Below are 459,694 nucleotides of genomic sequence, written 5' to 3' on the forward strand. Positions count from 1 at the left end.
TCGCCGTTTCCATCGACTCCCATTTCACCCACAACGCCTGGCGCAACACCGCTATCAATGATGGCGGCATCGGCAAAGTCAAATACACCATGGCTGCCGACATGAAGCACGACATCGCCAAGGCCTACGACGTTGAGTCCGAAGGCGGCGTGGCTTTCCGTGGCGCGTTCCTGATCGACGACAAGGGCGTTGTGCGCTCGCAGATCATCAACGACCTGCCGCTGGGCCGTAACATGGAAGAGCTGATCCGCCTGGTCGACGCTCTGCAATTCCACGAAGAGCACGGCGAAGTCTGCCCAGCCAACTGGAAAAAAGGCGACAAAGGCATGAACGCTTCGCCAGCAGGCGTTGCGGCTTACCTGACCGAGAACGCTGGCAAGCTGTAAGCCAGGTTCGCGGTGAAAAAAAACCGGCCTGAGAGGGCCGGTTTTTTTATGCGTGGGATTTGGCGATTCAATCAGTCGCTGAAATCTTCCCAGCCGCCCATCTGCTTCCAGCGGTTGACGATGCCGCAGAACAGATCGGCAGTCTTCTCGGTGTCGTAGCGAGCTGAGTGGGCCTCGCGACCGTCGAAGTCGATACCGGCTGCCTGGCACGCCTTGGCCAGTACGGTCTGGCCATAAGCCAGGCCAGCCAGGGTGGCCGTGTCAAAGCTGGAGAACGGGTGAAACGGGTTGCGCTTCATGTCCAGGCGCGCCACGGCGGCGTTGAGGAAGCCCAGGTCGAAGCTGCTGTTGTGGCCGACCAGGATCGCGCGTTTGCAGCCGTTGGCCTTCAAGGCCTTGCGTACGCCACGGAAGATATCGGTCAATGCCGCTTCTTCGCTAACGGCCATGCGCAACGGATGGTCGAGCTTGATCCCGGTGAATTCCAGGGCTGCGGCTTCGATGTTGGCGCCTTCAAACGGCTCGACGCGGAAGAAATGGGTGTGTTCTGGATACACAAAGCCCTGTTCGTCCATGCCGATGGTGGTTGCTGCAATTTCCAGCAGCGCATCGGTAGCGCAATTGAAGCCGCCGGTTTCTACGTCGATAACGACAGGCAGATAGCCGCGAAAACGCTCGGCCATCGGATGGCGCGAACCGCCGCCACCGTGTTCCTGTTCGTCGTCGTAATGGTCTTCACTCACTTGTGTTCCTCCAGCAGGCGCCAGCGCAGTGTTTCACCGGCGCGCAGCGGGATAACGGTCAGCTCGCCAAATGGCAGGCTGGTGGGGGCGGTCCAGTCTTCACGGACCAGGGTAATACGGTCGGTATTCGCCGGCAGGCCGTAGAAACGCGGGCCATTGAGGCTGGCGAAAGCCTCGAGTTTGTCCAGGGCGTTACGCGCCTCGAAGGCCTCGGCGTACAGCTCGATCGCCGCATAAGCGGTGTAGCAGCCGGCACAGCCGCAGGCCGCTTCCTTGGCGTGCTGGGCGTGGGGCGCCGAGTCGGTGCCGAGGAAGAACTTCGCACTGCCACTGGTAGCCGCATCGAGCAACGCCACCTGGTGGGTGTTGCGCTTGAGGATCGGCAGGCAATAGAAGTGCGGCCGGATCCCGCCCACCAGCATGTGGTTGCGGTTGTACAGCAGGTGATGCGCGGTGATGGTCGCGCCGACGTTGGCCGACGCCTCGGTGACGAACTGCACGGCGTCTGCGGTGGTGATGTGCTCGAACACCACCTTGAGGGTCGGGAACAGCTCGACCACACGGCGCATGTGTTCGTCGATGAAGATCTTCTCGCGATCGAACACATCGACATCGCCACGGGTGACTTCACCGTGGATCAGCAGCGGCATGCCCACTTCGGCCATGGCTTCGATGGCGGGCAGGATCTTGTCGATACTGGTCACGCCGGAGTCGGAGTTGGTCGTGGCGCCGGCCGGATACAGCTTGGCGGCGTGTACGAAACCGCTGGCCTTGGCCTCGCGGATTTCGGCGGGCTGGGTGCGGTCGGTCAGGTAGAGCACCATCAACGGTTCGAAGCGGCTGCCGGCCGGCCGCGCAGCGAGGATGCGCTGGCGATAGGCGTCGGCTTCTGCGGCATTGCGCACCGGAGGTACCAGGTTAGGCATGATGATGGCGCGGCCAAACGTGCGCGCAACATCGGCCACGGTTTGGGGCAACGCAGCACCATCGCGAAGATGAATATGCCAGTCGTCGGGACGCAGCAGGGTCAGGCGGTCGGACATTGGGGATTCCAGGCGGGTCAATCTGGTGGGAATGCTACCGGAAAAGACTCTTGCAGGCACTCGCTATCAAGTTTTGCAGGACGCGACCGATATCCCTGGGTATGCCTTAACGATGTATGACGCCTTGTTGTGTTGTAGAAACCAGTGGAGCCGCCCGTGCGCCAGCAATATCTAGCCCTGCTCAGCGTGTTCGCCAGCCTGCCTGCGATGGCCCTGACGTTCCAGACGCGCCTGGAAAATATTGAGTGGAAGGTGGAAGGCGACAAGTTCGAGTGCCGCTTGAGCCAGCCGATCGCCGATTTTGGTTCGGGTGAGTTCGTGCGCCGGGCCGGCGAGCAGGCGACATTTCGTTTGAAAGCCTACAACGGTGCGTTGGGCGTCGGCTCTGCAACACTATTGGCGGCGGCCGCGCCGTGGCAGCCTGGGCGCGGTGATATCAACCTCGGCGCCGTGCGGGCCGGCAGTGGTGATGTGCTGTTCAACAGTTCCCAGGCCCAGGCCGGGCGCCTGTTCAATGGCTTGCTCGATGGCCGCAGCCCGACCGTGCGCCACTATTCGCGGGATGGCGGTTATTCGGAGATCCGCCTGCTGCCGGTACGCTTTAACAAGGCCTACAGCGACTACCAGTTGTGTACCGCGAAGTTGCTGCCGATGAACTTCGAGCAGGTCAAGCAGGCTGAAGTCGGCTTTCCGGGCGGCGGCATCGACCTGGACCCGGCCGCCAAGGCCAAGTTGATGGTGATGCTTGAGTTCATCAAGGCCGATCCTACGGTCAACCATATCGAGCTGGACGGCCACTCGGACAACAGCGGCAACCGCCTGACCAATCGTGACCTGTCCCGACGCCGGGGCTTGGCCGTGATGGACTTCTTCAAGGCCAATGGCATTCCCGAATCGCAGATCGTCCTGCGCTTCCACGGTGAACGTTATCCCTTGGTACCCAATACCAATCCGGCCAACCGGGCGAAGAACCGACGGGTGAATATCCACCTCGACCGCGTGCCTGCCCCTGAAAAACCGGCGCCTCAGGCTGCGGGCCCGGCGAATGCGGCAGCGACCTCTTAGGTGCGGCCATTCGTCGCTCGCCCGACATAATCTGTCGCTTTATCTTCATTTGCTGTCGCGCCCCTGTAATTTCACGGTTTTGATCGGTAGAATCGACGCCTTTCCGTAAAACCCCGTGGAGTGATGGCATGGCCGACGTAAACAAGGTCGTTCTCGCGTATTCCGGCGGCCTGGACACTTCGGTGATCCTCAAGTGGCTGCAGGATACTTATAACTGTGAAGTGGTGACCTTTACCGCTGACCTGGGTCAGGGCGAAGAGGTCGAACCTGCACGAGCCAAGGCGCAAGCCATGGGCGTCAAAGAGATCTACATTGACGACCTGCGCGAAGAATTCGTCCGCGATTTCGTTTTCCCGATGTTTCGCGCCAACACCGTCTACGAAGGCGAGTACCTGCTGGGTACTTCCATCGCACGTCCTCTGATCGCCAAGCGCCTGATCGAAATTGCCAATGAAACCGGCGCAGACGCCATTTCCCATGGTGCCACCGGCAAGGGCAACGACCAGGTGCGTTTCGAACTGGGCGCCTATGCCTTGAAGCCAGGCGTGAAAGTGATTGCTCCTTGGCGTGAGTGGGACCTGCTGTCCCGTGAAAAGCTGATGGATTACGCTGAAAAGCACGCCATCCCGATCGAGCGCCACGGTAAGAAAAAGTCCCCGTACTCGATGGATGCCAACCTCCTGCACATCTCCTATGAAGGCGGCGTACTGGAAGACACCTGGACCGAGCACGAAGAAGACATGTGGAAATGGACCGTCTCCCCGGAGAACGCTCCTGACAAGCCGCAATACCTGGAACTGACCTACCGCAACGGCGACATCGTTGCGCTGGACGGTGTCGAAATGACTCCGGCCACCGTACTGGCGACCCTGAACCGTATCGGTGGCGAGCACGGTATCGGTCGTCTGGATATCGTCGAAAACCGCTACGTGGGCATGAAGTCCCGTGGCTGCTACGAAACCCCGGGTGGCACCATCATGCTGCGCGCTCACCGCGCCATCGAGTCCATCACCTTGGACCGTGAAGTAGCTCATCTCAAGGACGAGCTGATGCCCAAGTACGCCAGCCTGATCTACACCGGCTACTGGTGGAGCCCTGAGCGCCTGATGCTGCAACAGATGATCGACGCGTCCCAGGTCCATGTGAACGGCGTTGTGCGCCTGAAGCTGTACAAGGGCAACGTGATTGTCACCGGTCGCAAGTCCGATGAGTCGCTGTTCGACGCCAACATCGCGACCTTTGAAGAAGATGGCGGCGCCTACAACCAGGCCGACGCCGCTGGCTTCATCAAGCTCAACGCTCTGCGCATGCGCATTGCGGCCAACAAGGGCCGCAAGTTGTTCTGATGTCGTCCAGGCTGGATAAAAAGTGGTCCCTCGAATGAGGGGCCATTTTTTTTGACTGTAATTTTGGGCGTCGTTGTTTAATCATGTTTAATGTTTTTTCTGGTGTTGAGGGTGTTGCTGTTTATTATGGGTTGCTTGTGATTTTTGTATCTGGAAGTTGGTAGGTTAACCGTATATGAGTATTTATGTTTAAATTCATTCGGTTAATTAGTAGGACGGATCAGGTATCTGGTTTTATCTTAAGAATTATCTGTCAGATGGTTCGGTACATGGTTAGTAGTGAATTTTTCCATGGAACTTTTCCGAGAGGTGTTTTTCTGTATTGGTCCCTCCCGGTACAACCCTGGCAAGGGGCATTTCCTGAAAGTGGCGTGCGTCGTGTTTACTTTTGCTGGTTTGGCAGGCGTTTTTTTGCTCAAAATATGTTTGCTCACGGAAAGTTCTGAAAGGCCAAACAATAACCCACACATCCATATAGGCGTTTTTTTGTAGGCCTATTCTCATAACTTTGTGGGTTGGGTCTCTGCTTGTCGTTACTTGGGGGGGAGTGCTATGCCAAGGAGGAAACGACTAGGCTATTGTGCTGGTTCTGAATAATTCGAACAGCGAAATTGGACTTGCCCATGAATAAAGTGCTGATCGTGGATGATCATCCCGTCATTCGCCTTGCTGTACGCATGCTAATGGAACGTCATGGTTATGAGGTCGTTGCAGAGACCGATAACGGAGTCGACGCGTTGCAACTAGCGCGGGAGCATATGCCGGATATTGTCATCCTGGATATTGGAATCCCCAAACTTGACGGTTTGGAAGTTATTTGTCGCCTGTCTTCCACCAAGCAGGCGCAACCCTTCAAGGTATTGGTGTTGACGTCGCAGGCGCCTGGCCACTTCTCCATGCGCTGCATGCACGCGGGCGCGGCTGGCTACGTGTGCAAGCAACAGGATCTGACCGAGTTGCTGAGCGCGATCAAGGCGGTGCTGTCCGGCTACAGCTACTTTCCCAACCAGGCACTCAACTCGGTGCGTTCCAGCCAGGGTAATACCTGCGAAGCCGACATGGTCGAGCGGCTTTCAGGCCGGGAGATGATGGTGCTGCAGCAACTGGCCCAGGGGAAGACCAACAAAGAGATCGCTGATGGCATGTTCCTCAGCAACAAGACTGTGAGTACGTACAAGACGCGCTTGCTGCTCAAGCTCAACGCCCGGTCCCTGGTGGACCTGATCGAGCTTGCCCAGCGTAACGGCCTGGTTTAAGAAGCAGGGAGCAACAGGCAGAAAAAAGCCTCCATGGCGGAGGCTTCTGTGTGATCGTTTGGCTAGAGATCGAAATCGTAATCGGCCAACTGTTTTTGCAAGCGTCGCTCTTCCAGAAGGTTGTCGATGGTGCGGCGTTTGCTCAAATTGGTCTTGGCAACTTCTACAGGCGCCTCGGCTGCCTCGTCCGTGTCTGCGGCCACAAAGTCTTCTTCTACATCCAGTTGTTCTTTGCCAGTGCTCATAAGGTTAACTCCAGGCTAAGACTGCCGTTGGCGCTCCTTATATCGACAATCGTGCACCGGGTAAAAAAGATTTTTTCAATCGACTGATCAATAAAACCAATGATTGCTCAATCGTCCGACGTCTTTTCCTTGTATTCGCACAAGTCTTCGATGCGGCAGCTGCCACAGCGCGGCTTGCGGGCCTGACACACATACCGACCGTGCAGGATCAGCCAGTGGTGGGAGTCGAGCAGGTAAGGCTTCGGCACAAACTTCATCAATTGCTTTTCGACCTCCACCACATTCTTGCCCGGCGCGATTCCCGTGCGGTTGCTGACACGGAAAATATGGGTGTCCACCGCCATGGTCAATTGGCGAAACGCCGTATTGAGCACCACATTGGCCGTCTTGCGGCCAACGCCGGGCAGGGCTTCAAGTGCTTCGCGGGTCTCTGGCACTTCACCGTCATGCAACTCGACCAGTAGTCGGCAGGTTTCAATGACGTTTTTCGCCTTGCTGTTGTACAGGCCAATGGTCTTGATGTACTGCGACAACCCTTCGACCCCCAGGGCATGGATCGCAGCCGGGGTGTTGGCCACGGGAAACAGCTTGGCCGTGGCCTTGTTGACGCCCACATCCGTCGATTGCGCAGACAGGATCACGGCAATCAGCAACTCGAACGGCGATGAGTAGGCCAGTTCGGTCTTGGGCTCGGGGTTGTCCTCGTGAAACCGACGAAAGATCTCCAGGCGTTTTGCGGCGTTCATTGGGCGAGCGGTTCCTTCAATGTGGTGTGTGGCGTTGGGTCCAGGCCTGCCACCCGGCGAGCAGCAACCCGAGCAGGATAAACCCTGTGGGGGCGAGGGTGGCGATGCTACTGCCGAGTAACAAGCGCGAGAGGGTGATTGCAGCCAGTAGCCCGGTTACTAGCGCGAACAGTTTAAGTTGTGCCCTGCGCTGGTGGGCGGCGAACAGGCCTTCGTGCTCAAGCAGCACGCATTGCAGGCCGATCAAGGCCAGGTATGCCCCCAGGCCCGTAGACGGGGCAAAGGCCACTGCCTGCGCCACTAGGTTGGCGCAACTGACCCAGGTGGTGGCCAGTAATACATTGGCCATCAGCTGCCACTGGCCACTGAGGCGATTGCGCACCCAGCCGCAGCTCCAGCCATGGAGCATCATGATCAGCGTCCACATAACCCAGAACGTTGCAGCGCTCGCCGGCGTGTCACTGACACCCAGCAGCGCCGGCAGCAGCAACAGGTTGCCGAGGACCAATGGCTTAGTCATGGTCGGTGCGCTCCAGCAGGGCCTGGCGGTGCTCGTCAAAATACCGCAGGGCATCGTGGATCGCGTTGATCACGGCGCGGGACGTGATGGTCGCACCGGCCATTTGGTCGAACTGGCCGCTGTCTTTCTTCAGCGCCCAAGCCTGTGGATTTTCCTGCGACAGCCCCTTGAATGAGGCAAGCCAGGGATTGCCGGGTTCGCTGATATGCCCGCCCAGCGTGGGCGTTTCCGTGTGTGCCAGGGTCATGACCCCGAGCAGCTTGGCGTTGCGGTCGATGGCAATCAGCAATTGGATGCGGCCACCATAACCCTCGACCTGGGAGCGCAGCACCACGGAGCTGGGTTTGCCGGCCAAGGTCGCGAGGTAAGCTCCCAGCAGTTGGCTGTTGTCCAGCATTGCCGAAGTAACGTCCAAGGGGCGTTCCAGCGGTTGATTGTCATAACTGCCAGCGGGCAGTACATCCAGCAACGCCCGGCTTTGCATTTCACGCTGCTGCGCGGCAATGGGCTTGGCGGTCAGCTGTTGCAGGCCAAGGGTCAGGCCTACCGCGCCGGCGGCGATCAAAAGCACGCTCAAGGCTTGCGAGGTGCGCTTCATGCTTCCACCGCCTGCGGCCGCGTCCAGCGCTCCAGTGCCGGCACTGCCAGGTTCATCATCAGCACCGCGAACGCCACGCCATCCGGGTAGCTGCCCCAGGTGCGGACCAGATAGGTCAGCAATCCCACGCCCACCCCAAACAACAAGCGGGCCCGCGCACTTTTTGCACCCGACACCGGCTCGGTGACGATAAAGAAGGCCCCGAGCATAGTGGCTCCGGTCAGCAAGTGAAACAGCGGCGAGCCATGGGAGTCCGAACCCGAGCCGTTCCAGCACAGCAGGCTGATGACAAACAGGCTGGCGAGCATGCCCACCGGCCCATGCCAGCTGAAGACCCGTTGCTGCAGTAAATAGAGGCCGCCAGCGAGAAATGCCAGGTTCACCCACTCAGTGCCTTTACCTGCGAGCTGGCCGAAAGCCGGGTGGCGGGCAAACAGCTCGTCGACAGTCAGGCTGTTATTGATGCGCAAGGCGTCCAACGCAGTGGCCCGGGCCCAGGCATCGGCGGTCTCGCCGTGCAGGCCGAACACTTGTTGCAGGCCGGCCAGCAGGTCCAGGCCGTGGGACGCCGGCCAATGGGTCATTGGCTGGGGAAAGGCCAGCAGCATCAACGCATAACCGAGCATGGCCGGGTTGAAGGGGTTTTGCTTGCCGCCATACAGGTGTTTGCCCAACAGCAAGCCACTGCTGACAGCGCCCAGGCATAACCACCACGGGCAATAAGGTGGTAGCGCCAAGGCCAGCAACACCGCGCTGACCAGGCCGCCCAAGTCGCGGGAATCATGGCCGCGCACTTGGCGCACACCGGCTTCGACGGCCCATGCACAGCTGCCGGCCAGCAACAGATTGATCAGCACGCCCCAGCCATACAGCCAGAACAGCACCAGCACGCCGGGCGTTGTGGCCAGCAATAATCGCTGCATGGCGTGTTGCTGGCGATCAACCACCTCAGGCGCTGACATGACTATCTACTTGCCGTTGGGCTTCATCCACGCGCAGCCTGGCATCCGTCAGCTCGGCGGCACTGCTGGTGGGCTGGCGCTCAAGTTTGCTCAGGTCGGCGCGGGCATAGGCCAGGGCGGTCTTCAACTGGCGCAGGTGACGGTCGATGGGCCGTTTCTCGATACGTTGCAGGTCCGGCCGGGGCTGCTCGGATTTTTCTTCGGCTGCGTGCAACACCTGTTCGGCGGCGGCCAGGGCTGCGCCGAGTGTGGTCAGTTGCTCTGCATCGGCCAGTGCGTCCTGGGCCTTTTTCAGCTCGGCGCGACGCATGGCCAGCTGGATTTTTGCGCGCTTGAGCTCAGGGTCTTTACTGGCCTGGGGGGACGCCACTGTGGGGGCGTTCGCTTCGAGGGCGGTCAATGCCTGTTCGGCGGACTCAAACTGCTGCTGCAGGATGATCAACTGCGACTGCTGCTCAAAGGTCGGCGGATGGCCAAAGGCTTTCAGGGATTTGTGCAGTTGCGCCCGGCTCATTGCCAGGTTGACCTTGGCTTTTTTTAACGCTGTGTCGATCTCTGCGGCTTTTTGTGCGCGCATGCGTTCGATGGCGGCCTGCAATGGGTCGCTATTGGCCTGCACGATGGGGGCCGGGCGTTTGCTGCGGGCCAGGCGCTCCGCCAGCTTGTGTTCTTCCTCGCGTTGCAGCCTTGCGTTGCGTTGCTCGAAGCGACGGCGGGCGCGATCACGCTTGGTCCCGCGCGCCTGGCGCTCCTCGGCAGTAATCGCGTAGCCCGCGACAATCGGCAGCACCGCGGCCAGGGGCAGCGGCAGCATGTCGATGCAGTCCACCGGGCAGGGAGCCACACACAAGTCGCAGCCGGTGCATTCATCCACGATCACGGTATGCATCAGCTTGGCCGCGCCGACAATCGCATCCACCGGGCAGGCCTGGATGCACTTGGTGCAGCCGATGCACTCGGCCTCGCGGATAAAGGCGATCTGCGCCGGGGCTTCACCACGGGAACTGTCCAGCTCCAGCGGTACCAGGTTCAACAACTGCGCCAGTTCGGCAATGGTTTCGGGGCCGCCCGGCGGGCACTTGTTGATGGCCTCGCCCTGGGCGATGCCTTCGGCGTAGGGCCTGCAACCGGGGTGCCCGCATTTGCCGCATTGGGTTTGGGGCAGCAGGGCGTCGATACGTTGAATCAGGCTCATGGTTTGATCATTGCGTTTAAGCCCAGGAATGCCACGGCCATCAGCCCGGCACTGAGCAGGTCCACGGGCAGGCCTTTAAAGGGCTGGGGGATATCGTTTTCATCTATTCGCTGGCGCAAATCGCTGAACAGGCTGAAGGTCAGCCAGAACGCCGGGCCGATGCCCAGGCTGTAGATCAGTTGGCTGGCATTGCCCGGGCCCAGGAGTACCACGCTGAGCACGCCGGCGTTAGCCAGCAGTGGCACCCATAAGCCATCGACGGGCAGGGCGGGCACGTGGCGCGAAAGCCCATTCAGCAACGGCTGGCTCAACAGGATTGCCACGGGCCCATAGGCAAACAGCCATAACGCGTCCAGCGCCAAGGGTTGCAACACGAAATGAACAAGCAGGTAGCTCGAAACACCCGTCAGCACCATCAACAGCGTGGTCGCCAACCCAAGGGCGTGTACCCGCAGTCGCTCCACCCGGGGATCTCCAGGCAGCGCCAGGCGCAGCAGGTAATGGCTGATCAGGGCGGCGCAGAGAAGGGCGACAAGCAGTTCGGTCATGGTCGAGCCGGTTAAGCAAACAGGGCCTGATTATCCGGCAAGCAGGGAGAGGGTACTAGCGCAAACCGCCCTGTCGCGGCCAATCACCGCGACAGGGCGCTTCGGGTTACTTGATGCGCTGGCCAGGCTTGGCGCCGCTGTCGGGGCTGAGCAGGTAGATTTCTTCACCGCCAGGGCCGGCTGCCATCACCATGCCCTCGGAGATGCCGAACTTCATTTTTCGTGGCTTGAGGTTGGCGATCATCATGGTCAGTCGACCATCGAGCTTGGACGGGTCCGGGTAGGCACTCTTGATCCCGGAGAACACGTTGCGTTGCTCGTCGCCGATATCCAGGGTCAGGCGCAACAGCTTGTCGGCACCTTCCACGGCTTCGGCCTTGATGATCAGTGCAACCCGCAGGTCCACGGCGGCAAAGGCGTCGAAGTCGATTTCCGGTGACAACGGATCCTTGGCCAGCTCGCCATTGCCGGCCGGGGCGGCTTCGCCGGTGTCGGTCTGGCTAGCGGTCAGGTCTTCCTTGGACGCGTCCGTCATGGCCTGCACCTTGACCGGGTCGATACGGGTCATCAGCGGCTTGAACTCGTTGAGCTGATGGTTGTTGAGCAGGCTGGCGTGGTCATTCCAGGTCAACGGCGCAACGTTGAGGAAGGCCTCGGCGTCAGCGGCCAGCAACGGCAGCACCGGCTTGAGGAAGATCACCAACTGGCGGAACAGGTTGATGCCGGTGGCGCAGATGGCCTGGACTTCATCCTGCTTGCCTTCCTGCTTGTTCAGCGACCACGGCGCTTTGTCGGCGATCCAGGCGTTGGCGCGGTCGGCCAGGCCCATGATCTCGCGCATGGCGCGGGCAAAGTCGCGGGCTTCATAGGCGTCGGCAATGCTTGGCGCGGCGGCCAGGAAGGCATCGGTCAGCTCCGGTGCGGCGTTGACCGGCACCATCACGCCAGCATTGCCCTTGTGGATAAACCCGGCGCAACGGCTGGCGATGTTGACCACCTTGCCCACCAGGTCCGAGTTGACCTTCTGCACGAAGTCTTCCAGGTTCAGGTCCAGGTCGTCGACGCCGCGGCCCAGCTTGGACGCGTAGTAGTAGCGCAGGTACTCCGGCGACAGGTGGTCCAGGTAGGTGCGCGCCTTGATAAAGGTGCCACGGGACTTGGACATTTTCTGGCCATTGACCGTCAGGTAACCGTGTACGGCGATGCCGGTCGGCTTGCGGTAGCCCGAACCTTCGAGCATCGCCGGCCAGAACAGGGCGTGGAAATTGACAATGTCCTTGCCGATGAAGTGGTACAGCTCGGCGGTGGAGTCCTTGCCCCAGAACGCGTCGAAATCCAACTCTGGCGTGCGGTCGCAGAGGTTCTTGAAGCTGGCCATGTAGCCGATCGGCGCGTCCAGCCACACATAGAAGTACTTGCCCGGCTCATCGGGGATCTCGAAGCCGAAATACGGCGCATCGCGGGAGATGTCCCACTGTTGCAGGCCAGCATCCAGCCATTCGGCGATCTTGTTGGCTACGGCGTCCTGCAGGGTGCCGCTGCGGGTCCAGGCTTGCAGCATTTCCTGGAAATCCGGGAGCTTGAAGAAAAAGTGCTGGGAATCCTTGAGCACCGGGGTGGCGCCCGAAATCGCCGACTTCGGATCCTTAAGGTCGGTTGGCGCGTAGGTGGCGCCGCATTTTTCGCAGTTGTCGCCGTACTGGTCTTCGGTGCCGCACTTGGGGCAGGTGCCCTTGATGAAGCGGTCGGCCAGGAACATTTTCTTTTCCGGGTCGAAATACTGGGTGATCGAGCGGGTGGCAATGTGCCCGGCGTCACGCAGCTTGAGGTAGATCTGGCTCGACAGCTCGCGGTTTTCTTCGGCGTGGGTCGAGTGGAAGTTGTCGAAATCCACCAGGAACTCGGCAAAGTCGGCGCTGTGTTCAGCCTGGACGTTGGCGATCAGTTGTTCCGGGGTGATGCCTTCCTTTTCGGCGCGCAACATGATGGCCGAACCGTGGGCGTCGTCCGCGCAGACATAAATGCATTGATTGCCGCGATGCTTCTGGAAGCGCACCCACATATCGGTCTGGATGTACTCAAGCATATGGCCAAGATGGATGGAACCATTGGCATAGGGCAGGGCGCTGGTGACGAGGATCTTGCGTGGCTCGGACATGGGGCTCGGCTACTTGATGAAACGGAGGTCGGCCACTATAAAGCGCCGGGAAATTTATTTCACCCCGTGAGGCTGTTTCAGGGTTTTCCAATGTCGCGAAAGCATGCCCCTCACGCCTCGGAACGGTTAGGATAGCCGCCTGTTTTAGTCTGTCTTTTCCGGGAGTAGCCCATGAGCGCCGTCAATCGCGCAGCGGTGGAAGCCGTTCTTCGCCAGTACACCGACCCCTATCTGAACCAGGACCCGGTCAGCGCCGGCTGTGTCCGGGCCATTGATGTGCAGGGCGACCAGGTTTCGGTCCAGCTTGAACTGGGCTACGCCGCAGGTCTGTTCAAGAGTGGTTGGGCACAGATGCTGCAAATGGCCATTGAAGGCCTGGATGGCGTGCGCTCGGCCAAGGTCGACATCCAATGCGTGATCGCTGCGCACAAGGCCCAGGCGCAGATCCCGGGCCTGGCCAACGTCAAGAACGTGGTGGCCGTGGCATCCGGCAAGGGCGGCGTGGGCAAGTCGACCACGGCGGCCAACCTGGCCCTGGCCCTGGCCCGTGAGGGCGCGCGGGTGGGCATCCTCGACGCCGATATCTATGGCCCCAGCCAAGGTGTGATGTTTGGCATCGCCGAAGGTTCGCGGCCCAAGATCAAGGACCAGAAGTGGTTCGTGCCGATCCAGGCCCATGGCGTGGAAGTGATGTCGATGGCCTTCCTCACCGATGACAACACCCCGATGGTGTGGCGCGGGCCCATGGTATCCGGGGCCTTGATGCAGTTGGTGATGCAGACCGACTGGGGCAACCTGGACTACCTGGTGATCGATATGCCACCAGGCACTGGCGATATCCAGCTGACCCTGGCGCAGAAAGTACCGGTGGCAGGCTCGGTGATCGTCACCACGCCCCAGGACCTGGCGTTACTGGATGCGCGCAAAGGCGTGGAAATGTTCCGCAAGGTCAACATCCCGGTGCTGGGCGTCGTGGAAAACATGGCGGTGCACATCTGCTCCAACTGCGGTCACGCCGAGCATTTGTTCGGTGAAGGCGGCGGCGAAAAGCTCGCCACCCAATATGATGTTGAATTGCTGGCGTCGTTGCCGCTGTCGATGGGCATTCGCGAGCAGGCCGATGGCGGCAGGCCGACGGTAGTTGCCGAACCCGATGGACAGATCGCCATGATCTACCAGGAACTGGCCCGTCACGTCGGGGCGCGGATTGTCTTGCAGGAAGCCAGCACCCAGGCAATGCCGACCATCACTGTCAGCGACGACTGATCGGCCTGAAGGCAGAAAAGCCTCGACCCTGTCGGGGCTTTTTCTTGCCTGGCGTAAACCTTTTGGGCGGTCGGGTGTGCATTTTCCTAATGGGCGTTGTAAGCATTCGCTTACTTTTGAGTAAGTGTTTGGTTTTTTAACCGCGCCGGGACGTCTCGAATTACCTGTGCATATTTATAACTATTTGAAAAGTAAGGTTTATTTATTTCTGTTTGAGGAGCGTGGCAGGTTGTGCTTGCGAATGGATCCCGTTGAACTTGTTCGGGAAGTCTCTAATATCAGCCCTGTGTCCACGGATTGACACAGTCATCAAGGAACGATGACTCAGGGAAGTTCGCAGGATGCGATTCATCAGGACGATGAAAAGGAACACAGGGACTAGGGAAAAATGTGGGCGGGTCAAACCGCCCCTTTTTTTTGCCCGTAGAAAAGTGAAATCCACCCCGTAGAAATGCAAAAAGGCCCGCAAGGGGCCTTTTAGAGGACATCGGCGCGATCAGCGCTCGAGGTCTGCGATCTTGCCTTTTTTGCCATCCCACTCTGCCGCATCCGGCATCGGGTCTTTGCGCTCAGTGATGTTGGGCCAGATTTCCGCCAGCTCGACGTTCAACTGAATAAATTCCTGCATCTCTGCCGGGACTTCATCCTCGGAGAAAATCGCAACGGCCGGGCATTCTGGCTCACACAGGGCGCAGTCAATGCACTCATCCGGGTGGATTACCAGGAAGTTCGGCCCTTCGTAAAAGCAGTCCACCGGACACACTTCTACGCAGTCGGTGTACTTGCACTTGATGCAGTTGTCGGTGACGACGAAGGTCATTTCTAATTTTCTCCTCAGGCGGCGGCAGCGAAACCCCTTGTGGCAGGGCTCGCGAGGTTTGGGAGCGATAGTCTGCAGGCCAGGCTAAAAGCCCGCAGCATCCCAAACCGCGCGAGATTCTATCAGCTTGCAAGCGTCTGCGTTAGACCCGTGTCTTCAGTGCATAGAGCAATTCCAACGCTTTTCGTGGAGTCAAGTCGTCCAGGTCAAGCTTTGCCAACTCATCCAGCACGGGGTGAGGCAGGCTGGCGAACATATCACTCTGCATCGGCACACCCGGTTTACTGGCGGCCTTGGCTGGGCTGGCCACCACGGTTTCGTGGGGCAGGGCGGTGGTTTCCAGGCGGCTGAGGTGCTCGCGGGCGCGCAGGATCACATCGTTCGGCACACCGGCCAACTGGGCCACGGCCAGGCCGTAACTCTGGCTGGCCGGCCCTGGCAGCACGTGGTGCAGGAACACGATGCGTTCGTTGTGCTCGGTGGCATTGAGATGCACGTTGGCCACCAATGGCTCGCTTTCCGGCAGCACGGTCAATTCGAAGTAGTGGGTGGCGAACAGCGTATAGGCCCGCAAGTGTGCCAGGCGCTCGGCGGCCGCCCAGGCCAGCGACAGGCCGTCGAAAGTGCTGGTGCCGCGCCCCACTTCATCCATCAGCACCAGGCTGCGGTCGCTGGCGTTGTGCAGGATATTGGCGGTTTCGCTCATTTCCACCATAAAGGTCGAACGGCCACCGGCCAGGTCATCACTGGAACCGATACGGGTGAAGATGCGGTCCACCAGAGACAACTCGCAACTGGCCGCCGGCACGAAGCTGCCGATATGCGCCAGCAGCACGATCAATGCGGTCTGGCGCATGTAGGTGGATTTACCGCCCATGTTCGGACCGGTGATCACCAGCATGCGCGTATCGTCGTCCAGCGACAGGTCGTTGGCCACGAACGGGGTGGTCAGCACTTGCTCCACCACCGGATGGCGGCCCTGGACAATGCGCATGCACGGCTCGCTGACAAAACGCGGGCAGTTCAGGTCAAGGTTCAGCGCGCGCTCGGCAAGGTTGCTCAATACATCCAGCTCGGCCAGGGCCGCAGCGGTGTCCTGCAACGGTGCGAGCTGGCCGATCAGGTCTTCGAGCAAGGCCTCATAGAGCATTTTTTCCCGGGCCAGGGCGCGGCTCTTGGCCGACAGCGCCTTGTCTTCGAACTCTTTGAGCTCAGGGGTGATAAAGCGCTCGGCACCTTTAAGGGTTTGGCGACGCTGGTAATCAATCGGGGCCTGCTCGGCCTGCTTGCTCGGCAACTCAATAAAGTAGCCGTGCACGCGGTTGTAGCCGACCTTCAGGTTGGCCAGGCCGGTGCGGGCTTTTTCGCGGGCTTCCAGGTCGATCAGGAACTGCCCGGCGTTTTCGCTCAAGGCCTGCAGCTCATCCAGCTCACTGTCGTAACCGGTCTTCAGCACGCCGCCGTCGCGGATGATCGCGGGCGGGTTGTCGATAATGGCTTTTTCCAGCAGCGCAGCCAGTTCCGGGTAAGTGCCGGCCGTGACAGCAAGTTGTTGCAGGTGCGGCGCTTCCAGCTCGGTCATCGCCTGTTGCAGCTCGGGCAGCACACCCAGCGCGTCACGCAGGCGCGCCAGGTCACGCGGGCGGGCATTACGCAGGCCGATCCGCGCGAGAATCCGCTCGATATCGCCAATTTCCTTGAGCTGCGGTTGCAGCTTTTCAAAGCGGTAGCCGTCCAGCAGGCAGGTAATAGAAGACTGGCGCGCCTGCAATACGGTCAAGTCGCGCAGCGGGCGGTTCAGCCAACGGGTCAGCAAACGGCTGCCCATAGCGGTCTGGCAACGGTCGACGACCGACTGCAGGGTATTGTCGCGCCCACCGGCCAGGTTGGTGTCCAGTTCCAGGTTGCGCCGGCTGGCACCATCGAGCACTACCGTGTCGTCCAGGCGCTCATGGCGCAGGCTGCGTAAATGCGGCAGGGCGGTGCGCTGGGTTTCCTTGGCGTAATTGAGCAGGCAACCGGCAGCGCCGATGGCCAGGGTCAGGGTCTCGCAACCAAAACCTTTCAGATCCTGTACGGAGAACTGCTGGCACAGGCTTTTCAGCGCCGAATCGCGCTCAAAATCCCACGGCGCGCGACGCTTGGCCCCACGGCGTTTTTCCGCCGGCAGATCCTTGGGCCAATCGTCCGGGATCATCAACTCCACCGGATTGATGCGCTCCAGCTCCGCCAGCAGGTTCTCCCAGCCCTTGATCTCCAGGACGGTGAAATTGCCACTGGTGATATCCAGCACCGCCAGGCCGAACAGCCGCTCATCCCCCAGCACCGCAGCGATCAGATTGTCGCGCCGCTCATCCAGCAGCGCCTCATCACTCACCGTCCCCGGCGTAATGATCCGCACCACCTGACGCTCCACCGGCCCCTTGCTGGTCGCCGGGTCGCCGATCTGCTCACAGATCACCACCGACTCACCCAGCTTGACCAGCTTGGCCAGGTAACCTTCCAACGAATGATAGGGAATCCCACACATCGGAATCGCCTGTCCAGCCGACTGCCCGCGCGCGGTCAGGGTGATATCCAGCAACTTGGCGGCCTTCTTCGCATCTTCATAGAAGATCTCGTAGAAGTCGCCCATGCGATAGAACATCAACTGATCAGGGTGCTGGTTTTTCAGGCGCCAGTACTGCTGCATCATCGGGGTGTGGGAGGATAGATCAGAAATTGCTTTATTCATCAGATGGTTAGCGCGATATCTGTTGGGCCGTGGGGCAAAATAGGGGTGTATCAGACAATCCGTCAGAAGTGTGGCAACACAACTGCATGACGTCGATGTCCGAAATCGTGAGGCAAGGTTACCATGCGTTCCATCGAGCTGCTGATGCAAGGCGCAGCATGGTCAGCCTTGCCTAAATCATGGCGATATGTCATCAATTTCGCATGATCGGCTAAATGAAATTGATGGAATAATTATGAGATCTACATTTCCGAGTCACTTTGCCAACGATCCTAATCGTATCAAGGCACTTTGGGCTGATTGTTTGTTTGTGGTAGATACAAATGTCCTGACGGGAATGTACAAGTACTCCGATGAAACTAGGGATGCGTTGTATAATGTTATTGAGTCGTTAGGTGACCGCCTGTGGGTCCCCTATCAGGTTATGTATGAGTTTTTGGATAATAGAGCTAAGATTGTTCATGACCAATCTAAGTTGTACTCCGCTGCCATCTCCAAGTTGGAAAGTTTGAAAGATGATTTTGAGGCTTCGACGAAACACCCTTTTGTCTCTGCGCCAACATACGAGAAATTTTGTCGGTCTTCTGAGGAGTTGATTCGAGAGCTGGAGGCTGGTAAGAAGTTTCACGAGCAGCGGATTACTAACGACGATGTTAAGGGTAGGTTGGCGTTGTTGCTGGAAGGTAAAGTTGGGCATGGTTACTCCAAAGAGACTTTGGCTGAGTTGGTGAAAGAGGGCGAGGCTAGGTATTCGCAGAGTATTCCTCCGGGATTTGAAGATAGTAATAAGCATAAGGGTACGACACTTCTCAAAGAAATACATAAGCGATATGGTGATTTAATTTTTTGGAAGCAGATACTTGATAAGGCTAAGGAGCTTTCGGTATCTGTGATCTTGGTCACTGGGGAGAAAAAGCCCGATTGGTGGTCCATCTGTGGCGGGAAGACTATTGGCCCATTGCCCGAGTTGTTGGACGAGTTTAGTGGCTTTACGGGGAAGGAGTTTTATATTTATGCGACGCATAACTTTTTAACGTTAGCGAATGAGTATTTAGAGCAAAAAACTTCTTCAGCAGCTGTGGAGGAAATTCGAGACACGGCTACTGCTGATGCTGAACTACTAAAACACTCCCTTGGTTTAATGGGGGAGTTAGTTTTTGAGTGTGATGAGGGTTCTTTCGAGTGCTTTGATGTCGAGGTCGCTGATAGCAAGTATTTTGAGGCGATGCTGGGTAGGGCGGCAGAGCAGATGATGGTACTTGAAGGTCAGATTTCTAAAGTGCGTGAATTGATTGCCAATATTGAGCCAGGGCGCTCTCCGGTTAAACTTAATCTTTATGAGCGACAACATAAGTCTATGGTGAGGCGGCGAGCCGTCTTGCATCAGCAGATGAGGGTGTTAAATGATAGGTTTATGAATCAACTTCGGGATGAGTTGATCTAGTTTGATGGCCCGCAGCTATTCAGCGACGGGCACTTTGTCAGACGTTGTTTAGGTTTTTCCAAATTGATTCTATTTCCTTCTGTGATTCAGAGTCCATCCACTTGGCATACACTTCGACCAGCATAGTGAGGTCCTTGTGCCCCATCTGCTTTGCGATGAATGCAAGGTTGCCACGCGCAGTCAGGCACCAGCAGGCATAAGTGTGGCGAGTTTGGTAAGGCCGGCGTGGGCGGATGCCTGAGCGCTTCTGGACAGCTGCCCATTTAGTATTTCAAGCGCTTGGGACGTACCAGAAGTTGATAATCTTCTTGCGCGCCTGGGTTGTAGGCGATAGCAGGGGGGTTACCTTTTCCTGTCTGCTCTCATGCCTGTTCTAGAATACCTCGATAGATCTCTTCGGGTGGTCTGCAACCAGCGTCATCAGAGTCCGACATGCTTTAACAGTTGGCGGCATCAATAGTACGGAGCGCGGTTTCCCTGTTTTGGGTACCTTAAACGTACCGTTGGCGGTAATGGCCCGGGTAATGTTGATTTGTCCGCCGTTCAGGTCAATGTCCTCAACGGCGAGGGCGCAGAGTTCACCTGGTCGAAGCCCGGTATATACCGCCAATGTGATCGCCGCCGAGTCCTGGGGGTGAAGGCACCCTTTATCGATCAGTAATTGAAACTCATCGCGAGTCAGCGGATCTGGCTCCTGACCTTGCATGGCGAACCTATTGCAGGCTTCCGACAGCCCCTTACGACAGTATCCGTTGGTCTCGCACCAGCCGAGGAACCCGGCGAATTTCGCCAGGTAGTGGTTGGCGGTGGACGGTGCTCGATCTGCGATCAGCAATGTCCGTAGCAATTGGATGTCTTCGGGTAGTAAAACGCCGGCAAGACGATCAATGCCGACCAAGGCAGTGCAGATGTCCAAGGCGTAGCCTTCTCCTCGGTCATCGGCGTGATGTCGACAGCCTTCAGCGGTTTGTATCGTTCCAGCAGTGCCCCAAGCTTTTCGTCCTTGGCGCTACTGTAGTTGGTCGCGTGCTTTGAGTTAGGAAAGTGCCGGCCATAGTCGAAGTGACCGGTTTTGATCTCATGAAGAATTGCCGCCCTTAATAGGGAGGCGTGTTTGATATTGGCTTTAGTGATCGGAAGGCCGAGGGATTCGCGGCAGCGTATACGCCGCCACATGAACACGACGCGCAAGTTACCGCCGTGTATCTCAATCCCCTTATACTTTGCCAGCTCTGTTTCTAGGCCGCTTCCTGAGGTGCGCTCTCGGCCCACTTGTCATACTCCGTCATGTTGATTGCAATGCGGCCGTCTGGTGTCTTGCGCCAGACACGGCCCAGGTGCTGTTCTTCACTTTGTGGCGGATAGCGTCTTCGCTGTAGCCAGTGAGTTCTGAAGCGCGACTGATCAGCTATGGACCTGGCTAAAGCCGATCCGTGGACGCTCCGTAAGAAGTTCAGCATTGTGATCGAGAAGACTGCTAGGGAGTTGGGCGGCACGCCTTGCCTGGAGCGGGATGAGCCTGATCCGCCTAAGCAGGAGATCTGCTGCAGCCGCATGTTTGGTAAGAGGCTGACGGAGCTGCCGCTCATCAAGGAGGCGGTGGCCACCTACATGATGTGTGCCTCTGAGAAGCTCCGCGCTCAGAACGCGCTGTGCAAGAAGATACGTGTGTACATCCGCACTGGCATGTTCAACCCAGAGGAGGCGAAGTATGCCAATGGGGTGGTGGTAAATATGCCGTATCCAACCGACGATGTCGGTTGCTTACTCAAGCAGCGGTGGGTGCACTCGACCGGATATTTCGAATAGGTTTTAAGTACAGCAAGGCTGAGGTGATGTTGTTGAACCTCTGCCAGCCTGGTGAGTACACCGATGATTTGTTTGCTATATCACAACCGGTGGAGGCGACTCGGGTGATGAAGGTGCTGGACCAGATCAATGGACGATGGGGCAGGGGGACGCTACGCTCGGCCAGTGTGCCTGTGGATACCGTTTGGAGGATGCGGCGCGATATGAAGAGCCAGAGTTATACGACCAAACTTGATCAGCTTTGGCGGGTTTCGTGCATGTAATTAGGTGCGTAGATTTTGGTTTGTATTGAAGTAAGAACGATGGGCGGTCCAAATATTTTTCATAAAATACCGCTGTCGCTTATGTGGAGACGGATGGTTTTTATGCGATTTCGGTGTGCTAGCCCTATTTGTAGGTTTTTATCAATGACGAATTGCCTTAAGCGTTGCAACTAGTTCAGGGGCGAGTTCATGAACAAAAGCGAGCTGTGCTTCTGATACCGGTTCTCCGTGTATGGCATAGGAGCATATTGAGTAGACCTCGCGTATTGCTGAGACCAATCTTGGTTCAATCAAGTTGGATTCAGATAAGTATCGTGCTAATTGCTGGACTGAAATTATTTTTCTCTGTCGTGAAGTGTCGCTAGTATCAATTTGAAGTTCTTCTGCAATTCTTCGCATCTCTAATTCAATATTATATCTTGCTGCAAACAAGAAAGCTGTGTCGTCTGGAGCTGTAATTGGAGCAGGGGGCGGAGGGAGTGGCACGCCATGTGCTGCTAAGGCATCATTGAGAGCGGATTTGATGCGGACTTCTAAATCAGGTAGTTGAGCATCTGCTGCGGGCAAAGGTAGATTGAAGTGCGGGCTGAAGGTGGTGCGTACATCTACAGCATTACGAACATCACTTCGTATTTCCAATATTTGTGCTGAAACAAAACCTTTAAGTTCATCGATTTCGTGTTTTAGTTTTAGACCAAATAAGGAGACTTCATTAAATAGTGGTGCCAGTAGTAATGCTATCCATATTATGAATACGACTATGTCCGCATGTGAGGCATGGCCTTTAGTAAGGTCGGGGTAGCGGTTGTACAAAAAGTATGTTAGGGCCGCAGTAAGCAGTATCCACCATAAAACTTTAAACCAGTTAGGAAGCTTCAATGTATAACCCTGTCGTCTTGAACGTCAATAAAATTACACTGGTGTCAAGCTCTTTCAAAAAATCAATGTGTGGTAAGCATACTCGCGGGTGGAGACGCATTGAGGGTACTTAATTCGCCGTTTATTACATGAGTATGTGGGGTTGGTCACGATGTTTCACCTTGAAGTTTCCGTTTAAAACGGTAAGTCGGAGCCGGTGTCTAAAGTTTTATGGTGGGTAGCATTGTCTGGGGTAGCGCCTGTTGTTGTGGCGGAAGCGCTATATCAGTTAACTTACACAGCATCGGTAATAAAGCTCTGTTTTGGAAAACAGTATGCTCTTTTCCCCAGTAAATGGAAAAAACGCGATTATTACTATTGGGGATAGGGTTGACCCTAGTCTGTCCTGGCCCAGAGTAAACAAAAAGCCAGTCTCCATGGTTAACCCAACCTCTTCCGAACCAGAGCATATGGTCTTTTATTGGGCTCGCAGTTCCATCTGGAGATTGATGGCCTATTAGTAGGCAGTAGTCACCTATGTCGCATGAGGTATCTACACGAATAGCGATGCGTTCGAGGTTAGGGACGCCTATATCTTGAACTTCATATATGCTTAGGCTCATCCTTGCTTTCTCTTGAAATTGACAACTATCGGTAGGAGTAGGACGCAAAACCCTAAAATGCCCAGTAAGTAGGAAGCGTTGACGCTGTTTTTGTACAAATCGACAGATATTCCTAGTAGAGGGCCGCCTATAAGCCCTGTCCACTGGCCTATCCTAGAGTTTCCATTTGCGGCTTTAAGTTGCTCATCTAGGCGTGCTGCTTTTATTTGTGAGTCGGATAACTGTCTTTGACTTTCGCGCAGTTCTCGGTTTCTACTCTCAAGTTGTAACTTTAATATCTCATTGTCGCTGTTTAGATGTTGTACGATGCCCGCGATAAAAATGGGGGCCGCGTCCTTTCCCATACTTTTAGGGCTGCTATTCACGAGGCCTTGAATCGTTGCAGATAGCACTCCCTGCAGCGGCGCGGGTTCCTGTTCAATTTGATCCTGAGCCCCTTGCTTCTGGTCGCCTGCCCCGGAACTGTTCGGTAGTGAGGGAAGTCCAGCGTTCATGTCCATTAATTCGTCTTGGAGGGGCGATGAGCCACTATAGGGGACCCGATGCCAGAGTGTCACGTACGAATCGTGATGTGATAGAGCAAAATGCTTATTGGCTCAGGGAGTGAGATCTGGTTGGAGCGTCAGTAAAGGTAAGGATTAAAACCTTGTATGTGGCCGACCTTTAAGCTTTAAGGATAGTGATGTGTTGTGATGTTCTTGGTTGTTGGTCCAGATGGATATGCCTAAGTGGGGCAAAAATGAGGCAAACCGTACGCCAATCAATGCCTATTATGCGTTTATGCAATCCAATGCATGCGGACGTTATAGCCAATAATCTCGAGCCTTTCCCTCAAGTCTCCCCACATACCCCTACACAATCGGCGTGTATGAGGACAGATCGGACGTATTTTTACTCATTGGGTAGTAGGCAAATTCGTTGAAAGTGGTGGGGCAAAGGGGGCGCTTGGCCCAGCATTTTTTGCGATGGCGGCAAGGTTAACATGTGAGGTCAGTGCTTCGCAGTTCACAAACGGCCAGGTACAACCGCATGCACCATGCACAAAATATGCAAATTAGCATTTGCCAACCCCAAAAACTCCCGTCACTATCCCATTTATGCAAAAACGCAACGTTTCTATCGTCTTAAGAGAGCTGCTCGCTCGCGACGGGATCTCCCCCACGGAGCTTCACCGGCGTACCGGCGTGCCTCAATCCACTCTGTCCCGGATTCTCAGCGGCAAGATCGTTGATCCGTCGGACAAGCACATCTCGCGTATCGCCGATTACTTCCGGGTGAGCACCGACCAGTTGCGCGGGCGCGCGGGGTCGGCGTGGCAGGATGAACGCGATCCGATGCATTCGGAGCTCAAGGATATAAGCCTGTGGGACGACGACACGCCCGTTAATGATGACGAGGTGTCGATCCCCTTTTTGCGCGAGGTTGAATTGGCTGCTGGATCAGGAAGATTCGTCATCGAGGAAAGCGAGAAGGCCAGCCTGCGTTTTGGTAAGCGCAGCCTGCGGCATAACGGTGTGCAGTTCGACCAGGCCAAGTGTGTGACGGTGCGTGGCAACAGCATGCTGCCGGTGTTGCGCGACGGGGCGACGGTGGGGGTGAATGCCGGCAAGAGCGGGATCGGCGATATCGTGGATGGTGACTTGTATGCCATCAATCACAACGGTCAATTGCGGGTCAAACAACTCTATCGCCTGCCGTCGGGGATTCGCTTGCGCAGTTTCAATCGTGACGAGCATCCGGATGAGGACTACAGCTTCCAGGATATCCAGGAGGAGCAGATCAGCATCCTCGGTCACGTTTTCTGGTGGGGCATGTACGCCCGTTAACCTCGCTCCGTAAGAAACAGCCCGCCCACGAGCGGGCTTTTTTTCGTCTGTGCAAAACCGCAAGTGCCCGCTATATAAGGGTTTTATGCGTTAACGCATTTTTGGTGGCGATATAAATGCATTTATGCATTGACTGTATATGCATACATGCATATTCTCCATCTCAAGCCAGCCAACAAGGCCTGGTGGAGGCGGCAAGGATGCTGCCAAGGAAGACAAGGAAGGCACGCAACACTGGCATGGACGCCACCGAGTGATGGCAAGGACGCCAGGCAACACCGGCAAGGATGCCGACGCTCTTTAGTTTCACGGTTTTACAACAGGCAGCGATGAACCGGCCTTGACGGTTCAGAGGGTTGGCAACTGACCCGGGTGTGCAGCGTAAAGCACCACAAGCAGTTATCCGGCAGACAGGGATCGTGGTCGGAAAAACATCGAGGAAAGATCCGTACCGCGCCAGTAGCGCCGAAAGATCCAAGGACCGCATTACTGAAAAGCCCGGGCCACCGGGCTTTTTGGAATGCCTACCGACACCCCCATCCATCTATTTAACAAAGCACCGGCCATCTGCCGGTTTTACGCATTCCAGGAGGCGTGACATGACAAACGAGCAGCAAGCGTTGGCAGAAATGCCTATCTGGCTGGTGATTATTCTGGCCCTGATTGGCGGTGTATCCGGGGAGATGTGGCGCGCCGACAAGGAGGGCGCCCGCGGTTGGTCACTGGTGCGCCGCCTGGCCCTGCGTTCCGGGGCGTGCATGGTGTGCGGGGTATCGGCGTTGATGCTGTTGTACGCCGCCGGCATGTCGATCTGGACGGCCGGTGCCCTGGGTTGCTTGACCGCCATGGCCGGCGCCGATGTCGCTATCGGCCTTTATGAGCGCTGGGCCGCCAAGCGCATCGGGGTCAACCAGCCCCCGGACTCAAAGTGATCGTTGCAAGGAAGCCACACCATGACCCTCATTGAAAAACCTTCACAACTGCCGATAGCCATCGGCCAGGCCCTGCGTGCGGCGTTTCCCGAGCTACGGGTGGGCAGCCCGCCGGGCATCCTCGCGGCGGATGAACCCTGCGTGGCAATCACCGTCGAGCGTAATGGCCCAGGCGTCCGTTCCCTGGAGGGGCGCAAGGCCCATGTGCTGTCGATTTCGCTCAAGGTCATGTCCGCCCAGGGCGCGCAGCCCTTTGATGCCTGTGACCTGGCGAGCCGGCTGATGGACCTGGTGCTGGATAACCGTTGGCAGTTGCCGGCGGCCCAGTGCGATGTGCCCGTCAATATCGTCGCGCTGCCGTCGACCCAGGTGGGGGCCGACACTGACTACGACAGTTGGACCGTGTCCTTCAACCAAACCCTCTATCTCGGCCCGCCGCTGCTTGACGACCCTATCGGCAAGCCGCTGTTTGCCTGCACGTGGGAGGTGTCGAATATCGACGACCCCGATCAATACCGGCCATTGCAGGAGTAGCCCATGTTCGATGCACTGTTACGCCTGCAACTGGCGCCCATCGTCGAGCGCCTGGCGCAGATGGAAACCCAGCTTGAGGACCTCTATCGGCGCGCCGAGAGTTTTTGCCGGATCGGCGTATGTCAGGAGGTCGACGCGGCCAGCAATACCTGCAAGGTCAGGCATGGCGAATTGCTGACCCCGGCGATTCGTTTTTTCAACCCCAGCGCCGGGGCGCAGACGGAAACGCGGATTCCCACCGTGGGTGAGCAATGCCTGCTGCTCAACTACGGTGGCGGCGAGGGCGGCGGGCAGTCGGTGGCGTTGTTTGGCCTCAACAGCGATCGCTTCCCGCCGCTGTCCAGTGTGGCCAGCCTCACGAGCCGGCGTTATCCGGACGGCACGCAAAGCGCCTACGACGCCGCCGGTCATGTACTGGATTGGAGCAACGGCCCCACGGCATTCAGTGGCTCCCGCGAGCAGGTGGAAATGAGCCTGGGTGTCGCCCGTTTGGTCATGACCGCCGCAACCATCAGCGTGCAGGTCGGTGCAGTTGGCCTGCTGCTGGATGCGTCCGGCGTGCACTTGAGTGGCCCGGTGGTGGACCACCAGGGCCGAGTTATCAGCACGGCATAAGGACTTGCCATGATCGGAATAGAGAGAAACACCGGGGCCGTGGTGGACGACTGGCCGCAATTTGTCCAGCGCGCCACCCGGGCCCTGACCACACCTTTGGGCACACGGCAGAAACGCCCGCTGTACGGTTCGCTGATCCCGCAACTTCTGGGGCAGAACCTGGGCGATGACCTGTTGATCCTCGCCCAAAGCCACGCCGCCCAGGCTTTTTACAACCCACAGAACGGCATCGCCGATTTTGATCCGCAAGTCATCGTCGCCAATCGCCAGGGCGCTGGCCTGTTGCTGCGGTTTGCCGGGACCTGGAAAAACCGCAAGCAATCCTTCGAGGTGGTGACATGAGCATGTTGATCCCCGGGCAGAACCAATTGGCGCCGCCCGACCTGATCGCCGTCGACGAATTCGAGCCGTTACTGGCGCAGTTCAAGGCGTTTGTCGTCGACTATGTCGCCGCCCGCGCCCCGCAAAGCGCGGCCAAGCTCAAGGTCAGCCTGGACAATGAGAGCGAGTTGCTGACCCTGGCCCTGGAGGCGTTTTGTGTGCGCCTGCAAACCCATGAGCGCAAGTACAACGCGCGCATCCAGCAGATGCTGGCGTGGTGGGCCAACGGCAGCAACCTGGATGCGCGCCTGGCCGATATGGGCCTGGAGCGCCAGGTGCTCGACCCCGGCGACCCGGCGGCGTTCCCGCCGGTGCCGCCGACCCTCGAAAGCGATGACGATGCCCGGCTGCGCTACTACCTGGCACCCCACGCGCCGGCCGCTGGTTCGCGCATGCAGTATCGGCGCGAGGTCTTTACCCTCGGCGAACGGCCGGTGGTGAAAGTCCACGGTACTGCGGCGGGGGTGGTCACCGTCAGCTATACCTTCGACCCGGATGGCTATGCCGCCCAGGTCAAGGACGGCAACGCCCGGCGCACCGCACCTGGGCAAGTGATGGTCACCGTGCTGTCTCGTACCGGCAATGGCACGCCGTCGGCAGATTTGCTTGAAGGGGTGCGGCGTCATTTCGCCCGGCCCGATGTACGTCCGGAAACCGATTGGGTGGCGGTGCAGGGCGCGCAGATCGTGCCGTACAAGATCCGCGTGGTGGCCAAGATCAACGCCGGCCCCGACTCGGGGCTGACGCAAGTGGCGGCCCAGCAGCTACTGCAAACCTATGCCGAATCCTGCCACTGCCTGGAAGGGCGCGTGGACCCGAGCTGGATCGACTACACCATCCACACCGCCGGGGCGGCGCAGTTGGAGATTCTCGAACCGCTGGCGCCGATTATCACCACGGCATTCCAGGCCCCGTATTGCATGGGTGTCGAGGTGGAGGTGCGCAGCTTATGACTGAACAACCTCCCAGCCTGTTGCCCGCCAACAGCTCACCGCTGGAGAAGGCGCTGGACCTGGGCTTTGGCCGACTGCTCGAACGGGTCGTCCCGCCATTCCCGGCGCTGATGAACCCGCTGCAAACGCCCGCGCCGTTCCTGCCTTACCTGGCGGCGGACCGTGGCGTCAGCGAATGGAATGCCTCTGCCAGCGAAACCGAAAAACGCCTCACGGTCGCCCTGTCCTGGCAAATCCAGCGCCAGGCCGGCACACCCAAGGCGTTGAGCCACGCGGTCGAATCCCTGGGATTCACCCCCAATATTCTGGCCTGGTACCAGCAGCGCCCGCAGGCCCAGCCCTACACCTTTGACGTGCAGGCGATCATCGGCCGCAGTTGGTCCAGTGGCGACCACAACCGTTTGATCCGCCGCATCAACGCGGCCAAGAGCGAGCGCGACCTGGCCACCATCACCCTGGTGCACGAAGTGTTCGGTGGGCTGCCGATGACCGGCGCCGCCCACCGTGCACTGAGCGACGGCGAGTTGTCGTTGTGGGGCGCGCTGCCGGAACTCGCATTGAGTTCAAGGCTAAACAGTGCGGGCATCGCCCAGCACTACACCATTAACGACTACGACCTCAGGGCGCAGCCATGACCGATGACATCACGCGCCTGGTGCGCTTCACCTCCAAGGGTTTGGATGAAGTGCTGCAGGCAAAGAACCAAGGCTTGAAAGGCGAAATCACCCACATCGCCGCCGGCACCGGCCGCTACAACCCCACCGGCAACGAAACCGCCCTGCGCAATGAGCGCCAGCGCGTAGCCATTGTGGACTACGAAGACCTGGGCCAGCGCCAACTGCGCATGGCCGCGCTGTTTGATGGCGATGGCGAATATGAAATTGGCGAGTTTGGGTTTTATCTCGCCAGCGGGACGTTGTTGGCCGTGTATTCGGTCGCGGGGCAGTTGCTGACGTATAAGGCGGCGGCGGCGCGGGTGCTGCAGAAGTTCACGTTGGATATTTCGCCGTTGCCGGCGGATAGCGTGACGATTGTGGTGGGGAGTGAAAACTTGAACGTGTTGTTGACCGAGGAGATTGCAGAGCTTGCTACGGCCAGCGTTGACAATATGGCTCGGCATGTTGGTGTGCTATTTCGAGTCATGGCTCTGGAAGCCAAGTGACGAGCGGATTAACAAGATAAGTCATATAGGGAGTTGAATATGAGTATGGAAACTACGATCACTAGTTTGGTCGCGGCTGCAAATAAGTTAACCAGCGCGATAAATGGGAAGGTCGCTGAAATAGATGCTTCTGTTTTGGCGGCGGTTCGCGCAATTCCTGAAATGTCCCGGTCATTTTATGTCGATGCGGTAGGTGGTAGCGATATGGCCTTGGGATCGGTGGAGGCCCCGCTCAAATCTATTAAAGAGGCGATGGGGCGATCTAATATTACCCCTTATGTAACGATTTACCTGAAGGCAGCTCAGACGCATGAGTATGCGGCTCCTACTGAGCAAACCCCTTACTGGTCAATCGCGAATAAGCTGGTTTTCATGAGGTATGGTTCAGGGAGTAATCCGGTTTTTTCTCCAAAGGTTGGCGAATATATGGCTGGTAGTTCAAATATTCACTTCTTGTCGCTCGAGGGGGGCAGTGTCTACTTTCGATTCGTTGATGTTGTTATGCCGACTGTATTAAAAGCAGGAACGTCTGGTTGGTATTCCTTCGCTTCATCTCTGTTTCATCGCGCACATGGTCCGGCCGCTTCCGTGCAGGGCTCGGTTACCTTCTCGGGGAGTAAGCTGACGTTGGGTGCGGTAAACGTTTTTTACTCAGGGTACTCTGCTAACTATAAGGTGGAGCTTACGTCCTCCGTTGTGGATGCGGATTTTTCAACGAAATTTGCTGAGTTGGCCGGCGCTACGATGTTGTTGTCGGTATTTGCCTCGTCGATTACAGGAAATAAAACTTGGTCGCACCTTGTGACTGGTTTGGTAAAAGACTCCGGAGGGAGTCTGTCCAATTTGCTGAGTAATGTTGGCAACGTCGTAGCTGCTGGAGTTTGATGATGATTAAAGAATTCAGAAATAAAGATCAGACTTTCTACAATGTGACTGTAGGGCAGTTGCTTGAGATGGGGTTTTCTAAAGCCGAAGTCGACACCGCTTTGCAGATCGAACAGGCTGCTGATTTGGCTTTCAATCGTCGCCAGGCCTACCGAGTAGATGCGGACCCGCTCTATATGGAGTGGCAGTACGATCAGACCGAGGCCAAGGAGAAAGCATGGCGGGCTAAAGTCGCCGAAATCAAGGCTCGTTACCCACTGCCGGGTGAGTAAACCGGCAGCAATCACAAACACCGCGAAAGCGGTTTTTTTTCGCATCCAAGAAAGCCCCATCGCTGGGGCTTTCGCGTTTCTGGAGTCTCCCATGGCCAACCGCCAAACCTACACCGTCCTCATCCCATTCCCCACCGGAGGTGGCCACTGGTCCACCGTCGGCCAGGAACTGGACCTGCTGGACGTCGAAGCAACCGCCCTGCGCACCGCCGGCCGTCTGGAACTGACCAGCGTGCTGGCTGCCGCCCAAGACACCCCACCGGCCAAGAAGGCCGTCACCAAGAAGGCTGAATAATCATGGCTGAGGTTTTGAACTTCGAGCATAACGGCATCACCGTCAATGCCAGCGAATCCCCCGAGGCTATGGGTGGCCTGGGTGACAACGTGATCGGTCTGGTCGGCACCGCGCCCAATGCGCACCTGTCGATCCCGAAAAACGCCCCATTCCGTATCAATAGCTTCACCGCCCAGGCGCTGCTGGACCCGACCGGCGCCGAGTCGGGCACGTTGTTTCATGCGGTGTACCAGATCCTCAAAGTGGTCAAGGTGCCGGTGTATGTGGTGATCGTCGAAGAGGGCGCCACCCCGGCCGATACCCTCAACAACGTGATCGGCGGCAATGAGCCGGTGACCGGTCGCAAACTGGGCCTCGCGGCGCTTGGCAGCGTGCCCGAAGACCTGACCATCATCGGCGCCCCGGGCTTTACCGGGACCAAGGCTGTTGCCGGTGAATTTGCCGCGTTCGGCAAGCGCATCAAGGCCCGTGTGGTGCTGGACGGCAAAGACGCCAGCGTCGCCGACCAAGTGACCTACAGCGGCGAGCTGGGTGGCGAAGGCCTGGGTTTCGACCGCTGCCTGCTGGTGCACAACATGCCGTCGGTGTACTCCAAGGCGGCGAAGAAAAACGTGTTCCTCGCGCCGTCGTCCCTGGCCATCGCCGCATTGGCCAAGGTCAAGCAGTGGGAAAGCCCGGGCAATCAGGTGACCTTCGCCGAAGACGTTTCCCGCGTGGTCGAGTACAACATCCTCGACACCTCCACCGAAGGCGACCAGCTCAACCGCTACGGCGTGAGCTACTACGCGCGCACCGTCCTCGGCGGCTTCTCGCTGCTGGGTAACCGCTCCGTCACCGGCAAGTTCATCAGCTATGTCGGCCTGGAAGACGCCATCAGCCGCAAGCTGGTCAAGGCCGGGCAGAAAGCCATGGCGCACAACCTGACCAAGTCGTTCATGGACCAGGAGGTCAAGCGCATCAACGACTGGCTGCAAACCCTGGTGGCCGACGAAACCATCCCCGGTGGCAGCGTGTACCTGCACCCGGAACTCAACAGTGTCGAGAAGTACAAGAACGGCACCTGGTTCATCGTGATCGACTACGGCCGCTATGCGCCGAACGAACATATGGTTTATCAACTCAATGCCCGCGATGAAATCATCGAGCAATTCCTGGAGGACGTTCTCTAATGTTTACCAACCGAGTAAGACAGGCCATTGCGGCCACCCTCCAGGGCCTGCCGCTGTCGGCGACCGTCGAGGAATTCACCCCGCCGAAGATCGAGTTCGACATGGAGCCCATGTCCGGCGGGCGCTTTATCGCCGAGGAAATGGCCAAGAGTGCCAAGGTGCTGAACGCCAAGCTGGTGCTGCAAGGCGCCGGTCCCGAAATCATGCTGGCCCTGGGCGTGCGCCTGGGCGAAGACATCCTGCTCAACGTGCGCGAAGCGGGCCAGGACCAGGACGGCAAGACCTACTTCACCTACCACACCGTCGGCGGCAAGCTCAAATCCCTGGAGGAAGCCAAGCTGAAGATGGGCGAAAAGGCGACCACCACCCTGGATCTGTCCTGCCGCACCTACCATCGCCTGGACAACGGCGTGCCGGTGATCGACATCGACGTGCGCACCCAAAAGTTTGTGCTCAACGGCGTCGACATCCTCGGCGATGCCCGGCGTGCGGTGTTGATGCCGTAAACCTTTCCACGAATCGGAAATAGGCACGGCCAGTGTGGGAGCAGGCACGCCAGCTCCCACATTGACCGTGTCCACGTGTTCAACATTGTTCATCAAGGAATTTCGCCCATGGCCTGGAAGCCACCCCTGCATATTCTGCTGGCGCCCATCACCGCCGACAGCGGTGCGACGATCGAGCAGATCCAACTCAAACCCTTGTTCTACGCCCCACAAAAACAGGCGCTGGCCCGTGCGGGCGATGACGAGGACGATCAATTCTTCGAACTGGCCAAGCTGGCCACCGGCCTTTCGGAAAAAGAACTCGACCAACTCAAGCGCCCGGACTACGTGAGCATCGTGCAGTACGTGCACGACCTGTCGACGCGCCCGGCTTCGTTCTTCCTGGAAGGTTCCACCGAGCCCGGCGAACAGGTGCAACTGCTGCTGCCACTGGACGTGGCCGGCCGCGTGTTGACCAGCGTCACCCTGGAAATGCCCGCCCTGCGCGCCACCAAGGTGATGAAAAAGCTCGCCACCAACAAAGAGCGCGCCGAGTTCATTACCTCGCACTGCACCGGCCTGATGATCCCCGACCTGGACGGCCTGACCGTGCCGGACTGGACGGAGCTGCAGGAGCGCATCGAAGATTTTTTAAACAAACCGGCGGACTTCTTTCGCAGCGCGATATCGAAGTAATCCTCGATGTTGTACCGCTGGTTTACTCGGTAAACGAAGCGGAAATTCTTGAATGGGATGCCGCAAAAGCATTGCGCCGCTACGACATCGCGATCAATCGCCTTGGCGTCAAATAGGAGTAGAGCGAGATGCAAGACCCTCGATATACGCTCAAGCTCGCCGACGAAGACAAGCGCTGGATGACCTTTCCCGCATTGGCCGAAAGTGGAGCCTTGCAACTGCCGGGTCTGCTTGAAGCACAGGACGAAAGTCTGGTTGGCGCCACCAGTGTGGGCGGCGCAACAGAACCGCCGTCTGAGCTGAGCCTGGCCCTGGCCAATGCCAGCCTGCATATCCACGCGTTGACCGAAGAACAGGTGCGCCTGCGCGAGAGCCTGGAAACCCTTAATGGCACCCTGTTTATCACGGGCGGCTCCCTGCTCGGTGGTGTCGCTGCAAGCTCCGTCCCTGTGGCTCCAGAGGCCACCCAAGACAAGGAGCCGGCAGCGGACTCCTGGTACACCAAGGGGGCAAAGTGGTTGGGGGAGGGCTATCTCGAGACGGCCAGGAGCCGGTTAACGGGCAAGGCTGTCGATGTGACGCTTGGCAAGTTGCCCGGCGTGGGGAAACTGTTTCGCGACGATAGCAAGGATTGCTGCTGCCCAGGGGCGACCGAAACCTTGAAGGGACGTGCGCGTTTTCTGCCGAAAAAAACGCTGCGCGAGAGACTCACGGAGCGGTCGTCGTCGAAAAAAACCACCCGCGTCGGCAGCAGCATTGCTGGGTCAATGGCAACGCTGCAGCGTATTTTTGGACAGGCCAGCAAGGCGTTTGACGGGCCCAAAGTGGGTTTTCATGGTGCGTCTTTTCAAGCTGATCGGCCCGCTCCGCGCCTGGGCGAGCGTTCATCCAAGGCGCTTGTTTCACCCGTTCGTGGGCCGCTGTTGCTCAGCGCTCCAGCGCTCGTTTTGCCCAAGACTATCCCCTCCAGCCTGGTTTCAACGATGACCAAACTGGAGTCCGTCGGCACTCGATCCCTTGCGCCGCTGCGCTACGCCGACACCGCCGTCAACCTCGTCCAAGGTGTGCGCAATGGCGACCTGCAAGCGGTTGGTAGTAGCCTCGGCACTGCCGGCGGTGCATGGGCCGGCGCCACTGCCGGCGCAGCCCTTGGTACCCTGGTTTTGCCAGGCGTTGGCACTGCCGTCGGTGGCCTGATCGGCGGCCTGTTGGGCGGCGAAGCGGGCACCTGGCTGGGGGAGAAACTCTTCCCTTCCAGCAATCGCCTGCCATCGCCCGATGCAGTGAGCAAAGAGCTCAACAGCGCCCGCTCGGACAACGTCCAGGTCACCCTGGCACCGAGCATCCAGATCACCGGCGTCAACCCCGCCGACGCCCAGCAGGTGGTCGACCGGGTCCTGCAAACCCTGCAAAACCAATGCGTGCCGATGCTCACCGATTCACTGGCGGTTCGGCGCAACGCGGCACTGACCGATGGAGGTGATTAATGCGACAGCAGATGGTGCTGGGCGACTTTATTTTCGGGCTGTCCCGAGGGTTCGCCTATTCCACGCTTCAGCGCAGCAGTGATGGCGGCTGGGGTGACCTGGAGATTATTGCCAGCAAGCCCCAGTCGCGACAGAACGGCCAGAAGCTGGAAAAACTGACCTTCAATGGAACCGCCATGGCGGCCGTCGGCATGCAGCGCCTGGACCAATTGCGCGCCTTGCAGGATGCACGGGCGCCGCTGCCGTTGGTTGATGGCATCGGCCGCAATTGGGGCCTGTGGCGCATTACCGGGCTCACGGAAAACCAGGCCAATGTGATCGACGACGGCACTGCCATGTTGATCAATTGGTCGCTGGTGCTGGAGGAATTTATCAATGCGTAGAGTGCGAAGTATTGCCGGTGATTCGGTCAACCTGCTGCTTTACCGCGAGCTTGGACGGTGCGATGACGCAGCCGAAGAAACCCTCTGGCGCTTGAACCCCGGGCTTGCCGAGCATGGCCCGGTGTTGCCGGCGGGCGTAGGGGTGATCGTGCCCGAGATGGACGCGCAACCGGGTGTTGCAAAGCCCGTTTCGGCGTGGGATTAAGGAGGTAGCATGGCAATGGGATTTACCCCGGTCGTGGAGATTTATGGTGCCAACGCGGCCTTGATCAACCCACGGCTGATGCAGTGGAAGCACACCGATGCGGCCGGGATCGAATCCGACCGGCTGGAACTGACCATCAACATCGAGGGCCTGGAAGGGCTGCCGAGCCTGGGCGCAAAGATCGGGTTACGGGTGGGGTATCGCGAGTCGGGCCTGGTGGAAAAAGGCGAGTTTGTGATTATCCAGCGCACCCCCTACCTGTTTCCCATGCGCCTGGTGATCGTGGCCACGGCGGCGCCGTTCAGCGTGATGGACCAGAGTGGCTACCGCCAGCGCCGTTCCGCCAGCCATGGGCCCACGACCCTCGGTGCGCTGTTTCGCCAACTGGCGACGCGGCATGGGTTTTCGCCCAGGGTGGCGCCGTCGCTGGATGGGATTGCGATTGATCATATCGACCAGTCCAACGAGACCGACATGGGCTTTATCACCCGCCTGGCCGGGCGCTACAACGCGGTGACCAAGCCGGTCAACGAGCTGTATGTGCTGGCGGAAAGCGGCCAGGTCAAGTCGCTCTCGGGCCAGCAACTGCCGGATGTGCGGCTGTCGGTGACCCATGACAACCGTCCCGGCGAGCAGGCGTTTATCAGTGCCCGGGTTGATGAAAATGCGCGGGCCAAATACCAGGGTTGCCGTGTCAGTTGGTGGGATGCCGCGGCCTCTCGCCAGCGCGTGGTCGAGGTGGGGATCGCACCGTTCAAGACGTTGCGCCAACGGTGCCAGAGTGAAACCGAAGCGCGCTCAGTGGCACAGGGCGAGTTGCGCCGGGTGGGGCGTGAAGGTTTGAGCATCACTATCGACTGCCCTGGTAACCCGTTGCTGTCCGCCGAAGGGCTGTTGCTGCTGGATGAAACCTGGCCGGGGTATATGCAGGGGCGTTGGTCGATTGACAAGGTGACCCATGTAGGCGACACGACGACGGGGTATCGCAGTTCGATCATGGCCCGTGGATTGGCCTCTTAAATGGTTGGAGATCAAGGATGATCACGCTGACGCAGTTGCAACAGATCCTGCCTAACGCCCGCGCCCAAGCGGGTGTTTTTATTTTGGCGTTGAACGCCGCCATGCTTCATCGACACATCACCGGGTCCAAGCGGATGGCGGCCTTTATCGCCCAGGTCGGGCATGAGTCCGGCGAACTGCGTTACGTGCGTGAACTGGGCGGCGAGCACTACTTGAGCAAATACGACACGGGCACCTTGGCTGCACGCCTGGGCAACACTCCCGACGCCGACGGTGACGGGCAGAAGTACCGGGGCCGCGGCTTGATCCAGATTACCGGGCGGCGCAATTACCTGGCCTGCAGCCGGGCGCTGTTTGGCGATGAACGTCTGCTGCATTTCCCCGAACTGCTGGAACAACCGCAATGGGCGGCGGAATCCGCCGCCTGGTTCTGGCACAGCAATGGCTTGAATGAACTGGCGGACCAGGACCAATTCACCGCGATCACCCGCCGGATCAATGGCGGCCTCAATGGGTTGGAGCATCGCCAGCAATTGTGGGCGAAGGCGAGGGCGGTGTTATGCAGTTGAGCTGGCGCATGCTGGCTGTTGTCCTGCTGATGGTCATCCCGGCGGCGGCCAGCTGGCAGGTCCAGGCCTGGCGCCATGGCCTTGCCTTGGAACGCCAGGCTGCGCGGCATTCAGAGGCGCTCAACCGACAAAGCCAGGCGGCGCTGGGCCAATACCGGGCCGAACAGCACAGGCGCCAGGCGTTGGAGCAACAGCTTCAGGCCAGCGATCAACAACACACCCGGGAGTTGAATGATGCACAGCGTCACCAGGTTTATCTGCGCGACCGGCTGGCCACTGCTGATGTGCGCTTGTCAGTCCTTCTCGACCCCGCCGACCCCGCCAACAGCCACGCAATGCCAGCCACCGCCGCCGGCAGCGTGGTTCATGGCGCCGCGCGAGGCCGACTTGACCCGGCGCATGCTCAACGAATTATCGGCATCACCGATGCCGGCGATGACGGATTGATCGCGTTGCGGGCCTGCCAGGCCTATGTGCAGGCCATCTCCCGGTAAGTCGATGAACCCGTCTGCACCTTGCGTGGCCGATGGGCTCCTGTAGGGTAGGCAAACCCCCGCATTTTCCTGGAGACGACCGTGAAGGAAATTACCCAACTCGCCGCCGAACTTGGCCGGCGTTTGCAGGTGCTCAATGCCCACGTCACCACCGCCGAGTCCTGCACCGGTGGTGGTATCGCCGAAGCCATCACCCGTATTCCGGGGAGTTCGGCCTGGTTCGAGGCCGGGTACGTGACCTATTCCAATCGGCAGAAGACCCGCCAGCTGAATGTGCCGCAGGGTTTGTTCCCCAAGGTCGGCGCGGTCAGCCGTGAAGTGGTCGAGGCCATGGCCCGGGGCGCCCAGGAAAAAAGCCTGGCGCGGTTTGCCGTGGCGGTCAGTGGTGTGGCGGGCCCCGATGGCGGCTCGCCGGACAAACCGGTGGGCACCGTATGGCTGGCCTGGGGCGTCGGCGAAGAGGTTACGGCCGAGTGCCAGCACTTCCCCGGCAACCGCGACGAGGTCCGCCGACAAACGGTAAAGGCCGCATTAGAGGGGCTGTTGCGACGAGCTGCAGCAGAAATAGAAAATCAGGGGTAGGCGATCCCCGATCTTTATGGAACAATACTGTCTACTTATACAGGTGTTGGCCGTCAGGCCTTATTGATTACGTGAGGACTTTAATGGACGACAACAAGAAGAAAGCCTTGGCTGCGGCCCTGGGTCAGATCGAACGTCAATTCGGCAAGGGTGCCGTAATGCGTATGGGCGATCACGACCGTCAGGCGATCCCGGCTATTTCCACTGGCTCTCTGGGTCTGGACATCGCGCTCGGCATTGGCGGCCTGCCAAAAGGCCGTATCGTTGAAATCTACGGTCCAGAGTCTTCTGGTAAAACCACCCTGACCCTGTCGGTGATTGCCCAGGCCCAAAAAATGGGCGCCACCTGCGCGTTCGTCGATGCCGAGCACGCCCTGGATCCTGAATACGCGGGCAAGCTGGGCGTCAATGTCGACGACCTGCTGGTTTCGCAGCCGGACACTGGCGAACAAGCCCTGGAAATCACCGACATGCTGGTGCGCTCCAACGCCATCGACGTGATCGTGGTCGACTCCGTGGCGGCCCTGGTGCCAAAGGCCGAGATCGAAGGCGAAATGGGCGACATGCACGTCGGCCTGCAAGCCCGTCTGATGTCCCAGGCCCTGCGTAAAATCACCGGTAACATTAAGAACGCCAACTGCCTGGTGATCTTCATCAACCAGATCCGGATGAAGATCGGCGTAATGTTCGGCAGCCCGGAAACCACCACCGGTGGTAACGCGCTGAAGTTCTACGCTTCGGTCCGTCTGGACATCCGCCGTACCGGCGCGGTGAAGGAAGGTGACGAGGTTGTCGGTAGCGAAACCCGCGTCAAGGTGGTGAAGAACAAGGTAGCCCCGCCATTCCGTCAGGCTGAGTTCCAGATTCTCTACGGCAAGGGTATCTACCTGAACGGCGAGATGATCGATCTGGGCGTGCTGCACGGTTTTGTCGAGAAGTCCGGTGCCTGGTATGCCTACAACGGCAGCAAGATCGGTCAGGGCAAGGCCAACTCGGCCAAGTTCCTGCAGGACAACCCGGATATCGCGGCGACCCTTGAGAAGCAGATCCGCGACAAGCTGCTGACCCCGGCGCCAGACGTCAAGGCTGCGGCTAACCGTGAACCTGTTGATGACATGGCAGAAGCCGACGCTGATATCTGAGTCCAACGATGACAGTTGTACTCGATACGCTGGTTGCCGTACGGCGTACGGCAATGGACCTGCTCGCACGACGCGAGCATGGTCGTGTCGAGCTGACGCGTAAATTGCGTCAGCGTGGCGCCCCTCCTGAAATGATTGAAACAGCCCTCGACCGCCTGACGGAAGAGGGGCTGCTTTCCGAAGCCCGATATCTCGAAAGTTTTGTTTCCTACCGGGCACGCTCGGGCTACGGGCCTGCGCGGATTCGCGAGGAGCTGAGCCAGCGGGGCTTGCAGCGCGCCGATATTGATCTGGCACTGCGCGAGTGTGGCATCAGTTGGCAAACACAACTGGAAGACACCTGGCGCCGCAAATTTGCTGGCCATCTGCCTATTGATGCCCGTGAGCGTGCCAAGCAAGGGCGTTTTTTGAGTTATCGCGGGTTTTCGATGGAGATGATCAGCCGGCTGTTGAGCGGTCGAGATCTGGACGACTGATTCTTCGGCAAGCGACGATCAAAGGTGGGAGCTGTCGAACTCCTGCGAGGCTGCGATGGTGGCCTCACAGCGAATAGTGTATTGCCTGACACGCCGCCATCGCAGCCTCGCAGGGGCTCGACAGCTCCCACATAAAACAGCACTAAAAAAGGCCCGCTATGAAAATAGCGGGCCTTTTTTGTGTTTTACGGCATCACGCCGGTTCCGGCGCTACCCGTTGCTGTGCTTTACCCTGAGCCTCAGCCCAGTTCTCCGGCAGGTTGATGTAATCCACCAACTCTCGCAATCGCCCCTGGTTCCGCCCGGTGAAGTTGAACACCAGGCGCGTCAGGTGGCTGAAGCGTGCTTCATCGTGCTCTTGGCCCCCGTAGGGCAGTTGCTGGAAGTCATCACTGAGCCGCAGATCAGCGAAGGCCGTCTGTATATGCGCCATTGCCTGCTCGCTGAGCGGATGGTTCATGCGCACCACGAACTGGCGCTTCAACCAGCGAGTGGAATGGAAGTTGGCATAGAACTGGTTGATTTCATGCACCGCCTCTTCAGCGCTGTGAACCAGGCGTACCAGCTTGAGATCGGTGGGTAAGATGTAGCGGTTGGCCTCCAGTTGGTTGCGAACAAACTCCAGGGCACCTTTCCAGAAACCGCCGCCGGGCTCGTCCAGCAGCACCACAGGCACCAACGGGCTCTTGCCGGTCTGGATCAACGTCAGGACTTCCAGCGCTTCATCCAGGGTGCCGAAGCCTCCGGGGCAGAGCACCAACCCATCAGCTTCCTTGACGAAAAACAGCTTGCGGGTAAAGAAGAAGTGAAATGACAGCAGGTTTTCCGTGCCATCAATGGTCGGGTTGGCATGCTGCTCAAAGGGCAGGGTGATATTGAACCCCAGGCTGTGTTCCAGGCCCGCCCCTTCGTGGGCCGCGGCCATGATGCCGCCGCCGCCGCCGGTGATGACCATCAGATCCGAGCGGGCCAGGGCTGCGCCCACTTCCCGGGCCAGGGCATAGAGCGGGCTTTCCACTGGTGTGCGGGCCGAGCCGAAGACGGTGACCTTGCGTCGGCCCTTGAACTGTTCGAGCACGCGAAACGCATGGTCCAGTTCATTTATCGCCTTCAATGTGATCTTGGCGTTCCAGCGGTCGCGGTCGTCCTGGGCCATACGCAGCACGGTGAGGATCATGTCGCGATACAGAGAGATATTCGGGCTGCTGGGGGCAATCAGCTTGAGTTGCGCTTCGACCTGTTGTGTAAGGTCGGTCCCGTTTTCTGGAAAATGACGGGTCAGCAGGTCGTTCGGTTGATCAGGCATTCAGCTTCTCCTTCGTTACAGAGCCCTGGCGTCTTGCTTGCAGGCTGCTGACGGCGACGAAACAGGCTCTGTATGTTCCTTGTGGTTAAAAACCTTTGCACTGCAAGTCACGCGAGGGCAACCTTTTTTGCCCTGGAAATGTTACCGGATCGCTCGATCATGAGCCCCTAAAGTCTTGTCTGGCAATAACTTAATGGGCATTGATCGAGGTTTTGCGGGCGGGAGCTGTCGCGCCGTTGACCAACGGCGCGTGGGAGAGGGGGCTTACTTTTTCTTCTTGGCCGGGGCCGGGCAATCAGTCTCGACGAACTTGACCGAGGCCACTGGCCGGTTGGTTTTGTTTTCGGTGATTTCGTAGCGCATCACGGCGCCCTTGGCCATCAACTCGCGATAGCCTTTGTTCAGGCAAACGCTTTGTCCCAGTTGGAAATACACGGCTTTGGGGTTGGCGCGCATTTGCTCGGCGCGCTCGGGCAGCACGCTCAAGTGATCAATCAGTTGCATGCCTTCGACGGTGTAGGCCACTTCCAGGGTTTGTTCATCAATTTCCCTGGGCAGGTCTTTGTTGCTTTCTGCCGCGACGCTTTGCAGTTTCTTGTTCATTTGCAGCTCCACCAGGGAGGCTGCCTGGGCGCCCAAGGGCAATACCAGCGCCAGGGCGACGGTCGGGGCGGCAAGACGCAACATAAGACGCAGCATGAAACTCTCCTGATTCGGTTACTGGTCCATAGACCCATCACTGCGCTATGCGTTCAGTGGCGCAGGATTATAGGTGACCTGTCGCCGCGACGGCCAGGCGTATTGGCGGGGCGGCTCTGGTAAACTGCTGGCACTTTTGCCTGCCCCCGAGTTTTGTCCGTGTCGATTTTCATCGCTTCCCAACGGCACCCGCTATGAGCCACGCGGTGTTCCGTCTGCGCACCCAGCGCCTGGCCCGTGCCGTCAGCCCCTTTGTCGCACGCGGCTCGCGTGCCGAACGTTGCCCCAGATGCCGAGTGATCCCCCAATACTGCCTATGCGCCTGGCGTCCCAAGGTCCAGGCCAGGTCGGCCATGTGCCTGTTGATGCACGATGTGGAGCCGATGAAGCCCAGCAATACCGGTTGGCTGATCGCTGATGTGATCGAAGACACCAGCGCCTTCCCCTGGACGCGCACGGCCGTCGAACCTGAGTTGCTGGCGCTGCTGGCCGACCCGCAATGGCAGCCCTACATCGTCTTTCCCGGCGAGTTTGTGGCGCCGCAGCGGGTGGTCAGCGAGGTGAAGGTGGCGCAGGGCAAGCGCCCGTTGTTTATCCTGCTGGACGGCACCTGGAGCGAAGCGCGCAAGATGTTTCGCAAGAGCCCGTATCTGGAGCACCTGCCGGTACTGAGCCTGGAGCCGGAGCAGCTTTCGCGCTACAAATTGCGCCGCTCCAAGCGTGATGACCACTTCTGCACCGCCGAAGTGGCCGCGTTGTGCCTGGAACTGGCCGAGGACCAGCAGGCCAGCGAAGTGCTGGACGCCTACCTGGATGTTTTCAGTACCCATTACCTGGCGGCCAAGTTCCAGTTGGCGCTGGATCCGACGGACAGTGTCCACACGCGTCTGGCACCTTATCTGTAGGACTTCGGGGTCAGATGACCTTTGCATGATGGCACTGCATCGCCTGAGCCGGCTAAAATGCCATCAAGCGTAACTGTTCGTGACAGCCGCTGGCTGGCACCTTGTACGTTGGCGAGCACCGAACCCATCGGTGCTCCCATAAAAAACAGGATCATTTAATAAATGGCCACATACGAAATCCTGATTGCCGATGACCACCCGCTTTTCCGCAGCGCGCTGCACCAGGCCGTCACACTGGGCCTGGGCCCGGACGTCCGCCTGGTGGAAGTGGGCAGCATCGCTGAGCTGGAAGCCCGCCTGACTGACAAGACCGATTGGGATCTGGTGCTGCTGGACCTGAACATGCCCGGTGCCTACGGGTTTTCCGGCCTGGTGCTGTTGCGCGGGCAATACCCGCAGATTCCGGTGGTGATGGTGTCGGCCCAGGAAGAGGCAGACGTCGTAGTGCGTTCCCGCGAGTTCGGGGCCAGTGGTTTTATCCCCAAGTCCAGCTCCATGGAGCAGATTCAAGCAGCGGTGCGCACGGTGTTGGACGGTGATGTCTCATGGCCGCCGCAGGCATTCGAAGAAATCAACGTGTCCGCCGAAGCCAAGGCCGCCCAGGAAGGGCTCGCCAGCCTCACGCCACAGCAGTTTCGTGTATTGACCATGGTCTGCGAGGGATTGCTGAACAAGCAGATCGCCTATGAGCTGAGCGTGTCTGAAGCGACCATCAAGGCACACGTTACCGCGATCTTCCGTAAGCTGGGCGTGCGCACCCGCACCCAGGCGGCGCTGCTGTTGCAACAACTTGAGTCAATTTCCCACTCATAGGCCTGCTCGATTCACGCTTTTTTGACTTGGCGTGCTCTAGCTTCCTTCCATCTTTTTTGCTCAGTTGCCTACCTATGTCGCCTTTCAAGGGTCAAACCGGTATCAAACGTATCTTCAACGCCGGGGGCTATTCCCTCGATGGCCTGCGTGCCGCTTTCACCGGCGAGGCGGCTTTTCGTCAGTTGGTGTTGCTCAACGTTATCCTGATTCCGTTGAGCTTTTTCCTCAGCGTCAGCCGTGTAGAGCGCGCACTGTTGATTGCCGTGTGCTTGCTGGCGTTGATTGTCGAGTTGCTCAACTCGGCGGTGGAAGCGGCCATCGACCGGATCTCCCTGGATCGCCACCCCTTGTCGAAAAACGCCAAGGACATGGGCAGCGCCGCGCAATTCGTCGCGCTGACCATGATTACCGTGGTGTGGGCCGTGATCCTGATCTAGGCGATATTCGGCAGCACGATCTCGTCGCTGCGCTGCACCCCGGCGGTAAAGGCGCGGCACAGTTCGAGGAACTCGCGCATGGCCGAGGTCTGGTACTTCTGTTTATGCCAGATAAAGTAGAACTGCCGGGCCAGGTCCAGGTCCGGGGTCTCGACGGGCACCAGGCTGCCGCGCCGGAACGCATCCCGTAGCGCCAGGCGGGAAATGCAGCCAATCCCCAATCCCGACTCCACAGCGCGTTTGATCGCCTCGGTGTGCTCCAGCTCCAGGCGAATATTCAGTGCGCTGCGATGATGGCGCATGGCCTGATCAAACGTCAGGCGCGTCCCGGAGCCCTGTTCCCGCAGGATCCAGGCTTCATGGGTCAACTGCTCCATGCTCGCCTGGCCACGCAGGGCCAGGGGATGCTGGGGCGCACAGAACACCACCAGTTCATCCTCGACCCAGGTTTGCACCTCGATGTCCGGGTGGCTGCAGTCACCTTCGATTAGACCCAGATCAATTTCGTAATGCGCAACCTGATGCACGATATGCGCAGTGTTCTGTACATGCAGCTTCACCTGGCTCTCGGGATGCTGCTGCATGAAACTGCCGATCAGCAGTGTGGCCAGGTAATTGCCGATGGTTAGGGTCGCGCCGACTGCCAGGGAGCCGAAGCCGGACTTGCCGTTGAGCAGGTCTTCGATTTCCTTGGCCTGGTCCAGCAGCGCCACCGCCTGGGGCAGCAACTGATGTCCCAGGGCGTTGAGGCTCAGGCGTTTACCGGCGCGGTCGAACAATTGGCAGCTGGATTGGCGCTCCAGCTCGGTGATCGAGGTGCTGGCGGCGGATTGAGATAAGGCCAGAAGGCCAGCAGCGCGTGACACACTTTCCTGCTGGGCGACGGCGACGAAGACTTGCAGTTGACGGAGAGTAAATCGCATATCGATATAACCGATAACCCTTATCTTAATAATCCAGTTAACAGATATTGTCGCCGCCATTAGAATACTGTGCAATTGCGCACCTATCATTTTGGCGCAGACCCATTTCCAGGAGTTCCCCGTACATGAGCAACATGAACCACGAGCGTGTCCTCAGTGTTCATCACTGGAACGACACTCTGTTCAGCTTCAAGTGCACCCGCGATCCGGGCCTGCGCTTCGAGAACGGTCAGTTCGTGATGATCGGCCTGCAGCAGCCCAACGGCCGCCCGCTCATGCGTGCTTACTCCATTGCCAGCCCGAACTGGGAAGAGCATCTGGAGTTCTTCAGCATCAAGGTCCCGGATGGCCCGCTGACTTCCCAATTGCAGCATTTGAAGGAAGGCGACGAGATCATCATCAGCAAAAAACCGACGGGCACCCTGGTGCTCGACGATCTGAAGCCGGGCAAACACCTGTATCTGCTCAGCACCGGCACTGGTCTTGCGCCATTCATGAGCGTGATCCAGGACCCGGAAACCTACGAGCGCTTTGAAAAAGTGATTCTGTGCCACGGCGTGCGTTACGTTAACGAAGTCGCTTACCGCGAATTCATCACCGAGCACCTGCCACAGAACGAGTTCTTCGGCGAAGCGCTGCGTGAAAAGTTGATCTACTACCCGACCGTGACCCGTGAGCCGTTCGAAAACGAAGGTCGCCTCACCGACCTGATGCGCAGCGGCAAGCTGTTCAGCGATATCGGCCTGCCGCCGATCAATCCTGAAGACGACCGCGCCATGCTGTGCGGTAGCCCGAGCATGCTCGACGAGACCAGCGAAGTGCTGAACAGCTTCGGCCTGAAGGTTTCGCCACGCATGCGTGAGCCGGGTGACTACCTGATCGAACGTGCGTTCGTCGAGAAATAAACGCGGTCAAAAAATGTGGGAGCTGCCCGGTGTAGGAGCTGGCTTGCCTGCGATATAGGCACCTCGGTGTATCAGTTACACCACAGTGATGCCATCGCAGGCAAGCCAGCTCCTACACCGGCCAGCTCCCATATTTGTTTTTGGCGTTTATTCGGCCGCAACCACTTCAAGCACACAAATCATCCCAGCCTCGGGATAGTGCCAACGCACATCCACATCCCAGAAGCGCACACCATATTCGCGCTCCGGCCCTGGCGTCTGATACGCCGGCCGTGGATCCTGCGCCAGACACTGCTCAATCAGCTCTACCAGCGGCTCGTCCAGGCGCTGGGCGTGGCTGTGAGCCTGGTGCAGGGCGGTCTTGAGCCACTGCACAGGAATCAGCGGTGGTGCGCTGCTGGCGATGCTGTTGGTGGCGGTGTCGATGATGTCGGCATAGGGCACATACGGCTTGATATCCAGGACCGGCGTGCCATCGAGCAGATCGATCCCGGAAATCCACAGCCGGCCCGGCTCTACCTTGTCCAGCTTGACCACTGACTGGCCAATGCCATTGGGGCGATGGGTCGCGCGGGTGGCAAATACGCCCATGGACGTGTTGCCGCCCAGGCGTGGCGGGCGCACTTTCAAGCGCGGCTTGTCTTCCAGGGCCTGATGAAACAGGAACAGCAGCCACACATGGCTGACCTGCTCCAGGCCCTGTACTGCCTCACCCTGGTCGAACGGCGCGACCAACTCCAACACGCCGCGGGCGGCGGGCGCCAGTTGAGGCTGGCGCGGGATGGCGAACTTCTCCTTGAAGCAGGAGCGTACGAAGCCGACGGGCGAGACGTTGTAACTCATGGTTTACGCGCGAACCCGCAGGGTCAGGCCCTTGAGGAAGTTACGCAGCAACTGGTCGCCACACGGGCGATAGTTGGTGTGGCCGAACTTGCGAAACAGCGCGCTCAGTTCCGGCTTGGACACCGGGAACTCGGCTGCCTTGAGGATGGCGTGCATGTCGTCTTCCTTGAGTTCGAAGGCCACGCGCAGTTTCTTGAGGATGATGTTGTTGGTCACCGGGGTTTCGATCGGCTGCGGTGGACGGCTTTCGTCCTTGCCGCGCTTGAAGATCACCAGGCCATCGAGGAAGTGCGCCATGACTTCGTCCGGGCAGAACACGAAGCCTTCTTCCTCGTCTTTCTTGAGGTAGGTCAGCAGGTCGTCCTTGGACACTTCCATGCCGCCGATCTTGATGATCTCGACCATCTTGTTGTCGCTGATGTCGAGCATGTAGCGCACGCTGCGCAGTACGTCGTTGTGAATCATGGTGGGCAATCCTGGTATTCGACTGTAGACCTCGCCCGGGCGGGCGAGGTCGAGAGATAGGGTGGCTTAGAACTTTTCTTTGCCGGACATGTAGCGCCACTGGCCGACCGGCACCTTGCCGATGGACACGCCGCCAATGCGGATGCGGCGAATGGCCACAACCTTCAGGCCAATGGCTTCGCAGAACAGGGCAATGATGCCGGGCTGCGGGTTTTTCAGGGCAAAGCGCAGGCGGTTCTCGTTCTGCCAGCTGGCTTTGACTGCAGGCAACTCCTTGCCTTTGTACATCAGGCCGTGGGCGAGGCGGTTCAGGCCGTGCTCGGCCACGTCGCCTGAGACTTCAACCACATACTCCTGCTCGATCTTGGCGGCGTCGGCCGTCAGCTTGCGCAGGATCTTCCAGTCCTGGGTAAACACCAACAGGCCGCTGGCCTTGGCTTGCAGGTCGGCGCTGGCGGTCAGGCGCAGGAAGTGGCCCTTGAGCGGGCGCTTGCTGAAGCGGTGCTCCTCGGACAGGGTCTCGGCGCTGAGGGACTGCATCGCGCTGTCGACGTCCACGCCGGCCGGCGCATGAAACAGGATAGTCACCGGCTCTGGAGCGGTGGCCTTGGCCTCGGGATCAAGTTCGACTTTTTGTGTCGTGACCTTGAACTGCGGTTCATCGATCACTTCGCCATCCACCGAGACCCAGCCGCCTTCGATGAACAGCTCGGCCTCCCGACGGGAGCAACCGACCAGTTCGATAAGGCGTTTGGAGAGGCGTATGGGGTCAGTCATGACAAGGGCCGTAACAAAAGGGGGCAGCTATTGTACCTGCCTGGAGCCGGTTAATCCCGGCCCCATTTCGCCGCAGTTGCTTTTTGTGGGAGGTGTCAGCCACTGCGTGTTTGCTGGGCCTGGCGCAAACGCATATGCAGCAACGGATAAGGCTGCCCCATGCCGTCATGCTCGGTGCGCCCGATCACTTCAAAACCCTGCTTGATATAGAAGCCCAGGGCCTGGGGGTTTTGTTCGTTGACGTCCAGCTCATCGGCATTCATCGAGGTAATGGCATAGTGCAGCAACTGCCGGCCCAGGCCCTGGCCCCGGTAGTGCGGGTCGATGAACAGCATTTCCACCTTGCCCGCCGCAACGCCGGCAAACCCGGTGATCCGTTGGCGCGCGTCCTTGGTGCAGATCAACATCACGGCATCCAGGTAGCGCGTCAGCACCAGGTGCCTGAGGCGTTCGATGTAGCTTTGCGGCAGGAAGTCATGGGTGGCGCGCACCGAGGCCTCCCAGATCCGGGTCAGCTCCGGGTAGTCGCTGGTTTTTGGGGTGTGGATAACCGAGTGCTGGCCCATGCCCGCTGCTCCTTGCTGCTTGTTGGCGTTGATGGGGCAAACGATAGACCTAAAAAAGCCCCGCATCTTGTCCAGAAGCAGGGCTTTTTCAATTTTTTACAGCTTAGTCGCGTTTTTGCGCCCAGAGGTCGTACTCGTCGGCGTCGGTGACCGTGCACCAGACCTTGTCGCCTGGCTTGAGGCCGCTGGCGTCATCGATAAATACATTGCCGTCGATTTCCGGTGCGTCGAAGAAGCAACGGCCGACCGCGCCTTGCTCGTCCACTTCGTCGATCAGCACTTCGATTTCCTTGCCGATACGCAGTTGCAGGCGGGCCGAGCTGATGGCCTGTTGATGGGCCATGAAGCGCTCCCAGCGGTCTTGCTTGACGTCATCCGGCACCACGGCCAGGTCCAGCAGGTTGGCCGGGGCACCTTCCACCGGCGAGTACTGGAAGCAGCCGACGCGATCCAGTTGCGCTTCGGTCAGCCAGTCCAGCAGGTACTGGAAGTCTTCTTCGGTTTCGCCGGGGAAGCCGACGATAAAGGTCGAGCGGATGATCAGCTCGGGGCATATCTGGCGCCAGTTCTTGATGCGCGCCAGGGTCTTGTCTTCGAAGGCCGGGCGTTTCATGGCCTTGAGCACTTTGGGGCTGGCGTGCTGGAACGGGATGTCCAGGTACGGCAGGATCTTGCCGGCGGCCATCAACGGGATCAATTCGTCGACGTGCGGGTATGGGTACACGTAGTGCAGGCGCACCCACACACCCAGGCTGCTCAGGGCTTCGCACAGTTCGGTCATGCGGGTTTTCACCGGCGCGCCGTTCCAGAAACCGGTGCGGTACTTCACATCGACGCCGTAGGCGCTGGTGTCCTGGGAGATCACCAGCAGTTCCTTGACGCCAGACTTGACCAGGCGCTGGGCCTCGTCCAGTACATCGCCCACCGGGCGGCTGACCAGCTTGCCGCGCATCGACGGGATGATGCAGAAGCTGCAGCTGTGGTTGCAGCCTTCGGAAATCTTCAGGTACGCATAATGCCGCGGGGTCAGCTTGATGCCCTGGGGTGGCACCAGGTCGATCAGCGGGTTGTGGTCCTGGCGCGGCGGCACTACCTCGTGCACGGCGTTGACCACCTGCTCGTACTGCTGCGGACCGGTCACGGCCAGCACGCTTGGGTGCACGTTGCGGATATTGCCTTCTTCCACACCCATGCAGCCGGTGACGATGACCTTGCCGTTTTCCTTGATGGCTTCGCCGATCACTTCCAGGGACTCTGCCTTGGCTGAGTCAATGAAGCCACAGGTGTTGACCACCACCACATCGGCGTCCTGATAAGTGGACACGACGTCGTAGCCTTCCATGCGCAGTTGCGTGAGGATGCGCTCGGAGTCGACGAGCGCCTTCGGGCAACCCAGGGAAACAAAGCCAACCTTGGGGTTGGCTTTTGCGATGGTGGTGGACATGTCTAACCTCGGTATTGAATGACGCCGCCAGTCGGGCACGACAGGGCAGCGGACGGGCACTTGATGTGCCTCTGATCAAAAAGTGCGCAATTCTAGCGACGGGAAACGCACTTGACCAGCTTTATGCAGGGAAATACGACGAGTGCTGCGCTATGCTGCGCGCCGTTGCACCGGGGTTAGGTTAGTAGTCAACAAATAATCTGTTACCAGAAGTACAGCGGCACATGCTGTGTATAGCTTAGCTTTGGGCTTAAGTGTATAGCTGGGCTGTTTATAAAAGACCTCAGGTCAAAAGGGCAGGAGTGGTTGATGGGTCAGGTAAATAGTCAGGCGGCGGGTGCCGGGCATTCCAGCGCAAAGCCAATCGGCATGTTGGTGGCGGCGGTCGGGGTGGTTTATGGCGATATCGGCACCAGCCCGCTCTACACCCTTAAAGAGGTGTTTTCCGGCAGTTATGGGGTGCAGGTCAATCATGATGGGGTGCTGGGGATCCTGGCGCTGATCTTCTGGTCGTTGATCTGGGTGGTGTCCATCAAGTACATGTTGTTTGTGCTGCGCGCCGACAACCAGGGCGAGGGCGGCATCATGGCGCTGACGGCGCTGGCCCGACGGGCGGCGGGCAATCATCCGCGGCTGCGCAGTTTTCTGGTGGTGTGCGGCCTGTGTGGCGCGGCGCTGTTCTATGGCGACAGCATGATCACCCCGGCGATTTCGGTGTTGTCGGCCATCGAGGGCCTGGAACTGGCGTTCGACGGCCTTGAGCATTGGGTCGTGCCCGTGGCGTTGGTGGTGCTGGTAGGGCTGTTCCTGATCCAGAAACATGGCACCGACCGCATCGGCAAGCTGTTCGGGCCGGTGATGGTCACCTGGTTTTTGGTGCTGGGCGGCCTGGGCGTCTATGGCATCGTCCAGCACCCCGAAGTGCTCAACGCGATGAACCCGATGTGGGGTGTGCGTTTCTTCATGGTCCATCCGGGCATCGGCGTAGCAATCCTCGGCGCCGTGGTGCTGGCCTTGACCGGCGCCGAAGCGCTGTATGCCGACATGGGCCACTTCGGCCGCAAACCCATTGCCCGGGCCTGGTTCATCCTGGTGCTGCCGGCGCTGGTGCTTAACTATTTTGGCCAGGGCGCGATGTTGCTCGGTGACCCCGAGGCCGCGCGCAACCCGTTCTACCTGCTGGCGCCAAGCTGGGCCTTGCTGCCGCTGGTGGGCTTGTCCACCCTGGCCACGGTGATTGCTTCCCAGGCAGTGATTTCCGGTGCGTTCTCGTTGACGCGCCAGGCGATCCAGCTCGGCTACATCCCGCGCATGCATATCCAGCACACTTCCAGCGCCGAGCAGGGCCAGATCTATATCGGCGCGGTGAACTGGTCGCTGATGGTCGGCGTGATCCTGCTGGTGCTGGGCTTCGAGTCCTCGGGCGCCCTGGCCTCGGCCTACGGGGTGGCTGTGACCGGGACCATGTTGATGACCACCATCCTGGTTTCCGCCGTGATGCTGCTGTTGTGGAAATGGCCGCCGGTCCTGGCCGTGCCCGTATTGCTGGGCTTTTTGCTGGTGGATGGCCTGTTCTTTGCGGCCAACGTGCCGAAAGTGGTGCAGGGCGGTGCGTTCCCGGTGTTGGCGGGGATAGTGCTGTTTGTGCTGATGACCACCTGGAAGCGCGGCAAGCAATTGCTGGTGGAACGCCTGGACGAGGGCGGGTTGCCGCTGCCGATCTTTATCAGCAGCATCCGCGTCCAGCCGCCTCATCGCGTGCAGGGCACGGCGGTGTTCCTCACCGCCCGCCCGGACGCGGTGCCCCACGCCTTGCTGCATAACCTGCTGCACAACCAGGTGCTGCACGAGCAGGTGGTGCTGCTGACGGTGGTCTATGAAGATATCCCGCGCGTCCCGGCCCAGCGCCGCTTCGAAGTAGATTCCTATGGCGACGGTTTCTTCCGGGTGATTCTGCATTTTGGCTTTACCGATGAGCCGGACGTGCCCGAAGCCCTGAAACTGTGCCACTTGGACGACCTGGACTTCAGTCCTATGCGTACCACCTACTTCCTCAGCCGCGAGACGGTCATCGCCTCCAAGCTCGAAGGTATGGCGCGCTGGCGCGAGGGGTTGTTTGCTTTCATGCTGAAGAACGCCAACGGCAACCTGCGCTTCTTCAAGTTGCCGGTGAACCGGGTGATTGAGTTGGGGACCCAGGTAGAAATGTAACTCCAACAAAAAGCCCCCGTTGCCATGCGGCAGCGGGGGCTTTTTTGTGCCTTGGGAAACTGGCTGATCACCTTGAGGAGCCGGCAAGCCAGATCCTACCGTGATGGGGTATTACTCGGCCTTGACCTGGCGCTTCTCGATGATATCCACCAGGCGCTTGGCCAGTGCCGGGTAGTTCTCGTCGAAGTGATGGCCGCCCGGTAACTTCATGGCTTCGCCCACAGCGCTCTTGTCGGTGCAGCCGCTCTCGTCGACTTCTTCCTCACCGTAGATGCACACCACCTTGGCCGCCGGCAGCTTGGCCATTTCCGGGCCGGTGGCGGCTTCCTTGCCGGCATTGCCGAGCCAGCCTTCCACTTCGATCTCAAAGCTGCCCGTGCGGGCAAAGGCCAGCAGGATTATCGCGTCTACCCGCTGCTGTTCGGCTTCCGGCAGGCGGTTGTAGATGGCCGGCAATACATCGGCGCCGAACGAGTAACCCGTCAGCACAAAGCGCTTGGTGCCCCATTTCTGCCGATAGTGCTGCATCAGCTCGGTCAGGTCCTTGGCGCTCTGCTCCGGGCTTTTGTGCTGCCAGTAATAGCGCAGGGTATCGATGCCGACCACGGGGTAGCCGATCTTGGCCATCTCGCCAGCCACGTCGCGGTCGAGGTCGCGCCAACCGCCGTCACCGGAAAGGAACAGGGTCACGGTGTCCTTGGCCTGGCCGGCCGGCACTTCCACCACCGGGATCGCCAGGCCACCATTGTCCGAACCCACCAGTTGCTTGCGCAGTTCGTTGTTCAGCACTTGCGGGTAATTGATGTCGTAGTCGCTGATGCTGGTGGTGGCGCGCGGGGTATCGCGTACGAAACTGGCGCTTTCGTCGTCAGGGTTATCGTTCCAGGCGACCAGCCAGTTGCCGTGGGCGGCGGTCTTGGGCAGTGGGTCCTTGCAGCCTTCCTGGACCAGGGCGAAGCCCACGGAGATGGCATTGGCCTTGTCGTCGTTCTGTGTCGCCAGCCAGCGCCAGGCGAGTGCCGCGCCAGGGCCGATGCCGCTGACCAGGGTGGCCGGGCCCTTGAGCTGGCCCAGGGCTGCTTGCAAGGCCTGCTCCTGCAGCTTGCAGTCGTCCTTGGGCAGGATCACTTGCACGATCTGTGCGCTGCCGCCCTGGCTCAGGGCAATCAGTTGGCTGTCGCTCAGGCTGGCGTCGGACAGCACGGCGACGGCTACGCGAGCCTTGGGGGTGGTGCCAGGGGTCACACGGGTCAGGGTCGAGCCGTCGGCCTGGGGCAGTTGCTCCAGGGTCGGTTGGGGGGCGGGGCGATTCCAGTACCAGTAGCCGCCACCCAGGATCAGGGCCAGCACCACCAGACTTGCCAATACATACCGCCAGGAGCGTCGAATCATCAGCGTTTCACCAATCCAGTCAAGCCGCCCGCGATCAGGGCGGCGGTATCGGCCAGTGCCACCAGCGGATCAAGTCCCGCGGGCACGGCCATGTAACGAGGTTCCCAGTCAGGCTGGAACTTGTCTTTGAAGCGGCGCAAACCTTGGAAGTTATACAGTTGCTCGCCACGGCGGAACACCATCGAGCCCAGGCGCTGGGTCAGCGGTGCGCCACGGCGCGGTTGCAGGCCCGACAGCGGCACCATGCCGAGGCTGAAGCGTGCATAGTTGTGGCTCTTATAGTGCTGGATCAAGCCGACCATCATGAACTCCATGGTCAGCTTTGGCGCATCCGGGTGCGCACGCATCAGGTCCAGGCTGGCCAGGTCATGGCTGTAGGTCTCAAGCAGGTTGGCGAAGGCCACCGGCTGCCCCTCGAAGCGAATCACCGCAATGCGAAAATGCTTGAGGTACTCGTCGCTGAAACGGCCCAGGGAGAAGCCCTTCTCGCGCACGTTCTTGCCGGTCAACCAGGCATCGGAGATGACTTTCAAGGCATCCATCGGCGCCTGGCCCGGCTCGAAGATTTCCAGGGACAGGCCATCCCGGGTCCCGCGGTTCCAGGTGTAGCGCAGGTCCTTCATCTCCTTGCCCTTGGCTTCCAGGTCAAAGCGCTTGAGATCGACCCGGGCTTCTTCGCCCAGCTTGATCGCGGTCAAGCCGATATCCATATAGAAGGGCAGGTTCTCCGCACGTACCTGGTAGAACACCGGGCGGGCGTGGTGGATGTCGCACAGGTCGCGAAACTGCCAGATCATCTCGGCCCGTGGCTGGGTCGGGCCGATCGGGTCGTACAGGGCCACCAGGCTGCGGCCGCGCCGGGCGTACATCAGGAACGCTTCGTCGTTGGGGTGAAACAGCAGGGCCTTGTCGCCGGTCAGTGCCAGGCCGCCGTCGGGTTGCGAGGAGGCCATCAGGATCTTGGTGGCACGCTCCAGCTCATCGGCGGTCGGCAGGTGGATCACCGGGCGGGCGGTGCGCAACAACCAGGTCAGCGACACAATCACCAGCAAGATGGCGGCGCCCAGCAGCGAGCGCAGGCCACGCGGGGCGTTGGCGTCGAGGGTGAACTGCCACCACAGTTGATGGCTGTAAGGTACGTCCTGATAGGCGAACAGCAGCAGCCAGATCGACGCCCCCAGCACGCACACGCTGGCCACCAGATACAGCGGGGAAAACGGGAGTTCGGTCAGGCGGCTGGCGCGGTAGAACGAGCGCCGGAAGATTGCCAGCAGCACCGCAGTGATGGTCATCAGGCTGGCTTCTTCCCAGTCGAAGCCTTTGAGCAGTGAGAGCAGGGCGCCCACCAGCAACAGCACCATGGTCAGCATCCAGGCTGCCGACAGGCGTCGACGCAGGCCCTGGGCCAGCAACAGGCACAACACGCCGATCAGGCTGGCGCCAAAGTGCGAGGCGTCAATCAGGCGGTGGGGAATCAGGAAGCCGATGTTTTCCAGGCGTGAGTCGATTTCCGGGGTGGCGCCGGAGAACAGCAGCACCACCCCGGACAAAAAAACCAGCACGGCCAACACCGGTGCCGCGAGGCCCGAGGCCACCCGCAGGCTTTGCTGGGTCTGGAACAGGCGCTGGGCTTCGTTGATCAGCAGGAAGATGCACGCGATCAGCAATGGCAGCACCACGTAGATCATCCGGTACAACAGCAGCGCGGCGGCCAGTGGTGCGGCGCCGAGCTTGTCGGCAAACGCGGCCAGCAGGATCGCCTCGAATACGCCGACACCGCCAGGCACATGGCTGAGCACACCGGCCGCGAGCGCCAGCAGGTACACCAGCAGGAACGGGCCAAAGGGCGGGGCTTCTGGCAGCAACATATAAAGAACGGTAGCGGCGGCGGCGACATCCAACGCGGTGATGATCAGTTGCAGGAACGTCAGGCGGCGCCCAGGCAGGCGCAAGGTGCGGCGGCCGGCCTTGACCAGCAGGTTGTCGGGGTAGGGCTGCTCTGGCAGGCGCCGACGATAAATCCCGATACACAATACGGCTGACAGCAGCAGCACCGCGCCTGCGATGCCGCCGAGCAGCGCTGCCGGCAGATGCAGGGCGTTGGAGGCGGCGGGCAGGTTGCTCAACGTGGCCAGGGCGGCGAGCGGCGGCAAGGCGCAACCCAGGGCCAGGCTGGCAAACACGGTCATATGGGCCACTTCCGAAGCCCCGATGCCATGCCGTGCATAAAGGCGGTAGCGCACCGAACCACCGGACAGCATCGACAGGCCAATCGCATTGCCGATGGCGAATGCTGTAAAGCCGCCGTAGGCCAGGGTCTTGGCCGGCAGTTTTACCCCGGCGTAGCGTGCGCCGGAAAATTCGTAGCCCAATAGAATGATGAAACCTGCGATCGCGGCGGCAAAGGCGCCCAGCAAGGCGGGCTTCGGTACTTCCAGGATCGAGTCGTGCAGGGCGTATAGATCCAGCTCTAGCAGCAGGTGGCGGCAGGCGATCAAGGCAATTGCAAACAGCAGCAGAGTGACCGCCAGCCCAATGGGTTGGCGATACTTGCTCAACAGATCCAGCCAGCGCAGGCGAGTGGGGGCGATCGGTTGTGTGGCTGTGACAGTGTCTTGTGGTTCAGACGAATTGGCGCGCATCAATCACCTCGTGGATTGTGCGCGACAGGATGGGGGTATCCAGCCAAGTTACCAATCCCTATGTACAAAATAATTACAAATAGTAACGCGGATCACCGGTCCCGGCGACAGCGTCCATTGGTCGCGCAAGGACGCGCTCGACACTTGAGCATAGCTTGCAAATGGATGGACTCTGAAACCCGCGGGCGGTTTCATGAAAGATGCCATGCCATTGTTTCAAAAGAACTTTTTCTGCGGATACAAAAAAGGCCACTCTTTCGAGTAGCCTTTTTTGATGTTTGGTTGCGGGAGCCGGATTTGAACCGACGACCTTCGGGTTATGAGCCCGACGAGCTACCAGACTGCTCCATCCCGCGTCTGTGGGCGGCATTCTACAGCGCAACGACGAGGTGTCAACCGTTAATGACATAAAGCGCAAAATAACTGCAAATTAGCCTAAGTGCTCGATTGAAAAAGACTTTTCACTGCCCTGGCGCATCGCCGGGGGTAGCAGGGCAAAAACCTGCACGCACAAAAAAGGCCACTCTTTCGAGTAGCCTTTCTTGATGTTTGGTTGCGGGAGCCGGATTTGAACCGACGACCTTCGGGTTATGAGCCCGACGAGCTACCAGACTGCTCCATCCCGCGTCTGTGTGTCGGCATTCTACAGAGGAATGGCAGTGTGTCAACTGCTGATTCCAAGAAAAGCGCTTGTGCTTCAATCGGTTAGCTCTCCAAGGCAAGGGCAGTATGGGGTTGCGGCCAGTCTAGCCGTGGCTTCCAGCTCTATTGGAGGGTGTTGTTCGATTGAAAAAATGAATTCATCCAGGTTTTTTCCTACCACTTTGTCAGATGATTCAAAGTACTGGTGCTATATACAGGTGTGGATGCGATACTGGCGATCCGTCTACTTATGTCCTGACCACGCCTCTCTTTATATGACGCAGCGCAAAATCATCCATGTCGACTGTGATTGCTTCTACGCTGCCATCGAAATGCGGGATAACCCGAGCCTGGCGCAAAAGCCCCTGGCGGTGGGTGGCTCGGCGGACCGGCGCGGGGTGATCGCCACCTGCAACTACGAGGCGCGAGCCTACGGTGTGCGTTCGGCGATGTCATCGCGCCATGCATTGAAGCTGTGCCCCGACCTGACCATCGTCAAGCCGCGCATGGATGCCTATAAAGAAGCATCGAAGGAAATTCACACGATTTTTTGCGACTACACCGATCTGATCGAGCCGTTGTCGCTGGACGAGGCTTACCTGGATGTTTCCGATTGCGCGCATTTCGGCGGCAGTGCCACGCGTATTGCCCAGGATATCCGCCGGCGCGTCTCCAACCAGTTGCATATCACGGTTTCGGCGGGGGTGGCGCCCAACAAGTTCCTGGCCAAGATCGCCAGCGACTGGAAAAAGCCCAATGGGCTGTTTGTAATCACCCCCGACCAGGTGGAAGATTTCGTATCGCAACTGCCGGTAAGCAAGCTGCATGGCGTCGGCAAGGTCACTGCCGACAAGCTGGCACGCCTGGGGATCGAGGACTGCCTGCAATTGCGCGAGTGGAACAAGCTGGCGCTGGTGCGGGAGTTCGGCAGTTTCGGTGAGCGGTTATGGAGTTTGGCGCGTGGGATTGATGAGCGTGCGGTACACAACGACAGCCGCCGGCAATCGATCAGTGTAGAAAACACCTACGACGTCGACCTGCCGGACCTGCCCAGTTGCCTGGAAAAACTCCCGGAACTGATGGCGACCCTGGCCGGGCGCATGCAGCGCATCGACAGCAGTTATCGGCCGGGCAAACCCTTTGTCAAAGTGAAGTTTCATGACTTTACCCAGACCACCCTGGAGCAGGCGGGGGCGGGGCGGGACCTGGAGAGTTACCAGCAGTTGCTGACCCAGGCGTTCAATCGTGGGGGCAAGCCGGTGCGGTTACTGGGGATTGGCGTGCGCTTGCTCGACTTGAGCGTGGGGAATGAACAGCTGGAGCTGTCCTGGTAGATGGCTGGAGGTGGGCCTTATGTGGGAGCGGGCTTGCCCGCGATGGCAGTGGGTCAGTCGAATGTATCTAACCTGACACTCCGCTATCGCGGGCAAGCCCGCTCCCACACAAGTCCGCTCCTACATTGAGTGCTGCCTCAGCGGGTACCCGGATCAGCCACCAGCCGGCCGCCATCCTTGGTCAGCGCCTTGAGAAATTCCTGCTGCAATTCGGGATCATTGCGGGTCAGTTCAATCAGGCTCTGTTCCAGTTCGCTGGCTTCTTCTTCCAGGCCCAGTTCCGACAAGCGCTTGACCCGATGCACCCATTGGCTGACTTCGTCATCCTCCAGGTCGTCGTAGATTAAGGCGTGGGCTTCCAGCAGCTTGCCGCGCAAGGTCGTGCTGATGGCCAGGGATGAGTCCGAATGCACATCATCCTGGGCATCTTCAATGCTGATCCGCAAGGTGCGGACCTGGCTCAAATCCTGTTCGGCAAACGGGCTGTCCAACAGGTTCAGGCGCAGGACGCCGTTGCGATCGGTGGTCATCTCGTGGGTCTGCTTGCCGGCCTTGACCTGCACCGGTCGCTCACTCCACGGCAGGCTGGTGTACTCCAGGCGGCGGTCACGCTGGATTTCATCGATACCCGCCAGGTTCTGTTGCGCCCGGCCGTGGGACTGCACGTTCATGAACGGGTTGAGCCCGGCCACGCCGTAACTGATCCAGTCATGGGTCATGCTGTCCGGGAGGTTGCCCAGGGCAAAGATGTTCGCCACGTTGGCCCCGGCGCCCGCCACCACTGCCACCGCACCCAGCGGGATCTCGTAGAGTTCGCGCCAGGGTTGGTAGGGCGTGTAGCGATCATAGTGGCGCGTGACTTCAAATTCAGTGACTTCGAAAGTCCGCTGTTCATGAATGCGCACGCGGCGTTGCGGCAGTTCGAGCACCTTGGGTTCGCCGACATCGATCTGCAGGCTGTGGTCGAGCAACTTGCGCTCGATCCGTTCCTCGTGCTCGCTACGCTGCGACATCTGATTGGCGCAGCCGCTGACCAGCAGGGCGCCGCACAAGGCGGCGCCCCCCAGGGCTTTGGTGTTTCGCTTGAACATGACTTCTCTTGATCTGGTTTTCAGCGACGAATACGCGCCTGAAGGAAGGGCAGCACGTCAGCCACCGGCAACGGTTGGGCTTGGGCTTCGGTCCGGCTCTTGTATTCCAGATTGCCATCGGCCAGGCCGCGGTCACTGACCACGATCCGGTGAGGGATGCCAATCAGTTCCATGTCGGCAAACTTGATGCCCGGGCTGGTCTTCTTGTCGCGATCATCGAGCAGCACTTCGAAACCGGCGGCCGTCAGTTCGGCATACAGTTTGTCGGTGGCTTCGCGAACCTGCTCGGTTTCGTAGCGCAGCGGTACCAGGGCGATCTGGAACGGCGCCAGGGTGTCGCTCCAGATAATGCCTTTGTCGTCGTGGTTCTGCTCGATGGCAGCCGCCACCACGCGGGAAACGCCAATGCCATAGCAGCCCATTTCCAGGGTCACCGGCTTGCCGTTTTCGCCCAGCACTTCGCACTTCATCGCCTTGCTGTACTTGTTGCCCAGCTGGAAGATGTGCCCCACTTCGATGCCGCGCTTGATTTCCAGGGTGCCCTTGCCGTCCGGGCTTGGATCACCGGCCACCACGTTGCGCAGGTCGGCCACGGTCGGCACCGGCAGGTCACGCTCCCAGTTGACGCCAAAGTAGTGCTTGTCGTCGATATTGGCGCCGATGCCGAAGTCGCTCATCAGCTCGACGGAACGGTCGATGATGATCGGCAGCGGCAGGTTCAGCGGGCCCAGGGAGCCAGCGCCGGCGCCAATGGCGTCACGCAGTTCGGCGTCCGAAGCCATGACCAGCGGGCTGGCGACGCCAGGTTGCTGGGCAGCCTTGATTTCGTTGAGCTCGTGGTCGCCACGGATAACCAGGGCGATCAGCTTGCCTTCTTCCTCGGCATGCACGATCAGGGTCTTGATGGTCTTTTCAATCGGCAGATTGAATTTTTCGACCAGGGCCGCGATGGTCTTGGTGTCTGGGGTGTCGACCAGGCGCAGCTCTTCAGCCGGCGCCGCACGGGAGGTTTCCCGTGGCACGGCTTCGGCTTTCTCGATGTTGGCCGCGTAGTCGGAGCCGTCGCTGAAGACGATATCGTCTTCGCCGGACTCTGCCAGCACGTGGAACTCATGGGAGCCCGCACCGCCGATGGAGCCGTTGTCTGCTTCAACTGGGCGGAATTTCAGGCCCAGGCGGGTGAACACGTTGCAATAGGCCTGGTGCATGCGGTCATAGGTGACCTGCAGCGAAGGCTGGTCGGCATGGAACGAATAGGCGTCCTTCATGATGAACTCGCGGCCACGCATCAAGCCGAAGCGTGGGCGGATTTCGTCACGGAACTTGGTCTGGATCTGATACAGGTTGAGGGGCAGCTGTTTGTAGCTGCTCAACTCGTTGCGCATCAGGTCGGTGATCACTTCTTCATGGGTCGGGCCTGCGCAGAAGTCGCGGCCATGACGATCCTTGAAGCGCAGCAGCTCAGGGCCGTACTCTTCCCAGCGCCCGGATTCCTGCCACAGTTCAGCCGGCTGAGTGCTCGGCATCAATACTTCCAGAGAGCCGGCGGCGTTCATTTCTTCGCGAACGATCGCTTCGACCTTGCGCATCACCTTCAAGCCCATGGGCAGCCAGGTGTACAGGCCAGAGGCCAGTTTGCGGATCATACCGGCGCGCAGCATCAGCTGGTGGCTGATCACGACCGCATCGGAAGGCGTTTCTTTCTGTGTGGCGAGCAAATATTGACTGGTACGCATGGTAGGCCGTTGTCGGTTGCTTGGACTTGAAGTGACCTGGGATTGTACGGGCGGTCGCCGCCAGAGTACAGGCATCAGGTGCTGACGGGATTTCTGTGGGAGCGGGCTTGGCCGCGATGCCGGCGCCTGGCTGTGTCAGGCAAACCGCAGTGATGCTATCGCGGGCAAGCCCGCTCCCACAGGTATCAGCCTTCTTCGGGCGGGTTCAAACGGATCCGCCGGCTTTCCTGGTACCAATGCAAGGCAATCAGCAGCAGTGTCGGCACGCCGAGCAGCGCGGTGATCAGGAAGAAGTTGTGATAGCCGAACTTTTCCACCATGACCCCCGAGTACCCGCCGATCAACCGTGGCAACAGCAGCATGATCGAGCTGAGCAGGGCGTACTGGGTGGCGGAGAACTTAAGGTTGGTCAGGCTCGACAGGTAGGCGACGAACGCCGAAGTCGCCAGGCCCGAGCTGAAGTTGTCCAGGGAGATGGTGAAGATCAGCATCTGCAGGTCGGCGCCCATGTCGGCGAGCATCAGGAACAGCAGGTTGGTGCCGGCCGAGGTGATACCACCGATAAACAGGATCGGCAGGATGCCGAATCGCACGATCAACAGGCCGCCCATGCCGGCGCCGACCAGGGTCATGATCAGGCCGAAGATCTTACTGACGCTGGCGATCTGGTCCTTGGTGAACCCCTGGTCGATATAGAACACGTTGGCCATCACGCCCATCACCGTGTCCGACATCCGGTAGGTGGCGATCAACCCCAGCAGCAGCAGGGCCTGCCAGCGGTAGCGCAGGATAAAGTCGTTGACCGGCGTCAGCACCGGCGCCAGGCCCCGGCGGCCCATGGCCGAAAGGCACAGGGTGGTGAGGGTGATATAGAGGATGGCGCGCAGAAACGCGCGGTCTTCGAGCAGCAGGTCGAACAGGCTCACGCCTTCGAACAGCACGCTGGCAAAGTCAGTGTTGTAGAGCTGGGTGAACATCGCCGGGACCGACACCAGCAGGACGATCAACACGAATACCGACATCAGTTGGTGGGCAAAGGTATAGCGCCCGGCCTGCAACTGGGTGCGCAACGGCACATCGGGTTCGCGCATGAAAAAGCTGGTGAGCAGGGCGGGGATCATCAGTACACCGAACAGCACATAGGTGCCGGTCCACGCCGAATGTTTGTAGTTAAAGCCGGTGGAGCCAAAGCCCTCGGCAAAGAACAGCGCGCCGGCGGTGGCCAGCAGGGCGGCGATACGGTAGCCGGACATATAGCTGGCGGCCAGTGCGGCCTGGCGGCTGTCGTCGGCGATTTCCAGGCGATAGGCGTCTACCGCGATGTCTTGGGTGGCGGAGGCAAATGCCACGATAACGGCAATGGCGATCAGCCAGGACAGGTGTTTCTGCGGGTCGCAGAAGCCCATGCCGATCAAGCCGAGAATTACCAGGGATTGGGACAGCACCAGCCAGGAGCGACGACGCCCCAGCTTGCCCAATAGCGGCAGGCGCCATTGGTCCAGTAGTGGTGACCAGACCCACTTGAACGCATAGGCCAGGCCGATCAGGCTCGCATAGCCAATGGTTTCGCGCGCCACACCGGCTTCACGCAACCAGACCGAGAGCGTCGAGAACACCAACATGTAAGGCAGACCGGCGGCGAAGCCGAGCAGTAACAGCACTAACGTCGAGGGGCTGGCATAGGCAGCGAGCGCGGCGCGCCAGGTTTTACGGGGCATGGGCTGGAGTCTGCCTCAGATTTACGGAAACAAAGCGCGCACTCTAACCGCTGTGCTCTACCGGGCGCCAGCCATGACGCTGAATATCAACGCGATTGTTCAGGATACTGACACCTTCGCTGCGCAAACGCGCACGTTGTTCATCGCCCGAAGCGCTACCCACAGGCAGACTTATCCGACCGCCGGCGGCGACTACCCGGTGCCAGGGCAACTTGGAACCCTCGGGAAGCTGGCTCAGGGTGCGGCCCACGAAGCGTGCGGCGCGCCCCAGGCCGGCCAGGTGCGCCAGTTCACCGTAGCTCACCACGCAGCCTTCGGGCACTTGGGCCAAGGTCAGGTACAGCGCGGTACGGCGCATTTCGGCCGGGTTTTGCGGGGTGTCGGCGGGCTCGTTCACTGTTCTGGCGGCTCGATTGAAATTGGTCGTCGATATGTAAGAAACGTCTGTAAAAATGCCGTTGAGAATTGAACTCAATAGAAAACCTTGAGTCAGTCCTTGCTAAGACTTCAGCTACGCCGATAATGCCTCCTTTTTCGCCAAACTTGAGCCCCGTAACCGCTTATGTTGTCCAGAACCCTGTTGTGCCTCGCTGTCTTTACTGCTTCTACCCCTGTGCTGGCCGATACGGTCTGGTTGAAAAACGGTGATCGCCTGACTGGCAAGATCAAGGTTTTCGACGGCGGCAAACTGCTGATCCAGACTGAATACGCGGGTGCAATCCCGGTGGACTGGAAGCAGGTGAAAACCCTGGAAAGCGACCAGGAACTGCTGGTCAAGCAGGATGCCTACACCGGCGAGAAGGCCAAGTCCCTGCACCCGGCGGAGGATGGCAAGGTGGTCCTGGCCAACGGCGAGACGCCCAAGACGGTGGAGTTGGCCAGCATCCAGCAGATCATCAAGCCCAAGCCGGTGATCGAGGATCTGGTGTGGAAGGGCAACGTCGACGTGGCGCTGGACTACAAGCGTGCGGAAAAAGACACCGACGATTATGACATCGACTTCAAGACCACCGCCCGTCACGGCAAGTGGCGGCATATCGCTGAAGGCGAATACAACCGCGAATTCCAGAACGATGTGGTCACTACCGACAACTGGAGTGCCGAGTACGCGCTGGACCGCTTTATTACCGACCAGTGGTTCTGGCAGGGGCGCTTGACCTACAAGCACGACAGGGTTGAAGACCTGCGTCGCCAGCGCACCGTCGGTACCGGTCCGGGTTATCAGTTCTGGGATGATGAACTGGGTGCGTTCTCCCTCGGCTCGCTGCTCAACCGCACTGACTATGAATACCAGGACGGCGGCAAGGACAACTTCTATTCCCTGGCCATGAAGTGGGACTACAACCGCTACCTGATCGGCAAGACCGTGGAGTTCTTCACCAACGGCGAAGTGGGCAAGCCCCTGGCCGGTCCTGCCGACTACGCCCTCGATGCCGAAATGGGCCTGCGCTACAAAGTCACCGAATGGGCATCGCTCAATCTCAAGGCCGAGCGCGACATCATCAGCGGCGGTTCGGACAGCGACTTGAGCAAGACCCGTTACACCGCAGGTTTTGGCGTGACCTGGTAAGCCTGCCACGGTACGAATGCGGACTTTTAATGTGGGAGCGGGCTTGCTCGCGATAGCGATGTATCAGTCGACATATTCGTTAACTGACCAGTCTGCTATCGCGAGCAAGCCCGCTCCCGCAGTTGTTTTTCGGCGTTGTTACAGGCGCAACCCCCCATCCAGCTCCAGGATGCGCCCGGTGTAATAGTCGTTCTCGAAGATATATCCCGCCGAATGGGCGATTTCTTCCGGGCGGCCCATGCGCTTGAGCGGGATCCCCGACGTCATCTTCTCCAGCGCCTCGGGCTTCATGCCCAGGGTCATCTCGGTCTCGATAAAGCCCGGCGCAATGCCCGCCACGCGAATGCCATAGCGCGCCAGTTCCTTGGCCCAGGTCACCGTCGCCGCCGCCACGCCGGCCTTGGCCGCCGAATAGTTGGTCTGGCCCACGTTACCCGCGCGGGAGATCGACGAGATATTGATAATGGCGCCCTGGTTTTTCAGCTCCACCATCTTCGCCGCCACTTCGCGGGTGCAGAGGAACACTCCGGTCAGATTGACGTCGATCACCGCCTGCCACTGGGCCAGGCTCATCTTGGTCATCTCGCCGTCCTTGACCTTGAGCAACAGGCCATCGCGCAGGATCCCGGCGTTGTTGATCAGACCGTGGATCGCGCCGAAATCATCGGCGATCCGTGCCACGGTGTAGGTCACCTGTTCTTCGTCTGCCACATTGCATAGATAGCTGCGCGCGGTGACGCCATGGGACTGGCATGCAGCCACTGCCGCATCGAGCTTTTCCTGATTGAGGTCCACCAGCGCCAGGTGGGCACCTTTACTTGCAAAATACTCGGCCATGGAACGGCCCAAACCCTGGCAACCGCCGGTGATAATGATTACTTTGTCGTTGAGATGCATTCGCATGTCCTGTGAGCAGATTTAAGCGGTTGCCCAAGTCCGTTTTTTGACGGAATTTATCGAAGGAGTCATAAGTTGAGCGTCCACGTCGCCAAGAATGCCCGAGAACTACTGCTCAAGGAATACCGTGGGGCGCTCGCCACACACTCCAAAGCCATGCCCGGCTTCCCCTTTGGTTCGGTGGTGCCTTACTGCCTGGACGCCGAGGGCCGGCCGCTGATCCTGATCAGCCGTATTGCCCAGCACACCCATAACCTGCAAAAAGACCCTAAATGTTCGTTGCTGGTGGGTGAGCGTGAGGCGGATGACGTGCAGGCCGTCGGGCGCCTCACCTATCTTGCCGAAGCCGAAAAACTCGAGGACGAGGCGGCCATTGCTGCCGCCGCCGAGCGTTACTATCGGTACTTCCCGGATTCGGCGAACTACCACAAGGCCCATGATTTTGATTTCTGGGTCCTCAAGCCGGTGCGGCATCGCTATATCGGCGGTTTCGGGGCGATCCACTGGGTGGATCAACTGACCCTGGCCAACCCGTTCGCCGGCAAGGCCGAGTTGAGCATGATCGAGCACATGAACAGCGATCACACCAAGGCCATCGCCCACTATGTCGAACTGGCCGGCCTGCCGACCTTCGAGCCGGCGCAACTGGCCGGTATCGACAGCGAGGGCATGCATTTGCGCATCGGCCAGGGCCTGCACTGGTTGCCTTTTGCGGATACTTGCAACACTCCGACACAAGTGCGCGAGGCCCTGGTTTTCCTGGCCCATGCCGAGGCTTGGCCGAAAAAAGCCGTCACACACGCTTGAATTCACGAAAGGGCGACGTCATCTAAGGTCTAGTAGCAAGGCATTCTTGCGTTGAGGAACCATTTGATGCGCCCTTTTTTATTGCTCTTTCTGCTGTTTCCGGTGCTGGAGCTGTTCGTATTCGTCAAGGTCAGCGGGGCTATCGGGTTTTTCCCGGCGCTGCTGCTGATAATTCTCGGCTCGATGCTCGGCGTGTTCGTGCTGCGGATCGCCGGCCTGGCCACCGCACTGCGTGCTCGTGAAAGCCTGAACCGTGGCGAGTTGCCGGCCCAGACCATGCTCGAAGGCCTGATGATGGCCTTGGCCGGTGGCCTGCTGATCGTGCCGGGTTTTGTCAGCGATGTGCTCGGTTTGATCCTGCTGTTGCCATTCACCCGTCGGTTGCTGGCGGGCAAGCTGCGCCAGCGTGCCGAAGAAGCGGCGATCCGCCAGCGTGCCTTTGCCGACGACCTGCAACCCCGTGGCGGCCCGGCACCTCGCCAGCCGCTGGGGCGTGAAGGTGATGTGATCGAAGGCGAGTTCGAGCACCGCGACTCCAAGTAATACCCTCCCTGGCATGGCCCCTGCGGGTGCCTTGCCGGAGTAAAAATTTTCACCGCTGGCCCTTGTAATAAGCATATACGCCCTTATGTAACGGTCACCGCAAGGTTTCTGGTGGCGACACCAGACAGACTTCCGCGTTTCGCTTGGCGAACCGCGACCGGCACCGCCGGACTACCACCAGCCGGTACTGATACCGGCCGATGAAACTTACAATTAGGAGAGATCGACAATGAGCAAGCTTCGTCCTCTGCACGACCGCGTCGTTATCCGTCGCAGCGAAGAAGAAAAGAAAACCGCTGGCGGTATCGTTCTGCCAGGTTCGGCTGCTGAAAAAGCCAACCACGGTGTGATCCTCGCAGTTGGCCCAGGCAAGACGCTGGAAAACGGTCAAGTACGTGAGCTGGCTGTGAAAGTGGGTGACAAGGTTGTATTCGGTCCTTACTCCGGCAGCAACACTGTGAAAATCGACGGCGAAGACCTGCTGGTGATGGCTGAGAACGAGATTCTCGCTGTACTGGAAGGCTGATTTTCCCGCTCATTTTCCCGTTACTACAAAGTATTTAAGGAATATCGATCATGGCTGCTAAAGAAGTTAAATTCGGCGATTCCGCCCGTAAGAAAATGCTCACCGGTGTCAACATCCTGGCTGACGCAGTAAAAGCGACCCTGGGCCCGAAAGGCCGTAACGTGATCATCGAGAAGAGCTTCGGCGCTCCGACCATCACCAAGGACGGCGTTTCGGTCGCCAAAGAAATCGAACTGGAAGACCGTTTCGAAAACATGGGCGCGCAGCTGGTCAAAGACGTTGCCTCCCGTGCCAACGATGACGCAGGCGACGGCACCACCACCGCCACCGTTCTGGCTCAGGCAATCGTCAACGAAGGCTACAAAGCCGTCGCTGCCGGCATGAACCCGATGGACCTCAAGCGCGGCATCGACAAGGCGACCATCGCCATCGTTGCTGAGCTGAAAAGCCTGTCCAAGCCATGCGCTGACACCAAGGCTATCGCTCAGGTAGGCACCATCTCCGCCAACTCCGACAGCTCCATCGGCGACATCATTGCCGAAGCCATGGAAAAAGTCGGTAAAGAAGGCGTGATCACCGTTGAAGAAGGCACTGGCCTGGAAAACGAACTGTCGGTTGTAGAAGGCATGCAGTTCGACCGTGGCTACCTGTCCCCGTACTTCGTCAACAAGCCAGAGACCATGGTTGCCGAGCTGGACAGCCCGCTGATCCTGCTGGTCGACAAAAAGATCTCGAACATCCGCGAAATGCTGCCAGTACTGGAAGCCGTTGCCAAAGCCGGCCGTCCACTGCTGATCGTTTCCGAAGACGTTGAAGGCGAAGCCCTGGCGACTCTGGTTGTGAACAACATGCGCGGTATCGTTAAAGTCGCAGCCGTCAAGGCTCCAGGCTTCGGCGATCGTCGCAAGGCCATGCTGCAGGACATCGCCGTCCTGACTGGCGGTACCGTTATCTCCGAAGAGATCGGCCTGAGCCTGGAAAGTGCCACCCTGGAAAACCTGGGTAGCGCCAAGCGCGTGACCATCTCCAAGGAAAACACCATCATTGTTGACGGTGCTGGCGTGGAGCAGGACATCCAGGCGCGCATCACCCAGATCCGTGCCCAGGTTGCTGAAACCTCCTCGGACTACGACCGTGAAAAACTGCAAGAGCGCCTGGCCAAGCTGTCCGGCGGTGTTGCAGTGATCAAGGTTGGCGCTGGTTCCGAAGTTGAAATGAAAGAGAAGAAAGCCCGCGTTGAAGACGCCCTGCACGCAACCCGCGCAGCCGTCGAAGAAGGCGTGGTACCTGGCGGTGGCGTTGCGCTGATCCGTGCCCTGGAAGCCTTGGTCGGTCTGACCGGCGACAACGCTGACCAGGACGTGGGTATTGCTGTACTGCGTCGTGCTGTTGAAGCACCGCTGCGCCAGATTGCTGCCAACTCCGGCGACGAGCCGAGCGTTGTGGTCAACGAAGTCAAGAACGGCAAAGGTAACTACGGTTACAACGCTGCGACTGGCGTCTACGGCGACATGATCGAAATGGGCATCCTGGACCCTACCAAGGTGACTCGTTCCGCGCTGCAAGCGGCATCCTCCATCGGCGGTCTGATCCTGACCACCGAAGCTGCGATCGCTGATGCACCGAAGAAAGAAGGCTCGGCTGGCGGCGGTATGCCAGACATGGGCGGCATGGGTGGCATGGGCGGCATGATGTAAGCCAGCCTTACCCCTGATGCATAAAAGCCCCGCCTGAGTGATCAGGCGGGGCTTTTTTATGGGCGCTTATCGAGTCAGCGCGCACTCATTTGAGGGGCGGCGTCTTTCGCGCCTTTCCAGGCTAACAGGTGTTGCTTGAAGTCATGACTGGCTGCCTGGTAGTAAGTGATCGCACGTTGGATCAACGGGTCATTGCTGTCTACCCGGGACTCCTGGCTCGCGCCCAGGGCCTGGTCATGGCGCCGCAGGCCTTGGCGGGGGCTGAGGATTGCCAGGTTGGTGCCGTCAAACAAGCCCAGGTGCTGATAGTTGCCGATCACTACGCGAGGAGGCAGCGGGTTGTCTTGCAGCAGGTTGCGTCCGAAAAACGTCGATTCATAGCTCAGGTTCAACAGACCCAGGAGTGTCGGGGCGAGGTCGATCTGGCTGGCCAGTTGCGCGCTTTCCCGGGCCTCGATCAATTTCGGCGCATAGATAAACAGTGGAATCTGGTAGTTGGCGACGGGCAAGTCTTCCTTGCCCGCGCTGCCGGCGGTGTGGTCGGCGACAAACACAAAGATCGTATTGTCGAACCACGGTTTTTGGCGCGCAGCCTGTAGGAATTGGCCGATGGCGTAGTCAGTGTATTTCACCGCACCGTCGCGACCGTTGCCGGACTTGATGTCGATCCTGCCGTCCGGGTAGGTGTAGGGGCGATGGTTGGAGGTGGTCATCAACTGCAGCAGGAACGGTTGCTGCTTGGCATAACCGGCATCCGCCAGCTTCAAGGTTTGCTTGAAGAGGTCTTCATCGGCCATGCCCCAGGCGTTTTTAAAGCTGATTTCGGATTCGGCGACACTGCTCTGATCAACCACCCGGTAACCGTTGCCGCTGAAAAACGCATTCATATTGTCGAAGTAGCCGCGGCCGCCATACACAAACACGCTGTCATAACCGATTGCACTGAGCTGCTGGCCCAGGCTGGCGAAGCCGCTTTCGCGACCAATCCGTTTGACGATGGAGCGCCCCGGAGTGGGCGGGATGGCCAGGGTAATGGCTTCCAGGCCTCGGTCGGTGCGGGTGCCGGTGGCGTAGAAGTTGCTGAAATACAGGCTGTGTTTGCGCAACTGATCAAGGTTGGGGGTCAGGTTGCGGTCGTCGCCATTGCTGCCCATGTATTTGGCGCTGAAGCTTTCGATGGTCACCAGCACGATATTGGGTTTGCGCAACGTACCGGGGTTGTCGATGGCGCGGCGGATATCCAGTGGATCGGTGCCAATGAACCGGGCATTGGGTTCACTGAGTTCCGCCCGTAGCTGGCGGGCCACGATATCGCTCGGCAGGCTTTTGTAGAACTGGCTGTAGTCCAGTTCATTGTTGCGGAACGCGGCGAAGAATTGGTACGGGCCATTGCTGGCCAGCTCATTGTTATAGGCGTTGCCCCCCTGGGGGCGCGGGCTGTCCTGGCTGACCAACTGCAGGCTCAGGCCGGCCACCACCAACAATCCCAAGGCATTGAGCAAGCGCCCACGCATGGCCGGCAGCGGCGAGTCGAGTGTTGCGTTGAACAGCTTGCGCAAGGCCAGGCTCAGGACAATCGCCAGTATCGCCAACAGGCTCAACAGTTTGCCGATGGGGTAGGACTCCAGCAGGTTGTTCAACACCTCATCGGAATACACCAGATAGTCGACGGCGATAAAGTTGAAGCGCACGCCGAACTCATCCCAGAACAACCATTCGGCCACCGAGGTGAACAGCATGGCGAACAGGCTGACGGTCAGTACGCCTTGCAGGAACCAGCGGTGGCCGCGCCGCCGCCACAAAGCCGGTGGGCACAGCAGTAGGTACAGGCCCAGGGGCAGCGCGGCATAGGCCAGGAAACCCAGGTCGTAGAGCAGGCCCACACCGAACACCGGCAGCAGGTTGCCGCCGACTTCATCCAGGTGGGTAATGAGCAGTACGCTGCGGGTCAACAGAAAAATAACCAGCCAAGCGCCGGTCACCAACAGCAGATAGCGCATTGGCGCAGTTTTGATAAAACCCATATCCAAGTTCCTTATATCAATGGGGGGCGATTTTCACTCTGGTACTGTAGTCAAGCTGTGAACCGATAGTGAAAAACTCGTTGCACCAGTCAATCAGTTGAAAAGAGTAATAGGTCAGCCCCTCAGGCCTAGCGGTAAGCCCGGCTTGGCCTTAAGCTGCGCGAGCCAACACGGCCGTTACCGCGTACGGAGACACTGCCCATGCGAATTTTATTGGTTGAAGACAACCGCGATATTCTGGCCAACCTGGCGGATTACCTGGGGCTCAAGGGCTACACCGTGGACTGTGCGCAGGACGGTTTGTCAGGCCTGCACCTGGCCGCCACCGAGCATTACGACCTGATCGTGCTCGATATCATGCTGCCCGGCATTGATGGCTACACCCTGTGCAAACGCCTGCGTGAAGACGCGCGCCGCGATACGCCGGTGATCATGCTCACCGCCCGCGATCAATTGGACGACCGCCTGCAAGGCTTCAAATCGGGTGCCGACGACTACCTGCTCAAGCCGTTTGCCCTGTCGGAGTTGGCCGCACGCATCGAAGCGGTGCTGCGCCGGGCCCAGGGTGGCGGGCGGCGGGAGTTGCAAGTCGGCGATTTGTCCTACGACCTCGACACCCTGGAAGTGACCCGCGAAGGGCGCCTGCTCAAGCTCAACCCGGTCGGCCTGAAATTGCTCGCGGTGCTGATGCAGAAAAGCCCTCACGTCCTGCGCCGCGAAGTGCTGGAAGAAGCCCTGTGGGGCGATGACTGCCCGGACAGCGACAGCCTGCGCAGCCACGTCCACCAACTGCGCCAGGTGATCGACAAGCCATTTGCCAAGCCATTGCTGCAAACCGTGCATGGCGTGGGTTATCGCTTGGCCGAGGGCCGTGATGGAGTTTAAGCAAAGCCTTGCCCAGCGGATCATCATCGCCTTTGCGCTGATGAGCGCGCTGGTAGCGGGGGCCTTTGCCATGGGCATCGTTGCCACGGTGCACCTGGTGGAAGAAAAACTGATTTCGGCGGGCCTGGGCGGCGACCTGCAACGTCTGCTGTTGATGGACAGTGTCGAAGACTGGCGTCACCGCCCCGAGCCGGACCAGTTGTTCTACTTCAGTGGCGGGCGTGGTGATTTTCAGCTGCCCAAGGACTTGCGGCACCTGGACGCCGGCTTTCACGAAGTGTTCCGCGATGCGCTTTCCTACCATGCGATGGTCGAAATCGTCGACGGCCGTCGGTATGTCCTATTGCAAGACCAAAGCGATTTCGAAGAGCGCGAGCGCGTGCTGTTTGCGGTGGTGCTGGTAGGGTTTGTCCTCAGCCTGGCGCTGGCGGTATTCCTCGGCTGGGTCCTTGCCCGCAAGGTGATGGCACCGGTAGTACGCCTGGCGCGCCAAGTGCGGCATCGTGACCAGTTGTTGGGCCTGGCCCCACCGTTGGCCCCGGACTACGCGGCCGACGAAGTAGGCGAGTTGGCGGTGGCCTTCGATGCGACCCTTGGCCGTTTGCGCCAGGCCCTGACCCGCGAGCGCCTGTTCACCAGCGATGTCAGCCATGAGTTGCGCACCCCCTTGATGGTGCTGGCCAGTTCCTGCGAGCTGCTGCTGGAAAACCCGGCCATTGATTCACGGGGACGCAAACAGGTCGAGCGCATCGCCCGGGCCTGCGAGGAAATGCGCGAACTGGTACAGACCTTCCTGATGCTCGCTCGTGCCCAGCACGATGACACCACGATGTCGCCCCAGGTCAGCCTGGCCGAAGTCGCGGAGGGCTTGCTGGGGATCTGGCGCGAACCCATCGAGCGCAAGGGCATCGAGTTGTTCTACCAGCCGGGCAACCCACTCGATACCCGCTACAACGCTACCTTCCTGCATGCGGTCATGGGCAACCTGCTGCGCAATGCCCTGCACTACACCGAGCAGGGGTTTATCCGCCTGACCCTAGAACCCACCGGCTTTGTGGTGGAAGACAGCGGCGTGGGGATTCCCGAAGACAAGCGCGAGGCCATGTTTGAGCCGTTTGTGCGCGGCAACGAAAAGCGCGGTGATGGCCTGGGCCTGGGTTTGTCGCTGGTCCAGCGCATCTGCGAAAGCCAGGGCTGGGTGGTCAGCCTCAGCACCATGGAGCCTAGCGGCTGCCGTTTCCATGTTGAATTGAGCCACGTCAAATCCTGATCTCTTCCTGCCCCTATCCTGGGGCAGACTCCTTCCTGTTCGACGAAGATGGCTTCCTGCCATGCTTTTTCCCTGTAAAACCTTGTAATTCTTTAGGGTTAGACGGGACGTTTTTTTCACAAAGGGTTGACCTGCGGATGACGTGCGACTGCTTAAGGTTGTAGGCATCAGTCCAGGAGACTCGTTGATGGCTACTCCGATCAAGCTTGAATTTTCCGCAAAGTACGATGACCGGCACGCTCAGCAATATTTGCACAAGCACCAGGACACTTTGGCGCGCCGGCTGTCCCACAAACGCGACGAACAATTGGCCCGTGGTGCGCTGGCGATGGCCGGCGAGCCCGGCCTGGTATTGGACTTGCCGTGCGGCGCCGGGCGTTTCTGGCCGCTGCTGGCCGAAAAGCCCAACCGGATCATTATTGGGGCGGACAATTCCGAGTCCATGTTGAACATCGCCATGGGGGCGCAACCGGCGGATGTGGTCAAGCAGGTACGACCCTTGCAGACATCTGCGTTTGATATCGATTTGCCAGATAACGCCGTGGACAGCATTTTTTGCATGCGCCTGTTGCATCACATCGGCGAGCCGGCGCATCGCATGGCGATATTGAAGGAATTTCAACGAGTTACCCGCGACAGTGTGATTGTTTCGTTGTGGGTGGATGGCAATTTCAAGGCCTGGAAACGCAAGCGCCTGGAAGTGCAGCGCCGCAACAAAAGTGAGCAGGACAGTTACCGAAATCGATTTGTGTTACCGGCTGCTACTGTTGAGGCTGAGTTTGAGCAAGCTGGTTTCCGCGTCCAGGAGTGTTTGGACTTCATACCGCTGTATGCCATGTGGCGAGTGTACGTATTGCGCAAGAGGTAGCAGGATGGTGGTTGAGTACGTAGCAGGCAGTCACGTAGCTCCTGAGGAGCGGTTCGATTATTTCTGGCGGCAGCAGGGCGAGTGGGTCGAGGAACCCAATCGACGTCGGGGTGGCGAAAGCGGCGTACAGCGGGTGATCGGTACCAATGGGCGCTTGCTCTACAGCAAGCGCCAGACAGGCCATACCTACCGCAGCTGGCTGCATCCCTTTGGGCGGCCTACGGTGCTACGCGAGCGTGATGCGCTCAGGGGCCTGCGCTTGCTCGATGTGGGTGTTCCGGAGCTGGTGTTCTGTGGTGCCCGTCGTGATCCGGACCACCAGTGGAAGGCCTTGCTGGTGACGGCTTCATTGGACGGATTCGTGGAAATCGACAACTGGTACGCCGCCTGTGGTCGCGAGCAATGCGGGGAGCTGGTGCATGAGCGCCTGCTGGCTGAATTGGCGCAGACCCTGGCGCGCATGCACAAGGGGCGCTGGCAGCATGGCTGCCTGTACAGCAAGCATATTTTTGTGCGGGTCAGCGGGGCGGGTGAGGGCGCGACGGTCGAAGTGGCGCTGCTGGATCTCGAGAAGTGCCGCCAACGCTTGACCGCCCGCCGGGCCGCCGCCCATGACATGCAGCAATTGCGTCGCCATTCGTCGTGGAATACCGCCGACTGGCAAAAACTCAGCTACTTTTACCAAGCGGCGTTTGGCAGCGCTATCAAGGGTTTAACCTAATGAAGCTAGAAATAGCACGAGGTTTGTTTCTGTTGGGGGCCTTGGGCATCGCATCCCTGGCCCTGGCTGCCTGGGAGCAGCCCCGCACAGAAGTCCTCAGCGCGGTGCACAGTGGCGGGCAATGCCCGCTGCCACGGATCGCCAAGACCGCTGGGGTCACGCAGCCTGATCATCAGCTTTTGCTGTTTATGTTTGGGATGTCCCAAGGCATGAGGCCTGCGAGTTGAAGAGATTGACGCCCCGATAAAAGGCCTCGCATAGCGAGGCCTTTTTTGTGGACCACGGCAGAGCCCGAGCGCGCAACTACATCCCTTGTAGGAGCCGGCTTGCCGGCGATGACGCCAGTAAGAACACCTCGGGGATGTCAGGTATCCAACGTGATCGTTAACGACCATCGCCGGCAAGCCGGCTCCTACAGTGGGCGTCAACGATCAGGTCAGTGCCGTTACCGCGCCCATGGATAGGTACTCAATCAGCCAAGGGATCACGCTTGGCCAGCAACGTATACACACACGGCAATACAAACAAAGTAAACAAGGTGCCCACCGACATCCCCGTGGCAATCACCATTCCGATATCAAACCGACTGACCGCCCCGGCCCCCGTGGCAAAGATCAACGGCACCATGCCAAACACCATCGCCGCCGTGGTCATCAATACCGGGCGCAGGCGAATCGCCGCGGCTTCTTCTACCGCTTCTCGGGGTGTCAGGCCCTTGTCCTTGCGCAACTGGTTGGCAAACTCGACGATCAGGATCCCATGCTTGCTGATCAGCCCGATCAACGTCACCAACCCCACCTGGGTGTAGATGTTCATGCTCGACCAGCCGAGGAACAACGGGATCAACGCGCCGCAGATCGACAGCGGCACCGTCACCAGTATCACCAGCGGGTCACGGAAGCTCTCGAACTGTGCCGCCAGCACCAGGAAGATGATCGCCAGCGCCAGGCCAAAGGTGATCCACAACGCGCTGCCTTCCTGGATGAACTGGCGCGAGGCGCCGCTGTAGTCGAAGGCATAGCCGGCCGGGGTTTCTTCGATGGCGATCTGGCGCACGGTGTCGATAGCCTCGCCCATGCTGACAATCGGGAAGCCCGAGATCAGCGCCGAGTTGAGTTGCTGGAACTGGTTCAGTTGGCGCGGGCGGGCACGGTCGCTGACGCTGATCAAGGTCGACAGCGGCAGCAGTTCGCCCTGGGTGTTTTTCACGTAGTAATTGTTCAGCCACTCGGGGTTGTCCCGGTAGGCCCGTTCCACCTGGGCGATCACCTTGTAGCTGCGCCCATCAATGGTGAACCGGTTGATCTCTGCCTCCGCCAGCAAGGTCGCCAGGGTGCTGCCCAAGTCCTGCATCGACACCCCCATCTGCGCCGCCTTGGCGCGGTCGATGTCCACCACCACCTCGGGCTTGTCGAACGCCAGATCGATATCCACGAAGGCGAACTTGCCCGACTCCATGGCGCGCTTTTTCACACGGGCGGCCACTTGCAGCAACGACTCGTAGTCATTGGGGGTGTTGATCACAAAACCGAAGGGCAGGCCTTCACCGGTGCCCGGTAGCGACGGCAAATTGAAGCCGAACACCTGCAAGCCGGGGATCTGCTCCAGGCGTTTCTGCACCTCAGGCAGGATCTGCATTTGCGTGCGGTCGCGCTCGTTCCACGGCTTGAGCAGGAAGCCGCCGATACCCGATTGCACCCCGTTGAACCCATTGATCTGGAACGAGGAGTAGTACTCCGGGAAGTCCTTGAAGATTGCGATGAACTCGTCGGTGTAGGTGTTCAGGTAGTCCAGGTTGGTCGGCTGCGGCGCGCTGGCCATCATGAAGATGATGCCCTGGTCTTCGTCGGGGGCCAGTTGCGACTGAGTGAACTTGAGGAACACCGGGATCAGGCACAGCACGATCAAGGCAAACACAATCACCACCGGCCGGGTGTTCAAGGTGCCATGCAGCATTGTCTGGTAGCGGCGCTTGAGGCCTTCGAAGATGCGGTCCAGGCGGTGGCTCAGGCCGCTGGGGTTTTCGTCGTGGCGCAACAGCAGGGCGCACATCATCGGCGACAGGGTCAGGGCGACGATGCCGGAAATCACCACCGCACCGGCCAGGGTCAGGGCGAATTCCTTGAACAACGCCCCGGTCAGCCCCTCCAGGAAGCCGATGGGCGCGTACACCGCCGCCAGGGTGATAGTCATCGACACCACCGGCACGGCAATCTCCCGCGCGCCTTCCAACGCGGCGTCCAGCGGCGTCTTGCCGTCTTCTATGTGGCGGTGGATGTTTTCCACCACCACAATCGCATCATCCACCACCAGGCCAATAGCCAGCACCATCGCCAGCAGCGTCAGCAGGTTGATGGAGTAGCCCATCAATTGCATGAAAAACAGCACGCCAATCATCGACAGCGGGATGGTCACCACCGGGATCACCACTGAGCGCAGCGCCCCGAGAAACAGGAACACCACGACGATCACGATCAACACCGCTTCAAACAAGGTCTTGACCACCTCGTTGATGGAGGCCTGGATAAACAGCGTGGCGTCGTAGGCGATTTCTGCCTTGAGGTTGGGCGGCAACTGGGATTCCAGCTCCGGCATCAGCTTGCGCACTTCCTTGATCACATCCAGCGGGTTGGCGCTGGGCGTGGCCTTGATGCCGATGTACACCGAGGGCGTGCCGCCAAAGGAGCTGATGGCGTTGTAGTTTTCCGCGCCCATTTCCACCCGCGCCACGTCGCCGAGCAGCACCCGGCTGTCGCCATCGGTCTTGACGGTGATGGCGGCGAAGGCTTCGGCGGTCTTCAGGTCGGTATTGGCGTTGATGCTGGTGACCACATACTCACCCTTCACTTCGCCGGCGGCGGAGAGGAAGTTGTAGTTGCGCACGGCATTGGTGACGTCGCTGGCGCTCAGGCCAAAGCCGGCGAGCTTGATCGGGTCCAGCCACAGGCGCATGGCAAATACCTGGTTGCCGAGGATCTCGGCTTCGGCCATGCCAGGCAGGGTCGCCAGCTTGGGCTGGATCACCCGCGACAGGTAATCGGTGATCTGCGGGTTGCTCAGTTGCTGGCTGGAGAAGCTGATGTACATCAGCGCCGAGGCATCCGCGGCCTCCTTGCTCAACACCGGGTCTTCGGCGTCCTGGGGCAGCTTGTTCTTGACCTCGTTGGCCTTGGCCAGCAGTTCGGTAAACAGCCGGTCGCTGTTGGCGCCGATCCGCGCATAGATGGAAATCACCGAGAAGTTCTGGCGACTGACCGAGGTCATGTAGTCGATGCCTTCGGCGCTCGCCAGGCTTTGCTGCAGCGGTTGGGTGATGTAGCCCTGGATCGTCTCGGCATTGGCCCCGGGGTAAGCGGTAGTCACCGTGATCAGGGCATTTTCCATGGACGGGTATTGGCGCAGCGGCAGTTTGCTGTAGGCCTGGAAACCCAGGAGCACGATCAGCAGGCTGACCACCATGGCCAGCACCGGGCGGCGGATAAACGTATCGGTAAACGCCATGGCTCAGTTCCTTGAACCGTCGTTGCGCGGAGGTTGGCCAGGGCTGGCCGGCAAGTTTTTATCCGCCGTGATGGCGATGTGCGCGCCGCTGTCGAGCTTGATTTGCCCGGCGCTGACCACTTGCTCGCCACTGCTCAGGCCCTGGGTGACCAGCACCAGGCCGTCGCGTCGTTCGCCGGTCTCGATAAAGCGCCGCTCCGCGATCAGGATCGGTTGGCCATTGGCATCTTTTTCGAGGCTGCCGTCCTCGGTCTTTTTCTGCGCTACGACGTAGGCTGAATTGCCGTAGAGGGTGTAGGTAATTGCACTTTCCGGTATCACCACCTGGGCTTGCGGGTCGGGCAACAGTACCTGCAGGCTGGTGAACATGCCCGGCAGCAGTTTAGTGTCCGGGTTGGCCAGGGTGGCCCGCACCAGCACGTTGCGGGTGCTGCTCTCGACTTTCGGGTTGATCGCACTGAGGGTGCCGGGGAAGGTCTGCCTGGGGTAGGCCGAGACTTGCACCTGTACCCCCTGGCCGACAGCCAGCTTGGGCACCGATTGTTCGGGCACATAAAAGTCGACGTAGAGGCTGCTCAGGTCCTGCAAGGTGGCGATCACCGTGCCACTGGCCAGGTAGTCGCCCACATCGACCTGACGGATGCCGATAGTGCCGCTGAATGGCGCGACGATGTGTTTCTTGGCCAGGGAAGCCTTGAGCTGGTTGACCGTGGCCTTGTTTTTTTGCAGTTGCGCCGAGAGCCGGTCGAACTCGCCTTTGGAGATCGCCTGGCTGCCCACCAGTTGGCTGCCGCGCCCGTAATCGAGCTGGGCCAGGCCCAGGTCGGCCTGGGCGGTTTGCAGCAGGGCGTCTTCGACCGCGCTGTCGAGTTGCACCAGCGGTTGCCCGGCCTTGACCTTCTGGCCGGACTCGAACTGTACGTCCTTGACCGTTCCGGCAATCTCCAGGGCCAGGTTCACCCCCTGCAAGGCCTTGAGCGTACCCACCGCCGGCAGGCGCTGTTGCCAGGGTTGCTCGACCGCCGTGGCCACCGCCACGCTGATCGCCGGCTTGGGCGCGGAAAAGACCTGGATCTGCTGATAGATGGAAAAGGCTTTATAGCCCGCCAACAGCAGGACGATTAACAGGACAACGGCCAACATGATCAGCATGCGACGACGCAGCATATTCCGGTTCCTTGGAAAAAACTGAGGCAGACGAAGACGAACGATTGGGCACATTACTCCGAGTTTCGGCGCGATTCCAACTGGTAAATGCCGCCGCGTGCGCACAGGCTCAAGGGCAATGGTTTTGAGGCGCAGGGGAGTGGGAAAGGGGGCAGGCCTTTCCCGCAGGAGGTCAGGGGGCGGGCGTATCGCGCTTGGCCAGCACCGTATACACGCAAGGCAGGACGAACAACGTGAACAAGGTGCCGATGGACATGCCGGTGGCGATCACCATGCCGATATCAAAACGGCTGACCGCCCCCGGACCGCTGGAAAACACCAGCGGGACCACCCCCAGTACGGTGGCGATCGTGGTCATCAGTACCGGCCGCAAGCGAGTCGCGGCGGCTTCCTCGATGGCGGCCCGCGCAGACAAGCCTTGCTCCTTGCGCAACTGGTTGGCGAATTCGACGATGAGGATGCCGTGCTTGCTGATCAGGCCGATCAGTGTGACCAGGCCTATTTGTGTGTAGATGTTCAGGGTCGACCAGCCGAGGAACAGCGCGATCAGCGCACCGCAGATCGACAGCGGCACGGTCACCAGGATCACCAGTGGGTCACGCAGGCTTTCAAACTGTGCCGCCAGCACCAGGCCGATGATCGCCAGGGCCAGGCCGAAGGTGCCCCACAGCGCATTGCCCTCCTGCACGAACTGGCGCGTGGCGTTGCTGTAGTCAAAGGTGTAGCCCGCCGGCGCCTCCTCCCGGGCGATGGTTTGCACGGTCTCCAGCGCGTTGCTCATGCCGACGATCGGATACGCCGAGACCAGCACCGAATTGAGCTGCTGGAACTGGTTCAACTGCCGTGGGCGTACCTGTTGGCTGGACACGCTGATCAGTGTCGACAACGGTATCAACTGGCCCTTGGCATTTTTTACGTGGTAGTGGCTCAGCCAGCCCGGATTGTCCCGGTAGCTGCGTTCGACCTGGGCAATCACTTTGTAGAGATTGCCATCGATCCTGAAACGATTGATTTCTGTCTCTGCCAGCAGGGTCGCCAGGGTCAGGCTCAGGTCTTCCATGGACACGCCCATCTGCGCGGCCTTGACCCGGTCGATGTCAATCATCACCTCGGGCCGGTCGAACGCCAGGTCGATATCCACGTAGGCAAATTTCCCAGAGTCGATTGCCCGTTGCTTGACGCGTTCGGCCACCTCCAGCATCGATGTGTGGTCCTGCTGGGAGCTGATCACAAAACCAAAGGGCAGGCCCTCGCCGGTGCCCGGCAAGGACGGCAGGTTAAAGGCAAACACTTGCAGGCCGGGGATGCTGTCGAGCTTTTTGCGCAGGGGCGCCAGGACCTCCATCTGCGTACGCTTGCGCAGGTTCCAGGGCTGCAACTGGAAACCACCAACCCCTGAATGCACACCGTCCAGGCCATTGATCTGGAACGAGGCCTGGTATTCGGGCAGGGTCTTGAACTGCTCGATAAACGCCTGGGTGTAGGTATTGAGGTAGGCCAGGTTGGTCGGCTGCGGCGCACTGGCGAGGATAAAGATCAGGCCCTGGTCCTCATCGGGGGCCAGTTCCGAGAGGGTGAAGATGAGCATGGCCGGAATCAGGCCGAGTACCAGCAGGGCGAACACGATAACCACCGACTGTGCCCCCATGATCTGGTGCAGGCAGCGCTGATAGCGTTGTTTCAGGCTATTGAAGAACCGGTCGAGGATCAGCGCCAGGCCCTGTGGCTGTTGTTCCGGGCGCAGCAACAGGGCGCACATCATCGGTGACAGGGTCAGTGCGACGATGCCGGAAATCACCACGGCGCCGGCCAGGGTCAGGGCAAACTCCTTGAACAGCGCACCGGTCAGGCCCTGGAGAAAGCCGATGGGCGTATACACCGCCGCCAGGGTGATGGTCATGGAGATCACCGGCATACACACCTCCCTGGCACCCTTGATCGCGGCCTCGAGGGGAGATCGGCCTTTTTCGATATGCCGGTGGATGTTTTCCATCATCACAATGGCGTCATCGACCACCAGGCCGATGGCCAGCACCATGGCCAGCAGCGTCAGGACGTTGATCGAATAACCCATCAGTTGCATGAAAAACAGGCTGCCGATCAGCGACAGCGGAATGGTGATGACGGGAATCACCACCGAGCGCAAGGAGCCGAGAAACAGGAACACCACCAGCACCACAATCAGGATGGCTTCCATCAGGCTCGACAGAACGTGCTCGATTGAGGCGTTGATATACAGCGTCGAGTCGTAGGCAATGTCCGCATGCAGTTGGGGCGGTAGTTGCGCCTGCAATAGTGGCATCAGGTCGCGCACGCGCTTGCCCAGCTCCAGCGGGTTGGCATCGGGGGTGGGCTTGATGCTGATATAGGTTGCGGGCAGGCCGTTGAAAGAGCTGAAGCTGTCGTAGTTCTGGGCGCCTAGCTCCACTCGCGCTACATCACCGAGACGCACCTGGCTGTCGCCGCTGGTTTTCAAGGTAATGGCCCGGAAGCCTTCAGCCGATTGCAGTTCGGTATTGGCCGTGACGCTGGTTACCACGTACTCGCCGGTGGCATCGCCGGCGATAGACTGCACGTTGTAGCGCTTGATGGCCTGGGTCACATCGCTGGCGCTCAAGCCAAACCCGGCGAGCTTCAGCGGGTCGAGCCACAGGCGCATGGCAAAGCTCTGGTTGCCGATGATCTGCGCCTCGGCCATGCCCGGTAACGTCACCAGGCGCGGCTGTACCACCCGCAGCAGGAAGTCGGTGATTTGCGCGTTGTTCATGGTGTCGCTGGAAAAGCTCAGGTACATCAGCGCGGTGTTGTCTGCGGCGACTTTGCTCAGGACCGGATCGTCAATATCCCGGGGCAGTTGATTGCGCACTTCATTGGTCTTGGCCAGCAGCTCGGTGAACAAGCGGTCGCTGTCGGCACCGACGCGGCCATAGATGGAAATAATCGACACATTCTGCCGGCTGGAAGAGCGCATGTAGTCGATGCCTTGCGCGCTTGCCAGGCTTTTCTGCAACGGTTGCGTGATATAGCTCTGCACGGTCTCGGCGCTGGAGCCCGGCGCGAGCGTGGTCACCGTGATCAGTGCACTTTCCATCTGCGGGAACTGGCGCAGCGGCAGTTTCCCGTAGGCCTGCCAGCCCAGCAGCACGATCAACAGGCTGACGACCAAGGCCAGCACGGGGCGGCGGATAAACAGGTCGGTGAAGGTCATTCGGCGTGCTCCGGAGGGGGCGCCAAGGGCGGTTCATCGGGTTGCGTGCGATCAATACTGATATGCACCGGGGTGCCGTTCTGCAGCTTGATCTGGCCCGCCGTGACGACCTGTTCGCCTTTGGCCAGGCCCTTGGCAATCACGATATCGCCATCGCGTCGCTCGCCCGTTTCAACCAGGCGTTGTTCAGCGATCAGGCCCCCTGGGCCCTCATTGCCGGTGTGGGGTTTCACGACGTATACGTACTGGCCGTATGGGCTGTAGGCGATCGCGCTTTCCTGGATCACGACATGGGAGGAGGGGGTGTCCAACAGCACCTGCAAATGGGCGAACATCCCCGGTAGCAGATATTTGTCCGGGTTGGCCAGGGTCGCACGCACCAACACATTTCGCGTGTTGTCGTCGACGATGGGGTCGATGGCACTGATGCTGGCGCGACTGAAAAGCCCTGGCCGTGCCGAAACTTCAACCTGCACCGGCTGGCCGATCTTGATCAGTTGGACGGCCTGCTCGGGGACATGAAAGTCCACGTAAAGGCTGCGGGTGTCCTGCAGGCTGGCGATCACCGTGGAGCTTTGCAGGTAGTCACCGATGTTGACTTGACGGATACCGATAGTGCCGTCGAACGGCGCGACGATCTGTTTTTTTGCCAGGGCCCAGCGGCGCTGTGCAACCAGGGCCTTGTTGCGGTTGAGCTCGGCGGACAGGCGATCGAACTCGCCCTGGGAGATGGCATTGATACCCACCAGTTGGTGCCCACGCTGAAAGTTCTGCAGCGCCAGGCTGCGATCGGCCAGGGCCACGTCCAACTCGGCCTGTTCGGCCTGGTGTTCGAGCTGCAGCAGGGTTTGCCCGGCCTTGACCGCCTGCCCCGAGTCGAAGTGCAACTGAGTGACGACGCCGGGTACCTCGATACTCAGGTTGATACCTTGCAACGCCTTGAGCGTGCCGGCCGCGGGCAACTGGCGCTGCCAGGGTCTTTCCACGGCATTGGCCACGGCCACGCTGACGGGGGGCTTGGGCGCATGCAGCAATTGCAGTTGCTGGTAAATCCAGAATGCCTTGTAGCTGGCAAGCATCAGCACGACCAAGAGGACGATGCTGAGCATGGTAATCATCCGGCGGCCCGGCATAGTTACTTCCTTGTGAGGGTGACGTGGTGCGTGGGGCGCACGCAGGAGCGCCGCTGGCACGGTGAGCCACGCAGTCTTCACGAGAAAGGCGGGTGCTATAAGACGCAAAGTCGCGAGTGTGTGTGTGAAGTCTGCTCCCTCGTCGAGGGGCGTTTTCACAGGTCGCGTAGGATTTTTTCAGTGGGGCGGCTCCCAGGTATCAGCCCGGGAGCGCTGCGATGGCGTCAGATCAAATGCAGGTGGTTATCCCAGAACCCAGTTGGCAGATCCAGGGGCTTGGCCACCAGTTGAGGCTGGCGGCAATCGTAGAAACGGCAGCGGCCCTGGCCGGATGTCACGACAAACCCGTCCGCTACCGCACCCACGCCGGCACAGTCGGGCAACGGCCCGTCCAGGCGCAGTTCGCCGCTGTCCATGTCCCAGATAAAGAAGCGATTGCCCCGTGGCGCGGTCAGTGCCACCAGGCGCAGCTCACTGTGTACCGCCACGCTGGCGGTGTAGTGCCCCATGGCCTGCAACTGCTCGTCCGCCACCGGGAACGCCACGAACGGCTGGCCCGGACGCTTGATCGCCAACAGCTCGGAACGCTCCTGTGACGGGCCCATGAACTGTTGCCCGGTGAGGATCGTGCCATCGCTGGCGATCCCCATATGGCGCACGCTGTTCATGGGTTGGCCGAGGGTTTCCTTGCTCAGTAGCGTGCCGTCGCGCTGCATCAGTACCAGGCTGGGTTCCATGGCGTTGAGGTTCATCTCGACCCGGCTTTCGGCCTCGGTGCGGATCCCGCCATTGGCCACGATCAGAGTCTCGCCATCGGGCATCCACGACACCTGGTGCGGGCCGATGCCATGGGTGGAAAGCTCCCCACTGTGCACCAGGCGCTCACCTTCGAACCGGTACACCCCCAACAGGCCGCGACCGGGGTCGGTGGTGTCGTTTTCCGTGGCATACAGCCAGTCGCCACTCTTGTGGATCACCGCATGCCCATAAAAGTGCCGGTTGGCCTGGGACGTCACGGTTTGCAGCAGCGTGCCGTCGCGCAGGTCCACCAGGTAGCTCTCGGTGCCCGGGCGGCGGGCCACGAACAGCGCGATGGGCAGGCTCGGGTGGTTGATGATGTCGTGGCAACGCTGGCCAACCTGGGTGGCGAACACCTGGCTGCCATCCAGGCGATAGCCCACGGCGTAGTGCTTGCCATCGCCATCATCCCGGGCCGACAGCAGCAGCGGGCTGTCGCCCTTGCGCTTGAACAGCGTCCAGCCGCCCAGGGTGATTGCACTGAGCAGCACGCTACCAATGGCCAAAGCCTGTCGCCTGAGCATCATCAGTCACCGTCGTTGGCATTGAAGCCCAGTTGGATGCCCAGCGCCTTGGCCAGTTCGCCTTCGTGCAGGCGGTGGACCACGTTGAGGCTGTCGTAGATAGCGTTGAGTTGCTCGCGCCCGGCGTCGTCGGCCAGCAGTTCATTGAGCGAACGCTGGTTGCTGTCGAACAGTTTCAGGGAGGCTGCGTAGGCTGCGTCGATCTTCTCGGCCAGAGGCTTCTGGTCGGCAGGCAGCAGGCCGCGCAGGCCCTTGTTGTCGACCCCGACCCAAACGGTCTGGGCCGCCGCGAGGCTGGCTCGCAAGCCTTGCAGGGACGATTGGCTGCGCCACGCATCGGCCTGGAACGGCTGGGGGATGCCCTTGGACAGGCGACCCATCGGCGTGCCGAGTTTTTTCTTCAGGGTGTCCAGGGCCGTGACCTGCACGCGCAGCAGTTCGGCGATGGCTTCGTGGGAATCGGCGTAGCGCTGGTTAGGAAACTTGGTCATCTGCGCCAGCATGCCGTCGGTGCTGTTCCAACTGGCCAGAATTTCTTCGGCCAATTGCTTCTGGCGCTCGCCGATGGCGATCAGCAGCGGGCAGTAGCGGGCTTTCTGGGCGTCGTTGGCGATGTCGGTCTTGGCGTCATACAGGATGTATTCGTAGGCCGACAGGCCTTGCACCACAACGCTGGACTTGGCCAGGGCGGCGGCATCGATCTGCGGCTGGGCGGTGGCCAGTTGCTCGACCTGACGGCCAACGAGGTTTTTCTTGTCTGGCCAGAACTGCACCTGCCAGGCGCGATTGCCCTCGGCCAGCGGGCCGATCAGCAGCGGTTGCAACTCGGCCCAGGCTTTTTGCGCGTGGAGGAAGTCGGCGCGGGCGGTCTCCAGGGATTCCTTGCCTTGGCAGTAAGCCAGGGCGCTGACGGCCAACTGCCGGTCAGCTTCGACCCAGCGGCTGTAGGTCGGCAGGATCACTTGCTTGGCGATGGCCGCCGAGGTGACCGCTTGCGGATCCTGCGGCGCGCAGGCGCCAAGGGCCAGGGCGGCGAGGCTGGTGAACAACAACTTGGGACGGAACATGTCGAGCTCCCTTCAATAATTGGGGCAAAGCTTATAGAGAATTCAGGAACGCGAGCAATGCTGCTCGCTGCTGCGCATTAAAAGACAACACCTGTTGCTGCGCCGCCTGGGCTTCACCGCCGTGCCACAGCACGGCTTCAAGCAGGTTGCGGGCGCGGCCGTCATGCAGGAACTGGGTGTGGCCACTGACGTTTTGTGTCAGGCCAATGCCCCACAACGGCGGCGTGCGCCAGTCGCGGCCACCGGCCTTGAATTCGGTACGGTTATCGGCCAGGCCCTCGCCCATGTCGTGCAGCAGCAAGTCGCTGTACGGGCGGATGACCTGGTTGGCCAGCTCCGGCTCGGCGGCATTGCTGGCCGTGGTGAACGTGGGCGTGTGGCACGCCTGGCACCCGGCCTGGAAAAACAAGTTTTTGCCGGCCAGCACCTGTTGCGCATTGACATCACGGCGCGCCGGTACGGCCAGGTTGCGGGTGTAGAACAGCACCAGGCGCAGGATGTTATCGCTGACTTCCTGCTCGCCATTTTCGCCATTGCCGTTGGGCGCCTGCTTACAGGCAACCTGTGCGTCGGTACAGTCATCCATGGGCCGCAGGCGGGTGGTCAGGCCCATATCACCAGAAAACGCGTGAACATTTTGTTGATTGAGGTTCGGTTGCCCGGCTTTCCAGCCAAAGCGCCCGAGCACGGTTTTTTGCTGGGCATCATCCCAGACCCAGTTCGGGCGGCCGAGCACGCCGTTTTTGTCCGGGCGTTTGCTGGCGTTTTGCAGGATGTCCGCGTCGCTGATGGCTTCGAGCAAGCCCAGGCCGATCATCGGCGGCGCCACGCGCGCAGAAAACCGCGTATCCGGGTGCATCGGCCCGTAGCCGAGCTGGGTGATCTGCAGGCTCGGCTTGCGCAACTCGACCACCGTGCCGTCCTTGAACGTGACGTTGACCGGGGTGTAGTCGACTCGCACCTTGCCTTCCGGGGCCACACCGGGCACGGCCATGTCCTGCAACTGCCCGCCGTACACCGGCTCGGGGACGATCCCCAGTTGCTCGATGACCTTGGCGTAGGGCGGCGAATCCGGGATCGACAGGCGCACCAGCATGGACACCGCGTTGCTGGCCTCAGGCAAGGGCGGATGACCGCGGCCATCCTTGATATGGCAGTTCTGGCAGGCATTGGTGTTGAACAGCGGCCCCAGCCCATCACGGGCGGTGGTGGTGGCCGGGGCGATCACCCACGGATTGCGGAAAAAACTGTTGCCGACGCTGAAGTCCAGGCGGCGCGTTGGCGCCAGGTTGGCCGAGGGCAGCGAAAAGGCATTCTGGTCGGTCTTCCTTACCGTCGTGCTGCCTCCCGAACGCGCCTCACCCGGCTCGGCCTGGGTAAACGTCGGCGGCGGGGCGTCATCGCAGGCACTCAGGCTCATGGCCATCAAGAGTGCAGACAGGCGAAGAGGCAAGCGGGGCATCGATAATCCTGGAAGACGGGCGACGGTGGATGAAATTCAGGGGGCAAAGTCTAACAGGGCGGGGCGGATTGAATAAGAGCAATTATCGTTTGCTCCAATCTGATGCATTCCCGCTAGAATGGCCGCACATTTTTCCTGGAGGTGGCCAATGCAGGCTCTCGACGCTTTGCTCAACCGTGTTTCCGTACCGCGCCTGCTGGAGCCGGCCCCCACTGCCGAGCAGCGCGAAGTGCTGTTCGCGGCAGCCATGCGTGCACCGGATCACGGCCAACTGCGGCCTTGGCGCTTCCTCACCGTGGAAGGCGCGGCCCGTGAGCAAATGGGCACCCTGCTGGCCGAAGCGGCCCGCCTGCAAGACCCCGAGGCCCCGCAAGCGGTGATCGACAAGGCGCAGAACGGCCCATTGCGTGCGCCGCTGGTGGTGGTGGTGATTGCCCGTCTGCAGGAACACTTCAAGGTGCCCAAGTCCGAGCAGTTGCTGGCGGCGGCCTGTGCGGCCCACGGTATTTTGCTGGCGGCGTATGCCCAGGGGATCGGTGCGGTGTGGCGCACCGGCGAGTTGTCGTATTCGGCGCATGTGGCCAAGGGCCTGGGGTTGACCGCGGGTGAGGAAGTGATTGGCTTCCTTTATCTGGGGACCGCGCAGAACCCGCCGCGTACGGCGGCCAAAGAAGACATCACGGCGTTTGTCAGCGCCTGGACCGGTCTCTGACCCACCGCAAACCTATGTGGGAGCGGGCTTGCTCGCGAATGCGGTGGGTCAGTCAATACATTCATTACTGACCCACCGCATTCGCGGGCAAGCCCGCTCCCACATTTGATCTTCACTGCTTTGAGCATTGCGTTCGCTTAACTGATCGGTATTAGGGCAAGCCCACTCCCGCAAGGGGTATTTCATTGTTTTCAGGACCTGGGCTTACACCCGGAACTGATCCATCAGTTTCATCTGCTGATTGGCCAATGCATTCAATTGGCTGCTGATCGCCGCTGATTCAGTGGCCTGGCCAGTCAACGTCTCGGTCACGGTACGGATCGCCGAAACGTTGCGGTTGACCTCTTCGGCCACGGCGCTCTGTTCTTCGGCGGCGCTGGCGATTTGCAGGTTCATGTCGCTGATCACCGTCACCGCATCGCTGATCTTGCCCAGGGCCTGGACCGCCTGCTGGATCTGCCCGGCGTTGTTCTGTGCCTGGCTCTGGCTCGAATGCATGGTGGTCACCACCCCACGGGTCGCACTCTGGATACGTTCGATCACCAGGCGGATTTCTTCCACCGAATCCTGAGTGCGCCGCGCCAGGTTACGTACCTCGTCCGCCACTACCGCAAACCCCCGCCCGCTTTCCCCGGCGCGCGCGGCTTCAATCGCGGCATTGAGGGCCAGCAGGTTGGTCTGCTCGGCAATGCTGCGGATCACCTCCAGCACCGAGCCGATCTGCTCGCTGTTGACTGCCAGGGCTTCGACTTCGGTCACCGCCTTGCTGACTTCTTCGGCGAGGGTGGTGATATCGCGGGTGCTGCGCTCGATAATCGCCAGGCCTTCGCGGGCCGATTGATCGGCGCCGCGCGCTGCACTGGCCGCGTTTGAGGCGCTGTTGGCCACATCATGGGCGGTGGCGCTCATCTCGTTGGAGGCGGTTGCCACCTGGTCGATCTCGCGGAACTGTACCTGCATGCCTTCGCTGGTCTGGCGGGCGATTTCCGAGGACTGGTCGGCGGTGCCGCGGGCTTCGGTGATGCTCTGCTTGATCTGGGCGATGGTCGGTTGCAGTTTGTCGAGGAAGCGGTTGAACCAACTGACCAGCTCCCCCAGTTCGTCTTTTTTCGTGTAGGCCAGGCGTTGGGTCAGGTCGCCGTCGCCGCTGGCAATGTCCTTGAGCATCGCCGCCACGCTGTTGATCGGGCGGGTCACGCCGGTAGCGGTCAGCCACATCAGCAGCAGGCCCAGCAGGCCGGCTACGGCGCCGACCAACAGCGCTTGCAGCGTGCCACGGGCCTGGGCCTCGTCGAGGACCCCTTGCAGCTTGACCGAGTCGGCCAGCAGCACGTCCTTGGGCAGTTTGATCACCACGCCCCAAGGCTTGGCATCGGCAATCGGCTTGACCGGATACACCGCGCGAATCGTATCGTCCTGCTCGCGGACCTTGCGCGTGTCACTGGACAGCAGTTGCACGATCTCTTTGCCTTCGGCGCCGAGCACATCGACGATGCTCTTGCCGACCTTGTCCGGCTCGCCGCTGAAGCTGGCAATCAGGCCACTGCTGGAGAGGATTTCCATGATCCCGGCGCCGTCAAACAGCTCTTTTTGCGCGGTATTGGCCGCCGCTTGCAGGGCATCCAGCGCAATGTCGACGCCGATCACCCCAATGACCTTGCCGTCGGCCAGCAGCGGCAGGGAGATGGTGGTCATCAGCATCGACTTGCCGGCGACTTCATCGGCGTACGGGTCCAGCAGGCAAACGTTGCGGGTATCCCGTGGGCAGGTGTACCAGATGTTGTAGGGCGTACCGCTGAGGTTGAGGGTGGTCTTGGTCAGGTCCGCTTCCACCATCACGGTGTTCAGCCCTTCGCCACCGGCACGGCTCCAGTAGCTGGAGAACCGCCCGGCCTCGTTGGAGGCGCGCAGCTTGTCGTCGATAAATTCGCTGTCCTTGCCATCCAGGCCGTTGGGTTCAAACGACAACCAGATCCCCAGCACCTTGGTATTGCGCTCGAACGCAGTCTTGATCCGCTGGTTGAGTTCCTCGCGCACGGTGGCCGCTTCCAGCGAACGCTTGGCGGCCATGTTACGCAGGTCCTTGACCTGGTCGGCGAGGGCGGTGACCACCAACAGGCTCTCGCCGAAGGCTTTCTGCACCTGCACGGCCTGCTCGGCGGCCTTGGCCTGGAGCAGGTTCTCCACGCTGGCGGTGAGCATGCGCGAGCTGGACGCGCTGACCAGTTGGTCGTTCTGGTTGGACTGGTAGATATTCAGGCTGACGATCAGCGCAATCACCCCCAACAGGCAGAGACCGGACAGCAGCACGATTTTCAAGCGGATGGAGAGGGTGTCGAACATGGGCTTACTCGCGATTGGACTTGTTGGTGTGCAAGCAGGGCAACGGCCAAGTCCATTCGGCGCTATGCCCGGAACATCGGCACCGACGGGTAATTCATGAGGAATAGGCGATGAGCGGTAGGGCGCTCAGGCAGCGGTTCGCGCGAGTCGTTCGGGGCGTGACCAGATCCACAGGTTACCCAGGCTCATACCGGCGATGGCCAGGTAGATCGGCCAGCCGTGATCGAGCATCACCAGCATCAGGCCGGCACACAGCAACATGCTCACGGTGGCGCTGACCTTGGCTCGACGGGCGATGATCTTGCCGTTGCGCCAGTTGAACAGGATCGGCCCGAACAGCCGGTGGTTTTCCAGCCAGGCGCTCAGGCGCGGCGAGCTCTTGGTGGCGGCCCAGGCGGCCAGCAGGATGAATTCGGTGGTGGGCAGGCCCGGCACGACAATCGCGATCAAGCCGATCCCCAGGCTGACATAGGCCAGCAGGCCGAACAGGATTCGGGCGAGTTTGGAGGAGGATTGGGCGGGGGCTGTCATAGGTACGATTTGTCAGGGTTTCGAAAAATCTGAAAATGGAGCGCGATCAACATGTGGGAGCTGGCTTGCCTGCGATGCAGACGCTGCGGTGTATCAGTTAGACCGAGGCGATGCTATCGCAGGCAAGCCCGCTCCCACACAACCCCGCTCTCACATTCATTGCATTCCAGCAGCGCGATCAGGCCAGTTCTGGGGCGCTAGCGTACGCCTGTTCCAGCAACACGGTGAAGCGTACAAACGCATCCACGGCACCTTTTTCTGCTGCGGCTTCTTCTTCGGCGCTCAGTTCCAGGCTGTCGAGGGTGCGGGTGAAGCTCTTCCAGCCTTCTGCACGACCACCGGCTGGCTCGCCCAGGTGACGGGCACCGAAGGTTTCGCTCAGGCCCAGGCCGACGGCACGCTTGATCAGGAACGCTGCGCCCAGCTTGGAACCTTCGGACACGAACAGCCAGCCCAGGGCCTGGGCCTTGCTCGGGTTCTGCACGGCACCGGCCACGGGGGCGGGTACTTCGGTTTCCAGGTCGGCCAGGTCCAGCTTGGCGGCTTCGGCGCGGCAGCGCTCGGCCAGGTCCGGCACCAGCTTGATCAGCTCGGGATCGTTGTACAGCGCCACCAGTTCCGATTGGAACAGGTACTGCGCCACCACGAAACGGGCGAAGTTGGCCTGGGTTTCAAACGGGGCGTGAGCCTTGACCAGGGCATCGAGCTTGGTGTGCGGCTCGTTGGTGATCTGGTTCAGGCGCTGGGAGCGCAGGCTTGCGCGTTCTGCGGTAGTGGAAGCGGTCATTGGATGTCCTTGAGAAGGAAAAGCGCCTTGTTGCCAGGCTGTTATTACTAGACGAACAAGAAGACGCGTCACAGTAAAAAATCCTCACCCCGCCGGCGATAAAACCGGCGAGGTGGGGCTGCATGGGTCAGATGTCCCAGATCAGGTTGATCGCAAAGTTGCGTCCTGGCTGGGTCAGGCGGTCCAGGCTGGCTGGCGACGTCACGCCGGCTTCGCCCACACCGTCGTAGCTGCGCACGTCATCCCAGTTCCAGTATTTCTTGTCGGTCAGGTTGTACAGGCCGCCGTTGACGGTCAGCTCGTCGGTGACTTTGTAGAAGCCGGTCAGGTCGACGATGCCAAAGCCCGGGGTCTTGAACGGGCCATTGGCCTTGATGCCGGTCGGGGTAAAGAACGTGGCGCTGTCGACCCGGTTCTGTTTCTTGACCAGGGTCCAACTGACCAGCGCACCGTAGGTGTCCTGGTCGTAGCCAAGGCCGAACACACCCTTGAGCGGGTTGACGCTGTTCAGCGGCTGGCCGGTTTCGTCGTTGCGCCCGTGGGCGTAGGCAATCGCGCCCTTGGTGTACAGGCCTTGCGGTGCGCCGAAGGCGTCCAGGTTCAAGCGCCCTTTGACCTCCATGCCCTTGATGGTGGCACGCTTGATGTTGCCTGGCTGGAAGATGGTGCCGGTTGGGCCCAGCGCAGCGTTGTCCTCGTCAATGAAGTCGCGGTACTTGTTATAGAACACCGCGACGTCGAAATTGCCTGCGTCGAAGTTGCCACGGATCCCGGTTTCGTAGCTCTTGCTGGTTTCCGGCTTGAGGTTCGAGTTGGGCTCGACGACGTAGCCTTCGCCCAGGTTTTCAAAACGGCCATACAGCGCTTTGGCTGATGGCGTACGGAAACCTTCGGCGTACTGGCCAAACCAGGTGTACTGCTCGGTCAGTGCGTAGGTCACGCCCAGTTTTGGCGAGAAACGATGCCAGGTTTTGTTCGAGTCGTCGTGGGGGAACTTGCGGTCCGGGTCGGTGGTATTGAGGAACTCTTCGGTCAGCTTGGGTTTGAGCTGGATGTAGTCGTAGCGCACGCTCGGCAGGAAGGTCCAGTCATTCCAACTGATCTGATCCTGGGCGAACAGCGCGTAGCTGTTGATGGTCGGATCGGGGAAGTCGCTGGCTTTTTTCACGCTGTCGGCAGGGGTTGGGCTCGGTGCGCCAATGGCGGTACACCCGGCGCCTACAGCCAGGCAGGTCGCCGCACCTTCGCGCGAACCGGTGACTTTCTGCTGCTTGATCGTGGTGCCGTAGGTCAGCAGGTGATCGGTGTCGCCGATGACGAAGGCCTTGTCCAACTGCGCGTCGAACACCCACTGCTTTTCTTCGTAGAGGGTGTCGCGGGTCCGCAGTACGCGGCGGCCGGCCTGATAGATTTCGCTGGTGGCCTGGTCGGTCTTGGCGATCTGGTAGTTGAGGCTGGTCTTGATGTGATCGGCAATCGGCGAGTCGAGGGAAAACTTGTTTTCCAGGCCAAAGCGCTCGCGGGTGATGGTGTCGTTACCGCGACGGTCACGGTACATATTCATACCCTGGCCTTCGAGGAAGATCCCGCCTACCGCGCTTTTCTGGTTGATGTCGCGGTCGTCCTTGTACTTCTCGTAGGTCAGGCCCAGGCGGTTGTCTTCGCCGTAGTTCCAGCCCAGCTTGGCCAGCACGTTGGTGGTGCGCACGTCTTCCGGGTTGGCGCCGGTGCGGGCCAGGCCGGTGGCGTTGTTGCCGTTGTAGGACTCCATCTCGTGGCCATTGCGCTGGCTCAGGTGCAGCAAGCCGTCGAAGTCCTGCACCCGCCCGGCGACGGTGCCGGAGGTCAGCCAGCTTTCGTCCGCCGAGCTGTAGCCGGTCTTCAGGCGCGCGCCCACATCCTGGCCGGGCTTGATGATGTCGTCCGGGTCGAGGGTGAAGTAGCTGACGGCGCCGCCGATGGCGCTGCTGCCGTACAGGGCCGAGGCCGGGCCGCGGATAATCTCGACGCGCTTGACGATTTCCGGGTCGACATAGTTGCGGCGGGTCTTGGCGTACGGGCCGTTGAAGAAGTTGTCCGGCACCTCTACACCGTCCACCTGGGTGAGGATGCGGTCGCCGTCGATGCCGCGAATGTTGTAGCCGGAATTACCGGAGCGGGTGCCGGCGCCACCGACCGAGACGCCCGGTTCGTAGCGCACCAGTTCGCGGATGGTGTTGACGTTCTGGCGGTCCAGCTCCTCGCGTTCATGCACGCTGACGGTGCTGGGCACGCTGTCGACCGCCTGTTCCGTACGGGTGGCGCTGATGGTCATTTGTTGCAGGGTGAGAGCGCTACCCGCCGTGCGCTTTTCCAGGACGATGTTGTTATTGCCCAGTTTGCGGTAGTTCAGGTTGGTCCCCACCAACAGCCGGTCCAGGGCTTTTTCCGGGGTCAGCGAGCCGCGCACGCCAGGGGAGGAAACCCCTTGGCCCAGTTCGGCGGGCAGGCCGATCTGCCAGCCGGTGACGGCGGTAAAGGCGTTGAGTGCCGAGACCAGGGATTGCTGCTCGATGCTGAAGGTGTAGTTGGCGTGGCTGCGCGCCGCGGGTTCGGCGGCAGTGGCCGTGAGGACCGGGCTGCCCGCCAGCAGGATGGCGGCGGTCAGCAGGCACAGCGTAGGCGAAGAGGACCGGCGGTTGAAACGAGAGGACATCGAGAGCGCTCCGAGGGACGAGTCTTATAGTTGCGAGCCTGAATCAAATAGGAATCAGTTGCATTGGCTAAGACGAGACGTACCAGCGGTGGCTATCGAGTAAAAATAATTATTCTCAGTTGAGAATCACTAGCGCAGGGAACTCCGAGAGTTTGGCCGAGGTGATGTGGGCCAGGGAACGCACCACGTCCAGCGGTTGGTCCAGACGGTAATTACCGGTCACGGCGACGCTGGCCAGTTGCTCGTTGGTATTGACGATCCAGCCCGGGTAATAGCGCCGCAGCTCTGCCAGCACCTCGCTCATCGGGCAGTTTTCAAAGACCAGCCGGCCCTGGACCCACGCCAGTTCCTTGGTGGCATCGAGCTTGGCCGGTTGGCCGAAACCCTTGGGGCCGACGCGAATGCTCTCGCCGGCACTCAGGCGCACCCGGTTGTTGCCGAAGGTGGTGCTCAGGTCGACATCCCCGCGTTGTACCTGCACCTGCGCCTCACCGTTGAGATAGCGCACGGCAAACGCCGTATCGCTGACGCTGGCGCGCACCGGGCCGGCGTCGATCTGCAGGGGCAGGCCACGGTTGGCCGCGACTTCGAAAAACGCCTCGCCCTGATACAGGCGGGCGATGCGCTGATGCTCGTCGATGGTGCTGGAAAACGCCGAGTTGGTGTTGAGCAGCACCTTGGAGCCGTCATCCAGTTGCAGGCGCTGGCGTTCACCGACCACGGTCAAATGATCGGCCTGCAGGCGCACCGGCAGGTTGCTGAAGCTGAACAGCCCCAGCAGCAACACCGCCGCCGTGGCCAATGGCTTCCAGTGCGGCTTGATGCGCCGCCAGGCGCTGGGCTTGCGCGGCGCATTCAGGGCCACGGCGGCGCTGTGCACCGGCGCACCGCCCCAGGCGGCCTGGGCTTTGGCGAAGGCTTGGGCGTGACTCGGGTCGGCATCCAGCCAGGCCTGGAACTCGGCTTGCTGGCCAGGCTGCGGGCACTGCAAAGCGATCAGCCAGTCGAGGGCTTGGTCCATGGCCGCATGTTGCAACACCTCATGAGCCAGCTCATGGGGGTGCAGTTTGTTCGGGTCCGTCACGGTGTTCCTCGGGTCTTCGCCACGTTTTATTCAATAGCTTTTGTGACATTGCTGTCGGCTTGTCCCGACAAAGCTTAAGGGTGATCGAGCCGTTCGGCCACACCTATGCAGATGGCCATGATCAATTTCAGTTCCTTTTGCACGGTGCTCAAGGACACCTGCAACTGGTCGGCAATCTCCTGGTAGCTGCAACCGTGCAGGCGGCTGAGGATAAAGATCTGCTGCTGGCGGGCGCTCAACTGCCCGAGGCTGACGCTCAGGTGCTCCAGCAATTGCTCGGCGTGGGCGGCGTCTTCGGGCGTGGTGACTGGCGAGGCGACGCTTTGCAGGACATCCATCGGGACATCTTCCTGCAAGGTGCGGGACTGGATCCGACGCGAGCGTAGATGATCCAGGGCCAGGTTGCGCGCGGTCTGGAACACGAAAGGTTCGAGGTGATCAATCGGTCGTTCGCTGAGGGCCCGTGTGACGCGCAGGTAGGTTTCCTGCAACAGGTCCTCGGCGGTGCTGTGGTTATTCACCATCCGCTGCAAGGTGCGCAGTAGCACCACCCGTTGGGTGAGGAAGACTTGATTGAAGCGAGATAGGCTCACAGTGATACCGGACCGATTGGCAGTTAATGATAATGCTTATCATCAGCGCAAATGGCAAGTGGCGAATGTATGAGCTTGCACGAATCCCTGTGGGAGCTGGCTTGCCTGCGATTGCATCACTGAGTGGCGGCAGATACACCGCGCCGTCTGCATCGCAGGCAAGCCAGCTCCCACACAAGCCCGCTCCCACAGGGGGGGTTACTCGGCGTTACACAGCGCCAGGCAGTTATCCAGCATGCGGTTGGAGAAGCCCCATTCGTTGTCGTACCAGGCCAATACCTTGAGCAGCTTGCCGCTGGACTTGGTGTGGTTGGCGTCGAAGATCGACGACAGCGGGTTATGGTTGAAGTCGCTGGAAACCAGCGGCAGGGTGTTGTAGCCGAGGATTTTCGAGTGCTGGCTGGCTTCTTTGAGCAGCGCGTTGACCTCATCGGCCGTGGCTTCTTTTTTCAGTTGCACGGTCAGGTCCACCAGCGACACGTTGATCACCGGCACCCGCACCGCCATGCCGGTCAGCTTGCCTGCCAGTTCCGGCAGCACCAGGCCCACCGCTTCGGCAGCGCCGGTCTTGCTCGGGATCATGTTCTGCGTGGCCGAACGGGCGCGGTACGGGTCGGTGTGGTAGACGTCGGTCAGGTTCTGGTCGTTGGTGTAGGCATGAATGGTGGTCATCAGGCCGCTTTCGATACCCAGCTCGCGATGCAGCACCTGGGCCACCGGCGCCAGACAGTTGGTGGTGCAGGAGGCGTTGGAGATGATCTGGTGGGATTGACGCAAAATGTCATGGTTGACCCCGTAGACCACGGTGGCATCCGCGCCCTTGGCCGGGGCCGAGATGATCACCTTGCGCGCACCGGCGCTAATATGGGCGGCGGCCTTGTCACGGTCGGTGAACAGGCCGGTGCATTCGAACACCACGTCGATCTTGTGTGCAGCCCACGGCAGGTCGGCGGGGTTGCGAATGGCACTCACGGCAATCCGGTCGCCATTGACGGTCAGGCTTTCCTGATCGTGAGCGACCTCTGCATCGAAAGTGCCATGGACGGTGTCGTATTTGAGCAGGTGGGCATTGATCGAACTGTCGCCCAGGTCATTGATGGCGACGATCTGCAAATCCTGACGGTAGCCTTGGGTATAAAGTGCGCGCAGGACGTTGCGGCCAATGCGGCCAAAACCATTGATTGCAATTCGAAGAGTCATTTGAAAGCGCCTGTCGTCGATTTGTTGTAAGAATTACAAGATTATTCGCATAAAAATAGAAAACAAGCCTTTTTAGTGGCAATATTTTGTTCAATCTACAACGAGTGACCTGAATCAACTGGTCCGATTGGTCAAGTAACTCCCTGCCAACCTCTTCGCGGCGGGCTTTTGACCAGCATAGACACTCAGGTCGCCACATCCGTTAGCCTGGAGTTCTACACATGCATCCCCGCGTACTTGAGGTCACCGAACGCCTTATCGCCCGCAGCCGGGCAACCCGTGAGGCGTACCTTGCGCTGATTCGCGGCGCGGCCAGCGACGGGCCGATGCGCGGCAAGCTGCAATGCGCCAACTTTGCCCACGGCGTGGCCGGCTGCGGCACTGAAGACAAAAACAGCCTGCGCATGATGAATGCCGCCAACGTGGCAATTGTTTCGTCATATAACGACATGCTCTCGGCGCACCAGCCGTACGAACATTTCCCGGAACAGATCAAAAAAGCCCTGCGCGAAGTCGGCTCGGTTGGCCAGTTCGCCGGCGGCACCCCGGCCATGTGCGACGGCGTGACCCAGGGCGAGCCGGGCATGGAGCTGAGCCTGCTGAGCCGTGAAGTGATTGCCATGTCCACGGCGGTAGCGCTGTCCCACAACATGTTCGACGCCGCGCTGATGCTGGGGATCTGCGACAAGATCGTCCCCGGCCTGATGATGGGCGCCCTGCGTTATGGCCACCTGCCGATGATCTTCGTGCCCGGTGGGCCGATGCCGTCGGGCATCTCCAACAAGCAGAAGGCCGATGTGCGCCAGCGCTACGCCGAAGGCAAGGCCAGCCGCGAAGAGCTGCTGGAATCGGAGATGAAGTCCTACCACAGCCCCGGCACCTGCACCTTCTACGGCACCGCCAATACCAACCAGTTGCTGATGGAAGTGATGGGCCTGCACTTGCCGGGCGCCTCGTTCGTCAACCCGTACACACCGCTGCGTGATGCGCTGACCCGTGAGGCCGCGCACCAGGTCACGCGCCTGACCAAGGCCAACGGTAACTTCACGCCGATTGGCGAGATCGTCGACGAAAAATCCCTGGTCAACTCCATCGTCGCCCTCAACGCCACCGGCGGCTCGACCAACCACACCCTGCATATGCCGGCCATCGCCATGGCGGCGGGCATCATCCTCACCTGGCAGGACATGGCCGACCTCTCGGAAGTGGTGCCGACCCTGTCCCACGTCTACCCGAACGGCAAGGCCGACATCAACCACTTCCAGGCGGCGGGCGGCATGTCGTTCCTGATCCGCGAGCTGCTGGAAGCCGGCCTGCTCCACGAAGACGTCAACACCGTCGCCGGCCATGGCTTGAGCCGCTACACCCGCGAACCGTTCCTGGTGGACGGCGAACTGATCTGGCGCGAAGGCCCGATCGAAAGCCTCGACGAAAGCATCCTGCGCCCGGTAGCTCGGGCCTTCTCCCCGGAGGGCGGCTTGCGGGTGATGGAAGGCAACCTCGGCCGTGGGGTGATGAAAGTCTCGGCGGTGGCCCTCGAACATCAAATCGTCGAAGCGCCAGCCGTGGTGTTCCAGGACCAGCAGGACCTGGCCGATGCGTTCAAGGCCGGCCAGTTGGAGAAGGATTTTGTCGCCGTGATGCGCTTCCAGGGCCCGCGCTCTAATGGCATGCCGGAATTGCACAAGATGACGCCGTTCCTCGGTGTGCTCCAGGACCGTGGCTTCAAGGTTGCATTGGTGACAGACGGGCGTATGTCTGGCGCCTCGGGTAAAATCCCCGCCGCGATTCACGTCAGCCCCGAAGCCCAGCGTGGTGGCGCGCTGGCGCGGGTCAAGGATGGCGATATCATTCGCGTCGATGGCGTCAAAGGCACCCTGGAGCTTAAGGTGGACGCCGAAGAATTTGCAGCGCGCGCGCCTGCCACGGGCCTGTTGGGCAATAACGTGGGGGCCGGTCGCGAGCTGTTTGCATTTATGCGCCTGGCCGCAAGCTCCGCAGAGCAGGGCGCCAGCGCCTTTACCTCTGCCCTGGAGACACTCAAGTGAAGCTTGCGCTGGTTGGTGATATTGGCGGTACCAACGCCCGGTTTGCGTTGTGGCGGGACCAGGCACTGCATTCGATCCGGGTGCTGGCCACGGCGGATCACGCCAGCCCCGAGGAGGCGATCCAGGTCTACCTCGCCGAGGAAGGTTTGGCGCCGGGGTCCATCGGCGCGGTGTGCCTGTCGGTGGCGGGGCCGGTGAGTGGTGACGAGTTCAAGTTCACCAACAACCACTGGCGCCTGAGCAAGACCGCGTTCTGCAAGGCGCTGCAAGTGGACGAACTGTTGCTGGTCAATGACTTCTCGGCCATGGCCCTGGGCATGACTCGCCTGCAGCCTGATGAATACCGCGTGGTCTGCGCCGGCACACCGGAGCCGTGGCGCCCGGCGGTGGTGATCGGCCCGGGCACGGGGCTGGGCGTGGGCACTCTGCTCGACCTGGGCGCCGGCCGCTGGGCTGCGTTGCCGGGGGAGGGCGGGCATGTCGACCTGCCCCTGAGCAGCCCACGGGAAACCCAGTTGTGGCAGCACATCTACAACGAAATCGGGCATGTCAGCGCCGAGACGGCCCTGAGCGGCGGCGGTTTGCCCCGCTTGTACCGGGCGATCTGCGCGGTGGACGGCCACCCGGCGGTATTGCAAACCCCGGAGGCGATTACCGCTGCGGGGCTGGCTGGCGATCCGGTGGCGATGGAGGTCCTGGACCAGTTCAGCATCTGGCTGGGCCGCGTGGCCGGCAATAACGTGCTGACCACCGGTGCCCGGGGTGGTGTGTATATCGTGGGCGGGGTGATCCCGCGGTTTGCCGAGTTCTTTATCAACAGTGGTTTTGCCAAGAGCTTTGCGGACAAAGGCTGCATGAGCGACTACTTCAAAGGTATCCCGGTGTGGTTGGTGACGGCGCCGTATTCCGGGTTGACCGGGGCGGGCGTGGCATTGGAGCAGGCATTTGCGTAGGCAGTGATGGCCTTATCGCGGGCAGGCCCGCTCCCACATTTGATTGTGTTCACAAATCAAAATCTGGGAGTGGGCCTGCCCGCGATGGGGCCCTAGAGAGCACCCCATAACAACAAGGAGGCCCCCGTGAGCGTAATCAGTAAATCCATTCTCCTGGTCGACGACGACGAGGAAATCCGCGAGTTGCTGCAAACCTACCTCAGTCGCGCCGGCTTCCAGGTGCGGGGCGTGCCCAATGGCGCGGGGTTCCGCCAGGCCATGGACGAGGCCCCGTGCGACCTGGTGATCCTCGATGTGATGCTGCCCGACGAAGACGGCTTCAGCCTCTGCCGCTGGGTGCGCCAGCACCCGCGCCAGGCCCAGGTGCCGATCATCATGCTCACTGCCAGCTCCGACGAAGCCGACCGGGTCATCGGCCTGGAACTGGGCGCCGACGATTACATCGGTAAACCCTTCAGCCCGCGGGAGTTGCAGGCACGCATCAAGGCCCTGTTGCGCCGCTGCCAGTTTGGCCAGGAGCGCACGGGTGGCGACGTGCTGGTGTTCGATGAGTGGCGGTTGGACATGATCAGCCATCGGCTGTTTCACGTTGATGGCGAGGAAGTCATCCTGTCCGGTGCCGACTTTGCCCTGCTCAAGCTGTTCCTCGATCACCCACAGCAAATTCTTGATCGCGACACCATTGGCAACGCCACCCGTGGCCGTGACCTGATGCCCCTCGACCGTATTGTCGACATGGCTGTCAGCCGCCTGCGACAACGCCTGCGTGATACCGAGAAACCTCCACGGCTGATCCGCACCGTGCGCGGCAGCGGTTACCAACTGGCGGCCAGTGTGGTTGCCAGCAATGCCCACTGAACGCCGGCGCATTCCGGTCCCGCGTTCATTGCTGGGGCGCATGCTACTGCTGACCCTGTTGGCGGTGCTGTTTGCCCAGGCGTTATCCAGCGTGATCTGGGTCTCGCAACTGCGCGCCACCCAGCTTGAAGGCCTGGTCACCAGCGCCCGCAGCCTGGCCCATTCGATGACCGCCAGCGTCAGCTATTTCCGTTCGCTGCCGGTGGCTTATCGGCCGCTGGTGCTCGACCAGTTGCGCAGCATGGGTGGCACGCGTTTTGTGGTGACACTCAACGACAAGCCGCTGGATATGCAGATCTTGCCGCAAACCCCGCGCAAACAGGCGGTGCTCGGCGCGGTGGACGAAGTGCTGCGCCAGACCCTGGGCAGTGACGTGCATTTTTCGGTGGAGTTTGTCAGTGCCGAAGACCTGCGCATCTTCAATGCCGGCCTGAAACTCGATGAATTGCCACGCTCCTGGGCGCATTACGCCCTGACCCTGGAGCCGGTCAACCCGCCGGTACTGGTGACGCAGATCGAGTTGGGCGCCGGCGAATGGCTATATATCGCCTCGTTGTTGCCCGAGCCCTACACCAGCCTCGAAGAACAGGGCCTGCCGTCCCAGCAGGTGTGGTTTATCGTGCTGACCAGTGGCTTTCTGTTGCTGTTTATCGGCTTGCTGGTGCATTGGCAGAGCCGGCCGCTCAAGCGCCTGGCGCGGGCGGCGCGGGACCTGTCCCTGGGCGCCGACGTGGAACCGGTGGCCGAAGGTGGCGGCAGCGAAGTGGTGGAAGTGGGCCGTGCGTTCAATGCCATGCGCGAGCGGATCAGCCGCTACCTGACTGAACGCAGCCAGTTGTTCAGTGCAATTTCCCACGACCTGCGCACCCCCATCACACGCCTGCGGCTGCGGGTAGAACTGCTGGAAGACGAAAAGCTGCAAGCCAAGTTCGGCCGCGACCTGGATGAGCTGGAACTGCTGGTCAAGGGCGCGTTGCAGTGCGTCAAGGACACCGATATCCACGAGAACATCGAGCCGGTGGACCTCAACCATGTGCTCGACTGCCTGGTGGAACCGTATCTTGCGCCCAACGGCAATGGCCGGGTGACCCAGCATGGCCGGGCGTTGACGGCCTATCCGGGCAAGCCGCTGGCGCTCAAGCGCTGCATTGGCAACCTGATCGATAACGCCCTGAAGTACGGGCAGAACGCCCATCTGCGTATCGAGGACGATGGCGCGCAGTTCATCCTGCATGTGGATGACGAGGGCCCCGGGGTGCCGGAGCAGCGTCTGGAGCAGGTCTTCGAACCGCACTTTCGCCTGGCCGGGCAGCAGCAGGGTTATGGCCTGGGGCTGGGGATCGCCCGCAATATCGCCCACAGCCATGGCGGTGAAGTCAGCCTGCAAAATTTGCGTGAAGGTGGCCTACGGGTGACCTTGCAACTGCCCCGGACCCTGGACTAAACAACACCGCGTCACCCTGTAGGAGCTGGCTTGCCAGCGATAGCGATACATCAGTCACATTTGCAGTACCTGACCTACCGCAATCGCTGGCAAGCCAGCTCCTACAGACGGGCGTTGGGTCAGATGCTCTGGCGTAGCCTGGCCAAGTCGCGCAACGGCGGCGCGCCAAACAACCGGCTGTATTCCCGGCTGAACTGCGACGGGCTCTCATACCCCACTCGATACCCCGCCGCCGAGGCTTCCAGGCCTTCGGCGATCATCAGGCGCCGGGCCTCCTGCAAGCGCAACTGCTTCTGGTACTGCAACGGGCTCATGGCGGTGATGGCCTTGAAGCGGTGGTGCAGGGTCGACACGCTGAGATTCACTTCCTTGGCCAGATCATCGATGCGCAGCGGTTGTTCATAGTTGCCGTTCAACCAGGTGATCGCCCGGCTGACCCGATGGCTCTGGCTATTGGCCACGGCAATTTCGTACAGGCGATAGCCCTGTGGCCCACGCAGTAGTCGGTAGAGAATCTCGCGATTGATCAACGGCGCCAACATCGCGATATCTTTGGGCGTATCCAGCAGGCGTGCCAGGCGCAATACGGCGTCGAGCAACTGGGTGTCGATCCGGTCGACATACATGCCGCGTGCGGTCGGGCGCGTGGGCACGCCCATCGGCCCGGCTTCGGCAATCAGGGCGGTCAGTTGCGCCGGGTCGATATTGATGCGCACCGACAGGTTGGGGTCTTCGACTGTGGCGTCGATGACTCGCCCGGCCACCGGCATTGCGACTGAGAACACCAGGTAGTTGAGAGGGTCGTAGGCAAAAATTTCGTCGGCCAGGCGCACTTCCTTACTGCCGTTGGCGAGGATGCACAGCGCAGGTTCCACCAGCACCGGCATGAAGTCGCGTGGCGTGTTGTGGCGGTTCAGGTACAGCGAGGTGATCGCTGTGCCGTAGGAACCGTCTTCCCAGGTATGCCGGTGCACAATGCTCGCCAGTTCGGCGCGCTGTTTTTCCATCTCGGCATCGAGGGGAATGGACTGCTGTTCGGGCGACGACATGGGGCGTCCTCTGCATGCTTCTTTGATGGGCACAGCTTAGCGGTGGCGGTGCAGCAGCGTTATGTCGATTCTGCACAATCCTTGCCTGATCCTGCGGCGCGTCTTCAATCAGGCAAGCACACAGCCTGTCATCTGCCTGAAACAAGGCGCCAACCCCTGCAATAAAGCCTGACGCCAAACCCTGGGTCTACGCTTCTGGCAGGATTGTGCAATAAGCCGGCAGGAATCGACTAACCGCGCTGGGGCCTGCGCCCGTATCTTTGACCCTGTGGCAACACGCCCCCACAGTGCTTGCCGAGCATCACTTCTCAACGGGAGAGTCGAACATGTCCACCCCCATTCCCGCGAGCCATATGGCCTTTATCCGCGCCCGCAGCGGGTGCAGCACCGAACTGGGTGCACGCTTGAGCAGTTTGATCGAACCGGGCCGCCAGGCTCAGGGTTGCCTGCAATTCTCGTTGCAGCACTCCCAGGTTGACCCCGATGTATGGCTGGTTTCAGGTTTCTGGAGCAGCGAACAGGCGATGAGCGCTTATTTCAGCTCGCCGGCCCTGATGCTGTTTACCGAGCTGTTGAACGACATGGTCGTGCGCAGCATGGACTTCCAGACCTTCACCGACGCATCCGCCGCCAATGCCTACGGCGAGTACCTGCAACTGGCAGGTTAAGGTTTAGAATGGCCGACTTTCCATTGGCCAGGACCTGCAACATGGCACGTAAAGAGTTTGCCCACCACGAAGCTGTTTCCGCCCTTGTACGCGAAGACCAGGGTGGCTATAGCGCCGCCATCGCCGTCAAGGCACTGGACGGCATGAGCGCACCGCGCTTTCACAAGATCCTCGATGGCCAACTGTTCAAGACTGCCGACGACGCCGACGATGCGGCGGCCCAGCAATTGGAGCGTTTGATCGCTATCGATGAAGAGGGCCAGTTGGCCTGGGCAACTGCAGCAAACTAAAGAACACCACCGACCCAATTGTGGGAGCGGGCTTGCTCGCGAAAGCGTCATGTCAGCCAGCCAATTTGGAACTGATCCACCGCTTTCGCGAGCAAGCCCGCTCCCACACAAGCCCGCTCCCACATTTTTAATTGCATTGCATCCAATCAGGGTTTGGTAGCACCTGGTCGGTACATCTTGAACAGCGCTTGCGGTCCCAGCTGGAAATAATCCGCCGGGCCGCCGCCCCGCAGAATCGGCTCGGCCGCTGCGGTGTCGTACACCCCATCCTTGAGCAGCCATTTGGCGATGTGCACCGCGACCACTTCGCCAAGTACCAGCCAACTGGGCACCAGCTCCCTGTCGGCCCGCTGCAACTGAATGATCTGCGTAACCTTGCACTCGAACGACACCGGGCTTTCGCCGACCCGTGGCACGGCAATCACCTTGGACGCCACTGGCGTCAGCCCGGCCAATTCAAACTCGTTGACCTCTGGCGACACGGCGGCGCAGCTCTGGTTCATCTGCTCGGCCAGCGGGCGCGTGGCCAGGTTCCAGACAAACTCGCCGGTCTGTTCGATGTTATTCAGGCTGTCTTTACGCCCGACACTGGAAAAACCAATGATCGGCGGGATGTAGTTGAAGGCATTGAAAAAACTGTAGGGCGCCAGGTTCAGGCGGCCTTGGTTGTCCTGGGACGAAATCCAGCCAATCGGGCGCGGGCCGACGATGGCGTTGAACGGGTCATGGGGCAGGCCGTGGCCGTTGGCGGGTTCATAGAAATGGATATCGTCAGGCATGGACGGCGGTTCCTGCGGCGGGGAAAGCGCAATAGTGCAGGCCCAAGGGCAGGATTTCCACCGGATTGGCGCTGCCCTATGGAATTTTCATCCATCGCCCACCTATTTTTCACAGCTGCACGGCCAGTCTGCACGCCAGGTCGATACCCCCCCATGAGTCGGCCTTTCGAGACTGAACTCTGGAGCCTTCTGCACAATGAACAAACTACCTCAGATTACCCTGGCGTTCTGGGTCATGAAGATCTGTGCGACCACCCTTGGCGAAACCGCCGGGGACTTGTTGTCGATGACCCTGAATGTCGGCTACGCCATCAGTTCGATGATCCTGCTCAGCGTGTTCCTCATCACGTTGCTGACGCAGTTATGGTCGAAAACCTACAACCCGGTGCTGTACTGGATCGTGATCCTGTCGACGAGCACGGCGGGCACCACCATGTCCGATTTTATGGACCGTACCCTGGGCCTGGGGTACGCCTCCGGTTCGATGATCCTGATTGTCCTGTTACTGATAGTGTTCGCCCTCTGGCACCTGAGCGGCAATTCGCTGAACGTGAACAAGGTGCAGACCCCGCGCGGCGAGCTGTTCTACTGGGTGGCAATCCTGCTCTCCAACACCCTGGGCACGGCCCTGGGGGACTTCCTGGCCGACGACTCTGGCCTGGGCTTTGCTGGCGGTGCGATGTTGATCGGCGCGAGCATCCTGCTGGTGGTGGCGCTCAAATACTGCACGACGGTTTCGTCGGTGGTGTTGTTCTGGGTAGCGTTTGTGTTGACCCGGCCCTTTGGCGCGACCCTCGGGGACTTCCTGACCAAACCCCATGAAAAGGGCGGCCTGGACTTTGGCACTGTCGGCTCATCGGCGGTGCTGGCGGCCGTGCTGCTGGTGATGATCGCCGGTGCCTGGTATGTACAGCGCCGGGATAACCGCCAGCCGCTGGCAGAGCTGTCCTGACGGGATAAAAAAGGGGCCATGTCATTTGCATGACATGGCCCCTTTTCTACACCTGGCGAACGCTTAGTCCGTGGTGATCCGCGAATGCTTGCGGGTGTCTTTCATGGTGATGTAGACCAACAGCGATACGGCAATACACGCGGTGACGTACCAGTAGTAGCCGGTTTCCATGCCGATGCTCTTGAACCACAGCGCGATGTATTCGGCGGTGCCGCCGAAGATCGACACGGTCAGTGCGTAAGGCAGGCCTACACCCAGCGCACGGATTTCGGTGGGGAACAGCTCGGCCTTCACCACGGCGTTGATCGAGGTGTAGCCGCTGACGATGATCAGCGCCGCCATGATCAGGAAGAACGCGCCCCACCAGGTCTGGACAGTGTGCAGGGTGGTGAGGATCGGCACGGTGAACAGGGTGCCGAGGATGCCGAAGGCGATCAGGATCGGCCGGCGACCGACCTTGTCGGACAGGCCACCGACAATCGGTTGCAGGCACATGAACAGGAACAGCGTGGCCGCAGAGATGGTGGTGGAGTCGGAGATGCTCATGCCGACGGTGTTCACCAGGTACTTCTGCATGTAGGTGGTGTAGGTGTAGAAGGCCAGGGTGCCGCCCATGGTCAGGCCGACCACGGTCATCAGTTCCTTGGGGTGGCGCATCAAGGTGCGCATCGCGCTTTCCTTGGCTTTTTCCTTCTTGGTGAACGACTCGGTTTCTTCCATGCCACGTCGCAGGTACAGGGCCACCACCGCGCACAGGGCGCCGATGGCGAACGGGATACGCCAGCCCCAGGCATACAACTCTTCAGTGGTGAGGAGCTGTTGCAGCACGATCAGTACCGCCAACGCGATGAGCTGGCCGGAGATCAGAGTCACGTACTGGAAGCTGGAGAAGAAGCCGCGACGTTCCTTGGTCGCCATTTCACTCAGGTAGGTGGCCGAGGTGCCGTATTCGCCACCCACCGACAGGCCTTGCAGCAAGCGGGCGAACACCAGCAGGATCGGCGCGCCGACACCGATGGTTTCATAACCGGGGCTCAGGGCGATGATCAGCGAGCCGAAGCACATCAGCAGCACCGACGCCATCAACGCGGCTTTACGGCCTGCGCGGTCGGCGTAGAGGCCCATCAGCCAGCCGCCAATCGGGCGCATCAAAAAGCCCACGGCAAAAATCGCGGCGGTGTTGAGCAGTTGGGCGGTGGTGTCGCCTTTAGGGAAGAAGGCTTTGGCGAAGTACAGCGAGAAAGCGGCGTAGACGTACCAGTCATACCACTCGACCATGTTGCCGACCGATCCGCTGAAGATCGACTTGATACGGCTGGAAGTGGTGCGTTCTTGCGCCGGCGCAGCCGCCGACCCCAGAGGCAGGGAATTGGAGTTATCCATTGAAGGATCCTTCATGTCATTGTTTTTGTGGAGCGCGCGTCAGCGCAGCCTGGTTGCAGCTATAGCAGGAGCTGTGCCAAGCAGGGGGAGGCCCGTTCTAGAGGGGTTGGGGGATTTTTTTGAGCGGAAAGCCGCTGATGGTTTTTTGGTGATGAGCGGAAATCCGCTTATGGCGGCTATCCTCATCGCAGGCAAGCCAGCTCCCACATTTTGATTTGCGAATACATTCAAGTGTGGGAGCTGGCTTGCCTGCGATGAGGCCCTAAGGGGCCTTCTCAATCGGGCGACAGAAACATTTCCCGGGTCAGCCCATGGCGCTGCAGCTTTTCATTGAAGGTCCGCCGTGGCAGTTGCAGCTCCGCCAGCACCGCCTTGATATCGCCTTTGTGCCGGGTCAGCGCAGCTTTCAGGCAATGGGCTTCGAACGCTTCCTGCTGGGCCGCCAGGGATTGCCCGGCCTCGATGCCTTCCGGCTCCGGCTCGCCGAGGCCCAGCACCTGGCGTTCGGCAACGTTGGCCAGTTCGCGCACGTTGCCCGGCCAGTCATGGCTGAGCAGCCGCCCCAATTGCGGCCCGCTGAGGGGCGCGGCCTCGCGGCCCAGGCGTTCGGCGGCGCTCTGGGTGAAGTGGTCGAACAGCAGCGGGATATCTTCGCGGCGCTCACGCAGCGGCGGCAGGCGCAGTTGCGCCACGGTCAGGCGGTAGGCCAGGTCTTCGCGAAAACGTCCGGCGCGGGCTTCGTCCAGCAGGTCGGGCTTGGTCGCGGCAATGATGCGCAGGTCGACCTTGATGCTCTGGTTCGAGCCCAGGCGCTCCAGCTTCTGTTCCTGCAACACCCGCAGCAGCTTCACCTGCTGGGCCAGGGGCATGCTTTCGATCTCATCGAGAAACAGCGTACCGCCGTCGGCGTACTCCAGCTTGCCGATGCGCTTGCCCTGGGCGCCGGTGAAAGCGCCGCTTTCATGGCCGAACAGTTCGGCTTCAAACAATTGCTCGGGAATCGCCGCACAGTTGAGCGCGACAAAAGGTTTTTTGGCCCGTGGCCCGAAGTCATGCAGGCAGCGGGCGACCAGTTCCTTGCCGCTGCCGGTCTCGCCACGGATCAGCACGTTGACCGGCAAGGCGGCGAGGTCCAGCACCTGGCGGCGCAAGTTCTGCAGGCTGCGCGACACCCCCAGCAGGCTCGACTCCAGTTGGGCGCGATGATCGGCCTGTTGGTGTAGGCGGCGGTTCTCCAGGATCAGCCCGCGCTTGTCCAGGGCCCGGTGCAGGCTGGCGAGCAGGGCGTCGGGGCTGAAGGGCTTTTCCAGAAAGTCGTAGGCACCGTCGCGCATGGCTTCGACGGCCATCGGCACGTCGCCATGGCCGGTCAGGAGGATCACCGGCAGGTCGGCATCGCGCCGTTGTACTTCGGCCAGCAGCTCCAGGCCGCTGAGGCCCGGCATGCGCACATCGCTGAGAATCACCCCGGGAAAGTCCCTGGGCAGGTGGGCCAGGCAGTCCTCGGCGCGGCTGAACAACTGCACCGCGAACCCGGAGAGGTTCAGCCACTGTTCCACGGCCGTGCGGATGCTGGCCTCGTCATCAACCACGATCACCGCGTTCAGCATAGGTCCGGCGCCTCCAGCGCGATGGGCAGGGTCAGGGTGAAGACGGCGCCGTCGCCCTGATTGGCCGCACTCAGGCGTCCGCCCAGTTCATGCACGATAGCGTAGGACACCGCCAACCCGAGCCCGAGCCCGTCACCCACCGGCTTGGTGGTGAAGAACGGGTCGAACACGTTGTTCAGGTGTTCCTCGGCAATGCCGCCGCCGCTGTCGCTGACGCTCAGGTGCCACAGTTGTTGATCGGCATGCAGGCGGATTTCCAGGCGCTTGCGCGGTTTGTCGGCCATGGCATCCAGGGCATTGCGCAACAAGTTGATCAGCACTTGCTCCAGGCGAATGGCATCGCCGCGTACCCAGGCCGGGCGAGTCAGGTCGAGCACGGTGCCGATGGCTTCGTCGCGCAGGCGTGCGTCGAGCAAGTGCAGGGACTGGTCGACCACGGTTGCCAGGTCCAGGCGTTCGCGCAGGCCGCTGGGGCTTTTGCGGGCGAAGGTCTTGAGGTGGCCGGTAAGGGCGGCCATGCGAGTGAGCATGTCGTCCAATGGCGTCAGCGCCTGATAGGCGTCATCGATGCGCCCGTGATCGAGCAGCAGGCGCAAGGTAGCCAGTTGCATGCGCTGAGTGGTCAGCGGCTGGTTGATTTCATGGGCCAGGGCCGCAGACATCTGTCCCAGCGCCGCCAGCTTGGCCGATTGCACCAAGCCATCCTGGGCGGTGCGCAAGGCGCGGGTGCGTTCTTCCACCAGGCGCTCCAGCTCTTCGCGGCTGCGCTGGCGCAAGCGGGCCAGGCGCCAGCGCTGGCTGAGGAACAGCACCAGGAACACCAGGGTCAACCACAGGCCCGCCGCGGCGAGGCCGGCGTTGCGTTGGTCTTCAAAGGCCACCTGGGGTTTGCGCAGCAGGTGCAGGGTCCAGCCTTCGGCTTTGAGGGGCAGGGACTCCCAGATGTAGTTGGCGTTGCCTTCGGGCCCGGCCACGCGCACCAGATGACTGTTCTCGTCAAAACGCTGCAAGGTCTGGGTGTCCAGGGGCTGCAATTGCTTCTTGTCGTATTGGCGCGTGGCCTTGAGTTCGGCCAGATCGTTGGCCGACAGCGGACGCAGGTTGCGGTAACGCCATCCGGGTTTATTGGCGATAAACACGATGCCCCGGGCATCGCTGACTAGCAACAGGTCGTCGCCCTGGGCCCATCCGCGCTCCAGCTCCGGAAACTCCAGTTTCACCACCATGGCGCCGATGAACTGCTCCTGCTCATCCACCACCGCGCTGGAAAGGAAGTACCCCGGAATCCCGGTGGTCACCCCCACCGCATAAAAACGCCCGGTGCCCTGGCTGCGGGTCTGGCTGAAATAGGGGCGGAACGCATAGTTATGGCCGACATAACTGCTGGGCAGGCGCCAGTTGCTGGCGGCCACCGCCAGGCCGGTGCGGTCCATCAGTTCCAGGGTCGATGACTGCGCCGCACCGTTGATGCGCTCCAGTTTGTGGTTGAGCACCTCCTGGGTCGCCGGATCCAGCGGGCCTTTCAGGGCGCGGATCATTTCCGAATCCAGGGCCAGCACGGCGGGCAGGGCGCGGTAGCGTTCGATCAAGGTGTGCAAGGAGTTGGCATACAGCGCCAGTTGCTGGTTCGCACGGCCGGCATCGTCCACCAGGGACTGGCGTTCCGCCTGGCGCATGGCGACTGCGGCGGCCAGGACGGCACCGGCAATAATCAGCAGGGAGTAGAAGGTCAAACGCAATGGGCGAGGGATCGCGATCATACGAGAATGAACAGCTGCAGTAGGGGGCGAGCACCATAACATGCAGCAGGACGAGCGCAGTACTTGTGGGAACGGGCTTGCCCGCGATTGCATCGACGCGTTCTGCTGCCAGACCGCAGTGCCTGCATCGCGGGCAAGCCCGCTCCCACAAAATCCCCGGTCATAAAAAAGGCGACTGTGGCATGGAGCCACAGTCGCCTTTTATCCTTGCGGGGACGTGCTTACTGCACTTCTACCGCCAGGCTTTCACTGATTTTTTGCTGCCAGATGGCGGGACCTGTGATGTGGACCGACTCGCCCTTGCTGTCGACTGCAACAGTGACCGGCATGTCCTTGACGTCGAACTCGTAGATCGCTTCCATGCCCAGTTCGGCGAAGGCCACCACGCGCGACTTCTTGATGGCTTGCGCCACCAGGTAGGCCGCACCGCCGACTGCCATCAGGTACACGGCCTTGTGGTCCTTGATCGCTTCGATGGCGGTCGGGCCGCGCTCGGATTTGCCGATCATGCCCAACAGGCCAGTCTGCTCGAGGATCTGGCGGGTGAACTTGTCCATCCGCGTGGCGGTGGTCGGGCCAGCCGGGCCAACCACTTCTTCGCGCACCGGATCTACCGGGCCGACGTAGTAGATGAAACGACCCTTGAGGTCTACCGGCAGGGTTTCACCCTTGTTCAGCATCTCGACCATGCGCTTGTGCGCCGCGTCGCGACCGGTGAGCATCTTGCCGTTGAGCAGTACGGTTTCTCCCGGTTTCCAGCTTTGCACGTCTTCCGGGGTCAGGGTGTCGAGGTTGACACGGCGGGCCGACGGGCCGGCTTCCCAGACAATTTCCGGGTAGGCGTCCAGCGGCGGCGCTTCGAGCGAGGCCGGACCGGAACCGTCGAGCACGAAGTGCGCGTGACGGGTGGCGGCGCAGTTGGGGATCATGCACACCGGCAGCGAAGCGGCGTGGGTCGGGTAATCCATGATCTTCACGTCGAGCACGGTGGTCAGGCCACCCAGGCCCTGGGCGCCGATCCCCAGTTGGTTGACCTTCTCGAACAGCTCCAGGCGCATCTCTTCGATACGGTTGGACGGGCCGCGCTTTTTCAGCTCGTGGATGTCGATGGATTCCATCAACACTTCCTTGGCCATGACGGCGGCTTTCTCGGCGGTACCGCCGATGCCGATGCCGAGCATGCCCGGTGGGCACCAGCCGGCACCCATGGTCGGAACGGTCTTGAGCACCCAATCGACGATGGAGTCGGACGGGTTGAGCATGGCCATTTTCGACTTGTTCTCGGAACCACCGCCCTTGGCGGCCACGTCCACTTCCACGGTGTTACCCGGGACGATGGAGTAGTGGATCACGGCCGGGGTGTTGTCCTTGGTGTTTTTGCGCGCGCCGGCCGGGTCGGCGAGGATCGAGGCACGCAGGACGTTTTCCGGCAGGTTGTAGGCGCGACGCACGCCTTCGTTGATCATGTCGTCCAGGCCCATGGTGGCGCCATCCCAGCGTACATCCATGCCCACGCGCACGAACACGGTGACGATCCCGGTGTCCTGGCAGATCGGGCGGTGGCCGGTGGCACACATGCGCGAGTTGATCAGGATCTGGGCCATGGAGTCACGGGCGGCCGGCGATTCTTCGCGCAGGTAGGCTTCGTGCATTGCCTGGATGAAGTCAACGGGATGGTAGTAGGAAATGAATTGCAGGGCGTCGGCAACGCTCTGAATCAGGTCGTCTTGCTTGATCACGGTCATGAGTCGCGCTCCTCTATAAGGGAACATTCAATAAAGGTGGCTTCAGATGGGTGTATCGGTCGCTGAAGCCACCTTTTCCAAGGCACGCCGGGTAGTGCTGGCGCGACGCTAAAAAGGCGCGGCAGTATAACCCGGCGCGATGGCCGATACACCCGACGATGGTCAAACTCTCCCGACCACCCTAGGAGCCGGCTCCTGCAAAAAGCAGTTACAGTGATCGCACATTTTGATTCGAGGCCTTTCATGCCTGAACTGCACGTCGGCGAACGCCAGTGGTCGGTCTCCACCGGCAGCAATCTGCTGGATGCCTTGAACCAGGCCGGTGTGGCCGTGCCTTACAGTTGCCGCGCGGGCAGTTGCCATGCCTGCCTGGTGCGTTGCCGGGGTGAGGTCGAGGACAAGCAGCCCGACGCCCTGAGCCCGGCCCAGCGCCAGGACGGTTGGCGCCTGGCCTGCCAGTGCCAGGTCACAGGCGATGTACAGGTCGAGGCCTTTGACCCCTTGCGCGACGGCGCGGCGGCAACGGTGCTGAGCGCCGATTGGCTGAACCCGACGGTGTTGCGCCTGCGCCTGCAACCCCAGCACGGGCTACGTTACCGGGCCGGGCAGCACCTGGTGTTGTGGGCGGGGACGGTGGCGCGGCCTTATTCCCTGGCCAGCCTGCCCCAGGAAGATCCGTTTTTGGAGTTCCACCTCGATTGCCGCCTGCCCGGCGAGTTCAGCGATCGTGCCCGCCGGCTTGAGGCCGGTGACCCATTACGCCTGGGCGAATTGCGCGGCGGGGCGTTGCATTACGATCCGGACTGGCAAGCGCGGCCGCTGTGGCTGCTGGCATCCGGCACGGGGCTGGGGCCGCTGTGGGGCGTGTTGCGCGAAGCCCTGCGCCAGGATCACCAGGGCGCTATCCGCGTGATTCACCTGGCCCATGATACGGACGGGCATTATCTGGCCGAGCCCCTGGCCCAACTTGCCGCCAGCCACGGCAACCTCACCATCGAGCTGTGGACGGCGGCGCAGTTGGCCGGTGCCTTGGCGCAACTGCGGCTTGTATCCCGGCAAACCCTGGCCTTGCTCTGCGGGCACCCCAGCAGTGTCGAGGCGTTTTCCAAGCGCCTGTTCCTGGCGGGCTTGCCGCGTAATCAACTGCTGGCCGATGTGTTCCTGCCCCGTGGTTGAGCGCTGATGGCTATCTGCGAGAACTCACCGTGTGCATTTGAAATGCATTGCAATGTGGGAGCGGGCCTTTGCAGTCAATCAATCACTCTCCTTTGGAATGCAAAAGGCCCTGGCATTCACATGCCAGGGCCTTTGCTTTGAGCAGGTCAGTCACTCAGACCATTGGGTCGCCAACGTGCAGGATCTTCATGCCGTTGGTGCCACCGATGGTGTGGTAGCTGTCGCCCTTGGTCAGGATCACCCAATCGCCTTTCTCGACTACGCCACGCTTGAGCAGTTCGTCGATGGCAGCCTGGCTGACTTGCTCAGGCGGCAGCGACGCCGGGTCGAACGGTACGGTGTAGACGCCACGGAACATGGCCGCGCGGGCCTGGGTTTCGCGGTGCGGGGAGAACGCGTAGATCGGGATCGAGGAGCGGATGCGCGACATGATCAACGGCGTGTAGCCACTTTCGGTCAGGGCGATGATCGCCTTTACGCCCGGGAAGTGGTTGGCGGTGTACATGGCGGCCAGGGCAATGCTCTGGTCGCAGCTTTCGAACACTTTGCCGATGCGGTGGCTGGAGGTCTTGCTGGTCGGGTGCTTTTCAGCGCCGACGCAGATACGCGCCATGGCCTGGACCGCTTCCAGCGGGTACGGGCCGGCAGCACTTTCTGCCGAGAGCATCACGGCATCGGTGTAGTCGAGCACGGCGTTGGCCACGTCGGACACTTCGGCACGGGTCGGCATCGGGTTCTGGATCATCGACTCCATCATCTGGGTCGCAACGATCACCGCTTTATTGTGGCGGCGTGCGTGCAGGATGATTTTCTTCTGGATGCCGATCAGCTCCGCGTCACCGATTTCCACGCCGAGGTCGCCACGGGCAACCATCACTGCATCGGACGCCTTGATCAGGCCGTCGAGGGTTTCGTCGTCGGCCACGGCTTCGGCGCGCTCGATCTTCGCCACCAGCCAGGCAGTACCGCCGGCTTCGTCGCGCAGTTGGCGGGCGTACTCCATGTCGGCGGCGTCGCGTGGGAAGGACACGGCGAGGTAGTCCACTTCCATTTCGGCGGCGAGCTTGATGTCAGCCTTGTCTTTTTCGGTCAGGGCCGGTGCAGTCAGGCCACCACCGCGACGGTTGATGCCTTTGTGGTCGGACAGCGGGCCGCCGATGATCACGGTGCAGTTGAGCTCGGTGACGGTGGCGGTGTCGACACGCATGACCACACGGCCGTCGTCCAGCAGCAGTTCGTCGCCGACGCCGCAGTCTTTCACCAGGTCCGGGTAGTCGATACCCACGACTTGCTGGTTGCCTTCGGTCAGCGGATGGCTGGTGGAGAAGGTGAATTTGTCACCGATCTTCAGCTCGATGCGCTTGTTGGCGAATTTGGCGATACGGATCTTCGGACCTTGCAGGTCACCCAGTAGCGCGACGAAGCGGCCATGCTTGGCGGCGAGGTCACGTACCAGCTTGGCGCGAGCCTTGTGCTCGTCCGGGGTGCCGTGGGAGAAGTTCAGACGGGCAACGTCCAGGCCAGCCAGAATCAGCTGTTCGAGGACTTCCGGCGAGTTACTGGCCGGGCCAAGGGTGGCGACGATTTTGGTACGACGGACGGACATGCACGGACTCCTGAGTTCTAGCGCTGGGGAAGGCTACTATGCTCTTTGGCTGTAGTCATTGTTCGTTTGCACTACTTATTGTCGATTCGCTTGTTTTCACTCTATGACGCCAGACGAACAACCTTGAAGATTTTCGCCCAAGGGTCGATACACTGCTCAAGACAGGAGAACACCCCATGCGAGTTTTGATCATTGCTGCCCTGGCCGTCAGTGTTGTCGGCTGTACCCGTTGGTCGATGGACCATCATTTGAACAATGCCTACCGTGCCTACAACGTGGGCGATTGTGAGCGGGTCACCCTGGAATTGTCCCAGGTCGACCGTGAAAGCCGGTCCCGTCGCTACGTGCAGCCGGAAGTCTCGATGCTGCGTGGGCAGTGCCTGGAACGGCAGAAGCTGTTTGTGGATGCGGTGCAGACTTATCAGTTCATCATTAGCCAGTACCCATCGAGTGAGTACGCGTTCCGGGCCCGTGCACGCCTGGATACGCTGCAACAACTGGGGCATTACCCTGGCGCAAGTGCAGCGCGCGCGCGACCTGCAGCCTTGTGATGATATACGCCATTTAATTGCTGGCCTCTTGCCAGAGTTGGGCTATTCTTTTGAAGTACGTTTGTATAACTTTCAATTCAAACAGACACAAAAACAGGATTCGGTGGTTGTAGAGTGACAGGGCAGGGGCCGCTGTTGCACCGGGATCCAGGAGAGCGGGGGGGGCATGTAGCTTCCCGGCCCGAATCACAGCAACGGCCACAGTCTTGGCCATTGGACGGCGATCTGATCATGTTGACTGACCGACGGATTGAGCGGCACCAGTTGCCCTATTTTTTAGAGGTGTTCAATCGCTTCACAGGTAAGCCCATCGGTTACTTGGGTAATATTTCCAGTGAAGGGCTGATGCTAGTCAGCCAATTACCCATGATGGTCAACGTGGATTTTGATCTGCGCTTGAAGATTCCAGGTCCTGAGGGTGATATGCACACCATTGATTTCACTGCGACCTGCCTGTGGAGTCGTGAAGATATCAACCCCAGGCATTACGACTCGGGGTTTTGCCTGTTGGAGGCGCCCGCGGAGTACGGTCAGCTGATTGTTGCGCTGTTGCAGTACTTCAGCTTTGACCCCTTGCAGGCTTCGGCCTAGCGTCACACACCATTCATAGAGCGCCGGCTTTTTTCCAGCCCAGGTATCGGGTTACCAGGTCGGCGCCCAGCTCAGAGGGATGGGCATCCATTACCATCAGGCCCTGCGCCTTGAGGCGGTCATGAAGTTCTTCCCGTGCATTGAGGTAATCGACGCTGCCACAGTAGGCCAGCGCCTGCGCCAAGGTCTGCACGGGAGCCTGGCGCAATTGATCCAGCACTCCTTCGCGCAGGCTCGCCACCAATACCCGGTGCTGGCGGCTGATGCGCTTGACGGCCGTCAGTAGTTCCTCATCGTCCTCATCGCGCAGGTTGGTCACTACGATCACCAGCGCCCGCCGTTTCTGGCGGGCCAGCAGCTGATTGGCGGCAGCCTGGTAATCGGCCGTGCGCCGGGTGCTGTCCAGGTCGTATACCGCGTTGAGCAACTGGTTCAACTGACCGCTGCCCTTGACTGGTGCCAGGTAGCGCGGCTGGTCGCAGGCGAAGGTACACAGGCCCACGGCATCGCCCTGGCGCAAGGCCACATAGCTGAGCAGCAGGCAGGCGTTGAGGGCGTGGTCGAAATGTGACAGTTCGCCGTCCTTGCTGCGCATCCGTCGGCCGCAATCGAGCATGAACATAATCTGCTGGTCGCGCTCATCCTGGTATTCCCGGGCAATCGGCGTGCGTTGCCGTGCCGTGGCCTTCCAGTCGATCTGGCGCAGGCTGTCGCCCTCGCGAAATTCGCGCAGCTGATGAAACTCCAGGCCCAGGCCGCGACGCTGGCGCTGGCGTACACCCAGTTGGCTGAGCCAGTTGTCTACCGCCAGTAACTGCGCACCGTACAGGCGGGCAAAGTCCGGGTAAACCCGGGTTGCATCCTTGACCGATACCTGGCGTTTTGCGGTCCACAATCCCAGGGGGCTGGGCAGATGCACCTCACAGCGCTCAAAGCTGAAATGCCCACGGCTCAAGGGGCGCAGGCGGTAGCCCAGGTCACTGTGTTCACCGGGGCGCAGGGCGATGAACTGCGGCAGGTTCTGCACGCTCAAACCATCCGGTACGTGATCAAACACCTTCAGCGTCAATGGCTGTGTGTAGTCATGCTCCAGGGTGATCCGCACCTCGCTCCAGCGTCCTAGCGCCAGGCTGCCTGGCATGTGCCGCCGCAGGCGTGGCGAGGGACGGCGTTTCAGACGGGCAGCATCGAGCAATGCCAGCAAAAGCAGCGCCAGGAGCAGGCCCCAGGCCACGGAGTGCAGGGCGGCCGGCACCTTGAGTTGCAGGGCCGTGGCCGTTCCGAGGGCGATGTTCAGGCCCAGCAGCACCGCGAGCCAGGCCAGCAACAGGCGAGTAGGTCTCATGGGCATGTCACTGGCGTGGCGCCGGCACTTGGTCGAGCAGTTGGGCCAGCACCTGATCTACCTCCAGGCCTTCGATATCCAGCTCCGGGGCGATGCGTACGCGATGGCGCAACACTGCCAGCGCGCAACTCTTGATGTCGTCCGGGGTCACGAACTCGCCACCGCGCAGCAGAGCCCGGGCACGGGCACCACGTACCAGGGCGATGGAGGCGCGAGGCCCGGCGCCAAGGGCCAGGCCGGGCCAGGTGCGGGTGGTACGGGCCAGGCGCACGGCGTAGTCGAGTACCTGGTCATCCAACGGCAGCTCACTGGCGATCTGTTGCAACAGCAGTACATCATCGGCTTGCAGCACGGTGCGCAATGGCTGTACGTCGAGCATGTCGGCGCGGGAGGAACGAGTCACTTCGCGCACCATATCCAGCTCTTGCTGCGCCTCTGGGTAGTCCATGCGTACCTTGAGCATGAACCGGTCAAGTTCGGCCTCCGGTAGTGGGTAAGTGCCTTCCTGTTCGATGGGGTTCTGGGTGGCCAGCACCATGAACGGCTGGCCGATGGGCAAGGCTTCACCCTCGAGAGTGACCTGTCGTTCCTGCATGGCTTCGAGCAGGGCGGCCTGGGTTTTCGCCGGGGCCCGGTTGATCTCGTCCGCCAGGAGCAAATGGGTGAACAACGGCCCTTTGCGCAGCTTGAATTGCTCGGTGTGCAGGTCGTACACCGCATGGCCTGTGACATCGCTGGGCATCAGGTCCGGGGTGAACTGGATGCGTGCGAAGTCGCCGTCAAAGCAGCGCGCCAGGGCCCGTACCAGCAAGGTCTTGCCCAGGCCGGGTACGCCTTCGAGCAGCACATGGCCGCCGGCGATCAACGCGGTCAGTACGTCATCGATCACCGCGTCCTGGCCAATCACTGCCTTGCGCAACTCGGTGCGCAGCGCCTGGGCGAGTTGGGTGGCGCGCCCGGTGTCGAGGGTATTGGGTAAATCCACTGGAGAATCGCTCATAGGGCATTCCTGAGGGTTTGCAGGCAGGCCACCTGGCGGCTGAAATCGGCGCTGGAAAGCCGTTTTGCCGGGAGTGGGCCCAGGGCCTGGCTGATAATTGAAGCGGGTTGGCGGGTCAGGCGCTCAAGGGCCTGCCATTGTCCTGCGGTATCTAACTGTTCGAATCCGGGGTGGCGGCGACGTGCGGTACGCAGGATGTCGCGCTGCAAGGCTTGCAACAGGCTGTTTTGCCCGCTGCGGCGCAGCAGGAAGTCGGCACTGGCATTCAGGTGCTCCTGCAATTGACGGCGGGCTTTCGGGGCTGGCGCCTGGATGGGCCCCTGGCGTACGCCGGCGCGCCACAACCCCAGTAGAATCAAGGCGGCCAGTGCTACCAGGGCCTGGGGGAAATACCGCAGCACCAGACTGAACAGGTTTTCGACGTCCGTGTTCGATAGCAGGGTGACATCGCTGCCCTGGGTCAGGTACCACAGCAGCCAGGCGTTGTCGTGCAAGCCGATGGCCGGGGTCTTCCACAGCTCGCTGTCGGTGATCACCGTTACACGACCCAGCCCGAGATCGAGTTGCATCAGGTGGCTGGACTTGGCGCTGTTGGCCGAAAACTGTGCCAGGTGCCTGGGGTCGATCAGGGTGAAGTCAGTGTCGAAACTGAAAAACGCCGGCGCGGTTTCGTTATCGACATACAGCCGTGTCAGGTCCGGTTTCTTGTTCTTGCGGGCGGGGGGCGGCAGGTCAAAGTCATCGCTGAAGGCCTGGCGCAACTGCAGGCGATCGAGCAGCAGGTCGCCGCTGTCCTGGGTTTCTTCATCCCATATGGCTTCGGCCACCAGCAGCAGATGGCCGCCAGCCTTGGTCCACTCCAGCAACTGGTCAACCTGGCGCGGGGTCATGTTGCTGCGTTCGCTGAGCAACAGCAGGCTGCCGCCCTCGGCGGGCAGGGTGGCCAGGCGTTCCAGGCTGCGGGCATGCTCGACGGCCAGGCCTTGCTGGCGTAGGAAGTGTTCCGCCGCCAGGTAGGGGTTGGCCTGGGCTTCAGGTGAGGGCCCGCGGTCAACCACTTCTTCGTAGGGAATCGCCTTGTGCCAGGCATAGAAGCCCCCGGCCGTCAGCAGGCAAGCCAGGATCAGTCCAATCCAGATCAGTGGCCGGTTCATCGCGTGGCCTCGCTGTCGAACAAGCTGCGCCAACCGGCGCAGAGCTGTTGCTGGGCCAGGGCAGGCGGTATGCGATGGCCGTAGGCGAGGTTTTGCCAGTGCCGGGTCAGGTCGTCGCTAAAGGCCAGCAATTGCGGCTGTTGCAAGTGGCGCACCCGTTCCAGGACCTGGCCTTCGGTATCGGCGTTTTTCAGTGGCAGGTGGAAGTCATGCAGCAGCCGGCTCAGCAGGCCGCGATACAGCAGGCCAAGGGCCTCACGGGGCTGTGTGGCCCACAGTTGTTCGGCGGCACCGGCAATATCCTCGGGCAAGGTCTGCACGCCCATGTCCAGGCCGAACAGTTGCGACGGCACGGGCTGCACGGCCTTGGGGCGTTGGACGCGGCGGCGACTGACAAAGGCGTGCAGCCAATCACGATAACGCCAGGCAACCAGGGCAATGCCGGCGATCAGCAGGCCCCAGAGCAGCACCTCCATCACCAGGGCCAGGGGCTTGAAGGTGTCGCTGTTGAGATTGTCCAGCAAGGATTTGAGCCAGGCCGGCAGATGGGCACCTCCCGGGGACTTGGCGTTGCTGCTGCTCTTGTCCTCGCCGAAACGGTAGCGGGTAACGGTTTGCGGATTCTTGAACGGGGGTTGTTCCAGCAGGCGCTTGATCGATTGACTGGCTTGCGGCGTGCTCAACGGTTTTGAGTCGACCGGCGGGTTGGCCATGGCCTGGGGAGTTGGCGCGATCACTAGCAGGCCGACAGCCAGCAACAGGGCGGCCACTGCCGACCCCAGGCGCTGGCGCAGGCGGCGGAACACCAATTCCAGGTCCCAGGCTTCAAGCACGGTACGCCGGTTCAGGTAGAGGCTGAATCCACATGCCACGTAGATCGGCTCCCAGAACACCAGGATCAGGGCGTAGAAGGCATTGCTCAGGTGCTCCAGCCAGAGCCAGTCCTGGCTGCTGGCCAATGCCAGTTGCTGCCAGTCCCAGTCCAGCTCTACCTGTTGCGGCAGGAACAGGTAGAACAGCGCCATCAAGCCGATCCACAGCGCCGTTTCCAGGTGCATGCCGATCAGCGTCAGCCAGCGCGCCGCGCCGGCATTGCGTTGCAGCAGCACACCCAGCCGTTGTTGGCGGGCCAGGCCGCCGAGGCCCTCAAGTTGCATCACGGGCATGGCAAAGCTGCGACTGAGGCTAAAGCGCCGCCAGGTCAGGCTGGCCAGCAGTTGCCCCTTGAGCAGCCGTGGCCATTGGCGCAGCGCCTGTTTGAGCGTCGGCGTCTCGCCAAACAGCGCTTTGGACAGGATATACAGCGGCAGGCGCTCAAAGGCTGGTTTCAACCACCAGAACAACAGCACGGCAACGGAGGGGTAGTCCCACAGCATGACGCTGATCAGGATAAAGATCGGCAGGCTGACCAAGGCCCAACTGCTCATCAAGAGCACGCGGTGCTCACGGGCGAGCAACACTCCGAGGTCCATGGCTTCCCACGAGGAGCGGGGGCGAATCACCACGCTGGCGTCACTCAGGCGCATGACGACTCCTGCCGGCGAACAGCAGATAGGCGATCACCATCGCCCAGAGCGCCGCGCCCACCAAGTATTTGCCCCAGGGCTCCACGGCCGTGGTGGAGGACCAATAGGCTTCTATAAAGGCCGCGATCAGCAGGAACAGAATCACCCCGCAGATCATTTGCACGCTCTTACCGGCTGCCAGGCGCAGTGCTTCCCCCCGGGGCAATGCTCCCGGTGCGATCAACGCCCAGCCCAGTTGCAGGCCGGCCGCACCGGCCAGGGCGATGGCCGTCAGTTCAAACGCGCCGTGGCCGATGACAAAGGACCAGAAGGTTTGCCCGTAGCCGATTTCGGTCAGGTGCCCGGCGATGGCCCCGATCATCAGGCCATTGAAAAACAGGAAGAACACGCTGCCCAGGCCAAACAGCAGGCCGCCGGCAAAGGTCTGGAACGCGATGCCGATGTTGTGCATCACGTAGTAGCCGAACATCATCCAGTCCTCACTCGAGGCCCGCTCGGCCGCGCGCCCCAGGCGACTGGCGTCGGGGTCGTACATGGTTTGCATCTCGGTCACTTGCTGGGTACTGACGATGGTGTAGATCAAGTCGGGGGACAGATAGACCAGCAGGGCAATGCCGACCAGGCTGCCAAAGAACAGCAGGCTGGCCACCAGCACGAAGCGCCATTGTTCGCGGACCGTGCGGGGAAAGTCGGCCAGCAGGAAGCCCAGGACCTTGGCGCCGAGCTGGCTGCGATGGCGATACAGCTGCTGATGGCCGCGCAGGGCCAACTGTTGCAACGGGTCTACCAGGTAGCTGCTGTAGCCACGCTCCTGCGCCAACGCCAGGTGCTGGCACAGGCGTCGGTAATCATGGGGGAAGTGCGTCAGCTCCTGGGCCTTGGCCTTGCCTTGCTCAAGCAATGCCAGTTGCGCGGCAAAGGCTTGCCAGTGCGGCTGGTGACGGCTTTCGAACAGGCTCTGTTTCATGTCGGCCCCAGCAGGCCGCGGGCCACGCCATTGAGCTGGTCCACGGCGCGTGCCGGGGAAACCTGCAAGGGCGTGGCCAGAATCGCCGCCAGCTCTTGGGTGCGCTCGGCGGACAGTTCACCCTGGCGCTCGGCAAAACCGAGGATCGCGCGCTGCTCGTTCAACGCCAGGGCAAAGGGCAGGCGCAATGCCGGGGCCTGGGGCAAGAGAGGGCGGGCCACGGGCTGTTCGCGGTAAACCACCAGGGTCCCGGCTGCGATGTCGCCCAGGCGTTTGAAGTGGGGATGTTGCAGGCAACTGATGGCGCCGAGGAAATAGCCGAACGGCAACATATCGACAAAACGCAGCAGGTTGCGGATCAAGGAGGCGGACCAGCCAATGGGCGTGCCGTCATCCTGTACCACGCGCAGGCCCATGATCTGCTTGCCCGGTGAACAGCCCTGGTTGAGCACTTCGAACAGCACCATGTACCACCAACTGACGAGGAACAGCAGGATCGAGCCCAGGCCGATGCCCAGGTCGCCGAGAAACGCCAGGGCGATGAACAGGATGCCGAGGATCAGGCCGCGCAGGCCCAGGTCGAAGCCGAATGCCAGCGCCCGGGGCATCAGCCCGGCGGGGCGCAAGGGCAGGTCGATGCCTTCCGGGGTCTCGATCTGGTAGCGAGTGTCCAATGGGGCGGTGGGCATTGCGTTCCCTGGCAGTGCGGCGTGGCTGGGCATGGGCAACCTCATCGGGCGGCCGGCGAAAATGAGAGGTCGATGCTAGCAGTGTCATCGCTGCAAGTAACACCTGAAAATGCGCCAAGGTTTCACTGAATGTTTATCCAGTGCACATGGCGCTGGCCCCGGGCGGCGTCCAGCGCCTAGACTTTGTCGGTCTTCAGCACAGGAATAGCCCGTGACCTCGATCTTCTGGTACGACTATGAAACCACCGGCATCAACCCGCGCAGCGACCGCCCGCTGCAGGTTGCGGGAATTCGCACCGACCATGACCTCAACGAGGTAGGGCCGCCGGTCAACCTCTATTGCCAGCCCAGCGACGATATCCTGCCGCACCCGGCGGCTTGCATGATCACCGGCATTACCCCTGGCCAACTGGCGGAAAAAGGGCTGGCCGAAGCCGACTTCATGACGCGGGTGCATGCTGAGCTGGCGGCCCCCGGCACTTGCGGCGCGGGTTACAACACCCTGCGTTTCGACGACGAAATGACCCGCTACAGCTTGTACCGCAATTTTTTCGACCCCTATGCTCGGGAATGGCAGGGCGGCAACAGTCGCTGGGACTTGATCGATGTGCTGCGCACGGCCTATGCCCTGCGCCCAGACGGAATCGTCTGGCCCGAGCAGGACGGGCGCGTGACCCTCAAGCTGGAGCGCTTGACCCAGGCCAACGGGATCGACCATGGCCAGGCCCACGAGGCCTTGGCCGACGTGCGCGCCACCATTGCCCTGGCGCGATTGGTCCGGGAAAAACAACCCAAGTTGTACGACTGGTTGTTTCAACTGCGCAGCAAACAGCGGGTCATGGATCAGATCCGCCTGTTGCAGCCCATGGTGCATATTTCCGGGCGTTTTTCTGCCGAGCGTCATTACCTGGGAGTGGTCCTGCCGTTGGCTTGGCATCCGCGCAATCGCAACGCGTTGATTGTCTGTGACCTGGGGCTCGACCCACAGGGCCTGCTGGACCTGGATGCCGAAACCCTGCGCCGGCGCCTGTATACCCGGCGCGATGAGTTGGCCGACGGCGAATTGCCGGTGCCGCTCAAATTAGTGCACATCAATCGTTGCCCGGTGGTCGCGCCGCTGAGTGTATTGCGCGCGCAAGACCAGCAGCGTTTGAACCTGGACATGCCTGAATATCAGGCCCGGGCGCTGCGGCTAACTGACGCACAGGAACTTTGGCGGGATAAATTGCCGGCGATTTATGCCGAAGAAGATTTCGCCGCCAGCGCTGACCCGGAGCAACAGCTCTACGATGGTTTTATTGGTGATCGGGATCGGCGGTTATGTGAACAAGTCCGCACTGCCGAACCTGCGCAACTAGCGCGCCAGCAGTGGCCTTTTGATGATCATCGTTTGCCGGAATTATTGTTTCGCTATCGTGCCCGTAACTTTGCGTACACCTTGGACGATGAAGAGCAACAACGCTGGAAATTGTTCTGTCAGCAACGCTTGTCAGACGCGGATTACGGTGCCCCCAATACCCTCGAGAGTTTCAATAAGGCCAGGCTTGAATTGGACGTTAGTGCTACATCGTTTCAGCGCCAGGTACTGGATGAATGGCAAGAATATGTTGATGCTTTACGCCGGCGGCTGAGCCTGTAATCGACCTTTGATAAACAGTGGGCAATAAAAAACGCCAGCGAACTGGCGTTTTTTATTGTGTCGCGAATCAGGTGGCGACCTGGCGAGCCTTAGCCCAGCAGGGTAGCCCAGCCTTCAACCACGTCACCGCCCCACTTGGCTTTCCACTCTTTCAGAGTCTTGTGGTTGCCACCTTTGGTTTCAATCACTTCGCCGTTGTGCGGGTTTTTGTACTGCTTGACCTTACGCGCGCGCTTGGTGCCGGTAACTTTTACCGCGCCGCGTGGTGCTTTAACTTTCGATTCCGGATCCAGCAGCGCAATGATGTCACGCAGGGACTTGGAGTATTCACCCATCAGGGTGCGCAATTTGCCTTCGAATTCCAGCTCGGTTTGCAGTTTGTCGTCTTGGGACAGATTCTTCAAACGGGCTTGCAGCTCTTTGATAGCTTCTTCGGTGGCACGGTATTCGTTGATCAGGGACATGTGGACTACCTTATGCGGGGCGCTGAGGGACAGGGATAGTGGCCTAATAATAGTCAGACAGTTTCCCCAAGTAAACATTTAAGCTCGGTTTTATGTAATTTACTTTGAATGTTTGTAGCCAGAGGCTCGGAGTGCATTATTTAGTGCGCTCCAGCGGCTAAAGATATTCTCCTTAGATCTTGGGTAATTGTGGTAACAGATGCTTGTACACACATAACGCCCAGGTAAAAACCGTACTCTGTTTAGGGACACCACAAGGAATTGCGCGAATAAGCGTTGAGGAATACTGCAGTTTTTCTACGGTATCGCTAGAATGGCGGCCTTTGCGAAGTTCTGGAGTTTGCCCCTAATGCGCACTTTTCGTCTGGTGATTGCCTGCCCGGATCGGGTTGGTATCGTCGCTAAAGTCAGTAACTTTCTGGCCTCTCACAACGGCTGGATCACCGAAGCGAGTCATCACTCGGACAATCTCAGCGGTTGGTTTTTCATGCGCCACGAAATCCGTGCCGACACGCTGCCCTTTGGCCTGGAGGCATTTCGCGAGGCATTTGCGCCAATCGCCGAAGAGTTCTCGATGACATGGCGCATCACCGACACCGAGCAGAAAAAGCGTGTGGTCCTGATGGCCAGCCGCGAGTCCCATTGCCTGGCGGACTTGCTGCACCGCTGGCACAGCGATGAACTGGACTGTGAGATCGCTTGCGTGATTTCCAACCACGATGACCTGCGCAGCATGGTCGAGTGGCACGGCATTCCGTACTACCACGTGCCGGTCGACGCGCAGAACAAACAGCCAGCCTTCACCGAAGTCTCGCGTCTGGTCGAGCAGCATGAAGCGGACGTCGTGGTGCTGGCGCGCTACATGCAAATCCTGCCGCCGGAACTGTGCCGCGAATATGCAGGCAAGGTGATTAACATCCACCACAGCTTCCTGCCGTCGTTTGTCGGGGCCAAGCCGTATCACCAGGCGTCCCTGCGCGGTGTGAAGCTGATTGGCGCAACCTGCCACTACGTCACCGAAGAGCTGGACGCAGGTCCCATCATCGAGCAGGACGTGGTACGCGTCAGCCATAGCGACAGCATTGAAGACATGGTGCGCTTCGGCCGCGATGTCGAGAAGATGGTCCTGGCCCGTGGCCTGCGCTATCACCTGGAGGACCGCGTGCTGGTACACGGCAACAAGACTGTAGTGTTCTGATAAAGCAAAAAGGGCCTGGGCGTTAAATCACCCAGGCCCTTTTTATTTGTGTCAGCTATGAGGGTCGAACGATGAGTGATCCCCTGGATAAAGCCACCTCCAAGGCACCCGCCACCTTGGGCGAGGGTTGCTTGAGCCGCTACGATCCGGATGCCCTGGATGCCGAGGACGGCACGGATTTCCCCGACGCCGCCCGTTTGTGGGAGCAATTGCAGGAAGAGTCAGAGCCGCACGACAAGCCCGGCCCTGGTAAACACAACGCAGATTGAATGTAGGAGCTGTCGAGCCTGAGCGAGGCGGCTCCTACAGTTGATTTGCGATGTCCTCGGGTTTAGATACGGAAGCTCCCCACCAGTTGTTTCAAGCGTGCCGCTTGCTGCTCCAGGTCAGAGCAGGCGCGCAAGGTGGATTGCAGGTTTTCCACGCCTTCCTGGTTGAGCGTATTGATCTCGGTGATATCGATGTTGATCGACTCCACCACCGAGGTCTGCTCCTCGGTGGCGGTGGCCACCGATTGGTTCATGCCGTCGATTTCCCCGATACGCTGGGTCACGCTGCTCAGGCGTTCGCCTGCCAGGTTGGCGATTTCTACGCTGTCGAGGCTGTGGCGCTGGCTTTCGCTCATGGTGCTGACTGAGTCTCGGGCGCCGACTTGCAGCTCCTCGATCATCTTTTGCACCTGTTGCGCCGACTCCTGGGTGCGATGGGCCAGGTTGCGCACCTCGTCGGCCACCACCGCAAACCCGCGTCCGGCTTCCCCGGCGCGCGCCGCCTCGATGGCCGCGTTGAGCGCCAGGAGGTTGGTTTGCTGGGAAATACTGGTGATCACTTCGAGGATCTGCCCGATATTCACGGTCTTGCTGTTGAGTGCCTCGATGTTGCTGCTGGAGGCGCTGATCATCTCGGACAGTTGCGTCATGGCCTTGATATTGCGCTCCACCACTTGCTGGCCATCTTCGGCCAGGTGGCGGGCATCGCTGGCCTGGTGCGAGGCCTGCGCGGCATTACGGGCAATTTCCTGGGCGGCGGCGCCCAACTGGTTGATCGCTGCCGCGACACTGTTGGTGCGGTTGGCCTGTTCGTCGGAGTTGACCATCGACGAGTTGGAGGCGCTGACCACGCGCAACGCCACTTCATTGACCTGGCCGGTGGCGGAGGACACTTCGCGAATCGATGTGTGAATCCGTTCCACAAAGCGGTTGAAGGCTTTGCCGAGGATGCCGAATTCGTCATGGTTCTGGATCGTCAGGCGGCGCGTGAGGTCGCCTTCGCCATCGGCGATGTCTTCCATGGCCCGGGTCATTACATGCAGCGGTTGCATCAGCACGCGGATCAGCATGCCCAGCAACGCAATGATGATCGCCACGGCAATTACGGTGGCAATGATGGCCGAAGTGCGGAATTCGCTGAGCATGGCGAAGGATTTGTCTTTATCTACTGACAGACCGATATACCAGTTCACCGACGGCAAGCCCTTGATCGGGGCAAAGGTGACGATGCGGGTTTTGCCATCGACCTCTATTTCGCTGAAGTCAGCACTGATCTTGACGGTCTGGTTCGGGTACGCCTCGCCCAGGGTCTTCATCACCAGGCTTTTATCCGGGTGCACCAGAATCTTGCCGTCGGCACTGACCAGGAACGCATAGCCCATGCCGCCGAAGCTCAGGGCGCCGATGTTGTCCACCAGGGTTTGCAGGCTCAGGTCACCGCCCACCACGCCGACGCTTCGCCCGGCCTGGCTGCTGGGGGTGGCGATGGAAATGATCAACTGGCCGGTGGCCGCGTCGATATAGGGTTCGGTCAGGGTCGAGCCATTGCTGGCCTGGGCGCCTTTGTACCAGGGACGTGCACGCGGGTCGAAGCCGTCGGGCATCTTCGCGTCGGGGCGAATGGTGAAGCCGCCTTTGCTGTCACCCAGGTAGGTTGCCATGAACGATGACGTCAGGGCTTTCTGCTCGAGCAGGTTGGCGACCACACTCGGCTCGGGATTGATGGCGATGTTCTGGGCGGCGTTTTCCACCAGGACAATACGGCCGGCCAGCCAGCTCTGGGTATTGCTGGCGGTGACGCCGCCCATTTCATGCAGGTAGCTGTCGAGGTCGTCGCGAATCGCGTTTCGTTGCAGGTAGTCGTTGTACAACGTGAACAACGCAAATGCGGCAATGACGATAAGGGCGGCTGCAAGCAGGATTTTGTGGCTGAAGCGCAGATTTTTATTCATGGCTCGTCGTGTCCGCTAAGGTCTTAATGTCCGAGGCGCGTCTTTTATGGAAACGCACAAATGGCAGCGTTAAATAAAGTGTGATATTTCCATCTGCTCCTGCAGGAATTATCCGGTCTAACTTTTTTAGACTTTTTGGGTCTCTCGCTTTGTCTGTATCGACCGTGCAGCGCTAAAGATTAACCATGGGTGACAAAATGCCTGACTCCTCGCAACTTCTTATTGGCGCAGACCTTGAAGGCCAGCCCATTGCCCAGGCCATGCGCCTGGCTAATCGCCATGGCCTGATTGCCGGCGCCACCGGCACCGGCAAGACCGTGACGTTGCAGCGGCTGGCGGAGGCGTTCAGTGATGCTGGCGTCGCGGTGTTCGCCGCCGATATCAAGGGTGACCTGTGTGGCCTCGGCGCCGCGGGCAACCCCCAGGGCAAGGTGGCCGAGCGGATTGCCGGCATGCCTTTCCTGAATTACGCACCTAAGGCATATCCGGTAACTCTGTGGGATATCCACGGTCAGTCCGGTCATCCACTTCGTACAACCTTGAGCGAAATGGGCCCACTGTTGCTGGGCAGCCTGCTGGAGTTGACCGACAGCCAGCAGTCGACCCTATATGCAGCGTTTAAAGTGGCAGACCGCGAGGGCTTGCTGCTGCTGGATCTCAAGGACCTCAAGGCCCTGCTCAACCACCTCAAGTTCCATCCCGAGCTGCTGGGCGATGACGCTGCCCTGATGACCACTGGCTCCAGCCAGGCTTTGCTGCGGCGCCTGGCAGTGCTGGAGCAGCAGGGCGCCGAAGCCCTGTTCGGCGAACCGGCGCTGCAACTGGAAGATATTCTGCAACCGGCCAGCGATGGGCGAGGGCGCATTCATCTGTTGGATGCCAGCCGCCTGGTGCACGAGTCGCCCAAGGTCTATGCGACCTTTTTGCTGTGGCTGCTGGCGGAGCTGTTCGAGCAGTTGCCGGAGCGCGGGGATGCCGATAAGCCGCTGCTGGCGCTGTTTTTCGACGAGGCGCATTTGCTGTTTGCCGATACGCCCAAGGCCTTGCAGGACCGCCTGGAACAAGTGGTGCGGCTGATTCGCTCCAAAGGCGTGGGGGTATATTTTGTCACCCAATCGCCGGGCGACTTGCCGGACAACGTGCTGGCCCAGTTGGGCTTGCGGATCCAGCATGGCCTGCGCGCATTCACCACCAAGGAACAAAAATCCCTGCGGGCGGTGGCCGATGGTTTTCGGCCGAACCCGGCGTTTGATGCGCTGGCGGTGTTGACCGAACTGGGCACGGGTGAGGCGCTGGTGGGCACGCTGCAGGAAAAAGGCACGCCTGAGGTAGTCCAACGGGTGCTGGTGGCACCGCCGCAATCACGGATCGGGCCATTGACCGCCGCCGAGCGTACGGCCTTGATCGCCAGTTCGTCGCTTTTGGGGCGCTACGACAAGCCGGTTGATCGTGAGTCGGCCTATGAAGTGCTGATGGCACGCAAGGAGCTGGGACCTGCGGCAAGTGCTGCGCCTGCCGCTGAAGAACCGAGCTTCACCGACAAGGCCGGCGCGTTCCTGGGAACCACCGCGGGCAAGGCCCTCAAGTCTGCGATGCAGCAGGCGGCCAACCAGATGGGCCGCCAGTTGGTGCGCGGGCTGCTGGGGTCCTTGCTTGGTGGTAGCAAGCGTAAGTAGCCATCAAGGTCTATACAACCCATTGTGGGAGCGGGCTCGCCCGCGATTGCGGTGTCTCAGTCGATACATGTGCCGACTGGCACGCCGCAATCGCGAGCAAGCTCGCTCCTACATGGGGTTGTGCAGTTTTCAGGCCTTGGGCTTGCCATGACTGGCCAGCCGCTCCAGCGCCGCACGCAGCTTTGGATCGCTAATCCCGTCCGCCGTCGCCTGGATGGTTTCGGCGGCATTCACCGACAAATCCATGGTATGCCCCACCGCACCTTGCTGTACGGTCGGTGGCTGGACCTTGAACTGAATGCGCAGCAGGCTGGCAAACACATCAAACGCCTGTAACTGGCGCTGCAAGCGTTTTTGCTGGTAACGCAGGCGGGTCGCCCAATGCCCATCGGTGACGATCAGCAGTAGCGTGCCTTCACGCCATGACGCCACATGACAGTGCTCGCGGGCCGCAGGTTGTAGTTGGGTTTCCAGAAGGCGTTGCAGGTGGCCCAGGCGTTGCGCATGGCCAAAGATGGCTTTTAATGGCTTGGCTTCGCGCAGCAACACGGCGGGAGCACGGGCCGTAAGAGGGCGAAATGCCATGATCTAGACACCTTAGGTAACAGAGCGGCCATGGTAGCAGAAAGCGTGTGCGGCACCTTGGTCATTGCTTTGTCAGCAGTTTATCCATTAAATCAATAAGTAACTTCTCGCTCGAATGGGTTGAAGTTCAGCAAAAAGCCCTTATTTTAAACAAGCCCTCCCGTAACGCTGTGTCTGCATCGTGGAACAACGCCACTTTCCTCACCCTCGTTTCCGGGTAGAATGCTCGTTCGCATGCGGCCGTGAGGGCTGCTCGGGCGACTTACGGGGCGCCCCTTCATCCCTAATGTGTGGAAGAACCTGCCGATATGTTTGCGCCTTTGTTAAAGAAACTTTTTGGAAGCAAGAATGAGCGCGAAGTCAAACGCATGCTCAAGACGGTGCAGCTGGTCAATGCCTTCGAAGAGCAGATGGTTGCTTTGTCGGACGAGCAATTGCGCGCCAAGACCGAAGAGTTCAAGGCCCGCATAGCCAAAGGTGAAACCCTCGACAAACTGCTGCCCGAAGCCTTTGCGGTCGCCCGCGAAGCCGGTAAGCGGGTGATGGGCATGCGCCACTTCGACGTCCAGTTGATCGGCGGCATGACCCTGCATGAAGGCATGATCGCCGAAATGCGTACCGGTGAAGGCAAGACCCTGGTAGCAACCCTGGGTGTTTACCTCAACGCACTGTCCGGCAAGGGCGTGCACGTTGTGACGGTGAACGACTACCTGGCCCGCCGGGACGCCAACTGGATGCGCCCGCTGTATGAATTCCTCGGCCTGACCGTCGGCGTGGTAACGCCGTTCCAGCCGCCGGAAGAGAAGCGCGCCGCCTACGCCGCCGACATCACCTACGGCACCAACAACGAATTCGGTTTCGACTACCTGCGCGACAACATGGCGTTCAGCATGGAAGAAAAATTCCAGCGCGAACTCAACTTTGCCGTGATCGACGAAGTCGACTCCATCCTCATCGACGAAGCCCGTACCCCGCTGATCATCTCCGGCCAGGCCGAGGACAGCTCGCGCCTGTACACCGAGATCAACAAGCTGATCCCGCGCCTTGAGCAACATATCGAGGAAGTGGAAGGCGTGGTGACCAAAGAAGGTCATTACTCCATCGACGAGAAGACCCGCCAGGTCGAGCTCAACGAAGCCGGTCACCAGTTCGTCGAAGAGATGCTGACCCAGATCGGCCTGCTGGCGGAAGGCGAAAGCCTGTACTCGGCACACAACCTGGGCCTGCTGACCCACGTGTATGCCGGCCTGCGCGCCCACAAGCTGTTCCACCGCAACGTTGAATACATCGTCCAGGACGGCCAGGTGGTACTGGTCGACGAACACACCGGCCGTACCATGCCCGGTCGTCGTTTGTCCGAAGGCCTGCACCAGGCCATCGAAGCCAAAGAAGTGCTCAATATCCAGGCCGAGAGCCAGACATTGGCCTCGACCACCTTCCAGAACTACTTCCGCCTGTACAACAAGCTGTCCGGCATGACCGGTACCGCTGATACCGAAGCGTTCGAATTCCACCAGATCTACGGTCTGTCGGTGATGGTCATCCCGCCGAACAAACCGCTGGCGCGTAAAGACTACAACGACCTGGTGTTCCTGACCGCTGACGAGAAATACGCAGCCATCGTCGCCGACATCAAGGAGTGCATGACCCAAGGCCGTCCGGTCCTGGTGGGTACTGCGACCATCGAAACCTCCGAGCACATGTCGAACCTGCTCAACAAGGAAGGTATCGAGCACAAGGTCCTCAACGCCAAGTTCCACGAAAAAGAAGCCGAGATCATTGCCCAGGCCGGTCGCCCGGGCGCACTGACCATCGCCACCAACATGGCCGGTCGTGGTACCGACATCCTGTTGGGCGGCAACTGGGAAGTGGAAGTGGCTTCCCTGGACAACCCGACCCCTGAGCAGATCGCCCAGATCAAGGCCGACTGGCAGAAACGCCACCAGGCGGTGCTGGAATCCGGTGGTTTGCAGGTGATCGCGTCCGAGCGTCACGAATCGCGTCGTATCGACAACCAGCTGCGTGGCCGTGCCGGTCGCCAGGGCGACGCCGGTTCCAGCCGCTTCTACCTGTCCCTGGAAGACAGCCTGATGCGTATCTTCGCCTCGGATCGGGTGAAGAACTTCATGAAGGCCCTGGGCATGCAGTCCGGTGAAGCGATCGAGCACCGCATGGTGACCAACGCCATCGAAAAGGCCCAGCGCAAGGTCGAAGGCCGCAACTTCGACATTCGTAAGCAACTGCTGGAGTTCGATGACGTCAACAACGAACAGCGTAAAGTGATTTATCACATGCGTAACACGTTGCTGGCCGCCGACAACATTGGCGAAACCATCGCCGACTTCCGTCAGGACGTGCTCAACGCCACGGTCAGCGCCCATATCCCGCCACAGTCCCTGCCTGAACAGTGGGATGTTGCCGGCCTGGAAGCGGCGTTGAAGAGCGACTTCGGTGTCGATCTGCCGGTCCAGCAATGGCTCGACGAAGACGACCACCTGTACGAAGAAACCCTGCGCGAAAAACTGATGGCCGAACTGCTGGCCGCGTACAACGAGAAAGAAGAGCAAGCCAGCGCCGAAGCGCTGCGCACCTTCGAGAAGCAAATCGTTCTGCGCGTGCTGGACGACCTGTGGAAAGACCACCTGTCGACCATGGACCACCTGCGTCACGGCATCCACCTGCGTGGCTACGCCCAGAAGAACCCGAAGCAGGAGTACAAGCGCGAGTCGTTCACGCTGTTCTCCGAGTTGCTGGATTCGATCAAGCGCGATTCGATTCGTGTGCTGTCCCATGTTCAGGTGCGTCGCGAAGACCCGATCGAGGAAGAAGCCCGTCTGCGTCAGGAAGCCGAAGCCCTTGCCGCGCGCATGCAGTTCCAGCATGACGAAGCACCAGGCCTTGAGTCGCCGCAAGTGTTGGGCGAAGAGGTCGATGTGGCCCTGGCCCAGGCGCCGGTACGCAATGAGCAGAAGCTGGGCCGCAACGAGCCGTGCTGGTGCGGTTCGGGCAAGAAGTTCAAACACTGCCACGGCGAAATCAATTAAGATTTTTGCCTGAAGCTGCAATACCCCGCGCCGCGACCGGCATCAGCCGTCGCGGCGTTTTGCCATTTAATCACCGTCGACGACGACGGTGCAGACATCACATCGTTAAGGAGCGCATTCATGGCTGTTGGTCTTGGTCCTTTGCCCACGTTGCACCCGGTTGCCGGTTTTGAACTCGGTATCGCTTCGGCCGGAATCAAGCGCCCCGGGCGCAAGGACGTGGTAGTGATGCGCTGTGCCGAAGGTTCGACCATCGCCGGCGTGTTCACCCTGAACGCGTTTTGCGCGGCGCCCGTGATCCTCGCCAAGCAACGTGTCGAAGGCCCGGTGCGCTACCTGTTGACCAACACCGGCAATGCCAACGCCGGCACCGGCGAGCCTGGCCTGGCCGCGGCTGCGCGCACCTGCGCCAAACTCGCGGAGTTGACCGGAGTGGACGCCAGCCAGGTGCTGCCGTACTCCACTGGGGTAATCGGCGAGCCGTTGCCCGTGGAAAAAATCGAAGGCGCATTGCAAGCCGCGCTGGACGACCTGTCCGTGGATAACTGGGCGGCCGCGGCCACCGGAATCATGACCACCGACACCTTGCCCAAGGGCGCCAGCCGCCAGTTCGTGCATGAAGGCGTGACCGTCACCGTGACCGGCATCAGCAAAGGCGCGGGCATGATCCGCCCGAACATGGCGACCATGCTCGGCTACATCGCCACCGACGCCAACGTCTCCCGTGACGTGCTGCAAAACCTGATGCTCGATGGCGCCAACAAGTCATTCAACCGCATCACCATCGACGGCGATACCTCGACCAACGACTGCTGCATGTTGATTGCCACCGGCAAAGCCAACCTGCCGCAAATCACCTCGTCCAACGGCCCGCTGTTCGCGGCGTTGAAGCAGGCAGTATTTGAAGTGTGCATGGAAGTGGCCCAGGCCATCGTGCGTGACGGCGAAGGCGCGACCAAGTTCGTCACCGTTGAAGTCAACGGCGGCGGCAATCACCAGGAATGCCTGGATGTCGGCTACACCGTGGCCCACTCGCCGCTGATCAAGACCGCGCTGTTTGCGTCCGACCCGAACTGGGGCCGGATCCTCGCTGCAGTTGGCCGTGCCGGCGTGCCGAACCTGGATGTGAGCAAGATCGACGTGTTCCTCGGCGATGTGTGCATCGCCAGCCGTGGCGCCCGTGCCCAAACCTACACCGAAGCCCAGGGCTCGGCGGTGATGCAACAGGAAGAAATCACCATCCGTATCGAACTGGGGCGCGGTGAGTGCAGCGAAACGATCTGGACCACCGACCTGTCCCACGAGTACGTGAAGATCAACGCCGAATACCGCACCTGATACCTGTTCGGGGCATTGGCAATGCCCCGGCAGGCGCCGGCTTAGAGGACGTAATACCGTGAAACGAGTTCATGTAGCAGCCGCAGTCATTCGCGGTACCGATGGCCGGATTTTGCTCGCGCGTCGTGCAGACACCCAGCACCAGGGCGGCCTATGGGAGTTTCCAGGAGGCAAGGTGGAGGCCGATGAATCGGTTTTTGCCGCACTGGGCCGAGAGCTGCTGGAGGAACTGGGTATCCAGGTCACTACCGCACGGCCGTTGATCCAGGTTCAGCATGATTACCCGGACAAGCAGGTGCTGCTGGATGTCTGGGAGGTTTCGGCGTTTACCGGCGAGCCCCATGGCGCAGAAGGGCAGCCTCTTGAATGGGTGGCGCCACGGGACTTGCAGAGCTACGAGTTTCCAGCGGCCAACGCACCAATCGTCGCTGCTGCCCGCCTGCCCGCCGACTACCTGATCACCCCAGGCGAACTGGAAACCCCGGTGCTGTTGCGCGGTATCCAGAAAGCCATTGCCGGTGGCACCAAGCTGATTCAGTTGCGCGCGCCCAATGGCTACGACCCCAAGTACCGCGACCTGGCGGTGGATGCAGTGGGGTTGTGTGCCGGCAAGGCGCAGTTGATGCTCAAGGGGCCATTCGAATGGCTCGGCGACTTCCCTGCGGCGGGATGGCACATGACTTCGGCGCAACTGCGCAAATACGCCAGCAAAGGCCGGCCGTTGCCCAAGGACCGCTGGTTGGCGGCGTCTTGCCACAATGCCGAAGAACTGGCATTGGCCGAATTGATGGACGTGGACTTCGTCACTCTGTCACCGGTGCAGCCGACCCAGACTCACCCTGATGCGCAACCTCTGGGTTGGGAGCAGGCGGCGCAGTTGATCAAAGGCTTCAGCAAGCCCGTGTTCCTGTTGGGTGGGGTTGGGCCTGACGAGCGGGAGAAGGCCTGGGAGAGCGGGGCGCAGGGTGTTGCGGGGATTCGGGCGTTCTGGCCTGAGGTGTGAGTCGTCAGTGCCGGCCCCATCGCAGGCAAGCCAGCTCCCACATTGGAGTGTATTCAAAAATCAAAATGTGGGAGCGGGCTTGCCCGCGATGAGGCCCCGTCAAACAATACAAAACCCCGCAGAATCTCAGCGCGGCCTAGCCGCCTGCCACAAAATCTCCCACATTGAAATGTATTCACAAATCAAAATGTGGGAGCGGGCTTGCCCGCGATGAGGCCCGCTCAAGCAATACAAAATCCAGCATTAACCTCGGTGCGGCCTAGCCGCTTGCCACAAAATCTCCCACATTGGAATGTATTCACAAATCAAAATGTGGGAGCGGGCTTGCCCGCGATGAGGCCCGCTCAAGCAATACAAAATTCAGCATTAACCTCGGTGCGGCCTAGCCGCTTGCCACAAAATCCCCCACATTGGAGTGTATTCACAAATCAAAATGTGGGAGCGGGCTTGCCCGCGATGAGGCCCGCTCAAGCAATACAAAATCCAGCAATAACCTCAGTGCGGCTTAGCCGCCGCCTGCCACAAAACCTCCGCAACCCCTTGCCGCCTGGCAATCACCCTTGCTGCCACAAACAGCAAATCCGATAGCCGGTTGATGTACGCCAAACCTACCCCCTCCAACGGCTCCAGTGCATTCAATTGCTGGCAGCGCCGCTCGGCGCTGCGGGCCAGGCTACGGCACACATGGGCCTGGGCAATCAGCGCCGAACCACCGGGCAGGATGAAGTTTTCCAACGGCCCCACTTCTTCATTCCAGCGATCAATCGCCGCTTCCAACCGGTCCACCTCGCCCGCATTGAGCGCCTTATAGACCGGCATCGCCAATTCGCCACCTAGGTCAAACAGTCGATGCTGGCAGGGTGTCAGTACCTCGATCACATCCTTCAACGCCGGATGCTGGCCGCTTTGCTCCTCAAGCCCGGCCAGCAGCAGGCCCAATTGGCTGTTGAGGCTGTCCACCTCGCCGATCGCCTCCACCCGGGGGTGATCCTTGGGCACGCGGCGGCCGTCACCCAGGCCGGTTTCGCCTTTGTCGCCGGTACGGGTGTAAATTTTCGACAGGCGAAAGCCCATGGTCAGTGCTCCAGTTGAGTCAGTTCGTGGGGGGCAAGCTGGCTGCCGGCCAACGGCAGGCGCAAGGTGAAACAGGTGCCCTGGCCCAGGGTGGAGTGAACCTCCATCTGGCCCTTGTGATTGTTGGTGATGATGAAGTACGAGACCGACAGGCCCAGCCCTGTGCCCTGGCCGATTTCCTTGGTGGTGAAGAAGGGCTCGAAGGTGCGCTTGCGCACGTTCTCACTCATGCCGATGCCATTGTCCTCTACCTGGATCTCGGCCCATGGTGGGTTGAGCCGGGTGCGCAGGATGATACGCCCCGGCTCGCTGTCGTCTTCGCGCAGGTGGATGGCCTGGGCGGCGTTTTTCAGCAGGTTGAGCAGCACCTGCTCCAGCTCGTTGGCGGTGCCAGGCACCGGGCCCAGCAAAGGATCGAACTGGCGGATGATTGCCTGGCCCTTGAAGTCGAAGCCGATGGCCAGGTCGAAGTCGTTACCGGCAATTTCTACCGCTTGGTCGATCAACGCTGGCAGGTCGCAAGGTGCCATCTGGCGATTGCTGCGGCGGCTGAAACTGAGCATATGGGTGACGATTTTTGCCGCACGGGCCCCGGCTTGCTGGATGCCGTCGAGCAGTTGCGGTACTTCGCGGCTTTGCAGGTAGCGGTTGACCGTCTCCAGTTCCACGCCCACCTGTTCGGCGTGCTCCTGGTTTTTCGGGAGGTCCGCCGACAGCCGCCGCCGGATGTTTTGCACGTTATGCAGGATCGCCCCCAGGGGGTTGTTGATCTCGTGGGCCATGCCCGCTGCCAGCCCGCCGACCGACAGCATTTTTTCCGACTGCACCATCATCTCTTCCAGGGACAGACGCTGGGTGATGTCATCGATGCGGATCACCACCCCGCGCCCGGCGCCGCCCATCAGCGGGTAAAAGGTCAGGGCATAGTGCTTGGGCTCGTCGTCCTTGACCCAGGTGACACGCTCGATGCGCTCCACCGTGTGCTGTTCCACCGCGGCCTTGAGCTGCGGCAGGTAGGGCTTGAGCGGCTCGAAGGCAAGGAAGATCGGCTGGTTCAGGGCTTCGCCCAGGCGTGTGCCGGACAGGGCACTGGCTTCCTGGTTCCATTGGGTGACATAGAGCTGCTCGTCCAGGGCGATCAAGGCAGATGGCATGGAGTCGATGATGCTGTTCAGATAATTCTGGAAACCGGTGAGTTTTTTCTCGATTTTGCTGCGCACCTGGACTTCCAGCTCCAGCTTGCGGTTGGTATGCCGTGTTTCCTCGGCCAGGCCCTGGGCCTGGTCATAGGCGGCCTGGGAGTCGTCCCGCGCACGCTTGAGCTGCTGCTCGCGGGCTTCGATGCGTGACAGCATGGTATTGAACGCTTCGGCCAGGCTGCCGATTTCGTCATGGTTGCCGCGCCCGGCCCGCAGGGCGTAGTTCTCCTCGCGGGTGACCTGGCGCGACAATTCTTCCAGCTCATGGATGGGCCGGGTAATCAGGCGCTTGATCTGTCGGGCGATCACCAGCCACAGCAGGATGCTGAAAATCAGGATGCCGAGGCTGGCGGTCAGGGTGCCGGTGTAGAAGGCGACCGGCAGTTCGCTACTGGCCACCAGCAGCAAATGCCCCGAGGGCAAGCCGGGGCGGGGCAGGGTGATGATTTGATTGCTGCGAAATTCGGTGACCCGCCAGGCTTCGATGTCGCGGTAGTGTGCCGGCAGTTGCAGGCGGTCGCCGTGTTGTAGCTGCGCCAGGCGACTGCCTTCACCGTCATACAGGGCCGCCGCCCGTAGTGGCGAATAGCTGGTCAGCTCGTTGAGCAGGGCGTCGGCCTTGGCGGGAGAATCCAGGGCTTGCGCGGCGAGGGCCGGGTTGGAGACCAGCCGACCAATAGCCTGCAAGGCTTGCGGGGCCATGCTTTCCTGGGAGATCCAGTAGGCGGCGCTGATAAAGGTCAGGTTGGCCACCAGCAGCACGGTGGTCAGCAGTACCAGCAGGGCCGCCAGCAATTTCTGCCCAACGGGGAGATTTTCGAGACGCTGGCGCAGTGGCATCAGGTTGTTCGCAGGCAAGGATCAAGTCGGCAGGGTAGCGCGTGCCTCAGTCGCTGGGCAATCCGCGTGCGTCCAGGTAGCCGGCCAGGCGCACCTGCAGTTGTTGCAGGTGTGGCAAGCTCAGGCGATGGCGCAAGGCCGCCTGGCAGGCATGGCCGAGCAGATAGCTGATCTCGGTGCGCCGCCCGTTGGCCACATCCTGGTACATCGACGAGAAGTTCGCCGCCGTCGCCTGGATCACCCGCTCCACTTCGGTTTGCAAATCCTGGGCTGCCGCCGGCTGGCCGCAGCACTCCAGCAGCTCGGCGAGTTCGGCGCACAAGGTCGCTACTTCGCATTGATGCGCCTGTAGTCCGCCATTGCGGCATTGATAGAGCACGGTCAGAGGATTGATCGCACAGTTGAGTGCCAGTTTTCGCCACAGGCGCGTGAGGATATCGGTGCTCCACTGGTGGGGAATGCCGGCAGCGTGCAAATCGTCCAGCCACAGCGGCGCCGTGGGATGGGTGGCGTCACCCAGCCAGGTAAAGCCATGGCCGGCGAACACTACGCTGCCATCGCTCTGGCGAAACGCACCCTCGGTGCTGGAAGCGAAGATGCAACGCGCCTGGGGCAGTTGCGCGGCAACCGCGTCCTGGCTGCCCAGGCCGTTCTGCAGCAGGATCACCTCGGCGTTGGGTGTCAGGCGTTGGGCCAACTGAGCGACGGCACCAGGTGCGTCGTAGGCTTTACACGCGACCAGTAGGCGATCAATCGGCTCGGGGCTGTCGGATGTTTGTGCCGTCACCGGATAAGTCTGGGCATGCCCTTGCTCGACCAGGGTCAGCCCCGGCACTGCCCGGTAGCGGGCCAGGCGCGCCTGGTCTCGCAGGATCAGCGTAACGGGCAGGCCTGCGCGGGCCAGGCGTGTGGCCCATAATGTGCCGAGACTGCCTGCGCCGAGGACATGCCAGGTGGTGGACATCAATTTTGCTCCGTAAGCCGCCGGGTGAGCCAAGCAGCTCAGGGTAAAGAGTCGTTATAATGCCCCGGCATTTTACCCGCAAGCCAGGCGTGCTCCATCTCTACTGAGCCGCGCCCCTTTTTTATTGGAGAAACTACATGCCGTCGTTCGACGTGGTATCTGAACTGGACAAGCACGAAGTCACCAACGCCGTCGAGAACGCCGTCAAGGAGCTGGACCGTCGTTATGACTTGAAAGGCAAGGGCAGCTTCGAGTTCAAGGAAAAGGAACTGACGGTCAACCTGACCGCTGAAGCCGATTTCCAGCTCGAAGCGATGATCGAGATCCTCAAACTGGCCCTGGTCAAGCGCAAAATCGACGTGCAATGCCTTGAAGTCAAGGATGCCTATGCGTCGGGCAAGTTGATGAAGCAGGAGGCCGTGCTCAAGGAAGGTATCGACAAGGAGCTGGCGAAGAAGATCGTCGCTCACGTCAAGGATGCCAAGCTCAAGGTCCAGGCCGCAATCCAGGGCGAGCAGGTGCGTATCACTGGCAAGAAGCGCGACGACTTGCAGGAGGCGATTGCCGCCCTGCGCGCCAAGACCTTCGATATGCCGCTGCAGTTCAATAACTTCCGCGACTGATCCGGTTTTGGGGAACCCGCGGGGCTTTTCGACGTCCCACGCCCCAGAACCTGCAGAAACGATTGAGCCCTTCGGGGCTCAATTGCTGTGGCGACCTTTATTTGCAGTGCTAGACAGGAGAATCTAGATGGATTTGAACGCTGAAGTGGATCAATTGATCAAGGCTTCCCAAGCCTGGGTCCCGATGATCATGGAATACGGCAGCCGCGTATTGCTGGCGGTATTGACCCTGGCCATTGGCTGGTGGCTGATCAACAAGCTGACCCACAAGGTAGGACGCCTGCTGGCCCTGCGCAATGCGGACCTGGCGTTGCAGGGCTTTGTGACCAGCCTTGCGAACATCGTGCTCAAGGTGATGCTGATCGTCAGCGTAGCCTCGATGATCGGAGTCGAAACCACCTCGTTTGTCGCCGCGATCGGTGCCGCGACCCTGGCCATTGGCCTGGCGTTGCAAGGTAGCCTGGCCAACTTTGCCGGTGGCGTGCTGATTCTGCTGTTCCGCCCGTTCCGTATCGGTGACTGGATCGAAGCCCAGGGCACGGCGGGTACCGTCGATAGCATCCAGATCTTCCACACGGTGATCCGTACCGGCGATAACAAGACGGTCATTGTGCCTAACGGCATCTTGTCCAATGGCATCATCACCAACACCAATCGCCAGCCAACCCGCAAGGTGGTGTTTGACGTGGGTGTCGACTACGAAGCCGATTTGCAGAAAGCCCGTCAAGTGCTGCTGGAATTGGCCAAGGATCCACGGGTTCTGGCGGATCCCGAGCCTGTCGCAGTGGTTTCGACCCTGGGCGACAGTTCGATCACCGTTTCCCTGCGTGTATGGACCAAGACTGCGGATTATTGGGACGTGATGTTCATGTTCAATGAACTGGCGCGGGACCGTTTGAAAGCGGCCGGAATTGATATCCCGTTCCCGCAGCGCGTTATTCGCGTGATGCAAGAAGCGCCTGCCAAATAAGAACGGGTGCAGGGATTTAACTTGGCTGAAGAGTCAGGTTTTGTCTCGATAATAAACTTGATAGTTAGCTTGCTAGTTATCAAGGTCGCAGAAATAAAAGTGCAATAAAAAAGCCGCTCACTGGTTAAAAGTGAGCGGCTTTTTCATTAAGGGCCGAAGCCCTCGGGCATCTTTGATTACAAGATGTTCAACGGGTATTGCGCAATCAGACGCAGTTCATCGATGGACGAAGAACCGTAGTAAACGCCATCAGACGAACGATAAGTCGCTTGGCGAATACGCAGGCTCAGGTCTTTGGCCGGGCCGCTCTGGATCACGTACTTGGCTTCAAGATCGCGTTCCCATTCTTTCCCGTTCGAGGTCAGGGCGGTGTTGGCGCCGCTACCGGTGACGTACGCAGCCAGGAAGCTCAGGCCAGGTACACCGAAGGTGGCCATGTCGAGGTCGTAACGGGCCTTGAAGGATTTCTCGCCTTCGGCGTTGAAGTCGGAACGTGCAATGGAGTTGGCCAGGAACACTGTGCCGCCGCCGTCGATGCCGTAGCCGTAGTCGCCGTCACCGGTAACCTTCTGGGCCGCCAGGGTGAAGGTGTGTGCACCGATGGTGTAGGCACCCTGCAAGCTGAATGCGCGGTTGTCGAGTTTGGTAACGTCGTCTTTGTAGGCGCGTTGCAGGCCGGCACCGTCGCTCTTGGTGTCATAGATGTTGAAGTCTACGGCCACCGACTGGTCATCGCTCAGGGCGTGGGTCCAGTTGACGTTGGCGTAGTATTTGCGCCAGTAGTCTTCGACTTTCGAGTAGTAGAGGCTGGTGGTGAACTCAGGCGTCCAACCGTAGGTGCCGCCTACGAAATTGGCTTGCTTGATGCCTCGGGAGGTTTCAGGGAAGTCGAGGATACTGTCCTTGAAGGTCTGCGCCTGGGCCACGCTGGAAGTGAAGTGACCGGCTTCCAGCTTGAGGTCCTTGATCTCGTTACTGACGATCGAGATACCTTGTGGCAGCTCTGGCAGCAAGCGACTGTCGTCGGATGCGAATACCGGTGCGGTGGTGTACTGGTCGCCGACTTTCAGCACGGTATTGGAGAGACGGAACTTGATGGCGCCGCCGCCCTTGGAGTATTCATCCTCTGAGCGGCCATCCGAACCTTCCGGGAACAAGCCAGTGCCATTACGGCCTCTGCCGCTGTCCAGTTTCACGCCGAGCAGGCCGATAACGTCAACACCCACACCGATGGTGCCCTGGGTGAAGCCCGACTGGTACAAACCGTTGAAGCCCAGGCCGGTTTCCCGGGTGTAGCTTGTGCCCGACTTGTTGTTGCGGTTGTCTCGGCTGAAGTACAGGGTGCGGGTATTGATGCTGAAGGTACTGTCTTCGACAAAGCCCTTGGCATCGTCTTGGGCGGACGCCATTGCGAACTGTGAGGTGCCTGCTGAAACAGCGAGGGCGATCATGCTCCACTTCATCACGCGCATCGTGATTTGCTCCTTTGGTTTTAGGAAGAGTACTGCCGTCCCACCTATATTTTTGTCTGGGCGGCTCTTTCTTTTTTGTGACAGCGCAAACTTATAGCACGCTGGCAATAATTGGCGATACTTGCACATCTGTCCTTTCAGCTTCTTTACGAGGCTGTCGTAAATTGCTAGATCCATGTCGCAAATCTACAGTCTGCTTGTAACCAGACTGACAACTTCAATACTGTTTTTAATACCCTGGACAGAGGTGCAAAGTACCCTGTTCAAAGTTTAAAACTTCCTGTTTTTGTATTGACTCACTGTTGTTTTTATCGTGAAGCACTGCCTTCCTGGCAGGTGCCGTTGTCGACGATAGGGGAGTGAATGCAACAAGCGTGCTCAAACTGTCGGGCAGATGTCATTTTTTCGTGAAAAATGTGCTGGGTCTGTGAAAACCGCCTGGGCACGGGGCTTTTGCGTGGTTTTTTTTGGAATTCAGGGCCTCGGCTGTGCGGGATTTCGAACGGATAAAAATGTGTTTCTGTCAGAAATGTTACCGGTTCACCCTGCACGGTGAGTAATCGGCGGATAGGCCCTGCCCGATGCGGGGCATAAAAGACTCATTTTGGTGCGTCGGTGCCCGGTCGTGCGATTGCCCATGGCGCGCGCGCGGATTGCCCCGTGAAGCAGCCGCCATTCGCAGGTATGCTGGGCGCCTGAAACTGACTAGCCGAACGGAGTGCCTGCGGTGTTCGCCTTGGATCCACGTCTGCAAAACGACACCTTGCCCATCGGGGAATTCCCCCTGTGCCGGCTGCTGCTGTCCAATGACTCTAACTACCTCTGGCTTATCCTGGTGCCGCGCATTGCCGGTATCAGCGAAGTGTTCCAGCTCGACGCGGACGACCAGTCCCGCCTGTGGCAAGAAACCACGACGTTGGCGCGGTTGCTCAATGACGGGTTTGGCGCCGATAAAATGAACATTGGCGCCCTGGGTAACGTGGTCAACCAGCTGCATGTGCACGTGATTGTGCGCAAACGCGACGATGCGGCTTGGCCTGCCCCCGTCTGGGGCAGGCACCCGGCGGTGCCTTATACCGACGCTCAGGTCGCGCTGATTCGTACCCGCCTGCGCGAGTTGTTGCCGCCCGAATTCACTTTTGCCCAGGACTGAGCCATGGACCTGCAAGACCGCGTGATGGACCTTGAGAGCCGCCTGGCTTTCCAGGACGACACCATCGAGACCTTGAATGACATCCTGGTTGCCCAGCAACGAGCGGTAGAACGCCTGCAATTGCAGATGACGGCCTTACTCAAGCGTCAGGAAGAAATGGGCGGGCAGTTCGAATCCTCCGAGGAAGAAGCGCCGCCGCCTCATTATTAAGGGGGCGGGTAAACTCCCGGCGATAAAAAACCGCGATGCAGTATCAACTGCATCGCGGTTTTTTTTCGGGCCTGTTCTGGGATCAGCGACGCGGCAGGGCGGCGATCACGTCTTCAGCTTGCAGGCCTTTGTCACGGTTCATCACGGAGAACTCCACGCGCTGGCCTTCCACCAGGACACGATGGCCTTCGCCGCGAATGGCTCGGAAGTGGACGAAGATATCGTCGCCCGAATCCCGGGAAATAAAACCGAAGCCTTTGGAGGTGTTGAACCACTTGACGGTCCCGGTATCCCGGTTGGTCATATCGTAGTTTTGCGAGGAGGCCGGGGCAGACGAACGGTAGAAGCTGATGGCCAGGTGAAGAACGATAGCGACTACGGCAATGGCCAGGCTGAGCAGGATGGCTGGATGGCCACCGACTTCAGGCATGGGGGCCAGGAGGGTGAGGGTTTGTACGACGACAGTCAGCACCAGCAGTGCGCTGACCAGGTTTTGCAGTTGATGGCGTGTGCCTTTGTTCCAGTAGGGGATCACTGGCGCCAGCGTCAGGTTGAGAAGGCCGAACAGAGCCAGGTACAGCGCGTCGTGTTGTTGCAGGTACGGCAGGCTTTCTGGTTGCAGGCTCGGGATAAAGGACAGCAGCAAAGCTGCAGCGCCCGTTAGCAGGTGGACGATTTTCAACATTTTGATTAACTCACGTTAAGACGGATCACGAAGGAAGAGCTGACTGGCACGGTTCGCTTCTGAACAATGGGAGGCGTTGGACACGTGCGCGATTATTCAGCCTATGCCGCTTGCCGCAGGAAATAGCGGTGGCGACACGCTGCCTATTTAACAGCAAAGCCTGTGCCTTCTCAAATCAAGCGTTTCAAGGCGTTGCGAAGATCATGGCATTTATGCGGCAAACCCTTGTCCTAGACAGGTGCGGGTGTTTTTCACCGTGCCAGGCCTTGCCGTTCGTGGTCGAGCGCGTTGCAAAGGGGCGATTTGCCGCAGGCCGAGTGCGGCGGCAGGGCTGCGCAAGGCGAGCACTCTTGCTAGAGTGGGTAAGCACCTGATCAATGAATATTCATCAATTGAAGGGAATAGACATGGCAATCGATATCGGTATCAGTGAAGAAGATCGTAAATCCATTGTTGACGGACTTTCACGGCTGCTTTCAGATACCTATGTACTGTATTTGAAAACCCATAACTTCCATTGGAACGTTACCGGGCCGCAATTTCGTACATTGCACTTGATGTTTGAAGAGCAATATAACGAACTGGCGCTGGCAGTTGACTCCATTGCCGAGCGTATTCGTGCCCTGGGCTTTCCAGCGCCGGGTGCTTACTCTATCTATGCCCGTCTGTCTTCGATCAAGGAAGAAGAAGGCGTACCCAGCGCTGAAAACATGATCAAGCAACTTGTCGATGGGCAGGAAGCGGTTACCCGCACTGCACGCGGGATCTTCCCGTTGCTGGATAAAGTCAGCGACGAGCCGACCGCGGACCTGCTGACCCAGCGCATGCAGATCCACGAAAAAACCGCCTGGATGCTGCGCTCGCTGCTCGAAGGCAAGTAAGCCCTGCAGGCCAGTGGTGCCCGGCAGGCGCCGCTGGCTGCACCTGATTGCTTCCTGATATATGCGTTGGCTTGTCCTACGAGCCGCGACTCTCCGTCTTCTGGCTGCACTTGCCTGCTTGATGTTTTATAGGCTCAACGGCCAATAACAGCCGTGTATTCAAGAGCCGTTTGGCAAGGGAGTGTCAAGTGTATGTCGCGTAGTATGAGTAAAGGTGTGCTGGAAACTTCCGGGGTCTACAAGACAAAGATCGATCCCTTCGTCAAAGGGTTCGATATGGCGTTGGCCCGGCCATTATCACGTTCTGTCCGGTTGAATGGTTTTTCGACATGCCTGCGGCTTGAAGAAGTCTATTGGAACATTCTTGGTGAAATAGCCAGGATCAATACCTGTTCGGTCAGTGCGCTGCTGTCCTATGTGGATCGCGAGGTGCACTTGCGTTATGGCGGGGTCAAGAATTTCAGCGGCCTGGTCAGGGTGGTCTGTGTGGTTCATGCGTTGAAAGGGCAGGTATGCGCCGCAGATCAGGCTGGCGTGATGTAGGCCGGTTGTCCCGTATCAGGGGGGCAGAGGTGTTGGTCTAAGTGGGCTGCACGTTGCCACGGCTGCACAGCCTCGATTTAACGGATATAATCTCGCCCTTTGCTGCGCATACCGGCTGGTACGGAGCGTGGCGCAGCAGTGACGTGATCGCCGAGATATTCCATGCCCATGTACGATTACCAATGCGCTTCCTGTGGTCATCAGTTGGAAGCCATTCAAAAGATCAGCGACGCGCCGTTGGTCGATTGCCCTGCTTGCCAGGCGCCCGAGCTGAAAAAAATGTTGTCGATGCCGGGCTTTCGCCTGAGCGGTAGCGGCTGGTACGAGACGGACTTCAAGACCGGCGCCAAGAAGAATCTGGCGGGCGGCGACAAAGCAGACTGAGTTGAACTCTACGCGCGAGCTCCTGCATTATCCGTGGCCTGACTTAATAGGTGCGGTGTCCGAGCAGGAACTCCACCGAATTTCGAATTACGAGAAGTGAAACCACTACCATGATGCGCAGCCACTATTGCGGCCAACTGAACGAGACCCTGGAAGGTCAGGAAATCACCCTTTGCGGATGGGTTCACCGTCGCCGCGACCATGGCGGGGTGATTTTCCTCGATATCCGTGATCGTGACGGTCTGGCCCAGGTGGTATTCGACCCGGATCGCGCCGAGAGCTTCGCCGCCGCTGACCGCGTGCGCAGCGAATACGTCGTGAAAATCACCGGCAAGGTTCGCCTGCGTCCGGCCGGTGCCACCAACGCCAACATGGCGTCGGGCATGATCGAAGTCCTGGGCTACGAGCTGGAAGTGCTTAACGAGTCGGAAACCCCGCCGTTCCCACTCAACGAGTTCTCCGACGTTGGCGAAGAAACCCGCCTGCGTTATCGCTTCCTCGACCTGCGTCGTCCGGAAATGGCCGAGAAGCTGCGCCTGCGCTCGCGCATGACCACCAGCATCCGTCGCTTCCTCGACGAGAACGGCTTCCTCGACGTCGAGACGCCGATCCTGACCCGTGCTACGCCAGAAGGCGCACGTGACTACCTGGTGCCAAGTCGTACCCACGCCGGTAGCTTCTTCGCCTTGCCGCAATCGCCGCAGTTGTTCAAGCAACTGCTGATGGTCGCTGGCTTCGACCGCTACTACCAGATCGCCAAGTGCTTTCGCGACGAAGACCTGCGCGCCGACCGCCAGCCGGAATTCACCCAGATCGACATCGAGACCAGCTTCCTCGATGAAAAAGAGATCATGGGCCTGACCGAAGAAATGATCCGCAACCTGTTCAAGGAAGTGCTGGACCTGGAATTCGGCGAGTTCCCGCACATGACCTTCGAAGAAGCCATGCGCCGCTACGGTTCCGACAAGCCAGACCTGCGCAACCCGCTGGAGCTGGTCGACGTTGCCGACCAGCTCAAGGAAGTCGACTTCAAGGTATTCAGCGGCCCGGCCAACGACCCGAAATGCCGCATCGCCGCACTGCGTGTGCCAGGCGGGGCGAGCATGCCGCGCAAACAGATCGACGACTACACCAAGTTCGTCGGCATCTACGGCGCCAAGGGCCTGGCTTACATCAAGGTCAACGAGCGCGCCAAGGGTGTTGAAGGCCTGCAGTCGCCAATCGTCAAGAACATCCCGGAAGACAAGCTCAATGTGATCCTCGATCGCGTTGGCGCAGTCGATGGCGATATCGTGTTCTTCGGCGCCGACAAGGCCAAGATCGTCAGCGAAGCCCTGGGCGCGCTGCGGATCAAGCTGGGCCACGACCTCGACCTGCTGACCTGCAAGTGGGCACCGATGTGGGTCGTCGACTTCCCGATGTTCGAAGAGAACGACGACGGCAGCTTCAGCGCCCTGCATCACCCGTTCACCGCACCCAAGTGCACGCCGCAGGAGCTGGAAGCCAACCCGGCTGGCGCCCTGTCCCGTGCCTACGACATGGTGCTCAACGGCACTGAGCTGGGTGGCGGTTCGATCCGTATCCACCGCAAAGAGATGCAGCAGTCGGTATTCCGCCTGCTGGGCATCAACGAAGCGGAACAGGAAGAGAAGTTCGGCTTCCTGCTCGACGCCCTGAAATACGGTGCTCCACCCCACGGCGGCCTGGCCTTCGGCCTTGACCGCCTGGTGATGCTGATGACCGGTGCCCAGTCGATCCGTGAAGTGATTGCCTTCCCGAAAACCCAGAGTGCTGCGGACGTCATGACCCAGGCTCCAGGTGTGGTGGATGCCAAGGCACTGCGCGAACTGCACATCCGTCTGCGCGAGGCGCCGAAGGCTGAGTAAGGCTGCGGCGTGAAAGCGCGATAAGGTTGTACGCAGTCAAAAAGGCGCATCTTCGGATGCGCCTTTGCGTTTAAAAGAGGGAAATCTCGCCTGGGGCGGGATTGAAAGGTTTCTAGAGAATTTCGGAGTTGTGTTATGGCTGGCCATTCCAAGTGGGCGAACATCAAGCACCGCAAAGAGCGTCAGGATGCCAAGAAAGGCAAGATCTTCACCAAGTGGATTCGCGAACTGACCGTCGCTGCCCGCCAGGGCGGCGGTGATCCTGGCTCCAACCCACGCCTGCGCCTGGCGCTGGACAAGGCCCTGGGTGCCAACATGAGCCGCGACATCATCGACCGCGCCGTGGCCCGTGGGGCCGGTGCGGCCGATACCGACGATATGGTCGAACTGACCTATGAAGGCTACGGCCCGGGCGGCGTTGCGGTGATGGTTGAGTGCATGACCGACAACCGCAACCGTACCGCGGCGGCCGTACGCCATGCGTTCAGCAAGTGTGGCGGCAACCTGGGTACGGATGGTTCGGTAGCCTATCTGTTCGAGCGCAAGGGCCAGATTACCTTCGCGCCGGGCACCGATGAAGACGCGCTGATGGAAGCTGCGATGGAGGCGGATGCCGACGACGTGGTGACCAACGAAGACGGCTCCATCGACGTATTCACCTCGTTTGCCGGCTTCTACGCGGTGCGTAACGCCCTGGAAGCGGCGGGTTTCAAAGGCACCGACGCGGAAATCGTCATGCTGCCGACCACCAGCGCCGAACTGGACCTGGACGGCGCGCAGAAGGTGCTCAAGATGCTGGACATGCTTGAAGACCTGGATGATGTGCAGAACGTCTACTCCAACGCCGACATTCCAGAAGACGTGGCCGCACAGCTAGTCTGAAGGCTGGTGTAGACCATAATGTGGGAGCGGGCTTGCTCGCGAAAGCGGTTTGTCAGTCAGTACATGCGTTGACTGAAGCACCGCTTTCGCGAGCAAGCCCGCTCCCACATTGGATCTTCGCTGTATCAAAAAATGTGTTTACCCAACCTGCAGGCGTTATGACTTTAATCCTAGGTATCGACCCCGGTTCGCGCATCACCGGCTTTGGCGTGGTGCAGCAGACCCCGCGTGGCTGTATCTACGTGGCGTCGGGATGTATCCGTACCGGCGCCGGGGAGCTGGCCGAGCGTTTGCAGATCGTCTATCGCGGCGTACGTGAAGTGATCCAGACCTACGGGCCGGTGACCATGGGCATCGAAAAGGTATTCATGGCCAAAAATGCCGACTCGGCCCTCAAGCTGGGCCAGGCCCGCGGCGCTGCCATCGTCGCCGGAGCGGAGGAGGGCATGGAAATCGCCGAATACACCGCGACCCAGGTCAAGCAGGCGGTGGTTGGCACCGGCGCGGCGAATAAAGAGCAGGTGCAGATGATGGTCATGCACATGCTCAAACTCACCTCCAAGCCACAGATCGACGCTTCTGACGCCCTGGCCATCGCCATTTGCCATGCCCACACCCGCTCCAGCCTGCTGCCTCACGGCCTTGGCACGGCACGCAGTCGTGGCGGGCGCCTGCGTCTCTGATAGCATCAGCGCAATCGTTATGGTCGGGCCTCGATCTGACCTCAAGCTTTAAGGATCTGAACCGTGATTGGACGCTTGCGCGGCACCCTGGCTGAGAAACAGCCGCCGCACCTGATTCTGGATGTAAACGGGCTGGGGTATGAGCTGGAAGTGCCCATGACCACCCTGTACCGCCTACCGTCGGTCGGTGAACCGATAACGTTGCACACCCATCTGGTGGTGCGCGAAGACGCGCAACTACTCTATGGTTTCATCGGCAAGCGCGACCGCGACTTCTTCCGCGAGCTGATCCGCCTCAATGGCGTTGGCCCGAAACTGGCCCTGGCCTTGATGTCGAGCCTGGAAGTGGACGAGTTGGTACGTGCTGTTTCGGCCCAGGACACCTCGGCGCTGACCAAGGTGCCGGGTGTCGGCAAAAAAACCGCTGAGCGCCTGCTGGTGGAGCTCAAGGATCGCTTCAAAGCCTGGGAAGTGGTGCCAAGCATGTTTGCGCTGGTGCCAAACCAGCCGGATATGCCGGCGGCCCAAGTCGCCAGCGCCGAAAGTGACGCCGTCAATGCGCTGATCTCCCTTGGCTACAAGCCACAGGAGGCCAGCAAGGCAGTGTCGGCCATCAAGGACAAGAACCTGAGCGCTGAAGACATGATCCGCCGAGCCCTGAAGGGAATGATTTAAGTGATTGAAGCTGATCGTCTGATTGCAGCCACCGGCCCTCGCGACCGTGAAGAGGTCCAGGACCGGGCCATCCGCCCCCTGAGCCTTGCCGATTACATTGGCCAGCCCACCGTGCGCGAGCAGATGGAGCTGTTCATCCAGGCGGCACGTGGGCGTGCCGAGTCCCTGGACCACACGCTGATCTTCGGCCCGCCGGGGCTGGGCAAGACTACCCTGGCCAACATCATCGCCCAGGAAATGGGCGTGTCGATCAAGAGCACCTCCGGCCCGGTGCTGGAGCGCCCGGGCGACCTGGCTGCGTTGCTGACCAACCTTGAACCCCATGACGTGCTGTTCATCGACGAAATCCACCGGTTGTCGCCCATCGTCGAAGAAGTGCTATACCCGGCCATGGAAGATTTCCAGCTGGATATCATGATTGGCGAAGGGCCGGCCGCGCGCTCGATCAAGCTCGACCTGCCGCCGTTTACCCTGGTCGGCGCCACCACCCGTGCCGGCATGTTGACCAACCCGTTGCGAGACCGTTTCGGCATTGTTCAACGTCTAGAGTTCTATAGCACTGCTGACCTTGCGACGATTGTCAGCCGTTCGGCGGGGATTCTCAGCTTGCCGCTCGACCCGGAAGGCGCCTTCGAGATTGCCCGCAGGGCCCGTGGCACACCGCGGATTGCCAACCGTTTGCTGCGCCGGGTGCGCGATTTTGCCGAGGTGCGGGCCAAGGGCCATATCACCAAGGCCGTGGCCGACCTGGCGTTGAACCTGCTGGACGTCGATGAACATGGCTTCGACCATCAGGACCGGCGCCTGCTGTTGACCATGATCGAGAAGTTCGATGGTGGGCCGGTGGGCGTGGATAGCCTGGCCGCCGCCATCAGTGAGGAGCGCCATACCATTGAGGATGTGCTGGAGCCGTACCTGATTCAACAGGGTTACATCATGCGTACGCCAAGGGGGCGGGTGGTCACGCGCCACGCGTATCTGCACTTTGGGTTAAACATTCCGTCACGATTGGGGGAGATGCCTGTGGTAGACGAATTCCTCGATGCAGTGGACGATTAAAAAGGCATGGCGGGTCGATTTATTCGGCGTTTGTGCTGTCCTAGTGGCTGGCGTCGTCATTCTTTCGTTAGAAATGCTGCAGAGAATGAAAAACAGTTGCCTGGCCGGATTGGCAACCTGAGGAGTAAGCACTAGAGTATGCGCGCGCAAAACGGGGATCAGTCGTTCGCACATCGCTGTCGCGTTTATTACGAGGACACCGATGCGGGCGGCATCGTGTATTACGTCAATTATCTAAAGTTCATGGAGCGGGCTCGAACCGAGCGGCTACGGGAGCTGGGCTTTGCCCAATCCCAGCTGGCAGGGGAGGACCTGTTATTTGTCGTGCATTCCAGCGAGGCCCGTTACTACGCGCCGGCGCGACTGGACGATGAATTGCTGGTCAGCGCGCAAGTAATCGAATTGAACCGTGCCAGCCTGCGCTTTAAACAGCAGGTCAGGCGGGCAACGGATGCAACGCTGCTCTGTGAGGGGCAGTTCCTGGTGGCGTGTGTGCGCACCAACAGTTTGAAACCCAGGGCCATTCCCGAAACTCTACGTGCGGCCTTTGCCAACGTGAGCGGCGCGGGTCAACAATCAAAGCAGGAGATTTAGCGTGGAACCTACCGTCGTCGACCATTCCTCCATGTGGAGCCTGGTCAGCAATGCCAGTGTCGTGGTTCAACTGGTCATGCTGACCCTGGTAGCCGCATCGGTTACCTCATGGGTCATGATTTTCCAGCGCAGCAACCTGCTGCGCGCCGGTCGACGCGCCCTGGAGAGCTTCGAAGAGCGCTTCTGGTCGGGTATCGACCTGTCCAAGCTGTATCGCCAGGCGGGCAGCAACCCGGACCCGGACTCGGGCGTCGAGCAGATCTTTCGCGCCGGCTTCAAGGAATTTTCCCGCCTGCGCCAGCAGTCCGGCGTCGACCCGGAAGCGGTCATGGAAGGCGTGGCCCGTGCGATGCGCGTAGCGATCTCCCGTGAGGAAGAAAAGCTCGAGCAGAGCCTGCCGTTCCTGGCCACCGTCGGTTCGGTCAGCCCGTATATCGGCCTGTTCGGCACCGTATGGGGCATCATGAACTCCTTCCGTGGCCTGGCAACGGCCCAGCAAGCGACCCTGGCCACCGTGGCCCCGGGTATCGCCGAAGCGCTGATCGCCACTGCCATCGGCTTGTTCGCTGCAATCCCCGCAGTAATTGCCTACAACCGTTTCGCCGCCACCAGCGAAACCCTGATTGGCCGTTACTACACCTTCGCCGATGAATTCCAGGCGATCCTGCACCGTAAAGTGCACACCAGCGAAGAATAAGCAGGTAATTCCCAATGGCTTTAATCGCTCGAGCTCGCAAAAAGCGCAAGCCGGTCGCCGAGATGAACGTAGTGCCTTACATCGACGTGATGCTGGTGCTGCTGGTGATCTTCATGGTGACCGCGCCGATGCTCAATCAGGGGGTGAAGGTTGATCTGCCCAAGGTTTCCAGCGAAGCCTTGCCGCAGGACAACAACACCCAGGTCCTGACCATTTCGATCAAGGCTGACAAGACCTATTACTGGAACCTTGGCAGCGAAGTCGACACCCAGAAGCAACAGGACAAGGCCATGACCTTGCCGCAGATGACCGACGCCGTGACCAAAATCATCCGCGCCGGCAATGAAGGCGGCAAGCACACCCAGGTGTTCATCCGCGGTGACAAGTCGGTCGACTACGGCTCCGTCATGGGCGCCATGGGCGGGCTGCAGAAGGCCGGGGTCGGTAATGTTGGCTTGATTACCGAGGCGCCCTGATGCAGCAACAGCGAGAGCCGTCCGCCTCGGAAAGCTTCTTCTGGCCTAGCGTCTGGGCGATTGCCCTGCACGTTCTGGTGTTTGGCATGCTGTTTGTCAGCTTTGCCATGACCCCGGAGCTGCCGCCAGCCAAGCCGATCGTGCAGGCGACCCTGTATCAGCTGAAATCGAAAAGTCAGGCCACCACCCAGACCAATCAGAAGATTGCCGGTGAGGCCCAGAAGTCGGCTGCGCGCCAGACTGAAGTCGAACAGATGGAACAGAAGAAGGTCGAGCAGGAAGCGGTGAAGGCTGCTGCGGAACAAAAGAAAGACGAGGCGGCTCAAAAGGCCGAAGAATCGAAAAAGGCTGACGAAGCGAAGAAGGCCGACGAGGCGAAAAAGGCTGATGAAGCCAAGAAAGCCGAGAAAGCTGCCGAAGCCAAAAAAGCCGAAGAGAAACAACTGGCTGATATAGCCAAGAAGAAATCTGAAGAAGAAGCCAAGAAAGCGGCTGAAGAAGAGGCCAAGAAAAAGGCCGCTGAAGAAGCCAAGAAAAAGATAGTCGAAGACGCGAAGAAGAAAGCCGCCGAAGACGCCAAGAAAAAAGCTGAAGCAGACGAGGCGAAGAAGAAAATCGCCGATGATGCGAAGAAGAAAGCTGCCGCCGACGCCTCCAAGAAAAAGGCCCAGGAAGCAGCACGTAAATCCGCCGAAGATAAAAAGGCCCAGGCCTTGGCAGATTTGCTTTCCGACACGCCGCAACGTCAGCAGGCCTTGGCCGATGAACGTGGTGACGAAGTCGCGGGCAGTTTCGACGATCTGATTCGCGCTCGCGCAGCAGAAGGCTGGACACGTCCACCTTCGGCACGCAAAGGCATGACAGTCGTGCTGCAGATCGGCATGTTGCCAGACGGTACGGTGACTTCGGTCAGCGTGGCCAAGTCCAGTGGCGACGGTTCGTTCGACAGTTCAGCGGTTGCAGCGGTCAAGAATATTGGCCGGTTGACCGAGATGCAGGGAATGAAACCAAGCGACTTCGCTCCCTATCGTTCATTCAAGATGACATTCACACCTGAGGATCTAGCCTTGTGAGAAACCTTCTTCGAGGAATGCTTGTCGTTATTTGCTGTATGGCAGGGATAGCGGCGGCGGATGAAAAGAACATCCTGGTAACCAGCGGTAGCGATCGGGCCACCCCGATTGCGGTTGTACCGTTTGGCTGGCAGGGCGGCAGCGTTCTGCCGGACGATATGGCGGAAATCATTGGTAATGACCTGCGCAACTCGGGTTACTACGCGCCAATTCCGAAACAGAACATGATCAGCCAGCCGACCCAAGGCAGCGAAGTGATCTACCGTGACTGGAAAGCCCTGGGCGCCCAGTACCTGATGGTAGGTAGCATCGTTCCAGCAGGCGGTCGCTTGCAGGTGCAATACGCTCTGTTCAACGTGGCCACCGAGCAGCAAGTGCTGACCGGTAGCGTGTCGGGCAGCGTTGACCAACTGCGGGACATGGCGCACTACATTGCCGACCAGTCGTTCGAGAAACTGGTGGGTATCAAGGGTGCGTTCTCTACCCGCATGTTGTACGTGACGGCTGAGCGTTTCTCGGTGAACAACACCCGCTACACCCTGCAACGTTCGGACTACGACGGTGCCCGTGCAGTGACCCTGTTGCAATCGCGCGAGCCGATCCTGTCGCCGCGTTTTGCGCCAGATGGCAAGCGTATTGCCTACGTGTCGTTCGAGCAGAAGCGTCCGCGCATCTTCGTCCAGCACATCGACACCGGTCGCCGTGAGCAGATCACCAACTTTGAAGGCCTGAACGGTGCCCCAGCCTGGTCGCCGGATGGCAATCGCCTGGCATTCGTACTGTCCAAGGACGGTAACCCGGATATCTACGTGATGAACCTCGGTTCGCGCCAGATCACCCGTGTCACTTCCGGCCCTGGTATCAACACCGAGCCGTTCTGGGGCAAGGATGGTTCGACCATCTACTTCACGTCAGACCGTGGCGGCAAACCGCAGATCTACAAGAGCAGCGTTGGCGGTGGTGGTGCGGAGCGTGTGACCTTTATTGGTAACTACAACGCCAATCCGAAGCTTTCGGCGGATGAAAAGACCCTGGTAATGATCCATCGCCAGGATGGTTTCACTAATTTCAAGGTGGCGGCCCAGGATTTGCAGCGCGGAAGCGTAAAAATCCTCACAGATAGCACTCTTGATGAGTCGCCTACTGTTGCGCCCAACGGCACCATGGTAATCTACGCCACCCGCCAGCAGGGCCGGGGAGTCTTGATGCTCGTGTCCATTAATGGACGCGTAAGGCTCCCGCTTCCTACCGCACAAGGCGAAGTCAGAGAACCGTCCTGGTCCCCTTACCTGAACTGACGCGGCGCTACAAAAAGAAGTACTTAACACACTGGGGTTCATTAGGAGTTTCACGATGGAAATGCTGAAGTTTGGTAAGTTTGCTGCTCTGGCTCTGGCTCTGTCCGTAGCCGTTGGTTGCTCGTCTAAAGGCGGCGACAATGCCGGTGAAGGCGCAGCTGTTGATCCAAACGCTGGTTACGGCGCCAACACTGGTGCAGTTGACGGCTCCCTGAGCGAAGAAGCTGCTCTGCGCGCGATCACCACTTTCTACTTCGAATACGACAGTTCGGACCTGAAGCCAGAAGCCATGCGCGCTCTGGACGTTCACGCGAAAGACCTGAAAGGTAACGGCGCTCGCGTTGTTCTGGAAGGCAACACCGACGAACGTGGTACTCGTGAGTACAACATGGCACTGGGCGAGCGTCGTGCGAAAGCCGTTCAGCGCTACCTGGTACTGCAAGGTGTTTCCCCAGCTCAGCTGGAACTGGTTTCCTACGGTGAAGAGCGTCCAGTTGCTACCGGCAACGACGAGCAATCCTGGGCTCAAAACCGTCGCGTCGAACTGCGTAAGTAATTCGTCATGCGAACGTGCCGTCGTGTTGTAACCGTATTGGCTCTCAGCCTTGCACCGCTTGCGGTGTGGGCTGCGGTTCCCGTGGAAGATAGCAACTCTGGCTATAACAATAGTGGGAGCAGCTATCCACCTGCAGGTTATGGCACGAACGGCGCCTATGCGGGGGGAGCGGCCACGGCCGCTCCTTCGGCACAGGGCGAACTGTTCAACCAACTGCAACGCATGCAGGATCAATTGGCGCAGCAACAAGGCACCATTGAAGTTCTGCAAAATGAAGTGCGTCAGCTCAAGCAGGAAGGCCTGGAGCGTTACCAGGATCTTGACCGACGTATAGGAGCCGGTGCTACACCAGCCGCTACTCCTGATAATTCTTCTGCCGGTGGCGCCGCAAGCGCCGCCGGTGGTGCAGCCGCAGGCGCCACTCAGGCCCCTGCCGCCAGCAGCGAACCGGCTGATCCGGCGAAGGAAAAGCTGTATTACGACGCAGCCTTCGACCTGATCAAGGCCAAGGATTTCGACAAGGCCAGCAAGGCGTTCACCGCTTTCCTGGGTCGTTATCCAAACAGCCAGTACGCGGGTAATGCCCAGTATTGGTTGGGTGAGGTCAACCTGGCCAAGGGTGATTTGCAGGGTGCAGGCCAGGCGTTTGCCAAGGTCAGCCAGCTTTACCCCAAGCACGCCAAGGTGCCTGATTCGCTGTACAAACTGGCTGATGTAGAGCGCCGCCTGGGTCATACCGACAAGGTCAAAGGCATTCTTCAGCAGGTAGTGGCCCAATATCCGGGTACCTCTGCCGCCCAGTTGGCTCAGCGTGATTTGCAACGCTTGTAAGCATTGCTGTCCCGCTTGGAAGAAACCCGCGCCTGTCGCGGGTTTTTTCGTTAGAATCCACGCCCTTTTATGAAATACGCTTTCTGGGGTTCACGCTTTGCCGGGATCCCATGAAGTGCCTGACGGAGGCGGACAGCCTGTTTAGCTGTTACGCCCGTGGCGACTATGCAAGACACATTACGCATCACCGAAGTTTTTTACTCGTTACAGGGTGAAACGCGCACTGCCGGCCTGCCCACAGTATTTGTGCGCCTCACCGGCTGCCCGTTGCGCTGCCAGTACTGTGACAGCGCCTACGCCTTCAGCGGCGGCACCATTCGTACCCTCGACGATATCCTGGAGCAGGTTGCAGGCTTCCGGCCGCGTTACGTCTGTGTAACAGGCGGCGAGCCGCTGGCCCAGCCCAATGCCATTCCTTTGCTCAGGCAGTTGTGTGACGCCGGTTACGAGGTGTCGCTGGAAACCAGTGGCGCCCTGGATATTTCCGCGGTCGATCCGCGCGTCAGCCGCGTGGTTGACTTGAAGACCCCGGACTCCAAAGAAGCGCATCGCAACCGTTATGAGAATATCGAGCTGCTGACCGCCAACGACCAGATCAAGTTTGTCATTTGCTCGCGGGACGACTATGACTGGGCCAATTCCAAGCTGATCCAGTACGGCCTGGACCGACGCGCCGGCGAGGTGCTGTTCTCTCCAAGCCACCATGACTTGAACGCTCGCGACCTCGCAGATTGGGTGGTCGCGGACAATCTGCCGGTGCGCCTGCAATTGCAGCTGCATAAATACCTTTGGAACGACGAGCCAGGACGCTGAAATGACTGAACAAACGACTGATCAAAAACGTGCCGTAATCCTGCTATCTGGTGGCCTCGACTCCGCGACCGTGGTGGCGATGGCGCGTGCCGAGGGCTATAGCTGCTACACCATGAGCTTCGACTATGGCCAGCGCTCCCATGCCGAGTTGCACGCCGCCGCCCGTGTCGCCCACGACCTCGGCGTGGTGGAGCACAAGGTGATCGGCTTGAACCTCAATGGCATTGGCGGCTCGGCCCTGACCGACAGCTCCATTGACGTGCCTGAGGCGCCCACTGAGGGCATCCCGGTCACCTACGTGCCGGCCCGTAACACTGTGTTCCTGTCGCTGGCCCTGGGCTGGGCAGAGGTGCTTAACGCCCGCGACATCTTTATCGGCGTCAACGCGGTGGATTACTCCGGCTACCCGGACTGTCGCCCAGAGTTCGTCGAGTCGTTCGAGCGCATGGCCAACCTGGCGACCAAGGCTGGCGTAGAAGGGCATGGCTTCCGTATCCAGGCGCCACTGCAAAACCTGAGCAAGGCGCAGATCGTCAAGGCGGGTGTAGGGCTTGGTGTCGACTACTCGCTGACTGTTTCCTGCTACCAGGCGGACAATGACGGTCGTGCTTGTAGGAAATGTGACAGCTGCCGCCTGCGCGCCGAAGGCTTCCAAGCGGCCGGAATTACTGACCCGACGCGTTATTTCTGATTTATTTAAAATAAGGTGTTGAATAATCCTTAGAAATCAGTATTATACGCGCCACCACACAGCGGGTCGTTAGCTCAGTTGGTAGAGCAGTTGGCTTTTAACCAATTGGTCGTAGGTTCGAATCCCACACGACCCACCATTTTTGGCGGTTTAGAAAATCCGGAAGGCCCACGCAAGTGAGGATTTCCGGGTTTTTTTTTGCCTGGGACAAAAGCGCGGGCTCGATGGCTCGCCTGAAGGGTGACACGACATTCGCATCGACTAGCAGCACCGTCTTCGACTGCGGATACAACACCCAAGCCATTATTTGTAGCTGTCGCCAGGTAAACCCAGCCGGGTCCGCTTTTTCAGAACAGTAGAGGTTATGCCAAGTAAGTAAACTGTGCAGTTGTACTTACTTGGCAGGTGTGCAAGATCAGAATTGATGTCGCATTTTAATACCGCGTCACTAGGCAACTAGCACGACGACGCCTTTAAAGTTCCATTACAGTTATTTATGGTTTTTACCTCCGCTGCGGGGCCATTGAAGGAGGTTATGAAATCTCCACCGTTGGCCATACGACAGCTTGCGGTAATCCAGCAAGCGCCCTCGGCGTTGAGTCGCACTACTTGAATGACGCCGGCGTTTCCCACCGGCACAGTGTCTCCCTTGCTGCAGGACTGATAGGCAGGGCTACTCTGCCAGGCATTTTTACATGTGTTGTTGTCTTCAGCATTGGCTGCTTGCATTTGAAGCAGAACTGCAAATGCTAGAAGAAATCCAATGATTGAGCTTTTCATTTTATGATTCCTCTAGATGTGCGTTTCCCCACATGAAACTATGCTCTGGGTTTTTGGGATGTGTCTACTGTCATAGTTGACAGGTTTCATGAGATGTTTGAGGTTTTTTATAATTGTTATGAATAATGTTGGGTGACGTTATAAGTTCGTGGGAGGTGTTTGGGCTTGCTGATGTGAAACCCCGAGAGCCCCGCACCAGCGTTAGGCTCAAGGCTGCTTATGCCCATTCATCCACGGGCTGTAGTCTACCTGCACATACCCCATGGGCAGGCCCTTGGGGTAGTTGGCAAACCCCGGCATCTTTCGCAGGTCCAGCAGTTTGCACTGCGTGACAAGGCGTTGCTGCAACGCGCTATCTACCTTGAAGCCCTGTAAACGGTACGGGCTCTGATTCAGGTTGACCATGCACTCATTCACTTTGCCTTGCGCATCGGCGATGAGGTGGAAGCTGGCGACGCCAATACTCTGGATGTCATGCCCGACAAACAGCTGTTCACGGAAAAAACGTATCTGCCTATACAGGTCGATTCGTGTTTTCTGCAGTTGTTGCTGTTCATCCGAAAGCCCCATCAGAGGGGTGAACACCATGGGCGCGACAATCACCTGGGTGTCCTTGGCGTTGGCGAAGACCTTGGGCGAGACCTCGGGAAAGAGGGTGGTCCAGCACAGTTCAGTCACCAGTTTGGCCAGCTTGGCCTGGCGCAGGTTGTTCTGGCCCTCGTTGGGCAGCAGGGTCCCGCGTTTGGCCGAACAGTCCACGACGTGGTTCTGCGCGTCGACGGTCATGATCATGTTCATCACCCCCGTCAGCTCGTCTTCATTGGCGGCCAGGGCGTAGCTGCGCAGTATCGTGGTGAAGGTATGGATGAATTTTTCGTCCTTTTGTTGCACCTGTGCCGCCGCCGAGGCCGCCGCCTGCTCTGGCGTTTGGCTCTGGCAACCGGCCAGTGACAGCAGGCTCGCACCGAACAAGGCCAGTAGCCAGCGGGAGGGAGAAGGCGCGTTGAATTCCATTTCTTGGGGGCTCATATACAAATAGACACGGGAAGAGGTAGACGGGAACTATTCTCACCCATCAAACGGTAAAGTGCGATTCGAAATAATTCGACTCTGGTACTGTGCCCTTTGGTTGTAACGGCTGACGTTGCATGGATTTGCTCTACAGATTCTATTTGTCTATATTTGAGTCTGTAGATTTATTCTGAGGTGGCAACCATGAGCCTAGCCCTGCAAGCACAGCCGTTTACCCGCCAGCAATGTGTCGCCGGACTCCGGGCGGCCGTGAGCATCCTGGAAAAATGGCAGGCCAGCAGCGACCAGGCCTGCCGCATCCTGCGTATTTCGCGCAGCACTTACACCCGCGCCCGACAGCGCGAGGCCGCGTGGTCCGTGAGCCTGGATTCCGACCAGATGCAGCGCATCAGCTTTGTGCTGAACATCCATGCCACGCTGCGCATGGTGTTCGATAACCCCGAGAATGTGTACGGCTTCCCTGCAATGGCCAACCACAACAGCTTCTTCAACGGGCGCTCACCCCTGGAGATCATGGCCCAGGGCGACATGATTTCCCTGTACGAAACCTTCCGCCGGATCGATGTGCTGCGCGGTGCGCAATGGTGACGGTGAGCCAGTTGGGCGATTTGCCCAGCGGGCCGTTGCAGGCCTATCGCCTGGTCAATTCCAAATTCCCGCCGATTGCGTTGTTTGACGATGTGGCGGATGCCGACGAATTTGAGGCGCTTTATCAGATCCAGGCCCTGACCAACCCGCGGCTGGGCAATGAGCTGGGTCGTATCGAGCTGATACCCCGTAGGGAAATCCCCTTCGGGATTGTGGGATGCTCCTACGCGATTGCGCCGTTCACCCACGTCAATCCGGCCGGATCGCGTTTCAGCGCTGGGGATTTTGGCGTGCTGTACCTGGCGGCCACCATCGAAACGGCGCTGGCAGAGGTGCGTCATCACCAGAACCAGTATTGGTCCGGGGTCCACGGCCTTAACTATGAGCGCTTTGTCTTTCGCGGGTTGTCGTGCAGCTTTGCTGGTGACTCGATGAAGGATGCGGCGTCGGTGCCGATGAGCGATCCGATCTACGACCCTGACGACTACAGCCACGCCCAGCGCTTGGGCGGCGCGCTGAAGAAGGCCGGTTGTCCCGGCCTGCGTTACCTGTCGGTGCGCTCAGAAGGCGATCACTGCTGGGCGTTGCTGACGCCCAGGCCGGTGTCGTCGATTGTCCAGGCCGCCCATTACGAGATGGTCTGGAATGGGCAGATCACCAGTGTCAGCAAAATCAGCGAAGCCTGACGCTGGCGGGTCAGAGCTGCCCGCGCACCAGGATTGACTCATCGATCTGCGCAATCGACGTAACCCCGGTCAGGGTCATGGCCACGCGCATTTCCTTGGCAAAGATCTCCAGCAAATTCTCTACACCGCGCTGGCCATCAGCGGCCAAAGCGTAGGCAGGCGCTCGTCCCAGCAATACGCCCCGGGCGCCGAGGGCGAGCATGCGCACCACGTCCAGCCCCGAACGCACCCCGGAGTCCACCAGCACCGTAAGGTCGCTGCCCACTGCCTGGGCGATCTCGGGCAGGGCCTTGGCGGTGGACAGCACGCCATCGAGCTGGCGACCGCCGTGGTTGGACACGACGATGCCGTCGGCACCGAAGCTCACCGCATCCTTGGCGTCCTGTGGGTCGAGGATGCCCTTGATGATCATCGGGCCTTTCCAGAATTCGCGGATCCACTCCAGGTCTTTCCAACTGATGGAGGGGTCGAAGTTGGTGGCCAGCCAGCCGATGTAGTCTTCAAGGTGGGTCGGCTTGCCGAGGTATTTGGAGATGTTGCCCAGGTCGTGCGGGCGTCCCATCAGCCCCACATCAAACGCCCAGGCCGGTTTGGTCACTGCCTGCAACATGCGTCGCTGGGCGGCGTACGGGCCGGACATGCCGGAGTGGGCATCGCGGTAGCGGGCGCCGGGGGTGGGCATGTCGACGGTGAACACCAGGGTTTTCACCCCGGCGGCTTGCGCACGCTCCAGGGCGTTTTTCATGAAGCCACGGTCTTTCAACACATACAGTTGAAACCAGATCGACTGCGCAGTCTGCGACGCTACTTCCTCGATAGGGCACACAGACACGGTCGACAGGCAAAAAGGAATGCCTTTATTGGCCGCCGCATTGGCCACCTGCACTTCTCCGCGCCGGGCAAACATGCCGGTCAGGCCCACCGGGCTCATGACCACCGGCATCGCCAGCGGTTGGTCGAACAGGGTGGTTTCCAGGCTCAGGCTCTCGACGTTGCGCAGGACGCGCTGGCGCAGGCTGATGTCTGCCAGGTCCGAACTGTTGGCCTTGAGGGTGTGCTCGGCGTACGCGCCACCGTCAATGTAGTCGAACAGGAAACGCGGCAGTTTGCGACGTGCGGCTTCGCGGTAATCCGATGCAGACGAAATGATCATGAACAGTGAGGCCCCGGAATAAAGAAAACGGTGGGTGGAGGATAGTCAAAGGCTTTTCATGGTAAAAACAACTTTTCCAACTTCATTCAAGTCGCAAATGGAATAGTCATGAATCTGCGAACGCTGCGAGCCTTTGTCGAAGTGGTGCGCCAAGGCAGTTTCTCACAAGCGGCCGAGATGGTTTCGCTCACGCAATCGAGTGTCAGCAAAGCGGTCAAGACCCTGGAAGAGGAGTTAGGCACACCGTTGTTCAGCCGCATCGGCCACAAGAACGAACTGACAGCCGCGGGTGAAATTGCCTACCGTCGCGCCCTGGTGTTGCTTGCCGAGCGCAGTGACCTGGTGGCCGAGATCAATGACCTGCTGGGGCTCAAGCGCGGCGTGCTGCGTATTGGCTTGCCGCCGGTGGGCAGTGGTGAACTGTTTGCGGCGATGTTTGCGGTGTACCGCCAGCGTTATCCGCAGATCGAGATCGAGCTGATCGAGCATGGCAGCAAGAAGCTGGCTGAGTGCCTGCAAGCGGGGGAGGTGGATGTAGCCGCGCTACTGGTGCCGGTGGAGGGCGAGTTTGAGTATCAGGACGTGCGCGTCGAGCCATTGATGGTGGTCCTGCCCAGCAGCCATCCATTGGCCGGGCGCGACAGTGTGGATTTTTCCGACTTGTCCGACTCGCCGTTCATACTGTTCGAAGCTGGATTTGCCCTGAACCGCATCATCCTTTCCGCCTGCGAGCGGCGGGGCGTATCGCCGAAGGTTTCGGTGCGCAGTGCCCAGATCGACTTTATCGTCGACCTGGTCGGCGCGGGCCTGGGAGTCGCCTTCCTGCCGCGCATGCTGGCCTACAAGCACCTGCATGCCGGCATTGCCCTGATATCCCTGGATGAGCCCCAGACCGACTGGCATATCGCCCTGACCTGGCGGCGTAATGCTCACTTGCCGCCTGCAGCGCGGGCCTGGCTGGACCTGGCGACCGAGATGGGTAACGTTCCCGCGCGCTAGCACAGCCTGCTTCAGAAGTTGTACTTGAGGCTGGTCATGAAGTTGCGCGGCGCGCCATACACCCCTTCTGAGTACACCCGGGCGTAGTACTCGCGGTCAAAGACGTTGTTGAGGTTGACCGTGGCACTGAGGTTTTTCGAGATATCGTAGCGGGCCATCAGGTTGGCGATGGCATAGCTGCCCTGGTGGTAATAGTGCAAGTCCTCACCGGTCTTGGTCTGCCAGTTCACGCCACCGCCAACAGTGACTTTGTCGAGCATGCCTGGCAGGCGATAGGAGGTGAAGGTCTTGAGCATATGGCGCGGCAGCGCGGTGACGATGCGCTTGTCATCGGCATCGGTGGTGACGCTGTAGGCATAGCCGGCCGACGCCTGCCAGCCTTCGCCCAGCTCGCCGTTCATTTCCAGTTCGACGCCTTGGGTCTTGGCGCTTTGTTCGATGCGATAGGCCTGGGTGTCGGACTGCCACACCGCCAGGTTGTCTTGCTCAAGCCGAAATAGCGCCAGGCTGGCGTTCAGTTGCTCATCGTAGAAACTGCCCTTGATCCCGACTTCATAACCCTTGCCCTCCAGGGGTGGCAGCGCGCCGCGGTTGATGTCGCGCACGTAGGAGGCTTGCGGGTTGAAGATCTTGGTGTAGCTGGCATACAGCGACCAGTTGTGGTCCAGGTCGTAGACCACCCCGGTGTACGGAATGAACACGCCGGTTTCCCGCTCCTTGACCGAACTGGTTCCGGCGCCATACAGCAGGGTGTTGGTATCGCGCTTCCAGTCGGTCAGCCGCCCGCCGAGGATCAGGCTCAAGTCGTCGCTCAGGTGTAGGCGCGACGTGAGGTAGGCGGCGTATTGTTTCTCGCGGATGCTGCCTTTACCCACCACTGGCGTAGCGGGTTTGGGCGAGTCACCGTTCCAGGTGCGGTAGTCCGGCACCTTGAAGCCGTAGTCCCACAGCCAGTCGTTGTAGTTGGGGGTGTGTTCCTCGTAATCGGTGGCAGTGATGCCGGTGATCAGCTCATGTTCGCGACCGAACGCGGAAAACGGTCCGGTGAAGTAGGCGTCGAGGCTGTCCTGGCGCGGCGTGCCTGACCAGCGCACCGGCAACAACGAGGCGCCGGAGCCGGTGGCCTGGTCGAGACTGCCGATGGTGAACGAAAAGAACTCGTCGAACTTGTTCTCGGTGTGACCGTATTCGATCTTGCCGCTCCAGCCGTTATCGAACTGGTGTTCGATGGAAGTGAAGTAGTTGGTCTGGTCATGGTCGTTATACGACCAGTTCGGCGCACTGTTGAGGGAGCGCTTCATGTGGGTTTTCTGGCCATCGCTGAACAGCGTCTGGTAGCCGCCGCGCAGGGGCGCATCCACCTGGGTCTTCTGGTAGCTGAAGCCGGCAGTCAGCAGGGTGGCGTCGCTGAGGTCGAACTCGGTGATGCCGTAGATCAGTTGTGAATCCTGCTTGAAGCGATCGACCCAGGCCTGCTCGGTCTTGTAGTCCAGCACCAGGCGCCCGCGGATGTTGCCGGTCTCGGTCAGTGGCCCGGAGACATCGACACCGGTGCCATAGCGGTCCCAGCTACCGGCTTCGGCGGTGATGCTCGCCTGGGCTTGGGCCGTGGGGCGTTTGCGAATCAGGTTGATGGTCGCCGAGGGGTTGCCCATGCCGCTGATCAGGCCAGTGGCGCCGCGCACGATTTCCACGCGGTCGTACATGGCCGTGCTCTGGGTGTAGTTGTCCATGCGGGTCGAGGTGGGGACGCCGTCGATCTCGAAGTTCTGGATCTGGAAACCACGGGACCAGTAGCTGTCATTCTCGGTCCCCAGGCCGGCGCGGGTCACGGCGATCCCGGGGCTGGCTTCAAGTACATCGGTGAGGTTGTTGAGTTTCTGATCGTCCAGGCGTTGGCGGGTGATCACCGTGACCGACTGTGGGGTTTCTTTCTGGGTCAGGTTGAGCCGCGTAGAACTGCTGGAGGAGTAGGCGGTGTAGGAGCCATTACCTTCACTGGTGGACCCCGGCGCCTTGCCGGAAATGGTGGTACTACTCAACTCCAGGGCGGAGGAGGAGGTTGGGGCCGCCTGTAACTGATAACGACCTTCGCCTACGGGCACGGCGATCAGGCCGGTGTCGGCCAGCAGCAATTGCAATGCCTGGTCGACGGAAAATGTACCGTTGATGGCCTGGCTGGTTTTGCCGTTGGTAAGGGTGGCATCTCCCGCAAGGTAAATCCCGGCCTGGGCCGAGAGCAGGTTCAGTTGGCTGGCCAGTGGCCCGGCGGCAATCTGGTAATGCTGGTCTTCGGCCCAGGCGGCAGGGCTGAGGCTGCTCAGGGTGATAGCCACCGAATAGGCCAATACGTGCAGCGGGGAATGGGGGCGTAGTGACATCTTGGGATCCTTTTGGGGGTGGCATCAAGCCATCGTCACTAGCTAAATCGAATGAGAATGAAAATCAGGAAGTGCCGGTATAAAAATATCTAGCGCGGCTTCACGGTGGTCCAGCCAGGGAACGTCTGCTCCATGCGAATCGGCAATACGCCTTCAAGCATGGCCAGGACCTGATCGGTATCGTGCAACGGGAACGTGCCCATGACTCGCAGGTGTGCGAGGCCAGGGTCGAGCCCCAGGTGCCCGCGACGGTAGTCGGCCAGCTCCTCGATAAACTGTGGCAAGGGCATGTCTTGCGCCAGCAGGATCCCCTTGCTCCATGACTCGCGCCCGGGTTGCGCAGGCTCGGGAGGCGTGGTGCCGTGACTGTCGAATGACAGCCCTTGGCCGGCCTTGGCCACGCGGGTGTGATGGCTTGCGGCGCAACGAACCTGCACCGCCCCCTCATAGACATTGAGCTGGGTGCGCGCAGCCCGTTCGCGCACACTGAACCTGGTACCCAGGGGGGACAGGCTGCCTTGGGCGGTGTGCACGATAAACGGGCGCGGGTCGCTTCCGGTCGCGATCAGGACTTCACCTTCGTACAAGCGCAGGCTGCGTTGTGAGGTGCTTAGCGCAACATCCAGCGCGGTGGCGCTGTTGAGCCAGATACGCGAGCCGTCGGCCAGGGTCCGTTCGAGGATTTCCCCGGTGCTTGTGCGATAACCTGCCTGCCAGGCCAGGAGCTGTTCGGTCAGTGCCGCGTGGCGCCAGGCAAGCCCACCCAGCAACAGCCCGCCGCTGATGACCGACAGGGTGCGCAGCACCTGGCGTCGCGAAGTGGGGGTGTGATGCAGGGCCTGCAATGTGCGGCTGGCCGTCTCCCTGTCGTCCTGCAACGGGGCGAAGCGCTGACTGACCCGTTCCACATAGCGCCAGGCCTGGCGATGGCTGTCACTGCGGTCGAGCCATTGCTGCCAGGCGTGCTGCTGCGCCAGGTTGTGCGGTTCGCTGCTCAGACGGGCGAACCAGTCGGCGGCTTCCTGCAGGGTTTGATGGTCAGGTGTGGGGGCCGGCATCGATCAGCTCAATGCCTCGTCCAGTTCCGCTTCCAGCAACAGGCACTGGAACATGGCTTGGGACATGTAATGGGTGACGGTGCGGGCGCTGACGCCCAATTGATCGGCGATGGCCTGGTAACTCAGGCCTTGCAGTTGCGCGAGCATAAAGGCCTGGGCGACGTTGCGTGGCAGGCGCTCGAGCATTGCCTGCACCTGCTGCAGGGCCTCCAGCACCATGGCCCGGTGTTCTTCCGACGGCATGCAGTGTTCGGGGCGGCTGGCCAATACCTCCAGCCAGGCCCGTTCGACCCGCTGGCGCCGCCAGAAGTCTACGCACACATGTCGGGAAATCGCACTCAGGTACGCCCGTGCGTGCCCCTCGCTATTGAAGGCTCTGGGTTTGACCAGCAGCCGCACGAACACATCGTGGGCCAACTCGGCGGCGTCGCTGGTATTGCCCAGTTTCTTGTGCAGCCAGGCGCGCACCCAGCCGTGGTGCTCTTGATAGAGCCAGCCGACATCGGAAGGATCAGGAGATTGAGGCATGCCGCGAGCGCACTCCGTCATCAGGTTCAGCGCCTGGATGAGCTAATGGTAATTATTCTCAATGCTACCCTTTGTCGAGGTTTCTTCACAACTGGCGCAAGTGGGTCTTTTCCATGGCACCGCCAATCCCAGATTAGGCTTTTGAATCCAATCGATATTCTGTAGCCTTGCGCAGCTTCACTTTAACCCGTGCTTGATGAACACAATCACTTCGTCCGGCGGCGCCCGAAGGGCTCCAGAGCCGGTGGTACACTCGACTTTCGCGCAACTGCGCCTGCAGGTCTTGCGAACATGACGCAAATTTCCGAACGCCTTCTGGTCCAAGCCCACCTCGATGCCAAGCAACCCAAGGTGCTCAGTGCCGAGCAAGAGGCAAGCTTACGTTCTGCCATTGCTGCCGAGCTAAAGGCTCAAGACGCGGTGCTGGTGGCGCACTTTTACTGTGACCCGGTGATTCAGGCCCTGGCCGAAGAAACCGGCGGTTGTGTTTCCGACTCCCTGGAAATGGCCCGCTTCGGCGCCGCCCACCCGGCCAAGACCGTGCTGGTCGCCGGCGTGCGCTTCATGGGCGAGACGGCGAAAATCCTCACCCCTGAAAAACGCATCCTGATGCCCACCCTGGAAGCCACGTGCTCCCTGGACCTTGGCTGCCCGGTGGAAGAGTTCTCGGCGTTCTGCGACCAGCATCCGGAGCGCACCGTGGTGGTGTATGCCAACACGTCGGCGGCGGTCAAGGCCCGGGCCGATTGGGTGGTGACCTCCAGCTGTGCCCTGGAAATCGTCGAAAGCCTGATGGATAACGGCGAGACCATTATCTGGGGCCCGGACAAGCACCTGGGCACCTATATCCAGCGCCAGACCGGTGCCGACATGCTGCTGTGGGACGGTGCCTGCATCGTCCACGAAGAGTTCAAGTCCAAGCAGTTGGAAGACATGAAGGCGCTGTACCCGGATGCCGCGATCCTGGTGCACCCGGAGTCACCGACCTCGGTCATCGAGTTGGCCGACGCCGTGGGGTCCACCAGCCAGTTGATCGCGGCGGCGCAGCGCTTGCCGAACAAGACGTTTATCGTCGCCACCGACCGGGGCATTTTCTACAAGATGCAGCAGCTGTGCCCGGACAAGGTGTTTGTCGAAGCGCCAACCGCCGGTAACGGCGCGGCGTGCCGCAGTTGCGCGCACTGCCCGTGGATGGCGATGAATACCCTGGAGCGCACGTTGCAATGCCTGCGTGAAGGCAGCAACGAGATCTTTGTCGAACCCTCGTTGATCCCCCATGCCGTGCGCCCGCTCAAGCGCATGCTGGACTTTACCCAGGCGGCACGCCTGAAGCTGGCGGGCAACGCCTGATCCACGGCAGATGCAGTAAAAAATGTGGGAGCGGGCTTGCCCGCGATAGCGGTGGATCAGTCTGCACATGTAGTGACTGACACACCGCCATCGCGGCGATGCGGCGACCCGACAAGCCCGCTCCCACATTTGGATCTCATTGGCCTGGAGTTATTTCTTTTTCTTCGGGATCCGCACCAGCTGCGTGTCGGAATAGATGTCATGCCAAGCCCGCTGTTTCTTGTCCACCAGCGACCAGATAAACCCCAGCCCCGCGCATAACCACGATGCAATCGACACCACAAAACGCAACAGCGCCTGCCACAGGCTGATGCGCGAGCCGTCCGCGTTCTGCACGCGTACGCCCCACACTTGCATACCCAACGTCTGCCCGGAATGGGTCCAGAACTTGGCAAAGAAACCAAACAGTACAAAAAACAGAATCGTCGACAGCAGCGGATCACCGTCCAGCGCACCGGATTCCGAGAGCGTGCGCATTTTTGCTTCACCCACAAAGGCGATCCACACCAGCTTATAGAGGAAGGCAGTGACGATCAGCAGGGCGGTACATAACAGGAAGTCATAGAACATCGCTGCCAGACGACGGCCCAGGCCAACGGCGGGGAATTCGCCTTGGGGGCTCAGCAGGTGTTTCGACATGGCTCGGCTCTCTGGAGGAAAAAAGCCATTTTACGGACAAACGCACATAAAAAAGCCTCTGATGTCACCACCAGAGGCTTTTTGTCGCAGTAAGGATCAGCCTTCTGCTTGTACTTCGTCAGCCTGCATGCCTTTTTGGCCCTGCACAGCGATGAAGGTCACTTTCTGGCCTTCTTTCAGGCTCTTGAAGCCGTTGCCTTGGATAGCGCGGAAATGCACGAACAGGTCCGCACCGCTTTCTGGAGTGATAAAACCAAACCCTTTCTCGTCGTTAAACCACTTGACGGTACCGCTCTGACGTTCAGCCATTTTCTTATTTCCTTGACGCTAAAAATTAATGACAGCCCCTTTCACCTGAAAGAGTACTGGGCTGGGTTGCAGGAAAGTAAGAGACGTCGAACGGGTTGTAGCGAACTTTGGCTACTGCCCAGGTCCAGGTTCCAAGCGACCCATGCAAACACAGTGAGCAAACTCTACGACAACTAAGACAGAAAAAACAAGCCCTCTGCAAGCCGCGTATTTACTCGCCTTCACGACACTTCGGTCAACTATTGTCGGGCTGTGTTATTCGATAGCGTGGATCACTTGTTATAGGTTAATCGACATAACATTGACTATCGTCAGTGCACTGTTTTATGGCGGTTGCGTTACAGATTAGTGCAAATGAACACAACCGCGTTACTTATAGGAACAGTCAATCAGCCACGGTAGTAACGTTGTGGCACGAATGGCGTTTTACTTACACGAAGTGGCACCTTTTTCCCACGCACCAGCGCTGAGACTTCGCAATCCAGCGCGGTAAAGGCCGTGTCGAGGTAGCCCATGGCGAGCGGGCCGCCGAGGCTGGGGCCAAAGCCGCCGCTGCACACGCTGCCGATTACGGTGCCGTGTTCGTCGACAATTTCTGCACCTTCACGCACCGGCGTACGTTCCTGGGGCAGCAGGCCGACGCGCTTGCGGCTGACGCCGGTCTGCTGCTGAGTGAAGATCCGGTCTGCGCCCGGGAAACCGCCGGCACGCGCGCCGTCGGCACGACGCACCTTGGAAATCGCCCACAGCAGGCTGGCCTCAATCGGCGTGGTCTCGGTGTTCATATCGTGGCCATAGAGGCACAGGCCGGCTTCCAGGCGCAGGGAGTCGCGGGCGCCCAGGCCAATGGCTTCAACTTCGGCTTCGGCCAGCAGGCTGCGGGCCAGGCTCTCGGCGTTGGCCGCAGGTACCGAGATTTCAAAGCCGTCTTCGCCGGTATAGCCGGAACGGCTGACGTAGCACTCCACCCCCAGCAGGCGCAGGGGAGCAAATTGCATAAAGGTCATCTTGGTCACTTCCGGTGCCAGGCGCGCCAGCACCTTGACTGCCGCCGGGCCTTGCAGGGCCAGCAGGGCGCGTTCTTCAAACAGCGGCTCGATCTGGCATTGCTCGCCCAGATGCTGACGTAGGTGCGCCAGGTCCTGATCCTTGCAGGCGGCGTTGACCACCAGAAACAGCTCGTCGTTACCCAGATTGGCGACCATCAGGTCATCGAGGATGCCGCCCTGATCGTTGGTGAACATGGCGTAGCGCTGCATGCCCACGGGCAGATCGATGATATCCACCGGCACCAGGGTTTCCAGGGCCTTGGCGGCGTTGGCGCCGGTCAGGCGGATCTGGCCCATGTGCGACACATCGAACAGCCCGGCCTGCTCACGGGTGTGCTGGTGTTCTTTCATCACGCCCAGAGGGTATTGCACCGGCATGTCATAGCCGGCGAACGGCACCATGCGCGCGCCCAGTTCAAGATGCAGGGCGTGCAGCGGGGTTTTCAACAGGGTTTGGGTGGACATATTCAGCTCCTGAAAAACGTGCTGGCGCATTTATAAGCATCAGCACTCGATAATGTTGACTGCCAAACCGCCACGGGCGGTTTCCTTGTATTTGCTTTTCATATCGGCGCCGGTCTGGCGCATGGTGCGGATCACCTTGTCGAGGGACACGAAGTGCTGCCCGTCGCCGCGCAAGGCCATGCGCACCGCATTGATCGCCTTCACCGAGCCCATGGCGTTGCGCTCGATGCAGGGCACCTGCACCAAACCGCCAATCGGGTCGCAGGTCAGGCCGAGGTTGTGCTCCATGCCGATTTCAGCGGCGTTTTCCACCTGGGAAACCGTGCCGCCCAGCACTTCGCACAAGGCCCCGGCGGCCATGGAACAGGCCACGCCCACTTCGCCCTGGCAGCCGACCTCAGCCCCGGAGATCGAGGCGTTTTCTTTGTAGAGGATGCCGATGGCCGCGGCGGTGAGCAGGAAGCGCACCACGCCGTCTTCATTGGCACCGGGAATAAAGCGCATGTAGTAATGCAATACCGCCGGCACGATCCCGGCGGCACCGTTGGTGGGCGCCGTGACCACGCGCCCGCCGTTGGCGTTTTCTTCATTGACCGCCAGGGCATACAGGTTGACCCAATCCAGCACCGACAGCGGGTCGCGCAGCGCCGATTCCGGGTTCTTGCACAGTTGGCGATGCAGCGCGGCCGCACGGCGCTTGACCTTCAAGCCCCCGGGCAGGATCCCTTCATTGCGACAGCCGGCGGCCACGCAGTCCTGCATGACCTGCCAGATCTTCAGCAGGCCGCTGCGGGTCTCGGCTTCCGGGCGCCAGGCGCTTTCGTTGGTCAGCATCACCTGGCTGATGGACAGCCCATACGTGGTGCAATGGCCGAGCAAATCCTTGGCGTGCTTGAAGGGGAAGGTCAGGGGCGTGGCATCTTCGACGATCCGGTCGGCGCCGGCGGCGTCTTCATCCACCACAAAACCGCCGCCCACCGAGTAGTACTCGCGGCTGCGAATCTGGATGCCGGCGGCGTCAAACGCACGAAAGATCATGCCGTTGGGGTGATAGGCGAGGGGTTTGCGAATCATCGCCAGGTGTTCTTTCTCGTTGAACGCAATGCTGTGTTCACCGAGCAGGTTCAAGCGACCGTCGCTGCGCATCTGTGCCAGGCGTGCGGCCACGGTTTCAGTGTTCACGGTGTCCGGGTGTTCGCCTTCCAGGCCCAGCAACACGGCCTTGTCGCTGCCGTGGCCTTTGCCGGTGGCACCCAGAGATCCGTAGAGCTCCACCTTGATGCTGGCGGTGGCGCCCAGCAGGTTATCGCGCTTGAGGCCCTCGACGAAGCGGGCGGCGGCACGCATCGGGCCGACGGTGTGAGAGCTTGAGGGGCCGATGCCAATCTTGAACAGGTCGAACACGCTTAAAGACATGAGTTGTTCTCCGGTTTCTTATTATTGGGCGCAGATTTTCGGTTGTACCCGATCCCTGTGGGAGCCGGGCTTGTCGGGTCGCCGCATCGCCGCGATAGCGGTGGGTCAGGCAACATTTCTGTTACTGATACACCGCTATCGCGGCGATGCGTCGACCCGACAAGCCAGCTCCCACATTGACCGCGTTCTACCGCTCAGGTTACGCGTAGCTCTCGATCGAGGGGCACGCACACACCAGGTTGCGATCGCCAAACACGTTGTCGACCCGGCCCACCGGCGGCCAGTACTTGCCTTCGATCAGCGACGCTACCGGATACACCGCTTGTTCACGGCTGTACGGATGGCTCCATTCACCGACGATTTCAGCTGCCGTGTGCGGAGCGTTTTTCAGCGGGTTGTCGTCCTTGTCCAACGTGCCGTTTTCCACGGCGCGGATCTCTTCGCGGATGGCGATCATGGCGTCGCAGAAGCGGTCCAGTTCTTCCTTGGATTCGCTTTCGGTCGGCTCGATCATCAACGTGCCAGCCACCGGGAACGACATGGTCGGCGCATGGAACCCAAAGTCGATCAGGCGCTTGGCCACGTCATCCACGCTGATGCCACTGCTGTCCTTGAGTGGGCGCAGGTCCAGGATGCATTCGTGGGCCACCAGGCCGTTGCTGCCGGTGTACAGCACCGGGTAGTGCTCTTCCAGGCGACGGGAAATGTAGTTGGCATTGAGGATCGCCAACTGCGAAGCGCGCTTGAGGCCCGCGCCGCCCATCATGCTGATGTACATCCAGGTGATCGGCAGGATGCTCGCGCTGCCGAACGGTGCTGCACACACCGCACCTTCCTTGCGCTGCATGGCCGCGTGGCCGGGCAGGAATGGCGTGAGGTGCGACTTGACGCCAATCGGGCCCACACCCGGGCCGCCACCGCCATGGGGGATGCAGAAGGTCTTGTGCAGGTTCAGGTGCGACACGTCGCCGCCGAACTTGCCCGGGGCACACAGGCCGACCATCGCGTTCATGTTGGCGCCGTCGATATACACCTGGCCGCCGTTGTCATGGATGATCCCGCAGATTTCGCGGATGCCTTCCTCGAACACGCCGTGGGTCGACGGGTAGGTGATCATCAGTGCGGCGAGGTGTTCGCGGTGCTCGATGGCCTTGGCGCGCAGGTCTTCGATGTCCACGTTGCCCCGGGCGTCGCAGGCGGTGACGACCACACGCATGCCGGCCATGTTGGCGGTGGCCGGGTTGGTGCCGTGGGCCGACGAAGGAATCAGGCAGATATCGCGACGTTCATCGCCACGGCTCTGGTGATAGGCACGGATGGCCAAGAGGCCTGCGTACTCGCCTTGGGAGCCGGCGTTCGGCTGCAGGGAGATCGCGTCGTAACCGGTGGCCGCGCAAAGCATGGCTTCCAGTTCGCTGGTCAGTTGCAGGTAGCCGGCGCTTTGCTCGGCCGGGGCGAACGGGTGCAGGGCGCCGAACTCGGCCCAGGTCACCGGGATCATTTCACTGGCGGCGTTGAGCTTCATGGTGCACGAGCCCAGCGGGATCATGGTGCGATCCAGCGCCAGGTCCTTGTCGGCCAGCTTGCGCAGGTAGCGCATCAGCTCGGTTTCCGAGTGATAACGGTTGAACACCGGATGGCTGAGGATCGGCGACTGGCGCAGCAGCGCGGCAGGCAGGGTGCTGTCGACGCTGGCTGCAAGGGCGGCGAAGTCCGGCAGGGCTTTGCCGCCTGCGAACACGCTCCACAGGGTTTCGATATCGGCCTGGGTGGTGGTTTCGTCCACCGACAGGCCCAGGCGTGCCGCGTCCACGACGCGCAGGTTGATGCGCTGGGCACGGGCCTGGTCGTGCAGGGCTGCAGTGTTGGCGCCGGTGGCCAGGGTCAGGGTGTCGAAGAAGGTCTCTTGTTCAACCTTGAGGCCCAGCGCGGTCAAGCCACTGGCCAGGATCGCGGCCAGGTGATGAATGCGCGTGGCGATCTGCACCAGGCCTTTGGGGCCGTGGTACACCGCGTACATGCTGGCGATGTTGGCCAGCAGTACCTGGGCGGTGCAGATGTTACTGGTGGCCTTCTCACGGCGGATATGTTGCTCGCGGGTCTGCATGGCCAGGCGCAGGGCCGGCTTGCCGAAACGGTCTACGGACACGCCAACCAGACGCCCCGGCATATCGCGCTTGAATGCGTCTTTGGTGGAGAAGTAAGCGGCGTGCGGGCCACCAAAGCCCAGCGGCACGCCGAAGCGTTGCGCACTGCCGATGGCCACGTCGGCACCGAACTCACCCGGTGGGGTCAGCAGGGTCAGGGCCAGCAGGTCGGCGGCCACGGCCACCAGGGCGTTGGCGGCGTGGAAGCGTTCGGTCAGTTCGCGGTAGTCGAACACGTCACCGTTGCTGGCCGGGTATTGCAGCAGCGCGCCGAAGAACGGGCTGACGTCGGTCAGTTCACGCTCATCGCCCACCACCACGTCGATGCCCAACGGCTCGGCACGGGTGCGCAGCACGTCGAGGGTCTGTGGGTGGCTGTGCACCGAGGCGAAGAACGCGTTGCTGCCCTTGTTCTTGCTCAGGCGCTTGCAGAAGGTCATGGCTTCGGCGGCAGCGGTGGCTTCGTCGAGCAGGGAGGCGTTGGCGATCGGCAGGCCGGTGAGGTCGCTGATCAGGGTCTGGAAGTTCAGCAGCGCTTCCAGGCGACCCTGGGAAATCTCCGGCTGGTACGGCGTGTAGGCGGTGTACCAGGCCGGGTTTTCCAGGAGGTTGCGCAGGATCGGCGACGGTGTGTGGCAGTTGTAGTAGCCCTGGCCGATGTAAGTCTTGAACAGTTGGTTCTTGGCGGCGATGGCCTTGATCGAGGCCAGGGCATCGGCTTCGCTCAGGCCATCGCTAAGGCCGAGCACGGCGGTGCCCTTGATGCTTTCCGGGATCACGCTGGCGCTCAGGGCTTCGAGGGAATCAAAGCCCAGGGTCGCGAGCATCTGCTGCTCGTCATCCTGGCGCGGGCCGATATGGCGGGCGATAAACTCGTTGGCGGTGCTCAAATTAACGGTCATGGCGCGCTCCTCAAGCTTGGGCGTTGGCTTTGATCAGGCGGTCGTATGCGTCCTGATCCAACAGCTTAGCTACCGCAGTGGCATCAGCCGGTTTAAAGCGGAAGAACCAGCCTTCGCCCATCGGGTCTTCGTTGACCAACTCCGGGCTGTCGCTGAGCTTGTCGTTCACTTCCAGCACTTCGCCGGTCAGGGGCATGTACACGCCGCTGGCAGCCTTGACCGACTCCACGGTGGAGGCTTCGGCACCCTGGTCGTAGGCCTTCAGCTCAGGCAATTGCACGTACACCACATCGCCCAGGGCGTTTTGCGCGAACGCGGTAATACCCACGGTGACGCTGCCGTCGGCTTCGGCGCGCAGCCATTCGTGATCTTCAGTAAAACGCAATTCGCTCATGGAAACTCCTCAGGGCCAGAATCGTCTGGTGGACGGGATTAGAATGGGAAAGTCCTTAGCAAAAACGCGGCCAATATAATTTTATTGTTAGAAATCAGATGGTTGTGATGAATCTAAAAACATTTGATCAACCATCATGTAGCGAAATCGCTACAGATCGACGGCGGAAAAAAAGCCTATCTGGATCAAAGCCTTGCATAGCGAAGGCCGATCAGTGGTGTATTGAAAACGTTCCGGTGTAGCGTTTTCGCTACGATAAGTTCCCCCGTGGCTAACGCCAGGAGACTTATGCAGCGCACAGTGCAGTAGAGAGCGGCGTATTTTTTGCCCTTCCCGACGATCAGGACGCGCAGCATGAGCAATTCAATTGAGGCCAATCAGGGCATTTCACAACTACAGGCTTCCCGCGACTTTCTCGCGCACCTGTTCGCCCAGCGCCCGACATTGGCGCAAGTGGCCGAGTCGATGATCCAGGAATGGATCAACGACCAATTCAGTGACAGCGGTTTGCAGGCCGGCAGCACCTGGATCGGTTCAAGGCAGCCGTCCCAGGCCAGTGGCGTCAGCTATGCCCAGCTCAGCACCTTGAGCGACGCCCTGATCCGGCGCTGCATGAGCCGCGACGTGCCAAGTTATGTGCCAGGTCAGCATTGCGTGCTGGTCAGCTCGGTAACCCAGGGCCTTGTCCCGTTCATTGGCGCTGTTTCGGTCAATGATGTCGCGATCATGCTCAACACCCTGGCGCCCGAATTGCCCGATGGTTTTAACGCGAGGCTGTTGGCCTATTGGAACGCCCATGTTCCAGGCGACACAGCTTTGAGTCGTTGGGGGGCGGTCGCCAAGCAGCTGCGCGAGTGCCTGCTCAGCGCCCGGCAGAACCCGCCGCTGACGAAGGAGCAAGGCCAAAAGCTCCTGGGCCTGGGCGACGGGCCGCAAGAACTCTGGGGGTACCAGGCGGATCGACAGGCGCTGGGCGGGGTCCATGTGCTGCGGATTTATCAAGTGTATGCGGGGCAGGATGGGCTGCCGGGCGAATGGCTGCCGCTATTGGTCTTGCAGCGCGAGGTGGCGCAGCACCAGGTCAACCTGGTCTATGTGCCGGCGATGAGCGTGCTCAAGCTCAGTACGTTGGATGAGTTGGGCAACCTGCTGCCACGCTACATGAGCCACTACAGCCCCGGCCTGCTTGTCAGATGGGGGCTCCGGGAGCCCCAGGGCGATGTCTTCGATGCGCAGGCCCAGGCCTTGCTGGAGCGCCAGCTCAGGGCGCTGAAGCGGGTCGACTGGTCGGCATTGCCCGATGTCGACAGCTACAAGCGCCTGCTGCACAAGCTCACTGCGCCCGAGGTCTGGTTCGAGGCCGATTATGTCCAGCCGCCCCACGAAGAGCAGTTGCCAGTGTGGTTGCAGGCGGCCAGCAGCGCTGATCGGCACACTTACGGCCAATGGCTGGAGCGCCTGGCGCACCTGCACAAGCGTACAGGTGGCGCGTCGTTCCTCGATGGCCTGGACCCGATTGACGTGTTTGCGCGCAAAGCGCTGCAACGCCAGATGCGCCTGGATTACCCGCAACATGCGGCAATCAACCCGGATGATTACCTGGTGACGTTTGAACGCACCCAGGGTGCAACGGTGGGCTGGACGCAACGCAGCACCAGGACCTTGACCTCCTGGGCCCTGGAAAACCCCTTCGCCACCCCCTACGCCAGTGTGCAGATCAGCCACCAGGCCGGGCCAGGCGTTGTGCCCGCCAGGTGGATGCAGCCGGCGTACCTGAAAAAACTCATCGAAACGGTCGATGTGGGCCTGCACTACCCGGCGCTGCTCAAGCAGGCGTTGCTGGTGGACCCGCTAGAGTCGGCACGGCGCCGGCGCCTGTTTGTCGAGCAGATGGCGCTCCAGTTGCCCCTGCGGGCCCTTGAAAACAGCCTGCGTCGGCGCAACGGGTTTACCCCGGCAGGCGCAGCGGTGGTACTCGCACTGCTGCAGGACGATCCCCTGCAGCGCACAGTCGGCAACCAAGTCATCGTCGCCCGGCCCCTGGCGTTCCTGACCCATGCCGGTGGCGCCGTGCACAAGGCCCGCAACCTGTTTGTGCTCGGTGCGCGGGATAACGGTGAATTGCCCCATATCCTGTATCGGCCCGATCAGGCCGAGGCGGCCCTGCAACAGTTTGCCAGCCGCCAGGCGCTGCTCGACGAGATCGCGCGACCCGGCAGTGATTTGCAGGCGCTAGTGCTTGAGCGTCTGCCTGACAAGAGCCGGGCGTTGTTCGGCAACGGTGGATTTCTCAGCCCTCATGTGCAGCGTTTTCTACAGGGGGACGAGTACGCCGTGCCGGCCCCCTCCAGCCCGGCGTTGCTCAGTGACGAGTGCGTGCCGGGGGTGTTCCTGGAGGCGGTTTTCGATGACAACGCCAAGAGCCTGTGGCAGGCCGCCGAACAGCGCGCAACCTCGGTCGAGGCGCTGCGCTGGACGCTGTTCAAGAACAACCTATGGCAGATATTCAATGCCCTGCTGCCAATGCTCAGAGGGTCGGTGGCGGTGGCGGGGTGGTTGGCCCAGGTGTATGGCAGTTTTCGTGCGGTGTTGGCGTTGCCGGCCGGGGCCAGCCAGGAAGAATCGGCCACTACCCTGGCCGAATTGCTCGGCAGCCTCGCAGGTTTGCTACTGAGCCCGGTCGTCAGCCTTGATCAACGCTTACGGCTGAGCGAGTTCCGGCCGGCGCCCATCCAGACCTCCACGGCCCATGTTCAGCAAACACTGTCGGCCTCTGCCTGGCAGCGTTCGCGGGCGGATGTGACGGGTATGGATTTGTCCTGGGCAAACTCGCGGCTGCGTCTCGACGCGGCGCAGCAGGCACAACTGGCAACCTTTCGCTGGTCGCCCGGGCGCCGCGAGCAGTGGCCGGCGACCCCTGCGATCAACTCGCCGGACAGTCCCGTACGGGGCCGAGTTGCGGTGCTGCGCGCCGACGCAACCGTCAGCCATGAAGATTACATGCTGCTGGACAGCAAGCTGTATGGGGTCAGGCAGGTTGAGGGGCGCTGGCGCATCATCGACCTACGAGCCCCCCAGCGCGTCGGCCCCTGGCTGCGCAAGGATGCACACGGGGTGTGGAACGTCGACCTGGGCCTGCAATTGCTCGGCGGCCATCCAAAGCTTTCGGCGGCCGCCCGACGCGCCAATATCCAGCGCCAGAACCAGATGTTTGAGCACCATTATCAGGAGACCACGGCGCGCCTGCTTGAGGCTGAAAGTGCCGTGGCAGCCAGCGAAGAGCACTTTAAAGAGGCACACGAGGGCAGCCCGGAAAAACTCTTTGATCAGTCCCTGCAGGACCTGCGCAACCATTACCTGGGCGACCTGGAGAAACTCAGCCGGGCGCAGTTCGACAAGCTGGACGCGTTACTTGCAAAAAACGCCAACAAACCCGTGGAGCGCTTCGAACCGGAGAGGATCCTGCAACTGGAAGACCTGGTCGAAAACCTGCGGGTGCGCATGGCAGTGCTGGTCACCAACCGCGCCACCGAGGTGCTGCCTGCCGAGCGCCGTAGCCAGTTGCATGAGCAACTGGACCATGAAGATGTGGCCGTGGTTCAGGCAGCCCACCACTCGCTCGTTCAGGCTACGCAGACGATCATTGGCTACAACGAAAAGCTGATCGATTTGAGCATCCTGGAACGCAACAACTATGCCCGGCTGACCGAGGTGCCAGGGTATGAATCACGCGCTGATGCGTTGCAGCCCTCGACGCTGGGCACGCCGCTGGACTGGAAGTCCGTACAACTGAAGGCATTGGGTGGGGTGATCCTGCGCCGGCCGCCGCTGCCGGAGGAGTATGACGATTTCATCCGCATCGGGACCCTGATCGACGAGACGATCCAATCGGTGCAGTCGCAAAAAACCTTGCAAGACGCCAGCTCACTGAGTGTGCAGCAGCGCATCGACGGGTATGAGGCGATTCTGTTCGAGTACGACACCACCCAGGCCTCCCTGCGCGACTTTGGTGATATGGCTTCTGACCTGCTGTATGAGGGCAGCGTCGAACGCTTGCACAAAATGCTCAACGCCATGGAACACGAAGCCCGCGGCTCCCTGGCGACGTTGCTGCGCGAGCGCGAACAGGCCCCCGCGTCCAGGCCCAGGCCTGCGGTGGGCAGCGGCAAGCGCCTGATCCGTGACCGCAAGAGCCGGTACCTGGTGGGCCAGGTGCGTGCGCGTACGCCGGAGTTGAACGAGGACATTGTCGATGTTATCAACCCGGTTGACCAAAGCGTGGTGGCGAGCTTTCGCCAGACCCCTGGCCTGGATGAGTTTGAGTCGATCACCGAGGCCAGCGCCCCGCCTGCGCGCGCGGTGCGCTCCCTGGAGCGGCTCAAGGACGATGGGCGCAAGCTGCTGGACAGGCAGGCGACCGTGCTGGAGCAGGCCCGCAACGAGGCGCGTATTTCCAGCCTGCCCGCCAGCGTCGAGGCCCGGCTGTTGCGGCATGCCGGCAAAATCAGCACGGTGGCCGACAAGATCCGCAAAGCCCTGGAGCAAGAGAAAACCGCTGCTGCCGCACAGCCTCTGCTCAAGGAGCTGGGGCAGGCCGCCAGCCGCCTGGTGGAGCATGGCCGGTTGATCCGGATCGAAATGGTCAAGCGCCTGGCGCCGGATGAAGAGGGGATTGCCTACCTCAAGAGTCAGAATGAGGTGCAGATCCTACCGATAGAGGGGCGCATTGCGCTCAAGCGCGAGCATGACTTTTTGCAGGAGTATGTGGTCAAGGACAAGGCGGGCAGGGTGTTGGCTTACGCCCATTTTCACTACCGCACTCCCGGGGCGGCCAATGCGGATTTCACTGCCGGCCATCTCAAGCGCCCGGAACAACGCTTTATGAGTTTTAGAGGCCTGGCCGACAAGACCGACAGCGACGTGATCGCCATCTACTATTCACGCCTGAGCGCGGCCATGGCTCAGCAGCTGTTTTTCAGCGCGACCGGGGCGGTGATCCAGCGAGGGCGCCGGGTTTTTTGGTGATCATGGCTTGCCGGGGATGCCGTACTTGCGCAATCGATGGGCGATAGCGGTGTGAGACGTCTGTAGGCGGTTGGCCAACTGGCGTGTCGAGGGATAGGTGGTATAGAGCTTTTCCAGGAGGCTGCGCTCAAAGTCCTCCACTGCCTGCTCCAGGCTGTCCACTTCGCCGTCGCTCTGGCGGGCGACCGAGGTGCCGGCGATATCCAGGTCGCCAATGTCCACCAGGTTGCTTTCGCAAATGGCGGCGGCGCGGAAGATCACGTTCTGCAACTGGCGCACGTTACCCGGCCAGCGGTTGCCCAGCAGCGCCGGGTAAGTGCCCGGCGCCAGGCGGCAGACCGGGCGCTGGATCTGCGCGCAGGCCTGCTGCATGAAGTAGCGGGCCAGCAGCAGGATGTCCTGGCCGCGTTCGCGCAGGGGCGGCACTTCCACATTCAGCACATTGAGGCGGTAGAACAGGTCTTCGCGGAAGGTGCCTTCGCTGACCATTTTCTCCAGGTCGCGGTGGGTGGCGCTGAGGATGCGCACATTGACCTTGACCTCGCGGTCGCCGCCGACCCGGCGAAAGCTGCCGTCATTGAGAAAACGCAGGAGCTTGGCCTGCAAGTACGGCGACATCTCGCCAATCTCGTCGAGAAATACCGTGCCCTGGTTGGCCAGCTCCATCAGCCCCGGCTTGCCGCCGCGCTGGGCCCCGGTAAAGGCGCCGGGGGCGTAGCCGAACAGCTCGCTCTCGGCGAGGTTTTCCGGGAGTGCCGCGCAGTTCAGCGCCAGGAACGGTGAGCTGTGGCGTGCACTGATGGCATGGCAGGCGCGGGCCACCAACTCTTTGCCGGTGCCGGTCTCGCCCTGGATCAACAGCGGGGCGTCGAGGGCCGCCACTCGTTGCGCACGGGTCTTGAGGGTGCGGATCGCCGGCGACTCGCCCAAAAGTGCGTCGAAACCTTCGGCATGGTCATGGTGCAGCGCCGAAAGTCGCTCGCCGATACGGTTGGGTTGGTACAACGTCAGCAGCGCGCCGGCATCGGTGATCGGTGTGGCGTCCAGCAATAAGGTCTGGCCGTTGACGCTGATCTCGCGCAGGGGCAGGCGAAAGCCATGTTCGAGCAAGGCTTCCAGCAGCGCCGGATCCTCAAACAGCTCGGCGATGCTTTCGCCAGCCGGCTCGCGACCATAGAGGGCGATCAGCGCCGGGTTGGCCAGCAGCACCTTGCCCGCACTGTCCAGGGCCAGGACCGGGTCGGTCATGGCCGCCAGCAGGGCGTCGAGTTGCAGGTGACGGCGCTGGCCGGGGAGGATATCCACCACCGTCACCGCCTGTACGCCCTGCACGCTGAACAGCGCATCGCGCAACTCTTCCAGCACCTCCACGCTCAGGGTCGGCGCGTCGATGTAGACGTTGGGCGGGATCATCTCCACCGCATCCAGGTTGAGATTGCGCCCACCGAGCAAGGCCAGGACTTCCTGGGTGATGCCGACGCGGTCGATGAAGCTGACGTGGATACGCATGGGGTGGAGGTTGATTCTGCAATGCGGAGGGTGGCCAGTATGCCTGAGCGGGGGTGGAGATCAAAAATGTGGGAGCTGGCTTGCCTGCGATAGCATCATCGAGGGGGGACTGACACACCGAGGTGCCTGCATCGCAGGCAAGCCAGCTCCCACACAAGCCAGCTCCCACATTTGAGCTGTTTTGGTTATTCCAGGTGTTCAGGCTTGATCGGGTCGCCCGGTTTTACATCCAGTTGGTGGCGCACATCCTCGAACATCAGGTCGTACTGTTTATGCATGCCACCGTTGAGCACCGCGGTTTTCGGCATGCCGTATTTCTGCGCGATGTTCATGGCATGGCGGGCAAAGTCGTAGGCCTGGTCCTTGGGCAGGAAGAATTCTTCCTTGAGGTCCTTGCCCTGCACGGAGCCGTGCATTTTGAAGAGCATTCCCTTGCCTTCCTTCGGGTCCTGGCTGACTTCATAGTCGATGCACAGGTCGTAGCTGTGATCCTGGGCATTCAACGCGTGGCGTTCGATATGCAAGTGACCGGGTTCAAAGATGGCCATAGGCGTCTCTCCTTAACAAGGCATTGGAGAAGGGCGGCTGCAACAACCGCCCTGGTGTAGTTATAGGTAGGTGATGCCAGGTTTTGCCGTGCTGATACGGGTGCCGGCGGTGCCCTGGACGATGGCTTCGATGTCCGAGAGTGAACCGATCACTGCGGTTTTGCCAGTGTTGCGCGCGAACTCGCAGGCGGCCTGGACCTTGGGCCCCATGGAGCCGGCGGCGAAGCCAAGTTTTTCCATGTCGTCGGGGTGCGCCTGGCCGATGGCCTTTTGCGTCGGCTTGCCGAAGTCGATAAACGCCGCGTTGACGTCGGTGGCGATCACCAGCAGGTCGGCTTCCAGTTGCTGGGCCAGCAGCGAGGAGCACAGGTCTTTATCGATCACAGCTTCGATACCCTTGAGCTTGCCGTTCTCGTCATACATGGTCGGGATGCCGCCGCCACCTGCGCAGATCACGATGCTGCTTTTTTCCAGCAGCCACTTGATCGGGCGGATTTCAAAGATGCGTTTGGGCCGTGGGCTGGCCACCACCCGGCGATATTTATCGCCATCGGGGGCAATCGTCCAGCCTTTTTCGGCGGCCAGTTTTTCCGCTTCGGCCTTGGAGTAGACCGGGCCGATCGGCTTGGTCGGGTTCTGGAAAGCCGGGTCGTTGGCGTCCACTTCAACCTGGGTCAGCAGGGTGGCGAAAGGCACTTCGAAGTCCAGCAGGTTGCCCAGTTCCTGTTCGATGATGTAGCCGATCATGCCTTCGGTTTCGGCACCCAGCACGTCCAGCGGGTAGGGCGAAACCTGGGTGTAGGCGGCGGCTTGCAGCGACAGCAGGCCGACTTGTGGCCCATTGCCGTGGGCGATCACCAGCTCATTGCCCGGATGGATCTTGGCAATCTGCTCGGTGGCGATCCGGATATTGGCGCGTTGGTTGTCCGCTGTCATGGGTTCACCACGGCGGAGCAGGGCGTTACCGCCCAGTGCAACGACGATACGCATAATGCAATCCTTCTAAAATTCGGCCTTGTGAACACAGGAGCAAGTGTGGGAGCGGGCTTTATGTGGGAGCTGGCTTGCCTGCGATGGCCTCACCTCGCTATGTCTGGCAGACCGAGGTGACTGCATCGCGGGCAAGCCCGGCTCCCACATAAAACCCGCTCCCACATTGCCCGTGCTACATCAGTGGGAGCGGTGTTGGGTTACAGGTCCGCCAGCGTCGAAACCAGGATCGCCTTGATGGTGTGCATGCGGTTTTCCGCTTGCTCGAAGGCGATGCAGGCCGGGGACTCGAACACGTCGTCGGTCACTTCGATGCCGTTGGCCAGGTGCGGATACTGTTCGGCAATCTGTTTGCCGACCTTGGTATCGCTGTTATGGAACGCCGGCAGGCAGTGCATGAACTTGGTGCGTGGGTTGCCGGTGGCTTTCATCAATTGGGCATTGACCTGGTACGGCAGCAGTTGCTCGATACGCTCGGCCCAGGCTTCCACAGGCTCGCCCATGGAGACCCAGACGTCGGTGTGGATAAAGTCCACGCCCTTGACCGCGGCTTTCGGGTCTTCGGTGAGGGTGATGCGTGCACCGCTTTCTTCTGCGTATTTTTTGCAGCGACCCACCAAGTCATCGTGGGGCCACAGGGCCTTTGGTGCGCAGATGCGTACGTCCATGCCCAGCTTGGCGCCGACCAGCAGCAGCGAGTTGCCCATGTTGTTGCGGGCGTCGCCCAGGTAGGCGTAGCTGATGTCGTGGATCGGCTTGTCAGCGTGTTCACGCATGGTCAACACGTCGGCGATCATCTGGGTTGGGTGGTACTCATCGGTCAGGCCGTTGAACACCGGGACCCCGGCGAACTTCGCCAGTTCTTCGACGATTTCCTGCTTGAAGCCACGGTATTCAATGGCGTCGTACATGCGCCCGAGTACGCGGGCGGTGTCTTTCATGCTTTCTTTGTGGCCGATCTGCGACGAGTTCGGGTCGATGTAGGTAACGTTGGCGCCCTGGTCATAGGCCGCGACTTCGAAGGCACATCGGGTGCGGGTCGAGGTTTTCTCGAAGATCAGCGCGATGTTGTTGCCCTTGAGGTGCTGCTGCTCGGTGCCGGTGTACTTGGCGCGCTTGAGGTCGCGGGACAGGTCCAGCAGGTACCGCAGTTCGCGCGGGGTGTGGTGTTCCAGGCTCAGCAGGTTACGGTTGTGGATGTTGAACGCCATGATGATTCTCCTTGGATTCGGTAATCGGCCCGTGCGGCATCGGGTGGATGCCGCCGGGGAGATGGTCGTTTAGTAGTCGATAGGGTCGCGAATGATCGGGCAGGTCATGCAGTGGCCGCCGCCCCGGCCCCGGCCCAGTTCGCCGGCGCTGATGGTGATGACTTCCACACCGGCCTTGCGCAGCAGAGTGTTGGTGTAGGTGTTGCGGTCGTAACCGATCACCACGCCAGGTTCCACGGCCACCACGTTGTTGCCGTCGTCCCACTGTTCGCGTTCGGCGGCGAAACTGTTGCCGCCGGTTTCCACCACACGCAGGGCCTTGAGGCCAAGGGCTGCGGCCACGGTGTCGAGGAAGTTGGTTTTCTCGCGGTGGATATCGATGCCGTGGGGCTTGCTCTCGTCAGGGCGCAGGGTGAAGGCGACGATCTGGTTCACTACTTCGGGGAAGATGGTTACCAGGTCGCGGTCGCAGAAGCTGAACACGGTGTCCAGGTGCATCGCGGCGCGGGACTTGGGCAGGCCGGCAACGATGACTTTTTCCACGGCCTTGTTCTTGAACAGGTTGCGCGCCAGTTGGCCGATGGCCTGGTGGGAGGAGCGCTCGCCCATGCCGATCAACACCACGCCGTTGCCAATTGGCATTACGTCGCCGCCTTCCAGGGTGGCTGCACCGTGCTCCTGGTCAGGGTCGCCGTACCAGATCTGGAAGTCGGCGTTGGTGAACTCTGGGTGGAACTTGTAGATGGCGGTGGTCAGCAGGGTTTCCTGGCGTCGCGCCGGCCAGTACATCGGGTTGAGCGTCACGCCACCGTAGATCCAGCAGGTGGTGTCGCGGGTGAACTGGGTGTTGGGCAGCGGTGGCAGGATAAAGCTTGAGTGGCCGAGGAAGTCGCGGAACATCTCGATGGTCTTGCCACCGAAGCTGCTTGGCAGGTCATCGGCGGATACACCACCGATCAGGAACTCGGCGATCTTGCGCGGCTCCAGGCTTTTGAGCCACGAGCCGACTTCATCGACCAGGCCCAGGCCAACCGTGTTGGCGGTGATCTTGCGCTCCAGGATCCAGTCCAGCGCTTCGGGGATGGCGACAATCTCGGTCAACAGGTTGTGCATTTCCAGCACATCGATATCGCGCTCGCGCATCTTGGTAACGAAGTCGAAATGGTCGCGCTTGGCCTGGGCCACCCAGAGCACGTCATCGAAGAGCAGTTCGTCGCAATTGTTGGGGGTCAGCCGCTGATGGGCCAGACCTGGGGAACACACCATGACTTTGCGCAGTTTGCCGGCTTCGGAATGTACGCCGTACTTAACTTTTTCCGTGGTCATTACAGATCCTCCAGTGAACAAAAAGATTCAGGTGTTACAGGGTCAGGAAGCCGTCGTAGAGCCCATAGGCCGCCACCAGGGCGCCAATGACCACTGCGGCGAAAATCAGCTTCTCGACGTTGGTGAAAATCGGTTTGCCCAGTTCACGCTTGGCCTTGGCGAACAGGATCGCGCCGGGGGCGTAGAGCAGGGCGGAGAGCAGCAGGTATTTGGTGCCACCGGCATACAGCAGCCAGACCGCGTAGATCAGGGCAATGGAGCCGATGAACAGGTCTTTCTTGCGCTCGGCCAGGGCCGCCTCGTAGGTCTCGCCGCGTACCGCCAGCAACAGCGCGTAGGCTGCCGACCACAGGTAGGGCACCAGGATCATCGAGGTGGCGAGGTAGATCAGCGACAGGTAGGTACTGGCGGAAAACAGCGTGATCACCAGGAAGATCTGGACCATGGCGTTGGTCAGCCACAGGGCGTTGACCGGCACATGGTTGGCGTTTTCCTTACGCAGGAACTCCGGCATGGTGTGGTCTTTGGCGGCGGCGAACATGATCTCTGCACACAGCAGCACCCACGACAGCAGCGCGCCCAGCAACGAGATGATCAAGCCGACGCTGATCAACACCGCGCCCCAATGGCCGACCACATGCTCCAGCACGGCCGCCATCGACGGGTTCTGCAGCTTGGCCAGTTCCGGTTGGGTCATGATCCCCAGGGACAGCACGTTCACCAGCATCAGGAACAGCAGCACGGTGATAAAGCCGATGACGGTAGCCTTGCCCACGTCCGAACGTTTTTCGGCACGGGACGAGAAGATGCTCGCGCCTTCGATACCGATAAATACCCAGACGGTGACCAGCATCATGTTGCGCACCTGGTTCATCACACTGCCCAGGTCGGGGTTTTTCACGCCCCAGATATCAGCGGTGAAGATGTCCAGCTTGAACGCGAACAGGGCGATCAACACAAACAGCACCAGCGGCACGACCTTGGCGACCGTGGTCACCAGGTTGATGAATGCGGCTTCCTTGATCCCGCGCAGTACCAAAAAATGCACAGCCCACAACAACACCGACGCGCCAATCACCGCTGCCGGGGTGTTGCCTTCGCCGAAGATGGGGAAGAAGTAACCGAGGGTGCTGAACAACAGCACGAAGTAGCCGACGTTGCCCAGCCAGGCACTGATCCAGTAGCCCCAGGCGGAGGAGAAACCCATGTAGTCGCCAAAACCGGCCTTGGCGTAGGCGTACACGCCGCCGTCCAGGTCAGGTTTACGGTTGGCCAGGGTCTGGAATACAAAGGCCAGGGTCAACATACCTACGGCAGTGATAACCCAACCAATCAATACCGCACCGACATCGGCGCTGGCGGCCATGTTTTGCGGCAACGAGAAGATCCCGCCGCCAATCATTGAGCCCACAACTAGAGCAACAAGGGCGCCTAATCGAAGTTTTCCGGGGGATTCAGACATTGCGTGACTCCAATGCAGGAGAAGAGAGACCACAGAATAAAACTGTGCGCTATTCAAACAGCTGACTCAGATCACTTCATTGGCACATTCCATTGTGAATTAAAGACTTATGAATAAATGCAGCGGGCGTATAATTGCTCGGATAAGCGCGCCCCAGAGCTTTTATCCGTTCGGGTTAATGCTATATGCCTAAGGCGTGGATGTTTGAAGCTAGCCCGTTTTCGCAGATGTGCAAACTTTTTCAAGAGGCTTTGTCAGATACCCCTCATGGATAAAAGACAAGTGGTATTTAAATTCTAAATTTGCCTAAACTCGACTAACTGAAATGTCATTAAGTTATGAGGCGAGCAGTTTTATTCGCTATAGCTAATAAACGTTGCATGTTTTCGATAAATTAGCCGAGTGCACAGTTGTTAGCTCGATGACGGTTTCATCTGCAGGAGTTTCTATGTCGCAACCGGCACAAAAGCTGCGCCTCAGCGCCCTGGTGGCGTTGGTAGTGGGCTCAATGATTGGCGGCGGGATCTTCTCGTTACCGCAGAACATGGCCGCGCGGGCCGAGGTGGGAGCGATCCTGATCGGTTGGGGCATCACCGCCATTGGCATGCTGACCCTGGCCTTTGTGTTCCAGACCCTGGCCAACCGCAAGCCCAACCTGGATTCGGGTGTGTATGCCTACGCCAAGGCCGGTTTTGGCGACTACATGGGGTTCTCGTCGGCCTGGGGCTATTGGATCAGTGCCTGGATGGGCAACGTCGGTTACTTCGTGCTGCTGTTCAGCACCCTGGGCTATTTTTTCCCGGTGTTTGGCCAGGGTAATACGCCGGTGGCGATCGGCTGTGCGTCGCTGCTGCTGTGGGCCGTGCATTTTCTGGTGATGCGCGGGATCAAGGAGGCCGCGTTTATCAACCAGGTCACCACCGTGGCCAAGATCGTGCCGCTGCTGATGTTTATCGTGATCGCCGCCGTGGCGTTCAAGGCGGATATTTTCACCCGGGATATCTGGGGCCTGGGCAACCCGCAATTTGGTGGGGTGATGGACCAGGTGCGCAACATGATGCTAGTCACCGTGTTTGTGTTTATCGGCATCGAAGGCGCCAGCGTGTACTCGGCGCGCGCGGAAAAACGCTCGGACGTGGGCCGCGCCACGGTGATCGGGTTTGTCGGGGTCTTGGCCCTGCTGGTGCTGGTCAACGTGCTGTCTTTGGGGATCATGAGCCAACCGGAGTTGGCCAACCTGCAGAACCCGTCCTTGGCGGGCGTGCTGGAACATATCGTCGGGCCCTGGGGCGCGATGTTGATCAGTATCGGCCTGGCGGTGTCGCTGCTCGGCGCGTTGCTGTCATGGGCCTTGCTGTGCGCCGAGATTCTCTACGCCACTGCCCATGACAAGACCATGCCGGCCTTCCTGAAAAAGGAAAACGCCAACCGGGTGCCGGTCAATGCGTTGTGGCTGACCAATGTGATGATCCAGCTGTTCCTGGTGATCACGCTGTTTTCGGCCAGTACCTACACCACGCTGATCTACCTGGCGTCGTCGATGATCCTCGTGCCGTATTTATGGTCGGCGGCCTATGCCGTGCTGCTGTGCGGGCGCGGGGAAACCTACGAGGGCGCCCATGGCCAGCGGCTCAAGGACCTGCTGGTGGGGGTGATTGCGCTGGGGTATGCGGTGTGGCTGCTGTATGCCGGCGGCTTGAAATACCTACTGCTGTCGGCGCTGTTGTATGCCCCAGGGGTGATCCTGTTCGCCCAGGCCAAGCGCGAGCAGGGCCAGCCGTTGTTTACGTTGCTGGAAAAAGGAATTTTCAGTTGCGTGATCGCCGGGGCGAGCCTGGCGGCGTATGGGTTGTACAGCGGGGTGCTGACCTTGTGAAATTGTTGTGCCTGGTGGGCCTCATCGCGGGCAAGCCCGCTCCCACAGTTGATCGTGTGCAGTTCAAACAACTCGGTCAAATGTGGGAGCGGGCTTGCCCGCGATGACCCAAGGTCACCACTGTGCCCGATGCGCGCCCAATTCCCCAGCCGGCAAATCCCATTGCAGCGGAGTCCCGGAAATACTGACCGGCGCCAGCAAACGATGGGCCGGGCCCCAGGCCGTCTGCTCTACCAGCAGCCCCTGATCACCCGGTTCTTCTTCACGCAACGCTGGCTGTTTGTCTTGTCCCGCCTCGATCAACAGCTTCGCCGTACGCGCCAGCGACAGCCGTGCCGAACCCCCATGCCCACTGCTCAAGCGCTCGGCCAAGGCCTGTATCGCACTGGCCGCCATCAGGTAGCCGGTGGCATGGTCCAGTGCCTGCACCGGCAGCGGCACCGGTTTATCTGCCTGTTTGTACAGCATGCCGGCGTGGGCGATGCCGCTGCTCATCTGCACCAGGCTGTCGAAGCCCCGGCGATTGCGCCACGGGCCGCTCCAGCCGTAGGCGTTGAGGCTGACGTCGATCAGGCCGGGGGCAATCTGCTGCAAGGCGCTCGCGTTGTAACCCAGTTGCTCCAGCGCATCTGCCCGATAACCGTGGAACAGAATGTCGGCATCCTTGAGTAAGCTTTCGAACAATTGCCGGTCGCCGGGGTGTTTAAGGTCAAGGCGCGCGCAGCGCTTGCCCAGGGTCATTTCCGGCACGACCCCGGGTTCGTTCCAGTCGGGGGCGTCGATGCGCAAGACATTGGCGCCAAGGCCGGCGAGAAAACGGCTGGCCACGGGGCCGGCCAACACGCGGGTCAGGTCCAGTACCTTGACCCCCGCCAGCGGGCGCGCCACGTTGCCGAGCCAGCGGGTTTTGCCGGCCGTGTCGAAGCGTTTTCGCACCAGCAACGGTTCCTGATTGACCGCCAACCCCTGGGGATGGGCTTGCCACTCCTGCCAGGTGCGCATCTGTGCGGCGCAGCCGGCCTCGTCGACAATCGCCTGCTCAAGCTCGGCAGCGCTCCATGGGGCGACCTTGAGCGTCATCGCCGCCCGGTCCGCGACCTGTCCCAACACACGCTCGGCAGCCGCGCGGTGGTGAGGGGCGTTGGTGTGCAGGCGAATCCAGCCGTCGGCGCAGGCGTAGTCGCCGGCAATCGGGTCCCACAACGGCGGCACGCTCCAGCCCTGTGGGCGCAGGGAACTGGAGAACCAGAATGAGGCCAGGCGCCGGTCCACGCTGACCAGGGGCAGGCGCCCGGTCTGTTGTTCCAGCAACCGGGCTAGGGCCTGGGCGGCGGCACCCATGCTGGCGCAAGCCAACTCGGTGACGGCGAAAGCTGAGGGCAAGGCGCCGGCCTCGGCGGTCGCCAGCGGTGTGGGCGGCAGATCGAGTGCACGCTGGATCGAGGTGAGCAGATCAGTCATCAAAGGCCCTCCATAAGAGAAGGGCCATCATAGAAGATCTTCAGGGGTGGGCTGCAATCCCCGGTTGCAAGGGCAAGTCCAGGGTGGCGATAAAACCGCCGTCGGGATGATTGGCCAGGGTCAGGCTGCCGCCATGACGCTCGGCGGCCCGGCGGGCGATGGCCAGACCCAGGCCATGCCCCTGGGCGGCTTGCCCGGGGGCGCGGTAAAACGGCTCGCCCAGCTTTTGCAGGTGCTCGGCATCCACGCCCGGGCCATGGTCGCGCACACTGATCACAATGCGTTCGCCTTCACGCTGGGCGCGCATTTCAATTGGCTGGCTGGGCGGGGTGAAGCGCAGGGCATTGCGCAACAGGTTGTCCAGGGCCCGCTCGATCATATGTGGCCAGCCCTTGAGTGTCAGCGCCGGGTCGGCGTGAAGCTGTACTTCCTGGTCCGGGGCGCCGAGTTGGGCGTCCTTTTGCAGGGTCCTGAGCAGGGTATTGAGGTCGATGTCTTCGGCGCTGGCGTTGTCGGCATCCACCCGCGCCAGGACCAGGATTTCGCTGATCAACGCTTCCAGGCGATCACATTCCAGGGTCAGGCGTGGCCAGAGTTTTTCCCGCGCCTCGGGGGTGGCCCGTTCGGCCAGGGCCAGGGCGATCCGCAGGCGGGCCAGTGGCGAGCGCAGTTCGTGGGACACATCGCGCAGCAATTGCCGCTGGCTGCCGATCAGGCTTTGCAGGCGTGCGCCCATGCGGTTGAAGTCGGTGGCCAGCACGCCAAATTCATCGCGCCGGTCGGCCAGGCGCGCCAGGCTGTTTTGCTGGTATGTGGCCTGGCCCAGATCATGTACCGCTCCGCGCAGGCGGCTGAGGGGGCGGGTGATCGACAGGGTCACCAGCAGGCTGAACAGGGTCAGCACCACCAATGCAATCGCCAGGGCACTCAAGGGCCAGAGCAGGCTGCTGCGGTGCCAGGCATCCAGCTCCGGCAGGGCGATGCGGTAGATCAGCAGGTAGGTGTCGCCGGTTTTTTCGCTGGTGTACTCGGCTGTCAGGCGGCGCCAGGGCAGCCGGCCCTCGTGGCTCTCATGCTGTCGCGCTTCGAAGGCGGCGGCACGGCGCGGGAAGGTGCCACGCACCACCGGGTCGCCGCTCTCGTTGAGCACTTGTACATCGACGTGGTACTGGCGCTTGCGCTGTTGCAACAAGTCCTGGGCGGCGTCCTCGCCTTGGGTTTCGTAACGCTGGGTCCATTCTTCGGCCAGGTTATTGAGGCCGGGATGGCGGCTGAGAATCCAGGCGTCCTGGTTGAGCATATGCCCAAGCAGGATCGACAGCCCGGCAACCAGGGCGATGGCCAGCCAGAAACTGGCAAGGATGCGCCAGAAGAGTGAACGCACAGGAAACCCTCAAACAGGAAAAGCCCAGCGGCACGGGCCACTGGGCTGGGAGGTTGCTAACGCATTATTGCGCTTTTTGCGGTTGTTGCGCTTTCCAGGCCTGGAATTGCTGCCACTCGGCTTGGCGTTCGGCGCGTTTCTTCGCCATTTCGTCGAACTTCTTCTGCTGGTCAGGCTTGAGCAGGGCGCGGATATCCGCCTGGGTTTTCTGCTTGGCGGCGGCCATTTCGTCGTTCATGGCTTTCTGCTCAGCAGCCGGGAGTTTGTCCAGGTACTTCTTGACCAGTTGCTGGCGGCCTTCGCGTTGTTCGCCCATCAGTTTGCCGATCTGCTGGCGCTGTTCGCGGGTCAGGTCGAGCTGGCTGAAAGGGCCGCCTTTGCCGCGCATGCCGTGTTCACCGCCGTGGCCCGGGCCACCCATCATGTGGCCTGCAGGGCCGCCCATCGGGCCTTGGCCTTCTGGCATGGCCATGGCGACGGTAGGCAGGGCTGCGGCGAACATCAGAGCGATAAGGGTCTTGCGCATGGTGTTTCTCCTTGTCTCGGTTCCGGTGATTCCGGATGTGAGTAGATTACGAAGATCAAGGTCAGCGGCGGTCAGGGGAGGGTAAAGCTTGGGTAAAGACAGATTGGGCGGGCACTTACAAAACAGGTAGGAGCCGGCTTGCCGGCGATGGCGTCCGTTGGATCAGCGTATGACTCAAGGGCCTCATCGCCGGCAAGCCGGTTCCTACAGGGGATTTCAGGGGGTGTAGTAGTAGCCACGGCTGCGCAGTGCGACGATCCGCGGGCGGCCGTCGGCATGCGGGCCGATTTTCTTGCGCAGGTTGCTCACGTGCATGTCCAGGCTGCGGTCATACAGGGTCAGCTTGCGGCCCAGGGCGATCTGCGCCAGTTCCTGCTTGTCCAGGGGCTCGCCCGGCTGGCGCAGCAAGGCTTCCAGCAGGCGGCTTTCGGACAGGGTGAGGGTCAGTTCCTGACTGTCGATGATCACCACGCCACGCACCGGGCTGAAGCACAGGTCGCCCAGTTCCAGTTGGGTCGACACCGCCGTCGGGTGGCTGCGGCGCAATACGGCCCGCAGGCGGGCGGTCAGTTCGCGGGGGTCGCAGGGTTTGGCCAGGTAGTCATCGGCGCCCAGTTCCAGGCCGAGGATCCGGTCCAGGGGCTCGCCCCGGGCCGAAAGCATCAGTACCGGCAATTCAGGGTGGTCGGCGCGCAATTGCTTGAGCAACTCCAGGCCGCTGCCATCGGGCAGCATCACGTCCAGCACCACGGCCGCCGGCGCGGCGTCGGCCAGGGCTTTGCGCGCACTCACGCCGTCATGGCAAGCACGCACCTGGAAACCTTCCTGGCTCAACCAACTGGTCAGCAGCTCACAGAGCTCCTGGTCATCATCTATCAGTAACAGCTCGCTCATGACTCACTCAATTTAGCCATTGTCGACGGCGCCGATGCCCGCCACTGGCGAAGATACCGCACAGCAGGGCAACCAGCGCAACTCCTGCGCCAATCACGAACCATTGCTGCTGGTCGGTGAGCCAACGTGGCAGGGCGCCACCTTGCGCGTCCTTGAGTTGCTGGGCCAGGCGCTGATTGTCCTGGCGCAGCCGGCTCAGTTGCGCACTTTCGCGGGCGGCATCGGCAGTTTGCAATTGTTTGCTCAGTTCTTCGCGCAGGCGTTCGCTTTCTTTCAAGCGTTGCTGCAACTCGGTGATCTGGCTGCCGGCACTCAAGGACAGGGGCGTGGAACTGCCGGTGTTCGAGGTTTCTTCAGCCTGGGCCGTAGCCCCGATCGTTAACACTGCCAACAGACACAACTGACGTAAGCGCATCGGAACTCCTGATTCCACACGAATATTCAGAACGTTGTCGGCAGGTTACCGAGAATAATGAGCGATTAGACGTTTGCCGAACCCAATAGGTTCGGCGTCACCTGAATCAAGGCAGGACTTGCTTGAAGGGTTTGATCACGACATCGGCATAGGCGCCGGCTGCAACATACGGGTCGGCCTTGGCCCAGGCCTGGGCATCGGCCAGGGAGGCGAACTCGGCGATGATCAGGCTGCCGGTGAAGCCGGCATCTCCCGGATCATTGCTGTCGACGGCCGGGTGTGGGCCGGCGAGCACCAAGCGCCCTTCGGCCTGTAGCGCCTTGAGGCGTTCCACGTGGGCCGGGCGCACGGACAGGCGTTTTTCCAGGGAGTTGGCGACGTCGGTGGCAATGATGGCGTAGAGCATGTCAGTCCTCGGTTTTTGGCGTGGTAGGGGCGGTGTCATGCAGGTGGCGCGACAGGTAGATACCCTGGCCGATCAGGAACAGGACGGTCATGCCCAGGCTGCCGAACACCTTGAAGTCGACCCAATAGTTCTGGAAGGTAAAGGCCACGAACAGGTTGGCGGCGCCGCAGAACAGGAAAAACACGATCCAGGCCACGTTCAAGCGTGTCCAGACCGGCTCCGGCAGGGTCAGCGCATGGCCCATGATTCGCTTGATCAGCAGGCGATCACCGATGAAGTGGCTGCCGATAAAGACCAGGGCAAACAGCCAGTTGACCACCGGGGCTTTCCATTTAAGGAAGGTTTCGCTGTGGAAGGCCAGGGTCAGGCCGCCAAATACCAGGCAGGCGATGAGGGTCAGCCATTGGCTTTTTTCGAGTTTGCGCTGGGAGATGAAGATGGCGCCGTAGACCACCACAGAGCTGATGATCAGGACGGCAGTGGCGCTGTAGATCCCCCCGAACGACAGCTCATGACCGGCGATATCGATGACCCTGGGGTCGAGTTTGGTAACGATGAAGAACAGCAACAGCGGGATGAAGTCGATGAATTGTTTCACAGTAAGAGCCAGAAGCTGGATGTGGCGGCATAATAACAAACATCCTTGGTAGCGTAAGCGCCAGCTGACTTGAGGTTACAGACTCCCGTGAATGTTGATTTGCACTGCCACAGCACGGCCTCCGACGGCGCCCTGGCGCCCGCGGTACTGGTTGCGCGTGCGTTTGAAAAAGGCGTGCGAGTCCTGTCGTTGACCGACCACGACACCCTTGAAGGCCTGGACGAGGCGCGTATTGCCGCCACGGCGCTGGGCATGCAACTGGTCAATGGCGTCGAGCTGTCCTGCACCTGGGGCGGCGCAACCATTCATGTGTTGGGCTACGGTTTTGATGTCACGGCCCCGCCGCTGGTGGAGGCCATCGCCCGGTTGCACGATGGCCGCTGGCTGCGGTCCGAAGAAATAAGCCGCAAACTGGCGCTCAAGGGGATGCCCAATGCCCTTGAGGGCGCCCGTGCCATCCAGCAGGCGCTGGGTGACAGCGGCAACGCGCCGGCCCGCCCGCATTTTGCCGACTGGATGGTGCGCGAGGGTTACGTCAAGGATCGCGCCGAAGCGTTCCGCAAATGGCTGGGCGCCGGCAAGCTGGGGGACGTCAAGCTGCATTGGCCGACCCTCGAAGACACTGTGGCGACCCTGCGCGCCTCCGGGGCCTGGGTCAGCCTGGCGCACCCCTGGCATTACGATTTTACCCGCAGCAAGCGTCGCAAGCTGATAGGCGACTATATTCAAGCGGGTGGCCACGCCATCGAAGTGGTCAATGGGCATCAACCCGCCGAACAGGTTGGCAGCCTGGCGATTCTTGCCCGTGAATTTGGTCTGCTGGTCAGTGCCGGCAGTGATTTCCATGGCCCAGGCGGCTGGTCGGAGATCGGCGAATACCGCCCGGTCCCGGAAGACTTGCCGCTCCTGTGGGGGCGATTCAAGCATGACCCCATTACCGCCACTGTCTGAACAGGTAGAGAACGTGAGTCAATTTTTCCAGATTCATCCGGAAAATCCGCAAGCGCGGCTGATCAAACAGGCCGTGGAGATCATTCGCGCCGGTGGCGTGGTGATCTACCCCACGGACTCCTCCTACGCCATTGGTTGCCAGATCGGCGACAAGAATGCGGTGGAGCGCGTAAGACGCCTGCGCGACCTGGATAAAAACCACAACTTCGCGCTGATCTGCAGCGACCTGTCGCAGCTGGGCCTGTTCGCCAAGGTCGATACCGGCACCTTCCGCCTGCTCAAGGCCCATACGCCAGGGCCCTATACCTTTATTCTCAATGCCACCCGCGAGGTGCCGCGCCTGCTGCTGCACCCGAAGAAGCGCACCATCGGCCTGCGGGTGCCGGAGCATCCCATCGCCCTGGCGCTGCTGGCCGAGCTGGGTGAGCCGCTGATGAGCGTGTCGCTGATCATGCCCGGCGAGACTGAACCGTTGGAAGACCCCTACGAAATGCGACAACTCCTGGAAAAACAGGTGGACCTGATCATCGACGGCGGCTTCGGCGGTGGCAAGGCGTCCACCGTGATCAACCTGGCCGACGGCGAGCCAGAGGTGATCCGGGTAGGCTGTGGCGATCCTGCACCGTTCATGGTCGAGGCCTGAATGTCGGCCGTGGAAACCGTCGACAGCCAGGCCGGTGCCCAGCAGGAACTGCCATTTGCCATGGTCTACGGCCAGGCCGTCATGGAAATGCCCCTGGACCTGTACATCCCGCCGGATGCCCTGGAGGTCTTCCTTGAGGCCTTCGAAGGCCCGCTGGACTTGCTGCTGTACCTGATCCGCAAACAGAACATCAATATCCTCGACATCCCGGTGGCGGAAATCACCCGCCAGTACATGGGTTATGTCGAGTTGATGCAATCGGTGCGCCTGGAGTTGGCCGCCGAGTACCTGGTGATGGCCGCGATGCTGGCGGAGATCAAGTCGCGCATGCTGCTGCCGCGTTCCGAGACGATCGAAGCGGAAGAGGATGACCCCCGCGCCGAACTGATCCGCCGTCTGCAGGAGTACGAGCGCTTCAAGGCTGCCGCCGAAGGCATCGACGGCTTGAGCCGCGTGGGCCGTGATGTGGTGGTGCCCAAGCTCGATGCGCCGGAGGCCCGCGCGCGTAAATTGTTGCCAGATGTGAGCCTGGAAGAACTGCTGATGTCCATGGCCGAGGTGCTGCGCCGTGGCGATATGTTTGAAAGCCACCAGGTCAGCCGCGAAGCCTTGTCCACCCGCGAGCGCATGAGCGATGTGCTGGAGCGCCTGAAGGGCGGCGGGTTTGTGCCGTTTGTCGAGCTGTTTACCGCCGAAGAAGGGCGCCTGGGCGTGGTCGTGACCTTTATGGCGGTCCTCGAACTGGTCAAGGAGTCCTTGGTCGAGCTGGTGCAAAATGAGCCTTTTGCGGCTATCCACGTGCGGGCGCGAGCCGAATAACGAGCTGAATTGATGAATCTGACTGAACCCCGCGAACTGGCACCGCTGTTGGAAGCCTTCCTCCTGGCCTCGGGCAAGCCCCAATCGCTGGAGCGCCTGTTTGAACTGTTTGAAGAAGCCGAGCGCCCGGAACCGCCGGTGTTCAAGAAGGCCCTGGAAATCCTGCGTAAATCCTGTGACGGCCGCGCTTTTGAGCTGCGGGAAGTGGCCTCGGGCTATCGCTTGCAGATCCGTGAGAAATTTTCGCCGTGGGTCGGGCGCCTGTGGGAAGAGCGCCCGCAACGTTATTCCCGGGCGATGCTGGAGACCATGGCGCTGATTGCCTATCGCCAGCCCATCACCCGTGGCGAGATCGAGGATGTGCGCGGTGTGGCGGTCAACAGCCATATCGTCAAGACGCTGCTGGAGCGCGAGTGGATCCGCATCGTCGGCTACCGCGACGTACCCGGCAAACCGGCGATGTTTGCTACCACCAAGGTGTTTCTCGACCACTTCAACCTGAAAAACCTCGACGACCTGCCGCCACTGGCCGAGCTGCGCGAGATCGAGGCCGAACCGGTGCTCGACTTCGACGATGCCCCGGTGCCGCCCGGTTTGCAGGAACTGGCCGATGCCAGCGCCGAACCGGAGGAGCCGAAGGACGAGACCAGTTTCCATACCTTGCTGCTGGAGCTGGACGATATGGAGCAGGGGATCAAGACCGACTTTGATGACTTGCTGCGTGATGGGGCGGGCGAAACGCCGATGAACGTTGAAACGGCGCCTGCGGTCGAACCTGAGCCTGAGGAAGACATCCTGGGTGTGGCGGCCGCCCGCGAAAAACTGCTGGCTGCCGTTGCCGCCCTGGAACAACCCGAATTGAGCGAAGAAGAAGCCGAAGCCCGGGCACTGGCCGAAGCCATCGAAAACGAACGCCGCGAATTCGAAGACTGACCCGGTCTGCCCCCCCCCCACATTGATGTGTTGTGTAGCCAAACTCGTGCTGCAAACGAGATCCCCTGTAGGAGCGGGCTTGCCCGCGATGGCGGTGTGTCAGCCAGTCTATCCGGTGCTGACCCAGCGCCATCGCAGGCAAGCCAGCTCCTACAGAAAAGCCCTGTGCCGTGAGGTAGTGATGAGCTCCACCAAAGACCCCTGCATCAGCCTCTGCAAATTCAGCGACGACATCTGCGTCGGCTGCGGGCGCAGCAAGCGTGAGATCCGGGCCTGGAAGAAGCTCGACAAGGTCGACAAGCGCGCGGTGCTGGCCGAAGCCGAGCTACGGCTGATCGCCCTGGGCGCCACCGGTCGGCGGAAAAGCAAATGAGCCGGCCCATATCGACTAGTCTCTGATGCGCAATGCGCGCCATGAGCGTATGATTCGCGACCCTTTGGCGATGCGTTCGCCCAAGACCCCAGTTTCAATACCTTCAGGCCACGCCTGAATCGACACACCGGGAGGTGCTTAAGATGAAAGACCAAGACCAGAACGACAGCCAGGAAATCGGCCCAGCCGGCGAGAAACTGCAAAAAGTCCTCGCCCGTATCGGCGTTGGCTCGCGCCGCGACGTAGAAGCCTGGATCACCCAGAAGCGCATCAAGGTCAATGGCGTTGAAGCCACCCTGGGCCAGCGCGTCGATCTGCATGACGCAATCACCATTGATGGCAAGGTTATCAAGCGTGAAGAGGCCGCCGAATCGGTGCGCCGCGTGATCATGTACAACAAGCCCGACGGCGAGATCTGCACCCGTGACGACCCGGAAGGCCGTCCAACCGTGTTCGACAAGATGCCCAAGCCCAAAGAAGGCCGTTGGATCAACATCGGTCGCCTGGACATCAACACCACCGGCCTGCTGATGTTCACCACCGACGGTGAGCTGGCCAACCGCCTGATGCACCCGTCCTACGAGATGGACCGCGAATACGCGGTGCGTGTACGGGGTGAAGTCGATGACGAGATGATCGAACGCCTCAAGGCTGGCGTGGTGCTGGAAGACGGCCCGGCCAAGTTCACCGACATCAAGCAGGCGCCAGGTGGCGAAGGTTTCAACCACTGGTACCACTGCGTGGTGATGGAAGGGCGCAACCGTGAAGTACGGCGCCTGTGGGAATCCCAGGGCCTGGTGGTCAGCCGCCTGAAGCGCGTGCGTTTCGGCCCGGTGTTCCTCAATTCGGACCTGCCGATGGGGCGCTGGCGCGAAATGAGCCAGTACGAAGTCGACATTCTCAGTGCTGAAGTCGGCCTGACCCCTGTGGCCATGCCGCAGATGAACGCCAAGAGCAAAGACAAGCTGGAGCGCATGCAGCGTAAATCGTCGCGCCCTGTGGCACGTACCGAGCGCGTTGCCCGTACTTTGCGCCCGGCGCTGGATGCACCGGCCACTGGCGGTCGTATTTCCCGTCAGCCGCAAATCGAGGGCGATCGTCGTCCGTCGGCTCCGGCCCGTCAGGATGGCGAGCGTGCACCGCGTACTCCGCGTCCGGCCGGTCGTGGCGAGGCGCCAACGGGCGGTCGCAGCAACCGTGGCGATACCGGCCGTGGTGCTCCGCAGACCGATCGTCCAGCCGAAGGTGCCAAGCGCCCAGCCAAGCCCGCGCCGAAAAAGCGCCCAGGGCTCAAACTGGTAGCTGATGAGCCGTCGGGCAAGCGCCGCGGTGCGCCGGCAGGCTCCGGCCAGCGCCCGGGTTTTGGGCGTAAGAAGCCTTAAGTGCAGCAGCAAGTTTTAAGCTTCAAGCTGTAAGAAAAAGCGCCAACCTGCGGGTTGGCGTTTTTTTTGCACGCGGTGTGGCGAGCGGGCTTGCCCTAATGCCTGTCAGTCAAGCGCAGACCCCCTGTAGGAGCGGGCTTGCCCGCGAAAGCAGTGGGGGCAGTCAACATCAATGTTCACTGGGCCGACGTCTTCGCGAGCAAGCCCGCTCCCACACGTGATCTGTGGTGGTGCCAACATTCTCTGCCCCAGTGAGACCCCCTGTGGGAGCGAGCTTGCCCGCGAAAGCAGTGGGTCAGTCAACATCAGTGTTTGCTGGGCCGACGTCTTCGCGGCGATGCGGCGATCCGACAAGCCCGCTCCCACATTTGATCTTCACTGCGTTGAGCATTGCGTTCGCTTAACCGATCGGCATCAGGGCAAGCCCGCTCGCCACGTGGGAGTCGGTGGAGTGTCAGAAATAGCTTCCGGTCTGTAACGATTATTTTACGGGCTGGATGGGCCTAGGCGGGGCGTGCCCTCGATGGGCTTTTTCTGTAAAGAAAATCTTACGGCTGGCCAACAATCTCCCCCACAACCCTCCCTAACGGATCGAGCGGTGTACAATGCGCCGCGTTTTACTGTGACCCCCCTTGCGTATCCACGCAAAAGGCCTTCAAGGCTAGCTGCCTTGTTAACTCCGCCTGGCCATAAGCCGGACGGGTTCGATTTCGTCACAGATAAAAACAAACAGGTGACGCATGACCGTTAGAAAGACGCTGAACTCCTGGTGCCTGCGCTGGGGTTTGATTGGCGCTGCTTGAGTCGGTTTCAAAGCAGCATCGTGTATTGAACATCATCAAACCTTGCGTGAGACCCTTTTCATGAGTGGACCCAACTCGCATTCAGGCGAACTGAAGCGCGGCCTGAAAAATCGTCATATTCAATTGATCGCCCTCGGTGGCGCGATCGGTACCGGCCTCTTCCTGGGCTCGGCGGGGGTGCTGAAGTCAGCCGGTCCGTCGATGATCCTTGGTTATGCCATCTGCGGTTTCATTGCCTTTATGATCATGCGCCAGCTGGGCGAAATGATCGTCGAAGAGCCAGTGGCCGGCTCCTTCAGCCATTTTGCCCACAAGTATTGGGGCGGTTTCGCAGGCTTTCTGTCGGGCTGGAACTGCTGGATCCTCTACATTCTGGTGGGCATGTCCGAGCTGACCGCCGTCGGCAAGTACGTGCACTACTGGTGGCCGGAGATTCCGACCTGGGTCTCGGCGGCGGCGTTTTTCGTGCTGATCAATGTGATCAACCTGGCCAACGTCAAGGTGTTTGGCGAGGCCGAGTTCTGGTTTGCGATTATCAAGGTGGTGGCGATTGTCGGCATGATCGCCCTGGGCAGCTACCTGCTGGTCAGCGGTACCGGCGGGCCCCAGGCGTCGGTGAGCAACCTGTGGGAGCACGGCGGGTTCTTCCCCCATGGCGTTGGCGGCCTGGTGATGGCCATGGCGATCATCATGTTCTCGTTTGGCGGCCTGGAAATGCTCGGCTTTACCGCCGCGGAAGCGGACCAGCCACGCACCGTGATCCCCAAGGCGATCAATCAGGTGATCTACCGCATCCTGATCTTCTACATCGGCGCCCTGGTGGTGCTGTTGTCGCTGACGCCGTGGGACAGCCTGCTGGTGACCTTGAACGCTTCCGGCGATGCCTACAGCGGCAGCCCGTTCGTGCAGGTGTTCTCGATGCTGGGCAGCAATACTGCCGCGCATATCCTCAACTTTGTGGTACTGACGGCGGCGCTGTCGGTGTACAACAGCGGCACTTACTGCAACAGCCGCATGCTGCTGGGCATGGCCGAGCAGGGCGACGCCCCGGCGGCGCTGGCGAAAATCGACAAGCGCGGCGTGCCGGTGCGTTCGATCCTGGCCTCGGCGGCTGTCACCCTGGTGGCGGTGTTGATGAACTACTGGATCCCGCAGCACGCCCTGGAACTGCTGATGTCCCTGGTGGTGGCCACGTTGGTGATCAACTGGGCGATGATCAGCTTCTCGCACTTCAAGTTCCGCCAGCACATGGACCGCACCGCTCAGGTGCCTTTGTTCAAGGCGCTGTGGTACCCCTACGGTAACTATGTGTGCCTGGCGTTCGTGGTGTTTATCCTGGGAGTCATGCTGCTGATTCCGGGGATCCAGGTCTCGGTGTACGCGATTCCGGTCTGGGTGGCCTTTATGTGGGTGTGCTACGTGCTCAAGAACAAGCGCAAGGCGCTGGCCGACTTGAGTGCTGTATCCTCGCTGAACAACTAGCCCACCCTGTAGGAGCCGGCAAGCCGGCTCCTACAGGTGTCAACGGACCCGCTTTCCATGTTGGTGATCTCCAGTAACGTGCACCTGCCCGATGCCGAAATCGAGTTGACGGCCATCCGCGCCCAGGGCGCAGGCGGGCAGAACGTCAATAAGGTCTCCAGCGCCGTGCACTTGCGTTTTGATATCGGCGCGTCGTCGTTGCCGCCGTTCTACAAGGAACGCTTGCTGGCGCTGCGCGACAGCCGTATTACCAGCGACGGCGTGCTGATCCTCAAGGCCCAGCAGTACCGGACCCAGGAACAGAACCGCGCCGACGCCCTGGAACGCCTGGTGGAGTTGATCCTCAGCGCGACCAAGGTCGAGAAAAAACGCCGCCCGACCAAACCCACCCTGGGTTCGAAAAAGCGTCGCCTGGAATCCAAGACCAAGCGCGGCAGCATCAAGGCCGGGCGCGGCAAGGTAGATTTCTAGCCGGCGTTACGTTCGTCGCGGTATTTGGGGGCCTGGCGATACAGGTACAGGCTCAGCAGCAGCCCGGCGCAGGCCGCCAGCGCGGCAAACAAGAAGATCGAGGCAAAGCCGAAACCCGCCGCAATCGCCCCGGCCAGTGGCCCGGTGATCCCCAGTGACAAATCGATAAACAACGAATAGGCACCCACCGCCGCACCACGGCTGGAAGCGGGCACCAGGTTGACTGCTTCAACTCCCAGCGCCGGAAACACCAGGGAAAACCCGAAGCCGCTCAAGGCCGCGCCCGCCAGGGCCAGTTCGGCATTCGGCGCCAGCCACAACAGCAACAGGCCAAGGGTTTCCACCGACAGGCAGGCAATCGCCACGCGAAACCCGCCGATCCGGTTGATCAAGTTACCGAACAGCAAGCGCGCGCCGATAAAACTGGCGCCGAACAGGCTCAGGCACAGCACCGCGTTATCCCAGTTCTGGGTCGCGTAATACAGGGTGATAAACGTGGCGATGGTGCCAAAGCCGATGGAGCCCAGGGCCAGCCCGCAGCCGTGGGGCAGCACGCGGCCGAGCACATGCATGAACGGCAGGCGTTCGCCCACCACGATGGGCGCCGCGACTTTGGGCCAGGCCAGCAACAGGCCCAGTACTGCCAGGGCAATGATGCTTGCGCCCATGCTCCACAGCCCGAACTGGCGGACCAGCAGCACCCCCAAAGGTGCGCCAATCGCCAGGGCGCCGTAGCTGGCGATACCGTTCCAGGAGATGACCTTGGCGGTATTCGTCGCGCCGACCCGGCCGATGCCCCAGCCAATGGAGCCCGATCCCACCAGGCTTTCGGCACTGCCCAGCACCAGCCGGCCAATCAGCAGGCTGGCCAGGCTCAGGGCCGGCAGATGGGTCAGGGCGGCGGATGCCAGCATGAACACCCCACTCAAGCCGCAGCCGGCCAGGCCGTACATCACCGCGCGCTTGCTGCCGCGATTGTCGATGATACGCCCGGCGTAGGGCCGGCTCAGCAGGGTGGCCAGGTACTGCACGCTGATCACCAGGCCCGCGATCACGGCACCAAAGCCCAGGTCGCTATGGACATAGCCCGGCAATACGGCCAGGGGAATGCCGATGTTCAGGTAGCCGATAAAGGTGAACAGCACGATGGAAACGACTTGCAGCGTGACCGCCATGGGGCGCTGGGTATCTGGCATGGGAAGGGTCCACTGTCGCGGCAGGAAAAGATAGGCTGCTTATGATACCGATGCTTTGCGCTGCACAGGGCATAAAACCTTTGGCGGCTGCATGACTGCGATCGCCGGCAAGCGGCTCCTACAGGGGGGCGGGGTTGAGCATGCGCGTGGTGACCAGCGCGGCCAGGGCGTTTTCCTGGGTGCCGAAGCGCTTGAGCAGCAGCGCCTGCTTTTCCGGGCTGAGGCGGCTCCACACATCGACCATTTGCAGGGCGGCGCCGAGTATCGCTTCATCGGGGGAATGCTTGGGAGTGTCGGGCATGTGGCGTGTCTCTTGATTCAGGCGGTGTGGAAAGCGCGCAGTGTCACGCTTTCCACACGGTCTGGGTACTGCGGTCAGTCGTCGCTATCGCTGTCGACCGGTGTTGCCTGTGCCGGTACTGGCTTGTCGCTGCCGGCCTGTTGCGGGGTTGGCTGCTCGGTCTCGTGCAGGCTTGGGAAGGGGAGATTGGGAATCTCGTGCATCGTCGTCGCTCCTCGCAAGGTCTGTTGTGGAATTGCAGATGTGCCGCGCTTTTCACAAAGCCTGGGCAGGATACAGCACTGCAAATGACAAAAAGACTTTTATCTCGGCAAATCCACGAACCATTTGCGCCAACACGCAAGTGACAAGAGGTCACACGCTGGCCTGGCGCTCCATGGCGGCCTTGTAGATCGAAGTCTTGGGCTGGGCGAAGACCCGCGCCAGCATTGGTTCGAAAAAGCTCAGGGGCAGGGTGGCATAGGCCGGGTCGAACGCGGCCGCGTCATAGCGGGCACAGAACTCAATGGTTTGCTCGTACTGCGGGTGTTCGCCAAATTGCTCGCGCAGGTGGCGATCCATGCCCAGGTGATGAAAAAAGTAGTAGCCCTGGAAAATCCCGTGCTTTTCCACCATCCACAGGTTCTGTGGGCTGACGAACGGTTTGAGGATAGCGGCGGCAATGTCCGGGTGATTGTAGGAGCCCAGGGTATCGCCGATGTCGTGGAGCAGCGCGCAGACCACATATTCTTCGTCGCGGCCATCGACCCAGGCGCGGCTGGCGGTTTGCAGGGAATGGGTCAGGCGGTCCACCGGGAAGCCACCGAAGTCACCTTCCAGCAGCCGCAGGTGCGCGAGGATGCGCCCCGGCAATTGGCGGGCGTAGGCACTGAAGTCGGCGGCGATGATCGCCCAGTCTTCCTGGGTGCCGTCCTGCATATGGGTAAAGCGGGCCTGCTGGCTCATCGGCGGGTCTCTTATTGTTTGGGTAGGTTAGAACGGCACCTTGCCCAGGATCATGTCGCGATACATCACGAAATCTCCCAGCAGGCTGTAGAACGGATGCTGGAAAGTGGCCGGGCGGTTCTTTTCAAAGAAGAAGTGCCCGACCCAGGCAAAGCTGTAGCCGGCCACCGGCAGTACCCACAGCAGCCACCAGGCGCCTTTGCCGATGGCGAGCGCGAGAATAAAAATCACCAGGCTGGTACCGATAAAATGCAGGCGCCGGCAGGTGCTGTTGCCGTGTTCGCTCAGGTAATACGCATAGAACTCGGCGAAGCTATTGAATTGTCTGACATTTTCCACGTTGGCCGGCCCTCTGGTTTTTGTTGTGCCCGACGGATGTTCGGCGGGGAGTTTATTTGAGTCTAGAGTCATCACAGGCAAGGGCCAGTGACAATAGACGCCACTTTAGTATCCTTGGGTTCCTGGCTGCGGTTTCAGCCGTCCCTTCATAGAAAGCGTGCAAGAAAACGCCATGAACGAACGAACGACTTCTGCAAGTTGGGCGATGGGGATTGTCAAGGCGCTGGAGCTCGAGGGCCTGGATTGCCGCGCCCTGTTCAAACAGCTGGGCCTGGATTACCGCGCCCTGGACGACCCCGACGCGCGGTTCCCCCAGGACTCCATGACCCGGCTCTGGCAGCGGGCGGTGGAGGTGTCGGGCAATCCGGCCATCGGCCTGAACATGGGCAAGGTGGTGCGCCCGGCGTCGTTCCATGTGGCCGGTTACGCCTTGATGTCCAGCAGCACTCTGGCTGAAGGCTTTACCCGGTTGGTGCGCTACCAGCGGATCATTGCCGAAAGCGCCGACCTGAGTTTCCGTCTGTTGCCCGAAGGCTATGCCTTGATCCTCACGGTGCACGGCGACCACCTGCCGCCCACCCGGCAAAGCGCCGAGGCCTCGCTGGCCTGCGCGCTGGCGTTATGTGGCTGGCTGACCGGGCGCACGTTGCAGCCGCGCAAAGTGTTGGTGCAAGGCGCTCAGCCTGCCGACCTGGAACCCTATAGACAGGCCTTTCATGCACCGCTGGTGTTCAACGCACCGTATGACGCGCTGATCTTCGAGCGGGCGGACATGGAAGCGCCGCTGCCCACTGCCAATGAAGCGATGGCGCTGTTGCACGATCGGTTTGCCGGGGAATACCTGGCCAGGTTTTCCGAGAGCCGCGTGACCCACAAGGCCCGCCAGGTGCTATGCCGGCTGCTGCCCCAGGGTGAACCCAAGCGTGAGGTGGTGGCGCAGACCTTGCACCTGTCCCAGCGCACTTTGCAGCGGCGTTTGCAGGAGGAGGGCACCAGCTTCCAGACCCTGCTCGACGACACCCGCCGCGAGTTGGCCGAGCAGTACCTGGCGCAGCCGAGCATGACCCTGCTGGAAATCGCCTACCTGCTGGGGTTTGCCGACCCGAGTAACTTCTTCCGCGCGTTTCGCCGCTGGTTCGATGCCACGCCCGGCGAATACCGGGCGCGGCTACTGGAAACTTCAGCGAATGTCAGTGCCGCCAGAACGCTGGCATACACAGCACAAACACCGTAATGATTTCCAGCCGGCCGAGCAGCATGCCCAGGGACAGGATCCACTTGGCGGCGTCCGGCAGGGTCGCGAAGTTGCCGGCCGGGCCGATGGTCTCGCCCAGCCCCGGGCCCACGCCGGAGACGGTACTGGCGGCGCCGGTCAAGGCAGTCATCCAGTCCACGCCCAGCAGCGACAGGGCCAGGGCGATCATGCAGATGGTGATGGCAAAGAAGAACGAGAAGGTCAGGATCGACCGCACGATTTCTTCGTCCAGGCGGTGGCCGTTGTATTTCTGCTTGATCACCGCCCTTGGGTGAATCAGTTGGTTCAAGTTGGCCTTGAGCAGGATATAGGCGACCTGGAAGCGGAAAATCTTGATCCCGCCGGAGGTGGAGCCCGAGCAACCGCCGACAAAGCCCAGATAGAAGAACAGCATCAGTGAGAAATTGCCCCACAGGCTGTAGTCGCCGAGGGCAAAGCCGGTGGTGGTCACCACGGACGTGACGTTCAGCGCCACATGGCGCAGCGCATCCAGCCAGTGCAGGTCGGTGGTCCACCAGTACCAGGTGCCGAGCACGACCCAGGTCACCAGCAGCATCCCGAGCAGGCCCTGTACCTGCTGGTCCTTGATCAGCGCCTTGCGGTTGCCGCGCAAGGTGGCGACATACAAGGCAAACGGCAGGCTGCCCATGATCATCACGACGACCGCCACCCAATGCACGGCAGGTTGTTTCCAGTGCGCCAACGACTCGTCGGACGTCGAGAAACCGCCCGTGGAAATGGCTGACATCGCATGGTTGATCGCGTCGAACAGGCCCATGCCGGCCCACCAGAAGCCGAGGCTGCCGAGGATGGTGATACCGACATAGGCCGCCACGATCAGCCGCGCCACCATATGCGAGCGCGGCATGACCTTCTCGGAGCGGTCCGAGGATTCAGTCTGGAACAGGCGCATGCCACCGATGCGCAGCAGCGGCAGGATCGCCACCGCCATGCCGATAAAGCCGATGCCGCCAAGCCAGTGCAGCATCGAGCGCCACATCAGAATGCCCGGCGACATGGTGTCCAGGCCACTGAGCACGGTGGCGCCAGTGGCGGTGATGCCGGACATGCTTTCAAAGAACGAGTCGGTGTAGCTGATGTGCTGGGTCAGTAAAAACGGCAGTGCGGCAAAGATACACACCACCACCCAACTGCTGACGGTCAGCAGGTACATGTCCCGGGGGCGCAGTTGCACCTGTTCCGGGCGCCCGGGGATCACCAGCGCCAGGCCGGCGATAAAGGTGATCATGCTTGCCCAGAGAAAGGACGGCAGGTCGCTGGTGCGGTCGAAAAACACCAGGGTCGCCATGGGCACGACCATGGCGACCGCGAGGGTAATCAGGAAGATGCCGATGATGAAACCAATGATCCGCAGGGTCGGCATTGCCATGAATTGCGCTCGGGTGACGGTTGGAGGCGCCATTCTACCTGCGGTGCAGGGCTTGTAAACCGGGGGCTGCAAAGGGCGGCGGATCTGATGTAGGACTTGGCTTAACAGGGGCGCTGGCTTGTGTGGGAGCTGGCTTGCCTGCGATAGCGGTGGGTCAGTCACCGCCATCGCAGGCAAGCCAGCTCCTACAGGGAAGAGGGCGACTGCAAACGATGAATACAAAAAAGGCGACCCGAAGGCCGCCTCATTCAAACCGCGCGGATCAGAACTCGTGATCAGCGTTGTCCGGGTTCAGGTCGCCGATGCCCAGTTTGCCAGCAGCTTGCTCGATAGAGCCGGTCTGCTTGACCAGGGCCGCGATGGCGTCGCGCACGATCTGGTTGCCCGCGGTGTTGCCGGCGGCGATCAACTGGTCGTAGTGCTCACCCTTGTTGGCGTGGTCGACAATGACCTGGATCTTCGCTTCGGTAGCCGCCAGGTCAGCCTTGAGGGCTTCATCGGCAGCCGGGTCGACCTTGGCCACCAGGGACGACAGGCTGGCGCCGGTCAGCTTGGTGCCGTCGGTGCGGGTGTACTCGCCCAGGTAGACGTTGCGGATGCCCTTGGCGTCGTAGAAGTGCGAGTAGTGCGTGTTGTCGCTGAAGCAGTCGTGCTCGTCTTCCGGCGAGTTGGCTTCCAGGGACACTTTCATGCGCTCGCCCGCCAGTTCACCCAGAGACAGGCTGCCCATGCCGAACAGCATCTTGCGCAGGCCGTCGGTGCCAGGCTCTGCTTCCAGGGTGGCGCGGTAGTTGTCTTCGACGTTGGGTTTCCAGTTGCCGACCATTTCTTCAAGGTCGCTGACCAGCAGTTGAGTCACGGCGCGCAGGTAAGTGCGGCGACGCTCGTTATGCCCACCGGTGGCGCCGTCGCCTTGCAGGTAGTCCGACGCTGGACGGTTGCCGGCGCCAGGGCCGGTGCCGTTCAGGTCCTGGCCCCAGAGCAGGAATTCGATGGCGTGGTAGCCAGTGGCGACGTTGGCTTCGGAACCGCCCAGCTCATTGAGGCTGGCAAGTTTCTCCGCAGTGATTTCCTTGACGTCGATCTTGTCTTCGCCGACCTGGATCTCGGTGTTGGCGATGATGTTGGCGGTGGCGCCTGGGTTGCCGAGAGCGTGTTCGTAGGATTTGTCGACATAGTCGATCAGGCCTTCGTCCAGCGGCCAGGCGTTCACCTGGCCTTCCCAATCGTCAATGATGGTGTTGCCGAAGCGGAACACTTCGCTCTGCAGGTACGGGACGCGCGCGGCGATCCAGGCGGTACGGGCGGCCTTCAGGGTTTCGTCGTTGGGGTTGGCAAGGAAGGTGTCGATGGCGGTCTGCAGGGTTTTAGCAGTGGACTCGGAGTCGCTGTATACCGCGAATACGATGTCTGCGTAGTGCGCGACGACCGCCTTGGCGGCAGCCTCGTCAACCTGGCCGGCGGTAGCGGCAGCCGTTGGAGCGGGAGTGCTGGCAGCTGGCGTTGGCGCCTGGGGAGCGGCGGCCTTGTCTTTACCCTCGCCGCAGCCGGCGAGAGAAATGGCGATGGCCAGCAGACTGGCGGTGGCCAGGGGCATACGAATCATGGCGAACATCCTGCTTCGGTAGTTGATCGGGGCGCAGTGCGGCGCGCAAAACTGCGACATAATGCGAAAGATTTGCATTTTCTGTAAAGAGTTAACGCAGTAAAAATTTAACATTCCAGCGCCAGCCGCCCAAGGCCGTGCCTTGGGTGGCCATCATGGCTTTACAGGATGGCAGCGTTATTGCGCTCGGCCTGTTTGAGATAGGCCGCCAACTCACGGGCGGGCAGGGGCTTGCTGTAGTGATAGCCCTGACCTTCGTGGCAGCCTTCGCTGATGATGTAGGCTTCCTGCTCGGGCGTCTCCACGCCTTCGGCAATGACTTGCATGCCCAGGCTTTTGCCCAGCTGGATGATTGCCCGCACGATGGTGGCATCGTCGTCGTCATCCAGCAGGTCCTGGACAAAGCTCTTGTCGATTTTGATTTTGTCCAGCGGCAGGCTTTTCAGGTAGCTCAGTGACGAGTAGCCGGTGCCGAAGTCGTCGATGGCAATCAGCGCGCCGGAGCGGCGCAGGCTCAGCAAGTGCTGGGCGGCGGTGCTGATGTCTTCCATCAGGCCGGTCTCGGTCACTTCCAGCTCCAGGCTGCGCGGCGGCAGGCGGTAGATCTGCAACAGGTTGTTGACCACCCGTGGCAGTTCGGCGTGGTGCAGTTGCACCGTGGACAGGTTGACCGCCATGCGCAGCTCGCTGAAGCCCAGGTCATGCCACTCGCGCAATTGCCGGCAGGCCTGGTCCAGCACCCATTCGCCAATGGGGATGATGGTGCCGTTCTGTTCCGCCAGCGGGATAAACAGGTCCGGTGGCACCAGCCCGTGTTCCGGGTGTTGCCAACGAATCAGCGCCTCGACCCCGACCACACGATGGTCGACATAGCTGATCTGCGGTTGGTACACCAGGTGAAACTGGTCGCGGCCCAGGGCTTCACGCAGGTCTTTTTCCAGTTCGCGGCGGCGGCGCATCTCGCTGTCGACACTGGCGATATAGAACTGGTAGCGGTTGCGCGAGCGGCTCTTGGCCAGGGTCATGGTCTGCTCGGCTTTTTGCAGCAGCTTCTCGGTGCTGTCGCCGTCTTCGGGAAACAAGGTGATACCGATAGTGGCGCGCAGGCGGATCTGTTCGTGGTCCAGGGCGAACTCGGCTTCCAGGTCATCGAGAATGCTTTGTGCCAGCTCGGCGGCTTCGTAGGGTTGCTCGATATCGGCCTGGACCAGGGCGAACTGGTCGCCACCCAGGCGGGCGAGGGCGCCGAGGCGACCACTGTGGGCGCGCAGGCGGTCGGCCAGGGCCAGCAGCAATTGGTCGCCGGCCTGGTAGGTGTACTGCTCGTTGACACTTTTGAAGTCATCCAGCCCCACGCACAATACCGCGACCCGGCGTTGCCGGCGGCCGGCGTCGATCAGGATCTTGTCCAGTTGCTCCTGCAGCTTCTGGCGGTTGGGCAGGCCCGTGAGGAAGTCGTACTGGGCCATGCGCAGCAGGCTGTTTTCTGCTTCGTGGCGCAGGTGGGTGTTGCGTTCGATGGACGCCAGCAACTGGTTGGCGGTATTGATCCACAGCCCCAGTTCGTTTTTTTCGTGGCCCTTGAGCTGGGGGATCTTGTGCTCGCTGGGGCGGTCGGGGTTGATCGAACTGAGGTGGCTGATGATCCGCGACAGGGGCTTGGTCAGCAGCCAGTGATAGACCAGATACAACACCAGACCCATGGCCAGGGCGCGCAGCACCCCGGAGATAAAGATGATCACCGAATTGACGATGAAGCCCTGGCCATAGGTGGCCGTGTCGAGGGTGATGCTCAGGTCGCCGTAATATTCGCTATAGGGCCCGCGCCCCACCAATGGGGTGGTGAAGGTGCGCTCCTGGCCAAGAATCACATCCGTCAGCCAGCGGCTGGGGGAGTGCTGCAAATCCCGGCTCTTTTCGGCGAGCATGGGCTCGTTGGGATGGCCAATGGAGGCCATGCGCACTGCATCATCCTGAAACAGGCCTTCGATGACCTGCATGCCCATCTCACGATCCAGGCTGTAGACGGCCTGGGTCGAGGGGTCGCGAAACATGTCGAGGATGCGCTGGGCATCGCCGGCCACGGCCTGGCGCGTCTTGTAGGCATCAAAGACGATCTGCGCCACGCTCAGTGCTACGCCCACAATCAGTGCCGACAAGAGCACCACCCGGAGCAACTTCACCGACAAGCTGTTTTTGAGTTCCAGCTTCAAAGGGTCATTCCTTGTTCCATGCGGGTAGCCTCAATATGCCATGAGTATTGGCAATCCCGAGATGGCAGTCAAAGGGACAATGCGCTGGGTAGCCTCTGGAGCCTAGTCGATGAAGGGCAGGAAGGCGGCGGGCGGATCTTGTCCGCCGCCCTTTTGCACTGCTGGTGGGAGCGCAGGCGTGTGCTTTTTTACCTGCACCGAGAGCTGCTCGGTAGCTTTACCGTTTAGTAAGTAATGCTCACATTGGTTTTTACATGGACATCTTCGGCGACTTTTCCGGAATCCTTCTCCTCGTTTTCACCTGATCCGCCCTTCAACATTTTCGCCGCCGTTTCCGCCATCGCTCCCACGAGTTGCCCAATCCCCGGCAAGGCTGCCGAGGCTGCGCCCATCATCCCGCTTATTAATCCACCCATAGCTGACACTCCTTAGATAGATGAGGAAGTTATTTCTCCCACGGGCTCTGTGGTCGATTCCTGTCGTTGGGTTCCGCTGCTGGAGTGCCATGATTTTCAACCGGGCACAAAAAAGCCCGGCAATCGCCGGGCTCTTTTTTACTGCAAGGATTGCTTAGGCAGTGAAGGTCTTGCCTTCGAACTGCTCAGCCACGAACTTCCAGTTGACCAGGTTCCAGAACGCTTCCACATACTTTGGACGCACGTTGCGGTAGTCGATGTAGTAGGCGTGTTCCCAGACGTCGCAGGTCAGCAGCGGGGTGTCGCCGCTGGTCAGCGGGTTGCCGGCGCCGATGGTGCTGGCCAGGGCCAGGGAACCGTCAGCCTTTTTCACCAGCCAGCCCCAACCGGAACCGAAGGTGCCGACGGAAGTCTTGGTGAACTCTTCCTTGAACTTGTCGAACGAACCGAAAGCGGCGTTAATCGCTTCAGCCAATGCGCCAGTCGGTTGACCGCCGGCGTTTGGCGCCAGGCAGTTCCAGTAGAAGGTGTGGTTCCAGACTTGGGCTGCGTTGTTGAAGATGCCACCCGAAGAGGACTTGACGATCTCTTCCAGGGTCTTGCCTTCGAACTCGGTGCCAGGCACCAGGTTGTTCAGGTTCACGACATAGGTGTTGTGGTGCTTGTCGTGGTGAAACTCCAGGGTTTCCTTGGAGATGTGCGGCTGCAGGGCATCGTGTGCGTACGGCAGCGGCGGCAATTCGAAAGCCATGATAATTCTCCTAATCAGGTCAGTTGCGGTGAGCGCAAGGCCGATCACGGGCGGCCAAACAAGCGCCGGGGAGTTTGTACTCTTTGCGGCGCAGGGTCTGGATCATAGCACCGGGGGTGCGGCAAAACCACGCAACAACTGTGTGGAATATAGGTTCCAGAGCGTTTTGGAATATTCCTCAGGCACTGATCAATTGATAGGCCACGCTGAACATCATCACCGCCACCAATAGGTCCAGCAGGCGCCAGGTCGCCGGGCGCGCCAGCCACGGGGCCAGCCATGCGGCGCCGAGGGCGAGGGCGGAAAACCACAGCAACGAAGCGCTGGCGGCGCCTGCGACATAAGCGCCCGGCTCGGTTTGCTGGGCGCCGAGGGAGCCGATCAGCAAAACGGTGTCCAGGTACACATGGGGGTTGAGCAGGGTCACGGCCAGGGCGCTGAGCATCACCGCGCGCAATGAGCGCACCTTCTGCCCTTCGCCTTGGCCCAGGCTCTGCCGCGAACAGGCGCGGCGCAAGGCCAGGGCGCCGTACCACAGCAGGAACGCCGCCCCGCCCCAACGGGCAATCGCCAGCAGCACAGGGTTATGTGCCAGCACCGTCGCCAGGCCAAATACCCCGGCGGCCACCAGCAGCGCATCACACACCACGCACAAGGCCGCAACCGGCAGGTGGTGTTCGCGACGCAGGCTCTGGGCCAGCACAAATGCGTTTTGCGTACCGATCGCCATGATCAGCCCGAGGGCTACCAGCAGGCCGTTAACATAACTCTGCCACATAGGATTTACTCCGCGCCCGCCGCCAGTTGTTGCAACACATCCATTGCCCGCTGCGCATCGCTGCGCCCGACAAACAGGTGATCGTGGTAATAGCCGGCGACCACATTGCAACTGATCCCGGCACGTCCCAGGGCGCTGGCGAAGGCGGCGGTCAGGCCCACGGCTTCCAGGGCCGAGTGCACGTTCAAGGTGATCCACGCCGCTACATACTCAAAGGCCAGGCCGGCCTGTTCGGCTTGTTGGCGCTCGACAATCACCGTCAAGCCTTCCTGTTCGCGAAAGCTGCCGATCACTTCGCAGGCGGGCAGGCGGTTATCGGCCAGGGTGCAGAACACGTAGTCGCCGGCATTGAGCTGTGGGCTCATGCTGCGCAGCAGGGTTGCCAGGGCGGTTTCGCCAGCCATTGGGAGATCCTTGAAAGAAAGTAAAGACGCGATGCTGGTCATTCTCCGGTGTGGCGCTGTATAAGAAAAACCAATATTGCTCATCGCTCATTAGGAAAACTGATGTTCGACTATAAATTGCTGTCGGCCCTCGCGGCCGTGGTGGAACAGGCCGGTTTCGAGCGCGGTGCCCAGGTACTCGGGGTGTCGCAATCGGCCATCTCCCAGCGCATCAAATTGCTCGAAGCGCGCATCGGCCAGCCGGTACTGGTGCGCGCGACGCCGCCAACCCCCACGGAAATCGGCCGGCGCCTGCTCAACCATGTGCAGCAGGTGCGCCTGCTGGAGCGCGACCTGCAAAGCCAGGTGCCAGCCCTGGATGAAGAGGGCATGCCTGAACGCCTGCGGATTGCCATCAACGCCGACAGCCTGGCGACGTGGTGGGCGCAGGCGGTGGGCGACTTTTGCGCCGAGCAACATTTGTTGCTGGACCTGGTGGTTGAAGACCAGACCGTCGGCCTCAAGCGCATGCGCGCCGGCGAAGTGGCGGCCTGCGTCTGCGCCAGCGAGCGCCCGGTGGCCGGGGCCCGCAGCCTGTTGCTGGGGGCCATGCGCTATCGTGCGTTGGCCAGTCCGGCGTTTATCTCCCGGCACTTTCCAGGCGGCGTGCGCGCCGATCAGTTGGCGCGTACGCCGGCGCTGGTGTTTGGCCCGGATGATTTCCTACAACATCGCTACCTCGCATCCCTAGGTGTGGATGGAGGTTTCGAACACCATTTATGCCCGTCGTCCGAAGGTTTTATCCGCCTGACCGAAGCCGGCCTGGGCTGGGGGCTGGTGCCGGAATTGCAGGTGCGCGAGCAATTGCAAAGGGGCGTACTGGTGGAGTTATTGCCAGATAAACCCATCGATGTGCCGTTGTACTGGCATCATTGGCGCAGTGGTGGGCAATTGCTCGGCTTGTTGACCGAGCATCTGGCGCGGGCAACTGGCCAATTGCTGGTGCCGTTGGAGTGACTGTCGGCGTCAACGCAACTGCGATGAAAAATGAAAGAACACGGGGTAACACATGAAAATTCTGGTCACCGGCGCAAGCGGCTTCATTGGCGGGCGCTTTGCGCGTTTTGCCCTGGAGCAGGGCCTGGACGTGCGGGTCAACGGGCGGCGGGCCGAGGGTGTCGAGCACCTGGTACGGCGCGGCGCCGAGTTTATCCAGGGTGATCTGAATGATCCGGACCTGGTACGCAACCTGTGCCGCGACGTCGAGGCCGTGGTGCATTGCGCCGGCGCCGTGGGGTTGTGGGGGCGTTACCAGGATTTCCATCAGGGCAATGTGCAGGTCACCGAAAACGTGGTCGAGGCCTGCCTCAAGCAACGGGTCGGGCGCCTGGTGCACCTGTCGTCGCCGTCGATCTATTTCGATGGCCGCGATCACCTGGGCCTGACCGAGGAGCAAGTGCCCAAGCGCTTCAAGCACCCGTATGCGGCTACCAAGTACCTGGCCGAGCAGAAAGTCTTCGGCGCCCAGGAGTTCGGCCTGGAAGTGTTGGCCCTGCGCCCGCGCTTTGTGACCGGTGCTGGTGATATGAGCATCTTCCCGCGCCTGTTGAAAATGCAGCGCAAGAACCGCCTGGCCATCGTCGGCGACGGCCTGAACAAGGTCGACTTCACCAGCGTGCACAACCTCAACGAGGCGCTGCTCAGCAGCCTGCTGGCCACCGGATCGGCGCTGGGCAAAGCCTATAACATCAGCAATGGCACGCCGGTGCCGGTGTGGGACGTGGTCAACTACGTGATGCGCCAGATGGAAATGCCCCAGGTCACGCGTTACCGTTCCTACGGTTTGTCCTACAGCATTGCGGCGCTCAATGAAGCCTGCTGCGCGATGTGGCCGGGGCGCCCGGAACCGTCGCTGTCACGCCTGGGGATGCAGGTGATGAACAAGGATTTCACCCTCGATATCAGCCGCGCACAGCACTATCTCGACTATCAGCCCAAGGTCAGCCTGTGGACGGCCCTCGATGAGTTTTGCCATTGGTGGAAGGTCCAGGATCCGGGCACCAAGTAGCCTGGGCAACACCGCGAAGCGTTTTTTCGCTGGCCGTTCGACCAAGGCGATGGGCCTGGGGTTTATACTCCCGCCGTTTTTATGTAGTTATTTCAAGGTTGATTCATGCGTAACGATACTAAAGACGACTTTGACAACGTGCCGAGCCTGCGGGCCGACGTTGGCGACGACGATGATTTTGTGCCCACAGCGGCCACCGCCATCCGCTCGCGCCCGGCGCCGGTGGTCAAGGTCAAGAGCGCCAGCACCGGGCCGTTGTGGGCCCTGGTCGGCGCGCTGCTGTTCGCCTTTGCCGGCCTGGCCTGGTGGAGTTTCCAGCAGATTTCCCTGATGGGGCAGCAACTGGTAGCGACCCAGGAAAGCTTCGCGCGCATCAGTGAAGAAGCTGCCGGCCGCTTGCAGGACATTTCCGGCAAGGTGGTGGCCAGCGAGGCCAACGTCAATACCGGCAGTGAAGCACTCAAGCTGCAGATCAAGCAGTTGGAAAGCCAATTGCTGGAACAGGGCAAACAACAGTTGGGCGTGGCGGGCCAGGCCACCGACCTGGACAAGCGCCTGGCGCAGATGAGTGCCAGCACCACCGAACTGACCACCGCCAATACCCAGTTGCAGGCCCAGGTCCTGGGTCTGGTCACTGAGTTGACCACCCTCAAGGCCGCCCAGGCCGAAACCGCCAAGTTGAATGCCGAAGTCAAGGAACTGGGCACGGAGGTGGCAGCCTTGAAGAAGCAGGGCAATCCGGCCACGGCCATTGCGCGCCTGGAGCAGGACCTGCTGGTGATCAAGAGCGAGCTGGACAACCGCGCCGCCACCGAAGGGCCGTCGAACAAAGAGTTCGACGTGTTCCGTATCCAGACCACCCGCAACATCACGACCTTGCAGACCCAGATGCAGAACCTGCAGCGTGAAGTGAGCGCGCCGGCCAAGGTCACGCCCCTGGGCCAGTGACACCATTGTTATTGTTGGAGCCGGCTTGCCGGCTCCTGCCAATGTCACCATTCGGTGACATTTTCTCGCCCTTTCGTTACCTGCCCCTTCCTGACCCTTGTTTAGACTGCGGTTATCCCACAAAAACAAAAAGGGCCACCCATGACCATGCAACCACTGCCTGCCAGCAGTTGGCTGAACGCACCTGCCCATCACGCCTGGCTTGCCGCCGAAGGCCAGCGTCTGCTGGGCTTTGCCAAGGCCTCGCGGCTGCCTGAAGGCTTCGGCAACCTCGACGACCACGGTCACCTGCCCGCCGATGCCTGCGCCGAAACCATGAACACCGCCCGCATGACCCACAGCTTCGCCATGGCCCACGCCCAAGGGCTGCCGGGCTATGCCGAGCTGGTGGCGCACGGTGTGGCCAGCCTCGGCGGCGCGTTGCGGGATGCCGAGCATGGCGGCTGGTTTGCTGTTGCCGGCGCGCGTGACGGCAATACGGGCAAGGCCGCCTACCTGCATGCCTTTGTCGCCCTGGCCGCCAGTTCCGCAGTGGTCGCGGGTGCCCCAGGGGCGCAAGCCTTGCTGACGGATGCTATCCAGATCATCGACCAGCATTTCTGGAGTGACGAGGAGGGCGCAATGCTCGAGTCCTTCGCCCAGGACTGGAGCGGCGAAGAAGCCTATCGTGGCGCCAACAGTAATATGCACGCCACCGAAGCCTTTCTTGCCCTGGCCGATGTCACCGGCGATACGTGCTGGCTGGGGCGGGCGCTGCGCATCGTCGAACGAGTGATCCGTCAGCACGCCGGCGCCAATGAGTTTATGGTGATCGAGCACTTCGACCGCCATTGGCAACCTCTGCACAGCTACAACCAAGACAACCCGGCCGATGGCTTTCGACCCTACGGCATCACCCCCGGCCATGGCTTTGAATGGGCGCGCCTGGTGTTGCATCTGGAGGCCGCCCGCCAGCAGGCGGGGCTGGTCACGCCCGAGTGGTTGCTGGAAGCCGCCAGGGGCTTGTTCGCCAGCGCCTGTGAATACGGCTGGGCGGTGGATGGGGCCCCGGGCCTGGTCTACACCCTGGACTGGCACTACCGCCCGGTGGTGCGTGAGCGCCTGCATTGGACCCACGCCGAAGCCAGCGCGGCGGCCCAGGCCCTGCTCAAGCGCACCGGCGAGTGGCATTACGAGGTCTGGTACCGGCGGTTCTGGGAGTTCTGTGAAACCCACCTGATCGACCGGGTCCAGGGCAGTTGGCACCACGAACTCGACCCGCAAAACCTGCCCGCCAGCAAGATCTGGGGCGGCAAGCCGGACCTGTACCATGCCTGGCAGGCCGTATTGCTGCCGGGCCTGGCGTTATCGCCAAGCATGGCCAGTGCGCTGGGGGCCGGTTGCTATGTCACCAAGTGGTGACATTTGCCCGTCCCTTTGTTACGTGCCTGGCAAAAATCCCTGTTTAGAATCCTATGCAGCGCAAGCTCCAGACTTGCATGCATAACAACAAGAAAAAGGTACTCAGATGAACGCGATTAATCGCCTCGCCGTTGCTATTTCCATTGCCTCGTTGTTTCCCCTCAGTGCATTTGCCGCCGACTCGAAAGGGACGGTTGAAGTTGTGCATTGGTGGACCTCGGGCGGTGAGAAGGCGGCGGTGGATGTCCTGAAGGCCCAAGTTGAGAAAGACGGTTTTACCTGGAAAGACGGGGCCGTTGCAGGTGGCGGTGGCGCCACTGCCATGACCGTGCTGAAAAGCCGCGCGGTCGCCGGCAACCCGCCAGGCGTGGCCCAGATCAAGGGCCCCGACATCCAGGAATGGGCGTCCACCGGGCTGCTCGACACCGACGTCCTGAAGGACGTGGCCAAGGCCGAGAAGTGGGACGATCTGCTCGACAAGAAAGTCTCCGACACGGTGAAGTACGAAGGTGATTACGTCGCCGTGCCGGTGAATATCCACCGCGTCAACTGGCTGTGGATCAACCCGGAAGTCTTCAAGAAAGCCGGCATCAGCAAAAACCCTACGACCCTCGAAGAATTCTACGCCGCCGGCGACAAGCTCAAGGCCGCAGGCTTCATCCCGCTCGCCCATGGTGGCCAGCCTTGGCAGGACAGCACGGTATTTGAAGCCGTAGTGCTCTCGGTCATGGGCGTGGATGGCTACAAGAAAGCCCTGGTCGACCTCGACAACGCGACCCTGACCGGCCCCGACATGGTCAAGGCGCTGACTGAACTGAAAAAAGTCGCCACCTATATGGATGCCGACGGCAAGGGCCAGGACTGGAACCTGGAAGCCGCCAAAGTCATCAATGGCAAGGCCGGCATGCAGATCATGGGTGACTGGGCCAAGAGCGAATGGACCGCTGCCAAGAAAGTCGCCGGCAAGGACTACGAGTGCGTAGCCTTCCCGGGCACCGACAAGGCCTTCACCTACAACATCGACTCCCTGGCGGTGTTCAAGCAGAAAGATGCCGGCACCTCGGCCGGTCAGCAGGACATCGCCAAGGTGGTGCTGGGCGAGAATTTCCAGAAGGTCTTCAGCATCAACAAAGGCTCGATCCCGGTGCGCAACGACATGCTTGGCGATATGGCCAAGTACGGCTTCGACAGCTGCGCCCAGACGGCGGCCAAGGACTTCCTGGTGGATGCCAAGTCCGGTGGCTTGCAGCCGAGCATGGCGCACAACATGGCGACCACGCTGGCGGTGCAGGGTGCGTTCTTTGATGTGGTGACCAACTTCATCAACGACCCGAAAGCCGACCCGGCCGACACCGCCAAGAAACTTGGCGCAGCGGTCAAGTCTGCCAAGTAACCCCTAGGGGGAATCGGTTTCAGTGTGGGAGCGGGCTTGCCCGCGATGCAGGCGCCTCGGTGTAGCAGTGACACCCAGGTGATGCCATCGCAGGCAAGCCAGCGCCCACATGAAGCCGGCCCCCACAAGGTTATCCGTTAGCCCCTTACTCCCTGCCCTGGATTTCCCCATGAGTTCTGTTGCTGTGTTCAGCAAGGCCTCGCCGTTCGATGCATTGCAGCGCTGGCTCCCCAAACTGGTGCTGGCCCCGAGCATGTTCATCGTCCTGGTGGGCTTCTATGGCTACATCCTGTGGACGTTCGTACTGTCGTTCACCAACTCCACCTTCCTGCCCACCTATAAATGGGTGGGCCTTGCGCAATACGCGCGGTTGTTCGACAACGACCGCTGGTGGGTGGCGAGCAAAAACCTGGCGCTGTTCGGCGGCATGTTTATCGGCATCACCCTGGTGATCGGCGTGTTGCTGGCGGTATTTCTCGACCAGCGCATCCGTCGCGAAGGTTTTATCCGCACCATCTACCTGTACCCGATGGCGCTCTCGATGATCGTCACCGGTACCGCCTGGAAATGGCTGCTCAACCCCGGCATGGGCCTGGACAAACTGCTGCGCGACTGGGGCTGGGAAGGCTTTCGCCTGGACTGGCTGATCGATCCGGATCGTGTGGTGTATTGCCTGGTGATTGCGGCGGTATGGCAAGCCTCGGGTTTTATCATGGCGATGTTCCTCGCCGGCCTGCGTGGGGTTGATCAATCGATCATCCGTGCCGCGCAGATCGACGGCGCCAGCCTGCCGCGCATCTACTGGAGCGTGGTGCTGCCCAGCCTGCGCCCGGTGTTCTTCAGCGCGGTAATGATCCTCGCGCACATTGCCATCAAGAGCTTCGACCTGGTGGCCGCGATGACGGCCGGTGGTCCTGGCTACTCGTCCGACCTGCCGGCGATGTTCATGTACTCCTTCACCTTCAGCCGCGGCCAGATGGGCATGGGCTCGGCCAGTGCGATCCTGATGCTCGGCGCGATCCTTGCGATCATCGTGCCTTACCTGTACTCCGAGCTGAGGACCAAGCGCCATGACTAGTCTCGCCAAACCTTCCATCAGCTTCAGCCGCCTGGCGATCCATGGGGTGCTGATCCTGGCCGTGGTGCTGTACCTGGTGCCGCTGGTGGTCATGCTGCTGACCAGCTTCAAGACCCCGGAAGACATCAGCACCGGCAACCTGCTGAGCTGGCCGACGGTGATTACCGGGATTGGCTGGGTCAAGGCCTGGGCCACGGTGAACGGGTACTTCTGGAACTCGTTCATGATCACCATCCCCGCGGTGCTGATCTCCACCACCATCGGCGCATTGAACGGCTACGTGCTGTCGATGTGGCGTTTTCGCGGTTCGCAGTTGTTCTTCGGGCTGTTGTTGTTCGGCTGCTTCCTGCCGTTCCAGACCGTCTTGCTGCCGGCCTCGTTCACCCTCGGCAAGATGGGCCTGGCCAGCACCACCACGGGCCTGGTGTTTGTGCACGTGGTCTACGGCCTGGCGTTTACCACGCTGTTCTTCCGTAACTACTACGTGAGCATTCCGGATGCGCTGGTCAAGGCTGCGCGCCTGGATGGCGCGGGATTTTTCACCATCTTCCGTCGGATCATCCTGCCGATGTCGACGCCGATCATCATGGTCTGCCTGATCTGGCAGTTCACCCAGATCTGGAACGACTTCCTGTTTGGCGTGGTGTTCTCCAGCGGTGATTCGCAGCCCATCACGGTGGCGCTGAACAACCTGGTCAATACCAGCACCGGGGCCAAGGAATATAACGTTGATATGGCGGCGGCGATGATCGCCGGGCTGCCGACCCTGCTGGTCTATGTGGTCGCAGGCAAGTATTTCGTGCGCGGCCTCACGGCTGGCGCGGTCAAGGGGTAATCATGGCTACGCTCGAACTTCGCAACGTAAACAAGACCTATGGTGCCGGCCTGCCGGACACCTTGAAGAACATCGAACTGTCGATCAAGGACGGTGAGTTCCTGATCCTCGTCGGGCCTTCGGGCTGCGGCAAGTCCACCTTGATGAACTGCATCGCCGGCCTGGAAAACATCAGCGGCGGCGCGATCATGATCGGTGACCAGGACGTCAGCGGCATGAGCCCCAAGGACCGGGACATCGCCATGGTGTTCCAGTCCTACGCGCTGTACCCGACCATGAGCGTGCGCGAGAACATCGAATTCGGCCTGAAGATCCGCAAGATGAGCCAGGCGGCCATCGACGAGGAAGTGGCGCGGGTGGCCAAGTTGCTGCAGATCGAACACCTGCTCAATCGCAAGCCGGGCCAGCTCTCCGGTGGCCAGCAACAGCGCGTGGCCATGGGCCGGGCGCTGGCGCGGCGGCCGAAGATCTATCTGTTCGACGAGCCGCTGTCCAACCTCGACGCCAAGCTGCGGGTCGAGATGCGCACCGAAATGAAACTGATGCACCAACGCCTGAAAACCACCACGGTCTATGTGACCCACGACCAGATCGAAGCCATGACCCTGGGCGACAAAGTGGCGGTGATGAAGGACGGCATCATCCAGCAGTTCGGCACGCCCAAAGACATCTACAACGATCCGGCCAACCTGTTTGTGGCGAGCTTTATCGGCTCGCCGCCGATGAACTTCATCCCCCTGCGCCTGCAACGCAAGGAAGGCCGCCTGCTGGCCCTGCTCGACAGCGGCCAGGCGCGTTGCGAGTTGCCATTGGGCATGAACGATGCGGGTCTTGAAGACCGCGACGTGATCCTTGGCCTGCGCCCGGAGCAAATTGTCCTGGCCAGCGGCGAGGGCAATGGCCTGCCGAGCATTCGCGCTGAAGTCCAGGTGACCGAGCCGACCGGCCCGGACACCCTGGTGTTCGTGCAGCTCAATGACACCAAGGTCTGCTGCCGCCTGGCGCCGGACGTAGCGCCGCAAGTGGGCGAGAGCCTGACCTTGCAGTTCGATCCGGCCAAGGTGCTGCTGTTCGACGCCAAGACCGGCGAACGCCTGGGCACCGCCGCGTCAGTGCCAGTGCAACACGCCGACAACGTCACCCAATTTAAAGGCCGCTGAAAATCAAAATGTGGGAGCGGGCTTGCCCGCGATACAGGCCGCTCGGTCTACCAGGCACACCGCAGTGATGCCATCGCGAGCAAGCCCGCTCCCACACATTCGATGTGGATGTTTCGGAAATAGCTGTAAACCGCGTTAGATAAAAACAGTTAATAACAATAAAGACGAGGATGTAGGGATGAAAAAGCAACATAACAACACTCGCTTGATCTGCCAGTTGTCAGCAGTGGCAGCGCTGGTTTTGTCTGCCAATGCGATGGCAGACGAAGCGTTCAGTGCCGATTCCAAGTGGATGACCGGCGATTGGGGCGGCGAGCGGACCAAACTGATCGAGCAGGGTATCGACATCAAGGCCGACTACGTTGGGGAAGCGGGCTACAACGCCCACGGCGGCTACAACGATGACAAGACCGGTCGTTATGCTGACCAGTTCGGCCTCGGCGTAGCGCTGGACCTGCAAAAACTCTGGGGCTGGGACAACACCCAGGCCAAGATCCAGATGACCAGCCGTAACGGCCGCAACATCTCCAATGACCGTATTGGCGACCCACGTGCAAGCACCCTGAGTTCGTCTCAAGAAGTGTACGGCCGTGGCCATATGGTGCGCCTGACCCAGTTCTGGATTCAGCACCAGATGTTCGACAACAAGCTGGATGTGAAACTCGGTTATTTCGGTGAGGGCGAAGACTTCAATACCTTCCCGTGCGACTTCCAGAACCTGTCGTTCTGTGGTTCCCAAGTGGGTAACTACGTCAACACCTGGTACAACTGGCCGGTCAGCCAGGCCGCGATCCGCGTGAAGTACAACATCACGCCAGAGCTGTATGCGCAGATCGGTGCGTACAACCAGAACCCCTCGCAGCTGGAACACGGCAACGGCTTCAAGCTCAGCGGCAGTGGCACCAAAGGTACAGTGATCCCGGTGGAGTTGGTCTGGTCGCCGAAGGTCAATAACCTGCCGGGCGAATACCGTGTGGGTTACTACAAGAGCGCCGCCGATGCTCCCGATGTACGTGAAGACGTCAACGGCGATAACGCGGCCACCACTGGCGCAGACTACCGTACCCGCAGCAGCAAAAAGGGCTACTGGTTCGTTGCGCAACAGCAACTCACCACCCATAACGGCGACGCATCCCGCGGCCTGAACATTGCGGCCAACGCCACCTTCCACGACAAGGAAACCAACACGGTCGACAACTATCAGTCGATCATGCTGGTGTACAAGGGCCCATTCGATGCGCGTCCAAAAGATGACGTGGGCATTGGCGCTGCGCGCCTGCATGTCAACGATGACGTGCGCAAGAACGCCGAGCTGTTGAACGAAGCTGGCGGGTTCACCGATTACAGCCAGGTAGGTTATGCGCCACTGCGCAGCACCGAGTACAACTACGAAATCAACTACGGCTTCCACGTGACCAACTGGTTGACCGTGCGTCCCAACCTGCAATACGTCACCCACCCAGGTGGCGTGGATAAAGTCGACAACGCCTTGGTCGCCGGTCTGAAAATTCAGTCGGTGTTCTAACACGGTTGCGATAAGCTCCTTCTCTCTGTGCGCATTTGCGGGTAGCCATGGCTATCCGCTTTTTTTTGGGCTGGTGCGCATAACTCATGTGGGAGCCGGCCAGCCAGCTTCCACAGGTTCACCCAAGAGGTGAGCGATAGTGATCTACAGGACCGTGGCACATGCATGAGCATCCGCTGCAACGCTTTTTCAAATCCCTGCGCGAGCAGCCGGTATTCGCCTGGGAGCGCTTCCAGATGCGCGACGTGCTGGTGATCGATCATCCGCGGTGCCAGGCGGTGTTCAGCCGCCAGGGGGCGCAGTTGCTGCACTTCCAACCCACAGGCCAGAAGCCATGGCTGTGGTGCGCGGCAAAGTGGCCGCAAGTCGGGGCGATCCGTGGCGGTGTGCCGGTGTGCTGGCCTTGGTATGGCCGCCATCCCAGCGAAAACGCCTGGCCGTCCCATGGTTGGGCACGCTTGATTGACTGGAAACTGCTGGACAGCAGCACCGACGACGACGGCGTGCGCCTGCACTGGCAATTGCAACTGTGCGATTGGCAGGTGGACCTGCATGCGCACCTGGGCGAAAGCCTGGAGCTGCGTCTGAGCACCGAGCACCAGGACGAGCTGCCGTGCCAATTGAGCCATGCGTTGCATGCTTATTGGCGGATCGGCAACGTTGGCGAGGTAGCGCTGTCTGGACTCGACGGGGCACAGGGTTACGACCAGTTGAGTCGCCAGGTTTGCCAGCAGGAAGGTGAGCTGCGCGTCGATGGCGGCTGCCAGCGGGTGTTCCAGCATGAGGGCGAATTGCAGCTCAAGGACCATGCCTGGCAGCGCGAACTGTGCATCGACACTGGCGACAGTGCCGACACGGTGGTCTGGCATCCGGGCAGCCGGCCGTTGCTGGGGGTGAGCTTTAACGAGGCGGCGGGGTTTGTGTGTGTCGAGTCGGCCATGGCCGGGGCCAGCCTGGCGCCGGGGGAGAGGGCGCATTTGAGTTTGCAGGCCCGGGCGGGGGTTTAGCGGCGTTACTGATGCCGTCTTCGCGAGCAAGCCCGCTCCCACAGGTTGACCGAGTCCACCCTTGGAATACGGTCAACCTGTGGGAGCGGGCTTGCTCGCGATAGGGCCGGTATGGCTGGAAGAAATTCCTACCTAGTTGAATTCATCGCCAACCGGATACCGGCTGTCATTCAAGCTTTCCTTGATCTTGCGCAGATGGGGCTGGAAATCCACGCCACGGCGCAAGGTCATGCCGGTGGCCAGCACATCCAGCACCGTCAACTGAATGATCCGCGAGGTCATCGGCATATAGATGTCGGTGTCTTCCGGCAGCGGGATGTTCAGGCTCACCGTACTGGCCTTGGCCAGTGGCGAGTTCTCGGCAGTCACGCCGAGCACCGAGGCGCCGTTTTCCCGGGCGATGCGCGCCACTTCCACCAGCTCGCGGGTGCGGCCGGTGTAGGAAATGATCACGAACAATTCGCCGGTATGCGCCACCGAAGCAATCATCCGTTGCATCAGCACATCCGCATGGGCCGTCACCGACAGGTTGAAACGGAAGAACTTGTGCAGGGCATCCATGGCCACCGGTGCCGAGGCGCCGAGGCCGAAGAAGTGGATCTGCCGCGCCTGGATCAGCAGGTCCACGGCCTTGCTGATCAGGTTCGGGTCCAGGGCCTGGCAGGCGCTGTCCAATGAGGCAATGGCGCTGCCAAAAATCTTCTGCGTGTAGGCCTCGGGGTTATCATCAGCCTCCACTGCACGGCTGACATAGGCGGCGCCACTGGCCAGGCTTTGCGCCAGCTGCAGTTTCAGTTCAGGGTAGCCGCTGACGCCGAACGAACGGCAGAAACGGTTGACCGTCGGTTCACTGACCGAGGCGGCTTGGGCGAGGGCGGCGATCGAGAAGCGGGTCGCCTGCTGTGGGTTGAGCAGGATGACCTCGGCGACTTTTTTCTCGGCCTTGTTCAATTCTTCGAGGCGGTTCCGGATCTGTTCCAGAAGATTTCGCACGCGGTCCATTCAGTCTTTCCTTCGGGCGACGATGCAAGTAAGGGCCAGTAAAAGGTCGACGAGCGGCCCTTGGCGGTGGCCTATCCTACTGAGGGTAGTTGAACACCACCACTCGCAATGCGTATTTTGGGAAAATGTTATGGTTATTACTACATTTTTCCTTGAGTGATGCCTTGAAAAAAGGTATTTGTAGCTTAACTTGATAAAAGAACAAACATCATGCCTTCGATAACCGTGGAACCCTGCACCTTTGCCCTGTTTGGCGCCTTGGGTGATCTGGCGCTGCGCAAGTTATTTCCTGCCCTCTACCAACTCGATGGCGCCGGCCTCTTGCACGCCGACACCCGCATCCTGGCCCTGGCCCGCGAAGCCGGTTCCGAGCAGCAGCACCTGGACCACATCGAGCACGAACTGCGCAAATACGTCGGCCAAGAGCTGGATGAAGCGGTGGCCACGCGCTTCCTGGCGCGCCTGGCGTATGTGCACGTCGATTTCATGAATGCCGATGACTACGTGGCCCTGGCCGCCAAGGCCGGCACCGAACAACGCCTGATCGCCTACTTCGCCACCCCTGCGGCGGTGTATGGCGCGATCTGCGAGAACCTGTCCAAGGTCGGCCTGGCGGACAATACCCGCGTGGTCCTGGAGAAACCCATCGGTTCGGACCTGGAGTCCTCGCGCAAGGTCAACGACGCCGTGGCGCAGTTTTTCCCGGAAAACCGCACCTACCGCATCGACCACTACCTGGGCAAAGAGACGGTTCAAAACCTGATCGCCCTGCGTTTTGCCAACAGCCTGTTTGAAACCCAGTGGAACCAGCACTACATCTCCCACGTGGAAATCACTGTGGCCGAGCAAGTGGGGATCGAAGGCCGCTGGGGTTATTTCGACAAGGCCGGGCAACTGCGGGACATGATCCAGAATCATTTGTTGCAACTGCTCTGCCTGATCGCCATGGACCCGCCGGCCGACTTGTCCGCCGACAGCATCCGCGACGAGAAGGTCAAGGTGCTCAAGGCCCTGGCGCCGATCAGCCCGGAAGGCCTGACCACCCAAGTGGTACGCGGCCAGTACATCGCAGGCTACAGCGCCGGCAAGCCGGTGCCGGGTTACCTGGAAGAAGAGAACTCCAACACCCAGAGCGACACCGAGACCTTCGTTGCCCTGCGTGCCGATATCCGCAACTGGCGTTGGGCCGGGGTGCCGTTCTACCTGCGTACCGGCAAGCGCATGCCGCAAAAACTGTCGCAGATCGTCATCCACTTCAAGGAACCGTCCCACTATATCTTCGCCCCCGAGCAGCGCCTGCAGATCAGCAACAAGCTGATCATCCGCCTGCAACCGGACGAAGGGATTTCCTTGCGCGTGATGACCAAGGAGCAGGGCCTGGACAAGGGCATGCAACTGCGCAGCGGGCCACTGCAACTGAATTTTTCCGACACCTACCGTAGCACGCGGATTCCCGATGCCTACGAGCGGTTGTTACTGGAAGTGATGCGCGGCAATCAGAACCTGTTTGTGCGTAAAGATGAAATCGAAGCCGCGTGGAAGTGGTGTGACCAGTTGATCGCCGGGTGGAAAAAGTCCGGTGATGCACCCAAGCCGTACGCGGCGGGTTCCTGGGGGCCGATGAGCTCCATTGCACTGATCACGCGGGATGGGAGGTCGTGGTATGGCGATATCTGATTTGAAACTGCCCCAGGGCGTAACACCTCATGAGTTCCGCACGCCAGTGCTGCTGGCCGAAGGCTTGGCCAATGACGTGGCTGAACAACTGCGCGCGGCCATCAGCGCCCGTGGCGCAGCCACCCTGGTGGTGTCCGGTGGCCGCAGCCCGGTGGCGTTTTTCCAGAATCTGGCCAAGCAGGGCCTGGACTGGTCCAAGGTGACTATCACCCTGGCCGACGAGCGCTGGGTGCCGGTGGAACATGCCGACAGCAACGCCGGCCTGCTGAAGAAACATCTGCTGCAAGGCCCGGCGGCCAAGGCCAGATTTTTGAGCCTCTACAGTGCCGCGGCGAACCTCGACGGCGCCGCCGAACAAGCCGATCGCCTGCTGGCCGAACTGCCGGCGATCGATGTGCTGGTGCTGGGCATGGGCGATGACGGGCACACCGCGTCGTTGTTCCCCAACAGCCCGAACCTGACCCAAGCACTGCAGCCCGATGGCACGCGCCGGTGCTGGCCTATGCTGGCGCCGAGCGTGCCCCATCAGCGCCTGACCATGAGTCGTGCGCTGTTGGCCAGTGCCCGCTACACAGTGTTGTCGATTGCCGGCGACTCGAAACTCCACACCCTGAGCGAAGCGCTGGCCGGCGACGATGTTGCCGGCATGCCGATTCGCGCGTTTTTGCAACCTACTCTAGAGATTTACTGGTGCCCATGAGCCAAGGATCAGCCGCTATGAAAAGCCCTCACCCGACCGTGTCCATGGCGGATAAAGTTGCCCTGATCGACAGCCTCTGCGCCAAGGCGCGGATCCTGCCGGTGATCACCATTGCCCGCGAACAGGACATTCTGCCCCTGGCCGATGCCCTGGCGGCGGGTGGCTTGACCGCGCTGGAAGTGACCCTGCGTTCGCAGCTCGGGCTCAAGGCCATCCAGGTCCTGCGCGAGCAGCGTCCGGAGTTGGTGACGGGCGCGGGCACGGTGCTCGATCGCACCATGCTGGCGGCGGCCGAGGCGGCGGGCTCGCAGTTTATCGTCACCCCCGGCATTACCCGCGACCTGCTTGAAGCCAGTGTCGACAGCCCGATCCCGCTGCTGCCCGGCATCAGCAATGCCTCCGGCATCATGGAAGGCTATGGCCTGGGTTATCGCCGCTTCAAGCTGTTCCCGGCGGAAGTCAGCGGCGGCGTAGCGGCCATCAAGGCCCTGGGCGGCCCGTTTGGCGAAGTGAAATTCTGCCCCACTGGCGGCGTTGGCCCGGCCAACATCAAACACTACATGGCGTTGAAAAACGTGATGTGCGTGGGCGGTAGCTGGATGCTTGATCCGGAGTGGATCAAGAACGGCGACTGGGCGCGCATCCAGGAAGTCACCGCCCAGGCGCTGGCGCTGCTGGATTGATCTGATTTACTGAATCGTTGTTGCTGTGCTTCACGGCATGTTTGCGGCGCACTTGGTCGGTGCGCCGCTTTTTTTTGCCTATAGAAAAGCGAAATATCACCGCAATTCAAATGAGGGTGGCTTGTGTGGGAACTGGCTTGCCTGCGATGGCCATAGGTATCTACACAACTCTCTTCTCGGTTTGTGTACATATCCATTGCTGCGGTAACGGCCACTTAGGGTTCCGCCCTTACGGCGGCTCACTTTGGAGAAGCGCCAAAGTAAGCAAAACGCTCTTGCCCCACCACTCGGTGCCTCGCCTAGGCTCGGCATGCCCGCAGGCAGGTATTGCTCCGTGGGCCCGCCGCGATCGGCCATCCATGGCCGTGTCGCGGCTACCCCGGCATCCTGCCGGGGTGCCCACTGCGCAATACCTGCCTGCGGCCATCGTGGTTTGACGGGGCGCCTAAGATCAAAACCAGGGCAACAGCAGAGCCAGAGCGCGAAGCTGCATTCCCCTGTAGGAGCTGGCTTGCCTGCGATGACGGCAGGTCTGCCAACAGATTCATCTACTGATACACCGCCATCGCAGGCAAGCCAGCTCCTACATTTTAATCAGTGTTCAGCTCGGTAATCGCATTGACCAGCACGCCGATGTCCGCCGCGGACGTCACCAACCCCGGCGTCACCCGTATGCAGGTACCAAACGCCGCGCCACTGCGCAGGGTGGTAAACAGGTTGTGCTCAGCTAGCAATCGATCCGCCATCACTTGCTGATCGCGCCCGCTGAATTTGAACGCGGTAATCGCGCAATACAGCCGTGGATCATCCGGGGTCACTACCTCGATCCCCGGCAATGGCCGCACCTGGCTCACCCACAGGTCACGCAGGTAACTCAATCGCGCGCCCTTGGCCTGCGCACCGCCCAGGGCCCGATGTTCTTCGAACACCAGCGGCAAGGTCATCAGCGCCGGAAAGTTCGGTGTGCTGTAGGGCGTACGGGCGCGCACATCGGTTGCCGGGTAATGGAATTCGCCCATGTCCGGATCAATTTCCGCCAGACGCCCAGGGGCTATATACACAAAGCCCAGGGTCAGCGGCGCACCGATCCACTTGTGCAGGTTGAAGCCGGCGAACGAGATGCCCAGCCGGTCCAGGTCGAAGTCGATCAGGCCCAACGCGTGGGCGCCATCGAGGATGATCTCGACGCCATACTCCCGTGCCGCGTGGGCGATGGCCTCGACCGGCATCACCAGGCCGGTACGGTGGGTGACATAGGTCAGGGCCATCAGTTTCAGGCGTGGGTAACGGCTGAAAGTGTCGCGATAGGTCTGCACCAGGCTGTCGAAACTGGCCGGGTGGGCGTGGGACACTTCGATCACCTCCACCCCACGGTAGCCGGCGAGCCAGCGCATGGCGCCCTTGACCGTGTCGTATTCCAGGTCGCTGATCAGCACCTGGTCACCCGGTTGCAGGCGGTTGTAGTTGCGGATCAGCGACTGCAGGGCTTCGGTGGCATTGCGGGTGAAGGCGACGGCTTCTGGATCGACGTTGATCAACTCGGCCAACTGCCGGCGAATCTCGACATCTTGCCCTTGCTCGAAGCGCTGGCGCACATGCACCGAGTTGCTGCGATTGATAAACGCCACGTGCTCCTGATACTGCACCAGCACCGCGCGGCTCATGCGGGCGAAGTAGCCGTTTTCCAGATTGATGGGGCCGGGCTCCAGCTCATAGCGCTGGGCAATGGCCTGCCAATAGGCCTCGTCGCGGGTGTGGGGCATGGTCAGGCTCGATTAGTGGCGGGGGGCGGGTTTGCCATGTTTGGCGCGCAACGGTTCCAGCAGTTCGGCGAGGCCGTTGTGGTCGATTTCCTGCATCAACGCCAGCAGGCCGCCCAACTCGCCGTGGGGGAATCCTTCGCGGGCAAACCAGTTCAGGTAAGGGCCGGGCAGGTCAGCAATGATCGTGCCTTTGTACTTGCCGAATGGCATTTGGCGGGTGATCAGCAGTTCGAGTTTTTCGGGGTTCATACGGGCTTCAGGCAATCAGGAGGGTGCCTTGGAAAATACAGGCATTCTGCATGAAGGCCAAATGACAGATCATGCAAATAAAGCGGATACAGATTTGCCTTTTATTTATAAGTCATTGAAAACAAAAGATTAAATATTAATTCAAGACCTGGCACGGGCGCTGCAACTATCCCAATACGTTTCTAAACCCGCGAAGGAATTGAAAAATGACTGACATCAACAAAGAATCGATCTCCGTACTCAATGACCTGATCGAAACCAGTAAAGACGGCCAAGAAGGCTTCAAGACCTGCGCAGAAGACATCAAGCATCCAGAGCTCAAGGCGCTGTTCACCAAGCGTTCAGCAGACTGCGCGACGGCGGCTGCCGAACTGCAAACGGCCGTGCGCGCCTTGGGTGGTGACCCGGAAGATTCCGGCAGCGTTGCCGGTGCACTGCACCGTGGTTGGGTGGACGTGAAGTCGATGGTGACAGGCAAGGACGAAGAGGCCGTGCTCAACGAAGCCGAGCGCGGTGAAGACCACGCATTGAAGGCTTATAAAGAAGCCATCGAGAAAATCACCAAGCACAACCTGGTGGGTATTCGTGACCTGGTTGAGCGTCAGTACCACGGTGCGCAGCGCAATCACGACCAGGTCAAAGCCTTGCGTAACCAGGCTCGCGCCCAGTCCTGAACCGCGGTGCAGTAACAAATGTGGGAGCGGGCAAGCCTGCTCTCACAGGTAATTGCGCCGTACCGGTTTTTTGAGTACACCCCGATACAAATGTGGGAGCTGGCTTGCCTGCGATAGCGGTTGATCAGTCGATGTACGTATCGACTGAAATGACGCCATCGCGTGCAAGCCCGCTCCCATATTTTTTATTTCACATGCCTGATCAGCCGATGCTGATTGCCGGCAACTCGGTCAAGGTCACAACCTGCTGTTTGCGTGGCGCGAGGATCTCGGCTTCGCCATCCACCACCAACTCATCACGCTGGTTGAACACCTGAGTGGCAATCCGCACGCGGAACTTGGGCAGCTTCTCGAGGATTTCCAGACGTACGGTCAGGGTGTCGCCGATTTTCACCGGCTTCTGGAAGCTCATCTGCTGGCCGATATAGATAGTGCCCGGCCCAGGCAACTCACAGGCGACTGCCGCGCTGATCAAAGCGCCGCTGAACATGCCGTGGGCGATACGCTCCTTGAACATGGTCGCCTTGGCGAATTCGGCATCCAGGTGTACCGGGTTATGGTCGCCGGACATTGCCGCGAACAGCTGGATATCGCGCTCTTCCACGGTTTTGCTGTAGGTGGCTTTCTGGCCAACTTCGAGGGCTTCGTAGGGAGTGTTGGTAACCTGGGTCATCTAATCGTGCATCCTGTGGCTAATCGATAATCTTAATTCGTTGATTTTAAACGAAAATATTTGTGCGTTCACTCGCAGCGCGCAGGCCTTCGATGGTCCACGGCCTGTGCCATCCATGCCAGCACATCGGCGGTGACCGCATCACGGTTGGTTTCATTGAAGAGTTCGTGGCGTGCTTGCGGGTAAATGTTCACTTGCAGGTTCTGGCAGCCTGCATGCCGCAGCGCGTTAGCCAGACGGGTGAGACGCTTGCCCTCACTGACCGGATCACATTCGCCGCCCATCACCAGAATCGGCAGGCCCGGATCAATCTGTTTGAGATTGGACGCTTTGCTGATTTGCTGCAAGCCGCCGAGCAGGTCGATCCACAGCTGGTTGGTGCAGCGAAAGCCGCACAGGGGGTCGCTGACGTACTTGTCCACCTCGTCCGGGTCGCGGCTCAGCCAGTCGAATGCCGTGCGGTTAGGCTTGAAGGCCTTGTTGAATGAGCCAAACGATAGAAACTCGATCAACGCGCTACGGCCCCGCAGGCCCTGGCGCAGGCGTTCGGCGCGGGCGATCAGTTGGGCTGCGCGGTACAGGGCCACCGGCTGGAAGTTCGAGCCACTGAGAATCGCCCCATGCAGGCTGGCGCTGTGATGCAGCAAATAGGCCTGGGCGATGTAGCTGCCCATGCTGTGGCCCAGCAGGATGATCGGCACACCGGGGGCCTGCTGGCCGATGTGCTGGTTGAGCGCGGCCAGGTCACCTACCACTTTGTTCCAGCCATCGCGTTCGGCGAACAGGCCCAGGGTGCCTTCATCGGCCGTACGGCCGTGGCCGCGCTGGTCTGGGGCATACACACCGTAGCCTGCGTCACACAGGGCCTGGGCCAGGCGCCCATAGCGGCCGCTGTGCTCGGCCATGCCATGGGCCAACATCACCAGCGCCGTGGGCGGCCCGTCCGGTAGCCATTGGTTGACGTACAGGCGGCTGCGGTCGTTCGCGGTCAGCCAGAAAGTGGTGTGGTTCATGGCGCTTCCTTTGCTCAGGGTCGTTGCAGTGTATAGCTCATCCGGGGGCGGGCGTCTGATCACCCTTGGCCTCAGGGGCAAGATTCATACAATCAATGACACGTTTTAGTGTATTTGCCTGTTTGGCCATAGCTGCTAACGTCCCCGAAGCTCCGCTTCCCATAAACAGCCGGAAGCGGTCGGGCACACTCGGGTAAGAGGACAAGAATAATGCAACCTGATTTCTGGAATGACAAACGCGCGGCCGGTGTGCCCAACGAGCTTGACCTGTCGGCGTACAAGTCAGTAATCGAAGTCTTCGAGCGTTCCTGCAAGGCGTTTGCCGACCGTCCGGCATTCAGCAACATGGGGATCACCCTGACCTACGCCGACCTGGAGCGCCAGAGCGCGGCGTTCGCCGGCTACCTGCAGCACCACACCGATCTCAAGCCGGGCGACCGTATCGCGGTGCAGATGCCCAACGTCCTGCATTACCCGATTGCCGTGTTCGGCGCCTTGCGCGCCGGGCTGGTGGTGGTCAACACCAACCCGCTGTACACCCCGCGGGAAATGCGCCATCAGTTCAAGGACGCGGGCATTCGTGGGCTGGTCTACCTCAACCTGTTCGGCTCCAGGGTCCAGGAAGTGGCGGCCGACACCGAGATCGAATACCTGATCGAAGCAAAAATGGGCGACTTCATGCCTGCCGCCAAGGGTTGGCTGATCAACACCGTGGTCGACAAGGTGAAGAAAATGGTCCCGGCCTACAGCCTGCCTCGGGCGGTGTCGTTCAAGCGCGCCTTGCGCATGGGCGCGGGCCTGGCCGTGACCCGTCATCCGATGACTCTCGATGACATCGCCGTGCTGCAATACACCGGCGGCACCACCGGCCTGGCCAAGGGCGCGATGCTCACCCACGGCAACCTGGTGGCGAATATGCAGCAGGTGCGGGCGTGCATGTCCCAGTTGCGTGAAGACGGGCATCCGCTGGTCAAGGAAGGGCAGGAGGTGATGATTGCGCCGCTGCCGCTGTACCACATCTATGCCTTCACCGCGAACTGCATGTGCATGATGGTCACCGGCAACCACAACGTGCTGATCACCAATCCACGGGACATCGGCGGCTTTATCAAGGAACTGAAGAAGTGGCGGTTCACCGGGCTGCTGGGGCTCAACACGCTGTTTGTCGCGCTGATGGAACACCCGGACTTCAAGACCCTGGACTTCTCCCACCTGAAGATCACCAACTCCGGCGGCACCGCCCTGGTCAAGGCCACCGCCGAGCGCTGGAAGCAGATCACCGGTTGTTCCATCGGCGAAGGCTACGGCCTGACCGAAACGTCGCCGGTGGCCAGCACCAACCCCTACGGTGATCAATCGCGCCTGGGCACCGTGGGTATTCCGGTGCCGGGCACGGCGATGAAGGTCATCGATGACGCCGGCGAGGAGTTGCCGCTGGGTGAGCGGGGCGAGCTGTGCATCAAGGGCCCGCAGGTCATGAAGGGCTACTGGCAGCAACCGGCGGCCACCGCCGAGACCCTGGACGCCGAAGGTTGGCTCAAGACTGGCGATATTGCGGTGATCGACCCGGACGGGTTTGTGCGCATTGTCGATCGCAAGAAGGACCTGATCATCGTCTCGGGCTTCAATGTGTACCCCAACGAGATCGAGGATGTGGTGATGGCCCACCCCAACGTCGCCAACTGCGCAGTGATCGGCGTGCCGGACGAGCGTACCGGCGAGGCGGTGAAACTGTTCGTGGTGGCGCGGGCCCAGGGCGTCAGCCTTGAGGAGCTGAAGACCTACTGCAAGGCCAACTTCACCGGCTACAAAGTGCCCAAGCACATTGTGTTGCGGGACTCGCTGCCGATGACGCCGGTGGGAAAAATCCTACGGCGCGAGCTTCGCGACATCGCCTGATCTCAATTGAAATACGATTCAAATGTGGGAGCTGGCTTGCCTGCGATGGCGGTGTATCAGTCGAAGGATGCGTCGACTGGCCCGCCGCCATCGCAGGCAAGCCAGCTCCCACATTTACTGCGTACGCCCTTAAAGTAGAGCTGTTTTGCAGCTTATAGAATTTTTGCTCTAAAAGTGACTACTGGATATTCTTGAGTCATGTTTATGACTGTAGGACCTTCTTTTGGCTCTAGGCGGCCCTTTGCAAAGCTGCTACTCTCGGCGCGCTTTGTGACCTCTCGGCCTGCTTGAAACAGCCAGAATCACCTAAAAACACACACAAATAATAATCGCATCAAATGCGGTGAATGAATTCGCGTCGCTGAGGAGTGGGCTTCCATGATCGAAGACTTTTGGAAGGATAAGTACCCCGCCGGGATTGCTGCAGACATCAATCCAGACGAGTATCAAAATATTCAGGCGGTACTGAAACAGTCCTGCCAGCGCTTCGCCAACAAACCGGCTTTCAGCAACCTGGGCAAGACAATCACCTACGGTGAGCTGTACGAATTGTCCGGTGCCTTTGCCGCGTACCTGCAACAGCATACCGACTTGCAGCCCGGTGATCGAATCGCCGTGCAACTGCCCAACCTCTTGCAATACCCGGTCGCCGTGTTCGGTGCCATCCGTGCCGGCCTGATCGTGGTCAACACCAACCCGCTGTACACCGCGCGGGAAATGGAACACCAGTTCAACGACTCCGGGGCCAAGGCCCTGATCTGCCTGGCCAACATGGCGCACCTGGCAGAAAAGGTCGTGCCCAAGACTGGCGTCAAGCACGTGATCGTCACCGAAGTGGCTGACCTGTTGCCGCCGCTCAAGCGGCTACTGATCAACAGCGTCATCAAGTACGTGAAGAAAATGGTCCCGGCCTATCACTTGCCCCAGGCGATCAAGTTCAACGACGTCCTGGCCAAGGGCTATGGTCAACCTGTCACCGACGCCAGCCCTGCCAGCGAAGACGTGGCCGTGCTGCAATACACCGGTGGCACCACCGGCGTAGCCAAGGGTGCGATGCTGACCCATCGCAACCTGGTAGCCAACATGCTGCAATGCAAGGCGCTGATGGGCTCCAACCTCAATGAAGGTTGCGAAATCCTGATCACGCCGCTGCCGCTTTACCATATCTATGCCTTCACCTTTCATTGCATGGCGATGATGCTGATCGGCAACCACAACATCCTGATCAGCAACCCGCGCGACCTGCCGGCGATGGTCAAGGAGTTGTCGAAGTGGAAGTTCAGCGGTTTTGTCGGCCTGAACACCTTGTTCGTGGCCCTGTGCAACAACGAAGGCTTTCGCAAGCTGGATTTCTCTGCGCTCAAGGTCACCCTGTCGGGCGGCATGGCCCTGCAACTGGCGGCCGCCGAGCGTTGGAAAGCCGTGACCGGCTGCAATATCTGCGAAGGCTACGGCATGACCGAAACCAGCCCGGTGGCCACGGTCAACCCAATCCAGAATATCCAGATCGGCACCATCGGCATCCCGGTGCCTTCGACCCTGTGCAAAGTCATCTCGGATGAGGGCGTCGAGTTGCCCCTGGGTGAAATCGGCGAACTGTGCGTCAAGGGCCCGCAAGTGATGAAGGGCTATTGGCAGCGTGAAGACGCCACCGCCGAAGTGCTCGACAGCGAAGGCTGGTTGAAGACAGGTGATATCGCGATCATCCAGCCAGACGGCTACATGCGCATCGTCGACCGCAAGAAAGACATGATTCTGGTCTCCGGCTTCAACGTCTACCCCAACGAACTGGAGGACGTGCTGGCAAGCCTGCCAGGCGTACTGCAATGCGCGGCCATTGGTGTACCGGACGAAAAGTCGGGCGAGCACATCAAGCTGTTCATCGTGGTCAAGCCGGGCGCGACCCTGACCAAGGAGCAGGTGATGGAGCACATGCGCGCCAACGTCACCGGCTACAAAGTACCCAAGGCTGTCGAGTTCCGCGAGGCACTGCCGACCACCAACGTGGGCAAGATCCTGCGTCGCGAGTTGCGTGATGAAGAGCTCAAGAAGCTTGGCCTGAAGAAGTAAACAAAAAGCCCCGCGCATGCGGGGCTTTTTATTGGGCGCTGAGTTTCGACTGACCCACCGCTATCGCCGCGATGCGGCGACCCGACAAGCCATTTTTCCTGGGCCACACTCAAAACTCCTGTACAGCACAACCCCCTGTGGGAGCGGGCTTGCTCGCGAAAGCAGTGGGTCAGCCAACATCGTTTGCTGGGCCGACGTCTTCGCGAGCAAGCCCGCTCCCACAGGGGGGCTGCGCTTAACTGACTGGCATTAGGGCTTGCCCGCGATGGCGTCATGTCAGCCCGCACATTTGTGATCGGGTATTTACAGGGCGAACTGCGCGAAGCTCACGCCAGCGCCTGCCGGGCGTACATCTTTCAGGAACGAATCCTTGTCCGCGCTCAGCTCCAGGGTAATCTCCGGCTTGCGCTTGCCCGCGTTGCGCACCACCAACCCTTCAAGCTTTTCACGCAGGTACACGGTCGGTACTTTCAGGTGCAGCAACTGGTCGGTCTCGGCGTTGTGCATCAACAAATGAATCCACTCGTACTGGCCGATGGCGATGCGTGCCACTGGCAGGTCGAACCACCAGATGTTGCGCTTGCGGTCCAGGTCGGTGAAGTGGCAGTTGTTGACGCCGAGCACGGCACCGCCCAGTTCCAGGTTTCTGCGGGCGATGGCCTGTGATTTATTGAGTTTCATAACCTTCCTACGGGATCTGTTATTCAGCGGTTGAGCCTGAATCTGCCGGGCATTCTCGGGGGTTGGCCGCAAAACATAAAGCCAAACCTGTGCTGGGTGATGAAATGCCTTACGCAAATAATTGAAACTCTGCGCAGAGGCTCAGAGTCAACCCTTACGTAATGACCAAAACCCTTGATTGTTCTTACGGAGAAATACCATGGGCAGCACAGCGGATAAGGCAAAAGGTTTAGCAAACGAAGCCATCGGCAACATCAAGCAAGGTGTCGGCAAAGCCACTGACAACACCAAGCTTGAGGCCGAAGGCAAGATCCAAGAGAAGAAGGGCGAAGCCCAGCAAGCGGTCGGCAAGGTCAAGGACGCGGTAAAGAATACCGTCGACAAAGCCTGATTCCAGCGTTTGCACCATGCAGCATAACGGCCATCCACGGATGGCCGTTTTTGTGTCACACCCGATGTTTAAAGTTTCGAAATTGTTTCAAGGTCGCCAAATAGGCTACCTTGATGTAGAAAACGGCCCCTGAGTCGCCCACGAACTCAACCTTTTGCGGCGAAAGGAGACGCTATGATTTTTCCGGTATTAAAAGATCTGCCGCTGCACCGCGTATTGATGCGCACCGTCACAGAGTTCATCGACGACGAGATGCCTACCTACGCCTCGGCACTGGCCTACCAGATGCTGTTTTCGCTGTTCCCCTTCCTGCTGTTCCTGATTGCCCTGATCGGTTTCCTGCATCTGCCGGACTTCTTCAGCTGGTTGCGCCTGCAGTCGGAACTGGTGTTGCCGCCCCAGGCCCTGGAGCAGGTCAACCCGGTGATCGACCAGTTGCAGCAATCCAAGGGTGGGCTGCTGTCCGTGGGTATCGTCATTGCGCTGTGGACCGCCTCGGCGGGCGTGCGCCTGATGATGAGTGCGATGAACGCCGCCTACGACGTGGTGGAAGGCCGGCCGATCTGGAAACGTTTCCCGCTGTCGATTCTCTACACCGTGGGCATCGCTGGCATGTTGCTGGCCGCCGCCGCGTTGATGGTCCTGGGGCCGCAAGTGATGGAATGGCTGGCCGGGCAGATCGGCATGCAGGAATTCGTCGTGACCCTGTGGACCATCTTGCGCTGGCCGTTGATCGTGATCCTGCTGATGTTCGCCGTGGCCTTGATGTACTACGTGATGCCGGACGTGAAGCAGAAATTTCGCTTTATCACGCCAGGCTCGGTGCTGGCGGTGGTGGTCTGGATCGTGGCTTCACTGGGCTTTGGCTATTACGTCAAGACCTTCGCCGACTACAACGCCATGTACGGCAGCATCGGCGCGATCATCGTCCTACTGTTGTACTTCTATATTTCCGCCGCCGTGTTGCTGCTGGGCGCGGAGATGAACGCAGTGATCGAGCATATGTCTGCCGAAGGCAAGGACCCCGGTGAGAAGGATTTTGGCGAGCATCACCCCGATGAAAAACAGCATGTCTCGGGCCTTGGCCGGGACCATTCGATTCCCAAGCCCACCACTGATGAAACCTGACCGATGATTCGTGAAATCCTGAAAATGGGCGATGAGCGCCTGCTGCGTATCGCGCCACCGGTGCCACCGGAAATGTTCGACAGCCCCGAGCTGTGGCAGTTGATCGATGACATGTTCCAGACCATGGAGCACGTGGGCGGCGTCGGCCTGGCCGCGCCGCAGATCGGTGTCGACCTGCAACTGGTGATCTTCGGCTTCGAGAGCAGCGAGCGCTACCCGGATGCCCCGGCGGTGCCCCAGACCATCCTGATCAACCCGCTGATTACCCCGCTGAGCCCGGTGCTGGAGGAGGGCTATGAAGGCTGCCTGTCAGTACCTGGGTTGCGCGGTGCGGTGGATCGCTACCAGCAGATTCGCTACGAGGGGTTTGATCCCAAGGGCGAGCCGATTGTGCGGATTGCCGACGGTTTCCACGCACGGGTGGTGCAGCATGAGTGCGACCACCTGATCGGCCGCCTGTACCCCTCGCGGATTACAGACTTCAGCAAATTCGGGTTTATCGAGGTGATGTTCCCGGAGCTGGATCCCGCCGCCGACGCTTAACCCTGGCGGCACAGGCCCATGGCAATCATCGGCTTGTTGCGTTTATAGCGCACCAGGCGCTCGGCCAACGACTGTGGCAACACGGTCTGCTGGCTGAAGCCCTGGGCGGCATAAAATTCTTCCAGGTCGGGGTGGCACAGTAACCACACGGTGCCTTCAACAGGCGCGATGGCTTTGGCGATCAGCCGCGCTGCCAGCCCTTGCCCGCGCAATGTCGGATCGACAAACAACCCGGTTAGCCACTGGCCGCCGACCACAGGGCTCAGGCACAGCCCGGCGACAATCTCGCTATTGCGCGCCACCCACAACTGGCCGCCCTTGAGGGCTTTCATCGAGGAATTGTGGCTGCGGTAGAACTTGTTCAGCAGCGGCCACAGGGGCTCTGCCAGTAGATCAATGTGCAACTCGGGCATGGTAGTTCGACAGGCGTGATCAAGAGCCGGGGATTATAAGTCGGGCAAAGCGCCTTCTGTTGGGCAATAGGTGTTATACCCCTTGTTACTTCCTCTGTTAGTGGAGCATGCATCATGGCCAAAGGTATGGATTCAAAGAAAGCCGCGAAGAAGAAACCGGCAAAGACCGCCGATGAAAAACGCGCGGACAAAAAAGCCAAGAAAACCGAGACAGGCCTGTTCGGTCACTGAGTGCCTGACTATAGGAGCGAGCTTGCTCGCTCCTATACGGTATCGATACACACTGACATCCCCCCGCACGTCCCCCTCCAATACCTGTTCATCAATACTGGCTGATTACTGGCCTTGCATAGCGCCAAGCCCTGTCTATGCTCACCCATAACCACTTATGTCGCTTGCCATATGAAGCGTTTTGGGTGGCCGATTGCATAGTGATTGATGAGCACTATACAAACCGTGAATAGATGAGTGCGTATGTCAAAGCGCCGGGAAAAAAGGAGCATCAGGTTAAATGGATTTACGTGTGTCGGTTAAAGCGGACCCCTGGGGGGGTCATCAAGAAAAGGATGCCTTGAAACGAGCGTTGCCCCATGGACTCTCCGATTGGCCATCATTTATCTATCGCCTGACACTTGTCCTGTCTCTGGACGGATGCGTTTGCCTGTTTTGTGGAAAGTTGTACTGGGTCAAATCCAAGAACTAACCGTCATTCAAAGACAGCGCTGAAGGTGATCCGATCATGTTTAACCTCCACCACAAATCCGACCTGCTGGAAATCGAGCGTTTTTCCTGTGCGCTGACCCAGGCCCAAGCCAAGCTCGCGGCCATCAGTCGTTCGATGGCGATGATCGAGTTCGATCGCGACGGCGTGGTACTGGATGCCAACGAAAACTTCTGTAGGACCATGGGCTACAGCGCCGAGGAAGTACGCGGCAAACACCATCGAATCTTCTGTGAAGAGTCCTACTACCGCAGCGACGCCTACGCCAAGTTGTGGCGCGACCTGGCCCAGGGCGAGCCCATCAGCGGCACGTTCATGCGCTTGACCAAGAGCGGTCAGGAAGTGTGGCTGGAGGCCAGCTACATGCCAGTGTTCGGCCCGGATAAACAGGTGCAGAGCGTGATCAAGGTGGCGTCGGATATTTCCGAGCGGATCCACCGTGAACATGAAAACCAAAGCCTGATCGACGCCATCGGCCGTTCCATGGCCGTCATTGAGTTCACGCCCCAGGGGCAGATCCTCAATGCCAACCAGAATTTCCTGAAGACGGTGCAGTATTCCCTCGGCGAAATCGTTGGCCAGCACCACAGCATGTTTTGCCACCGCGCCGAGGTGGAGTCGCCGGCTTACAAAGCATTCTGGGCCTCCCTCAACCGCGGCGAATTCCACTCCCACCGTTTTGAACGGCGCAACAAGCAGGGTCAGACACTTTTTCTGGAAGCCTCCTACAACCCAATCTTCGATACCAACGGCCGCCTGTACAAAGTAGTGAAGTTCGCCAGTGACATCACCGAACAGGTCACCACCTTGCGTAACGCTGCCGACTCGGCCCACGCCACTTCGGTACAGAACGACGCCTGCGCCCGCAAGGGCTCGCAAGTGGTGCAGCAGACGGTGCAGATCATCGAAGAAATCTCCCGTGACCTGAATGAAGCGGCGTTGAGCATCGATGCGGTGAGCAAGCAGTCGGACATTATCGGCACCATCGTGCAGACCATTCGCGGGATTGCCGATCAAACCAACCTGTTGGCACTCAACGCGGCAATTGAAGCCGCCCGCGCGGGTGAGCACGGCCGTGGTTTTGCAGTGGTGGCGGACGAGGTGCGCAGCCTGGCGGCGCGTACCAGCCAGGCGACGATCGAGATTGTCGATGTGGTGCGCAAAAACCACGATTTGTCCCTGAGCGCGGTATCGAGCATGCAGTCGAGCCTGAGCCGTACCGGGCTGGGGGTGGAGTTGGCCAATGAAGCGGGGCAGGTGATCCTGGAGATCCAGGAAGGCTCGCGGCATGTGGTGGATGCCATCGGTCAGTTCAACTCCACCCTGCAACTGCAATAGCCCCCCAACGGAGCCGGCTTGCCGGCTCCTACACGGGTCAGATCGCCGCCAGGGTATCTTTCACGGCCTTGATCTGCGGGTCGGCAGTCTTCTCGGCAAACTGCTGCGCCGCCTGCATTTTCAGGCGCTCAGTCACTTCCAGGGCAATGGCATTCTGCTGTTCTATAGGCATCGCTTTCACTTCTTCTTCGGTCAGGCCCTTTTCCTTGAGGATCTGATCGCGAATGCGCTCGGCCGGCGTCTTGGTCATGTACTCATTGAATTCTGTGCGAGCCTGGGTATTGGCTGAGGTGGCCGGCGTGGCGCTGGTCGGCGGCGTTGCTTGCAGTTGCAGGCGGGTCTTGGCAAACGCGGCATCCACATTGCTGGCCGTGGTGTCGGTAGCCTTTTGCGTTGCTTGCACCTGGGTTGCGGCAACGGCGTTCTGCACGTTCTGCATCACGCCGCTGTACAGCGCGCTGGCGGCGGCGTTGGCCGGGTCCAGGTCGGGGCGTTTGGACTGTTGGATCACGGACGAGACTTGGGTATTGACCAACATGATCGGGCACCTGTGGTTTTGAACGGTCCATAGGGTTTAGCAATTAGCGTGCCGGGACCTAAACCCCTGTGTTCATTGGCTGTGAGGGCAGTCTTTAGGCAGCAAGCGGGTTGCCGACGGCCAATGTTTGCCGTCGGCGGCCATTGCCTTCAGTAGGTGATGGGAATCTCGAAGACCTGGAAGGCATCGTCCTGCGGCTGATACCCAAGAACCCGTGTGGTCTCGCTCAAGTCCAGGCGCTTGAAGCGGTTATTGGAAATGCCATGGGCGATCAGGTGCTTGACCCCCTCGGCCTCCACCGAGCGTTGCAACAACTGCACGGCATCCCGAGGGCTGAGCCAGGCGCTGAGGTCGCGGGCGTTGTTCAGGTCGTGGGTTTGGACAAATTCAAACGCGCCAATGCGTAATGCGATGGTGGAGAGTGGGGTTTTGGCAGCGTAATAGCCGCACAGCGCTTCGCCGTAGCATTTGCTCACGCCATACAGGTTGGCCGGCAGCACCGGCATGCCTGGGGTGATTTGCCGATCCACCGGGTAGCCTTCGATGGTCTGGGCGCTGCTGGCGAAGACCAGGCGCTTGACGTTGGCGGCCACAGCCGCTTCGAACAGATAGGTGGTGGCGAGGATATTGTTGGGTAGCAGTTCGTCGAAGGTGGCGCTGGCGTGGGGAATGCCCGACAGGTGCACAACCACGTCGATGCCGTCGAGCAGCGCGGTGAGGGCCGCTTTGTCACTCAAGTCGGCCTGCACGAAGCGATGGCCGTCGAGGGCGAAGCCCGGTGCGACGCGGTCGGTGAGGGTAAAGCGGTAGCGATCTTTCGACGCTTCGAAAAATGTCTTGCCGATCCTGCCGCAGGCGCCGGTGAGCAGTACGTTGAGTCCTTTCATCGTGTAATCCTTAGTTGTGCCCGTCGAGGGCAAAGGCTTGGAAACCTGGGCGCTGGCTGAGCAGGGCGTAGTACGCATCGACAGCCGGGTAGGACGGGTGCTCCATGGGCGTCATCCGCCAGCGGTGCACCGACAGGCCGATCAGGATATCGGCGAGGCTGAAGGTGTCGCCAGCCACATAGGCGCCGGTTCTGCTCAGTTGCTGCTCCAGCAACCCCATCTTGTCGTTCCAACCGCGCACACCGCCAGCAATGCGCTGCGGCTCCTGGAAGTCCGGGTTCTGGCGCACCAGGGCGTGGAAGGCATAGCCCCAGGACGGGTTGAGTTCGGTGGCTTGCCAGTCCATCCATTGCTCGACCCTGGCCCGTGGCGCGGGGGCGGCGGGCAGCAAGTCATGGCGCTGGTGCAAGCCCACCAGGTAGCGGCAGATGGTATTGGACTCCCACAGCACGCCGTTGTCGTCGATGATCACCGGGATCTGGGCGTTGGGGTTCAGGGCGAGGAAGGCGGGTGATTGGGTGGGGGTGAAGCCGATGCCCCAGTCTTTGCGCTCGTAGGGGATTGCCAGTTCCTGGCAGGTCCACAGGACTTTTCGTACGTTGATGGACGAAGTGCGACCCAAGATTTTCAGCGCGTGTCCCATGGTGCTTCCCTGGCAGGTGTGAGTTGGGCAATTTAGCAGGGGCCAGGTGGGCACGGTAAAAAAAGTGGGGGCTGGCAAGCCAGCTCCCACCTTTTTGATCGCGTCTGGGCTTTTAGTTGTGCGGTGTTTGCTGGTCCATCAGTGTGCTCATCAGCAACACGCCCAACTCGCTCAACTGATGAATCGCCAGGGTCCTGTCACGGTCTTTGCCGGTCAGGTCTTCGGACAGGTCCAGCAGCAACGTGGTAACGGAGGAAAAGGTTTCATAGCTGTTGGCAATCAGGCTTTCGCTGCTGGCGCCGGAAGTGACGGTGAACAGGGTGGAAGGTTCGGGCGCCGGGGCGGTCGGGGGATTGAGGTAGTGATCAATAGCGCGGTGGGCGGCCTGGTTGAGTTTTGCGTCGTGAAGCGGGGGGTTGGGAGTAACTTTGAACATGGTTATGACCTTTGGCTGGGCCACCACCGGGTCGCTACTAAACGAAAGGGTGGCGGCTGTACGCAGGTTAGTAGACCGGTAAAGTCATACAAAAAACCGGCGCGCCACGAGGGCGCCCTGCGCACAGCCACCATCAAGCACAGGCGGTAAGCCTGATAGATGAAGCTCATGCTCATTTGTATGACTGCTCAGGCTACTAAACCCGATCACCGAGAAGTTCAGCGACCGGGCCACCTTAGAGAGCCCCACCCAGGCGCACAAGCCGGCGGATTCTGACGCAACCGTAGGTAACGGAGCAAGGCGCTGCCAAAGAGTCAGTCTATTCCTACAGCTGGCGCCTAGGTGCTCTCGCGCACCTTCAACTCAAACCCCATATCCACCACCGGCCGGGCGATCTTGTTGCCGGCCATCACCGTCAGCAAATGCTCTGCCGCGCGTCGGCCAATGGCTTCGCGCGGGGTGCTGATGCTGCTCAGGCGCGGCACCATGAAGCTGGAGGCGGGCAGGTCGTTGAAGCCCAGTACCGCCACCTGCTGTGGCACTTTGATCCCGTGGCGCAGGGCTTCGAGCAGGGCGCCCTGGGCCAGGTCGTCGTTGCCGAAGAAGATCGCGTCCACGTCCGGGTGGCTGGCCAACAGTTGCAGGAACAACTCGCCACCCAGGCCCACCGACGAGGGGCGCGGCGTCAGCAGTTCGAGGGCCGGGTCATACAGGCCGGCCTGCTGCAGGCCACGACGGAAACCTTCACCGCGCAGCAGTGTGCGCTGGTCCAGTTGCGCGCCGACATAGGCCAGGCGTTTGCGGCCCCGGGAGATCAGGTGCGCCGCAGCGGTTTCACCGGCACTGATCTGCGAGAAACCGACGCAGTTGAGGCCGGCCGTCGGGTCCAGGTCCATCATGTACACGCAGGGCACATTGCTCGACTCCACCATGCGCCGGGCGCTTTCGGTGCGGTCAAAGCCGGTCAGCAGCAGGCCCCGAGGCTGGTAGGCCATGTAGTTGCGCAACAGGTTTTCTTCTTCGTCCCGGGAATAGTGGGTGTTGCCGATCAGCACTTCGAAGCCCTTGGGCCGCAGCACCTGGTGGATGGCTTCCAGGGTTTCGATAAACAGCAGGTTGGACAGCGAGGGCACCAGCACCACCACCGACTGGCTGCGGGCCGAGGCCAGGGCGCGGGCGGCGGGGTTGACCACGTAGTTCAGCTCGGCGGCGGCTTTCTGTACTTTTTCCACCAGTTCGGTGGCCACGGTACTGATCCCGCGCAGGGCCCGGGAGGCGGTAATCGGGCTGACCCCCGCCAGGCGGGCAACTTCGTTAAGGGTAGGGCGACCCGTCGTGCGGGTATTTTTATCGTTCTTGGAGGTCATCAGGCGGCTTGCCAAACAAAAATCGAGGCACTAAGGTAGCGCTGTCTCCAAAGGCCTGCAAATACTTGCGCAAAGGGTTGCCTGATCCTTGCGCAAACAGTTGGAGAGGATGCACGCGTCACTCCATAAAAATGACAATTAGGCGCGGGAAAAGCCTGTTTTTGCACTAGCCTTAGGGCGTGCAAAGGTAGCGCTATCTGCGTCCTGAGGTGTTTCATGAGTCAACCTGTTACCGCCCTGGTCATCATGGGTGTTTCCGGCTGTGGCAAGTCCAGTGTCAGCGAGGCCCTGTGCCTGTTGAACGGCGCCACCGCCATTGAAGGCGACAGCTTTCACCCGGCTGCCAACATCGAAAAGATGAGCGCAGGCCATCCTCTCAACGACGACGACCGTGCCGGCTGGCTCGATATCCTCTGCGATGAGCTGCGCCGTGCGCTCAAGGCCGGCGAGCATCCGGTGCTGACCTGTTCGGCGCTGAAGAAAAAATACCGCGATCACCTGCGCGAAGCCGCACCGGGCCTGGGCTTTGTCTTCCTCGAACTGACCCGCGAGGTGGCCGCCGACCGTGTGTCCCATCGCCCCGGCCATTTCATGCCGGCCAGCCTGATCGACAGCCAGTTCGCCACCCTCGAATCGCCCATTGGCGAGCCGCTGACCCTGGCCCTCAATGCCAGTGAAGACAGCATCGAGGCGTTGGCCGCGCAGACCCACGCGTGGTGGCTGACCCACGGCTTTGAACCTTCCCGATGATTTTTTGGCTGAAAGATAGCGCTATCCGACGGCACGAAACTCAACACCCGCTTTAATAACAACAACAAACAGGAGACGACCCCCATGTTTGGCATGTCCCACGAGTCTTACCTGCTGCTCGATGCAGTGGTCACCATCATCGGGTTGATCGTGTTGATCACCCGGTTCAAGGTTCACCCCTTTATCGCCCTGATCATCGCCTCAGGTTTTCTGGGCCTGACCTCGGGCATGCCCGTGGACAAGATCATCAAGGCCTTCCAGGACGGTTTCGGCGGCGTGCTCGGGTTTGTCGGGATAATCCTGGCGCTGGGTACGATGCTCGGCAAGATGATGGCCGAATCCGGCGGTGCCGATCAGATCGCCCAAACCCTGATCCGCGCCTTCGGCAAGGACAAGGTGCAGTGGGCAATGATGTTCGCCGCCTTCCTGGTGGGCATCCCGCTGTTCTTCGAGATCGGCTTTGTGTTGCTGATCCCGCTGGTGTTTATCGTTGCGCGGCGCACCGGTGTGTCGCTGATCAAGATCGGCATCCCGTTGCTCGCCGGCCTGTCGGCGGTGCACGGCCTGGTGCCGCCGCACCCGGGGCCGTTGCTGGCCATCGGCGTGTTTGGCGCGGATATCGGCAAGACCATCCTTTACGGCCTGATCGTCGCCTTGCCCACCGCCATCATCGCCGGGCCGATCTTCGGTACGTTCATTGCCAAGTACATCCCCGGCAACCCGTCCCAGGAACTGGTGGACCAACTGGCCCGTGAGTCCGACGGGAAAAACCTGCCGAGCTTCAGCATCACCCTGATCACCGTGCTGCTGCCGGTATTCCTGATGCTGCTCAAAACCTTCGCCGACATCGCCCTGCCAGATGGACACATCGTGCGCAACTGGATGGACATGATCGGCCACCCGATCAGCGCCTTGCTCCTGGCGTTGCTGCTGTCGCTGTACACCTTTGGCCATCGCCAGGGCATCCATTCCAAACAGATCCTCAAGCTGCTGGATGCCAGCCTTGCGCCGACCGCCGCGATCATCCTGATCATCGGTGCCGGTGGCGGTTTCAAGCAGATGCTGGTGACCAGCGGCGTGGGTGATGTGATCGGCCATATGGCGGTGACAGCGCAGATCAACCCGATCCTGCTGGCCTGGCTGGTGGCGGCGGTGATTCGGATTGCCACAGGCTCGGCGACCGTTGCCACCATTACTGGCGCAGGCATTGTGGTGCCGGTGGTGGGGATGGTGCCGGGGGTCAACCTGGAGTTGCTGGTGCTGGCGACGGGGGCGGGGTCGTTGATTCTGTCGCACGTCAACGATGCAGGGTTCTGGCTGGTCAAGCAGTACTTCAACATGACCGTGGCCGAGACGTTCAAGACCTGGACGGCCATGGAGACCATCCTGTCCATCGTGGCGCTGGGCTTCATCATGTTGCTGTCGTTGGTGGTTTAAACCTTCACTGACATCACTGTAGGAGCCGGCTTGCCGGCGATAGCATCACCTCGGTATGCCTGGCACCCCGAGGTGTGTGCATCGCCGGCAAGCCAGCTCCTACATTGACCGTTGGATCGGGTTAGGCATCAGGCTTTAGTGACCAGCCCATCAGCCCGGAACATGGCGCGGATCCCGCGCACCGCCTGGCGAATGCGGTCCTGGTTCTCGATCAGCGCAAAGCGCACATGGTCATCGCCATACTCGCCAAAGCCGATCCCCGGCGACACACACACCTTGGCTTCGAGTAGCAACTTCTTGGCAAATTCCAGCGAACCCATGGCGGCATACGCCTCGGGGATTTTCGCCCAGACGTACATCGACGCCTTCGGGTTCTCCACCATCCAGCCCAGCTCATGCAGGCCCTTGACCAGCACGTTGCGGCGCTGGCGGTACTGCTCGGCAATATCCTTCACACATTGCTGGTCGCCTTCCAGCGCGGCAATCGCCGCCACTTGCAGCGGGGTGAAGGTGCCGTAGTCGTGGTAACTCTTGATGCGCGCCAGGGCGTTGACCAGTTCTGCGTTGCCCACCATAAAGCCAATGCGCCAGCCGGCCATGTTGTAGCTCTTGGACAGGGTAAAAAACTCCACCGCAATGTCCTTGGCGCCCGGCACCTGCATGATCGACGGGGCTTTCCAGCCGTCGTAGACGATATCGGCGTAGGCCAGGTCGTGGATCACCAGCACGTCGTACTGCTTGGCCAGGGCGATCACCCGCTCGAAGAAATCCAGCTCCACGCACTGCGCGGTCGGGTTGGACGGAAAACCCAGGATCATCATTTTCGGCTTGGGGATCGAACCGCGAATCGCCCGTTCCAGCTCGGCAAAGAAGTCCACGCCGGGAATCAGCGGCACCGAACGCACCTGGGCGCCGGCAATCACCGCACCGTAGATATGAATCGGGTAGCTGGGGTTGGGCACCAGCACGGTATCGCCCTGGTCCAGGGTGGCCAGCATCAGGTGCGCCAGGCCTTCCTTGGAGCCGATGGTCACGATGGCCTCGGTTTCCGGGTCGATATCCACCTCATAGCGGTCCTTGTACCAGCGCGAAATAGCGCGGCGCAGGCGCGGGATGCCTTTGGAGGTGGAGTAGCCGTGGGTGTCTTCACGCTGGGCGACGGTCACCAGTTTTTCCACGATATGCGGTGGGGTCGGGCCGTCGGGGTTACCCATGCTCAAGTCGATGATGTCTTCGCCGCGCCGACGCGCAGCCATCTTCAGCTCGGCAGTGATATTGAAAACATAAGGGGGGAGTCGATCTATGCGCGCAAAGCGGCGCGGCGAACCTTGGTCTGCCATTGTTGCCTCGGAATACGTAAGCGCCCGGAACCGTCCGAGCGACGTCGGCCACTGCGGTGGCCTGCGGGGCAGACAATACGGGCGATGACAGCCGTTTGTCCAGATGGCGTAGGAAATTTTTCGGTCTGGAGTATGAAGCGAGTATGCCCCTATACTCGGTATGGTTTTGGTCACTCACCCATGGAGATTGTGCAGATGAACCAACAGGCAACGCTACCCCTGGAACCCCGCATGGAAGAGGGCAAGGCCATGGTGATCGCCGGGGTCGGCGGCCATTACGGCAAGGCTACCCTGGGGGACATTCCGAAGTTGTGGGAGCTGTTCGACACGTGCATCAAGGACATCAAGAAGCGCATTGGCGGCGTGACTTACGGCGTTTGCTACAACGCCACGCAAGAAGAATTCGATTACATCGCCGGCGTCGAAGTACCGGCCAAGCACGATGTGCCGGGCAACTTTGTATCCATTGAAGTGCCGGCCAATCGTTATGCCGTCTTCGCGCACTACGGGCCGGTGTATGCGCTGTCGCAGACCTATGAGCGGATCATGTTCGAGTGGTTGCCGACGTCGGGCTACAAGGTCGCCGGGCCGGATTTTGAGCGTTACAGCGCCGATTTCGATGTGGTTAAGGGCACCGGTACTGTGGAAATTTGGCTGCCTGTCGAAAAGTCCGCATAACCTGTACATCGCCTGATCCACCGCCATCGCAGGCAAGCCAGCTCCCACATTTGTATCGGGGTGTACTCAAAACCTGGTACCGCGCAATTACCTGTGGGAGCGGGCTTGCCCGCGATGGCGATCTCAGGGGCGCCCGAGCCGGCCAGGGCCTCAATACAACGTGGCCTTGACCCGCTCCGGCATCTCCCGATCATAGGCCTCGGCATCAAACTGCCCATCATTCAAACGCTTGTGGATGGCCCCCGCTGACGGCAGCGTTGAACGCTCTACATGCTTGTCCGGGTTCCAGCAATCGGAGCGCACAAAGGCTTTCGAGCAGTGGAAATACGCCGCTTCTACCTGCACCACAATCACCGAGCGTGCCGGCTTGCCATTGACCGCAAAGCTTTGCAGCAACTCAGGCTCGATGGAAATCTGCGCCCGCCCGTTGACCCGCAGGGTCTCGCCGATCCCCGGAATGATAAACAGCAGGGCAATCCGTGGATCCACAATCAGGTTACGCAGGGTATCGAGGCGGTTGTTGCCCGGCCGATCCGGGATCGCCAGCGTGCGTTCATCGATGATCCGCACAAACCCCGGCACATCGCCCCGAGGCGAGCCGTCGAGGCCATCGGCGCCTGAAGAGCTGACAATCACCAGCGGCGAGGCGTTGACCATCGCCTGGTAATCCTCATTGAGAAACGCGATTTCCTTGCGCAGGGCACGCTCGTGGGGCAGGCCGTAGAGGGTTTCGAGTTGGTCCAGGGTGGTTAGCATGGGAGTCTCCTTGCCGGTAATCAAAACAGTAGCGCCAACCGCCGCTCATAACCCACCCGCCCTTTATACGCCTCGCCCCGGTCTACCCAGCCCTGCTGCAAATACAAGCCCAGCGCCGCCACATTGTCGCTGTCCACCGACAACTCCAAGGCGCTGATCTGCGGCCAGGCCAGGCGGGCGGCGGCGGGTAGGGCTTGTAGGCAGGCCTTGCCGAAGCCTCGGCCCTGTTGGTGGCGGTCGACTTGCAAGGCATGCAGTGTGGCGCTGTGTGCGTCGGCCCAATGGGGCAGGCAGGGCGGGCGCTTGAGCAGCAGGAAGGCCACGGGAACGTCGTCGGCCAGCAGGGCGAAGCCCTTGATGCCGGGGCTTGGGTTGACTTGCAGGCTGTTCAGCGCGCAGTAGATATCACCGCTATAGGCCAGTCGCTCGGGGTGCACTTCGAGGGTGGCGAGTTGCTGTTGCTGGGTAGCAGTCAGCGTCTCATAGGGCGCGAGGCGGGTTTCCATCGAGCAGATATCCGAAGTCCTACAGGGAAGTCGCAAATTCTAGCGGCTTTATCCTTGGCGAAATTATTTTTTGTAGGCTTGTCGATTCAAAGGCGGGTCATTCGACTAAGGGTGTCTTCCGTGATTTTCCACCCCGAGGAGTATCGCCATGAGCAACCCAATCAACACCCTGATCGAGCAATGGAAACACGCGGTGGTCGCCAAGGATGTCGAGCAGATTGTCAGCTTTTACGCCGACGATATCGTCGCGTTCGACGCCGTCAATGCCCTGCAGTTCAAAGGCAAGGCGGCCTACCGCGCCCATTGGCAGGCCTGCATGGAGTTTTGCCCAGGCCCAGGGGTTTTTGACTTCCATGAACTGCATATCGTCGCCGCCGATAACAGCGCCTTTGCCCACTGGCTCGCGCACTGTGGTGGCTCTGGGCCAGATGGCGTGCTGAAAACCTGCTGGATGCGCGTCACCGCCGGTTATCAACGTATCGACGGCCAATGGAAGGTGGTGCATGAGCACTGGTCCGCGCCTTTCGATATGGAAACCGGCGCCGGGCTGTTCGACCTGAAACCTTGAGCGCTGCCAACTATAGTCAGTAGTCCGAAAACGGAGAACGCCATGAAATACCTGTGCCTGGTCTACAGCGCCGAAGCCTTGCTGCACAGCCTGCCCGACAGCCCCAAGGACCCGGAATGCCACGCCTATGCCGAGGCGGTCCACGGTAGTGGCCGCATGCTCGCGGCCGAGGCCCTGGAGCCGGTGAGCACGGCCACCACCGTGCGCATGCGCAACGGCAAGTTATCGATCACCGATGGGCCGTTTGCCGAAACCAAGGAGCAGCTTGCCGGCTTCTATCTGATTGAAGCCCGGGACTTGAATGAGGCGCTGCAGGTGGCCGGCGGCATTCCGGCGGCACGGGTCGGCAGTGTGGAAGTACGTCCCGTGCGTGATTTGAATCTCTGAACCCAACAATCACAAGACTCAGGAGGTTTATCCATGAACACTCAACCCGCTGCATTCGAACTGTCCATCAGCCGCATGATCGACGCCCCGCCGAGCCGGGTGTTCCGTGCCTGGACCGAGCCTGCGTTGTTGCAGCAATGGTGGGGCCCACACGGCATGACCACGCCGGAGTGCGAAATGAACCTGTGGGTCGGTGGTCTGTTTCGCACCCTGATGCGCGCGCCGGACGGCAGCGAGTATCCGACCCAGGGCGTGTTCCTGGAGATCGACGCGCCGCGCCGCCTGGTGTTTACCGATGCGTTCCTGCCCGGCTGGATCCCATCGGGCAAGCCGTTCATGAGCGCCGAAGTGACCTTCGAGGACGTTGCCGGCAAGACCCGCTACACCGCGCGCGCCATGCATTGGACTGAAGCCGACAAACAGGCCCACGAAGCCATGGGCTTTCACCAGGGGTGGGGCGAGAGCCTGGACCGGCTGGTGGCGCTGGTGACCCAGGGCATGCCCGATTGACCGTCAAGGCCCGGGTCGAGGCGGTCTACCGCAGTGACTCGCGGCGCGTCCTGGCGACCTTGATTCGCCTGCTGGGGGATTTCGATCTCGCCGAAGAAGCCTTGCACGAGGCGTTCTTCGTCGCGGTCGAGCGCTGGCAGCAGGATGGCGTGCCCGACAACCCTGGGGCGTGGCTGGTGTCGACCGGGCGCTTCAAGGCCATCGACCGCCTGCGCCGCCAGGCCCGTTTCACCCCGTTGCTGCAGGAGCAGGCCGATGCGCTGGAAGCGGCTGACTGGAGTGCCGAAGACGTGGAAGACGACCGCCTGCGCCTGATCTTCACCTGCTGCCATCCGGCGCTGGCGGCCGATGCGCAAGTGCCGCTTACCCTGCGTGAGATTTGTGACCTCAGCACCGAGGAAATTGCCCGAGCCTTCCTGGTTACGCCGGCCACCATTGCCCAACGCATCGTGCGCGCCAAGGGCAAGATCCGCGAGGCGAAAATCCCCTACCAAGTTCCAGGGCTGGCGGAGTTGCCTGAGCGCCTGGACAGCGTACTGCGCGTGATTTACCTGGTATTCAACGAGGGTTATTCGGCGTCCATGGGCGCCGACCTGACCCGTGACGACTTGACCCGCGAGGCCATACGCCTGGGCCACCTGCTCCTGGAGTTGCTGCCGGAGCCGGAAGTCATGGGCCTGCTGGCGTTGATGCTGCTCCATGAGTCCCGGCGCCCGGCCCGGTTATCGCCCGCTGCTGAGTTGGTGCTGCTGGATGAACAGGACCGGACGTTGTGGGATGCAGCGTTGATTGCCCAAGGCTGCGCGTTGGTGGAGCAGGCCCTGGCCACCCGGCGTTTTGGCCCTTACGGCCTGCAAGCAGCAATTGCCGCGGTGCACGCCGAGGCGCCGAGTGCGGCGCAGACCGATTGGCCACAGATTATTGGCCTGTATGACGTGCTGCTGAGGATGCTGCCGTCCCCGGTGATCGAGCTCAACCGCGCCGCCGCCGTGGCCATGCGCGATGGGCCATTGGCGGGGTTGCAACAGGTCGAGGGGATCCTGGCGCGCGGCGAGTTGCTGGATTACCACCTGGCGCATTCAGCGCGTGGCGAGTTCTGCCGGCAATTGGGGCGGATGAAAGAGGCGCGTCAGGCGTATGAAAAAGCCCTGTGCCTGACCCAGCAAATGCCGGAAAAGCGCTTCATCGAACGACGCCTGGCAACCTGCGCCGATAGGCCTGTGTAGGCGCCGGCTGAGGTTATTCGAGCATCTTTTGCAGCAACCAACTCCCCGCCGGGCCCGGCGGGTGTTGCCGCGACCACAAGGCATCCACCGCCACCGAGCGCGGCCAGCCGCGAGCCTTGAGCTCCACCAGTTGGCCATTGGCAAAGCGCTCCACCAGCCAGCTCGGCAAGGGGGCCCAGCCAAAGCCGAGGATGGCCATCTCCATCAGCATCAAAAAGCTGGGGGCGGACCAGACTCGGCCGGTCAGCCGGTTTTCATTGGGGTTGATGATGCTTGCCAGGCGCAGCTCCCGGTGCTGTTGCAGGGTTTGCTGGTCGATGCCATCGAGGCTGGCCAGTGCGTGCCGCGGGGACACAAACAGCGCAAGTTGTGCGCGCTCCTCGATGGTGGCATGGGTCAGGTCTGGCGGGTAGACCTCCTGCGCCTCGATAAACGCCAACTGCGCGCGCCCGCTTTGCACCAGGGCGATAAGGTCTTCGCATTCGGCAATCAACCACTCCAGCTCCAGGTCCGGATAGCGCTGCTCCAGGGCACCGAGCAGCGTTTCAAAGCGCCCCGACTGATAGGTATCAGACATGGCAATACTGAGCTTGGGCTCCAGCCCCTGGGATAACTGGCTGGCGGCAAGCTCCAGGCGACTGCTGGCCTCCAGCACCTGCTCGGCCCGTTGCAGCAGAACGTGCCCGGCCGGGGTCAGGCTGGGCTTGCGGCTGCTGCGGTCGAACAGCACCACGTCCAGATCAATCTCCAGGCTGGCCACTGCGGCGCTGACTGTCGACTGGCTCTTGCCCAGCTTGCGCGCCGCCGCCGAAAACGAGCCTTGGGTCGCCGCCTGCACAAACGCTTGCAACACTTCATGAGAAGCCATGATCTATCGCCTTGATCGATGGTTATTGATTATGAAGTATCGTTTCAGGGCGCGATGATGGCAACCCAAGACATTCACAGAGCAACACCTATGAACACCACCAAGTCCATCACCGAACGTGTTTTCCAGGCCCTTGGCTTCGAAGGCCTGGCCTTGCTGATCTGTACCCCGTTGCTGGTCTGGATCACCGGTCGCCCAGCCCTGGAAATGGGCGCGGTGACCCTGGCCATCAGCCTGTTGGCGTTGACGTGGAACATGATCTTCAACAGCGTGTTCGATCGCCTCAAGGTGCGCCTGCAACTGGCCAATAGCGTCAAGACCCGGATCATGCACGCCCTGCTGTTCGAGGGTGGGCTGATTCTGTTTGCCGTACCGCTGATTGCCGCGTGGCTCAATATCAGCCTGATGCAGGCGTTTATCCTGGATATCGGCGTGCTGCTGTTCTTCCTGCCGTACACCTATGTGTACCACTGGGGCTACGACGTGCTGCGGGAAAAGTTCCTGCAGCAACGTGCGCCAGAGCAAGTGTGAGGGTCAGACGAACATTCCGCCCGACGCCTCGATACGCTGCCCATTGATCCATTTGCTGCCATCGGCCAGCAAGGTGGAGATCGCCCCGCCAATGTCGTCCGGCAAGCCGACCCGACCCAGGGCCGTGTTGCTGGCGACAAAGGCATTGATGCCGGCGTTGTCGCGTACCGCGCCGCCACCGAAGTCGGTCTCGATGGCACCGGGGGCGAGGGTGTTGACGCTGATCCCCCGTGCGCCCAATTCCTTGGCCTGGTAACGGGTCAGCACTTCCACCGCGCCTTTCATTGAGGCGTAGGCGGCATAACCGGGCAGGCTGAAGCGGGCCAGGCCGCTGGAGATATTGATGATGCGCCCGCCATCGACGAGCAGCGCCAGGAGCTTCTGGGTCAGGAAGAACGGGCCCTTGAGGTGGATCGCGACCATTTGATCGAACTGCGCTTCGGTGGTCTCGACAAAGCTGGCATGGGTGCCGATCCCGGCGTTGTTGATCAGGAAATCGAAATGCGCCTGGGCGAAATGCGCTTGCAGGACCTCGCCGAGCTGGCTGACAAACCCGTCGAACGTGGCGCTCTGGCTTACATCCAGTTGCAGCATGGCGGCGCGGCCGCCGAGCTGTTCAATCTCTGCCACCACCGCCTGGGCCTCAGCGGCCTTGCTGTAGTAGGTGCCGACAATATCGATGCCTTGCGCGGCCAGATGCAGGGCGGTGCTTTTGCCCAAGCCACGGCTGGCGCCGGTGATCAATGCGATTTTACGGGTCATGGTGCAGTCCTCGGAGCGGGTGGGTAATGGTGGAATGAGTGTATTTGTCCGGGTATTGCGTGATAAACAGAGTGAATCCGGAATCACTGGTCGGATCAGTCGAACAATCACGGGGCGCCACCATGAACAAGCTGGACCTGTTGCGCACCTTTGTGCGGGTCACCGAACTGTCGAGTTTCACCCAGGCCGGCGACAGCCTGGGGCTACCGCGCTCGACGGTGTCCGAGCAGGTGCGCGCCCTCGAAGACCTGTTGGGCACGCGCCTGTTGCAGCGCACCACGCGCAAGGTGCAGGCGACCCAGGACGGGCGCGTGCTGTATGAGCGCAGCAAGGACCTGCTGGCCCATATGGAAGAGCTGGAGGGGTTGTTTCGCCAGGACGAGGCGCAATTGACCGGGCGGATCCGTATCGACATGCCCAATGTGATGGCACGTAAGGTGATCCTGCCGCACCTGCCGGAGTTTATGGACCGGCACCCCTTGATCGAGCTGCAAATCAGCAGCTCCGACCGCCAGGTCGACCTGCTGGCCGAAGGTTTTGATTGTGTGTTGCGCGTGGGCGTACAACCAGACCAGTCCGTGGTGGCGCGCCTGTTGTGCAGCATGCCGATGATCAACTGCGTAAGCCCCGGTTACCTGCAACGCTATGGCGAACCCAAGACCCTGGCCGATCTGGCCGCCCATCAACTGGTGCATTACGTGCGGCCGCTGGGTGCGCGCTCCGCGGGTTTTGAATATGTGCAGGGCAACAAGGTGCAACGTATTGCCATGGCCGGGCGGGTCACGGTCAGCAGCACGGATGCGTACCAGTCGGCATGCCTCGCCGGTTTCGGGATCATTCAGGTACCGGGGCTGGGCATCCGCGAATTGCTCGAAAAGGGCGACTTGGTGGCGGTGCTCCCCGACTATCCCGCGCCTGCGCTGGATGTATCGATGCTGTATGCCGGCCAGCGCCACTTGCCGCTACGGGTACGGGTGCTGATGGACTGGTTGTCGGCCACCTTGAAGGCCCAGCTTTAACGGCGTGTCGATAGTTGCTGGGGGGCGAGGAAGGCATCGTGGAAGTAGTCGCGAAACGCCTGCATCGCCGGAGTAAAGGTGCGCTCGCGGTGCCAGGCCAGGCCGACGCTCATGGGCGCGACCTTGTCAGTCACGCTCAAGGTCTCGATGCGTTTGCCTTCCAGGGACCAGGGGCGGTGGACCAGGTCGGACAGAATCGCCACGCCACTGCCATTGGCTACCATACTGCGCACCGCCTCTACCGAGCTGGTGCGCAGCCGCACCTTGGGCGTCTGCCCGGCCTGCTCCCAATAACGCATGGCACTTTGCTCGGCCTCGTCCACAGTCAGCAGGATATAGGGTTCCTGCGCCACATCCGCCAGGCTCACCGCACGCCGTTCACACAGCGGGTGGTGGCTGGGCAGCCACAGGCGGCGTTCGGAATTGAACAGGATTTGCGAGACGATATCCGGGTGGGTGAGGTTGGCGGTGAGCACCACGGCCATCTCGAACTGGCCATCCAGCAGCCCCTGTTCGATGGCCTGGCGCTCCTGCTCGAAGACTTCGATGGTCACGTCCGGGTGCCAATGCTCCAGGCGTTGCAAGTGGTGCGGCAGGAAGTAACCCAACACCGTGTAACTGGCCGCGACCCGCAGCACGCCGCTGGCGCGCAAGTCTGGCAGCGGGCTGCTGAGGGCATCGTCGACACTGCGCACAATCACGTAGGCGCGGTTGAGAAAATGCCGGCCGGCGTCGGTCAGGTTCATGCCCTGGGCCGAGCGTACAAACAGCTGGGCGCCGAGCATGGCTTCCAGCTCCTTGATCGCGGTGGTCACTGCCGACTGGGAGATATTCAGGTGAATCGCTGCCTGGGAAATCTGGCCGATTTCGGCGGTGGCGACAAAGTAGCGAACCTGGCGCAGCGTAAGCGACATGGGGATTTCTCTTGGGGGTATCTGATTTTCCGAAGATACCCTATCTGATAATAGATCTTCCCAAGGGGTCAAGGGCCAGCCTATTTTCCTTGGCACGAACCCTTGCGGAGCAGCCCCGATGCAGACAGTGGATTTCAACTCGGACATGGGCGAAAGCTTCGGCCCCTGGACTATCGGCGACGGTGTGGACAATGAGCTGATGGCGTTTATCAGCTCCGCCAACGTCGCCACCGGCTTTCATGCCGGCGACCCCGGCACCATGCGCCGCACCATCGAGCGCGCCAAGCAGTTGGGCGTGGCCATTGGCGCGCACCCGGGCTTTCGCGACCTGGTGGGGTTCGGCCGCCGTCACATCAACGCCCCGGCCCAGGAACTGGTGGACGACATGCTCTACCAACTGGGCGCCCTGCGCGAATTGGCGCGGGTGCAGGGCGTGACCTTGCAGCACATCAAGCCCCATGGCGCGCTGTACATGCACCTGGCCCGGGACGAAGAAGCGGCCCGCCTGCTGGTGGAAAACCTGCAACGCCTGGAGCCTGAATTGCTCCTGTATTGCATGCCCGGCTCGGTGATCTGGCGCATTGCCAAGGAACTGGGGCAGCCGGTAGTACGCGAGTTTTATGCCGACCGTGAGTACGATCTGTCCGGCTCCATCGTGTTTACCCGCAACGTGCGCGCCCTGGACCCGGCGACAGTGGCGGCGCGTGTGCTGCGGGCCTGCCAGATGGGGCTGGTGCGCACCGTCGAGGGCGAAGACCTGTTTATCGAATTCGATTCCATCTGCCTGCACAGCGATACGCCGGGCGCCCTGGACCTGGTGGAGGCGACCCGCAGGGCCCTGGACCAGGCGGGGATCGGGGTGCGCACACCCGTCTGAACCGCAGCCCCTGCATGATTTTTGCCTGCCTTTCTACAATGATTCCAAGAGGAACAGACATGGCTGAAACATCCCCGATTCGCTACAGCTTTGGCGCCGATGAGCATTTGTTCGCCGAGGTCAGCGAAAGCATGTCCCTGGAGGCGTTCTTCAAGGGCATGGCCGTCACCCGCGCGGTGCAGCGCCTGGAGCTGCCCGGCGTGCTGGATATCTGCCTGGCCAACGCCTCGTTCCAGATCCGCTTCGACCCGGACCTGATCGCCCCCCAGGTGCTGCTCGATGCGGTGCAAAGCGCCGAGGCCCAGGCCGTGGCCGAGCGCACCTTGCACACGCGGATCATCGAGATTCCGGTGCTGTACAACGACCCCTGGACCCATGAAACCCTGATGCGTTTTCGCGACCGACACCAGGACCCGACGGGCACTGACCTTGAGTACGCGGCGCGGATCAATGGCCTGGCGGATGTCGAGGCGTTTATCGCGGCCCACAGTGGCGCGCCGTGGTTTGTGTCGATGGTCGGCTTTGTGGCGGGCCTGCCGTTCATGTTCCAGATGGTCGAGCGCGAACGCCAGTTGCAGGTGCCCAAATACCTGCGCCCACGCACCGACACGCCAAAGCTGACCCTCGGCCATGGCGGCTGTTTCGGCTGTATCTACTCAGTGCGCGGCGCGGGGGGTTACCAGATGTTTGGCGTGACCCCGGCGCCGATCTACGACCCGGCCCAGCAGTTGGCCTATCTCAAGGAACACATGGTGTTCTTCCGCCCCGGCGATATCGTGCAATTCAAGCCCATCGACCGGGATGCCTACGACCTGGCGGTGGCCGAGGTGGAGGCCGGGCGTTTCGATTTGCGCATTCGCCCGGTGGAATTTTCCCTGGACGCTTTTTTTGCCGACCCGGTCGGCTACCCGAAAACCTTGCAGGAGGCGCTCGTATGATCAAGGTGCTCAAGCCCGGCCTGGCCACCTCCGTGCAGGACCTGGGGCGTGAAGGGTATTACCACTTGGGGATCCCGCCGTCCGGCGCCCTGGATCAGTACGCCTTGAGTGCGGCCAACCATCTGGTGGGCAATCCGGCGGGGGCGGCGGGGTTGGAATGCACACTGATTGGCCCGCAGCTGGAGTTCCAACAGGACGCCCTGGTGGCACTCAGTGGCGCGCTGATGTCTGCGCGCCTGGACGGTGAAGTGGTGCACCAGGACACGGCGTTCCAGGTGCGTGCCGGTCAGGTGCTGCGTTTTGAGTTTCCCGTGGCCGGGGCGCGCACCTACCTGGCGGTGGCCGGGGGGATCGACGTGCCGCTGGTGTTGGGCAGCCGCTCCACTTACACCCTCGGTGCGCTGGGCGGTTTCCACGGGCGGCGCTTGCAGGAGGGCGATCTGTTGCCTATCGGCCAGACCTGCGGCCAAGGCCGTGCCGGCAATAGCTTGCCGATGGCCTTGCGCCGCTCGGTGGGCGGCGATGTGACATTACGCGTGGTGCCGGGCTTGTACTACGAGCGCCTGACGCCCGCAGCCAAAAGCAGCTTTTTCGCCGAGCCCTGGACCGTGGGTTCCGAGGCCGACCGGATCGGCTACCGCTTCAAGGGCGGCAGTGCCTTGAGCTTCCAGCCACGGGAGCAGCCATTTGGCGCGGGCTCCGATCCGTCGAACATCGTCGACAGTTGCTACCCCATCGGCTCGATCCAGGTCCCGGCTGGCCTGGAGCCGATCGTGCTGCACCGCGACGCGGTATCAGGCGGCGGCTACGCGATGATCGGCACGGTGATCAGCGCCGACCTGGACCTGATCGGGCAGATGCAGCCCAACCAGCGAGCGGGGTTTGTCGCGGTGACGCTGGAGGAGGCGCTGGAGGCGCGGCGGCTGTACAAGAAGCGGCTCAAAGCGATGGCTGGCTTATTCGCAGGCTAAGCCATCACACAAAAAAATGTGGGAGCGGGCTTGCCCGCGATAGCGGTGTGTCAGTCAAGTATTTCTAACCTGATCCACTGCCATCGCGGGCAAGCCCGCTCCCACATTTTGCTGTGTGTTGATTCAGAAGGCACGGTGATCAGCGCCGACCTGGACCTGATCGGGCAGATGCAGCCCAACCAGCGAGCGGGGTTTGTCGCGGTGACGCTGGAGGAGGCGCTGGAGGCGCGGCGGGTGTACAAGAAGCGGCTCAAGGCGATGGCCGGCTTATTCGCAGGCTAAGCCATCACACAAAAAAATGTGGGAGCGGGCTTGCCCGCGATAGCGGTGTGTCAGTCAAGTATTTCTAACCTGATCCACTGCCATCGCGGGCAAGCCCGCTCCCACATTTTGCTGTGTGGTGATTCAGAAGGCACGGTGATCAGCGCCGACCTGGACCTGATCGGGCAGATGCAGCCCAACCAGCGAGCGGGGTTTGTCGCGGTGACGCTGGAGGAGGCGCTGGAGGCGCGGCGGGTGTACAAGAAGCGGCTCAAAGCGATGGCCGGCTTATTCGCAGGCTAAGCCATCACACAAAAAAATGTGGGAGCGGGCTTGCCCGCGATAGCGGTGTGTCAGTCAAGTATTTCTAACCTGATCCACTGCCATCGCGGGCAAGCCCGCTCCCACATTTTGCTGTGTGGTGATTCAGAAGGCACGGTGATCAGCGCCGACCTGGACCTGATCGGGCAGATGCAGCCCAACCAGCGAGCGGGGTTTGTCGCGGTGACGCTGGAGGAGGCGCTGGAGGCGCGGCGGGTGTACAAGAAGCGGCTCAAGGCGATGGCCGGCTTATTCGCAGGCTAAGCCATCACACAAAAAAAGTGGGAGCGGGCTTGCCCGCGATAGCGGTGTGTCAGTCAAGTGTTTCTAACCTGATCCCCTGCCATCGCGGGCAAGCCCGCTCCCACATTTTGCTGTGTGGTGATTCAGAAGATTTGGGTAAACAGCCAATACAGACTGCCCGACAGTACAATCGCCGCCGGCAACGTCAGCACCCAGGCCATCAGCAAATTGCGGATGGTCTTCATCTGCAAGCCGCCGCCATTGGCCACCATGGTCCCGGCCACACCCGAGGACAGCACATGGGTGGTGGATACCGGCAAGCCAAACATATCGGCAGCGCCAATCGTCAGCATGGCCACGGTTTCGGCCGAGGCGCCCTGGGCGTAAGTCAGGTGGGTCTTGCCGATTTTCTCGCCGACGGTCACCACGATGCGCTTCCAGCCGACCATGGTGCCCAGGCCCAGGGCGATGGCCACGGCGATCTTCACCCACAGCGGGATAAAGCGTGTGGCGTTGTCGATCTGTTGCTTGAACAGTTGCAGCTTACCCTGGGTGTCGGCATCGAAATGACCGACCTTGCCCTTGTCCATCAGGCGAATGGTTTCGCTGGTCAGGTACATGTCGTTACGCACGTTGCCCATCGCCTCGGCAGGCACCTTGGCCAGGGAACCGTAGCCTTTGACTTGCTCACCGATATGCCCGGTCAGGGCGGCGAGGGCGGGGATCAGCTCGGGCGTGACGTCCTTGGTGCGCACATAGGTCGACAGAATCGGCCGTGGATCGGCTGGCGCCGCTTGTGGTGCGCTCTTGACCAGCGCTTGCTGGGTGACTTCTGCCACAGCGGCAAATTGCAGGGATTGATCGGCCGGCATGGTGCGGTTCAAGGCGTAGGCCATGGGCAACGTGCCCACCAGGATCAGCATGATCAGGCCCATACCTTTCTGGCCATCGTTGGAGCCGTGGGCGAAGGACACGCCGGTGCAGGTCACGATGAGCATGCCGCGAATCCACCACGGCGGCGGGGTGTTGCCCTTGGGCGCCTTGTACAGCGCGCGGTTTTTCACAAAGGCGCGCAGTGCCAGCAACAGCAGGGCGGCAAAGCCGAAGCCGATCAGCGGTGACAGCAGCAGCGCATAGCCGATCTTGATCGCCTGGGCCCAATCCACGCCGCTGGTGCCGTCACGGCCATGCATCAGGGCATTGGCCACGCCCACGCCGATGATCGACCCGATCAGCGTATGGGAAGACGACGCCGGCAGGCCCAGCCACCAGGTGCCGAGGTTCCACAGGATCGCGGCGATCAGCAGGGCAAAGATCATCGCAAAACCGGCGGAAGAACCGACCTGCAAAATCAACTCCACCGGCAGCAGGGCAATGATGGCAAAGGCCACCGCGCCACTGGACAGCAGCACCCCGAGGAAATTGAAGAACCCCGACCAGACCACGGCGAATTGCGGCGGTAGCGAGTTGGTGTAGATCACGGTCGCCACGGCGTTGGCGGTGTCATGGAAACCGTTGACGAATTCGAACCCCAGGGCAATCAACAAGGCCACGCCCAGCAGCAGGAATGGGGTCCAGGTGGTGACCACCGTGCCCAGTTCGTGCATGTCGTGCATCAGGCTGTAGGCGGTGAACAACAGGCCCATGGCGAGCACGGCGAAGAACATGATCACCGTGAACAGGCCGGGTTTCTTGTCCAATTGCGGTTTTGCGTCAGTGGCGCCAGCCTGGGGCGAGGCAGTCAGGGAAGGGGTGGCCATGCCGGAGCATCCAGTGTGGGGAGGATGTTTCCCATGATCGTTGCAGAATGTTACAGAGATGCTGCGTCAAGTCAGTGTTTGGTGGATTGAGATAACCGCCGGTCCACAAATTCTGGGTAGGCGCCGGTTCAGTAATCCTGGCGCTTGCGAAATGCCCATCTGCCGGCAATCAAGGTGAACGTCGCCACCAACGCCACCAGGATCCAGAACCCCTCGGGGTCCTGGGATAGCGGCACACCCCCGACGTTCATGCCAAAAAAACCGGCAATGATATTGATCGGCAGCGCCAGTACCGTCACCACCGTCAAGGTGAACAGCGTGCGGTTGCTTTGTTCGTTGAGGTTGGCGGCGATTTCTTCTTGCAACAACTTGATCCGTTCGCCCAGGGCCGTGAGGTCGTTGATGATCAGGGCGAACTCTTCGGTGGATTTGCGCAGCTCCTTCACGTCCTCCTTTTGCAGCCACTGCGGCGGGCGGTTGAGCAGGCGCAGCAGCGAGCCCGGCTCCAGGGCCAGCAGGCGTTGCAGGCGCACCAGCACCCGGCGCATGGCCCCCAGTTCGGCGCGGTTGGTGGACAGGCGCGAGGACAGCAACTGGTCTTCGATCTGGTCGACGCTGAGGCTGGTCTTGCGCACGATCTGCGTCAGCACCTCGCCTTGGTCACGCAGCAGATGCACCAGCAACTCCAGGGGCGAGCGGAAGTGTTCGCCGGCCTTTACCGATGAGCGCAGCTTGTCCACCGAGTGCAGCGGTTGCAGGCGCGCACTGATCAGCAGGCGGCTGCGAGCGCAGACCCACAAGGTGGAAATGTCCGATGACATCATGCTGCTGAAGTTGAACACCACGTCGTTGACCACCGCCAGCAAGGCCGAGTCCACATGTTCGATACGGGTGGAGCGCGAGCCCTCGTGCAAGGCCTCGAAGAACTCCGGCGGCAACTCCAGGTGCGCCTGCATCCAGCGCTGGCAGGCGGCGTGGGCCAGGTTCAGGTGCAGCCACAGGAATTCATCGGGGTCGGCCGGGGCGTGCAAGGCCTTGAGCACGGTTGCCGAGTCGATCTGCTCGGCTTTCTCGCCGGGCCGAAAGCGGAAACCGTAAAGCAGGCCAAACAGGTCGGAGTCCTGGTGGCCGTGGTCGATGCTGTGGTTCATGAGGGCTCGCAGAGGCAGGCGATGGGTGCACGTTGCGCAATCATTGCAAGGGGATTTGACAGTTTTGTGTCAGCTACGGGTCGCTCCCGCCCGACCGCTCATCCACTGCGCTCAAGAAGCGTCTGGCCCGGCCGATTCAAGGCGCAAGCATGCCATTGGATTGGCTGTGCGTTGGTTGACAGGGATGTTGCGGTGCAGGTCCCCATTTCCCTGTTTCGAGGCTTTTCCCCGATGAGTTTTTTGCGAAAGTCCTTGAGAGCACAGATCCTGTCGTTGCTCGGTGGCAGCTTGTTGGCAATGCTGTTGATTGCCTTGGCGTGTTTTCATTTTCTCTCCAGCGGTGTGCAGAGTTATCGCAGTTTGCTGGAGGGGCCGTTGCAGACCTCACAGCTGATCGATGAGGCCAACGTGCAATTCAAGGTCCAGGTCCAGGAATGGAAAAACGTCCTGCTGCGTGGCAAACAGCCCCAGGACATGGACAAGTACTGGGGGCAATTCCAGGATCGGCAACGGGAAGTGCAGGGCATCCTCGCGCGCCTGGTGGCCAACACCGAGGGCGATCCAGGCTTGAGCCGTCGCCTGGACACCTTGCGCCAGGAGCACCAGTTGCTGGGCGTGGCCTACCAGAAGGGGCGTGATGCGTACGTGGCCGCCGGTGCCGATGCGGCGGCCGGGGATAACGCGGTCAAGGGCGTGGACCGCGCGGTGAGCGAACAGATGAGCGCGCTGGTCACGCAACTGCATGAGCAGGGCAAGTTGCAGTCGCTGGCAATCAGCGCCTATGCCGAACGTACCGTGATGCTGGGCTTGGCGGTGATGGTGCTGTCTGGGGTGCTGATCGGTCTGTTCAGCCTGTGGTTGATCAACCGCAACCTGATTTTGCCGATCCGGGGCCTGATCGACTATGTGGCCCAATTGAGCCATGGCCGGTTTGCCGAGCGCGTTGCCAGCCAGCGCCAGGATGAGCTGGGGCACTTGGCCCAAGCCGCCAACACGTTGCGTGATTTTCTCGCCGAAACCTTCGGCCGCCTGCAGCGCAGTGCCAAGGACCTGGTGAGCGCCAGTGGCGAGCTGAATTCGATTGCCGGGCAGATGGCGACGGGCACCCAGGACCAGTTCAGCCGGACCGACCAGGTGGCGACGGCGATGACCGAAATGTCCGCCACCGCCCAGGAAGTCGCGCGCCACGCGGCCAGTGCCTCGCGAGCGGCGGACGAGGCCGATCACTCGGCCCGTGAAGGCGGCCAGGTGATGCAAGTGACCATTGCCACCATCGGCCAGATGCGCAACGAGATCCTCAACACCGGTGGCATCATCCGCCGCCTGGAAGCCGACAGCGTGCGCATCGGCACGGTGCTGGAAGTGATTCGCGGCATCGCCGAACAAACCAACCTGCTGGCCCTCAATGCGGCAATCGAGGCGGCACGAGCGGGCGAAGCCGGGCGTGGCTTTGCGGTGGTGGCCGATGAAGTGCGCAGCCTGGCGCAACGCACGGCGGCGTCGATCATCGAGATCAACCAGATTATCCAGGCGGTGCAGACGGGGGCGGTGGATGCCGCCGAGGCGATCATCAGCGGCCAGTCGTGCAGTGACGAGAGTGTCGAAAAAGTCACCCAGGCCGGGGCGATGCTCAGTCATATCACCCAGGCGGTGGAGGCGATCCGCGACATGAACCGGCAGATCGCCACGGCGGCCGAGGAGCAAACCTCGGTGGCCGAGGATATCTCGCGCAACATCACGCAAATCACCACGGTGGCCACCGCCAACCTGGACAACGTGCAGCGCACCGAAGCCGCCAGTCATAACCTGCGGGGCTTGTCGGCCGAGCTCAATGAAGTGACCGCGCGCCTGAGTGCCTGACCAGACACAACTGCGCCGCCCGAAGGCGGCGCGTTGTGTGGCTGGGGCAACTTAAGTGTCTTGTTTGTTTTCCAGCACTTCGCCGGTCTTGGCGTCGAGCTTCACATCCCACTTCTTGCCAGTGGTGTCGGTCAGGTCAACTTCGTAGACCAGGCGCCCGGCTTCGTTATCCAGCTCAGTGTCGTTGATGGTGGCGCCGGCATGTTTGGCCAGGGCGGCGGCGTTCAGTTGTTCAAATGGCTTCACGGCGCCCGATTGCAGCAGGCTTGGAATCTGGTCCGGGCGAACATCGGCCTGGGCCAGGCCGGCGGTCAGGGTCAGGGCGGCAGCGGCGAACAGAGCGGTCAGGTTTTTCATGATGGAGTCCTTTGGGGTGAGCTGTTTAAGTGGGATCAGATTACCTCGCGCAACTTAATTCACCCTTAATTGTGTAGGACGTTTGCGTTGTTTGTTCAATCGCCCCGTGCCGGGAGATTTCATGCTGGTGTCTCACCCACGGGAGACACTTATGAAACAGATATTGGCTTGGCTATACGCCCCCTTGTTCTGGGCAGGGTTTATTGGCGCGGGGCTCTGGTTGGTCACCCTAGGCGCCTCGCAGTGGCTGCTGGCGGTGTTTGCGCTGGCCATCGGCGTGTCGTTTATCGCCGAACTGTGCTTGCCCTACGAGCCCCAGTGGAACCGCAGCCTAGGCGACCGACGCCGGGATGTCCTCCACGCGCTGGTCAATGAAAGCCTGAACGCCCTGGGCTTGCTGGCATTGCCGCTGCTCACGGCATGGCTGGCCATCGAGGGCGCCTGGCCGCGCGCCTGGCCGCTGTGGGCGCAATTGCTGTTGGCGATCATCATTGCCGACGCGGGCATCACCCTGATGCATTACGCCAGCCACCGCATCGCCGCACTCTGGCGTTTGCATGCGGTGCACCACAGCGTGCAGCGGCTCTATGGGTTCAATGGCTTGATGAAGCATCCCTTGCACCAGATGCTCGAGGCCGCGGCGGGTTTGCTGCCGCTGATCCTGCTGGGCATTCCAGTGGAGGTGGCGATGCTGCTGGCGTTGGCCATTGCGATCCAGTTGCTGCTACAGCATTCCAATGTCGATATGCGCCTGGGGCCGCTGCGCTGGGTGTTTGCCTGGGCGCCGGTGCATCGCTTTCACCATATGAAATACGGGCGCGCGGGGGATGTGAATTTCGGTTTGTTTTTCAACCTGTGGGACTGGCTGCTGGGGACTGCGTTTTACACCGAGGACTATCGAATGGGTGAGGGCGACCTGGGGATTGGCAGCCGGCCGGACTATCCGCTGGATTACGTCGAGCAGTTGCGTGAGCCCTTCAGTCCCGCGCGATTGAGCAAGGAACCCCCGGTACCCACCGCACTACGGTAGGAGGTGTACTTGAAGATGGCGCAATGAGGCCCCGGCGGTCACGCCAAACAGCTGCTTCATGGTCCGCGAGAAGTGCGCCGAGTCGGCAAACCCAGCGCCGTGGGCCGCTTGGGTCAGGGTGTGGCCGTTCAGGGCCAGGTCCAGTGCCAGGCGCAGGCGGCGCCACATCACCAGGCGCCGTACCGGCACGCCAAGCTGGCTGACGAACAGGCGCTCCAACTGGCTCAACGACAGATGCGCCGCCTGTGCCAATGATTGCGCCGAGACCTTGCCGCTCAACTGTTGATCGAGGGTGTGCAGGGCGCGTTGCACGCGCTCATCGTCTGCCTGGCGACGTGGCAGCTGGCGCAATGTCTGCGCAAGGTGCTCATGGGAAAAATCGGCGGTATCCAGGGCGTGTTGCAACGACTCGCGATCAAATGCACCGGGCTCCACATAGGCCATCAACACCGTGCCAGGGGCATGGACGATGGCATGGGGCTGGCGAGAGGGGATGAACAGGCGATACGCCGTTTGCAGCTGCCCATCAAGGCTGACCGTGATGGGGCTATGCGCGCACAGGATAAATTGATGGGCGTAATGGGCGTGGGGCGCCGTGGGCCCCGTCTCACCGAGGATCAGGCCGTAATCCGGCCCCAGCCACAGTTGGCCTGACCACTCGCTCACTCAGTAACCGTTGTCCTGCAGCAGGTCCTGCACGCTGGACGACGGCCAGCGCTTGTAGAACTTCAGCAGTTCGGCGGCGCGGTTGGTGAAGATGCCATCGACCCCGGCGCTCATGACCTTCTCGAAATCCACCGGCTCGTCGACGGTATAGACGTGCACCAGCAGGCCCTTGTCGTGGGTCAGTTGGTTCATCTCGGGCTTGACCAGGTCCGAATAGCTCTGGTCGCCCAGGGCCGTCAGTTGTGCAGACGGGCCAGTGCCAATCGCACCGAGGCTCTTGGCTTCATCGACCCACTTCTCGAACTCGGCAGCGTCCTTGGGTTCCTGCTTGGCATAGTAGGCCGCCTTGGTTGGCTCGCCGGACTCGGCGAAGGTCACCTTGGACTTGGGCTCGATGCTGCCTTCACCCACCCACAACAGCAGGATTTTCGGGGTGTTGGGCATTTCTTTCTGCAGTTCCTTGAGGCTGGCCGTCTCGAAGGTTTGCAGCACTACGCGGCCCTTGCCCTGGCCGACGCCGGTGTTGCTCTTGCCCAGCTTGGAACCCACGGAACTCAGCCAGCCCTTATCCAGCAGTTTGTCCTTCAGATCGGCTTCGATCCCCGGAAACTGCTTGGGCTCCTTGGTTTCGATGTACAGGCCGGGTTTGTGCTGGGGGTTGCCTTCGGCGATCTTGATGATTTCGTCCAGGCTGAGGATTTTCAACCCGACGAAGCCCGGGCGCGCACGCTCCGGGTAGGCGGTGTTGAACCAACTGCCGGCATCCAGGGTTTGCAGCTCTTTCCAGGTGAATTCGTTGGCCGGGCTGTCCTTGCGCTCCGGGAACTTGGTGGCCACGTCGGTGGTGCGTTGCAGGTTGTTGTCGTGCAGGGCAAACAGCACGCCATCCTTGCTGCGCTGCAGATCCAGTTCCAGGTAGTCGGCACCCAGGTCGCGCGCGACCTTGTAGGCGGCAGCGGTAGACTCCGGCGCATCGAAGGACGCGCCCCGGTGGGCGATCACGGCTGGGTGGGGGATGCCGTCCTTGGTCGCCAGTTCAACCGGGCTGATGGGGCTTGCAGCCTGTGCGTGGCCAAGGCCCATCATCAGAGCGAGCAGCAGGGCACTCTTGGTAAACGTAGCAGGCATGTGCGAGGTCCTTTCGTGGAGGTAGCTTCAAGAAGGGTTCCTTTTTAACAATTGCATGCAAATCGCGCTATCACCAAACCGACATTAACGTGCGCATGCGCTATTTTTTCTGCGCTTTTGTGCCGTGCTATGCAGTATTCTTGGCCCGAGTTTCCCCGCCAGAGGGAACCCCATTGCCTTATTTCGCCGCCTCGCGTGTAAACCATCGTTCACTTCCCCTATGGGATTTTTCAGTGAGGTTTAGCATGCGCATCACATCGGAACTCATCTGCCAGGCCGCCGACCAACTCAACGGCTTTGTCGGCCTGAACCGCAAGACCGGCCAGTACATCGTACGTTTCAGCGAAGACTCGTTCGGCATGGATGTCGCCGACGACGGCATCATCCCCACCAGCGAGTTCGTCTGGCAGCCGGCGGCCGACCAGGCCATGACCCTGTCCCGCGAGCACATCCAACTGCTGCTGGACCAGAACATCGATGATCGCATCAACATCACTGAGCCGTTGCGCGTGTATATGCGCCGGGTCGAGATCCCGCAGATCAGCGCGGTGCGCAGCCTGGTGGGTTGATCACCATCACGCAAATCCCGTAGGCGTTGGGGCCGGCGCTCACGGGTTACGACACCGCCTTGTGGTTGCTGACGCGCCCGGACTGTCGGGCGCTGCTTTCAGTGGTGACGTTGTTCGACGAGCTGGGCCGGCACCTGAGCCATCCCTCGTAAGCGCCTACAACCCCACCCGCTCATTGGCAAACATACTCACCGCCCGCACGGCATCGCTGGCGCCTTCGCGAATCTGCAGGATCACCGTGCCGGCCTGGTTGGCCAGGCCCACGCCCTGGGCTGCGCGGTCGCGGGTGTTGTCCATGCTGTCGATGGCCTGGCGGGTCTCGCTCTGGATCATCTCGATCATGCTCGAGATCTCCGCCGTGGAGCCGCTGGTGCGTGCGGCCAGTTGTCGGACTTCATCGGCGACCACCGCAAATCCGCGGCCCTGGTCACCCGCGCGGGCGGCCTCAATGGCTGCATTCAAGGCCAGTAAGTTGGTCTGGTCGGCAATCGCGCGAATGGTGTTGACGATGGCGGTGATCTGCTGCGAGCGCTCGCCCAACTTGGCGATCAGTCTGGATGAGCTTTCAATGTCGGCGGCAATGTCATGGATGCCGCTGGCGGTCTGCTGAATCACCTCGGCGCCTTTTTCGGCGATGTCCCGGGTCTGTAGGGAGATGTGATAGGCCTGGGTTGCGCTCTGGGCATCTGCGGCGTGTTTTTCCACCATCGCGGTGACGTCGGAGGCGAACTTCACAATCTTGCACAGGCGCCCGCTGGCGTCGTACACCGGGTTGTAGTTGGCTTCCAGCCACAGCGTCTGGCCGGAGCGGGTGATGCGCTCGAACTGGCCGCTGAACAACTCACCCTGGTTCAGCCGGCGCCAGAAGTCCGTGTATTCCTGGCTGTTGGCCAGCTCCGGCTTGCAGAACAGGCGATGATGCTTGCCCTGGATTTCTGCCAGGTTGTAGCCCAGGCGCTGGAGGAAGTTCTGGTTGGCGGTGATGATGGTGCCGTCGAGGTTGAACTCGATCACGGCCATGGCCCGGTCAATCGCCTCGAGCTTGGCATTGGCTTCGCTTTCGGCCTGCATCCTGGCGCTTACGTCCAAGGCATATTTGATGATTTTCACCACTCGGCCGGCCTGGTCGCGTACCGGGTTGTAGCTGGCCTCCAGCCACACCGAATGACCGCCGGCGGCGACGCGCTCGAAGGTGCCCGATTGGAACTGGCCATTGCGCAGTTGCGTCCACAACTGGCTGTAGTCGGCGCTGCGGGCAAACGCCGGGGTGCAGAACAGGCGGTGGGACTGGCCGACGACTTGATCCTCGCGGTAGCCCATGGTCTTGAGGAAGTTGTCATTGGCGCGCAACACGCTGCCTTGTAGATCGAACTCGATCACGGCCATGGAGCGTTCGATGGCATCGAGCAGGCCTGCTTGTTGGCTGACAGTTTCTTGTAGGGTAGTGATGGTTTTTTTGTGGGCGGTAAATAGCATGGTTGCGTGCTCAGTGATGCAACGTGCGTGGATGTATCCATGGGTGCGCTTTCGCGCCGTGTAGCCCCAGGCCCACGGCAGACGTGCTTATTGCCGGCTTCCGTTATACCGGCAGACAGTACAGCTGGGAGCTCTGAGTCATGGGCACCAAAGGAAGTTCTATTCAGGCAGAGCGGGCGACCAGTGATTCGGCAACCGTCACCCGGTTGCGCCCGGTGCCTTTGGCGGCGTACAGCGCCTGGTCTGCGGCATTGAGCCACATATGCGCCTGGGTGAATTGCACCTGGTAGGCCGCCAGGCCAATGCTCAGGCTGACCCGCAGTTCCGGAACCTGCGGATCGCGGTAGCGGCTGAACATTTCCCGCAGGCGCTCCATCACATAACTGGCCTGCTCCAGCGGCACGTCCGGGAGAATCACGCAGAACTCGTCGCCACCGTAGCGGCCCGCCAGGTCATTTTCCCGCACGTTGCGCTGCAATTCCTTGCTCAGTTGTCGCAGCACGCGGTCACCGACGATATGGCCATAGGCGTCATTGATCTGCTTGAAATGGTCGATATCGATCAACGCGATGGTGGCCTGGGACTGTTGCTGCTGGCACTTGTGGAACTTCAGTTGCAGCAGGTCTTTCCAGGAACCGTGATTGAGCAGGCCGGTGAGGCTGTCGGTACGACTCAGGGCGCTCAGGGCACGTTTGTGTTCCGAGAGCTTGATGGCCAGGCGATAGCTGGCCATGCCGATGGCGACGGGGTAAAGGATCAACATCGGTAGGCACGAATACACCTGGATCAGGCCGACATTGGGGTTGAACGAGGGGCCGAATACCAGCCAGGCCAGCGCGACGCCCACCAGTTGCGCGAGCATGCCCTGGATCATCAACTGTTTGCCGCCCGCCGCGACGTTATGCATGGTCATCATCGCGAGGATGGTCACTGCGGTCAGCGGTGTGAATTGCGTGGCTGCGGCCCAGAACCCACCGGACAGTGAGTCATAGAGCAGGTTGCGGCGCTCAGCCTGGTAGGGAAATGCCGAATGGCTCGACAGTTGGTACGCCAGGTGCGGCCAGATAAATGCGTTGAACAGCCACAGCGCCCAGATCCATCCGGGCATGGCCAGCGGGTACAGGGCGGCCAGCACGCAAATGCTGCCAACGCCCAGCCCGATAATGCGCGGCCGATAAATGCGCCGGGCAAATGACAGCCCTTTGCCTCGAAGGTTTTCCATAGATCCCTGCGTCAGATTTTTCTTTTTTTAAGTGGCGAAGGCGTAGGTTATTCAAAGGCCATTTACGCCAGATGACAGGCGATTATTGTCAGTTATTTACGTGGGAATAATCAGTGTCCTTCCGGGCCATTTGCGTGGAGATCCAGAGGGATTACGGTAAAAACGACTTCTGAGCGTCGTATTGGCGACACAAGGGCTTATCGGGGAAGGGGAGCAATCTCGTAGCCGGCCAGGAACAGGTCCATTGCCGACTCGATCACGTTGGCCTGGGTAGCCAAGTCCAGGGTGGGCTGGCCGAGGGTGATTTGCGGCCAAAAGGCGAACGCCTTGAGCAGGCTTTGCACCTGATGGGCGGCAAAGCACGGGTCAACGGGTTTGAGACGCCCGTCTTCCTGGGCGGCACGCACCCACAAAGTAAACCCTTCTTCGCGCTCGCTCAGGCGATTGACGATGTCCTGGGCGCGTTCAGGAGAGTGGATGGTCGCAGCAATCGCTACCCGGGCCAGGTCGAGGAAGTTGGCGTCCGACATCATTTTCATCTTCGCTTCCAACAGCACTCGCAACTGGTCGCGCAGGGGTTGTTGGCTGCTGTAGCTGACATCCAGTTGCGCCACGCTGCTGGCCCACAGTTTGTGCAGGATCTCGGTAAACAACTCCTCCTTGCTGGGGAAGTGGTTGTACACCGTGCGCTTGGAGACGCGGGCCGTGGCCGCAATCTTGTCCATGCTGGTGACCTCGAAACCGTTGTCGCGAAACTCGGCAATGGCTGCCGCCACAATGGCTTCGCGTTTACGGTCGGTGAGGCGTTGGGGTGCAGTCATGGGGCTATTCGGCTCTGGGAAGAAAATTACACTCGGTAGTTTACTTGGTACGGGTTTTGTTGCAATCTTGAAACTACACTGTGCAGTGTAGTTGTTGATCTGCATCAGCAGAACGTACCGGAGTCACTTTGTAATGGCCACGATCTCTAACCGTCTCGACACCCCCTCTGCCGCGCTCAAGCCATCCGAGCAGCAGCAAGGCCACTTCAACAATCATGCGCCGGTCAACCGTGCGGGCTTTGGCAAAACCCTGCAGATTTTCTGGAAGATGCTCTTTCACAAGCCCCGCAGTACGCGGCCCGTGGGGGAGATTCCGGTGCAGCGCCTGACGCGTGAACAATTGCAGAGTGCCCCGGACCACAGTGTCTACCGCCTGGGACATTCCACCGTCCTGCTGAAAATGCGTGGCAAGTTCTGGCTGACCGATCCGGTGTTCGCCCAGCGTGCCTCGCCTTTCAGTTGGGCCGGCCCCAAGCGCTTTCATCAGCCACCCATCAGCCTTGAAGAACTGCCGCCGATTGAGGCGGTGATCCTGTCGCACAACCATTACGACCACCTGGACCGCCAGGCGGTGGTGCAGTTAGCGGCCAAGACCCGCTATTTTCTAGCGCCGCTGGGCGTCGGCGACACCTTGATCAAATGGGGTGTAGCGCCCGACAAGGTGCGGCAACTGGATTGGTGGCAGGGCACCGAGGTGGACGGTATCCGTTTTGTCGCAACCCCGGCCCAGCACTTTTCCGGGCGTGGGCTGTTTGATGGCAACCAGACGCTGTGGGCCTCGTGGGTGATGATTGATGGCGCCCGGCGTATCTTTTTCAGTGGCGACACCGGCTACTTCGATGGCTTCAAGCGCATTGGCGAGCAATACGGGCCATTTGACCTGACGCTGATGGAAACGGGAGCTTACAACGTCGATTGGCCCCATGTGCACATGCAGCCCGAACAAACCTTGCAGGCCCATATCGACCTGAAGGGGCGCTGGTTGCTGCCGATCCACAATGGCACTTTTGATCTGGCATTCCATGCCTGGCATGAGCCGTTCGACTGCATCATGGCCCTGGCCTGGGAGCGCAATGTGTCGATTACCACGCCCGCCATGGGTCAGGCTTTCACGCTGGCGGCACCTGAGCGCGGGCATGCCTGGTGGCTGGACGTCGAGGCCCAGGTGACGCAACCGCTGGCGAGTTGAGGGTGTTTGCAACGTCCTGTCTGTAAAAGGGCTTTTCAACGTATTTCTGCCATGAGAACCGACCGGAAAAGGATGGGATGATCTCGGGGAATTCATTTCCTGGGAGTGGGCCTTGATGGAGGACAAATGTAGGAAAATCCTGGCGCCAGGTGCTGCCTGTTCAGGGGGGCTACCTTTGCTGCTCAACATCCTTAACGCAGTGCCTTGCGCGCCGATAGCCCCCGCTGGGTCGACGGACAATGGGGCAACACCTCGGGGTGGCATTGAGTTCCAGCCTGCCGCAGCACCTGTTGTCCAGGGCCCCAGGTTCGATGTCCCGGGGCCGATGATGAAGACTGTGCGTGATCCGTCGTTATCGCTCATAGCCCTGAGCGGCGTCGACCCTGCGGGCCCGGTCATGGTGGCAGTCCCGCCAGTCATGGAAAACAATGCAGCGAAATCTGCTCCTGTCCTGGCCGATTGGCGTATCGGTTTTGCCGACCAATATCTGCGCAACGGTGTGCGTGAAACGGTGGAGCACTCCAGCGGATTTCTCCAAGCCTTGGAGGTGTTAAAGGATGCCGGTGCCGAAGTGGTGCCAGTGCAGGCGCAGTTACCGGATGCCGCTGCGTATTTCTCCCTGGCGTCCAGCAACCAGATCGATGAGCGGGTGAGCGAACATCGCCTCGACGCGCTGGTGTCCGATGGCCAAAGCCCAGCTTTTCACGGCTTCTGCAAAACCGGATACCCAGGCGTATGCCAACTATTCAATGACGATCTCAACGGCACCAAGGTCGTGCTCTGGTTCTATGGTGCCCGCTGGGCGCGGGACTCGCTGTCGGCCTTGGTACGGATCTATCAACAGGCGATGCAGGCACGCGCCGGCATGTACGCGAGGTGAACCCGCTGCGCGGTCAGCGGGCCTATGCGCCGTTGGGATGAGGCGTATTCGACGATGTCGAGCCCAGCAGCCGTGCGATAAGGCTACGGCGACCAGGTTCGGCATCAGCCTGTGGTGTTGGGGAGCGACGCCCGCTCATGCCCCACCCCGGCGCAAACCCCGGGAAAAACACCAGGCCTTCGTGCTCAAGGCGAAATGCCAGGGCGATGCGGATGGCGTCATCCACCTCTTGATGGCTTTCAAAGCGCTGGACAGCGTCCACCCCAACCCCGGCGTGCCGGGCCAGGTCTTCCCGGCTCCAGCCCAGCAGCGCGCGGGCCTGCACACTGTGCCGTGGGGTGAACTGATGAAGGACGATTTGCTGATCTACGGTGGTGCTCACTGCCAGAGAGGACATGGGGGTTCTCCAGGAATCCAACGGGGGAGAACAAACTATACTGTGTTTTTGTACAGTTGTTTTGACCGTTCATCAACTCGATCATTTCCTGGATAGCTGGCCCGCGATTGGTGGACGCCTCAATTCATTTCTCCACCAGCCCCGGCGCCTCGCGGATCAGCAGGTGGTCAAGGTTCTGGATATCGGCGCTGAACACCCCGAATGTCTGCTCGGGGGTTTTCTTGCTCGGTACCTGTTTCAACTCCGGCGTCACCCCATAGAAGAAGCAATACAGCGGGCGTTCACTGTCTACAGCGGCCTTGATCTGCTCCAGGAACGCCTTGCGCTTGCGGTAGTTCTCGATCAGCTTTTTGTTCAGGTACACGTTGACGGAGTAGGGCTTCTTGTCGAGCCACACCTTTTTTTCGAAGTCGATGCGAAAGCTGCTGGTGTAGTCCTTGATCGCCTTGATCCGGCCCCAATAGATCAAGCCCTTGTTGTCTTGCAGGTATTCGATTTTCTTGAAAAACGCCCAATAGCTCGCGGTCTGCTCGCCGATCTTCAGCGGCATGCCCTTGAGCTTTTCCTTGTCGTCGATGTTGGACACGTAGCATTCGACCGGGTGGGCGAAGACGCTGGTCTTGTCTGGTGTGGTTTCGCTGGCACTGTGGGAAGTATTGGAGATTTCCGAAGGTGCTTTCGCCAGATCCTGTGGGAGAGTGTCTGTGGCGCCGCGGATGGCTGCCTTGCGTTCATACTGACGCCGAGTCAGCACAAATTCCGACGGAAAGTTCTCCTCGCGCCCATCCTCGGCTTCTCCTGGCACGGCTTTGTGACTGGCATAGCGGCAGCCGTCGATATGCCGGGTGCTGGGCAGGTTCTTGAAATGCGGGGTGCGCAGGTAATTGACGTTCTTTGCATTGAACGTACCCAGCACATTGCCCGTTGCAAACGCCGCACGGCAATCATCGTTGGGGCACAGGAAACTGTCCTTGTCGGAATCGAAGGCGGCGGTTTCGTCGAAATTCAGGTCGCGCACGTCATAGATCGACAGCTTTTCGTCCAGGCTCAGGCAATAGGCTGTGTCGAATTTCATCGGGGCGGGTCCGTGGGAAGATTCGCTATTAATAGCGGGGTTGTGCGGGTAGCACAAATGCCCGCTATCAAGACGCAACCCTTTCAACGCGTCTGAAAGGGCGGGTTCCAAGCGGCTTACGGCTTCGACTTGCCTCGACGCTTGGCCGAATGAAAATGCCGCCAATGCGCATCCTGCGCCGCCGCCAACAACTCGCGATCCCCGCGCGTGTCGCCCCAGGCCCTGAGCCGATACTCACCCAGGTCGCCATACACCGCTTCAAGCCGCAGCACCTTGTTCTCACAACGGCAGTTGTTACCTGTGAGGCGCCCACTCAACACCCCATCGACCACCTCAAGCTCGGTCCCGATCAGCTTGATCCCCAGGCGATCGGCAAAAGGTTGCAACACGATTGCCGGCGAAGCCGAACACAATGTCACTTCGGCACCGGAGCCGATCTCATCGGCCACCGACTGCAAACCGGCAGGGCGCATTAGCTTGTTCCAGTGGGTCTTGCAGTATTCCTCGGCTTTCTGTTGCACCCAGGCTTTCTCAACGCCGGTCATAAAGGTGCGAATCAACTGCGCCTTGAGCTCATCCCGGCTCATCCGGCGCAACAGAAAACGCAAGCCCGGCAGCGCCAGCTTGAGCATCCGGCGGTTGAATTCCTGCTTGCCGAAAGCAAACTTGAGAAACGGTACAAAACTGTCGTGGCGGGTCAGGGTGCCGTCGAAGTCGAACACTGAAAGTACCTTGGCGCCCACTGGGCCGGCTTCTAGCATGTCTGGGTTCACGGGGTGGCCTCGGTCCTATCTACTATTTTTTTGGAATGCATAAGCTGTGACCGCAGGAGTCTACTCCGGTATCAATCTGCTGATTCTCGAGTAAAACCCCGCAGTGAAATCATCCCGGTCACTCGACCGGTGACAACGCTGATGGCAATTGGGGCATAAGGCTACAGCATTGGAGATGCGATCCGAACCCTTACGGGCCAGGTGCTTGAGGTGATGTACTTCAAGAAATGGCAAGCCGGCTCCCATAAAAAAAGCCCTGGGTACGACCCCAGGGCTTTTTTCACGTCGCAACTATGAGCCGATCAATCCCAGCTCAACGCCCCACCGGTCTGATACTCGATCACCCGGGTCTCAAAGAAGTTCTTCTCTTTCTTCAAGTCCATGATCTCGCTCATCCACGGGAACGGGTTAGTGGTGCCTGGGTATTCTTCCTTCAAGCCGATCTGCGACAGACGACGGTTGGCGATGAACTTGAGGTAGTCCTCCATCATTGCCGCGTTCATGCCCAACACGCCGCGCGGCATGGTGTCGCGCGCGTATTCGATCTCCAGTTGGGTCCCTTGCAGGATCATCTGGGTCGCTTCTTCCTTCATCTCGGCATCCCACAGGTGTGGGTTTTCGATTTTGATCTGGTTGATCACGTCGATGCCGAAGTTCAGGTGCATCGACTCATCGCGCAGGATGTACTGGAACTGCTCGGCCACGCCGGTCATTTTGTTGCGTCGGCCCATGGACAGGATCTGGGTGAAGCCGCAGTAAAAGAAGATGCCTTCCAGCACGCAGTAGTAAGCGACCAGGTTGCGCAGCAGTTCTTTGTCGGTGTCGACAGTGCCGGTCTCGAATTTTGGATCGGAGATCGAACGCGTGTATTTCAGGCCCCAGGCGGCTTTTTTAGCGACCGACGGGATCTCGTGGTACATGTTGAAGATCTCGCCTTCATCCATGGCCAGCGATTCGATGCAGTACTGGTAGGCGTGGGTGTGGATCGCCTCTTCGAAGGCCTGGCGCAGGATGTACTGGCGGCACTCCGGGTTGGTGATCAGGCGGTACACGGCCAGCACCAGGTTGTTGGCGACCAGGGAGTCGGCGGTGGAGAAGAAGCCCAGGTTGCGCATGACGATGCGACGTTCGTCGTCGGTCAGGCCTTCGGGGTTTTTCCACAGGGCGATGTCGGCGGTCATGTTGACCTCTTGCGGCATCCAGTGGTTGGCGCAGCCGTCGAGGTACTTCTGCCAGGCCCAGTCGTACTTGAAGGGCACGAGTTGGTTGAGGTCGGCGCGGCAGTTGATCATGCGCTTTTCGTCAACGGCGACACGGGCGGAAGCGCCTTCCAACTCGGCGAGGCCTTCGGCGACGTCGAGTTTGTCCAGGGCGGCCTTGGCGCGCACGATGGCGGCGGAGTCATTGGCGGTGACGGCGCGGGCCTCGATGGCGGCGGCGGCACCGGCACCGTCGAGGCGGTCCATGTTGGCTTCGGTGGCGTGGCCGGCGTTGGCGCCTTTAGCGGCTACTTCGCCTTCTTCTTCTTTGTCGAATTCGTCCCAGCTCAGCATGACGTGTCGTCTCCTGCGTGAGGGCCAATGGTGCCCGTGTGAAACCGGATGGTTGGGTGTTCACACGGCCCAGGGGCCGCGGTGGATCTTTAAGGAATCGTTTGTTGCAACAGCTAGCGCAGGCATTAAACGGAATAGGGCTACGGGTGCTCTGCATGAGGTCTGAGGGGCGGAGCGACTGTGTCTTACTCCTGCGGGGCCTCAGGTCTGGCTCGTTACCCCATGTAAAGGGATATTACAGGCCCGATTTACCCGCGCATTATAGGGAAAAATTTGCCTTTGTGTTGCGGCGGATGGTCTCGGTGGGCCGCCAAATTGACGGTGTTTGCGGCCAGAGTGCGGGTTTGCAAGGGTTTGCCAGCTGCGGATTTTTTTGACGGGCGGTAGGCGCTGCTTTTAATGCGCCAGCCGCAGGTAGATTTGGCATCGCAGTTCTTGCGCCCCTTGGCGCAAGAACTGGCCGCAGGGCCTTACTGTGCCGCCGCCTGAATGCTCGCAAACATCTGTTTCCCGGCCTTGGCCGGATCCGCGTTTTTATCGCTCATAAAGTGGCTGACCACATCAAACACCGCCCCTTGCACTGCCTGGGAAGTCGACATGTTGAACGCCATGCTCGGGGCCAGGGTGCCGGCGTTTTCGGCTTCGGCGAAATCCTTGGCGGAGGCCTGGGCGCAACTGTCGAACTGGCTCATGTCCAGGCCCGTGATCACCGGGATGGAGCCTTTGTTCTGATTGAATACCGTTTGAAATTGCGGCTCCAGGGCGATCTTGGCCAGGTCGTCGCGCGCGGCATTGTTGCCCGGTGTGTCATTTTTGCTGGACAGCTTGAACATCGCCAGGGAGTCGATGGTGTAGCTATAGATGCCTTGGGAACCCGGGAAGGGCGCGCATTCATAATCGAGACCGGCCTTCTTGCCGGCGGCGCTCCATTCGCTCTTGGCCCAGTCGCCCATGATCTGCATGCCGGCCTGGCCCTTGATGACCTTGGCGGTCTCCATGTTCCAGTCCTGGCCCGTGCCGTCGGGGTCCATGTAGGTCTTGAGTTTGCGCAGTGCTACAAACACTTCGGTCATTTTCGGGCCGGTGAAGGTGGCTTCGTCGTGATCGATAAAGGCTTTCTTGAAGCCATCCGCGCCGAGGATGCTCAGCACCAGGCCTTCAAATACCGTGGTGTCCTGCCAGGGTTGGCCGCCGTGGGCGAGCGCAATAAAACCGGCGGCCTTGAGTTTGTCACCGGCGGCATACAGTTCTTCGAGGGTTTTCGGCGTCTGGGACACGCCGGCCTGCTTGAGTACCGTGGGGTTGGTCCAGAGCCAGTTGATACGGTGGATATTCAGCGGCACGGCGACATAGTGGCCATCATATTTCATCAGTTGGGCAATGCTCTGGGGCAACAGCTTGTCCCAGTGATTGGCCTTGGCCACGTCGTCGATACTGGTCAGCAAGCCCAGATTGCCCCATTCCTGGATATCCGGGCCCTTGATCTGAGCGGCGGAGGGCGGGTTGCCGGACACGGCGCGAGTCTTGAGCACCGTCATGGCCGCTGCGCCCCCGCCACCGGCTACGGCGCTGTTTTGCCAGGTATAGCCGTCTTTTTCGATCAGTTGCTTGAGCACGTCCGCAGACTTGGCTTCCCCGCCCGAGGTCCAGTAATGCACGACTTCCACGCTGCCCTTGCTCTGGGCCCCATGGGCGCTGACTGTGCAAAGGCTGGCGAGGGAGATGGCAACGGCAAGGCGATTGACGATTTTCATAGGGAGTGGCCCTTTTTTGTTTTTGTGGTGAGAGGAGGGTACTTATTCCAGCCCCAGCCCTTTGCGGCCGAGGGCGTTCAGTTGCGAGGTCATGAAGCGGTCGCTCCAGTGCTTTTCGTAGTCTTCGCGGGGGAAGTCATCCGGCGAGGCGCCTTGTTCGAAGGCCCGTAAAACATCCCTGGCATAACGCAGATTTTTCGGACACATGGGGGCGGCTGGTACGTACATCACATTGCCCCAGCCCTGCTGGTTTTCGACGGGGGCGACGCTATGGACTACATCGCAGTGCCACCACACCGAATCGCCAGCCTGCACGTCCGGAATCGGTGACATGCCCTGGACCAGCAGCGGGTGCCACTTCTCCAGGATCGGCAGCACCTTGCCTGGCGCAACGCCACACAGCTCATCCTCGGGCACGTCATCGAGCAGCGGGCGCAGTAGCAGGTAGGCCATGGCCTTGGGGATCGGCAAGGTATGCAGCACGCCCTGGTCGGCATTCATGTCGCACAGCGCGGTCCAACCCTGGAAGGTGCGAAAGGCCGAGCATTTGGTACCTGGGTAGGCATATTCATCGACTTCGGTACGATGGGCGGCGTCCCACGGGTCGTAGGATTTGAAGTCATTGCGGTAAATTTTCTCGAACACCTTCAGGTAGGCCGGGTGCAGCCAGCGCTCCAGCGCCCCGGAGTCGGTGTGCGGGCCCAGGCCTTTGGACGTGGTGCCGGGCGGGCGTCGCCGTACGCGGTCCGGGTACAGGGCGTTGGTGTCGGGGTCGAACCACTGCTGGCCGTGGGAGTCGATGGTCCACAGGCGGTTCAAGAACGATTGGGCGCAGCCCATGCGCTCATGCTGGCGCAGTTGCATCTGGGCCTTGGACCAGTAGATCGGGAAGATTTCCGGGCGCGAGGCTTCCAGGTTGCCGAAGAAGTTGTCGGCAGGGCCCCGGTAAACCGCGTCGAACTGGTTGTGGTCCAGGTAGTCCAGCAGGCTCTTGTCCCACCCCAGCACCTGCTGCCTGGGAAAGTGGTTGCGGATCACCAGGCAGCCTCGGCGCTTGATCAGCGCGCGTTGTTGTTCTGTGACCTGGCCGTTGGCGAGGGTGGCAAAGTCCAGTTCGGGCCAGGCCGAGCCGGTCAGGGCTTGCTGGGCCTTGATCGCGGCGATTTCCGTGGCGATAAAGGCGCTGACTTCGGCAAACAGCGCGGGCACGTCGCCGATCTGTGCGCGCAGTGCCTTTTTCATGGCGACGATGCTGCGTTTGTAGTCGTCAGGTAGCTCGGCACTTGCGAAGGATGGGGAATTGTTCATGGGGTGGCCTGCATTTTTATTATTCATGCAGGTATGGAATCACTCCGGACGGCCTGGACGGCAGCCTCATTTGGCGCGTTGAGCAATACGATTGTGGCGTTTGATCATGCGCCTACAGAAGAATCGGCTTAGCCGTGCCTGGCTGGAAGTGATGCCCATGCTGACCACGGAAGTCTGAAGGCGTCATGCCCTTTTGCGCCTTGAACTGACGGTTGAACAGGGCCTGGGACGCGTACCCGACCTGTTCGGCGATGGTGCTGACTGCCAGGTTGCCTTGCATCAACAGGGCGCAGGCGTGTCCGATGCGCAGCCGCACGATGTAGTCCAATGCTGTGCAGCGTGTGTGTTTGCGGAACATGCGGTGGAAGGCTGAAACGCTGACGCAGGCCATTTGTGCCAGCTCAGGGATGCTCAGGGGTTGCGCATAGTGGCCGTGCAGGTAGTCCAGGACCCGGCGGATGCGCGCATCTTCAATGATGTGAGGGGTTTGTTGCACGGCGATGCGCTGCGCCGCGACATCCCGTGACAGGGTATTGAGTACCGTCAGCAGGGAAATCAGGCGCTGGGAGGCGTCCTGCTCGACCATCGCCTCGATCACCGGGCGCAGGGCGCGCGAGGTGGCGTCGCTGAAACTCAGTGCATGCCGCGCGGCCGCCAGCAGGACGCGGGTCGAGGCCATTTCCGGAAACAATTTGACCAGCGAATCGGCCCAGGCTTCAGAAAACCAGATGACCAGGGCGATGTGCGGTTGAGTCGGGTCGATAGTCTCGGCCGACGACCAGCTATGGGGAACATTCGGGCCCACCAGCACCAGGTCGCCATCATCGTAGCGTGCCACATCGTTGCTGATGTAACGGTGCCCACGACTGTTGAGGGTGAGGGTCAGCTCGTACTCAGGGTGGTGATGCCACTCAAACGGGATCGCCTGTGGCAGGCGCCTGTTGAGCAGGGTCCAGGAGGTGTTGGCCTCGGTGGGGATTTTCTCGAAACTGGCTCTCATGAACCCATCCTGCTGTGCAGAGGGAATAGCAACGCCACAATCGTAGCATTCGGTTCAAGCGAGAAGGGGAAGGTGCCGTGAACAAGTCTCTTTGCCGCAAGAACGATTCCTTGCGGCGAACATTGCCAGGTTAGGTTCTAACTAACTAAGTTATTAACCGTTAGAGCAACCGTTACCCATGACTTTGTAATTAAGAATATGACGCTGGCCTTGGTGATCTTCATATTCCATGCGTGCTGGAACAACTTCGCAGACATTCGGAATGGAACTCATGGACACCACCTTGGCAATATCCAGATCAGTGGCGTAGGTGTATTCCTCAACAATAGCGGTGTGCTGGCTGGCTACGTCAGTCGGGATCTCGTCGGCCAGGGCGGCGGTGGCGCACAGGCTGGCAAGGGCCATAACTAATAAAGCTTTCATTTCCAATTTACCTTTTTACAGTCGAAGGGGGTCACGGGGCCCTTGTGAGGCCACGTGTGTAACTTAAGTAGAGAGTTCGGATTAACGTGCCTTCGTGGGGGCTGCAACTTGGTTAATCACAGTGCCTTGTTGGCGAGGTTGATTTTAGGCGCCTGGGTTGCATTCATATACCCGTACTTTTGATAAACACTTTTGGTGGTTTTCGTAACAATCCACGACAGAGGTTTTTTCCGGTAGCGCAAAACGCGCTACAGGCCCCGAACCAGAGCGGTGCACGCACATATCAGGGCAATTTGTAGGGGCTTGTTACTACCATCGTCGAATGGTTCTATAGGCCTGCCCCGGCTACAACAGGGCCATACAACAACAACTATAGTCACCGAGGTAAGAAAGATGAGTGCGGCTTCCCTGTACCCCGTTCGCCCCGAAGTAGCAGCCAACACGCTGACTGACGAGGCGACCTACAAGGCCATGTACCAGCAGTCGGTGGTCAACCCCGACGGCTTCTGGCGCGAGCAAGCCAAGCGTCTTGACTGGATCAAGCCTTTCACCACGGTCAAGCAGACCTCGTTCGACGACCACCATGTCGATATCAAGTGGTTTGCTGACGGCACCCTCAACGTTTCCTACAACTGCCTGGACCGTCACCTCGCCGAGCGCGGCGACCAGGCGGCGATCATCTGGGAGGGCGACGATCCTTCCGAAAGCCGCACCATCACCTACCGCGAGCTGCACGAACAAGTCTGCAAGTTCGCCAACGCCCTGCGCGGCCAGGATGTGCACCGCGGTGACGTGGTGACCATCTATATGCCGATGATCCCTGAAGCTGTGGTCGCCATGCTGGCCTGTACCCGCATCGGCGCGATCCACTCGGTGGTGTTCGGCGGTTTCTCCCCTGAAGCCCTGGCCGGTCGCATCATCGACTGCAAATCCAAGGTGGTGATCACCGCCGACGAAGGCATTCGTGCCGGCAAGAAGGTACCGCTCAAGGCCAACGTCGACGACGCGCTGACCAACCCGGAAACCAGCAGCATCCAGAAAGTCATCGTGTGCAAGCGCACCAATGGCCAGATCAAGTGGAACCAGCATCGCGACATCTGGTACGAAGACCTGATGAAAGTGGCGGGCACGGTCTGCGCGCCAAAAGAGATGGGCGCCGAAGAAGCGCTGTTCATCCTTTACACCTCCGGTTCCACCGGCAAGCCCAAGGGCGTGCAGCACACCACCGGCGGCTACCTGTTGTACGCCGCCCTGACCCACGAGCGCGTGTTCGACTACCGCCCGGGCGAAGTCTACTGGTGCACCGCCGACGTCGGCTGGGTCACTGGCCACACCTACATCGTCTATGGTCCGCTGGCCAATGGCGCGACCACACTGCTGTTCGAAGGCGTGCCGAACTACCCGGACATCACGCGGGTCGGGAAAATCGTCGACAAGCACAAGGTCAATATCCTCTACACCGCGCCGACCGCGATCCGCGCGATGATGGCTTCCGGCACCGCCGCCTGCGAAGGTATCGATGGCAGCAGCTTGCGCCTGTTGGGTTCGGTGGGTGAGCCGATTAACCCGGAAGCGTGGGACTGGTACTACAAGAACGTCGGCCAATCCCGTTGCCCGATTGTCGACACCTGGTGGCAGACCGAAACTGGCGCGACCCTGATGAGCCCGTTGCCGGGCGCTCACGCGCTCAAGCCGGGGTCGGCGGCACGTCCGTTCTTTGGCGTGGTGCCAGCGTTGGTGGACAACCTGGGCAACATCATCGAGGGCGCTGCCGAAGGCAACCTGGTGATCCTCGATTCGTGGCCGGGCCAGGCGCGTACCCTGTACGGCGACCATGACCGTTTTGTCGACACTTACTTCAAGACCTTCCGTGGCATGTACTTCACCGGCGACGGCGCGCGTCGCGATGAAGACGGCTACTGGTGGATCACCGGTCGCGTGGATGACGTGCTCAACGTTTCCGGGCACCGCATGGGCACCGCCGAGATCGAAAGCGCCATGGTCGCCCACCCCAAAGTCACCGAGGCGGCCGTGGTCGGCGTGCCTCACGACATCAAGGGCCAGGGCATCTATGTGTATGTCACCTTGAAAAACGGTGAGGAGCCGACCGAAGCGCTGCGCCTGGAACTGAAGAACTGGGTGCGCAAGGAGATCGGCCCGATTGCATCGCCGGACGTGATCCAGTGGGCACCAGGCTTGCCTAAGACCCGGTCGGGGAAAATCATGCGCCGTATCCTGCGCAAAATTGCCACGGCCGAGTATGACGGGCTGGGGGATATCTCCACCCTGGCTGATCCAAGTGTGGTGCAGCATCTGATCGATACCCACAAGACCATGAACGTCGCGTAAGCGGGTTTATGGGACCAAGCCCCATCCGGTGTAGGCCGGATGGGGCTTTTTTGTGGGGCCTCACTATGAAATACCATCAATGTAGGAGCCGGCTTGCCGGCGATAACGGTGGGTCAGTCAGCCCATTTGATACAGGCCCACTGCTATCGCTGGCAAGCCAGCTCCTACATTGGATGGTGGGGGATGACAGACCGTCCTCAGCACCAAGCCAATAAATATCGGTTTATCTAGTAGGACGTTTCTGAATGTTACCCAGTGGTGCAAATGTGTAACCTTGCGCCCAAACATGAGGCAAAGTGCTACATCCACGCCCCGAAAACGCCCGTTTTAGACACCCTGAAAAATTAGATCAAACGCTACACTTGCCGGAATAGAAGGGTTTGCGAATAATAGGCCCGCAATTTGCAGCGATAATAGGTTTAATATCTTTTGCCTCTGCATAAAAATCAGGGGTTGTCAATGGGTTGGGGTCGCTTTCTCGGTGCTTCTGTAAATTGTTGTCGCATTGAGGAAATATCGGCTTCCGGCCTGTCGTTAGAATGCCGATCACTCGCTCGTCGTCGCCGTGTTGAACTGGTGTAGGACGCAGCACCGCTATTCGGTTTCACTCAGTCGCATCGTGGGCCATGGCTCATACTGCTGTTTTTGTCCTATACCGATGGAGTCCCAAGATGAAGAAACTCGTGCTGTTGGGCGCCCTGGCGCTGTCCGTGCTGTCCATGCAGGCCTTCGCTGAAGAGAAACCGCTGAAAATTGGTATCGAAGCAGCCTACCCTCCGTTTGCCTCGAAGGCGCCGGACGGCAGTATCGTCGGTTTTGACTACGACATCGGCAACGCCCTGTGCGAAGAGATGAAGGTCAAGTGCACCTGGGTCGAGCAAGAATTCGATGGCCTGATCCCGGCGCTTAAAGTGCGCAAGATCGACGCAATCCTGTCGTCCATGTCCATCACTGACGACCGCAAGAAGTCCGTGGATTTCACCAACCGCTACTACCTGACCCCGGCACGCCTGGTGATGAAGGACAGCGTTACCGTCAGCGACAGCCTGGTTGAGCTCAAGGACAAGAAGATCGGCGTACAGCGCGGTTCGATCCATGACCGTTTCGCCAAGGAAGTCCTGGCGCCTAAAGGTGCGACCATCGTTCCCTACAGCACCCAGAACGAAATCTACCTGGACGTGGCGGCCGGTCGCCTTGATGGCACCGTGGCTGATGCGACCCTGCTTGAAGACGGTTTCCTGAAGACCGACTCAGGCAAAGGCTACGCGTTCGTAGGCCCTGCGTTCACCGACGCCAAATACTTCGGCGATGGCATTGGTATCGCGGTACGTAAAGGCGACAAGGCCAACCTGGACCGCATCAACGCAGCCATCGCCGCGATCCGCGCCAATGGCAAGTACAAAGAAATCGAGAAAAAGTATTTCAACTTCGATATTTACGGCGCTGACGCCAAGTAAACCTTCGCAGTTGTCTGTCCAGAATGGCGCAAGCACCAGGGTCTCTGAAGTTTGCGCCATTTTTTCATCCGCCTTTTCGAGGACCTGAATCATGTTGAAAGGCTACGGGGCCGTTATCCTCGATGGCGCATGGTTGACGCTTCAGCTCGCCTTGTCGTCCATGGCCTTGGCCATTGTTCTGGGTCTGATTGGGGTCGCATTGCGCCTGTCGCCGGTACGCTGGCTGGCTTGGCTGGGTGACCTGTACTCCACGGTGATCCGCGGGATCCCCGACCTGGTGCTGATCCTGCTGATTTTCTACGGTGGCCAGGACCTGCTCAACCGCGTCGCGCCGCTACTGGGCTACGACGACTATATTGACTTGAACCCCTTGGCCGCCGGTATCGGCACCCTGGGTTTCATCTTTGGCGCCTACCTGTCGGAAACTTTCCGCGGTGCGTTCATGGCCATCCCCAAGGGCCAGGCCGAAGCGGGCATGGCCTATGGCATGAGCCCGTTCCAGGTGTTTTTCCGGGTGATGGTGCCGCAGATGATCCGGCTGGCAATCCCCGGCTTTACCAACAACTGGCTGGTACTGACCAAGGCCACCGCGCTGATTTCGGTGGTGGGCCTGCAAGACATGATGTTCAAGGCCAAGCAGGCGGCAGATGCCACCCGCGAACCTTTTACCTTCTTCCTCGCGGTGGCGGCGATGTACCTGGTGATCACCAGCGTCTCGTTGCTGGCCCTGCGTTATCTTGAGAAGCGCTACTCGGTAGGCGTAAAGGCGGCTGATCTATGATCTTCGACTACAACGTCATCTGGGAGGCCATGCCGCTGTACCTTGGCGGCTTGCTGACCACCCTGAAATTGCTGTTGATCTCGCTGTTCTTCGGCCTGCTTGCCGCCGTGCCCCTGGGCCTGATGCGAGTGTCCAAACAACCGCTGGTCAATGGCGCGGCCTGGCTCTACACCTATGTGATCCGCGGTACGCCGATGCTGGTGCAGTTGTTTTTGATCTACTACGGCCTGGCCCAGTTCGAAGCGGTGCGCGAGAGTTTCCTCTGGCCGTGGCTGTCCAGCGCGACCTTCTGTGCGTGCCTGGCCTTTGCCATCAATACCAGCGCCTACACCGCCGAGATCATCGCCGGTAGCCTCAAGGCCACGCCCCATGGCGAGATCGAAGCGGCCAAGGCCATGGGCATGTCGCGCTACAAGCTGTACCGCCGCATCCTGCTGCCCTCGGCCCTGCGCCGGGCGCTGCCGCAGTACAGCAACGAGGTGATCATGATGTTGCAGACCACCAGCCTGGCCTCCATCGTCACCCTGATCGACATCACCGGTGCCGCTCGCACGGTGAACGCCCAGTACTACCTGCCGTTCGAAGCCTATATCACCGCTGGCCTGTTCTATCTGTGCCTGACGTTCATCCTGGTGCGCCTGTTCAAGCTGGCCGAGCGCCGCTGGTTGAGCTACCTGGCTCCTCGGAAGCACTGATATGGAACGCATCGAGCACGTACTGCCCTGGGGGCACCTGGGTTGCGAGCGCCAGTTGACGGTGTTCCGTTTCGGCCATGGCGAGCGCAAGGCGTATATCCAGGCCAGCCTGCACGCCGATGAGTTGCCGGGGATGCGCGCGGCCTGGGAGCTGAAAAAGCGCCTGGCCGAACTCGAAGCGCAGGGCGCCCTCAACGGTGTGATCGAGCTGGTGCCGGTGGCCAACCCGATGGGCCTGGGTCAGCTGCTGCAAGGCAGCCACCAGGGGCGTTTCGAGGTCGGCACCGGGAAGAACTTCAACCGTGATTTCGTCGAGTTGAGCGAGCCGGTTGCTGCCTTGCTGGAAGGCAGGCTGGGAGATGATCCCCACGCCAATGTGCGCATGATCCGCCAGGCAATGAGCGATGCGCTCAATGCACTGCCCGAGCCGAGCAGTCAGTTGCAAGGTATGCAGCGGGTTTTGCTGAGCCATGCCTGTACTGCCGATGTGGTCCTCGACCTGCACTGCGACGCTGAAGCCGCGCTGCACATGTACGCGCTGCCCCAGCACTGGCCGCAGTGGCGTTCGTTGTCGGCGCATTTGAATGTGAAGGTCGGCCTGTTGGCGGAAGATTCCGGCGGCAGCTCGTTCGATGAGGCCTGCTCGTTGCCGTGGCTGCGTTTGTCACGGGCGTTCCCCGAGGCGCAGATCCCTCTGGCATGCCTGGCGACGACCCTGGAGCTGGGCGGTCAGGCCGATACCGGTCGGGATGAGGCGATCTTCCACGCCGAAGGTATCCTCGCGTTCCTCGCCGAACAGGGCCTGATCAAGGGAGAGTGGCCGGCGCCGCAACATGAACCGTGTGAAGGCGTGCCCTTCGAAGGCACTGAATTGCTGTTCGCGCCCCACGCCGGGGTGATCAGTTACTTGCGTAAAGCCGGTGACTGGGTGGAAACCGGCGAGCCGATTTTTGAAGTGATTGATCCTTTGGCCGACCGCGTCAGCATTGTTTGCGCGGGCACGTCAGGGGTGTTGTTTGCCGTTGAACGGCTGCGTTATGCCCAAGCGGGTTTCTGGCTGGCCAAGGTGGCGGGGCGCGAAGCGCTGCGTCACGGGCGCTTGCTCAACGACTGACCAACTGTTTTTGTGAGAACCGACCGCATGTACAAACTTGAAGTCCAAGACCTGCATAAACGCTATGGCAGTCATGAAGTGCTCAAAGGCGTGTCCCTGGCCGCCGCGGCCGGTGATGTGATCAGCATCATCGGTTCCAGTGGCTCGGGCAAAAGCACCTTTTTGCGCTGCATCAACCTGCTGGAGCAGCCTCACGCCGGCAAGATCCTGCTCAATAACGAAGAGCTGAAGCTGGTGGCCAACAAGGACGGCGCGATGAAAGCCGCCGACCCCAAGCAGTTGCAGCGTATGCGTTCGCGTCTGTCGATGGTGTTCCAGCATTTCAACCTGTGGTCGCACATGACCGCGCTGGAAAACGTCATGGAAGCCCCGGTGCATGTGCTGGGCATGTCGAAAAAAGACGCCCGTGAAAAGGCCGAGCACTACCTGGCCAAAGTCGGCGTGGCTCATCGCAAGGATGCCTTCCCCGGCCATATGTCCGGTGGCGAGCAGCAGCGCGTGGCGATTGCCCGGGCGCTGGCGATGGAGCCTGAGGTGATGCTGTTTGACGAGCCGACCTCGGCCCTTGACCCGGAGCTGGTCGGCGAAGTGTTGAAGGTCATGCAGGACCTGGCCCTGGAAGGCCGGACGATGGTGGTAGTGACCCACGAAATGGGCTTTGCCCGTGAAGTGTCCAACCAGTTGGTGTTCCTGCACAAAGGCATTGTCGAAGAGCGCGGCAACCCGCGTGAAGTGCTGGTCAACCCGCAGTCCGAGCGGTTGCAGCAGTTCTTGTCCGGTAGCTTGAAGTAAACAAGGCTGCGTTTATGCACTGAAATAGTGCATGCTTCGCAGCCTTGAGGTTGGCCTCGATTCCTTGTAGGAGCCGGCTTGCCGGCGATAGCGGTAAGCCAGTCCCACCGCTATCGCCGGCAAGCCAGCTCCCACATTAGATCTCTGTTTGTTTTGAGATTTGTGTTGGTTTACGGGCTAGCATTGGCCCTTGTCTTCATTACCGTTTTCGTTTCGGATAGCCCTCCATGACAGCCCATCGCATTGGTTTCCTGATTTGGCCCAGCACTAAAGCCCTGACGCTTGCGCTGGCTGAGGAGGCCTTGCGTGTGGCCCAGCGGGTGCATCCAGACGTGGTCTACGAGGTGTCATTCCTGCAGGCCGAGCCGCCGGTCGAGGGTGACTGGAGGCTGCCCGGCGAACCCTGGGCCGGCAAGCTGGAGGGCTTCCAGAAGCTGTTCCTGCTGGCCGACGAGCCGCCCACCGTGATCGCGTCCCAGTTGGGCACCGCACTCAAACAACTGGTGCGTGCCGGCTGCGTGATCGGCGGCTTGTCGGCGGGCGTGTATCCGTTGGCGCAACTGGGTTTGCTCGACGGCTATCGCGCCGCCGTGCACTGGCGCTGGCAGGATGACTTTGCCGAGCGCTTCCCCAAGGTCATCGCCACCAGCCATTTGTTCGACTGGGACCGTGATCGCCTGACCGCCTGCGGTGGCATGTCGGTGCTCGACCTGCTGCTGGCGGTGTTGGCCCGTGATCACGGTGCCGAACTGGCCGGTGCGGTCTCCGAAGAATTGGTGGTAGAGCGCATCCGCGAAGGTGGCGAACGCCAGCGCATTCCATTGCAGAACCGCCTGGGGTCCAGCCATCCGAAGCTGACCCAGGCAGTGTTGCTGATGGAAGCCAATATCGAAGAGCCGCTGACCACCGACGAAATCGCCCAGCATGTGTGCGTGTCGCGACGACAACTGGAGCGCATCTTCAAGCAGTACCTCAACCGCGTTCCCAGCCAGTACTACCTGGAGCTGCGCCTGAACAAGGCGCGCCAGATGCTGATGCAAACCAGCAAATCGATCATCCAGATCGGCCTGTCCTGCGGCTTCTCCTCGGGGCCGCACTTTTCCAGCGCCTACCGCAACTTCTTCGGCGCCACCCCCCGTGAAGATCGCAACCAGCGGCGCAGCAGCAGCCCGTTCGAGTTGTCGTCGGTGCCATCCGAGCGCGGCTGAGCAGGGCCTTGCCCTGCGGATGCAGCTGAGCAAAATTCCCACGGCACTGCCGCAACCGCCTGTCTTCTGTTTAAACTGCGCCATTGCGAAGCTATTTGTCGCATTGGCGTAAACCCGCGTAAAACGGGGGTTGGCGCTATAAGAAGTTGTCGCTTGGCGGCAAGGCCGCGCTGAAAACTGTCCTTACAATCCCTGCATCGCCCGCCAGTTCCAGGCAGGCGTTCCTCTTCAGGAGACTCCGATGTCCGTTGAGCAAGCCCCGGTGCAACGTGCCGATTTCGACCAGGTCATGGTGCCCAACTATGCCCCTGCCGCCTTTATCCCTGTGCGTGGCGAAGGTTCCCGCGTGTGGGACCAGTCGGGTCGCGAGCTGATCGATTTTGCCGGCGGCATCGCAGTGAACGTGCTGGGCCATGCCCACCCGGCGCTGGTCGGCGCATTGACCGCCCAGGCCAACAAGCTGTGGCACGTCTCCAACGTCTTCACCAACGAGCCGGCCCTGCGCCTGGCCCATAAGCTGATCGACGCCACCTTTGCCGAGCGTGTGTTCTTCTGCAACTCGGGTGCTGAAGCCAACGAGGCCGCCTTCAAGCTGGCCCGTCGCGTGGCGTTCGACCGTTTCGGCAGCGAGAAATACGAGATCATCGCCGCCCTGAACAGCTTCCACGGGCGCACCCTGTTTACGGTCAACGTCGGTGGCCAGTCGAAGTACTCCGATGGTTTCGGTCCTAAAATCACCGGCATCACCCACGTTCCTTATAACGACCTGGACGCGCTGAAAGCCGCGGTGTCGGACAAGACCTGCGCCGTGGTGCTGGAACCGATCCAGGGCGAAGGCGGCGTGTTGCCGGCTGAGCTTGCGTACCTGCAAGGTGCCCGCGACCTGTGTGACGCCAACAACGCGCTGCTGGTGTTCGACGAAGTGCAGACTGGCATGGGCCGCAGTGGCCATCTGTTTGCCTACCAGCACTACGGCGTGGTGCCCGACATCCTCACCAGCGCCAAGAGCCTGGGCGGCGGCTTCCCGATTGCCGCGATGCTGACGCGCGAAGACCTGGCCAAGCACCTGGTGGTCGGCACCCACGGCACCACCTACGGCGGCAACCCGCTGGCATGCGCGGTGGCCGAAGCGGTGATCGACGTGATCAACACCCCCCAGGTGCTGGCCGGCGTCAATGCCAAGCACGAGCTGTTCAAGGCCCGCCTGGAGCAGATCGGCCAGCAATACGGGATCTTCACCCAAGTACGTGGCATGGGCCTGCTGCTCGGTTGCGTATTGAGCGACGCGTTCAAGGGCAAGGCCAAGGACGTGTTCAACGCGGCCGAGAAAGAAAACCTGATGATCCTGCAGGCCGGCCCGGACGTGGTGCGTTTTGCGCCAAGCCTGGTGGTGGAAGAGGCGGACATCAATGAAGGTCTGGACCGCTTTGAACGTGCTGTAAAAACGCTGACGCAAGCTTGATAGATACACATTTATCTAACGAACCGGATCAAATGTGCGAGCGGGCTTGCCCGCGATAGCGATCTGTCAGTCGACGTTGTTGTGACTGGCCCACCGCAATCGTGGGCAAGCCCGCTCCCACATTGGAACCTGGGTGATTCCAGGTTCAGTGTCCGGCATTTTTTTATGAAGTTTTCGAGTTAAGGAGTGACACCATGCTGGTGATGCGCCCCGCGCAAATGGCTGATCTGGGCGAGGTACAGCGTCTGGCTGCGGACAGCCCGATTGGTGTCACCTCCCTGCCGGATGACGTTGAACGCCTGAGCGACAAAATCGCCGCCAGCGAAGCGTCCTTCGCCGCCGAAGTGAGTTTCAACGGTGAAGAAAGCTATTTCTTTGTCCTCGAAGACACCGTCGCCGGCAAGCTGGTGGGCTGTTCGGCCATCGTTGCCTCGGCCGGTTATTCCGAGCCGTTCTACAGCTTTCGCAACGAGACCTTCGTCCACGCGTCCCGCGAACTGAAGATCCACAACAAGATTCACGTCCTGTCCCAGTGCCACGACCTGACCGGCAACAGCTTGCTGACCAGCTTCTACGTGGTGCCGGAACTGGTGGGTTCGGCCTGGTCGGAGCTCAACTCCCGTGGCCGCCTGCTGTTTGTCGCAAGCCACCCCGAGCGCTTTGCCGACTCGGTGGTGACCGAGATTGTCGGCTACAGCGACGAGAACGGTGATTCGCCGTTCTGGGATGCCATCGGCCGCAACTTCTTCGACCTCAACTACGCCGCCGCCGAGCGCCTGTGCGGGTTGAAGAGCCGCACCTTCCTCGCCGAGCTGATGCCCCACTACCCGATCTACGTGCCGCTGTTGCCCGACGAAGCCCAGGAAGCCATGGGCCAGGTGCACCCGCGTGCGCAGATCACCTTCGACATCCTGATGCGCGAAGGTTTTGAAACCGATCATTACATCGACATCTTCGACGGTGGCCCGACCCTGCATGCGCGGGTCTCGGGCATCCGTTCGATCGCCCAGAGCCGCGTGGTGCCGGTGAAGATCGGCGAGATGGTCAAGGGCGTCGGCCGCCAGTACCTGGTGAGCAACGCGCAGTTGCAGGATTACCGCGCAGTGATGCTGGAACTGGACTACGCGCCGGGCAAGCCGGTGACCCTGGACCTGGAAGCGGCCGAAGCCCTGGGCGTCGGCGAAGGCGCCAGCGTGCGCCTGGTAGCGGTTTAAAAAGCAGAGTTTCGCGGGTGGCTGCAAAGCGGCCCGTCTGAGGAGATAGCATGATCGTTCGTCCCGTACGCAGCAGCGATTTACCGGCCCTGATTGATCTGGCGCGCAGCACCGGCACCGGCCTTACCACTTTGCCGGCCAATGAAGAGCGCCTGACCCACCGGGTTGGCTGGGCTGAAAAGACCTTTCGCGGCGAAGCCGGGCGTGGTGATGCCGACTACCTGTTCGTGCTGGAAAACGACGAAGGCCGGGTGGTGGGGATTTCCGCCATCGCTGGCGCCGTCGGCCTGCGTGAGCCGTGGTACAACTTCCGGGTCGGCCTGACGGTCAGCGCCTCCCAGGAACTGAACATCTATCGCGAGATTCCTACGCTGTTCCTGGCCAACGACCTGACGGGCAACTCCGAGCTGTGCTCGTTGTTCCTGCATGCCGATTACCGCAACGGCCTCAACGGCCGCATGCTGGCCAAGGCACGGATGCTGTTCATTGCTGAATTCCCGCAGCTGTTTGGCAACAAGATCATTGCCGAGATGCGCGGGGTGTCCAACGACGCCGGGCGTTCGCCGTTCTGGGAAAGCCTGGGCCGGCACTTCTTCAAGATGGAGTTCAGCCAGGCTGACTATCTCACCGGCGTAGGTAACAAGGCGTTCATTGCCGAGCTGATGCCCAAGTTCCCGCTGTACACCTGCTTTTTGTCCGAGGACGCGCGCAACGTGATCGGCAAGGTCCATCCCGACACCGAGCCGGCCCTGAGCATGCTCAAGAGCGAAGGCTTCAGCTACCAGGGCTACGTCGATATCTTCGACGCGGGCCCTGCGGTGGAGTGTGAGACCAGCAAGATCCGCGCGGTGCGTGACAGCCAGGCGCTGGTGCTGGCCATCGGCACGCCGGGGGACGACGCCACGCCGTTCCTGATGCATAACCGTAAACGTGAAGAGTGCCGCATCACCGCCGCACCGGCGCGCCTGGCTGCGGGCACCCTGGTGGTCGATCCGCTGACCGCCAAGCGCCTGCAACTGGTGGCCGGTGATCAAGTGCGTGCCGTACCGTTGTCTGCTGCCCGGGAGTCGAAATAATGAATTCGTTGTATATCGCAGGGAGCTGGCTGGCTGGCCAGGGTGAACGCTTTGAGTCGCTGAACCCGGTGACCCAGCAGGTGATCTGGGCCGGCAATGGCGCCAGTGTCGAGCAGGTCGAGTCCGCCGTGCAGGCTGCGCGCCAGGCATTCCCGGCCTGGGCCAAGCGCCCCCTGGAAGAGCGCATCAGCGTGCTGGAAACCTTTGCCGCCACCTTGAAGAGCCGCGCCGATGAAATCGCCCGCTGCATTGGCGAAGAAACCGGCAAGCCGCTGTGGGAGTCGGCCACCGAAGTTACCAGCATGGCCAACAAAATCGCGATCTCGGTGCAGAGCTACCGCGAACGTACCGGCGAGAAGAGCGGCCCCCTGGGCGACGCCACGGCGGTGTTGCGCCACAAGCCTCACGGCGTGGTCGCAGTGTTCGGTCCTTACAACTTCCCCGGCCACTTGCCCAACGGGCATATCGTCCCGGCCTTGCTCGCGGGCAATACCGTGTTGTTCAAGCCGAGCGAGCTGACCCCTAAAGTGGCCGAGCTGACGGTACAGTGCTGGATCGAAGCCGGCCTGCCGGCGGGTGTCTTGAACCTGCTGCAAGGCGCGCGGGAGACCGGGATCGCCCTGGCCTCCAATCCAGGTATCGACGGCCTGTTCTTCACCGGTTCCAGCCGCACCGGCAATCACCTGCACCAGCAGTTCGCCGGGCGCCCGGACAAGATCCTCGCGCTGGAAATGGGCGGCAACAACCCGCTGGTGGTGGACCAGGTGGCCGATGTGGATGCAGCGGTCTACACCATCATCCAGTCGGCCTTTATTTCTGCTGGCCAGCGCTGCACCTGTGCCCGGCGGCTGCTGGTGCCGGAAGGCGCCTGGGGCGACGCACTGCTGGCGCGCCTGGTTGCCGTCAGTGCGACCATTGCCGTGGGGGCCTTTGACCAGCAACCACCGCCATTCATGGGCTCGGTGATTTCCCTGGGCGCGGCCAAGGCCTTGATGGAAGCCCAGGAACTGATGCTGGCCAACGGCGCCGTGGCGCTGCTGGAAATGACCCAGCCCCAGGCGCAGGCAGCCTTGCTGACACCTGGCATCATCGACGTGACCGCCGTAACTGAGCGCGAGGACGAAGAGCTGTTCGGCCCGTTGCTGCAAGTGGTTCGCTACACGGATTTCGAAGCGGCGATCAGCGAGGCCAACAACACTCAATACGGTTTGGCCGCAGGGTTGCTGTCGGACTCCGAGGCGCGCTACCAGCAGTTCTGGCTGCAAAGCCGTGCGGGTATCGTCAACTGGAACAAACAGCTGACCGGCGCGGCGAGCACCGCGCCATTTGGTGGGGTAGGGGCGTCGGGCAATCATCGCGCCAGTGCCTATTACGCGGCAGATTACTGCGCATACCCGGTGGCATCCCTGGAGACACCGAGCCTGGTCTTGCCAGCCGCGCTGACGCCGGGTGTAACGCTGAACTAAATGTGGGAGCGGGCTTGTGTGGGAGCTGGCTTGCCTGCGATGCGGGCACCTCGGTCTTTCAGCCAGACCGAGGGGATGCCATCGCAGGCAAGCCAGCTCCTACACAAGCCAGCACCTGCAGTTGATCGGGTTTGCAAAGACAGGTTTGTGGTGTGTTGAAGACCTTTGATGCCTATAAAAACAGATGTTCGTGGAGCCTCGCCGATGAAATCCTGTGAAGTCAATTTTGACGGTCTCGTGGGGCCGACCCATAACTACGGCGGTTTGTCCTACGGCAACGTCGCGTCCCAGAGCAACAGCCAGCAATCTTCCAACCCCAGGGAAGCGGCGCTGCAGGGCCTGGCGAAAATGAAAGCCCTGATGGACATGGGCTTTGTGCAAGGTGTGCTTGCTCCCCAGGAACGTCCGGATGTCGCCGCGCTGCGCAGCCTTGGCTTTGCCGGCACAGACGCCCAGGTGATCCAGCAGGCGGCCAAGCACGCCATGCCGTTGCTGGTGGCCAGTTGTTCGGCCTCGAGCATGTGGGTGGCCAACGCCGCCACGGTCAGCCCGAGCGCCGACACGTTTGACGGCCGTGTGCATTTCACCGCCGCCAACCTCAACTGCAAATACCACCGCAGCATCGAACACCCGACCACCAGCCGCGTGCTCGGGGCGATGTTTGCCGATCAGCAGCACTTCGCCCACCACGCCGCGTTGCCGGCCGTGGCGCAGTTCGGTGACGAAGGCGCCGCCAACCACACCCGCTTCTGCCGCGAATATGGCGAGGCGGGCGTGGAGTTTTTCGTGTTCGGCCGCAGTGCGTTCGACACCCGCTACCCAGCGCCGCAAAAGTACCCGGCGCGCCAGACCCTCGAAGCGTCCCAGGCGGTTGCGCGTTTGCATGGCCTGCAGGATGACGGTGTGGTCTACGGCCAGCAGAACCCGGCCGTGATCGATGCCGGGGTGTTCCACAACGACGTGATCGCAGTGGGTAACGGCGAAGTGTTGTTCTATCACGAGGATGCGTTCCTCAATACCGAGCAGATGCTCGCTGAACTGCAGGCCAAGCTGGGCAAGGTCGGCGGCAATTTCCAGGCAATCTGCGTACCCCGCGCCCTGGTCAGCGTCGAAGACGCCGTGCGCTCCTACCTGTTCAACAGCCAGTTGCTGAGCCGCGCCGACGGTTCGATGCTGCTGATCGTGCCCGAGGAGTGCCGCAACAACGAGCGTGTCTGGCACTACCTGCAAAGCCTGACCAGTGCCGGTGGGCCGGTCGGCGAAGTGAAAGTCTTCGACCTCAAGCAAAGCATGCAGAATGGCGGCGGCCCGGCCTGCCTGCGTTTGCGCGTGGCGTTGAAGGAGGCTGAACTGGCGGCGGTCAATCCAGGGGTTATCATGACTGCACCGCTGTACGAAACGTTGACCCAATGGGTCGGCAAGCACTACCGCGACAGCCTGCGTGAAACCGATCTGGCTGACCCGCAGTTGCTGCTCGAATGTCGCACGGCATTGGATGAACTGACGCAAATCCTTAAACTGGGCTCGGTTTATCCTTTCCAGATCAATTAAAGCCACACGGCTGAGACTTATTTATGACCACCGATACCCTGAAGCTGATCCTTGAAGACACCGACGGCACCCAGCTGGAAACCTCTTGCACCCGCCTGGCCGTGGTGTGGCAGGGCAAGGAAATCTGGATCCAGCACGATGGCCGTGGCCAACTGCTGATCGGCGTGGACGTGGAAGAAGGCGACGCCGAGTACGCCAACCTGCTGATGCGCCCGCTGGCCACCAACCTGATGAGCCTGCAACTGGAAATGGAACCGGCCGACGTTGAAGGTGATGACGACGATCACGTCCACGGCCCAGGCTGCAACCACTAAGGAAGCTGCTCTATGCTCGCCCTCGGCAAACTGCTTGAACTGACCCTCGCCGGTCGTGAACCGGCGCAAAAAATTCAACTGACTGTCGACGGCGTGCAAATGCGCTGGCTCAGTGAGGGCGCACTCGAGGTGCGGCCTCCTGAGGCACGGGACAACGGCGCCGATGTGCTGCTGTCATCCGGCATCCATGGCAACGAAACCGCGCCGATCGAATTGGCCGACCGCCTGTTGCATGGCATCGCCCGCGGGGAGATCAAGCCCCGTACCCGTATTCTGTTCCTGTTCGGCAACCCCGAGGCCATGCGTCGCGGCGAGCGTTACCTCGAGCAGGACGTCAACCGGCTGTTCAACGGCCGCCACGAACAAAGCATCGGCCCCGAAGCCATGCGCGCCGCCGAGCTTGAGCAGTTGGCCCGCACCTTCTTCGGCGTGCCCGGCCGTTCGCGCCTGCACTACGACCTGCACACGGCGATTCGCGGTTCGAAGATCGAGCAGTTTGCCCTGTACCCCTTCAAGGAAGGGCGCCAACACTCCCGCACCGAACTGGCCCGCTTGCGCGCGGCCGGCATGGAAGCGGTGCTGTTGCAGAACAAGACCTCCATCACTTTCACCGCGTTTACCTACGAGCAACTGGGCGCCGAGTCGTTCACCCTGGAACTGGGCAAGGCCCGTCCATTCGGGCAGAACCAGGGGGTGGATGTATCGCGCCTGGAAACCCGCCTCAAGCAGATCATCGAAGGCAACGAGCCGGCCGCCGAGGGCCTGGACGGCCTGAAGTTGTTCAGCGTGGCCCGGGAAATCATCAAGCACAGTGACGCCTTCACCCTGCATTTGCCGGCGGATGTGGAGAACTTTTCGGAACTGGAGAAGGGCTACCTGCTGGCCGAGGACATCGCCAAGACCCGCTGGGTGATCGAGGAGGAGGGCGCGCGCATCATCTTCCCCAACCCGAAGGTCAAGAATGGCTTGCGGGCGGGCATCCTGATTGTGCCGACCACAGATGTTGGCCTGGCCTGAGCCTTGGGTTCAGCGCGGTCAACTGTAGGAGCTGGCTTGCCTGCGATAGCATCAGCTCGGTCTGTCAGTTACCTCGAGGAGATGCTATCGCAGGCAAGCCAGCTCCCACCCAGACCCAGTTTTTACACTGGTTTGGGTAGGGTTGCTTAGACTGCTAAGGCACGCGGCTCATTGCGGCGAATCGCGCGGATCTTGTGCAGGGTATCGGCGCAGGTCTGCGCAGCTTCCTTGCCCTTGTGCACAAAGTGCTCAAAGAAGAAGTTGTGGTGCTCGCTGCCCGCGTGGAAGTGATGCGGCGTCAGGGACACCGAGAACACTGGCACTTCGGTTTCCAACTGCACCTGCATCAGGCCGCTGACTACCGATTGTGCGACGAACTCGTGGCGATAGATCCCACCGTCCACCACCAGGGCGGCGGCGACGATGCCGGCGTAGCGGCCGGACTTGGCCAGAAGCTTGGCGTGCAGGGGCATTTCAAAGGCGCCGCCGACTTCAAAGAAATCGATGTCCGACTCTTGGTAGCCCTGGACGAGCATTTCGGCGAGGAAGCCTTTACGGCTCTGATCAACAATATCTTTGTGCCAGCAAGCCTGGATAAACGCGACGCGCTCACCGTGGTGGTTTTTGCTCTTGCTGTCGATTGCGGTGGGTTGCATGTTCTGACTCCTGTTTATGAAAAAAACAGGGCGTTATGAATCGAATGGGATTTAAGGGTACGAGCAGCTGTGTCATGCAGGCATGAAATCAGCACACGGCCCTTAGGCGCCAATCCCGTTCTCTCTTCATCCGGACTATGACCGTCGGCCCCGGGATCACACCGGGTCTGCTGACCTTGCCGCCGTCCTGCGTGAGCAGTTCGAGGCGCCAAGCGCTCGCGGGCTATGCGCATTGCGCGCAATTACCGCCGGTGGGGAATTGCACCCCGCCCTGAGAACGTTGCCGCCAGAACCCTGGCGGCGGAGAGTTTTTACCATACATTTCGAAAAACTGCATAGGGTGCTTGTTAATATCGACTATCGACAGGTTTGCCAATCAGCCTTGTAGGCGGTTGATATCTGTGGGCGATGCCCGCAGTAATCGGTTACAACAGGTCATTCCCCACTCGCAGAGGCCCACTTGATGTCCGTTATTGATCTTCGTAGTGACACCGTGACCCAACCTACGCCGGGCATGCGCGATGCCATGGCCAGCGCACCGAGCGGCGATGATGTCTACGGTGAAGACCCCAGCGTCAACCTGCTGGAAGCCGAACTGGCCAAGCGCCTGGGCTTTGCCGCCGCGCTGTTCGTGCCGACCGGCACCATGAGCAACCTGTTGGCACTGATGGCCCACTGCGAGCGGGGCGAGGAATACATCGTCGGGCAACAGGCCCACACCTACAAATATGAGGGCGGCGGCGCGGCGGTGCTGGGTTCGATCCAGCCGCAGCCCCTGGAAGTCCAGGCGGACGGTTCGCTGGACCTGGCCCAGGTCGCAGAAGCGATCAAGCCGGACGACTTCCACTTCGCCCGCACCCGGCTGTTGGCGTTGGAAAACACCATGCAAGGCAAAGTGTTGCCCATGAGCTACCTGGCCGCTGCACGCGCATTTACCCGCGAACATGGCCTGGCCCTGCACCTGGACGGCGCGCGCCTGTACAACGCGGCGGTCAAGCTGGGGGTGGATGCGCGGGAGATTGCCGGGTATTTCGATTCGGTTTCGGTGTGCCTGTCCAAGGGCCTTGGCGCGCCGGTTGGCTCGGTGCTGTGCGGCTCCAGTGCGTTGATCGCCAAGGCCCGCCGTTTGCGCAAGATGGTCGGTGGCGGTATGCGCCAGGCGGGTTCTTTGGCGGCGGCGGGGCTGTACGCCCTGGACCATCAGGTAGCGCGCCTGGCCGAAGACCACGCCAATGCCCAGTGGCTCGGCGATGAGCTGCGCAAGGCCGGCTATAGCGTGGAGCCGGTGCAGACCAATATGGTCTACGTGCAGATCGGCGAGCAGGCCCAGGCGCTGAAGGCCTTTGCCGAAGCGCGTGGGATCACGTTGAGTGCCGCCCCGCGCTTGCGCATGGTCACGCACCTGGACGTCAGCCGGGCACAGATGGAGCAAGTGCTGGCGACATTTGTCGAGTTTTCCCGGAAATGACAGTGCAGGCCGTCTAATTGACTGTTTCTATCGTATAAACACGCTGTACCACGGGCAAAGGGCCGATATAATGCGGCCCTTTGCCGTCGCTCCGTCTGATGACGTTTAGCACTGGCCTTTGGCCGCAGCCTCCGTGGAAGAACCTAATGAAAAGCGCAGAAATCCGTGAAGCCTTCCTTCGCTTCTTCGAAGAGCAAGGTCACACCCGTGTCTCCTCCAGCTCTTTGATCCCAGGCAATGACCCAACCCTGCTGTTCACCAACGCGGGGATGAACCAGTTCAAGGACTGCTTCCTGGGCCAGGAAAAGCGCGCCTACACCCGCGCCACCAGCAGCCAGAAGTGCGTGCGCGCCGGCGGCAAGAACAGCGACCTGGAGAACGTCGGCTACACCGCCCGTCACCACACCTTTTTCGAAATGCTCGGCAACTTCAGCTTTGGCGATTATTTCAAGCAAGACGCGATCAACTTCGCCTGGACCTTCCTCACTGGTGTGCTGAAGCTGCCGAAGGAAAAACTCTGGGTCACCGTCTACGCCACCGATGACGAAGCCTACGACATCTGGACCCAGCAGATCGGTGTGCCGGTCGAGCGCATGATCCGCATCGGCGACAATAAGGGCGCGCCTTACGCCTCCGACAACTTCTGGACCATGGGCGATACCGGCCCGTGCGGCCCGTGCACCGAGATTTTCTACGATCATGGCGCCGACATCTGGGGCGGCCCGCCGGGCTCGCCGGAAGAAGACGGTGACCGTTACATCGAGATCTGGAACAACGTGTTCATGCAGTTCAACCGCACCGCCGATGGCGTGTTGCATCCGCTGCCTGCGCCGTCGGTAGATACCGGTATGGGCCTGGAGCGGATCAGCGCGGTGATGCAGCACGTTCACTCCAACTACGAAATCGACCTGTTCAAGAACCTGCTGAGCGCGTCGGCCGCGGCCATTGGCTGCGCCAACGACAACCAGTCTTCGCTCAAAGTGGTATCGGACCATATCCGTTCCTGTGGTTTTCTGATTGCCGACGGCGTGCTGCCCTCCAACGAAGGCCGTGGCTACGTGCTGCGCCGCATCATCCGTCGCGCCTGCCGCCACGGTAACAAGTTGGGCGCCACGGGTAGCTTCTTCTACAAAATCGTTGCCGCGCTGGTGGCCGAGATGGGCGAAGCTTTTCCGGAACTCAAGCAGCAGCAAGCCAATATCGAGCGCGTGCTCAAGGCTGAAGAAGAGCAGTTCTCCAAGACCCTGGAGCACGGCCTGAAGATCCTGGAACAGGACCTGGCTGAGCTCAAAGGTACCGTGGTGCCCGGTGATGTGGTGTTCAAGCTGTATGACACCTATGGCTTCCCGATGGACCTGACGGCCGACATCGCCCGCGAGCGTGAACTGACGGTCGATGAGGTTGGTTTCGAGCGTGAGATGGAAGCCCAGCGTGTACGCGCGCGTTCCGCGAGCTCTTTTGGCCTGGATTACAACACCTTGGTCAAGGTTGACGTGGCGACCGAGTTCACGGGTTATCAGGCCACCGTCGGCTCGGCCAAGATCGTGGCTATTTATAAAGATGGCCAGTCGGTCGATGTCTTGAGCGAAGGCGAAGAGGCGGTCGTGGTGCTCGATCAGACGCCGTTCTACGCCGAATCTGGCGGCCAGGTCGGTGACTGTGGTTTCTTGCGCTCGACATCCGGTCGTTTCGACGTGCGCGACACCACCAAGACCGGCGGTGCTTTCCTGCATCACGGTGTGTTGGTGCTGGGTAACCTGACGGTCGGCGCTCCGGTGGAGACTCAGGTTGATGCTGATGTGCGGCATGCAACCGCCTTGAACCACTCGGCTACCCACTTGCTGCACGCGGCGCTGCGCCAGGTATTGGGCGAGCACGTCCAGCAGAAGGGATCGTTGGTCGACAGTCAGCGCCTGCGCTTTGACTTCAGCCATTTTGAAGCGATCAAGCCTGAGCAATTGAAGGCATTGGAAGACATCGTCAACGCCGAGATTCGCAAGAACACTGCGGTAGAAACTGAAGAAACCGATATTGAAACCGCCAAGAAAAAAGGCGCCATGGCGCTGTTCGGCGAGAAATACGGCGACAACGTACGCGTGCTGAGCATGGGCGGCAGCTTCTCCGTGGAACTGTGCGGCGGTATCCATGCCAAGCGCACCGGTGACATCGGCCTGCTGAAAATCATCAGCGAAGGCGGCGTGGCTTCCGGTGTACGGCGTATCGAGGCGGTGACCGGTGCTGCGGCCCTGGCCTACCTCAATGCGGCCGAAGAACAACTCAAGGAAGCGGCGACCCTGGTCAAGGGCAGCCGTGACAACCTGATCGACAAGCTCTCTGCCGTACTGGAGCGCAACCGCCAGCTGGAAAAACAGCTGGAGCAGTTGCAAGCCAAGGCGGCCAGCGCAGCGGGTGACGACCTGTCAGCCTCGGCACTGGACATCAAGGGCGTGAAGGTTCTGGCCGCGCGCCTGGACGGTCAGGACGGCAAGGCGCTGTTGGCCTTGGTCGATCAGTTGAAGAACAAGCTCGGCCGCGCAGTGATCCTGCTCGGCAGTGTCCATGAGGAAAAGGTCGTACTGGTTGCCGGTGTAACCAAGGACCTGACTGGCCAACTCAAGGCTGGTGATTTGATGAAACAAGCCGCTGCGGCAGTGGGCGGGAAGGGCGGTGGTCGTCCGGACATGGCGCAAGGCGGTGGTGTAGACGCTGGTGCCCTGGACGCGGCCCTGGCCCTGACCGTGCCATTTGTCGAGGCCGGTATTTAAGGCGCTGTTAATGAGCCCATGGTCTAGTCATGGGCTCGCTTAGCTGCTGGAAGATTTGTTTATTGGGCGCCCCTTTACGGGCTGAGGCGGCTTAGAAATGGCTTTGATCGTACAGAAATTTGGAGGCACCTCGGTCGGCTCTGTCGAACGAATCGAGCAGGTCGCCGACAAGGTTAAGAAATTCCGCGATGCCGGCGACGACCTGGTGGTGGTGCTGTCGGCCATGAGCGGCGAGACCAATCGCCTGATCGACCTGGCCAAGCAAATCAGTGGTGATCAGGCTCCGCTGGCGCGTGAGCTGGATGTGATCGTGTCCACCGGTGAGCAGGTGACCATTGCTTTGTTGGCCATGGCGCTGAACAAGCGTGGCGTGCCGGCGGTGTCCTACACTGGCACCCAGGTACGGATCCTCACGGACAGCGCGCACACCAAGGCGCGCATCCTGCAGATCGACGACCAGAAGATTCGTGGTGACCTGAAGGCCGGTCGCGTGGTGGTTGTCGCCGGTTTCCAGGGCGTTGACGAGCACGGCAATATCACGACCCTGGGCCGTGGCGGTTCCGACACCACCGGCGTGGCGCTGGCGGCAGCCCTGAAGGCTGACGAATGCCAGATCTACACCGATGTGGACGGCGTCTACACCACTGACCCGCGCGTAGTGTCCGTGGCCCAGCGCCTGGACAAGATCACCTTCGAAGAGATGCTGGAAATGGCCAGCCTCGGGTCCAAGGTGTTGCAGATCCGTGCGGTGGAGTTTGCCGGCAAGTACAACGTACCGCTGCGCGTATTGCACAGCTTTAAAGAGGGTCCGGGCACCCTCATTACTATTGATGAAGAGGAATCCATGGAACAGCCGATCATTTCCGGCATCGCCTTTAACCGCGATGAAGCCAAGCTGACCATCCGTGGCGTGCCAGACACCCCGGGCGTGGCCTTCAAGATCCTTGGGCCGATCAGTGCGGCGAACATTGAAGTCGACATGATCGTGCAGAACGTTGCGCACGATAACACCACCGACTTCACCTTCACCGTGCACCGCAACGAGTACGATGCGGCCGAGCGTATCCTGCAGAACACTGCCCAGGAAATCGGGGCGCGTGAAGTGGTCGGCGACACCAAGATCGCCAAGGTGTCGATCGTTGGTGTGGGTATGCGCTCCCATGCGGGCGTTGCCAGCCGCATGTTCGAGTCCCTGGCCAAGGAAACCATCAATATCCAGATGATCTCCACATCGGAGATCAAGGTGTCGGTGGTGATTGAAGAGAAGTACCTGGAGCTGGCTGTGCGTGCACTGCACACCGCTTTCGAACTGGACGCGCCGGCCCGACAGGGCGAGTAACGCGTTGCCAGGAAGGCGCGGTTGATCCGCGCCTTTCTTTTTTGCCGGGTGATGGCCCAGGCCTGTTCTTTTGCCCGTGCTCGACAATACTTAGGCATGCAGGGCCATGGCCGATGGGTTATAGGCCCAAGGCCTTTTTTTGCAGACTGTTGTTCCCGAAATGAAATGCGTGAGGAGAAAGGTATGCTGATTCTGACTCGTCGATGCGCAGAAAGCCTGATTATTGGTGATGGCGAAATCACCGTGACCGTGCTCGGCGTCAAAGGCAATCAAGTGCGGATTGGGGTCAATGCCCCCAAAGAGGTGGCCGTCCACCGTGAGGAAATCTACCTGCGGATCAAGAAAGAGAAGGACGACGAACCAAGCCATTAATTTTTATCGTTTTTTATGTTTGCAAACGGGGATGAAGCTGGTTAATATACGCCCCGTGTTGCGGAGAGCTGGCCGAGTGGCCGAAGGCGCTCCCCTGCTAAGGGAGTACACCTCAAAAGGGTGTCGGGGGTTCGAATCCCCCGTTCTCCGCCATTATTTGCTTAGTACGTTGCAATCTGGTTTTTTCGCTAAGTTGTTGAAATTAAACGAAAAAATAGCTTTACATAGAGATTGAACGGCCTATAATGCGCGGCAACAAATGCACTCGTAGCTCAGCTGGATAGAGTACTCGGCTACGAACCGAGCGGTCACAGGTTCGAATCCTGTCGAGTGCACCATTTAAGAGTTAGTTGCAGAAATGCAGGTAACTTGGCTCCAACCAGTTGTGATCTGGTATAAAACCACAATCTGCACTCGTAGCTCAGCTGGATAGAGTACTCGGCTACGAACCGAGCGGTCACAGGTTCGAATCCTGTCGAGTGCACCATACAAACAAAAAGCCCGCCTAGTGCGGGCTTTTTGCCGTCTGGGGTTTTTACTTTCCTGGCGGCCTGCGTAGGAATAGTCTCGGCCACGCAGGTTTTTCTCTCGTCCATGTGTTTTCTTTTCTATGGCTGTCGTCGCAGTTTCATACGTGTGGCCAACACTCAGCTTTGTTGTGCAAGCGCTTGTTCTTTCCAGTTTTTTAACGTTTAAAGCGGGCGCACGGTGTATCATTGCGCCCGTCAGCCCCGCCGGGGCTTGTGGAATACCTCCATGGACTTACCCAGTAGTTACTCAGTACCCCGTTTTACCAATCATGAATTGACTGATTGATCCTTCCGGCGTGCCCCGCTGCTGGGAGTGGAGTTCGCCTATGACCGAAGTAGAAGTAAAGAAAACACAAGAAAGCCTGCAGGATCGTCTGGCTCAAGTCGTCGAGCTGCTGCAGCGCCAGCGTGTGGTCGAAGATCTGACCCATCGCCAGGAAGGTCCTCATCAAGACCGGGTCGAGAACCTGGTCCATCGGCAGAATCTCGTCGAATTGCAGCGCAAGCTCGATGACCTGCACTCTGCCGACGTCGCCTACATCCTTGAAGCCCTGCCGCTGGACGATCGTCTGACGCTTTGGCAGTTGGTCAAGGCTGATCGCGATGGCGACATCCTCCTCGAAGTATCCGACTCGGTGCGTGAAACCCTGATCGCCGACATGGACGATCACGAGCTCCTGGCTGCGGCCAAGGAGATGGACGCCGACGAACTGGCCGACCTCGCCCCTGAGCTGCCCCGTGATGTTGTCCATGAGCTGATGGAGACCCTCGACGGTCAGCAGCGTGAGCGCGTGCGCTCCGCGTTGTCCTATGACGAGGAGCAAGTCGGCGCATTGATGGACTTCGAGATGGTGACTATCCGTGAGGATGTCAGCCTGGAAGTGGTCTTGCGCTACCTGCGGCGCCTCAAAGAACTGCCTGGGCACACCGACAAGCTGTTTGTGGTCGACTACGAGGGCATCCTCAAGGGCGTGCTGCCGATCAAGCGCCTGCTGGTCAACGACCCGGACAAACAAGTGGCCGAGGTCATGGCCAGCGATCCGGTGAGCTTTCATCCCGATGAAGACGCCTACGATGCCGCCCAGGCATTCGAGCGTTATGACTTGATTTCGGCCCCGGTGGTCGACAAGAACGGCAAGCTGATCGGCCGTTTGACCATCGATGAGATGGTCGACCTGATCCGTGAGGAAAGCGAAAACGAAGTCCTCAACATGGCGGGTCTGCGTGAAGAGGAAGATATTTTTGCGTCAGTCTGGCGATCCCTGAGCAACCGTTGGGCGTGGCTGGCGGTCAACCTGATTACTGCGTTCATTGCCTCGCGGGTGATCGGCCTGTTTGAAGGCTCTATCGAGAAGCTGGTGGCATTGGCGGCGCTGATGCCGATCGTGGCCGGTATTGGTGGTAACTCGGGTAACCAGACCATCACCATGATCGTGCGGGCGATGGCCCTGGACCAGGTGAGCACGGGTAATACCTCGCGCCTGATGCGCAAGGAATTGGCGGTAGGCCTGATCAATGGCCTGGTGTGGGGGGGCGTTATTGGGGTGGTGGCCTATCTGCTGTATGGCAGTTGGTCCCTGGGCGTGGTCATGACTGCGGCCATGACCCTCAACCTGCTACTGGCGGCCTTGATGGGGGTGTTGATCCCCATGACCCTCGCGCGCCTTGGGCGCGATCCGGCGATGGGCGCCAGTGTGATGATCACGGCCATGACTGACAGTGGTGGCTTCTTCATCTTCCTGGGCTTGGCGACGATCTTCCTGCTTTGAACCCAATAGGGGCCGGCAAGCCGGCTCCTGCATCCAAAGTAAAAAAACCACGCAAAAAAAGCCAGCGCAAGGCTGGCTTCAGCTTTCAGTTGCCGGTTATTCGGCTTCTGCGGCTGCCTCAACGTCATGGGCAATCAGCGACACAAGCGCATTTTGCTGACGGTGGGACAGTTGGCGAAACCGCTGTAGCAGCTCGCGTTCGTGCAGTGACAGCTCCGGGCTGTCCATACGCATGCTCAGCTCATCACCCAGCGCGCCTTCCTGAATAAGGCTTTGCTCCATGCGCGCGATGATTTCAGAGTTCATGCTGCGGTGATGATTGCGAGCCACCTCGGCAATGCGTTCCCGCATTCCGTCTGGCAGACGTACGACGAACTTGTCAGCCGTACGGCTGGAATAAATTGCCTGTTTCAATGGGCGCATATATTTAACCGGTTAGTTCAGGGGAGCGGTTTTTGGAATTGGCCGCAACATGTGTGTTAGGACAAGGTTTGCGGACAAATGTTCAACCTGAATTGCAAAGAGGCCGCATCATGCCTCAGATTTGCCGGTTCCTTGGCGTCAATTCTGTGACAAATATTGAACTGACTACAGGCTTTATGCCAGTACTCATTATCAAATTTGCGGACTGGTTAGAAAACTTTTCTGCGCAGTATTCGCAGCGCAGGCTCTCGATGCCCGAGGGTCTTGCGGCGCACATCCTATAGCAATGTGGCCTTTTGCCCTTATTTTTAAGACTAGTGGCAAATGGCCGATTTGCGCGCCCAGGCGACATAAGGTCGGGCGACAGGTGAGGTGAGGAGGGCGGGGGGTGAATCGGTTGTTCAGCGCAGAACGGGGTCGAACTTGAAGCGACGCCCGACAATTGCGGCAATCACCCACGCGCTGGCGAACACGGCGCAGGCGCCTAGGGAAAGGGTGTGCCAATCATTCGACGTGGCGCTGAGCCCCATGACGCCGGTGATGAGGGTCAGAATGAAAAACAGCCAGGTGGTCTTGGTCATGATCGGCTCGCTTAGAAAATCCAGTGCTCAGAAGTGCCGGCGGCCTGCGCGCCTTGTGCCAACTGAACAGAGGGTTGCCCATTGGCTGTCATCACTGCCAGTTGCGCGCGTTGCTGGGTCTGGTGGCTGCCTGTGTGGCTGATCTGCGCTGCATCGCTATCGCCACTGGTCTGGAACTGGAACATCACCAGTACCGCCAGGGCCAGGGCATTCAGAAGCAGGAGGGTGCTGTTCATGGGTGTTTCCCCGTGTTCATGTGCAGGACAGATTGTTAAGGGTAAAGAGTGCAGTCATCGTGCCAGCTGCTATTTTGATAAAAATCCTTAAAAAACAGTATGTTAGATTGATCTCAAAAGTATGGCTCGTTGCAAGATGCAATGATGGCCTTTCGTGCTAGTGCATTTTGCACGATGGGTCTTGGCAGCCCTGTAGGCAGGAGGTGGGCGCGTTAACGGCTTACGCCTAAAAAGCTTGCGGACGACATGACAAAACTCACCTTGGCCGTTAACATGCACGCCGTCTGTCGCGACGCCATTTGGCCTTGCGCCTGTCATAAGTCCCAGTAGCTCAATTGGATAGAGCATCCCCCTCCTAAAGGCTAGACACGATTTCTTGCAAGGGACAGGGCGCAGTGATAAGTTGTGATCGTTGTTGGTTTGTTTTTTTGGTTTTTCTGTTTGTATTCAAGCAGTTATCTCTATAGTCCTTGTAGTTCAACGGATAGAACGGGGCCCTCCTAAGGCTCAGATGCAGGTTCGATTCCTGCCGGGGACACCATCTTAGTCACTACTTCAGTCACTACTTCTCTTCTTGCTCAGCATGACCTTGCTCGGGTCAGCTAGGCCTCGCGCTGACCTGCATCCATCGCGACGTAGGCATGCGCTATGCACTCTGTCGGCAAGCTTCGATTTTCATTCGCTTTGATCGATATCAAGTCAATCATTGCGCTGTGCGCGATCCTCTACGCATATCAACCGCGTGTAAGTGTCAGCTAGCTCACATCAGGCACGGCTTATACGCCTTTGGATCCATCCCCTCGTGATTTCGTGCCACTGCTATAGTGGCTCGTAGAATCAACTGAGGGATCAGAATGAAGGTCGTCAAACTCGGCATAGAGAATTTTCGCGGGATTCGGTGCGCCAGTCTTTGCTTTGATGGGCATACGCTCCTGGTTGGAACGAATAACGTAGGGAAAAGCACCATCTGTGAGGCTCTGGATCTGGTACTAGGCCCGGATCGACTCAATCGGTTCCCCCCCATAGATGAGCATGACTTTTACAACGGAATTTATCTGTTCCCGTCTCTAGAAGAGGGATTGCCGCCTACGCCAATTCGCCTGCGCATCGAGGCTGTCCTGGTTGGGTTGAGCGTCGAGGTTAGTAATCGGTGTGGAGGTAACTCGGAGTTTTGGCACCTGTTAGAAAAGCGCGTTCTCGCGTCTGGTGAAATCGCCGCTGCGAATCCACCCGATGTCGTACCTTGCCTAAGGATCGAGACCATTGGCCTCTACGACATCGAGGAGGACGAGTTTGTCGCCAGGACTTATTTCTCTCATAGCCCTGATGCACCATTGGGTGAGTTGACGGCTGTTCCAAAGACCATCAAGCGACAGTTCGGATTCCTGTATCTGCGCACCCTTAGGACGGGATCGCGAGCGCTCAGTTTGGAGCGGGGGTCGTTGCTGGATATTATCCTGAGAGCTAAGGGTGTAAGGCACAGCCTCTGGCAGAAAACGATATCTCGGCTGCAAAGCCTAGACATTGAAGCCGATGCGACTGAAATAGCTCCAGTCCTTAGATCAGTTGAAAAAAGGCTCTCCAGATATGTAGCCCTTGAATCGCCTGGCAATGCCACGAAGCTTCACGTATCTGAACTTACCAGAGAGCATCTACGGAAAACGCTGACCTTTTTCATGGCGCTGTCCGCTGATCAGGCGCATGTTCCGTTTGCCCATGCCGGCACCGGGACGATTAACACCCTAGTGCTGGCGCTGCTGTCACTTATTGCTGACCTCAAGTCTGATGTGATCTTTGCGATGGAAGAGCCTGAGATCGCTGTTCCCCCACATACTCAGCGAAGGATCGCCGAGTACCTTCTCACCAAAACGACGCAGGCGTTCGTCACGTCTCATTCTCCCTTTGTGATCGAGAAGTTTGAGCCTAGTCAAACGCTGCTGCTTGCCCGACAGGACGCCGGTACTGTCACATCTCGGAAAGTCTCGGATGCGACCGGACTTAAAGATAATGATTACAGACGATTCGCTAAGTCGGGGCTTTCTGAGTGCATGTTAAGTCGCGGTGTCATCGTCGTTGAGGGGGTAACCGAGCTGCATGCTATGCCAGTGATTGCTCGTCGCATGGAAGAACAGGATCCGAGTCTCCAGCCGCTGGATATTTCTGGGGTGGCATTCTTTGACGCGGATGGCGAGTCGAATGTGCCCAAATTCGGCAAGTTTTTTAAAACTTTAGGGCTTCGGACGTTTGCCTTCTACGATCTTCTTCCCAAAGGAAATCGAAAACCCGAGGTGCTCCAAGCGTTGGCCGATACCTATGAGATAAACACTGAACACCCCTACAAGGGCTTCGAGGGTCTGCTTGCTGCTGAGGTTCCAGCGTCACGTCTTTGGTCATTTCTACTCGATCTGAAGATCAGCGACGAGAGTGGAAACGTGATGGTGCCTGAGCTACAGCCAAGTGATGCTGCGGTAAGGTCTTTGGCGATGCAGGCTCTTGGAAGTAACAAGGGCGCGGGATGGGCGGCTCGCTTACTTAATGACTGCGAATATGAGGAGCTGCCCGGAGCGACTAAAGATTTCTTGTCTGGTATCTACAAACTGTTCCCTCGTCCTGTAGAAGCGGAAGAGGAATCGCAGTCTGATGATGCTTGGTTGGATGATCCGATATGACCGAGGCGCGTGATTTGCGCGATACAGTTATCGCCTGCGAGAAGCACATTTTAGTATTAGGCGGCCCCGGAAGCGGCAAAACTACGTTAGCTTTGCGCAAAGCGGTTCACCGGATCAGGCAGGGATTGCTTCCAGGGCAGTCCGTCTTATTCCTCAGTTTTTCACGTGCGGCGGTGGCTAGGATCGCAGATGCGGCGAAGCTGGAGTCCACGACGCAGGAAAAGGATTGCCTTTCAATCCAGACCTTCCATTCATTTTTTTGGACCATTCTTAAGGCGCACGGTTACCTGCTTGGGGCTCCAACTAAGCTATCTATCCTGCTTCCCCAAGATGAAAAAGCTCTATCGGCGGGTATCGACGATGATGATGTAGGTTGGCCTGCTTGGCTGGTGGAGCGCGATCGCTTGTTCAGGGAGGAGGGCAGGGTCGCGTTCGATCTTTTTGCTACCAGCGTAGGCGATTTGCTAAAGAGCAGTAGTTATCTGCTTCAATCTGTCGCTGCTAAGCACCCACTCATCATCGTGGATGAGGCGCAGGACACCAGCGAGCCAGCGTGGAGCAATATTCAGCTTCTCGCGGCGAGGTCCCAGGTGATGTGCCTGGCTGACCAAGAGCAACAGATTTTTGACTTCTTGCCTGGCGTGGGACCGGAACGAATCTCCGTGATTCGCCAGGTTTTGCAGCCCTTTGCTGTGGATTTGGGAGCGCAGAATCACCGTAGTCCGAATTCGGAGATACTTTGCTTCGGAAACGACACGTTGAATGGCGTCGTTCGTGGGGCGCCGTATCAAGGTGTATCACAGTTAATGTACCGACCAGAAAATCCCACCCCTAATTGGAATCATTTGCTGCGTCGTGCTCTTAAGGAACTGTATGGCTCCATTATCGTGCAAGCCGGCGCCGTGCCAGGCACGATCGCCATCCTGGTCGGTAATAATCGCAGCGCTTTAAGGATGTCTAATGCGCTCAACGCACTGGAGCCTAATGTTGGCAAAGCCGTTCAACATAAGCTCCATTTTGACGAAGCAGAATCTCTGCTTTCAGCACGGTTAGCTGCCTTTCTCCTAGAGCCAAAAAAATCAGAGAACGAAGCCTTTGACATAGCATCTAGCATGGAGCTAATCGCTGCGGCCCGTAATGCCACGGGCCAGGCAAAAGCTGCTATTGCCACGCTGAAAGCGCAGGCTCTGCAAATGAGGCAGGGTAAGCAGTTGAAGATCAACCTCGTAAAAGCATTGCGAGGTGTGCTGTTGACCCTATCTGAGTCTCCGTTCACGGGAGATCCCGCTAACGATTGGCTGGCGGTGAAGGGTGCGCTGCGGGGAAGTGGCCAGAGCGAATTGCTCAGAGTGGCGGACCAGCTTGACTATCTTGTGGCCTTCAGGCGTGGTCACCGCATCTCTGCCGCATTGGCAGCGGAGTGGATCCGCGACGGGAAATACACCAATGCTAGGGGTGCCCTCGATCAAGCTTTGGCGCAGGAACAAATTCTTGATGGGGTTGAAGCAATACCTGGTCTTCAGATAATGAATATCCACAAGGCTAAAGGGAAGCAATTCGACGGTGTGATCATAGTTAGAGAAGCGAAGCGGAGCGCCAACGGAGTGGGGTCGTCCTTTGTGTGGAGAGACGATGATCCGCCGTACCCCAAAAGTCGAAGGCTCCTGCGAGTGGGCATCACGCGTGCTCGAACGCACCTCCTAGTGCTTAATCCCCTGTGGCCTGTATGTCCTCTCTTAAAAGGGCAGCAACTATAATCGGCTCAACTGAAAAACAAAGCTATCTGAATGACTTGCTGACTCGCTTGACTAAGCAGTGGCCAAGTGGAATTGAGCAGCTTCCGGTATAAGTGGCAGCCAGTTCAATCACGGGAAACGTGATGTCCCGCCGCATAGAGCGATGTTGATGAGACGGTAGGTGCTTCAGCCAGCCTTTTTCAAGGCTGAACTAGACCAGCTTGGGTGCTGCCCGTGAAGCGTATGCCGGATCAGCCTAGCTCAGGCTGTCAGTCTACGAGATTGGACAATGGAGGTGGCGAGAGTAAGAATAATGAGAAAAATTCTTAATAAAGCATTATTTGTAATCAAAAACACATACCCGGCTTTGCCGGAAGGTAACCAGGCTTGTTCGGCGGAAGACCTCTAAGAGGTATTTTATGTATATATATACAGTGTGTCAAGAGAAAAATTAACCCTCCCTGTGTTGACTTGTATGTGAGGGTGGGGTAGGAATTCTGGTTTTTGTATCAAAGCTTAACTTTGACTTTCAGCAAACAATTGTCAGTTGAATGAGGAGGGTGTCGTGTTTTTTACCGGTGTGACGCTTTTATATGGCCTCTAAGGCGTTTTTTTTTGATGGGTATGCCAGGGTGGCGGCTAATCTCCATCGTCCAGCCTGCGCGCTTGTAGGTGGCGCCTGCTTTTTTTTATGACACCGCATCCTTGACTCTACGGCTTCTTGGTTCATCACTACACTGCTCGGGCTCGCACGGGTTGCGCGTTTTCAGGCTGGATCAGATCCAGTTGCTAACGTCTTCACACAGCTCATTAAGGAAGCTGGCAGAGTCTTGGCTGTCCTGCTCGTAAAACGCTGTGAGGGTGAGTAATGCAGCTGAGGAGACGTTTAGAAGTGCGGCCAATTCGACGATGCGTTCTAGCGTTGGCGAGTGGATTCCTCTTTCCAGTGCGCTGATATATGTCCTTACGACGCCCGGTTCGAACGCCTCTTGCGTCATTCCGCGGGCCTTTCGTATCTGTCTCAAGGCCTTACCAAAAGCGAGCTTCACGTCCATCCTCAAAACACCCCGAGCAAATCCGGACATGAGAAATTTGCTCGGAGGTATTTTCTACACTGTATACCATTCATTTTTATGGGATCGCTGGTATCCTCTCTGCGACATACCGGACACCTAAACGTGGAGACATTTCATGATTGGCGACATCAATGACGCAATCCTGAGGCTAAAAAGTGACGCTGGCGACCTGCCGTTCACCGGCTATCTCACGAATGCTCACGTCAAAGATCCTCCAAGCGTTAAGGGCGAAATTTGGCGGCATATTCGAGCCGAACCCTCCGGGAAATTCGCAGACGGTCATCGCGTCGAGACATCGCGAATGGTTGAGATTGAGGTCCGTGGCGAGAGCATGTGGGTGGTTACCGAGCAGGGAAGTCGGTATGGCATTCTTTCTATCAGCCCGATCGGTTGGATCTATTTCAGCAACATCCTTTGTATTAATGAGCGTCTCAATCCAGCGCCAGCGCAAACTCCTCGATTCATAATGGATCTCCAGGCTGTTGATTCGCCGCTGCCGGAGCTTCGCGGCCTTCGGAGGAGATCGCCCAAGCAGCCCGATCCTGCTGCTGTGGCGAACTCTTCGTCGATTCGTCGTGTTCTGGATCCGAGCGCGCAGCCGCCCGAGGTTGAAAGTACGGAACGATTGATCGAAGCCTTGAAACGAAATGGCGTGCGCTTTGTGACGCATTAACGATTTGTTAGGACGTACCTATGACGTAGGTTCGGCAGAAATTCTGCCTGAGTCGTTATCGGCCAGTAACGGGCGTTTCTGGGGGGAGAAGTCTGCCCCAAAAGAATTGTGCCAATGCTGGCCTCAACGCATAGCGAACGGTGGGGAAAAGTGCACTTTAAAGAACCCATTCACCCTGGTAAATGATCTTGCCCAGGCCATGTCTGCGATATTCGACAGGGTCACACTAGAGATTGCCTTGGGTGGCACCAGTCCAGTCATCGGCGGCTGGTCGGACCCAGCCAACTAGGGAATGCTGGTCACTAGCGATGCTGTTGGGTGCAACAGCGGCGTGTATTTGTTTGGTAGCCGAATAGCTGCTCGCGGTAAGCCCTAGGGGTCGTCACTATGGTCGTGGAGGCATCAGCGATGCTTCTAGCGTGCCAGGTAAGCAACGAAGCCAAGCCATTTAGGTCGACCACGCTTTCATTAAGCTGCTGGCGCCGAGGATTTTCATAACCCGCTTCATGTTGTAGGCGAGTACCTGTGCATGAATGGCGTTAGGAACCGCTTTTGTCCGACTTCTGCCGGTCAAGGTTACCCAGAATGCGGGTCTAGTCCGATGAAAGCGACTGGTGACATCCATGCAATACGCAAAAAAGAATTTCACCGGCCGTAACGCATTTTTTTTACGTAACGTAGATGTGTTACAAGCAAAAAAAAGCGTTACGTCACGGTGGCTAGGGGCCGTGAGAGGGTTCCGAGTCGAAAAATTTCAGGACTGAGTGCCGTTATCCACAATTTCTAGGCATGGGTGACTAGCATTGTGCAAAATTTGCACTTTCCAATTGGCTGATCTGGGTATATCGGTGCCGCCATCGCCCGACAGCGCTGGCAGACGCGATATCGGCTCAAAGCACTCAGTCAGTAGTCAGCCTCTACACATGTCTTGGAGACCTTAGAGGTGGTTGTATCGCGAATCAGAGCCCGCCGCTCATCTCCACAGCGCGTCGGCGGAGACGCGCGATCGTAAAGCTGCTCTCCGGATGTGAGTACCTCATTCGATATGGCGGTGAGGCCATACGACTTGAGCGTTCGGTCGAGAATAATCAGGCTCGTTTGGAAGGGTGGCAGCGCGCTCGTTGCGACGGAAATCTGGTTACGCACGCAGAGCGCTTTCTACGGATTGAGGAACTGGTCGCCAAAGTGGGGCGGTGAGGTAGCACTCGCTCGTATATGTATACGGTGTACACTCCTCAGCGCCGCAACTATGTTGTGAGAATGCTCAATTCTGCTCAAGGCTCGCTGGAGAATTTCAGTGGATCGATATAGCCAACTTGCATTGTCATCTGGGTGACTGCTAATGCGCGGGCATTCCTTGCAACCTTTGGTTAAGTTCCGCATCGCGGGTCTCTAATAGACACATCACTCTAACAGCGTTAAGTTGGTTGCATTCAGCACTGCCTATTCAACCTGTAGTTGATCGAATTCTGTTACGCCCTAGCAATAATTACAATACCTCTGGTTGGCGAAGTTTGCTAATACGCTTATGTCACGGCGGTCTATAAATCAAGCATCTCTTTCCGCACGCTCAGCGAAAAAGGATTCCAGCCACTCTTCAACGTAGGTCTCCACAGTCCCCCAATCTATAATTTTCATCGCGTCTTCGGGAATATTTGACTGATAGGCTTCAATAATCTCCCAGGCCTTGGTATCGAGAGGTGTATTTTCTGGTAACTCATCAACCAAATAGTCTGCAACATCCCGTGCGTTCCAATCTTTGTCAGCAAGAATCTCCAAGCAACCTTCCAAGCTATTACCAGCAAATAATTGACTCATACAGTCTTCAACTCAAAAATGATTTAGAGTATAGTATCGAAGCTGAATATTATTGGCAATAGGTATAAAAACTTTGAAGAATTTCCGTTAGTTAATGTGGTCCTGTGTGTGGCTAAAGAAATTATACTCAATAATAAATACTAGTCACGTATGAGGGGTTTTATGGGTAACAATTGCTGGGTTGCTGGGTTGCTGGGTTGCTGGGTTGCTGGGTTGCTGGGTTGCTTGGTTTAATGTGGCTCATGTTCCACTCTGTTCTCAAAATCCAAGATGACGCACGCTATTTATGAATATTAATTTTTAGAAAAACAAGCACCTACTAGGTAGGCATTGTGCTGAAGTAATATGATCGATTCTAGCAAGGTCGGGTTTCTGTGGCGGGCTAACAACCTTCTCCATGTTTTCAGCTGAAGTCGTATTTATGCTTCAGCAGGGAAGGTTTGGCTGGGCCGCGACAACGATCAGTGCACATGTGCTGGGGGCTCTGTTTATGATCTCCGCAGCTTACGGCCTAATAAATCGCCTGGCTTAAACGAGGCGGAAGGGTATTTATTTGCCCTTCATCCTCACCACTGGCTTAGGGAGGAGGCAGATCCAATTGGGCATTGACCTCCCAGCTAACTGGATTCAACAAGTTAACCCATGCCAACTTCAACGTTAAAAGGTATGTTCCCTGCACGCTTACCGCCGACCGCCCGTAAAATCGGTATTCGCCTCCCACCAGAATGCGGTTCCGCTCGTACGTGAGTGGAGTATCTGGAATTAGGAAGAGACAAATCTTGAAAGCTTGGTCCTGACCCTAAGCACTAGTCTCGACTTCGTTGAGAGCCGCACTTGGCATATAGACCGGTTCAATTCTGGCGACCGCCGCAGCGTCACTGAACACGGCATAAAGCTCAACGCAATGTAGCGCCAACGATGAGCGTTCTATCGAAGAGATTGCGGCAGATGCGCTGCGCATCGCAGCCACCCATCATCGATGGGCCTGAACCTGCTATGGAGGTTGCACGATTGCTCGGCATAATACGGCTTAGAGCGGCAGTGTATAGAAGAGCGGATATTGCTCGGATAGGGGCCTTCGATTAACTTGCCGTTTAGCCGCTGTAAGTTGAGTTATCCCGTCACGCACGCTAGATCCTGGAAAACCGATAAGCCGTGTAATGAACTCATGCCCTCTCGTCCGCCCGGTTTAGCCGCAGAACTCACCATGCTCATTAGATTTTTTCGGCCGGTCCGCAGATTCGCCAAAACTAGCAGCGTGGTCAACTGAGCCGCGTTTTATCAACCGGCGACCGCGTGATCGTACGTAATCAACTGGCGTTTTATTATTCGAATGAATGCCTGATCTCGACGCGTGTCTGAGTTTTACACTATCGCTCACGGTAATCCTGAGCAAGCTCAAGTAACCCTAGCTTAAGTATATGCACTAACGAGGTTCTTCATTGGGGGGGGACATAACGACGGCTTCGACCAAATTGATCCGCAATTTTTTTTGCTGCATCACCGAATCGCTTTTCAAAAGCCTCGCGCTCCTTTCGAGATAAGCCTTCAATTTTTGCTGCCGATATTACGCGATGCTCAGCCAGCTCATCCTGGTTTTTGGCCTTCAGGTAAGCGCAGGTATCGAACCCATCTGGACGTTCCGGACCATTCTTAGCGTCCTGATCAATCTGATTTCCCATTTCAGGTTAGCTCCGTCAGATGACAACCCAAGGGTCGTCTCGGGTTTTGGATGATATCAGGTCTGTAGGCCCAGACTGCTTGATCAGCTGCATATCGACTAAATACTGAAGTGACGTCTGATCACAACTTAGCGGATCACCTGATCAACTGCACCTCTTTTTTGATTTTATTGAACAGGGTAGTCCCTTGGTCGGCGGGGGAAGGGATTTGTGCAGAGTCATCTTTTTTGATGACATACCCTATACCCCGGCTATCTAATGCACAGCCAAGCGCAGAGTGAGCTACAAGCATCTCTCGGGCATCCTCGGCGCTACAATATTTTTTTCCGCTGGTTTGAATCGTATATAGTATGCGTTTGCATATGTTCAATAGGTCAGACTTTACTTCGTTCGTTGCAATCAAAACATTTTCGAGGCCTTCTCTGTCTAGATCGAGTTCCGGAGTGAGTTGAGTATTCGGGTTTATTAAAACTCCACCTAGTATCACTCCGCTAAACTCACCGATCTTAATTTCAGATTTACCCATCGTTGATTTAGTTTTGGCTTGAGGTATACCGCCGTGCATCCCCTCGGAAGCGTTGGCTAAAAGCGAAATATGTATGCGGCGAATTTGCTCTTCTCGCCAATTTGTGAATCTCTCGGCGTCTTCAGGAGGTATTTCGAAGTGCTCGATTTTTTGTTCGTGACTAAATTCAGCAATTTTAACCGTAGAGTTTTTCCTGGCTCCTTTTATGAGGTTGCTTTTTTCGTCATAAGCCACAATGCTTGAGCTAACGGTTTTTAGAACTATGCAGCGATCGCAATTTTGGGTGAGTTTTATGTACATGCGCGTGCCTTTTTTATTGATTTTTTATTTTTCAATTATAACATATGCGTTTGAAGTTAGAGTTAATTTTTCTGTTTGAAAGTATTGTTTTCAATTTCCGTGAGTTGCACTGTGGGTTTGAAATTGTGCTTTTTCGATGGGGAGTAAACGTTGTGGGTGTATTAGTAATCCTATTTCATTCAAGGCTTCAACAAGGCCGTTATCGCGAAAATACATTTGAGTCTTATTCAGTTTCTCCTCTAGGTTTTCTATGGTCAGGTTTTGAATCGAGATGGTACCTGATGGCTTGATATTGGTCGGTGGTAGTAAGAAAATTTTGAATGTCGGCGTCTGAAAATGCTTTTGCAAAAGGCGTAGCATGTTTTTGGTGCCAAGGTTGACAATGCTTTCCCAGGTCTTCATCTCGTTTTTGCCAGTGGGGCGGGTTGCGGGCATAAAGTTAAAGTTAAATATGAAGCCAATTTTATAATCGTTATCGGTTTCTATAGATATTACACCTTCTCGATTGTTTCGATTAATGAATTCGCGAGCTTGATTCGACAGAGATGTTACAGAGGTCATCATGCCTACGCCTACAGTTTTGACGTCTCGCTCAAACTTTGATACTGCTGGAAGCGTAGGGTTCGCACCGAGCCCTAGGGTGGCTTCGTCGCGAACTGGGGAGTAGTTTAGTCTTCCACACAGGGCCCCGAACGTTAGCACTGTTGACATGATCTTACTTCCGCTCATCCATCGGCCGTCCTCAGAGTTAAGCTTATAGCTGAGACCTTTGATTTCTCCTATTGTGCTGAGGACGGGTTTCATCTGCACGCCGCGTTTTGCCATTGCATGTACGAAGTCACTTACCGTTTCAATGTGACTAGAGAGAATGCTTTTAGCAATGGCACGAATGATCGATGCTTGGTTTTTGTTATTTATATTCTCGCCAGGGGAAAGAGTTGGCGTTAACTCATACTTATGCTCTAGGGTTCGTACTACCTCCATACCACGCTCGAAATCGTTGTTGTTGGCCAAAAGTCCATAATGGGATGCTAAGCCACTCTCGTCGAATCGTAACTGTACTCGGCAAAGCGCGATATGGACATGGCTATGGTCAGTATCGTTATGGCGCGCTGCAACCCACATCATGCTATTATCCACGCCCATATCCTTCAAGAACTCCTGCGTGAGTGATTCAAACTTAGTATGTGTGAGCCAGTCCTGGGCGGGGAGAGATAGCACATGATGTTCTATAAGCTTTTCCCCGCTGCCCTTATAGCGTTGCATTTGTATATTGAACTCTTCTTCTAACTCTCTGGTGTCGACGATTCTAATATCGCCTCTGTATCCTTTGTACGGGGAGCCACTCAGTACACTTCCACCGAGGTACTCGATGAGCGGTCGTTTGTCGATCTCTTTAGAATTTGCCGCGAATATGTAGCGTATCAGAGTTTCGCAAGATCGGAATGTGTGAGCTTTTTTGTAAATCATGACATGTGCCCATTATTGTTATTATTGGTAATTTAGAGGAGTTTCGGGGTGGCAGGTTTAAACGTTTTTCCTTTTGATGCAAGGTGTTCAAGCTCTGATAAACTGATGGTTAGCTCAGCGGGAAGTCGAGCGTTTTGGCTAAGTAGCCTCAAGCCTTCAATTTTGTTTAGCAAGTTTTCTATGTAATCATTTCGAGACTCAATTTCGTGAATTATATATCGCTCGTACCCTGTGTTTCTTTCTAATTTGTCTAATGTATAATCCTTGATGAACCGAGAAAGGCTTTTGTATTTGCCAGTTTCGGCCTTGAACTGAACTTGCTTGAATTCCCTTTCATTGAGATGCATTGTTATGCGTCGCGATGCTTTTTCCATGTCCGGCTTTCTTGGTCGGCCACTTTGTTTCTTGGTTAGGTCGATGATCATGCTTTTTCTCTTGTTGTTATTATAAAAGCGCAGAAATCGAAGATTTTGAGCACTAGCCGTTTCATGTGCCAAAAATTTATTTTTGAAGCTTGAAACATAGCTTGCTGAAAATATCTTTATCTAATTATACATTTAAATTTCAGGACTGTGGTGATTCGCTTTTGGGTTTTTATATATAATGCGATCATTGGGTAGTTTCGACGGGATTGGTCCTTGCTACGGTTGCTTGCGAGTGTTGTGAGGATTAGGGTTGTGTTTATCTTTTTGCTAAGTAGGTTCCTGTTGTTTGAAGTGTTTTAGCTGTGGCAATCTCGTACTTTTTTCTACTGGCTTGGACTATTAGGTTGAGACTTCACAATTTAAATGGGTTGGTGGATGTCGATGGCTATTATTGTTTGTTGGCTTCGGGCAAAAATCGAGTCTTCTTTTTTTTAATTGAAGTTTTATAAGCAAGCTCGGAGTGTCGTGGCCCGCTACGCGGAATATACCCAGCGGCCGGATTGAGTAATAGGGGGGCAATTGGTAGATTTTTAAAAAAAAAGTGAAAAATATTTCAAGGGTTTAGATTAAGTATCGGGTAGACAAACTGTGCTAATATTGAATTGCAACAATCCTGTTGCTTTAATAGATGGCTGGCACCGGGGAAGACTGGTAGTTTCGCTGGCGATTGGTCAGCGAAATTTAATTTCAAACACCGGGAGTTCATAATTTTTGTTAATCATACTTGGCCGTAGCTGGCGCCCAGTCGGTCATTTGATAGAAAGGGCACTGGTAACGACCGCCCCTCGCTGGGTATTTTCGCGCAGCGGTCGGGATTCAGCTTGCATCGCCGTAGTTTCCAACAAACTCTCCAATCGTACAGCCGAGAGTGGCTTCGCATCGTAACGTCAGAATGCATTATTTTGCTTCTCACAGCCACACCCGCGATGAACCCTTAGTAAGAAAGCATGCAGAGATTGGGACGTTTCTAGGGCGCTCTGTTAATGGTCGAAGCGAGTCACGTAATGACTTTGTGGCAGGCATCTCTTAGCTCGCCTATGCTCGTCCTCGCCAACACATATGGTGCAAAGCCATTTAGAATTCAGGGAGCGGGCGTGATCACGCAATTAAATTGCAGCCAACGGCGAATTATTCTTCTGAGGAGTTTCGCTAGCGTATTAGGTAACTAGGTCGAATTGTGCGTCGCCGCTGAGCATCGTGTGAAGAGAGAAAAGATCCGTCCTTGCGCTCCACTTCCCGATTATCCCGTTATCAAACTGATCAGAACTGCATTCTGACGGTAGCACCATTGGTGAATATTCACCAACTCCAGTTTCTCAACTCAAGATTGGTCATCACCAAGGTGGTAGGTGGGGGTAGCCTGCTTCGACAGGGGGGGTTATCTATTCGGTTTCGGAAGACAAGAAGGTAGAGGTGGAGGTGTTTACTAAGTATCTGGCTTTTCGCTACCAATGCAGGCCTGCACGCAGTTACCCTATGATCTTGCCATTTTCTGCATTGAGACAGGATTTCAAACGTAATGAGATGGGATATGGAAGTCCGGGTTAGGTTTCACGGTGTGGGCCAGGGGTTGTTCAGTTCGGGGAGCATTTGCCCGCTTCCGAAGTCTGGCGGTAGTGATTTCAATTGGGTCTACGATTGTGGAATTGATTCGGCGCAGCACTATCTCGAAAGCTCGCTCAGCGACTTGGCTCACATCATTCAGACGCCCGGAGGGCGGCGGCCCTACCTTGACCTAGTGACCATCTCCCATTTCGATTCGGATCACATCAGCGGTCTCGTGAAGCTGCTGGAACGCTTCGATGTCGGTGATCTTTTGCTACCGTACGTACCCTTGTGGCAGCGGCTTGTTATCGGTTTTCACGCCCACCGGGCGCACAGTTCACGATTGACTAGATTTTTGGTGAATCCGGTTGCATTCATCGCTGCGGTTCCTGAGGCTAACGTCAAACGTATTTTGTTTGTATCAGGCAATTCTTCTATCGATGAGCCGCCCCCAGAACAAGACGGTCCACCTCGACGACCACTACAACTACCAGTGGTAAACGATAGGGATGCGGATTTTCAAGATTCAGGTTCTATCCCCGTGAAGGTTGAAACCGAGGATTTGAACGGTCTGAGTAATGTGGATGACAAAAGATCTGATTGCGAAAATATGGTGCGGGCAGCAGGGAGACGGACGAACGTAGCATTCCTTACCTACGGTACAGGGCTCCTGATTGCGGGGTGTTGGGAGTTTTTGCCATACAACGATGCGCAGTTGGCGCCGATTGCTTCTCGAATATTTCGTGATCGCGTTTCACATCTTCGCGGCAAACTGCTGGGTAGCGTAAAAGCTGTTACTACCCGTGCCTTGAAGGAATTAAAGGACCTTTATGGGAAAGAATTCAGCTTTAAGGGCCAGAAAGAGAATCAGAACCTCATCTCGCTGTTTCTTTACGGTGGCCCCATAGGATCGAAACTAGGCAAAATGCGGGCCTGGGGTTCGGAAGTAGGCAGGCCATTGCCCCCTCGGAGGCTATGGAGTATGCCAATTTCGATACGCAAAAGCGGCGTGCTCTATACCGGTGATGGTTACCTCAATACACCACTACGGTTTGATAGCATGGAGGCTTTTCTGGGGGCTCACCGCGTGAGTGGTCTCTCGCTCCTACAAGTCATGCACCATGGGGCTAGAGCAAACTGGCATGCCGGTTTAGCCGATAAAATACAGCCTATGTTCAGCGTGTTTAGTTCCAATCCCGATCACCGGGGATATCGTCATCCACATACTGAAGTGACCACGGATTTTGCTTCCTACAGGCCCCTGCAAGCGAGTAAAGGATCGGCTGTAGACATTGCGTGTTTCCGGTTGCGATAGGCGGGCATTGAATCTGCCCTGCGGACCCCACATGCGTGGGATGCTATTGAAAAACCTCTACCGTGCGCCTTACACTACGCACCATCACCTCGATGGTGTGTGGTACCAGAGCAACCACGGTCAAGAAGTCGCCTCCTTGATTGATCGGCTCTAAAGGTTTTCATGACCTTCTCTCTCCAAATCCTTTTTGACCATTCCCTGTTGCCTGGGGCGATGCGGTGCTGTGTGCCGTGGTTTTTGGAGAGATAAAATCGATGCTAGAATTTCTTCGCGCTACCCGTGAAACCTACCTTTTGGCTGATCGCCCAGGTGACGCTCCGTCTGATGTAAATCGCAAATGGTCGATCCGTATTGGTGGACTGCATCAGGCCCATCTGCGTGATGCTGTTAACAGATTGCGTCAGCAGCACCTCCCGCGCGTTGACAAACCGTCTAAAAAACGTTCCCTCAAACCAACTGCTCTGCTGGACTCTCTCGCTAAGGCGCTCGGTGCGAAAAGCTATGACCAATGGCTTACGGTTGAGCAGCCCAAAATCATTGCCCTGCTAAACGAGCACGGAATGACGCGTCCCGTTGATCTCATCAAATGGGCGACACCAGCCTTCACACCTCTTGCTGCTCAACAGGTGGCCGACAGATTGTTCAACTCGGGGATAGACGTCCCTCAACGGATGTTTACCGGCGTGGGATCACCATTGTTTGCCGCATCCGGTTACGGTCGAATCGATATCGATACGCTTGCCGGAAAATATTTCGCTAACGACAAGCAGCGGTACAAATTCTGTGAGCAGTACAGTGAACAGGTGGTGCTTCGCGCCGTACATATGAGCGAAAAAAGCGCACTGAGTTACCTCGATTTGACTGGGCGGATGCTCATGCTCAACGCCGTCAGGGAGCACGTCGACGGTATGTTCAACTTGCTGGGTAGCAATCTCATGCAGCCATCGACTGGCGATCCAGTGATGCGGGTTTACAACACGACTGAGAGCGACCGGGAGTGGGACCTTTGTCTGTTTCGACTGTTCCGTGCGGAGATCGAGAGCAGCGGCGCAGGCTGGGTCGAGGTGATACCGGTTCCTGGCAACGTAAATCTGATTTTCCTGAAAGGGCAGGATGGCGCCTTCGACTGGGTGATACGTGACCAGCGCGATAAGGTACTTTCGACGAATTCGCTGCACCCTTTCTTCGTGCAGGGTGAAATTCCGACAGCAATGGACCACGGCAAGCTGTTGGGGCATCTGTATTACTCGACAGCAATCTGGCGTGAGCGGTTAGAGCACGACGCCGAGTCTCGGCATTACTCTAACGGTGGTACTGCGGCCAATTGGCCTGGGTACCAGGCATTGATTGAGCGTGAACTAGTAGCTGCGCAGGGTTTTCAAATGCCTCGCCAGCCCTCGGGTCGTGTTAACGGCGATTTTTTCGCGCATCGTATCAATGAGCGCTGTTTGATGGTGTCGCCGCTGATAACGATTACCGAATTCCAGGCATTTAGCTCGCGAACCGGTTGGTGTAGCTTGCGTGCAGAAAAGGCACATCTGGCTCACTTTGACCAATTTGATGATCTGGAGGCTCTAAACTCGTGTGACCTAGACGAACTTCCCATAGCCCTAACATGGCTCGATGCTGTGGCGTATTGCCGTGACTTTGAGAAACTCAGTGGATTGCCAGTCCGTCTTTTGACCATCGAGGAGTGGCGCCAAATCACTCCACCGCCATCTATCAACTTTCGAGCCATCAACACTGTCCGCAGTTTTATGGTGAAATCGGGTGAGCGTCCGAATGACCCTATCTATGAGCAGATGGGGTGGGGCGTCGTCGGTAGTGATGGAGAACTGGGTGCGAACTCTAGCGATGTAGAGCGTGTGGACGGTGTCATGCGATTCGGCGCCAGTCTGAACTGGGTAAACAATAGGGAAGGCCTGCCGTTTCTTTCGACGGCGGGATTTGCTGAGTGGCTTGCGGATCACCGCCATCAGCAAGCCCCCGCAGGCTGCGCGGCAACCCACCAAAGTATTAGGGGGGGAGGAGTTGAGCGAGCGTTATGCCCTGTTCACAGCAGCATGAGCTACAAAGGTGCCAAAGTGGGCTTTCGGTTGTGCTACGTGGCCAATGCCGATGCGTAATCATCTTTGTTATGTAGATACGAGACCGGCCAGTAATACGGATCGTCTGCCTTATATCGACGGCGGCCTTCATTCTGAAATTAAAGGGATTTTTTCATGACCAATCAACCACAGAACTTGAACGTCGCGATGTTCATTGACGCAGACAACGCCCCAAGTAAAAAGCTTGGTAGCGTCCTGGCGGAGCTTGCATCTTATGGTTCCGTTTCCATCCGACGTGCCTACGGAAACTGGAAAAGTCCCTCCCTGGATCCGTGGGGCAAGGTCCTTCATGAACACGCTATTCAGCCAGTGCAACAGTTTGATTTGGTGAAGGGTAAGAATGCTACGGATATGGCCATGGCGGTGGATGCAATGGACGTACTATTCAACAAACCCGTGGATGTTTTCTGTCTCGTGTCCTCTGATTGCGATTTCACGCCTCTGGTCATGAGGCTTCGAGCCGAGGGCAAACAGGTTGTGGGCTTCGGTGAGAGGAAGGCGCCGGAGCCCTTTGTAAACGCATGCTCCAGATTCTTGTATTTTGACCAATATCTGATGAGCGACGATCAGCAGGTATCAGCAGCTGCGTTAGCGGGGAAAAAAGCGATTTCAGATAGCGCGGTTCAGTCCGGCGCCCTCGTCAGGAAGACTGCGAACGAGTTGAAAGGAGACACGAAGCTCTTGAATCTTCTCCGTAATGCCGTGGCGTACGCTGAGAATGAAGACGGGTGGGCGCAATTGAGTGTAGTTGGGAGTCGGATAGGCAACCAGGCATCCTTCGATGCTCGAAATTACGGCTATCCACGACTCGTAGATCTACTGACAGCAATTGATCTATTTGAAATGAAACGGGTGAATAATCATCCCCAGATTCGGCATAAACGGCGGGGTGCTATCGCAGGTGGATAACTCGCGTCCATAGGTCACGGATGGTACGCCTAGCCCGCAAATCCTATATCTAGATGCAGAGTAAGCGTCCGGCGAACTCACCTACCCGATCCCAGCCATAAGGGCGATGGTGTCCATTTAAGTGCACACCATGTCCTGGCTTTTCGGGTTTGGCAGATGAATTGGCCGGACGGATAGGATGGAGAGGACTTAGAGAGGGCTTCTCACCACCACGTAGGGCCTACAGCCCGCCCGGTCGACGCATTTTTGGGCATCGTTTCAAATTTAATGCGAGCTAAAGATCTTGCAAGTGCTGCCGTTAAATCCTGATTACTGCTGAAACCTGCATCCATGGAAGGAGAGCCTTAGACCTCATTCCACTGATCCTAGACGCGTATCCACTGGACCGCCTTGCGATTCAATTCGCCTGGCCACGGCACTTGAGGCAATGGTATGCAACCGATTTCCGGCGATCTGGTAGTTGTAATCGATGATCAGATTCAGTCCTTGATCGAAGAGATCAACGACGCCCCCCAGCACCAGCAGCAGACTCGTTTCGTCGACGAGTTCCAGAACATGATGATTGACCAGCTCATGGGGCCATTTGGACTGACCAGAGCGATGTTCGATGACCGCGATGGCGGTGCGATAACAACGTTGCAGAATTTTGAGAAAGGCATTGCCGCGAACGATGCCGATGATGCTCGCCATGCTTCCTGGAAACAAGCAAACGAAAAGAGCTTCGAACGCAAGGACTATGACGCTGCGCTGAATGCTGCGCATGACGACATGCGCAGTGCGGATGGCAAGTTCTATGATGGCTACAAAGTTGCGAGCGAAATTCCTGAGGGGCCTCGCATGGACGCTCGTGATCATGTCATCAGTGCCAGCAGCATCGAGCGCTCGGCAAAAGGACAGCTTGGGCAAACCCGCGAAGAGCGAGTTATGACCGCCACCCTTGATGACAACGTAGTGTTGACTGCATTCAACATGAACTGCTCCAAGGGGGAGAAGGATCTGTTGGAGTGGGCTGCTTTACCTAGTAGTAAAGATCCGAGCAAAACCAACGCCGAATACTTTGAAGTGGATGAGCAGACCCTCCTCGACAAGTACAAGAAAGCAACCAAGGCAGTGGGCAGCACCCAGAACCGGGCGCTTTTTAGTAAGCAATCCGGCGAGTTTTTGGTCGAGGGTGCCAAGGCGTCGGGCAAGTTGGTGATCAGGCAGATCCTCGGTCTGCTGCTCAAGGACCTGATCGACGGGCTAGTCCAAGATGTTCGCTATCTTGTGAGCAAAGGACTCGCCGAGGCCAAGCCACTTATGCAACTCGTCAAGGAGCGCATCCAGGCGACCTACGAGCGGATAAAGCTGAAGTGGGCGGACTACCTGAAAGAGGGGGCGAGTGCCGGGATCAGCGGTTTTCTGTCGACATTTGTGACGTTGATCATCAACTCTTTCATCACTACGGCGAAAAATCTGGTGCGGATGATTCGCGAAGCCGTACTTTCAGTCGTCCGCGCAGTTAAGTTGATTATGGCGCCGCCGCCGGGCACAGAGTCTAAAGATATCGCTGTCGAGGTTGCCAAGATCCTGGCGTCTTCGATTGCGCTTTGTGTGGGTATCGCCCTAGAAGAAGTGATTCAGAAAGCACTTGAAGCTATACCGGTTCTACTGCCCTTTGCCGCGACCATTGCCCCGGTTATTACCGGAGTTGTCACTGGCGCGCTGACACTCTTCACCGTTATGGCCTTCGACCGTCTGCGGGACTCCTTTGCCTTTCAGAACAAACAACTCGCCGATGTCCACCGTGGACAAGCAGTCGGGCTTCTAAAAATCAAACAGTCAATGTTCATGCTCGACAGTGCCTATCGGCATGTCATCGTTACCACCGAAATGTTACGTGTTACCTTCGCCGAGGACTGGTTCGAAGTCCAGGCGATGAAGGCCGTGACCACCACTAAAGCCGCTGATTACCGCAAAGCGGTTGATAGCCTGGACGATCTACTGGAGCTGTTTTAATGAGTACTCACGAACTTGTCGTTAAGAAGGAAATGACACCGGCGGGGATCGCCTCCGATCTGCTTAATGTGATCAAGGACATCGAACGAAGCATCTCCGAGTCGACCAATAAAACCGGAGCTATCGAACAGCGCGGCATGATCAAAAGTATGTTCGCTAGCTCAAAGACCGATCTGGTCGACATTTCCAAGTCGCAGAATAAGATTAACGAGCTGATGCTTGGCTTGATTCAAGAAATCATTACGCTCAACACTATGAGCTATTCGTTTCTAGCAGCGGTGATCGGTGAGCTGGAACAGCGCGCCAAGAGCGGCTGGACCGACAGCGAAGGTCGCTTCCAAGAGCTTTCCGAAACCGGACAGCAATTCGCAGGCAAGGCACACGATATTTTCTGCAAGATCGCCGAAGGCTCCAAATCCACCCAGACCCGGATTGATCTAAACAAGCAGGACATCGACAACCTAAAAAATGACTTTATCGCTAAGGCCGAAGTCGTCCAGCAGAGTCGCCAAGACATCGATAACATCAAAAGTGTCCTGACCCATAAGACCGCAGTGGTAGCCAAGCAGAGTAAGGATATCGGCCAAATCCAATCTGTTTTGGAGTCGAAAACCGAACGCCTAGCGTCTATCGACAAGCTGCTTGAGACAAAATCCGAACGCTTGTCGTCCATAGACAAGCTACTCGCTAGCAAAGCAGACCGACTGGCTTCCATCGACAAACTATTGGAGGAAAAATCGACGGTGGACCAAAGCCAGGACGTGGCCATCAAACAGATCCTCCTTGCTTTGGAGGACGGTCAGCGCCTTGATCAACAACGCGTGCTGGAAATCCACTCGCTTAGCCAAGCGCTGGAAGCTCAAACAGAGAGAACCTCAGTAGCCATCAATGTTTTGCAGGCGGGGCAGGCTAAAGCGATGCGGGGAATATATGCCGCCAGTACTGTTGCGGTGATTAGTGTAGGTGTCACGGGCTTGCGGTTCGTGGGGGTGCTTTAGAGTTGTAGTACTGTCTTTCCTTCGGTCTATGCTAAAGACGTGTGTATTGGCCATTGCTTAGGTCAGTACGAACTCATCAGGCCGACAGTGATCACGGCCAGGCCTTTGTTATTAGTTCGTGTTCTTTTATAAACGGGTCTATGCAGAGGCTTTAGCCACAGCCTTCCAAGTTTCTATGGTGGACCCTGAAGTATGAATGCGCTTATCACCTTGCTCACGGTCGGCCTCTTAACCCTTTCTACTGAAGGATATGCCGCCCCGCCTCCTATCGAAGAAGCCCCCGCCGATGTCGATGGCTATATCCGGTGCATTCAGGACTTCTACGCTACCAACCGTTGGCAGGCTGGGACCATTGCAGGGTGTCGGGCGAATAATCCAGCGGTGCGCTCGCTGCGTGATGGCGATTATGTGTCAGTCACCTTCAGTCGCGCTCAAAGTCGTATCTACGAGCAGTCACGAAAACAGTGGATCGACTTTGATAAGGCGTTGCGAACGCAGTTGTTGTCCAGAAAGCTTAACGAGCTATTCCAAGCCGCAAACCCATTGACTGCCTATTCGTTTAAGCGGGTCGCCAGCGACCTCGACGCTCGTTTTTCGGAGCTTAACGAGGAGCCTTTCAGTTGGTATCCAGCGACAAAGGTGCCTTACACCACGGTCAGTGGCTCGTCGCTAGCGTCACTCCATAGCGCCGAGCTGGCACAGTTCACCCGATGTCTGGAAACCGCCATATCACAGTTGAGCGCATCGCGCATTAGTCGGTCCGCATTCGATTCTAATGTGGATACTTGCTCATCGGAAATTAGTGCCCGCAACGGTGATGCCAGCAAAGCACTGTACCAGCCTCAGGTGTTCCGTTCAGTGGCCGAGCAAACCTGGGCTCCGATAGCATCACAGCGAGTCCGCACTCAGGATGCGGTAGTGATACCGCTTGCTAAAAAAGAGAGTGAGTCGAGCTGGTACGTCACGCTTTTGAAGTTGATATGCATAATGATAATGGGAGTCGGCGGCTTATTCACATTTTGGAATTTGGTGAACCGCGTACCGGCGACAATCTCAAAAAAAGGCGGTCGCCGAAGTCGCCGGAAACGTAACGAACACGAAGACAGCCAGCCACGTGGTCGTAATCAAGAGGGCAAGAAATTAGATCTCGGCACGTTTATGCTGAAACACCGCAAAATCAGCTCCATGACTACCAACCATCTGTGCGCCAGCTGTATGCACTGGACGGGGAAGCGTACACCCCACCCGGTCAACAGGGAGCCCTATGTCAAGTTGGACGCGGTGGGCGAGTGCGTGAAAAAGCGTGCTGGTTCACCGTATGGCATGAAGAGCTATAAAGATGGTTTCCAGTGCAAGGATTTTTCGGATATCGGTTATTGAGAGCGCCAGGCATCAACAATCGGTTCGTTAAAGCTTCGCTCAATTTAGCCATTCTCTGACCTTCAAAAGGGCGGAGGCTGGCTCCTTTCCTGCTGGCGTCTCTTGACGACAAAGGGCCCGCTTCGCGGAATGGACCCATAGGCAAGACGTGCGGTTTAGGCGACGAATTTACTCATATAGCCAAGGTTTCAGCTCGTCCAAGTTCCTCACCACAATCTGCTGCGCAGATGCCTTAGGGTCGAGCTTTTTCGGATCGATTTGGAAGCGTTGCAACACATACTTGACCAGTGCGCGGCGGGTCTGAATGAGTAGGACACCGTCCACCATACCGAAGTCAGCTTCTATGATCGCCTTCTGTTCTGGCTTAAGCCTTGAATCAGGTTCAATGATAACGGCCACCGTTGTGTTCCAGTCCTCATCGTCGGCTATAACGTTTTCGGTTTTACGCTCAAATTCGGGTTGCCCACGCAGACGACTGAGTACGAAGTCTCGGTATTCACGGTTTTTCTCGCAATAGGCCCGCACATGCCACCGCATACCGGTGTAGATCAGCGTGTGCGGCGCTATAAGGCGGGTTTCTGGGTTCGGGTTAGCTAGAGAAACGTACTCGATGTCAATTACTTCGCCATCTCGGCATGCCTTGAGCAATGGGCGCAGAACTTCTGGACGAATTGTCCGGTCCGGCACCTCCAGAACCATAGTGTGCGCATAGGCCAGCGCTAAACCTTCAACATGCGGTGCGCGGGTATGCGTTTGGTTCAGGAGGTGAAGGTAGGCACTGGCGCTGTCATCGATGAAGAGAGGTTTGAAGTTTTTGCTGGGTACGTAACCCTTCAGCTGCTTGTCATATGTAAGGTTTTTAGGCGCATGCTCAGACATGTAGGTATTGATGTCTTTCGATGCCTGCTGACGGCTGATGCCGAAGCTTTGGATCAGGTGTCCCGTGGTCAGCCGACCTTCCCACCAGACCACCGTCTCGATCAAGCGATAGCGAAGTGCCAGGTCCCAGCGAACCTGATTGATGTCGTGTTTGCGTTTCATAGGCCCTCCATGTGCGTGAATTGTTTACCTGTATAAGTCTACATTCTATACCTGTCTTGAAACACTACATATCCTTCGGCTGTCTTTGGTGTCAACCGAACTCATGAGAGGGATAAGGAAATGATGTCGTCAGGTGTATTTTTGACAGGGGCTTTGCTAGCGATGAGCTTCATTTTACTGGTGCTGGTTATCCAGTACAGGAAGCTGTCCGAGATTTTTCAGATGGTCCGAGATTGCAGGCAAACTGCCAAGTGGATGCAGATTTGGGAGTCTGAAAACCTCGAATTGAAGTCAGCCTTACGTGCCGAGAAGGCGCATGTGGACCAGCTGCAAAGAAAGCTTTTTCTTGTGCAAGCCTTGATCCCCGCAGCGTAAGGACAGATAGATGAATCGACTTGAACGAATCAAAGGCTGCCTGTTGGGTGGCGCAGTAGGGGATGCGCTGGGTGCTCCTGTTGAATTCCTTGAATGGCCCGCAATTCGCTCGAAGTTTGGCCCGGACGGCATTGTCGATTTCACGCCGGCTTACGGGATCACAGGCGCCATTACAGACGACACACAAATGATGCTCTTCACTGCTGAGGGCTTGCTGCGTGCTTACGTTCGCGGAAGCTCTCGGGGTATCTGCCATGTACCCAGTGTCATTCATCACTCCCTATTACGGTGGCTGATGACTCAAGACCATCAGCCCGGCACGAACGTTAGCCTCGATGGATGGTTGGTCCAAGAGCGCGATTTGTGGTCACGGCGTGCTCCAGGCAACACGTGCATCAGTGCGCTTAAAGCTAGTCAAGGCTTCGGTTTTCTCGCGCAAAACACCAGCAAAGGCTGCGGCGCTGTGATGCGTGTCGCCCCCTGTGCTTTCTTTGGCAATGCGTTCGAGTATGCCGCTGAATCCGGCCGCTTAACACATGGCCATCCAACGGGCTACTTGGCTGCTGGATTGTTCGCCGACATTCTTCAGCGTATGGCCGATCAGCAGGTCAGGCTTGAGCATGCGTTGACAGAAAGCTTGGCAGTCCACGGTGATAAGCCTGGCATGGAGGAGTCGCGTGTTGCCCTAGAACGCGTGCTGTTTTTCTTTTATGAAGGCTACTTCCCAACTCCTGAACGCATTGATGAGTTCGGGGGGGGCTGGATCGCTGAGCAAGCGTTGGCTATCGGTATTTGGTGCGCGCTAACCGCGACATCTTTCGAGCAAGGGGTCATCAGTGCTGTAAACCACAGCGGTGATAGCGACAGCACCGGGCTCATTACCGGGCATTTGTTGGGGATTCAATATGGTGTCGCGGCAATTCCAGTTCGCTGGCTCGGGCAGCTGGAATTACGCAGCGTGATTGAAAAAGTGGCACACGACATCTACCGGCTGCCGCGAGAATACTCAGGATACGGTGGTGATGGTGATGCCGGAATTGAGGCGGAGTATCCAGGTGCTTGAGGCGCGGTTGAGTTGGGGATCATTTTTTGCAGACGCTTTCGCCTTCGTGCTGGCGCTGCTTGCCCGCGACCGTCAAAATACGGTTCTTGTTGCAATCGCAGAATTAACACCATTTATGAGCAGTCAATCCCTCAACAGCTTCACTCGGTGCTCCCTGATCGTCCCTGAATCCCGCATCGTGGCCGCACTGCTGTTGCAGGAAGTTAGCAAGCAGGAATGGCAGAGGCAGATAGTCGAGTTAAACGTATTGCAGAAGCGTACGGCCAAGACCGCTGTGACGTATGCGAGCACAGCACGCTCACGTTTGGAGACTATGCATCCCGATCTGTGGGTGCTTGTGCGAGACGAGAGTCTCCCAGTAGCTACTCAGGCCGTGCTTGCAGCTACCGTGAAGCTTTCTCCACTGCTAGGTGATTTCCTCCGCACCGTTGTCCGGGATCAATTTCGCCGTTTTTCTACGCACCTTGAGCTTCGTCATTGGGAAGCTTTCTTGGAGGACCGCCTTCACGTGCAAATAAACGGATCTACCTTCAGTGATTCGACCCGGGTTAAATTAAGGCAAAATGCCATGCGTATGTTGGCTGAGGCCGGATTCCTTGAGGACACTCGTAGCTTGCGCTTGCGTAGTCAGCACATCGAGCCTGCTGTGCTCCGCGTCTTAGATAAACACAATGAGCAGTACGTGCTCGATTGTCTTCAGGTATGTCCGTGAATAATCTCGATGAACGCCTCAACAAGATCCTCGACCGGCTTACCTCCGATGACTTTCTTGGTGGTCAGGGCCTAGGTAACGAGGTGCCGTTCTATGCCTTCGACTATCCGCCTCAGGATGAGGTGACCGTGCGAGAGCACGTGAAGTTTCTAGAAGGAGCGATCACCAGGCGTCGCCCTGAACTCAAGGTTGCCTCTATCAATTTGTTCGAGCTAGTGCTTGACATGCTAAACGGCCGCAGGTTGTTGGCAAAGTCTATCGACCTGCAAGCCCAGAAAGGAGATAAGGCTTTGCATAAGGCTCTTAAGGCACCATTGGATGCTGGCAAGGTCGCCCAAGAGCTGGTTGATCGCTATCCGCCTAATGAATACAGCATGCTATTGATCACCGGTGTTGGCAGTGCCTATCCGCTGGTTCGTACTCACAACCTTCTGAACAATCTCCAGCCCTTCATGGGGCAGACTCCTTTGGTGTTGTTCTATCCGGGCCGCTACGACGGTCAATCTCTCCAGCTTTTCTGTCAACTGGGCGAGAAACCCTATTACCGTGCTTTCCGTCTGGTGAGCTGAAAAGGATGTCTACCTTGCAAATTAAGAATCTGTTTACCCGGTCCATTCACCGTTCAATCAATGGCGTGATCAAGGCTGACCAAGACGATGCTGAGTCCGTCTGGCAAGAACTTGATGAGTACGTCATCACCCGTGAGTTGGATCAACACCTGCGTAGCTTCTTTGAAAGCTACTTGGCAGCTCTGGACAACCCGCAGGATGCTTCCGGACGGGTGGGAGTGTGGATATCGGGTTTCTTCGGTTCGGGTAAGTCACACTTTTTGAAAATCTTGTCTTACCTTCTGGAGAACAAGCAGGTTGCCCGGGACGGGGTCACTCGGCAGGCCATAGATTTTTTCGAGCGCAAAATTGCCGATCCAATGCTCGCCGCCGACATAAAGCGCGCCATTGCCGCTGATACCGATGTGCTGCTGTTCAATATCGACAGTAAGGCTGACAGCGGTGACGGTCGTGATGCGATCCTTCGCGTTTTCCTTAAGGTTTTCAACGAACGATTGGGCTTCTGCGGCGATCATCCACATATTGCGCATATGGAGCGTTATTTAGATGACCAAGGCAAGTTTTTAGCCTTCAAGGAGGCTTTCGCCGAGGCTTCTGGTTCCTCTTGGGAAGAAGAGCGTGACGCCTATCACTTCCAAGTTGATGCACTTGCAGCAGCCTTGTCCCAAACTCTCGGTCAAGAGATCAAGGATGCTGATGCCTGGGTAGAACGCTTTGAAAACGATTTCAACCTCAATGTCGAGAGCTTCGCCAGATGGGTGAACGACTACCTTGACAAGCGAGGTAAGGATCAACGCATTGTGTTCCTGGTGGACGAAGTCGGCCAGTTCATCGGCCAGGACACCCACCTGATGCTCAGCCTGCAAACCATTACCGAAAACCTCGGCACGGTCTGTGGTGGTCGTGCCTGGGTGTTGGTCACATCGCAAGAGGATATCGATGCGGTACTTGGTGAGGTCCGCGCCTCCAAGGCTAACGACTTCTCCAAAATTCAGGGCCGCTTTAAAACCCGCCTGTCGCTGTCCAGTGGCAACGTTGATGAGGTCATTCAGCGTCGCCTACTTGATAAAGATCCTGAGCCTAAGGATGCCCTACGCAAGATATATCGCGAGAAAGCTGACATCCTGCGCAATCAGCTCAGTTTCACCAACACCGGGCGCACTTATAAGGCCTTTACGGACGAAGACAACTTCGCCGCCGTCTATCCTTTCGTGCCGTATCAGTTCCAACTGGTGCAACGCATCTTTGAAAGCATTCGCAAGGCCGGCGCCACCGGCACTCACCTGGCCCGGGGCGAGCGCTCGTTGCTAGATGCTTTCCAGTCTGCGGCCAAGGCTGTCGGGGAGAGCACCCTAGGTGTCCTGGTGCCCCTTTACCGCTTCTACCCGTCCATCGAAGGCTTCCTTGAGGGCGTGGTGAAGTCGACTATCGACAACGCCGCCGGGAACCTCAGCCTGCAAGACTTCGACACTTCGGTGTTGAAAACGCTGTTCCTCATCCGCTATGTCGATGAGATCAAGGGCAACGTCGATAACCTGATCACATTGTTTATTGATGAGATCGACGCCGATCGCCAAGCCCTGCGCAAACAGATCGAAGACAGCCTCCAACGTCTGGAAAAGGAAACTTTGGTCAGTCGCAATGGTGATGACTTCTTTTTTCTGACCAACGAAGAACGTGACATCAGCCGTGAGATCAAAGAAGTTGATCTCACCAGCGCAGACGAAGCCCGTGAATTGGGGCAATTGCTGTTCGATGAGTCCCTGCGTGGTCAGCGTAAGTTTCGCTTTTCAGACAATGGCAAAGATTTTGGTCTCAATCGCCAATGCGATCTGCATCCCCTGGGTAACCGCGTCGATGGCGATCTGCTGATCTCGGTCATAAGCCCCTTGGTGGATGATCGAGATACCTGGAGCGAGCAGCGCTGCATTCTCGAATCTAGTCAGGGGGAGGGCAGTGTGCTATTGCGCCTTGATGATGAACGCGATTTGGCACGTGAATTACGCCTGTACCTGCAAACCGACAAGTTTATAACCCGCAAGAACGACGGTACGTTGCCGCACAACACTAAACGTATCCTTCAGGACCGTGCCGAAGAAAACCGCCAGCGCCGTCAGCGGTTGAGCGCCAGTGTAGATCGCCTGCTGCGTGAGGCGGAGGTTTACGTTGCGGGTAACAAGCTGGAAACCAAGGCCTCCAGTGCACCGATGCTTGCGGAGGAAGCGCTTGATTATCTCGTCCGTAACACCTTCAGCAAACTTGGCTATATCCAACACTTGAGCAGCGACCCGCAGAAGGAAATTCAGGCTCTGTTGGCCGCGCCACTGACGCCAGGCCTCGGCCTGGAGAGTACTGGCGAAGCTAATCCGCGTGCGCTCAAAGAAGTTAGCCAGCACATCGAATTGCTGGCCTCGCAATCACGTCGGATCGTCCTGCATGACCTCGCGGAAAGTCATTACGGTCGACGTCCATATGGCTGGCCAGAGTGGGAAACGGTGCTGCTTATCGTACGCCTGCTGCTCAAAGGTGAAGTCAGCCTGGTCGGCAATGGCGGCCCCTTGGCTTCGCAGCAAATCTGGAGCGAAATCTCCACGCCTGCTCGCTGGCGCACCACCGAAATTCAGAGGCGCCAGCAGGTAGGCTCAGGCGAGCTGCAAAAGGCCCGCCAGCAGTTCAAGGACGTGTTTCAGAAGATTGCCCCGGACGGTGAGGATACCCTCTACGATCACCTGCAAAGCAGTCTCACCAAATGGGAGGGCGAGCTTAAGCAATGGCGTGTTCTGGCACAAAACGGCCAGTATCCCGGTTTGTACGAAATCGATCTTGGCCTCAAACTGATTGGTAAGCTTAAGGCTGCTCCCGATAGCTTCGACGCCATCCAATTGTTCCTCAAAGAGCGCAACCTGTTGCTCGATCTCTCCGATAGCTACGGCGATCTGGATAACTTCTACAGCAGCCAGAAAACGGCCTGGGACAAGTTGCGTTCCGCACAGTTAGATTTTCAGCCCAATCGGCCGAAGCTGGAGAAGGACGGAAAGGCGGCCCGTGCTTTGGCGCGTATTGACGAAATCTTGAGTGCCAAAGCGCCGTACAACCTGATTCGTGAAGGCGAAGGGCTGATTCAGGCGGCGACCCAAGTCAACGACGGCTTCCTCCTGGAAGCCCATGATCGCGCCGACTCCTGGGTTGAGAAGTACATAGCTAAGGTCAGCGTTGAGTTGGACGCGTTGCTTGCCAGTCCGGATCAACGAAACCACAGTTTGCTGCCACTGCAAACCCTTCGTCAGCGCATCGCTAAGCAGCGAAGTTTGGCTCACATCAGCCAAATGCAGGAAGAAGCCAGAGAGCTTGCCGATGTGGCACTGGACCATCTACAGCAGTTGGCAGAGCAAGCCGCTGCTAAAGCCCAAAGGGCTGCCAACGAACCGGCCCCTAAACCTCCAGTATCGGATAGCGGTTCGCCAGATTTGATTGTGGCTGAACCAACCGCCCCGGTTAATAACTCTCCAGCGGCAGTAGTGGCACCAACTGTACCGATCAAAAAGCGTCGGATCATCGATGCTCAGCTGCTTGCTGGTTCTGGCTACATCGAGACTCAGGTCGACATCGATAACTTTCTTGCCAAGCTGCGTAAGGAGCTGGAAGAAGCTGTGGCTGACAACCAGCGTGTGGAAATTCGCTAAGGAGTTTCGGTTCACAAACAGAAATGGCGGCTGTGGGGGCATAGCCGTCGTTTTTTTTAGTCGGTGCATTGGAGCAAGCGACCATGGATGTTGAAGAAGTACTTGGGTCTGCCGATTGGCAGCTTATCAAGGGCGAGGTGCAGTCCACCTATAGCGAGCATTTTTCCCTATACAGTTACACCAAGTATCCGGCTCAAGACTACCAACGCTTCAAGCTGACTTTTTCAGCCTTTAAACCTATCGTCGAAGTTGATTCGGCATTGCTCTGGAAGTGGGGGCACTGGGGGAAGACCAGTTATCCCGGTAAACAGGGGCTATTGATCACTGAGATATCGGCGCTTTGGGGTGAGTATCTCAATTGGGTTGGTGTTTTCGCTGATGCCCCTTCGCCGAAGGATACCTTTCAATGGTGGAGCGAGCGGCTTGGGCGACTGCGCTACATCACTTCGGCTTTCCTGGCTCACTTGATTCATCCTAGCGATGTGCCGATTATTGACCAGCATAATTTTCGGGCCATGAATCATTTTCTACGCGTGCAACAGCCGAAGAAAAAGCCTTCTGACTGGCGAGATATTGCTCACCTGAAATGTTTTCTAACCGAAGCAACTAACAAGCTTCAGTACTCAGAAAGCGACTTTGACAAATACCTGATGATGTATGGCCGTGCCCTAAAGTCGCATAAGCCCAAGACGTCTAGCAAGGACCAAGCATGAACCGCTCCGCACTCAAGAAGTACGCTCCGCAGGCCCGTTTGGATTTTATTGAGGCAGTCACCCTGCGTGCCCGGCGTTTGGGGCTCGATCCTGCCCTACCAGTTAATATTGAACAAACTGGCGATGTGTTGTTAATCGGTGGCCAGCCTTTTCCGGCCAGCATTGGCAAGCAGCGTGCCACTTTGTCCCAGCGTATTCATAAGCAGGGCTTTAGCGCTGTAGTCGAGGCACTGGCCTACACTTGGTTCAACCGCTTGGTTGCCATCCGCTTTATGGAACTCAAGGGCTACCTCAGCCATGGTTACCGTGTGCTCAGCCATCCGCAGGGCCAGCAGCCGGAGATTCTCGATAATATTCAGCATCTCGACCTGTTCGGGTTAGACAAAGCCGCAGTCATCCGCTTGAAAACTGCTGGCAATCAGGACGAAGTGCTTTACCGCGAGATTCTGCTCGCCCAATGCCACGACCTGCATTGCAATATGCCGTTCCTGTTCGAGGCGCTGGATGATGCTACCGAGTTGTTGCTCCCGGACAACCTCCTACGTACCGATTCGCCCATTGCCCGTTTGGTCAATGATATTGAAGAGGACGACTGGAAGGAAGTAGAAGTCATCGGCTGGCTGTATCAATTCTACATCAGCGAGAAGAAGGAGGAAGTGCTGGGCAAGGTGGTCCAGAGCGAAGATATTCCCGCAGCTACTCAGTTGTTTACGCCCAATTGGATCGTTCAATACCTGGTGCAGAACAGCCTAGGCCGTCTCTGGATGATGGCCAACCCAGGCTCCAGCCTTAAGAATAAGATGCTGTATTACATCGAGTCCGCAGAGCAGGATGATGATGTGCAGGTCCAGCTAGATGAAATAATCCATATACGCATGGACGAGGATGGTGGCACCCTGAACCCAGAGTCTCTCACAATCTTGGACCCTGCGTGTGGCTCCGGACATATATTGGTCGAAGCTTACAATTTGTTGCGTACTATTTATGAAGAGCGCGGCTATCGCTTACGCGATATTCCTCGACTGATCTTACAAAAAAATCTCTACGGTCTCGATATTGATAATCGCGCCGCGCAGCTTGCCGGTTTTGCCTTGCTAATGAAGGCCCGCGAGGATGATCGTCGCCTTTTCGACGACCAAGATAACCCTCCAATCCTTAATATAATGGCCGTTCAGGAAAGCAAAGATCTCCCGGACGAGGAAATTGCACTCGCTATTATCAACGCGGCCATCCAAATCGAAGGAGGTGGTGCGTTTCATACGGACCAACTATTCGGCGGCGAGCAGTTGGCTACCCTACATAGCTCAGGTATCACGGCGTTTGATCTGCGGGAGCTGATTCAGTTGTTTGCAAATGGCAAAACTTTTGGCTCATTGATCAATGTACCTGAGGCCCTTGAAGGCAAGCTAGTCAGGATAATTGCCATTCTTACGAGTGTGCTAAACGAGGGTGATGAGTTGTCGCGCAGTTACGCGAGCCAAATTTTGGATGCGTTTGCTCGACCTGCCAGCTTCCTAGCCCAGAAATACGATGCTGTGGTGGCTAATCCACCATACATGGGCGCTAAAGGAATGAATAATATCCTTAAGAACTTTGCGAAAAATGAATTTCCAGCTTCAAAGGCGGATATTTTTGCGATGTTCATTGAGCGAGGACTGCGATACGGAAAAAGCAGCTCTATTCTTAGTATGGTCACAATGACGAGCTGGATGTTTTTGAGTTCATTCGAAGGGTTGAGATCCAAAATTATTAGGGATTGTGCTCTCTTGGGAGGCGTTGATCTAGGTAGTCGAGCTTTCACAGAAATTTCTGGACAGAAAGTACAGGTTGTCGCTTTTTCAGCTCTAAAAAAGCCCATTGGTAATATGCGTCCATTATTTATCAGGGCTCATGCTGGAAGCGAGATTGATAAAAAAGCGGTCATTTTGAGTGGTGGTAACAGATTTTCATTATATTCTAACTCTGATTATACGGAAGTGCCCGGTTCCAGATTTGCTTACTGGATCTCTCCTGCACAAGCTGAGACCTTTAAATCAGAAGAGTTTCTGGAGAGTGTCCTTAGTCCTAGGCAGGGAATGGCCACATCAAATAATGAAGTTTTCCTAAGATTTTGGTGGGAGGTGGATCAGTCTAGATTATTAAGAGGGGCAGAAAACGCCCATGAGGCCTTGATTTCCCGCTGTAAGTGGTTCCCCTATAATAAAGGAGGCGCAGCGAAGCGTTGGTTTGGCAATAATGAACACGTAGTTAATTGGGGAGATGGCGGGCGTGACTTGCTGGCATTTGCAACTTCGCTTTATGGGTCGCCCACAAGAACCATTAAAAATATTCCTTTTTATTTTCGTGAAGGGATAACGTGGGGGGATATCACCTTCAAGAATAAGTTTGGAGAGGATACATTCGCAGCGCGCTATTCTCCAGTCGGTTCGATTTTTGACGTCAAGGGGTCATCTGGCTTCCCCGCTCAAGAAAATCTGTTGTCTTTGTTGGGGCTTTTGAATAGTAAGGTTTTAAGATCATATATGTCGATGTTGAACCCATCTTCAACATTCCAAGTTGGTGATATTAAGTCGGTGCCTTACGTGATAGGGCCTGAGGCTAGGACTAAGCTTGATGCTCTTGTTAGGAAGGCGGTTGATGTCTCTAGGGAGGACTACTCCAGTTTAGAGTATGCGCCTGAGTTTGATGGGCGGATCTTCAACTCTTCTGGTGGTGGCAAGCTTGAAGAGTTTGTCAAGGATCTTGTTAATATTGGGTTGAAGCGGCGAGAGGAATTGAAAGCTGTTGAGGAGAGTATAAATAAAATATTAATAGGTGAGTATGGTTTGGCTGGAGAGATATCAGAAGTAGTTGATGATTCGGAAATTACGTTGAGTAATTTTTCTGAGTTGGATTTTCCTCGTCGAATGGTTTCTTTTGCGGTTGGCTGTGTTATGGGTCGCTATAATCCTTTTAACTCCGGTCTAGATTATGCTAATAGTGGAAACGTAGGATTCGATTCTTCATCCCCTCGCGACTTCTCGGTAGATGCCGACGGTATCCTTCCAATAACCGATGAATCTTGGTTTGAAGACGATGCTGCCGAACGCGTGCGTGAGTTCGTTAAGGTGGTATGGGGCGCGAACACTCTGGTCGAAAATATGGAGTGGTTAGCCAACGGTCTGGATCGTAAAGCTGGTGAATCTGTCGATCAAGTTATACGCCGCTATTTGTCCACCGGCTTCTACAAAGATCATCTGCAAACCTATAAAAAGCGACCAATTTACTGGTTGTTTTCCAGCGGTAAGCAAAAAGCCTTTGAGTGCCTGGTTTATCTGCACCGCTACAACGACGGCACTCTTTCGCGCATGCGTATGGAATATGTCGTCCCGTTGCAAAGTCGTATGCAGGCCCGTATAGATACCCTTGCTGATGACATCAACAGCGCTACCGGTAGCGCCCAGCAGAAAGTCCTACAAAAGCGCAAAGATAAATTCACCAAACAACTCGAAGAACTCCGCCGCTTTGACGAAACCCTGCGCTCCTACGCTGACCAACGGATCGCCCTCGATCTGGATGACGGTGTCAAGGTAAACTACGGGAAGTTTGGTGGGCTGCTGGCCGAAGTGAAAGCCATTACTGGTGGCAAGGAAGACTGACTGATTGGCGGCTCACTGGTGTGGGCCGCTCAATCTCTACAAGGAACATGTAGATGCAAACGGGTAAATCCACGGTCAAAGATGTTTTCGACGGCACTCGTATCTTCAGTGTTCCCACTTACCAGCGTGCCTATTCCTGGGAGCGTGAGGACAATCTTGAAGACTTTTTCAATGACTTATGCAGTCAGCACCCGGACAGACCATATTTCCTAGGGTCCTTTCTCTTCCATCTGAATGGAAGCAAGAGCGAATTCGCGCTTGTGGATATCGTTGACGGACAGCAACGGCTGACGACCCTGGTCATCTTTATGCACGTGTTACTCGGCAGACTTATTTCACAAGGCTCTACGCTGGTATCCGAACGTACTCGGCGCATATTTGTACGTGATGGTGATGTCTTCAAGCTTGAGTCGGCGAATGAAGGTAATGCCTTTCTACATGATCTGATATTGGGCGACCGCCCGCCTACAATCGGGGACGTAACACTAAGGACCCATTCGCAACGGCTTTTGTTGGACGCACGGCAATATTTTGATGCGCAGTTGGCTCGCCATGATCTGGCTATCCTTGAGCGAGTTTATACGACCGCAATCAATGCTGATGTGCTGCTCTATGTGGTGGACAAGATCAGTACGGCTACCCAGATCTTTGAATTGTTGAATGATAGGGGGCGGCGATTGACGGATCTGGAGTCGATCAAAAGTTTCCTGATGTATAACGCGGGAATTGTCTACGATCACCCTGAGCAAGTTATAGGAAAAGTCCAAGAAGACTTTGCTGAAATCTATCGCTTGATAGAGTCACACAAAATTAATGATCGGGATGTGCTTCGTTATCATACACTTGCGTTTGAGACGTATCCGAGCGATTACACTGATAAACCGAAAGCCTACATCAAGGAGAAGATACTCGGGTTGGTGAGTGATTCGGAGCGACGGGAGGAGGCTAGAGAACAGATTAGAGACTATCCAGCTCGCCTGAAAAAAAGCTTTCAATTATTTGCTCAGATCCGAGATCGTCGATTCATTGATCCGGAATTGGCGAAAACATTTATGATCGGCCGTGTTGCTCCCTTCTATCCAGCGCTCATGAAGGTGCATAGTGAAAGACCATCTGAATTTCCGCGCTTGGTTAAAGCCATCAATGCCTTTACCTTTCGCTCCTCTTTAGCCCGACTGCGAAGCAACGGCGAAAGCTATCAGTTTACTTCTATGCGCAACGATAGAGATGTCGTTGAGGTGATCGAGAGCTTTGTTTTGGGGAATTGGTGGAATATTAATGGGCGGGCTCGCGAAGCCTTCGACTATAATAATTATTATGACTGGCTTGAAAAGAATGTGGTCCGATACATTCTTTTTTCTTACGAGAACAGCCTTCGTCGGCGTAAGGGCTTTCCATTGTTGTCTAGCGGAGACTACGCTTCGAAGGATTCCCGTGAAAAGCTCAGTATTGAGCACATTACTGCGAAGAAAGCATTGTCGGTTGAGTTTGATGATGATTTTAGAGAAAACTACCTAAATAATCTTGGTAACTTGGTGATAGATCATGCGGCCTCCAACTCCAGCAAGGGGCGAAAGGGCGGTGACGAAAAGGCTATTCATTATAACTTAGCGCCTTTGATGTCTCAGAATGAAATAAATGAGGATGGCTGCGATTGGAATGATCTTGAGTCTATAAAGAGTTTCATTCGTCGTCGTGAGGAAAAGTTAAAGTTTGAAGTTTCGCTTGAGTTCGAAATTTGAATCACCGTTGGAACGATGGTCATTTTCACATCAGTTGATTGTCTTCGGACAGGATGCGTAGCCGTGGTTTGGCGTAAGCCCCATAGGAGAACAATTACCGACATCTGACTGGCCGAACCCGGCTGACTGGTTTAAAATATAGCTGGAAATAATCCTTATGGATAAATACTGGCAGTGAAAATAAACCAGCTCCTTTCCGATTGGCCCTCCGGTGCTGTAGCCACGCAAGCGTGGCTACATGAGCATGGCGTAGGGCCAAACCTGGTACAAAAATATCAGCACAGTGGCTGGCTGGAGCGTATTGGTCACGGCACGTGGAAGAGAAGCGGCGATAAGATTGACTGGCAAGGCGGCGTTTTCGCATTGCAACAGGACGAGCCATTACGGATTTGGCCGGGTGGGGCGACGGCTTTGAGTCTGGCTGGATACAGCCATTACCTATCATTCGGGAAAGAGACTGTCGAACTGTTCGCCACAGCCGGCACCAGCCTGCCTGGCTGGTTCAGAAAGTACGCATGGGAAGTCTCGGTAAATTTTCACTCCACCGGGCTCTTCGCCCCAATGGAAGATCCTGCGTTGCAAGCCTTTCAGGTGCCTTACTCTCAATTTCACCTGCAAATTTCCACCCCAGAGCGTGCCATGCTTGAGCTTATCCATCGATGCGCGGACGAGAGTCTTTTTAGCGGTGTGGTCGACTTGTTCAGCGGGTTAGGTACCCTTAGCCCCCGCCGCTTGCAAAGACTGCTGGAGGCCTGCACCTCCATTCGCGTCAAACGTGTATTCCTTTTGCTGGCTCGAAATGCTGGCCACGCATGGTATAGCCGAATAGACCTTTCGAAGGTGGATATAGGCAAAGGCAAGCGTCAGATCACGCCGGGTGGTCGACTTGATAAAGAGTTCCTCATAACCGTGCCAGGGAAATTTGCCAATGTCTCTTGATCCTCGTTACGCCGCTCAGGTCCGTTTGTTGGTCCAGGTGATACCTTACGTGGCGGCTGAGCATTGTTTTGCGCTCAAGGGCGGGACTGCGATCAATTTGTTTGTTCGAGATCTGCCTCGTCTTTCGGTGGATATCGATCTGGCTTACCTACCCAGCTCTGATCGTCACCATGCTTTGTTGGATGTTCGTGCTGCGCTTGGACGTATTGCAGATGCCGTGGGTCGTGGCTTGCCGAATGCAGGTGCAACCGTCCAAAGCAATCGGGACGATGAGTTGCGAATTTTGGTGAGAAACCAACAAGCTCAGATCAAGGTCGAGGTGTCGCCGGTTCTACGAGGCACGGTTCATCAACCCACTGAGCGTGCTGTGGTCGCGCAGGTGGAGGACGAGTTTGGATTTGCTTCTATCTTATGCGTTTCTTTGCCTGATCTTTATGGCGGAAAAATTTGCGCTGCCCTGGATAGACAGCATCCCAGAGACCTCTTTGATGTCATGTTAATGCTCCGTGAAGAAGGGCTGACACGTGAAATTTTTGAGGGTTTCTTGGTTTATCTGATCAGCCATGGTCGACCTATAGCAGAGCTGCTTTCCCCTCGATGGAAGAATCTTAATGGGATCTTCCAGGCAGAGTTTTCGGGCATGACGCGTGAGCCAGTTACCCTCGATCAATTGGAATCCACTAGGGCGTCGTTGCTTACTGCAATTCGTGAGCAATTCACCGAGCGAGACGCCGCTTTTTTGCTTTCTCTTAAGCGTGGGGAGCCGGACTGGTCGTTGTTAAATTTGCCTGGGATTGATCAGTTGCCAGCGGTTCGATGGAAGCTGCGTAACATCATGGAAATGTCTGCTTCAAGGCGGGCGGGCGCGGTTGATATTCTGCAAACTGTCGTTGACCAAATACTTGCGGGCCGAGCAACACAAGGCAAGTGATCGGCTCTTGAAACGGTCGGTTTATTTTGTTCTCTTAAAGCACCCTTATAGGGTTTTATTTCGTAATATTTTAAACCCGCTTGGGGGCGGTGAATCATGTCAGAGCAGTCTGCACAACTAGAAAAGATTGGCCAAAGCTTGTTGCAGCTGTTCAGCGTTTGCCGAGTTGTATGGTGGGAAGATGCGGAGGGCGAGTTCAGTGAGCTACTGGATAGCATCGTTCTTCCAGACGTCCAGGTCCTAAGACGCTCCTCGGTGCCCGCGTTAGCGATCAAGAAAACCATAGAAACCGACAGGCCGGACTCTCTTTTTCTCATTTATGAGCAGGCTAGCCCTCCTGCCCCCGAGGATGATTGGCTACTGGATATCCGCCTTTATGCCGCCTCTTTCGCTGCGGATAGGACATCCATGCTGCTGCAAGAGCTAGGGTTGCGACGTCAAAGTTTGCGAGATCACTTGAAGGCTCGCAGCGCATTCTTTGCTAGCAAGGATAGGGTCGCGAAGATTCAGCGTCTTTTGAGTCCGGATGACGATGAGGCCGCCGTAGACCTTAAGATCCTGGCTGTGCTCGCGAAAGTTGAGCAAGCGGAGCAGTTTGCGGTTTTTACTGCAATATTTTCGTCGCTTGCTGACGCTGAAAACCTCGAAGAGAACGTGTTGTGGGATTCAATCTGCAAATTCGAGATGCAGGCGGTCTTCTGGCAACTCATGCTACAAGCTTTTGGATATCAGCATGCCGATCCATCGGTGAAGCATTTTTTTGTGCGTTTGTTTGCTACCGACATTGGCTATGCACTGGGCACACAAGCACCGAGCAACATGCACTCTCTACAGTTGAGCACAGTACGTGCGGCTAACGTGGCCGTCTTCCTGTCCCAATGGCGAGACAGTACCCTTCGTCAGCGCGCGTATGATCGGTTGTCCCACAGACTTGCAATGGAATTGCGGCCCGGTGACTTGCTGGCTCAGGCACCTTTGGAGGCACTCATGTTGGTCAGCACTTTTGTCGACGTTGAGCGGCAGATAGCTGAACGGCTACGTGATTCGGTGCTAAGCAACACCAGCGAGATAATGGGTCAGCAACTACGGGACATGGCTGCTCGTCGAATGGACGGATATTGGGCTAATCCCCGCTGGCCAGATAACGATGACGCTAACCGTTCGGTGTGGCACGCCTACTACCACTCGCTAATCGCAGCCTCTGAGTTGTTTGAGCTAAGAAGGCGCTATACGGGTGGTTTCTCCTTCGAGTCTCCGGAAGCTTGTTACAACGCGTATACCCAAGAGCTTTACCGCTTTGATCAGTTGTATAGGATCTACCACGAAGCTGCTGATGTCGTGTATGCCCGAAGCCCGGATGCGTTGTCTCCGTTGACATCTCGGGTTGAGCAAGATTACTTGACGGGTTTCCTCCAGCCTCTCGCACAGAAATGGGGCGCATTCCTCGATGGCGGACTGCTCCAGCAATGGAAGCTTCCTGGGATTCCTAATCAGCAGAATTTTTATGCCGACCAAGTTGATCGCTATTTGAAGGGTGGCGATGACCGTCGTGTTTTTGTAGTTATCAGCGATGCATTGCGCTATGAAGTTGCTCAAGAACTGAGTGACTCGCTCAACGGTAAGTACAGGTTCGCGGCTGAGTTGGGTAGTCACTTGGGAGTGCTGCCGTCCTACACGAAGCTCGGGATGGCGAGCCTGCTACCCCACAAAACCCTTAGTTACACCGATGCTGGTTTGGTGCAGGTGGATGGGCTGAGCACAGATGGGTTGGACGCGCGCAACAAAATTCTTTCGGCAGTTAATGGTCTGGCCATCCGTGCGGAAGATTTTTTGAATATGAACAAGACTGATGGGCGGGAGCTAATCAAGCCCCACCGGGTTATCTACATTTACCACAACAAGATTGATGCCGTAGGCGACACAGCAAGCACGGAAAGCAGCACATTTACCGCCTGCCGTGACGCGATCCACGAGTTGGAATCCATCGTGAGTCGCATCATCAACAATCTCAATGGGCATCGTGTGTTGGTCACGGCCGACCACGGTTTCCTGTTCCAGGATTCAGCGCTAGAGTCATTGGACAAAAGCAAGCTCGTTACCAAGCCTGCCAACAGCGTGGTATCGAAAAAGCGATATTTGATCGGACGTAACCTCGGTACCAGTGAACAGGTGTTGAGTGGGTACATCCGAGAAACTGCGGGCATTACTGACGATATGATGTTTTGGTCGCCCCGTGGGGTTAGCCGCTTCCACTTTGTGGGGGGGGCTCGGTTTATCCACGGCGGGGGAACATTGCAGGAAATTGCCGTTCCTGTGCTGAAGGTCCAGCAGGTGAGAGGCCAAAAGGCCAAAGAGACAGCAGTCAGGAAGGCGCAGGTGACAGTGCTGGGTAACAATTTCACCGTGACGACCAACCGCTATGTATTCAATCTGTTGCAGACCGAGCCAGTGTCTGACCGGATTCAGCCTGCTGTATTGCGCGTTGGGGTCTTTGACGCCGTTGGAGAGGCGGTTTCTGTCGTCGAGCAGGTGTCGTTCGATAGCGACTCACCAAACCTTGATCAGCGGCAGCGCAAGGTAATCTTGACCCTGCTGAATCGACCGTTCCCTTCTGGTGAGCGGTATTATTTCAAACTGCTTGATGCCGAAACCGATGTTGAGCAGTTCCGTATTGATGTCCGTATCAACCTGGCGATCAGCAATGACTTTGATTTTTGACAGTGAAAACCTCGATCTGGACCTTGATGGCCGCCTGAACGAGTTCTTCATGGGCAAGGTGGTCCGCAAGGATCTCACCAAGCGATTGAAGGAAGGTATCAACGTACCTGTTTACGTTCTTGAGTATCTGCTCGGGATGTACTGCGCATCAGATAACGAAGAAGTGATTGCAGACGGTCTGGAGACGGTCAAGCGCATTCTCTCAGAGAACTACGTGCGCCCCGACGAAGCCGAGAAGGTGAAGTCGAAGATCCGTGAGCGAGGTAGCTTCAAGATCATCGACAAGGTTTCCGTGAGCCTGAACGAGCGTCGAGATATTTACCAGGCGCTATTCATGAACCTGGGGGTCAAGGATGCCGAAATACCCAGCCGCTTTATCAAAGAGTTTGAGAAGCTGCTGGCGGGCGGTATCTGGTGCATCGTGACGATGAACTATTTGTTCGAAGAGGGCGCCAAAGGCTCACCTTTCACCGTCCATGATCTGAAGCCGATCCAGATGCCAAATATGGACATGGATGCGCTGCTGGAGGCTCGGAAACACTTCACAGAAGATCAGTGGATGGACGTGCTGTTACGTTCGACGGGTATGGAGCCGGCTCATTTTAAAGCGCGTACGAAGTGGCATCTCCTTACGCGGATGATCGCTTTCGTGGAAAACAACTACAACTGCTGTGAATTGGGGCCGCGCGGTACCGGTAAAAGTCACATCTACAAAGAAGTCAGCCCGAACAGCATTCTGGTTTCAGGTGGTCAAACGACGGTTGCGAACCTCTTTTACAACATGTCTCGGCGTCAGATCGGTTTGGTCGGGATGTGGGACGTCGTTGCGTTTGATGAAGTGGCGGGTATCTCATTCAAGGACAAAGATGGGGTCCAGATCATGAAAGATTTCATGGCCTCGGGCTCCTTTGCTCGTGGCCGGGACTCCATTTCCGCATCAGCAAGCATGATGTTCGTGGGTAACATCAATCAGCCTGTAGACACACTGGTGAAGACCAGCCATCTCTTAGCTCCGTTTCCCTCAGCAATGATCGACTCAGCATTCTTTGATCGTTTCCACGCCTACATTCCTGGGTGGGAAGTACCTAAGATGCGGCCTGAGTTTTTTACAAATCGCTATGGGTTGATCACTGATTATCTAGCCGAGTTCATGCGCGAAATGCGTAAGCGTAATTTCGCTGATGCCATAGACCGCTATTTCAAGCTTGGAAATAATCTGAATCAGCGGGACACCATTGCAGTGCGGCGTACGGTTTCTGGTCTCCTCAAGCTGCTGCACCCTAGCGCTGATTATGATCGCGAGGCAGTCCGCCGTTGCCTTGAATATGCATTGGAGGCGCGTCGAAGGGTAAAAGAACAGTTGAAGAAAATCGGGGGAATGGAGTTTTACGATGTCCACTTTTCTTACATCGATGCGGACACGTTGGAAGAGACGTTCATCAGCGTGCCGGAGCAGGGCGGTGGTGGACTTATTCCTGAGGGCCAAGGCAAGCCAGGAGTGGTGCACCTCGTGTCCACAGGCGCTAACGGAAATCTGGGGTTGTACCGTCTGGAGACGCAAGTGACGGCAGGTAGCGGGCGGCTGAATATGTCTGGTCTTGGGAACAGCTCTTCGGCTAAGGAGGCGCTGAAAGTTGCCTTTGATTACTTCAAAGCAAACATCAGTCGGGTGAGTGCTGCGTCAAAAGTGGGAGATCACGACTATCACCTTCATGCGGTCGAGCTTCATAACACTGGCGCACCTAAGGCGCTGACTCTCGCTGGGTTTGTAGCTTACTGTTCCGTGCTGATGCAGAGACCACTCCAGGCGCAGATGGTTGTGCTCGGCGATATGAGCTTGGGTGGCAATGTGATTCCAGTCGAAAACCTCGCAGAATGCATGCAAGTGGCATTTGACGCTGGCGCGAAACGGATTCTCCTGCCAATGGCTAGCGTTACCGATATCCCAACAGTGCCTGGCGAGCTGTTTGCAAAATTTCAAACCAGTTTTTACAGCGATCCGGTAGATGCCGCTTTTAAGGCTCTGGGTGTTAGCTGAAGTTTGGGTGTGCGCTCAATCAATCGAGTTCTTCGAGTCGGTGCACCGACTCGCCGATCATCCGGTTCGGATGTGATGGTGCAACGAGCGGAGGTCGAGCTTCAAGGATTTTGATTCTTAGAGGCAAAAAACCAGTTGGCGGAGCGGCGCCCGCTGGGTCAATTCCTGGAGCTTGTCTCCAGGGACCTGCTCCGCAGAATGCTCCCACCGGGTCGCTCCTCGTGCCCAATCACTACACGATTGATATCCATGTGTGAAGTAGCTGATTATCTGAGCGAGTCTGGACAGGTAATGTTTTATTCATTGTCAGCATCGTGTAGTGATTGGGAAGTCAGCGTCACGTCCAAGCTGGGCCCGTCGACCTGGAAGCTGGTGGTCTTTTACTCGGGTACGTACGAGGCTCTCACCTCGAAATAGTCGAGGCTACTTTGCCCACGAAATTTGACCGACGATTTAGAACGTTTTTCGAGCGCATGAAGTACTTGCACGAACACATCGCCCATTCATGGTGGGCTGATAGCCAAGGATTGGTCCGGTACACCGGTGAATGGCATACACATCCCCAGGACTACCCCGCACCCTCTGGGACCGATCTCACCGAGTGGCGTAAACTGCCGGTAAAACGTGTGGATAAACGGCCCCTATTAGGGCTGATAGTAGGGCGCAAAACTTTGTACTTACAGAGCATGCCCAGCGACGGTGTCGGAACAGAGTTTTCATCCGTGCAGCTTGGATCTTAATGTGTGTCCGAGAGTCCTAACAAATGCCGCGCCTCTATAGATGAATACTCTCAGCAATCGGTAATCCGTTTTATTGGCATCCCACACAGCGCTGTCTGGAAGGCGAGTAATGAGCGGCTTGGAAGAAGAAATGCGAAGAGCGCTGTTTGGTAACAGTGCGGAGTCGGGCCGCTCGAAGTCGTTTGGGGAGGAGGTGCCCATCATAGCCCACCCGAAAACGAAGCGCCGATCTCGTGCATTCGTGTGACTCTCAAGGTATCAAAGGTTTTTGAAGGTGACACCGAGGTCGTCGTGTACGACTGCAATACGCTCAGCACCCTCACTGCTGAGATGGAAGCGAAAGCTGCGGCAAAAAACAAGGGATTCAAGTACGTCGACGTGGTTTCAATCCAGTCTGTCGAGTGACCATCGCTTCCGCGATGCAAGTACCAGCGTGCATTTCCATTCGTACGGTGGCGAGCCAGATGGAGTCGATGCGAATCATCGCAGAAGGTCTCGAATAAAGGTCGCGGAAGCAGCAGCACCTTCAGTCGGCCTGTTTACTTTAACGGTACCGCGTGGGTGTTGTATTTCAACGCAGATATTTGATGATGCTGCATGCGAATTTGCTGCGGCCAGCGACATGGGTAATGGAGTAAATCCAGGTTGCAGCACCGTGCTTTTCTGCATTTACAGGCGAATCCACTGTGGGCGAGGTTCGCATTGACGGTATGCCTCACTGTGGAGTGACACTCATCCCTAAGAATGAGCCAAGAAAAGGCACCCTATAGGTGCCTTTCATAAACGGTAAATCATTCGATTCTCCGCGTCCTGCCGCATGGCTCACAATGTATCCATAAACTCTTGAAACCGGCTTGCTCGCCAGCCAACCGTCTTATGACTTAGTCGCGTTTTCGGAGGCAATTGTCCGGCTTTCTCCCAGCGGCCGATAGTCCGTGTTGACACGTTAAATAGATTCGCTGCTTGTTTAATGCTCAAAAAACGATCAGAAATTACTTCATTCATATTGCCTCCCAGTGGCCAGTTGATGCGCTATTTTGGTGGCAATACAATATTAAAGTCAAGTGTTTTTCTAAATGTCAATAGCGTTGACACCTTTTTTTTCTATGGCCTGGCTCAGCCCTATTTTTTCATCGGTGGCGGGCTACCTGGGTGGGGCTTCGTCGCTACGGAATGCAACTTGAACACATCCACCCTCTAGCCCGGCAAATCGCGCACTGTTCACAGATTCTGATATATGCATCTTAGATGAGAATAGGTTCGAACAGACCCGCATTTCGTTGTGGCGGTCATGCTGTCTAAGAATCTCCACAACATCAGCAGCAGTGACGATCTCTATCGCGACAAAATCGAGGATTATGCGATAACCGACGTTATCTTGAGCCAGTAATGGTCGAACATCTGGCAGTGTAGATATCAAGTTACAGCCTTCGAAACTTCAGGTTGCAGCCATCGAGGCCTATAACCAGGCAGCCTTTCCTCGAGTTCACGCGGTCAAGCGGCAACGGGTGTTCTTTGAGGCGTTGAAAGGCTACCTGCGTCTGGTTCGGCTGAGCAGCTGCCTCTAGCCGTTTACTAAATTTTGTGGCAGGCAGCAAACGGTCAGTAGTAATCATTAAAAAACCGCACTAGAGCGATCCTTCAACCGCCCAAGGCAGCAATGGTGTTATTGAGCCGTCGCAGCAGATCATCGTATGTAATAATGTCCATCATGTTTGCATACTTTCGTTTTATTATCTCGAAGTCCAACAACTGGCTCCCTGTCATATCCGCACCGCCGATCTGATCGCGTCCGACAATGATAATCGCCTTAGGATGGGAAATCCGAATCTTCATGCTAGGCGGTAGTTTAGTGGTGTATTTTTTGGTAAGGGTTTCTTCACCTTTGATACCCCATTTCGATAAGTGGAACAGATACTTTTCGGCCTGCATAATGCTACCGCTCAACTCTGAGGTCGGGATACTATTTCCACGATACTGGCTCATGCGAAGGATTTTGTCATCGAAGGGCTTTTTGACTTCGATAACGTCAAGATTTCCATTGGCGTCAACCAAGGCAATGTCGATAAACCGATCTGTTTTCTTGCTGGGATTACTGTAGTAGTCGTGGATCGTGACGTTCTCGAGAACCATGATATATTTTGGGAACAAAAGGAGGAGGAACGACAGCATCAGCTTCTGCCAGTCACCCTCGGACCAATTTTTCTTAGTCGCCAAGGAGTCCTTTATCAGGTCTCGAATCAAAATGTATTTCTCGATCTCCAGCTTCTTCAACACATCCAAATCGATTTTGCTGGAGCTGGTAAGAGATTTGTTTCTATTTAGATAGTTCTCATAGCGGCCCCGTGCATCCCTCATACCATCCAGGTACTGAGAAAGTATTGTTTGAACACGAGCATCGGCGTAACGGTTGAGTTCATAAGTATTCGGGAATTTTTTGAGCAGCTCCTCAAATACGTCTCTGGGTATTGCATCGGGATGTGTCCCTCCTATCACAATGGAATCGGAGTGATCTAATAATTCTGACAGACGATTAAAGATTGAGATATTGCGCTCAGCAACAAAGAATGACCGTCTGAGTGTTACGTCACGACTTATGAGCAAGTCGTTTTTGATCTCGAGGATCCGCGCAGGAACCCTCAAATAGTCATTTTCAAATGTGCCAAATTGAAACTGATACACATAACTCTCAAAATCTTTTTCGGAGTAGGCGGGATTTAGCAAGTCTGAAAAATCGAACATAAATACTCGAGATATCCGCACTTTGCTCTTGGTCGTCAGCTCATCCCAAACCCATTTGTCATTGGCTCCCAGATCCCCTTTGTACTCGAGAATCACATCTGTAGCTGTAATCTGAAATTCAAGCATGCTTTCCTCAATGCAAAAATCAACGCCTCTACTTATAGCAGATGGTATCAGTGTATGCATATCGAATGCCCCAGTTAGATAGACACAGTTGAGCGGCTGCTTTGGGTCGATTCTGTTGAAAAAGTAGATCTCCTGCTTGGCCTGCGGCAAAATCAGGTCATCGGCCAGCGGGAGGATTCGCAGCATGATGGGACAATTGTCGAGCGGACAAGAGAGACTGTTTTACTCGTTCAACATTGAAGATCACATCCCCGCCAATCATCTCCTGCGCAGCATTGATCGATGCCTTGATCTCAGCGATCTGCACCATTATCTCGCCGATTTTATAGCCCAGTCGGGCGCCCATCGATTGATCCTGAACTGATGATTCGCCTGTTGGTGGTGGGCTACTGCTACGGCATTCGCTCCGAACGTCAGTTGTGCGAAGAGGCTCATTTGAACCTGCCGTATCGCTGGTTCTGCCGCTTGAGCCTCGAAGACGAAGTCCCCAATCACTCTACGTTTTCCAAGAATCGTCACGGTCGCTTTCCTGACAGCTCGCTGTTTCGCTGGCTGTTCAATGAGGTGCTGCGTCGTTGCATGGACGCAGGTCTGGTCAAGGGCGAAGGGTTTGCTGTCGACGCCAGCATTATCAAGGCGGATGCCAGTCGGCAACGTGGCGTACCCGGCAACGAAGAGGTCAACTGGCGCGATCCATCGCTGAGTACTCGCGCCGTGCGTGAGTACCTTGAAGCGCTGGATAGAGAGGCGTCGGCCGAAGCACTGCCCAAGCGCCTGTCACTGACTGATCTACTTTCTCGTTGGACCGCAGCGCCAGGAGGCTCGGCGTTTTTCGCCTACTCAACGAACTATCTGATTGATGTAGAGCATGGCGTGATCATGGATGTGGAGCCGACCCCAGCGCATCGAACCGCCGAGGTCGAGAGCACCAAGACCATGATCGAGCGGGTCGAAGGACAGTTCGACATCAAGCCGGATCGGCTCATCGGCGATACCGCTTACGGAACCGCACCGATGCTGGCCTGGATGGTGGACGAAAAAGACATTGAGCCACATGTGCCGGTTTGGGACAAAACCGAGCTAAGAACGAGAGCCTCTCGATCAGTGATTTACAATGGAGTGAAGAAGCGCAGGGATATCGTTGCCCCACGGGGCACGCCCTGCGCAGCGAGTGGCGGGCCTTCAAGAACCAGCGCTCACATGTCACGAAAGCCGACACCATCATCTTGCGATCCCGGCAAACAGACTGCTCTAAATGCTCAATGAAAGAGCGTTGCTGCCCAAACACCTCGTTCCGAAAAATCGCCCGTAGCGTCCATGAGGCGGCACGCAATGTTGCTCGGCGAATTGCCGCAACGCCGCAATACGTGTGCTCTCGCCATGAGCGCAAAAAGGTCGAGATGTTGTTCGCTCATCTCAAACGAATCCTGAAACTGGATCGATTAAGGCTACGAGGAATGACCGGTGCAAACGACGAATTTACCTTGGCCGCTGCGGTACAGAATTTAAGACGACTGGCGAAACTAAGCTCACAAGGGCCGCCGACCAAGGGATAGGTACGCCCGGAATCAGCAAAAACCCTCAAATTAACCTATTAACCAAGCTGCAACGGTCAACGCAGAACCGGAAAGCCACGCAACGTGGTGACCAGGTTCTGAAACAACGGCCAACGTCGCCTTCTTTCAGCCTGAAATTCCGACTTTTTCAACAGAATCGGCCAATAGCAGACGTTCCCATGTGACTATAAAAATAGGGTGGATTCAGTGGATCAACCACGATCCTTTGGTCTTTTTATCCACTGTATTTTCCCTAAGGCCACTGCCGCCCTGCCCAAAGCTGAATAGCGCAAAAAATCAGCTCTCTAACCAAACCTTATGCCAAACAAACCGCCGTCTTCGGTGGCGTCAGTCAAACGCTTGGGCAGGACATAGCCATTGAGGTCGAAACCATCGAGGGTCTCTTTGAAGGCATCGTCTTCATTCATCGTCACGATGTACTGGAAACCAAGCTCTTGGGCAATCTCAGAACCAAGGCGCAATGCGCTGATTACCTGGCGGCCGTCAACACCATCGAACAGGTGGCTGTCATGGATCAAGAATCCAGGCCCAATTTGTCGGCTGATGCACAGGCGCATAAGCATCATGTCGAAGCAGAAGATTTGCATGTTCTTGATGCCTTTGCTGCGCTGCCCTTGCATTGGAAACTTGAAGACTGGTCCATTCGAGGTTTCATCGATCGTCATGCTCCCCGCCGATTCATACAGGCGTTGAGAGGTTTCCTCGAAGGCGACGATAGCTTCAGCCAGCCTGTCCTTTTGCTCGGTGAAGTCACGCCGTAGGCGGATCGTGAGGCGGTTGCGCTCGATCTCTAGCTCGTTCTTGGTGCCTTCGAGCTGCTCTGCGGCTTCGAAGCGTTGCCGCAGGGATTCCACTTCGAATTCCAGCCGTCCCAGCTCGCCTTGCAGTTTGAGGAACTGTTCGAGCGCACCATGGCTCCTGAGAATGCCCAAGATTTCGCTGCGCCTCTGGTCGAGCTGCGCCTTCTTACTATCACGTAGCTCGATACGCATCTTGGCGGCTTCGAGTTCGCTAGACAGATAGTCCCTGCGATTGCGCACCACAGAGTCATGAAAACTCTTCACATCCTCGTAGCGGCGCTTGACCAACTCAGGCAGGACGATGCCCGCCTCTTGGTAGACCGCCTGGAGATCCTCATGGTCAGGAGGAACCTCGGAGGCGAGGGCGATTTCCAGATCACGAATAGCTGAGAAGTCGATGGTATTGGCGTTGGCTAACTCGTTGAGCTGGCGGGTCAAGCTGGAGCTTTCGACTTCCAGTTCCCGGTACTCGGGCAAGACCTGAAACGTCTCAACTTCCGCGTGAAGCTTCTTGAGGCGAGCCTGCTGAATGGTCAGCTCTGTGCGCAAGTCGGCGGCCTTGCCAATAATTGAGCCGAATGCACCGTTACCTGCCGCCTTCTTTAGCTCTTCAAGGGTCTTTTCCCGATCCCGGACAGCTTGCCAGTCCCTGGCAATCTGCCAGTCCAGGCCGAGCAAGAACATCAGCGCCATCTGCATGTCGCCGGTACCCTGCATCGTGGCCTGTTTTTCCGGCGTCATGAAGGCACCGCTCGCCTGTCGGCGCACAAAGTAGGCAAACAGCGATCTGAATGAAGGCGGCTTGCTCCCTGCGGCTTCAAGGCTAGTCAGACCAAACATTTGTTCGCCAAGAAACGTACACCACTCGGTGGCCGAGAACTTCACTTTCCCGGCTGGTGGGGCAGTCACGAAAACTTTGGCTTTGGAGCCACCACTGCGTTCGACGACAGTGGGTTCCGACTTCAAGTCGAAGTCTATGCCGAAAGTGTGCTCAGCCAATTCCGGGGTTCGGAAAATCGAGTCCGGCCCCGCGTCAGCACCAAGCAGAAAATGCACTAGCTCCACGAAACTCGTTTTACCAGCTCGATTGCGTGTTTGTTTTGTGGTCGCTCCCTCGGTTTTTTGAGCGAGCAGCACATTTAGACCTGGTTTCAGATCTCCAAGATTCTTAAAGGTCGGCAGCGTACTGAAGATGTTGTGAATCAAGCTGTTCTCCGTGTCACAAGGCCGCTTTCAAGCTCAATGATTCCAAGGGCGTACAGAAGATCGAGGGAAAGTAAGAACCAGTCGTACGTAACTCGCCGAGGCATGGCAGTCACGCCCGTTTCATGCCTACTTAGATCCTCCCAAAGTGCGGAGACAGTCTTTGGCCGTGTGAGAAACGTCAAAATATGACCGCCGACGGTCAACAATGCGCGATCCTGCGGAAGATGCTTGGATGGAAGGATCATGCTGTCCCCACCGTTTGAGCGTCCTCGAAAATTTCGCACTTGTCGAAAAGGTATGCCATGACTGCCAGCACTGCGGCCTTATGTGTGGGAGTGGTGTTCGCTGAGCCGCCAGCCCATGCTTCAAGGCGACCGAAAATTTCATCAGGATGCAGTAGAGGAGCGCTATCCCGTAGAGCTATGTATTCGCGCTTGAACGTCTGTGCAATTTGTTCGCCGTAGGTAGGGTTCTTCCAGTTATTGAAGAACTGCGCAACGAGCGGTGACTTCTGCATACCGATCTTCAGGAAGTCGGCCACAGCTTGAGACAGAAGGTTTGCTTCGATCTTCCCACGTGATACGTCTTTTACTTCGCTAGTAGTGGGCCCTGGAGTGACACTGATGTGGCTGAGCACGGCCATCAGGTCGCTGTAGCCGAGGTTGACATTTGCCTCCATCGTGAGCGACGGCCCAAACCAAGACTCAAGGTCCTGCAAGCTCAACTGACGAAACTTCGCCAGCATTTCTTCGTATCCACAGTGGCCGATTCTGATCTGCGGGTTGCCTTGCCCGAGCTTCGCAATAGCTTCAATGATGTGAGGACCCAAACGGCCATCGGGTGCGTTGTGCACGAAGGTCCACTCATCGAAATACTGCTCCCAATGGTCTTTCGCTCCCTCGAAGTCCTCGTTGATTTTCTTGATGGCTTCAGCAGCGCTCAGCTCGTTGGGGGCATAACTCTGGAACAAAATTCTTGCCGACGGCAGATATCCATCGTTCTTGCGGTCACCAACGTTTCCCCAAGGCCGGCAAGCCATGAAGTCGTTAGGGTGGGCTTTTGACATTAGCCTCTCGAAGAGACGTTGAAACCCATCCCCCTTGGTTTCCAAAAATGCGATGCGGAAGTCTTTTTCATAATTGAGCTGCTGTATGCGATCCATGCGTTTTTAGGCCCGTGGAGTATTTTTCTTGATTTTCTTCAGGCAAGCCTTCAAGGCTTTTTAATTTCGGAGTGGGTCTGTGCTCGATTGATATCAAATGGGAGGGCCTTGTCCGCCGCGATGCGAACCAGCAGCATCCGAATCGCATCCGAAACAGACAGCCCCATACCAGCCAGCACATGGCTAGCTTCATCCTTGATATGGCCGTCGATCCGAGCGCGAACGACATCACTGTTTGCCATTGGATTTCTCATAGCGATTTGTAGCTACATTGTGCTCCAATTGGGCTGCCATGTCATTTGCTTCTTGCTGAATTGGGCAGGTGTCCCGGAGTTCCGCCGTCGCGCCCGGGGGCTGCCCCGCTTGCATCGTGCCGAGTTACACGATCCTTGATGCCTTGGGCCTTTTCACGCTGGCGTAATCTGCCTACTAATACTTGGCATGGGTGGAGCGCGAAGGTCTTGCTGCCCCCTTTGCGCAAGCTGGACGTTCGCCTCGCCGCCAAACCCATTACGGGCTTTCCTAGCAGCGCGGGCCAGCTCGGCGCCAAGATCAGGACGTTCTTCCGTCAGGCGGTTGGATACAGCGACAACTTGCCAGGCGCTTCTGCCGGAAAATTCTGGCCGAAAACGGCGCTCCACCATTGGCTGCTATTGGCCGGTTTCTGCTGTTGCCAAGCCCAGAGCCGGGCTGTCTTTGTAGCTGGCCCACATCGCGTAGCGCTTTAAGCCCCTCGAACCCGCTATGCGGAATTCGCCCAGGGGCTTAGGTTTGGGCTGATGATGCACGCTATGTGTGCGGGAGATGATCAAGTATTTACCGCGCCGCTGGTAGCTTTCGCGAAGCGGTAGCGGTCCTGTTGAACTCGCTACGCTGATTGCGACCAGAGGCGGCTATTCGAACCTCTCTCGATAGAGGATCGTGGGTAACCGTCCGGGCAGCAGACGTTCCTGATGCCATCTTTTAAGGTGGTTGCACTTCGAGATGCGCTGGAAAGCTTGATTTGATTGGTGAGAAGCCAGCCGTTAGTGATCATCTCCGCGAAGCTCACTCAAAGATTGTATTTTTAAGTCTGGCCGGTATTTTCTTTGACGAATGTCGTCTAAAAAACTTCCCCATTTCGTAAGAGCGTCTCTTTTTTCAACGAGATAGCTGTTCCGGTCGTAGAACTTATTTTGTACGGATGATCTCCCGTGGGAAAGGATATGGGCCCTGATCTCTTGGCTTATCCCAATGCCTGCAAGCATCGTCTCGGCAGATACTCGAATGTTTTTCCAAGTGAAATAGCGGGTCTTGGACGCTGCCTCATCTGACCCGCCGGCTTCGCTGAGGCGGGTTCCAGCCTCGCTAAATACTTTGCTAAAGGCGTCAGCTCGTATCAAATTATGGGTCAGGGCGAAAGGGCCTTCCGCGCTGAGACGCAGGTCGAGCAATGGCTTAATTATCTCGGTAATGCGGGGGGTAAAAGGCAAAAAATAGAGCCTGGGCTTTCCCTTGCCTTTGATATCAATCAGCGTAATGCCGTCGTCAGAAACTCGTTCCCACTTAAGGGCCGCGAGCATTTTAAGACGTTGTCCACCAAAATAGATTGGGGCAAGTGCGATCGCTCTTTGTCGATCCGGCAGGGTGTCGAGATAGATAAGCAGCTCAGCAAGCTCAGCTTGCTCAAGCGACTCGGTATCACCTTTGTAAACATCTTCTAGGCCTCCGACACCTGATACTGGGTTGGTAGTGATATCAAAATTCTTCGAATCTTCGACTTTTCGTTCAAGACTGGTAATGCTGCTCCGCGCTTTTTCAAACGCGGTACTAAGGTAGCCATGCAGGGTGTCGGTGGTCGAACGCATGTTAGAGGCGGGGGCGGGAGTGGTGTGATTTTTGCCTCGATTTTTTGGCTTTCCGGCCAGGACGTGTTTAAGGATGGTTGTGATGTCATAAACAGTAATATCACGGGCCGGTTTTGCCACAAGCTCGGGGAAGGGGGTGCTAACGTGGAGCTTGAACATGCCCGCGACCTGCTTTGCTTTCACTCTTCCTCTGGCCAGAAGGTCGTCACAGTAATTATCTAGAAGATCCTGAAATGTACCCACTCTAGATGCGTCATCGGCGATTTTCGCATCGACCACGCGTTGCGCCTCCTCCTGCGCCGCGTTTTTCGTATGCGTCCGGCCAACCCCCCTTCCTGTCCCCGGCGCCAAAGGCGATGGTGTCCACCTAATTTAAGTGGACACCCTTTCTAGCCTTTTAAGCGGGTCTTTTCATGCAGCCACAACGCCGCTCCTACTCCAAATCCTTCAAGGCCCAGGTCATTCACGAATGTGCCCAGCCCGGAGCCTCGATTGCCAATGTCGCACTGAGCCACCGTCTCAACGCGAACCTCGTCCATAAATGGATTCGAGTGCAAGCGCAGAAAACCACCGCACTGCAACCTGCTTTCATTCCGCTGCCCGTGCCACCAGCCGGAGCAACTTCGCAAGCCGCGGCATCGGCTATCTGTCTGGAAATCCCACACCCGCGTGGCACCGTCAAAGTGAACTGGCCGACCGAGAACGCCGCTGCCTGTGCGACCTTTCTGCGAGACCTGCTGCGATGATTCGCATCGATGCTATCTGGCTCGCCACCGAGCCTATGGACATGCGTGCCGGCACCGAGACTGCATTGGCCCGGGTGATTGACGTGTTCGGTGCGGCGAAGCCGCACTGCGCTTATCTGTTCGCCAATCGCCGCGCCACTCGCATGAAAGTGCTGGTCCATGACGGTGTGGGTGTTTGGCTTGCAGCGCGTCGGCTGCATCAAGGCAAGTTTCATTGGCCGGGCATACGCCATGGCCCGCAAGCCGAACTCGATACTGAACAACTTCAGGCTCTGGTACTGGGTCTGCCGTGGCAGCGGGTCGGTTCAAACGCTGCAATCACGATGCTCTGATACCCGCCATTCACCTATAGGCTGATCGCCGCTGAGTGCCGGCTCTGGCACAATCAGCGGCATGACTTCGCTCCCCGATCTTGACCACCTGACACCCGAACAACTGCGCGCACTGGCCGCGCAGTTAATGCAGCGTGTCGGCACCCTCGATCAAGAGGTGGATACGCTGGGCAAGACAGTCGATACCCTCGGCAAAACGGTCGAGACGATGGGCAAGAAAATCCATCACGACAAAACCCTCATCGAGAAGCTGACCCACGAGATCGCGCAGCTCAAGCGGTTCAAGTACGCCAAGCGCAGCGAGCAGATGCACCCGGAGCAGGCCAGCTTGCTCGATGACTTGATCGACACCGATATCGCGGCGATCGAGGCTGAGCTTCAAACGTTACAACTCGCCCCGGCACCGACCGAGACCAAACAGAAGCCCAAGCGCACTGCATTACCAGCGGAGTTTCCGCGCACGCTGATCCATCACGAACCGGACAACACTCACTGCCCATGCGGCTGCGCACTTAAACGTATCGGCGAAGACGTCAGCGAAAAACTGGACTACACGCCTGGCGTGTTTACCGTCGAGCGCCATGTGCGTGGCAAGTGGGTCTGCGATGACTGCGAAACACTGATCCAGGCACCGGTACCGGCACAGATCATCGACAAAGGCATCCCGGCCGCTGGGTTGTTGGCTCATGTCATGATCGCCAAGTTTGCCGATCATTTGCCCCTTTACCGCCAGGAATCGATTTTTGGCCGTGCCGGCTTGGCGATCCCGCGCTCGACGCTGGCTCAATGGGTGGGGGCCTGCGGTGTGCAATTGCAGCCATTGGTTGATGCACTGCGCGATGTTGTACTCGCACACCCGGTCGTTCATGTCGATGAAACGCCGGTACAAATGCTCATGCCGGGTCTGAATAAAACCCATCGCTCATATGTCTGGGCCTATGCCACCAGCCAGTTCTGCGAAACGGCGGCGGTGGTCTACGACTTCAGCCTCAGCCGCGCCGGAGAGCATGCCCGAAACTTCCTGCAAGACTGGAAAGGCCAACTGGTCTGTGATGATTTCGGTGGCTACAAGGCCAGCTTCGAACTCGGTGTAACCGAGATCGGCTGCATGGCCCATGCCCGGAGAAAGTTCTTCGAGCTGCACGCGACCAACAAGAGCCATATCGCTGAACAAGGCTTGCGCTATATCCAGTTGTTGTACGAAATCGAAAATGAAGTCCGTGACCTGGAGCCGGACTTACGCCGCCGAATACGGCAAGAAAAAGCAGCTCCGGTGATGGCTACGTTACACACCTGGATGATCGCCCAGCGCGACCTTGTGCCCAACGGCTCGGCCATCAGCAAGGCGCTCGATTACAGCCTCAAACGCTGGACGGCGTTGTCGCGTTATCTTGATAACGGGGCTGTGCCCATAGACAACAATTGGTGTGAGAACCAGATCCGGCCATGGGCTCTTGGGCGCAAGAACTGGCTCTTTGCAGGCTCGTTGCGAAGTGGAAAACGGGCGGCAGCCATCATGAGCCTCATCCAGTCGGCGCGACTGAATGGGCATGATCCGTATGCCTACTTGAAGGACGTCCTCACGCGTCTGCCGACGCAGCGGGCGAGTGAAATTGAGGAGTTGCTGCCGCATAGGTGGCAGCCGGTTTAGTTACGCAAGGGGTGATGCCCGGACGCATACCGTTTTTCTCTAGATATGCCTTGGGGTTGCCGTGCTCCAGCAAAATTGCGACGAGGTCGCGTGCCTTCTCTCGGATTTCCGCTAGCGTGAGGCCGGGAGCATTGGGAGTGGATCGGTATTGGCCTATGCTCAAAAGTCCTGCTTTTTTGTTAATCGTCCAGCGGTAGTAAGCTGTCGTAACGGCGCCTACTTTTTTAAACAGGATGCTCCCAGTCCCGCGACCTAGCATAGACTCGGTAAGAGTGCCCCCGTCGCCGAGCCCTCTTAGTCGTTGATCGTTGACGCGTTTGTCTTGGCTATTGCCTGCCATATGTCGATGCTCTAGGTGACTACTGGTCACTACTTTAGCAACTACTTCTCCTGTCGCTCAAGGTCTTTTAGTGGCCACGATTGTCTCTCATTTTATTAAAAAAACTAATAAAACAACGCGTTATGCCGGATATGGTGGTATCTGTCTTGCTTGGTCTTTAATATCCTATCCCCTCCTAAGGGGAAGGTTGGCCGTTCGAACCGGCCCTGGGACACCATTTGCAGTCTCGCCTCCACCCTGGCCGAGACGCTGAAAAACCCCGATCAGATTTTGCTGGCGGGGTTTTTTTATGGGCGGCTGTTTTCTTGGCCGCTTGGCCAGTGCCTTTGGGCTGGCTGGCGAGATATATTGTTAAAACCTTGTACCTCGCCCCCGGTCTGGATGCGTCTGACACGTAGCTGAACAGCGAAGGAACTGTTGGGTGCCAAGTTCATCGAAGGCTGCATGCTTCGGTGATCCCGAGGTTGTGCCGCTTGCTGGATCAAAATGCCCCTGGGTGCCTGTGTAGTTGGGTGCCTGGGCTTAACGACGCTTCGCCCTCAGGCTAGTGCGAATTGCCTGACACCCACTGCAAGGAGCCGCTCGGAACGCCGATGCGCCAGATCTGGAAATCTTTTCGAGCCCTTTATTTCGCCTCCTTGATGATGCTGATCGGCTCCGGCCTGCTCAGTACCTACCTGGCCTTGCGCCTGGCGGCGGATAACGTCGACAGCCTATGGGTCGGTGCGCTGATGGCGGCCAACTATTTTGGCCTGGTGCTGGGTGGCAAGATCGGGCATCGCCTGATCGCCCGCGTTGGTCATATCCGGGCCTATGCCACCTGTGCCGGGATTGTCGGTGCGGCGGTGCTGGGCCATGGCCTGGTGGACTGGCTGCCGGCCTGGATCGTGCTACGGATAATCGTCGGCCTCGGCATGATGTGCCAGTACATGGTGATCGAGAGCTGGCTCAACGAGCAGGCGGATGCCAAGCAGCGTGGCGTGGTGTTCAGCGGCTATATGATCGCGTCGTACCTGGGCCTGGTGCTGGGCCAGCTGATTCTGGTCATGCACCCCCAATTGGGGCTTGAGTTGCTGATGCTGGTGGCGCTGTGTTTTGCCCTGTGCCTGGTGCCGGTCGCCATGACCCGGCGTATTCACCCCGCGCCCTTGCATCCGGCGCCGATGGAGCCGCGCTTCTTTATCAAGCGCGTGCCGCAGTCTTTGAGTACGGTGTTGGGGGCGGGCCTGATCGTCGGCTCCTTCTATGGCCTGGCGCCGCTGTACGCGGCCCAACAGGGCTTGAGCACCGAGCAGGTCGGCCTGTTCATGGGTAGCTGCATTTTTGCCGGCCTGTTGGTGCAGTGGCCGCTGGGCTGGCTGTCCGATCGCTATGACCGCGCCTTGTTGATTCGCTGTTTCGCCCTGTGCCTGGCGGTGGCGGCATTGCCGCTGGCGATCATGACCCAGGTGCCGCTGGAAGTGCTGTTTATTGCCGGGTTCCTGTGCTCGTTGGTGCAGTTCTGCCTCTATCCGCTGGCCGTGGCATTTTCCAATGACCATGTCGAAGGTGATCGCCGAGTGTCGCTCACCGCGATGTTGCTGGTGACCTACGGGGTGGGCGCGAGTATCGGGCCGTTGCTGGCCGGCGTGGTGATGAAGCTGTTTGGCAACCAGATGCTCTATGCCTTCTTCAGCCTGTGCGCATTGATCCTGGTCTGGCGTATTCGCCCCAAGGCTGTGACTAACCTGCATCAGGTGGACGACGCGCCGTTGCACCACGTGGCCATGCCCGACAGCATGTCCAGTTCGCCATTGGTGGCAGCCCTCGACCCGCGTGTGGATGAGCAGGTGGTCCAGGACCAGATGCAAACCGCCGCGCCAGAGCCTGCGCCCGACGCAGAGCCGGAGATGGAGCCGCAGCCCGAGCCCGAGCCGCCGGAGCATCCTGACCCGGATGAACACCCGCATGACCTGAGCCGGGCCCGCCCCTGAAACAAAAAAACGGGCAGTTCCCAAGGGAGCTGCCCGTTTTTTTGTGCCTGTGGTTTGGCGCTTACATGTCGTCGTCTTTATCGAACCGTCGCGCCTCGCGCTGCAGCTGGTAGACAAACCGCTCAACCTGGCGCTGCACCAGGCCGCTCATGTTGTGAAAGCGCACACCGGCAAAGGTCGTGTTGATCCTTTCTTCGAAGTGCAGGTAGCGCAGCTCCACCGCCGTGGTCATGCTGCCGAAGGGCAGGGCGGCGATAAAGCGGTCGTACACCTGGCCCAGTTGCAGGCGCTCGGAGATATCACCTTCAAAGCGCAGCTTGCAGCCGGTGGCAGAGATATCCAGCAGCTTGCCACTGATAGGTGCCTTGAGTTTCTCGCCACCCAGTTCGATATTCACCAGTTGCGCCAGTTTCAATGCCGCGCGAAAGGCATTGCGGCGCTGATGGTAGACCACTTCTTCCGGCAGGCTGCCTTTATAGATGCGGTGGCCGTCCTTTGCGCCGATGGTCAGCGGGCCATTGCTGTCCCAGGCCACGCGCACGCCTTCGTGAAAGCCTTCGATACGAAATGCTTCGCCATTCTCCAGATAGCGTTCACCTTCGGGCGGGATCATTTCGTCCAGGCTCAGGGTCTTGCTGTCCTTGTCGACATCCACCAGGTAGCTTTGGAAGCGCTGGTTGCGTTCGTGGAAGGTGATGATCAGCGGGTCGTGGCTCTCTTGCAGCAGCCGCAGGGTGCTGGCAATTTCCAGAGGGGTGGTGAGGACCTTGGGGGGCTGCGGAGCATCTTCCGCGCTAAGGGTGTTGAACACGGTTCTTCCATCTCCAGACAAAATACGACTACACGCAAGAACCGGCATTTTGCCAGCATGTGGCACGCCTTGATAGGGCGCGCAATAAACCGGCGTCAGGCTTGGCTGAGGGTGCTGGGCTTGACCAGCCGTGAGGTGGAGCCCTGGGCGTTATACAGTGCTGGAGGTTCGCCGCCATGGAGGATGCGCAGCTGGTTGGCGGTGGTGGCTTGCTGCAGTTGGATCGACTGGCCATTGAGCACATTGGCTTGCTGGCAGTTGATCAACAACTCATTGAGCGCTGCGCTCTGGGCCAGCAACTGGTCGCCGACCGACGAGTGGCTGGCCAGTTGCTCCAGGCCGCTGTGATCAGCGGGCAGGCCCAGGCTGAGCAGGATCTGGCTGCGTTTCTGGCCGTGTTGTTCAAGCAGGATGATCAACGATTGCTTGCGTGCCAGGATATCTTCCAGCAGGCGCATATCGCGGCCGCACAGGGCTACGAATTCGTCTTGAAGCAGCTCCAGCAGGTGTTGCGCGGGAGCCAGGTCTTCAGTGATCAGGTGCAGCAGATTTTCGTCGTGCATGGCTGGCCTTGGGTTTTAAGCGTCCAAAAGCCTGGCGCAGGCCTTGGCCTAGCGCTCGGCTTTGATAATTTTGCCGGCTAAACGGTCGTTGTCGATCTGATAGCTGCCATCGGCAATCGCCTGTTTCAACTCGGCCACGCGGGCTTTATTGACAACTGGCTGATCGCGCAGCGAGTCCGTGATCTTCTGCAACTGTTGAGCCTCGTTGCTCAAATGCACCGATTCGCCACTTTGGGTCGAAGCGGTTTGTTCTGCCTTGGCGGGCAGTGCCGGGGCCTTGGCTTCAACGCTGTCCTTGGCCGCGTTGGTACGCGTGCCGCCGGGCGTTGCCTGGGCGCTGTTCAATCGGCTGAAATCAATGACCATGTTAAAAAACCTCTGGGTATTTGGACGCTTGCCATGTTTTCGGCCATACCCGGACAAACTTTAGGCTCGATCGACAATAAACCTGTGCACAGCGTGATCTCGGGCACAGTGTAGGAAAAGCCAGCGTCCCACGCCAGTGATCTATAGCGCGACCTCCACCTGGCCAGGCGCTGTTACCCGGGCCTTGATCACGCGCTTGGAGTTGAGGTTCTTCACGCGAATCTGTTCGCTCATCCCGCCATTGGCCAGGGCTTCCCCCGGCATTTTCACGTTCAGGCCGCCACTGCTGGCGGATATCACCACCTGGTCACCTTTGCGCACCACTTCTGCCTGTTCCAGGTGAACCAGGGTGATGACCTGGTCGGTTACCATTGGTCGGGTCAGTTTCTGCCCGACCGCCTGGTCCACGGAGGTGAGGTAGCCCTGGCTGATCTGGCTGATGTCCCGCTCGCGCAGGGCCACGTCTTCAAAGCCGATGATGCCGGTACGCTTGAGCGGGCGAGTAACGGTCACTACGTCACGAAACAACCGGACCTGGGCCGGCACGAACACGGTCCAGGGCGAACTGCCGTCGCAGCGCACGCGCACGGTCACGCGACCAATGGGCTGGGCTGGGCTTTCCAGGGAGCCTGTCAATTCCTTGTCGCACATGGGCATGCGCAAACGCGGGTCCAGTTGGTTGACCTGGATTTCATAACGGCCCGGTGTCTGGGTGCTCGCCAGATAATCTTCTACAGTGAACTCAAGAAAGCCTTGAGTGACGCCGATAAGCAGATCAGGCAAGGTGACGTTGTCGGCGTGGGCCTGGTGGCCTGCGCCCAAGGCAAGCAACGCCATCCAGGCGCAGAGTAATCTGCGGTACTGTGGCGAGCGAAGGCGTCGGGAAACTGTCGTTTTGATGTCCATGGCCAATAAAAAGCAAAGCGCGTGCCGTTTCGTGTTGGGGGCGCGTCGTACCCGTAAGTTTTGTAGCGTAGGAGTCTGGGCATGGCGGGTGTAATGGATTCAGTGAACCAGCGCACACAGCTGGTAGGGCAGAATCGCCTGGAGTTGTTGCTGTTTCGACTCGATGGCAAGCAGCTATATGGCATCAACGTCTTCAAGGTGCGGGAGGTGCTGCAATGCCCCAAGCTCACCATAATGCCCAAGTCCAACCCGGTGGTGTGTGGCGTGGCCAACATCCGTGGCTCGACGATTCCGATTCTTGACCTGGCGATGGCCACCGGTTCTGCCGGTTTGCAGGATCGCGAGAACCCGTTTGTGATCATCACCGAGTACAACACCAAGACCCAGGGTTTCCTGGTGCGCTCGGTGGAACGTATCGTCAACATGAACTGGGAAGAGATCCATCCACCACCCAAGGGCACCGGGCGCGACCACTACCTCACGGCAGTGACGCGGGTCGATAACCAGTTGGTGGAAATCATCGACGTGGAGAAGATCCTCGCGGAAGTGGCGCCGACGTCGGAGCATATTTCGGTGGGTGTGGTGGATGAGCAGACCCAGCAGAAGGCCGTGTCCCTGCGGGTGTTGACGGTGGATGACTCGTCGGTGGCGCGCAAGCAGGTGTCCCGGTGCCTGCAGACCGTCGGTGTCGAAGTGGTGGCGCTCAATGACGGCCGCCAGGCGCTGGACTACCTGCGCAAGCTGGTGGATGAAGGCAAGAAGCCGGAAGAAGAATTCCTGATGATGATTTCCGACATCGAGATGCCGGAAATGGACGGCTACACCCTCACGGCCGAGATACGCAACGACCCACGCATGCAAAAATTGCATATCATCCTGCATACTTCATTGTCCGGTGTATTCAACCAGGCAATGGTCAAGAAGGTCGGTGCCGATGACTTCCTGGCCAAATTCCGTCCTGATGACCTGGCATCCCGGGTCGTTGAACGGATCAAATCTGCAGATCACGGCTAGGGGCTTTCTCCCTGGCGGTCACACGAGTTAAGAGGCGGTTTCATTGTCTACGGGTAATTTGGATTTCGAACAGTTCCGGGTCTTCCTGGAAAAAGCCTGTGGCATATTGCTCGGTGAAAACAAGCAATACCTGGTATCAAGCCGTCTCAACAAATTGATGGAGCAGCAGGGCATCAAGTCCCTGGGCGAGTTGGTACAGCGCATCCAGGGCCAACCGCGCAGCGGGCTCAAGGAGATGGTGGTCGATGCCATGACTACCAACGAAACCCTGTGGTTTCGTGACACCTACCCCTTCGAGGTGCTCAAGAACAAGGTATTGCCCGAGGCCATCAAGGCTAGCCCTGGCCAGCGCTTGCGCATCTGGTCGGCGGCGTGTTCGTCTGGGCAGGAACCCTATTCGCTGTCGATGTCCATCGATGAGTTCGAACGGACCAACATGGGCCAGTTGAAGGCCGGGGTGCAAATTGTTGCCACTGACCTGTCCGGCACCATGCTGACCAACTGCAAGACCGGCGAATACGACAGCCTGGCCCTGGGCCGCGGCCTGTCCCCGGAGCGCCTGCAGCGTTACTTCGACCCCAAGGGCGCCGGGCGCTGGGCGGTCAAGGCGCCGATCAAGAGCCGGGTGGAGTTCCGCTCGTTCAACCTGCTGGACAGCTACGCCAGCCTTGGCAAGTTCGACATCGTGTTTTGCCGCAACGTCTTGATCTACTTCTCGGCTGAAGTGAAGAAGGACATCCTGCTGCGCATCCACGGTACGCTCAAGCGTGGCGGCTATTTGTTCCTCGGCGCGTCCGAGGCGCTGAACGGTTTGCCGGATCATTACCAGATGGTGCAGTGCAGCCCAGGCATTATCTACCAGGCCAAGTGATGGCTTGAGCCGAGCCGACGCAAAAGGGAGCCCCCAGGGGCTCCTTTTTTTTGTCCGGCGATCCTGGGGCGTGCCCTGCTGGAACTGATGTTTCCTTCCTCACCACCCAGCATTGGGTGGGCAAATTCAGCCCGCCCAATACGAAAAGTCGTGTTTGCGACGGTGGGATTGACTCTTCGTCGCGCTCACCAGGAGGAGGGTGTATGGGAAACGTTTCATCAGGGTACGGTCCGCAAGGCGCACGGTTTGCATTCGATTCTTCAGTTGAACAGCGGCGTATCGATGATCCCTTGGCGGGAAGAGGGCAGGCAGGTTCAAGGCCTGTATTTGGCGCCCATGGCCCCAGGCCGCCGGGTATGAATTTTGTCTCGGGTAATCCCAGGGCTTCGAGCCAGCCTTTCAATTATGGCGCTTATCCATCCGGCGGTAATTCTGCCCTGGCTCACAACAATTTTTTTCCTTCCAATAGCGCGACGCCGGGGAGAAAAACCGCGGATATTTTTGGCGGTTTTTTCCAGAGTGAAAACGGCAACTGCGCCACTATTTCAGCCATCAAGGCCTCAATGCAGCGTTTTGGCCAGAAACCGACCGATATCTTCAAGGACGTGAAGAAAACCGCCAATGGCTACCATGTCACCATGCGGGATGGGAAAACCGTGGATTTGACCCGGCAGGAACTGCAACAGGCCACCCAGCACGCCGGGCTCAAAGGAAGTGATCCCGCGATGATCAAGGACGCCAGCTTTATATACGCCGTCAGTGCCAAGCGGGCGCAGAACGAAAACCACGAAGGATCAGGGCACAGCTATGCCAAGGCCTTGGACTCTCTTAAAAACGGTGAGTACACCAAGGATGTGTTTGTCCGGTTGGGCCTGAAGGATCATGTCAGACAGGGGACTTTGCGCGACTTGCAAAGTGGCATGGTGGGTACGATAGACAAGGATGTGGGCGGTGCCGGTACCGCGCACTCGATGGCGGTAATTGGGGGAATGGAGGAGCGCTGGGGCAAAGTGGGACAGAGAGCCACGGCGGGCAAGATTTCCGATGGCAGGGGGCACGAATGGAAAGAGAACGTATTGGTTCTGACTTGATGGCACTCCTCCAGGCCACCTCCGCAGGAACCGGCAATCCGGCTCCTGCCGCTTTCTTTAAACGGCAATGCCCATTGCCGCTTTCCTGACGTTTCGCGGAAAAGCGTTGCCGCTTTTGCGCCATTGCCGCCGGCAATGCCTGCCTAACCCCTTGATTTATTGGGGTTGATAAACCTGGCATGGGGCTTGCTATAACCCTGTTACGAAAAGCAGGTCAGCCCCTAAAGGTTTCCGCCATGAGCATCAGCTTCGATAAAGCGCTCGGTATCCACGAACAAGCCCTGGGCTTCCGCGCCCAGCGTGCCGAAGTCCTGGCTAACAACATCGCCAACGCCGATACCCCGAACTACAAGGCTCGGGACCTGGACTTTGCCGCCGTGCTCGCCGCACAGAGCGACAAGACCAAGAACGGCTCCTTCGCCTTGAACATGACCAATAACCGTCATATCGAAGCCCAGGGCCTGAGCAGTGGCGATGAGTCGCTGATGTATCGCACGCCGATGCAGCCGTCGATCGACCAGAACACCGTCGATGCGCAGCTGGAGCAATCGAACTACGCCGAGAACTCGGTGAACTTCCAGGCCAGCTTCACCCTGCTCAACAGCAAATTCAAAGGGCTGATGTCAGCCCTGCGCGGAGAGTAAGCCATGTCTCTATCCAGTGTTTTCAATATTGCCGGTAGTGGCATGAGCGCCCAGACCACGCGTCTGAACACGGTCGCCAGTAACATTGCCAACGCCGAGACAGTGTCGTCGAGCATCGACCAGACCTACCGCGCCCGGCACCCGGTGTTCGCCACCATGTTCCAGGCCGGTCAGAACGGCGGCAGCGATTCGTTGTTCCAGAGCCAGGATGCTGCCGGCCAGGGCGTCCAGGTGCTGGGGGTGGTCGAAGACCAGAGCAACCTCGAAGCGCGCTACGAGCCCAATCATCCTGCCGCGAACGAAAAGGGCTACGTGTACTACCCCAACGTCAACGTGGTCGAGGAAATGGCTGACATGATTTCCGCCAGTCGCTCGTTCCAGACCAACGCGGAAATGATGAACACCGCCAAAGCCATGATGCAGAAGGTCCTGACCCTCGGTCAGTGATAAGGGGCGCTAAAGCATGTCTGTCACTAACGATGTGTCGAATCAGTCGACGATCCAGAGTCTGTTCGACTCCAAGGTCAAGGATGCCAAGTCCAGCCAGGGCAACCTGGCCGACACGGCCAAGGCGGCCTCGGGCAACCAGTCCCTGGGCAAGGATGCGTTTCTGCAACTGCTGGTTACCCAGCTCAAGAACCAGAACCCGCTGTCGCCCCAGGACAACGGCGCGTTCGTCGCGCAACTGGCGCAGTTCAGCAGCCTGGAAGGCATCAACACCCTGAACGACTCGGTGAACACCATCACCGGCAACTACAAGTCGTCGCAGGCGCTGCAAGCCTCGTCGCTGGTCGGGCGTTCGGTGATTATCGAAACCAACAAGGCCATGGTCGACACCAGCAAGAGCTTCACCGGCTCGGTCGCCGTGGGTTCGTCGGTGGGCAACGTCACCGTCAAGGTCACCGACAAGGACGGCAAGCTGGTCAAGACCATCGATCTGGGCGCCCAGAGCGCCGGCAAGTCGGACTTTATCTGGGACGGCAAGAACGAGGCGGGCGAGCAGCTGGATTCCGGCACCTACACCTTCGCGGCCAGCACCAAGAATGACGCTGGTGATTCGGTTGCCCTGAAAACCTCGCTGCCGGCCACGGTCACCAGCGTGACCTTGAGCCAGACTGGCGGCGAAATGCTGCTCAATCTTTCTGGCGGCATGGGCAGCATCAAGCTGTCGCAAATTCAGACTATCGGTACATAGAGCCGGCTAGATACGGCAAGAGGAGAGAAACATGTCTTTTAATATCGGCCTTAGCGGCCTCTATGCGGCCAACAAACAACTGGACGTGACCGGCAACAACATCGCCAACGTCGCGACCACTGGCTTCAAGTCGTCCCGCGCAGAGTTCGGCGACATTTATGCGGCGTCCCGCTTGGGCACTGGCAATAAAACCATCGGCACGGGCGTTAACCTGGCGGCGGTCTCCCAACAATTCACCCAGGGTGAAGTCAACGGCAGCGGTGGCGTGTTGGACATGGGTATCCAGGGCGGCGGCTTCTTCGTGCAGAAGGGTAGCGACGGCTCGCTGGAGTACACCCGTAATGGCTCGTTCCAGGCGAACAAGGACGGCTACATCACCAACAACACCGGCACCTCGCGCCTGCAGGGCTACGCTGCCGATGAAGATGGCAAAATCTCCAAGAGCGGCCTGACCGACCTGCGGATCAACCTGTCCAACTTGCCGCCCAAAGCGTCGACCAAGGTTGACTCCAGCAGCAACCTGAACTCCTCCAAGCCGGTGATCGACCAGACGACCAGCCCGTTTGATCCGACTGAAGCGAGCACGTTTACCGAGCAGTACGGCACCACGTTGTATGACACTCAAGGCAATGCCCATGAGATGGTGCAGTACATGGTGAAAACCGGCTCCAATACCTGGAAGTCCTACACCCTGATCGACGGACGCAATCCTGACGGTACGCCGGTCAAGGGCACAGGTGCGGTTGCGCCGGTGGCCTCCACGGTGACATTTGATACATCAGGCACGCTCAAGGGGATCGTCACTCCGCCAAGCACCGTATCCAACACCACCCTGACCATCAGCAACTGGAAGCCGGGCGTCATGGATAATGGCGTGTGGAACCCTGACAACGGGGCTGCTGCCAACCCGGGCGGTATTGCGATCAACATGTCCGATATCACTCAGTACAACTCGGCCAGCTACCGCAACCCGCCGATCACTGATGGCTATGCCACCGGCGAAATCACCGGGCTGAAAATCGACGGCAGCGGTGTGCTGTTCGCCACCTTCAGCAACCAGCAGAGCAAGGCCATCGGCCAGATCTCCCTGGCCAGCTTCAATAATGAGCAAGGCCTGCAGCCCGCAGGTGGCACCACCTGGAAAGAAACCTTCGCCTCTGGCCAGCCTGGCTACGATGCACCAGAAGCCGGGACCCTGGGCTCGATCGTGGCCAACTCCCTGGAGAACTCCAACGTCAACCTGACCAATGAGCTGGTGGACCTGATCAAGGCCCAGAGCAACTACCAGGCGAACGCCAAGACCATTTCCACCCAGAGCACCATCATGCAGACCATCATTCAGATGACCTGATGCGCTAGTGCTGCACAAGAAGCCCCTCCTAGGAGGGGCTTTTTTGTGGGCGTAGGAAAACCCAGCGCAGAGCATCAGGTAACGCGTTGAAATGCATGGGAAGGAACACTCCGCTCCTGCTTCGCCACTGATGGGGCCAGAGCCCTGTTGGCTCACCAATCTTGGGAGGGCGGAGCATGGAGAGTCTAGGGTGGTCCGCACCAGGTACGGGGCGCGTGATGTTCACACCGGCTGCGGCACCGACGGTGTTGCCTGCCGTTGGGCCTGCTGGCGAAGCGTCGACGGTCAAGACGTTGCTCAGCCAACTGTTCGATGCCGAGCAAGCCGGCAAGACTCAGACGGTGCAGGATCTGCGCGACAAGTTGAATGATCTGCGCCAGAAAATGGGTGACGAAAAATTCAAGGAGGCGCTAAACAAGCTGGGCGAGAGCGCGGATAGCAAGTTTCTCGAGTTTCTCAAGCGGATGCTGGACGAATGGTTTCCCAGTGATGACGTAGCGCCACCCAGCCCGCCATCGCCAAGAGGTGGCGGTGGCGGCGGCGGTAGAGTGAACCCTGCGGGGTTTGGCCCTGCCGAAAAAATGTCCGATAAGCCTTATACCAACGGGAGGAATTATTTCAACTACAAGCCTGATAACAGCAACCCCGGTCAAAAGCCGGGAACCGGTAAAGAATCGGGCAATATCTGGAGTGGTTTCAAGCAAGGGCCTGACGGCAATTGTGTGACGGTTTCCGCAATAAAGGCCGCCATGATGCGGTATGGCAAGGAGCCTACGGATGTGTTCAAGGAGGTTAAAGGGGCGGGCGATGGCTATGACGTGACGATGCGCGATGGATACAAGGTTCATTTTTCCAAGGAAGAATTCAAGGAGGCCGCAAAGGAGGCCCGATTCGAGGGAGATGATCCTTCGATGATAACGTCCGCCAACTTCATATTTGCCGCGAGCGCCAAGCGGGCCCAGATGGAAAACAACGATGGTAAGGCTGCGCGCAGTTTCAAGGATGCCATCAAGACCCTTAACGATGGAGAGTATTCGCGAGAGGGTTTGGACCGCATAGGGCTCAAGGGGCTTTACAGGCAGGCGACCGATGCCGACTTGAGGAACAGCAAGGTCGGGACGGTGGAGTACGGCGGCCATTCGATGGCGGTGATTAACGGCCGCATTGAGCTGTGGGGGCAGCGAGGCGGTGTGCCTGCATCGGGTATAGCCACCGTGTTGATCTAGTCTCGTACGAGGGTTTTTCCGGGCAAAAGAAAGCCCCCGATACACTTTGGGTGTATCGGGGGCTTTTCAGCCTTGGAGGGTTAGCCCCAGGGCGGGCTCAGCTTATTGGCAAGCTTCGCAATCCGGCTCGTCAATCGCGCAGGCCTTTGGCACTGGCGCCGGACCGGCTGGAGCAGCCAGCACCGAATCATCACCGTGGTTGCCGCTGGATACAGCGTTCAGCTTACCGGTGTTGATGGTCGACTTCTCGGTGCTGGTCGCGGCCAGGGCACGGAGGTAGTAGGTGGTTTTCAGGCCACGGTACCAAGCCATGCGGTAGGTCACGTCGAGCTTCTTGCCCGAAGCACCGGCGATGTACAGGTTCAGGGACTGGGCCTGGTCGATCCACTTCTGACGACGGCTGGCGGCGTCAACGATCCACTTGGTGTCCACTTCGAAGGCCGTCGCGTAGAGCTCTTTGAGTTCTTGCGGGATGCGCTCGATCTGCTGCACCGAACCGTCGTAGTACTTCAGGTCGTTGATCATGACCGAGTCCCACAGGCCGCGTGCTTTCAGGTCGCGGACCAGGTACGGGTTGATCACGGTGAATTCGCCCGACAGGTTCGATTTCACATACAGGTTCTGGTAGGTCGGTTCGATCGACTGCGACACGCCAGTGATGTTGGCGATGGTCGCGGTCGGTGCGATGGCCATGATGTTGGAGTTACGAATACCTTTCTGCACACGGGCACGTACCGGCGCCCAGTCCAGGGATTCGTTGAGGTCAACGTCGATGTACTTCTGGCCACGCTGCTCGATCAGGATCTGTTGCGAGTCCAGCGGCAGGATGCCCTTGGACCACAGCGAACCCTGGAACGTCTCGTAGGCGCCGCGCTCGTCGGCCAGGTCGCAGGAAGCCTGGATCGCGTAGTAGCTGACCGCTTCCATGGACTTGTCGGCGAATTCGACCGCAGCGTCCGAACCGTAGGGAATGTGCTGCAGGTACAAAGCATCCTGGAAACCCATGATCCCCAGGCCGACCGGACGGTGCTTGAAGTTGGAATTCTGCGCCTGTGGCACCGAGTAGTAGTTGATGTCGATAACGTTATCGAGCATGCGTACGGCGGTGTTGACGGTGCGTTCCAGCTTGGCGGTGTCCAGCTTGCCGCCCACGATGTGGTTCGGCAGGTTGATCGAGCCCAGGTTGCAAACGGCGATCTCGTCCTTGTTGGTGTTCAAGGTGATCTCGGTGCACAGGTTCGAGCTGTGGACCACGCCCACGTGCTGCTGTGGGCTGCGCAGGTTGCACGGGTCTTTGAAGGTCAACCATGGGTGGCCGGTTTCGAACAGCATCGACAGCATCTTGCGCCACAGGTCTTTGGCCTGGATGGTCTTGAACAGCTTGATCTTGCCTGGGTACTGGGACAGGGCTTCGTAGTACTCGTAGCGCTCTTCGAAGGCCTTGCCGGTCAGGTCGTGCAGGTCTGGTACTTCGGACGGCGAGAACAGGGTCCACGGGCCGTCATCGAAGACGCGCTTCATGAACAGGTCAGGGATCCAGTTGGCGGTGTTCATGTCGTGGGTACGACGACGATCATCACCGGTGTTCTTGCGCAGCTCGATGAACTCTTCAATGTCCATGTGCCAGGTTTCCAGGTACGCACACACTGCGCCTTTGCGCTTGCCACCCTGGTTTACGGCTACAGCGGTGTCGTTCACTACTTTGAGGAACGGTACAACGCCCTGGGACTTGCCGTTGGTGCCCTTGATGTACGAACCCAGTGCACGAACCGGAGTCCAGTCATTGCCCAGGCCGCCGGCGAATTTGGACAGCATGGCGTTGTCATGGATCGCGTGGTAGATGCCCGACAGGTCATCCGGCACGGTAGTCAGGTAGCAGCTCGACAGCTGTGGACGCAGGGTGCCGGCGTTGAACAGGGTCGGGGTCGACGACATGTAGTCGAAGGACGACAACAGGTTGTAGAACTCGATGGCACGGTCTTCTTTGTTCTTCTCTTCGATCGCCAGGCCCATGGCCACGCGCATGAAGAACACCTGCGGCAGTTCGAAGCGGATCCCGTCCTTGTGGATGAAGTAACGGTCATACAGGGTTTGCAGGCCCAGGTAGGTGAACTGTTGGTCACGCTCGTGGTTGATGGCCTTGCCGAGTTTTTCCAGGTCGAAGGTGGCCAGGATCGGGTTCAGCAATTCGAATTCGATACCCTTGGCGATGTAGGCAGGCAGGGCCTTGGCATACAGGTCGGCCATTTCGTGGTGGGTAGCGCTCTCGGCGACTTTCAGGAAACCCAGGCCTTCGGCACGCAGGGTGTCCATCAACAGGCGGGCGGTGACGAACGAGTAGTTCGGCTCACGCTCAACCAGGGTACGGGCGGTCATCACCAGGGCGGTGTTGACGTCGGTCAGGGCCACGCCGTCGTACAGGTTCTTCAGGGTTTCACGCTGGATCAGGTCGCCGTCGACTTCTTCAAGGCCTTCGCAGGCTTCGGTGATGATGGTGTTCAGGCGGCCCAGGTCCAGGGGCGCGAACGAACCATCAGCCAGGGTGATGCGGATCGACGGGTGAGCTTGCACGGCTTCGGCGGACGGTGCGTGTACGGCACGTTCCTTGGCACGCGAATCACGGTAGATCACGTAGTCGCGGGCCACTTTCTGCTCGCCGGCACGCATCAGGGCCAGTTCGACCTGGTCCTGGATTTCTTCGATGTGAATGGTGCCGCCCGAGGGCATGCGACGCTTGAAGGTCGCGGTGACTTGTTCGGTCAGGCGGGCAACGGTGTCGTGGATACGCGACGAAGCGGCAGCGGTGCCGCCTTCAACTGCAAGAAACGCTTTGGTGATGGCGACGGTGATTTTGTCATCGGTGTAAGGAACGACAGTGCCGTTACGCTTGATCACGCGCAATTGGCCGGGCGCGGTGGCGGACAGATCCATATTCGAATCAGCGCCCTGCGGCACGGAGCCTTGCGGGTTCTCGCGAGTTGTGTCGGTTTGCATGGGGGGTTGTCTCCACATTCTATATTTATTTGGGCACCATCACGGTGCCCACCGTTCCGTCCTGAAGCACTTACAACAGGCCTTGGCCTGGCATAACAACCTCGGGACAGGAGGAAGGGAGCTGTTCGCGCCGCTTCCATGCCGAAGTCTTCGGCGCCGAGCCTTGGGCTCTTTGCCGTATTCCTGAGTGGGTGTGGTTCGTATTGCAACACCCGTACCGCTTTCTCCCCTTCGGGCTTGAAAACAGCAGCCATCCGCGTGCGCGGTTTGGGCTTTCGAAAAAGGTTTAAGTTCCACCAAACAGGAGCAAGAAAGCACTTGAGTTTCTTGTCTGATTTGTGTTTGGTCTTTTCGCTTGAAACCCTACATGTAGGGTTTTTTTGGCGACGAGGTACAAGATAATGCGTTTTGGGGGGCTTAGCAACGCACTACCTGTGGATAACGCTGTGGGTAAAATGTGTATGAAAGGTAGAACCACCGTGTAGGCCGCAGTACTGCTGCATCGCACCGTTTGTCACCGAATATTCCAAGCTGAAAACACCCGGTTGGATTTTTGCGGGCGCGAACCCTATCACAAAAAAACGCGATCACCGAATGCATTTCCTGGCTTGTGTTTGAGGGTTGGGCCATGGCTACAATCGGCCTTTTATTCCTACACGGTTATGCCCTTTGTGCATGACAAATTAGGTATGGCTGGCGAAGATCCAAATGTGGGGGCGGGCTTGCCCGCGATAGCAGTGTGTCAGGCAACATATCTACTACTGATCCACCGTTATCGCGGGCAAACCCGCTCCCACATTTGGAACTGCGCAGTCCGGACAAATCCCTTATAAAAACGAGGACCACCCGTGGAGCAAGAAGCCTGGCAGGTACTGATTGTCGAGGATGACCAGCGTCTGGCTGAGTTGACCCGTGACTACCTGGAAAGCAACGGCCTGCGGGTCGCCATAGAGGGCAACGGCGCCCTGGCGGTGGCGCGGATCATTGCCGAGCAGCCGGACCTGGTGATCCTCGACCTGATGCTGCCCGGCGAAGACGGCCTGAGCATCTGCCGCAAGGTGCGCGAGCGCTACGACGGGGTGATCCTGATGCTCACCGCGCGTACCGACGACATGGACCAGGTCCTGGGCCTGGACATGGGCGCCGATGACTATGTATGCAAACCCGTGCGCCCGCGCCTGCTGCTGGCGCGGATCCAGGCCTTGCTGCGGCGCAGCGAAAGCGCCGAGCCCGCTGCCGCGGAAAAACAGCGGCGCCTGCAATTCGGCCCGTTGGTGGTGGACAACGCCTTGCGCGAAGCCTGGCTGCACGACGGCGGTATCGAGCTGACCAGCGCCGAATTCGACCTGTTGTGGCTATTGGTGGCCAATGCCGGGCGCATCCTGTCCCGGGAAGAGATCTTCACCGCCCTGCGCGGGATCGGCTACGACGGCCAGGACCGCTCCATTGACGTACGCATCTCGCGGATCCGTCCGAAAATCGGCGACGACCCGATCCACCCACGCCTGATCAAGACCATTCGCAGCAAAGGCTACCTGTTCGTCCCCGAAGCTTGCTCCGATATGCTGTCGTGAACTCGATCTTCCTGCGCATCTATGGCGGCATGTGTGCGGCGCTGATCCTGGTGGCCCTGCTCGGCGTCCTGGCCCTGCATCTGCTCAATGAGGTGCGCAGCGGCCAGTACCGCGAGCGCCTGGCCCACGGCACGTTTGCCCTGATGGGCGACAACCTGCAACCCATGAGCAGCATCGAGCGCCAGCGCGCCCTGGCAGTGTGGGAGCGTTTGTTGGGGATTCCCTTGCAATTGCAGGCGGTGGCGGATGCCCGCCTGGACCTGAGCCAGCGCAATCGCCTGCAGCGGGGCCAGGTCCTGGTGGAGCAGACCGGGCCCCATGCGGCCCGGGTGTTGCGCCTGGTCAGTGAAAAAGAGCAACTGCTGCTCACCGGCGAAGTGCAGCAGATCAGCGAGCAACTGGCCCGGGCCACCATTTATTTGCTGGCCGACGAACTCGTGCGGTTTCCGGTGGCCGAGCAGCCGCAACGGTTGGCAGACCTGAAGGAGGCCAAGGGTTTCGGCTTTGAAATGCACCTGCTGAAACCGAACGAAGCCGACATGGACGAGGACCAGCGGCGGCGCGTGGCTGAAGGCGACACGGTGATGGCCCTGGGTAAGGGCGGCGACTCGATCCGCGTGTTTGCCGGCATGGTCGGCACGCCGTGGGTCCTGGAAATCGGTCCGCTGTACCAGATGAACCCTTACCCGGCGCAATGGCTGGTGCTGATCGCCTTGATCGGCCTGACCCTGATCGGCCTGATCGTGTATTTGCTGGTGCGCCAGCTGGAACGCCGCCTGCGCGGGCTGGAAGCGGCCGCCACGCGCATCGCCAAAGGCAACCTGGAAGCCCGGGTGCCGGCGCGCGGTGCCGACTCGGTAGGGCGCCTGGCATCGGCCTTCAACGGCATGGCCGAGCACTTGCAGCGCCTGCTGGCGATCCAGCGCGAACTGGTGCGCGCGGTGTCCCACGAACTGCGCACGCCGGTGGCGCGCCTGCGTTTTGGCCTGGAGATGATCGGCGAAGCCGCCACCCCCGAAGCCCGGCGTAAATATATGGAAGGCATGGACAGCGATATCCAGGACCTCGACGGCCTGGTGGACGAGATGCTGACCTATGCCCGCCTGGAGCAGGGGTCGCCGGCCTTGAGTTTCCAGCGGGTCGACCTGAGTGCCTTGCTCGACCAGGTGATCGGCGAGTTGGCGCCCCTGCGGCCGGGGATCGACGTGGCGCGGGGGGTGTGCCTGTCATCGGCGCACCTGGACGGGGCCTGGGTCGATGCCGAGCCGCGCTATCTGCACCGCGCCCTGCAAAACCTGGTGAGCAATGCCATGCGCCATGCCCAGTCGCGGGTGCTGATCAGCTACCAGGTGGGCCAGGTGCGTTGCCGTATCGATGTCGAAGACGATGGCCCAGGGGTTCCGGAAAGTGCCTGGGAGCGGATCTTTACCCCCTTCCTGCGCCTGGATGACAGCCGCACCCGGGCCTCGGGCGGGCATGGCCTGGGCTTGTCGATTGTGCGGCGGATTATCTACTGGCACGGCGGGCGGGCGTTGATCAGCAAGAGCAACAATCTGGGGGGCGCGTGTTTCAGCCTGAGTTGGCCTCGGGATCAGGACAAACCTTGAGACCGACATCCCAGGCAAGCCCCACATTTTGATGGGTGAACACCGTCAAATGTGGGAGCGGGCTTGCCCGCGATAGCTATCTATCAGGCGCCGATAGCCACCACACTCAACAACTGCCCCTCATGCACCACAAACTGCGCCTCCAACTCCTTGCCATAACACCACTCACTGGACAACTCCGTCAGCAACCGCAGGCGCAGCGAGCCTGTCTCAGACCACTCCAGCACCTCGGCATGCTCAAAATAGAAGCGCTTGTGCACAATCGGGTAGAGCGCCTTGAACAGGCTCTCCTTGGCCGAAAACGTCAGGGTCACGCACTGCGCAATCTGCTCCCGTAGCCCGGCGGCCATGCGTTGCATCTCATCGGCGGTCAGGATTTCCCCGGCCAGGCGCTCGGCCCGTTCCAGGGGCAGCAGGTTTTCCAGGTCCATGCCCAGCCCGCGCCATTGCGCCTTGTGCCCGACGATAGCCGCTGCATGCCCCGTGCTATGGGTGATCGAGCCGCTGATATGAGCGGGCCAGACCGGCGCGCGGTCCTCACCGATGGCGGGGATGCAGTCCAGGCCTTCGAGCCGTTGCAAGGCACTGCGGGCGCACAGCCGTCCGGCCAGAAATTCCGCCTGCCGCTTGGCCACCGAACGCTGGATACTGGCCGGTGGCGGCACGGCGCAGCGCTGGAAGTCACCGGCCTCGAGCAGTTTGGGTTCGAAACGGGTGCTCAGGAACACCGTGCCGGGCAAGGCGACGGGCAGCGGCCAATGATCATCAAGTGGGGTGCAGCAGGCGGGTATCAGGTTCATGGCGGCTATTCTGCACGGGGCGGCACACACCTGGGTAGCCCGCCGGTTCAGACTGTGTTCAGTTCAACGGCCGTAAACTGCACAAGCATACCTTCAGGGCCGCTATGATGTTTCCCTGCGGGACAGTGGATTGGCCTTGGAGAGCGTTATGAAATTGTTGGTTGTCGAAGATGAGGCGTTGTTGCGCCATCACCTGTTGACCCGTCTTGGCGACAGCGGCCACGTGGTCGAAGCCGTGGCCAACGCCGAAGAGGCGCTGTACCAGACTGGGCAATTCAATCACGACCTGGCGATCATCGACCTGGGCCTGCCCGGCATGGGCGGCCTGGACCTGATCCGCCAACTGCGGGCCCAGGCCAAGACCTTCCCGATCCTGATCCTGACCGCGCGTGGCAACTGGCAGGACAAGGTCGAAGGCCTGGCCGCCGGGGCCGACGACTATGTGGTCAAGCCCTTCCAGTTCGAGGAACTGGAGGCACGGATGAACGCACTGCTGCGCCGCTCCAGCGGTTTTACCCAATCGACCATCGTCGCCGGCCCGCTGCTGCTGGACCTCAACCGCAAGCAGGCGTCCCTCGACGAACAGCCCCTGGCGCTGACGGCCTATGAGTACCGGATCCTCGAATACCTGATGCGTCATCACCAGCAAGTGGTGGCCAAGGACCGGTTGATGGAACAACTCTATCCCGATGACGACGAGCGCGACCCGAACGTGATCGAGGTGCTGGTCGGCCGTCTGCGTCGCAAGCTCGAAGGCCCGGCCGGGTTCAAGCCCATCGATACCGTGCGCGGCCTGGGCTACCTGTTTAACGAGCGCTGCCGTTGATCCGTTCGCTCCGTGTGCGCCTGATGCTGGCGGCCACCACCCTGGCCGTGTTGTTCATGCTGGCGCTGTTGCCGGCGATGCAGGGCGCGTTCAGCCTGGCGTTGCAGGATTCCATCGAGCAGCGCCTGGCGTCGGATGTGACCACACTGATCTCTGCCGCGCGGGTTGATAACAACCGCTTGCTGATGCCGGCGCAGTTGCCGGACGAGCGCTTCAACCTGACCGACAGCCGCCTGCTGGGCTACATCTATGACCGCGAAGGCCACCTGGTCTGGCGTTCGCGGGCGACCCGCGAAGAAAACATCAACTACCGCCCGCGCTACGACGGGCGCGGCAATGAGTTTGCGAAGATTCGCGAGGCCAACGGCCAGGAATTCTTCGTGTATGACGTCGAGGTCAAGCTACTGGGGGGCAAGAGCGCGGCGTTCAGTATCGTCGCCCTGCAACCGGTGCGCGAATACCAGGTGACCCTGGAAGGCCTGCGGGAAAACCTCTACCTGGGCTTCGGCGCCGCCTTGCTGGTGCTGTTGAGCCTGCTGTGGATCGGCCTGACCTGGGGCTTGCAGGCCTTGCGCCGGCTGAGTCAGGAGTTGGATGAAATCGAAGGCGGCACCCGCGAAAGCCTCAGTGAGCAACACCCGCGGGAGCTGCTGCGCCTGACCGGCTCCCTCAACCGCTTGCTGCACAGCGAGCGCGAGCAGCGCACCCGTTACCGTGACTCCTTGGACGACCTGGCCCACAGCCTGAAAACCCCGCTGGCGGTGTTGCAGGGCGTGAGTGAAGACATGGCCCAGCGCCCCCAGGACCTTGAGCAGGCGAGGGTCCTGCAGTCGCAGATCGAGCGCATGAGCCAGCAGATCAGCTACCAGTTGCAGCGCGCCAGCCTGCGCAAAAGCGGCCTGGTGCGCCACCAGGTGCGCTTGCGGCCGGTGCTGCAAAGCCTGTGTGACACCCTGGACAAGGTCTACCGCGACAAACGCGTGCGGGTGTCTTTCGCGTTGCCGGAGCAATGCGACGTGCCCATCGAGCAGGGCGCCTTGCTGGAATTGCTCGGCAACCTGCTGGAAAACGCCTACCGCCTGTGCCTGAGCGAAGTGCGCGTGACCCTGGATGAAGGTGCCGATGGCGTGCGCTTGTGCATCGAAGACGACGGCCCCGGCGTGCCCCCCGACCAGCGTGCGCGGATCCTGCAGCGCGGCGAGCGCCTGGATCGCCAGCATCCGGGGCAGGGGATCGGGTTGGCGGTGGTCAAGGATATTATTGAAAGCTACGGCGCGCGGTTGACCCTGGGGGATTCGCCTTTAGGAGGCGCGGCGTTCAGGATTCATTTTCCGGCGCTGTGATCTTTGTTGATTCGCCGGCCCTATCGCAGGCAAGCCAGCTCCCACATTTTGATGTGTGAACACAATTAAATGTGGGAGCTGGCTTGCCTGCGATGGGGCCCGACCTCAACTCTCCTGCGCCCGATAAGCCCCCGGCGTCACCCCCGTCCACTTCTTGAACGCCCGATGAAACGCCGACGGCTCGGAAAACCCCAGCTGCTCGGCAATCTCCTGCAACGACAGATCCGCCCGCCCCAGATGAAAAATCGCAATATCGCGGCGCAATTCGTCCTTGAGTGCCTGGAAGCTGGTGCCTTCGTCACGCAAATGCCGGCGCAGGGTCTGGGGGCTGATGTGCAGGTGCTGCGCCACGGCCTCCAGGTCTGGCCAGGGCGTGCGGTCGCGGCTCAGCAGGCGGCGTAACTGGCTGCGCAGGCTGTCGCCTTCGTCTGGCCGGGACAGCAGGTCGGCGGGTGAGCGTTCGAGGAAGAGCTTGAGGGTGCGCTCATCCTGTAGCAGAGGCAGGTTCAGGTAGCGGCAGTGGAACAGCAGGCTGCTGCTGGACGCGCTGAACACCAGAGGGCAGGGGAACAGCAGGTCGTATTCGCTGGCATGGGCCGGCATCGGGTAGCTGAAGGTTGCCTGCTCCAGGCGGATACGCTGGCCAATCAGCCAACTGCCGAGGCGATGCCAGATCACCAGCAGGCTTTCGCTCAAGAAATGATCCGGGTCCCACAGTTGCGAGTCATCCAGGCTCAGGCGCGCCATGTCGCCTTCACGGCTCAGGCGCCAGCGTGGCCCCTGGGGGAACAGGCTGTAGAACAGCAGCCCGCGCTCCAGGGCCTTCTCCAGGGTGCGGCAGTGAATCAGTGCGTGGCACATCATGGCAAAGGTGCCGCGCTTGCTCGGCCCATCGGCGAAGCCCAGGTATTCGTCATCCAGGGCCAGCCACAACCGCTGCAACAGTTGCGTGAACTGCTCCGGCGCGATGCGCGCGCGGGGTTCTGCCAGCAGTTCCGGGGTAATCCCCAGTTGCTGCAACAGCGTCGAGCAGTCGTAGCCGGCCCGGCGCGCGCCGCCCAGGGCGGCGCGGGCGTAATGACTGGCGATGGTGCGTTCGCGCATGCAGGGGCCTCGTCCATTGAGTGGCCGATGGTAGCCATCGTGCTGTGGGTGGACAAGGCGGATATCCGCCAAATTGTAGGACGAGATCGGATCGCTGGGCGGATATCCGCCACCTGTCGTCATCTGCAAAACCACCGCTGATAGCCATCAACCCCCATGGTTTGCGGGCTCCAGGGCTTTTGAGGAAAGTGGCACGCCGTTTGCGATAAGGATTACAGATCTGCCAGCCAGCAGCTCGCCAAAACAAATCCCTCCAGTGCAGGAGGGTTCGCAATTCAAGTGTCGTGGGCAATGGCGGATATTTGCCCCACGGGACTCTTGAGGAAACTTTGCAATGACGACTCGTCAGCCGTTCTACAAAACCCTGTATTTCCAGGTAATCGTTGCCATCGTTATCGGTATCCTGCTCGGTCACTTCTACCCGCAGACCGGTGTGGCCCTCAAGCCATTGGGTGACGGCTTTATCAAGCTGATCAAAATGGTCATCGCCCCGATCATCTTCTGTACCGTGGTCAGCGGCATCGCCGGCATGCAGAACATGAAGTCGGTGGGCAAGACCGGCGGCTACGCGCTGCTGTACTTCGAAATCGTCTCCACCATTGCCCTGCTGATCGGCCTGGTCGTGGTCAACGTGGTGCAGCCAGGCGCTGGCATGCACATCGACGTTGCGACCCTGGACGCTTCGAAAGTCGCGGCCTACGTCACTGCCGGTAAAGACCAGAGCATCGTCGGCTTTATCCTCAACGTGATCCCCAACACCATCGTCGGCGCCTTCGCCAACGGCGATATCCTGCAAGTGCTGATGTTCTCGGTGATCTTCGGTTTCGCCCTGCACCGCCTGGGTGCCTACGGCAAGCCGGTGCTGGACTTCATCGATCGCTTCGCCCACGTGATGTTCAACATCATCAACATGATCATGAAGCTTGCGCCAATCGGTGCCCTGGGCGCCATGGCGTTCACCATCGGTGCCTACGGTGTCGGCTCGCTGGTGCAACTGGGCCAGTTGATGATCTGCTTCTACATCACCTGCGTGCTGTTCGTGCTGGTGGTCCTGGGTGGCATCTGCCGCGCCCACGGCTTCAGCGTCCTGAAACTGGTGCGCTACATCCGTGAAGAGCTGCTGATCGTCCTCGGTACTTCCTCCTCCGAGTCCGCACTGCCGCGCATGCTGATCAAGATGGAACGCCTGGGTGCCAAGAAGTCGGTTGTAGGCCTGGTGATCCCGACGGGCTACTCCTTCAACCTCGACGGTACTTCGATCTACCTGACCATGGCTGCCGTGTTCATCGCCCAGGCGACTGACACCCACATGGACATCACCCACCAGATCACCCTGCTGCTGGTGCTGTTGCTGTCCTCCAAAGGCGCTGCGGGCGTGACCGGTAGTGGCTTTATCGTCCTGGCCGCAACCCTGTCGGCGGTTGGCCACCTGCCGGTTGCCGGCCTGGCGCTGATCCTCGGTATCGACCGCTTCATGTCCGAGGCCCGTGCCCTGACCAACCTGGTCGGTAACGCCGTGGCGACCATCGTCGTCGCCAAGTGGGTCAAGGAACTGGACACCGACAAGCTGCAAAGCGAGCTGGATTCCGGCGGTACCGGTATCTCCGAAACCCGCGAACTGGATGACCTGGGCGTGGCCGAAGGCCCAGCACCAGCGATCAAGTAAACGCTGGCGCAGTCCTGAAAAACCCATCTTCGGATGGGTTTTTTTATGGGCGCACGAGCACAACGGTCACTGTCGATGATGCTTACGGTAATTGCCGCTGTTGCCCAAGGCTGACTACTCTGTGCCCCATCGAACTGGAATCGGAGCTCCCATGTCAGGCCCCTTGGCGTCCCTTAAAGTGCTGGATTTCTCGACCTTGCTGCCGGGGCCTTTTGCCTCGCTGCTGTTGGCGGACATGGGCGCCGAGGTGCTGCGCATCGAATCCCCCACGCGCATGGACCTGCTGCGGGTGTTGCCGCCCCACGACCGTGGCGTGTCGGCCAGTCATGCCTACCTCAACCGCAACAAGCGCAGCCTGGCCCTGGACCTCAAGCAGCCCGAGGCGCTGGAGATCGTGCGGCAATTGGTGGCGGAGTACGACATTGTGCTGGAGCAATTTCGCCCCGGAGTCATGGAGCGTCTGGGCTTGGGGTATGAGGCGTTGAAGGCGCTCAACCCGAAGCTGATCTATGTGTCCATCACCGGCTATGGCCAGACAGGCCCCTACAAGGACCGCGCCGGCCATGACATCAACTACCTGGCCCTGTCTGGCGTCGCCAGCTACACCGGGCGCCAGGACAGCGGCCCAGTGCCCCTGGGCGTGCAATTGGCGGATGTGGGCGGCGGCTCGTTGCATGCCGTGGTCGGCCTGCTGGCGGCAGTGATTGCGCGCCAGCACAGCGGGCTGGGCCAGTACCTGGACGTGAGCATGACCGACTGCGCCTTCAGCCTCAACGCCATGGCCGGCGCGGCCTACCTAGCCTGTGGCGTGGAGCCTGGGCGCGAAGACCAGATACTCAATGGCGGCAGCTTCTACGATTACTACCGCTCGCGGGACGGGCGCTGGCTGTCGGTGGGTAGCCTGGAACCGGGGTTTATGCAGCAATTGTGTACTGCGCTGGGGCGCCCGGAGCTGGCGGCCCAGGGCTTGTCGCCCAAGCCCGAACAGCAAAAGGCCCTCAAGCAGGCGCTGCAAGTGGAGTTTGAGCGGCACAGCTTCGAGGAGCTGTGTGCGTTGTTTGCCGGGGTCGATGCTTGCGTCGAGCCGGTGCTCAGTCTGGGCGAAGCCCTGCAGCATCCGCAGTTGCAGGCCCGCGAGCTGGTGAGCCAAGTGCCCCGCGGGGATGGCTCGTTCCAGGCGCAGATGGCGTGCCCGCTGAAGTTTTCCGAGGGCGTGCCGCAGCCGAGGCATATTGGCGCTGCGGTGGGGGCGCACAGTGATGAGGTGCTGGGGGAGTTGGGTTTCAGTACTCAGCGGATAGCCGAGCTGCGGGGTGCCAGGGTGGTGGGGTAGTGGCTGTTCGGGCCCCATCGCGGGCAAGCCCGCTCCCACATTCTGAATGTATTCACAAATCAAAATGTGGGAGCGGGCTTGCCCGCGAAGGGGCCCAAACAGGCCCCCAAAAACCTCACTCCACCCGCGTCTCCCCAGTAAACACCAACGTCTCCCGACAGCGCCGGCACAAATACCGCCGGCCCTGGTTCACCAGCCCATGGCGCTGGGCCGAGAACGGGAAGTCACTGTCGGCACACGGGCACCGGTAGATATAGCGGGTCACCCGCCGGCGCTGAATCTCATAGGTATGGCAGCGATCAGGCGGCAGTTCGTAGACCCCGCGCATGATCAGTTGCCATTCCTCGCCATGGGGCTGGATGCGCTCGCCAAACAACTGGTGGGCGATCAAGTGCGCCACTTCGTGGGCCACCGTCTGTTTGAGGAAGTGTTGGCTGTTTTCTCGGTACAACTGGGGGTTGAAGCGCAGCAGGTTCTCGTGCAAATGCGCGACACCGGCTTTCTGCCCACGCAGCTTGAGGCTGACCTGGGGGCGTTTGAAACTTCGTTTGAAAAAGGATTCGGCTTGTAGGAAACAATCTTCGACGCGGGTATTGAGTTGCTCGGGCATGCTGTACATATCTCCAGAGACGCCCAGTATGCCGCATCCACGGGTGTTTCCGAATCTGTCAGGCGCCGAATGGTCATGCATAACGCACAAAGCCACCTTGCGGTGGCTGTTCCTGCGCTGGTAAGACGGCTAGTTGGTGTAGATCGGCCCCACGCCCAGGCCCCAGACAATCACGGTAAACGCCATGATCGCCACCAGTACCACCAGGCCTACGGCCAGTACCGAGCTGGAAAACAGGAAGCCTTCGTCCGGGTCGATGCTCATGAAGGTCGGCAATCCCACATACAGCAGGTACACCGTGTAGCAGATGGCGGCCGTGCCCACGACCATGCCCAGCCACATATGCGGATACAGCGCCGCCAGCCCGCCGATAAACAGTGGCGTCGCGGTATAGGTGGCGAACGCGACGCAGCGCGCCATGCTCGGATTGGCGTCGTAGGTGCGCGCCATCCAGTGAATGAAGGCGCCCATCACCGCAACGCCGCCGAGCATCGCCAGGTACGACATGATAGTCATCCACAATGCACTTTCCTGGGTCAGCATGACCGGGGAGCGATTGCCGATGACCCAGCCGACCTGGGTGGTGCCGATAAAGGCTGATACGGCGGGGATCGCCGCAAGAATCAGCGTGTGAGTGAGGTACATGTGGCCGATGCTTTCTTCTTTATCGCCACGAATTTCCCGCCATTCCTGGTCGGGATGGGTGAAAAGCCCCACGACGTGATGGATCATGCCAGTCACTCCTGTCGTTATTGCCATCGCCCCCCAAGCGGAGCGCCCGCCGGCCAAGTGGCCTGAAAGGTCTGGATACATGTGCGACCTTATGTCGCAGTATAGGAAGTCATGACCGGAAAAAGTGTGGGGCTTTAGAGCAAATTGCGCTGTAAACACTGGGCTTAATCGCGCCTGGGTCTGTGACGTGGAATGCAGTCCCCTGTGGGAGCTGGCTTGCCTGCGATGGCGGTGGGTCAGTTGCCAGAAACAGTGGCTGGACTGCCGCTATCGCGGGCAAGCCCGCTCCCACAGGGGATCTCACTGAGGCAGAGAATTTTGGCCCCACCACAGATCAAGTGTAGGAGCTGGCTTGCCTGCGATGGCGGTGGGTCAGTTACCAGCAACAGTGGCTAGACTGCCGCTATCGCGGGCAAGCCCGCTCCCACAGGGGATCTCACTGGGGCAGAGAATTTTGGCCCCACCACAGATCAAGTGTAGGAGCTGGCTTGCCTGCGATGGCGGTGGGTCAGTTGCCAGAAACAGTGGCTGGACTGCCGCTATCGCGGGCAAGCCCGCTCCCACAGGGGATCTCACTGGGGCAGAGAATTTTGGCTCCACCACAGATCAAGTGTAGGAGCTGGCTTGCCTGCGATGGCGGTGGGTCAGTTACCAGCAACAGTGGCTAGACTGCCGCTATCGGGAGCAAGCCCGTCCCACATTGGAACTCGGTGCTCCATACCGCTAAAATGCCCGGCTTTTCGTCACACACCTTTTTCGCGGATCCAAGCGCCATGGGCACCCTTACCGTCAATCAGAACAAACTGCAAAAACGCCTGCGGCGCCTGGCCGGTGAGGCTGTCGCTGACTTCAACATGATCGAGGAGGGCGACAAGGTCATGGTCTGCCTGTCCGGCGGCAAGGACAGCTACACCATGCTGGACGTGCTGATGCACCTGCAGAAGGTCGCGCCGATCAAGTTCGACATCGTTGCCGTCAACATGGACCAGAAGCAGCCCGGGTTCCCCGAGGACGTGCTGCCGGCCTACCTCAAGACCCTGGGCATCGAGTACCACATCGTCGAGAAAGACACCTATTCGGTGGTCAAGGAACTGATCCCGGAGGGCAAGACCACCTGCTCGCTGTGCTCGCGCCTGCGCCGTGGCACCCTGTACACCTTTGCCGATGAAATTGGCGCAACCAAGATGGCCCTGGGTCATCACCGCGACGACATCGTCGAGACGTTCTTTCTCAACATGTTCTTCAACGGCTCCCTCAAGGCCATGCCGCCCAAGCTGCGCGCCGACGACGGCCGCAACGTGGTGATCCGCCCGCTGGCGTATTGCAACGAGAAGGACATCCAGGCCTACTCCGACTTCAAGCAATTCCCGATCATCCCCTGCAACCTCTGTGGCTCCCAGGAGAACCTGCAGCGCCAGGTGGTCAAGGACATGCTCCAGGAGTGGGAGCGCAAGACGCCGGGGCGCACCGAAAGCATCTTCCGCAGCTTGCAGAACGTGATCCCGTCGCAGCTGGCCGACCGCAACCTGTTCGACTTCACCAGCCTGCGCATCGACGAGACCGCCGCTTCGCGCTTCGTCAACATTGTGAACCTCTGAGTCTTTTCCAGGCTCTGACAGACGGCGCTCATAGGCGCCGTTTTCATTTCAACCCGTAGGAGAGGGCATGCGCGATTACAAATGGCTGCACGAATACTGTCTGAACCGCTTTGGTTCGGCGGCCGAGCTCGAAGCCCACCTGCCTGTGCCCAAGACGCCGGCGCAATTGCGCCAGATCAGCGATGACCGCTACCTGTCGACCCTGTCGCTGCGGGTGTTTCGCGCCGGGCTCAAGCACAGTGTGGTGGACGCCAAGTGGCCGGCGTTCGAGCAAGTGTTCTTCGGCTTCGATCCCGAGAAGGTCGTGTTGATGGGCGCCGAGCACCTTGAGCGGCTGATGCAGGACACGCGGATCATCCGCCACCTGGGCAAGCTCAAGAGCGTGCCGCGCAATGCGCAGATGATCCTCGATGTCGAGCAGGAGAAGGGCAGCTTCGCGGCGTTGATCGCCGACTGGCCGGTGACCGATATCGTCGGCCTGTGGAAATACCTGAGCAAGCACGGCCACCAGTTGGGCGGGCTGTCGGCGCCGCGCTTTTTGCGCATGGTGGGCAAGGACACGTTTGTGCCGAGCTACGACGTGGTCGCGGCGCTGAATGCGCAGGAGATTGTCGACAAGGCCCCCACCAGCCTGCGGGATTTGGCGACGGTGCAAGCGGCGTTCAACCAATGGCACGCCGAGAGCGGGCGGCCGATGTGCCAGTTGTCGATGATGCTGGCGTTTACCGTCAACCATTGAGACCGCGGTGCTGCCATCGCAGGCAAGTCGAATCGTCGCACCATCGTAGCTCCCACATTTGGAATGCATTCCCCTGTGGGAGCTGGCTTGCCTGCGATGGGGGCCTGGCTGGCCCCACATACCCCTCAGGCTGGCTGACCTTCCCCCGCCAACCGCCGATTCAACTGGAACCGCCAGCGCACATACAGCAGCGCCGTGCAGAACACCGCCAGGCTCGCCAGCATCTCCAGCACGCCAAACCACTGGCGGTTCGGGTCATAGGCCGCCAGTGCGCCCTTGATGAAATACAGATTCACCACAAAGCACATCCACGAATGCCCGCGCGCACTGCCCATGAGCATGCCCGGCGCGAGGATCAGCAACGGCACCAGTTCGATCAGCAAGATCACCCAGGGCCGCGCGCCATGCAGGTCGGCGACCAGCAGGTAGTACACGCAGAGCAACCCCACCAGGCCCAGGAACGCCAGCAGGCTCAAGGCCCGTGCCACTTTGACCCGGGGTTCCAGCCAGGCCTGGGCCGGCAGGACTTTAGGCTTCTTGGCCACGGCCACTCTCCAGTTTCGCCGCAGTTTTCGCCAGGCGTAGGCCCAGGGCGCGGCACAGGGCGATTTCATGGGGGTCCAGGGCGCGTTTGCCGTCAGCGCCGGAATGGTGGCTGGCGCCGTAGGGCGTACCGCCGCCCTGGGTGTCGAGCAAGGCCTGTTCGCTGTAGGGCAGGCCGGTGATCAGCATGCCGTGGTGCAGCAGCGGCAGCAGCATGGACATCAAGGTGGTTTCCTGGCCGCCGTGCAGGCTGGCGGTCGAGGTGAAGACCCCGGCTGGCTTGCCTACGAGGGCGCCGGTCAGCCACAGGTTGCTGGTGCCGTCGAGAAAGTACTTCAGCGGTGCGGCCATGTTGCCAAAACGCGTCGGGCTGCCCAGGGCCAGGCCCGCGCAGTTCTTCAGGTCGTCGAGGCTGGCGTAGAGTGCGCCTTCGGCGGGGATGCTCGGGGCGACGGCTTCGCACTCGCTGGAGATCGCCGGCACAGTGCGCAGGCGCGCTTCCAGGCCGCCTTGCTCGATGCCCCGGGCAATCTGCCGGGCCATTTCGCTGACCGAGCCGTTGCGGCTGTAATACAGCACCAGGATATAGGGCGCGCTCACGGCAGAAGCTCCAGGATGTTTTCCGGCGGACGGCCAATCACGGCCTTGTCGGCGGTGGCCAGGATCGGCCGTTCCATCAATTTGGGATGGGCGGCGATGGCGGCAATCAACTGCGCCTCGCTGAGGCTGGCGTCGGCCAGGTTGAGGGTCTTGTATTCGTCTTCGCCGGTGCGCAGCAATTGCCGGGCGCCGATCCCCAGCTTGCCGAGCAGGGCTTCAAGCTGCGCGGCGTCCAGCGGTGTTTCCAGGTAACGCACCACGTTGGGCGTGAGGCCACGGGCTTGCAGCAGTTCGAGCGCACCGCGGGATTTCGAGCAGCGCGGGTTGTGATAAAGCGTCAGATCGGTCATGTGCGGGTCGCATCTTGCGTAAGGTGGCGGGTATTCTACCCGCGCTGCGGCGTGTCCTTAAACCGTAAGAGGCGATCGGCCGCAGCCCACGTTCATTTTTGCTAAGGATTACCCCATGACACGGCGACTGATAGGCGCACTGGCAGTTATCACCACACTCCTGCTCAGCGGCTGCGGCAATGATTATGGCGTTGACCAATACGGCCAGAAAGTCGCGTCCGAGCGCGTCGACAAACAATGGTTGGTGATCAATTACTGGGCCGAATGGTGTGGCCCGTGCCGCATCGAGATCCCCGAACTCAACGCCCTGGCCGAGCAACTCAAGGGCCAGCCGGTCAGCGTGTTCGGCGTCAACTTCGACAATGTGCAGGGTGAAGAGCTCAAGAGCGCCAGCGAGAAGCTGGGCATCAAGTTCACCGTACTGGCGCAGAATCCCGAGGCGATTTTTGATATTCCGCGCAGCGAAGCGTTGCCGGTGACCTACATCATCGATGACAAGGGCAAGGTGCGGGCACAGATGTTGGGCGAGCAGACGGCGGCGGGGGTATTGGCCAAACTCAAGGAGCTGCGCGGCTAAACGGTTGCTCGCTGGCGATTGCGGTATGCCCGGCACACCGCAATCGTCAACGGGTCAGCCTTCTTCCAGCCACAAGCGCAGTGGCTTGCCTTCGGCAGGCCAGAAGCGGGTCTGCTCGATGGGCGAGATGTCCCAGCGTTGCACGGTTTGCAGGGCCTTGAAGAAGCGCTGCTCCTGCTCCATCAGGGCTTCGGCACACAGTTTGCGGGTGCTGCCGATCTTGCCAAAGCTGAGTTTGTCACCGTCCAGGCTGTAGGGTGCGAACCAGTGGTTGCAGCCGCCATTGCCATAGGCCCGGCCATCGGCTCCGAGGGTCACGGTCAGGTGGGCGTAGTCCATCAGGGGCCGTTCGCCGATCCATTCGACGATATAGCTGTGATCCTGCTTGAGCTTGACCTCATCGCTGGCGCAGCCGGCAAGGCCTGCGCCCAGCGCTGCGACCATCAGCAGGCTCTTCATGGCGCGGCCTGCAGGCATTTCGGGCAACGGTGCTTGTCGCCGACGGTGGCCCAGCCCAACTCGGCAATGCGCGCAGTGGCGGCCGGTTGCAGCGGTTCCTTGGTCAGTTTGGTTTCTACCGAGAACTCAAACTCCAGCACGGCGTCGCAGCTGTCGCAATTGACCTTCCAGGTGTGAATCTCCAGTTCGCCGAACTTCGGCCCCTGCGCCATGGCCACCCATTGCCCGGCCGGGCGGATGGAGTAGCGCGCATCGCCTTCGACGGTCAGGCGCATCGACAGGGTCTTGCTGCCGCGCAAGGTGACGATCAGCACATCGCCATGCTTGATCGAGCCACCATTGCCGGTGACTTGGTAACGACCCGGCACCAGGGCGCGGCATTCGATCAGGGTGTGTTGTGGGCTCAGCAAACTGAAGCGGAAATCGTGTTCGGCCATGGATCCTCCAAATAGGCGCGGCATCCTATCACGCTCGTCCGTTTACCATGCGCGCGGTATGTGACCGTTGATCATCCGTGCACCAGGTTTTGTGCCTGGTGGTTGGCCCAGGCCTGGATATTGGCCAGGGTGGTCCCGGCAATCGCCGCCAGCGCCTCGCGCGTGAGGAATGCCTGGTGCGCGGTGATGATCACGTTGGGGAAAGTCAGCAGGCGCGCCAGTACGTCGTCCTGCAAGGGCAGGTCCGAGCGGTCCTCAAAAAACAGCTGGGCTTCTTCTTCGTACACATCCAGGCCCAGGTAGCCCAATTGCCCGTCCTTGAGCGCCTCGATCAGCGCCGGGGTATCCACCAGGCCACCACGCCCGGTATTGATCAACATCGCCCCCGGCTGCATATGGGCCAGGGATTGGGCATTGATCAGGTGCTTGCTGTCGGCGGTCAGCGGGCAGTGCAGGCTGATGATCTGCGCCTCGGCCAGCAGTTGGGGCAGGCTGACATAGCACGCGCCAAGGGCTTCGACCTGCGGATTGGGATAGGGGTCGTACGCCAGCAAGGTGCAGCCAAAGCCAGCCATGATCTTGGCAAAGGTCGCGCCGATCTGCCCGGTGCCCACCACGCCCACGGTCTTGCCCACCAGGTCGAAGCCGGTCAGGCCGTGCAGGCTGAAGTCGCCGTCGCGGGTGCGGTTGTAGGCGCGGTGCAGGCGGCGGTTGAGGGCCAGTACCAGGGCCACGGCATGTTCGGCCACCGCGTGGGGCGAGTACGCCGGCACGCGCACGATGGTCAGGCCCAGGCGCTTGGCGGCGGCCAGGTCTACATGGTTGTAGCCGGCCGAGCGCAGGGCGATCAGCCGCGTGCCGCCGGCAGCCAGGTGTTCGAGCACCGGGGCGCTGAGGTCGTCGTTGATAAACGCACAGACCACTTCGTGCTTGTCGCCCAGGGCCACGGTGTCGAGGTTCAGGCGCGCCGGTTGGAATTGCAGCTCCATGCCTGCGGGCAAGGGTTGGGCGAGAAAGCTGTCGCGGTCGTAGGTCTGGCTGCTGAAGAGGATGATGCGCATCAAAAGGCTCCCTGCAAAATAGCGTGTGGTGACACAAATCCTGTAGACACCGGCGTACCGGCGCCTACAGGAGATGTTGCCCGTGATTGGCGTTGGGCGTGTTGCTCTGCATCAGGCGTTGACCCGCGCTTCGCTGGCCAGGCGGGCAATGGCCAGGTCCAGCTCATCGAGGGCGGCCATGGCTTTGGCGTCATCCTGCTTGAGCAGGGTTTCGGCGCGTTGGCAGGCTGCACGCAATTGCGGCACGCCGCAGTAGCGGGTGGCGCCGTGCAGGCGGTGTACCCGTTCGATCAGCGCGTTATTGTCGTTGGCTTCGCGGGCAACGCAGACCGCCTCACGGTCGGCCTCCAGGGACGCCAACAGCATGGCCAGCATATCGGCGGCCAAGTCAGCCTTGCCGGCCGCCAGGCGCAGGCCTTCCTCATGGTCGAGTACCGGCAGTTGCGCGGCGGGGCCGTGGCCTTCGACGGCGCGTTCCGGGCCCTGGTTGCGCAGGGCCAGGCCGGTCCATTTGAGCACCACCTGGGCCAGTTGCCGTTCGCTGATGGGTTTGGTCAGGTAGTCATCCATGCCGCTTTGCAGCAGGGCGCGCTTTTCATTGGCCATGGCGTGGGCCGTCAGCGCGACGATAGGCAGCGGCGTGCCGTGGCGCTCGCTTTCCCACTGGCGAATCGCCTCGGTACTCTGGCGCCCGTCCATACCGGGCATCTGCACGTCCATCAGCACCAGGTCGAAGGCTTCTTTTTTCACCGCCTCGATGGCGGTATAGCCGCTTTCCACGGCCTGCACCTTGGCGCCCATGTCTTCGAGCAGGGTTTGTACCAGCAACAGGTTGGCCGGGTTGTCGTCGACACACAGTACCCGTGGCGCGCGGCTGGACAGCGGCTCGCCCGGTTCGCTGCGCAACGGCCGCGGGCTGATCAGGTCGGACAGCGCCCGGCGCAATTTGCGGGTGCAGGCCGGCTTGGCCTGCAACTGACTATTGGGGTTGGGCACCGACAGGTTGAAGAGCATCTGCTCGGTGGTCGGGCACAACACCAGCACTTTGCAGCCCAGGTGTTCGAGGTCCCACAGGTGTTGGTTGAGGCGCTCCGGCGGAATGTCGTTGGCGGTGATGCCCAGTACGGCCAGGTCGATCGCCTGTTCGGTCTGGTGTGCGCTGGTAATGCCGTTGGTCAGGTTCTCCAGGCTGTTGAACGGCGTGACCTCCAGGCCGCAGTCTTCCAGCTGGTGTTGCAGGGCCTGGCGCGCCAGTTCGTGATTCTCCAGCACCGCCACGCGCCGGCCCAGCAGCGGCGGGGCGGGCAGGTCTTCGATATCGTCGCGGGTCTTGGGCAGGTTGAGGCTGATCCAGAACTCCGAACCCTGGCCCGGCGTGCTGTCGACGCCAATTTCACCGCCCATCTGCTCGATCAGGCGCTTGGAGATCACCAGGCCCAACCCAGTGCCACCGGGCTGGCGCGACAGCGAGTTATCGGCCTGGCTGAAGGCCTGGAACAGGGCGCGCACATCCTGGTTCGACAGGCCGATGCCGGTGTCCTGCACGCTGATGCGCAATTGCACGCTGTCTTCCTGTTCGTCTTCGAGCATGGCCCGGGCGACGATGGTGCCTTCGCGGGTGAACTTGATGGCGTTGCTGACCAGGTTGGTGAGGATCTGCTTGAGACGCAGCGGGTCGCCCACCAGCGATAGCGGCGTATCGCGGTAGACCAGGCTCACCAGCTCCAGCTGTTTGGCGTGGGCGGCCGGGGCGAGGATGGTCAGGGTGTCTTGCAGCAGGTCGCGCAGGTTGAACGGGATATTGTCGAGCACCAGCTTGCCGGCTTCGATTTTCGAGAAGTCGAGAATTTCGTTGATGATGCCCAGCAGGTTGTCGGCGGACTTTTCGATGGTGCCCAGGTAATCCAGCTGGCGGGGCGACAGCTCGCTTTTCTGCAACAGGTGGGTGAAACCGAGGATGCCATTGAGCGGCGTGCGGATTTCATGGCTCATGTTGGCCAGGAACTCCGACTTGATGCGGCTGGCCTCCAGGGCTTCCTTGCGGGCCAGGTCCAGCTCGATGTTCTGGATCTCGATGGTTTCCAGGTTCTGGCGCACGTCTTCGGTGGCCTGGTCGATGCTGTGTTGCAGTTCTTCCTGGGCATTTTGCAGGGTTTCGGCCATGCGGTTGATGCCGGACGCCAACTGATCCAGCTCCTGGCTGCCCAGGGGCGGCAAGCGGGTTTCCAGGTTGCCATCCTTGAGCTGCGCCACCGCTTGTTTGATCTGGCCGATGGGCGAGTTGATCGTGCGGCTGATGCGCAAGGCCAGGGCGGCGGTGCAGATCAGGCCGATGGCGATCAACATCAGGCTGGCGAACAGGCTGCGATAGCCGCGCAGCAGCATGCCGTTATGGGACAGTTCCAGCTCGACCCAGCCCAGCAGGCGATCGGCTTCGTCGGGGATCAGCTCGCCAGCGAGGTTGCGATGACGGCCGAACACGGGCAGCAGGTAGCGGGTGGCGTCATTGCCGGTGCGTTGCAACAGGTGCGAGCTGTTGCCGATGGGCGGTTGGTTGAGCATGGTCGGGCCGGCATGGGCCAGGGGCGTGCGGTCGGGCGCCAGGAAGGACACGGCCCGTACATCGACTTGTTCCAGGGACTGGGTGGCGATGCGTTCCAGCAGATCGGTGTTCTTGTTGCCCAGTGCCGGTGCCACCAGCGGCGCCAGCTGTTCGGCGATCATCTCGCCGCGATTGAGCAATTGGGTTTGCAGGTCCGAGAGCTGCATCCAGGTGAAATAACCGCCCAAAAGCAATGCCATCAGGCTGGTAGGCAACAAGGTCAGCAACAGTACGCGGCCTTTTATCCCCATTCTTCTTAGCACGCCACTCTCCTGCTACCACACTGATGTCGAGATTCTACGCAGGCATCCGGCCTGCGCCACCTGCGCAGTGTAGCCATATGAGGGGCTTGGAATCTTGCAAAAGATGCTTGAGGGGGCAAGGCGCTGGCTTGTCGGGTTGCTGCATCGCGGCGCTGGCGCCAGCAAGGCCCCTCGGCGACTACCGATTACGCTGCTGGCGTTTTTTCCACTGATGACCCACCCACCACCGCCAGTACACCATGGTCAGGCAGTACGCCAGCGCGCCCAATACCAGGCCCATCACCACCGAGCCCAGCAGGAACGGCTGCCACATAGTCGACAGTTGCCCGCTGATCCATTCCCAGGTCAGTTCATCGGGCAGGGTGCGCGGCGGGATGTTCATCAGCCAGGTGCCGGTCATATAGGTGCAGAAAAACACCACGGGCATGGTAATCGGGTTGGTCAGCCACACCAGGCTCACGGCGATGGGCATATTGCCGCGCACGGAGATGGCGAGGACGGCGGCCAACAGCATCTGCAAGGGAATGGGAATGAATGCGGCAAACAGGCCGACAGCCATGGCCCGGGCAACCGAGTGCCGATTGAGGTGCCAGAGGTTGGGGTCATGGAGCAGCGTGCCGAGAAAGCGTAAGGACTTGTGTTCCCGAATGCTGGTCGGATCGGGCATGTACCGTTTGAATAAGCGCCGTGGCATAAGGGGTCCAGGTCAGTTCGAGGGGCAAGTATGCCCGTATTCTACGAACGGGAAATTCAGACTTTGTGACAAAAAATCATAGTTCGCCTTGAACCACTCGGCTAACACTCGATGGGTCACTTTAAAGGAATGATCCATGCGCACAGGGATGTTTGCGCTGGCGTTGGGGCTGCTGGCGTTGCGCCTGCTGCCTGCCTTGCCGCCGGTCGGTTGGTTGCTGGTCATGTTGGTGGTGGCGTTGATGCTGCTGCCGTTTCGTACTTATCCGCTGGCGCTTTTCCTGTTGGGCCTGGCGTGGGCCTGTTTCAGCGCGCAACGGGCTCTCGACGACCGGCTCATCCCCGCGCTGGACGGCCAGACCCGTTGGCTGGAAGGGCGCGTCAGTGGGCTACCGCAGCAGGCCAATGGGCTGGTGCGCTTCGAGCTAAGCGACAGCCGGTCACGCCAGGACCGGCTGCCCCAGCGCATCCGGCTGAGTTGGCAGGGCGGCCCGCCAGTGCGCAGCGGGGAGCGCTGGCGTTTGGCTGTCACTCTCAAGCGCCCGTCCGGCCTGCTGAATTTCCATGGTTTCGACCAGGAGGCCTGGCTATTGGCCCAGCGTGTGGGGGCGACCGGGTCGGTCAAGGATGGCCAGCGCCTGGCGCCTGCCCGACATGCCTGGCGCGATGGGATCCGCCAGCAGTTATTGGCGGAGGATGCCCAGGGACGCGCAGCCGGGCTGGCCGCCTTGGTACTGGGCGACGGCTCCGGTTTGGCCGCCGAGGATTGGCGCATCTTGCAGGACACCGGCACCGTGCATCTGTTGGTCATCTCTGGCCAGCATATCGGCCTGTTGTCGGGGCTGATCTATGCGCTGGTGGCCGGCCTGGCCCGTTACGGTTGCTGGCCCAGGCGCTTGCCCTGGCTGCCCTGGGCCTGTGGCCTGGCATTCGCCGCGGCGCTGGCCTATGGCGTGCTCGCCGGTTTTGCCGTGCCGGTGCAGCGGGCCTGTGTGATGGTGGGGCTGGTGTTGCTGTGGCGCCTGCGGTTTCGCCATCTGGGGATCTGGTGGCCCCTGCTGCTGGCACTCAATGCAGTATTGATCCTTGAACCCCTGGCCAGCCTGCAACCGGGTTTCTGGTTGTCATTTGCCGCCGTGGCCGTGTTGCTGCTGGCCTTCAGCGGCCGTCTGGGGCCCTGGCGGGCGTGGCAGGCCTGGAGCCGTGCCCAGTGGCTGATCGCTATCGGGCTGTTTCCGCTGCTATTGATACTCGGCTTGCCGATCAGCTTGAGTGCGCCGCTGGCCAATCTGTTTGCCGTGCCGTGGATCAGCCTGCTGGTGCTGCCGTTGGCGCTGGCGGGCACGTTGTTGCTGGCAGTGCCGTGGCTGGGCAGTGGCCTGCTGTGGTTGGCGGGTGGCGCGCTGGATTGGCTGTTCAGCGCCCTGACCTTGCTGGCCGGGCACATACCGGCGTGGCTGCCGGCCGAGGTGCCCGTGGGCTACTGGTTGCTCAGTGTGCTGGGCGCCGTGCTGTTATTGATGCCCAAGGGCATTCCCTTTCGCCTGCTGGGGTGGCCTTTGTTGCTGCTGGCGGTGTTCCCGCCCCGTGAGTCGATCCCGTTGGGCCAGGTGGCGGTGGAGCAACTGGATGTCGGCCAGGGCTTGTCGATCGTGTTGCGCACCCGCAACCACGTGCTGTTGTATGACGCCGGGCCACGGGTGGGGGACTTCGATCTCGGTGAGCGCGTGGTTCTGCCGGCTCTGCGCAAGCTGGGGGTTGGCCAGTTGGACTTGATGCTGCTCAGCCATGCCGACGCCGATCATGCCGGAGGCGCTGCGGCGATCGCGCGCGGGTTGCCGGTCAAGCGCGTGGTGGGCGGGGAAACCCAGGGCCTGCCGGCATTTCTCGATACCCAGGCCTGTGTCAGCGGTGAGCAATGGGAGTGGGACGGCGTGGCGTTTGAGCTGTGGCAATGGGCGGATGCCAGCAACGGCAACGCGAAGTCGTGCGTGCTGCAGGTCCAGGCCAATGGCGAACGGTTGCTGCTGACCGGCGATATCGACCGCGAGGCCGAGCGCGCCTTGTTGGCCACACCCCTGGCGGTCGCCACGGATTGGTTGCAAGTGCCCCATCATGGCAGCCGCAGTTCTTCGTCATGGCCGTTTGTCCAGCAATTGGCCCCCAAGGCGGTGCTGATCTCTCGGGGGCGCGGCAATAGCTTTGGCCATCCGCACCCGCAAGTGCTGGCACGCTACCAGCATTTTCACAGCACCATTTATGACAGCGCCGAGCAGGGCGCCGTGCGCCTGCGCCTGGGGGCTTTCGAGGCGCCGATCATGGCACGCAGCCAGCGTCGTTTCTGGCGTGCGCCCGTCACTGACAGTTACCAAAGGCCGGTACCTGCGACATGATGGCTGTCGGCAGGCAGGTCCTTCCTCGCCAGCCTGTATGCTAAAGTGGCGCACTTTTTCGAGGGGACATTCACTGTGTGGGAATTGGTCAAATCCGGCGGCTGGATGATGTTGCCGATCATTCTGAGCTCCATCGCCGCACTCGGCATTGTTGCCGAACGCCTGTGGACCCTGCGCGCCAGCCGTGTAACCCCTGATCATCTGCTGGGGCAGGTCTGGCGCTGGATCAAGGACAAGCAACTGGACAAGGAAAAGCTCAAGGAACTGCGGGCCAATTCCCCCCTGGGCGAGATCCTCGCCGCTGGCCTGGCCAACTCCAAGCACGGTCGCGAGATCATGAAGGAGTGCATTGAAGAAGCCGCCGCCCGGGTGATCCACGAGCTGGAGCGCTATATCAATGCCCTGGGCACCATCGCCGCAATGGCGCCGTTGCTCGGCCTGCTCGGCACGGTGCTGGGCATGATCGATATCTTCAGCGCCTTTACCGGTTCGGGCATGACCACCAACGCCTCGGTATTGGCCGGGGGCATTTCCAAGGCCTTGATCACCACGGCGGCGGGCCTGATGGTGGGTATTCCGGCGGTGTTTTTCCACCGTTTCCTGCAACGGCGCATCGATGAACTGGTGGTGGGCATGGAGCAGGAAGCGATCAAGCTGGTGGAAGTGGTCCAGGGCGACCGCGATGTCGACCTGGTCGAGGGCAAAGCGTGAAATTTCGCCGCAAGCCCCGGGAAACCGTCGATATCAACCTGGCCTCGTTGATCGATGTGGTGTTTATCCTGCTGCTGTTTTTTGTCGTCACCACCACCTTTACCCGGGAAACCCAACTGCGGGTCGAGCTACCGGAAGCCGTCAGCGGCTCGCCGGCTGAAGACCAGCAGCTCAAGCAACTGGAGATCACCATCAGCGCCGAAGGGGTGTTTTCGGTGAACAACCAGTTGCTTGAGAAAAACGACGTGGCCAGCGTGATGGATGCGCTGCAGAAGGAGTCCGGCGGTGATACACAAATGCCGCTGTCCATTAGCGCCGATGGCAAGACCCCACACCAGGCCGTGATCACCGCGATGGATGCTGCCGGCAAGCTCGGTTTCAGCCATTTGCGCATGACCACCGTCGAGGCGGCGGGGCAGCCCTGATGGCCTTGTCCGATCGTTTGCTCAAGGCCTGGTACGACGGCCATCCGGCGCTCAAGCTCCTGCAACCTCTGGAGGCGCTCTATCGCCTTGTGGTCAAGCGCAAGCGCGAACGGTTCCTGGCGGGCGAGGGCACGATCTATCAATCGCCGGTGCCCATCGTGGTGGTTGGCAATATCACCGTAGGCGGCACGGGCAAGACGCCGTTGATCCTGTGGTTGATCGAGCATTGCCAGCGCAGTGGCCTGCGGGTCGGCGTGGTCAGCCGTGGCTACGGGGCCAAGCCTGCGCAGTTGCCATGGCGGGTGCAGGCTAGCGACAGCGCTCAAGTGGCCGGCGACGAGCCGTTGTTGATCGTGCAGCGCAGCGGCGTCCCGCTGATGATCGACCCCGATCGCAGCCGTGCGGTGCAAGCCCTGCTGGCCAGCGAGACCCTGGACCTGATCCTCTCCGACGATGGCCTGCAGCATTACCGCCTGGCCCGTGACCTGGAACTGGTGCTGATCGACAACGCCCGTGGCCTGGGCAATCGCCGCTGCCTGCCTGCCGGGCCGTTGCGCGAGCCGGTCGAGCGCCTGCACAGCGTCGATGCCCTGCTCTATAACGGCGCCGGGGCTGATCGTGAGGACGGCTTTGCTTTCCGTCTGCTGCCGACCACGCTGGTCAACCTGCTGACCGGCGAGCGCCGGCCGCTGGACCATTTTCCCGTGGGGCAGCAGGTGCATGCGGTCGCCGGTATCGGCAACCCGCAACGTTTCTTCAATACCCTTGAAACGCTACACTGGCGGCCGATACCCCATGCGTTTGCCGACCATGCGCCCTACAGCGCCGAGGTCCTGAATTTTACGCCGTCACTGCCGCTGGTCATGACTGAAAAGGACGCGGTGAAGTGCCGCGCCTTTGCCCAGGCACACTGGTGGTACCTTGCAGTTGATGCGGCACCGTCACCGGCGTTTATCGCCTGGTTTGACACGCAACTGATGCGTCTGCTGCCCGCTCGACTTTTGCCTTAAAACGCTTTTATCCAGGAAACCCCCATGGACACCAAACTGCTCGATATCCTCGCTTGCCCGATCTGCAAAGGCCCGCTCAAGCTCAGCGCCGACAAGACCGAGCTGATCAGCAAAGGCGCTGGCCTGGCATACCCGATCCGCGATGGCATCCCGGTGATGCTGGAAAGCGAAGCCCGCACCTTGACCACCGACGAGCGCCTGGATAAATGACCACTGCCTTCACTGTTGTCATCCCCGCGCGCTATGCCTCTACCCGCCTGCCCGGCAAGCCGCTGCAGATGATCGGCGCCAAGCCGATGATCCAGCTGGTCTGGGAGCAGGCCTGCAAAAGCAGCGCCCAGCGCGTGGTGGTGGCCACTGACGACCTGCGGATCATCGAGGCCTGCAAGGGGTTTGGCGCCGAAGCAGTGCTGACCCGTGAAGACCACAACTCCGGCACCGACCGCCTGGCCGAAGTCGCCACGCACCTGGGCCTGGCGCCGGACGCCATCGTGGTCAACGTGCAGGGTGACGAACCGCTGATCCCGCCGTGTGTCATCGACCAGGTCGCCGCCAACCTGGCCGCCCATGCCGAAGCGCGCATGGCGACCCTGGCCGAACCTATCGAAGACATCCAGACCCTGCTCAACCCGAACGTGGTCAAGGTGGTCAGCGACATCAATGGCCTGGCCCTGACCTTCAGCCGTTCGACCCTGCCCTGGGCGCGCGATGAGTTCGCCAAGCAGCGTGACGTATTACCGGCTGGCGTACGTTATCGTCGCCATATCGGCATTTACGCCTACCGCGCGGGCTTCCTGCATGACTTCGTCAGCTGGGGCCCGTGCTGGCTGGAAAACACCGAGGCACTGGAACAACTGCGAGCCCTGTGGCACGGCGTGCGCATTCATGTCGATGATGCGCTGCAAGCGCCGCCAGCCGGCGTCGATACGCAGGAAGACCTTGAGCGCGTGCGTCGGTTGCTGGGGGCGTGATGGAAGTCCTGTTTGTCTGCCTGGGCAATATCTGCCGCTCGCCCACCGCCGAAGGCGTGCTGCGCCACAAACTGCGGGCCGCCGGGCTGGCGGACCGGGTCGAGGTGGCCTCTGCCGGTACCGGTGAATGGCATATCGGCAAGGCGCCGGACAAGCGCAGCCAGCAAGCAGCGCTGCGCCGTGGCTACGACTTGTCGGCCCAGCGTGCGCAGCAAGTGTCGCGTGCCGACTTTGCGCGCTACGACCTGATCCTGGCCATGGACCAGAGTAACCTGCGCAATCTCAAGGCTATGCAGCCGGCCCAAGGCAAGGCGGAGCTGGATCTGTTCCTGCGCCGCTACGACTCGGCGGTGGATGAAGTGCCGGATCCGTATTACGACGGCGAACAGGGTTTCGAGCAGGTCCTGGACCTGATCGAGGCCGCGTGCGACTTGCTGGTGATCGAGTTGAAGGGGCGGTTATGAGTCTGGATGTGCAGCCCCAGGTTTCCCTGAAGGCCTTCAACAGTTTTGGCATCGATGTGCGTGCGCAGTTGTTCGCCGAGGCCCATAGCGACGCCGATGTGCGCGAGGCCCTGGCCTATGCGGCCGCGCAACAGTTGCCATTGCTGGTGATCGGTGGCGGCAGCAACCTGCTGCTGACCCAGGATATCCCGGCGCTGGTATTGCGCATGGCGACCCAGGGTATCCGCGTCCTGCACGAGGACACCCAGCAGGTTGTGGTGGAAGCCGAGGCGGGTGAGGCCTGGCATCCTTTTGTGCTGTGGACCCTTGAGCAAGGGTTGTCTGGCCTGGAAAACCTCAGCCTGATCCCCGGCACTGTCGGCGCCGCGCCGATGCAGAACATCGGCGCCTACGGTGTCGAGATCAAGGATGTGTTCGCCGGCCTGACCGCCCTCGACCGCCAGACCGGCGAGTTGCGCGATTTCAGCCTGGCAGAATGCAACTTCGCCTACCGCGACAGCCTGTTCAAGCACGAAGTGGGGCGCTGGTTGATCCTGCGGGTGCGCTTTGCCTTGAGCCGCGTCGCGCACCTGAAGCTCGGCTATGGCCCGGTGCAACAACGCCTGGCCGAGCAGGGCATTACCCAGGCGACCCCCAGCGATGTCAGCCGGGCCATTTGCAGCATTCGCAGTGAAAAACTGCCCGACCCTGCGCTCCTGGGCAACGCTGGCAGTTTCTTCAAGAACCCCTTGGTGCCCCAGGTGCTGGCGGCGCAATTAAAGCTGCAATATCCCGATCTGGTGGCTTATCCCCAGGCTGATGGCCAAGTGAAACTGGCGGCTGGCTGGTTGATTGAAAAGGCCGGCTGGAAAGGCTTTCGCGACGGTGATGCCGGCGTGCATCGGTTGCAGGCGCTGGTGCTGGTCAATTATGGCGCGGCCACCGGGCTGGATATTGCCAGCTTGGCCCAGCGCATCCAGAGCGATATCGCCGAGAGCTTCAAGGTCGAGTTGGAAATGGAGCCCAATCGTTATTGAGCTACGCTTCTAGCCTGTTGAACCAAGCCCTGCATTGCAGGGCTTTTTTGTTAATGCTGGGTTAACTTAGCAGGCTAACGATGCCTGTTTATTGTTCGATAGACGCTGTTTATCAAAGGCCCGGTGAAGATCTGTCTTCACAAGAGAGCCCGATTAGCCTGAGCCATCTGCGTGAACCGACTCCGCTCCTTTGAAAGCGGCAGATAGCTCGACCCCATAATCCAATCACTATGCGGGCGTGCCCATGATTACTCTCAAACTCAACGGTCAAGATCATCCACTGGATGTCACCGAGGACATGCCCCTGCTGTGGGCGATCCGCGACGTGGCGGGTTACAACGGCACCAAGTTCGGTTGCGGCATGGGCCTGTGCGGTGCCTGCACCATTCATATCGACGGCTCGCCGGCGCGCAGTTGCATCACGCCCATCGGCTCGGTCAAAGGGCAGAACGTCAGCACTATCGACAACCTGCATAACGACCCGATTGGCCAGGTGGTGCAGCAAGCGTGGTTGGACACCGCAGTGGCGCAATGCGGTTACTGCCAGGGCGGGCAGATCATGTCGGCCACGGCCTTGCTCAAAACCAACCCCAACCCCAGCGATGCGCAGATTGAAGAGGCGATGGTCGGCAATATCTGCCGTTGCGGCACCTATAACCGCATCAAGACGGCGATCCGCCAGGCCGCGACCCACTTGCAGGAGGCCAAGGCATGAGCCAGTTGCCGAGCAATTTCGCCCTGAACAACCTCAGTCGCCGTGGGTTCCTCAAGGGGGTCGGCGCGACCGGTGCGCTGGTGGTGGCTGCCAGTTGGGGCTTGCCCCAGGCCTTTGCCGCCGAGGCCAAGCAATACGGCGGGGCCGCGATGCCCCATGGGGTGGTCGATGATCCCAAGGTCTATGTCAGCATCGCCACCGACGGCACCGTCACCGTGATTTGCAACCGCTCGGAAATGGGCCAGGGCGTGCGCACCAGCCTGACCATGGTGGTGGCCGATGAACTGGAGGCCGATTGGGCGCTGGTGAAGGTTGCGCAGGCGCCGGGCGATGAAGCGCGTTTTGGCAACCAGGATACCGACGGTTCGCGCAGCATGCGCCATTGGTTCGAGCCGATGCGCCGGTGCGGCGCCGCCGTGCGAACCATGCTGGAACAGGCCGCTGCCGAGCAGTGGCAAGTCCCGCTGGGCGAATGCCGGGCGCAGTTGCATAAAGTGATTCACCAGCCCAGCGGCCGCGAACTGGGCTATGGCGCCCTGGCCGCAGCCGCCGGTGCGCTGGCGGTGCCGGCGCGCGACAGCCTGCGGCTCAAGCAGCCCTCGGAATTTCGCTATATCGGCAAGGAAGCCACCAAGGCCATCGACGGTGCCGATATCGTCAACGGCCGGGCGGTGTACGGCGCCGACGTGCATTTTGACGACATGCTGTTCGCGACCATTGCGCGGCCCAAGGTGTATGGCGGCAAGGTCAAGTCGTTCGATGCCAGCGCGGCGCTGAAAGTCCCCGGGGTGATCAAGGTCCTGCAAATCGAAAGCCGGCCCTTGCCCTCGGAGTTCCAGCCATTGGGCGGCGTGGCGGTGGTGGCCAGCAACACCTGGGCGGCGATCAAGGGGCGCGAAGCGTTGCAGATTGTCTGGGAGGACGGCACCAATGCCGGCTACAACTCCATCGATTATCGCAAGACCCTGGAAGCGGCGGCCCTCAAGCCCGGCAAAGTGGTGCGCAATACCGGCAGCATCGACCAGGCCCTGAGCGACGCCGACAGCACCCTCGAAGCCGCGTATTACTTGCCACACCTGGCGCAGTCGCCGATGGAACCGATGGTTGCCGTGGCCCGCTATCAAGACGGGCAATGCGAGGCCTGGGCCCCGAGCCAGGCGCCACAGGTCACCCGCGAACGGGTGGCCGAGCGCCTTGGCCTGCCGTTCGATAACGTCACGATCCACGTCACCCTGTTGGGCGGCGGTTTCGGGCGCAAGTCGAAACCGGACTTCATCATCGAAGCTGCGGTGCTGGCCAAGGAGTTTCCCGGCAAGGCTGTGCGCGTGCAGTGGACCCGTGAAGACGATATCCACAACTCCTATTTCCATACCGTCTCCGCCGAGTACCTCAAGGCCGGCCTGAACAAGGACGGCATGCCTGCCGCCTGGCTGCACCGCACCGTGGCACCCAGCATCACCGCGTTGTTTGCGCCGGGCATGAACCACGAGGCGGCGTTCGAGCTGGGCATGGGTTTTACCAACATGGCCTATGCCATTCCCAATGTGCGCCTGGAAAACCCCGAGGCTGCTGCCCACACCCGCGTGGGCTGGTACCGTTCGGTGTCGAACATCCCCCACGGGTTTGCCATTCAGAGTTTTGTCGATGAACTGGCGCACAAGGCCGGCCAGGATCCGCTGAAGTATCAGCTCAAGCTGCTGGGCCCGGATCGTCAGATCGATCCGCGAACCTTGAGCGAAGAATGGAACTACGGCGAGTCCCCCGAGCGTTATCCGATTGATACCGCGCGCATGCGTGGCGTGCTGGAAACCGCGGCCAAGGCTGCCGGTTGGGGCCGTGCGCTGCCCAAGGGGCGTGGCCTGGGGCTGGCGGTGCACTACAGCTTCGTGACCTATGTGGCGGCGGTGATCGAGGTCGAGGTCAAAGATGATGGCACACTGATTGTGCACAAGGCCGACATCGCCGTGGATTGCGGCCCGCAGATCAACCCGGAGCGCATCCGCTCGCAGTTCGAGGGAGCGTGCGTCATGGGCTTGGGCAATGCGGTCCTGGGGGAAATCAGCTTTAAGGATGGCAAGGTCCAGCAGGACAACTTCCATATGTATGAGGTGGCGCGCATGTCCCTGGCGCCCCGGGAAATCGCCATACATTTGGTCACCCCAACAGGTGAGGTGCCCTTGGGCGGTGTCGGTGAACCGGGTGTGCCGCCGATTGCGCCGGCGCTGTGCAATGCGATATTTGCCGCCACTGGCAAGCGTATCCGCAACTTGCCTGTGCGATATCAGCTACAGGGCTGGCAGCAGGAGGCGAAGGCCTGATGGACAGCGTGGATCTGAATGTCCTGCGCAGCGTGCTCGAATGGCGCCGCGCCGGGCAGCGGGTGGTGCTGTACAGCGTGGTCCAGACCTGGGGCAGCGCGCCACGGCCGCCGGGGGCGATGCTGGCCCTGCGCGGCGACGGGGTGGTGATCGGCTCGGTGTCCGGTGGCTGCATCGAAGATGACCTGATCGCCCGACTGCATGATGGCCGCTTGCCAGATGAGGGGCCGCCGGTGCAACTGGTGACCTATGGCGTCACCCGCGATGAAGCGGCGCGCTTTGGCCTGCCCTGCGGCGGCACCTTGCGCCTGACGGAGGAGCGGGTGGGGGATCCTGCGTGGGTCGCCGAGTTGCTGGCGCGTTGTGAGGCTCATGAAATAGTGGCCCGGGAGTTGGACTTGGCGACGGGCACCGTGCATTTGAGCGCGGCGAGCAAGTACGACATTGTCAGTTTTGACGGTGGACGCTTGCGGGCTATCTATGGCCCGCGCTGGCGCCTGTTGTTGATCGGTGCAGGCCAGTTGTCGCGCTATGTGGCGGAAATCGCGCGGCTGTTGGATTTTGAAGTATTGATCTGCGACCCACGCACGGAGTTCGTGCATGGCTGGGAAGAACAACACGGGCGCTTTGTGCCGGGAATGCCCGATGAGGCGGTGCTCAATATCCAGACGGACGAGCGCACGGCCATTGTGGCCCTGACCCACGATCCGCGCCTAGATGATATGGCGCTGTTGACCGCGCTCAATTCCCGGGCGTTCTACATCGGTGCCCTGGGGTCACGGGCCAATAGCCGCAAGCGTCGCGAGAACCTGGCGGTGTTGGGGCTGGGAGCCGAGGCGATTGCGCGTCTGCATGGTCCGATCGGTCTTGATATTGGCAGTCATACGCCGGCAGAGATTGCCTTGTCGTTGATGGCGCACATCGTCGCGATCAAGAACGGCGTAGAGCTGTTGCAAGCGAAACCCGTGCGGGAGGCGGTCAGTTGACGAGCGCCATCACCGCCATTGTCCTGGCGGCGGGGCAGGGCAGCCGGTTCCGCGCGTTAAGCGGTCAGGACAAACTGCTGGCGCCTTGTGTGGGGCGTGATGGGGTGAGGCGGCCGGTCTTGGAGCAGGTGCTGGTCAATTTGCCCGCCAGTGTCACCCGGCGTTGGGTGGTCACATCGCCGGGGCGCAGCGAGGTTGTACGCCTGGCGCGCCATTATGGGTGCGAAGTGCTGCTCCTGGATTCGGCGGGCATGGGCGACAGCATTGCGGCAGCGGTGGCCGCCAGTGGCCCCGCGACGGGTTGGCTGGTGGTGTTGGGGGATATGCCGTTTATCCAGGTGGCGAGTATTGAGCGGGTGATAGAGCGGGTGGAGGGGGTCAGTGTGCCGGTGCATGCTGGCCGGCAAGGCCATCCTGTTGCGTTTGGCCAGGCACTGGGGCCGGTGTTGATGGGGTTGACTGGGGACCGTGGGGCCAAGGCGCTGTTTGCTCAGGCTGAGGTGCGGGAAGTGCCGGTGGATGATCCTGGGGTGTTATGGGATGTGGATGTGCCGCAATCACTGGAATTCAGGTAGGGGCTGGAAGAGCTGCTCGGGGTGTCAGGTATTTATCCGTCATCGTTAACGACCATCGCAGGCAAGCCAGCTCCCACATGTCGCATAAAAAAGCCCCGCCTGAGTGATCAGGCGGGGCTTTTTAGTTGCCGTTGGAATCAGGCGAGGGGTTTAGGCTCGTGCTCTTCTTCCAGGGCTTTGGGGTTGTGCTCTACCACTTCTTCAACGGAACGCAGGTTCTCGTCGATGGTTGGGGCAGTGTGCTCAACTTCTGCTTCGATGGCCGGTGCTTGCGCAACCGCTTCGACTACGGCCGGGGCCGCTGCCGCTGCTTCTTCGGCTTCTTTCTGCAGACGCTCGGCTTCACGCTTGCGACGACGTACTTCACGTGGGTCGTTAGGCGCACGGCCGTTTTCGGTGAGGGCGCTGGCAGGGGCTTCAACCACTGGGGCGGCCACTTCGGCAACCACTGGGGTTTCCACGACCACCGGAGCAGGCTCGGCAATCACAACCGGTTCTGCAACCACCGCAGGTTCGGCGATAACCACTTCAGCAGCCGGTGCTGGAGCTTCTTCTACCGGTGCCGGGGCAGGGGCTTCGGTGACGACGGCTGGCTCGGCAGTCCACTGGAAGGCGGTCTGTTCTTCGCGAACTTCACGCACTTGCGGGGTTGCTTCAGCGGCTGGCGCTTCAACAACTGCTTCGACCACAGGCTGTGGCTCAACCACGATTGCGGGTGCAGCCACGACTTCGGCTTCAGGCTGGGCTTCACGAACCGGTGCAACTTCCACTTCTACAGCCGCTGGTGCTTCAACCACGGTGGTGGCTTCGACAACCGGTGCTTCAACTGCGGCAGTTTCCTGCACGGCAGCGGTGGCACGTTCGGCCTGCTGGTTGGCTTCGGCTTCGGCAGGTGCGCTGATGACCGAGCTGGCAACCGCAGCGGTAACGGCCAGGCCAGCAGCCAGTTCGGTGCTGGTGGGTTCGTTGTTGGCGTTGTCTTCGCTGGCTTCGCCGGTCTCTTCCGAGCCTTCGATCACATTGCCGTTGGCGTCACGTTGACGCTCACGACGGTTGCTGCGGCGACGCTGGCCACGGGAGCGGCGGCGTGGACGATCGCCTTCGGCGTTGTCCTGGCCATCTTCCTGTGGCTGTTCGTCATTGTTCAGCAGTTCTTCTTCGCTGGCTGCGGCAGCCTGCTCGGCACGTGGTTGACGCTCTTCACGCGGCGGGCGTGGGGCGCGCTCTTCACGGGGCTGGCGGGCCGGACGTTCTTCAGTCGCGACATCAGTTGCTACGGCGGCAACAGCTGGGGCAGCGTCCAACGGTTCACGCAGTTCACGTACACGTTCTTCACGCTCGCCACGTGGCTTGCGATCTTCACGTGGGGCGCGAGGGGCACGCGGCGCGCGTTCTTCACGTGGCGCACGCTCTTCGCGCGGAGCACGTTCTTCACGGGCTACGGCTGGGGTTTCTTCACGGGCTTCGCGCGGCTGGCGCTCTTCACGGGGGGCGCGCTCTTCACGCGGTGCACGTTCTTCGCGAGGCTTGCGCTCTTCGTCGCGGCGACCGTTGCGGTTACGGCTCTGCTGGCGACCGTTGCGACGCTCTTCGTTGCGTGCAGGGCGTTCAGCGGCTGGCTTCTCGACCACGGCAGGAGCTACCGGCTCTTCCTTGGTGGCGAACAGGCTGACCAGCGACTTCACCAGGCCCTTGAACAGGCTTGGCTCCGGCAGGACGGCAGGCGCGGCCACCGGGGCAGCGGCTTCAGTCGGCACCGGTGCGTTGGCACGGGCCGGCGCGGTCTTGACGGCGGCTTCCTGGCGAACCAGGGTGCGGGTCGCGGCGGCTGGCTGGACTTCTTCGACTTCGGCAGCGGCGGCGGCGATTTCGTAGCTGGACTGGCCGCTGTGGGCTTCCGGGCTGTCGTCACGCAGGCGCTGGACTTCGAAGTGCGGCGTCTCGAGGTGATCGTTCGGCAGTATGACGATACGGGCACGGGTGCGCAGTTCGATCTTGGTGATCGAGTTGCGTTTTTCGTTGAGCAGGAAGGCTGCAACCGGGATCGGCACTTGCGCGCGGACTTCGGCGGTGCGGTCTTTCAGGGCTTCTTCTTCGATCAGGCGCAGGATCGCCAGGGACAGCGATTCAACGTCACGGATGATGCCGGTGCCGTTGCAACGCGGGCAGACGATGCCGCTGCTTTCGCCCAGGGATGGACGCAGGCGCTGACGGGACATTTCCAGCAGGCCGAAGCGCGAGATGCGGCCAACTTGTACGCGGGCACGGTCGGCTTCCAGGCATTCGCGGACTTTTTCTTCCACGGCGCGCTGGTTCTTGGCTGGGGTCATGTCGATGAAGTCGATCACGATCAGGCCGCCGATATCACGCAGGCGCAGTTGGCGAGCGATTTCTTCGGCTGCTTCCAGGTTGGTCTGCAGGGCGGTTTCTTCGATGTCGCTGCCTTTGGTGGCGCGCGCCGAGTTGATGTCGATGGACACCAGGGCTTCGGTCGGATCGATCACGATGGAGCCGCCGGAAGGCAGTTCGACCACGCGCTGGAAGGCAGTTTCGATCTGGCTTTCGATCTGGAAACGGTTGAACAGCGGAACGCTGTCTTCGTACAGCTTGATCTTGCTGGCGTACTGCGGCATCACCTGGCGGATGAAGGTCAGGGCTTCGTCCTGGGCTTCAACGCTGTCGATCAGTACTTCGCCGATGTCCTGGCGCAGGTAGTCGCGGATGGCGCGGATGATCACGTTGCTTTCCTGATAGATCAGGAATGGCGCGGAGCGGTCCAGGGACGCTTCTTTAATAGCGGTCCACAGTTGCAGCAGGTAATCGAGGTCCCACTGCATTTCTTCGCTGCTGCGGCCAAGGCCGGCAGTGCGCACGATCAGGCCCATGTCGGCCGGGGCGATCAGGCCGTTCAGCGCTTCACGCAGTTCGTTGCGCTCTTCGCCTTCGATGCGACGGGAGATGCCGCCAGCACGCGGGTTGTTCGGCATCAGGACCAGGTAACGGCCAGCCAGGCTGATGAAGGTGGTCAGGGCTGCGCCCTTGTTGCCACGTTCTTCTTTTTCGACCTGGACGATGACTTCCTGGCCTTCGCTCAGGACGTCCTTGATGTTCACGCGGCCTTCAGGGGCTTTCTTGAAGTACTCGCGGGAGATTTCTTTGAGGGGCAGGAAGCCATGGCGCTCAGAGCCAAAATCGACAAAGGCAGCCTCAAGGCTTGGCTCGATACGAGTAATCCGGCCTTTATAGATGTTGGCCTTCTTCTGCTCGCGTGCACCGGACTCAATGTCCAGGTCGTAGAGGCGTTGGCCATCTACCAGTGCAACACGCAACTCTTCGGGTTGAGTTGCGTTAATCAGCATTCTTTTCATGTTGTACCGTCGGTTTCCGGGCTGCCGGAAACGGCGTTCGGCACACACGACTTCTCACGGTCGGTGTCAGGTGCGTCAAGAGTGGTTGGCCACTCCAGTGTCCAGCAATACTGGCCAATTGGGCTGGTATCGCGACTTACGCGTCCTGCTTGCTGTGGTGACTTAATAAGCACTCAGTCAGGAGGAGGAATCAACCGGCGACTGTGGACGAGATGAAGCGTCTAAATATAAGCCTAGTGCTACACAGTCCGACGGTTGTGCATCTCCACCCTACACGTATCCCTGATAATTCGGGTGCTGCCGCGCGCAGAATCCGCAGCGGGTTGGCATTTACCGTGTTCTCCAATGGGGAGTTCACGCTCATGGCTAATAACAGGCGTTGTTTCCGAAGCATTCGCCGTGGTCTGGTACAAGACTGACTGCACTTTGTGAACTGGCCGTAAATATCGGCGCAAGAGGCGAGTAATCACTCTGCTTCCTGCACTCGCTTCAGGCCTCATGTCACCTGCGCTTGTTACAATCTTGAGCCTTCCAGTATGGCAAGAGCCCCGTAGGACGGCCTCGCGTCCTGATGAATTGCGATGGTCAGGGGCGGCAGTTTGCCGCGAGTCCTCTGTCCAGGCCGCTTTTGGCGGCGTTCGCGACTATAGCAGCAATGATTAAGTGCTTCAATTCCATAAAAAATTGTTATCATTCCCGACATGACGACTACCACCCCCCCGACCCCCAGCGTCCAGCTGCTTGAGGTCTCGCCGGAATATGCCGGCCAACGCATCGACAATTTTCTTCTGGCCAGGCTCAAGGGCGTGCCCAAGACCTTGATTTATCGCATTTTGCGCAAAGGCGAAGTGCGGGTGAACAAGGGCCGGATCAAGCCTGAGTACAAGCTGCAGGCGGGCGATATCGTCCGCGTGCCGCCTGTTCGCGTGCCTGAGCGCGACGAGCCCGTGCCGCTGGCCCAGGGCCTGTTGCAGCGCCTTGAGGCGTCGATTGTCTTCGAGGACAACAAGCTGATCGTGATCAACAAGCCGTGCGGCATTGCGGTGCACGGCGGCAGCGGCCTGAATTTCGGGGTGATCGAAGCCTTTCGTCAGTTGCGTCCGGATGCCAAGGAGCTGGAGCTGGTCCATCGCCTGGATCGCGACACCTCCGGCCTGTTGATGATCGCCAAGAAGCGCAGCATGTTGCGCCACCTGCATACCGCCCTGCGCGGCGATGGCGTGGACAAGCGTTATATGGCGCTGGTCCGCGGCAATTGGGCGTCCTCGATCAAGAGCGTGCGGGCGCCGTTGCAGAAGAGCAACCTGCGCTCCGGCGAACGCATGGTCGAGGTGGACGAGGAGGGCAAGGAGGCGCTGACCCTGTTCAAGGTGCTGCGGCGCTTCGGTGATTTCGCGACTATGGTCGAGGCCAAGCCGGTGACCGGGCGCACCCACCAGATCCGCGTGCATACCTTGCATGCGGGCCACTGCATTGCTGGCGATACCAAGTACGGCGACGAAGGGTTCTCCAAGGAGATTCGTGACCTTGGCGGCAAACGCCTGTTCCTGCATGCCTACATGCTGACGGTGCCGTTGCCCGATGGTGGCGAATTGAAGTTGCAGGCGCCTGTGGACGAGATGTGGGCCAAGACCGTGGAGCGCCTGAGTGTCGCGCCCTGACTACAAGCTGCTGATCTTTGACTGGGATGGCACCCTGTGCGATTCCATTGGTCGGATTGTCGAGTCCATGCACATGGCCTCGACCCGTTCCGGCTTTGAGCTGTGCAGTGACCTGGCGGTCAAGGGCATCATCGGCCTGGGCTTGCCCGAAGCCATTCGCACCTTGTATCCGCAGATCGCTGACAGTGAGCTGGTGGCGTTTCGCGAGCATTACGCCGATCACTACATTGCCCTGGAGGCCGAGCCGTCACCCTTGTTTGAAGGGGTAGTGCAGTCCCTGGCGGCATTTCGTGAGCAGGGCTATCACCTGGCGGTGGCTACCGGCAAGGCCCGGCGCGGCCTGGATCGGGTGCTCAAGGCCAATGGCTGGGAAGATTATTTTGATATCACCCGCGCCGCCGATGAAACCGCAAGCAAGCCTCACCCATTGATGTTGGAGCAGATCATGGCCCATTGCGGCGTGTCTGCCCGTGAGTCGTTGATGGTGGGCGATGCTTCGTTCGACCTGCTGATGGCGCGCAACGCCGGCATGGACAGCGTTGCCGTCAGCTATGGCGCACAGTCCCCCGAAGCCTTGCAGGCTTACGAGCCGCGACTGACGATTGACCGGTTTTCGCAATTGCACGCCTGGCTCAACCAGGCCCGTTAAGTTTTTGCTGGGGTAGATGGCATGACCGATGAGTGGAAAGCACCGACCAAGGCCGGTGCCGACAATGGCGATGATAAAAGCTGGAAACTGCTGGAAAAAACCCTGCTGGCGGGCGTCCAGGAGCAGCGTCGCGCCCGGCGCTGGGGGATCTTCTTCAAGCTCCTGACCTTTACCTACCTGATTGGCATGCTGGTGTTGTTCAGCCCTTTGGTGGATATGGAAAAAAGCGCCGCCCGCAGTGGTAGCTACACCGCGCTGATCGAGGTGCGTGGGGTGATTGCCGACAAGGAGTCCGCCAGTGCCGACAATATTGTCAGCAGCCTGCGCACGGCCTTCGAGGATCCCAAGGTCAAGGGTGTGGTGCTACGCATCAACAGTCCGGGTGGCAGTCCGGTGCAGTCGGGCTATGTCTATGACGAGATCCGTCGCCTACGCGCGCTGCATCCAGAGACCAAACTGTACGCGGTCATCTCTGACCTGGGTGCCTCGGGTGCCTATTACATTGCCAGCGCCGCCGACCAGATCTACGCCGACAAGGCCAGCCTGGTGGGCTCCATTGGCGTGACGGCGGCCGGCTACGGGTTTGTCGGGGCCATGGAGAAGCTGGGGGTTGAGCGGCGTACCTACACCTCGGGCGAGCACAAGTCTTTCCTGGATCCGTTCCAGCCGCAAAAGGCTGATGAAACCCAGTTCTGGCAGAGCGTGCTCGATACCACTCATCGCCAGTTCATTGCCAGCGTCAAGCAGGGGCGCGGTGAGCGGCTCAAGGATAAAGAGCATCCGGAGTTGTTCTCCGGCCTGATCTGGTCCGGTGAGCAGGCGTTGCCGCTGGGCTTGATCGATGGCCTGGGCAGTGCCAGTTCGGTGGCGCGGGATGTGATTGGCGAGAAGGAGCTGGTGGACTTTACCGTCCAGGAGTCGCCGTTCGATCGCTTCTCCAAGCGACTGGGTGCCAGTGTGGCGGAGAAATTGGCGCTGTATATGGGCTTCCAGGGGCCGACCTTACGCTGAGCTCGCGATTGGCGTAGCCCAAAATGTGGGAGCGGGCTTGCTCGCGATGGCAGTGGATCAGTCGGTACATATTTGGCTGATCCGCCGTAATCGCGGGCAAGCCCGCTCCCACATTGGGTTTTGTGGTGCTTTCAGGGGATTTGCACGCCTTCGGCCAGCAGCATGTCCACCAGGCGAATCAGCGGCAGGCCGACGAGGCTTGTCGCATCCGGCCCTTCGGTGCTTTGAAACAGGCTCACCCCTAAACCTTCGGCCTTGAAGCTGCCGGCGCAGTCGTAGGGCTGCTCGATCCGCAGATAGCGTTCGATCTGTGCCGGGTCCAACTGGCGCATCGTGACGGTGAAGGGGATGCAGTCCACCTGGCAATGCCCGGTGTCGCTATTGAGCAGCGCCAGGCCGGTCAGGAAGCTGACCTGCCGGCCGCTGGCCGCCAGTAATTGCTCGCGGGCCTTTTCAAAGGTGTGGGGCTTGCCGATGATCTGGCCATCCAGCGCTGCGACCTGGTCCGAGCCGATGATCAGATGCCCAGGGTGGCTGCCGGCGAGGGCGCGGGCTTTTTGCTCGGCCAGGCGCTTGACCAGGTCGGCTGCTGGCTCGTTGGCGTGATGGCTTTCGTCGATATCCGGCGAGCTGCAGATGAACGGCAGGTGCAGGCGGTTCAGCAGTTCCCGGCGATAAACCGAGCTGGAAGCGAGTAATAAAGGCAACATGTGGCTCTCCTCAAGGCAGTCGCGGATTCTAGCGAGCGGACAGTCTGGCGCACAGGGCTGAATTTCCTTTGACATGGGCGGGTGCATCCCTATAATGCTGCGCCTATGTTGAATGACCCGATTCCACCTCACGTTGACCCGCGCAAATTGGCTGATCGTGGCACCACCCTCCAAGGTGAAGTGTTGCTGGCCGATTTGGAGAGACTCTGCGACCCGCTTTCCGACAATGTCGGTACGGTGCAGGCTAAATTCGTTTTTGAGCGAGATGAACGTAAATCTGTGGTAATCCACAGCTTTATCGACACCGAGGTCAAAATGGTTTGCCAGCGTTGTCTTGAGCTGGTCACCCTGCCGATCCACAGCGAATGCAGTTATGCTGTGGTGAAAGAGGGTGCGAATACCCAGTCGTTGCCGAAAGGTTATGACGTGCTGGAACTGGGCGAAGATCCTTTGGATCTGCATGCACTGATCGAGGAGGAGCTTCTGCTCGCCTTGCCCATTGTGCCTGCTCATCATCCGGAAGAATGCCAGCAGCCGGCGGGGCTCGATGACGAGTCCGAACCGAGCGAGGACGAGGTAACGCGGTCCAACCCGTTCAGTGTATTGGCGCAGTTAAAGCGTGACCCAAACGTTTAGGAGTTAATCAATTATGGCTGTTCAGCAGAACAAAAAATCCCGCTCTGCCCGTGACATGCGTCGTTCGCACGATGCCCTGACGGCAAGCACTCTGTCTGTAGAAAAAACCACCGGTGAAATTCACCTGCGTCACCACGTATCGCCAGAAGGCGTATACCGTGGCCGTAAAGTGATCGACAAGGGCGCTGACGAGTAATCACTTGTCTGCTCAAGTCATCGCGATTGACGCAATGGGCGGGGACTTCGGTCCCCGCAGCATTGTCCAGGCATGCATTGCCAGCCTGTCTGCTACGCCCTCGCTGCACCTGACCCTCGTCGGTCAACCCTCCCTACTTGAAGAACTGATTGCCAGCCATGCGGCTGTGGATCGCGCGCGCCTGACGATAACGCCGGCCAGCGAAACCATCGGCATGGATGAAAAGCCAGCCCAGGCCCTGCGTGGCAAGCCTGACTCCTCCATGCGCGTGGCCCTTGAGCTGCTGCGCGATGGCAAGGTCCAGGCTTGTGTCAGTGCCGGCAATACCGGGGCCTTGATGGCCTTGTCCCGCCATGTGCTGAAAACCCTGCCGGGCATTGATCGGCCGGCGATGGTTGCGGCGATCCCGACGCAGCGTGGCTACTGCCAACTGCTGGACTTGGGGGCGAATGTCGATTGCAGCGCCGAGCACCTGCTGCACTTTGCCCTGATGGGCTCGGTCGCGGCCGAGGCGCTGGGTGTGGTGCGGCCAAGGGTGGCCTTGCTGAACATCGGCACCGAGGACATCAAGGGTAACCAGCAGGTCAAGTTGGCCGCCAGCCTGTTGCAACAGGCGCGGGGCTTGAACTACATCGGGTTCGTCGAAGGCGATGGGTTATATCGTGGCGAGGCCGATGTGGTGGTTTGTGACGGGTTTGTCGGAAATATCCTGCTTAAGTCCAGCGAAGGCCTGGCTACGATGATTGCTGCGCGGATCGAGGCGTTGTTCAAGCGCAATCTGGCTTCGCGGCTGGTGGGTGCCCTGGCGTTGCCGTTGATGCGGCGCTTGCAGGCGGACCTGGCCCCGGCGCGGCATAACGGCGCAAGCTTCCTCGGTCTGCAGGGTATTGTGGTAAAAAGCCACGGTTCTGCGGGTGTCCAGGGCTTTCAGAGTGCTATTGCGCGCGCGCTGATCGAGATCCAGGAGAACCTTCCGCAGCGCTTGCATGGCCGTCTTGAGGATCTGTTGCCTTAGGCGAATCGGGCCGGGAATGCTTAAATGTGACCGGCCAGTTCAATTGACCATCCAATCTGTCAGTTTCTTGCGCTCCCAGTTGTGGGGCGTCAATTCACCGACGACCAGATCATTAGGGGCTTGTTACATGTCTACATCCCTCGCATTCGTCTTTCCAGGGCAGGGTTCGCAGTCCCTCGGCATGTTGGCCGAGCTGGGCGCGCAATACCCGCTAGTCCTGGAGACATTCAAGGAAGCGTCTGCTGCCTTGGGCTACGACCTTTGGGCATTGACCCAGGACGGGCCGGAAGAACTGCTCAATCAAACCGATAAAACCCAGCCGGCCATCCTGACGGCTTCCGTCGCGCTGTGGCGCGTTTGGCTGGCCGAAGGCGGCGCACGTCCGGCTTTTGTTGCCGGTCATAGCCTGGGCGAATACAGCGCCCTGGTCGCGGCGGGCAGTCTGACCCTCGCTGAAGCGGTCAAGCTGGTAGAGCGCCGTGGCCAACTGATGCAAGAAGCGGTTCCAGCCGGGCAGGGCGGCATGGCCGCGATCCTGGGCCTGGACGACGCCGTGGTGATCGAAGCCTGCGCCGAAGCGGCCCAGGGCGAAGTGGTCAGCGCGGTGAATTTCAATTCCCCAGGCCAGGTAGTGATCGCCGGTGCCAAGGCTGCGGTTGAGCGTGCCATCGAAGGCTGCAAGGCCCGTGGCGCCAAGCGTGCGTTGCCACTGCCGGTCAGCGTGCCGTCCCATTGCGAGTTGATGCGCCCGGCGGCCGAGCGTTTTGCCGAGTCCATCGCAGCCATCAACTGGCAGGCACCGCAGATCCCGTTGGTGCAAAACGTCAGCGCCGACGTGGCGCCGGACCTGGAAACCCTCAAGCGCGACCTGCTGGAGCAACTGTACAAGCCGGTACGCTGGGTTGAATCAGTCCAGACCCTGGCCGCCAAGGGCGCTACCCAACTAGTTGAGTGTGGTCCGGGTAAAGTCCTGGCCGGCCTCAACAAGCGCTGCGCCGAGGGCGTGTCGACGTCCAACCTCAATACCCCGGATGGCTTCGCCGCCGCCCGCGCCGCACTGGCCTGAACTAAGGAGAAGCCTGCATGAGTCTGCAAGGTAAAGTTGCACTGGTTACCGGCGCAAGCCGTGGCATTGGCCAGGCGATTGCCCTGGAACTGGGCCGTCAGGGCGCGGTAGTGATCGGAACTGCCACGTCCGCCTCGGGCGCCGAGCGTATCGCCGCGACCCTCAAGGAAAACGGCGTGCAGGGTACCGGCCTGGAGCTCAACGTGACCAGTGATGAGTCCGTGGCTGCTGTTTTGGCCCAGATCACTGCACAGTTCGGAACACCGGCCATTCTGGTGAACAACGCCGGAATTACCCGCGACAACCTGATGATGCGCATGAAAGACGACGAGTGGTACGACGTGGTCGATACCAACCTGAACAGTCTGTTTCGCCTGTCCAAGGGTGTTTTGCGCGGCATGACCAAGGCGCGTTGGGGTCGAATTATCAATATTGGCTCCGTAGTGGGTGCCATGGGCAACGCAGGCCAAGTAAACTACGCCTCTGCCAAGGCCGGCCTGGAAGGTTTCAGCCGTGCCCTGGCGCGTGAAGTCGGCTCGCGGTCGATTACGGTCAACTCGGTGGCTCCAGGGTTTATCGATACCGATATGACCCGCGAATTGCCTGAAGCGCAACGTGATGCGTTGCTGACGCAAATTCCGCTGGGCCGTCTGGGCCAGGCACAAGAGATCGCCAATGTGGTCTCTTTCCTGGCATCTGACGGTGCGGCATACGTGACTGGGGCTACAATCCCGGTGAACGGCGGGATGTACATGAGTTAAATTGTGACGGATCGCTTCAAAAAAATGTCATACGAGCTGTCTAAAATCCGTTATAAAGCTGCAATCTATTTATAGACAGGTGGTCGGTAGGGTACGAGGGTGAAGCTTTCAGTTGAAAAGCTGAAAAGCCTTTCTATACACTTACCCACTGGCCAGCTGCCTGAATTTGTCCATTAGGAGTGAAAACAAGGTATGAGCACCATCGAAGAGCGCGTCAAGAAAATCGTTGCCGAGCAACTGGGCGTTAAAGAAGACGAAGTGAAAAACACTTCTTCCTTCGTTGAAGACCTGGGTGCCGACTCCCTTGACACCGTTGAGCTGGTGATGGCTCTGGAAGAGGAATTCGAGACCGAAATCCCGGACGAAGAAGCTGAAAAAATCACTACTGTTCAAGCTGCTATCGACTACGTTACTAGCCACCAGGCGTAATAGTTTGTAATCGTCGCTTGCTGTCATGGAAAAACCGCACTGCTATAACGGCGTGCGGTTTTTTCTTTAGCTCTGATGAAAAATGAGCTTTGAAACAAAGTGTCGTCATTAGAAAAAGGAGAGTGCTGTGTCGCGTAGACGCGTCGTAGTCACCGGTATGGGTATGTTGTCGCCACTGGGTACGGATGTGCCGAGCAGTTGGCAGGGCATTCTGGCTGGCCACAGTGGTATCGGTCTGATTGAACATACGGACCTTTCTGCCTATTCCACCCGTTTTGGCGGCTCGGTAAAGGGCTTCAATGTCGAGGAATATCTCTCGATCAAGGAATCCCGCAAACTCGACCTGTTCATTCAATACGGCCTGGCAGCCGGTTTTCAGGCAGTGCGTAATGCTGGCCTGGAAGTCACCGATGCCAACCGTGAACGCATCGGCGTGGCCATGGGTTCGGGTATTGGCGGTCTGACCAATATCGAAGAAACCAGCCGCACGCTGCACGACTCCGGCCCTCGTCGAATTTCACCGTTCTTCGTCCCGGGCTCGATCATCAATATGATTTCCGGCTTCCTGTCCATCCATCTGGGTGCCCAGGGGCCTAACTACGCCATTTCCACGGCGTGCACCACGGGCACTCACTGCATCGGCATGGCGGCGCGCAATATCGCCTATGACGAGGCTGACGTGATGATCGCAGGTGGTGCCGAAATGGCCGCCTGCGGCCTGGGCATGGGCGGCTTCGGCGCGTCCCGTGCGCTGTCGACGCGCAATGACGAGCCGACCCGTGCCAGCCGTCCGTGGGACAAGGGCCGTGATGGCTTTGTACTGTCCGACGGTGCCGGTGCCCTGGTCCTCGAAGAGTTGGAGCACGCCAAGGCCCGTGGCGCGACGATCTACGCCGAGCTGATCGGTTTTGGCATGAGTGGCGATGCGTACCACATGACCTCGCCACCCGCCGATGGCGCGGGCGCTGCGCGTTGCATCAGCAATGCCCTGCGCGATGCGAAGATCAACGTCGACCAGGTGCAGTACATCAACGCCCACGGCACCTCGACGCCAACTGGCGACCTGGCGGAAGCCCAGGCCATCAGGTCGGTGTTCGGCGAGCACGCCTACAAGCTGGCGGTCAGCTCCACCAAGTCCATGACCGGTCACCTGCTGGGTGCGGCTGGCGCGGTTGAAGCGATTTTCAGTGTGCTGGCGATCAAGGACCAGGTCGCGCCGCCGACCATCAACCTTGATGAGCCGGACGAAGGCTGCGACCTGAACTTCGTGCCTCACGAGCCGCAGAAAATGCCGATCGACGTGGTGCTGTCCAACTCGTTCGGTTTTGGTGGTACCAACGGTTCCCTGGTGTTCCGCCGGTTCGCCGAGTGATGCACTGCTGGGTCGACGGTCAGCCAGCGGACGCAGTGCCGCTGAAAGATCGCGGCCTGGCCTACGGCGATGGTTTGTTTGAAACCATCGCGGTCAAGGCCGGGCAGCCCGTGCTGCTGGATCGTCACCTGCAACGCCTCGACGACGGCTGCAGGCGCCTGGCGCTTGCGGTGGCCCCGGATCTGATCCGCAGCGAGGTGCTGGCTTACGCGGCAGCCCTCGGTGACGGCGTTCTCAAGTTGATCCTCACCCGTGGCGATAGCCTGCGCGGTTATGGCATCAATGCAGGCGCCCCAGCGCGGCGTATCCTGCAAGGCAGCCCGCCTGCCACCTATCCCCAGGCTCATGGTTCATCAGGCATACGCCTGTTTCCCTGTGCCACCCGTTTGTCCGAGCAACCCTTGCTCGCAGGTCTCAAGCACCTCAATCGTCTCGAACAGGTCCTGGCCCGCGCCGAGTGGCAAGATGCCGATCACGCGGAAGGATTGATGCTGGATATGTCCGGGCGCGTTATCGAAGGTGTGTTCAGCAACCTGTTCCTGGTGCATGCCGGCCAACTGCTGACGGCCGACCTGAGCCGCTGTGGCGTGGCCGGCGTCATGCGTGCCGAGTTGCTGGCCAGTGCCGAGGCGCTGGGCATTGTCACCACGGTTGCCGATATCAGCCTTGCGCAGCTGCAACAGGCTGATGAAGTGTTCGTCTGCAACAGCGTGTATGGCATTTGGCCGGTGCTTGGATGTGGGCCAATGAGCTGGTCGGCCGGGCCGCTCACCCGTAAACTGCAAGGCATTGTTCGCGCGCTATTGGGTATTTGATTTGAGACGTAAAATTGTATTGCTGCTGGAGATCGGCCTGGTCCTGGCGGGTTTGCTCCTGGGCTTTTCGGCCTGGAAGCTGGACTCGGCCTTGAAGCAGCCGCTGAATCTGTCCCAGGAGCAATTGCTGGATGTAGCCGCTGGCGCGACCCCTACGGGCACTTTCAATCGCCTGGAAAACGACGGCGTGCTTGAGGATGCCTTCTGGCTACGCCTCTACTGGCGCTTCAATCTTGATGGCCAGCCCCTGCACAGTGGCGAGTACCGCATGGCGCCCGGCCTGACGGCCCAGGGCTTGATCGGCCTGTGGCAGCGCGGCGAAGTGGTGCAGTACAGCCTGACCCTGGTGGAAGGCTGGAACTTCCGCCAGGTGCGCAGTGCCTTGGCCAAGCATGAAAAAATCGAACAGACCCTGGCGGGATTGAGTGATTCCGAGGTAATGGAAAAAATCGGCCATCCCGACGAATTCCCCGAAGGGCGGTTCTTCCCCGACACCTACCGTTTTGTGCGCGGCATGACCGATGTCGAGTTCCTGAAGAAAGCCTACAACCGCCTGGACGAGGTGCTGGCCCAGGAATGGCAGCGACGCGCCCCGGATGCGCCCTATACCGACCCCTACCAGGCGCTGATCATGGCGTCGCTGGTCGAGAAGGAAACCGGTGTGCCCGAGGAGCGTGGGCAGATTGCCGGGGTGTTTGTGCGGCGCCTGAAGATCGGCATGCTGCTGCAAACCGACCCCACCGTGATCTACGGCATGGGCGAGCGCTATAACGGCAAGTTGACGCGCGCGCACCTCAAGGAAGCCACGCCCTATAACACCTACATGATCAGCGGCCTGCCACCGACGCCAATTGCCATGGTCGGCCGCGAGGCGATCCATGCCGCGTTGAATCCGGTGCCGGGCAGCAGCCTGTATTTCGTGGCCCGAGGCGATGGCAGCCATGTTTTTTCCGACAGCCTGGATGCCCATAATGCCGCCGTGCGCGAGTACCAACTCAAGCGTCGCGCCGATTATCGCTCCAGCCCTGCGCCGGCTGCACCCGCGACCGTTGAGCCTGCCGCGCCCGCCGCTGCGCCCACGCAAAGCCCGCAATGACTCTGACTAAGGACTGCCTGTGACTGGCTTGTTTATTACCCTGGAAGGCCCGGAAGGCGCCGGCAAGAGTACCAACCGTGAATACCTGGCCGAACGCTTGCGGGCCGAAGGGATCGAGGTGCTGCTGACCCGCGAGCCTGGCGGCACGCCCCTGGCGGAAAAAATCCGCGAGGTGCTGCTGGCCACTGGCGACGAGGTCATGAACCCCGACACCGAGCTGTTGCTGGTGTTTGCCGCACGTGCCCAGCACTTGGCCGAGGTGATCCGCCCGGCCCTGGCCCGTGGCGCGGTGGTGATCTGTGACCGTTTCACCGACTCCACCTACGCCTATCAGGGCGCTGGCCGCGGCCTGTCCCTGGAACGCATTGCGACCCTGGAGACCTTCGTCCAGGGTGACCTGCGCCCGCACTTGACCCTGGTTTTCGACCTGCCGGTAGACGTCGGCCTGGCCCGGGCCAGTGCCCGTGGGCGCCTGGACCGTTTCGAGCTGGAAGGCCGGGGGTTTTTCGAGGCGGTACGCGCGGCTTACCTGCAGCGTGCCCAAGCTGCGCCGTCGCGCTACTGCCTGCTGGATGCCGCGCAGCCGCTGGAGCAGGTGCAGCAGGCCATCGATGCGCTGCTACCCAAACTGTTGGAGCTTTACCGTGGCTGAAGCCTATCCGTGGCAGGACAGCCTGTGGCAGCAATTGGCCGGGCGCGCCCAGCACGCCCATGCCTATTTGCTCCATGGGCCGGCAGGCATCGGCAAGCGTGCCCTGGCCGAGCGCTTGATGGCACGCTTGTTGTGCCAGAATCCGGCTGGGCTGGAGGCGTGCGGGCACTGCAAGTCGTGCCTGCTGCTCAAGGCCGGCAGCCATCCGGACAACTACGTGCTGGAACCGGAGGAGGCCGACAAGGCGATCAAGGTCGACCAGGTGCGCGACTTGGTGAGCTTCGTGGTACAGACCGCGCAGATGGGCGGGCGCAAGGTGGTGCTGATCGAGCCGGTGGAGTCGATGAACATCAACGCCGCCAACGCCTTGCTCAAGAGCCTTGAGGAACCTTCCGGCGATACGGTGCTGCTGCTGGTCAGCCACCAATCCAGCCGCCTGCTGCCGACTATCCGCAGTCGTTGCGTGCAGCAGGCCTGCCCGTTGCCGAGCGAGGCCATGAGCTTGCAGTGGCTGGGCCAGGCCTTGCCCGAGTGCAGCGAGCAGGAGCGGGTCGAGTTGCTGACCCTGGCGGCCGGCTCGCCCCTGGCTGCGGTCAGCTTGCAGGCCCAGGGCGTGCGCGAGCAGCGCGCGCTGGTGGTCGACGGGGTGAAGAAGCTGCTCAAGCAAGAGCAGTCCGCCACGCAACTGGCCGAAGGCTGGAAAGATGTGCCGCTGTTGTTGTTGTTTGACTGGTTTTGCGACTGGTCCAGCCTGATCCTGCGCTATCAACTGACCCAGGACGAAAACGGCCTGGGCCTGATGGACATGCGCAAGGTCGTGCAATACCTGGCGCAGAAGAGCGCCCAGGACAAGGTGTTGAACATTCAGGACTGGATCCTCGCCCAGCGCCAGAAAGTCCTGGGCAAGGCCAACCTGAACCGCGTGCTGTTGCTTGAGGCCCTGCTGGTGCAGTGGGTCGGGTTGCTCGGCCGACGTTGATATTCTCGGGGTCGACGGATGTTTCGTCGGCCAGACACTTCCTGTGACGCAAGTTGTAACTTCTTATGCTCGTAGATTCCCATTGCCACCTTGATCGCCTCGACCTCGCCGCCCACAACGGCTCCCTGGATGCTGCCCTCGAAGCTGCGCGCCAGCGTGGGGTCGGGCACTTCCTGTGTATCGGTGTCAGCGCCGAGAACGCCGCCGACGTCAAGGCCCTGGCCGAGCGCTATGCCGATGTAGATTGCTCGGTGGGCATCCATCCTCTGGATCTCAAGCCTGGCGAAGCCCCGGCCCTGGAGTGGCTGCTGGACGAACTCAATCACCCGCGAGTGGTGGCCATCGGCGAGACAGGCCTGGATTACCACTACGAGCCGGAGGCCGCCGACCTGCAGCAGGCTTCGTTCCGCCTGCACCTGCAAGCGGCGCAGCAGACCGGCAAGCCTGTGATCGTGCATACCCGTGGCGCCCGCGCCGACACCCTGGCCCTGCTGCGCGAAGCGGCGCTGCCCCAGGCGGGTGTGTTGCACTGTTTTACCGAAGATTGGGAGATGGCCAAGGCGGCCCTGGACCTGGGGTTCTATATTTCCCTGTCGGGCATCGTCACCTTCCGCAACGCCGAGGCCCTGCGTGATGTGGCGCGCCAGGTGCCCGCCGACCGTCTGCTGGTGGAGACCGACTCGCCATACCTGGCGCCGATCCCTCATCGCGGCAAGCCGAACCTGCCGGAATATGTGCGGGATGTGGCGGATTACCTGGCGATGTTGCGCGGCGAGTCGGTGGAGCGTTTTGCCGAGCAGACCACCGAGAACTTCAAGCGTCTGTTCCCCCTGGCGCACGTTCGCTGAATTGCAGGCAAAAAAAACCCGGGTTCTGGGGGGTGAATCCGGGTTAAGACCATTAGGAGTAAACAAGGGTACGCGGTCCGTTGGTACCCATATCGGTGTTTCACTTGGGGGAGATGTCACACCGACAGATGAAGTATTGATCAGTATCCCGTGCAGTCCAGCCGCATCTGGTCGTTTTTTAAACAGATTTGGAATACGTGCGCTTCGCTTGAGTTCTCATTGAGCGGCAATACATTGCGCGAATCGACGTTTAATTTCTGACCCGCATCGCCTGATTCGTTGGCGCGCTGTAAGTTTAGTGTATGGGTTGTTCATATAGACGTTGCCCAACGACCGTTCAGTCGGGATAATCCCTCGCACCGGGTAAAACGTTCCGTCATCGGGGCATCGAACCCTTCCAATACTGACCTCTGCAGACCTCTTTCTATGCACAAAGAACCCCGTAAGGTCCGTGAGTTTCGCCGCCGTGAGCAGGAAATTCTCGACACCGCGCTCAAATTGTTCCTCGAACAGGGTGAAGACAGCGTCACCGTCGAGATGATTGCGGATGCCGTGGGTATCGGCAAAGGCACCATCTATAAACACTTCAAGTCCAAGGCCGAGATCTACTTGCGCCTGATGCTCGACTACGAGCGCGATTTGAACGAGTTGCTGCACTCGGCCGACGTCGACAAGGATAAGGAAGCGCTGTCCCGGGCGTACTTTGAGTTCCGCATGCGCGACCCGCAGCGCTACCGCCTGTTCGACCGCCTGGAAGAAAAAGTGGTCAAGGGCCACCAGGTGCCGGAAATGGTCGAGGAGTTGCACAAGATCCGTGCCTCGAACTTCGAGCGCCTGACCCTGCTGATCAAGGGCCGCATCAGCGAAGGCAAGCTGGAAGATGTGCCGCCTTATTTCCACTACTGCGCCGCCTGGGCCCTGGTGCATGGCGCGGTGGCGCTGTACCACTCGCCATTCTGGAGCAACGTGCTGGAAGATCAGGAAGGCTTCTTCCAGTTCTTGATGGACATCGGCGTGCGCATGGGCAACAAGCGCAAGCACAGCACCGAGCTGCCGAACCCCGAGACGCCTGCCACATAAGGCATTCACCCGGACAATGGCCGGCTGATTTACTGCCCTATGTAGTAACCCAGGAATATACTCAGGCAAGGACCTTGCTAAAATCTGATTTATGAGTCAGGTTTTAGCGCGCCCGAATTATCCGCTGCCGGAGTGATCCATGATCGTTGATCGTCAAGGCAGGCGTTTTCGCAATTTGCGGATCAGCCTGACCTCAGCCTGCAATTACGCCTGTACCTACTGCGTGCCCAACGGCAAGCGGCTGGTGGCTGCGCAGGACGAACTCTCGGCCGAAGCCATGGCGCGTGGCGTGGCCTACCTGATCGAGGCGGCGGGCATCGATCGCCTGCGCATTACCGGCGGCGAGCCACTGGTCAGCCCCAAGCTCGAAACGTTCATGCGGGCCGTCGGGCAGATGGGCTTGAGCGATATCAGCCTGACCACCAATGGCCAGTTACTGGCGCGCAAGTTGCCATTGCTGGTCGATGCCGGCATTCGCCGCATCAATGTGTCCCTTGACACCCTGGATGCCGATGCCTTTCGCGGGATCGCCCGGGGTGGCGACCTGGCCACCGTCCTTGATGGCATGGACCAGGCTCGTGCGGCGGGGATCAAGATCAAGGTCAATATGGTGCCGCTGCGCGGGCAGAACCTCGACCAGGTCATGCCGCTGCTGGAATATTGCCTGGCGCGCGGTTATGAACTGCGTTTTATCGAGTTGATGCGCATGGGCCATCTGGCCAGCGACTCCAACGCCTTCCTGCAGCAATTCGTCAGCCTGCAACAACTGCTGAGCCTGATTGGCGAGCATCACGAATATCTGCAGGCCGACGCCCCTGTGGACGCCACCGCCGTGCGTTATGAAATTCCCGGCCAGGGCTTCTTCGGCGTGATCGCCAATGAAAGCGTGCCGTTTTGCCGAACCTGTTCGCGCCTGCGGCTGTCTTCCACGGGGTGGCTGCACGGCTGCCTTTCGTCGAGCAACCGGCACTATGTCGGCGACCTGTTGGACAAGCCGCGCCACCAGGCCCTGCCGGCGTTACAAGGGTTGCTGGTCAAGGCCTTGGGCGATAAGCAGGAAGTGGCGTTTTCAGGCGGGGCGACGGTGATGAAGATCATTGGCGGCTAGCCAGGCAAGCTGGCGCAAAATCTGCATCTTGTGCCCATTCGCCGGTTTTCCGTCACCGGCCTCTGGAGGATAGGATGCGTAGTCTGGTTTTGTTGCTGGCGTCGTTCGCGCTGGGTGGCTGCATGACAGTCAGCGATATGGCCGAAGGCACTCGCTATCAGATGAGCGATGCCGGCTTGCTGGACCACAGCGATACCCGCCGTTCCAACTCGGTTCGCATTCAGCCCGATTCCTTTGTGTTTATCGCCCAGGGCGCGTTCACGCCGCCGGGCAGTGCCTATCCGCGGCCCAATGTGGTGGCCGAAGAAGCCTTCAACGGTTTCATCGAATACTTCCCCATGGTCCGCCGCGCCCGCGCCCCGGAAGGCCTGGAGCAGGCCATGGCCGAAGCCCGCGAGGTAGGCGCCCATTACCTGTTGTATACGCGGTTCGCCAAGGCCGATGATCGCATCGGCAATGCGGATGAGTGGGCCGACCAGGAAGCCCTCGACCGGCTGGGTGTCGACAGCGGTGTGATCCAGATCATGTTGATCGAGACCAGCACCCAGTATTTGATCGATACTGCACGGATCCGCAGTCGTGGCGGTTTACTGACGTTCCACGACAACAAACCCGAAGATTTGCTTGGCCCACCGCTGCGCCAGTACGCCCGCAGCCTGCTGGGCATGAGCGACCAATAATTCAAAGGAGAACAGCATGACGGGTTCGGCCAAGGCCAATGATTTGTTGGCACAGTTGCCCAAGGGCAAGGGACCGGCACCGGTTCACCTGTGGAACCCGGATTTCTGTGGCGATATCGACATGCGTATTGCCCGTGATGGCACCTGGTATTACCTGGGCACGCCCATCGGGCGCAAACCGATGGTCAAGCTGTTCTCCAATATCATCCGCCGCGATGGCGATGATTACTTTCTGATCACACCGGTGGAAAAGGTTGGGATCAAGGTGGATGACGCGCCTTTTGTGGCGGTGTCGCTGGAGGTCGAGGGGCAGGGCGAAAGCCAGCTCCTGCGGTTTACCTCCAATGTCGAAGACCTGATCGAAGCCGGCCCGGCGCACCCGCTACGGGTGGTGATCGATCCCCACACCCAGGAACCTTCGCCCTACGTGCTGGTGCGCAACAACCTTGAGGCACTGGTCCATCGCAACGTGTTCTACCAATTGGTGGACTTGGCGGTGACGCGCCAGATCGAAGGCGAGAGTTGGCTGGGCATCTGGAGTGGCGGGGTGTTCTTTTCGATAGGCCTGGAGCCCAGGGATTGATACTGGCATGACGCAGAATATCTACGATACCCCGGCCTTTTTCGCTGGCTACAGTCAAATGGGCCGCTCCCTGCAAGGGTTGGCAGGCGCGCCGGAATGGCCCGCGTTGCAGGCGTTGTTACCGCCGATGCGGGGCTTGCAGGTGGTGGACCTGGGCTGTGGTTATGGCTGGTTCAGCCGCTGGGCCCAGGAGCAGGGCGCCGAACAGGTGCTGGGGCTGGACGTCTCACAGAAGATGCTGGCGCGGGCGAAGGAAATGACGTCATCCTCGGCCATTACTTATGCCATTGCCGACCTCGAGCAACTTGATCTGCCCGGTGCTGCTTACGACTTGGCCTACAGCTCGCTGGCCTTTCACTACATCGCCGACCTGCCCGGGCTGTTTACCCGCATTCATAGGGCCTTGAAACCGGGAGGGCGACTGGTTTTTTCCATCGAGCACCCGATCTTCATGGCACCCCGCCAGCCGGGCTGGCAGGTCGATGAGCAAGGCCGCAGAAGCTGGCCGCTGGACAGTTATCAATTGGAAGGACCGCGGGTCACCGACTGGCTGGCCAAGGGCGTGATCAAGCAGCACCGTACCCTGGGCACTCTGCTCAACCTGTTGATCAAGGCAGGCTTGAGCCTGAGCCATATTGAAGAGTGGGGCCCGAGTGCCGCGGACCTTGTGGCCCGGCCTGAGTTGGCGGAGGAGCTGGAGCGGCCGATGATGTTGCTGGTGGCTGCGCAACGCCCAACGCTGTAGGCAATGCCTGGCGAGGGGCGTTGCGCAGCCTCGCCAGGGCTCGACAGCCGTTACGGTTGGCTTTCCAGCTTGCGGGCGGCGTCCACGCCAGAGGCCGTCAGTTTGATCGGCAGGTGCAGCGCATGTTCGCCAGCCTCGTTGCAGGTCACATGGCCTTCCTTGATCAGTCCACGGTCCTGAAGGGTGGCCAGGGTGCTGGCCACGACTTTTTCGCCCCGGTAGTTATCCAGCACCTCCTTACCCAAACCGTTCGGGTGCGCGTGCAGCAGGCGGGTGAGGACTTCTTTCTCCAGGTTTTTATCGACGTTCATGCATACCTCTTCAGGGTCAGTGGTGGGGTAGTGTTCGTCTGTCGGCCAAGGGGTCAAGGTTGTTTCGGTGCGCCGGGCAGGTTGTCATCCTTGCCGCTTGGGGCGGCATTCTTGCCGGGGCCGATCTTGCCGTTCTCCACATCGGTACCCAGGCCCTGGCGGTTGCCGTCATTGCCTTGGGTGCGGGGGTCGGCACCGTTCTGGATGATGGCTCCGCCATTGGTATCCAGGCCGGTGCCCATGGAGTCTTTGCTCTCTTGGGTGGCAGGGTTGGGCGGGCTGCCAATCGGGTCGGTCTTGCCGGTGGAAGGGTCGGACGCGGCGAAGCTGCCCAGGGAAACCGCAGACAGCAAACCGGCGAGGGCGAGGGCAGTCACTTTGGAAGTATTCATGGTGGAGCCTCCATAGGAATAAAGTCCTTACCTTAGGTTGGTCCGCCCGCTCATATTGTTGGTGCCTGGATCACGACGAACGGTGTCAGCCCACCTGTAAGATTTTGTGTTTCGAAGCCCGGCGCCAGATCAGGCGCGCCAGAGTTTTCCGCCAACGGGAGCAGTGGGGGGGCATGGGCAAACCTGGGCGTCTGTTGGATTTATGGCGGACTTTTTACCACGCGCGACTGCACCATTTGTTCTGCGGTTACGGGTGCCAACATTGCTGCAGTTATGGAGTAACTGCGTGCATAAAACCCTGCAAACGGTTATCAAAGGGCCTTAGTATGTGTCCTTTATTTTTAGCCGCAGGCCTGTTCATGACCATCGAGATTCGTCCCGCCGTGCCCAGCGATGCTGCGCAGATCCTGACCTTCATCACCGAGCTGGCCGAATACGAAAAAGCTCGCCACGAAGTGATCGCCGGCGTGGTGGACATCGAACGCAGCCTGTTCAGCGAAGGTGCTACCGCCCATGGCCTGATCTGCCTGCGTGACGGCTTGCCGATCGGGTTTGCGGTGTTCTTCTTCAGCTATTCCACCTGGCTGGGCAGCAACTGCCTGTAACTGGAAGACCTGTACATCAACCCGGAACAGCGCGGCGGCGGGGCGGGCAAGAAGTTGCTGCGCCACCTGGCAAAGATCGCCTACGACAATGGCTGTGGGCGCTTCGAATGGAGCGTTCTGGACTGGAACGAGCCGGCCATTGCCTTCTACAAATCCATCGGCGCCCAACCCCAGGAAGAATGGGTGCGCTACCGCATGGAAGGCGATGCGCTGCGTGAGTTTGCCCAGGGCTGAGATCGGCCCTGTCTTGCGGCCCGGCATTTGCCATAATGGCCGCCGCTTTCGCATTTCTAGATAGGCCCAAACATGCAGGAAAACCCAGCGATCCCCGCCAAAGACCCCGCGCCCACCGGCACCCAGACCTTGCTGCGCGGCCTGGGCGTGGTGCAGGCGGTGGCGGCGGGTGCGCGGGATCTCAAGGAGATTGCCCGGCGCATCGGGACCACCCGCAGCACCACGCATCGCCTGGCCAGTTGCCTGGTGGACGAGCGTTACCTGCGAGTGGTGCCGCAGGTCGGTTACCTGTTGGGGCCCAAGCTGATCGAGTTGGGGTTCCAGGCGCGGGAAGAACTGCCGCTGGTGACGCTGGCGATACCCTATCTGGATGAACTGTCGGCGCTGACCGGCGACACCATCCACCTGGCGATCCGTGAGTACGACGAGGTGCTGTACCTGCACAAGAATCCTGGGCGCAATGGCCCGGAAATGCGTTCCCGCGTCGGTCACCGCATGCCCCTGGCGCGCACCGGCATCGGCAAGGCCTTGCTGCTCGATGACACGCCAGAAGAATGGCAGCGCCTGTATCAGGCCAGCTTGCCGATAGGCGGGAAAAACCTGCACTGGCCGCAGCACCCGGAGCAATCCTGGGAGCAGTTCGAGCAGCGCATGAAAGAGTATGTGGCGGGCGGCTATGCCTTCGACCTGGAAGACAACGAGCCGTCGATCCGCTGCGTGGCCGCACCCGTGCGCGATGCCAGCCGACGGATTATCGCCGGCATCAGCATCGCCAGTACGGTGCCCTACATGCCGCTGGAAAAAATGGCCGAGCTGATTCCTGTGGTCAAACAGGTCGCGGCCCGGCTGTCAGCGGAGTTAGGGGCCAAGGCCTGATCAGGCCTTCAAGGTGGCCATGTCGATCACGAAACGGTACTTCACGTCGCCGGCAATCATGCGCGCAAAGGCTTCGTTGATCTGGCGGATATCGAGCATTTCGATGTCGCAGGTAATGCCGTGCTCTGCGCAGAAATCCAGGACTTCCTGGGTTTCGGCAATGCCGCCGATCAGCGAGCCGGCCAGGACTTTACGACCCAAGACCAGCTTGGCGGCATTGACCGGCGGGTCGACCGGTTCGATCAGGCCCACCAGGATATGCACGCCATCAAAACGCAGGACATCGAGGTAGGGGTTCAGATCGTGCTGCACCGGGATGGTGTCCAGCAGGAAGTCGAAACTGCCGGCTGCGGCCTTCATCTGCTCGGCATCGGTGGACACGATCACATGATCAGCGCCTTGGCGACGGCCTTCCTCGGCCTTGCTCGCCGAGCGGGTGAACAGCGTGACTTCGGCGCCCATGGCCTTGGCAAACTTGATGCCCATATGGCCCAGGCCACCCATGCCGAGAATCCCGACTTTGTCGCCCGCCTTTACCCCGTAGTGCTTGAGCGGCGAGTAGGTGGTGATGCCCGCGCAGAGGAGCGGTGCGGCGCTGGCCAGGTCGAGCTTGGCCGGAATCTTCACCACGAAGTGTTCGCTGACCACGATGCTGTCGGAGTAGCCGCCCATGGTGTTGCTGCCGTCCACGCGATCCGGGGTGGCGTAGGTCATGGTCGGGCCTTCGAGGCAGTATTGCTCCAAGTCTGATTTGCACGCTTGGCAGTGGCGGCACGAATCCACCATGCAGCCCACGCCGACCAGGTCGCCAACCTTATGGGCGGTGACGCTGGCGCCGACAGCAGTGACCTTGCCGACAATCTCGTGGCCCGGCATCAATGGGTACACGGCGATACCCCATTCGTTGCGCGCCTGGTGGATGTCGGAGTGGCAGACGCCGCAGTACAGGATTTCGATTGCCACGTCATCGGCGCGCGGGCTGCGACGCTCGAAGGACATGGGGGCGAGGGGAGTGGTGGCCGACTGGGCGGCGTAGCCGATGGCGGTGTACATGGTGAAAACCTCGCAAAAGCTTGGGCGGGAGAGGTGGCGAATTCTGCGCGTGGACCCTGTGGGCGAACATGGCAAATGCTCCGAGTCTCATGCCTATTCGTCCGGGAGTGCCCGTGGATTGGATTCATTGGCCGCCAGACCTGCGATGATGTTCCTATCCCTTTTTCGCGAAGTTTTTTGCCATGTTGTTGACCCGCCATCTCGATGCCAACGCTGCGCTGGTTTCCTTGATTGAGGGGCTTACGCCCTGCGACGGTTTCTCCCCGACCCATCTGGCGGGCGTGAAGGTGCTCCGCGCCAGTTGCGACGTGGCGCGCGGGCCGCAGATCTATGAGCCGAGCCTGATGTTCGTGGCCCAGGGCAGCAAGCTCGCCTACCTGGGGCCGCGTACCCTGGAATACGGCGCCGGGCATTACCTGATCCAGGCGATGCCAGTGCCATTCGAGTGCGAGACGTTTGCCATGGCCGCCGATGCCCCGCTGTATGGCGTTACCGTAGGTATTGATCGGGTGGTGCTGGGTGAATTGGTGATGGCCATGGGCATGCAGGCCGGCCCGCCGCCGGCGGCGCAGACCCTGGAGTCGATGAGCTCGGTGGTGCTCGATGACGCGATGCGTGGTTGCGTCGAGCGGCTGTTGCAGTGCCTGCACGATCCGCTTGAAGCCCGGATCATGGGGCCGGCACGGGTGCGGGAATTATTGTTCAGCGCCTTGCGTGGGCCACAGGCCGATGTACTGCGGGCGCTGGTGGAACAGCAGGGGCAGTTCTCGCGGATTGCCACCTCATTGAATCACCTGCATGCCCATTACGCCGAACCCTTGAACATCGAGACCCTGGCCGGTTATGCGCATATGAGTGCGTCGACATTCCATGAACACTTCAAGCGCTGCACCTTGTTGTCGCCGGTGCAGTACCTCAAGCGCTTGCGCCTGCTCAAGGCCCAGCAGTTGTTGCTGGCACAAGGCATGGGGGTAGCGCAGGCGGCGCATAACGTGGGGTATCAGAGTACGTCGCAGTTCAGTCGGGAATATAAGCGCTACTTCCTGCGCAACCCTGGTGAAGAACGAGCGGCATAAATCCCGGAGATACCTCTATCCAAACGTGGGAGCGGGCTTGCTCGCGAAGGCGGTGTGTCAGGTTAATAATTCTTAACTGACACACCGCCTTCGCGAGCAAGCCCGCTCCCACATTAGATTTGTGTCGGCCATAAAAAAGGCTCTCCAGTGGAGAGCCTCATGTTCAAGCAGATGGCTTACATATTCGGGTAAGTCGGCCCACCCGCGCCTTCCGGCGTAACCCACGTGATGTTCTGCGAAGGGTCCTTGATGTCGCAGGTCTTGCAGTGCACGCAGTTCTGGGCATTGATCTGGAAGCGTTTCTCACCGTCTTCCTGGGTGATCACTTCGTACACGCCAGCCGGGCAGTAGCGTTGCGCCGGCTCATCGTAGAGTGGCAGGTTGGTGCCGATGGGGATGCTCGGGTCCTTGAGCTTCAAGTGGCACGGCTGCTCTTCTTCATGGTTGGTGCTGGAGAGGAACACCGAGCTCAGCTTGTCGAAGCTCAGCTTGCCGTCGGGTTTGGGGTAATCGATCTTCTGGCTGTCCTTGGCCAGCTTGAGGCAGGCGTAGTCCGGCTTGGTGTCGTGCAGGGTGAACGGCATTTTGCCGCCGAGGATGTTCTGGTCGAACCAGTTGAAGCCGGCACCGATGATCGGGCCGAACTTGTGCATCGCCGGGCCGAAGTTACGGGTGGCAAACAGTTCTTCGTAGAGCCAGCTGGCTTTGAAACTGTCGACGTAGGCGGTCAGTTCATCGCCGCCTTCGGACTCGGCGAACAGGCGATCAGCCACCGCATCTGCAGCGAGCATGCCGGACTTCATCGCGGTGTGGCTGCCCTTGATCTTGGCCACGTTCATCGTGCCCAGGTCGCAGCCGATCAGGGCGCCGCCCTTGAATACCATCTTCGGCAGCGAGTTGATGCCGCCCTTGGCCAGGGCGCGCGCGCCGTAGCTGATGCGCTTGCCGCCTTCCAGGTACTGGGCCAGCACCGGGTGATGCTTGAGGCGCTGAAACTCATCGAACGGCGACAGGAAGGTGTTGCTGTAGGACAGGTCGACGATCAGGCCTACCACCACCTGGTTGTTTTCCAGGTGATAGAGGAACGAGCCACCGGTGTTCTCGTTGCTCATGATGTCCAGCGGCCAGCCGGCGGTGTGGACCACCAGGCCTGGTTGATGCTTGGCCGGGTCGATTTCCCAGATTTCCTTGAGACCGATGCCGTAGTGCTGTACGTCGGCGTCGCTGTCCAGGTTGAAGCGCTGGATCAGTTGTTTGCCCAAGTGCCCACGGCAGCCTTCGGCGAACAGTGTGTACTTGCCGCGCAGTTCCATGCCGGGGGTGTACAGGCCTTCCTTTGGGTGGCCTTCACGGTCGACGCCGAGGTCGCCGGTGATGATCCCGCGCACTACGCCGTTTTCGTCGAACAGTACTTCCTGGGCCGCGAAGCCCGGGTAGATTTCCACGCCCAGGTTCTCTGCCTGCTGGGCCAGCCAGCGGCACAAGTTGCCCAGGGAGATGATGTAGTTGCCTTCGTTGTGCATGGTCTTGGGCACAAAGAAGTCTGGAACCTTGGTGGAGCTGTCGCTGCTGCGCAGTACATAGATGTCGTCGCGCACCACCGGGGTGTTGAGCGGGGCGCCCAGTTCTTTCCAGTCCGGGAACAATTCATTCAGGGCGCGTGGTTCAAACACGGCACCGGACAGGATATGTGCACCGACTTCGGAGCCTTTTTCGACCACGCAGACGCTGATTTCCTTACCGGCTTCGGCGGCCTTCTGCTTCAGTCGGCAGGCGGCAGACAGGCCCGACGGCCCTGCGCCGACGATGACCACGTCGAATTCCATGTATTCGCGTTCCACAGGCTATCTCCTACTCAAGGCTCAACAGTTTTTTTTCTAATGGGTGGAGGTTCGGTGTTTTATCTGTCGTCTTCTGCGCCAATTTCTTACAAAGGGGCAGGGGACGACCCACCTTTCTCTCTAGGTGGCGCATTATATCTACACCACTCTCAGCGTCCAATACAAACGTTTGTTTGAATTGCCCGCGAGCTAGGTAAATCAAAGCAACGCGGCTTATATCTGACCATTTTGCTGTATTGACCGGAAAAGGTGTTCCGGTCAATATACGGTCGGTTTTGCGCTTCTCGTAGGCGGACTGCCGGTTTCAAGGCCACGTCCAAAGACAAGGCAATGCTCTTACAGGTTGACGCGCACGTAATGCTGGCGCGCAGTTTACACGTTGCGACGATGAATGACTTGTCAGTCACCGCTGACGAACGGTCTTTATTATTGAGTACGTGCAACGTCACCTGTCATGACGGCCTGCGTTTTTAGAGGTGCCCTTGTGCGCCGTTGAGCATCTACCGCCAGGTTTATCCGGGCGGCTTCCTTTTCACCGGAGAGTAACGAGGAATCCATGAAGGTTCTTGTAGCTGTCAAACGCGTTGTCGATTACAACGTGAAAGTTCGCGTCAAGGCGGACAATTCCGGCGTCGATCTGGCTAACGTCAAAATGTCGATGAACCCCTTCTGCGAAATCGCCGTGGAAGAAGCCGTACGCCTGAAAGAAAAAGGTGTTGCGACTGAAATCGTCGTCGTTTCCATCGGTCCGACCACTGCTCAAGAGCAGCTGCGTACCGCCCTGGCGCTGGGTGCCGATCGCGCCGTTCTCGTCGAATCCGCTGAAGACCTGACTTCGCTGGCCGTTGCCAAGCTGCTCAAGGCCGTTGTCGACAAGGAACAGCCGCAGCTGGTAATCCTCGGCAAACAAGCCATCGACAGCGACAACAACCAGACTGGCCAGATGCTGGCTGCACTGACCGGTTACGGCCAGGGCACCTTCGCCTCGAAAGTCGAAGTGTCTGGCGACAGCGTTGCCGTGACCCGTGAAATCGATGGCGGCGCGCAGACCGTTTCGCTGAAACTGCCGGCCATCGTCACCACCGACCTGCGTTTGAACGAGCCGCGTTATGCGTCCCTGCCAAACATCATGAAAGCCAAGAAGAAGCCGCTTGAAGTGCTGACTCCGGATGCTTTGGGCGTTTCCACCGCCTCCACCAACAAGACCGTCAAAGTCGAAGCGCCAGCTGCACGCAGCGCGGGTATCAAGGTCAAGTCGGTGGCTGAACTGGTCGAGAAACTGAAAAACGAAGCGAAGGTGATCTGATCATGACTATCCTCGTAATCGCCGAACACGATAACAAGGTGCTGGCCCCGGCCACCCTGAACACCGTTGCCGCTGCTGCGAAAATCGGTGGTGATATCCACGTCCTGGTCGCTGGCCAGAACGTGGGTGCCGTGGCTGAAGCCGCCGCGAAAATCGCGGGCGTGAGCAAAGTACTGGCCGCCGACAACGCTGCCTACGCGCATCAGTTGCCTGAAAACGTTGCGCCACTGGTTGCAGAACTGGGCGCTGGCTACAGCCACATCCTGGCTGCCGCCACCTCCAACGGCAAAAACATCCTGCCGCGCGTTGCTGCGCAGTTGGACGTTGACCAGATCTCCGAGATCGTTTCGGTCGAAAGCGCCGACACCTTCAAGCGCCCGATCTACGCCGGTAACGCCATTGCCACCGTGCAATCGACCGCCGCCATCAAAGTGATCACCGTGCGCGCCACCGGTTTCGACCCGGTTGCAGCTGAAGGTGGTTCGGCTGCCGTTGAAGCGGTGGCTGCTGTCCACAACGCTGGCACTTCCAGCTTTGTTGGCGAAGAGCTGGCCAAGTCGGATCGTCCTGAGCTGACCGCTGCCAAGATCGTCGTTTCCGGCGGGCGTGGCATGCAGAACGGTGACAACTTCAAGCACCTGTATGCCCTGGCCGACAAGCTGGGCGCTGCGGTCGGCGCCTCCCGCGCGGCCGTCGATGCAGGTTTTGTACCCAACGACATGCAGGTCGGCCAGACCGGCAAAATTGTTGCGCCACAGCTGTACATCGCGGTCGGTATCTCCGGCGCGATCCAGCACTTGGCCGGTATGAAAGACTCCAAAGTGATCGTTGCGATCAACAAGGACGAAGAAGCACCGATCTTCCAGGTGGCTGATTACGGCCTGGTTGCGGACTTGTTCGAAGCTGTACCTGAGTTGGAGAAGCTGGTCTAAACCAGCCGCTTCACTTATAAAGAGCCCGGTCTTATGACCGGGCTTTTTTTTGCACGCAACTATTTGATCGGGAAACCACACCATGGAACTGCGCCGCTGGACTGTACTGCTGGGCCTGTCACTGCTGCCGACCGTGTCTATCGCGGCCGGCAAATGCGAGCGCCTGGTCGTGACCGGCAGCCCGGATGCGCCGCCCTATCTGTGGCGCGACCCGCAAGCCCCCACCCACCTGATCGGCGCCAACGCCGATGTGTTGCAGCAAGTGGCCAAGGACCTGGGACTGAAAATCGACCTGCTATACGGCGGCAAGCGTTCCCTGGCCCTTGAAGAAGTGCGCAGCGGGCGCATGGACATGTTGGTCGATGCGCCGTTGAGTGTCAGCGAACTGGAGACCCTGGACTACATCCACCCGGCGCTGATGCAGGCCGATTATCGGGTGTGGACCCGCGTTGACTCGCCTCTGGTCTATACCAGCGCGGCCGACCTGCATGGCCACAAGGGCGCAGTCTCGGAGCGGGCGCGCCTGTCCCCTGAATTTGAAGCCTTTGCCAGCGAACACCTGACCCTAGAACGCCTGCCAACCGTGACCCCGGCCTTGCAGAAACTGCTGCTGGGCGAAGTGGACTACGTGCTGGCCGGACGTTACTCCGGTATGGCCATGGCCCAGACCCTGGGTATGAGCAAAGACCTGCTGGCCCGGGAACTGCCGATTGACCAGCCGGGGCTGTTCCTGGCGATTTCCCACAACTCGGCCTGCAATGATCCGTGGTTGCGCGGACAGCTCGCCAAAAAGATGACAGAATTGGCCGCGTCCGGTCTGACGGAAGCCGCGTTGCAGCGCAATATCGAACGCTGGAAGACGCAGTTGCAGCAACCCGTCGGCACCCCAACAAAGTAGGGATTTTTAGTGACTATTCGACCTCTTTTCGCCGCCCTCGCCGTAGTAACGCTGGCGGGCTGTGCCGCAGATCCTGCGCCGAATGAGCAAATGCGCCTGACCCAGCAAGCCTTGGAGCAAGCCGCCGCCGTGGGGGCCGTGGCTGACGACGTGCCCGAGTTGAAACTCGCCGAGACGAAGCTGGCCCAGGCCAAGGCCGACATGGCTGACCAATCCTACAAGGATGCCCGCATGCAGGCTGAACAGGCCGAACTGGATGCCCGCCTGGCGGAGGCGCGGGTGCTGACGCAAAAGAGTCAGGAACAGTTGAATGTCCTCGAGACCCGTATCACCCGCCTGCGCAAACAGCTGGGAGATGCCCAATGATCCGTCTGACATGTGGGCTGCTGTTGAGCAGCGTGGTGCTCGCCGGCTGTGCCAGCCACCCCAATAGCGATATCGCGTTGCAGCAGGCTGGCAGCGACTTCCAGAAGGTCAAGGAAGACTCCAACGTGCTGCGCATCGCGCCCAAGGACGTGATCCGCGCCGGTGAATCCCTAGCCCGCGCCGACCGCCTGTCCAGCTACTGGGGCAGCGGTGGCGACGTGGTGCATTACGCCTACTTGAGCCAGCGCTACAGCGCGATTGCCCGCGAGCATACCGAGTTGGTGCTCAACGAAGAGCGTGCGGCCAAGCTCGAACTGGAGCGCCAACGCCTGCAATTGGCGCTGCGCGAGGCCAAGTTGTTGAGCGTGCAGCAACAGGGCAAGTGGCTCGAAGAGCAAATTGCCAGCCTGACCACCACCCAGACCGATCGCGGCCTGGTGATGACCCTGGGCGACGTGCTGTTCGACACCGGCCAGGCAGAACTGAAAAACTCGGCGAACCGTACAGTGTTGAAGATCGTGCAATTCCTGCAACTGAACCCCAAGCGGGTAGTGCGGATCGAGGGCTACACCGACAGTACCGGCGGCGAGCAGGAAAACCTCAAACTGTCCCGCGACCGGGCGCAGGCCGTGGCGGATGTACTGGTTGACCTGGGCATTGATGACAAACGCATCCAGGTAGAAGGTTATGGCGATCAGTACCCGGTGGAAGTGAATGCTTCCGAACGGGGGCGTGCGCAGAACCGGCGTGTGGAAATCGTCTTTTCCGACGACAAGGGCCAGCTCGGCGCTGCGCGCTGAATCTCAGTTCTTGTGGGAGCTGGCAAGCCAGCTCCCCCAGGGAATATGCCGTGTGTCTCGCCCCGCAACCCGATCCTCGATCGGGTTTTTCATGCCTGCAATTGCCTTCTCGACCCATACAGTTTTTTCTATCACTGGCGCCCATCCTCGACTATTGTGGCAACTGTCCCCGTACACTTCTAAACTGTGCCGGTATGTTTCACACAAAAATAAAATACCCGTGAAATCGAGTGCTGCGTCATGACCAATCTCTTGCTTTACCAACGTATCGCCCAGCAATTGGCTGAGGATATCCGGCGCGGTGTCTATCAGCCGGGTGAGCGCGTGCCTTCGGTGCGCAAGATGAGCTCCCAGCTCAATGTCAGTCATGCCACAGTGTTGCAGGCCTACGCCAATCTCGAGGACCAGGGGCTGATCCGCGCGCGCCCGCAGTCCGGGTATTACGTGCACCAGACCCCGGCCCTGACCGCACCGACGCCGGATATCGCGCGGGTCGAGCGCCCGGGGCTGGTCACCCGCAGCAGTATCATTCAACAGGTATTGGTCGAGTCCCGGCGCGAAGGGGTGTTCCCGCTCGGCGCCGCCGTGCCCAGTGTCGACTACCTGCCGGTGCGCGCACTGCACCAGCAACTGGCCAAGGTCACGCGCTTCCAGAGCCCGCGGGCGTTCAGCTATATGTTCAGCCCAGGCTTTGAGCCGCTGCGACGCCAGGTCGCGATCCGCATGCGCGATGCCGGCGTGGTGGTCGACCCGTCCGAGGTGGTGATCACCCACGGGTGTGTTGACGCATTGCAGATGTCCCTGCGGGTGCTGACCCGTCCCGGCGACCTGATCGCCGCTGAGTCCCCCACCTATTACGGCCTGTTGCAACTGGCGGATCTGCTCGGCCTCAAGGTCATCGAAATCCCCAGCGACCCCGCCACCGGCATGAGCCTGGAAGCCCTGCAACTGGCGGCCAACCAATGGTCGATCAAGGCCCTGGTACTGACCACGCGCCTGAGCAATCCCCTGGGCGGCACCATGCCGGAAGAACGGCAGAAACAGTTGCTGCGCCTGGCCTCGGATTTCGATATCCAGATCGTCGAAGACGATATCTACGGCGAATTGATGTTCGAGCTGGGCCGCACCAAGGCCCTCAAGGCCTATGACCGCCTGGACCGGGTGATCTACTGCTCCAGCTTCTCCAAGACCCTGTCCCCCGGCGTGCGTATCGGCTGGATGATTGCCGGCAAGTACCAGCAAGAGCTCCAGCGCCTGCAGATGTTCAGCACCCACTCGGCGTGCAGCGTGACGCAAATGGGCGTGGCGGCGTACCTGGAGAATGGCGGCTACGACCGGCACCTGCGTTACATTCGCCAGGAGTACCGCAAGAACCTCAGCGCCTTCCAATTGGCGGTGCAGCAGTATTTCCCGGAGGGCACGCAGATGAGCCGGCCGACCGGTGGTTTTATCCTGTGGGTCAGCCTGCCGGGTCGGGTCAATACCCAGGAGCTGCACGTGCGCGCCCTGCAACAGGGCATCAGCATTGCGCCGGGGCTGATCTTCAGCAATACGGAACAGTTCAACCACTGTATTCGGCTCAATTGCGGCACACCCTGGAATCGTGAAGCCGAGCGCGCCTTGATGACCCTGGGGATGCTGGCCAACCAGTTGTGCCAGGAGGCAGCGGGCGGTTTTTGAAGCGCCAAAACGGGGCCTGAACGGTAGCTGGCTAATCACCGCGCTTGTCATGCCGCGCTCAACAAGCGAGCATATGGCCTTCTGCCGTTAATGCTGTTGGCGATATGACCTCTATTTTTCCTGCCGCGCTGTTGATCTGTCTGGCGAGCCTGTGCAACGCCACTTCTGTAGTGGCAGCGCCTGCCACTGCGCCAGTTGTGCTGGCAGCTGCCGAACAAAAGCCGGCGCCGGCGAAAAAAACAGTCCAGGCGAAAAAAGCCGCCCCGGTTAAAAAAGCCGCCAAGGAAAAAAAGCGCGCACCTATCGCCAGCAAGTCCAAGTCAGCCCGTGAAGTGGCCCAGACCAAGCTACCACCGGCGAAACTGGACCTCAGCCTGCCCCAGGAAATGGTCCGACATCTGCAGCCCCTTGGCACTATGCCGCAGCCCAAGAACGTGCCGTTGTTGCCGCCGATGTTTGGCGAGAAACCGGTCGATAACAGCGCATTCCAGATTAACGGACGCCTGCTGAGCAACGAAATGCAGTTGCAAATGCGCAATGAGGAGCGGCGCGATGTAGAAGGCGCAGCCCTGGATTTTGAATTCAAGAATTAATCTTTCCCGCCAAAGTGACCTGAGCCACTGACCTTCTGTCGCAGACTGGTCGGTCACTTTTGTTTTCTTTGAAAAACCTCTGTTAGACCATTTTAAAACGAATGTTTTAGGGCGTACTCTAGCCCGGCCATCAACACTTTGTCGTCGAGGACCTGCTGGTCATGAAATGCCGTGAAGGCTGTGGCGCCTGTTGTATCGCCCCTTCCATCAGTTCGCCGCTGCCCGGTATGCCCAATGGCAAACCCGCGGGCGAACGCTGCCTGCATCTGTCGGTCGAACAGCTGTGCCAACTGTTTGGCCAGCCTGAGCGGCCCGCGGTGTGCGGTGCCTTTGCGGCGGATCTTGAGGTCTGTGGTAGTAGCCAGGAAGAAGCGATCAGGTTGATCGGCTGGTGGGAGCAGATGACGGCGGCTTAGTGGGCTTTAATGTCAGAACTTCAACAATAAGGAATACAACAATGGGTTCGCTGAAACGAATGGCTGTGTTGTGCGGTTTTACGGTGTTGTTTGCAGCTACTGCACAGGCAGAAGAGTGGCAGGTTGCCAAGGATGAGGAAGGTATCAAGGTTGCCTTGAGTGAAGTGGCCGGCTCCAAATACAAGGCGTATCGCGGCGTTACCGTGATCAAGGCGCCATTGGCCAAGATCCAGGCCCTACAGGACGATGTCGTCGGCGCCTGTAAGTGGATTCACGAATGCAAGTCGCAGAAGCTGCTCAAGAAGGAAGGTGACAAGAGCTGGACCTACACCCAGTTCAAGGCCCCGTTCCCGGTGACCGATCGTGACTCGATCCTGGAAATCACCACCACCCAGGCCGCCGATGGCAGCGTGACCCGCAAACTGCTGGAAGTGCCGACCTATCTGCCGGAAGAGAAAGGCTATGTGCGCGTGGCCCAGGTCGAAGGCTTCTGGAAATTGGCGCCCAAAGGCGCCGACCAGACCGAAGTGACCTACCAGGTTCACACCGAGCCAGGTGGCAGCGTGCCTTCCTGGCTGGCCAACAAGTTTGTGGTTGAAGCGCCTTTCAACACCTTGAAAGCCCTCAAGGCAGCGGCCGAGAAGCCGTAAGCCCAACCGATCATATGCCTCCTGCCTTGAGTGGAACGATCACCGTGCCCTCAAGGTCCAGATATGTGTAAGCCCATCCATGGGCTTTATCGAGGAGGCACTGATGCAAAACTGGCAAGTTACCTTCGTTGACGATCACGGCGTGCAATCGGTAGAGCTGTTCGCCTGTGCGCAAAAGCCCAGCCTCGAAGATGCGGCGCAGATGATTCGCGCCAAATTGCTGCCCATCCCCGCCAAGCTGGACCTCAATGACCTGGATGGCCGGATCGCCGAACCGACGGTCAAGAGCTTGAAGGACCAGAACAGTATCCAGATCCTCGACATTTCTCCCGCCGCCTGAATATTCCCTGTACGTCTTTAAAGCGCTGCTGGTGGAGGTGATAGCTTCGCGCTACTCTGCAAGGGAGATCAGCGAATGAATCGCTAAGGTCTGGTCTTGTCAGCTACATGCTTGTTTTCCTGCGGCGATGTCATTGCCGTCAACCTGCGCCGTTCGCGCGCAGGCTCTGGGAAGCACGGAAAGTCTATCCATCGGTTTAGGAGGACGTTTCATGAGCACAGCCTATCAAGAAGACATCAGCACCCACGTGTTACGCCGCATGAAAGAGGGCGGCTTTGACTTCTCGCGCTTCCACCCCATTGAGTTCTACGCCATTTTCCCGGATGAGGAACGTGCGCGCCGGGCTGCGGGTCGGTTTCGTGGGGAGTCGATCAATGCCCAGGTCAGTGCACGGGATGACGGTGCCTGGTTCTTGGAATTGAGCAAAGTCATGTTCGCCACCTACGACGGTATTGGTGATTTCGAGCAGGACTTTGAGGCGGTAGTCGAGCCCTTGGGCGGGATTATCGAGGGATGGGGCGTGAAGCACGAGGTTCGTGGGTTACCCATGTAGACACATGATCAATAAAGCAGCGTATCGGCTGACCCTCGGGTCGGCCGATTTTGTTTGTGGCGCGGCAAAGTACTTGGAACTTATTGCGAAAATTCCTCCACAAAAAAAAGCCACCCGAGCAGGGTGGCTAAAAGGGAAGACCGGAAAGAAGGGGAACCGGTCGGTACTTGCACAAGCAAATTACCGGCGGTGACGAGGTGATGCTGTAGGACGAATCCTGTTCAGCGGATGAGCGTGATTATCCGCAAGCTTTCCCGGGCAGTGAAATCAACTCTGGCTATGCTGGTGATAGGCAATGCCTGCGTCGCTTTGAAGCGCGAGTGGCAAGGCCCGGGCGGTTGTTGCACCAGGACGGTGCGGTGCTGCCTTTGGCTATATCCAACTAATTGATACTTAAGTGTTTATGCCGCTGGCACGGGCCTTGCGACAGTCCGTTGCGTCCGGGTGACAAGGAGTTCGGCATGATCCGCACTTATTACGATGAAATGTACGATGAGGCTGGCCAGGTCCGCCCTCACTATCGCGAGTTTGCCCGCTGGCTGGATCAAACCCCTGCCGAGCTGCTGGCCCAGCGTCGGCGTGAAGCCGATTTGCTGTTCCACCGCGCGGGTATCACCTTCACCCTGTACGGCGACGAGCAGGGCACCGAGCGCCTGATCCCCTTCGATACCATCCCGCGCAGCATTCCCGCCAGCGAATGGCGAATTGTCGAACGAGGCTGCATTCAACGGGTCAAGGCATTGAACCTGTTCCTTGCCGACCTTTATCACGACCAACGAATTATCAAGGCCGGGATCATTCCTGCCGAGCAAGTGCTGGCCAATGAGCAATACCAGTTGGCGATGCAGGGCTTGGACCTGCACCGCGATATTTATTCCCACGTCTCGGGTGTCGACCTCGTACGGGATGGCGACGGCACGTACTACGTGCTGGAAGACAACCTGCGCACCCCCAGCGGCGTGAGCTATATGCTCGAAGACCGCAAGATGATGATGCGCCTGTTCCCCGAACTGTTCGCCGCCCAGCGCATCGCGCCGATCGATCATTACCCCAACCTGCTGCTCGATACCCTGAAAAGCTCCAGCCCACTGGATAACCCCAGCGTGGTGGTGCTGACGCCGGGGCGCTTCAACAGCGCGTTTTTCGAGCACGCGTTCCTCGCCCGGGAAATGGGTGTGGAGTTGGTAGAAGGCGCTGACCTGTTTGTGCGCGACGACCGCGTATTCATGCGCACCACCGACGGGCCCAAGGCTGTGGACGTGATCTACCGGCGCCTCGACGATGCCTACCTCGACCCGCTGGCCTTCAACCCCGAATCCATGCTTGGTGTGCCCGGCCTGCTGGCCGCCTACCGCTCGGGCAATGTGGTGCTGGCCAATGCCATTGGCACCGGGGTGGCGGATGACAAGTCGGTGTATCCCTTCGTCACCGACATGATCCGTTTTTACTTGGATGAAGAGCCGATCCTGAAGAATGTTCCGACGTTCCAGTGCCGTAAGCCTGACGAACTGTCTCACGTGCTGGCGAATCTACCGCAGTTGGTGGTCAAGGAGACCCAGGGCTCCGGTGGTTACGGCATGTTGGTCGGCCCGGCTGCCACGGCTGCTGAGATCGAAGCCTTTCGTGCGCGCATCAAGGCCAAGCCCCATGCCTACATCGCCCAGCCGACCCTGTGTCTGTCGACGTGCCCGACCTTTGTCGAAAACGGTATAGCGCCCCGGCATATCGACCTGCGGCCGTTCGTCCTGTCCGGCAAGGAAACCCGTGTGGTGCCCGGCGGGCTGACCCGTGTGGCGCTGCGGGAGGGTTCGTTGGTGGTCAACTCATCCCAGGGTGGCGGCACTAAAGACACCTGGGTGGTCGAGGAATGAAACCATGCTGAGCAGAACTGCCTCGGATTTATATTGGATGTCGCGCTACCTGGAGCGCGCGGAAAACCTCGCGCGCATGCTGGATGTCAGTTATTCGCTGTCGCTGATGCCCCAGGATGGGCGCGGCGATGGCCTGCACGAACTGGCCATGCCCCTGCTGATCACCGGCACCCTGGACGACTATCACGCGCGTCACGGCGAGTTGCATGCCGAGCGTTTGTTGCACTTCTTTGCCCTGGATGCCGCCAACCCGGCGAGCATCTACAGTTGCCTGGGCGCCGCGCGCGCCAGTGCCCATGCCGTGCGTGGGCGAATTACTGCGGACATGTGGGAAAACATCAACGCCACCTGGCTGGATATTCGCGTCATCGCCCAGGAGGGCCTGAGCCGCTATGGCATGAGCCGTTTCTGCGAATGGGTCAAGGAACGTTCCCACCTGTTTCGTGGCGCCACCTACGGCACCATCATGCGCAACGACGCTTTTCGCTTTATTCGCCTGGGTACCTTTATCGAAAGGGCCGACAACACCCTGCGCCTGTTGGACGCCCGCTACGAGATGGCCGGCGACCAGGCCGACGTGGTGATTGATGGCACCGCCCACGCCTATTACCAATGGAGTGCGCTATTGCGGGCCTTGTCGTCCTTCGAGGCCTACACCGAGATCTATCGTGATGCGCCCGGCGCCCGGCAGGTGGCCGAACTGTTGCTGCTGCGTGCCGATGTGCCGCGTTCCCTGCGCGCGTGCAGCGAAGAAATCGACCAGATCCTCGCCAGTCTGCCTGGCATCAACGGCCGCCCGGCCCAGCGCCTGGCCGCCGAAATGGACGCGCGCCTGCGCTTTACCGCCATTGACGAAATCCTTGAAGAAGGCCTGCACGCCTGGCTGACCGACTTCATCCCGCTGGTACGCCAGTTGGGTAACGCTATTCATCATTCCTACCTGGAGGCGGCATGAGACTTTCCATCAGCCACGAAACTACCTACCGCTATGAAGACCAGGTGCGTGCCAGCATCCAATACCTGCGCCTGACCCCTCACGACAGCGAGCGTCAGCATGTGCTCAGTTGGCAGCTGGATCTGCCGCGTCCGGTGCGGGCCCAGTTGGACCCATTCGGCAATATCCTGCATGTGCTGACCCTGGATGAGCCCCACGAATCGATCATCATCGGCGCCCGAGGCCAAGTGGACATTGACGAGTGGCGCGAGGCCGAGCACGACAGCCAGTCGCCATTTCCTTTCCAGCGTTGCACGCGCCTGACTGAGCCGGACGAGGCCCTGCGCGCCTTTGCCCAGCAGCACTGCGGTAAACGCCGGGATCGCAATGCCTTGATCGACCTGATGCACGCCCTCAACCAGCATATCGCCTACGTGCCGGGGGCCACGCAAGTGGAAACCTGTGCGGCCGAGGCGTTCGCCGGGCGTGCCGGGGTTTGCCAGGATCACGCCCATGCATTCCTGGCCTGTGCGCGCAGCCTGGGGATCGCCACGCGTTATGTGTCGGGGTATTTGTATAGCGAGGACAGCGAGCACCTGGCCAGCCATGCCTGGGCCGAAGCCTGGCTGGATGACGCCTGGTACAGCTTCGATGTGACCAACCAACTGGCCCGCCCGGAGCGGCATCTGAAACTGGCGGTGGGCCTGGATTACCTCGACGCCTGCCCGGTGCGCGGCATGCGCCGTGGCGGCGGGCACGAGCAGATGCATGCCAGGGTATTTGTGGCGCCGAGCCCGGTGATCCTGGTGCAGCAGCAATAACCCCGTCACCCCCTTGCCGGCGATGAGCCCAGAATGATCCTCATCGTCGGCAAGCCGGCATCAGGTGCTATTTAGCGGCTGACACCCGCCACACCTTATTCCCCACATCATCGGCCACCAGCAAGCCGCCTTGCTGGTCGATCACCACGCCCACCGGCCGGCCCATGGCTTTCTCATCACTGTTGAGGAACCCGGTCAGCACATCCACCGGTGCGCCGTTGGGCTTGCCCCCCGCAAATGGCACAAAGATTACCTTGTAACCACTGTGCGGCTTGCGATTCCACGAGCCGTGCTGGCCAATAAACGCGCCATGGGCAAATTGTGCCGGCAGCGTGTTGCCTTCAGCGAAGGTCAGGCCCAACGATGCGGTGTGTGGCCCGACGGCATAGTCCGGGGCAATGGCCTTGGCCACCAGGTCCGGATCCTGCGGAGTGACCCGTACATCCACGTGTTGGCCGTAGTAGCTGAACGGCCATCCGTAAAAGCCACCGTCCTGGACCGAGGTGATGTAGTCCGGCACCAGGTCGCTGCCGATTTCATCGCGCTCGTTGACCGCCGTCCACAGCTTGCCGCTTTGTGGCTCCCAGGCCATGCCATTGGGGTTGCGCAGCCCGGAAGCAAAAATCCGCTGCTTGGCGCTGGCCCGGTCGACTTCCCAGATCGCCGCGCGGCCCTGTTCGGCTTCCAGGCCGTTCTCACCGACGTTGCTGTTGGAACCCACGCTCACATACAACTTGCTGCCGTCCTTGCTGGCCACCACGTTTTTCGTCCAGTGGTGGTTGAGCGGGCCGCCCGGCAAGTCGATGACCTTGGTGCCCTGGGCCTTGATCGCGGTTTCCCCCGGTTGATAGGGAAAGCGCAGCAGCTTGTCCGAGTCGGCCACGTACAGGTCGTTGCCCACCAGGGTCATGCCAAACGGCGAGTTGAGGTTTTCCAGGAACACCGTGCGGGTTTCTGCCACGCCGTCATGGTCGGCATCGCGCAGCAGGGTGATGCGGTTCGGGCTAGGTACGCCGGCCCCGGCACGGCCCATGACCTTTTCCATGACCCAGCCGCGAATGCCCTTGGAGTCATCCGGCTTGGGCGGCGCGTTGGTCTCGGCCACCAGCACGTCGCCGTTGGGCAATACATACAACCAGCGCGGGTGGTCCAGGCCTTCGGCGAAGGCGCCGACCTGGGTGCCCGCAGCCGCGGTCGGCTTGGCGCCATCGGGCCAGCCAATGGCCGGGGCGATGTTGACGGTGGGGATCAGGGTTTTGTTCGGTTCCGGCAGCTTGGGCGACGGCCCGGTGCCATCGGAGACTTGCAAGGTTGAGCTTTCGCCACAGGCAGCGAGTGCGCCTGCGGCCATGATCAGTACGGCGAGTCGGGTCTTGTGCATGTTTTTCTCCTCAATGCCTGTAGTCATAGAGGTACAGCGCGCGGCGATGGTTCAAGTGCATGGCCGGCTTTAATTGACGCTGTACCCCCAACCCACTAACCTTCGCCGCTTGTTTCAGGTGCTCTGTGACGTACCCGTCGACCGAGTGAAACAGGGAAGCCGGTGAGTGCGCGCACTTTTCTACAGTGCGGCCACGATCCCGGCGCTGCCCCCGCAACGGTAAATGAGTCAA

At 59.5% G+C, this 459,694-nt stretch carries 424 protein-coding genes, 7 tRNA genes, 10 pseudogenes and 2 riboswitches (2 of these 443 only partly in view); of the genes and pseudogenes, 259 read left to right on the top strand and 182 right to left on the bottom strand.

The features are described 5' to 3' along the window. Positions 1-386, top strand: the 3' portion of a protein-coding gene (locus HBO19_RS02035) for a peroxiredoxin (protein ID WP_032858443.1). The gene continues 217 nt to the left of window position 1, outside the view; the window shows 386 of its 603 coding nt (coding positions 218-603); its start codon lies off the left edge, out of view; the stop codon is at positions 384-386. Positions 387-457: 71 nt separating this feature from the next. On the opposite strand, the gene rnt is transcribed toward HBO19_RS02035, so the two are convergent. Beyond that, entirely contained in the window at positions 458-1,129 is a 672-nt protein-coding gene (gene rnt / locus HBO19_RS02040) for a ribonuclease T (RefSeq protein WP_029295237.1), read from the bottom strand. Next, positions 1,126-2,172, bottom strand: coding sequence for a dihydroorotase (gene pyrC / locus HBO19_RS02045; protein ID WP_032858441.1), 1,047 nt, complete (start codon positions 2,170-2,172; stop codon positions 1,126-1,128). The genes rnt and pyrC overlap by 4 nt, the downstream gene beginning before the upstream one ends. Positions 2,173-2,328: 156 nt before the next feature. Between pyrC and HBO19_RS02050 the strand changes: the two genes are divergently transcribed. The 3 genes from HBO19_RS02050 (at position 2,329) to HBO19_RS02060 (ending at position 5,839) form a co-directional block, all read left to right on the top strand. Further along, positions 2,329-3,237, top strand: a complete 909-nt coding sequence (locus tag HBO19_RS02050) for an OmpA family protein (RefSeq protein ID WP_169954445.1) — start codon at positions 2,329-2,331, stop codon at positions 3,235-3,237. Between the two features lie 128 nt (positions 3,238-3,365). Further along, complete coding sequence (locus tag HBO19_RS02055; RefSeq protein ID WP_029295244.1) at positions 3,366-4,583, top strand: argininosuccinate synthase; 1,218 nt, start codon at positions 3,366-3,368, stop codon at positions 4,581-4,583. Between the two features lie 623 nt (positions 4,584-5,206). Next, positions 5,207-5,839 (top strand): response regulator transcription factor, encoded by a 633-nt coding sequence (locus HBO19_RS02060; RefSeq protein ID WP_169954444.1) that lies wholly within the window; start codon positions 5,207-5,209, stop codon positions 5,837-5,839. A 62-nt stretch (positions 5,840-5,901) separates the two neighbouring features. Here HBO19_RS02060 and HBO19_RS02065 read toward each other — a convergent pair whose 3' ends face one another. The 8 genes from HBO19_RS02065 to metG all read right to left on the bottom strand — a co-directional run bounded on the left by HBO19_RS02065 (position 5,902) and on the right by metG (position 12,811). After that, the gene (locus tag HBO19_RS02065; RefSeq protein WP_169954443.1) at positions 5,902-6,084 is read right to left on the bottom strand and encodes a hypothetical protein; all 183 of its coding nucleotides are present in this window, start codon (positions 6,082-6,084) and stop codon (positions 5,902-5,904) included. A 107-nt stretch (positions 6,085-6,191) separates the two neighbouring features. Beyond that, a complete protein-coding gene (gene nth / locus HBO19_RS02070; protein WP_170041834.1) occupies positions 6,192-6,830 on the bottom strand; it encodes an endonuclease III in 639 nt (212 codons plus the stop codon). Between the two features lie 16 nt (positions 6,831-6,846). Next, a complete protein-coding gene (locus tag HBO19_RS02075) occupies positions 6,847-7,350 on the bottom strand; it encodes an Rnf-Nqr domain containing protein (protein WP_170056803.1) in 504 nt (167 codons plus the stop codon). Continuing rightward, complete coding sequence (locus tag HBO19_RS02080; protein WP_170056804.1) at positions 7,343-7,948, bottom strand: RnfABCDGE type electron transport complex subunit G; 606 nt, start codon at positions 7,946-7,948, stop codon at positions 7,343-7,345. Before HBO19_RS02080 ends, HBO19_RS02075 begins: the two co-directional genes overlap by 8 nt. Next, on the bottom strand, positions 7,945-8,910 hold the full coding sequence (locus tag HBO19_RS02085) for an RnfABCDGE type electron transport complex subunit D (RefSeq protein ID WP_170056805.1): 966 nt from the start codon (positions 8,908-8,910) through the stop codon (positions 7,945-7,947). Before HBO19_RS02085 ends, HBO19_RS02080 begins: the two co-directional genes overlap by 4 nt. Further along, positions 8,897-10,105, bottom strand: coding sequence for an electron transport complex subunit RsxB (rsxB, locus tag HBO19_RS02090; RefSeq protein WP_170056806.1), 1,209 nt, complete (start codon positions 10,103-10,105; stop codon positions 8,897-8,899). The genes HBO19_RS02085 and rsxB overlap by 14 nt, the downstream gene beginning before the upstream one ends. After that, positions 10,102-10,653: an Rnf-Nqr domain containing protein gene (locus tag HBO19_RS02095; protein ID WP_170056807.1), complete on the bottom strand. Its 552-nt coding sequence runs from the start codon at positions 10,651-10,653 to the stop codon at positions 10,102-10,104. The genes rsxB and HBO19_RS02095 overlap by 4 nt, the downstream gene beginning before the upstream one ends. Before the next feature lie 106 nt (positions 10,654-10,759). After that, complete coding sequence (gene metG, locus HBO19_RS02100) at positions 10,760-12,811, bottom strand: methionine--tRNA ligase (RefSeq protein ID WP_169954436.1); 2,052 nt, start codon at positions 12,809-12,811, stop codon at positions 10,760-10,762. Positions 12,812-12,982: 171 nt separating this feature from the next. Between metG and apbC the strand changes: the two genes are divergently transcribed. Continuing rightward, positions 12,983-14,077 carry an iron-sulfur cluster carrier protein ApbC gene (apbC, locus tag HBO19_RS02105; protein WP_169954435.1) on the top strand — a complete coding sequence of 365 codons (1,095 nt, stop codon included), beginning with the start codon at positions 12,983-12,985 and terminating at the stop codon, positions 14,075-14,077. Between the two features lie 496 nt (positions 14,078-14,573). Here apbC and fdxA read toward each other — a convergent pair whose 3' ends face one another. Together fdxA and mutS are read right to left on the bottom strand one after the other, a co-directional pair. Continuing rightward, a complete protein-coding gene (fdxA, locus tag HBO19_RS02110) occupies positions 14,574-14,897 on the bottom strand; it encodes a ferredoxin FdxA (protein ID WP_003208688.1) in 324 nt (107 codons plus the stop codon). A gap of 142 nt (positions 14,898-15,039) precedes the next feature. Beyond that, positions 15,040-17,619 (bottom strand): DNA mismatch repair protein MutS, encoded by a 2,580-nt coding sequence (gene mutS, locus HBO19_RS02115; protein WP_170057089.1) that lies wholly within the window; start codon positions 17,617-17,619, stop codon positions 15,040-15,042. 247 nt (positions 17,620-17,866) lie between these two features. Between mutS and HBO19_RS02120 the strand changes: the two genes are divergently transcribed. Further along, positions 17,867-19,075: a PIN-like domain-containing protein gene (locus HBO19_RS02120; RefSeq protein WP_170056808.1), complete on the top strand. Its 1,209-nt coding sequence runs from the start codon at positions 17,867-17,869 to the stop codon at positions 19,073-19,075. Between the two features lie 37 nt (positions 19,076-19,112). On the opposite strand, the pseudogene HBO19_RS28685 reads toward HBO19_RS02120, so the two are convergent. Then, positions 19,113-19,781, bottom strand: a pseudogene (locus HBO19_RS28685) (site-specific integrase). A 122-nt stretch (positions 19,782-19,903) separates the two neighbouring features. Continuing rightward, a complete protein-coding gene (locus tag HBO19_RS28385; RefSeq protein ID WP_346266477.1) occupies positions 19,904-20,347 on the bottom strand; it encodes a DUF3596 domain-containing protein in 444 nt (147 codons plus the stop codon). Between the two features lie 132 nt (positions 20,348-20,479). Here HBO19_RS28385 and HBO19_RS02130 point away from each other — a divergent pair. Continuing rightward, positions 20,480-21,147 (top strand): annotated as a pseudogene (locus tag HBO19_RS02130) (DUF4113 domain-containing protein); the annotation flags it as partial. Positions 21,148-21,288: 141 nt separating this feature from the next. Here the strand turns inward: HBO19_RS02130 and HBO19_RS02135 are convergent. Together HBO19_RS02135 and HBO19_RS02140 are read right to left on the bottom strand one after the other, a co-directional pair. Then, a complete protein-coding gene (locus HBO19_RS02135; protein ID WP_170056809.1) occupies positions 21,289-22,026 on the bottom strand; it encodes a hypothetical protein in 738 nt (245 codons plus the stop codon). 598 nt (positions 22,027-22,624) lie between these two features. Beyond that, entirely contained in the window at positions 22,625-23,128 is a 504-nt protein-coding gene (locus HBO19_RS02140) for a hypothetical protein (RefSeq protein ID WP_170056810.1), read from the bottom strand. Between the two features lie 597 nt (positions 23,129-23,725). Here HBO19_RS02140 and HBO19_RS02145 point away from each other — a divergent pair. The 23 genes from HBO19_RS02145 (at position 23,726) to recX (ending at position 39,191) form a co-directional block, all read left to right on the top strand. After that, positions 23,726-24,454: an XRE family transcriptional regulator gene (locus HBO19_RS02145; RefSeq protein WP_170056811.1), complete on the top strand. Its 729-nt coding sequence runs from the start codon at positions 23,726-23,728 to the stop codon at positions 24,452-24,454. Between the two features lie 599 nt (positions 24,455-25,053). Continuing rightward, on the top strand, positions 25,054-25,386 hold the full coding sequence (locus tag HBO19_RS02150) for a phage holin family protein (RefSeq protein WP_032858418.1): 333 nt from the start codon (positions 25,054-25,056) through the stop codon (positions 25,384-25,386). Positions 25,387-25,407: 21 nt separating this feature from the next. After that, positions 25,408-25,920: a hypothetical protein gene (locus tag HBO19_RS02155; protein WP_170056812.1), complete on the top strand. Its 513-nt coding sequence runs from the start codon at positions 25,408-25,410 to the stop codon at positions 25,918-25,920. A 3-nt stretch (positions 25,921-25,923) separates the two neighbouring features. Beyond that, the gene (locus HBO19_RS02160; RefSeq protein ID WP_170056813.1) at positions 25,924-26,535 is read left to right on the top strand and encodes a phage baseplate assembly protein V; all 612 of its coding nucleotides are present in this window, start codon (positions 25,924-25,926) and stop codon (positions 26,533-26,535) included. Positions 26,536-26,544: 9 nt separating this feature from the next. Further along, positions 26,545-26,877 carry a hypothetical protein gene (locus tag HBO19_RS02165; RefSeq protein WP_057439347.1) on the top strand — a complete coding sequence of 111 codons (333 nt, stop codon included), beginning with the start codon at positions 26,545-26,547 and terminating at the stop codon, positions 26,875-26,877. Next, on the top strand, positions 26,874-27,869 hold the full coding sequence (locus HBO19_RS02170) for a baseplate J/gp47 family protein (RefSeq protein WP_169954577.1): 996 nt from the start codon (positions 26,874-26,876) through the stop codon (positions 27,867-27,869). The genes HBO19_RS02165 and HBO19_RS02170 overlap by 4 nt, the downstream gene beginning before the upstream one ends. After that, the gene (locus HBO19_RS02175) at positions 27,866-28,504 is read left to right on the top strand and encodes a phage tail protein I (protein WP_170056814.1); all 639 of its coding nucleotides are present in this window, start codon (positions 27,866-27,868) and stop codon (positions 28,502-28,504) included. The genes HBO19_RS02170 and HBO19_RS02175 overlap by 4 nt, the downstream gene beginning before the upstream one ends. Next, positions 28,501-29,031 (top strand): phage tail protein, encoded by a 531-nt coding sequence (locus tag HBO19_RS02180; RefSeq protein ID WP_057958619.1) that lies wholly within the window; start codon positions 28,501-28,503, stop codon positions 29,029-29,031. Before HBO19_RS02175 ends, HBO19_RS02180 begins: the two co-directional genes overlap by 4 nt. Positions 29,032-29,070: 39 nt before the next feature. Continuing rightward, positions 29,071-29,916: a hypothetical protein gene (locus tag HBO19_RS02185; protein ID WP_170056815.1), complete on the top strand. Its 846-nt coding sequence runs from the start codon at positions 29,071-29,073 to the stop codon at positions 29,914-29,916. Positions 29,917-29,918: 2 nt separating this feature from the next. After that, on the top strand, positions 29,919-30,188 hold the full coding sequence (locus HBO19_RS02190; protein WP_170056683.1) for a hypothetical protein: 270 nt from the start codon (positions 29,919-29,921) through the stop codon (positions 30,186-30,188). Positions 30,189-30,279: 91 nt separating this feature from the next. Continuing rightward, on the top strand, positions 30,280-30,483 hold the full coding sequence (locus tag HBO19_RS02195; protein ID WP_170041847.1) for a hypothetical protein: 204 nt from the start codon (positions 30,280-30,282) through the stop codon (positions 30,481-30,483). A 2-nt stretch (positions 30,484-30,485) separates the two neighbouring features. Next, a complete protein-coding gene (locus tag HBO19_RS02200; protein ID WP_170056816.1) occupies positions 30,486-31,652 on the top strand; it encodes a phage tail protein in 1,167 nt (388 codons plus the stop codon). Beyond that, positions 31,652-32,158, top strand: a complete 507-nt coding sequence (locus HBO19_RS02205) for a phage major tail tube protein (RefSeq protein ID WP_170041848.1) — start codon at positions 31,652-31,654, stop codon at positions 32,156-32,158. Before HBO19_RS02200 ends, HBO19_RS02205 begins: the two co-directional genes overlap by 1 nt. Positions 32,159-32,266: 108 nt before the next feature. Beyond that, a complete protein-coding gene (locus HBO19_RS02210) occupies positions 32,267-32,833 on the top strand; it encodes a phage tail assembly protein (protein ID WP_170056817.1) in 567 nt (188 codons plus the stop codon). 128 nt (positions 32,834-32,961) lie between these two features. Further along, positions 32,962-34,320: a tail tape measure protein gene (locus HBO19_RS28390; RefSeq protein ID WP_262386223.1), complete on the top strand. Its 1,359-nt coding sequence runs from the start codon at positions 32,962-32,964 to the stop codon at positions 34,318-34,320. Next, the gene (locus HBO19_RS02220) at positions 34,320-34,703 is read left to right on the top strand and encodes a phage tail protein (RefSeq protein ID WP_170056818.1); all 384 of its coding nucleotides are present in this window, start codon (positions 34,320-34,322) and stop codon (positions 34,701-34,703) included. The genes HBO19_RS28390 and HBO19_RS02220 overlap by 1 nt, the downstream gene beginning before the upstream one ends. After that, a complete protein-coding gene (locus HBO19_RS02225) occupies positions 34,696-34,908 on the top strand; it encodes a tail protein X (RefSeq protein WP_169954586.1) in 213 nt (70 codons plus the stop codon). The genes HBO19_RS02220 and HBO19_RS02225 overlap by 8 nt, the downstream gene beginning before the upstream one ends. Positions 34,909-34,917: 9 nt before the next feature. Further along, positions 34,918-35,928: a contractile injection system protein, VgrG/Pvc8 family gene (locus HBO19_RS02230; RefSeq protein ID WP_170056819.1), complete on the top strand. Its 1,011-nt coding sequence runs from the start codon at positions 34,918-34,920 to the stop codon at positions 35,926-35,928. A 17-nt stretch (positions 35,929-35,945) separates the two neighbouring features. Beyond that, a complete protein-coding gene (locus HBO19_RS02235) occupies positions 35,946-36,497 on the top strand; it encodes a glycoside hydrolase family 19 protein (protein ID WP_170056820.1) in 552 nt (183 codons plus the stop codon). A gap of 8 nt (positions 36,498-36,505) precedes the next feature. Then, a complete protein-coding gene (locus HBO19_RS02240) occupies positions 36,506-36,991 on the top strand; it encodes a lysis protein (protein WP_262386224.1) in 486 nt (161 codons plus the stop codon). 81 nt (positions 36,992-37,072) lie between these two features. Further along, on the top strand, positions 37,073-37,573 hold the full coding sequence (locus tag HBO19_RS02245) for a CinA family protein (RefSeq protein ID WP_169954590.1): 501 nt from the start codon (positions 37,073-37,075) through the stop codon (positions 37,571-37,573). Between the two features lie 83 nt (positions 37,574-37,656). Further along, positions 37,657-38,715 (top strand): recombinase RecA, encoded by a 1,059-nt coding sequence (gene recA, locus HBO19_RS02250; protein WP_029295312.1) that lies wholly within the window; start codon positions 37,657-37,659, stop codon positions 38,713-38,715. 8 nt (positions 38,716-38,723) lie between these two features. Further along, a complete protein-coding gene (gene recX / locus HBO19_RS02255) occupies positions 38,724-39,191 on the top strand; it encodes a recombination regulator RecX (protein ID WP_032858392.1) in 468 nt (155 codons plus the stop codon). 193 nt (positions 39,192-39,384) lie between these two features. On the opposite strand, the gene HBO19_RS02260 is transcribed toward recX, so the two are convergent. Then, a complete protein-coding gene (locus HBO19_RS02260; RefSeq protein WP_170056822.1) occupies positions 39,385-40,497 on the bottom strand; it encodes a TIGR00730 family Rossman fold protein in 1,113 nt (370 codons plus the stop codon). Positions 40,498-40,761: 264 nt separating this feature from the next. Next, positions 40,762-41,196, bottom strand: coding sequence for a PA3611 family quorum-sensing-regulated virulence factor (locus HBO19_RS02265; RefSeq protein ID WP_169954592.1), 435 nt, complete (start codon positions 41,194-41,196; stop codon positions 40,762-40,764). 194 nt (positions 41,197-41,390) lie between these two features. Here HBO19_RS02265 and HBO19_RS02270 point away from each other — a divergent pair, with 194 nt between their 5' ends. The 3 genes from HBO19_RS02270 to HBO19_RS02280 all read left to right on the top strand — a co-directional run bounded on the left by HBO19_RS02270 (position 41,391) and on the right by HBO19_RS02280 (position 43,351). After that, complete coding sequence (locus tag HBO19_RS02270; RefSeq protein WP_169954593.1) at positions 41,391-42,101, top strand: tRNA-uridine aminocarboxypropyltransferase; 711 nt, start codon at positions 41,391-41,393, stop codon at positions 42,099-42,101. A 162-nt stretch (positions 42,102-42,263) separates the two neighbouring features. Then, positions 42,264-42,914, top strand: coding sequence for a response regulator transcription factor ErdR (erdR, locus tag HBO19_RS02275; protein WP_169954594.1), 651 nt, complete (start codon positions 42,264-42,266; stop codon positions 42,912-42,914). Between the two features lie 74 nt (positions 42,915-42,988). After that, a complete protein-coding gene (locus HBO19_RS02280; RefSeq protein ID WP_169954595.1) occupies positions 42,989-43,351 on the top strand; it encodes a diacylglycerol kinase in 363 nt (120 codons plus the stop codon). Here the strand turns inward: HBO19_RS02280 and HBO19_RS02285 are convergent. After that, the gene (locus tag HBO19_RS02285; protein ID WP_169954596.1) at positions 43,348-44,274 is read right to left on the bottom strand and encodes a LysR family transcriptional regulator; all 927 of its coding nucleotides are present in this window, start codon (positions 44,272-44,274) and stop codon (positions 43,348-43,350) included. The genes HBO19_RS02280 and HBO19_RS02285 overlap by 4 nt on opposite strands. Positions 44,275-44,399: 125 nt before the next feature. On the opposite strand from HBO19_RS02285, the gene fpr reads away from it, so the two are divergent. Further along, positions 44,400-45,179 carry a ferredoxin-NADP reductase gene (gene fpr / locus HBO19_RS02290; protein ID WP_003172178.1) on the top strand — a complete coding sequence of 260 codons (780 nt, stop codon included), beginning with the start codon at positions 44,400-44,402 and terminating at the stop codon, positions 45,177-45,179. A gap of 147 nt (positions 45,180-45,326) precedes the next feature. On the opposite strand, the gene tsaA is transcribed toward fpr, so the two are convergent. The 5 genes from tsaA to rimO all read right to left on the bottom strand — a co-directional run bounded on the left by tsaA (position 45,327) and on the right by rimO (position 49,262). After that, positions 45,327-46,022, bottom strand: a complete 696-nt coding sequence (gene tsaA, locus HBO19_RS02295; protein ID WP_170041857.1) for a tRNA (N6-threonylcarbamoyladenosine(37)-N6)-methyltransferase TrmO — start codon at positions 46,020-46,022, stop codon at positions 45,327-45,329. A gap of 3 nt (positions 46,023-46,025) precedes the next feature. Then, entirely contained in the window at positions 46,026-46,487 is a 462-nt protein-coding gene (locus HBO19_RS02300) for a DUF1456 family protein (RefSeq protein ID WP_057439364.1), read from the bottom strand. Between the two features lie 66 nt (positions 46,488-46,553). Beyond that, on the bottom strand, positions 46,554-47,264 hold the full coding sequence (locus tag HBO19_RS02305; protein ID WP_170056823.1) for an rRNA pseudouridine synthase: 711 nt from the start codon (positions 47,262-47,264) through the stop codon (positions 46,554-46,556). Positions 47,265-47,359: 95 nt separating this feature from the next. After that, a complete protein-coding gene (locus tag HBO19_RS02310; protein WP_169954599.1) occupies positions 47,360-47,830 on the bottom strand; it encodes a GNAT family N-acetyltransferase in 471 nt (156 codons plus the stop codon). 103 nt (positions 47,831-47,933) lie between these two features. Then, the gene (gene rimO / locus HBO19_RS02315) at positions 47,934-49,262 is read right to left on the bottom strand and encodes a 30S ribosomal protein S12 methylthiotransferase RimO (RefSeq protein WP_169851201.1); all 1,329 of its coding nucleotides are present in this window, start codon (positions 49,260-49,262) and stop codon (positions 47,934-47,936) included. A 321-nt stretch (positions 49,263-49,583) separates the two neighbouring features. On the opposite strand from rimO, the gene HBO19_RS02320 reads away from it, so the two are divergent. After that, positions 49,584-51,485, top strand: a complete 1,902-nt coding sequence (locus HBO19_RS02320; protein WP_170041859.1) for a potassium transporter Kup — start codon at positions 49,584-49,586, stop codon at positions 51,483-51,485. A gap of 111 nt (positions 51,486-51,596) precedes the next feature. Here the strand turns inward: HBO19_RS02320 and HBO19_RS02325 are convergent, their stop codons facing one another. The 4 genes from HBO19_RS02325 to HBO19_RS02340 form a co-directional block, all read right to left on the bottom strand. Further along, positions 51,597-52,877 (bottom strand): virulence factor family protein, encoded by a 1,281-nt coding sequence (locus HBO19_RS02325; protein WP_170056824.1) that lies wholly within the window; start codon positions 52,875-52,877, stop codon positions 51,597-51,599. Next, on the bottom strand, positions 52,877-55,519 hold the full coding sequence (gene mprF, locus HBO19_RS02330; RefSeq protein WP_170041861.1) for a bifunctional lysylphosphatidylglycerol flippase/synthetase MprF: 2,643 nt from the start codon (positions 55,517-55,519) through the stop codon (positions 52,877-52,879). The genes HBO19_RS02325 and mprF overlap by 1 nt, the downstream gene beginning before the upstream one ends. A 279-nt stretch (positions 55,520-55,798) precedes the next feature. Further along, a tRNA-Met gene (locus HBO19_RS02335) sits at positions 55,799-55,875 on the bottom strand. 194 nt (positions 55,876-56,069) lie between these two features. Continuing rightward, positions 56,070-56,146, bottom strand: a tRNA-Met gene (locus HBO19_RS02340). Between the two features lie 290 nt (positions 56,147-56,436). Between HBO19_RS02340 and dinB the strand changes: the two genes are divergently transcribed. Further along, positions 56,437-57,495, top strand: a complete 1,059-nt coding sequence (gene dinB, locus HBO19_RS02345; protein ID WP_170041862.1) for a DNA polymerase IV — start codon at positions 56,437-56,439, stop codon at positions 57,493-57,495. Positions 57,496-57,632: 137 nt separating this feature from the next. Here dinB and HBO19_RS02350 read toward each other — a convergent pair whose 3' ends face one another. The 4 genes from HBO19_RS02350 to HBO19_RS02365 form a co-directional block, all read right to left on the bottom strand. Next, the gene (locus HBO19_RS02350) at positions 57,633-58,586 is read right to left on the bottom strand and encodes a hypothetical protein (RefSeq protein WP_169954604.1); all 954 of its coding nucleotides are present in this window, start codon (positions 58,584-58,586) and stop codon (positions 57,633-57,635) included. A 20-nt stretch (positions 58,587-58,606) separates the two neighbouring features. Continuing rightward, positions 58,607-60,322, bottom strand: a complete 1,716-nt coding sequence (locus HBO19_RS02355) for a proline--tRNA ligase (protein ID WP_170056825.1) — start codon at positions 60,320-60,322, stop codon at positions 58,607-58,609. A 185-nt stretch (positions 60,323-60,507) separates the two neighbouring features. Then, entirely contained in the window at positions 60,508-62,040 is a 1,533-nt protein-coding gene (locus tag HBO19_RS02360) for an AmpG family muropeptide MFS transporter (RefSeq protein WP_169954606.1), read from the bottom strand. A gap of 43 nt (positions 62,041-62,083) precedes the next feature. Further along, a complete protein-coding gene (locus HBO19_RS02365; RefSeq protein WP_169954607.1) occupies positions 62,084-62,437 on the bottom strand; it encodes an MGMT family protein in 354 nt (117 codons plus the stop codon). A gap of 165 nt (positions 62,438-62,602) precedes the next feature. On the opposite strand from HBO19_RS02365, the gene HBO19_RS02370 reads away from it, so the two are divergent. Next, positions 62,603-63,610, top strand: coding sequence for a DUF481 domain-containing protein (locus HBO19_RS02370; RefSeq protein ID WP_169954608.1), 1,008 nt, complete (start codon positions 62,603-62,605; stop codon positions 63,608-63,610). Between the two features lie 138 nt (positions 63,611-63,748). Here the strand turns inward: HBO19_RS02370 and HBO19_RS02375 are convergent, their stop codons facing one another. Next, positions 63,749-64,507, bottom strand: a complete 759-nt coding sequence (locus tag HBO19_RS02375; RefSeq protein ID WP_170056826.1) for an SDR family oxidoreductase — start codon at positions 64,505-64,507, stop codon at positions 63,749-63,751. Positions 64,508-64,582: 75 nt separating this feature from the next. On the opposite strand from HBO19_RS02375, the gene HBO19_RS02380 reads away from it, so the two are divergent. From HBO19_RS02380 to groL, 4 genes are all read left to right on the top strand, one after another. Then, a complete protein-coding gene (locus HBO19_RS02380) occupies positions 64,583-65,314 on the top strand; it encodes a HugZ family protein (protein ID WP_170056827.1) in 732 nt (243 codons plus the stop codon). A gap of 66 nt (positions 65,315-65,380) precedes the next feature. Then, on the top strand, positions 65,381-65,857 hold the full coding sequence (locus HBO19_RS02385) for an FxsA family protein (RefSeq protein WP_057439377.1): 477 nt from the start codon (positions 65,381-65,383) through the stop codon (positions 65,855-65,857). A gap of 229 nt (positions 65,858-66,086) precedes the next feature. Next, positions 66,087-66,383: a co-chaperone GroES gene (locus tag HBO19_RS02390; RefSeq protein WP_170041865.1), complete on the top strand. Its 297-nt coding sequence runs from the start codon at positions 66,087-66,089 to the stop codon at positions 66,381-66,383. A 50-nt stretch (positions 66,384-66,433) separates the two neighbouring features. Beyond that, positions 66,434-68,080 carry a chaperonin GroEL gene (gene groL / locus HBO19_RS02395; protein WP_169954612.1) on the top strand — a complete coding sequence of 549 codons (1,647 nt, stop codon included), beginning with the start codon at positions 66,434-66,436 and terminating at the stop codon, positions 68,078-68,080. A gap of 74 nt (positions 68,081-68,154) precedes the next feature. On the opposite strand, the gene HBO19_RS02400 is transcribed toward groL, so the two are convergent. Further along, complete coding sequence (locus HBO19_RS02400) at positions 68,155-70,104, bottom strand: LTA synthase family protein (RefSeq protein ID WP_170056828.1); 1,950 nt, start codon at positions 70,102-70,104, stop codon at positions 68,155-68,157. A 201-nt stretch (positions 70,105-70,305) separates the two neighbouring features. Here HBO19_RS02400 and colR point away from each other — a divergent pair, with 201 nt between their 5' ends. The 5 genes from colR (at position 70,306) to HBO19_RS28395 (ending at position 74,075) form a co-directional block, all read left to right on the top strand. Continuing rightward, positions 70,306-70,989 carry a two-component system response regulator ColR gene (gene colR / locus HBO19_RS02405; RefSeq protein ID WP_029295378.1) on the top strand — a complete coding sequence of 228 codons (684 nt, stop codon included), beginning with the start codon at positions 70,306-70,308 and terminating at the stop codon, positions 70,987-70,989. Then, a complete protein-coding gene (locus HBO19_RS02410; protein ID WP_169954614.1) occupies positions 70,979-72,259 on the top strand; it encodes a HAMP domain-containing sensor histidine kinase in 1,281 nt (426 codons plus the stop codon). The genes colR and HBO19_RS02410 overlap by 11 nt, the downstream gene beginning before the upstream one ends. A gap of 187 nt (positions 72,260-72,446) precedes the next feature. Continuing rightward, positions 72,447-73,127, top strand: a complete 681-nt coding sequence (locus tag HBO19_RS02415) for a class I SAM-dependent methyltransferase (protein ID WP_169954615.1) — start codon at positions 72,447-72,449, stop codon at positions 73,125-73,127. A 4-nt stretch (positions 73,128-73,131) separates the two neighbouring features. Next, on the top strand, positions 73,132-73,848 hold the full coding sequence (locus tag HBO19_RS02420; RefSeq protein WP_170056829.1) for a lipopolysaccharide kinase InaA family protein: 717 nt from the start codon (positions 73,132-73,134) through the stop codon (positions 73,846-73,848). Continuing rightward, positions 73,848-74,075 carry a hypothetical protein gene (locus HBO19_RS28395; RefSeq protein WP_262376938.1) on the top strand — a complete coding sequence of 76 codons (228 nt, stop codon included), beginning with the start codon at positions 73,848-73,850 and terminating at the stop codon, positions 74,073-74,075. The genes HBO19_RS02420 and HBO19_RS28395 overlap by 1 nt, the downstream gene beginning before the upstream one ends. Positions 74,076-74,316: 241 nt before the next feature. Here HBO19_RS28395 and HBO19_RS02425 read toward each other — a convergent pair whose 3' ends face one another. The 7 genes from HBO19_RS02425 to HBO19_RS02455 all read right to left on the bottom strand — a co-directional run bounded on the left by HBO19_RS02425 (position 74,317) and on the right by HBO19_RS02455 (position 86,708). Continuing rightward, positions 74,317-77,349 carry a multidrug efflux RND transporter permease subunit gene (locus HBO19_RS02425; protein ID WP_170056830.1) on the bottom strand — a complete coding sequence of 1,011 codons (3,033 nt, stop codon included), beginning with the start codon at positions 77,347-77,349 and terminating at the stop codon, positions 74,317-74,319. 3 nt (positions 77,350-77,352) lie between these two features. Continuing rightward, complete coding sequence (locus tag HBO19_RS02430; protein ID WP_170056831.1) at positions 77,353-78,516, bottom strand: efflux RND transporter periplasmic adaptor subunit; 1,164 nt, start codon at positions 78,514-78,516, stop codon at positions 77,353-77,355. A gap of 172 nt (positions 78,517-78,688) precedes the next feature. Next, positions 78,689-81,724 (bottom strand): multidrug efflux RND transporter permease subunit, encoded by a 3,036-nt coding sequence (locus tag HBO19_RS02435; protein WP_170056832.1) that lies wholly within the window; start codon positions 81,722-81,724, stop codon positions 78,689-78,691. Beyond that, positions 81,721-82,857 carry an efflux RND transporter periplasmic adaptor subunit gene (locus HBO19_RS02440; RefSeq protein WP_170056833.1) on the bottom strand — a complete coding sequence of 379 codons (1,137 nt, stop codon included), beginning with the start codon at positions 82,855-82,857 and terminating at the stop codon, positions 81,721-81,723. Before HBO19_RS02440 ends, HBO19_RS02435 begins: the two co-directional genes overlap by 4 nt. A gap of 224 nt (positions 82,858-83,081) precedes the next feature. Then, positions 83,082-84,179 carry a DUF1513 domain-containing protein gene (locus HBO19_RS02445; protein WP_169954700.1) on the bottom strand — a complete coding sequence of 366 codons (1,098 nt, stop codon included), beginning with the start codon at positions 84,177-84,179 and terminating at the stop codon, positions 83,082-83,084. Positions 84,180-84,181: 2 nt separating this feature from the next. Continuing rightward, positions 84,182-85,246, bottom strand: a complete 1,065-nt coding sequence (locus tag HBO19_RS02450) for an imelysin family protein (RefSeq protein WP_169954621.1) — start codon at positions 85,244-85,246, stop codon at positions 84,182-84,184. Between the two features lie 31 nt (positions 85,247-85,277). Further along, entirely contained in the window at positions 85,278-86,708 is a 1,431-nt protein-coding gene (locus HBO19_RS02455; RefSeq protein ID WP_170056834.1) for a di-heme oxidoredictase family protein, read from the bottom strand. Between the two features lie 148 nt (positions 86,709-86,856). Between HBO19_RS02455 and HBO19_RS02460 the strand changes: the two genes are divergently transcribed. Further along, positions 86,857-87,420, top strand: a complete 564-nt coding sequence (locus tag HBO19_RS02460; RefSeq protein WP_170056835.1) for a nitroreductase family protein — start codon at positions 86,857-86,859, stop codon at positions 87,418-87,420. 204 nt (positions 87,421-87,624) lie between these two features. Here HBO19_RS02460 and HBO19_RS02465 read toward each other — a convergent pair whose 3' ends face one another. From HBO19_RS02465 to gap, 7 genes are all read right to left on the bottom strand, one after another. After that, positions 87,625-89,763 (bottom strand): methyl-accepting chemotaxis protein, encoded by a 2,139-nt coding sequence (locus tag HBO19_RS02465; protein WP_170056836.1) that lies wholly within the window; start codon positions 89,761-89,763, stop codon positions 87,625-87,627. Between the two features lie 126 nt (positions 89,764-89,889). Beyond that, entirely contained in the window at positions 89,890-90,294 is a 405-nt protein-coding gene (locus HBO19_RS02470) for a YbaN family protein (RefSeq protein ID WP_170056837.1), read from the bottom strand. Between the two features lie 178 nt (positions 90,295-90,472). After that, positions 90,473-91,081: a biliverdin-producing heme oxygenase gene (locus tag HBO19_RS02475; protein ID WP_169954626.1), complete on the bottom strand. Its 609-nt coding sequence runs from the start codon at positions 91,079-91,081 to the stop codon at positions 90,473-90,475. Between the two features lie 127 nt (positions 91,082-91,208). Next, positions 91,209-93,776 (bottom strand): TonB-dependent receptor, encoded by a 2,568-nt coding sequence (locus tag HBO19_RS02480; protein WP_170056838.1) that lies wholly within the window; start codon positions 93,774-93,776, stop codon positions 91,209-91,211. A 115-nt stretch (positions 93,777-93,891) separates the two neighbouring features. Beyond that, positions 93,892-94,860 (bottom strand): FecR domain-containing protein, encoded by a 969-nt coding sequence (locus HBO19_RS02485; RefSeq protein ID WP_169954628.1) that lies wholly within the window; start codon positions 94,858-94,860, stop codon positions 93,892-93,894. Between the two features lie 74 nt (positions 94,861-94,934). Then, a complete protein-coding gene (locus HBO19_RS02490; RefSeq protein ID WP_169954629.1) occupies positions 94,935-95,453 on the bottom strand; it encodes a sigma-70 family RNA polymerase sigma factor in 519 nt (172 codons plus the stop codon). A gap of 198 nt (positions 95,454-95,651) precedes the next feature. Then, a complete protein-coding gene (gene gap / locus HBO19_RS02495; RefSeq protein WP_029295415.1) occupies positions 95,652-96,653 on the bottom strand; it encodes a type I glyceraldehyde-3-phosphate dehydrogenase in 1,002 nt (333 codons plus the stop codon). Between the two features lie 221 nt (positions 96,654-96,874). Between gap and edd the strand changes: the two genes are divergently transcribed. The 4 genes from edd to HBO19_RS02515 all read left to right on the top strand — a co-directional run bounded on the left by edd (position 96,875) and on the right by HBO19_RS02515 (position 101,956). Then, on the top strand, positions 96,875-98,701 hold the full coding sequence (edd, locus tag HBO19_RS02500) for a phosphogluconate dehydratase (protein ID WP_170056839.1): 1,827 nt from the start codon (positions 96,875-96,877) through the stop codon (positions 98,699-98,701). Continuing rightward, complete coding sequence (locus tag HBO19_RS02505; protein ID WP_169954631.1) at positions 98,698-99,654, top strand: glucokinase; 957 nt, start codon at positions 98,698-98,700, stop codon at positions 99,652-99,654. Before edd ends, HBO19_RS02505 begins: the two co-directional genes overlap by 4 nt. 126 nt (positions 99,655-99,780) lie before the next feature. Further along, a complete protein-coding gene (locus HBO19_RS02510; protein ID WP_169954632.1) occupies positions 99,781-100,512 on the top strand; it encodes a response regulator transcription factor in 732 nt (243 codons plus the stop codon). Further along, complete coding sequence (locus HBO19_RS02515; protein ID WP_169954633.1) at positions 100,502-101,956, top strand: ATP-binding protein; 1,455 nt, start codon at positions 100,502-100,504, stop codon at positions 101,954-101,956. Before HBO19_RS02510 ends, HBO19_RS02515 begins: the two co-directional genes overlap by 11 nt. Before the next feature lie 119 nt (positions 101,957-102,075). Here HBO19_RS02515 and HBO19_RS02520 read toward each other — a convergent pair whose 3' ends face one another. Further along, positions 102,076-103,005, bottom strand: coding sequence for an AraC family transcriptional regulator (locus tag HBO19_RS02520; RefSeq protein ID WP_170056840.1), 930 nt, complete (start codon positions 103,003-103,005; stop codon positions 102,076-102,078). Between the two features lie 326 nt (positions 103,006-103,331). On the opposite strand from HBO19_RS02520, the gene HBO19_RS02525 reads away from it, so the two are divergent. Further along, entirely contained in the window at positions 103,332-103,673 is a 342-nt protein-coding gene (locus tag HBO19_RS02525; protein WP_024077189.1) for an antibiotic biosynthesis monooxygenase family protein, read from the top strand. Between the two features lie 8 nt (positions 103,674-103,681). Next, positions 103,682-103,963, top strand: a complete 282-nt coding sequence (locus tag HBO19_RS02530; RefSeq protein ID WP_169954636.1) for a hypothetical protein — start codon at positions 103,682-103,684, stop codon at positions 103,961-103,963. Between the two features lie 146 nt (positions 103,964-104,109). On the opposite strand, the gene HBO19_RS02535 is transcribed toward HBO19_RS02530, so the two are convergent. After that, positions 104,110-104,742: a flavin reductase family protein gene (locus HBO19_RS02535; protein WP_170056841.1), complete on the bottom strand. Its 633-nt coding sequence runs from the start codon at positions 104,740-104,742 to the stop codon at positions 104,110-104,112. Between the two features lie 196 nt (positions 104,743-104,938). On the opposite strand from HBO19_RS02535, the gene HBO19_RS02540 reads away from it, so the two are divergent. Continuing rightward, positions 104,939-105,694 carry a hypothetical protein gene (locus tag HBO19_RS02540; RefSeq protein WP_170056842.1) on the top strand — a complete coding sequence of 252 codons (756 nt, stop codon included), beginning with the start codon at positions 104,939-104,941 and terminating at the stop codon, positions 105,692-105,694. 63 nt (positions 105,695-105,757) lie between these two features. On the opposite strand, the gene HBO19_RS02545 is transcribed toward HBO19_RS02540, so the two are convergent. The 4 genes from HBO19_RS02545 to HBO19_RS02560 form a co-directional block, all read right to left on the bottom strand. Beyond that, positions 105,758-107,077 carry an MFS transporter gene (locus HBO19_RS02545; RefSeq protein ID WP_169954639.1) on the bottom strand — a complete coding sequence of 440 codons (1,320 nt, stop codon included), beginning with the start codon at positions 107,075-107,077 and terminating at the stop codon, positions 105,758-105,760. Positions 107,078-107,352: 275 nt separating this feature from the next. Next, positions 107,353-108,687, bottom strand: coding sequence for a sigma-54 dependent transcriptional regulator (locus HBO19_RS02550; RefSeq protein WP_170056843.1), 1,335 nt, complete (start codon positions 108,685-108,687; stop codon positions 107,353-107,355). After that, on the bottom strand, positions 108,681-110,447 hold the full coding sequence (locus HBO19_RS02555) for an ATP-binding protein (RefSeq protein ID WP_169954641.1): 1,767 nt from the start codon (positions 110,445-110,447) through the stop codon (positions 108,681-108,683). The genes HBO19_RS02550 and HBO19_RS02555 overlap by 7 nt, the downstream gene beginning before the upstream one ends. 221 nt (positions 110,448-110,668) lie before the next feature. Next, positions 110,669-112,192, bottom strand: a complete 1,524-nt coding sequence (locus tag HBO19_RS02560; protein WP_131062231.1) for a fumarate hydratase — start codon at positions 112,190-112,192, stop codon at positions 110,669-110,671. A 243-nt stretch (positions 112,193-112,435) separates the two neighbouring features. Here HBO19_RS02560 and HBO19_RS02565 point away from each other — a divergent pair, with 243 nt between their 5' ends. Next, positions 112,436-113,368, top strand: a complete 933-nt coding sequence (locus HBO19_RS02565) for an iron-sulfur-binding ferredoxin reductase (RefSeq protein ID WP_170056844.1) — start codon at positions 112,436-112,438, stop codon at positions 113,366-113,368. 154 nt (positions 113,369-113,522) lie between these two features. Here the strand turns inward: HBO19_RS02565 and pyk are convergent, their stop codons facing one another. Beyond that, on the bottom strand, positions 113,523-114,974 hold the full coding sequence (gene pyk, locus HBO19_RS02570) for a pyruvate kinase (protein ID WP_029295454.1): 1,452 nt from the start codon (positions 114,972-114,974) through the stop codon (positions 113,523-113,525). A gap of 176 nt (positions 114,975-115,150) precedes the next feature. On the opposite strand from pyk, the gene HBO19_RS02575 reads away from it, so the two are divergent. Next, positions 115,151-115,525, top strand: coding sequence for a tetratricopeptide repeat protein (locus HBO19_RS02575; protein WP_170041883.1), 375 nt, complete (start codon positions 115,151-115,153; stop codon positions 115,523-115,525). A gap of 231 nt (positions 115,526-115,756) precedes the next feature. Beyond that, positions 115,757-116,116, top strand: a complete 360-nt coding sequence (locus tag HBO19_RS02580) for a PilZ domain-containing protein (protein WP_169954701.1) — start codon at positions 115,757-115,759, stop codon at positions 116,114-116,116. A 13-nt stretch (positions 116,117-116,129) separates the two neighbouring features. Here HBO19_RS02580 and HBO19_RS02585 read toward each other — a convergent pair whose 3' ends face one another. Genes HBO19_RS02585 through HBO19_RS02610 form a run of 6 tightly spaced genes read right to left on the bottom strand, consistent with a single transcriptional unit; the run spans position 116,130 to position 122,797 of the window. Beyond that, entirely contained in the window at positions 116,130-117,461 is a 1,332-nt protein-coding gene (locus tag HBO19_RS02585) for a DUF58 domain-containing protein (protein WP_169954644.1), read from the bottom strand. A 7-nt stretch (positions 117,462-117,468) separates the two neighbouring features. Beyond that, a complete protein-coding gene (locus HBO19_RS02590; RefSeq protein WP_170056845.1) occupies positions 117,469-118,461 on the bottom strand; it encodes a MoxR family ATPase in 993 nt (330 codons plus the stop codon). Then, positions 118,458-119,615: a DUF4350 domain-containing protein gene (locus tag HBO19_RS02595; RefSeq protein WP_170056846.1), complete on the bottom strand. Its 1,158-nt coding sequence runs from the start codon at positions 119,613-119,615 to the stop codon at positions 118,458-118,460. Before HBO19_RS02595 ends, HBO19_RS02590 begins: the two co-directional genes overlap by 4 nt. Continuing rightward, positions 119,612-121,141, bottom strand: coding sequence for a DUF4129 domain-containing protein (locus HBO19_RS02600; RefSeq protein ID WP_170056847.1), 1,530 nt, complete (start codon positions 121,139-121,141; stop codon positions 119,612-119,614). Before HBO19_RS02600 ends, HBO19_RS02595 begins: the two co-directional genes overlap by 4 nt. After that, entirely contained in the window at positions 121,128-122,108 is a 981-nt protein-coding gene (locus HBO19_RS02605; RefSeq protein ID WP_169954648.1) for a stage II sporulation protein M, read from the bottom strand. The genes HBO19_RS02600 and HBO19_RS02605 overlap by 14 nt, the downstream gene beginning before the upstream one ends. Beyond that, entirely contained in the window at positions 122,105-122,797 is a 693-nt protein-coding gene (locus tag HBO19_RS02610; RefSeq protein ID WP_170041889.1) for an RDD family protein, read from the bottom strand. The genes HBO19_RS02605 and HBO19_RS02610 overlap by 4 nt, the downstream gene beginning before the upstream one ends. Before the next feature lie 211 nt (positions 122,798-123,008). On the opposite strand from HBO19_RS02610, the gene sbcB reads away from it, so the two are divergent. Beyond that, positions 123,009-124,436, top strand: a complete 1,428-nt coding sequence (gene sbcB / locus HBO19_RS02615) for an exodeoxyribonuclease I (protein WP_170041890.1) — start codon at positions 123,009-123,011, stop codon at positions 124,434-124,436. An 89-nt stretch (positions 124,437-124,525) separates the two neighbouring features. Here sbcB and mvaT read toward each other — a convergent pair whose 3' ends face one another. After that, complete coding sequence (mvaT, locus tag HBO19_RS02620) at positions 124,526-124,900, bottom strand: histone-like nucleoid-structuring protein MvaT (protein ID WP_029295469.1); 375 nt, start codon at positions 124,898-124,900, stop codon at positions 124,526-124,528. A gap of 349 nt (positions 124,901-125,249) precedes the next feature. Here mvaT and purU point away from each other — a divergent pair, with 349 nt between their 5' ends. Further along, entirely contained in the window at positions 125,250-126,098 is an 849-nt protein-coding gene (purU, locus tag HBO19_RS02625; protein ID WP_169954651.1) for a formyltetrahydrofolate deformylase, read from the top strand. A gap of 71 nt (positions 126,099-126,169) precedes the next feature. Beyond that, positions 126,170-126,367 (top strand): hypothetical protein, encoded by a 198-nt coding sequence (locus HBO19_RS02630; protein WP_169954652.1) that lies wholly within the window; start codon positions 126,170-126,172, stop codon positions 126,365-126,367. 62 nt (positions 126,368-126,429) lie between these two features. On the opposite strand, the gene HBO19_RS02635 is transcribed toward HBO19_RS02630, so the two are convergent. Further along, positions 126,430-128,319 carry a methyl-accepting chemotaxis protein gene (locus tag HBO19_RS02635; protein WP_170056848.1) on the bottom strand — a complete coding sequence of 630 codons (1,890 nt, stop codon included), beginning with the start codon at positions 128,317-128,319 and terminating at the stop codon, positions 126,430-126,432. Positions 128,320-128,516: 197 nt separating this feature from the next. On the opposite strand from HBO19_RS02635, the gene HBO19_RS02640 reads away from it, so the two are divergent. After that, positions 128,517-129,995 carry a helicase HerA-like domain-containing protein gene (locus HBO19_RS02640; RefSeq protein WP_170041960.1) on the top strand — a complete coding sequence of 493 codons (1,479 nt, stop codon included), beginning with the start codon at positions 128,517-128,519 and terminating at the stop codon, positions 129,993-129,995. A 129-nt stretch (positions 129,996-130,124) separates the two neighbouring features. On the opposite strand, the gene HBO19_RS02645 is transcribed toward HBO19_RS02640, so the two are convergent. After that, positions 130,125-130,580, bottom strand: a complete 456-nt coding sequence (locus HBO19_RS02645) for a DciA family protein (protein WP_169954654.1) — start codon at positions 130,578-130,580, stop codon at positions 130,125-130,127. 308 nt (positions 130,581-130,888) lie between these two features. Here HBO19_RS02645 and secA point away from each other — a divergent pair, with 308 nt between their 5' ends. The 3 genes from secA (at position 130,889) to HBO19_RS02660 (ending at position 135,965) form a co-directional block, all read left to right on the top strand. Further along, positions 130,889-133,624 (top strand): preprotein translocase subunit SecA, encoded by a 2,736-nt coding sequence (gene secA / locus HBO19_RS02650; protein WP_169954655.1) that lies wholly within the window; start codon positions 130,889-130,891, stop codon positions 133,622-133,624. A gap of 120 nt (positions 133,625-133,744) precedes the next feature. Further along, complete coding sequence (argJ, locus tag HBO19_RS02655) at positions 133,745-134,962, top strand: bifunctional glutamate N-acetyltransferase/amino-acid acetyltransferase ArgJ (RefSeq protein WP_169954656.1); 1,218 nt, start codon at positions 133,745-133,747, stop codon at positions 134,960-134,962. Between the two features lie 58 nt (positions 134,963-135,020). Then, a complete protein-coding gene (locus tag HBO19_RS02660; protein ID WP_170056849.1) occupies positions 135,021-135,965 on the top strand; it encodes a Nudix family hydrolase in 945 nt (314 codons plus the stop codon). Between the two features lie 495 nt (positions 135,966-136,460). Here HBO19_RS02660 and HBO19_RS02665 read toward each other — a convergent pair whose 3' ends face one another. Genes HBO19_RS02665 through HBO19_RS02675 form a run of 3 tightly spaced genes read right to left on the bottom strand, consistent with a single transcriptional unit; the run spans position 136,461 to position 140,042 of the window. Continuing rightward, a complete protein-coding gene (locus HBO19_RS02665) occupies positions 136,461-137,039 on the bottom strand; it encodes a cob(I)yrinic acid a,c-diamide adenosyltransferase (protein ID WP_169954658.1) in 579 nt (192 codons plus the stop codon). A gap of 2 nt (positions 137,040-137,041) precedes the next feature. After that, positions 137,042-139,078: an ATP-binding protein gene (locus HBO19_RS02670; protein WP_170057090.1), complete on the bottom strand. Its 2,037-nt coding sequence runs from the start codon at positions 139,076-139,078 to the stop codon at positions 137,042-137,044. A gap of 46 nt (positions 139,079-139,124) precedes the next feature. Further along, positions 139,125-140,042 carry a putative 2-dehydropantoate 2-reductase gene (locus HBO19_RS02675; protein WP_170056850.1) on the bottom strand — a complete coding sequence of 306 codons (918 nt, stop codon included), beginning with the start codon at positions 140,040-140,042 and terminating at the stop codon, positions 139,125-139,127. Positions 140,043-140,179: 137 nt separating this feature from the next. Between HBO19_RS02675 and HBO19_RS02680 the strand changes: the two genes are divergently transcribed. Further along, positions 140,180-140,665, top strand: coding sequence for a YajQ family cyclic di-GMP-binding protein (locus HBO19_RS02680; protein ID WP_007933288.1), 486 nt, complete (start codon positions 140,180-140,182; stop codon positions 140,663-140,665). A 127-nt stretch (positions 140,666-140,792) separates the two neighbouring features. Continuing rightward, on the top strand, positions 140,793-141,635 hold the full coding sequence (locus HBO19_RS02685; RefSeq protein ID WP_170041896.1) for a mechanosensitive ion channel family protein: 843 nt from the start codon (positions 140,793-140,795) through the stop codon (positions 141,633-141,635). 176 nt (positions 141,636-141,811) lie between these two features. Here the strand turns inward: HBO19_RS02685 and HBO19_RS02690 are convergent, their stop codons facing one another. Further along, positions 141,812-143,107 carry an OprD family porin gene (locus tag HBO19_RS02690; RefSeq protein WP_169954661.1) on the bottom strand — a complete coding sequence of 432 codons (1,296 nt, stop codon included), beginning with the start codon at positions 143,105-143,107 and terminating at the stop codon, positions 141,812-141,814. A gap of 727 nt (positions 143,108-143,834) precedes the next feature. On the opposite strand from HBO19_RS02690, the gene HBO19_RS02695 reads away from it, so the two are divergent. Next, positions 143,835-144,260 carry an HIT domain-containing protein gene (locus tag HBO19_RS02695; protein ID WP_170056851.1) on the top strand — a complete coding sequence of 142 codons (426 nt, stop codon included), beginning with the start codon at positions 143,835-143,837 and terminating at the stop codon, positions 144,258-144,260. Between the two features lie 3 nt (positions 144,261-144,263). Then, complete coding sequence (locus tag HBO19_RS02700) at positions 144,264-144,470, top strand: SlyX family protein (protein WP_057441383.1); 207 nt, start codon at positions 144,264-144,266, stop codon at positions 144,468-144,470. An 82-nt stretch (positions 144,471-144,552) separates the two neighbouring features. Here HBO19_RS02700 and HBO19_RS28660 read toward each other — a convergent pair whose 3' ends face one another. Further along, positions 144,553-145,155, bottom strand: coding sequence for a cold-shock protein (locus HBO19_RS28660; RefSeq protein WP_169954663.1), 603 nt, complete (start codon positions 145,153-145,155; stop codon positions 144,553-144,555). 407 nt (positions 145,156-145,562) lie between these two features. On the opposite strand from HBO19_RS28660, the gene HBO19_RS02710 reads away from it, so the two are divergent. From HBO19_RS02710 to HBO19_RS02795, 18 genes are all read left to right on the top strand, one after another. After that, complete coding sequence (locus HBO19_RS02710) at positions 145,563-146,036, top strand: Dps family protein (RefSeq protein WP_029300319.1); 474 nt, start codon at positions 145,563-145,565, stop codon at positions 146,034-146,036. 192 nt (positions 146,037-146,228) lie between these two features. Further along, positions 146,229-146,579 carry a ribbon-helix-helix domain-containing protein gene (locus HBO19_RS02715; protein ID WP_169954664.1) on the top strand — a complete coding sequence of 117 codons (351 nt, stop codon included), beginning with the start codon at positions 146,229-146,231 and terminating at the stop codon, positions 146,577-146,579. Positions 146,580-146,741: 162 nt separating this feature from the next. Further along, positions 146,742-146,963 (top strand): zinc ribbon domain-containing protein, encoded by a 222-nt coding sequence (locus HBO19_RS02720; RefSeq protein ID WP_057441377.1) that lies wholly within the window; start codon positions 146,742-146,744, stop codon positions 146,961-146,963. 110 nt (positions 146,964-147,073) lie between these two features. Next, a complete protein-coding gene (aspS, locus tag HBO19_RS02725; RefSeq protein ID WP_029300316.1) occupies positions 147,074-148,849 on the top strand; it encodes an aspartate--tRNA ligase in 1,776 nt (591 codons plus the stop codon). Positions 148,850-148,984: 135 nt separating this feature from the next. After that, the gene (locus HBO19_RS02730) at positions 148,985-149,731 is read left to right on the top strand and encodes a YebC/PmpR family DNA-binding transcriptional regulator (RefSeq protein ID WP_038442836.1); all 747 of its coding nucleotides are present in this window, start codon (positions 148,985-148,987) and stop codon (positions 149,729-149,731) included. Between the two features lie 158 nt (positions 149,732-149,889). Further along, entirely contained in the window at positions 149,890-150,414 is a 525-nt protein-coding gene (gene ruvC / locus HBO19_RS02735; protein WP_005790910.1) for a crossover junction endodeoxyribonuclease RuvC, read from the top strand. 63 nt (positions 150,415-150,477) lie between these two features. Beyond that, positions 150,478-151,089 (top strand): Holliday junction branch migration protein RuvA, encoded by a 612-nt coding sequence (gene ruvA / locus HBO19_RS02740; RefSeq protein ID WP_003193868.1) that lies wholly within the window; start codon positions 150,478-150,480, stop codon positions 151,087-151,089. Continuing rightward, positions 151,090-152,148 carry a Holliday junction branch migration DNA helicase RuvB gene (gene ruvB / locus HBO19_RS02745; protein ID WP_169954665.1) on the top strand — a complete coding sequence of 353 codons (1,059 nt, stop codon included), beginning with the start codon at positions 151,090-151,092 and terminating at the stop codon, positions 152,146-152,148. Positions 152,149-152,286: 138 nt separating this feature from the next. Continuing rightward, positions 152,287-152,742, top strand: coding sequence for a tol-pal system-associated acyl-CoA thioesterase (ybgC, locus tag HBO19_RS02750; protein WP_169954666.1), 456 nt, complete (start codon positions 152,287-152,289; stop codon positions 152,740-152,742). Between the two features lies 1 nt (position 152,743). After that, positions 152,744-153,439, top strand: a complete 696-nt coding sequence (gene tolQ / locus HBO19_RS02755) for a protein TolQ (protein ID WP_029300305.1) — start codon at positions 152,744-152,746, stop codon at positions 153,437-153,439. Positions 153,440-153,462: 23 nt separating this feature from the next. Then, complete coding sequence (gene tolR, locus HBO19_RS02760) at positions 153,463-153,915, top strand: protein TolR (protein ID WP_162473200.1); 453 nt, start codon at positions 153,463-153,465, stop codon at positions 153,913-153,915. Further along, positions 153,915-154,988 (top strand): cell envelope integrity protein TolA, encoded by a 1,074-nt coding sequence (tolA, locus tag HBO19_RS02765; protein WP_029300302.1) that lies wholly within the window; start codon positions 153,915-153,917, stop codon positions 154,986-154,988. Before tolR ends, tolA begins: the two co-directional genes overlap by 1 nt. 17 nt (positions 154,989-155,005) lie before the next feature. Further along, on the top strand, positions 155,006-156,286 hold the full coding sequence (gene tolB / locus HBO19_RS02770) for a Tol-Pal system beta propeller repeat protein TolB (RefSeq protein ID WP_169851059.1): 1,281 nt from the start codon (positions 155,006-155,008) through the stop codon (positions 156,284-156,286). A 55-nt stretch (positions 156,287-156,341) separates the two neighbouring features. Then, a complete protein-coding gene (gene pal, locus HBO19_RS02775) occupies positions 156,342-156,842 on the top strand; it encodes a peptidoglycan-associated lipoprotein Pal (RefSeq protein ID WP_029300299.1) in 501 nt (166 codons plus the stop codon). 6 nt (positions 156,843-156,848) lie between these two features. Then, the gene (ybgF, locus tag HBO19_RS02780; protein ID WP_169954667.1) at positions 156,849-157,673 is read left to right on the top strand and encodes a tol-pal system protein YbgF; all 825 of its coding nucleotides are present in this window, start codon (positions 156,849-156,851) and stop codon (positions 157,671-157,673) included. Positions 157,674-157,838: 165 nt separating this feature from the next. Further along, the gene (gene queE, locus HBO19_RS02785; RefSeq protein WP_170056852.1) at positions 157,839-158,486 is read left to right on the top strand and encodes a 7-carboxy-7-deazaguanine synthase QueE; all 648 of its coding nucleotides are present in this window, start codon (positions 157,839-157,841) and stop codon (positions 158,484-158,486) included. Between the two features lies 1 nt (position 158,487). Beyond that, positions 158,488-159,177 carry a 7-cyano-7-deazaguanine synthase QueC gene (gene queC, locus HBO19_RS02790; RefSeq protein ID WP_170056853.1) on the top strand — a complete coding sequence of 230 codons (690 nt, stop codon included), beginning with the start codon at positions 158,488-158,490 and terminating at the stop codon, positions 159,175-159,177. 63 nt (positions 159,178-159,240) lie between these two features. Beyond that, positions 159,241-159,316, top strand: a tRNA-Lys gene (locus tag HBO19_RS02795). Between the two features lie 317 nt (positions 159,317-159,633). Here the strand turns inward: HBO19_RS02795 and HBO19_RS02800 are convergent. Next, positions 159,634-159,957: a hypothetical protein gene (locus HBO19_RS02800; RefSeq protein ID WP_170056854.1), complete on the bottom strand. Its 324-nt coding sequence runs from the start codon at positions 159,955-159,957 to the stop codon at positions 159,634-159,636. Between the two features lie 207 nt (positions 159,958-160,164). Then, positions 160,165-160,971, bottom strand: coding sequence for a hypothetical protein (locus HBO19_RS02805; RefSeq protein ID WP_170056855.1), 807 nt, complete (start codon positions 160,969-160,971; stop codon positions 160,165-160,167). A gap of 201 nt (positions 160,972-161,172) precedes the next feature. On the opposite strand from HBO19_RS02805, the gene HBO19_RS02810 reads away from it, so the two are divergent. After that, on the top strand, positions 161,173-161,577 hold the full coding sequence (locus tag HBO19_RS02810) for an antitoxin Xre-like helix-turn-helix domain-containing protein (protein WP_169954672.1): 405 nt from the start codon (positions 161,173-161,175) through the stop codon (positions 161,575-161,577). Continuing rightward, a complete protein-coding gene (locus tag HBO19_RS02815; RefSeq protein ID WP_170056856.1) occupies positions 161,571-162,263 on the top strand; it encodes an RES family NAD+ phosphorylase in 693 nt (230 codons plus the stop codon). The genes HBO19_RS02810 and HBO19_RS02815 overlap by 7 nt, the downstream gene beginning before the upstream one ends. A 10-nt stretch (positions 162,264-162,273) precedes the next feature. On the opposite strand, the gene lldD is transcribed toward HBO19_RS02815, so the two are convergent. After that, positions 162,274-163,416: an FMN-dependent L-lactate dehydrogenase LldD gene (lldD, locus tag HBO19_RS02820; protein WP_170056857.1), complete on the bottom strand. Its 1,143-nt coding sequence runs from the start codon at positions 163,414-163,416 to the stop codon at positions 162,274-162,276. Between the two features lie 108 nt (positions 163,417-163,524). On the opposite strand from lldD, the gene HBO19_RS02825 reads away from it, so the two are divergent. Next, on the top strand, positions 163,525-164,415 hold the full coding sequence (locus tag HBO19_RS02825) for a LysR family transcriptional regulator (protein ID WP_169954675.1): 891 nt from the start codon (positions 163,525-163,527) through the stop codon (positions 164,413-164,415). Between the two features lie 11 nt (positions 164,416-164,426). Here HBO19_RS02825 and HBO19_RS02830 read toward each other — a convergent pair whose 3' ends face one another. The 3 genes from HBO19_RS02830 to HBO19_RS02840 all read right to left on the bottom strand — a co-directional run bounded on the left by HBO19_RS02830 (position 164,427) and on the right by HBO19_RS02840 (position 168,382). Continuing rightward, positions 164,427-166,796, bottom strand: coding sequence for a TonB-dependent siderophore receptor (locus HBO19_RS02830; protein WP_169954676.1), 2,370 nt, complete (start codon positions 166,794-166,796; stop codon positions 164,427-164,429). A gap of 89 nt (positions 166,797-166,885) precedes the next feature. Beyond that, a complete protein-coding gene (locus HBO19_RS02835; protein ID WP_170056858.1) occupies positions 166,886-167,854 on the bottom strand; it encodes a FecR domain-containing protein in 969 nt (322 codons plus the stop codon). A gap of 3 nt (positions 167,855-167,857) precedes the next feature. After that, complete coding sequence (locus HBO19_RS02840; protein ID WP_170041902.1) at positions 167,858-168,382, bottom strand: sigma-70 family RNA polymerase sigma factor; 525 nt, start codon at positions 168,380-168,382, stop codon at positions 167,858-167,860. A 291-nt stretch (positions 168,383-168,673) separates the two neighbouring features. On the opposite strand from HBO19_RS02840, the gene nadA reads away from it, so the two are divergent. Further along, on the top strand, positions 168,674-169,732 hold the full coding sequence (nadA, locus tag HBO19_RS02845) for a quinolinate synthase NadA (protein ID WP_029300280.1): 1,059 nt from the start codon (positions 168,674-168,676) through the stop codon (positions 169,730-169,732). 150 nt (positions 169,733-169,882) lie between these two features. On the opposite strand, the gene HBO19_RS02850 is transcribed toward nadA, so the two are convergent. The 6 genes from HBO19_RS02850 to gcvH form a co-directional block, all read right to left on the bottom strand. Beyond that, the gene (locus HBO19_RS02850; protein ID WP_029300279.1) at positions 169,883-170,371 is read right to left on the bottom strand and encodes an RDD family protein; all 489 of its coding nucleotides are present in this window, start codon (positions 170,369-170,371) and stop codon (positions 169,883-169,885) included. Between the two features lie 96 nt (positions 170,372-170,467). Continuing rightward, a complete protein-coding gene (locus tag HBO19_RS02855; RefSeq protein ID WP_004887993.1) occupies positions 170,468-170,680 on the bottom strand; it encodes a cold-shock protein in 213 nt (70 codons plus the stop codon). Positions 170,681-171,069: 389 nt separating this feature from the next. Then, entirely contained in the window at positions 171,070-172,194 is a 1,125-nt protein-coding gene (gene gcvT, locus HBO19_RS02860; RefSeq protein WP_170056859.1) for a glycine cleavage system aminomethyltransferase GcvT, read from the bottom strand. A gap of 39 nt (positions 172,195-172,233) precedes the next feature. Then, complete coding sequence (locus HBO19_RS02865) at positions 172,234-173,610, bottom strand: L-serine ammonia-lyase (RefSeq protein ID WP_169954680.1); 1,377 nt, start codon at positions 173,608-173,610, stop codon at positions 172,234-172,236. A 199-nt stretch (positions 173,611-173,809) separates the two neighbouring features. Beyond that, positions 173,810-176,659 carry an aminomethyl-transferring glycine dehydrogenase gene (gene gcvP / locus HBO19_RS02870; RefSeq protein WP_170056860.1) on the bottom strand — a complete coding sequence of 950 codons (2,850 nt, stop codon included), beginning with the start codon at positions 176,657-176,659 and terminating at the stop codon, positions 173,810-173,812. A 10-nt stretch (positions 176,660-176,669) separates the two neighbouring features. Continuing rightward, a complete protein-coding gene (gene gcvH / locus HBO19_RS02875) occupies positions 176,670-177,053 on the bottom strand; it encodes a glycine cleavage system protein GcvH (protein ID WP_169954682.1) in 384 nt (127 codons plus the stop codon). A gap of 354 nt (positions 177,054-177,407) precedes the next feature. On the opposite strand from gcvH, the gene HBO19_RS02880 reads away from it, so the two are divergent. Beyond that, positions 177,408-182,078 carry a hypothetical protein gene (locus HBO19_RS02880; protein ID WP_170056861.1) on the top strand — a complete coding sequence of 1,557 codons (4,671 nt, stop codon included), beginning with the start codon at positions 177,408-177,410 and terminating at the stop codon, positions 182,076-182,078. Here the strand turns inward: HBO19_RS02880 and HBO19_RS02885 are convergent, their stop codons facing one another. The 6 genes from HBO19_RS02885 to arcD (HBO19_RS02910) all read right to left on the bottom strand — a co-directional run bounded on the left by HBO19_RS02885 (position 182,079) and on the right by arcD (HBO19_RS02910) (position 189,124). Next, positions 182,079-183,587, bottom strand: a complete 1,509-nt coding sequence (locus HBO19_RS02885) for a sigma-54-dependent transcriptional regulator (protein ID WP_169954684.1) — start codon at positions 183,585-183,587, stop codon at positions 182,079-182,081. A 185-nt stretch (positions 183,588-183,772) separates the two neighbouring features. Next, positions 183,773-184,135 (bottom strand): DUF5064 family protein, encoded by a 363-nt coding sequence (locus tag HBO19_RS02890; protein WP_169954685.1) that lies wholly within the window; start codon positions 184,133-184,135, stop codon positions 183,773-183,775. A gap of 60 nt (positions 184,136-184,195) precedes the next feature. Continuing rightward, positions 184,196-185,125, bottom strand: a complete 930-nt coding sequence (arcC, locus tag HBO19_RS02895) for a carbamate kinase (RefSeq protein WP_170056862.1) — start codon at positions 185,123-185,125, stop codon at positions 184,196-184,198. A 200-nt stretch (positions 185,126-185,325) separates the two neighbouring features. Further along, positions 185,326-186,336, bottom strand: a complete 1,011-nt coding sequence (locus HBO19_RS02900) for an ornithine carbamoyltransferase (protein ID WP_038442811.1) — start codon at positions 186,334-186,336, stop codon at positions 185,326-185,328. Between the two features lie 69 nt (positions 186,337-186,405). After that, entirely contained in the window at positions 186,406-187,662 is a 1,257-nt protein-coding gene (gene arcA, locus HBO19_RS02905) for an arginine deiminase (RefSeq protein WP_169954687.1), read from the bottom strand. Positions 187,663-187,696: 34 nt separating this feature from the next. Continuing rightward, positions 187,697-189,124: an arginine-ornithine antiporter gene (gene arcD / locus HBO19_RS02910; RefSeq protein ID WP_169954688.1), complete on the bottom strand. Its 1,428-nt coding sequence runs from the start codon at positions 189,122-189,124 to the stop codon at positions 187,697-187,699. 448 nt (positions 189,125-189,572) lie between these two features. Between arcD (HBO19_RS02910) and arcD (HBO19_RS02915) the strand changes: the two genes are divergently transcribed. Continuing rightward, complete coding sequence (arcD, locus tag HBO19_RS02915; RefSeq protein WP_170056863.1) at positions 189,573-191,000, top strand: arginine-ornithine antiporter; 1,428 nt, start codon at positions 189,573-189,575, stop codon at positions 190,998-191,000. A gap of 114 nt (positions 191,001-191,114) precedes the next feature. Here the strand turns inward: arcD (HBO19_RS02915) and HBO19_RS02920 are convergent, their stop codons facing one another. The 7 genes from HBO19_RS02920 to HBO19_RS02950 all read right to left on the bottom strand — a co-directional run bounded on the left by HBO19_RS02920 (position 191,115) and on the right by HBO19_RS02950 (position 196,684). Beyond that, positions 191,115-192,461: a CoA transferase gene (locus HBO19_RS02920; protein WP_170056864.1), complete on the bottom strand. Its 1,347-nt coding sequence runs from the start codon at positions 192,459-192,461 to the stop codon at positions 191,115-191,117. A 40-nt stretch (positions 192,462-192,501) separates the two neighbouring features. Beyond that, positions 192,502-193,845, bottom strand: a complete 1,344-nt coding sequence (locus tag HBO19_RS02925) for a HAMP domain-containing sensor histidine kinase (RefSeq protein WP_170056865.1) — start codon at positions 193,843-193,845, stop codon at positions 192,502-192,504. A 64-nt stretch (positions 193,846-193,909) separates the two neighbouring features. Continuing rightward, a complete protein-coding gene (locus HBO19_RS02930; RefSeq protein WP_169954692.1) occupies positions 193,910-194,371 on the bottom strand; it encodes an LTXXQ domain protein in 462 nt (153 codons plus the stop codon). A gap of 216 nt (positions 194,372-194,587) precedes the next feature. Then, the gene (locus HBO19_RS02935) at positions 194,588-195,265 is read right to left on the bottom strand and encodes a response regulator transcription factor (RefSeq protein ID WP_169954693.1); all 678 of its coding nucleotides are present in this window, start codon (positions 195,263-195,265) and stop codon (positions 194,588-194,590) included. Positions 195,266-195,272: 7 nt separating this feature from the next. Beyond that, the gene (locus tag HBO19_RS02940; protein WP_169954694.1) at positions 195,273-195,680 is read right to left on the bottom strand and encodes a translation initiation factor 2; all 408 of its coding nucleotides are present in this window, start codon (positions 195,678-195,680) and stop codon (positions 195,273-195,275) included. Between the two features lie 106 nt (positions 195,681-195,786). Next, complete coding sequence (locus tag HBO19_RS02945; protein WP_169954695.1) at positions 195,787-196,086, bottom strand: YciI family protein; 300 nt, start codon at positions 196,084-196,086, stop codon at positions 195,787-195,789. 1 nt (position 196,087) lies between these two features. Next, positions 196,088-196,684 (bottom strand): septation protein A, encoded by a 597-nt coding sequence (locus tag HBO19_RS02950; RefSeq protein ID WP_170056866.1) that lies wholly within the window; start codon positions 196,682-196,684, stop codon positions 196,088-196,090. Positions 196,685-196,771: 87 nt separating this feature from the next. On the opposite strand from HBO19_RS02950, the gene HBO19_RS02955 reads away from it, so the two are divergent. From HBO19_RS02955 to arfB, 8 genes are all read left to right on the top strand, one after another. Beyond that, on the top strand, positions 196,772-197,635 hold the full coding sequence (locus HBO19_RS02955) for a PHP domain-containing protein (RefSeq protein ID WP_169954697.1): 864 nt from the start codon (positions 196,772-196,774) through the stop codon (positions 197,633-197,635). Positions 197,636-197,648: 13 nt separating this feature from the next. Then, complete coding sequence (locus tag HBO19_RS02960) at positions 197,649-198,278, top strand: L-threonylcarbamoyladenylate synthase (RefSeq protein WP_169954698.1); 630 nt, start codon at positions 197,649-197,651, stop codon at positions 198,276-198,278. Positions 198,279-198,398: 120 nt separating this feature from the next. Then, positions 198,399-199,097, top strand: a complete 699-nt coding sequence (locus HBO19_RS02965; RefSeq protein ID WP_170041961.1) for a ScpA family protein — start codon at positions 198,399-198,401, stop codon at positions 199,095-199,097. Between the two features lie 12 nt (positions 199,098-199,109). After that, on the top strand, positions 199,110-200,030 hold the full coding sequence (gene scpB, locus HBO19_RS02970) for an SMC-Scp complex subunit ScpB (RefSeq protein ID WP_169954699.1): 921 nt from the start codon (positions 199,110-199,112) through the stop codon (positions 200,028-200,030). Positions 200,031-200,211: 181 nt separating this feature from the next. After that, positions 200,212-200,403: a DUF1289 domain-containing protein gene (locus HBO19_RS02975; protein WP_057439987.1), complete on the top strand. Its 192-nt coding sequence runs from the start codon at positions 200,212-200,214 to the stop codon at positions 200,401-200,403. A gap of 143 nt (positions 200,404-200,546) precedes the next feature. Then, on the top strand, positions 200,547-201,785 hold the full coding sequence (rluB, locus tag HBO19_RS02980) for a 23S rRNA pseudouridine(2605) synthase RluB (protein ID WP_057960500.1): 1,239 nt from the start codon (positions 200,547-200,549) through the stop codon (positions 201,783-201,785). 863 nt (positions 201,786-202,648) lie between these two features. Then, positions 202,649-204,070 (top strand): amino acid permease, encoded by a 1,422-nt coding sequence (locus HBO19_RS02985; protein WP_170041911.1) that lies wholly within the window; start codon positions 202,649-202,651, stop codon positions 204,068-204,070. Positions 204,071-204,127: 57 nt separating this feature from the next. Beyond that, positions 204,128-204,541 (top strand): alternative ribosome rescue aminoacyl-tRNA hydrolase ArfB, encoded by a 414-nt coding sequence (gene arfB, locus HBO19_RS02990; RefSeq protein WP_057439984.1) that lies wholly within the window; start codon positions 204,128-204,130, stop codon positions 204,539-204,541. Here arfB and HBO19_RS02995 read toward each other — a convergent pair. The 5 genes from HBO19_RS02995 to HBO19_RS03010 form a co-directional block, all read right to left on the bottom strand. Next, entirely contained in the window at positions 204,538-205,737 is a 1,200-nt protein-coding gene (locus HBO19_RS02995; RefSeq protein ID WP_169955368.1) for an MFS transporter, read from the bottom strand. The two genes, arfB and HBO19_RS02995, sit on opposite strands and share 4 nt — an antisense overlap. A gap of 118 nt (positions 205,738-205,855) precedes the next feature. Continuing rightward, the gene (locus HBO19_RS03000) at positions 205,856-206,038 is read right to left on the bottom strand and encodes a hypothetical protein (protein ID WP_169955367.1); all 183 of its coding nucleotides are present in this window, start codon (positions 206,036-206,038) and stop codon (positions 205,856-205,858) included. A gap of 74 nt (positions 206,039-206,112) precedes the next feature. Continuing rightward, entirely contained in the window at positions 206,113-206,241 is a 129-nt protein-coding gene (locus HBO19_RS28405) for a hypothetical protein (RefSeq protein ID WP_262376940.1), read from the bottom strand. Between the two features lie 151 nt (positions 206,242-206,392). Beyond that, positions 206,393-206,983, bottom strand: coding sequence for a phosphohydrolase (locus HBO19_RS03005; protein ID WP_170041912.1), 591 nt, complete (start codon positions 206,981-206,983; stop codon positions 206,393-206,395). Between the two features lie 27 nt (positions 206,984-207,010). Next, a complete protein-coding gene (locus HBO19_RS03010; RefSeq protein WP_169955365.1) occupies positions 207,011-207,322 on the bottom strand; it encodes a DUF962 domain-containing protein in 312 nt (103 codons plus the stop codon). A gap of 172 nt (positions 207,323-207,494) precedes the next feature. On the opposite strand from HBO19_RS03010, the gene HBO19_RS03015 reads away from it, so the two are divergent. Continuing rightward, positions 207,495-208,556, top strand: coding sequence for an AraC family transcriptional regulator (locus tag HBO19_RS03015; RefSeq protein WP_169955364.1), 1,062 nt, complete (start codon positions 207,495-207,497; stop codon positions 208,554-208,556). Here HBO19_RS03015 and HBO19_RS03020 read toward each other — a convergent pair. From HBO19_RS03020 to HBO19_RS03050, 7 genes are all read right to left on the bottom strand, one after another. Continuing rightward, positions 208,513-209,967, bottom strand: a complete 1,455-nt coding sequence (locus tag HBO19_RS03020) for a TrkH family potassium uptake protein (protein ID WP_170056867.1) — start codon at positions 209,965-209,967, stop codon at positions 208,513-208,515. The two genes, HBO19_RS03015 and HBO19_RS03020, sit on opposite strands and share 44 nt — an antisense overlap. 262 nt (positions 209,968-210,229) lie before the next feature. Next, complete coding sequence (locus tag HBO19_RS03025) at positions 210,230-211,573, bottom strand: imelysin family protein (RefSeq protein WP_169955362.1); 1,344 nt, start codon at positions 211,571-211,573, stop codon at positions 210,230-210,232. Between the two features lie 161 nt (positions 211,574-211,734). Then, positions 211,735-213,786, bottom strand: coding sequence for a bifunctional diguanylate cyclase/phosphodiesterase (locus HBO19_RS03030; RefSeq protein ID WP_169955361.1), 2,052 nt, complete (start codon positions 213,784-213,786; stop codon positions 211,735-211,737). Between the two features lie 224 nt (positions 213,787-214,010). After that, complete coding sequence (locus HBO19_RS03035) at positions 214,011-214,202, bottom strand: hypothetical protein (protein ID WP_169955360.1); 192 nt, start codon at positions 214,200-214,202, stop codon at positions 214,011-214,013. Between the two features lie 154 nt (positions 214,203-214,356). Beyond that, entirely contained in the window at positions 214,357-214,953 is a 597-nt protein-coding gene (locus tag HBO19_RS03040; RefSeq protein ID WP_017125974.1) for a Fe-Mn family superoxide dismutase, read from the bottom strand. A 178-nt stretch (positions 214,954-215,131) separates the two neighbouring features. After that, complete coding sequence (locus HBO19_RS03045; protein ID WP_169955359.1) at positions 215,132-215,731, bottom strand: LysE/ArgO family amino acid transporter; 600 nt, start codon at positions 215,729-215,731, stop codon at positions 215,132-215,134. Between the two features lie 5 nt (positions 215,732-215,736). Then, positions 215,737-216,135 carry an ACT domain-containing protein gene (locus HBO19_RS03050; RefSeq protein ID WP_170056868.1) on the bottom strand — a complete coding sequence of 133 codons (399 nt, stop codon included), beginning with the start codon at positions 216,133-216,135 and terminating at the stop codon, positions 215,737-215,739. Between the two features lie 102 nt (positions 216,136-216,237). Between HBO19_RS03050 and HBO19_RS03055 the strand changes: the two genes are divergently transcribed. From HBO19_RS03055 to HBO19_RS03100, 10 genes are all read left to right on the top strand, one after another. Further along, on the top strand, positions 216,238-217,131 hold the full coding sequence (locus tag HBO19_RS03055; protein ID WP_170041915.1) for a LysR family transcriptional regulator ArgP: 894 nt from the start codon (positions 216,238-216,240) through the stop codon (positions 217,129-217,131). 52 nt (positions 217,132-217,183) lie between these two features. Further along, positions 217,184-218,182: an NAD-dependent epimerase/dehydratase family protein gene (locus tag HBO19_RS03060; protein ID WP_169955356.1), complete on the top strand. Its 999-nt coding sequence runs from the start codon at positions 217,184-217,186 to the stop codon at positions 218,180-218,182. A gap of 105 nt (positions 218,183-218,287) precedes the next feature. Next, positions 218,288-219,130 carry an ATPase gene (locus HBO19_RS03065; RefSeq protein ID WP_169955355.1) on the top strand — a complete coding sequence of 281 codons (843 nt, stop codon included), beginning with the start codon at positions 218,288-218,290 and terminating at the stop codon, positions 219,128-219,130. 141 nt (positions 219,131-219,271) lie between these two features. Further along, positions 219,272-220,531 (top strand): AGE family epimerase/isomerase, encoded by a 1,260-nt coding sequence (locus HBO19_RS03070; protein ID WP_170056869.1) that lies wholly within the window; start codon positions 219,272-219,274, stop codon positions 220,529-220,531. Positions 220,532-220,637: 106 nt separating this feature from the next. Next, positions 220,638-221,924, top strand: coding sequence for an ABC transporter substrate-binding protein (locus HBO19_RS03075; protein WP_169955353.1), 1,287 nt, complete (start codon positions 220,638-220,640; stop codon positions 221,922-221,924). Positions 221,925-222,093: 169 nt separating this feature from the next. Next, positions 222,094-223,002: a sugar ABC transporter permease gene (locus HBO19_RS03080; protein WP_029296391.1), complete on the top strand. Its 909-nt coding sequence runs from the start codon at positions 222,094-222,096 to the stop codon at positions 223,000-223,002. Continuing rightward, complete coding sequence (locus HBO19_RS03085) at positions 222,995-223,837, top strand: carbohydrate ABC transporter permease (RefSeq protein WP_169955352.1); 843 nt, start codon at positions 222,995-222,997, stop codon at positions 223,835-223,837. The genes HBO19_RS03080 and HBO19_RS03085 overlap by 8 nt, the downstream gene beginning before the upstream one ends. A gap of 2 nt (positions 223,838-223,839) precedes the next feature. After that, the gene (gene ugpC / locus HBO19_RS03090) at positions 223,840-224,997 is read left to right on the top strand and encodes a sn-glycerol-3-phosphate ABC transporter ATP-binding protein UgpC (protein WP_057444178.1); all 1,158 of its coding nucleotides are present in this window, start codon (positions 223,840-223,842) and stop codon (positions 224,995-224,997) included. Positions 224,998-225,175: 178 nt separating this feature from the next. Continuing rightward, positions 225,176-226,522, top strand: a complete 1,347-nt coding sequence (locus tag HBO19_RS03095) for a carbohydrate porin (protein ID WP_170041918.1) — start codon at positions 225,176-225,178, stop codon at positions 226,520-226,522. Positions 226,523-226,683: 161 nt separating this feature from the next. After that, a complete protein-coding gene (locus HBO19_RS03100; RefSeq protein ID WP_170056870.1) occupies positions 226,684-227,529 on the top strand; it encodes a D-hexose-6-phosphate mutarotase in 846 nt (281 codons plus the stop codon). Positions 227,530-227,661: 132 nt separating this feature from the next. Here the strand turns inward: HBO19_RS03100 and HBO19_RS03105 are convergent, their stop codons facing one another. Further along, positions 227,662-228,522, bottom strand: a complete 861-nt coding sequence (locus HBO19_RS03105; RefSeq protein ID WP_169851198.1) for a MurR/RpiR family transcriptional regulator — start codon at positions 228,520-228,522, stop codon at positions 227,662-227,664. 219 nt (positions 228,523-228,741) lie between these two features. Between HBO19_RS03105 and zwf the strand changes: the two genes are divergently transcribed. Genes zwf through HBO19_RS03120 form a run of 3 tightly spaced genes read left to right on the top strand, consistent with a single transcriptional unit; the run spans position 228,742 to position 231,591 of the window. Beyond that, the gene (zwf, locus tag HBO19_RS03110) at positions 228,742-230,208 is read left to right on the top strand and encodes a glucose-6-phosphate dehydrogenase (RefSeq protein WP_169955348.1); all 1,467 of its coding nucleotides are present in this window, start codon (positions 228,742-228,744) and stop codon (positions 230,206-230,208) included. Then, complete coding sequence (pgl, locus tag HBO19_RS03115; RefSeq protein ID WP_170056871.1) at positions 230,195-230,908, top strand: 6-phosphogluconolactonase; 714 nt, start codon at positions 230,195-230,197, stop codon at positions 230,906-230,908. The genes zwf and pgl overlap by 14 nt, the downstream gene beginning before the upstream one ends. Before the next feature lie 17 nt (positions 230,909-230,925). Beyond that, complete coding sequence (locus HBO19_RS03120) at positions 230,926-231,591, top strand: bifunctional 4-hydroxy-2-oxoglutarate aldolase/2-dehydro-3-deoxy-phosphogluconate aldolase (RefSeq protein WP_170056872.1); 666 nt, start codon at positions 230,926-230,928, stop codon at positions 231,589-231,591. A gap of 590 nt (positions 231,592-232,181) precedes the next feature. Here HBO19_RS03120 and HBO19_RS03125 read toward each other — a convergent pair. Continuing rightward, on the bottom strand, positions 232,182-233,354 hold the full coding sequence (locus tag HBO19_RS03125) for an aminotransferase class V-fold PLP-dependent enzyme (protein WP_170056873.1): 1,173 nt from the start codon (positions 233,352-233,354) through the stop codon (positions 232,182-232,184). Positions 233,355-233,366: 12 nt separating this feature from the next. Continuing rightward, positions 233,367-233,603, bottom strand: coding sequence for a DUF3820 family protein (locus tag HBO19_RS03130; protein ID WP_170056874.1), 237 nt, complete (start codon positions 233,601-233,603; stop codon positions 233,367-233,369). Between the two features lie 206 nt (positions 233,604-233,809). Between HBO19_RS03130 and HBO19_RS03135 the strand changes: the two genes are divergently transcribed. Next, a complete protein-coding gene (locus HBO19_RS03135; RefSeq protein ID WP_170056875.1) occupies positions 233,810-234,277 on the top strand; it encodes a PA2169 family four-helix-bundle protein in 468 nt (155 codons plus the stop codon). A 202-nt stretch (positions 234,278-234,479) separates the two neighbouring features. Here HBO19_RS03135 and HBO19_RS03140 read toward each other — a convergent pair whose 3' ends face one another. Together HBO19_RS03140 and HBO19_RS03145 are read right to left on the bottom strand one after the other, a co-directional pair. After that, entirely contained in the window at positions 234,480-234,950 is a 471-nt protein-coding gene (locus HBO19_RS03140; RefSeq protein ID WP_032862565.1) for a MaoC family dehydratase, read from the bottom strand. Between the two features lie 68 nt (positions 234,951-235,018). Next, positions 235,019-235,963 carry an alpha/beta hydrolase gene (locus HBO19_RS03145; protein ID WP_170056876.1) on the bottom strand — a complete coding sequence of 315 codons (945 nt, stop codon included), beginning with the start codon at positions 235,961-235,963 and terminating at the stop codon, positions 235,019-235,021. Positions 235,964-236,173: 210 nt separating this feature from the next. Here HBO19_RS03145 and fadD2 point away from each other — a divergent pair, with 210 nt between their 5' ends. Together fadD2 and fadD1 are read left to right on the top strand one after the other, a co-directional pair. Next, entirely contained in the window at positions 236,174-237,862 is a 1,689-nt protein-coding gene (gene fadD2 / locus HBO19_RS03150) for a long-chain-fatty-acid--CoA ligase FadD2 (protein WP_170056877.1), read from the top strand. 378 nt (positions 237,863-238,240) lie between these two features. Continuing rightward, a complete protein-coding gene (gene fadD1 / locus HBO19_RS03155; protein ID WP_170056878.1) occupies positions 238,241-239,932 on the top strand; it encodes a long-chain-fatty-acid--CoA ligase FadD1 in 1,692 nt (563 codons plus the stop codon). 303 nt (positions 239,933-240,235) lie between these two features. Here fadD1 and HBO19_RS03160 read toward each other — a convergent pair whose 3' ends face one another. Then, positions 240,236-240,613 (bottom strand): hypothetical protein, encoded by a 378-nt coding sequence (locus HBO19_RS03160; RefSeq protein WP_057439943.1) that lies wholly within the window; start codon positions 240,611-240,613, stop codon positions 240,236-240,238. A gap of 199 nt (positions 240,614-240,812) precedes the next feature. Between HBO19_RS03160 and HBO19_RS03165 the strand changes: the two genes are divergently transcribed. From HBO19_RS03165 to def, 3 genes are all read left to right on the top strand, one after another. Further along, positions 240,813-241,004: a CsbD family protein gene (locus HBO19_RS03165; protein WP_170041927.1), complete on the top strand. Its 192-nt coding sequence runs from the start codon at positions 240,813-240,815 to the stop codon at positions 241,002-241,004. A gap of 174 nt (positions 241,005-241,178) precedes the next feature. Further along, positions 241,179-242,132 (top strand): YihY/virulence factor BrkB family protein, encoded by a 954-nt coding sequence (locus HBO19_RS03170; protein WP_029296445.1) that lies wholly within the window; start codon positions 241,179-241,181, stop codon positions 242,130-242,132. A gap of 3 nt (positions 242,133-242,135) precedes the next feature. Continuing rightward, on the top strand, positions 242,136-242,675 hold the full coding sequence (def, locus tag HBO19_RS03175) for a peptide deformylase (RefSeq protein ID WP_029296447.1): 540 nt from the start codon (positions 242,136-242,138) through the stop codon (positions 242,673-242,675). Here the strand turns inward: def and HBO19_RS03180 are convergent. Continuing rightward, positions 242,672-243,088 carry a GNAT family N-acetyltransferase gene (locus HBO19_RS03180; protein WP_169955339.1) on the bottom strand — a complete coding sequence of 139 codons (417 nt, stop codon included), beginning with the start codon at positions 243,086-243,088 and terminating at the stop codon, positions 242,672-242,674. The genes def and HBO19_RS03180 overlap by 4 nt on opposite strands. Before the next feature lie 739 nt (positions 243,089-243,827). Between HBO19_RS03180 and HBO19_RS03185 the strand changes: the two genes are divergently transcribed. Continuing rightward, on the top strand, positions 243,828-245,147 hold the full coding sequence (locus HBO19_RS03185; protein ID WP_169955338.1) for a PAS domain-containing methyl-accepting chemotaxis protein: 1,320 nt from the start codon (positions 243,828-243,830) through the stop codon (positions 245,145-245,147). 37 nt (positions 245,148-245,184) lie between these two features. On the opposite strand, the gene HBO19_RS03190 is transcribed toward HBO19_RS03185, so the two are convergent. From HBO19_RS03190 to HBO19_RS03210, 5 genes are all read right to left on the bottom strand, one after another. Then, positions 245,185-245,685 carry a hypothetical protein gene (locus HBO19_RS03190; protein ID WP_169955337.1) on the bottom strand — a complete coding sequence of 167 codons (501 nt, stop codon included), beginning with the start codon at positions 245,683-245,685 and terminating at the stop codon, positions 245,185-245,187. Positions 245,686-245,834: 149 nt separating this feature from the next. After that, complete coding sequence (locus HBO19_RS03195) at positions 245,835-246,572, bottom strand: NAD(P)-dependent oxidoreductase (RefSeq protein ID WP_169955336.1); 738 nt, start codon at positions 246,570-246,572, stop codon at positions 245,835-245,837. 10 nt (positions 246,573-246,582) lie between these two features. Next, positions 246,583-247,215, bottom strand: coding sequence for a glutathione S-transferase (locus HBO19_RS03200; protein ID WP_169955335.1), 633 nt, complete (start codon positions 247,213-247,215; stop codon positions 246,583-246,585). A gap of 112 nt (positions 247,216-247,327) precedes the next feature. Further along, positions 247,328-247,651: a DUF6124 family protein gene (locus tag HBO19_RS03205; RefSeq protein WP_170041930.1), complete on the bottom strand. Its 324-nt coding sequence runs from the start codon at positions 247,649-247,651 to the stop codon at positions 247,328-247,330. A gap of 338 nt (positions 247,652-247,989) precedes the next feature. Next, entirely contained in the window at positions 247,990-249,021 is a 1,032-nt protein-coding gene (locus tag HBO19_RS03210; RefSeq protein WP_169955372.1) for a LacI family DNA-binding transcriptional regulator, read from the bottom strand. Positions 249,022-249,234: 213 nt separating this feature from the next. Here HBO19_RS03210 and HBO19_RS03215 point away from each other — a divergent pair, with 213 nt between their 5' ends. Together HBO19_RS03215 and HBO19_RS03220 are read left to right on the top strand one after the other, a co-directional pair. Beyond that, positions 249,235-249,768 carry a gluconokinase gene (locus tag HBO19_RS03215; protein WP_169955333.1) on the top strand — a complete coding sequence of 178 codons (534 nt, stop codon included), beginning with the start codon at positions 249,235-249,237 and terminating at the stop codon, positions 249,766-249,768. Positions 249,769-249,852: 84 nt separating this feature from the next. Further along, a complete protein-coding gene (locus tag HBO19_RS03220; RefSeq protein ID WP_169955332.1) occupies positions 249,853-251,205 on the top strand; it encodes a GntP family permease in 1,353 nt (450 codons plus the stop codon). A gap of 128 nt (positions 251,206-251,333) precedes the next feature. Here HBO19_RS03220 and alaC read toward each other — a convergent pair whose 3' ends face one another. Next, positions 251,334-252,545, bottom strand: coding sequence for an alanine transaminase (alaC, locus tag HBO19_RS03225; RefSeq protein ID WP_029296464.1), 1,212 nt, complete (start codon positions 252,543-252,545; stop codon positions 251,334-251,336). A 195-nt stretch (positions 252,546-252,740) separates the two neighbouring features. On the opposite strand from alaC, the gene HBO19_RS03230 reads away from it, so the two are divergent. Next, positions 252,741-253,223 carry a GyrI-like domain-containing protein gene (locus tag HBO19_RS03230; RefSeq protein ID WP_170041932.1) on the top strand — a complete coding sequence of 161 codons (483 nt, stop codon included), beginning with the start codon at positions 252,741-252,743 and terminating at the stop codon, positions 253,221-253,223. A gap of 150 nt (positions 253,224-253,373) precedes the next feature. Here HBO19_RS03230 and HBO19_RS03235 read toward each other — a convergent pair whose 3' ends face one another. Continuing rightward, on the bottom strand, positions 253,374-253,979 hold the full coding sequence (locus HBO19_RS03235) for a pyridoxamine 5'-phosphate oxidase family protein (RefSeq protein ID WP_170041933.1): 606 nt from the start codon (positions 253,977-253,979) through the stop codon (positions 253,374-253,376). Positions 253,980-253,999: 20 nt separating this feature from the next. Then, on the bottom strand, positions 254,000-254,485 hold the full coding sequence (locus tag HBO19_RS03240; protein WP_170056879.1) for a GNAT family N-acetyltransferase: 486 nt from the start codon (positions 254,483-254,485) through the stop codon (positions 254,000-254,002). 148 nt (positions 254,486-254,633) lie between these two features. On the opposite strand from HBO19_RS03240, the gene HBO19_RS03245 reads away from it, so the two are divergent. From HBO19_RS03245 to HBO19_RS03260, 4 genes are read left to right on the top strand one after another with little or no spacing between them, the layout of a single operon-like run. After that, positions 254,634-255,053, top strand: coding sequence for a nuclear transport factor 2 family protein (locus tag HBO19_RS03245; RefSeq protein WP_170056880.1), 420 nt, complete (start codon positions 254,634-254,636; stop codon positions 255,051-255,053). A 42-nt stretch (positions 255,054-255,095) separates the two neighbouring features. After that, positions 255,096-255,440 carry a YciI family protein gene (locus HBO19_RS03250; protein WP_169955326.1) on the top strand — a complete coding sequence of 115 codons (345 nt, stop codon included), beginning with the start codon at positions 255,096-255,098 and terminating at the stop codon, positions 255,438-255,440. A gap of 33 nt (positions 255,441-255,473) precedes the next feature. After that, the gene (locus tag HBO19_RS03255) at positions 255,474-255,950 is read left to right on the top strand and encodes an SRPBCC family protein (protein ID WP_169955325.1); all 477 of its coding nucleotides are present in this window, start codon (positions 255,474-255,476) and stop codon (positions 255,948-255,950) included. Then, on the top strand, positions 255,947-257,176 hold the full coding sequence (locus HBO19_RS03260; RefSeq protein ID WP_170056881.1) for an RNA polymerase sigma factor: 1,230 nt from the start codon (positions 255,947-255,949) through the stop codon (positions 257,174-257,176). Before HBO19_RS03255 ends, HBO19_RS03260 begins: the two co-directional genes overlap by 4 nt. A 13-nt stretch (positions 257,177-257,189) precedes the next feature. Here the strand turns inward: HBO19_RS03260 and HBO19_RS03265 are convergent, their stop codons facing one another. Continuing rightward, the gene (locus HBO19_RS03265) at positions 257,190-258,044 is read right to left on the bottom strand and encodes a LysR family transcriptional regulator (protein ID WP_169955323.1); all 855 of its coding nucleotides are present in this window, start codon (positions 258,042-258,044) and stop codon (positions 257,190-257,192) included. A 90-nt stretch (positions 258,045-258,134) separates the two neighbouring features. On the opposite strand from HBO19_RS03265, the gene HBO19_RS03270 reads away from it, so the two are divergent. Beyond that, positions 258,135-258,575, top strand: a complete 441-nt coding sequence (locus HBO19_RS03270) for a multidrug/biocide efflux PACE transporter (protein WP_169955322.1) — start codon at positions 258,135-258,137, stop codon at positions 258,573-258,575. 3 nt (positions 258,576-258,578) lie between these two features. On the opposite strand, the gene HBO19_RS03275 is transcribed toward HBO19_RS03270, so the two are convergent. Continuing rightward, positions 258,579-259,337 (bottom strand): SDR family oxidoreductase, encoded by a 759-nt coding sequence (locus HBO19_RS03275; protein WP_170041936.1) that lies wholly within the window; start codon positions 259,335-259,337, stop codon positions 258,579-258,581. Positions 259,338-259,459: 122 nt separating this feature from the next. Here HBO19_RS03275 and HBO19_RS03280 point away from each other — a divergent pair, with 122 nt between their 5' ends. Beyond that, the gene (locus HBO19_RS03280; RefSeq protein WP_170056882.1) at positions 259,460-260,356 is read left to right on the top strand and encodes a LysR family transcriptional regulator; all 897 of its coding nucleotides are present in this window, start codon (positions 259,460-259,462) and stop codon (positions 260,354-260,356) included. Here the strand turns inward: HBO19_RS03280 and HBO19_RS03285 are convergent. After that, a complete protein-coding gene (locus tag HBO19_RS03285) occupies positions 260,353-261,270 on the bottom strand; it encodes a LysR family transcriptional regulator (RefSeq protein WP_170041937.1) in 918 nt (305 codons plus the stop codon). The two genes, HBO19_RS03280 and HBO19_RS03285, sit on opposite strands and share 4 nt — an antisense overlap. A 118-nt stretch (positions 261,271-261,388) precedes the next feature. Between HBO19_RS03285 and HBO19_RS03290 the strand changes: the two genes are divergently transcribed. The 6 genes and pseudogenes from HBO19_RS03290 to HBO19_RS03315 form a co-directional block, all read left to right on the top strand. Then, on the top strand, positions 261,389-262,147 hold the full coding sequence (locus HBO19_RS03290) for a 5-oxoprolinase subunit PxpA (RefSeq protein WP_170056883.1): 759 nt from the start codon (positions 261,389-261,391) through the stop codon (positions 262,145-262,147). A 59-nt stretch (positions 262,148-262,206) separates the two neighbouring features. Beyond that, positions 262,207-263,085, top strand: coding sequence for an allophanate hydrolase subunit 1 (locus HBO19_RS03295; RefSeq protein WP_169955317.1), 879 nt, complete (start codon positions 262,207-262,209; stop codon positions 263,083-263,085). Next, a complete protein-coding gene (locus HBO19_RS03300) occupies positions 263,082-264,056 on the top strand; it encodes a biotin-dependent carboxyltransferase family protein (protein WP_170056884.1) in 975 nt (324 codons plus the stop codon). The genes HBO19_RS03295 and HBO19_RS03300 overlap by 4 nt, the downstream gene beginning before the upstream one ends. A 129-nt stretch (positions 264,057-264,185) precedes the next feature. Next, positions 264,186-264,338 (top strand): annotated as a pseudogene (locus HBO19_RS03305) (allophanate hydrolase); the annotation flags it as partial. Positions 264,339-264,467: 129 nt separating this feature from the next. Next, a pseudogene (locus HBO19_RS03310) lies at positions 264,468-264,620 on the top strand (allophanate hydrolase); the annotation flags it as partial. 129 nt (positions 264,621-264,749) lie between these two features. Then, a pseudogene (locus HBO19_RS03315) lies at positions 264,750-264,902 on the top strand (allophanate hydrolase); the annotation flags it as partial. Positions 264,903-265,024: 122 nt separating this feature from the next. Here HBO19_RS03315 and HBO19_RS03320 read toward each other — a convergent pair. Both HBO19_RS03320 and HBO19_RS03325 read right to left on the bottom strand, forming a co-directional pair. Continuing rightward, the gene (locus HBO19_RS03320) at positions 265,025-266,641 is read right to left on the bottom strand and encodes an inorganic phosphate transporter (protein ID WP_170056885.1); all 1,617 of its coding nucleotides are present in this window, start codon (positions 266,639-266,641) and stop codon (positions 265,025-265,027) included. A gap of 128 nt (positions 266,642-266,769) precedes the next feature. Next, a complete protein-coding gene (locus tag HBO19_RS03325) occupies positions 266,770-267,792 on the bottom strand; it encodes a transporter (protein WP_169955314.1) in 1,023 nt (340 codons plus the stop codon). 231 nt (positions 267,793-268,023) lie between these two features. Here HBO19_RS03325 and HBO19_RS03330 point away from each other — a divergent pair, with 231 nt between their 5' ends. Further along, positions 268,024-269,652, top strand: a complete 1,629-nt coding sequence (locus tag HBO19_RS03330) for a methyl-accepting chemotaxis protein (RefSeq protein WP_169955313.1) — start codon at positions 268,024-268,026, stop codon at positions 269,650-269,652. A gap of 51 nt (positions 269,653-269,703) precedes the next feature. Here the strand turns inward: HBO19_RS03330 and HBO19_RS03335 are convergent, their stop codons facing one another. Continuing rightward, entirely contained in the window at positions 269,704-270,009 is a 306-nt protein-coding gene (locus HBO19_RS03335) for a PepSY domain-containing protein (protein WP_038442689.1), read from the bottom strand. Between the two features lie 151 nt (positions 270,010-270,160). Here HBO19_RS03335 and HBO19_RS03340 point away from each other — a divergent pair, with 151 nt between their 5' ends. After that, on the top strand, positions 270,161-271,039 hold the full coding sequence (locus HBO19_RS03340; protein ID WP_169955312.1) for a sterol desaturase family protein: 879 nt from the start codon (positions 270,161-270,163) through the stop codon (positions 271,037-271,039). Here the strand turns inward: HBO19_RS03340 and HBO19_RS03345 are convergent. Further along, entirely contained in the window at positions 271,031-271,705 is a 675-nt protein-coding gene (locus HBO19_RS03345; protein WP_170056886.1) for an AraC family transcriptional regulator, read from the bottom strand. The genes HBO19_RS03340 and HBO19_RS03345 overlap by 9 nt on opposite strands. Next, on the bottom strand, positions 271,706-272,833 hold the full coding sequence (locus HBO19_RS03350; protein ID WP_170056887.1) for a glycerophosphodiester phosphodiesterase: 1,128 nt from the start codon (positions 272,831-272,833) through the stop codon (positions 271,706-271,708). Positions 272,834-273,078: 245 nt separating this feature from the next. Here HBO19_RS03350 and HBO19_RS03355 point away from each other — a divergent pair, with 245 nt between their 5' ends. Further along, complete coding sequence (locus tag HBO19_RS03355) at positions 273,079-273,402, top strand: DUF2025 family protein (protein ID WP_076962912.1); 324 nt, start codon at positions 273,079-273,081, stop codon at positions 273,400-273,402. Positions 273,403-273,455: 53 nt separating this feature from the next. Then, positions 273,456-273,554, top strand: a pseudogene (locus HBO19_RS03360) (LysR family transcriptional regulator); the annotation flags it as partial. A 4-nt stretch (positions 273,555-273,558) separates the two neighbouring features. Here the strand turns inward: HBO19_RS03360 and HBO19_RS28665 are convergent. The 3 genes from HBO19_RS28665 to HBO19_RS03375 form a co-directional block, all read right to left on the bottom strand. Next, positions 273,559-274,878: a PAS domain-containing methyl-accepting chemotaxis protein gene (locus HBO19_RS28665; RefSeq protein WP_170056888.1), complete on the bottom strand. Its 1,320-nt coding sequence runs from the start codon at positions 274,876-274,878 to the stop codon at positions 273,559-273,561. 163 nt (positions 274,879-275,041) lie between these two features. Further along, positions 275,042-276,100, bottom strand: coding sequence for a diguanylate cyclase (locus HBO19_RS03370; RefSeq protein WP_169955308.1), 1,059 nt, complete (start codon positions 276,098-276,100; stop codon positions 275,042-275,044). A gap of 197 nt (positions 276,101-276,297) precedes the next feature. Then, the gene (locus HBO19_RS03375) at positions 276,298-276,921 is read right to left on the bottom strand and encodes a TetR/AcrR family transcriptional regulator (protein WP_169955307.1); all 624 of its coding nucleotides are present in this window, start codon (positions 276,919-276,921) and stop codon (positions 276,298-276,300) included. Between the two features lie 133 nt (positions 276,922-277,054). Between HBO19_RS03375 and HBO19_RS03380 the strand changes: the two genes are divergently transcribed. Next, the gene (locus HBO19_RS03380; protein WP_170056889.1) at positions 277,055-278,110 is read left to right on the top strand and encodes an MBL fold metallo-hydrolase; all 1,056 of its coding nucleotides are present in this window, start codon (positions 277,055-277,057) and stop codon (positions 278,108-278,110) included. A 115-nt stretch (positions 278,111-278,225) separates the two neighbouring features. Next, complete coding sequence (locus tag HBO19_RS03385; protein ID WP_170041962.1) at positions 278,226-278,990, top strand: amidase family protein; 765 nt, start codon at positions 278,226-278,228, stop codon at positions 278,988-278,990. 22 nt (positions 278,991-279,012) lie between these two features. Here the strand turns inward: HBO19_RS03385 and HBO19_RS03390 are convergent, their stop codons facing one another. The 9 genes and pseudogenes from HBO19_RS03390 to HBO19_RS03430 all read right to left on the bottom strand — a co-directional run bounded on the left by HBO19_RS03390 (position 279,013) and on the right by HBO19_RS03430 (position 287,273). After that, the gene (locus tag HBO19_RS03390) at positions 279,013-279,387 is read right to left on the bottom strand and encodes a helix-turn-helix transcriptional regulator (RefSeq protein ID WP_170041945.1); all 375 of its coding nucleotides are present in this window, start codon (positions 279,385-279,387) and stop codon (positions 279,013-279,015) included. 124 nt (positions 279,388-279,511) lie between these two features. Then, on the bottom strand, positions 279,512-280,462 hold the full coding sequence (locus tag HBO19_RS03395) for a hypothetical protein (RefSeq protein WP_170041946.1): 951 nt from the start codon (positions 280,460-280,462) through the stop codon (positions 279,512-279,514). Between the two features lie 116 nt (positions 280,463-280,578). Next, positions 280,579-281,223 (bottom strand): HAD-IB family hydrolase, encoded by a 645-nt coding sequence (locus HBO19_RS03400; protein WP_170056890.1) that lies wholly within the window; start codon positions 281,221-281,223, stop codon positions 280,579-280,581. A 72-nt stretch (positions 281,224-281,295) separates the two neighbouring features. Further along, a pseudogene (locus HBO19_RS03405) lies at positions 281,296-281,472 on the bottom strand (HNH endonuclease); the annotation flags it as partial. 65 nt (positions 281,473-281,537) lie between these two features. Then, positions 281,538-282,788, bottom strand: a complete 1,251-nt coding sequence (locus HBO19_RS03410) for a ribonucleotide-diphosphate reductase subunit beta (protein ID WP_170056891.1) — start codon at positions 282,786-282,788, stop codon at positions 281,538-281,540. Positions 282,789-283,258: 470 nt separating this feature from the next. After that, positions 283,259-284,542: an ABC transporter substrate-binding protein gene (locus HBO19_RS03415; RefSeq protein ID WP_170056892.1), complete on the bottom strand. Its 1,284-nt coding sequence runs from the start codon at positions 284,540-284,542 to the stop codon at positions 283,259-283,261. 42 nt (positions 284,543-284,584) lie between these two features. Beyond that, positions 284,585-285,850 carry a DUF1479 domain-containing protein gene (locus HBO19_RS03420; RefSeq protein WP_170056893.1) on the bottom strand — a complete coding sequence of 422 codons (1,266 nt, stop codon included), beginning with the start codon at positions 285,848-285,850 and terminating at the stop codon, positions 284,585-284,587. A gap of 112 nt (positions 285,851-285,962) precedes the next feature. Then, positions 285,963-286,850 (bottom strand): AraC family transcriptional regulator, encoded by an 888-nt coding sequence (locus HBO19_RS03425; protein WP_170056894.1) that lies wholly within the window; start codon positions 286,848-286,850, stop codon positions 285,963-285,965. Positions 286,851-287,003: 153 nt separating this feature from the next. Next, complete coding sequence (locus HBO19_RS03430) at positions 287,004-287,273, bottom strand: DUF2790 domain-containing protein (RefSeq protein WP_170043792.1); 270 nt, start codon at positions 287,271-287,273, stop codon at positions 287,004-287,006. A gap of 393 nt (positions 287,274-287,666) precedes the next feature. Between HBO19_RS03430 and acs the strand changes: the two genes are divergently transcribed. From acs to astE, 14 genes are all read left to right on the top strand, one after another. Beyond that, positions 287,667-289,622, top strand: a complete 1,956-nt coding sequence (gene acs, locus HBO19_RS03435; RefSeq protein ID WP_169955154.1) for an acetate--CoA ligase — start codon at positions 287,667-287,669, stop codon at positions 289,620-289,622. 671 nt (positions 289,623-290,293) lie between these two features. Continuing rightward, the gene (locus tag HBO19_RS03440; RefSeq protein WP_070994684.1) at positions 290,294-291,079 is read left to right on the top strand and encodes an ABC transporter substrate-binding protein; all 786 of its coding nucleotides are present in this window, start codon (positions 290,294-290,296) and stop codon (positions 291,077-291,079) included. Positions 291,080-291,170: 91 nt separating this feature from the next. Continuing rightward, on the top strand, positions 291,171-291,860 hold the full coding sequence (locus tag HBO19_RS03445; protein WP_029294434.1) for an ABC transporter permease: 690 nt from the start codon (positions 291,171-291,173) through the stop codon (positions 291,858-291,860). Next, the gene (locus HBO19_RS03450) at positions 291,857-292,555 is read left to right on the top strand and encodes an ABC transporter permease (protein WP_029294436.1); all 699 of its coding nucleotides are present in this window, start codon (positions 291,857-291,859) and stop codon (positions 292,553-292,555) included. Before HBO19_RS03445 ends, HBO19_RS03450 begins: the two co-directional genes overlap by 4 nt. Position 292,556: 1 nt before the next feature. Then, on the top strand, positions 292,557-293,669 hold the full coding sequence (locus HBO19_RS03455; protein WP_170043790.1) for a succinylglutamate desuccinylase/aspartoacylase family protein: 1,113 nt from the start codon (positions 292,557-292,559) through the stop codon (positions 293,667-293,669). Positions 293,670-293,696: 27 nt separating this feature from the next. Then, positions 293,697-294,461: an ATP-binding cassette domain-containing protein gene (locus HBO19_RS03460; RefSeq protein WP_029294441.1), complete on the top strand. Its 765-nt coding sequence runs from the start codon at positions 293,697-293,699 to the stop codon at positions 294,459-294,461. 227 nt (positions 294,462-294,688) lie between these two features. Beyond that, a complete protein-coding gene (argR, locus tag HBO19_RS03465; protein WP_170056895.1) occupies positions 294,689-295,669 on the top strand; it encodes a transcriptional regulator ArgR in 981 nt (326 codons plus the stop codon). 241 nt (positions 295,670-295,910) lie between these two features. Continuing rightward, positions 295,911-297,131 carry an aspartate aminotransferase family protein gene (locus tag HBO19_RS03470; protein WP_169955157.1) on the top strand — a complete coding sequence of 407 codons (1,221 nt, stop codon included), beginning with the start codon at positions 295,911-295,913 and terminating at the stop codon, positions 297,129-297,131. A 194-nt stretch (positions 297,132-297,325) separates the two neighbouring features. Beyond that, the gene (gene aruF, locus HBO19_RS03475) at positions 297,326-298,345 is read left to right on the top strand and encodes an arginine/ornithine succinyltransferase subunit alpha (protein WP_032861580.1); all 1,020 of its coding nucleotides are present in this window, start codon (positions 297,326-297,328) and stop codon (positions 298,343-298,345) included. A gap of 50 nt (positions 298,346-298,395) precedes the next feature. After that, positions 298,396-299,421, top strand: a complete 1,026-nt coding sequence (gene astA, locus HBO19_RS03480; protein WP_169955158.1) for an arginine N-succinyltransferase — start codon at positions 298,396-298,398, stop codon at positions 299,419-299,421. Then, complete coding sequence (gene astD / locus HBO19_RS03485) at positions 299,418-300,887, top strand: succinylglutamate-semialdehyde dehydrogenase (RefSeq protein WP_170043800.1); 1,470 nt, start codon at positions 299,418-299,420, stop codon at positions 300,885-300,887. Before astA ends, astD begins: the two co-directional genes overlap by 4 nt. 204 nt (positions 300,888-301,091) lie before the next feature. Continuing rightward, on the top strand, positions 301,092-302,438 hold the full coding sequence (gene astB / locus HBO19_RS03490; RefSeq protein WP_169955159.1) for an N-succinylarginine dihydrolase: 1,347 nt from the start codon (positions 301,092-301,094) through the stop codon (positions 302,436-302,438). A gap of 23 nt (positions 302,439-302,461) precedes the next feature. Further along, the gene (locus HBO19_RS03495) at positions 302,462-302,752 is read left to right on the top strand and encodes a hypothetical protein (RefSeq protein WP_029294458.1); all 291 of its coding nucleotides are present in this window, start codon (positions 302,462-302,464) and stop codon (positions 302,750-302,752) included. A gap of 12 nt (positions 302,753-302,764) precedes the next feature. Next, positions 302,765-303,769, top strand: coding sequence for a succinylglutamate desuccinylase (astE, locus tag HBO19_RS03500; protein ID WP_169955160.1), 1,005 nt, complete (start codon positions 302,765-302,767; stop codon positions 303,767-303,769). Between the two features lie 146 nt (positions 303,770-303,915). Here the strand turns inward: astE and HBO19_RS03505 are convergent, their stop codons facing one another. After that, a complete protein-coding gene (locus HBO19_RS03505) occupies positions 303,916-304,425 on the bottom strand; it encodes a 6,7-dimethyl-8-ribityllumazine synthase (RefSeq protein ID WP_169955161.1) in 510 nt (169 codons plus the stop codon). Positions 304,426-304,538: 113 nt separating this feature from the next. Beyond that, positions 304,539-304,708, bottom strand: a riboswitch (FMN riboswitch). A 180-nt stretch (positions 304,709-304,888) separates the two neighbouring features. Here HBO19_RS03505 and ltaE point away from each other — a divergent pair. From ltaE to mgtE, 8 genes are all read left to right on the top strand, one after another. Continuing rightward, a complete protein-coding gene (ltaE, locus tag HBO19_RS03510) occupies positions 304,889-305,893 on the top strand; it encodes a low-specificity L-threonine aldolase (protein ID WP_169955162.1) in 1,005 nt (334 codons plus the stop codon). Between the two features lie 146 nt (positions 305,894-306,039). Continuing rightward, positions 306,040-308,658: an alanine--tRNA ligase gene (gene alaS / locus HBO19_RS03515; protein ID WP_170043788.1), complete on the top strand. Its 2,619-nt coding sequence runs from the start codon at positions 306,040-306,042 to the stop codon at positions 308,656-308,658. A gap of 97 nt (positions 308,659-308,755) precedes the next feature. After that, on the top strand, positions 308,756-309,997 hold the full coding sequence (locus tag HBO19_RS03520; RefSeq protein WP_038442619.1) for an aspartate kinase: 1,242 nt from the start codon (positions 308,756-308,758) through the stop codon (positions 309,995-309,997). A gap of 183 nt (positions 309,998-310,180) precedes the next feature. Continuing rightward, the gene (gene csrA, locus HBO19_RS03525; protein ID WP_003178872.1) at positions 310,181-310,369 is read left to right on the top strand and encodes a carbon storage regulator CsrA; all 189 of its coding nucleotides are present in this window, start codon (positions 310,181-310,183) and stop codon (positions 310,367-310,369) included. Between the two features lie 62 nt (positions 310,370-310,431). Further along, positions 310,432-310,522 (top strand) — tRNA-Ser (locus HBO19_RS03530). A 108-nt stretch (positions 310,523-310,630) separates the two neighbouring features. Next, positions 310,631-310,707: transfer RNA gene (locus tag HBO19_RS03535), tRNA-Arg, on the top strand. A gap of 72 nt (positions 310,708-310,779) precedes the next feature. Beyond that, positions 310,780-310,856: transfer RNA gene (locus HBO19_RS03540), tRNA-Arg, on the top strand. Between the two features lie 369 nt (positions 310,857-311,225). After that, entirely contained in the window at positions 311,226-312,668 is a 1,443-nt protein-coding gene (gene mgtE, locus HBO19_RS03545) for a magnesium transporter (protein WP_169955164.1), read from the top strand. Positions 312,669-312,764: 96 nt separating this feature from the next. On the opposite strand, the gene HBO19_RS03550 is transcribed toward mgtE, so the two are convergent. The 3 genes from HBO19_RS03550 to HBO19_RS03560 form a co-directional block, all read right to left on the bottom strand. Continuing rightward, positions 312,765-313,091 (bottom strand): Arc family DNA-binding protein, encoded by a 327-nt coding sequence (locus HBO19_RS03550; protein ID WP_029294475.1) that lies wholly within the window; start codon positions 313,089-313,091, stop codon positions 312,765-312,767. Positions 313,092-313,492: 401 nt separating this feature from the next. After that, positions 313,493-313,672, bottom strand: coding sequence for a PA3371 family protein (locus HBO19_RS03555; RefSeq protein ID WP_169955165.1), 180 nt, complete (start codon positions 313,670-313,672; stop codon positions 313,493-313,495). 11 nt (positions 313,673-313,683) lie between these two features. Further along, positions 313,684-313,908, bottom strand: coding sequence for a hypothetical protein (locus tag HBO19_RS03560; RefSeq protein ID WP_169955166.1), 225 nt, complete (start codon positions 313,906-313,908; stop codon positions 313,684-313,686). Between the two features lie 466 nt (positions 313,909-314,374). Here HBO19_RS03560 and HBO19_RS03565 point away from each other — a divergent pair. The 3 genes from HBO19_RS03565 to HBO19_RS03575 all read left to right on the top strand — a co-directional run bounded on the left by HBO19_RS03565 (position 314,375) and on the right by HBO19_RS03575 (position 318,334). Further along, positions 314,375-314,449: transfer RNA gene (locus tag HBO19_RS03565), tRNA-Arg, on the top strand. Positions 314,450-314,762: 313 nt separating this feature from the next. After that, positions 314,763-316,577: an AAA family ATPase gene (locus HBO19_RS03570; protein WP_122811367.1), complete on the top strand. Its 1,815-nt coding sequence runs from the start codon at positions 314,763-314,765 to the stop codon at positions 316,575-316,577. Further along, complete coding sequence (locus HBO19_RS03575) at positions 316,574-318,334, top strand: UvrD-helicase domain-containing protein (protein ID WP_170056896.1); 1,761 nt, start codon at positions 316,574-316,576, stop codon at positions 318,332-318,334. Before HBO19_RS03570 ends, HBO19_RS03575 begins: the two co-directional genes overlap by 4 nt. A 755-nt stretch (positions 318,335-319,089) precedes the next feature. Here the strand turns inward: HBO19_RS03575 and HBO19_RS03580 are convergent. Then, a complete protein-coding gene (locus HBO19_RS03580) occupies positions 319,090-319,368 on the bottom strand; it encodes a helix-turn-helix transcriptional regulator (protein WP_170056897.1) in 279 nt (92 codons plus the stop codon). Between the two features lie 136 nt (positions 319,369-319,504). Here HBO19_RS03580 and HBO19_RS03585 point away from each other — a divergent pair, with 136 nt between their 5' ends. Next, on the top strand, positions 319,505-320,062 hold the full coding sequence (locus tag HBO19_RS03585; protein ID WP_170056898.1) for a hypothetical protein: 558 nt from the start codon (positions 319,505-319,507) through the stop codon (positions 320,060-320,062). 1,548 nt (positions 320,063-321,610) lie between these two features. Here HBO19_RS03585 and HBO19_RS03590 read toward each other — a convergent pair. Further along, a complete protein-coding gene (locus HBO19_RS03590; protein WP_170056899.1) occupies positions 321,611-321,880 on the bottom strand; it encodes a hypothetical protein in 270 nt (89 codons plus the stop codon). A 352-nt stretch (positions 321,881-322,232) separates the two neighbouring features. On the opposite strand from HBO19_RS03590, the pseudogene HBO19_RS03595 reads away from it, so the two are divergent. Beyond that, positions 322,233-322,412, top strand: a pseudogene (locus tag HBO19_RS03595) (CrcB family protein); the annotation flags it as partial. A gap of 907 nt (positions 322,413-323,319) precedes the next feature. Here HBO19_RS03595 and HBO19_RS03600 read toward each other — a convergent pair. From HBO19_RS03600 to HBO19_RS03615, 4 genes are all read right to left on the bottom strand, one after another. After that, the gene (locus HBO19_RS03600) at positions 323,320-323,562 is read right to left on the bottom strand and encodes a hypothetical protein (RefSeq protein WP_170056901.1); all 243 of its coding nucleotides are present in this window, start codon (positions 323,560-323,562) and stop codon (positions 323,320-323,322) included. A 136-nt stretch (positions 323,563-323,698) separates the two neighbouring features. Beyond that, positions 323,699-324,388, bottom strand: a complete 690-nt coding sequence (locus HBO19_RS03605) for a hypothetical protein (RefSeq protein ID WP_170056902.1) — start codon at positions 324,386-324,388, stop codon at positions 323,699-323,701. Between the two features lie 90 nt (positions 324,389-324,478). Next, positions 324,479-325,858 (bottom strand): relaxase/mobilization nuclease domain-containing protein, encoded by a 1,380-nt coding sequence (locus HBO19_RS03610; protein WP_170056903.1) that lies wholly within the window; start codon positions 325,856-325,858, stop codon positions 324,479-324,481. 32 nt (positions 325,859-325,890) lie between these two features. Further along, positions 325,891-326,283, bottom strand: a complete 393-nt coding sequence (locus tag HBO19_RS03615; RefSeq protein WP_073638102.1) for a hypothetical protein — start codon at positions 326,281-326,283, stop codon at positions 325,891-325,893. 1,531 nt (positions 326,284-327,814) lie between these two features. Here HBO19_RS03615 and HBO19_RS03620 point away from each other — a divergent pair. The 6 genes from HBO19_RS03620 (at position 327,815) to HBO19_RS03645 (ending at position 336,536) form a co-directional block, all read left to right on the top strand. Next, positions 327,815-329,143, top strand: coding sequence for a hypothetical protein (locus HBO19_RS03620; protein ID WP_170056904.1), 1,329 nt, complete (start codon positions 327,815-327,817; stop codon positions 329,141-329,143). A gap of 254 nt (positions 329,144-329,397) precedes the next feature. After that, on the top strand, positions 329,398-331,269 hold the full coding sequence (locus HBO19_RS03625; protein ID WP_170056905.1) for a hypothetical protein: 1,872 nt from the start codon (positions 329,398-329,400) through the stop codon (positions 331,267-331,269). Between the two features lie 96 nt (positions 331,270-331,365). Then, positions 331,366-332,160: an NYN domain-containing protein gene (locus HBO19_RS03630; RefSeq protein WP_170056906.1), complete on the top strand. Its 795-nt coding sequence runs from the start codon at positions 331,366-331,368 to the stop codon at positions 332,158-332,160. A gap of 432 nt (positions 332,161-332,592) precedes the next feature. Beyond that, positions 332,593-334,158 carry a hypothetical protein gene (locus HBO19_RS03635; protein ID WP_262386225.1) on the top strand — a complete coding sequence of 522 codons (1,566 nt, stop codon included), beginning with the start codon at positions 332,593-332,595 and terminating at the stop codon, positions 334,156-334,158. Continuing rightward, on the top strand, positions 334,158-335,156 hold the full coding sequence (locus tag HBO19_RS03640) for a hypothetical protein (RefSeq protein WP_170056907.1): 999 nt from the start codon (positions 334,158-334,160) through the stop codon (positions 335,154-335,156). The genes HBO19_RS03635 and HBO19_RS03640 overlap by 1 nt, the downstream gene beginning before the upstream one ends. Before the next feature lie 192 nt (positions 335,157-335,348). Beyond that, a complete protein-coding gene (locus HBO19_RS03645; protein WP_170056908.1) occupies positions 335,349-336,536 on the top strand; it encodes a hypothetical protein in 1,188 nt (395 codons plus the stop codon). A 168-nt stretch (positions 336,537-336,704) separates the two neighbouring features. Here the strand turns inward: HBO19_RS03645 and HBO19_RS03650 are convergent, their stop codons facing one another. Then, on the bottom strand, positions 336,705-337,577 hold the full coding sequence (locus tag HBO19_RS03650) for a WYL domain-containing protein (protein WP_122696453.1): 873 nt from the start codon (positions 337,575-337,577) through the stop codon (positions 336,705-336,707). Positions 337,578-337,697: 120 nt separating this feature from the next. Between HBO19_RS03650 and HBO19_RS03655 the strand changes: the two genes are divergently transcribed. The 13 genes from HBO19_RS03655 to HBO19_RS03715 all read left to right on the top strand — a co-directional run bounded on the left by HBO19_RS03655 (position 337,698) and on the right by HBO19_RS03715 (position 357,438). Continuing rightward, the gene (locus tag HBO19_RS03655; protein ID WP_170056909.1) at positions 337,698-337,952 is read left to right on the top strand and encodes a hypothetical protein; all 255 of its coding nucleotides are present in this window, start codon (positions 337,698-337,700) and stop codon (positions 337,950-337,952) included. 10 nt (positions 337,953-337,962) lie between these two features. Next, positions 337,963-339,015, top strand: coding sequence for an ADP-ribosylglycohydrolase family protein (locus HBO19_RS03660; RefSeq protein WP_170056910.1), 1,053 nt, complete (start codon positions 337,963-337,965; stop codon positions 339,013-339,015). Then, entirely contained in the window at positions 338,975-339,727 is a 753-nt protein-coding gene (locus tag HBO19_RS03665) for a DUF1819 family protein (protein WP_170056911.1), read from the top strand. The genes HBO19_RS03660 and HBO19_RS03665 overlap by 41 nt, the downstream gene beginning before the upstream one ends. Next, the gene (locus tag HBO19_RS03670; RefSeq protein ID WP_170056912.1) at positions 339,718-340,296 is read left to right on the top strand and encodes a DUF1788 domain-containing protein; all 579 of its coding nucleotides are present in this window, start codon (positions 339,718-339,720) and stop codon (positions 340,294-340,296) included. Before HBO19_RS03665 ends, HBO19_RS03670 begins: the two co-directional genes overlap by 10 nt. Before the next feature lie 5 nt (positions 340,297-340,301). Then, a complete protein-coding gene (gene brxC, locus HBO19_RS03675) occupies positions 340,302-343,979 on the top strand; it encodes a BREX system P-loop protein BrxC (protein WP_262386226.1) in 3,678 nt (1,225 codons plus the stop codon). 83 nt (positions 343,980-344,062) lie between these two features. Continuing rightward, on the top strand, positions 344,063-344,692 hold the full coding sequence (locus tag HBO19_RS03680) for a hypothetical protein (protein ID WP_170056914.1): 630 nt from the start codon (positions 344,063-344,065) through the stop codon (positions 344,690-344,692). Further along, positions 344,689-348,330: a BREX-1 system adenine-specific DNA-methyltransferase PglX gene (pglX, locus tag HBO19_RS03685; RefSeq protein WP_170056915.1), complete on the top strand. Its 3,642-nt coding sequence runs from the start codon at positions 344,689-344,691 to the stop codon at positions 348,328-348,330. Before HBO19_RS03680 ends, pglX begins: the two co-directional genes overlap by 4 nt. A gap of 53 nt (positions 348,331-348,383) precedes the next feature. Then, the gene (locus HBO19_RS03690; RefSeq protein ID WP_170056916.1) at positions 348,384-350,072 is read left to right on the top strand and encodes a DUF262 domain-containing protein; all 1,689 of its coding nucleotides are present in this window, start codon (positions 348,384-348,386) and stop codon (positions 350,070-350,072) included. Between the two features lie 174 nt (positions 350,073-350,246). Next, positions 350,247-351,011 (top strand): type IV toxin-antitoxin system AbiEi family antitoxin, encoded by a 765-nt coding sequence (locus HBO19_RS03695; protein WP_170056917.1) that lies wholly within the window; start codon positions 350,247-350,249, stop codon positions 351,009-351,011. Continuing rightward, entirely contained in the window at positions 351,001-351,942 is a 942-nt protein-coding gene (locus tag HBO19_RS03700) for a nucleotidyl transferase AbiEii/AbiGii toxin family protein (protein ID WP_170056918.1), read from the top strand. The genes HBO19_RS03695 and HBO19_RS03700 overlap by 11 nt, the downstream gene beginning before the upstream one ends. Before the next feature lie 96 nt (positions 351,943-352,038). After that, on the top strand, positions 352,039-354,660 hold the full coding sequence (pglZ, locus tag HBO19_RS03705) for a BREX-1 system phosphatase PglZ type A (protein ID WP_170056919.1): 2,622 nt from the start codon (positions 352,039-352,041) through the stop codon (positions 354,658-354,660). After that, positions 354,644-356,698, top strand: a complete 2,055-nt coding sequence (brxL, locus tag HBO19_RS03710) for a protease Lon-related BREX system protein BrxL (RefSeq protein ID WP_170056920.1) — start codon at positions 354,644-354,646, stop codon at positions 356,696-356,698. The genes pglZ and brxL overlap by 17 nt, the downstream gene beginning before the upstream one ends. Positions 356,699-357,021: 323 nt before the next feature. Beyond that, a complete protein-coding gene (locus tag HBO19_RS03715) occupies positions 357,022-357,438 on the top strand; it encodes a Mov34/MPN/PAD-1 family protein (RefSeq protein WP_170056921.1) in 417 nt (138 codons plus the stop codon). A 1,641-nt stretch (positions 357,439-359,079) separates the two neighbouring features. Here the strand turns inward: HBO19_RS03715 and HBO19_RS03725 are convergent. Next, entirely contained in the window at positions 359,080-360,492 is a 1,413-nt protein-coding gene (locus tag HBO19_RS03725; protein WP_222934684.1) for a Shedu immune nuclease family protein, read from the bottom strand. Between HBO19_RS03725 and HBO19_RS03730 the strand changes: the two are divergent. Continuing rightward, positions 360,491-361,862: pseudogene (locus tag HBO19_RS03730) on the top strand (IS1182 family transposase). The gene HBO19_RS03725 and the pseudogene HBO19_RS03730 sit on opposite strands and share 2 nt — an antisense overlap. Before the next feature lie 305 nt (positions 361,863-362,167). On the opposite strand, the gene HBO19_RS03735 reads toward HBO19_RS03730, so the two are convergent. The 5 genes from HBO19_RS03735 to HBO19_RS03750 all read right to left on the bottom strand — a co-directional run bounded on the left by HBO19_RS03735 (position 362,168) and on the right by HBO19_RS03750 (position 367,177). Beyond that, the gene (locus HBO19_RS03735) at positions 362,168-363,889 is read right to left on the bottom strand and encodes an ABC-three component system protein (RefSeq protein WP_170056922.1); all 1,722 of its coding nucleotides are present in this window, start codon (positions 363,887-363,889) and stop codon (positions 362,168-362,170) included. Continuing rightward, positions 363,886-364,134 carry an ABC-three component system middle component 6 gene (locus tag HBO19_RS28690; RefSeq protein ID WP_073638078.1) on the bottom strand — a complete coding sequence of 83 codons (249 nt, stop codon included), beginning with the start codon at positions 364,132-364,134 and terminating at the stop codon, positions 363,886-363,888. The genes HBO19_RS03735 and HBO19_RS28690 overlap by 4 nt, the downstream gene beginning before the upstream one ends. Then, the gene (locus HBO19_RS03740; protein ID WP_073638077.1) at positions 364,131-365,051 is read right to left on the bottom strand and encodes an ABC-three component system protein; all 921 of its coding nucleotides are present in this window, start codon (positions 365,049-365,051) and stop codon (positions 364,131-364,133) included. Before HBO19_RS03740 ends, HBO19_RS28690 begins: the two co-directional genes overlap by 4 nt. Before the next feature lie 50 nt (positions 365,052-365,101). Next, on the bottom strand, positions 365,102-365,293 hold the full coding sequence (locus HBO19_RS03745) for a type II toxin-antitoxin system RelB/DinJ family antitoxin (protein ID WP_073638076.1): 192 nt from the start codon (positions 365,291-365,293) through the stop codon (positions 365,102-365,104). 783 nt (positions 365,294-366,076) lie between these two features. Next, positions 366,077-367,177 carry an integrase gene (locus HBO19_RS03750; RefSeq protein WP_170056923.1) on the bottom strand — a complete coding sequence of 367 codons (1,101 nt, stop codon included), beginning with the start codon at positions 367,175-367,177 and terminating at the stop codon, positions 366,077-366,079. Positions 367,178-367,311: 134 nt separating this feature from the next. On the opposite strand from HBO19_RS03750, the gene HBO19_RS03755 reads away from it, so the two are divergent. The 4 genes from HBO19_RS03755 (at position 367,312) to HBO19_RS03770 (ending at position 371,940) form a co-directional block, all read left to right on the top strand. Then, entirely contained in the window at positions 367,312-367,644 is a 333-nt protein-coding gene (locus tag HBO19_RS03755; RefSeq protein WP_033901902.1) for a transposase, read from the top strand. After that, entirely contained in the window at positions 367,641-367,976 is a 336-nt protein-coding gene (gene tnpB / locus HBO19_RS28420; RefSeq protein WP_033901901.1) for an IS66 family insertion sequence element accessory protein TnpB, read from the top strand. Before HBO19_RS03755 ends, tnpB begins: the two co-directional genes overlap by 4 nt. A gap of 61 nt (positions 367,977-368,037) precedes the next feature. Then, on the top strand, positions 368,038-369,627 hold the full coding sequence (locus HBO19_RS03765; protein ID WP_033901900.1) for an IS66 family transposase: 1,590 nt from the start codon (positions 368,038-368,040) through the stop codon (positions 369,625-369,627). A 933-nt stretch (positions 369,628-370,560) separates the two neighbouring features. Continuing rightward, positions 370,561-371,940, top strand: a complete 1,380-nt coding sequence (locus HBO19_RS03770; protein ID WP_169955172.1) for an MFS transporter — start codon at positions 370,561-370,563, stop codon at positions 371,938-371,940. Positions 371,941-372,001: 61 nt separating this feature from the next. Here the strand turns inward: HBO19_RS03770 and HBO19_RS03775 are convergent, their stop codons facing one another. The 4 genes from HBO19_RS03775 to flgA all read right to left on the bottom strand — a co-directional run bounded on the left by HBO19_RS03775 (position 372,002) and on the right by flgA (position 374,586). Continuing rightward, entirely contained in the window at positions 372,002-372,751 is a 750-nt protein-coding gene (locus HBO19_RS03775) for a flagellar brake protein (RefSeq protein ID WP_169955173.1), read from the bottom strand. A 95-nt stretch (positions 372,752-372,846) separates the two neighbouring features. Further along, positions 372,847-373,314 carry a flagellar protein FlgN gene (locus HBO19_RS03780; RefSeq protein WP_170043774.1) on the bottom strand — a complete coding sequence of 156 codons (468 nt, stop codon included), beginning with the start codon at positions 373,312-373,314 and terminating at the stop codon, positions 372,847-372,849. Positions 373,315-373,362: 48 nt separating this feature from the next. Continuing rightward, positions 373,363-373,680 carry a flagellar biosynthesis anti-sigma factor FlgM gene (gene flgM, locus HBO19_RS03785; RefSeq protein WP_057960432.1) on the bottom strand — a complete coding sequence of 106 codons (318 nt, stop codon included), beginning with the start codon at positions 373,678-373,680 and terminating at the stop codon, positions 373,363-373,365. A gap of 141 nt (positions 373,681-373,821) precedes the next feature. Continuing rightward, positions 373,822-374,586 carry a flagellar basal body P-ring formation chaperone FlgA gene (gene flgA / locus HBO19_RS03790; RefSeq protein WP_169955175.1) on the bottom strand — a complete coding sequence of 255 codons (765 nt, stop codon included), beginning with the start codon at positions 374,584-374,586 and terminating at the stop codon, positions 373,822-373,824. 81 nt (positions 374,587-374,667) lie between these two features. Between flgA and HBO19_RS03795 the strand changes: the two genes are divergently transcribed. The 8 genes from HBO19_RS03795 (at position 374,668) to HBO19_RS03830 (ending at position 381,978) form a co-directional block, all read left to right on the top strand. After that, positions 374,668-375,600 (top strand): chemotaxis protein CheV, encoded by a 933-nt coding sequence (locus HBO19_RS03795; RefSeq protein WP_169955176.1) that lies wholly within the window; start codon positions 374,668-374,670, stop codon positions 375,598-375,600. Between the two features lie 43 nt (positions 375,601-375,643). After that, positions 375,644-376,471 (top strand): protein-glutamate O-methyltransferase CheR, encoded by an 828-nt coding sequence (cheR, locus tag HBO19_RS03800; RefSeq protein WP_057439687.1) that lies wholly within the window; start codon positions 375,644-375,646, stop codon positions 376,469-376,471. Positions 376,472-376,674: 203 nt separating this feature from the next. Next, positions 376,675-377,562: a hypothetical protein gene (locus HBO19_RS03805; protein ID WP_170056924.1), complete on the top strand. Its 888-nt coding sequence runs from the start codon at positions 376,675-376,677 to the stop codon at positions 377,560-377,562. Positions 377,563-377,798: 236 nt separating this feature from the next. Then, the gene (gene flgB / locus HBO19_RS03810; protein WP_057439685.1) at positions 377,799-378,206 is read left to right on the top strand and encodes a flagellar basal body rod protein FlgB; all 408 of its coding nucleotides are present in this window, start codon (positions 377,799-377,801) and stop codon (positions 378,204-378,206) included. 3 nt (positions 378,207-378,209) lie between these two features. Next, positions 378,210-378,653 (top strand): flagellar basal body rod protein FlgC, encoded by a 444-nt coding sequence (gene flgC, locus HBO19_RS03815; protein ID WP_169955178.1) that lies wholly within the window; start codon positions 378,210-378,212, stop codon positions 378,651-378,653. Positions 378,654-378,669: 16 nt separating this feature from the next. Beyond that, complete coding sequence (gene flgD / locus HBO19_RS03820; RefSeq protein ID WP_170056925.1) at positions 378,670-379,401, top strand: flagellar hook assembly protein FlgD; 732 nt, start codon at positions 378,670-378,672, stop codon at positions 379,399-379,401. Positions 379,402-379,432: 31 nt separating this feature from the next. Then, positions 379,433-380,752 carry a flagellar hook protein FlgE gene (gene flgE / locus HBO19_RS03825; RefSeq protein WP_169955180.1) on the top strand — a complete coding sequence of 440 codons (1,320 nt, stop codon included), beginning with the start codon at positions 379,433-379,435 and terminating at the stop codon, positions 380,750-380,752. A 218-nt stretch (positions 380,753-380,970) separates the two neighbouring features. Beyond that, a complete protein-coding gene (locus HBO19_RS03830; protein WP_169955261.1) occupies positions 380,971-381,978 on the top strand; it encodes a hypothetical protein in 1,008 nt (335 codons plus the stop codon). Between the two features lie 102 nt (positions 381,979-382,080). Here HBO19_RS03830 and HBO19_RS03835 read toward each other — a convergent pair whose 3' ends face one another. Beyond that, on the bottom strand, positions 382,081-384,972 hold the full coding sequence (locus HBO19_RS03835; protein WP_170043770.1) for a ribonucleoside-diphosphate reductase subunit alpha: 2,892 nt from the start codon (positions 384,970-384,972) through the stop codon (positions 382,081-382,083). 848 nt (positions 384,973-385,820) lie between these two features. Between HBO19_RS03835 and HBO19_RS03840 the strand changes: the two genes are divergently transcribed. Together HBO19_RS03840 and HBO19_RS03845 are read left to right on the top strand one after the other, a co-directional pair. Continuing rightward, positions 385,821-386,546, top strand: coding sequence for a response regulator (locus tag HBO19_RS03840; RefSeq protein ID WP_170056926.1), 726 nt, complete (start codon positions 385,821-385,823; stop codon positions 386,544-386,546). Beyond that, positions 386,543-388,153 carry an ATP-binding protein gene (locus HBO19_RS03845; protein WP_170056927.1) on the top strand — a complete coding sequence of 537 codons (1,611 nt, stop codon included), beginning with the start codon at positions 386,543-386,545 and terminating at the stop codon, positions 388,151-388,153. Before HBO19_RS03840 ends, HBO19_RS03845 begins: the two co-directional genes overlap by 4 nt. A gap of 83 nt (positions 388,154-388,236) precedes the next feature. On the opposite strand, the gene HBO19_RS03850 is transcribed toward HBO19_RS03845, so the two are convergent. Further along, positions 388,237-388,953: a 4'-phosphopantetheinyl transferase superfamily protein gene (locus HBO19_RS03850; protein WP_170056928.1), complete on the bottom strand. Its 717-nt coding sequence runs from the start codon at positions 388,951-388,953 to the stop codon at positions 388,237-388,239. Between the two features lie 148 nt (positions 388,954-389,101). On the opposite strand from HBO19_RS03850, the gene HBO19_RS03855 reads away from it, so the two are divergent. Further along, entirely contained in the window at positions 389,102-389,779 is a 678-nt protein-coding gene (locus tag HBO19_RS03855; protein ID WP_169955185.1) for a response regulator transcription factor, read from the top strand. Beyond that, positions 389,776-391,122, top strand: a complete 1,347-nt coding sequence (locus HBO19_RS03860; RefSeq protein ID WP_170043768.1) for an ATP-binding protein — start codon at positions 389,776-389,778, stop codon at positions 391,120-391,122. The genes HBO19_RS03855 and HBO19_RS03860 overlap by 4 nt, the downstream gene beginning before the upstream one ends. A gap of 105 nt (positions 391,123-391,227) precedes the next feature. Here the strand turns inward: HBO19_RS03860 and HBO19_RS03865 are convergent, their stop codons facing one another. After that, positions 391,228-392,226: an AraC family transcriptional regulator gene (locus tag HBO19_RS03865; protein WP_170043767.1), complete on the bottom strand. Its 999-nt coding sequence runs from the start codon at positions 392,224-392,226 to the stop codon at positions 391,228-391,230. A 334-nt stretch (positions 392,227-392,560) separates the two neighbouring features. Here HBO19_RS03865 and HBO19_RS03870 point away from each other — a divergent pair, with 334 nt between their 5' ends. Together HBO19_RS03870 and HBO19_RS03875 are read left to right on the top strand one after the other, a co-directional pair. Continuing rightward, complete coding sequence (locus HBO19_RS03870) at positions 392,561-393,892, top strand: dicarboxylate/amino acid:cation symporter (RefSeq protein ID WP_169955188.1); 1,332 nt, start codon at positions 392,561-392,563, stop codon at positions 393,890-393,892. A gap of 151 nt (positions 393,893-394,043) precedes the next feature. Then, a complete protein-coding gene (locus HBO19_RS03875) occupies positions 394,044-395,225 on the top strand; it encodes a CaiB/BaiF CoA-transferase family protein (RefSeq protein WP_170056929.1) in 1,182 nt (393 codons plus the stop codon). Between the two features lie 115 nt (positions 395,226-395,340). On the opposite strand, the gene HBO19_RS03880 is transcribed toward HBO19_RS03875, so the two are convergent. Then, the gene (locus tag HBO19_RS03880) at positions 395,341-395,835 is read right to left on the bottom strand and encodes a SprT family zinc-dependent metalloprotease (RefSeq protein WP_169955190.1); all 495 of its coding nucleotides are present in this window, start codon (positions 395,833-395,835) and stop codon (positions 395,341-395,343) included. Between the two features lie 129 nt (positions 395,836-395,964). Then, complete coding sequence (locus HBO19_RS03885; RefSeq protein WP_057439628.1) at positions 395,965-396,567, bottom strand: Yip1 family protein; 603 nt, start codon at positions 396,565-396,567, stop codon at positions 395,965-395,967. Between the two features lie 773 nt (positions 396,568-397,340). On the opposite strand from HBO19_RS03885, the gene ttcA reads away from it, so the two are divergent. Together ttcA and HBO19_RS03895 are read left to right on the top strand one after the other, a co-directional pair. Then, positions 397,341-398,165 carry a tRNA 2-thiocytidine(32) synthetase TtcA gene (gene ttcA / locus HBO19_RS03890; protein WP_029299748.1) on the top strand — a complete coding sequence of 275 codons (825 nt, stop codon included), beginning with the start codon at positions 397,341-397,343 and terminating at the stop codon, positions 398,163-398,165. A gap of 67 nt (positions 398,166-398,232) precedes the next feature. Continuing rightward, the gene (locus HBO19_RS03895; RefSeq protein ID WP_057960415.1) at positions 398,233-398,904 is read left to right on the top strand and encodes a DNA-3-methyladenine glycosylase I; all 672 of its coding nucleotides are present in this window, start codon (positions 398,233-398,235) and stop codon (positions 398,902-398,904) included. Between the two features lie 125 nt (positions 398,905-399,029). On the opposite strand, the gene HBO19_RS03900 is transcribed toward HBO19_RS03895, so the two are convergent. Genes HBO19_RS03900 through arsC form a run of 3 tightly spaced genes read right to left on the bottom strand, consistent with a single transcriptional unit; the run spans position 399,030 to position 400,397 of the window. Continuing rightward, positions 399,030-399,449, bottom strand: coding sequence for a DUF2069 domain-containing protein (locus HBO19_RS03900; RefSeq protein WP_038442506.1), 420 nt, complete (start codon positions 399,447-399,449; stop codon positions 399,030-399,032). Next, positions 399,433-400,047 carry an NAD(P)H:quinone oxidoreductase gene (wrbA, locus tag HBO19_RS03905; protein ID WP_169955192.1) on the bottom strand — a complete coding sequence of 205 codons (615 nt, stop codon included), beginning with the start codon at positions 400,045-400,047 and terminating at the stop codon, positions 399,433-399,435. The genes HBO19_RS03900 and wrbA overlap by 17 nt, the downstream gene beginning before the upstream one ends. Further along, positions 400,044-400,397 carry an arsenate reductase (glutaredoxin) gene (gene arsC / locus HBO19_RS03910; RefSeq protein WP_169955193.1) on the bottom strand — a complete coding sequence of 118 codons (354 nt, stop codon included), beginning with the start codon at positions 400,395-400,397 and terminating at the stop codon, positions 400,044-400,046. Before arsC ends, wrbA begins: the two co-directional genes overlap by 4 nt. A 115-nt stretch (positions 400,398-400,512) precedes the next feature. Here arsC and HBO19_RS03915 point away from each other — a divergent pair, with 115 nt between their 5' ends. After that, the gene (locus HBO19_RS03915; protein WP_057439622.1) at positions 400,513-400,974 is read left to right on the top strand and encodes a TlpA disulfide reductase family protein; all 462 of its coding nucleotides are present in this window, start codon (positions 400,513-400,515) and stop codon (positions 400,972-400,974) included. Positions 400,975-401,028: 54 nt separating this feature from the next. On the opposite strand, the gene HBO19_RS03920 is transcribed toward HBO19_RS03915, so the two are convergent. The 5 genes from HBO19_RS03920 to HBO19_RS03940 form a co-directional block, all read right to left on the bottom strand. Then, positions 401,029-401,433, bottom strand: a complete 405-nt coding sequence (locus tag HBO19_RS03920) for an META domain-containing protein (RefSeq protein ID WP_169955194.1) — start codon at positions 401,431-401,433, stop codon at positions 401,029-401,031. Continuing rightward, entirely contained in the window at positions 401,430-401,870 is a 441-nt protein-coding gene (locus HBO19_RS03925) for a hypothetical protein (RefSeq protein ID WP_170056930.1), read from the bottom strand. Before HBO19_RS03925 ends, HBO19_RS03920 begins: the two co-directional genes overlap by 4 nt. 71 nt (positions 401,871-401,941) lie before the next feature. Beyond that, positions 401,942-402,931 carry a 2-hydroxyacid dehydrogenase gene (locus HBO19_RS03930; protein ID WP_170056931.1) on the bottom strand — a complete coding sequence of 330 codons (990 nt, stop codon included), beginning with the start codon at positions 402,929-402,931 and terminating at the stop codon, positions 401,942-401,944. Between the two features lie 111 nt (positions 402,932-403,042). Beyond that, positions 403,043-405,796: a response regulator gene (locus HBO19_RS03935; protein WP_169955197.1), complete on the bottom strand. Its 2,754-nt coding sequence runs from the start codon at positions 405,794-405,796 to the stop codon at positions 403,043-403,045. 178 nt (positions 405,797-405,974) lie between these two features. Beyond that, positions 405,975-406,490 (bottom strand): DUF2062 domain-containing protein, encoded by a 516-nt coding sequence (locus tag HBO19_RS03940; protein ID WP_169955198.1) that lies wholly within the window; start codon positions 406,488-406,490, stop codon positions 405,975-405,977. A gap of 136 nt (positions 406,491-406,626) precedes the next feature. Between HBO19_RS03940 and HBO19_RS03945 the strand changes: the two genes are divergently transcribed. From HBO19_RS03945 to HBO19_RS04000, 12 genes are all read left to right on the top strand, one after another. Beyond that, on the top strand, positions 406,627-408,882 hold the full coding sequence (locus HBO19_RS03945; RefSeq protein ID WP_170056932.1) for a DNA internalization-related competence protein ComEC/Rec2: 2,256 nt from the start codon (positions 406,627-406,629) through the stop codon (positions 408,880-408,882). 75 nt (positions 408,883-408,957) lie between these two features. After that, on the top strand, positions 408,958-409,593 hold the full coding sequence (locus HBO19_RS03950) for a MotA/TolQ/ExbB proton channel family protein (protein ID WP_029299724.1): 636 nt from the start codon (positions 408,958-408,960) through the stop codon (positions 409,591-409,593). Next, the gene (locus HBO19_RS03955) at positions 409,590-410,018 is read left to right on the top strand and encodes a biopolymer transporter ExbD (RefSeq protein WP_029299722.1); all 429 of its coding nucleotides are present in this window, start codon (positions 409,590-409,592) and stop codon (positions 410,016-410,018) included. Before HBO19_RS03950 ends, HBO19_RS03955 begins: the two co-directional genes overlap by 4 nt. Beyond that, complete coding sequence (lpxK, locus tag HBO19_RS03960; RefSeq protein ID WP_169955200.1) at positions 410,018-411,028, top strand: tetraacyldisaccharide 4'-kinase; 1,011 nt, start codon at positions 410,018-410,020, stop codon at positions 411,026-411,028. The genes HBO19_RS03955 and lpxK overlap by 1 nt, the downstream gene beginning before the upstream one ends. Positions 411,029-411,052: 24 nt before the next feature. After that, positions 411,053-411,238, top strand: coding sequence for a Trm112 family protein (locus tag HBO19_RS03965; protein WP_003174668.1), 186 nt, complete (start codon positions 411,053-411,055; stop codon positions 411,236-411,238). Further along, the gene (gene kdsB, locus HBO19_RS03970) at positions 411,235-411,999 is read left to right on the top strand and encodes a 3-deoxy-manno-octulosonate cytidylyltransferase (protein ID WP_170056933.1); all 765 of its coding nucleotides are present in this window, start codon (positions 411,235-411,237) and stop codon (positions 411,997-411,999) included. The genes HBO19_RS03965 and kdsB overlap by 4 nt, the downstream gene beginning before the upstream one ends. Beyond that, positions 411,999-412,463, top strand: a complete 465-nt coding sequence (locus HBO19_RS03975) for a low molecular weight protein-tyrosine-phosphatase (RefSeq protein WP_154842658.1) — start codon at positions 411,999-412,001, stop codon at positions 412,461-412,463. The genes kdsB and HBO19_RS03975 overlap by 1 nt, the downstream gene beginning before the upstream one ends. After that, positions 412,460-413,479, top strand: coding sequence for a UDP-N-acetylmuramate dehydrogenase (murB, locus tag HBO19_RS03980; protein ID WP_170056934.1), 1,020 nt, complete (start codon positions 412,460-412,462; stop codon positions 413,477-413,479). The genes HBO19_RS03975 and murB overlap by 4 nt, the downstream gene beginning before the upstream one ends. Before the next feature lie 244 nt (positions 413,480-413,723). After that, a complete protein-coding gene (locus HBO19_RS03985; protein ID WP_076964157.1) occupies positions 413,724-414,194 on the top strand; it encodes a (2Fe-2S)-binding protein in 471 nt (156 codons plus the stop codon). Next, complete coding sequence (locus HBO19_RS03990) at positions 414,191-416,512, top strand: xanthine dehydrogenase family protein molybdopterin-binding subunit (RefSeq protein WP_170056935.1); 2,322 nt, start codon at positions 414,191-414,193, stop codon at positions 416,510-416,512. Before HBO19_RS03985 ends, HBO19_RS03990 begins: the two co-directional genes overlap by 4 nt. Continuing rightward, positions 416,512-417,498, top strand: coding sequence for an XdhC family protein (locus HBO19_RS03995; RefSeq protein WP_170056936.1), 987 nt, complete (start codon positions 416,512-416,514; stop codon positions 417,496-417,498). The genes HBO19_RS03990 and HBO19_RS03995 overlap by 1 nt, the downstream gene beginning before the upstream one ends. Further along, positions 417,495-418,073, top strand: coding sequence for a nucleotidyltransferase family protein (locus HBO19_RS04000; RefSeq protein WP_178121049.1), 579 nt, complete (start codon positions 417,495-417,497; stop codon positions 418,071-418,073). The genes HBO19_RS03995 and HBO19_RS04000 overlap by 4 nt, the downstream gene beginning before the upstream one ends. Positions 418,074-418,210: 137 nt before the next feature. Here HBO19_RS04000 and rne read toward each other — a convergent pair whose 3' ends face one another. After that, positions 418,211-421,441 (bottom strand): ribonuclease E, encoded by a 3,231-nt coding sequence (rne, locus tag HBO19_RS04005; RefSeq protein WP_169955206.1) that lies wholly within the window; start codon positions 421,439-421,441, stop codon positions 418,211-418,213. A gap of 701 nt (positions 421,442-422,142) precedes the next feature. Between rne and rluC the strand changes: the two genes are divergently transcribed. Genes rluC through HBO19_RS04020 form a run of 3 tightly spaced genes read left to right on the top strand, consistent with a single transcriptional unit; the run spans position 422,143 to position 424,762 of the window. Continuing rightward, positions 422,143-423,102: a 23S rRNA pseudouridine(955/2504/2580) synthase RluC gene (gene rluC, locus HBO19_RS04010; RefSeq protein WP_005790558.1), complete on the top strand. Its 960-nt coding sequence runs from the start codon at positions 422,143-422,145 to the stop codon at positions 423,100-423,102. Next, positions 423,089-423,751 carry an HAD-IA family hydrolase gene (locus tag HBO19_RS04015; protein WP_170043759.1) on the top strand — a complete coding sequence of 221 codons (663 nt, stop codon included), beginning with the start codon at positions 423,089-423,091 and terminating at the stop codon, positions 423,749-423,751. Before rluC ends, HBO19_RS04015 begins: the two co-directional genes overlap by 14 nt. A 21-nt stretch (positions 423,752-423,772) precedes the next feature. Continuing rightward, positions 423,773-424,762 carry a S49 family peptidase gene (locus HBO19_RS04020; protein ID WP_169955208.1) on the top strand — a complete coding sequence of 330 codons (990 nt, stop codon included), beginning with the start codon at positions 423,773-423,775 and terminating at the stop codon, positions 424,760-424,762. A 131-nt stretch (positions 424,763-424,893) separates the two neighbouring features. Here HBO19_RS04020 and HBO19_RS04025 read toward each other — a convergent pair whose 3' ends face one another. After that, complete coding sequence (locus HBO19_RS04025) at positions 424,894-425,472, bottom strand: nucleoside triphosphate pyrophosphatase (RefSeq protein ID WP_170043758.1); 579 nt, start codon at positions 425,470-425,472, stop codon at positions 424,894-424,896. A 105-nt stretch (positions 425,473-425,577) separates the two neighbouring features. Between HBO19_RS04025 and HBO19_RS04030 the strand changes: the two genes are divergently transcribed. The 17 genes from HBO19_RS04030 (at position 425,578) to HBO19_RS04110 (ending at position 439,533) form a co-directional block, all read left to right on the top strand. Further along, a complete protein-coding gene (locus HBO19_RS04030) occupies positions 425,578-426,108 on the top strand; it encodes a YceD family protein (RefSeq protein WP_029299696.1) in 531 nt (176 codons plus the stop codon). A gap of 13 nt (positions 426,109-426,121) precedes the next feature. Next, entirely contained in the window at positions 426,122-426,304 is a 183-nt protein-coding gene (rpmF, locus tag HBO19_RS04035) for a 50S ribosomal protein L32 (protein ID WP_008152339.1), read from the top strand. Between the two features lie 4 nt (positions 426,305-426,308). Further along, positions 426,309-427,319: a phosphate acyltransferase PlsX gene (gene plsX / locus HBO19_RS04040; protein WP_169955210.1), complete on the top strand. Its 1,011-nt coding sequence runs from the start codon at positions 426,309-426,311 to the stop codon at positions 427,317-427,319. A gap of 127 nt (positions 427,320-427,446) precedes the next feature. Continuing rightward, positions 427,447-428,385, top strand: coding sequence for an ACP S-malonyltransferase (gene fabD / locus HBO19_RS04045; RefSeq protein WP_170043757.1), 939 nt, complete (start codon positions 427,447-427,449; stop codon positions 428,383-428,385). Between the two features lie 17 nt (positions 428,386-428,402). After that, positions 428,403-429,146 (top strand): 3-oxoacyl-ACP reductase FabG, encoded by a 744-nt coding sequence (fabG, locus tag HBO19_RS04050; protein ID WP_169955212.1) that lies wholly within the window; start codon positions 428,403-428,405, stop codon positions 429,144-429,146. A 192-nt stretch (positions 429,147-429,338) separates the two neighbouring features. Then, the gene (gene acpP, locus HBO19_RS04055) at positions 429,339-429,575 is read left to right on the top strand and encodes an acyl carrier protein (RefSeq protein WP_076964148.1); all 237 of its coding nucleotides are present in this window, start codon (positions 429,339-429,341) and stop codon (positions 429,573-429,575) included. Positions 429,576-429,702: 127 nt separating this feature from the next. Next, positions 429,703-430,947 carry a beta-ketoacyl-ACP synthase II gene (gene fabF / locus HBO19_RS04060; RefSeq protein WP_169955213.1) on the top strand — a complete coding sequence of 415 codons (1,245 nt, stop codon included), beginning with the start codon at positions 429,703-429,705 and terminating at the stop codon, positions 430,945-430,947. Beyond that, on the top strand, positions 430,947-431,762 hold the full coding sequence (pabC, locus tag HBO19_RS04065) for an aminodeoxychorismate lyase (RefSeq protein ID WP_170057094.1): 816 nt from the start codon (positions 430,947-430,949) through the stop codon (positions 431,760-431,762). Before fabF ends, pabC begins: the two co-directional genes overlap by 1 nt. Position 431,763: 1 nt before the next feature. Further along, the gene (gene mltG, locus HBO19_RS04070) at positions 431,764-432,858 is read left to right on the top strand and encodes an endolytic transglycosylase MltG (protein ID WP_170056937.1); all 1,095 of its coding nucleotides are present in this window, start codon (positions 431,764-431,766) and stop codon (positions 432,856-432,858) included. Between the two features lie 19 nt (positions 432,859-432,877). Beyond that, positions 432,878-433,510 (top strand): dTMP kinase, encoded by a 633-nt coding sequence (gene tmk, locus HBO19_RS04075; protein WP_169955215.1) that lies wholly within the window; start codon positions 432,878-432,880, stop codon positions 433,508-433,510. After that, positions 433,503-434,489 (top strand): DNA polymerase III subunit delta', encoded by a 987-nt coding sequence (locus tag HBO19_RS04080; protein ID WP_169955216.1) that lies wholly within the window; start codon positions 433,503-433,505, stop codon positions 434,487-434,489. Before tmk ends, HBO19_RS04080 begins: the two co-directional genes overlap by 8 nt. A gap of 65 nt (positions 434,490-434,554) precedes the next feature. Next, positions 434,555-435,337 carry a TatD family hydrolase gene (locus HBO19_RS04085; protein WP_169955217.1) on the top strand — a complete coding sequence of 261 codons (783 nt, stop codon included), beginning with the start codon at positions 434,555-434,557 and terminating at the stop codon, positions 435,335-435,337. Between the two features lie 426 nt (positions 435,338-435,763). After that, positions 435,764-436,417, top strand: coding sequence for a TetR/AcrR family transcriptional regulator (locus HBO19_RS04090; protein ID WP_169955218.1), 654 nt, complete (start codon positions 435,764-435,766; stop codon positions 436,415-436,417). A 139-nt stretch (positions 436,418-436,556) separates the two neighbouring features. Then, positions 436,557-437,525 (top strand): radical SAM protein, encoded by a 969-nt coding sequence (locus HBO19_RS04095; RefSeq protein WP_170056938.1) that lies wholly within the window; start codon positions 436,557-436,559, stop codon positions 437,523-437,525. 74 nt (positions 437,526-437,599) lie between these two features. After that, positions 437,600-438,205: a DUF4823 domain-containing protein gene (locus HBO19_RS04100; RefSeq protein WP_038442470.1), complete on the top strand. Its 606-nt coding sequence runs from the start codon at positions 437,600-437,602 to the stop codon at positions 438,203-438,205. A gap of 16 nt (positions 438,206-438,221) precedes the next feature. Next, entirely contained in the window at positions 438,222-438,788 is a 567-nt protein-coding gene (locus HBO19_RS04105) for a DUF1285 domain-containing protein (RefSeq protein ID WP_169955221.1), read from the top strand. A 7-nt stretch (positions 438,789-438,795) separates the two neighbouring features. Further along, a complete protein-coding gene (locus HBO19_RS04110; protein WP_170056939.1) occupies positions 438,796-439,533 on the top strand; it encodes a class I SAM-dependent methyltransferase in 738 nt (245 codons plus the stop codon). A gap of 50 nt (positions 439,534-439,583) precedes the next feature. On the opposite strand, the gene HBO19_RS04115 is transcribed toward HBO19_RS04110, so the two are convergent. After that, positions 439,584-439,844, bottom strand: a complete 261-nt coding sequence (locus tag HBO19_RS04115) for a hypothetical protein (protein WP_169955223.1) — start codon at positions 439,842-439,844, stop codon at positions 439,584-439,586. A gap of 53 nt (positions 439,845-439,897) precedes the next feature. Continuing rightward, positions 439,898-440,236 carry a hypothetical protein gene (locus HBO19_RS04120; RefSeq protein WP_170056940.1) on the bottom strand — a complete coding sequence of 113 codons (339 nt, stop codon included), beginning with the start codon at positions 440,234-440,236 and terminating at the stop codon, positions 439,898-439,900. 359 nt (positions 440,237-440,595) lie between these two features. Between HBO19_RS04120 and HBO19_RS04125 the strand changes: the two are divergent. Both HBO19_RS04125 and HBO19_RS04130 read left to right on the top strand, forming a co-directional pair. Beyond that, positions 440,596-441,075 (top strand): annotated as a pseudogene (locus tag HBO19_RS04125) (GNAT family N-acetyltransferase). 72 nt (positions 441,076-441,147) lie between these two features. Further along, positions 441,148-441,951 (top strand): IclR family transcriptional regulator, encoded by an 804-nt coding sequence (locus HBO19_RS04130; protein WP_169955225.1) that lies wholly within the window; start codon positions 441,148-441,150, stop codon positions 441,949-441,951. Here HBO19_RS04130 and HBO19_RS04135 read toward each other — a convergent pair whose 3' ends face one another. Beyond that, positions 441,952-443,004: an NAD(P)-dependent alcohol dehydrogenase gene (locus HBO19_RS04135; RefSeq protein WP_169955226.1), complete on the bottom strand. Its 1,053-nt coding sequence runs from the start codon at positions 443,002-443,004 to the stop codon at positions 441,952-441,954. A gap of 182 nt (positions 443,005-443,186) precedes the next feature. On the opposite strand from HBO19_RS04135, the gene HBO19_RS04140 reads away from it, so the two are divergent. After that, the gene (locus tag HBO19_RS04140) at positions 443,187-444,080 is read left to right on the top strand and encodes an AraC family transcriptional regulator (protein WP_169955227.1); all 894 of its coding nucleotides are present in this window, start codon (positions 443,187-443,189) and stop codon (positions 444,078-444,080) included. 176 nt (positions 444,081-444,256) lie between these two features. On the opposite strand, the gene HBO19_RS04145 is transcribed toward HBO19_RS04140, so the two are convergent. Next, positions 444,257-445,921 carry an electron transfer flavoprotein-ubiquinone oxidoreductase gene (locus HBO19_RS04145; RefSeq protein WP_169955228.1) on the bottom strand — a complete coding sequence of 555 codons (1,665 nt, stop codon included), beginning with the start codon at positions 445,919-445,921 and terminating at the stop codon, positions 444,257-444,259. Positions 445,922-446,477: 556 nt separating this feature from the next. Between HBO19_RS04145 and HBO19_RS04150 the strand changes: the two genes are divergently transcribed. The 14 genes from HBO19_RS04150 to HBO19_RS04215 all read left to right on the top strand — a co-directional run bounded on the left by HBO19_RS04150 (position 446,478) and on the right by HBO19_RS04215 (position 458,081). Further along, complete coding sequence (locus HBO19_RS04150) at positions 446,478-447,227, top strand: electron transfer flavoprotein subunit beta/FixA family protein (RefSeq protein WP_169955229.1); 750 nt, start codon at positions 446,478-446,480, stop codon at positions 447,225-447,227. Positions 447,228-447,229: 2 nt separating this feature from the next. Next, a complete protein-coding gene (locus tag HBO19_RS04155) occupies positions 447,230-448,159 on the top strand; it encodes an FAD-binding protein (protein WP_169955230.1) in 930 nt (309 codons plus the stop codon). A gap of 82 nt (positions 448,160-448,241) precedes the next feature. Beyond that, complete coding sequence (locus HBO19_RS04160) at positions 448,242-449,057, top strand: transporter substrate-binding domain-containing protein (protein WP_170056941.1); 816 nt, start codon at positions 448,242-448,244, stop codon at positions 449,055-449,057. 9 nt (positions 449,058-449,066) lie between these two features. Further along, the gene (locus HBO19_RS04165; protein ID WP_169955232.1) at positions 449,067-449,423 is read left to right on the top strand and encodes a DUF4398 domain-containing protein; all 357 of its coding nucleotides are present in this window, start codon (positions 449,067-449,069) and stop codon (positions 449,421-449,423) included. Continuing rightward, positions 449,420-450,223, top strand: a complete 804-nt coding sequence (locus tag HBO19_RS04170; protein WP_169955233.1) for an OmpA family protein — start codon at positions 449,420-449,422, stop codon at positions 450,221-450,223. The genes HBO19_RS04165 and HBO19_RS04170 overlap by 4 nt, the downstream gene beginning before the upstream one ends. 240 nt (positions 450,224-450,463) lie before the next feature. Further along, complete coding sequence (locus HBO19_RS04175) at positions 450,464-451,903, top strand: PLP-dependent aminotransferase family protein (protein WP_169955234.1); 1,440 nt, start codon at positions 450,464-450,466, stop codon at positions 451,901-451,903. Between the two features lie 104 nt (positions 451,904-452,007). Continuing rightward, entirely contained in the window at positions 452,008-452,496 is a 489-nt protein-coding gene (locus HBO19_RS04180) for a translation initiation factor 2 (RefSeq protein WP_170056942.1), read from the top strand. A gap of 161 nt (positions 452,497-452,657) precedes the next feature. After that, complete coding sequence (locus HBO19_RS04185) at positions 452,658-452,912, top strand: YkgJ family cysteine cluster protein (RefSeq protein WP_076961156.1); 255 nt, start codon at positions 452,658-452,660, stop codon at positions 452,910-452,912. A 41-nt stretch (positions 452,913-452,953) separates the two neighbouring features. Continuing rightward, a complete protein-coding gene (locus tag HBO19_RS04190; RefSeq protein ID WP_170042592.1) occupies positions 452,954-453,562 on the top strand; it encodes an START domain-containing protein in 609 nt (202 codons plus the stop codon). Between the two features lie 103 nt (positions 453,563-453,665). Next, positions 453,666-453,902 carry a hypothetical protein gene (locus HBO19_RS04195; RefSeq protein ID WP_262377002.1) on the top strand — a complete coding sequence of 79 codons (237 nt, stop codon included), beginning with the start codon at positions 453,666-453,668 and terminating at the stop codon, positions 453,900-453,902. Positions 453,903-454,113: 211 nt separating this feature from the next. Continuing rightward, on the top strand, positions 454,114-454,455 hold the full coding sequence (locus HBO19_RS04200) for a ribonuclease E inhibitor RraB (RefSeq protein WP_029299641.1): 342 nt from the start codon (positions 454,114-454,116) through the stop codon (positions 454,453-454,455). A 461-nt stretch (positions 454,456-454,916) separates the two neighbouring features. Next, positions 454,917-456,326, top strand: coding sequence for a circularly permuted type 2 ATP-grasp protein (locus tag HBO19_RS04205; RefSeq protein WP_170042593.1), 1,410 nt, complete (start codon positions 454,917-454,919; stop codon positions 456,324-456,326). A 4-nt stretch (positions 456,327-456,330) separates the two neighbouring features. Beyond that, the gene (locus HBO19_RS04210) at positions 456,331-457,281 is read left to right on the top strand and encodes an alpha-E domain-containing protein (protein ID WP_169955240.1); all 951 of its coding nucleotides are present in this window, start codon (positions 456,331-456,333) and stop codon (positions 457,279-457,281) included. Next, entirely contained in the window at positions 457,278-458,081 is an 804-nt protein-coding gene (locus HBO19_RS04215) for a transglutaminase family protein (protein WP_170056943.1), read from the top strand. The genes HBO19_RS04210 and HBO19_RS04215 overlap by 4 nt, the downstream gene beginning before the upstream one ends. Positions 458,082-458,148: 67 nt before the next feature. Here the strand turns inward: HBO19_RS04215 and HBO19_RS04220 are convergent, their stop codons facing one another. Continuing rightward, complete coding sequence (locus HBO19_RS04220; protein WP_169955242.1) at positions 458,149-459,462, bottom strand: sorbosone dehydrogenase family protein; 1,314 nt, start codon at positions 459,460-459,462, stop codon at positions 458,149-458,151. Between the two features lie 99 nt (positions 459,463-459,561). Further along, positions 459,562-459,694, top strand: a riboswitch (cobalamin riboswitch); it runs 116 nt beyond the window's last position.

The sequence above is a fragment of the Pseudomonas sp. WS 5021 genome, assembly GCF_012985535.1.
Lineage (GTDB): Bacteria > Pseudomonadota > Gammaproteobacteria > Pseudomonadales > Pseudomonadaceae > Aquipseudomonas.

Coding starts and splice junctions, on each gene's coding strand:
- pyrC (WP_032858441.1), bottom strand. CDS start 2,172: ATGTCCGACCGCCTGACCCTGCTGCGTCCCGACGACTGGCATATTCAT.
- HBO19_RS02055 (WP_029295244.1), top strand. CDS start 3,366: ATGGCCGACGTAAACAAGGTCGTTCTCGCGTATTCCGGCGGCCTGGAC.
- HBO19_RS02060 (WP_169954444.1), top strand. CDS start 5,207: ATGAATAAAGTGCTGATCGTGGATGATCATCCCGTCATTCGCCTTGCT.
- HBO19_RS02065 (WP_169954443.1), bottom strand. CDS start 6,084: ATGAGCACTGGCAAAGAACAACTGGATGTAGAAGAAGACTTTGTGGCC.
- nth (WP_170041834.1), bottom strand. CDS start 6,830: ATGAACGCCGCAAAACGCCTGGAGATCTTTCGTCGGTTTCACGAGGAC.
- HBO19_RS02075 (WP_170056803.1), bottom strand. CDS start 7,350: ATGACTAAGCCATTGGTCCTCGGCAACCTGTTGCTGCTGCCGGCGCTG.
- HBO19_RS02080 (WP_170056804.1), bottom strand. CDS start 7,948: ATGAAGCGCACCTCGCAAGCCTTGAGCGTGCTTTTGATCGCCGCCGGC.
- HBO19_RS02085 (WP_170056805.1), bottom strand. CDS start 8,910: ATGTCAGCGCCTGAGGTGGTTGATCGCCAGCAACACGCCATGCAGCGA.
- rsxB (WP_170056806.1), bottom strand. CDS start 10,105: ATGAGCCTGATTCAACGTATCGACGCCCTGCTGCCCCAAACCCAATGC.
- HBO19_RS02095 (WP_170056807.1), bottom strand. CDS start 10,653: ATGACCGAACTGCTTGTCGCCCTTCTCTGCGCCGCCCTGATCAGCCAT.
- metG (WP_169954436.1), bottom strand. CDS start 12,811: ATGTCCGAGCCACGCAAGATCCTCGTCACCAGCGCCCTGCCCTATGCC.
- apbC (WP_169954435.1), top strand. CDS start 12,983: ATGAGCGCCGTCAATCGCGCAGCGGTGGAAGCCGTTCTTCGCCAGTAC.
- fdxA (WP_003208688.1), bottom strand. CDS start 14,897: ATGACCTTCGTCGTCACCGACAACTGCATCAAGTGCAAGTACACCGAC.
- HBO19_RS02120 (WP_170056808.1), top strand. CDS start 17,867: ATGAGATCTACATTTCCGAGTCACTTTGCCAACGATCCTAATCGTATC.
- HBO19_RS02140 (WP_170056810.1), bottom strand. CDS start 23,128: ATGGACATGAACGCTGGACTTCCCTCACTACCGAACAGTTCCGGGGCA.
- HBO19_RS02145 (WP_170056811.1), top strand. CDS start 23,726: ATGCAAAAACGCAACGTTTCTATCGTCTTAAGAGAGCTGCTCGCTCGC.
- HBO19_RS02150 (WP_032858418.1), top strand. CDS start 25,054: ATGACAAACGAGCAGCAAGCGTTGGCAGAAATGCCTATCTGGCTGGTG.
- HBO19_RS02155 (WP_170056812.1), top strand. CDS start 25,408: ATGACCCTCATTGAAAAACCTTCACAACTGCCGATAGCCATCGGCCAG.
- HBO19_RS02160 (WP_170056813.1), top strand. CDS start 25,924: ATGTTCGATGCACTGTTACGCCTGCAACTGGCGCCCATCGTCGAGCGC.
- HBO19_RS02165 (WP_057439347.1), top strand. CDS start 26,545: ATGATCGGAATAGAGAGAAACACCGGGGCCGTGGTGGACGACTGGCCG.
- HBO19_RS02170 (WP_169954577.1), top strand. CDS start 26,874: ATGAGCATGTTGATCCCCGGGCAGAACCAATTGGCGCCGCCCGACCTG.
- HBO19_RS02175 (WP_170056814.1), top strand. CDS start 27,866: ATGACTGAACAACCTCCCAGCCTGTTGCCCGCCAACAGCTCACCGCTG.
- HBO19_RS02180 (WP_057958619.1), top strand. CDS start 28,501: ATGACCGATGACATCACGCGCCTGGTGCGCTTCACCTCCAAGGGTTTG.
- HBO19_RS02185 (WP_170056815.1), top strand. CDS start 29,071: ATGAGTATGGAAACTACGATCACTAGTTTGGTCGCGGCTGCAAATAAG.
- HBO19_RS02190 (WP_170056683.1), top strand. CDS start 29,919: ATGATTAAAGAATTCAGAAATAAAGATCAGACTTTCTACAATGTGACT.
- HBO19_RS02195 (WP_170041847.1), top strand. CDS start 30,280: ATGGCCAACCGCCAAACCTACACCGTCCTCATCCCATTCCCCACCGGA.
- HBO19_RS02200 (WP_170056816.1), top strand. CDS start 30,486: ATGGCTGAGGTTTTGAACTTCGAGCATAACGGCATCACCGTCAATGCC.
- HBO19_RS02205 (WP_170041848.1), top strand. CDS start 31,652: ATGTTTACCAACCGAGTAAGACAGGCCATTGCGGCCACCCTCCAGGGC.
- HBO19_RS02210 (WP_170056817.1), top strand. CDS start 32,267: ATGGCCTGGAAGCCACCCCTGCATATTCTGCTGGCGCCCATCACCGCC.
- HBO19_RS28390 (WP_262386223.1), top strand. CDS start 32,962: ATGCAAGACCCTCGATATACGCTCAAGCTCGCCGACGAAGACAAGCGC.
- HBO19_RS02220 (WP_170056818.1), top strand. CDS start 34,320: ATGCGACAGCAGATGGTGCTGGGCGACTTTATTTTCGGGCTGTCCCGA.
- HBO19_RS02225 (WP_169954586.1), top strand. CDS start 34,696: ATGCGTAGAGTGCGAAGTATTGCCGGTGATTCGGTCAACCTGCTGCTT.
- HBO19_RS02230 (WP_170056819.1), top strand. CDS start 34,918: ATGGCAATGGGATTTACCCCGGTCGTGGAGATTTATGGTGCCAACGCG.
- HBO19_RS02235 (WP_170056820.1), top strand. CDS start 35,946: ATGATCACGCTGACGCAGTTGCAACAGATCCTGCCTAACGCCCGCGCC.
- HBO19_RS02240 (WP_262386224.1), top strand. CDS start 36,506: ATGCTGGCTGTTGTCCTGCTGATGGTCATCCCGGCGGCGGCCAGCTGG.
- recA (WP_029295312.1), top strand. CDS start 37,657: ATGGACGACAACAAGAAGAAAGCCTTGGCTGCGGCCCTGGGTCAGATC.
- recX (WP_032858392.1), top strand. CDS start 38,724: ATGACAGTTGTACTCGATACGCTGGTTGCCGTACGGCGTACGGCAATG.
- HBO19_RS02260 (WP_170056822.1), bottom strand. CDS start 40,497: ATGCCTGATCAACCGAACGACCTGCTGACCCGTCATTTTCCAGAAAAC.
- HBO19_RS02265 (WP_169954592.1), bottom strand. CDS start 41,196: ATGCTGCGTCTTATGTTGCGTCTTGCCGCCCCGACCGTCGCCCTGGCG.
- HBO19_RS02270 (WP_169954593.1), top strand. CDS start 41,391: ATGAGCCACGCGGTGTTCCGTCTGCGCACCCAGCGCCTGGCCCGTGCC.
- erdR (WP_169954594.1), top strand. CDS start 42,264: ATGGCCACATACGAAATCCTGATTGCCGATGACCACCCGCTTTTCCGC.
- HBO19_RS02280 (WP_169954595.1), top strand. CDS start 42,989: ATGTCGCCTTTCAAGGGTCAAACCGGTATCAAACGTATCTTCAACGCC.
- HBO19_RS02285 (WP_169954596.1), bottom strand. CDS start 44,274: ATGCGATTTACTCTCCGTCAACTGCAAGTCTTCGTCGCCGTCGCCCAG.
- fpr (WP_003172178.1), top strand. CDS start 44,400: ATGAGCAACATGAACCACGAGCGTGTCCTCAGTGTTCATCACTGGAAC.
- tsaA (WP_170041857.1), bottom strand. CDS start 46,022: ATGAGTTACAACGTCTCGCCCGTCGGCTTCGTACGCTCCTGCTTCAAG.
- HBO19_RS02300 (WP_057439364.1), bottom strand. CDS start 46,487: ATGATTCACAACGACGTACTGCGCAGCGTGCGCTACATGCTCGACATC.
- HBO19_RS02305 (WP_170056823.1), bottom strand. CDS start 47,264: ATGACTGACCCCATACGCCTCTCCAAACGCCTTATCGAACTGGTCGGT.
- HBO19_RS02310 (WP_169954599.1), bottom strand. CDS start 47,830: ATGGGCCAGCACTCGGTTATCCACACCCCAAAAACCAGCGACTACCCG.
- HBO19_RS02320 (WP_170041859.1), top strand. CDS start 49,584: ATGGGTCAGGTAAATAGTCAGGCGGCGGGTGCCGGGCATTCCAGCGCA.
- HBO19_RS02325 (WP_170056824.1), bottom strand. CDS start 52,877: ATGATTCGACGCTCCTGGCGGTATGTATTGGCAAGTCTGGTGGTGCTG.
- mprF (WP_170041861.1), bottom strand. CDS start 55,519: ATGCGCGCCAATTCGTCTGAACCACAAGACACTGTCACAGCCACACAA.
- dinB (WP_170041862.1), top strand. CDS start 56,437: ATGACGCAGCGCAAAATCATCCATGTCGACTGTGATTGCTTCTACGCT.
- HBO19_RS02350 (WP_169954604.1), bottom strand. CDS start 58,586: ATGTTCAAGCGAAACACCAAAGCCCTGGGGGGCGCCGCCTTGTGCGGC.
- HBO19_RS02355 (WP_170056825.1), bottom strand. CDS start 60,322: ATGCGTACCAGTCAATATTTGCTCGCCACACAGAAAGAAACGCCTTCC.
- HBO19_RS02360 (WP_169954606.1), bottom strand. CDS start 62,040: ATGCCCCGTAAAACCTGGCGCGCCGCGCTCGCTGCCTATGCCAGCCCC.
- HBO19_RS02370 (WP_169954608.1), top strand. CDS start 62,603: ATGTTGTCCAGAACCCTGTTGTGCCTCGCTGTCTTTACTGCTTCTACC.
- HBO19_RS02375 (WP_170056826.1), bottom strand. CDS start 64,507: ATGCATCTCAACGACAAAGTAATCATTATCACCGGCGGTTGCCAGGGT.
- HBO19_RS02385 (WP_057439377.1), top strand. CDS start 65,381: ATGCGCCCTTTTTTATTGCTCTTTCTGCTGTTTCCGGTGCTGGAGCTG.
- HBO19_RS02390 (WP_170041865.1), top strand. CDS start 66,087: ATGAGCAAGCTTCGTCCTCTGCACGACCGCGTCGTTATCCGTCGCAGC.
- groL (WP_169954612.1), top strand. CDS start 66,434: ATGGCTGCTAAAGAAGTTAAATTCGGCGATTCCGCCCGTAAGAAAATG.
- HBO19_RS02400 (WP_170056828.1), bottom strand. CDS start 70,104: ATGGGTTTTATCAAAACTGCGCCAATGCGCTATCTGCTGTTGGTGACC.
- colR (WP_029295378.1), top strand. CDS start 70,306: ATGCGAATTTTATTGGTTGAAGACAACCGCGATATTCTGGCCAACCTG.
- HBO19_RS02410 (WP_169954614.1), top strand. CDS start 70,979: ATGGAGTTTAAGCAAAGCCTTGCCCAGCGGATCATCATCGCCTTTGCG.
- HBO19_RS02415 (WP_169954615.1), top strand. CDS start 72,447: ATGGCTACTCCGATCAAGCTTGAATTTTCCGCAAAGTACGATGACCGG.
- HBO19_RS02420 (WP_170056829.1), top strand. CDS start 73,132: ATGGTGGTTGAGTACGTAGCAGGCAGTCACGTAGCTCCTGAGGAGCGG.
- HBO19_RS28395 (WP_262376938.1), top strand. CDS start 73,848: ATGAAGCTAGAAATAGCACGAGGTTTGTTTCTGTTGGGGGCCTTGGGC.
- HBO19_RS02425 (WP_170056830.1), bottom strand. CDS start 77,349: ATGGCGTTTACCGATACGTTTATCCGCCGCCCGGTGCTGGCCATGGTG.
- HBO19_RS02430 (WP_170056831.1), bottom strand. CDS start 78,516: ATGCTGCGTCGTCGCATGCTGATCATGTTGGCCGTTGTCCTGTTAATC.
- HBO19_RS02435 (WP_170056832.1), bottom strand. CDS start 81,724: ATGACCTTCACCGACCTGTTTATCCGCCGCCCCGTGCTGGCCTTGGTC.
- HBO19_RS02440 (WP_170056833.1), bottom strand. CDS start 82,857: ATGCCGGGCCGCCGGATGATTACCATGCTCAGCATCGTCCTCTTGGTC.
- HBO19_RS02445 (WP_169954700.1), bottom strand. CDS start 84,179: ATGCTCAGGCGACAGGCTTTGGCCATTGGTAGCGTGCTGCTCAGTGCA.
- HBO19_RS02450 (WP_169954621.1), bottom strand. CDS start 85,246: ATGTTCCGTCCCAAGTTGTTGTTCACCAGCCTCGCCGCCCTGGCCCTT.
- HBO19_RS02455 (WP_170056834.1), bottom strand. CDS start 86,708: ATGCCCCGCTTGCCTCTTCGCCTGTCTGCACTCTTGATGGCCATGAGC.
- HBO19_RS02460 (WP_170056835.1), top strand. CDS start 86,857: ATGCAGGCTCTCGACGCTTTGCTCAACCGTGTTTCCGTACCGCGCCTG.
- HBO19_RS02465 (WP_170056836.1), bottom strand. CDS start 89,763: ATGTTCGACACCCTCTCCATCCGCTTGAAAATCGTGCTGCTGTCCGGT.
- HBO19_RS02470 (WP_170056837.1), bottom strand. CDS start 90,294: ATGACAGCCCCCGCCCAATCCTCCTCCAAACTCGCCCGAATCCTGTTC.
- HBO19_RS02475 (WP_169954626.1), bottom strand. CDS start 91,081: ATGACCGCTTCCACTACCGCAGAACGCGCAAGCCTGCGCTCCCAGCGC.
- HBO19_RS02480 (WP_170056838.1), bottom strand. CDS start 93,776: ATGTCCTCTCGTTTCAACCGCCGGTCCTCTTCGCCTACGCTGTGCCTG.
- gap (WP_029295415.1), bottom strand. CDS start 96,653: ATGACTCTTCGAATTGCAATCAATGGTTTTGGCCGCATTGGCCGCAAC.
- edd (WP_170056839.1), top strand. CDS start 96,875: ATGCATCCCCGCGTACTTGAGGTCACCGAACGCCTTATCGCCCGCAGC.
- HBO19_RS02515 (WP_169954633.1), top strand. CDS start 100,502: ATGCCCACTGAACGCCGGCGCATTCCGGTCCCGCGTTCATTGCTGGGG.
- HBO19_RS02520 (WP_170056840.1), bottom strand. CDS start 103,005: ATGTCGTCGCCCGAACAGCAGTCCATTCCCCTCGATGCCGAGATGGAA.
- HBO19_RS02525 (WP_024077189.1), top strand. CDS start 103,332: ATGTCCACCCCCATTCCCGCGAGCCATATGGCCTTTATCCGCGCCCGC.
- HBO19_RS02530 (WP_169954636.1), top strand. CDS start 103,682: ATGGCCGACTTTCCATTGGCCAGGACCTGCAACATGGCACGTAAAGAG.
- HBO19_RS02535 (WP_170056841.1), bottom strand. CDS start 104,742: ATGCCTGACGATATCCATTTCTATGAACCCGCCAACGGCCACGGCCTG.
- HBO19_RS02540 (WP_170056842.1), top strand. CDS start 104,939: ATGAACAAACTACCTCAGATTACCCTGGCGTTCTGGGTCATGAAGATC.
- HBO19_RS02545 (WP_169954639.1), bottom strand. CDS start 107,077: ATGGATAACTCCAATTCCCTGCCTCTGGGGTCGGCGGCTGCGCCGGCG.
- HBO19_RS02550 (WP_170056843.1), bottom strand. CDS start 108,687: ATGCTGAACGCGGTGATCGTGGTTGATGACGAGGCCAGCATCCGCACG.
- HBO19_RS02555 (WP_169954641.1), bottom strand. CDS start 110,447: ATGATCGCGATCCCTCGCCCATTGCGTTTGACCTTCTACTCCCTGCTG.
- HBO19_RS02560 (WP_131062231.1), bottom strand. CDS start 112,192: ATGACCGTGATCAAGCAAGACGACCTGATTCAGAGCGTTGCCGACGCC.
- HBO19_RS02565 (WP_170056844.1), top strand. CDS start 112,436: ATGCCTGAACTGCACGTCGGCGAACGCCAGTGGTCGGTCTCCACCGGC.
- pyk (WP_029295454.1), bottom strand. CDS start 114,974: ATGTCCGTCCGTCGTACCAAAATCGTCGCCACCCTTGGCCCGGCCAGT.
- HBO19_RS02575 (WP_170041883.1), top strand. CDS start 115,151: ATGCGAGTTTTGATCATTGCTGCCCTGGCCGTCAGTGTTGTCGGCTGT.
- HBO19_RS02580 (WP_169954701.1), top strand. CDS start 115,757: ATGTTGACTGACCGACGGATTGAGCGGCACCAGTTGCCCTATTTTTTA.
- HBO19_RS02585 (WP_169954644.1), bottom strand. CDS start 117,461: ATGAGACCTACTCGCCTGTTGCTGGCCTGGCTCGCGGTGCTGCTGGGC.
- HBO19_RS02590 (WP_170056845.1), bottom strand. CDS start 118,461: ATGAGCGATTCTCCAGTGGATTTACCCAATACCCTCGACACCGGGCGC.
- HBO19_RS02595 (WP_170056846.1), bottom strand. CDS start 119,615: ATGAACCGGCCACTGATCTGGATTGGACTGATCCTGGCTTGCCTGCTG.
- HBO19_RS02600 (WP_170056847.1), bottom strand. CDS start 121,141: ATGCGCCTGAGTGACGCCAGCGTGGTGATTCGCCCCCGCTCCTCGTGG.
- HBO19_RS02605 (WP_169954648.1), bottom strand. CDS start 122,108: ATGAAACAGAGCCTGTTCGAAAGCCGTCACCAGCCGCACTGGCAAGCC.
- HBO19_RS02610 (WP_170041889.1), bottom strand. CDS start 122,797: ATGCCCACCGCCCCATTGGACACTCGCTACCAGATCGAGACCCCGGAA.
- mvaT (WP_029295469.1), bottom strand. CDS start 124,900: ATGTCCCTGATCAACGAATACCGTGCCACCGAAGAAGCTATCAAAGAG.
- purU (WP_169954651.1), top strand. CDS start 125,250: ATGCGCACTTTTCGTCTGGTGATTGCCTGCCCGGATCGGGTTGGTATC.
- HBO19_RS02630 (WP_169954652.1), top strand. CDS start 126,170: ATGAGTGATCCCCTGGATAAAGCCACCTCCAAGGCACCCGCCACCTTG.
- HBO19_RS02635 (WP_170056848.1), bottom strand. CDS start 128,319: ATGAATAAAAATCTGCGCTTCAGCCACAAAATCCTGCTTGCAGCCGCC.
- HBO19_RS02640 (WP_170041960.1), top strand. CDS start 128,517: ATGCCTGACTCCTCGCAACTTCTTATTGGCGCAGACCTTGAAGGCCAG.
- HBO19_RS02645 (WP_169954654.1), bottom strand. CDS start 130,580: ATGGCATTTCGCCCTCTTACGGCCCGTGCTCCCGCCGTGTTGCTGCGC.
- secA (WP_169954655.1), top strand. CDS start 130,889: ATGTTTGCGCCTTTGTTAAAGAAACTTTTTGGAAGCAAGAATGAGCGC.
- argJ (WP_169954656.1), top strand. CDS start 133,745: ATGGCTGTTGGTCTTGGTCCTTTGCCCACGTTGCACCCGGTTGCCGGT.
- HBO19_RS02665 (WP_169954658.1), bottom strand. CDS start 137,039: ATGGGCTTTCGCCTGTCGAAAATTTACACCCGTACCGGCGACAAAGGC.
- HBO19_RS02670 (WP_170057090.1), bottom strand. CDS start 139,078: ATGCCACTGCGCCAGCGTCTCGAAAATCTCCCCGTTGGGCAGAAATTG.
- HBO19_RS02675 (WP_170056850.1), bottom strand. CDS start 140,042: ATGTCCACCACCTGGCATGTCCTCGGCGCAGGCAGTCTCGGCACATTA.
- HBO19_RS02680 (WP_007933288.1), top strand. CDS start 140,180: ATGCCGTCGTTCGACGTGGTATCTGAACTGGACAAGCACGAAGTCACC.
- HBO19_RS02685 (WP_170041896.1), top strand. CDS start 140,793: ATGGATTTGAACGCTGAAGTGGATCAATTGATCAAGGCTTCCCAAGCC.
- HBO19_RS02690 (WP_169954661.1), bottom strand. CDS start 143,107: ATGCGCGTGATGAAGTGGAGCATGATCGCCCTCGCTGTTTCAGCAGGC.
- HBO19_RS02700 (WP_057441383.1), top strand. CDS start 144,264: ATGGACCTGCAAGACCGCGTGATGGACCTTGAGAGCCGCCTGGCTTTC.
- HBO19_RS28660 (WP_169954663.1), bottom strand. CDS start 145,155: ATGTTGAAAATCGTCCACCTGCTAACGGGCGCTGCAGCTTTGCTGCTG.
- HBO19_RS02710 (WP_029300319.1), top strand. CDS start 145,563: ATGGCAATCGATATCGGTATCAGTGAAGAAGATCGTAAATCCATTGTT.
- HBO19_RS02715 (WP_169954664.1), top strand. CDS start 146,229: ATGTCGCGTAGTATGAGTAAAGGTGTGCTGGAAACTTCCGGGGTCTAC.
- HBO19_RS02720 (WP_057441377.1), top strand. CDS start 146,742: ATGCCCATGTACGATTACCAATGCGCTTCCTGTGGTCATCAGTTGGAA.
- aspS (WP_029300316.1), top strand. CDS start 147,074: ATGATGCGCAGCCACTATTGCGGCCAACTGAACGAGACCCTGGAAGGT.
- HBO19_RS02730 (WP_038442836.1), top strand. CDS start 148,985: ATGGCTGGCCATTCCAAGTGGGCGAACATCAAGCACCGCAAAGAGCGT.
- ruvC (WP_005790910.1), top strand. CDS start 149,890: ATGACTTTAATCCTAGGTATCGACCCCGGTTCGCGCATCACCGGCTTT.
- ybgC (WP_169954666.1), top strand. CDS start 152,287: ATGCGCGCGCAAAACGGGGATCAGTCGTTCGCACATCGCTGTCGCGTT.
- tolA (WP_029300302.1), top strand. CDS start 153,915: ATGCAGCAACAGCGAGAGCCGTCCGCCTCGGAAAGCTTCTTCTGGCCT.
- tolB (WP_169851059.1), top strand. CDS start 155,006: ATGCTTGTCGTTATTTGCTGTATGGCAGGGATAGCGGCGGCGGATGAA.
- pal (WP_029300299.1), top strand. CDS start 156,342: ATGGAAATGCTGAAGTTTGGTAAGTTTGCTGCTCTGGCTCTGGCTCTG.
- ybgF (WP_169954667.1), top strand. CDS start 156,849: ATGCGAACGTGCCGTCGTGTTGTAACCGTATTGGCTCTCAGCCTTGCA.
- queE (WP_170056852.1), top strand. CDS start 157,839: ATGCAAGACACATTACGCATCACCGAAGTTTTTTACTCGTTACAGGGT.
- queC (WP_170056853.1), top strand. CDS start 158,488: ATGACTGAACAAACGACTGATCAAAAACGTGCCGTAATCCTGCTATCT.
- HBO19_RS02800 (WP_170056854.1), bottom strand. CDS start 159,957: ATGAAAAGCTCAATCATTGGATTTCTTCTAGCATTTGCAGTTCTGCTT.
- HBO19_RS02805 (WP_170056855.1), bottom strand. CDS start 160,971: ATGGAATTCAACGCGCCTTCTCCCTCCCGCTGGCTACTGGCCTTGTTC.
- HBO19_RS02810 (WP_169954672.1), top strand. CDS start 161,173: ATGAGCCTAGCCCTGCAAGCACAGCCGTTTACCCGCCAGCAATGTGTC.
- HBO19_RS02815 (WP_170056856.1), top strand. CDS start 161,571: ATGGTGACGGTGAGCCAGTTGGGCGATTTGCCCAGCGGGCCGTTGCAG.
- lldD (WP_170056857.1), bottom strand. CDS start 163,416: ATGATCATTTCGTCTGCATCGGATTACCGCGAAGCCGCACGTCGCAAA.
- HBO19_RS02825 (WP_169954675.1), top strand. CDS start 163,525: ATGAATCTGCGAACGCTGCGAGCCTTTGTCGAAGTGGTGCGCCAAGGC.
- HBO19_RS02830 (WP_169954676.1), bottom strand. CDS start 166,796: ATGTCACTACGCCCCCATTCCCCGCTGCACGTATTGGCCTATTCGGTG.
- HBO19_RS02835 (WP_170056858.1), bottom strand. CDS start 167,854: ATGCCGGCCCCCACACCTGACCATCAAACCCTGCAGGAAGCCGCCGAC.
- HBO19_RS02840 (WP_170041902.1), bottom strand. CDS start 168,382: ATGCCTCAATCTCCTGATCCTTCCGATGTCGGCTGGCTCTATCAAGAG.
- nadA (WP_029300280.1), top strand. CDS start 168,674: ATGACGCAAATTTCCGAACGCCTTCTGGTCCAAGCCCACCTCGATGCC.
- HBO19_RS02850 (WP_029300279.1), bottom strand. CDS start 170,371: ATGTCGAAACACCTGCTGAGCCCCCAAGGCGAATTCCCCGCCGTTGGC.
- HBO19_RS02855 (WP_004887993.1), bottom strand. CDS start 170,680: ATGGCTGAACGTCAGAGCGGTACCGTCAAGTGGTTTAACGACGAGAAA.
- gcvT (WP_170056859.1), bottom strand. CDS start 172,194: ATGTCCACCCAAACCCTGTTGAAAACCCCGCTGCACGCCCTGCATCTT.
- HBO19_RS02865 (WP_169954680.1), bottom strand. CDS start 173,610: ATGTCTTTAAGCGTGTTCGACCTGTTCAAGATTGGCATCGGCCCCTCA.
- gcvP (WP_170056860.1), bottom strand. CDS start 176,659: ATGACCGTTAATTTGAGCACCGCCAACGAGTTTATCGCCCGCCATATC.
- gcvH (WP_169954682.1), bottom strand. CDS start 177,053: ATGAGCGAATTGCGTTTTACTGAAGATCACGAATGGCTGCGCGCCGAA.
- HBO19_RS02880 (WP_170056861.1), top strand. CDS start 177,408: ATGAGCAATTCAATTGAGGCCAATCAGGGCATTTCACAACTACAGGCT.
- HBO19_RS02885 (WP_169954684.1), bottom strand. CDS start 183,587: ATGCGTATCCACGTCAGCTTCATCGACCGCGTCGGCATCACCCAGGAA.
- HBO19_RS02890 (WP_169954685.1), bottom strand. CDS start 184,135: ATGGCCATCTTTGAACCCGGTCACTTGCATATCGAACGCCACGCGTTG.
- arcC (WP_170056862.1), bottom strand. CDS start 185,125: ATGCGTATCGTCGTTGCACTGGGCGGTAACGCCCTGCTCCGCCGTGGT.
- HBO19_RS02900 (WP_038442811.1), bottom strand. CDS start 186,336: ATGGCGTTCAACATCCACAACCGTAACCTGCTGAGCCTGGAACACCAC.
- arcA (WP_169954687.1), bottom strand. CDS start 187,662: ATGACCACGGAAAAAGTTAAGTACGGCGTACATTCCGAAGCCGGCAAA.
- arcD (WP_169954688.1), bottom strand. CDS start 189,124: ATGTCTGAATCCCCCGGAAAACTTCGATTAGGCGCCCTTGTTGCTCTA.
- arcD (WP_170056863.1), top strand. CDS start 189,573: ATGTCGCAACCGGCACAAAAGCTGCGCCTCAGCGCCCTGGTGGCGTTG.
- HBO19_RS02920 (WP_170056864.1), bottom strand. CDS start 192,461: ATGACTGATCTGCTCACCTCGATCCAGCGTGCACTCGATCTGCCGCCC.
- HBO19_RS02930 (WP_169954692.1), bottom strand. CDS start 194,371: ATGCGCAAGACCCTTATCGCTCTGATGTTCGCCGCAGCCCTGCCTACC.
- HBO19_RS02935 (WP_169954693.1), bottom strand. CDS start 195,265: ATGAGCGAGCTGTTACTGATAGATGATGACCAGGAGCTCTGTGAGCTG.
- HBO19_RS02940 (WP_169954694.1), bottom strand. CDS start 195,680: ATGCGCTTACGTCAGTTGTGTCTGTTGGCAGTGTTAACGATCGGGGCT.
- HBO19_RS02945 (WP_169954695.1), bottom strand. CDS start 196,086: ATGCTCTACGCCATCATTGCCACCGACGTCGCCAACTCCCTGGAAAAA.
- scpB (WP_169954699.1), top strand. CDS start 199,110: ATGAATCTGACTGAACCCCGCGAACTGGCACCGCTGTTGGAAGCCTTC.
- HBO19_RS02975 (WP_057439987.1), top strand. CDS start 200,212: ATGAGCTCCACCAAAGACCCCTGCATCAGCCTCTGCAAATTCAGCGAC.
- rluB (WP_057960500.1), top strand. CDS start 200,547: ATGAAAGACCAAGACCAGAACGACAGCCAGGAAATCGGCCCAGCCGGC.
- HBO19_RS02985 (WP_170041911.1), top strand. CDS start 202,649: ATGAGTGGACCCAACTCGCATTCAGGCGAACTGAAGCGCGGCCTGAAA.
- arfB (WP_057439984.1), top strand. CDS start 204,128: ATGTTGGTGATCTCCAGTAACGTGCACCTGCCCGATGCCGAAATCGAG.
- HBO19_RS02995 (WP_169955368.1), bottom strand. CDS start 205,737: ATGCCAGATACCCAGCGCCCCATGGCGGTCACGCTGCAAGTCGTTTCC.
- HBO19_RS03000 (WP_169955367.1), bottom strand. CDS start 206,038: ATGCCCGACACTCCCAAGCATTCCCCCGATGAAGCGATACTCGGCGCC.
- HBO19_RS28405 (WP_262376940.1), bottom strand. CDS start 206,241: ATGCACGAGATTCCCAATCTCCCCTTCCCAAGCCTGCACGAGACCGAG.
- HBO19_RS03005 (WP_170041912.1), bottom strand. CDS start 206,983: ATGAGCCAGCAGGCCCGCTTTACCCATATGCAGGACGGCACCCAGGAA.
- HBO19_RS03015 (WP_169955364.1), top strand. CDS start 207,495: ATGAACGAACGAACGACTTCTGCAAGTTGGGCGATGGGGATTGTCAAG.
- HBO19_RS03020 (WP_170056867.1), bottom strand. CDS start 209,967: ATGGCAATGCCGACCCTGCGGATCATTGGTTTCATCATCGGCATCTTC.
- HBO19_RS03025 (WP_169955362.1), bottom strand. CDS start 211,573: ATGATTCGTATGCCCCTGGCCACCGCCAGTCTGCTGGCCATCGCCATT.
- HBO19_RS03035 (WP_169955360.1), bottom strand. CDS start 214,202: ATGGGTGGATTAATAAGCGGGATGATGGGCGCAGCCTCGGCAGCCTTG.
- HBO19_RS03040 (WP_017125974.1), bottom strand. CDS start 214,953: ATGGCTTTCGAATTGCCGCCGCTGCCGTACGCACACGATGCCCTGCAG.
- HBO19_RS03045 (WP_169955359.1), bottom strand. CDS start 215,731: ATGTGGCAGAGTTATGTTAACGGCCTGCTGGTAGCCCTCGGGCTGATC.
- HBO19_RS03050 (WP_170056868.1), bottom strand. CDS start 216,135: ATGGCTGGCGAAACCGCCCTGGCAACCCTGCTGCGCAGCATGAGCCCA.
- HBO19_RS03055 (WP_170041915.1), top strand. CDS start 216,238: ATGTTCGACTATAAATTGCTGTCGGCCCTCGCGGCCGTGGTGGAACAG.
- HBO19_RS03060 (WP_169955356.1), top strand. CDS start 217,184: ATGAAAATTCTGGTCACCGGCGCAAGCGGCTTCATTGGCGGGCGCTTT.
- HBO19_RS03065 (WP_169955355.1), top strand. CDS start 218,288: ATGCGTAACGATACTAAAGACGACTTTGACAACGTGCCGAGCCTGCGG.
- HBO19_RS03070 (WP_170056869.1), top strand. CDS start 219,272: ATGACCATGCAACCACTGCCTGCCAGCAGTTGGCTGAACGCACCTGCC.
- HBO19_RS03075 (WP_169955353.1), top strand. CDS start 220,638: ATGAACGCGATTAATCGCCTCGCCGTTGCTATTTCCATTGCCTCGTTG.
- HBO19_RS03080 (WP_029296391.1), top strand. CDS start 222,094: ATGAGTTCTGTTGCTGTGTTCAGCAAGGCCTCGCCGTTCGATGCATTG.
- HBO19_RS03085 (WP_169955352.1), top strand. CDS start 222,995: ATGACTAGTCTCGCCAAACCTTCCATCAGCTTCAGCCGCCTGGCGATC.
- ugpC (WP_057444178.1), top strand. CDS start 223,840: ATGGCTACGCTCGAACTTCGCAACGTAAACAAGACCTATGGTGCCGGC.
- HBO19_RS03095 (WP_170041918.1), top strand. CDS start 225,176: ATGAAAAAGCAACATAACAACACTCGCTTGATCTGCCAGTTGTCAGCA.
- HBO19_RS03100 (WP_170056870.1), top strand. CDS start 226,684: ATGCATGAGCATCCGCTGCAACGCTTTTTCAAATCCCTGCGCGAGCAG.
- zwf (WP_169955348.1), top strand. CDS start 228,742: ATGCCTTCGATAACCGTGGAACCCTGCACCTTTGCCCTGTTTGGCGCC.
- pgl (WP_170056871.1), top strand. CDS start 230,195: ATGGCGATATCTGATTTGAAACTGCCCCAGGGCGTAACACCTCATGAG.
- HBO19_RS03120 (WP_170056872.1), top strand. CDS start 230,926: ATGAAAAGCCCTCACCCGACCGTGTCCATGGCGGATAAAGTTGCCCTG.
- HBO19_RS03125 (WP_170056873.1), bottom strand. CDS start 233,354: ATGCCCCACACCCGCGACGAGGCCTATTGGCAGGCCATTGCCCAGCGC.
- HBO19_RS03130 (WP_170056874.1), bottom strand. CDS start 233,603: ATGAACCCCGAAAAACTCGAACTGCTGATCACCCGCCAAATGCCATTC.
- HBO19_RS03135 (WP_170056875.1), top strand. CDS start 233,810: ATGACTGACATCAACAAAGAATCGATCTCCGTACTCAATGACCTGATC.
- HBO19_RS03140 (WP_032862565.1), bottom strand. CDS start 234,950: ATGACCCAGGTTACCAACACTCCCTACGAAGCCCTCGAAGTTGGCCAG.
- HBO19_RS03145 (WP_170056876.1), bottom strand. CDS start 235,963: ATGAACCACACCACTTTCTGGCTGACCGCGAACGACCGCAGCCGCCTG.
- fadD2 (WP_170056877.1), top strand. CDS start 236,174: ATGCAACCTGATTTCTGGAATGACAAACGCGCGGCCGGTGTGCCCAAC.
- fadD1 (WP_170056878.1), top strand. CDS start 238,241: ATGATCGAAGACTTTTGGAAGGATAAGTACCCCGCCGGGATTGCTGCA.
- HBO19_RS03160 (WP_057439943.1), bottom strand. CDS start 240,613: ATGAAACTCAATAAATCACAGGCCATCGCCCGCAGAAACCTGGAACTG.
- HBO19_RS03165 (WP_170041927.1), top strand. CDS start 240,813: ATGGGCAGCACAGCGGATAAGGCAAAAGGTTTAGCAAACGAAGCCATC.
- HBO19_RS03170 (WP_029296445.1), top strand. CDS start 241,179: ATGATTTTTCCGGTATTAAAAGATCTGCCGCTGCACCGCGTATTGATG.
- def (WP_029296447.1), top strand. CDS start 242,136: ATGATTCGTGAAATCCTGAAAATGGGCGATGAGCGCCTGCTGCGTATC.
- HBO19_RS03180 (WP_169955339.1), bottom strand. CDS start 243,088: ATGCCCGAGTTGCACATTGATCTACTGGCAGAGCCCCTGTGGCCGCTG.
- HBO19_RS03185 (WP_169955338.1), top strand. CDS start 243,828: ATGTTTAACCTCCACCACAAATCCGACCTGCTGGAAATCGAGCGTTTT.
- HBO19_RS03190 (WP_169955337.1), bottom strand. CDS start 245,685: ATGTTGGTCAATACCCAAGTCTCGTCCGTGATCCAACAGTCCAAACGC.
- HBO19_RS03195 (WP_169955336.1), bottom strand. CDS start 246,572: ATGAAAGGACTCAACGTACTGCTCACCGGCGCCTGCGGCAGGATCGGC.
- HBO19_RS03200 (WP_169955335.1), bottom strand. CDS start 247,215: ATGGGACACGCGCTGAAAATCTTGGGTCGCACTTCGTCCATCAACGTA.
- HBO19_RS03205 (WP_170041930.1), bottom strand. CDS start 247,651: ATGTTCAAAGTTACTCCCAACCCCCCGCTTCACGACGCAAAACTCAAC.
- HBO19_RS03215 (WP_169955333.1), top strand. CDS start 249,235: ATGAGTCAACCTGTTACCGCCCTGGTCATCATGGGTGTTTCCGGCTGT.
- HBO19_RS03220 (WP_169955332.1), top strand. CDS start 249,853: ATGTTTGGCATGTCCCACGAGTCTTACCTGCTGCTCGATGCAGTGGTC.
- alaC (WP_029296464.1), bottom strand. CDS start 252,545: ATGGCAGACCAAGGTTCGCCGCGCCGCTTTGCGCGCATAGATCGACTC.
- HBO19_RS03230 (WP_170041932.1), top strand. CDS start 252,741: ATGAACCAACAGGCAACGCTACCCCTGGAACCCCGCATGGAAGAGGGC.
- HBO19_RS03235 (WP_170041933.1), bottom strand. CDS start 253,979: ATGCTAACCACCCTGGACCAACTCGAAACCCTCTACGGCCTGCCCCAC.
- HBO19_RS03240 (WP_170056879.1), bottom strand. CDS start 254,485: ATGGAAACCCGCCTCGCGCCCTATGAGACGCTGACTGCTACCCAGCAA.
- HBO19_RS03245 (WP_170056880.1), top strand. CDS start 254,634: ATGAGCAACCCAATCAACACCCTGATCGAGCAATGGAAACACGCGGTG.
- HBO19_RS03250 (WP_169955326.1), top strand. CDS start 255,096: ATGAAATACCTGTGCCTGGTCTACAGCGCCGAAGCCTTGCTGCACAGC.
- HBO19_RS03255 (WP_169955325.1), top strand. CDS start 255,474: ATGAACACTCAACCCGCTGCATTCGAACTGTCCATCAGCCGCATGATC.
- HBO19_RS03265 (WP_169955323.1), bottom strand. CDS start 258,044: ATGGCTTCTCATGAAGTGTTGCAAGCGTTTGTGCAGGCGGCGACCCAA.
- HBO19_RS03270 (WP_169955322.1), top strand. CDS start 258,135: ATGAACACCACCAAGTCCATCACCGAACGTGTTTTCCAGGCCCTTGGC.
- HBO19_RS03275 (WP_170041936.1), bottom strand. CDS start 259,337: ATGACCCGTAAAATCGCATTGATCACCGGCGCCAGCCGTGGCTTGGGC.
- HBO19_RS03280 (WP_170056882.1), top strand. CDS start 259,460: ATGAACAAGCTGGACCTGTTGCGCACCTTTGTGCGGGTCACCGAACTG.
- HBO19_RS03285 (WP_170041937.1), bottom strand. CDS start 261,270: ATGTCGCTTACGCTGCGCCAGGTTCGCTACTTTGTCGCCACCGCCGAA.
- HBO19_RS03290 (WP_170056883.1), top strand. CDS start 261,389: ATGCAGACAGTGGATTTCAACTCGGACATGGGCGAAAGCTTCGGCCCC.
- HBO19_RS03295 (WP_169955317.1), top strand. CDS start 262,207: ATGGCTGAAACATCCCCGATTCGCTACAGCTTTGGCGCCGATGAGCAT.
- HBO19_RS03300 (WP_170056884.1), top strand. CDS start 263,082: ATGATCAAGGTGCTCAAGCCCGGCCTGGCCACCTCCGTGCAGGACCTG.
- HBO19_RS03320 (WP_170056885.1), bottom strand. CDS start 266,641: ATGGCCACCCCTTCCCTGACTGCCTCGCCCCAGGCTGGCGCCACTGAC.
- HBO19_RS03325 (WP_169955314.1), bottom strand. CDS start 267,792: ATGAACCACAGCATCGACCACGGCCACCAGGACTCCGACCTGTTTGGC.
- HBO19_RS03330 (WP_169955313.1), top strand. CDS start 268,024: ATGAGTTTTTTGCGAAAGTCCTTGAGAGCACAGATCCTGTCGTTGCTC.
- HBO19_RS03335 (WP_038442689.1), bottom strand. CDS start 270,009: ATGAAAAACCTGACCGCTCTGTTCGCCGCTGCCGCCCTGACCCTGACC.
- HBO19_RS03340 (WP_169955312.1), top strand. CDS start 270,161: ATGAAACAGATATTGGCTTGGCTATACGCCCCCTTGTTCTGGGCAGGG.
- HBO19_RS03350 (WP_170056887.1), bottom strand. CDS start 272,833: ATGCCTGCTACGTTTACCAAGAGTGCCCTGCTGCTCGCTCTGATGATG.
- HBO19_RS03355 (WP_076962912.1), top strand. CDS start 273,079: ATGCGCATCACATCGGAACTCATCTGCCAGGCCGCCGACCAACTCAAC.
- HBO19_RS28665 (WP_170056888.1), bottom strand. CDS start 274,878: ATGCTATTTACCGCCCACAAAAAAACCATCACTACCCTACAAGAAACT.
- HBO19_RS03370 (WP_169955308.1), bottom strand. CDS start 276,100: ATGGAAAACCTTCGAGGCAAAGGGCTGTCATTTGCCCGGCGCATTTAT.
- HBO19_RS03375 (WP_169955307.1), bottom strand. CDS start 276,921: ATGACTGCACCCCAACGCCTCACCGACCGTAAACGCGAAGCCATTGTG.
- HBO19_RS03380 (WP_170056889.1), top strand. CDS start 277,055: ATGGCCACGATCTCTAACCGTCTCGACACCCCCTCTGCCGCGCTCAAG.
- HBO19_RS03385 (WP_170041962.1), top strand. CDS start 278,226: ATGGAGGACAAATGTAGGAAAATCCTGGCGCCAGGTGCTGCCTGTTCA.
- HBO19_RS03390 (WP_170041945.1), bottom strand. CDS start 279,387: ATGTCCTCTCTGGCAGTGAGCACCACCGTAGATCAGCAAATCGTCCTT.
- HBO19_RS03395 (WP_170041946.1), bottom strand. CDS start 280,462: ATGAAATTCGACACAGCCTATTGCCTGAGCCTGGACGAAAAGCTGTCG.
- HBO19_RS03400 (WP_170056890.1), bottom strand. CDS start 281,223: ATGCTAGAAGCCGGCCCAGTGGGCGCCAAGGTACTTTCAGTGTTCGAC.
- HBO19_RS03410 (WP_170056891.1), bottom strand. CDS start 282,788: ATGCTGAGCTGGGACGAATTCGACAAAGAAGAAGAAGGCGAAGTAGCC.
- HBO19_RS03415 (WP_170056892.1), bottom strand. CDS start 284,542: ATGAAAATCGTCAATCGCCTTGCCGTTGCCATCTCCCTCGCCAGCCTT.
- HBO19_RS03420 (WP_170056893.1), bottom strand. CDS start 285,850: ATGAACAATTCCCCATCCTTCGCAAGTGCCGAGCTACCTGACGACTAC.
- HBO19_RS03425 (WP_170056894.1), bottom strand. CDS start 286,850: ATGAGAGCCAGTTTCGAGAAAATCCCCACCGAGGCCAACACCTCCTGG.
- HBO19_RS03430 (WP_170043792.1), bottom strand. CDS start 287,273: ATGAAAGCTTTATTAGTTATGGCCCTTGCCAGCCTGTGCGCCACCGCC.
- acs (WP_169955154.1), top strand. CDS start 287,667: ATGAGTGCGGCTTCCCTGTACCCCGTTCGCCCCGAAGTAGCAGCCAAC.
- HBO19_RS03440 (WP_070994684.1), top strand. CDS start 290,294: ATGAAGAAACTCGTGCTGTTGGGCGCCCTGGCGCTGTCCGTGCTGTCC.
- HBO19_RS03445 (WP_029294434.1), top strand. CDS start 291,171: ATGTTGAAAGGCTACGGGGCCGTTATCCTCGATGGCGCATGGTTGACG.
- HBO19_RS03450 (WP_029294436.1), top strand. CDS start 291,857: ATGATCTTCGACTACAACGTCATCTGGGAGGCCATGCCGCTGTACCTT.
- HBO19_RS03455 (WP_170043790.1), top strand. CDS start 292,557: ATGGAACGCATCGAGCACGTACTGCCCTGGGGGCACCTGGGTTGCGAG.
- HBO19_RS03460 (WP_029294441.1), top strand. CDS start 293,697: ATGTACAAACTTGAAGTCCAAGACCTGCATAAACGCTATGGCAGTCAT.
- argR (WP_170056895.1), top strand. CDS start 294,689: ATGACAGCCCATCGCATTGGTTTCCTGATTTGGCCCAGCACTAAAGCC.
- HBO19_RS03470 (WP_169955157.1), top strand. CDS start 295,911: ATGTCCGTTGAGCAAGCCCCGGTGCAACGTGCCGATTTCGACCAGGTC.
- aruF (WP_032861580.1), top strand. CDS start 297,326: ATGCTGGTGATGCGCCCCGCGCAAATGGCTGATCTGGGCGAGGTACAG.
- astA (WP_169955158.1), top strand. CDS start 298,396: ATGATCGTTCGTCCCGTACGCAGCAGCGATTTACCGGCCCTGATTGAT.
- astB (WP_169955159.1), top strand. CDS start 301,092: ATGAAATCCTGTGAAGTCAATTTTGACGGTCTCGTGGGGCCGACCCAT.
- HBO19_RS03495 (WP_029294458.1), top strand. CDS start 302,462: ATGACCACCGATACCCTGAAGCTGATCCTTGAAGACACCGACGGCACC.
- astE (WP_169955160.1), top strand. CDS start 302,765: ATGCTCGCCCTCGGCAAACTGCTTGAACTGACCCTCGCCGGTCGTGAA.
- HBO19_RS03505 (WP_169955161.1), bottom strand. CDS start 304,425: ATGCAACCCACCGCAATCGACAGCAAGAGCAAAAACCACCACGGTGAG.
- ltaE (WP_169955162.1), top strand. CDS start 304,889: ATGTCCGTTATTGATCTTCGTAGTGACACCGTGACCCAACCTACGCCG.
- alaS (WP_170043788.1), top strand. CDS start 306,040: ATGAAAAGCGCAGAAATCCGTGAAGCCTTCCTTCGCTTCTTCGAAGAG.
- HBO19_RS03520 (WP_038442619.1), top strand. CDS start 308,756: ATGGCTTTGATCGTACAGAAATTTGGAGGCACCTCGGTCGGCTCTGTC.
- csrA (WP_003178872.1), top strand. CDS start 310,181: ATGCTGATTCTGACTCGTCGATGCGCAGAAAGCCTGATTATTGGTGAT.
- mgtE (WP_169955164.1), top strand. CDS start 311,226: ATGACCGAAGTAGAAGTAAAGAAAACACAAGAAAGCCTGCAGGATCGT.
- HBO19_RS03550 (WP_029294475.1), bottom strand. CDS start 313,091: ATGCGCCCATTGAAACAGGCAATTTATTCCAGCCGTACGGCTGACAAG.
- HBO19_RS03555 (WP_169955165.1), bottom strand. CDS start 313,672: ATGACCAAGACCACCTGGCTGTTTTTCATTCTGACCCTCATCACCGGC.
- HBO19_RS03560 (WP_169955166.1), bottom strand. CDS start 313,908: ATGAACAGCACCCTCCTGCTTCTGAATGCCCTGGCCCTGGCGGTACTG.
- HBO19_RS03570 (WP_122811367.1), top strand. CDS start 314,763: ATGAAGGTCGTCAAACTCGGCATAGAGAATTTTCGCGGGATTCGGTGC.
- HBO19_RS03575 (WP_170056896.1), top strand. CDS start 316,574: ATGACCGAGGCGCGTGATTTGCGCGATACAGTTATCGCCTGCGAGAAG.
- HBO19_RS03580 (WP_170056897.1), bottom strand. CDS start 319,368: ATGGACGTGAAGCTCGCTTTTGGTAAGGCCTTGAGACAGATACGAAAG.
- HBO19_RS03585 (WP_170056898.1), top strand. CDS start 319,505: ATGATTGGCGACATCAATGACGCAATCCTGAGGCTAAAAAGTGACGCT.
- HBO19_RS03590 (WP_170056899.1), bottom strand. CDS start 321,880: ATGAGTCAATTATTTGCTGGTAATAGCTTGGAAGGTTGCTTGGAGATT.
- HBO19_RS03600 (WP_170056901.1), bottom strand. CDS start 323,562: ATGGGAAATCAGATTGATCAGGACGCTAAGAATGGTCCGGAACGTCCA.
- HBO19_RS03605 (WP_170056902.1), bottom strand. CDS start 324,388: ATGTACATAAAACTCACCCAAAATTGCGATCGCTGCATAGTTCTAAAA.
- HBO19_RS03610 (WP_170056903.1), bottom strand. CDS start 325,858: ATGATTTACAAAAAAGCTCACACATTCCGATCTTGCGAAACTCTGATA.
- HBO19_RS03615 (WP_073638102.1), bottom strand. CDS start 326,283: ATGATCATCGACCTAACCAAGAAACAAAGTGGCCGACCAAGAAAGCCG.
- HBO19_RS03620 (WP_170056904.1), top strand. CDS start 327,815: ATGGAAGTCCGGGTTAGGTTTCACGGTGTGGGCCAGGGGTTGTTCAGT.
- HBO19_RS03625 (WP_170056905.1), top strand. CDS start 329,398: ATGCTAGAATTTCTTCGCGCTACCCGTGAAACCTACCTTTTGGCTGAT.
- HBO19_RS03630 (WP_170056906.1), top strand. CDS start 331,366: ATGACCAATCAACCACAGAACTTGAACGTCGCGATGTTCATTGACGCA.
- HBO19_RS03635 (WP_262386225.1), top strand. CDS start 332,593: ATGCAACCGATTTCCGGCGATCTGGTAGTTGTAATCGATGATCAGATT.
- HBO19_RS03640 (WP_170056907.1), top strand. CDS start 334,158: ATGAGTACTCACGAACTTGTCGTTAAGAAGGAAATGACACCGGCGGGG.
- HBO19_RS03645 (WP_170056908.1), top strand. CDS start 335,349: ATGAATGCGCTTATCACCTTGCTCACGGTCGGCCTCTTAACCCTTTCT.
- HBO19_RS03650 (WP_122696453.1), bottom strand. CDS start 337,577: ATGAAACGCAAACACGACATCAATCAGGTTCGCTGGGACCTGGCACTT.
- HBO19_RS03655 (WP_170056909.1), top strand. CDS start 337,698: ATGATGTCGTCAGGTGTATTTTTGACAGGGGCTTTGCTAGCGATGAGC.
- HBO19_RS03660 (WP_170056910.1), top strand. CDS start 337,963: ATGAATCGACTTGAACGAATCAAAGGCTGCCTGTTGGGTGGCGCAGTA.
- HBO19_RS03665 (WP_170056911.1), top strand. CDS start 338,975: ATGGTGATGCCGGAATTGAGGCGGAGTATCCAGGTGCTTGAGGCGCGG.
- HBO19_RS03670 (WP_170056912.1), top strand. CDS start 339,718: ATGTCCGTGAATAATCTCGATGAACGCCTCAACAAGATCCTCGACCGG.
- brxC (WP_262386226.1), top strand. CDS start 340,302: ATGTCTACCTTGCAAATTAAGAATCTGTTTACCCGGTCCATTCACCGT.
- HBO19_RS03680 (WP_170056914.1), top strand. CDS start 344,063: ATGGATGTTGAAGAAGTACTTGGGTCTGCCGATTGGCAGCTTATCAAG.
- pglX (WP_170056915.1), top strand. CDS start 344,689: ATGAACCGCTCCGCACTCAAGAAGTACGCTCCGCAGGCCCGTTTGGAT.
- HBO19_RS03690 (WP_170056916.1), top strand. CDS start 348,384: ATGCAAACGGGTAAATCCACGGTCAAAGATGTTTTCGACGGCACTCGT.
- HBO19_RS03700 (WP_170056918.1), top strand. CDS start 351,001: ATGTCTCTTGATCCTCGTTACGCCGCTCAGGTCCGTTTGTTGGTCCAG.
- pglZ (WP_170056919.1), top strand. CDS start 352,039: ATGTCAGAGCAGTCTGCACAACTAGAAAAGATTGGCCAAAGCTTGTTG.
- brxL (WP_170056920.1), top strand. CDS start 354,644: ATGACTTTGATTTTTGACAGTGAAAACCTCGATCTGGACCTTGATGGC.
- HBO19_RS03725 (WP_222934684.1), bottom strand. CDS start 360,492: ATGCTGCGAATCCTCCCGCTGGCCGATGACCTGATTTTGCCGCAGGCC.
- HBO19_RS28690 (WP_073638078.1), bottom strand. CDS start 364,134: ATGATCCTTCCATCCAAGCATCTTCCGCAGGATCGCGCATTGTTGACC.
- HBO19_RS03740 (WP_073638077.1), bottom strand. CDS start 365,051: ATGGATCGCATACAGCAGCTCAATTATGAAAAAGACTTCCGCATCGCA.
- HBO19_RS03745 (WP_073638076.1), bottom strand. CDS start 365,293: ATGGCAAACAGTGATGTCGTTCGCGCTCGGATCGACGGCCATATCAAG.
- HBO19_RS03755 (WP_033901902.1), top strand. CDS start 367,312: ATGCAGCCACAACGCCGCTCCTACTCCAAATCCTTCAAGGCCCAGGTC.
- tnpB (WP_033901901.1), top strand. CDS start 367,641: ATGATTCGCATCGATGCTATCTGGCTCGCCACCGAGCCTATGGACATG.
- HBO19_RS03765 (WP_033901900.1), top strand. CDS start 368,038: ATGACTTCGCTCCCCGATCTTGACCACCTGACACCCGAACAACTGCGC.
- HBO19_RS03770 (WP_169955172.1), top strand. CDS start 370,561: ATGCGCCAGATCTGGAAATCTTTTCGAGCCCTTTATTTCGCCTCCTTG.
- HBO19_RS03780 (WP_170043774.1), bottom strand. CDS start 373,314: ATGCACGACGAAAATCTGCTGCACCTGATCACTGAAGACCTGGCTCCC.
- flgM (WP_057960432.1), bottom strand. CDS start 373,680: ATGGTCATTGATTTCAGCCGATTGAACAGCGCCCAGGCAACGCCCGGC.
- flgA (WP_169955175.1), bottom strand. CDS start 374,586: ATGGACATCAAAACGACAGTTTCCCGACGCCTTCGCTCGCCACAGTAC.
- HBO19_RS03795 (WP_169955176.1), top strand. CDS start 374,668: ATGGCGGGTGTAATGGATTCAGTGAACCAGCGCACACAGCTGGTAGGG.
- HBO19_RS03805 (WP_170056924.1), top strand. CDS start 376,675: ATGGGAAACGTTTCATCAGGGTACGGTCCGCAAGGCGCACGGTTTGCA.
- flgB (WP_057439685.1), top strand. CDS start 377,799: ATGAGCATCAGCTTCGATAAAGCGCTCGGTATCCACGAACAAGCCCTG.
- flgC (WP_169955178.1), top strand. CDS start 378,210: ATGTCTCTATCCAGTGTTTTCAATATTGCCGGTAGTGGCATGAGCGCC.
- flgD (WP_170056925.1), top strand. CDS start 378,670: ATGTCTGTCACTAACGATGTGTCGAATCAGTCGACGATCCAGAGTCTG.
- flgE (WP_169955180.1), top strand. CDS start 379,433: ATGTCTTTTAATATCGGCCTTAGCGGCCTCTATGCGGCCAACAAACAA.
- HBO19_RS03830 (WP_169955261.1), top strand. CDS start 380,971: ATGTTCACACCGGCTGCGGCACCGACGGTGTTGCCTGCCGTTGGGCCT.
- HBO19_RS03835 (WP_170043770.1), bottom strand. CDS start 384,972: ATGCAAACCGACACAACTCGCGAGAACCCGCAAGGCTCCGTGCCGCAG.
- HBO19_RS03850 (WP_170056928.1), bottom strand. CDS start 388,953: ATGAACCTGATACCCGCCTGCTGCACCCCACTTGATGATCATTGGCCG.
- HBO19_RS03855 (WP_169955185.1), top strand. CDS start 389,102: ATGAAATTGTTGGTTGTCGAAGATGAGGCGTTGTTGCGCCATCACCTG.
- HBO19_RS03865 (WP_170043767.1), bottom strand. CDS start 392,226: ATGCGCGAACGCACCATCGCCAGTCATTACGCCCGCGCCGCCCTGGGC.
- HBO19_RS03870 (WP_169955188.1), top strand. CDS start 392,561: ATGACGACTCGTCAGCCGTTCTACAAAACCCTGTATTTCCAGGTAATC.
- HBO19_RS03875 (WP_170056929.1), top strand. CDS start 394,044: ATGTCAGGCCCCTTGGCGTCCCTTAAAGTGCTGGATTTCTCGACCTTG.
- HBO19_RS03880 (WP_169955190.1), bottom strand. CDS start 395,835: ATGCCCGAGCAACTCAATACCCGCGTCGAAGATTGTTTCCTACAAGCC.
- HBO19_RS03885 (WP_057439628.1), bottom strand. CDS start 396,567: ATGATCCATCACGTCGTGGGGCTTTTCACCCATCCCGACCAGGAATGG.
- ttcA (WP_029299748.1), top strand. CDS start 397,341: ATGGGCACCCTTACCGTCAATCAGAACAAACTGCAAAAACGCCTGCGG.
- HBO19_RS03895 (WP_057960415.1), top strand. CDS start 398,233: ATGCGCGATTACAAATGGCTGCACGAATACTGTCTGAACCGCTTTGGT.
- arsC (WP_169955193.1), bottom strand. CDS start 400,397: ATGACCGATCTGACGCTTTATCACAACCCGCGCTGCTCGAAATCCCGC.
- HBO19_RS03915 (WP_057439622.1), top strand. CDS start 400,513: ATGACACGGCGACTGATAGGCGCACTGGCAGTTATCACCACACTCCTG.
- HBO19_RS03920 (WP_169955194.1), bottom strand. CDS start 401,433: ATGAAGAGCCTGCTGATGGTCGCAGCGCTGGGCGCAGGCCTTGCCGGC.
- HBO19_RS03925 (WP_170056930.1), bottom strand. CDS start 401,870: ATGGCCGAACACGATTTCCGCTTCAGTTTGCTGAGCCCACAACACACC.
- HBO19_RS03930 (WP_170056931.1), bottom strand. CDS start 402,931: ATGCGCATCATCCTCTTCAGCAGCCAGACCTACGACCGCGACAGCTTT.
- HBO19_RS03940 (WP_169955198.1), bottom strand. CDS start 406,490: ATGCCACGGCGCTTATTCAAACGGTACATGCCCGATCCGACCAGCATT.
- HBO19_RS03945 (WP_170056932.1), top strand. CDS start 406,627: ATGCGCACAGGGATGTTTGCGCTGGCGTTGGGGCTGCTGGCGTTGCGC.
- lpxK (WP_169955200.1), top strand. CDS start 410,018: ATGGCCTTGTCCGATCGTTTGCTCAAGGCCTGGTACGACGGCCATCCG.
- HBO19_RS03965 (WP_003174668.1), top strand. CDS start 411,053: ATGGACACCAAACTGCTCGATATCCTCGCTTGCCCGATCTGCAAAGGC.
- kdsB (WP_170056933.1), top strand. CDS start 411,235: ATGACCACTGCCTTCACTGTTGTCATCCCCGCGCGCTATGCCTCTACC.
- HBO19_RS03975 (WP_154842658.1), top strand. CDS start 411,999: ATGGAAGTCCTGTTTGTCTGCCTGGGCAATATCTGCCGCTCGCCCACC.
- murB (WP_170056934.1), top strand. CDS start 412,460: ATGAGTCTGGATGTGCAGCCCCAGGTTTCCCTGAAGGCCTTCAACAGT.
- HBO19_RS03985 (WP_076964157.1), top strand. CDS start 413,724: ATGATTACTCTCAAACTCAACGGTCAAGATCATCCACTGGATGTCACC.
- HBO19_RS03990 (WP_170056935.1), top strand. CDS start 414,191: ATGAGCCAGTTGCCGAGCAATTTCGCCCTGAACAACCTCAGTCGCCGT.
- HBO19_RS03995 (WP_170056936.1), top strand. CDS start 416,512: ATGGACAGCGTGGATCTGAATGTCCTGCGCAGCGTGCTCGAATGGCGC.
- rne (WP_169955206.1), bottom strand. CDS start 421,441: ATGAAAAGAATGCTGATTAACGCAACTCAACCCGAAGAGTTGCGTGTT.
- rluC (WP_005790558.1), top strand. CDS start 422,143: ATGACGACTACCACCCCCCCGACCCCCAGCGTCCAGCTGCTTGAGGTC.
- HBO19_RS04020 (WP_169955208.1), top strand. CDS start 423,773: ATGACCGATGAGTGGAAAGCACCGACCAAGGCCGGTGCCGACAATGGC.
- HBO19_RS04025 (WP_170043758.1), bottom strand. CDS start 425,472: ATGTTGCCTTTATTACTCGCTTCCAGCTCGGTTTATCGCCGGGAACTG.
- HBO19_RS04030 (WP_029299696.1), top strand. CDS start 425,578: ATGTTGAATGACCCGATTCCACCTCACGTTGACCCGCGCAAATTGGCT.
- rpmF (WP_008152339.1), top strand. CDS start 426,122: ATGGCTGTTCAGCAGAACAAAAAATCCCGCTCTGCCCGTGACATGCGT.
- fabD (WP_170043757.1), top strand. CDS start 427,447: ATGTCTACATCCCTCGCATTCGTCTTTCCAGGGCAGGGTTCGCAGTCC.
- fabG (WP_169955212.1), top strand. CDS start 428,403: ATGAGTCTGCAAGGTAAAGTTGCACTGGTTACCGGCGCAAGCCGTGGC.
- acpP (WP_076964148.1), top strand. CDS start 429,339: ATGAGCACCATCGAAGAGCGCGTCAAGAAAATCGTTGCCGAGCAACTG.
- pabC (WP_170057094.1), top strand. CDS start 430,947: ATGCACTGCTGGGTCGACGGTCAGCCAGCGGACGCAGTGCCGCTGAAA.
- HBO19_RS04085 (WP_169955217.1), top strand. CDS start 434,555: ATGCTCGTAGATTCCCATTGCCACCTTGATCGCCTCGACCTCGCCGCC.
- HBO19_RS04090 (WP_169955218.1), top strand. CDS start 435,764: ATGCACAAAGAACCCCGTAAGGTCCGTGAGTTTCGCCGCCGTGAGCAG.
- HBO19_RS04095 (WP_170056938.1), top strand. CDS start 436,557: ATGATCGTTGATCGTCAAGGCAGGCGTTTTCGCAATTTGCGGATCAGC.
- HBO19_RS04100 (WP_038442470.1), top strand. CDS start 437,600: ATGCGTAGTCTGGTTTTGTTGCTGGCGTCGTTCGCGCTGGGTGGCTGC.
- HBO19_RS04105 (WP_169955221.1), top strand. CDS start 438,222: ATGACGGGTTCGGCCAAGGCCAATGATTTGTTGGCACAGTTGCCCAAG.
- HBO19_RS04110 (WP_170056939.1), top strand. CDS start 438,796: ATGACGCAGAATATCTACGATACCCCGGCCTTTTTCGCTGGCTACAGT.
- HBO19_RS04115 (WP_169955223.1), bottom strand. CDS start 439,844: ATGAACGTCGATAAAAACCTGGAGAAAGAAGTCCTCACCCGCCTGCTG.
- HBO19_RS04120 (WP_170056940.1), bottom strand. CDS start 440,236: ATGAATACTTCCAAAGTGACTGCCCTCGCCCTCGCCGGTTTGCTGTCT.
- HBO19_RS04130 (WP_169955225.1), top strand. CDS start 441,148: ATGCAGGAAAACCCAGCGATCCCCGCCAAAGACCCCGCGCCCACCGGC.
- HBO19_RS04135 (WP_169955226.1), bottom strand. CDS start 443,004: ATGTACACCGCCATCGGCTACGCCGCCCAGTCGGCCACCACTCCCCTC.
- HBO19_RS04140 (WP_169955227.1), top strand. CDS start 443,187: ATGTTGTTGACCCGCCATCTCGATGCCAACGCTGCGCTGGTTTCCTTG.
- HBO19_RS04150 (WP_169955229.1), top strand. CDS start 446,478: ATGAAGGTTCTTGTAGCTGTCAAACGCGTTGTCGATTACAACGTGAAA.
- HBO19_RS04155 (WP_169955230.1), top strand. CDS start 447,230: ATGACTATCCTCGTAATCGCCGAACACGATAACAAGGTGCTGGCCCCG.
- HBO19_RS04160 (WP_170056941.1), top strand. CDS start 448,242: ATGGAACTGCGCCGCTGGACTGTACTGCTGGGCCTGTCACTGCTGCCG.
- HBO19_RS04170 (WP_169955233.1), top strand. CDS start 449,420: ATGATCCGTCTGACATGTGGGCTGCTGTTGAGCAGCGTGGTGCTCGCC.
- HBO19_RS04175 (WP_169955234.1), top strand. CDS start 450,464: ATGACCAATCTCTTGCTTTACCAACGTATCGCCCAGCAATTGGCTGAG.
- HBO19_RS04180 (WP_170056942.1), top strand. CDS start 452,008: ATGACCTCTATTTTTCCTGCCGCGCTGTTGATCTGTCTGGCGAGCCTG.
- HBO19_RS04185 (WP_076961156.1), top strand. CDS start 452,658: ATGAAATGCCGTGAAGGCTGTGGCGCCTGTTGTATCGCCCCTTCCATC.
- HBO19_RS04190 (WP_170042592.1), top strand. CDS start 452,954: ATGGGTTCGCTGAAACGAATGGCTGTGTTGTGCGGTTTTACGGTGTTG.
- HBO19_RS04195 (WP_262377002.1), top strand. CDS start 453,666: ATGCAAAACTGGCAAGTTACCTTCGTTGACGATCACGGCGTGCAATCG.
- HBO19_RS04200 (WP_029299641.1), top strand. CDS start 454,114: ATGAGCACAGCCTATCAAGAAGACATCAGCACCCACGTGTTACGCCGC.
- HBO19_RS04205 (WP_170042593.1), top strand. CDS start 454,917: ATGATCCGCACTTATTACGATGAAATGTACGATGAGGCTGGCCAGGTC.
- HBO19_RS04210 (WP_169955240.1), top strand. CDS start 456,331: ATGCTGAGCAGAACTGCCTCGGATTTATATTGGATGTCGCGCTACCTG.
- HBO19_RS04215 (WP_170056943.1), top strand. CDS start 457,278: ATGAGACTTTCCATCAGCCACGAAACTACCTACCGCTATGAAGACCAG.
- HBO19_RS04220 (WP_169955242.1), bottom strand. CDS start 459,462: ATGCACAAGACCCGACTCGCCGTACTGATCATGGCCGCAGGCGCACTC.